Below are 374,907 nucleotides of genomic sequence, written 5' to 3'. Positions count from 1 at the left end.
GGAAGGCGGGTAACCGCTGGAGGTGACCGGTACTAATAGGCCGAGGGCTTGTCCTCAGTTGCTCGCGTCCACTGTGTTGGTTCTGAAACCACGAACAACCCCATTCCCAGGGCCACTGGGTGTGGTGCGGTAGTTACAGTTTCATAGTGTTTCGGTGGTCATAGCGTGAGGGAAACGCCCGGTTACATTCCGAACCCGGAAGCTAAGCCTCACAGCGCCGATGGTACTGCAGGGGGGACCCTGTGGGAGAGTAGGACGCCGCCGAACTCATATTAAAAGAGCTGGTCCCCGAACTTCGGTTCGGGGACCAGCTCTTTTTTGTTGTCCGACACTTTGCGTTCACTTTGCGCGACAAGCATCCGCGGCATGGGTACAGCTGCAATGCTCAGGGCCGCGGGCGTCGGAGTCGGCGACGAGGTCATCGTGCCGGCGTTCGGGAACGTCGAGGTCGCGGAGGCCGTGACCCAGGTCGGTGCGTCGGCCGTCTTCGCCGACATAGACCCGGTGACGTACTGCCTTGACGCCGACGCTGTCGAGGCGGCCGTGACCCCGAGGTCGACCGCTGTCGTCGTCGTACACCGCTTCGGTCGGTCGGCCGACATGGCGCGGCTGCGGGACGTCGGGCAGCGACACGGGCTTCTGGTGCTGGAACTGGGCGAGTCCGAGGCGCCGTACGACGAGATCGCGCAGCGCAGGGAGCGGGCCGCCTATCTCGACGGGCGGCTGAGCGGAGTGCGCACGCCGGACGGCGGTGACGGGCACACGTACCAGCAGTACGTCGTGCGCGTGCCCGGCAATGGCAGGCCGGACCGGGACGCCTTCGCACGGGCCGTACGGGCCAAGGGAATTGAGTGCCGGGTGCCGGTGAAGACGCCCGTGCACCGGCTGCCCGGGTTCCGTCGGGACGTGCACCTCCCGGAGACGGAGCGCGCCGCCGACGAGACTCTCGCGCTGCCCGTGGACGCGTCGTTGACGAAGCGGGAGATGCAGCGGATCGTCTCCGCGTGCAATGCGCTCGGGGGATTGCTGCAGCCCGCCTTCTGATCCGACGGGACTGGTTGGGAGCACGCTCGTGTTCGGGGTATGATCTATTTCGTTGCCGCGAGGGAAACCTCGAAAAGGCGACCGGCCCCCCTAGCTCAGTCGGCAGAGCGTCTCCATGGTAAGGAGAAGGTCAACGGTTCGATTCCGTTGGGGGGCTCCAGCAGAAAAGGCCTCCGCCCTTACGGGCGGGGGCCTTTCGCATGTCCGGGAGTGTCCCGGAGTCGAGTGCGACCTCAGTCCCGCTGAAGGCCCGGCACCCGCATCGCCAGAATCGCCATGTCGTCGGACGGGGCGTCGGAGGCGAAGCGCTCGACCGCGCGCATGATGCGGGCGGCCACCGCTCCCGCCGTGAGGCCCGTACACGTGGTGAGGACGTCCGTGAGGCCGTCGTCGCCCAACATGCGGGTGCCCTCACGGCGTTCGGTGACGCCGTCCGTCACACACAGCAGCACGTCGCCCGGGTCGAGGGTGATGGTCTGCTCGTACAGCTCCAGGTCTTCCATGACACCGAGGAGGGGCTGCGGTTCGGCGGCGGCTTCTACGGTGCCGTCCTGGCGCAGGCGGAGCGGGAGCGGGTGGCCCGCGCAGACCACCTTCAGCATGGCGCTGCCGTCCTCCTGGGGCCACAACTCGCCGTAGAGCAGGGTCAGGAAGCGGCTGCGGGCGCCCTCGTCCAGGATCGCGGAGTTCAGGCGCTCCAGGACCGCGGGGCCGCCGAAGCCCTCGCGGGCCAGGAGGCGCAGGGCGTGCCGGGCGAGGCCCGTGACCGCCGCCGCCTCCGGGCCCGTACCGCAGACGTCGCCGATGGCGAAGCCGTAGACGCCGTCACGGATCGGGAAGAGGTCGTAGAAGTCGCCGCCGACCTCGTTGCCCTCGCCGGCCGCGCGGTAGATGACCTCGACCTCGACGCCGTCGATGTGCGGGAGGTCGGGCGGCAGGAGGCTGCGCTGGAGGGACTGGCTGATGGCCGTGCGCTCCGAGTACAGGCGGGCGTTGTCGAGGGCCAGGGCGGCCCTGCGGGACAGGTCCTCGGCCAGTTCCAGGATTTCCTGGCGGAAGTGTTCGTCGGAGGGCTTGCCGAGCGTCAGCATGCCGATGACGCGGTTGCGGGCGACCAGGGGCAGGACGACGGTCTCGCCGCCGACCGCCGCGGCCGTCGCCAGGGTCGTACCGATGCCGGAGGTGACCGAGGCGGGCTCGCCGAGGCCCAGGCTGCGCATGGAGGTGCGCAGGGCCGCCTGGTGGGCCGCCTCGCCCGGGGCCGCCCAGACGCGGGCGCCGGGGGTGGGGACCGGGTCCGGTGGGGCGATCTTCGAGAGCAGGGCCTTGAGACCGTCGATGCGTTCCTCGTCCTCGTGCAGGACGTACGAGAGGTACGGGTCCGAGGCCTGGTCGGCGATCGTGTAGACCGCGCACCAGGTGGCGAGGGTCGGGACCGTCATCTGGGCCATGAGGGCGAGGGTCTGGTCGCGGTCCAGGGTGCCGGCGAGGAGGTCGGAGGCCTCGACGAGGAAGCTCAGCGAGCCGCGGCGCAGGCGTTCCAGCTCGCCCAGGCGGGCCGATTCCACCGCGAGCGCGATGCGGTCGGCGGCGAACTGGAGGCGCAGGGCCTCCTCGTTCGAGTAGCGGGAGGGTCCCTCGGCCGCGACACCGAGGGAGCCGGTGAGGCGGCCCTCGACCTTCAGCGGGACCGTGACGACCGAGCGCATGCCGGTGCCGGCCAGCAGCGGTACGGCGCCGGGGACGACCGTCAGGTCCTCGTGGACGGCGGGCATACGGGCCGAGCCGTAGCGGCCGGGGCCCGCCTCGACGGGGACGCGGGCGAAGCGCTGGCGGGCGGAGGGCAGGCCCGTCGAGGCTCGTACCTCCAACTCCGTCTCGTCGTCGGTCGCGAGGAGCAGGAAGGCGGAGTCGCCGTCGAGCATGTCGCGGGCGCGCTCCACCGTGCGCTGAAGGAGGCCGTCCAGGTCGTCCGGGGCGGGGGAGCCGATGAAGACCTCGAAGGGGTCCGTGGCCTGGCCCTCGGAGCTGGTCGTCGTGTCGGTGGCCGACGCCCGCAACGGGGTCTGCAGGACGGCGCGTTCGTGGTCGCGTACGAGAAGGCAGACCGTGGAGGGTTCGCCGCCCGTGTCGCGGACGCGGAGGTGCGAGGCGTAGACCGGGGTCACGCGGCCGCTCGCGGCCCGGAGCCCGTAGCTGCCCTCCCAGCGCGAGAGTTGGAGGGCCTCGACGATGCCGGTGCTGGTGCCCGGGGTGTGCGGCCAGGCCGCGAGGTCGGTGAGGGGCTTGCCGATGACCTGCTCGGCGGCGTACCCGAAAAGGTCCTCCGCGTCCTCGTTCCAGGCCGAGATGGCGCCGACGCGGTCGATCTGGATCACCGCGACGCGGACGCGGCCGTCGGCGAGCGGAAGGAGGTGGGCGGGGAGGGAGGGGCCCGCGCTGCGGGTGCCGACCGGGCGATCGGGGAGGTCGAGGTGGAACCAGACCTGCTTGTGCGTGGGGGAGTAGTCGACGCCCCAGCGGCCGGCCAGGGCGGCGCACAACTGGAGTCCGCGCCCGCCCTCGCGGTCGGGGCTGCCCATGTTCACAGCCGTCGCCTGGAGTGGAATTTCACGTTCCGGGTAGCGGTCTGCCACCTCGATGCGTACGCCTTCGTCGCTGCGCAGACACAGGACATCCGCGGAGGTGCCCGCATGCACGACAGCATTGGTGACGAGTTCGCTGGTCAGGACCACCGCGTCGTCGACGATGTCGGCGAAGCCCCAGCCCTGGAGGGTGTCGCGGACGAAGGATCTGGCGGTCGCGACCGATCGCCCGACGGGATCGAAACTGGCGGCCGCGCGCGCGGTGATCACAGCACTCCTTGTCCGGTTGTCGGCGTGCGGGGCCCCGTGGCCGACCCGCTCCTGCCGGGGCAGTGCCTGGTTCCCCGTCGGCCGAGGATCCTGGGGCTGTCCCCCAGGATGCAGTCCGGTGGTCATGGTGCGGTGCCCCTCCGATGCCTGCCCGCTCGTTCTTGTGCCACCGCCCAGGCCGGACAAACCGGTGTGGCTGGACAGCCGCATGCAAGGTTACTTACCTTCGCCGTCCATGCGGATGCCGGTCACCGGTGTTTCCGTCGGGAGAGGGGCAGAGTTTCCGTTCGGACAGGTGCCTGTGTGTCCGTCCTGACGAGGCTGTGCCCGCCTCCGGGCGGTGTGCGGACGATGTGCGAAGCTGCCGAACTGTTATGGCCTGGTTCAGCCGGGGTGAAACACTGGGCAAGCTCCAGTGAGAAGGTCGGACAGGCCGAGTGCCTGCCGGTTCGCCGAGCAGTAGTACCTGAGCACGAGCAGTGGTACCCGAGCAAGCAGTACCCGAGTACGCCGAGCAGTAATGGTCGACCCTTGCGGGAGGGACACAGTGGAGTCTGGCGCAGCGACGCGGGGCGGTAGGACGCGCGCAGAAGACGGACAGTCCCTGAACAACCGGCGCACACCACGCAATGGCACCACCGAGGTGGATACGGCTGCCCTGAACAGGCTGCTGACGGCTCTGGTGTCGATGCGGGACGGCAATTTCCGCAAGCGCCTCACGGTCTCCGGTGATGGCGTGATGTCGGAGATCGCGGCTGTCTTCAATGAGGTGGCGGACCGGAATCTGCATCTGACGGGTGAGCTGTCGCGGGTGCGGCGGGTGGTCGGGCGTGAGGGAAAGCTCACGGAGCGGCTGGAGTCGGGCGCCTGCGAGGGTTCCTGGGGTGCCGCGATCGACGCGTCGAACGCGCTCGTCGACGACCTCGTACGACCGGTCTCCGAGGTCGGCCGGGTGCTGTCCGCGGTGGCGGAGGGCGATCTGTCGCCGCGTATGGAACTGCGGGCGCAGGCGGCGGACGGCAACGGGCATCCGCTGCGCGGGGAGTTCCTGAAGGTCGGACGGACGGTCAACAACCTGGTCGACCAGCTGTCGACGTTCACCGACGAGGTCACGCGGGTGGCCAGTGAGGTGGGCACCGAGGGCAAGCTGGGCGGGCAGGCCCGGGTGCGCGGAATGTCCGGTTCGTGGAAGGACCTCACGGATTCGGTCAACACCATGGCGTACCGGCTGACGGCTCAGGTGCGTGACATCGCTCTCGTGACGACGGCGGTCGCGAAGGGCGACTTGTCCCGGAAGGTCACGGTTCATGTGGCCGGCGAGATGCTGGAGCTGAAGAACACCGTCAACACGATGGTGGATCAGCTGTCCTCGTTCTCCTCCGAGGTGACGCGAGTCGCGCGTGAGGTGGGCACCGAGGGCGAGCTCGGCGGCCAGGCGCAGGTGCCCGGTGTGGCCGGGGTGTGGAAGGACCTCACCGATTCGGTGAACCTGATGGCCGGTAACCTCACGGCCCAGGTGCGCGGGATCGCGCAGGTGACGACGGCGGTCGCGAGCGGTGACCTGTCGCAGAAGGTGACCGTTTCCGCGCGCGGCGAGGTCGCGCAGCTCGCCGAGACGATCAACCAGATGACCGAGACGCTGCGGACGTTCGCGGACGAGGTCACGCGGGTGGCCAACGAGGTCGGTGGCGAGGGGCGGCTCGGCGGTCAGGCGAACGTGCCGGGCGCGGCGGGGACGTGGAAGGACCTGACGGACTCCGTCAACACGGTGTTCCGGAACCTCACGACCCAGGTGCGGGACATCGCCGCGGTGACGACGGCGGTCGCCAACGGTGATCTGTCGCAGAAGGTCACCGTCGACGTGGCCGGCGAGATGCTGGAGCTGAAGAACACCGTCAACACGATGGTCGACCAGCTGTCGTCGTTCGGTGTCGAGGTCACGCGCGTGGCGCGCGAGGTCGGTGTCGAGGGTGAACTGGGCGGCCAGGCGCAGGTGCCGGGTGTGGCCGGTACGTGGAAGGACCTCACCGACTCCGTCAACACGGCGTTCCGGAACCTGACGGGTCAGGTCCGCAACATCGCGCAGGTGACGACGGCGGTCGCGAACGGTGACCTGTCTCAGAAGGTGACGGTCGACGTCTCCGGAGAGATGCTCCAGCTGAAGAACACCGTGAACACGATGGTGGACCAGCTGTCCTCGTTCGCCGACCAGGTGACGCGGATGGCCCGGGACGTGGGCACGGAGGGCCGCCTCGGCGGTCAGGCCCGCGTGGACGGCGTGTCCGGTACGTGGAAGGAACTCACCGATTCCGTCAACTTCATGGCGGGGAACCTGACCTCGCAGGTACGGCAGATCGCCCAGGTCACCACGGCGGTGGCGCGGGGTGACCTGTCGCAGAAGATCGACGTGGACGCGCGTGGCGAGATCCTGGAGCTGAAGAACACCATCAACACGATGGTCGACCAGCTCTCCGCCTTCGCGGACCAGGTGACGCGGGTGGCCCGTGAGGTGGGTACGGAGGGCCGTCTCGGCGGTCAGGCGCAGGTGCCCGGCGTCGCCGGTGTGTGGCGCGACCTGACGGACTCCGTGAACGGCATGGCGGGCAACCTCACCGCCCAGGTGCGCAACATCGCGCAGGTCGCGACCGCGGTGGCGCGGGGTGACCTGTCGCAGAAGATCGACGTGGACGCGCGTGGCGAGATCCTGGAGCTGAAGAACACCCTCAACACGATGGTGGACCAGCTCTCGAACTTCGCCGAGCAGGTGACGCGGGTGGCCCGTGAAGTGGGCACGGAGGGCATGCTCGGCGGTCAGGCCGAGGTGCAGGGTGTCTCCGGCACCTGGAAGGACCTCACGCAGTCCGTGAACTTCATGGCGAACAACCTGACCATCCAGGTCCGCAACATCGCCGAGGTCACGACGGCGGTCGCCATGGGCGACCTGTCGAAGAAGATCACCGTCGACGCCAAGGGTGAGATCCTCGAACTCGTCACCACCGTGAACACGATGGTGGACCAGCTGTCGTCCTTCGCCGAGCAGGTGACCCGGGTGGCCCGCGAGGTGGGCACCGAGGGCATCCTCGGCGGGCAGGCTCATGTGCCCGGTGTCACGGGCATCTGGAAGGACCTCAGCAACAACGTGAACCTGATGGCCAACAACCTGACCATGCAGGTGCGCAACATCTCCCAGGTCGCCGCGGCCGTCGCCAACGGCGATCTGACCCGTACGGTGACGATCGAGGCGCGCGGCGAGGTCGCGCAGCTCGCCGACACCTTCAACACCATGGTGAAGACGCTGAGTTCGTTCGCCGACCAGGTCACCAAGGTGGCCCGCGAGGTGGGCACGGACGGCATCCTCGGCGGGCAGGCGCACGTCCCGGGTGTGGCCGGTACGTGGAAGGACCTCACCGAGTCCGTGAACGGGATGGCGTCCAACCTGACCGGTCAGGTGCGCAACATCGCGATGGTCACCACGGCCATCGCCAAGGGCGACCTCACCAAGAAGATCGACATCGACGCGCGCGGCGAGATCCTGGAGCTGAAGACCACCATCAACACGATGGTCGACCAGCTGTCGTCCTTCGCCGAGGAGGTCACCCGAGTCGCCCGCGAGGTGGGTACCGAGGGGCAACTGGGCGGCCAGGCACGCGTGCGTGACGTCGACGGCACCTGGCGCGACCTCACCGAGTCGGTGAACGAGATGGCCGGGAACCTGACCCGGCAGGTGCGTGCCATCGCGCGCGTGGCGACCGCGGTGACCCGCGGCGACCTGAACCTGAAGATCGATGTGGACGCCTCGGGCGAGATCCAGGAACTTCAGGACTACATCAACAAGATGATCGCCAACCTGCGCGACACCACCATCGCCAACAAGGAACAGGACTGGCTCAAGGGCAACCTCGCCCGTATCTCCGCCCTGATGCAGGGGCGCCGCGACCTCGACGACGTGGCCTCGCTGATCATGAGTGAGCTGACGCCGGTGGTCTCGGCGCAGCACGGCGCGTTCTTCCTCTCCATGCCACTGGTCGACGGCAAGGAGGCGGGCAACGACGAGGACGCGTACGAGCTGCGCATGCTCGGTTCGTACGGCTACTCGATGGGCTCCATGCCGACGTCGTTCCGGCCCGGTGAGGCGCTGATCGGGACGGCCGCGCAGGAGAAGCGCACGATCCTGGTGGAGAACGCGCCGAGCGGCTACCTGAAGATCTCGTCCGGGCTCGGCGAGGCGCCCCCGGCGCAGGTGATCGTGCTTCCGGTGCTCTTCGAGGGGACCGTGCTGGGTGTGATCGAGCTGGCGTCCTTCACGCCGTTCACGCAGATCCAGAAGGACTTCCTGAACCAGATCGCCGAGATGATCGCGACGAGCGTCAACACCATCTCCGTCAACACCAAGACGGAGGTGCTGCTCAAGCAGTCGCAGGAGCTCACCGAGCAGCTGCGGGAGCGCTCGGCGGAGTTGGAGAACCGGCAGAAGGCCCTTCAGGACTCCAACGCGGAACTGGAGGACAAGGCCGAGCTGCTGGCCCAGCAGAACCGCGACATCGAGGTCAAGAACACCGAGATCGAGGAGGCGCGGCAGGTCCTGGAGGAGCGTGCCGAGCAACTCGCGGTCTCCATGCGCTACAAGAGCGAGTTCCTGGCGAACATGTCGCACGAGCTGCGCACGCCGCTCAACTCCCTGCTGATCCTCGCGAAGTTGCTCGCCGACAACGCCGAGTCGAACCTGACGCCGAAGCAGGTCGAGTTCGCGGAAACGATCCACGGAGCGGGTTCCGACCTGCTCCAGCTGATCAACGACATCCTCGATCTGTCGAAGGTCGAGGCGGGCAAGATGGACGTGTCGCCGACCCGCATCGCGCTGGTCCAACTCGTCGACTACGTAGAGGCCACTTTCCGTCCGCTGACCGCGGAGAAGGGCCTCGACTTCTCCGTCCGAGTGTCGCCGGAACTGCCCGCCACGCTGCACACCGACGAGCAGCGCCTTCTTCAGGTGCTGCGCAACCTGCTCTCCAACGCGGTGAAGTTCACCGACTCCGGAGCGGTCGAATTGGTGATCCGGCCCGCCGGCGCGGATGTCCCGGTGGCGATCCGGGAGCAGCTCCTGGAAGCGGGTTCGCTGCGGGACGCGGACGCCGGTCTGATCGCGTTCTCGGTGACCGACACCGGCATCGGGATCGCCGCCAGCAAGATGCGGGTGATTTTCGAGGCCTTCAAGCAGGCGGACGGTACGACGAGCAGGAAGTACGGCGGTACGGGTCTGGGGCTGTCCATCTCGCGGGAGATCGCGCGTCTGCTGGGCGGTGAGATCCACGCCCAGAGCGAGCCGGGACGCGGTTCGACGTTCACGCTGTATTTGCCGCTGCACCCGAGCGAACTGCCCCCGCAGGGCTACGGGCAGCTCGCGCCCGCCCTGGAGGCCGGGGAGTTGCTCGCCTCGGAGGCGGAGCTGTCCGGGGTCGACATCGAGACGCCGGCCGAGGTGAAGTCGTACCAGGAGACGCAGAACGGGCCCGCCGCGCTCTTCAGGCGGCGCCGCAGGGCGCTGCCCGCGACCGAGCAGCGCCCGGGGCTGCCGGGGCCGAACGGGGCCGCGGGTGGCTCTCAGGAGCAGTGGGCGGCCGGGGGGCAGCAGGAGGCGGCGCCGCAGCCGCGCCGAGGCATCCGGTTCGAGGGCGAGAAGGTGCTGATCGTCGACGACGACATCCGCAACGTGTTCGCGCTCACCAGCGTCCTGGAGCAGCACGGCCTGTCGGTCCTGTACGCCGAGAACGGCCGTGAGGGCATCGAAGTGCTGGAGCAGCACGACGACGTGACGGTCGTCCTGATGGACATCATGATGCCCGAGATGGACGGCTACGCCACGACGACGGCGATTCGCCGGATGCCGCAGTTCGCCGGGCTGCCGATCATCGCGCTCACGGCGAAGGCGATGAAGGGCGACCGGGAGAAGGCCATCGAGTCCGGCGCGTCCGACTATGTCACCAAGCCGGTCGATCCCGACCATCTGCTCTCCGTGATGGAGCAGTGGATGCGCGAGGAGTGAGCGGGATGGGTGTCGCCGGGTGGTGTCGGCGGCCGGGAGGCCGGGCTGTGCGCGCCGAGTCGGCGGCGCGGGGCGCCCGACGTCGTATAACTGACGGTGGCCGAAGCCGTGTAGAAGTGCGGGATTCGGGGAACCTTCTGGTCTCCCGCTACGTTTCTGCTACGTGCACAGTGACATCGCGGTGACAGGGTGTGGCGACAGGCGGGGTGCGGCTACCATGACCGGCACAAGGACGGGCGGCGCAAGGGAGTCGTCCTCTGGGGCGGCGCCCGGTGCACTGCCGGGGCGAGGAGGGCGGGCCATGGTGCAGAAGGCCAAGATCCTTCTGGTCGATGACCGGCCGGAGAATCTGCTGGCGTTGGAGGCGATCCTCTCCGCGCTCGATCAGACACTGGTACGGGCATCCTCCGGAGAGGAAGCGCTCAAAGCGCTACTGACCGACGACTTCGCGGTCATTCTGCTGGACGTCCAGATGCCTGGAATGGACGGTTTCGAAACCGCGGCGCACATCAAGCGGCGTGAACGGACTCGGGACATCCCGATCATCTTTCTCACGGCGATCAACCACGGCCCGCACCACACCTTCCGGGGGTACGCGGCGGGTGCGGTGGACTACATCTCCAAGCCGTTCGACCCATGGGTGCTGCGTGCGAAGGTCTCGGTCTTCGTCGAGCTCTACATGAAGAACTGCCAACTGCGCGAGCAGGCAGCGCTGCTGCGGCTGCAGCTGGAGGGCGGCGGTAAGACGGCGCTCGGCTCGGCCAAGGAGCCGGCCGGTCTCCTCGCCGAACTCTCCGCGCGGCTCGCGGCCGTTGAGGAGCAGGCCGAGGCGCTGTCCAAACAGCTCGACGACGACTCGGCGGACGCGGCGGCGGTGGCGACCGCGGCCCATCTCGAACGCAAACTCACGGGACTGCGGCGGGCGCTGGACGCGTTGGAGCCGGGCACGGGAAGCGGCGCACCGTCGGTGCCGTCGCAGAACTGACCTCCGAGGAGTCCGCCGTTCGCGGTGAGCGCGCGTCAGTTCTGTTCCCTGGTGCGGGCGACACGAACGGGTGAAGCAGTAGGCACACGTGTCCGCTGTCGTCTCCACCGGTAACCTCACACTCATGGCCTCACGTCAGTCCGCAGCCAAGAAGCCGCCCGCGAAGAAGGCGGCCGCTCCGACGAAGGCTCCGGCGAAGAAGGCCCCCGCGAAAAAGGCAGCCGCCAAGAAGGCGCCCGCCAAGAAGGTCGCGGCGAAGAAGGCCCCACCCGCGTCGGCGCCCAACCCCACCGCGGGCGTGTACAAGCTCGTACGCGCCGTGTGGCTGGGCCTCGCGCACGCCGTCGGCGCGATGTTCCGCGGGATAGGACGGGGCGCGAAGGGGCTCGACCCGGCGCATCGCAAGGACGGACTCGCGCTGCTGCTGATCGGGATCGCGCTGATCGTCGCGGCGGGCACGTGGTCCAACCTGCACGGTCCCGTCGGCGACCTCGTCGAGATGCTGGTGACGGGTGCCTTCGGCCGCCTCGACCTGCTGGTGCCGATACTGCTGGCGGTCATCGCCGCCCGCTTCATCCTGCACCCCGAGAAGCCGGAGGCCAACGGGCGCATCGTGATCGGCCTGTCCGCGCTCGTCATCGGCGTGCTCGGCCAGGTCCACATCGCCTGCGGGGCGCCCGCGCGCAGCGACGGCATGCAGGCGATAAGGGACGCGGGCGGGCTCATCGGCTGGGGGGCGTCGACGCCGCTGACGTACATGATGGGCGACGTCCTCGCGGTGCCGCTGCTCGTGCTGCTCACGATCTTCGGCCTGCTGGTCGTCACGGCGACCCCCGTCAACGCGATCCCGCAGCGGCTGCGGCTGCTCGGGCAGAAGCTGGGCGTCGTCCAGGCCGACCCCGACGAGGACGCCTTCGGCGAGGACGACGAGCGCTACGACGAGCAGTGGCGTGAGGCGCTTCCCGCCCGCTCCCGGCGGCGTTCGCGCGCCCCTGAGGGATACGACGCGGAGAGCGCCGAGGAGGAGGCGCTCACCAAGCGCCGCGGCCGTCCCCGGCGGCCCGGTGTGCAGCAGCCCGACATGAACCGGCCCATGGACGCGGTGGATGTCGCCGCGGCCGCCGCCGCCGCGCTCGACGGCGCCGTGCTGCACGGGATGCCGCCCTCCCCGCTGGTCGCCGATCTGACGCAGGGCGTCACGGCGGAGCGTGACGGCTACGAGGAGACGACCCCGGTGCCGGCCGCGCGCGCCAAGGCCGTCCCGGGCGCCAAGCGGCCCAAGCAGGAGGCCCTGGCCGTCGAGTCCGTCGTGCCCGACCTCACCAAGTCCGCGCCCGACGCGCCCCGCGACCTGCCCCCGCGCGCGGAGCAGCTCCAACTGTCCGGCGACATCACCTACTCCCTGCCGTCGCTCGACCTCCTGGAGCGCGGCGGGCCCGGCAAGACGCGCAGCGCCGCCAATGACGCCGTGGTCGCCTCGCTCCAGAACGTCTTCATGGAGTTCAAGGTCGACGCCGCCGTCACCGGCTTCACGCGTGGTCCGACGGTCACGCGCTACGAGGTCGAGCTCGGCCCCGCCGTGAAGGTCGAGCGGATCACGGCGCTCACCAAGAACATCGCGTACGCCGTCGCAAGCCCCGACGTGCGGATCATCAGTCCGATCCCCGGCAAGTCGGCGGTCGGCATCGAGATCCCCAACACCGACCGCGAGATGGTCAACCTCGGTGACGTGCTGCGCCTCGCGGACGCGGCCGAGGACGACCACCCGATGCTGGTCGCGCTCGGCAAGGACGTCGAGGGCGGCTATGTGATGGCCAACCTGGCGAAGATGCCGCACGTGCTCGTCGCCGGAGCCACTGGTTCCGGTAAATCCTCGTGCATTAACTGCCTGATTACGTCCGTCATGGTCCGGGCGACCCCCGAGGACGTCCGGATGGTCCTCGTCGACCCCAAGCGGGTCGAGCTGACCGCGTACGAGGGCATCCCGCACCTGATCACGCCGATCATCACCAACCCGAAGCGGGCCGCCGAGGCGCTGCAGTGGGTCGTACGGGAGATGGATCTGCGCTACGACGACCTCGCGGCGTTCGGCTACCGGCACATCGACGACTTCAACGAGGCCATCAGGAACGGCAAGGTGAAGCTGCCCGAGGGCAGCGAGCGCGAGTTGACGCCGTACCCGTATCTGCTGGTGATCGTCGACGAGCTCGCCGACCTGATGATGGTCGCCCCGCGCGACGTCGAGGACGCGATCGTGCGCATCACGCAGCTCGCTCGTGCGGCCGGCATTCACCTGGTGCTCGCCACCCAGCGGCCGTCCGTGGACGTCGTCACCGGTCTGATCAAGGCGAACGTGCCGTCCCGGCTCGCCTTCGCCACGTCGTCACTGGCGGACTCGCGCGTCATCCTCGACCAGCCGGGTGCCGAGAAGCTGATCGGCAAGGGTGACGGGCTCTTCCTGCCGATGGGGGCCAACAAGCCCACCCGTATGCAGGGTGCCTTCGTCACCGAGGACGAGGTCGCGGCCATCGTGCAGCACTGCAAGGACCAGATGGCGCCGGTCTTCCGGGACGACGTCACCGTTGGCACCAAGCAGAAGAAGGAGATCGACGAGGACATCGGCGACGACCTCGACCTGCTGTGCGCCGCCGCCGAACTGGTCGTCACCTCGCAGTTCGGGTCCACCTCGATGCTCCAGCGCAAGCTGCGGGTCGGCTTCGCCAAGGCAGGGCGGCTGATGGACCTCATGGAGTCCCGCGGCATCGTCGGGCCCAGCGAGGGCTCCAAGGCGCGTGATGTTCTTGTGAAGGCCGACGAGCTGGATGGAGTGCTCGCCGTGATTCGTGGGGAAGCTGAAGCGTAGAGCTTTTGGCGGAGGAAAACGGGACAGCTCGGTCACCGTACGGGTGAGATCTCGGCGGCTCGGTCATGGCGCGGACGGTTCGCTCCGTGACACGTGGATATTCGAACGTGACTCACCCGTAAGGGAAAGACGGGCAACCGTTTCCCTTCGTCGTACGTCAAGTTGAGCGAGGGGACAGGTCCCTGTCCCAACATCAGGATGACCGGCCATTCTGATGGCGTACAAAGTCGCACCGCCCGGTTGCCCCACCCTTTCGTACCCCCCCTAAACTGAACCTCCAGCACAGGTGGCTACACGCTCGAAAGGCGCCCCCGTGTCCATCGGCAACTTCCCTGACGGCAACTCCCCCGAAGACGAGCGCCCGTTCGAAGAGCACCGCGAAGAAGGCCTCTCGGTCGGTCATGCCCTGCGGCAGGCCCGCATCGAGGCAGGACTGACCGTTGACGACGTCAGCAACGCCACCCGGGTCCGTATCGCCATCGTGCACGCGATCGAGCAGGACGACTTCGCCCCCTGCGGCGGTGATGTGTACGCGCGCGGCCACATCCGGACGCTGGCCCGGGCCGTGCGCCTCGATCCGGCCCCGCTGCTCGCCCGCTACGACGCCGAACACGGCGGGCGACCCGCGCCGACCCCCGCCGCCCCGCTGTTCGAGGCGGAACGTATCCGTCCCGAGCGCCGCGGGCCGAACTGGACCGCCGCCATGGTCGCGGCGATCGTCGCCGTGATCGGCTTCGTCGGGTTCACCGTGGTCAAGGGCAGCGGTGGGAGCGACGCGAAGTCGTCGGTCGCCGAGGGCTCCACACCGACCGCCAGTACGTCCACCACCTCGGCCAGCCCCAAGATCAGCAAGCCCGCCGACCCGAAGCCCGATCCCACCGACAGCGCCATCGCGGCGGCCCCGCAGGACAAGGTGACCGTCCAGGTGAGCGCCCCCGACGGGCGCAGCTGGATCTCCGCCAAGGACCACAACGGCCGGCTCCTCTTCGATGGTCTGCTCAAGCAGGGCGAGTCCAAGACCTTCCAGGACAAGACGAAGATCGACCTGGTCCTCGGAGACGCGGGTGCCATCAAGCTGTACGTGAACGGCAAGAAGATCGACGACCAGTTCCAGCCCGGCCAGGTCGAGCGACTGACGTACACGAAGGGCGACCCCGTCGTCGGATGACTTCGGACGGCCGTGAGGGTCGCACCACGGGCTCGCGAAGCGGGCGCACAAAGGGCTCAGCGCACAGGCGGGTACGGGGTTGGCCAAGATCGGCCAACCCCGTCGACGTGGGCTGTCAGTGAGACAAAGTAGTCTTGAGCCCATGCCTGAACGCCGTACCGTCGCACTCGTCACCCTTGGCTGCGCCCGTAACGAGGTGGACTCGGAGGAGCTCGCAGGCCGCTTGGAGGCGGACGGCTGGCAACTCGTGGAGGACGCCGAAGAAGCGGACGTCGCCGTCGTCAACACCTGTGGCTTCGTCGAAGCCGCCAAGAAGGACTCCGTCGACGCCCTCCTGGAAGCCAATGACCTCAAGGGGCACGGCAGAACCCAGGCCGTCGTGGCGGTGGGCTGCATGGCCGAGCGGTACGGCAAGGAGCTCGCCGAGGCCCTCCCCGAGGCCGACGGCGTGCTCGGCTTCGATGACTACGCGGACATCTCGGACCGCCTCCAGACCATCCTGAACGGCGGCATCCACGCCTCCCACACCCCCCGCGACCGGCGCAAGCTGCTGCCGATCAGCCCCGCCGAGCGGCAGAGCGCGGGCGAGGAGGTGGCCCTTCCCGGCCACGGCGCCCCCTCGGATCTCCCGGAGGGCGTCGCCCCGGTCTCCGGCCCGCGTGCGCCGCTGCGCCGCCGCCTGGACGGCTCCCCGGTGGCCTCGGTGAAGCTCGCCTCCGGCTGCGACCGGCGCTGCTCCTTCTGCGCCATCCCGTCCTTCCGCGGCTCCTTCATCTCGCGCCGCCCCAGCGACGTGCTGAACGAGACCCGCTGGCTGGCCGAGCAGGGCGTCAAGGAGGTCATGCTGGTCTCCGAGAACAACACCTCGTACGGCAAGGACCTGGGCGACATCCGCCTCCTGGAGACCATGCTGCCCGAGCTCGCCGAGATCGACGGCATCGAGCGCGTGCGCGTGAGCTACCTCCAGCCCGCCGAGATGCGCCCCGGGCTCATCGACGTGCTGACCTCCACGCCGAACATCGCGCCCTACTTCGACCTGTCCTTCCAGCACTCCGCGCCCGACGTGCTGCGCGCGATGCGGCGCTTCGGCGACACGGACCGCTTCCTGGAGTTGCTCGACACCATCCGCTCCAGGGCCCCGCAGGCCGGCGTGCGGTCCAACTTCATCGTGGGCTTCCCCGGCGAGACCGAGGCCGACCTCGCGGAGCTGGAGCGCTTCCTCACGGGTGCGCGCCTCGACGCCATCGGCGTCTTCGGGTACTCCGACGAGGACGGCACGGAGGCGGCGACGTACGAGAACAAGCTCGACCAGGACGTGGTCGACGAGCGCCTCGCGCGCGTGTCCCGGCTCGCCGAGGAGCTGGTCGCGCAGCGCGCCGAGGAGCGCGTCGGTGAGACCGTCCACGTGCTCGTCGAGTCGGTCGGCTCCGTCGACGGGGAGGAGTGGGGTGCGGTCGGCCGTGCCGCGCACCAGGCGCCCGAGACCGACGGTCAGGTGCAGTTCACGAGCGGCGAAGGTCTGACGGTGGGCCGTATCGTCGAGGCCAAGGTGGTCGGTACGGAAGGTGTCGACCTGGTGGCCGAGCCGCTCCTGGGCTCGCTCCCGTGTACTGAGGAGGCGGCCAGATGACCGGAGCCCCGGCGTCCGCGGCGGGCGGCTCCTCCAGCGCGAACGGCGCGGCGGGCGCTCCCGGCGTTCCCGGGGGCTCCAAGCAGGCGCGGGGCGGGAAGCTGGGCGCTGTGGCCGTCAATCAGGCCAGCCTCTGGAACATCGCGAACATCCTGACCATGATCCGGCTCGTCCTGGTGCCGGGCTTCGTGGCGCTGATGCTGGCCGACGGCGGGTACGACCCCGCGTGGCGTGCATGGGCGTGGGCGGCCTTCGCCGTCGCCATGATCACCGACATCTTCGACGGGCACCTGGCGCGTACGTACGACCTGGTCACCGACTTCGGGAAGATCGCCGACCCCATCGCCGACAAGGCGATCATGGGTGCGGCGCTGGTCTGCCTGTCCTACCTCGGTGATCTGCCGTGGTGGGTGACGGGAGTGATCCTCGGGCGCGAGCTCGGGATCACTCTGATGCGTTTCCTGGTGATCCGCTACGGGGTCATTCCGGCCAGCCGTGGCGGCAAGCTGAAGACCCTCGCGCAGGGCACCGCGGTCGGGATGTACGTCCTGGCGCTGACGGGGCCGCTGGCCACCCTGAGGTTCTGGGTGATGGCCGTGGCGGTCGTCCTGACCGTCGTCACCGGGCTCGACTACGTAAGACAGGCCGTTGTGCTGCGCAGGAGCGGGATCGCCGAGCGGCAGGCGGCGGCCGAGGAGGCAGAACGGTGAGTTCTACGGCCGCCGAAGTGCTGCGACTACTCACGGTGAGGGGCGAGTCGCTCGCCGTCGCCGAGTCGCTGACCGGTGGTCTGGTGGCGGCGGAGATCACCGCGACGCCCGGGGCCTCCCAGGCCTTCCGGGGCTCCGTGACGGCGTACGCCACCGAACTCAAGCATGAACTGCTGGGTGTCGACGCCACTCTGTTGGCCGAGCGTGGTGCGGTGGATCCGCAGGTCGCGGCCCAGATGGCGGCCGGGGTGCGCAAGGCGCTCGGCGCGGACTGGGGGATCGCGACCACCGGTGTCGCAGGCCCCGAGCCGCAGGACGGGCAGCCGGTCGGGACGGTTTTCGTGGCCGTCGACGGGCCGTCCCGAGCATCTTTTCATGCTGCCGGCGGCGGGAAAGTGATACCGCTGCGGTTGAACGGCGACCGGGCGGAAATCCGTATGGAGAGTGTACGGAGCGTACTCGCACTGCTCCTGAAGGAGCTGGCGGGCGAACAGACCGGGAATGAGCGGGCACAGGATACGGAACAGAACGGGGGGTTTTGATGTTTGCAGCCCTGAGTGAACACGACATCGCTCCCCGCACGGCCGCGGCGCAAGGCGGTACGGTGGGGCGTGAAGGATGCGGCTACGCGGTCCGAGGAGGGAGCCACCGATGATTCTGCTCCGTCGCCTGCTTGGTGACGTGCTGCGTCGGCAGCGCCAGCGCCAGGGCCGTACTCTGCGCGAAGTCTCCTCGTCCGCCCGAGTTTCACTCGGCTATCTCTCCGAGGTGGAGCGGGGGCAGAAGGAGGCATCCTCCGAGCTGCTCTCCGCCATCTGCGACGCGCTGGACGTACGGATGTCCGAGCTCATGCGGGAAGTGAGCGACGAGCTCGCTCTCGCCGAGCTGGCCCAGTCTGCAGCGGCCACCGAGCCGGTGCCCACACCGGTGCGCCGTCCGATGCTGAATTCCGTATCGGTCACCGGCGTACCACCGGAACGGGTCACCATCAAGGCGCCAGCCGAGGCGGTCGACGTCGTCGCCGCCTGACGCTCACGAGTTCACGCTCATGAGCTGAGCACGCTTGTGAAAGCCCCGGCCGGGGCTGCTCCAGGGGAAACCTGGAGCGGTTTCGGCCGGGGCTTTCGCTGTCTCCGGGTCCACTCGCTCCAGGTGACCCGAATTGTGCGTATATGCCATGGTTGATGAGGTCGTGATGGATGAGGCCGTTGTTGATGAGGCCGAGTGGATCGGAGAATCCCGATGTACGTCGTGAAGAGCCCGTTGTCCGACGCGGATCTTAAGACCGTGTCCGGCGCCCTCCAGGGAGCGCTGGTCGACCTGGTGGATCTCTCCTTGGTGGCGAAGCAGGTCCACTGGAACGTGGTCGGACCGCGTTTCCGCTCCATCCACCTTCAGCTCGACGAGGTCGTGGACACCGCACGGCTGCACTCCGACGCGGTGGCGGAGCGCGCCGCGACGCTCGGAGTCCCGCCCGACGGACGGGCCGCGACCGTGGCCACCACCAGCGGCATCGGTGTGACGCCCGAGGGCTGGATCAAGGACACGGACGCCGTGGGGGAGCTCGTGGACGCGCTGAGCGCGGTGATCAGCCGGATGCGGGTGCGGGTGGACGCGACGGGCGAAGCCGATCCGGTGAGCCAGGACATCTTCATCCAGATCACCGCCGACCTCGAGAAGCATCACTGGATGTTCCAGGCGGAGAACGGGTGACGCCCGGAGGCGGGCGGCTCACGGTGGTGACCGCCGGGCGCCCCGTGGGGGCCGCCGGGCGCCATGGCCGGCTTCGGATGTGCCTCGGGTGCGCCTCTGTGCCGTTGGTGCGCCCTGCCGGTGGGTGAGAGCGCGGGTCTAGCTTCGGGCTGGAGGTGGACACCATGGCAGGGCGGATAGCGCGCTGGGGGGCTGCGCTGGGGCTCGGTGCGCTGTGGTGGTGGGGTGTCCTCCGGCTCGCGCTGGCGCCCGATGCCGGGGCGCTGGAAGGGGCGGTCGCGGCCGGGGGATGGGGGTTGAGCCTGCTGCCGGTGCACTGTGTGCCGAAGGAGGGGGTCGTGCGCGCCGGCGCCGGGGCGCACGGGCGGGGGGAGGGGTGGCTACGGCGTGGGACGCGTGGGGGGCGCGAGCCGGGGGCTTCATAGGGGCGGGGCGTTCGGTGGAGGGGGTGGGGGACGGGTACGGCGCGTTTGGGGGCGCGTGGTGCCTGGGGCTCGGCGCGGGAGGGGGCTGGGCTCAGCGGGGGCGGGTGCAGGGGGGAGATGCCGCAGGGCGGATGCCCGGGGGCGGGGGCGTGGGGGTGCTGCTGGGGTTGCTGGGGGCGGCGTGGGGGTGCTGCTGGGGGCTACCACGGCATCGCTACGCCGCCGTTCGGGCGTAGGATCTGGCCCGTCGTGAACGCCGAGGCGTCGGAGGCCAGGTGCAGCACGGCGTGGGCGATGTCCTCGGGTTCGCCGACCCGACCGAGCGGCGACAGCCGGGCCATGACCGCTTCCGTGCGCGCCTGGGCGTCCCCGTGACGGTCGGTCATCGGGGTACGTGTCCAGCCGGGCGCGACCGCGTTGACACGGATGCCGTGCGGACCGATCTCGGTCGCCAGGGTCTTCGTCAGCTGCACGACGGCCGCCTTCGACGCGCCGTAGCAGAGCAGGCCGGGGCCGCCGGTGTCGATGGCGCCGGACGCCATCGTGATGATGCTCCCGCGGACGCTCTTCGCGATCATGAGGCGGGCGGCCTCCTGGCAGGCGTACAGCACGCCCTTGAAGTTGACGCCCAGCACGCGGTCCAGGTCCTCGTCGCGGGTCTCCAGGACCGGGCTGCTGTGCATGATCCCGGCGACCGCCGCCATGACGTCGAGCCGTTCGCAGGACGCGACGGCCTGTCGGAGCTGCGCACGGTCGCTGACGTCGAGCGGATGTGTGTGGGCCGTACCGCCCTGGGCCTTGATGAGGGTCGCCGTCTCGTGCAGGCCCTGCGGGTCCCGGTCCGCGCAGTGGACGGTGGCCCCCGCCTCCGCCAGCAGGACGGCTGACGCGCGGCCGATCCCGCTGGCGGCGCCGGTGACGAATGCGGTGCGTCCGGTGAGGTCGTACGCCTTGACGGGCATGAAGGGACGGTACGAGGGTTTCTGACGGCCCGTCAATTAGTCGTACGGCAAGGAGTTGTAGGGCGAGGAGTTGTACGGCGGGGAGTTCTACGGGAGGGGCCGACGCCCGGAGGGCGGGATACGGCCCGGGGTCGGAGTCGGGCCCGTCTGGCATGTCGGGCACCAGTACGTGGGGCGCTCTCGGGAGCCGTCGCCCTGGTCGGCCCGGCGGATCGAGGTGCCACAGCGCAGACAGGGGCGGGGTGCGCGGCCGTACACGAAGAGGTTCTGGTCGCGGCGGCCGGTGGTGATGCGGGTCGGGCGGTCGCGGTTGGTCTCCAGGAGCTTCTTGGCCAGGGCCGGGAGCTGGGTGGCGCGGTCGGCGGGAAGCTCACCGATGGGCAGCCAGGGGGTGACCCTGAGAAGGAAGCACAGCTCGCTCTTGTAGACATTGCCGATCCCAGCGAGGTTGCGCTGGTCGAGGAGGGCCTCGCCGAGGGAGCGGGCGGGGTCTTGGAGGAGGTTCTCCAAGGCGCTGTCGGGGTTCCAGTCCGGGCCGAGGAGGTCGGGGCCGAGGTGGCCGACGGCGCGGTTCTCGTCCGCGGTGCGGAGCAACTCCAGGACGGGGAGCCGGTAGCCGACGGCCGTACGGTCCGCGGTGCCGAGGATCGCCCGGATCTGGTGGGCGGGGCCGCCGCTCCAGCGCCGGCCGTTCGCGTACACCTTCCAGGAGCCGTCCATGCGCAGATGCGAGTGCAGGGTCAGGCCGCCCTCGATCCGGGTGAGGAGGTGCTTGCCGCGCGGGGTGACATCCAGGACGGTGCGGCCGGTGAGGTCGGCGGTGGCGTACTTGGGCACCCGCAGGTCGGAGCGGGTCAGCACCTTGCCCGCGAGGGCGGTGTGCAGTCGCCTCGCGGCTTGCCAGACGGTGTCTCCTTCGGGCATGGGTTCCAGGGTGGCACGAGTGGGGGTGGGGTGCGGCGGGGTGGGGTGCGGGTACGTGGGGTGCGTGTGGGTGGGGTGCTCAGGCGCGCAGGCGCAGGCCGCGGGGGGTCGCGATGAAACCGGCGCCTTCCAGGAGGGTGCCGAACGGGGATGTCAGGGCGAAGGCGCCGTTGACGCGCTCCACAGTGACCGTGCCGAGGGAGCCCGCGCGGGCGGCCGCGGCGAGGGCTTCGGCGGCGGCACGCAGACGGGCGTCCTCCATGACCGAGCCGTCCGGGTCCGAGGGCCAGGCCAGCAGGGTCTTGCCGCCGCGCTCCATGTACAGCGTCAGCTCGCCGTCGACGAGCACGACCAGGGAGCCCGCCTTACGGCCCGGCTTGTGCCCGGCGCCGGTGGGGGGCTCGGGCCAGGAGAGGGCCGCGCCGTACGCGTTCGCGGGGTCGGCGGCGGCCAGGACCACGGCCTGGGAGGTGGCCCGGGACGAGGAACGGGCACGGAACCGGTTGGGGGAGAGCGCGGGGTCGCTCGCGAAGCCGTGGTCGTCGGCGAAGGCGGAGTCCTCGGTCTCGGGGAAACCCAGGGGGCTTGTCGCGTCGAGATCGAGGTCGTCGGGCAAGGCGTGGTTGTGCGCGGGGTCGTCGTGGCCGTCGGGGAATCCGTTGGTGTGCGCGGGGTCGCGGCCGTCGGGGAAGCCGTTGGTGTGGGGGCGGCCGGGGGTGTCCGGGAAACCGGTCGGCGCCGGGAAGGTGTCCCCCGGGAAGCTGTCCCGGGGGTCCTGGGCGGTCAGGGATTCACCCCGGTCCCGTGCGTTCGCCGCCGCGCGCAGGCGGTCCACCGCTCCGTCCATCGCGAACTGGGCGGCACCCAGTCCTTCCACCACGTAACCCCGGCGGGCCTGGCCGCTGTCCTCGAATGCGGACAGGATGCGGTACACGGCGGAGAAGCCGCCCTCGACCCCTTCCGCGGCGACGGCGCCCCGGGTCACCACGCCGTGCCGGTCTAGCAGTGTGCGGGCCAGGGCGTGGGCGCGCACGGTGGCGTCGGGCTCCCGGGCGGGCAGCAGCGACCAGCGGCCGGCCACCGTCGGCGGGCCCGTACGGGACTGGGGGCGTGCGGCGCCGGTCAGGGAGCCGTAGCGGCCGCGCGGCACCGTGCGTTTGGCGCGGTGCGCCGTGGACCCGGCGGTGCGACCCGAACCCAGGAGCGCGCGCATCGGTGCGAGCGTGTCGTTCGTGAGCCGACCGGACCAGGCCAGGTCCCAGATCGTGTCGGCGAGTTGGGGATCGGTGGCGTCGGGGTGGGTGGTGGCGCGGACCTGGTCGGCGATCTGGCGGAAGAACAGGCCATAGCCCCCGGAGAGGGCGTCCAGCACCGACTGGTGCAGGGCGGTCAGCTCCAGGGGGTGCGGGTCCGAAAGGAGCAGCGGGGCCGCGTCCGCGAGATAGAGCGATACCCAGCCGTCCTTGCCCGGCAGCGCCCCGGCCCCGGCCCAGACCACCTCTCCGGCGGCCGTGAGTTCGTCGAGCAGCGCGGGGGCGTAACCGGAGACGCGGGAGGGCAGGACCAGCTTCTCCAGGGCGGAGGCGGGCACCGAGGCGCCCTGCAACTGCTCGATGGCGCGCACCAGTCCGTCGATGCCGCGCAGCCCGTGCCCGCTGTCGACGTGCTGCCACTGCGGCAGGAACTGTGCGAGCGCGGCGGGCGGCACCGGCTCCAACTCGTGGCGCAGGGCCGCGAGCGAACGGCGCCGCAGTCTGCGCAGCACAGCCGCGTCGCACCACTCCTGGCCGATGCCCGCCGGGTGGAACTCCCCCTGCACGACGCGGCCGTTCGCCGCGAGGCGTTGCAGCGCTCCGTCCGTGACGGCCGTGCCGAGACCGAAGCGGGCCGCGGCGGTGGTGGAGGTGAACGGGCCGTGGGTGCGTGCGTAGCGCGCGAGGAGGTCGCCGAGCGGGTCCTTGACCGGCTCCGTGAAGGCCTCGGGGACCCCGACGGGCAGCGCCGTGCCCAAAGCGTCCCGCAGGCGGCCGGCGTCCTCGATGGCCGCCCAGTGGTCGGCGCCGGCGATACGGACCTTGATGGCGCGGCGGGCGGAGGCCAGCTCCTTGGCCCACTGCGGCTCGGCGCCGCGCTCGGCCAGGTCGGCATCCGTGAGCGGGCCCAGCAGGCGCAGCAGGTCGGCGACGCCTTCGGCGTCCTTGACCCGGCGGTCCTCGGTGAGCCACTGGAGCTCCCGCTCCAGCTCGGCCAGGACCTCGGCGTCGAGCAGCTCGCGCAGCTCGGCCTGGCCCAGGAGCTCGGCCAGCAGGCGGGAGTCCAGGGACAGGGCGGCGGCGCGCCGCTCGGCGAGCGGGGAGTCGCCCTCGTACAGGAACTGGGCGACGTATCCGAACAGGAGGGAGCGGGCGAAGGGGGAGGGCTCGGGCGTGGTGACCTCGACGAGCCGCACCTTGCGGGACTCGATGTCGCCCATCAGCTCGGTGAGCCCGGGGACGTCGAAGACGTCCTGGAGGCATTCGCGGACTGCCTCCAGGACGATCGGGAACGATCCGAACTCGCTGGCCACCTGGAGCAGTTGGGCGGCGCGCTGCCGCTGCTGCCACAGCGGGGTGCGCTTTCCCGGGCTGCGGCGCGGCAGCAGCAGCGCGCGGGCCGCGCACTCGCGGAACCGGGCCGCGAACAGTGCCGAGCCGCCCACCTGGTCGGTGACGATCTGGTCGACCTCGCCCTTGTCGAAGGCGACGTCCGCCGCGCCGACGGGTGCCTGCTCCGTGTCGTACTCCGTGCCCAGCTTCATGGGCTCCTGGTCGAGCAGGTCCAGGCCCATCACGTCGGCGTCGGGCAGGCGCAGCACGATGCCGTCGTCGGCGTGCATGACCTGGGCGTCCATGCCGTAGCGCTCGGAGAGCCGGGCGCCCAGCGCGAGGGCCCAGGGGGCGTGCACCTGGGCGCCGAAGGGGGAGTGCACGACCACCCGCCAGTCGCCCAGCTCGTCACGGAACCGCTCGACGACGATCGTGCGGTCGTCCGGGACGTGCCCGCACGCCTCGCGCTGTTCGGTGAGGTACGACAGCACGTTGTCGGCGGCCCAGGCGTCCAGTCCCGCGGCCAGCAGCCGCAGGCGGGCGTCGTCCTTGGGGAGCGAGCCCACCTCGCGGAGGAACGCGCCGACCGCCCGGCCGAGCTCGAGAGGGCGGCCGAGCTGGTCGCCCTTCCAGAAGGGGAGCCGGCCCGGGACACCGGGGGCGGGTGAGACCAGGACGCGGTCGCGGGTGATGTCCTCGATGCGCCAGGAACTCGTGCCGAGCGTGAAGACGTCCCCGACGCGGGACTCGTAGACCATCTCCTCGTCGAGCTCACCGACCCGGCCACCGCCCTTCTTGGGGTCGGATCCCGCGAGGAAGACCCCGAACAGCCCGCGGTCGGGGATGGTCCCGCCGGAGGTGACGGCGAGGCGCTGAGCGCCGGGACGGCCCGTGATCGTACCCGCGACGCGGTCCCACACCACGCGGGGCCTGAGCTCCGCGAAGGCGTCGGACGGATAGCGGCCCGCGAGCATGTCGAGCACGGCCGTGAACGCCGACTCGGGCAGCGAGGCGAAGGGCGCCGCCCGGCGGACCGTGGCGAGCAGGTCGTCGACCTGCCAGGTGTCGAGTGCGGTCATGGCGACGAGCTGCTGCGCCAGTACGTCCAAGGGGTTGGCGGGCACCCGCAGGGACTCGATGGAGCCGGTGCGCATCCGCTCGGTGACCACCGCCGCCTGGACCAGGTCGCCGCGGTACTTGGGGAAGACGACGCCGGTGGACACCGCGCCGACCTGGTGGCCCGCGCGGCCCACGCGCTGGAGGCCGGAGGCCACGGAGGGCGGTGACTCGACCTGGACGACAAGGTCGACCGCGCCCATGTCGATGCCGAGTTCGAGGCTGGAGGTGGCGACCACGGCGGGCAGGCGCCCCGCCTTCAGGTCCTCCTCGACCAGGGCCCGCTGCTCCTTGGAGACCGAGCCGTGGTGGGCCCGCGCGATGACGGGCGGTGCCCCCTGGGCCGCGCCGGAGCCCCCCATCAGCTGGGCCGGGGCGTGCGCCTCCGCCAGAGGTTCGCCTGTTGCCCGCTCGTACGCGATCTCGTTCAGCCGGTTGCACAGGCGCTCCGCCAGGCGGCGGGAGTTGGCGAACACGATCGTGGAGCGGTGGGACTCGATGAGGTCGGCGATCCGCTCCTCGACATGAGGCCAGATGGAGGGCTTCTCCGCGCCCTCGCCGCCGTCGGCGACCGGGGAGCCGCCCAGCTCGCCCAGGTCCTCGACCGGGACGACCACGGAGAGGTCGAATTCCTTGCCCGACGGCGGTTGGACGATCTCCACCTTGCGGCGGGGAGAGAGATAGCGCGCCACCTCGTCCACCGGACGCACCGTCGCGGAGAGGCCGATGCGGCGCGCCGGCCTGGGCAGCAGCTCGTCGAGGCGCTCCAGGGTGAGCGCGAGATGGGCGCCGCGCTTGGTGCCCGCGACCGCGTGCACCTCGTCCAGGATCACCGTCTCGATACCGGTCAGCGCGTCGCGCGTCGCCGACGTCAGCATCAGGAACAGCGACTCGGGGGTTGTGATCAGGATGTCCGGCGGGCGGGTGGCCAGCGCGCGGCGCTCGGCGGCGGGGGTGTCGCCGGAGCGGATGCCGACCTTCACCTCGGGCTCGGGCAGCCCGAGGCGCACCGACTCCTGCCGGATGCCGGTCAGCGGGCTGCGCAGATTCCGCTCCACGTCCACCGCGAGGGCCTTGAGCGGTGATACGTACAGCACCCGGCAGCGCTTCCTGGGGTCGGCCGGGGGCGGGGTCGAGGCCAGCTGGTCGAGCGCGGCGAGGAACGCGGCCAGGGTCTTGCCGGAGCCGGTCGGGGCGACCACCAGCACGTCCGAGCCCTCGCCGATGGCCTTCCACGCGCCGGCCTGGGCCGCGGTGGGCGCGGAGAAGGCCCCCGTGAACCAGCCGCGGGTCGCGGGTGAGAAGCCGTCCAGGGCTCGGTGTGCGGAGCTGACCATGCGTCCATCCTGCACCCGGCCACTGACAATCGCTCTGACCTGCGGGAACGCGTCCGCTGGTGGCCGATGCGCCTTCGGCTGGTGGTGGGTCGGGGCCGGGCCGGGGGTATCCGTCCTCGGTCAGGCGCGGAATCGGTTGATTACCGACTTGGCGGCGTTGACGCGCCAGCCGCTGCGGGCGGACACCCCCGACCCGTCCCCTTCCGCGAGTGCGCGGCCGCGGGCTGGTGGGGGTGCCTCCCGCGGCCCCTCCCCGAGGGAGTGTCGGAGAATAGGGGCGTGGCAGGTTCGGGGCAGGAGCGGGCGCGGCACTGGCGGTACGCGGAGCTGCCGGGTGTCGATCTGCTGCGGGCGCGGTTCGTCGAGAAGATATTTGTGCGGCACACCCACGAGAACTTCGTGATCGCCGCCATCTCCGACGGTGTCGAGGTCTTCCACCACGGTGGCGCCGACCAGTACGCGGGTCCGGGCGCGCTCGCGCTGGTCAACCCCGACACCCCGCACACGGGCCGGGCGGGTGTTCCCGAGGGCTGGCGGTACGGGGCGGTGTACCCCTCGCCCGAGCTGGTGGCGGAGATCGCCGCGGAGACCACCACGATTCGTGGAACCCCCGGATTCGTCAGCCCGGTGCTCGACGATCCGTACGCGGCGGGTCTGGTTCACGAAGTGCTTCGGGCCGCGGAGGAGGGCAACGCGCTCGCGGCCGACACGCTGCTACGGGTCGCGGTGACCCGGCTGCTGCGCCTGAACGGCGGTCCGCTGCCGCAGCGGGGTGTGCACACCGCGGGCGCCCGTGTCGCCGCACGCGCGCGTGCCGTGCTGGAGGAGCGGATGGCCGAGCCTCCGACCCTGGAACGGCTCGCCGCCGACCTCGGCACCAGTCCGTTCGCCCTGCTGCGCGCGTTCCGCGAGACCTACGGCATGCCTCCCCACACCTGGCTGACCGACGCCCGGGTACGCCGGGCACGCCACCTCCTGGACGCCGGTTCCGCGCCCGCCGAGGCGGCCGTCGCCGTCGGCTTCACCGACCAGCCCCATCTCAACCGTCACTTCACCCGGATCGTGGGCGTGCCTCCGGGCGCCTACCAGCGCGAGCGCAAGAACGTACAAGACGTCGACGGGCGGCCGTACCTACCGTCCGGGGTGTGGCAGAACAGACAGCTCTCGCAGACATACGCAGTGAAGAAGGCGGCGGAAAACCCGACGCGGCCGTCGTCCGGGACGCCCTGGGAGTCGGGGTCGCCGTCGGACTGTCCGGTTTCGCCTTCGGAGTGACCTCGGCCGGCAGCGGGCTCACCGTGCTGCAGACCTGCGCGCTCAGCCTCCTGGTGTTCACCGGTGCCTCGCAGTTCGCGCTCGTGGGCGCGCTCGCAGGCGGCGGCAACCCGCTCACGGCGGCCGCGGGCGCGTTCTTCCTCGGGGTGCGCAACGCGTTCTACGGACTGCGGCTGTCACAACTACTGGCCCTCCCGCGCGCGGTACGTCCGTTCGCCGCGCAGTGGGTCATCGACGAGACCACGGCCGTCGCGCTCGCCCAGCCCACCCGCCGCAGTGTCCGGATCGGCTTCACCGTCACCGGGCTCACCCTGTACGTGCTGTGGAACCTCACCACGCTGCTGGGCGCCGTCGGGGCCGAGGCCATCGGGGACACCGACGCGTGGGGGCTGGACGCCGCCGGGCCCGCCGTCTTCCTCGCGCTGCTCGCACCGATGCTGAAGACCACCACGGAGCGCGCGGTCGCCGGTGCCGCCGTTCTTCTGGGGCTCGGTCTGCTGCCGGTGCTGCCCGCCGGAGTCCCCGTCCTGGTGGCGGCGCTGGCGGCTCCCGCCGCCCTCTACATAGAGGGGCGACGCGCTCCGAAGTCCGCCGGTCGTATGAAGGCCGACAACGACGCACCAAGGGACGACCGTTGAACATCTGGATCGCGATCGGGGCGACCGCCGTCGGCTGCTACGCCGTCAAGCTCATCGGCCTGCTGGTCCCCGTCGGCGTCCTGGAGCGGCCGCTCGTCAAGCGCCTCGCCGCTCTGCTGCCCGTCGCCCTCCTGGCCGCGCTCACGGCTCAGCAGACCTTCGCCGACGGGCGCGTCCTGGTCGTGGACGCGAAGGTCGCAGGACTCGCCGCGGCCGCCGTCGCCCTGCTCCTGCGCGCCCCCTTCCTGCTCGTGGTCGGCGCGGCCGTGGTCGTGACGGCGGGAGTGAGGGCGCTGACGGGCTGACGCCCGGTACGCGGACGGCCCGCACACGTGTGTGCGGGCCGGGAACCGTCGGGGGTGCTCAACCGATGGGTCGTCCGTACGCCCGTAGGGTGCGCAGGGCCTCGATCGTCACCATGGGGCGGCACTCCAGGGCGACACCCGGTGCCCACTGGCGCCAGCGGATCGGCCAGCCGCCGTCCTCACGCTGCTCGCCCGCCAGGAAGTCGAGCGAGCGCGCCATCTCCTCGTCGGTGAACCATGCGCGCGCGAGCGACCCCGGGACCTTCGCGTAGTCGTGCGGGAAGTGGTGCTCGTCCGGCGCGTATCCGGGCGCCACCGGAAACGCCTCCAGGCGCGCCGGGTCAAGTGCCGCGAGCCGGTGCTCGCGCACCAGGCGGCCCAGTCGGTCGGCGGCGGCCTCCGCACGGGGGCGGTCGGGGGCGGAGTCCAGGAAGGCCACGGCCGCCTCGATCTCGTACGGATGGGACTTGTCCAGGGACTCGACCGCCCGCCAGCAGAAGTCGGTGGCCCGGAACAGCCAGGCGTGCCACACCTCGTTGCGGTGCAGCAGGGCCACCACGGGCCCGGTGGCGAGGAGTTCACTCGGCGGGTCGTCGACGACGGGCACGAAAGGAGCGTGCGGATAGCCACGCTGACTGGGATGGATCGCCGGCAGCGCGCCGTCCGTCGTCGACACCGAGGTCAAGTAGCGGCACACGCGCTCCACGCGCTGTCCGCCGCACCGCCCGATCGAGTCGAGGACGCGCAGCGCGTGCCCGGTGTGCAGCGGCTGGCTGACCGGGCCGCGGAGATCGGGTTCGAGCGCGTGACCGTATCCCTCGTCGTCGTTGCGGTAGGCGGCCAGCGCGGTCTCCACCGCGTCGGCGGCGCCGACGTCGCTGTTCAGGAAGTGGTACGCGAAACGGCGCTGCTCCAGCACGCGTGCGGTGAGCCAGATGAAGTGCTCGGCGCGCGAGAGCGGGGTGTGCGCCGGGGGCGTCGGGGGGAGTGGGGATGCTCCTGATTCGGCCATGTCTCAGACCGTAGGACGGAAAGCGGTCTCGGCAAGGGGTCCCGGCCCGGGCCCACTCTCAGGGGCGGGATACTGGAGTCATGCGGTTGACGGTCTTCTGGCAGCGGATGGCGGATCACTTCGGTGAGGTGTACGCCGACACCTTCGCGCGCGATCATGTGATGACGGAGCTCGGCGGACGGACCGTGCACGAGGCGCTGAACGCCGGCTGGGAGGCCAAGGACGTGTGGCGCGTGGTGTGCGCGACCATGAACGTTCCGTACGAAAACCGCTGACGGACCCCGAAGATCCGGAGCCGGGCACAGATTGTCGGTGGAGTCGGCGACACTTGCCCCGTGGCCCCGACAGACGAGACCGCGCAGGTCGACCAGCAGACATCCCCCTTCGGCACGACGCCGCCCACTTTGCCCCCGGGCGGGGACGCCCCCGGGCAGGGCGCGCGCATGCCGCGCTGGCTGCCGCGCGCGATGGTGCTCGCGCTCACCCTCGTCGCCCTGTTCCAACTGGGCAGTTGGGCGTTCCACCAGCTCATCGGGCTGTTGATCAACATTCTGATCGCGTTCTTCCTGGCGCTCGCCATCGAGCCCGCGGTGAGCTGGATGGCCTCGTACGGTATGCGCCGGGGGCTGGCCACCTTCCTCGTCTTCTTCGGTCTGCTGATCGCGACGGCCGGATTCGTCACGCTGCTCGGCTCGATGCTCGCGGGTCAGATCATCAAGATGATCGAGGGCTTCCCCGAGTACCTGGACTCGGTGATCAACTGGATCAACTCGAGCTTCCACACCCACGTGAGACGGGTGGACGTCCAGGACAGCCTGGTGCACTCCGACTGGCTGCGGAAGTACGTGCAGAACAGCGCGACCGGCGTCCTGGACGTGTCCGCGCAGGTGCTCGGCGGTCTCTTCAAGCTGCTGACGATCACGCTGTTCTCGTTCTACTTCGCGGCCGACGGGCCCCGGCTGCGGCGCGCGTTGTGCTCCGTACTGCCGCCCGCGCGACAGGCCGAGGTGCTGCGCGCGTGGGAGATAGCCGTCGACAAGACCGGCGGCTATCTGTACTCGCGCGGTCTGATGGCGCTGATCTCCGGCATCGCGCACTACATCCTGCTGCAGGCCCTGGGTGTGCCCTACGCGCCCGTGCTCGCCGTCTGGGTGGGTCTGGTCTCGCAGTTCATCCCCACCATCGGTACGTATCTCGCCGGCGCCCTGCCGATGCTGATCGCCTTCACCATCGACCCCTGGTACGCGCTGTGGGTGCTGATCTTCGTCGTGGTCTACCAGCAGTTCGAGAACTACGTACTGCAGCCCAAGCTGACGGCCAAGACCGTGGACATCCACCCCGCGGTCGCCTTCGGCTCGGTCATCGCGGGCACCGCCCTCCTCGGGGCCGTCGGCGCCCTGATCGCCATCCCCGCGGTCGCCACCCTCCAGGCCTTCCTGGGGGCCTATGTGAAGCGGTACGACGTCACGGACGACCCCCGGGTGCACGGCCACCGGACCAGGAGGTCGCCCTCCTTCCGCGCCCGTGTGCGAGAGCTGCTCGGCCGATGAGGCCGATGAGGTTCACCAGGTGACGGCCGCCCACACTCCGGCGCCCAGGACCGCCGCCGCGTAGCAGCCGACCGCCGCGTGGATGACCCGCTGCCGTGTCCGGTCGCTCCATGGCGTGTGTGACAGCAGCCAGGCCAGCGCGGGCAGGACCAGCACGGCGTGCAGGCTCACTCCGTGCAGCGGCTTGAGCGGGGCCGTCGAGTGGTACGCCGCCTCCTGGTGACCGGTGCGGGTGAGGACGACCCCGCGCGCGATCATCGCGGCGCCCGACGCCAGCGCGACGAGGAGGATCGCGAACCCGGAGCGCAGCGCGAGCGGCATCCCCAGAGGGCCCGTGGACCGGTCCCGGAAGGAGGCCACCGCGAACACGGTGAGCAGCACCACGAGAACCCCGCCGCCCACCGCGAGCGTCATCGACACCGCCGTGTCGAAGCCGGTCTCCATGTTGAGGTGCGAGGGCACCCGGCGCCACGCCTGAAGGGTGATCCCGCCCACCTCCACGACACAGTCGGCGGCGAACACGACGAGCAGCGCCGAGCGCAGACGCGTTCCGACCCGCAGATACGACGTGACCCACGTGATCGCGATCAGCGTCAGCCCGAAGGAGAGCCCGAACGTGACGGGCTTGCGCCAGGAGACGGGCCCGTCCCAGGGGCCGCCGTCCACGGCGAAGACGACCAGATGCGCCAGCCCGGAGAGCACCAGCACGGCGCCCGTCACATGGCAGAGCCGCTCGGTGGGACGTACTCCGCGCAACGCCCCACGCCACACGGGGCGCACCGGAGACGGTCGTGCCGGAGACGGTCGTGCCGTTGGGGCGACGGCGGTGGTCACGGCGGGAGCGGGGGTTTTGCTGCGGCTCTCCATGAGGTCCAAGCTTCGGCGGGCAGGGACCTGAGGTCGTCGTACGGCCGAAGACTCCGGTGGTACGCCCCGTGGAGTAGACGGGGATCCCGGCCGTTGTCGGTCCGCGAACGTAGGCTCGGAGGTGCCGCGTGGTGCGCTTGACACCAAAATCGAACATCCATTCTTATGGAATCTCCGGCTGGGCTCTCGGCGGGGATTTCGGCAGGGTTTTCACAGAGATGTACCCGAGTTATCCACAGGCTGGACGGGCGTCGGGGCGCATTGTCAGTGGCAGGCGTTAGCGTCTTTGACGTGAAGCGATCGACTCAAGCAAATCGGGTGGAACCCATGGCAGGTACGGACCGCGAGAAGGCGCTCGACGCCGCGCTCGCACAGATTGAACGGCAATTCGGCAAGGGCGCGGTGATGCGCCTGGGTGAGCGGCCGAACGAGCCCATCGAGGTCATCCCCACCGGGTCGACCGCGCTCGACGTGGCCCTCGGAGTCGGCGGCCTGCCGCGCGGCCGAGTGGTGGAGGTGTACGGCCCGGAGTCCTCCGGTAAGACGACGCTGACGCTGCACGCGGTGGCGAACGCGCAGAAGGCCGGCGGCCAGGTGGCCTTCATCGACGCCGAGCACGCCCTCGACCCCGAGTACGCGAAGAAGCTCGGTGTCGACATCGACAACCTGATCCTGTCCCAGCCTGACAACGGCGAGCAGGCGCTGGAAATCGTGGACATGCTCGTCCGCTCCGGCGCGCTCGACCTGATCGTCATCGACTCCGTCGCCGCCCTGGTGCCGCGCGCGGAGATCGAGGGCGAGATGGGCGACTCGCACGTGGGTCTGCAGGCCCGTCTGATGAGCCAGGCCCTGCGGAAGATCACCAGCGCGCTCAACCAGTCGAAGACCACCGCGATCTTCATCAACCAGCTGCGCGAGAAGATCGGCGTGATGTTCGGCTCCCCGGAGACCACGACGGGTGGCCGGGCGCTGAAGTTCTACGCCTCAGTGCGACTCGACATCCGCCGCATCGAGACGCTGAAGGACGGCACCGACGCGGTCGGTAACCGCACCCGCGTCAAGGTCGTCAAGAACAAGGTCGCGCCGCCCTTCAAGCAGGCCGAGTTCGACATCCTCTACGGGCACGGCATCAGCCGCGAGGGCGGCCTGATCGACATGGGCGTGGAGCACGGCTTCGTCCGCAAGGCCGGCGCCTGGTACACGTACGAGGGCGACCAGCTCGGCCAGGGCAAGGAGAACGCGCGCAACTTCCTGAAGGACAACCCCGACCTCGCCAACGAGATCGAGAAGAAGATCCTGGAGAAGCTGGGCGTCGGTGTGAGGCCGGTGGAGCCCACCGCCGAACCGGGTGCGGACGCGGCGGTCTCGACCGCCTCGGACGAGGCCGCGAAGACGGTGCCCGCTCCGGCGGCCAAGGCCACCAAGTCCAAGGCCGCGGCGGCCAAGAGCTAGTCCATGACGCGACGAACCGACTGGGCCGAGTACGCCTACCCCGTCCCCCCGCGGGGGCAGGGGCACGGGGGGAACGGCGACTCGGCCGGAGACGGTGAAAGAGCGCACGGCGGGGACGGGCCGTACGGGGACGAGACGTACGGCGGCTCCTCCGCGTACTCCGGTGGTACGTATGGCCCCGAGGCGTTCCATGGCGGGGATCCGTATGGCGGTGACGGTCCGGTGGGCGAAGGTGACGGCCTGACGGACGGTCACGGTTCTCCGGACGGTGGATCGCGCCGTGGCGGTGGACGGCGCGGCGACAGGGGGCGCGGCGACGGGGGGCCGCGAGGTGGACGAGGGCGTCGGAGGCGTGGCGGTTTCGGTGAGCCGTCCGACGACCCACAGGACGGAGGCACTCCTTCCTCGTCGAGGGCCGAGAAGGGGGAGCCCCCAGGGGACCCGGCTGAGCGGGCGCGGGCGATCTGTCTGCGCCTGCTCACCGGGACCCCGCGCACGCGGAAACAGCTCGCGGACGCGTTGCGCAAGCGTGAGATCCCCGACGATGTGGCGGACGAGGTGCTGTCACGGTTCGAGGAGGTCGGGCTGATCAACGACGGTGCCTTCGCGGACGCCTGGGTGGAGTCCCGGCACCACGGCCGGGGTCTGGCCCGGCGGGCGCTCGCGCGGGAGCTGCGGACCAAGGGCGTGGACTCGACGCTGATCGACGAGGCCGTCGGGCAGCTCGACTCCGAGCAGGAAGAGGCGACGGCACGTGAGCTCGTCGCGCGCAAGCTCCGCTCCACGCGAGGTCTCGACCGCGACAAGCGGCTGCGACGCCTTGCGGGCATGCTCGCCCGCAAGGGCTACTCCGAGGGGATGGCGCTGCGCGTGGTCCGCCAGGCGCTGGAGGAAGAGGGGGAGGACACGGAGGGCTTGGGGGACGAAGGGTTCTGAGCCTTGGGGGCGGGGGCGGGAGCGGGGACTGAATGCGGTGGACGCACGGGGGGTCGATCGCGTTCAGGGGGTGGCGGGTCTCCAGGGTCGAGGGGCGTGGTCCGAGGGGCTGAGTCCGTAAGGCCGTGGACGGGAGAAGGCCGGCCCAGGGGCTCGAGGAGCGGCTCGGTAGCAGAGCAGCATCTGTTCGGGGCGATGACCTGCGCGTGCGTTTGGCCCCAGGTCTCGATACTGATCCCGGCCCCGGGTTAGGTGTCTCCTGTCTCCTGTGTCTCCTGCCTTCGCCCTCGAACCCGATTCCGACTCCGGCCCTGATCTCGACTCCGGCCTCGAACCCGGCTCGGCCTCGATCCGCCGCCGGTTTCGACCTGGCCCGGCCCCGGCGCCTGGAACCCGGCCCCTGACCCTCCCCTCTCTCGTCTTCCCACCCCCGCCCGACCCAGGAATGTCCAACTCCCCTTCGTGAGGCTGGGGTTAACCCCCGTAGGGAGACGCCGGGTTGCCGCAATGCACAGGTGTCTGTGCACAGAGGACTGTGTACGCATGGCACAGGAACCCGGCGCGGAACCCTTGGTGAGGCGGAGCGAGGAGACTTCGCGCGGCTCCACCGAGCTCTCCGACCTCGCCACGCTCAAGGCCCTCGCGCAGCCCCGTCGGCAGCGCATGCTTCAGCACCTCACCGTGCACGGCCCCGCCACCTCGGCGACGCTGGCCCGGGCGCTCGGGCTCAACACCGGAGCCACCAGCTACCACCTGCGTGAGCTCGCTCGGTACGGCTTCGTGGAGGAAGTGGACCGACCGGCCGAGGCGGGCGGCCACGGTAGGGAGCGCTGGTGGCGGGCCGTCCCCGGTGACCGCCGCTTCCCGCCGCGCAGTCGGCAGAGCGCCGAGATGCGGCTCGTCATGGACGAGCTGAATCACCACGCGTACGCCGCCGACCTCGAACTCTTCGAGCAGATGCAGATGCAGGTGCAGAGGCAGCTACGGACGCGGGGGTGGTCGGGGAGGTGGGCGAAGCCGATCCCTGGGTCGACGCCTTCCCCTACTCGCGCGGCAGCATCCGGCTGACGCTCCCCGAACTCCGCGCGTTCTTCGAGGAGTACATCGCGCTCCTCAACCGCTACAAGCGCCCCGAGGCCGACACCCCGCCCGGCGCCCGTACCGTGCTCACCCGGTTCCTCGCCTTCCCGGCCCCCGACGCCGCGCCCGACACCGTGCCCGACGCCGCGTCCGAGAGCCGCCCGGCACCCCACGACAGACCAGGGAGCGAACCCTCATGATGCTGCGTTACGCCCTGCAGACCGTCCGAGCCCGCAAAGGTGGCTTCCTCGGTGCCTTCTTCGCCTTGATGTGCGCGGCCGCTCTCATCACCGCCTGCGGCACCCTCCTGGAGACGGGCCTGCGCGGCACGATCGCCACCGAACGGTATGCCGCGACGCCCGTCGTGGTCTCCGCCGACCAGAACGTTCACCAGACCACCGTCAAACACAAGAAGGGCAAGACCAAGGTCAAACACAAGGCCAAGCCGATCGCCGAACGGGCCTGGCTCCCGGGCGACCTCGCCACCGAGCTCCGGAAGGTGCCCGGCGTACGTGAAGTCATTCCCGAACTGACCTTCCTGGCCGAGCCCTTGGCACCCGGCGCGGCCGTCGACATGGACCGGCCCGCCTACGGGCACGCCTGGGACTCCGCCGCGCTGACCCCGTACACCCTCACCACCGGCACCGCCCCCAAGGCAGAAGGCGATCTCGTCATCGACCGCCGTCTCGCCGAGCGCGCCCACCTCGCGCCCGGCGACCGGCTCACCGTCCAGTCGACGCAGAGCCCGCGGACCTACCGGGTGACCGGAATCGCCGCCCCCGCCCAGGAGGTGCGGCACCAGACCGCCCTCTTCTTCTCCACCGCCGAGGCCCGCCGCCTCGCCGCCCACCCCGGACAGGTCACCGCCTTCGGGGTGCTTCCCACCAAGGGCACGGACGCGGCCGTGCTGAAGCGAGCGGTCAGCACGGCGCTGCACGGAACCAAGGCGCCGCACGGTACGACCGCGCAGGTCAGCGCCGGTGACGGCCGAGGGCCCGTGGAGTTCCTGGACGCGGCCGCCGCGCGTACGAAGCTGGTCAGCATGGGAGGTGCGATGGGCGGCACGTCACTGCTCGTGGCCGTCCTCGTGGTGGTCGGGACCTTCGCGCTCTCCGTGCAGCAACGCCATCGCGAACTCGCCCTGCTGCGCGCCATCGCCGCCACGCCGGGCCAGATCCGGGCGCTCCTCGGCCGTGAGGCACTGATCGTCGGGGCCGCCGCGGGTACTACCGGCGCGCTCGCGGGGCTGCCGCTGGGCAGTTGGCTGCACGGCCGGTTCGTGGCCATGGGCGCCGTGCCGGGCACGCTTCAGCACACCGTCAGCGTCTTCCCGCCGTTCGCCGCGCTCGCCGCGACATTGCTCGGTGCGTGGGCCGCCGCCCGTATCTCCTCGCGCCGGATCGCCCGGATCCGCCCGGCCGAGGCGCTCGCCGAAGCCAGGGCCGAGCGCACCCGCCCGGCGTGGGGACGGATCCTCGCGGGTCTCGCCCTGCTCGCCGGCGGTGCCGTCCTCGTCGCCGTGCTCAGTGTCCTGCGCACGGAACCCGCCTCGACTCCCGTGACCTTCCTGGCCGTCGTGGTCCTCGCCTCCTCCGTCGCGCTGCTCGGTCCGCTGTTGGTCAGGGCGGCCGTAGCCGTATTCGGAGGTCCGCTCGGGCTGACCGGACCCAGCAGTCGGCTGGCGCGTGCCAACCTCCGTGGCCATGCCGCCCGGATGGCCTCCGTCGTCACCCCTCTGACCCTCCTCATCGGCATGACCTGCACCGTTCTCTTCGTCCAGCCGACCCTGGGCAACGCGGCCCGCGCCCAGGCCCGCGAGGGCATCCGCGCCGACTGGGTGGTGGCCGCCCAGGGCCCGGGCGTACCGGCCGAGGCCGCACGGCGGCTGCGTTCGCAACACGACACCGTCACCGAAGTGGTCCGCACGACCGTCCGTGTGGGACTCGACAAGTACGCGGCGCAGGGCGTCACACCCGGGGGCCTCACCCGCACCTGGGACCCGGACGTCACCGCCGGGTCCCTGAAGAAGCTCACCGAGGACACCGTCGCCGTCAGCGAACTCGCCGCCGACCAGCTCCACCTGAAGCCCGGCAGTCCCCTGAAACTCACGCTGGGCGACGGAACACCCGCCACGCCGACCGTCGTGGCCGTCTACGCCAAGGGCCTCGGTTTCGGCGACCTCACCTTCGCCCATGACCTGGTCGCCCGCCATGTGGACAACCCGCTCGCGACCTCCGTCCTCGTCAGCACCGCCCGTACACAGACACAACTCGCGACTACCCTCCGTGAGTTCCCGGGGATCCACGTCCTCGCCCCGGCCGCCGCCGACTCGATCCAGGCCGCACGGCAGCAGGCGAACGCCGAGGTCAACTACCTCGCCATGGGACTCGTCCTGGCCTTCACCGCCATCGCCGTCGTCAACACGCTGGCCATGTCGGTCTCGGAGCGTGGCCGCGAGTTCGCGCTGCTGCGCCTCGCCGGGGCGACCCGGCGCCAGGTGCTGGGGATGCTGCGCACGGAGGCGCTCTCGGTCCTGCTGCTCGCCACCGCGCTCGGCAGCGGAATCGCGCTCGCCGTCCTCACCGCGTTCAGCGTCGGCATGACGGGCCAGGCGGCTCCGGCGGTCACACCCCTGGTGTACGTCGCCGTGGTCGCGCTCGTCGGGCTGCTCGCGCTCGTCGCCACCGCGTTGCCGGGCCGGGTGGCGTTGCGGGTGCGCCCGGTCACGGTGGCCACGGCCAAGGAGTAAGGAGAGCCCGGAGTTAGGCCGTCACCGGGAACCCGGCCGCCTTCCACGCCTGGAAGCCGCCGACCAGGTCGGTCGCCCGGTGCAGTCCGAGCTGGTGGAGGGAGACGGCGGCGAGGCTGGACGCGTACCCCTCGTTGCAGACCACCACGACCCGCAGATCATGGCTCGTGGCCTCCGGGGCACGGTGGCTGCCCTGGGGATCGAGCCGCCACTCCAGTTCGTTGCGCTCGACGACGAGGGCGCCGGGGATCAGTCCGTCGCGCTCGCGCAGCGCGGCGTACCGGATGTCGACGAGGAGGGCTTCGCCGGCCTGTGCGGCGGAGTACGCCTCCTCGGCCTCCACCCGGTCGAGTCCCTCGCGGACCCGTTCCAGCAACGTGTCGATGCCCTCCGGGCGGGGTGCGCTCACTGCCAGTCCTCCGGACGCTCGACGTGCTCCAGGCGCAGTACCTGCCCCGTGCGGCTGTAGCGGCGGATCCGGGGCAGCGGCGGGTAGTACGCGTGGACGGAGATCGCGTGCTCCTCGGTGGACTCGTTGAGCACCTCGTGCACGTGGTGGCGGCCGAAGGAGCGACCCTGGCCGGCCGGCAGCCGACGTTCGCGGTCGACGTCCTCGGAGAGTTCGAGGGTCTTCCAGCCGTCGGTGGGCAGACGGGCGGCGAGCGAGTACTCCTTGAGCTCGCCCGCGGCGGCGACGAAGGCGCCGACCGAGTCGGCGTGGTCGTGCCAGCCGGTCCCGGTGCCGGGGGGCCAGCCGATGAGCCAGGCCTCGCTGCCGCCGGGGCCCTCCAGGCGCACCCAGGTGCGGCCCTCGGGGTCGAGGGGGAGGGAAGCGATCAGTTCGGCGTCGGCGGCGGTGCGGCGCACGAAGTCGAACAGGTCGGCCTGGGTGGGGGCCTGGACCGGTGCGGAGGCGGAAGGCGTGGTGGAGGGGGTGGACACAGACACGGGTACCGTCCTGGGCGTTCGCGTGGGTGCGCGCGGCAGCCGACAGGGAGGGGCGGCGCGCGGGGAGAGAAGAGCTGCGAATTCAGCAGGACGGGCGACACACGCAGCCCGCATAGCGGACGAGGTCCATATGGACCCTCCGCCACAGGCGCACACAGGTGTCGGTCACGATCCGGAGTACACCATGGCGGTTCGGGCCGGTCAACTCACTGTCACTATGTGGACCATCCGGTGACCGAGGGTGCCGCGATGGCCGTGGCTCCGCCCTCCGGACGCGTTCGGCGACCTGAGCCTGGCGGTCCGGGGCGGGCCGGACCACCAGAGTCGTCAGGTCGACCACCAGAGTCGTCAGGTCGTACTGGCCGCGGTCTCCGCTTCCGCTTCCGCCGTGGCGGGGCCGCCCAGTGTCGTCTCGGCCGCCGCGTACAGGTCGGCCGGGCGCACCCCGCTCAGCGCGGTGACCAGGTGGCCGTCGGGGCGCACCAGGAGCACGGTGTGTGCCGCCGCGCCGGGATAGCTCTCGGCGACCAGCAGCTCGGCGCGGTGCGGCAGCGCGGTCACGGCGGCCGCGAGCCGGGGCATGATCCCGGCCGTCACCCAGTGCTTGCGCGCCCACACGCCCGTACCCGGAGCGATCAGTACGACGAGCAGCACCCCGCGACCGAGCCGCTCCCGCAGCTGTACGAACGAGCCGTCCTCCGCGGTCACGCGTACGTCGACGACCGGCGCACCGGGAGCCGTGTCCACCGGAGTCTCCGACTCGGTGTGCGCGGGCGCGAGTGGCGAGTCGGCGTACGCCCCCGGCGCACCCAGCGGGCCGCGTCCCAGGTGGCCGTCCGTGAGCAGCGCGTCGTGGCCACGGGCCGACCCGGGGACGTACGAGCGCAGGCCTCCGCCGCCGCGCAGCAGTGGCAGCGCCTGGTCGGCGGCGCGCAGCCGGGCGGCGACGACGGCCCGCCGCTCCGCCTGGTAGCTGTCGAGCAGTGCCTCGTGCGGGCCGTGGTGCCAGGCGAGCGCCAGCTTCCAGGCGAGGTTGTCGGCGTCCCGCAGGCCCTCGTCCAGTCCCTGGGTGCCGAGCGCGCCGAGCAGGTGCGCGGCGTCCCCGGCGAGGAAGACCCGGCTGGCCCGCCAGCGGCGGGCGAGGCGGTGGTGGACGGTGTGGACTCCGGTGTCGAGCAGCTCGTACGGGGGTGTGGAGCCCGCGTTCCAGCCCGCGAGGGTCTCGCGGATGCGCGCCACCAGCAGGTCGGGCGTGACCAGGTCCTTGCCGGGCGGCAGCAGCCAGTCCAGCCGCCACACGTCGTCGGCGAGGGGGCGCGCGGTCACCTCCCCGCTCGCGGGGCCCGACGTCCGCCACGGAGGCATCCGGTGCAGCAACGCCTGCCCGGGCCAGGGAAGTTCCGTACGCAGCGCCGCCACGGCGTATCGTTCGACGGCTGTACGTCCGGGGAAGCGGATGTCCTGGAGCTTGCGCACGGTCGAGCGCGGTCCGTCGCAGCCGACCAGGTAACTGCCGCGCCACCATGTGCCGTTGGGGCCGCGGGTGTGCGCCGTGACGCCCGAGGGCTCCTGCTCGATCGAGTCGAGGCGGCTGCCCACGGCGACCTTGATCAGCCGCTCGTGGACGATGGCCTCGCGCAGGGCGCCGGTCAGCGCGTGCTGGGCGAGGTGCAGCGGGGCGGGCGCGTCGGCGCCCTCGGAGTCCTGCGCGTCCGCGGTCGGGCCGAGCCCGGCGCTTTTCGGGCTCTGCGCGCTCCCCTTCGGGATACGTGCGCTCCCCTCGAAGCGCTGAGCGCCAATCCCCGAGCCGTGCGCGCGGCCCCCAAAGGCCTGCGCGCCGCTCATCACGCCGTGCGTGGCGCCCCCGGGGCCGTGCGCGTCGGCTTCGAAGTCCGGCGAGTCCGTGTCGGAGGCCCGGGCAGCGAAGTCGATCTCGCGCATCACCTGCTTGCGCCGCATCGACCGCCATCCGGCCCAACGGAAACCGGCATCGGTGAGGGGCAGGCCCGTCAGGCGTTCGACGAGTGCGGCCGTGTCCTCGCGCAGCACCACCGTCCGCGCGAGCCGTTGTTCGTCCTTGCCCGGCCCCTCGTCGAGGACCACGCAGGGGACCTCCTGGCGGGCCAGCGCAAGGGCCAGCGTGAGGCCCACGGGCCCCGCGCCGACGATGATCACCGGGTCCACGGCGCGCGGCCCCCTGCCCGGAGCGGTGTCCTGAGGAACGGTCGGGAACAGGCAGTTGGAACGGGGTGCACGATCACAGAACGTATGCAACCCATTGCCGGTGCTTGCGTCAAGTGACGGGGGCAGTGGCGATCATGCCACTGCCCCCGTTGACACCGACGAAGGGTGAGGATCCGTCAGATAGAGATGCCGCTGCCCGCGCCGGTCGACTCCGTGCCCCCGACCGCGGCCGGCGCAGGCACCACGCCCGTCGACTTCTTGCCGCGCCGCAGTCGTCCCTCCAGCCAGCTCGCGAAGCTGGTGAGGCTGAAGTTGAGCGCGATGTAGATCAGGGCCACGACGGTGAAGCAGGCGATGGTGTTCGCGCCGTAGTACGCGCTCATCGGGCCGACGGAGGCGAGCAGCTCGGGGAAGGTGAGGACCGCGCCGCCGATCGCGGTGTCCTTCACGATCACGACGAGCTGGCTGACGATCGCCGGCAGCATCGCGGTGACCGCCTGCGGCAGCAGGATGAACCGCATGACCTGGTTCTTGCGCAGACCGACGGCCATGGCCGCCTCGGACTGCCCCTTGGGCAGCGACAGGATGCCCGCGCGGACGATCTCCGCGAGAACCGAGGAGTTGTAGAGCACCAGTCCCGTGAAGACCGCGTAGAGCGGGCGGTCGTCCGAGCTGACGTTCGTGTACTCGGAGTACGCGGCGTCGGCGAAGATCATGAGGACCAGCACCGGGATGGCGCGGAAGAACTCCACGACCGCGCCCGCCGGGATGCGTATCCAGGCGTGGTCGGAGAGCCGGGCGATGCCGAAGACGGCGCCGAGCGGCAGGGCGATGACCATGGCGAGGGCCGCGGCCTTCAGGGTGTTCTGCAGCCCCGGCCAGAGGTACGTGCTCCAGGCCTCGCTGTGGACGAAGGGCTTCCACTTCTCCCAGGCGAGCTGGTCCTTGTCGTTGAGGCTGGTGATCACCCACCACAACAGGGCCGCGAAGGCGACCAGGAACAGCGCCGAGTAGAGGATATTGCGCCGCTTGGCGCGGGGGCCCTGGGCGTCGTACAGGACGGACGTCATCGCTTCACCGCCACCTTCTTGCCCACCCAGCCGAGGAGGAGGCCGGTCGGCAGCGTCAGACACATGAACCCGAAGGCGAAGACGGCTGAGATCGCGATGAGTTGGGCCTCGTTCTCGACCATGGACTTCATCAGGGTGGCCGCTTCGGCGACACCGATCGCGGCCGCCACCGTGGTGTTCTTCGTCAGGGCGATCAGCACGTTCGTCAGCGGACCGACGACCGAACGGAACGCCTGGGGAAGCACGATCAGGGTGAGGACCTGGGTGAAGTTCAGACCGATGGCGCGGGCCGCCTCCGCCTGCCCGACGGGCACGGTGTTGATGCCGGAGCGCAGCGCCTCGCAGACGAAGGCCGAGGTGTAGGCGATCAGACCGAGCACGGCCAGCCGGAAATTGACCGTCTCGACCTGGTCCGAGCCGAGACTCACCAGCAGTGTCTGGTTGAGGCCCAGCGAGGTGAACAGGATGATCACGGTCAGCGGGATGTTCCGCACGATGTTCACGTAGGCGGCGCCGAATCCGCGCATGAGAGGCACCGGACCGACTCGCATGGCGGCCAGCATGGTTCCCCATATCAGGGAGCCGACGGCTGAGAGGACGGCGAGCTTCACCGTTACCCAGAACGCTCCCAGCAGGTCGTAACCTTGAAGAAAGTCGAACACGATTTCCCGCGCTTCCGCGTGTGGTGATGCCCGGGTGCGCCGCCCCCCGAGGGCGGCGCACCGGCGGGCCCTACATCAGCTGACGATGTTGCCGATCTTCGGAGCGGGCTCGTTCTTGTACTTCGCCGGACCGAAGTTCTTGTCCACGGCCTTCTTCCAGGAACCGTCGGAGACCATCGCCTCGAGAGCCGTGTTGATCTTGGCCTTGAGGTCGCTGCCCTTCTTGACGCCGATGCCGTAGTTCTCGTTGGTCATCTTGAAGCCGCCGAGCTTGAACTTGCCCTTGAAGGCGGCCTGCGAGGCGTAGCCGGCGAGGATCGAGTCGTCCGTCGTCAGGGCGTCGATCGCCTTGTTCTGCAGACCCGTCAGGCAGGCCGAGTACGTCGGGTACTGCTGGAGCTGGGCCTTGGGCGCCAGCTTGTCGTGCACGTTCTGCGCCGAGGTCGAACCGGTCACGGAACACAGCTTCTTGCTGTTGAGATCCGACGGCGACTTGATGGCGATGTCGTCGGCGCGGACCAGCACGTCCTGGTGGGCGAGCAGGTAAGGGCCGGCGAAGTCGACCTTCTTCTCGCGCTCGGGGGTGATCGAGTAGGAGGCGGCGATGAAGTCGACGTCACCGCGCGAGAGCGCGTTCTCGCGCTCGGCGCTCTTCGTCTCCTTCCACTCGATCTGGTCGGGCTTGTAGCCGAGCTTTCCGGCGACGTACGTGGCGACGTCGACGTCGAAGCCCGAGTAACCCTGCGGGGTCTTCTGGCCGATGCCCGGCTGGTCGAACTTGATGCCGACAGTGATCTTCTTGTCGCCGCCGGAGGAGCCGCTGTCCTTCTTGTCGTCCGAACCGCACGCCGTGGCGGTCACGGCGAGCGCGAGCACGACGGCCGAGGCGGCGGTGACCTTGCGGAGCTTCATGGTGAACATCCTTTGAGTGGGGAGGAGATGCAGGCCTTCAGGCATGGGCTTCAGTGATGAACGCAAGCGAAGAACGCAAGCGAAGAACGTCAGCGATGAACGTCAGTTCAGGAACCTCAGTTCAGGAAGGCGAACTTCAGAGATGACGAAGCGAAGGCCGTCAGTGGTGCAGGATCTTCGACAGGAAGTCCTTGGCGCGGTCGCTGCGGGGATTGCTGAAGAACTGGTCCGGCACGGCCTCTTCGACGATGCGGCCGTCGGCCATGAAGACCACCCGGTTGGCAGCCGAACGAGCGAAGCCCATTTCATGGGTGACGACGATCATCGTCATGCCGTCGCTCGCGAGCTGCTGCATGACCTCCAGGACCTCGTTGATCATCTCGGGGTCGAGCGCCGAGGTCGGCTCGTCGAAGAGCATCACCTTCGGGTCCATCGCCAACGCGCGGGCGATGGCGACGCGTTGCTGCTGACCACCCGACAACTGCGCGGGGTACTTGTCCGCCTGGGTGCCCACGCCCACCCGGTCCAGCAGTCCGCGGGCCTTCTCCTCGGCCGCCTTCTTGTCGGCCTTGCGGACCTTGATCTGACCCAGCATCACGTTCTCGAGCACCGTCTTGTGCGCGAAGAGGTTGAAGGACTGGAAGACCATGCCCACGTCGGCCCGCAGCCGGGCCAGCGCCTTGCCCTCGTCGGGCAGCGGCTTGCCGTCGATCGTTATGTCGCCCGAATCGATCGTCTCCAGGCGGTTGATGGTGCGGCACAGGGTGGACTTCCCGGACCCGGAGGGCCCGATGACCACGACGACCTCGCCACGCGCGATCGTCAGGTCGATGTCCTGGAGCACGTGCAACGCGCCGAAGTGCTTGTTGACGCTCTTCAGGACGACCAGGTCCTCGGTCGCGGCCACGGCATCCTTGGCCACCGATACTTCGGTCATCGCTCTGGGGCTCCGTCCTCCTCGGTTTCGGTGGACAGTAGTGACCCCGTGCGACCAGCGTCATTACATCTGAGGGGAACTTGAGCATCACGATCCGGTAGCAATCGGACACGTGTCGTAGCAGTTGTTGCGCGGCCGCGTGCCGGCCGCGTACCGGCTGGGTAACGGAAGCCCTCCGCGACCCGAAGCCTCTTGACGCGGTCGTGATCCATCGGCGTGACTTCCTTGGTGCACACGCGTGTGCGCCGCGATCCAACAGGATCGGACCGTACGACCGATGAACCGGAGGGGGCCGGAGTGAGACTGCTGCTCGTCGAGGACGACAACCACGTCGCGGCCGCCCTGTCCGCGGTGCTGGCGCGACACGGCTTCGACGTCACGCACGCCCGCAGCGGCGAGGAGGCCCTGCAGGCGCTGGTTCCGGAGAGCGACGGCTTCGGTGTGGTCCTGCTCGACCTGGGCCTGCCCGACCAGGACGGCTACGAGGTCTGCGGCAAGATCCGCAAACGCACCAGCACTCCGGTGATCATGGTCACCGCCCGCTCCGACGTACGGTCCCGGATCCACGGCCTCAACCTCGGCGCCGACGACTACGTGGTGAAGCCCTACGACACTGGTGAACTGCTCGCCCGTATCCACGCCGTCAGCCGGCGCAGCGTCCCCGACGACGACGCCGCCGGCTCCGGTGACACCGCGCTGCGGCTCGGGCCGGTCCGCATCGAACTGCCCACCCGCCAGGTCAGCGTCGACGGTTCGGTAGTCCAACTGACCCGCAAGGAGTTCGACCTGCTCGCGCTGCTCGCCCAGCGGCCCGGGGTGGTCTTCCGCCGGGAGCAGATCATCAGCGAGGTGTGGCGCACCAGTTGGGAGGGGACCGGGCGCACCCTGGAGGTGCATGTCGCGTCCCTGCGTTCCAAGTTGCGCATGCCGGCGCTGATCGAGACCGTGCGCGGCGTGGGGTACCGGCTCGTCGCTCCCACGGCGTAGCGTGCACCGGTGCGCACCCGCCTCCTTCCGCTGCTCATCGTCCTGATGGCAGCCGTGCTGCTCGCGCTCGGCGTTCCGCTCGCCGTGAGCGTCGCGGCCGCCGAGCAACAGCGTGTGGTCGTCGACCGCATCGACGACACGGCACGCTTCGCCGCCCTCGCGCAGTTCGTCACCGACCAGCCGGCCGGCGGCTCGCGGGTGGGCACGACGGACGAGCGCGGGGAGACCCTGCGCAAGGAACTCGTGGCGTACTACGAGGTGTACGGCATCCGTGTCGGGGTCTTCTACCGCGACCTCGCGCCCATGGCCAACGCGCCCGAGAACTGGTACCTGGCCGAGAAGGGCGAGGGGCGTGACGCCTTCAACGAGGCGCTCCTGGGTCGCCGCAGCCACGATCCGGAGCAGGTCTGGCCGTGGCAGCGTGACCGGCTCGTCGTCGCCTCGCCGGTCATCCGGGACGGTGACGTCATCGCGGTCGTGGTCACCGACTCGCCCACCGGACAGATGCGTTCGAAGATCCTGCACGGCTGGGTGATCATCGGTGCGGGCGAGGTCGCCGCGATGCTCCTCGCCCTCGGCGCGGCGCTGCGGCTGACCGGCTGGGTGCTCAGGCCCGTACGTGTCCTCGACGCCACCACCCATGACATCGCGACCGGGCGGCTGAAGTCGCGGGTCGCGGTCGCGGGCGGTCCGCCGGAACTCAGGCGCCTGGCCCGGTCGTTCAACGAGATGGCGGACAACGTCGAAGACGTCCTGGAGCAGCAGCGCGCCTTCGTCGCCGACGCCTCGCACCAGTTGCGCAACCCGCTCTCGGCGCTGCTGCTGCGCATCGAACTGCTCGCGCTCGAACTGCCGGAGGACAATGAGGAGATCGCGTCGGTCCGCACCGAGGGCAAGCGCCTCGCCGAGGTCCTGGACGACCTGCTCGACCTGGCGTTGGCCGAGCACGCCGAGGCGGACCTGCGGCTGACCGACATCGGTGAGCTGGCGGCCGAGCGTGTCGCGTCCTGGTCACCACTGGCCGACAGCAGGGGCGTACGCCTGACCGGCACCTGCCCGGCCACCACCGCCTGGGCCGACCCGGTCACCCTGTCCAGTGCCCTGGACGCGGTGATCGACAACGCGCTGAAGTTCACGCCTGAGGGCGAGGACGTCGAGGTGGCGGTCGCGTCGAACGGCGAGGTCTCGACGGTGGTCGTCACCGACCGCGGTCCGGGCCTCAGCGACGAGGAACTGGCCCGCATCGGCGACCGTTTCTGGCGCAGCGCGGGGCACCAGAACATCAAGGGCTCGGGCCTCGGCCTGTCCATCTCGCGGGTGCTGCTCTCGGCGGGCGGCGGCTCCATCGCGTACGCCCGTCACGAGCCGCACGGTCTCAAGGTGACGGTGACGGTGCCGAGGTCGCGGCCCGAGTCGTGAGCGGGGCGGCCAGGGCCACCAGGGCCGACGTGGTGGTCTGTGCTACGGCTTGACCGAGCGGTAGTAGCGCCGGGCGCCCTCGTGCAGGGGCAGCGGGTCCGTGTAGATGGCCGTGCGCAGGTCCACCAACTGGGCCGCGTGCACCTGACGGCCGATGCCGTCGCGGCTGTTGATCACCGTGCGGGTGAGCTCCTCGGTGAGCCGGGCGTCCGAGTCCTCCCGGGTGATCAGGAAGTTCGCCACCGCCAGCGTCTGCACGGACGAGCCCTGCTGGGCCTCGGGGTAGGCGTCGGCGGGCATCACCGCGGACCGGTAGTAGCGGGCCGCGCCGCCCTGCTCGTGCAGCTTCGCGACGAGGTCGCCGGTGATCGGCACCAGCCTGACGGCGAAGCGCTTCGAGAGCTGCTGAACCGCGCTCGTCGGCAGGCCGCCCGACCAGAAGAAGGCGTCGATCTTGTGTTGTTCGAGCAGGTCCGGCATGGTGCCGATGCCGTCCGGAAACGGCTTGATGTCCTTCGCGGAGTCGAGCCCGGCCGCCTGTAGAACATGCTCCGCTATCAGCCGTACCCCGGAACCGTCCGGTCCCACGGCGACCCTCTTGCCCCGCAGGTCCGCCACCGACTGCACGGACGAGGAGCGGGGGACGACCAGGTGCACATAGTCGTCGTACAGCCGGGCGCAGCCGCGCAGTTGGCCCGCCCCCGGCTTGTTCTCCAGGATGTACGTCTCCACCGCGTCGGCCGCCGCGATGGTGAAGTCGGCCTGGCCCGTGGCCACCCGGCGGACGTTCTCCTGCGAGCCGTCGCTGTTCTTCAGCCGGACGTCCAGACGCGGCATGTCCTTGGCGAGCGCGGTCTGCAGGAGCGTGCCGTACTTCTGGTACACCCCGGTCGGGGTGCCCGTGCTGAACGTGATCCTGCCGCCCGGCGACTCCTCGCCCAGCGGCAGCAGCCACCACAACAGCAGCCCGAACACCACGAGTGCGGCGGCCGAGCCGAACAGCGCGCGGCGCCGGTCGATACGGGGGAGTGGCAGGAACATGCGCGCGATCCTGCCAGCCGGGGGGCCGTCCTGACCAGGGCGGGGCAGAGAGGGGGCCGAGAGGGGCGGCCGCGGGTCGGCGGGGGAGGGGAACCGGGCCCGGAATGGTCGGCGGGGGCGTGGAACCGGGCTCGGTATGGTCGGCGGATGCAGACCTCGCCCGACTCCCCGGTCACTTCTTCCGCGTCTCCCGATCTCTCCCCCGTATTTCCTTCCCCCGCTTCCCTGGTCCGTGAGTTCCACCTCGCCTTCGGGCTCGACGCGCGCGGCACGCCGACGGAGGTCTCCCCGGCGCTCGCCGCCCACCGTGGTGAACTGCTCGCCGAGGAGGCCGCCGAAGTCGCCGAGGTCTCGGTCTCGGGACCGCTGGACCGGCTGGCGCACGAGCTGGCCGACGTCGTGTACGTGGCGTACGGCACCGCGCTCGTCCACGGCATCGACCTCGACGCGGTGATCGCCGAGATCCACCGCTCCAACATGACGAAGCTGGGCCCCGACGGCCGCGTCGCCCGCCGGGCCGACGGCAAGGTTCTCAAAGGGGAGCACTACCGGGCGCCGGACGTGTCGGAGGTGCTGCGGGGGCAGGGGTGGAGGGGCGCGGACGCGTAGACCCCTCTGCTCGATCGGCCTGGCTCAGTCCCCGACGGCGGTCTGCTGTCGTGCCTCACCCTCCGCCTCGGGCTGTTCCGGTTCCGCGCCCCCGGGGTGTGCCGCGGGGCCCCGGCGCTCGGGGAGACCGAAACGGGCCGTGAGCCGATCGGCCAGCGGCTGGGTGTAGCGGGCGGTGAGCGGGCCGAGTACGACCAGGATCAGCACGTACGCCGTGGCCAGCGGGCCGAGTGAGGGTTCGATGCCGGCCGTGACCGCGAGCCCGGCGATGACGATGGAGAACTCGCCGCGCGCGACCAGCGCGCCGCCCGCTCGCCACCGGCCACCCACGGAGATCCCGGCCCGGCGCGCCGCCCAGTACCCGGTGGCGATCTTCGTCAGTGCCGTGACGACGGCCAGCGCGAGCGCGGGCAGCAGCACCGGCGGGATGCTCGCCGGGTCGGTGTGCAGCCCGAAGAAGACGAAGAAGATCGCCGCGAAGAGATCCCGCAACGGGCTGAGCAACGTGTGCGCGCCCTCCGCGACCTCGCCGGACAGGGCGATGCCGACCAGGAACGCCCCGACGGCGGCGGAGACCTGGAGCTGCTGCGCGATGCCCGCGACGAGGATCGTCAGGCCCAGCACGACGAGCAGCAGTTTCTCGGGGTCGTCGCTGGAGACGAAGCGGGAGATGACACGGCCGTAGCGGACGGCCACGAACAGGACGAGTCCGGCGGCGCCCAGGGCGATCGCGAGCGTGACACTGCCCGCGGCCAGCCCGACCCCGGCCACCAGCGCGGTGACGATGGGCAGGTAGACCGCCATCGCCAGGTCCTCCAGGACGAGGATGCTGAGGATCACCGGTGTCTCCCGGTTGCCCACCCGCCCCAGGTCGCCCAGCACCTTGGCGATGACACCGGACGAGGAGATCCAGGTGACGCCCGCCAGGACCACGGCGGCCACCGGACCCCAGCCGAGCAGCAGCGCGGCGGCCGCGCCGGGCAGGGCGTTGAGGGTGCAGTCGACCAGGCCCGAGGGGTAGTGGGCCTTGAGGTTGGAGACCAGATCGCTGGCCGTGTACTCCAGGCCGAGCATCAGCAGGAGCAGGATGACACCGATCTCGGCGCCGGTGGCGACGAACTCCTCACTCGCGCCGAGCGGGAGCAGCCCGCCCTCACCGAAGGCCAGACCGGCCAGCAGATACAGCGGGATGGGGGAGAACCGCAGCCGGGCGGCGGCCCGCCCCAGCAGCCCGAGACAGAGGATGATGGCGCCGAACTCGATCAGCAGAACAGCAGAGTGCACGCGCTCACTCCCGTCCGAGTATCGCCGCGGCGCCGTCGACGCCTTCGCGGGTGCCGACGACGATCAGGGTGTCCCCGCCCGCCAGCCGGAAGTCCGGGGTCGGCGAGGGGATGGCCTCGGCGCGGCGCAGCACCGCCACCACCGACGCGCCGGTCTCGGTCCGCATCCGGGTCTCGCCCAGCACCCGGCCGTTCCAGCGGGAGGTCGCGGCGATCTCGATGCGCTCGGCGATCAGCCCGAGGTCGGTGGTGTAGAGCAGGCTCGGGCTGTGGTGGGAGGGCTTCAGCGCGTCGATCAGCGAGGCCGCCTCGCCGCTCGTCAGCCGCAGCGACTGGGCGCAGGAGTCGGGGTCGTCGGCGCGGTACACGCTCACGGTGCGGGCGCCGTCGCGGTGCGCCACCACCGACAGGTGGCGCTGTTCGCGCGTCATGAGGTCGTACTGGACCCCGATGCCCGGCAGTGGCGTCGCCCGAAGACGTGGCGTGGACATGATCTCCCCTGGTTCATCGAGTCGGTTGCTCATCGCGTCGTGTCGCTCGTCGAGTCGCGGTCTTGCGTTCCCGTGCAAAACGGTCATGCTGCCATCCCCCGTACGGTGGCGACATGGGTGTTGGCACGGATGGACACGACCGCGCGACAGGCGCGAAGCTGACCGGGACAGCGGCGTCGCCGCAGCTCGGAAGGGCCGGAGGGACAGGAAGGGACGGACAGAAGAACGTGTCGCTGTTCCGGCGGATCTTCCTGCTCAATGCCGCGGGCCTGACCGTGGCCACCGCGCTGCTGCTGGGCCCGGTCACCGTGTCGACGCCGATACTGCCGGGCGAGGTGCTGGTCGTGGTCGCGGGGCTCGCGGTGCTGCTCGTCGTCAACGCGCTCGTGCTGCGGATAGGACTGGCCCCGCTGCAACGGCTCGGCCGGGCCATGGCCACCGCCGACCTGCTGCATCCCGGGGCCCGGGCACCCGTCACCGGGCCCGCGGAGGTCGCCGGGCTGATCACCACGTACAACACCATGCTCGACCGGCTGGAGACCGAGCGTGCCACCAGCTCGGCCCGCGCGCTCTCCGCGCAGGAGGGCGAGCGCCGACGTATCTCCCAGGAGCTCCACGACGAGGTGGGCCAGACCCTGACCGCCGTGCTGCTGCAGCTCAAGCGGGTCGCCGACCAGGTGCCCGGGGAGCTGCGGGAGGAGGTGCGGCAGGCGCAGGAGGCGACCCGCGGCAGCCTGGACGAGATCCGCCGTATCGCCCGCCGGCTGCGCCCCGGGGTCCTGGAGGAACTCGGTCTGCACAGCGCGCTGCGGTCTCTGGCGGCCGAGTTCACCACGCACGGCCTGTCCGTACGCCACCACCTCGACGGAGATCTGCCGCCGCTGACCGAGGAGACGGAACTCGTGGTCTACCGGGTGGCTCAGGAAGGGCTCACCAACACGGCCCGGCACGCGGGCGCCGATCGCGCCGAACTGCGGTTGCGGCGGGTCGTCGGCGTGGCCGGTGATGACGGCGGCGACGGCGTCGAGCTCCTCGTACGGGACAACGGCAAGGGCCCCGGCCGGCTGCGGGAAGGGGCGGGGATCAGCGGTATGCGGGAGCGGGCCCTGCTGATCGGCGCCGCGCTCTCGGTCGGGGCCGGGCCGGGGGCGGGTACCGACGTAAGGCTGCGCACCTCGACGAAGACAAACGCATCGAAGACAGGCGCATTGAAGACCGGCGCATCGACGACAGGCGCGTCGAAGACCGGCGTACCGCCGCAGCTCCGCGCCGCGACCGCTTGCGAGGGAGACCGATGACGTCCGTGCCGCCCATGTCGTCCGTTCCGTCCACGGCGTCCGTGCCCGACCGGCAGCCCGGTGGGGGCCGGCCCACCCGGGTTCTGCTCGCCGACGACCACACGCTCGTGCGCCGTGGCGTACGGCTCATCCTGGACGGCGAACCGGACCTGAGCGTCGTGGCCGAGGCCGGGGACGGTGCCGAAGCGGTCGCGCGGGCCCGCGACACGGACGTGGACCTCGCCGTCCTCGACATCGCGATGCCCCGGATGACCGGACTCCAGGCGGCCCGCGAACTCTCCCGCTGCCTTCCCGACCTGCGCATCCTCATCCTGACGATGTACGACAACGAGCAGTACTTCTTCGAGGCGCTCAAGGCCGGGGCCTGCGGTTACGTACTGAAGTCGGTCGCCGACCGCGATCTGGTCGAGGCCTGCCGGGCGGCGATGCGCGACGAGCCGTTCATCTATCCCGGCGCCGAGACCGCGCTCGTACGCACCTATCTGGAGCGGATGCGGCGCGGCGAGGCACTGCCCGTGCGGACCGTCACCGACCGCGAGGAGGAGGTGCTCAAGCTGGTCGCCGAGGGCCATACGACGAAGGAGATCGCCGAGCTGCTCTACATCAGCGCCAAGACCGTGGAGAGCCACCGGGCGAACCTGCTGCAGAAGCTCGGCCTGCGCGACCGCCTCGAACTCACCCGGTACGCGATCCGGGCCGGGCTCATCGAGCCGTGACCCGGGCCGGACAGGGACCAGAAAGGCCGGACTGGGACCGGACAGGGAAAGGGCCGACCCGTGCACGGGTCGGCCCTCTCTTGGTGGTGCCGCCGGATCACTTCACCGTCACGACGACGGTGGGCGAGACGACCTTGCCCGCCATGACCCGGAGCTGCTCCGTGCCCTTGTTGTTGAGCTTGGTGACCAGGGAGTAGCTGCTGCCGTTCTTGAGCACGGTGCTGGACTTCAGAGCGGTCCACTTACCGTTGTGCATGCGCAGCAGCACCACCTTGGTGCCGACCTTCACTCCCTTGGCGCGGCCGGTGAACGTCACCGACTGGCCGGCCTTCACCTGGGCCTTGCTCGCCCTGGCGGTGATCGAACCGTTGGCCATGGGCGTGCCGGTCCTGGTCGGCTTCGCGGTGCTGGTCCTGGTGGGCTTGGCGGTTCCGGTCCTGGTCGGCTTCGCGCTGCCGGTCATGCTCGTCTTCGGACTCGGTGAGGCCGCGCTCGGGGACGAGGCGAAAGCACCCGCCGTCCCGGCCGACAGTAGAGCGACGGAGAGCGCGCCGGCGCCGATCGCCTTGGCACAGCGGCTGCGGAGTGTGGAATTCACGTGTGACTCCTGACGTGACGGATCCCCCCACGAGCGGATCACGCCCATATGGGCGAAATGTTCGCTTTTGAGGTTATCCACGTCAGAGCCGAGCCTGCGACCGGACGAGGTTCCATTCCTGTGCGAAAAACATCAAAAAACCTTCACTATCGGACAAAAACGCCTGGTCGGCGGGCTTGCGGAGGGTTACCAACTTCTTACCCAGCGTCCACTGTGGATCGGTGCGAGGGCCGTCCGGCATCGGGGACACCAGCATCTGGCCGATGAGTCCGCGGAGGTCAGGAGGTCAGGAGGTCAGGAGGTCAGGAGGTCAGAGGGCGAGGGCGCATGTCCGCGCCGTACACCGTGCGGTAGTCCGGGACGACGATCCGGCTCGCCGGGGACTCCCGGTGCACCTGGGCGAGGAAGCCGTCCAGGTCCATCGACGCGTCGCGGCGCGGTGGCTCGCTCAGCGGCTCCTCGAAGTTGTCCCAGTGGACGGGTACGACGACGCCGGGGCTGCCCAGGGCGCGCAGCAGCCGGGGTACGTAGTGGTGGGTGGCGGTGCTGGACGGCACGGCGACCATGGCGAGATCGGGGCGGAGCCCCTGGACCGCCCGCTCGGAGAAGTCGCTGGCCCCCATGAGGAACGCCGAGGGCCCACCGCTGCCGACCTTCACCTGGAAGGCGAGCGTGTCGCCCTCCGGCAGCTCCGCGATGGTCCTCGGAGGCGCCGCGGGCGGGGTGTCGAGCGTGCCGGGGGCGAAGTAGGCGTACTTCTTGTTGCGGCTGTGCAGGCCGGCCGCGACCTCGACGGTGATGCCGTCGAAGTCCAGCACCTCGCCCCCCTTCACCACGGAGATCTGGCCCGGGTCGACGCCGAACGCGACCAGCAGGTGGTAGGTGGTCTCCGTGCCGACGACTCGGGCGCCGGTGGACTTGGCGATGTACGGCACGTCGGCGAGGTGGTCCCAGTGGGAGTGGCTGACCAGGACGAGTTCGGGGGCTCCGATGTGTTCCCGAACCACCTCGGGGTCGGTGCTCAGCTCCGTGTCCGCGCGGAAGGCGCCGTCGAACAGGCCGGTCTTGAACCGGGTGAGGTACGGGTCGAAGAGCACGGTCCGGCCGTCGACGTCGATGCGCCAGCCGGAGGTGCCCAACCAGCGTAAGGATGCCGATGCCGATGCCGATGCCGATGCCGAAATCGACGTCGATGCGGTGGCGGTGGCGGCGGGAAGGAGTGGGGCGGCCGCGCCGAGCGCGGCACCTCGCAGCAGGCTGCGTCGGCCGAGCATCGGGTCTCTCTGCGTGTCTGCGGTGTCGCTCATGGCGTCAGCAGATCAGGGACCGACCTTCCGCGTCCAAGATCGAAACGGTGTCCTCGCGATACGCGGCGGCATATGAGACCTGGTCAGACACCCTCGCTCCGCAGGAAATCGACGGCGATTCCGGCCGCGGCGCCGATCGCGGCGTCCACCGTCGGCCGGGTGGCGGTCAGCTCACGGGTACGGGCGAAGACCGACACCGCGTAGCACCCGCCGTCGGGGTACCGGACGACTCCCGTCTCCATGTGCAGCCCCGGCAGGGTCCCGGTCTTGGCCGCGATCGTCACGTCGTCCGGGAACCCAGACACCAGCCGGTGCCGGAAGACCTGTCGGCTCATCAAGTCTCGTACGTGGGAGCAGGCTTCCGGAGCACCCGCTTCGTCGCGCCAGATCAGACGCAGCAGTTCGCTGGTCTCGCGGGGCGTGCTCGCGTTGGTGCGCAGGGGATCCAGTACGGCCAGCCGTCTCTTGCGGTCGTCCGGCAGGGCGGGGTACCGGACGGCGAACTCCCGCTCGTCGCCCGCTCCGACCTCCGAGAGCATCGAATCGAGCACGTCGCGCGGGCCGCCCACGATCCTGGTGCGGTCGAGCCCGAGCTCCTTGGCGAGCAGCCGTACGGTGTCCAGCCCTACCCGGTCCAGCAGCAGATCCGCCGCCGCGTTGTCACTGACCGACATCGCGAAGAAGGCCAGATCGCGCAGCGACAGCTCGACGTCGTCCGCGCAGCCCGCCGTGCCCCAGCCGCCGAGCCGGTCGGCCGCCGTCACCCGTACCCGTTCCCGGGGGTCGAGCTGTCCGGCCGCCACCTGCCGGGCGAACTCCAGGACCAGCAGCACCTTGAAGATCGACGCGATCACGACGGGCTCGTCCGCGCCGACGGCGACCTCCCGCGCCTCCCCCGGTGACCAGGTGCCGACGGTCACCTTCCGCGCCTCATCCGGGGACCAGGTGCCGACGGGGACCGCGTGCAGGAGACCCTCGGCGCCCGCTCTCGCGAAAACCTCGCGGATCCGCTCCTCGACCACTCGTTCGCCCGCCCCCTCGCGTAAGGTCCCTCACCGTGGATCTCTTGCGCCACCTGCGTCTTTTCGTCACCGTAGCCGAGGAGCTGCACTTCAGCCGGGCCGCCGACCGGCTGGGCATGGCCCAGCCGCCGCTCAGCCAGGCCGTACGGAGGCTGGAGAAGGAGCTCGGTGCCGAGCTGTTCGACCGGGCGCACCGCCGGATCCGGCTCAGCGCCGCCGGGGCGGTGCTCCTGGACGAGGCCCGTGAACTCCTGGCCCGTGAGGAGCGGTTGCGGGTGCTGGCCCGGCGTGCCGGGGACGGCGCCCTGGGGACCCTGCGCGCGGGCGTGCCGCCTGACACTACGGCAGCCGTGCTGTCCGCGCTGCTGGCCGCCTGTGCGGAGCGTTCTCCGGGGCTGTCCGTCGACCTGCAGGAGGTCACCACGGAGGAGCAGGTGCGGCTGCTGGCCTCCGGCGGACTCGACGTCGGGCTGGTCCATCAGCCCGTGGACGCCACCGAACTGCGGCTCGGTCCCGAGGTCCCGGTGGATCTCGGAGTCGTTCTGCCCCGCACCTCACCGCTGGCCGGGCTGCCCGAGGTGGCGCTCGGCGAGTTGGCCGGCCACGATCTCGTGCTCTTTCCGCGGGCCCACGCGCCCGGTTGGTACGACCGGATTCTCGACGTCTGCCGCGGCGCGGGCTTCGTGCCCGGTCGGCTGCGGCACGCGTCGAACTCCGAGTTCCTGCTGGCCCTGGTGACGGCGGGGCACGGAATCGCCTTCGACCAGGGGCCGGTGGCCCGCAAGGAGCCCCGCGTCGCCTGGCGCCCCCTGGCGGGCCGTCCCCTCACCCAGCGGCTGAGCGGCGCGTGGCCCGCCGGCCGAGCCGTCCACCCGGCTGCGCGCCCCTTCGCGGAACTCGCGGCCGACGTACTGACCCGCGACCGCACCGCGACCCCGAGCCGAGACGACCGGGTGCGCCCCGCGGCACCGGGGAGTGCGGACGGGGCCCGCCCGATGGACGGACCGACCCGCCCGTGGTCGGTCGTGTACGGCGAGGGCTTCGGCCAGTAGGCGTGGGCCGATGTCACGACGCTGATCCGTGGGTCGATGTCACGACCCTGATCACGCACGCCCGGTCGTCGGTTCGCCGCGGATGACATCCCAAGGGGTCGACCGCGGCGAACCGGCGCCGAATCAGCCGTCGATGCGGTGCTGGGTCCAGAACGAGGTCAGGTCCGTGGTCGTGGCGGCCTGGGCGGCAGCCTTGAACTCGGCCGTGGTCGAGACGCCGTACCAGTGCGAAGTGGCGTAGTCCTTCAGCAACTTCGCCATGGCGGTGTCACCGAGGACGCGTCGCAGATCGTGCAGGGCGCACTTGCCGTAGCCGTAGACGACGGTGGAGTACCGGGAGGAGTGGGCGTCCCAGTAGGCCATCGAGTTGGTGATCTTCTCCGCCGTCGAGGCCCAGGAGACGCTGTTCCAGCAGTTCGTGCCGGTACTGCCCAGCGCCAGGTCGGTGGCGTAGTCGGTGAACGCCTCGTCCAGCCACGGGCTGTTGTACTCGTCGTCGCCGACGATCCCGTAGAACCACTGGTGCCCGATCTCATGGGTGAGCGCCGTGGTGGAGACCAGGTCGAGGACGAACCCCGGGTACTCCATGCCGCCGAACCAGAAGTTGTTGTCGATCACGGCGTCCAACTCGCCGTACGGGTAGGCGCCGAAGCGGCCCGCGTGGGCGTCCACCGCGGTCTTCGCGGTGGTGAGCATGGACTGTGCGCTGGATGAACTGATCCCCGAGACCGAGTAGATGTTGATCGGGGTGCCCGCCGTCGACGTACCCGAGATCTTGGTGAACGGGCCCGCCGCCCACGCGAAGTCACGGACCTTGGAGGCGGTGGCCGTGGTGACCGTGCGTCCGCTGGAGCCGGGGGTGTCCACCGAGGTGCCCGTGGCCGGGACCAGCAGGGTGGTCGGGTGGTCGAGGGTCACCTTGAAGTCGGCGGCCAGGGAGTAGAACGACTCGCCGTTGTTGGTGTACGGGTCCAGGTGCCAGCCCGAGCCGTCCTTGATGGCGAGAACCGGCAGCGCGTTGCCGATCATGCTGAACGCGCCGTCGTAGCCGAAGCGGTCGGCGCCGCTGGGGACGGTGATCCCCAGGTCGAAGCCGATCGTGGTCGACTGGCCCTGCGCCAGCGGGGTCGGGAGGGCGATCTGGAGGGCGGTGCAGCCGACGGACAGGGCGCCCGCGGTGCCCCCGGTGACGTTGCTGACCGCGATCGGCATCGCGGAGCAGGTGCCGTGGTAGTTGTCCCACAGCCTCAGGTACACCTCGCTGAGCGCGGTGGAGGAGGCGTTGGTGAACGTCGCGCTCTCGTGGCCCGTCCAGACCGTGCCGCTCGTGTTGCTGCTCAGGCTGACGGTGTACGAGGGGGCGGCCGGCGTGCGCGTGGAGTCCGCCGGCGGGGTCGTGCCGCCGGAGGTGTCGAGGGCGATGTCGTCGAGGACGAAGCTCGTCTGGAGGCTGGAGTCCTCGGTCCCGGTGAAGGCGAGGCTCACGGTCTGGCCCGCGAACGCCGACACGTCGAACGACTTCTGTACGTAGCCGGTGGCCTTGTTGAGGTTCGAGTACGTCGCCAGTGTCGTACTGCCGATCTTCGCCGTCAGCTTGTCGTACGCGGTCGACGAGGTCGTCTCGGCGGTGTCGATGTGCAGCCAGAAGGTGAGCGTGGCGCTGCTGCACCCGGACGGGATCGTGACGCTCTGCGAGAGGGTGTCGGTGTGCGTACTGCCGACACCGTTCAGCCAGGCGAAGCTGGTGCCGCCGTGGGCGCTCTGACCGGAACGGCTGGTGATCACGGTCGACGACGACTGGGTCCAGGGCGAAGTCCCGCTCTCGAAACCACCGTTGGTGACCACCTGGGCCGGAGTGCAGTCGGCGGCCAGTGGTGCCGTGGGCGGCGCGGCTGCCGCCGGGGTGATGGGGAGCAGAGCGGCGGCCAACGCGGCGATGCCCAGTGCGCTCGCGGCGAGGGCCTTGTGGGGGGTCGGTCTCACACGAAACTCCTTTGAGGCGGCCGGGATTCCGGCCTGCTCGGTGGCCGCCCTGACGGCCTGGGTGCGCCGGGGGCAGCCGGGGGCTGCGCGCATCGCTTGCGCGATCGCTGGGGTGAGATTTCCGTCGCGTCTCCCTGTGGTCAGGGCGACGGCTGCGGGAAGCCTGGCAGATTTGACCGGGGCATGCCATCAGTGACGGGTAAAAGTGTTCGCTGACCTGAAGTGTTCGGGCTCCGCCCGCGGCCGTGGTCGGTACGAGTCGGTCGAACTCGGTGATCAGTGATCAGTGATCAGTGATCAGTGATCCGGGAGCGCGGCGTGCGGGCCGAGTTGCCGGGTGCAGGCGTCCCGGGCCGGGGCGGACAGCAGGTCGCCCGCTCGGGTGAACAGCCGGTACAGGGACGGGCCGTACCGCTCGGCCAGTTCCGCGTTGTGGGCCAGTACGTCGAGCTCGTTGGCGGCGGTGATCTCCAAGAACGCTCGCAGGTCGTCGTCCGCGGGTATGTGCTCGCGGCCGGTGAAGCGATCACGGAAGACCACGGGCCGGTCGCCCCCGATCCGGGGAAGGACGGCGCCGCGGTCGCAACTCGCGTACAGGTACACCAGCGCCTCGGCCCGGTCGCCGATCAGCTCCGCCAGGGTCGCCCGCTCGGCGACCGGCAGCAGGTACGGGTCGAAGCCGTCGGTCCCGTACGCGGCATGGCACAGCCCCGCCGCCTGGATCGCGGGGTCACCGCCCCAGTCGGCCAGGAGCCGCCGGACACGGCCGAGGTGCTCCAGCAGCGTGCCGCCCGGATGCGGCATCTCGGCGGTGCCCCGCGCACGCAGGAAGGCTTCGGCACGCGACCACCGGGACGCGTCACCGTCGCCGGTCTCTTCGGGAACTTCGCGTACTTCGGCCACTTCAGCCCCTTCGGGATGAGGGTTCAACGTCTCGGCAGGCCACTGAGAGACTCCCACCATGGAGACGAGTGCGGGGGCGGACCTGACAAGGCCGGGGCGGGCGCTGCCCGGGAACGGGTCGAGCCGAGGGGCGGGCCGAGGGTCGGGCCGTTCCATGGAATGGGCGCTGCGCTCCGCGGAGCAGGCGGATGTCGAGGTGATCGCCGAGCTGCGGGCGACGGTGATGCGCCCGGACCTGGAGCGGTTGGGCCGGTTCGACGAGCGCCGGGTCCGCCGGCGGCTGCGGGAGTCCTTCTCCCCGGGGCACACGTCGGTCGTCATCGCCGACGGCGACTTCGCGGGCTGCGTCACGCTGAGGCCGGCCGAGGACGGGTTGTGGTTGGAGCACTTCTATCTCGTCCCGGACTTGCAGGGCCGGGGGCTCGGTTCGGCCGTCCTGCGCGCCCTGCTGGACCGCACCGACACCGACGGCCTGCCCGTCCGTCTGAACGTCCTGCAGGGCAGCGCCGCCCGGCGACTGTACGAGCGCCACGGGTTCACCGTGGAGGTTCAGGACCCGGTCGACGTCTTCATGGTGCGACGACCGGGTGCGGGATGAAGAGGTCTGTTCCTAGGCCGCGTTGCGCCAGACCTTCACGTCCAAGGTGGCGTACGTCGTCCCGGACGAACCCCGATACGTCACGAGCCCCACGTGCCCCGTCCCGCTGACCACGCACATCTGCTGGCCGACGCTGAGGTCCTTGACCCAGATGTAGCTCTTGTAGCCGGTCGCCGCCTTGCACGCGTCCAGGCTTCCCTGCCGCCCCACGGGCAGCAGGGCGAGGGAGCTGCCGGAGTCGGTGCCGGGGGCGAGGACCGCCCCCGAGGAGTAGACGGCGTACGTCAGATCCTCGTCGGAGGTCCCGGTGTCCGCCTTGGACCGCACCGGAGTGTCCGCGAGGTACAGGTCGTGGCTCGCGGTCATCCGGATCCCGGAGTACGTCACCGGAACGGGGGCCGTCGGGGCCGCGGGTTTGCTGGACGCGGCGGTCGGGGGAGCCGAGGTGGCGGTCCGCGTGGGCGTCGGGGGCCCCGAAGGGCTGGGCGGCTGAGCGGACTTGGCCGTCTTGGGCTTCTTCGAGGCCCGGGGTGACGGGGAGCCGGACGCCGACGGCGAAGCCTCGGCGGACGTGGCCGACTGCGACGCGGCGACGTCCTGTGCCCGGCTGTCGTTCTTGTCGCCGTCCCCGGGGACGAGCAGCAGCGCGGCGGCCGCCCCACCGGCGACGAGCACGACCGCGGCCGCCGCCCATACCCAGCCCCGGGCCTTGCGGCCCTTGCCGCCCGTGCCCATCGAGGAGGTCTGTGCGGCGTCCGGCTCCTGCGGCTGCTGCCAGGGGTGCGGAGCGTACGGACCCGGCGCGGCCCCTGGCCCCATCACGAAGGGTCCGGGCAGCGCGGCATGGGACGGCGCGGTGGGGGAGTAGGCCATCGGAGGCCCGAAAACGCCGGGACCGCCGGGACCGCTGGGACCGGCGGGACCGCTGGGACCGAAGGCGCCGGATCCAGCGGGTCCGAAAGCCCCCGAAGCCCCCGAAGCACCCGAAGCCCCGGAGGTCTGCGAAGCGTGAGCGTCCGCAACCGCCTCCACCCGGGCCCGATCGGCGCCTTCGGCCCGAGCCGCGATACCCGCCGCCAGCTCACCCGACAGCCACGCCCCGGACGCGGACCGCGCTTCGGCACCGAGATCAGCCTGGATCGTCTGGACGGAGCGTATGACCTCCTCGACGGAAGGCCGCTCGGCGGCGGGCTTGCGCAGACACCGTGCCACCAGCTCCCGTATCTCCACCGGCACGCGGCTGAGATCGGGCTCCTCGTGGACCACCCGGTAGAGCACCGCGTGCGGATCCCCGTCCCCGAAGGCGGCGCCGCCCGTCGCCGCGAACACCGCGGTCTGCCCCAGCGCGAACACGTCGGCCGACGGCATGGCATCCCCGCCGAGCACCTGCTCCGGCGCCATGTAGGCGACGGTTCCGAGGGCCGTGCCGCTCATCGTCACCGACGTGGCGTCCGCGGCCCGCGCGACACCGAAGTCGATGACCCGCGGGCCGTCGGCGGCGAGCAGCACGTTCGACGGTTTGAGGTCCCGGTGCACGATGCCCTCGCGGTGCACCGCCTGCAGGGCCTCCGCGACACCGGCGATCAGCCGCAGCACGGTATCGAGGGGCAGCGGCCCGTGATCGCGTACCGCGTCGGCGAGGGAAGGCCCCGGCACATAGGCGGTCGCGCACCACGGCATCGACCCCCCGGTGTCGCTGTCGACGACCGGAGCCGTGTAGAGCCCGTGCACCCGGCTCGCGGCGGCCACCTCGGCCTGGAACCGCTTCCGGAACTCGGCGTTCTCGGCCAGCTCCGGCCGGATCACCTTGACCGCGACGGCCCGCCCGCCCGGCGTGTGCGAGAGATAGACCCGTCCCATGCCCCCGGACCCGAGCCGTGCCACCAGCCGGTAGCCGCCGACGACCCGAGGATCGCCGTCCTCCAGAGGCTGGAAACTCTCCACATCGGCCCCACCGTCGCTCAACACGCCCCACTCCACCCCGAGATCCGTTCTGTGGTGCCCCATTGCATCACGGGCCCCCTCGGCCCGGTGGGGACGGCCGCCGACCTCGTGGCCGGGCCCGGGCCGCTCCTCGAAACCCTCGGACGGGGGCTCTCCGGAAACCGCCTACCCTTGGAGGCATGACCAGCAGCAGCGACCGGAGTCAGGCAGTGGACGTTCAGGAACCCAAGACCTATGAGGTGCGCACCTACGGGTGCCAGATGAACGTCCACGACTCCGAACGGCTCTCCGGGCTCCTCGAAGGCGCAGGTTACGTGCGCGCGCCCGAAGGGTCCGACGGTGACGCGGACGTCGTCGTCTTCAACACCTGCGCCGTCCGGGAGAACGCCGACAACAGGCTGTACGGCAACCTCGGCCGCCTCGCGCCGATGAAGACGAAGCGCCCCGGGATGCAGATCGCCGTCGGCGGCTGCCTGGCCCAGAAGGACCGCGACACCATCGTGAAGAAGGCGCCCTGGGTGGACGTCGTCTTCGGTACGCACAACATCGGCAAGCTGCCGGTCCTCCTGGAGCGCGCCCGCGTGCAGGAAGAGGCGCAGGTCGAGATCGCCGAGTCGCTGGAGGCGTTCCCGTCCACGCTGCCGACCCGCCGCGAGAGCGCGTACGCGGCCTGGGTCTCCATCTCCGTGGGCTGCAACAACACCTGCACCTTCTGCATCGTCCCGGCGCTGCGCGGCAAGGAGAAGGACCGCAGGACCGGCGACATCCTCGCCGAGATCGAGGCACTGGTCGGCGAGGGCGTCTCCGAGATCACCCTGCTCGGGCAGAACGTCAACGCGTACGGCAGCGACATCGGCGACCGCGAGGCGTTCAGCAAGCTGCTGCGGGCCTGCGGGCAGATCGAGGGCCTGGAGCGGGTCCGGTTCACCTCCCCGCACCCCCGTGACTTCACCGACGACGTCATCGCCGCCATGGCCGAGACTCCGAACGTGATGCCGCAGCTGCACATGCCGCTGCAGTCCGGTTCGGACCCGGTCCTGAAGGCGATGCGCCGGTCCTACCGGCAGGACCGCTACCTCGGGATCATCGAGAAGGTGCGCGCCGCCATTCCGCACGCCGCCATCACCACCGACATCATCGTGGGCTTCCCCGGCGAGACCGAGGAGGACTTCGAGCAGACCATGCACGTGGCGCGGGAGGCCCGCTTCTCGGCGGCGTTCACGTTCCAGTACTCCAAGCGCCCCGGCACCCCGGCCGCCACCATGGAGAACCAGGTCCCCAAGGAGGTCGTCCAGGCGCGCTACGAGCGTCTCGTCGCCCTCCAGGAGCAGATCTCCTGGGACGAGAACAAGAAGCAGGTCGGCCGCACCCTGGAGCTGATGGTCGCCGAGGGCGAGGGCCGCAAGGACGGCGCCACCCACCGCCTCTCCGGCCGTGCCCCCGACAACCGCCTGGTCCACTTCACCAAGCCCGACCAGGAAGTACGCCCCGGTGACGTGGTCACCGTCGAGGTCACCTACGCCGCCCCGCACCACCTGCTCGCCGAGGGCGCCGTCCTGGACGTGCGCCGCACGCGCGCGGGGGACGCCTGGGAGAAGCGCAACGCGGCCGAGGCGCCGAAGCCCGCCGGTGTGATGCTGGGACTGCCGAAGATCGGTGCCCCGGAGCCCCTGCCCGTCGCCACCGGCAGTGGGTGCGGCTGCGACTGACCCCGGGACAGGGGGCTCCTGGACCGGCCGCGCGGGGTTACGCTGCCGATCATGCTTGTAGCCGCCGCAGTCTGCCCCTGTCCGCCGCTGCTCGTCCCCGAGGTCGCCGCCGGTGCGGCACCGGAACTGGCCGCCGCGCGCGCGGCCTGCACGGACGCTCTGGGGGTGCTGGCAGCCTCGCGCCCCGACCTGCTGGTCGTCGTCGGGCCGGCCGAAGAGAGCGGGCGCGGGCCGTTCCCGGAGGGGGCGCCGGGCTCGTTCCGCGGGTTCGGTGTGGACCTCGACGTACGTCTCGGGGGAGGGGCGTCGCTTGCCGGGGCACCGGAGCGTCCGCTTCCGCCCTCGCTCGCCGTCGCCGCCTGGCTGCTGGAGCGCACGGGCTGGTCCGACGCCCCCGTCGAAGGCCTTGGGGTGGGGGAACCTCTCGAGGTCGAGCGCTGTGTCCAGGCCGGGGCGGGGATCGTCGCGCGGGCGGACCGGGTGGCCCTGCTGGTGATGGGCGACGCCAGCGCGTGCCGGACGCTCAAGGCACCCGGCTATCTCGACGAACGCGCGGCGGGCTTCGACGCGGAGGTCGCGCGGGCGCTGGGTGCGGCGGACGTGGCGGCCCTGAAGGCGCTGGACGCCGAGCTGGCGTACGAACTGAAGGTCTCCGGGCGGGCCCCCTGGCAGGTCCTCGCGGGCGCGGCCGAGGGCGCGGACCTGGGCGGCGCCCTGCTGTACGAGGACGCGCCGTATGGGGTGGGATACCTGGTGGCGGCCTGGTCCTAGGGGGGTCTTGACGTCCTGGGGGCCCTGGGGGTCCTAGCGGTCCTGGGGCTGCGCCCGAGAAGGCCGCCGGCCGACAGAGCCGAGCCTCGATACGGCCGGCTGGACACGGTGGCGCGGACACGGTGGCTTTGACACGACGGCGCGGACATGGCGGCCCGGACACGGCGGACGGCCGGGAGCCCGATGTGCTCCGCGGCCGTCCGCCGATGTGTGCCGATATGTGCAGATGTGTGCCCGTCAGGGCGTCGGAGGCGGTGGGGGCACGTCCGGCGGCGGCGTGGCGCCGTCGGTTCCCTTGTGCGCGAGTCGGTCCATGGCGCCCTTGGCCTTGCCCGTGCCCGTCTGGATCTTGTCGCTGTACTTGCCCTTGGTCTTTTCGTCGACCACCTTCGCGGCCTTGTCGAGACCGTGCGTGACCTTGTCCCCGTGCTGTTGCGCGAGGTCCGAGACCTTGTCCTTGGCGGGTGCCAGCTTGGCTTTCAAATTGTCCAGGAGACTCATGGTCCACCTTCCCTCGCGGGACAGTTACGTGCGGGCGTTTTCGCCGGCCTCGTTGTCCGCGGCCTTTTCGGCGGTCTGCTGCTGGGGGATCTCGACGTCATCCTTGGCGGTGGCCTCCGCGGGCTCGGTCGCCGCGGCCCCGCCTTCGCTCTCGGAGCCTCCCGGGCTCGCGGAGCCTTCGGACTTCTCGGACGAACCCTTCGCCTCCTCCGTCATCTCCGCCTCGGTATCGGCCGTTCGTGTGTCGGCCTGCACCGCGGCGGTTGACGCCTCCTCCGTAGTCTTCGACCTTCCAAGAAGTCGTGCAAAAACGCCCATATCCACTCCATACGTTACTCGTGAGGGCGAAATTCCGCGTCACCCGGTGCGTCCCATTGCGTCGCACGGGTCACCGGCTCTCGAAAACCGGCGGCTGGAACCTCGCAACAGGAAACGACCCCGGGCCCGTGGCGTCACGTAGCTCGTTCGAGGAGAGGCCCCGAGGTTTGCGAGACTGGGGCGGTGAGTAGCGCACCCCCCGCCCCCCGGGTCATCGCCGTCGTAGGACCGACCGCCGCAGGAAAGTCCGATCTGGGCGTTTACCTCGCCCAACGGCTCGGCGGCGAGGTCGTCAACTCCGACTCCATGCAGTTGTACCGAGGGATGGACATCGGTACCGCCAAACTGACGCCGCAGGAACGCGGCGGGATCCCGCACCACCTCCTGGACATCTGGGACGTGACCGTCGCGGCCAGCGTCGCCGAGTACCAGCGGCTCGCCCGCGCCCGCATCGACGCGCTGCTCGCCGACGGCCGCTGGCCGATCCTGGTGGGCGGCTCCGGGCTGTACGTCCGTGGGGCCGTCGACAATCTGGAGTTCCCCGGCACCGACCCCGAGGTGCGGGCCCGGCTGGAGGAGGAGCTCACGCTGCGTGGCTCCGGAGCGCTGCACGCGCGTCTGGCCACGGCCGATCCGGAGGCCGCGCACGCGATCCTGCCCAGCAACGGCCGCCGTATCGTCCGCGCCCTCGAGGTCATCGAGATCACCGGAAAGCCCTTCACCGCCAACCTCCCCGGCCATGATTCCGTCTACGACACCCTGCAGATCGGCGTCGACGTCACGCGCCCCGAGCTCGACGACCGCATCGCGCGCCGCGTCGACCGAATGTGGGAGGCGGGGCTCGTCGACGAGGTGCGTGCGCTGGAGGCGCACGGACTGCGTGAGGGGCGTACGGCATCGCGGGCGCTCGGGTACCAGCAGGTGCTCGCGGCGCTCGCCGGGGAGTGCACCGACGCCGAGGCGCGCGCCGAGACCGTACGCGCCACCAAACGCTTCGCGCGGCGTCAGGACTCCTGGTTCCGGCGCGATCCCCGGGTGCACTGGCTGAGCGGCGCTGCGGCGGATCTCACAGAACTCCCGCAGCTCGCGCTGGCGTTGGTCGAACGACCGGTCACAGCCTGATCACGTCATGGCATCGGGACGCTCCGGCCGCCGTCCGGGCCTTCGGCGCCGTGCCATCATCGAGCTTCGATCGACCAAGTGGAGTCCGAGTTGGGAGGGCGCGTGGCGATGGAGGCCGGCCCTCGCGACACCGCACAGGACGCGGAGCACGACACCGCGCAGGAGCAGCAGAAACGGCTGGAACCGCTGGAACGTCAGGATTTCGTCGGAGATCGACCGGGCCCTGACGGGGACCTGCTGGGCGGCGACGGTGAGCGGCTCGGTGGCGGCGGTGCTCCGCTGAGTTCCGACGGGCCCGACGAGCCTTCCGGCGGTGTGAGCGCCGACGGGCCGGCACCGGACGAGATGGTGCCGCCCGAGGTCGAGGTCGAGCTGCGCCCGCAGCGTCGACTGCGGATCTGGCAGCTCGCGCCGATCGTGATCCTGGCCGCGACGGGCTCCCTGATGTTCGCCTTCCCGCTCGCCTTCGAGTTCGGTGACGGCGGTGCGGTGGTCGCCATGCTCGGCCTGCTGATCTGCTCGTGCGCCGCGGGCTGGGGCATGATGGCCGCCCGCCGGGTCGGCTACGTCTGGCCGGGCCTGCCGCCGCGGGGCACCGGCCGCCGTCTGGACTGGCGTGTCGTGCTCGCGTACGTCGTGGTGGTCGCGGCGGTGGCGGTACTCGCCGTCGGGCGCGTCGCCCGCCTCCGCTGAGGTCCGCCTTCACCTGGGTCTCCTGCCGGGACCGGGGCGTCGGACCGACCCCGTAGGATCGAGGAATGAGCACGCGGATCGCCTTCCTCAAGGGGCACGGGACCGAGAACGACTTCGTGATCGTCCCGGACCCGGAGAACGCCATCGACCTGCCCCCGACCGCCGTGGCCGCCCTGTGCGACCGCCGCGCGGGCATCGGCGGCGACGGTCTGCTGCATGTCGTACGGTCCGCCGCGCACCCCGAGGCCAAGGAGATGGCGGCCGAAGCGGAGTGGTTCATGGACTACCGCAACGGCGACGGCTCGGTCGCCGAGATGTGCGGCAACGGAGTGCGGGTGTTCGCGCGCTACCTCCAGCGTGCCGGACACGTGGCCGAGGGAGACATCGCGGTCGCCACGCGCGGGGGCGTGAAGAGCGTGCACCTCGCCGAGGACGGCGCCGTCACCGTCGGCATGGGCAAGGCGGTCCTCCCCGAAGGGGACGTCACCGTGAGCGTCGGCGAGCGCAGCTGGCCCGCGCGCAACGTCAACATGGGCAACCCGCACGCCGTCGCCTTCGTGGACGACCTCGCGCACGCCGGCAACCTGTTCACGCCGCCGCCGTTCGCTCCGGCCGCGGCCTACCCGGACGGGGTGAACGTCGAATTCGTGGTCGACCGGGGGCCGCAGCACGTCGCCGTGCGCGTCCACGAGCGCGGCTCCGGGGAGACCCGGTCGTGCGGTACGGGCGCGTGCGCCGTGGCCGTCGCGGCGGCCCGCCGTGACGGAGCCGACCCGGCCGTGACGGGGACTCCGTCGACGTACACCGTCGACGTGCCCGGCGGCCGCCTGGTGATCACCGAGCGCCCGGACGGCGAGATCGAGATGACCGGCCCCGCGGTGATCGTCGCCGAGGGCGAGTTCGACGCGGAGTGGCTGGGCACCGTCCAGTTCTGAACGGACGTCCCGGGCGATGTCGTAACCCCGGTTCCTTCCAAAACCTCGCGTCCGTAAACCCCCTGAACCTTCGCTCGAATGGGTGATCCGTTTCACGCTCGGCGAGAGGCGGTCAGCCGGGCGTGGTGGGCTCGGTAGCATCAAGCACCGGCCCGGACGGGGGAATCGAGACCAACCCCTGAGCCGTGTACGCCATGGGGCACCCCGTCCGCCGGTCTACGCAGCCGGAGGTGCCCATGAGTGCGGAGGCGACGAACCCCGCGACGCCAGCCCCTGCCACGCCCTCCCCCGAGCTCTCGGCCACTCCCCCGCTCTCGACTTCGCTCGAGCGGGGGGACCCCCATGAGCAGGGGGTACCCCCATCGCACCGCAGGAAGAGCCGTCCTCGGATCGATCTGCGCCGCCTCGGCCGCGCCGCGCTGCTCGGCACGACGCCCCGCGACCGGCTGCCCGACGCGATCGGTCACGTGGCCGAGGCACATCGCGCGCACCACCCCGACGCGAACATGGAGCCGCTGCGCCGGGCCTACGTACTGGCGGAGTCCTCGCACCGCGGCCAGATGCGCAAGAGCGGTGAGCCGTACATCACCCACCCGCTCGCCGTGACCCTGATCCTCGCCGAACTCGGCGCGGAGACCACGACGTTGACCGCCTCCCTGCTCCACGACACCGTCGAGGACACGGAAGTGACGCTCGATCAGGTACGCGAGGAGTTCGGCGACGAGGTCTGTTATCTCGTCGACGGCGTCACCAAGCTGGAAAAGGTGGACTACGGGGCGGCCGCCGAGCCCGAGACGTTCCGCAAGATGCTCGTCGCCACGGGCAACGACGTCCGCGTGATGTCGATCAAACTCGCCGACCGGCTGCACAACATGCGCACGCTCGGCGTCATGCGCCCCGAGAAACAGGCGCGCATCGCCAAGGTCACCAGGGACGTGCTGATCCCGCTCGCCGAACGGCTCGGCGTCCAGGCGCTCAAGACCGAGCTGGAGGACCTCGTCTTCGCGATCCTGCACCCCGAGGAGTACGAGCACACCAGGGAACTGATCGTCGACAACGCCTCGCGCGCGAGCGACCCGCTCGCCGAGATCGCCGAGGAGGTGCGCACGGTCCTGCGCGAGGCCGGGATCCCGGCCGAAGTCCTCATCAGGCCACGGCACTTCGTCTCCGTGCATCGCGTGTCACGCAAACGCGGGCCCATGCGCGGCGCCGACTTCGGACGTCTCCTGGTGCTCGTGAACGAGGACGCGGACTGCTACGGGGTCCTCGGCGAACTGCACACCTGTCTCACCCCGGTCGTCTCGGAGTTCAAGGACTTCATCGCGGTCCCCAAGTTCAACCTGTACCAGTCGCTGCACACGGCCGTCGCGAGCGGCGACGGCGAGATCGCCGAAGTCCTCATCCGCACCCACCAGATGCACAAGGTCGCCGAGGCCGGGGTCATCGCCCTCGGCAATCCCTACGCTCCTCCTTCGGAGGAGCAGTCGGACGAGCAGTCCGAGGGCCGGCCGGGTGTCGGCGGGCGCTCGGTGGACGGCGAGCGGGTGGACCCCACCCGCCCCGGCTGGCTCTCCCGGCTCCTCGACTGGCAGGAGGGCGCCCCGGACCCGGACACGTTCTGGTCCACGCTGCGCGAAGACCTCGCCCAGGACCGCGAGATCACCGTCTTCCGCGCCGACGGCGGCTCGTTGGGCCTTCCGGAGGGCGCCAGTTGTGTGGACGCCGCGTACGCGCACTACGGCGAGGACGCGCACGCCTGCATCGGCGCCCGCGTCAACGGCCGCCTGGCGACGCTCAGTACGGTCCTGAAGGACGGCGACACCGTGCAGCTCCTCATGGGTCAGGACCCTGCCTCGGAGCCCTCCAGAGAGTGGCTGGAGCACGCGCACACGCCCGCCGCGCGGATCGCCATCCAGCGCTGGCTGTCCGCACACCCCTCACCCGTCGCCACGGAGGACCCGGCGGCCCGGGAAGCCCCGGAAACCACCGAGACCCCGGCCGCGGCCCGCAAGCCGTCCGCCGAGACACTCGCGGCCCGCCCCACGGACGCGTCCGCCGCCCGCCACACCGACGCCCCTGCCGCCCGCCCCGCCGCCGCGAACGCCGTCGTCGACCAGCCCGGCGCCTCCGTACGCCTCGCGGGCTGCTGTACGCCCGTACCGCCCGACGAGGTGACCGGCTTCGCCGTACGCGGGGGAGTGGTGACCGTCCACCGCGTGGAGTGCGCCGGAGTGGCGCGCATGAAGAGCTCGGGGCGCGCGGAGGTGGAAGTGCGCTGGGGCGACACCACCGAGTGCCGGGTCACGTTGGTCGCCGAGTCCTTCGGACGCCCGCATCTGCTCGCCGACCTCACCGAAGCCATCGCCCTGGAGGGCGTCGCGATCGTCTCGGCGACCGTCGAACCCCCCAGCCAGCAGCGCGTACGCCACACGTACACGCTGCAACTCCCGGACGCGGCCCACCTTCCCGGGCTGATGCGCGCGATGCGGAACGTGCCGGGCGTGTACGACGTGAGCCGGGCGCAGCACGCGGCGGCTGCCACGCAGTAGCACCCGATCGGGTGGGCCCGGTGCGAGTCGTCGCCGCAGGGCGGGTGCGCGCTGGTAGCCGTGGTCCATGCTGCTCACCCCCCGCACCAGGAACCGTCGTATCCAGGGGGCGCTCCTCGCCTCCGCCGTCTCGGTCTGTCTCGTCGCCGCGAGCGCCCCGTCCCCGGCCACGCCCCTCGGTATCGGTGACCGCCTCTTCCCGCACCTGGGCAATCCCGGGTACGACGTCAAGTTGTACGACCTCTCCTTCACCTACCCCGGCGTCAACGACAAGCCGCTGGCGGCCGTCACCACGATCGACGCGGTGACGTCCGAGCGGCTCGAGCGCGTCAATCTGGACTACACGCACGGCACGGTGGAATCGGTCGAGGTCAACGGCGCGCCGGCGACGTTCACGAGTGCCGGGGAGGATCTGGTGGTGACGCCCAGGGAGCCGGTGCCCGCGGGCGGTTGGATGCGGATCACCGTGCGGCACTCGAGCGATCCGGTCACCACAGGGAACGGGGACGGCGGCTGGGTGCGGACGAAGGACGGCCTCGCCATGGCCAACCAGGCCGACGCCGCGCACATGGTCTTCCCGTGCAACGACCACCCCTCGGACAAGGCGATGTTCACCATCCACGTCACCGCGCCCGACGGGTACACCGCCGTGGCCAACGGCCTGCCCACCGGGGTCGACCGGGCCGGCAGGTCCACCACGTGGACGTACCGCACCACGCACCCCATGGCCACGGAACTCACCCAGGTGTCCATCGGCCGCTCCAGCGTGCTGCACCGCGAGGGTCCGCACGGCCTGCCCGTCCGTGACGTCGTGCCCACCAAGGACCGCGAGCTGCTCGAACCGTGGCTCAAGAAGACGCCCGACCAGATCGCCTGGATGGAGAGCAAGGTCGGCCCGTACCCCTTCGAGACCTACGGGTTGCTGATGGCCCAGGCGCAGACCGGCTTCGAACTGGAGACACAGACACTCTCCCTCTTCGAGAGCGAGCTCTTCACGAAGCCCGCGCTGCCCAAGTGGTACGTCGAGTCGATCATGGTGCACGAGCTGTCGCACCAGTGGTTCGGCGACAGCGTCAGCCCCCGCGTCTGGTCCGACCTGTGGCTCAACGAAGGCCACGCGACCTGGTACGAGGCCCTGTACGCCGAGGAGAAGGCGGACAAGCCCATGGAGACCCGTATGAAGGCGGCCTACCGCGCCTCTGACTCCTGGCGGGCCGCCGGAGGGCCGCCCGCGGCGCCCAAGGAACCCGCCCCGGGACAGAAGATCAGCATCTTCCGGCCGAGCGTCTACGACGGGGCCGCGCTCGCCCTGTACGCGCTGCGCCAGGAGATCGGACACCCCACCTTCGAGCGCCTGGAGCGCACCTGGGTCGCCCTCCACCGGGACGGCACGGCCACGACCGCGGACTTCGAGCGGCTCGCGTCCGCCCTCGCGAACCGCGACCTGAGCGGGTTCTTCCGCGCCTGGCTCTACGGCACGAAGACGCCGCCGATGCCCGGGCACCCGGACTGGAAGAGCGACGCCCCGAAGGCACGCAAGGGCGCCTGAGAACTCGGATGACGAGACGGGACGTGCCGTGCGACCATCCTCAGGTCGGCGGCGCGGCCCCGCGGAGGGTTGGCCCGGCGGAATCCGGGAATCTCCCGGTGGTCCCGGACGTTCTTCCTTGTGACGGGCGGTGTCCGTCGCCGAACAGGCTTCACCAGTGACGCCATCGATACCACCAGTGACGTATCGGTGCCCCCATCGACGTAAGGATCCAATGACCTCCTCTTCTTCCCCTTCCCAGGACGCGCAGAGCCTCGCGCAGAACTACCCCGAAGGTCTTCGGGCCGATGCCCTGATGGAAGAGGACGTCGCCTGGAGCCACGAGATCGACGGAGAGCGGGACGGCGAACAGTTCGATCGCTCCGAGCGCGCGGCCCTGCGCCGTGTGGCGGGCCTCTCCACCGAGCTCGAGGACGTCACCGAAGTCGAGTACCGACAGCTCCGTCTGGAGCGCGTCGTCCTCGTCGGTGTGTGGACCACGGGAACCATTCAGGACGCGGACAACTCGCTCGCCGAGCTGGCAGCCCTCGCGGAGACCGCGGGCGCGCTCGTGCTCGACGGCGTCGTCCAGCGCCGGGACAAGCCCGACGCGGCCACGTACATCGGATCCGGCAAGGCCAACGAGCTGCGGGACATCGTCCTGGAGACCGGCGCCGACACCGTGATCTGCGACGGTGAGCTGAGCCCCGGCCAGCTGATCCACCTCGAGGACGTCGTCAAGGTCAAGGTCATCGACCGTACGGCCCTGATCCTCGACATCTTCGCCCAGCACGCCAAGTCCCGAGAGGGCAAGGCGCAGGTCGCGCTCGCGCAGATGCAGTACATGCTGCCGAGGCTGCGCGGCTGGGGTCAGTCGCTGTCCCGTCAGATGGGCGGCGGCAAGGGCGGCGGCCTTGCCACCCGTGGTCCCGGTGAGACCAAGATCGAGACGGACCGGCGTCGTATCCGCGAGAAGATGGCGAAGATGCGCCGGGAGATCGCGGACATGAAGACCGGCCGCGAGATCAAGCGCCAGGAGCGCCGCAGGAACAAGGTGCCCTCGGTCGCCATCGCCGGCTACACCAACGCGGGCAAGTCCTCCCTGCTCAACCGCCTCACCGGCGCGGGCGTGCTCGTCGAGAACGCGCTGTTCGCGACCCTCGACCCGACCGTGCGCCGGGCCGAGACCCCGAGCGGGCGGCTGTACACCCTGGCCGACACGGTCGGGTTCGTACGCCACCTGCCGCACCACCTCGTCGAGGCGTTCCGCTCCACGATGGAGGAGGTCGGCGACTCCGACCTGATCCTGCACGTGGTGGACGGCTCGCACCCGGCGCCGGAGGAGCAGCTGGCCGCCGTGCGCGAGGTCATCCGCGACGTCGGCGCGACCGACGTGCCCGAGATCGTGGTGATCAACAAGGCGGACGCGGCCGACCCCCTGGTCCTCCAGCGGCTGATGCGGATCGAGAAGCGTTCCATCGCGGTCTCGGCCCGCACCGGGATGAACATCGACCAGCTGCTCGCGCTCATCGACAACGAGCTGCCCCGCCCCTCGGTCGAGATCGAGGCGCTCGTGCCGTACACGCACGGCAGGCTGGTCGCGCGCTCCCACTCCGAGGGCGAGGTGATCTCCGAGGAGCACACCCCGGAGGGCACCCTGCTCAAGGTGCGGGTGCACGAGGAACTGGCGGCCGACCTCGCGCCGTACGTTCCGGCGCCCGTCGCGCTCTAGCCGCCCGCTTTTCCGCAAGGACGACGTACGAAGGCCCGCACCCTTTCCTTCCGTTCTAGTGGTCGTTGCAACACCCCAGTTCGGGGGATGCGATGGACTTCAAGATTCGGGAGCCGCGGACCGTAGCAGAAGGCGGCACACCCGGTTCGACCGGCGGTGCCGCCTTCTGGCGTGTCCCAGTACCTGCGTGAGGACGACCGGATCTACATCGCCGACCGGCTGCGGGAGAAGGCCACGATCCGTGCGATAGCTGCTGAACTGGGCCGCAGTCCCTCGACCATCAGCAGAGAGGTACGCCGCAACCGGACCGTCGGGACTCGTGGTCAGTGGCATTACCGCCCGCACGCAGCTCAGGCCCGCGCTGATGCATGCCGACCCCGGACCGAAGCCGGGGACGATCGGCCAGAACCTCGAGCTGCGGGACTCATCCAGAATCACCTGGACCTTCGGTGGAGCCCGGAGCAGATCTGCCAGGCTCTGCGCGGCCGGAGATGCACGTGGTCCACGAGACCGTCTACCAGGCCCTCTATGTCCAGGGCCGCGGTGAACTGCGACGCGAACTGGCCCAAGCTCTGCGCACGGGCCGCGTGCGGCGCAAGCCCCGCCGTCAGGCTCAGCGGCGTCAGCCCCGCTTCCGCGACCCGATGGTGATGATCAGCGAACGGCCGGCCGAGGCGGAGGACCGGGCCGTGCCCGGCCACTGGGAGGGCGATCTGATCATCGGCAAGGACGGCGCCTCCGCCATCGGCACCCTTGTCGAGCGTGCCACCCGCTACGTGAAGCTCCTGCACCTGCCGAATGGCCGGGGCACCGAGCTGGTCCGCGACGCGCTGGTGGAGACCGTGCAGACGCTGCCGTCCCACCTGAAACGCTCTCTCACCTGGGACCAGGGCAGAGATGGGCCGTCACCGCGAGGTCACGATCGCCACCGACGTCCCCGTCTCCTTCTGTGATCCGGTAGCCCCTGGCAGCGCGGCTCGAACGAGAACACGAATGGCCTGCTGCGGCAGTACGTTCCCAAGAGCACCGACCTGTCCGTCCACACCTGGCCGCCGTCGTCGCCGAACTCAACGGCCGCCCACGCAAAACGCTCGGCTGGGAATCCCCGGCCGAGCGCCTGCATAAACTGCTCGCGGCCTGAGTCCGGCTATGTGCTGACCGCGTGGACTCAGTTGACCGGCCATGTGCGCTTCGCCGCCCAGGTGCCGAAGCGCTGCCAGCCGATCTCCGGGAAGTCGCGCCGCAGCGCGTCCACGTCCACATCGAGGCCGACCTCGGTGAAGTAGCGGAACATCGCGGCGAGATCGGCCGAGAACGCCTCGACGTGGGCGATCGGTAGCCGTTCGAAGACGATCGGCCGGCCGCACGCGCCGGTCAGGGCTTCCGCGATCTCCAGGCAGGTCAGTTTGTCGGAAGCGATGTCGATGCGCCGGCCCGCGAACTCCTGCGGCCGCGCAAGAGCATGGGCTGCGAAGGCGCCGATGTCCCGTGCGGGAATCAGCGTCAGCGGCCGGTCGGCCGGCATCGGCAGCACGAACCGGCCTTCGCGCAGGCCCTCGAGCGACCACTCGACCGTGTAGTTGTCCATGAACGCGGCCGGACCGAGGATCGTCCACGGCACACCCAGCCCTCGCAGGTGCCGCTCGATGCGGTACTTGCTGTCGAAGTGCGGAATGCCCGTGTCGCGGTCGGCGTGCGCGGCCGAGGTGAACACGATGTGCCCGACACCACGGGCGGCCTCCAGCAGGTCGATGCCCTGCCGGACCTCGGTCTCCGGGTCCGAGCCGAATGGCGTGGACATCGCGAACAATCCGTCGGCGCCCTTCAGGGCGGCTTCCAGCGACTTGCTGTCGTCGAAGTCGGCCGCGCGCACCTCGGCGCCGAGGACCCTCAGTGCGTGGGCGGCGGCCGAGTCGGGAGTGCGGGTCAGGGCCCGGACCTGGAAGCCCTGATCGAGCAGCGAGTGGGCGGCCGCGCCGCCTTGGGCGCCGGTCGCTCCGGCGACGGCCACCACGGGCCGGTAGGATTCCTTCGTCATGCGGTTACCGTACAACGCAGTTACTGCGTGACGCAGATATTTAGGATGGTGTGCATGCTGATTGACGATCTCCAGCAGGAGTCCCGCCGCTACCTGGCCTCGTACGTCATGTTCAACCAGGCGGTCGCGGACCATCTCAAGCTGCACCCCACCGACGTCCAGTGCCTCAACCTGCTGAGCGTCGAGCCCGGCCCGTTCACCACCGGCCGGATCGCCGAACTCACCGGCCTGACCAGCGGATCGGCGACCCGGCTGGTCGACCGTCTCGAGAAGGCCGGCTACGTGGTCCGGCACCGCGACAAGACCGACCGCCGCCGAGTTCGGGTGGAGCCTGTCCCGGAGGCGATGCGGGATCTCACGGCACTGTGGTCCGAGCTGGGCGAGGGATGGCGGGCGATGTTCGCCGACTACACCGAGGACGAATGCGCCCTGCTGTACCGGCACATGCGGCGCACCGTCGAACTCTCCCGGCAACAGATCGCCCGCCTGCGCGGCAAGGAATGACGGCCGCCCACACAAAACGCTCGGCCGGCAAACCCCGGCCGAGCGCCTGCATCAACTGCTCGCGGCCTGATCAACACGACCACGTGTTGCGACGATCCCCAGAAAGCGCCCTCGCGGGGGGCGGGCCTTCGCCGTGGCCGGGTGAGCGCGGCGCCTACTGTCCGCCGTACCGCTTGCTCATGTTCTCGTAGAGCGCCTGCGCGCCCTCGCCGAGCTGCGGCCCCGCGAGCCAGGTGTTGTCGGCCGGGCCGATCGAGGTGTTCGAGACCAGCTCGGTCCTGCCGCCGACGACCCGGAACCAGCCGCCGCCGGAGGAACCGCCGGTCATCGTGCAGCCGATGCGGTACATCGTCGGCAGGCTCGGGCTCAGCGACAGCCGCCCCGGCCGGTCGACGCACTTGAACATCTTCAGACCGTTGTACGGCGGCGCGGCCGGGTAACCCCAGGCGCCCATCGTGCTGACGTCCCGGGCGGAGGGCGCCGAGAAGTCCACGTCCAGCGCGTTGCCGACCGTCTCCTCCAGGGACTTCGAGCCCTGCGCCGGCTTCACGTGCAGGAGCGCGTAGTCGTACGGGGCGCCCGCGCCGCCCGTCTCGTCGCCACCCGCGATCCACTCCTTCGAGGTGGAGGCCCAGTCGGCCCACCACTCGCCGTACGGGGCGATCTGCGCGGCGGAGGCGTTCCTCAGCTCGGACTCGGACCTGCCCTGGTCGTTGTACGCGGGCACGAAGGCGATGTTGCGGTACCAGCCGCCCTTGCCGCCTGCGTGCACACAGTGGCCCGCCGTCCACACCAGGTTGGACTTGCCCGGGTGGTTGACGTCCTTGACGACGGTCCCGGAGCAGACCATCGAGCCCTCGGGGGAGTCGAAGAAGACCTTCCCGACCGGGGCGGCGTGGTCGTGGTACGGGGTCTTCTCCGCCGTGGCCTCGACCGGCGCCGGATCCGGGTCGCTGACGCCCTGGTCGGCCGCCGCGTCCTTCGCCGAGATCGTCTTGTCCGGGTCCTTGGCGGACTTCATGCGCTCGGGCTTCCACAGCCCCGCGATCACCGGGTTGACGAAGTCCTTGGCCTCACTGAGCCACTTGTCCTTGTCCCAGTTCTTCCAGCCGCCGTTCTTCCACTGGTCGACGTCGATGCCGTGTTCTTTGAGCTTGCTCTTGACGGCGTCCGGGATCCTGATCTTGTCGTCGCCGTTCTGCGACGAGGAGGCGCTGGACCCGCTCGCCTGGTCGTCGCCCGAGTTGCAGGCGGTGGCGCTGAGCGCCAGGGCGGCGGCGAGGCCGGTGGCGGTGAGAACGCGGCGCCGACCGCGCCCGCGCGCGCCGGGCGTACGTACGGAACGCATGCTGGTGTAACCCCCGTTGAAGTGCTGACACCTCACTATGCCCGGGCCATTGGGGACGAACGGCGGTGGAGTGGTGAAGGTTTCTGTGCGCCACCCCACCGCCGCCCGTGCGGCCCGTGTGCGATTCCTGTCAGGCCCGTCGGGTCACTGGCCTGCGCATCGTCGTCTCACGGGCCCGTGGTCCCACTGGCCCCTTGTCTCACTGGCTCGCGAACTTCTTGCTCACCGAGTCGTACACACCCTTGGCGACCGCACCCAGGTGCGGACCCGCCAGCCAGCCCGCGCTGACCGGGCCGATCGAGGTGTTGGACACCAGGGCGGGCTTGCCGTCCGACCCGGTCGCCACCCAGCCGCCGCCGGAGGAACCACCGGTCATGGTGCACCCGATGCGGTACATCGTCGGGTCCGCCTTGGCGATCGACAGACGGCCGGGCCTGTCGGTGCACTGGTACAGCTTCTGCCCGTCGAACGGCGCCGCCGCCGGGTAACCGGTCGCCGTGATGCTCGCGACCTTGGGTACGGCCGGAGCGTTGAAGTTCACCGGGAGCGCCGAACCGACCGTCTCCTCGAGGGACTTGCCGTTGCTGCCCTTCTCCGGCGTCACATGCAGGACCGCGTAGTCGTACGACGCGCCCTGACCGCCGGTGGAGCCGCCCTGCGCGATCCACTGGTCCGAGGTCTGTGCCCAGTCGCTCCACCAGACACCGTACGGAGCGACCTCCGTCCGCGCGGCGTTCTGCAGCTGGGCGGACGTCCTGCCGGCGTTGTTGTACGAGGGCACGAAGGCGATGTTGCGGTACCAGCCGCCCTTCTTGCCGGCGTGCACACAGTGGCCCGCGGTCCACACGAGGTTCGACTTGCCCGGGTGCGCGGGGTCCTCGACCACGGTCGCCGAGCAGACCATCGTGCCCTCGGGGGAGTCGAAGAACACCTTGCCCGCCTCGGGCACGTTGTCGTGGTAGGCGGCGCTCACGGCCTTCGCCGCCACGGGCGCCGGAGTGGCGTCGGTGACGCCCTGGTCACCGGAGAGGTCGTTCTCGTCGACGCCCTTGTTCTTGTCCGGGTCGTCTGCACCGCGCATCCGGGCCGGGTCCCACAGCCCCTTGATGATGGGGTTGACGAAGTCGTTGGCCTCGCGCAGCCAGTCGTCCTTGTTCCAGTTCTTCCAGGCGCCGTTCTTCCACTTGTCGATGTCGATCCCGTGCTCTTTGAGCTTGTTCTTGATGTCGTCCGGGATCTTGATCTTGCCGTCGGCGCTCTGGGACGCCGACGCACCGGCCTGGCCGCTCGCGTTGCTGTCGCCCGAGTCGCAGCCGGTGGCGGTCAGCGCCAGCGCCGCCGTCAGGCCGACGGCGGCCAGTACGGGGGAGGTTCTGCGGCGCGCGCTCCTCCCTCGACGAGCGGCGAAGGGCGGGCGTATGGATCGCATGGTGTAACTCCCCCTGGACGTAAGAGAACCTGTCAGGATCCGCCGATCGGAGTCCCTCGGTACGGGACACAGGTGCATCGCTCGGTGTCTCTGAACGGCACCACACACTATGCGCTCGCTGTGGGGGACATCCCACGGAACGGCAACGGTTCCGTCACGGCAAGGATCTTCGACTCACCCGCTTCCCCGAGCCGGTCGCGTCGTTGGTACGTACGGGGGACCTGCCGCCTGCGCTCAGATCCCCCTGCCAACTCGCCTCTGGACAGCGGGAGGACCTGAAGTCGTGGCCGTGACCGAGTCTGCGGTGGTACCGGTGGGGCGCGAGCCCGAGGAGACGCGGGAGGGCGTGTCCGGGGCGGGGCGAGAGGGGCCGGACGGTGTGCCCGGGGCGGCCGAGAGAGTGCGAGAGACGGTGCCCGGAGTGTCCGAGGGGGCGCGCGCGGCGCACGAGGGGATTCTGCGGCGTCAGTCGGCGCGCGAGTCGGCGGCCCGCACCTACGCGCGCGCCCTGCCGATCGTCCCCGTGCGGGCGCGGGGGCTGACCATCGAGGGCGCGGACGGGCGCCGTTACCTCGACTGTCTCTCCGGCGCGGGCACCCTGGCCCTGGGACACAACCACCCGGTGGTCCTGGAAGCGATCAGAAAAGTCCTCGACTCCGGGGCGCCACTACACGTCCTCGACCTGGCCACACCCGTCAAGGACGCCTTCACCACCGAGCTGTTCCGCACGCTGCCCCCGGAGTTCGCCGCCCGCGCGCGGGTGCAGTTCTGCGGACCCGCCGGGACGGACGCCGTCGAGGCCGCGTTCAAACTGGTGCGCGCGGCGACCGGACGCACCGGAATGCTCGCGTTCACCGGTGCCTATCACGGGATGACCGCGGGGGCGCTCGAAGCATCCGGGGGCGCGACCGAGGTACGGGTCGCGCGCCTGCCCTACCCCCAGGACTACCGCTGCCCGTTCGGCATCGGCGGTGCGCGGGGTGCCGAACTCGCCGCGCGCTGGACCGAGTCCCTGCTCGACGACACCAAGTCCGGCGTGCCACGCCCCGCCGGCATGATCCTCGAACCCGTCCAGGGCGAGGGCGGGGTGATTCCCGCGCCCGACGACTGGATGCGCCGGATGCGCGAGATCACCGCGGCGCGCTCCATTCCCCTGATCGCGGACGAGGTCCAGACCGGCGTCGGGCGCACCGGTGCCTTCTGGGCCGTGGAACACAGCGGGATCACCCCGGACGTGATGGTCCTGTCCAAGGCCATCGGAGGCAGTCTGCCGCTGGCCGTCGTCGTCTACCGCGACGACCTCGACGTCTGGCAACCGGGCGCCCACGCGGGCACGTTCCGCGGCAACCAACTGGCCATGGCCGCGGGCACGGCGACTCTCGCGTACGTCCGCGAGAACGGACTGGCCGAGCGCGCGGCGACCCTGGGCTCCCGCATGCTCACTCAACTCCGCGTACTCGCCGCGGAGTTCCCGTGCATCGGTGACGTACGGGGCCGCGGGCTGATGATCGGCGTCGAGCTGGTGGATCCCGAGACAGCCCCGGACACCACCACCGACGGCCCCCGGCCCGCCGCCCCCGAACTCGCCGCCGCCGTGCAGCGCGAGTGCCTGCGCCGCGGTCTGATCGTGGAGCTGGGCGGGCGCCGCGCCAGCGTGGTGCGACTCCTCCCGCCCTTGACGATCAGCGACGAACAGGCGACCGCGGTGCTCGATCGACTGGCGGACGCGGTGGCGACGGTGGCTGCGGCGGCGCGAGCGGGACTGGGCGGGGCGGCCGGGCACGGTCGGGGTTCCGCATCCGGTGAGTACGCCGGATAGGACCTGCGACCGCCGCGGGCGGCCCGTACGGCGGTCCCCTCGACGGGCCCCCGCTCCCGGGCGCGACGCAGACCTCACTCGGACCACCTCACTCGGACCACCCCACTTGCCCCCCACTCGACCCGGACCACCGTCCGCCCACCCGGACCGACCAGGAACGCCCAACGCCCGACGCCCGACGCCCCACGCACGCCAGTACCGCCCCGGTTCGTCGCCGCACGAGCCTGAACGACCCCGAGGAACTCTCTTGAACGCCACCCCCACACCCGACGGCCGTCCCGACACCCATGAGCGAGCGGCCTGTGGCACGCAGACTCCGCCGGCTCTGGGAGCCGACGCGGTCCCCCGGCAGAAGGGAGGGGCCCGGGAGACCGAGCGGCTGCGCGGCGCCACCGCCGACCTGCTGGAGCACCCCGCCGCCCACACCGCGGGCCAGGCGGCGGCGGTCGAGAACCTGTTGCGCTGCTGGGTACGGGAGAACAACCTGCCCGCCCCCACCGACGGCACCCTCCGCATCCCCCTCCCGGCCAGCGGCACCTCCCTCCTGACGCCGGTCCACCACTGGTCCCCGACCGGCTGGCACCGCTTCGGCCTCCCGCACCTCGCCGACGCTCCCGAGGGAGCACCGCCCGCCGACGCAGTCACCGTGGCGGCGCTGCTCGCGCGCCAGGCGGCGACGGGCGACGGGACGACGAGCACGGCCGAGGTGACGGCGACGCCCGTTTCCGGAACCGGCCCCGCCGGGGACGGTGCCGACCTGGTCGGCCGTGTCGCCGACTCGGTGCGGCGGACCGTCGTGTTCATCAACGACCGCAGGGAACGGCCCGCCGACACCCCCGACTTCTTCCTCGCAGCCGAACAAGCACTGGTACTGGGGCACCCGTGGCACCCCACCCCGAAGAGCCGGGAAGGGCTCTCCGAGGCCGAAGCTCGGCTGTACTCACCCGAGTTGCGCGGCTCCTTCCCGCTGCACTGGATGGCGGTCGCCCCCGCGGTCCTGGCGGCCGACTCGGCATGGACGGAGCGCGGCCGGCCCGTCCCCGCGCAGCAGCTCACCGCGCGGCTGGCCGGAGCCGGGCTGTCCCTGCCCGACGGGTACGCCGCCCTGCCGCTGCACCCCTGGCAGCTGGCCGACGTCCGGCACCGACCCGAGACCGCGGCCCTGCTCGACGCCGGACTGCTCCGGGACCTCGGCCCGCACGGCTCCGCCTGGCACCCGACCTCCTCCGTCCGCACCCTCTACCGCTCCGGCGCCCCAGCGATGCTGAAGCTGTCGCTGGGCCTGCGCATCACCAACTCCCGCCGTGAGAACCTCCGCAAGGAGCTCCACCGTGGTGTGGAGGTCCACCGTCTGCTGCGCGGCGGCCTGTCCAAGCAGTGGCAGTCCGCCCATCCGGGCTTCGACATCGTCCGCGACCCGGCCTGGCTCGCCGTCAACGCCCCGGACGGCACCCCCCTGGCCGGGCTCGACGTGATGATCCGCCACAACCCGTTCGGGCCGACCGACGACGCCGGCTGTGTCGCGGGGCTCGTCTCTCCCCGGCCCCACACCCGACCCGGCGCACGCAGCGGATCCGAGGACCGACCCGTGATGCGATCCCGGCTCGCCGAGATCGTCACCCGCCTCGCCGGACGCACCAGCAGGCCCCGTGGCGCCGTCGCCGCCGAGTGGTTCCTGCGCTACCTCGAGCACGTCGTACGCCCCGTGCTCTGGCTCGACAGCGAGGCGGGGATCGCGCTGGAAGCACACCAGCAGAACACGCTGCTCCTGCTGGACCCCGAGGGCTGGCCAACGGGCGGCCGCTACCGCGACAACCAGGGCTACTACTTCCGCGCGTCCCGGCGCGCCGAGCTGGACGCCCGGCTGCCCGGCATCGGCGAACACAGCGACACCTTCGTCTCCGACGAGGTCACCGACGAACGCTTCGCCTACTACCTGGCGATCAACAACGTGTTCGGCCTCATCGGCGCGTTCGGCTCCCAGCACCTCGCCGACGAACAACTGCTGCTCGCCGCCTTCCGCCGCTTCCTCACCGACGTGGCCTACGGCCCGGCCCGACTGCGTACGCCCCTGCCCGCCCACCTTCTCGACTCGCCCGTCCTGCGCTGCAAGGCCAACCTGCTGACCCGGCTGCACGGCCTCGACGAACTCGTCGGCCCGGTCGACACCCAGTCCGTCTACGTCACCCTCGCCAACCCGCTCCATTCCTGACGAAGCCGCCCTCGCCGACCCCCTGCCATTCCTGACGAAGCCGCCCTCGCCGACCCCCTGCCAGCCCTGAGGAACATGTCCCACCCCGTCTCCTGAGAGGAGCGTCGCCGTGCCTCCCACCGATGCGAGCACCGACGCCGGTACCGCCCCCGTCACCGACCTCGGCGCCGACCCGGGCCCCGGGCCGGGCACGGACAACGAGGACACCCTCGACCTGCGCCTGCCCGACGAGCTCCTCGCGCTCCTCGGCTCCGAGGTCGAGTCGGCCGGGGGAGACGACCTGCTCGACCGCATCGGTGGCTGGGGCCCGATCGCCACTCCCGTGGGCGCCTTCCACCTGGTCCCCGTCCGTGTGGAGCGTGATCTCCCGCTCGTCTCCCGCTGGATGAACGACCCCGCCGTCGCGGAGTTCTGGGAGCTGGCAGGACCCGAGTCGGTCGCGGAAGAACACCTGTGCCGCCAGCTCGACGGCGACGGCCGCAGTGTGCCCTGCCTCGGCGTGCTGGACGGCACCCCGATGAGCTACTGGGAGATCTACCGCGCGGACCTCGACCTCCTGGCCCGCCACTATCCCGCCCGCCCGCACGACACCGGCCTTCACCTCCTCGTCGGCGGTGTCGCCAACCGCGGACGAGGCCTCGGCTCCGCCCTGCTCCGCGCCGTCGCCGACCTCGTACTGGACAAGCGCCCGGCCTGCGCCCGCGTCGTCGCGGAACCCGACCTCCGCAACACCCCCTCCGTCTCCGCCTTCCTGACCGCGGGCTTCCGGTTCTCCGCCGAGGTCGACCTGCCCGGCAAACGGGCAGCCCTCATGGTCAGGGACCGGAGCCTGCGCGATCTGTTGTAGTGCCCTGCCCTCACCGCACCGCTCGTTCCGATCCGGTTCCCTGTCAAGGAGTCCCCGTGCCGCATCCATCCGCCACCCCGGCATCCGGAGAGCTGCCCGCCTTGTACGACCCGCCCGAGCTGCGCAAAGACCGATGGGACCAGGTCGGCCGCCGACTGCTCGCGAAAATGATCGGCGAGTTCGCCCACGAGGAGATCGTCAGACCGGAACCGGAGTCCGATCTGGATCCGGGGTCGGAGCCGGGTTCGGGGTCGGAGCCGGGGCCGGGTTCGGAGGCTCGGCGGGGCGCGGAGGGAAAAGTGGCCCCCCTCCGCGGTGAGCACAATCCGGCGACCGGCCTCGATTCCTCCGCCGGAGCGGCCTCCTCGCGACCCTCACCACGCCCCGCCTCCGCCCACCACGACACCCCGTACCAGGACACTCCGCACGAGAACAGCGGGCACGAGAACACCAGGCACACCGACACCCTCCGCCCCTACGCCCTGCGCCTCGACGCCGGCGGCAGCCTCTCCTTCCGCGCCCGCCGCGCCTCGTACGACAGCTGGCGCGTCGACCCCGCCTCGCTCACCCTCACCGAGGAGGGGGCGGAGCCGTGCCCCTTCACCGACCCGCTCGGCTTTCTCACCCGGGCCCGCGGCACGCTGGAGATCGACGGCGCGACGCTCGGCCACGTGGTCCGTGAACTGAGCACGACGCTCGCCGCGGACGCCCGCCTCCACCGTGACGCCCGTACGGCGGCCGAACTCGCCGACCTCGGCTACGCCGAACTGGAGGGCCACCAGACCGGCCACCCCTGGATCGTGCTGAACAAGGGCCGCCTCGGCTTCTCCGCGACGGACGCCGCCGACTGGGCGCCGGAGGCCCGCAGAGCGACGCCGATTCCCTGGATCGCGGTGCACACCACGCTCGCCACCTACCGAGGCGTCCCGAGCCTCCACTCCGCCGAACAGCTCTACGCGCGCGAACTCGCCCCCGCCACGAGGGAGTCCTTCGAGGGGGTACTACGCGCGCGTGGGCTCACTCCGGAGTCGTACCTCTATCTGCCCGTGCACCCCTGGCAGTGGGACGACGTCGTGCTGCCGCTGTTCGCGCCCTCCGTAGCCGCGGGAGCGATCGTGCCGCTGCCTTCCGACGGCGACCTGCGGCTCCCGCAGCAGTCGATCCGTACGTTCCTCAACGTCTCGCACCCGGACCGGCACACGGTGAAACTGCCGCTGTCCGTGCTCAACACCCTGGTCTGGCGCGGCCTGCCGACGGAACGCACGCTCGCGGCGCCCGCCGTCACCGCCTGGATGCACGCCCTGAGAGACGCCGACCCCTTTTTGCGGGACACCTGCGGGGTGATCCTGCTCGGCGAGGTCGCCTCGGTGACGGTGAACCACCCCGTGTACGACGCCCTCCCCGAAGTGCCCTATCAGTACAAGGAGTTGCTCGGCGCGATCTGGCGCGAGCCGGTCTCGCGCCATCTGGCGCCCGGTGAACGCGCGCGCACCCTGGCCGCGCTCCTGCACACCGACCCGGACGGCCGCGCCTTCACCGCGGAGCTCGTCGCCCGCTCGGGCCTCGCCCCCAACGTCTGGCTGCGCCGCCTCTTCGCCGCGCTCCTGCCGCCGCTGCTGCACTTCCTCTATCGGTACGGCACGGTGTTCAGCCCCCATGGAGAGAACGCGATCGTCGTCTTCGACGACCACGACGTCCCCGTCCGCCTCGCGGTGAAGGACTTCGTGGACGACGTGAACGTGAGCGCGGACCCCCTGCCCGAGCACGCGACCATGCCCGATGACGTACGGAACGTACTGCTGACCGAGCCGCCGGCGTTCCTGACCCAGTTCATCCACTCCGGGCTCTTCGTGGGGGTCTTCCGCTATCTCGCACCGCTCTGCGAGGAACAACTGGGCGTTCCGGAGGCCGAGTTCTGGGCGCTCGTCCGGGCGGAGATCGTCCGCCACCAGGCGCGCTTTCCCGAGCTCAAGGAGCGCTACGAGATGTTCGACCTGCTCACTCCGCGTATCGAGCGCCTGTGCCTCAACCGCAACCGACTGCACCTCGACGGCTACCGCGACCGTCCCGAGCGCCCGCACGCCGCGGTGCACGGCACGGTCCCGAACCCCCTCCACAGGCCTTGATCATCCGCCCCGTACTCGTTCTCGTCTTGATCGCGTCCGCAGGCCGGGCCTTGATCGCCCGATTGTCAGTGGCGCCCCGTAGGCTGGCAACGCTATGACAGAGCCCTCACTCCCCGAACTCCTGCATGCTGCCGTCACCGCTGTCGGCGGCACGGAGCGCCCTGGCCAGGTGACCATGGCCGAAGCCGTCGCGGGTGCCATCGACGACAGCTCCCACCTGCTGGTCCAGGCGGGCACCGGCACCGGAAAGTCGCTCGGTTACCTCGTGCCCGCGCTCGCCCACGGGGAGCGGGTCGTCGTGGCGACCGCCACCCTGGCGCTCCAGCGGCAGCTCGTGGAGCGCGATCTTCCGCGGACCGTCGACGCGCTGCACCCGCTGCTGCGGCGCCGCCCGGAGTTCGCGATGCTCAAGGGCCGGTCGAACTACCTGTGTCTGCACCGGCTGCACGAGGGCGTGCCGCAGGACGAGGAGGACGGCCTCTTCGACCAGTTCGAGGCGGCCGCGCCCACCAGCAAGCTGGGCCAGGACCTGCTGCGACTGCGGGACTGGTCGGACGAGACCGAGACCGGCGACCGCGACGACCTCACGCCCGGCGTCTCCGACCGCGCGTGGGCTCAGGTGTCCGTTTCGTCCCGTGAGTGCCTGGGCGCCACCAAATGCGCCTACGGGGCGGAGTGCTTCGCCGAGATGGCCCGCGAGCGCGCCAAGCTCGCCGAGGTCGTCGTCACCAATCACGCGCTGCTCGCGATCGACGCCATCGAGGGCGCGCCGGTCCTCCCGCAGCACGAGGTGCTGATCGTCGACGAGGCCCATGAGCTGGTCTCCCGGGTCACCGGTGTCGCGACCGGCGAGCTCACGCCCGGCCAGGTCAACCGCGCGGTGCGCCGCGCCGCGAAGCTCGTCAACGAGAAGGCGGCCGATCAGCTCCAGACCGCCGCCGAGGGCTTCGAGCGGCTGATGGAGCTCGCGCTTCCGGGCCGCCTGGAGGAGATCCCGGAGGATCTCGGATACGCACTGATGGCACTGCGCGACGCCGCTCGTACGGTGATCTCGGCGATCGGCTCCACCCGCGACAAGTCCGTCCAGGACGAGGACTCCGTCCGCAAGCAGGCTCTCGCCTCGGTGGAGTCGGTACACGACGTGGCGGAGCGGATCACCAACGGCTCCGAGTGGGACGTCGTCTGGTACGAGCGTCACGACCGCTTCGGCGCCTCGCTCCGCGTCGCTCCCATGTCCGTCTCAGGCCTCCTCAGGGAGAAGCTCTTCGGGGACCGTTCCGTCGTCCTGACGTCCGCCACCCTGAAGCTCGGCGGTGATTTCAACGGAGTGGGGGCGTCGCTGGGACTCGCCCCGGAGGGCACCGAGGGCGACGACCTCCCGCAGTGGAAGGGCGTCGACGTCGGCTCGCCCTTCGACTACCCCAAGCAGGGCATTCTGTATGTGGCCAAGCACCTGTCCCGTCCCGCGCGCGACGGCGACCGTGGGGACATGCTGGACGAGCTCACCGAGCTGATCCAGGCCGCGGGGGGTCGCACGCTGGGGTTGTTCTCCTCGATGCGGGCCGCCCAGCTCGCGGCGGAGGAGCTGCGCTCGCGCATCCCCGAGTACCCCATCCTGCTGCAGGGCGAGGAGACGCTCGGCGAGCTGATCAAGAACTTCGCGGCCGACCCCAAGACCTGCCTCTTCGGCACGCTCTCGCTCTGGCAGGGCGTCGACGTCCCCGGGCCCAGCTGCCAGCTCGTCGTCATGGACAAGATCCCCTTCCCGCGCCCCGATGACCCGCTGATGAGCGCCCGCCAGAAGGCCGTCGAGGAGAACGGCGGCAACGGCTTCATGGCCGTCGCCGCGACCCACGCGGCGCTGCTGATGGCCCAGGGCGCCGGCCGCCTCGTACGCGCCACGGGTGACCGGGGCGTGGTGGCGGTACTGGACCAGCGCCTCGCGACGGCGCGCTACGGCAGTTACCTCAAGGCGTCCCTCCCCGACTTCTGGTACACCACGGACCGCAACCAGGTACGCAGGTCGCTCACCGCGATCGACGCGGCGGCCCGGAAGGCGGAGGAGACGGTGGGGGCGGGGGAGACGGAGGAGGCGTAGGTCTTCCCCGCGGCAGGCTGAGGGAACCCGCGCACTTGGCCCGAGGCGGGCCGGCCCGGGTGCCCCTACGGGCGGAGTTGCTCGGCCTCGGATGCCCCGCCGGCCAAACAACACCACCCACACGGCCACACCGGCCCCCGCGAACTACCGGTCCTGTGGGCACCCGCAGGTCCGGCGCGTGTCTCTCAGGCTCGGGATCTCCGTCCCGGGCCTACCACTGAAACTCCCGACGCCCGCGCATGCCGCGACGCCCGAGCATGCCGAGCGGCGCCCGCGCATATCGCTGGGCGCCCGAGCACGCCGCACGGCGCCCGCGCATATCGCACGGCGCCCGAGCCTGTTGTCCGGCGCCGCGCACGTCGCCCGGGGCCTCCGCATGTCGCAGGGCGCCCGAGCATGTCAGCCGGCGTCAGCGCATGTCCTGGGAACCTACGCATATCGCTCGGCAACGCGCACGTCGTCCGGCGCCCGGCATATCGCCCGGCGCCCGCACGTGTCGCCCGGCGCCTACGCATATCGCTCGGCGCCAACGCATTCCCCTCGGAGCCTGCGGACGATCCTCCTGCCCCCCCCCCCGCGAGCAAAAGCCCCTCGGGGCGCGTCTCGTCGGGGCGGCCCATCTCTGGACGCCGCGCACGCCGCCAACTCCCCCGCCCGACCCCCGGAGGGCAACGCACAGGGCCCCGGAACCGGCGCAGGTGGTCCCGGGGCCCGGTCAAGGGCGGGGCGGGGTGTCCCGCCCGGCGTGCGTCACACGCGCCGCAGCACCGCCACCACCTTGCCCAGGATGGTCGCCTCGTCGCCGGGAATCGGCTGGTACGCGGCGTTGTGCGGGAGGAGCCACACGTGGCCGTCCTCGCGCTTGAACCGCTTCACCGTGGCCTCGCCGTCCAGCATCGCGGCCACGATGTCACCGTTCTCCGCGACCGGCTGGCGCCGGACCGTCACCCAGTCCCCGTCGCAGATGGCGGCCTCGATCATCGAGTCGCCGACGACCTTCAGGACGAACAGTTCTCCGTCACCGACCAGCTGCCGGGGGAGGGGGAAGACGTCCTCCACCGACTCCTCGGCCAGGATCGGGCCACCGGCGGCGATACGGCCGACGAGCGGCACGTACGACGCGGCCGGCTTGCCCGCCGTGTCCGTGGGCTGTGCCGAGGACTGGTCGGAGCCCCGGACCTCGTACGCCCGCGGCCGGTGCGGATCGCGGCGCAAGAAGCCCTTGCGCTCCAGTGCCATCAGCTGGTGGGCGACCGACGAGGTGCTGGAGAGGCCGACCGCCTGTCCGATCTCTCGCATCGACGGCGGGTAGCCGCGCCGCTGCACGGAGTCCCGGATGACCTCGATCACCCGGCGCTGCCTGTCGGTGAGTCCCGAGCTGTCGGCGCGGATGCCTGGAGGTCGCCCTGGCAGGGACCGCTTGGGCCCCTCATGATTCGTGGCTTCGTTCATCGCATGCACCGGCTCGAGTCGGCCCTGGGAGCGGTCCTGGGCAGTGATGGTGGCACTGTCTGCGGTGGTGGTCACGTCGGCCCCTCTCGATGGTCTCCCTGCTGGACAACGGTAGTTGCTTTCGAAAGGTTGCGCCAAACACACGTTCGAGTGAAAAATCGCGGATTGCCTGTCGGGATCATGTGTCTGGGTGTATAGCCAACGATGCATCCGGCGGACAAAAGGGCTCATTGCTGTACTCTTCATCGCCGAGGCGATGACCGTGCCGACAGATGTGGGCCGCGGCCCAGTCTGCCATCCGGCACCCCGTAAGTCGGGTACCGGCCCCCTTCCGCGCGCTGACCACGGTATCTCCGTGTGTCCGGGATCGGTATGGCCGTGCGGCACATGCCATTACGTGCGCGACACGCGTGTCCTGGGTGAATTTTCGGGTCGATCCCCACATCTAGTGGTTGGATTGCTGCAGCAGCCCAGAAGTTGTGGTCCCCCGGGTCTTCGAGCCTCCGGCCATCGCCTATGCTTGGGGCTGCTTCGAGGGGCCCGAGAGGTCCCGCGAGGTCTATGAGTCGTGCTGTGAAGGAGGGTTGGAGCCATGCACTGCCCCTTCTGCAGGCACCCCGACAGCCGTGTCGTCGACAGCCGTACGACCGATGACGGCACGTCGATCCGCAGGCGCCGCCAGTGCCCCGACTGCTCCCGTCGTTTCACGACGGTGGAGACGTGCTCGCTGATGGTGGTCAAGCGGTCCGGCGTCACCGAACCCTTCAGTCGTACCAAGGTCATCAACGGCGTGCGCAAGGCGTGCCAGGGGCGGCCGGTCACCGAGGACGCGCTCGCCCAGCTCGGCCAGCGGGTCGAGGAGGCGGTGCGGGCCACCGGGAGCGCCGAGCTGACCACCCACGACGTGGGTCTGGCCATACTCGGCCCGTTGCAGGAACTCGACCTCGTCGCCTATCTGCGCTTCGCGTCCGTGTACCGGGCGTTCGACTCGCTCGAGGACTTCGAGGCCGCCATCGTGGAACTCAGGGAAGAGACGAAGCAGCGCCCCGCCGCGGACGAGGAAGACGCGGGCGAGGCGGATGCGGACGTGGCAGCCGCGGACGCGGAGCGCCCGGAAAGCGACCGCGGGTCCGGAGGGGCCGTCCAGGTCCCCGTGCCCGCCAACGCCGCCGACTGACGGAAGGGCCGACTCGGATCGGCCCCCAGCGGTGGCGACCAAAGACCTGTTGCGGGCGGCCGCGTAGCGGCGCCCGCAGCACCAGACACACACCGTGCCATGGGAAGAACGTGGCACTTCAGGGCGTTTTAGCCCGATACAGGGAGGCGGCATGACAGAGACGGCGAGCGGTCCGGCACGAGGTTCCCGCGCCAAGGGCACCAAGGCCACCAAGGGACTGCGCATCGAGCGCATCCACACCACCCCCGGCGTGCACCCGTACGACGAGGTGGAGTGGGAGCGCCGTGACGTCGTCATGACCAACTGGCGCGACGGCTCGATCAATTTCGAGCAGCGTGGCGTCGAGTTCCCCGGCTTCTGGTCGGTGAACGCGGTCAACATCGTCACCAGCAAGTACTTCCGTGGTGCCGTGGGCACCCCGCAGCGCGAGGTGAGCCTCAGGCAGCTCATCGACCGCATCGTGAAGACGTACCGGAAGGCCGGCGAGGACTACAAGTACTTCGCCTCGCCCGCCGACGCCGAGATCTTCGAGCACGAGCTGGCGTACGCGCTCCTGCACCAGATCTTCAGCTTCAACAGCCCGGTCTGGTTCAACGTCGGGACGCCTCAGCCCCAGCAGGTCTCGGCCTGCTTCATCCTGTCCGTCGACGACTCCATGGAGTCGATCCTCGACTGGTACAAGGAAGAGGGCATGATCTTCAAGGGCGGCTCCGGCGCCGGCCTGAACCTCTCCCGTATCCGCTCCTCCAAGGAGCTCCTCTCCTCGGGCGGCAACGCCTCGGGTCCCGTCTCCTTCATGCGCGGTGCCGACGCCTCCGCAGGAACGATCAAGTCGGGTGGCGCCACGCGCCGCGCGGCCAAGATGGTCATCCTCGACGTCGACCACCCCGACATCGAGGACTTCATCGAGACCAAGGTCAAGGAGGAGGAGAAGATCCGCGCCCTCCGTGACGCGGGCTTCGACATGGACCTGGGCGGCGACGACATCACGTCCGTCCAGTACCAGAACGCCAACAACTCGGTCCGTGTGAACGACACGTTCATGAAGGCGGTCGAGGAAGGCGGCAAGTTCGGTCTCACCTCCCGTATGACCGGCGAGGTCATCGAGGAGGTCGACGCCAAGACGCTCTTCCGCAAGATGGCCGAGGCCGCCTGGGCCTGCGCCGACCCGGGCATCCAGTACGACGACACGATCAACCACTGGCACACGTGCCCGGAGTCCGGTCGTATCAACGGCTCGAACCCCTGCAGCGAGTACATGCACCTGGACAACACGTCCTGCAACCTCGCCTCGCTGAACCTGATGAAGTTCCTCAAGGACGACGGCAAGGGCCACCAGTCCTTCGAGGTCGAGCGCTTCGCCAAGGTCGTCGAGCTGGTCATCACCGCGATGGACATCTCGATCTGCTTCGCGGACTTCCCGACCCAGAAGATCGGCGAGAACACCCGCGCCTTCCGCCAGCTGGGCATCGGCTACGCCAACCTGGGCGCCCTCCTGATGGCGACCGGTCACGCGTACGACTCCGACGGCGGTCGCGCCCTCGCCGGTGCCATCACCTCGCTGATGACCGGCACCTCGTACCGGCGTTCCGCCGAGCTCGCCGCGGTCGTCGGCCCGTACGACGGCTACGCCCGCAACGCGCAGCCGCACCAGCGCGTCATGAAGCAGCACTCCGACGCCAACGGCGTGGCCGTCCGTGTGGACGACCTGGACACGCCGATCTGGGCCGCCGCCACGGAGGCCTGGCAGGACGTGCTGCACCTCGGTGAGAAGAACGGCTTCCGCAACGCGCAGGCCTCGGTCATCGCCCCGACCGGCACCATCGGTCTCGCGATGTCCTGCGACACCACCGGCCTCGAGCCCGACCTCGCGCTGGTCAAGTTCAAGAAGCTGGTCGGCGGCGGCTCGATGCAGATCGTCAACGGCACCGTTCCGCAGGCCCTGCGCCGCCTGGGCTACCAGGAGGAGCAGATCGAGGCGATCGTCGCCCACATCGCCGAGAACGGCAATGTCGTCGACGCCCCGAGCCTCAAGCACGAGCACTACGAGGTCTTCGACTGCGCCATGGGCGAGCGCTCCATCTCCGCGATGGGCCACGTCCGCATGATGGCCGCGATCCAGCCCTGGATCTCCGGCGCGCTCTCCAAGACGGTCAACCTGCCGGAGACGGCGACCGTCGAGGACGTCGAAGAGGTCTACTTCGAGGCGTGGAAGATGGGCGTCAAGGCGCTCGCGATCTACCGCGACAACTGCAAGGTCGGCCAGCCCCTCTCCGCCAAGACCAAGGAGAAGGAGAAGACCGAGGTCACGGCGAAGGCCGAGGAGACCATCCGCACCGCGGTCGAGAAGGTCGTCGAGTACCGCCCGGTCCGCAAGCGCCTCCCCAAGGGTCGTCCCGGCATCACCACCTCCTTCACGGTGGGCGGCGCCGAGGGCTACATGACCGCCAACTCCTACCCGGACGACGGTCTCGGCGAGGTCTTCCTGAAGATGTCGAAGCAGGGCTCCACCCTCGCGGGCATGATGGACGCCTTCTCGATCGCGGTCTCCGTGGGTCTGCAGTACGGCGTGCCCCTCGAGACGTACGTCTCGAAGTTCACGAACATGCGCTTCGAGCCGGCCGGCATGACGGACGACCCGGACGTGCGGATGGCGCAGTCGATCGTCGACTACATCTTCCGTCGCCTGGCGCTGGACTTCCTGCCCTTCGAGACGCGCTCCGCGCTCGGCATCCACTCCGCCGACGAGCGTCAGCGTCACCTGGAGACGGGCTCCTACGAGCCGTCCGACGATGTCGACATGGACGTCGAGGGCCTGGCCCAGTCCGCGCCCCGTACGCAGGAGCTGAAGGCCGTGGCCACCCCGAAGGCCGAGGTCGAGGCGGCGAAGCCCGCCCCGAAGCAGGCCCACACCAGTGCCGAGCTGGTGGAGATGCAGCTGGGCATCCAGGCGGACGCCCCCCTGTGCTTCTCCTGCGGTACGAAGATGCAGCGGGCCGGTTCCTGCTACATCTGCGAGGGCTGCGGCTCGACCAGCGGTTGCAGCTGACCCGAAGCCCTGAAGCCCTGAAGGGCGGCACGACCACCGGTCGTGCCGCCCTTCGGCGTTTTCTCGCTGCTACGGAGAAGGCTGTTTCAGGCGTCTCCTACGGAGAGGGCTGCTTCAGGCGTCGTGGCGCGTGCCCATGATGCGCGGGAACTCGGCCGGGTCGGTGTCGTAGCCGTGGATCCCCGGATGGAAGGTCCACTCTCCGGAGGCGTCGCGTACGAACTCGCCGACGGTCGCGGCCGTGGCCCCCAGGACGCCGCCGAAGTTGTCCTCCGCCAGCACGGTGTAGCCCTCCCGCATGCGCAGGCCCGGGTTGAGGACGCCCACGAACGACTTGTGGCCGGAGCGCTGCTGGATGAGTACGCCCACCACCACACGCGTGTAGCCGCTGTTGAGGCGGTCGAGTTCCAGCGTCATGACCTCGTCCCAGCCGAAGCCCTTGCCGTCCTTGCTGTCCCGGTTGAGGTAGATGGTGCCGTCCGGGGAGCGGCTGTCGAAGTGCACCACATAGGCGGGAATTCCGTACGGATCGGCGGCCACGTACGTCGCCGCGATGATGTCGAGGTCGGTCGCGGGCTCGCCGACGGGACTCGGGTCCCACTTCACCGCGAGCTCGACCTTGCGGATGCCCTTGTTGAGACCGGTCATTGGATCTCCCCCTCCCCGTTCCCCATCTTCTTCAGCCCTCAACTGCTCTGTTGTCAAGGCCGGTTGTCCATCGTGCCACGCACGCGGGGGCGCTCGCGCGGGTGCACTCCGCCGGAGCGTGACCGACGCCACGCTCCGTGGCCTTACGATGGCGCGGTGCTGGTCAAGTGGATTCGCTGCACCGTGGTGGACCGCCGCGGTTTCGAGCGGGGGCAGCGAAAGTGGGCGGGGCTGCTGGGTGAGCCGGGATTCCGGGGGCAGGGCGGGGGCTGGAGCCGAGGGCGGCCCGGGGTGGCGCACATCTTCGCCTTCTGGGAGAGCCGTGCCTTCTACGACTCCTTCATGGCCCGTTCGCACGACCGGCTCGCGGCTGCCCAGTCGGGGACCTTCAAGGACTCGCAGGCCAAACTCTTCGATCACCGGTTCGATGTGAAGACCGGCTTCGAGCCGCGCTTCACGGACGCCGACCTGCTGCGAGTGGCCCACTGCCGCATCCACGAGGAACGGGCCGAACACTTCGCGCTGATGCAGGAGAAGGTCTGGAATCCCGCGATGGCGGGCTCGCCCGGCATGGTGCGGGGCCTGTTCGGTGAGGCGCCGGGCCATGAGTTCCTGATCCTGTCCATGTGGCAGTCGGCCGCCGAACACGGTAAATACCGGGCCGAGCGGGTGGAACGGCTGGCGCTGCGCGCCCAGACGGAGGCCGATGTCGCGGCCCTGACCGGCGACATAGTGGCGCTGGAGCCCTCGTGGACGGTCTGACCGGAGTGCCGTCCGCGGGTGTGATCCGCGCGGAGAACATGTGACCTACGCCGTATGGAGCCCGTACGAGTGCTCGATCGGCCGTCGGCCGTTTTAGGGTCTTGGCATGGTTCGACCACGGCGTATCGTCCTTGTCCGGCACGGCGAGTCAGCGGGCAACGCCGATGACACCGTTTATGAACGCGAGCCCGACCACGCTCTGGCGCTCACCGAGAAGGGGTGGCAGCAGGCGGAGGAGACGGGAAAACGGTTGCGGGAGGTCTTCGGGCGAGAGCGCGTAAGCGTGTACGTGTCGCCGTACCGCCGTACGCACGAGACGCTCCGCGCCTTCCACCTCGACCCCGAGCTCATACGGGTGCGCGAGGAGCCGCGGCTGCGCGAGCAGGACTGGGGCAACTGGCAGGACCGCGACGACGTACGCCTCCAGAAGGCCTACCGGGACGCGTACGGGCATTTCTTCTACCGCTTCGCGCAGGGCGAGTCCGGCGCCGACGTCTACGACCGGGTCGGCGGCTTCCTGGAGAGCCTCTACCGGAGCTTCGAGGCCCCCGACCACCCGTCGAACGTGCTCCTGGTGACCCATGGTCTTGCCATGCGGCTGTTCTGCATGCGCTGGTTCCACTGGACGGTCGCGGAGTTCGAATCGCTGTCGAATCCGGGGAACGCCGAGATGCGGATGCTCGTCCTCGGTGACGACGGGAAGTACACGCTTGACCGTCCGTTCGAACGCTGGTGTGTACCCGAGTCGTACGGGGACCCCGGGATAGAGTGGCAGGGCGATGACCTCTGATTCCTCTCCCGGCGGACGCCTGGACCGCGCCCTGGCCAGCCTGCGTGGACTCGCGGTGGGGGACGCGCTGGGCTCGCGGTTCTTCGTGCCCGTGAACTACCCGCTGCTCAAGCGACGCGAGCTGCCGGCCGGCCCCTGGCGGTGGACGGACGACACCGAAATGGCCTCCTCCGTAGTGGCCGTTCTGGCCCGGCACCGCCGCATCGACCAGGACGCGCTGGCCGGCTCCTTCGCCGAGCATCACGATGTCGACCGGGGCTACGGTCCCGCGGTCAACCGGCTGCTGGGGCAGATCAGGGAGGGGGGCGACTGGCGGGCGCTGGCGTCCGCCCTCTTCAAGGGACAGGGCTCGTGGGGCAACGGCGCCGCGATGCGGATCGCCCCCCTGGGGGCCTGGTACGCCGACGACCCGGAGCAGGCTGTCCACCAGGCGGAGATCTCGGCGTACACCACCCACCAGCACCGCGAGGCCGTCGTGGGCGCCATGGCCGTCGCCGCGGCCGCCGCCCTGGCGGCCGACCCGGCGAGCCCGCCGAGTGCCGAGGCACTGCTCGACGGCGTCGTCGCGCTCGTCCCGCGCAGCGCCGTGGGAGCCGGTCTGCGGCGCGCTCGCGACATGCTCGACTACGGGGACACCGCGACGGTCGCCGCCGTACTGGGCTGCGGGCGGCGTACGACGGCGCACGACACGGTGCCGTTCGCGCTCTGGTCCGCGGCCCGGGCCCTGGGCGACTACGAAGAGGGCTTCTGGTCGACCGCCCAGGTGGGTGGCGACATGGACACGACCTGCGCCATCGTCGGCGGTGTGATCGCCGCGGGCAAGGCGGGGGCGCCGCCGGGGGAGTGGGTGGAGCGGACGGAGAGCCTGCCGGGTTGGGTGCGGGCGGGGGCGTAGGCCGCGGGGGACGGTTCGGTGACGCTGGAGAGTCCCCTGAGGAACGCGGTGCCCGGGCAGGGGCCGGGTGGGCGTCGGGCGGCACCGGCGCGGCTCGGGGCGTCCGGCGGCTCGTGGGGGAGCGCGTCGCACCGGATTGGGCGTCGCACGGCGCTGGGCGTTGGTGCCGTACAGCAGTGGCCTGCTGGGCCGCCTGCGATGCCGTACCCCGGCCTGCTGGTCCTTCCTTGGTGTCGGCCCGCGCGCAGCACGGCTCGCCCTTGGTGCCGCGCCGCGACCCGTAGGGCTCACCCCGGCGCTGTTGTGCCGCTCGCGGGGCCGCACAAGCTGCCGTACCGCTGACTGCGAGGCCCGGACCCCTGCCGTACCTCCGGCAGGGGCCGCCCTCGGTGCCGTAAGACCTCGAAGGCCGCCCCCGGTGCCGTACATCTGCTTGCAAGGCCAGGTCCCGGGATCTGCTTGCAAGGCCAGGTCTCGGGGTGCTGTTCCGCTGCGGATGGCCGGACCGTGGTCCTCGCCGTCCTATCCCGGACCGGGGACCGGCCTCCGCAGCCCCGCCAAGCTTCGGCGGGCCCCGCCTCAGCCCGCGGCGGGCCCCGCCGTGCCCGCGAGGGCCTCCAGGTCGCTCTTGCGGACCCGGATCACCAGCGCGGCGGTGGCCAGGGCCAGTACCGCCATCGCGACGGCCGGGACGAAGGCGGTCGAGATGCCCTGGGCGAGCACGTCGTGGCCCCACGGAGCGGGCAGCTGGTGGGTCTTGGCGAACTCCGCCTTCTGCTCGGGCGAGGCGTTCGCCAGGAACTTCGGCAGCTGCTTCTCCGCCTCGTCCCGGCTGGCCGAGCCGAAGACCGTGGTCAGGATGGACAGACCGAGCGAACCGCCCACCTGCTGGGTGACGTTGAGGAGTCCGGACGCGGCGCCCGCCTCGTGCTGGGCGACGCCGGAGACCGCGGTCAGGGTCAGTGTCACGAAGTTCAGGCCCATGCCGAAGGCGAAGAGCAGCATCGGGCCGAGCACCCCGCCGACGTACGTGCTGTCGGGGCTCATGAAGGTCAGCCAGCCGAGCCCGAGCGCGACGAGGGCGGATCCGACGACCATGAACGGCTTGGGCCCGAGGACCGGCAGGAACCGCTGCGACAGCCCCGCTCCGATGCCGATCGCCGCCGTCACGGGCAGGAACGCCAGACCGGCCTGGATCGGGCTGTAACCCAGCACGTTCTGTACGAACAGGACGATGAAGAAGAACATCCCGAACATCGCCGCGGCCAGACTGAGCATGATCACGTACGTGCCGGAGCGGTTGCGGTCGCCGAACATCTTCAGCGGGGTGATCGGTTCCTTCGCCCGGGTCTCGATGAACGCGAAGCCCAGCAACAGGACCAGCGCCGTGGCGAACGACCCGATCGTGAGGCTGTCGCGCCAGCCCTCCTCCGAGGCGCGGATGAACCCGTACACCAGGGAGGCCATACCGGCCGTCGAGGTGAGCGCGCCGGCGACGTCGAAGCGCCCCGGATGGCGCTCGGACTCGTTGATGTACATCGGGGCGAGCACGGTGATCAGCACACCGATGGGCACGTTGACGAAGAGTACCCAGCGCCAGTCGAGCCACTCGGTGAGCATGCCGCCCGCAAGCAGCCCGATGGCGCCGCCGCCCGCGGAGACCGCGGCGAAGACGGCGAAGGCCCGGTTCCGTTCCGGGCCCTCGGGGAAGGTGGTGGTGATGAGTGCCAGCGCGGTGGGCGACGCTATCGCGCCACCCACGCCCTGGAGGGCCCGCGCGGCCAGCAACTGCCAGGGCTCCTGGGCGAGTCCACCGAGCAGCGAGGCGAGCGTGAACAGCATGATGCCGGTCATGAAGACCCGGCGCCGACCGAGGATGTCACCCGCGCGGCCGCCGAGAAGCAGCAGGCCACCGAAGGTGAGGGTGTACGCGCTGATCACCCAGGTCAGGTCGGTCGTGCTGAACTTGAGCGCGTCTTGAATGTGCGGGAGGGCGATGTTCACAATCGTCGAGTCGAGTACCACCATGAGTTGGCAGGCCGCGATGACGGCGAGTGCGATGCCGGGGTGTCCCTCCCGGCGGGCCGCTCCTGGCTTTGGGTCCTGGATCAACTGAGAGGTTTGAGAGGTTGTCACTATGGTTCCCCCACAAGTGCGTTAGTGAACGCTCGCGTTCACTGTTGCGGCAACGGTAGTGAGTCCCCGACAGTGAACGCAAGCGTTCACTGAAGTCGCTGCCCCGTGTCGCCACTTGACCGCTCGCTCTCCCCGAACTCCCCGCTCCCCCATGCACAACGGAGACACTCAGATGGTTACTTCGCGTTGGACGGCCGCTCCCGCTCAGGCGGCCTCCCTGCGTCGACGCGGTGCCGTGCTCGAACGCGCGATCCTCGACGCCGCGCTCGAGCAACTCAGTACGGTCGGCTGGAACGGCCTCACGATGGAGGGCGTCGCCGCCCGGGCCCAGACCGGCAAGGCCGCGGTCTACCGCCGCTGGCCGTCCAAGGAGGACCTCGTCGCGGACGCGCTGAAGGCCGGACTGCCGAGCCTGACGGAGGCCCCCGACCTCGGAAGCGTCCGGGACGACCTGCTGGAACTGTGCCGACAGGTGCGTGAGGCGATGTACTCGCAGCCCGGATTCGCACTGCGCTCAGTGCTTCACGAATGCGATGTGGCGCAGGCGGAACGCTTTCAGAGTCTGATCGTCGGAGGGGTCGTCGAGCCGACCAAGCATCTGCTGCGAGAGATCGTCCACCGCGGAATCGAGCGGGAAGAGGTGCGACCGGACGCCGCGAACTCCTACGTCTTCGACGTCATCCCGGCGATGATGATGTATCGCTCGAAGGTGTGCGCGAGCGAATGGGGTGAGCGGGATCTGGAGGAGATGATCGACCAGCTGATGGTCCCGCTGCTGCGACGGGCGGGGGCTGATCCGCGGGCGGCCGGGGCCTGAATCCGTGGATCGCCGGGTCGCTGGTTTGTGGACCGTCCGGTCGTCGGGTCGTTGGTCCGTGGATGGTCGTGCGGCTGGTCGGGTGGCTGTTTCGGGGGTGGACGGGTGTCTGATGTGTGGATCGTCGGGTGACTGGTTCGTGCCGGTGGCGGGGCTGTGGTCGCTCAGGGAAACCTGGGTGTCGCGAGGGGCTCGGGGCGGCGTAGGCTGAGGGCGCCATGCCGTACGAACCACCGACTCACACCGTCGAGCGCTCCCTCCGCGCCACGACCGGAGCGAAGATCATTGCCGGTGTCGACGAGGTGGGCCGTGGTGCGTGGGCCGGCCCGGTCACCGTCTGCGCCGCCGTCACGGGACTACGCCGCCCGCCCGAGGGCCTCACCGACTCCAAACTCCTCACCGTCAAGCGCCGTACCGTGATGGCCGCGGAGTTGGAGAAATGGGTGACGTCGTACGCCCTGGGGCATGCCTCTCCTGAGGAGATCGACGACCTGGGGATGACGGCCGCGCTGCGCCTGGCCGCGGTGCGGGCCCTGGAGGCCTTGCCCGTCCGCCCCGACGCGGTCATCCTCGATGGGAAGCACGACTACCTCGGGTCGCCGTGGCGGGTTCGCACGGTGATCAAGGGTGACCAGTCCTGCGTGGCCGTCGCGGCGGCCTCGGTGATCGCCAAGGTTCAGCGCGACAAAATGATGGCCGAACTGGGTGTCGACCATGCAGACTTCGGTTTTGCGGCCAACGCCGGGTATCCGTCTCCGGTGCACAAGGCCGCACTGGAGGAACGGGGCCCCACTCCGTACCACCGGCTGTCATGGGCGTATCTTGATGCGCTGCCCCAGTGGCGGCACCTCAAGAAGGTCCGCAGCTGGGCGGACGGAAGCGGTCCGGAGATCGAAGGTCAGCTCGGCTTCGATTTCTGACGGTTCCGCTCGCACTCATGTGCCACCCGCCGACGCGAGTCGCACCGGCGTTTGATAAATATCAGCTCATGCCTCTCATTCCCGAGGAGCCTCAGATTCACGAGAGTGCCCAGGGTCCCCGCGCGACTCCGGCCAGTGGCCGCACCGCGCCGACCCCCCGTCCCGTACCCGGTCCCCGTCCCGCGGCTCCGCCGCGTCCCGGACGTCCGGGACCTGTCCGGCCGATGCCGGCCCAACGCACCCCGCGTGAGCCGGTCGTGGCCACGCCGGGGTCATCCGCCCCGGCGGCCGCGCCCGCTGCCGCCACCCCACAGATCCAGCTGATCCCGGCCTCGGTCGAGGGTGCGCTGGACGCCGCCGAAGAAGCGGTCGACCTGCTGTTGGAGTCGGGCCGAGCCCCCGGTGAGGTGTTGGTGATCACCACCGGCGAACCCCATCCGTGGGCCGCGCACGAACTCTCCTTCGGCGAAGCCGCCTACTGGGCGCAGCACGACGCGGGCGACGACGTCTTCTACGCCGACGCCTCCGTCGCGGGCCGGGCCGCGTCCCGTCCCGTGGTCGTGGTCGCCGTCAACGGCGGTCCCGACGCTGCCGCCGCCACCGCCCTGCCCCTGGCTCTCGGCCGGGCCGGCGCCCTGCTGATCGTCTGCGGCGACCCGCAGCAGATCAACTCGGTACTGGGCGCCGGGGTCTGAACGAATCCCGGACACCGTCCGGGATTCGCTCGGGCGAGGCTCGGGGCGATGCCTGGGGCGTGATGGTGGTGCCACTACGGCACCACCTGTACGGCGGTCGTTTTGGCGTGCCTGCAGTAAGTGTGCCTGTGGTTTATGTGCCTGTGGTTCGTGGCCCGTAGTGAGTGCTTGCTCGCCGAGGCCATGGTGGCGGCGGTGCGCGTCTCTGACGGCGGAGTGTCTCTCCGGCGCACGTCGGCGATCGGACGGCCTGGTGGCCGTCCGTATGTTCCGGAGGGGCGCGTACGCCGCTGGAGCGGGCGCGAGCGCTACGGCACTGCCCCTGCCCGGTCCCGCGCGCCGCGGGACCGCCACGGTGCGGGCGGACGCGCCCGGACCCCGGGGACGAGTGCCCCTCAGGGGCCTGCAAGGCGGATCGGCGCCTGGGCGGGCACCGATGCCTCACGGCCGCGGGCGACTCAGCGGGCGGCCGCCCGGCGCAGCACCTCCGACGCGGCACCCCCGGTGCGCGGGAGCGGCGGCGGTGCCTCGGTCAGGGCGAAGGGCTCCGGTGGGGAGTCCGCGCTCGGACGGCGTCCGCCACGGCCCTCGCCGAGTACCTGCCAGCCGTCGTGCGTCAGCGTGATGTAGGCCCCGCAGCGCAGCCCGTGGAGGGTGCAGGCGTCCCGCAGCCCCCACATCCACGCCCCGTCCTCCTCGGTCCACCGTGCGTCGCCCTCGCGGCAGTAGAGCAGCACCGCCGTGCGTACCGGGGTGCGGCGCCGCAGGTCGTGCGGGATCACCCGGCGCAGCTGCGCCAGCAGGGAGTTGCGGAACATCCAGCCGTCGGCCGGCGCCGACCGCCGGGTGAACGAGGCGCTCGCCCGCAGCCGTTCGTCCGCGTCGAGGACGGCCACGATGGCGGTCGTGGGTCTCGGCCGGTGCCGTGCGTGCAATCCGCTGACGACCTCCCGGGGATTGCGCAGCAGCGGAATCCCCGCAGCGGCCCATTCGGCGGGTTCGAGCATACGGGTCAGTGGGTTGGTGGAAGCGGCGGACAGATCGGCAGACGTCGACATGGATGCCGCCGAGGACGGAGCGAATCCGAAGGTCACGGTCCTCCCTTCGGCTACGCGCCCACACAGCGGGCGGGGTCGGACTTGGGGGAGCGCACGCCGCAGCAGAGCCCTACCGGATCACGGGCGAGCCGTGCGGGGAGCGGACCTCAATTCTTCCTGCCGAACTTGGTTGCGGCAACGAGCAATTGGGGCCACCGACCGTTTTCCGGCTATACGTCGTGTATATCCCTGCCCACTGTTCTTGTTCGCGATACATGGGTTACGCCTGCACGGCCAGGACCAGCGGCAACACCCCCTGCGCCCCGGATCGTCGCAGCATGCGCGCGGCGACGGCGAGCGTCCAGCCCGTCTCGGTGGCGTCGTCCACGAGCAGCACGGGACCGCCTGCTTCCTTGAGGGCGGCTGCCAGCGCGGGCGGCACGGCCAGCGCCCCGTCGAGTGCCTTGAGCCGCTGGGCGCTGTTGCTCCGGGAGACCTGTGAGACGGCCTCGCCGACGTACTCCACGGACCCCAGCAGCGGCAGCCGGCCGACCTCCGCGATCCGTGCGCCCAGCGACTGGATCAACTGTGGACGCCTGCGCGAGGCCATGGTGACGACGCCGACCGGGCGCGGCTGCGCGTCGGGTTGCCCGGAGGCCCAGCCGCCGGGCCCCTTCGCCCAGTCGGTCAGGACGCCGACCACGGCCTTCGCCACATCGTCCGGCACGGGCCCGTCCGGTGCCTGGGGTGTGAGCATCGGCCGCAGCCGGTTGCCCCAGCCGATGTCCGAGAGCCGCCCCAAGGCGCGCCCCCGTGACGCCTGTTCGCCCGCCGGGATTCGCCCCTTCAGGTCGACGCCGACGGCCGGCAGGCCCGTAGGCCACATCTTGCGGGGGTCGACGTCGACACCGGCGCGGCCCAGCTCGCCGTTGGCCGCGTCGAGCGCGGTGGGGGACACGGACGCCTCGAACCGGGCTCCCGCGCAGATGTCGCAGCGCCCGCACGGCTTCGCCAGCTCGTCGTCGAGTTGGCGTCGCAGAAACTCCATCCGGCAGCCGGTGGTCGACACGTAGTCGCGCATCGCCTGCTGTTCGGCGGCCCGCTGCTTCGCGACCCAGGCGTAACGCTCGGTGTCGTACGTCCAGGGCATGCCCGTGGAGATCCAGCCGCCCTGGACGCGCCGCACCGCGCCGTCCACGTCGAGCACTTTGAGCATCGTCTCCAGACGGGACCTGCGCAGCTCCACCAGGGGTTCGAGGGCGGGCAGCGAGAGCGGCCTCTCGGCGCGGGCCAGGACGTCCAGGGTCCGGCGCACCTGCTCCTCCGGCGGGAAGGCGATCGACGCGAAGTACTCCCAGATCGCCTGGTCCTCCTTGCCCGGCAGGAGAAGCACCTCGGCATGCTTCACCCCGCGGCCCGCGCGCCCCACCTGCTGGTAGTACGCGATGGGGGAGGAGGGGGAGCCCAGGTGCACCACGAATCCGAGGTCAGGCTTGTCGAAGCCCATGCCCAGCGCGGAGGTGGCGACCAGGGCCTTGACGCGGTTGGCGAGGAGGTCCTCCTCGGCCTGCTGGCGGTCCGCGTTCTCGGTCTTTCCGGTGTACGAGGTGACGGTGTGCCCGCTCTGGCGCAGGAACGCGGTGACCTCCTCGGCGGCGGCCACGGTGAGTGTGTAGATGATGCCCGAGCCCGGCAGGTCGCTCAGATGCTCGGCGAGCCAGGCCATCCGGTGGGCGGCGTCCGGCAGCCGCAGCACACCGAGGCTCAGGCTCTCCCGGTCCAGCGGCCCGCGCAGGACGAGTGCGTCGGTGCTGGCGCCGGTGCCCAGCTGCTCGGCCACATCGGCCGTCACGCGCGCGTTGGCGGTCGCGGTGGTGGCCAGGACGGGGACGCCCGGTGGGAGATCGGCGAGCATCGTGCGCAGCCTGCGGTAGTCCGGCCGGAAGTCGTGTCCCCAGTCGGAGATGCAGTGTGCCTCGTCGACCACGAGCAGGCCGGTCGCCGCGGCCAGCTTGGGCAGCACCTGATCGCGGAAGTCGGGATTGTTGAGCCGCTCCGGGCTCACCAGGAGCACGTCGACCTCGCTCGCGGCCACCTCGGCCTGGATCGTCTCCCACTCCTCCGTGTTCGACGAGTTGATGCTCCGCGCGTGGATACCGGCGCGAGCGGCCGCCTCCACCTGGTTGCGCATGAGGGCGAGGAGCGGCGAGACGATGACCGTGGGCCCGGCGCCCCGCTCGCGCAGCAGCGCGGTGGCGACGAAGTACACGGCGGACTTGCCCCAGCCGGTGCGCTGCACGACGAGGGCTCTGCGCTTGTCGGCCACCAGGGCCTCGATGGCGCGCCACTGGTCCTCGCGCAGCCGGGCCTCGCCCGCCGAGGCGCCGACAAGGCGGGCGAGTACGGCATCGGCCGCGGCGCGAAGGTCGGCGTTGGGCAGGTCCGTGTGGGTCGGGGGGCGTGGGTCGTCGTTGCTCATGGCCCCATGCAACCCGATGGGTCGGACATCGCGCGAACGAGGCCGCCTGGTTGTGGACAAGTCATGTCGTGGTCATGGCCAGGGTTATCCACAGGACAAAGCGGAATTTCAAGATCCGCGGGATGGTCACGGCATGACGAATCACAACGAAGCAGCCGGCACGTCCGGTGACAGTGACATCAGCGGGCGCGGTCGGCACGGGGGAGACAGCGCGGGCCACGCGCCGAGCGGGCGCAGCGGACGGGGCGCGCACGATGGGCGCGACCTGCCCGGGCAGCACCAGGTGACCCTGCGCACACCGGCCGAACTGGCCGATGCCCTGCCCTACCTGCTCGGATACCGGCCCGAGGACAGCATCGTGCTGGTGGCCCTGCACGACGGGGAGAGGCGAGGCCGCTTCGGCGGGCGGGCACGGCTGGGCATCCCCGCCCACGCGGACGACTGGCCGTCCGTCGCCGATCAGCTGGCGCAAGGACTGGTGAAGGGAAGCGAGCGCAGAGGGGCACGGCCCGAGAGCATGGTCGCCTACCTCTGCCAGGAGCCGGGGACCGGAGAGTCGGGACGGGACGTCATGGAACGTCTGCGGCCGCTCGCGCAGTTTCTGCGCACGGCCTGCGGTCGCCTCGACGTCCCCGTCATCGAGGCCCTGTGCATCTCCGACGGCCGCTTCTGGTCGTACTGCTGCCCCGGACAGGGGTGCTGTTCGTCCGAGGGGCATCCGATGGGACTGCCCGGCACCTCCGTCCTTGCCGCCGCCGCGACCTACGCCGGCCTCCAAGTGCGCGGATCGCTGAGGGAATTCACCGCTCGGTTCATTCCGTGGGAAGGCGCGGCCGCACGGGAGCAGCAGACCGCGCTCGACACGGCGAGCATGGCCCTGGTTCCCAGGATCCTCGACGGCGAGGGCCGTGCGGAGGTGGCCGAGGAGACCCTCGGACTGGCCCGGCAGATCGTGAAGCGGTTCGCCGACGCCCCGCCCGTGTCCGGCACACGCCCGGCGGACCTTCGCGACGACGGGCTCCTGGAGCACGACGAGGCCGCCACCCTGATCCTCGGACTTCAGGACCGCGCAACCCGTGACCGCGCCGCCGAGTGGATGGAGGGCGACGAGGCCGGCTCGGCCCTGCGCCTCTGGCGGGCGCTGGCCCGCCGCTGCGTCGGCCCCTACGGCGAGCACGCGGCGGCACCCCTCACCCTCGCCGGTTGGGTCGCCTGGTCGACCGGTGACGAACTGGAGGCTCGCGAGGCCCTGGCCATGGCACTCGGCGCCGATCCCGACTACCTCTTCGCCCGTCTCCTGCACCAGGCGTGCAACGAGGGCCTCGACCCGGAGTCGATCCGCCGCTGCCTGCGCGCGGAGCGCATCGGCCGGAGCGGGGCGGAAGCGGAACAGCCATCGGGTCCCGATCGCTCGACGCCACGCGACGTCGCCGAGCCGCCGGGTACCTCGAACCGACGTCGGCGCAGGGCGCGCACGGCGGGGATCGGGGCACCGCGCGGAAGCGGGCGTCACCCCGGGGTGGGCAGCCTCCGCCGGCGTCGGCCCACCGATGAGGCCGCGCCCGGCGGGGAGGGACCTGGGCGCGCGCCTGAGGCGGCGAGCGAACGGGCACGTGCTCGCCGCAAGGGTGGTCGGCGGGTTGCGGGGGAGGAGACGTGAGCGTGGGGAGCGGGGCGGATCGACGATTATCGGGTCGGGTGACACATGAGGTGCCCCGGGCACCGGATGTCACTCCACTCGACGCGGCGGCACGCCCCGGCCCGCGCGGCACGGGCGGGCGGCGCGCGCCCGCGATCTCCAAGCCCGAATCCTTGGCCCCCACCGCACCCGTACCAGCCGTCCGCGGTATGCCCCACCGACCATCCCACCGCCATCCGGTCTGCTTGCCCGGCCCAGGGCGTGACCCCGGACGGGGCCGTTCCGTTCACCTGTGTGGTGGTACCCGTGGCCGGGCCGCGCCGCCGAACGCCCTCGCCCCTCCGGAGCCCCCAACCCGGCGCCGAGCGCGCCCCAGGCGCACTGACCGAGGAAGCCACATGCCCCTGCCCATTCCACCCTCCGGTCCCGACGGCGCCCTCCCGCCGGTGCGCAGGCCCGCTCAGCCCTTCCCTCGTCGCGCCGGTTCACAGGCCCCGTTCGCAGGAGTCGAGAGCACTTTGAGCCCCTTCGCGGGCCCGGGCGGTCCGGCGGTTCGTCACACCCCGCTTTCCGGGCCGCGCCGGACCACGGACCTGCCACCCGTGCACAACGCCCTGATCTGCGTCGCCCTGCCGGGACTGGCGATCTCCACGGACCAGGGGCAGTTGACCGGCCGCGGGCTGGAGGGGTTCTACCGCGCCGGCCGCCGGACGCTGTCCCGCTGCCAGGTGCGAGTGGCGGGGCGCGAACCGCTCGCCGTACAGGCCCGGATGGTCGCCGCCGACCGAGCCCGCTTCGTCGGGACGGTGCGCGCCTCCGCCGACGGCGGCCCGGATCCCGACGTGGTCGTGGAGCGGACGCGCGACGCGGACGGCACGGAACGGATCACGCTGCGCAGCGCCTCCCCCCGCGCCCTGCGCGTGCCCGTCGAGGTCGCCCTCGCTACGGATCTCGCGGAGCTCGGCTCCGTAGCCTCGGGCCGAGCCGGGCCCGAACTGCCCGCCAGCGTCCACGACTCGGGCCTGCGATGGTCCTGTGCCACCGGCAGCTCGATCGTCACCGCCGACCCACCGCCCGCCGACGCCCTGGCCTCCGCGGGACTGCTCCGCTGGGAGCTCGAACTGCCACCCGGTGGCACCCGGAGCGTGGAGTTGAGGGTGCGACCGGGCGGTGCGGGGCCGGCCAGAGCCGTCGGCCGCGGCGCCACGAGCCTGCTCTCCGCCGCCCGGGCCACCGGCGACGACCCCAGGGTCCAGGCGCTCATGGACACCTGCGTCGAGGACCTCCAGGCGCTACTGCTGCGCGATGCCGCCCACCCGTCGGACACGCACCTCGCGGCGGGGGCGCCGTGGCGATGCGGCCTGGCGCCGGCCGAGGCACTGGTCGCGGCCCGGATGACACTGCCACTCGGCACCCGGCTCGCCGCGGGCACGCTGCGGACCCTCGCCCGCACCCAAATCGGGGGCCCCGGAGCGCAGTCCGGCCTGATCCCCGGCCCGCGCCGGGACGCCGGCCCGCACCTGCCTCCGGGCTGCACGGCCACCGAGGCGACCCTGCTGTTCCCCGTACTGCTCGCGGAGGCCAGGCGCTGGGGACTTCCGGAGCAGGAGACCGAGGAACTGCTGCCCGCGGCCGAGCGGTGCCTCGCATGGCTGCGGACCACCGTCGGTGACGGCATCTATCTGCCCGACCCGCACCCCGGCGGTCCGTTCCGCTGCGAGACGCAGGCGCACGCCCACCGAGCGGCACTGCTGGGCGCCGATCTGCTCGACACGTACGGCCGACCGGGTGGCGAGGGACTGGTGCAGTGGGCCCAGGAACTGCGGACCGCGTTCCGCGGGGACTTCTGGGCCGAGGACCGGGGAGGCGGCAGACCAGCGGCCGCCCGGGCCCCGGACGGGCGCCTCGTACCCCACCTCGGCGCGAGCACCGCCCACCTCCTCGACACGGGGCTGCTCGGCTCCGGCGTGTTCGCCCCCGGCCTCCTCGACAAGGTGCAGACCGAGCAGCTCGCACGGCTGCTCGGCGGCCCGGCCATGGACTCCGGCTGGGGTCTGCGCAGCCTGGGTGCCAGGGAGGCGGCGTACAACCCCTTCGGACACCGCGGCGGCGCCGTGCGCGTCCAGGAGACCGCGACCGCCGTAACCGGCCTGGTCACCGCCGGCTACGAGAAGGAGGCGAGCGCTCTGCTCCGGGGGCTGCTGGCGGCCGCCGAGACCTTCGGAAACAGGCTGCCCGAGATGTACGCGGGAGAGCAGCGCACGGAAGGCGGCGCCCCGCTCCCGCACCCCGCTGCCTGTCGGCCTGCGGCCACGGCGGCGGCCGCCGGGGTGCTGCTCCTCACCTCCCTCGCGGGCATCCGCCCCGACGCCCCGGCCCGGACGGTGACACTGCGCCCGGTCGGTAGCGCGCCGCTGGGCGAGATCGGACTGACGGGACTGCGGATCGCGGGCGCCGCGTTCTCCGTGCGCGTCAGCAGACTCGGTCTCGCGATGGTGGAGGAGGCGGCCGACGGACTGCAGTTGGGTGTGTGACCTCGCGCGACGCGTCCTCGGACGGCGACCGGCAGCGGCCGGTGGGACCCGTACAGGACGGAAGTGGATCATCAGTGGAAGCGACTGACGAAGGGCGTGTTTATCGTCAGGCAGACGACTATGATCGCGGCATGCCCTACGACCCGTCGGCCTTTCCGCCCTTCGCCGTGACCGTGGACCTGGTCGTGCTGACCGTGCGTCGCCATGCCCTGTGTGCGCTGGCGGTACGGAGGGGGGAACAGCCTTTCCAGGGACGATGGGCGCTCCCGGGCGGCTTCGTACGGCCCGACGAGGACCTGGCACAGGCGGCCGCGCGCGAGCTGGTCGAGGAGACCGGGCTGCGCGCCCATGACCCGTCGGCCCCGGCACAGGACAACGGCGCGCACCTGGAACAGCTGGCGACCTACGGCGACCCCAAGCGCGACCCGCGAATGAGGGTGGTCAGCGTCGCCCATCTCGCGCTGGCCCCCGATCTGCCCGCGCCCAGGGCCGGAGGCGACGCCAACAGCGCGCGCTGGGCGCCCGTGGAGGAGTTGCTGCAACAGGGCGGTTACGGCCGCGACGGAGAGCAGGCGGCACCCCTCGCCTTCGACCACGCCCAGATCCTCTCGGACGGGGTGGAACGCGCCCGGTCCAAAATCGAGTACTCGTCGCTGGCCACCGCCTTCTGCCCGTCCGAGTTCACCGTCGGAGAGCTGCGCCGCGTGTACGAGGCTGTGTGGGGGGTGGCACTCGACCCGCGCAACTTCCACCGCAAGGTGACGGGCACTCCGGGGTTCCTCGTGCCCACGGGCGGCACGACCACGCGCCAGGGCGGCCGACCCGCGCAGCTGTTCCGCGCCGGCGGCGCCACGTTGCTCAATCCGCCGATGTTGCGCCCCGAGGTCTGACGAGGGCGGATCGGCTCACGGGGCGCGTCGCGCCGAAAGAGTGGAGAGAGCTGCCTCGGATGAACCGCAAGGTGCCCGAAAAACGGTAAATGTCACGCTATCTTGCTGTGAGTGATCCAGGCCATCGGATTGACCAGCAACCCCCGCAAGGAGCTTCCCCCCGCCGTCGACGACGTGTCCTTCGAGGCGCGCCCGGGTCGTGTCACAGCGCTCCTCGGAGCCCCGGGCGCGGGCAAGACGACGACGCTGAGGCTCATGCTCGAACTCCAGCGGGGCCGTGGAATCACCTACTTCAGAGGCCGTCCACTGCACGAGATCGCCCATCCCTCGCGTGAAGTCGGTGTGCTCCTGAGCGAGGTGCCGGGCCATCCCGCGCGTACGATCCGCGGACAGCTCGGCCTGGTGTGCGCGGCCGTCGGTGTCCCGATTCGGCGCGTCGACGAAGTGATCGAAGTCGTCGGGCTCGTGAGCCTGTGCGAGGAACGGCTGGGCACCCTGTCGCGCGGTATGGATCGCCGTCTGGGCCTGGCCTGTGCGCTGCTGCCCGATCCGCACACCCTCGTCCTCGACGATCCCGCCGGCGGGCTCTCCGTCGCCGAAGGTCGGTGGCTGCACGGGATTCTGCGGGCGCACGCGGCCCACGGAGGCACCGTTCTGTTCAGCACGGACGACCCCAAGGAGGCCGCTCGGACGGCCGACCGGGTCATCACGCTGGAGGGAGGCCGGCTCGTCGCCGACCAGGAGGCCGCGGACTTCGCCCGCACCCGGCTCCGCCCCCGGGTCGCCGTCCGCAGTCCGCACGCCGCCCGCCTCGGAGCCCTGCTCGCCAAGGAGGCCCGCGCCGCGCAGCGTTCCGTCGAGGTCGTGCGCGAGGACGGCAACCGGCTCTCGGTGTACGGCAGCACCTGCGCCGACATCGGCGAGACCGCCTTCCGGCACGGCATCCTCGTACACCAACTCGCGGACGAGACAGGCGACATGGGGCCACATGCAGCGCTCCCTGCCGAGGGCCTCGCCTCCGCGACCGTAGTCACCTCTGCCCTCCTGACCTCTGCCTCCGCGGCCTCCATCCCCACGGACGATGCCCCCACGGACGACGCCCCCGCGACCGTCGAACCCGCCACCGCCGTAGCCGCGACCGGGGTGCACACGCCCGACGAGCCGGGGCCGACGACCGAGTCGCGGACCCGTCCGGCCGCTTCGCCGGGCGCGCGGGACCTGCCCCAGCTCCCGCCCCCCATCGCCGTACGCCAGGCACCGAGCCCACTGCGTCCGCTGCGCTACGAACTGCGGCGCGCCACCGGAGTGGGCACCGGCTACCTCACCGCGATCACCGTGCTGATCACCTCCGCCCTGCTGTCCGTACTCCTGGCCAGAATCGGTCACACACCCCAGCCGCGGCTCCTGGCCGCCTGGCCGCGGGAATGTCCCCTGCCGCCCGCGGCGCTCGGGGCGGGACTGCTCGGGGCGCTCGCCTTCGGCGAGGAGTTCCGCCACCCCGCCCTGGCCGCGGACCGCGGCACCGTCCCCCGCCGGCTGGGACTGCTCGCCGCCAAACTCCTCGTCGCCTCGGCCACCGCGCTGGCGCTGGCCGTCCTCACGGTGGGCTGCGACCTCGAAGTGCTCTATCTCGTCTACGGACGAGAGCTCGTCGGAGTTCCCGCGGACTGGCTTTCGCTGAGTGCGAGTTGGATCGGCCTCACGGTGGGCTGCGCCTGGGCGGGAGTGCTGGCGGCGGGCATCTTCCGGTCCACCACCGCTGGGCTCGCGGCGGTGCTCGCCGTCCCGGTCGTGGTCGTACCACTCGTACAAAAGACCTTGGCGGGACCGTCCGTACGGAAGGCGGCCGGGTTTTCCGAGCGACTGCGTGAGCTCCTGCTGATGCAATGGCCATTCGGGGGAGCGCGCTATATCGCGGCCGGGGCGCGCCTTGTCGCCCAACCCGTGGGTGGTGCCCTGATGTTGTCGCTGACCGCTCTGCTCTGCGCGTATCTGCTCACGACCCTGCGAAGCAGGGTGCGATGACGACCGTCCTTACCCTTCCGTTCCCGCCGTGCGCACAACTCCCCGGAGAACGCCCATTTCTTTCCGATAAGGCGTCAATTGCGACGCGGTGAGCGATCACCCTTTCGTGTGCTTTTCACCAAAGACCTCAAGGGAGTTGGAGACAGCGCCGACAAATGATCCGTGAGTACCCTTGCGCACACCATGATGACCGCCGCCCGCTCCTCAGACTCCGGCCTGGCCGGCCCGGGCGGACTCGACCGCTACCCCTACGCCGAGGGCCCTGGTGCCGAACGCGTCGGCGCCTCCGCGTGGGAGGGCGCGGACCCGGAACTGGGCCGCGTCGGCCGGCGCGCCGCGGGCAGCCGCGGACGCGGACTGCACGGCCAACTCGTTCAGCAGCTGGGTCAGATGATCGTCTCCGGCGACCTGGGCGCGGACCGTCCACTCGTCCCCGAGGAGATCGGACAACGGTTCGAGGTCTCCCGTACCGTCGTCCGTGAGTCGCTCCGCGTCCTGGAGGCGAAGGGACTGGTCAGCGCCCGCCCCAACGTCGGCACGCGCGTGCGTCCCGTCAGTGACTGGAATCTTCTCGACCCGGACATCATCGAATGGCGGGCCTTCGGGCCGCAGCGCGACGACCAGCGGCGCGAGCTGAGCGAGCTGCGCTGGACGATCGAGCCGCTCGCCGCGCGTCTGGCCGCCGGGCACGGGCGCGAGGAGGTCCAGCAGCGTCTCGGAGACATGGTCGAGATCATGGGCCACGCCATGGCGCAGGGTGACTCGCTCACCTTCTCGCGGGCCGACGCGGAGTTCCATTCGCTGCTCATCCAGGTGTCGGGCAATCGCATGCTGGAGCACCTTTCCGGGATCGTCTCGGCCGCGCTCCAGGTCTCCGGGGGCCCCGTCACCGGCTGCGACCGACCGAACGAGACCTCCTTGACGCACCACGGCCGGATCGTCGACGCCTTGGCCGAGGCCGACGGCGCGGCGGCCGAGGCGGCCATGCGGCAGTTGCTCGCCGTTCACCCCGAGGTGGAGCGCGTGGTGCCCGCGCCGCGCGAGCACTGATCGCGCCCCGAGGGCGGCGCGGTCGGGGGGCGTGTGCCCTCTCGTGGCATCGCTTGGTCGGCGGAGCATCCCCCGCCGGACCCCGTCGGATCCTTCCGGGATCCGGCGGGATCCGGCGATGTGATGAAGGTGATCAAGCCATCGGTTGAGGTGATGAACCCATCGGTTTGAGGTGATGAGTCCATCGGCTGACCTCCTCTGACCGCATCTGGCCGCTTTTGGGCACTTACGGGGTGTGACTCGGGCCACGCAGATTGGGCGTAACGCTCTTCGGAACTGCGCGATGACCTAAGAGGTGACAGCCGAGGAGGGAATACGGACCGCCGTTTACGGCGCTGTGCATCTTCCCGGCTCCCGCCCGCGCCGTCGACCCATCCCCAAGTCGGCGGTCGTCGGCTCCTGTCCGCAGTGGACGGGGCCGGAAGCCGTTTTCCAACGTTCCGAGAGGTTGTTCGTGTCGGCCAGCACATCCCGTACGCTCCCGCCGGAGATCGCCGAGTCCGTCTCTGTCATGGCGCTCATTGAGCGGGGAAAGGCTGAGGGGCAGATCGCCGGCGATGACGTGCGTCGGGCCTTCGAAGCTGACCAGATTCCGGCCACTCAGTGGAAGAACGTACTGCGCAGCCTCAACCAGATCCTCGAGGAAGAGGGTGTGACGCTGATGGTCAGTGCCGCGGAGCCCAAGCGCACCCGAAAGAGCGTCGCAGCGAAGAGTCCGGCCAAGCGCACCGCCACCAAGACGGTCGCGGCGAAGACGGTGACCACCAAGAAGGCCACCGCCACCACCGCCCCGGCGGTGCCCATGGCCGACGATCCGGCTGAGGACGCGTCCGCCAAGAAGGTCGCCGCCAAGAAGACGGTCGCCAAGAAGACCGTCGCGAAGAAGACGGTCGCCAAGAAGGCCGTCGCGAAGAAGACCACCGCCAAGAAGGACGACGTCGAGCTGATCGACGACGAGGCGGTCGAGGAGACCCCGGGCAAGCCCGGTGCCGAGGAGCCCGCCGAGGACGGCGCCCAGGGCTTCGTCCTGTCCGACGAGGACGAGGACGACGCGCCCGCGCAGCAGGTCGCCGCGGCCGGCGCCACCGCCGACCCGGTCAAGGACTACCTCAAGCAGATCGGCAAGGTCCCCCTGCTCAACGCCGAGCAGGAGGTCGAGCTCGCCAAGCGCATCGAGGCGGGCCTGTTCGCCGAGGACAAGCTGGCCAACGCAGACAAGCTCGCCCCCAAGCTCAAGCGCGAGCTGGAGATCATCGCCGAGGACGGCCGTCGGGCCAAGAACCACCTCCTGGAGGCCAACCTCCGTCTGGTGGTCTCCCTGGCCAAGCGCTACACCGGCCGCGGCATGCTCTTCCTGGACCTCATCCAGGAAGGCAACCTCGGTCTGATCCGCGCGGTGGAGAAGTTCGACTACACCAAGGGCTACAAGTTCTCCACGTACGCCACCTGGTGGATCCGTCAGGCGATCACCCGCGCCATGGCCGACCAGGCCCGCACCATCCGTATCCCGGTGCACATGGTCGAGGTCATCAACAAGCTCGCGCGCGTGCAGCGTCAGATGCTCCAGGACCTGGGCCGCGAGCCCACCCCGGAGGAGCTGGCGAAGGAACTCGACATGACCCCTGAGAAGGTCATCGAGGTCCAGAAGTACGGCCGCGAGCCCATCTCGCTGCACACCCCGCTGGGCGAGGACGGCGACAGCGAGTTCGGTGACCTCATCGAGGACTCCGAGGCCGTCGTCCCGGCCGACGCGGTCAGCTTCACGCTCCTCCAGGAGCAGCTGCACTCCGTCCTCGACACCCTGTCCGAGCGCGAGGCGGGCGTCGTCTCCATGCGTTTCGGTCTCACCGACGGTCAGCCGAAGACCCTCGACGAGATCGGCAAGGTGTACGGCGTCACGCGTGAGCGGATCCGTCAGATCGAGTCCAAGACGATGTCGAAGCTGCGCCACCCGTCGCGTTCGCAGGTGCTGCGCGACTACCTCGACTAGGTCTCGACCGTACTGTCGCCGAGGGCCCGACTCCCGATGGGGAGCCGGGCCCTCGGCGCATGCACGGAGTGCGCGCCGCCGTCCGCTGGATCACTCTGGGTTTTCCATGACCATCCCAGAGTGAGGAACGCGCATGCGCCGTCCTTTCGCCCCAGTACTGGCCCTTGCGGCCGCCGCAGCCCTCATACCGCTGGCATCCCCCGCCCCGGCCGCGACAAACGACGTCATCATCGGGGGCCATCCGGTCGACATCGCTCAGAGTCCGTGGACGGTCGCACTGTCCAGCCGTGACCGGTTCGGGGGAACGCGGGCCGGGCAGTTCTGCGGCGGCGTGGTGATCGGCCCGTCGCTCGTGCTGACCGCGGCCCACTGCCTGAGCCCGCTCGTGCTGGGGGCACCACCGCAGCAGATGCACGACTTGAAGATCATCGCGGACCGTACCGACCTGCTGTCCAGCAAGGGCAAGGAGATCCCGGTGCGCGACACCTGGGTCAATCCGCAGTACGACGCCGCCACGAACGCCGGGGATTTCGCCGTGATCACCCTCGCCTCCCCGCTGCCCCAGAGCTCGGTCATCCGTATGGCCCCCTCAGGGGATCCCGCGTACACACCCGGCACGGCCGCCGCGGTCTACGGCTGGGGAGATACGACAGGCACAGGCAACTACGAGCTCAGTCTGCGGTCCGCGAGCGTGAGCGTACTGTCCGACTCCGTCTGCGGGCGGGCGTACCCGGGGAGTGAGGACGGAACCTATCAAGCCACTTCCATGGTGTGCGCCGGGGCGGTCGCGGGTGGGCGGGATGCCTGTCAGGGGGACAGCGGCGGCCCGCTGGTGGCCCAGGGGCGGCTGATCGGCCTTGTGTCGTGGGGCAGCGGCTGTGGGCAGGCAGGAAGCCCCGGGGTCTACACACGGGTCTCGGACGTCGTCAAGGCGCTCGGCACGGGCCGCTGAGGGCGTGGGGGGAAACGGTACGGACCACAGCGGGTCGCGGATCACGGGGCGCCGGGGGAAGTGAACCTGGTGGCGCGTGGAGGGGGCTCGGGAGCGATTCGGGCCGGTGGCGTGTGGAGGAGGTGCGCTGGAGCGGTATGGGCCGGTGGCGCGTCAAGGCACGCCGGAGCGGGCCGGTGGCGCGTGAAGGTGCGCGGCAAGGGTGTGAACCGGTGACGCGTTGAAGTGCGTGAGCCCGGTGCGCGTCACGCCCGCACGGGGCCCTGACGCTCCGGGCGGTGGCGCACTGCACCGCCCGGGACCGGGAAGCGGTACGCATACGGGCGGTCACCCCGAGTAGCAGGGGTGACCGCCCGTACACCGGCCTATTGCCAGAGCTGGCTCGTCGTCGTTGACGCGAAGTGTCAGCGCTCTTCGTCGTTGGACGTTGCCGGGACCGACGTCAGTCGCTCCGTCTCGTCCTGTATCTCAGCGGCGATCTTCTTGAGTTCCGGCTCAAACTTGCGCCCGTGGTGGGCGCAGAAGAGCAGTTCACCGCCGCTGAGGAGGACGACGCGCAGATATGCCTGGGCGCCGCAACGGTCGCAGCGGTCAGCGGCCGTCAGTGGGCTCGCGGGGGTCAGAACAGTAGTCACGTCGCCTCTTCTCTAGCTCGACGAGCTGTCGTACCAGGGTCAACATCCAACCAGGCCGAAAACGTTCCCGCTCGTGGCTTTTCCTCGAAAAATTCTTCCGGGGCGGCTGTCTGCTGCCGGGTGGCGGCGAATGAGCCGTATTACGTGTCTTTGTGTCTTACGGGTTCGCGCTGTCTGTCAGGGTCAGTCCTCCCCGGCTGGCTTGCCGGTTGTTCATGAGGACGTGCCCGGAGCCTAAATGGTTCATGCCTGGAAGGGAACGTGATATGTACTTCACTCCATCGAGGGATCGAACACTCATGCGAGCCTGGACTAGTCTGAGTTCATGCGAGGGTGGCGTTACAACGGCTCTACCAGGCCTCGGTACCCTCTGAGCGGAGACCGAAGCCGACCCCTTACCCAAAAGGGTCCCATCTGAAATTCAGCGAGGAGCGAACCGCGTGACCGCCGACACGTCCGTGCCGTCCACAGCGTTGCTGACCGGAGCAGACCGGGACGGTTCCAACTACACCGCGCGGCACCTGCTCGTCCTCGAGGGGCTCGAGGCCGTACGCAAGCGCCCCGGCATGTACATCGGCTCGACCGACAGCCGCGGTCTGATGCACTGCCTGTGGGAGATCATCGACAACTCCGTGGACGAGGCCCTCGGGGGCTACTGTGACCACATCGAGGTGATCCTGCACGACGACGCCTCGGTGGAGGTGCGGGACAACGGCCGCGGCATCCCGGTCGACGTGGAGCCCAAGACCGGCATGTCGGGCGTCGAGGTCGTGATGACCAAGCTGCACGCGGGCGGCAAGTTCGGAGGCGGCTCGTACGCGGCCTCCGGCGGTCTGCACGGCGTGGGCGCCTCCGTGGTGAACGCACTCTCCGCCCGTCTGGACGTCGAGGTGGACCGTAGTGGCCACACCCATGCGGTGAGCTTCCGGCGCGGCACCCCGGGAGCGTTCAAGGCGGACGGTCCCGAGGCCGCCTTCGACGCGAGCAGCGGGCTGCGCAAGCTGAAGCGGATCCCCAAGACCCGCACCGGCACGCGCGTGCGCTACTGGGCCGACCGCCAGATCTTCCTCAAGGACGCCAAGCTCTCCCTGGAGAACCTGCACCAGCGCGCCCGCCAGACCGCGTTCCTGGTGCCCGGCCTGACCATCGTCGTCCGTGACGAGTACGGGCTCGGCGAGGGCGGCAGCAAGGGCGAGGAGTCCTTCCGCTTCGACGGCGGCATCAGCGAGTTCTGCGAGTACCTGGCCGCCGACAAGCCCGTCTGCGACGTCCTCCGCTTCTCCGGGCAGGGCACCTTCAAGGAGACCGTCCCGGTCCTTGACGACCACGGGCAGATGACGCCCACCGAGGTCACCCGTGAGCTCGGCGTCGATGTGGCGCTGCGCTGGGGCACCGGCTACGACACGAACCTCAAGTCGTTCGTGAACATCATCGCCACGCCCAAGGGCGGCACCCACGTCGCCGGCTTCGAGCAGGCCGTCGCCAAGACGATGAACGAGGTGCTGCGGGCCAAGAAGCTGCTGCGGGTCGCCGAGGACGACATCGTCAAGGACGACGCACTGGAGGGCCTGACCGCCGTCGTCACCGTGCGCCTCGCGGAGCCGCAGTTCGAGGGGCAGACCAAGGAGGTCCTCGGCACCTCGGCGGCCCGCCGGATCGTGACGAACGTGGTCTCCAACGAACTCAAGGCCTTCCTGACCACCACGAAGCGGGACGCGGCCGCGCAGGCCCGGGTCGTGATGGAGAAGGCCGTCGCTGCCGCGCGTACGCGGATCGCGGCCCGCCAGCACAAGGACGCGCAGCGTCGGAAGACGGCCCTCGAGTCCTCCTCGCTGCCCGCCAAGCTCGCGGACTGCCGCAGCGACGACGTCGAGCGCAGCGAGCTGTTCATCGTCGAGGGAGACTCCGCGCTCGGCACCGCCAAGCTGGCCAGGAACTCCGAGTTCCAGGCGCTGCTGCCGATTCGCGGCAAGATCCTCAACGTCCAGAAGGCGTCCGTCACGGACATGCTCAAGAACGCCGAGTGCGGCGCGATCATCCAGGTCATAGGGGCCGGGTCCGGGCGGACGTTCGACATCGACGCGGCGCGGTACGGGAAGATCATCCTGCTCGTCGACGCCGACGTCGACGGTGCGCACATCCGGATCCTGCTGTTGACGCTGTTCCAGCGGTACATGCGGCCGATGGTCGAGGCGGGGCGGGTGTTCGCGGCGGTGCCGCCGCTGCACCGCATCGAGCTGAGCCAGCCCAAGAAGGGCCAGGACAAGTACGTCTACACGTACTCGGACCGTGAGCTGCGCGAGACGCTGCTGGAGCTGCAGCGCAAGAACGTGCGCTACAAGGACTCGATCCAGCGTTACAAGGGTCTTGGCGAGATGGACGCCGATCAGCTGGCGGAGACGACGATGGACCCGCGTCACCGGACGCTGCGGCGGATCAACATCTCCGACCTGGAGGCGTCCGAGCAGGTGTTTGACCTGCTGATGGGGAACGATGTCGCTCCCCGTAAGGAGTTCATCTCCAGCTCTGCGGCGACGCTGGATCGGTCGCGTATCGACGCGTAGGCGCTGCGCTGGCGGCGCCGGGTGGCCTGTGGTGGGTCGGGGCCGTGGCGGTGTGTCGAGCCCGTCGCCGCTGGATCAGACGTGGGCCGGGCAAGGGAGCCGCTGCTCGATCCGGGCGTAAGCGTCGGGCTTGCGACGCACCGCCACGGCCCCTTCCGTGTGAGGGCCGGGTGCCGGTGGGTGGGGCTGGGCGTGTTGTTCCCGGCGCCCGTGAGAAGCGTTGGTGCGCGTCTTACAGCCCGTCCGGCGTTTGAGCACGAGGCCGTTCAGGCCGACAGGGGGGTCTGGGGGCGCAGCCCCCAGGCACGGGACGGGTAGGGGCGGCGGGGGCGAGAAACGCGGTTGGGGGCGTGGGGGCTCCACCCGTGGGTGGAGGGATGGGGTGGGTGCGGATCCACCCGCGATCCACCCCGGCTCCGATCTGCTGAGCTGCCGATTTCCGTAGCGTCGAAGGCGTCGACAGCGCTCGCTGTCGGAACCCGCTCTTCCTCGCCCACGGAGGTCGTGATGTCCGGGCTCGTCAATGCCATGGTGATCCTCGCCGTTGTTGTGCTGGTCATCGCGCGCCAGTTCCGTACGCGCAGGATCAGCACGGACAGGCGCTGGTGGATCGTGCCCGCCGTCCTGGCCGTGATCGCTCTGCGGGAGTCGGGCCTGATCGACATCCACCATCGGACCGAGGCGATTCTGCTGCTGGGGGCAGAACTGTTCATCGGGCTGGCCACCGGAGCCGCGTGGGGGTGGACGACACGGATATGGACGGAGCCGGACGGCTCGGTGTGGAGCGAGAGCACCAAGGCCAGCGCGGCCGTCTGGGGCATGGGCATAGCCCTGCGGCTGGGACTGTTCGGCATCGGCACCCTGCTGGGTGTCCATCAGGACAGCTCCGCCCTGCTGCTCGCCCTCGCGGCCACTCTGCTGGTCCGCTCCGGGATCCTGGCCTGGCGCTCTCAGTCTCTGTACCCGGCCGTCGCGCAGGCGACGGCGTACGGTGACGACGTGCCCCAGGGCTCGTGGAAGGAGCGCGTGTGACGGAGAACGCCTTGAAGCGCTGGCCCTCCCGCGAGGCGCTGTCCCGGGCGGGAGTGGTCAAGTCCAGGCGCGCGCTCGCCTGGGCCGCGCGCCTCTTCGCCCTCGGCCTGCTCCTGTGGACGACCTTCACGAGCGGCCATCTGGGCGCCTGGAAGATCGCGGCGGGCGCTCTGGGGGTCCTCGTCTGCGGGCTGGCGGCGTGGGCCTTCTGGCGGACCACGCTCGAACACCGTCTGCTGCCGTCTCTGGCGCTGCTCGCCCTGCTGCTCGTGATCGCGACGGTGGGAGTGAGCACGGGCTTCCGGGTGCCGGCCATCGTCCTGTGGTGCGGGTGCGCCATCAGCGCCATAGAGAGGCTGCCGCTAGTGGCGGCGCTGCCTGCCACCTCCGTGGCACTGAGCGCGTTCGCGGCGGTCAACAACGACGTCTGGCTGACCACGGCGGCCACCGCCGGGGGGCTCGCCCTGGCCGGATACGTGCTGCGCCTCGACGCGGAGGCCCGCGGCAGTGCCCAGCGGTTGCTCGCTCAGGAGCGGGCGGCTCGGGTGGCCGAGGCGGAGTCCGCGGCGCTCGCGGAGCGGGCCAGGATCGCGCGGGAGATCCATGACGTCCTGGCGCACAGTCTCTCGGCGCAGATGGTGCATCTGGAGGCGGCCCGGCTGCTGATCGAGCGGGGCGGCGACCGGGAGCAGATCCTCGAGCGGGTCGTGGCGGCGCGTGGGATGGCCCGTGAGGGGCTCGCCGAGACCCGGCAGGCGCTCTCCGCCCTTCGGGGGGAGATGTCCCCGGTGGAGGACTTCCTGAGCGAGCTGGTCGCCACGGCGGACGGCGCCGACATCACCGTCGCGGGTGAACGGCAGCCGCTGCCCGCCGAGGCCTCGCAGGCGGTGCGCAGGGTGGCGCAGGAAGCCCTGACGAACGTCCGCAAGCATGCGCCGGGCGCCAAGGTCCACATGCGACTCGAGTACGGCGAGCACGAAGTGACCCTCGGAGTACGGGACTCGGGAGGACCGCCGGGCGAACTCAGCGGTGCGGGGGCCGGGTACGGTCTGCTGGGCATGCGGGAGCGTGCTGAGCTGCTGGGCGGCTCGTTGGAGGCCGGGCCGGACGAGGAGGGGTTCGTGGTGACGTTGAGGGTGCCCGTATGACGGAGGAGGGGACCAGGAAGCCGGCTCGGGTCGTGGTGGCGGACGACCAGACCGTGGTGCGCGAAGGCATTGTGATGCTGCTGGGCCTGCTGCCGGGGATCGAGGTCGTGGGTGCGGCCGGGGACGGCCACGAGGCCGTGGCGCTGGTGGCCGAACTCGCCCCGGACGTCGTGCTGATGGACCTGCGCATGCCGCGCTGCGACGGTGTCGAGGCGACCCGGCGCATTCGCGCTGAGCATCCGGGGACACAGGTCGTCGTGCTCACCACGTACGCGGACGACGAGTCGCTGTTCCCCGCGCTCAGAGCGGGAGCCCGGGGCTATCTCACGAAGGACGCGGGCGGCGACGAGATCGTGCGCGCGGTGGAAAGCGTGCTGTCGGGGGACGCGGGACTCTCGCCGAGCATTCAACGGCGGCTGCTGGAGCGGCTGTCGGAGCCGGCGCCCTCGGCCGTTGCGCCCGTGGAGCCGCCCGATGGGCTCACCACGCGGGAGACCGAGGTGCTGCTGCTGATCGCCGAGGGACTCACCAATCAGGAGATCGCCCGCAGGCTGCATGTCTCCCCCGCCACCGTGAAGACCCACATCAACAACCTCTTCGCCAAGACGGGTCTCAAGGATCGTGCTCAGGCGGTGCGTTACGCCTTTGGGAAAGGTCTCGTACGGCCACCGACGGGATGAGTCACCTGATGGGGTGAAGAGCGCGGAGAGAAGAGTCCGGGATCTTCCCGATCTGTCCATCCTTGGGCACGCGGCAGAAAAAGGGTCGCGGACAAGGAGAGTTCGGTGGAGAAGCACGACGGTCGCGATACCGGGGAGGTCCGGTTCGATGACCCCTGGTACGACGCGCTGGCCTCCGGCTGGGGTGAGTTGGACAGCACGGGCGCGCCCGCTCACGCCGTGCCGTTCGCGCGCCCGGAGCACGAAGGTCGCACGGGCGGGACGGCCGACGTCTATCTGGAGGTGCAGCGCAGCGCGGCTTTCCAGGAGGTGCGCAGCCGGTACCGGAGGTTCGTGGTGCCAGGCGTCGCCGTGTTCTTCACCTGGTACGTGGGCTATGTGGTGACCGCGACGACGGCGCCCGGGTTCATGGCCCGGCCCGTCGCCGGAGCGGTGAACGTGGCGATGGTGGCGGGGCTCGGGCAGTTCCTCAGCACGTTTCTGTTCACGTGGGCGTACGCGCGGCACGCGCGGCTGCGCAGGGACCGGGCCGCGCTGGATCTGCGCTGGGACACCCAGGAGCTGACCCGGAGCGTCAGAGGTGGTGAGCGGTGACCGGCAACCATCAGACACTGGCGTTGCTGCTGTTCAGCGCGTTCGTGGCGGTGACGCTGGGGATCACGACGTGGGTGAGTCGAAACCGGCACGGGTCGGCCGAGGAGTTCTATGCCGGCGGGCGGTTGTTCTCGCCGATGGAGAATGGTTTTGCCATTTCGGGCGACTACATGTCGGCGGCGTCGTTCCTGGGAGTCACGGGGCTCATCTCGCTCTACGGCTACGACGGGCTGCTGTATGTCGTCGGGTTTCTCGTCGCTTGGCTGGTCGTCCTGTTCCTGGTCGCCGAACTGGTGCGCAACTGCGGGCGGTTCACGCTCGCCGACGTCATCGCGGCCCGGATGAACGAACGGCCGGTGCGGATCGCGGCGGGAACCTCTTCGGTGACCGTGTCCGTTCTGTATCTGGTGGCGCAGATGGTGGGGGCGGGCAGCCTGGTCGCGCTACTGCTGGGAGGTTCGAGCGAAGCGGCGCGGAACTGGACGGTGATCGGCGTCGGCGCGCTCATGGTGATCTATGTGTCGCTGGGAGGGATGCGGGCCACCACATGGATTCAGATCGTCAAGGCGGTCCTGTTGCTGAGCGGTTCCATCGCCTTGACCGTGCTCGTCCTGGCGCGGTTCCACGGGGACGTGAATGAGTTGCTGCGTTCGGCGGCGGCGCGCAGCGGCCATGGTGACGCGTTTCTTGCACCCGGGTTGAAGTACGGCGGGGACTGGACGGCGCGCTTCGACTTCATCAGCCTCGGCCTCGCGCTGGTGCTCGGTACGGCCGGGCTGCCGCACATCCTGTCGCGTTTCTACACCGTGCCCACGGCACGGGCCGCGCGGCGCTCGGTGGTCTGGTCGATCGGGCTCCTAGGGGGCTTCTACCTGATGACGATCGTGCTGGGCTTCGGCGCGGCGGCGATCGTCGGCCCGGCTGCGGTGCGGGGAGCGAACGCGGCGGGCAACACGGCGGTTCCGCTGCTCGCGCTGGATCTGGGCGGCGGCGCGAACTCCGCGGGAGGAACGGTTCTCTTTGCCGTCGTCGCGGCCATTGCCTTCGCAACGATCCTCGCGGTCGTCGCCGGGATCACCCTGGCGTCCTCGGCGTCCGTGGCCCACGACCTCTACGCCTCGATGCGCCGCCGGCACGCGAAGCCCCGCAGCGAGGTCGCCGTGGCGCGTACGGCGGCGGTGGGTATCGGGGTGGTCGCGATCGCGCTCGGGCTGCTGGCTCGCGATCTGAACGTGGCCTTCCTGGTAGGCCTCGCCTTCGCGGTCGCCGCGTCCGCGAACCTGCCGGTGCTGTTGTACTCGCTGTTCTGGCGGAGTTTCACGACCCGCGGCGCCGTGTGGGCCGTATACGGCGGCCTGGTGCCCGCGCTGCTGCTCGTCCTGCTGTCGCCGGTGGTGTCGGGGAGTCCCGATTCGCTGTTCCCGAGCGTGGACTTCCAGTACTTCCCGTTGCAGAATCCCGGCCTGGTGTCGATTCCGCTCGGCTTCCTGGCGGGCTGGCTGGGCACGGTCACATCCGCGGAGCCGCCGGACGAGGCCAAGCACGCCGAGACCGAGGTGCGGTCGCTGACGGGTGCCGGCGCGGTCTGAGGCGGCCTCAGGTGAGTGTCCGGGGGCGCCTCCAGCAGTGGGGGCGCCCCCAGTGACGTACGGCCCAATGACATACGTCGTGTGCCGGGTGGGTGTCATGGGCTCGGCGTACGGCGTGGGGCTAGGGCGCTACCCAGGCGTACCGGTGTTCCGGGCGGCCCGTGTCGCCGTACTTGAGCGAGAGGCGCAGCCGTCCCGCCTGTTCGAGGTGGCGCAGATAGCGCTGCGCGGTGGAGCGGCTGAGCCCGGTCTCGGCCGCGACCTCGTGGGCCGACAGCGGCTGGTTCGCGCGGTGGAGGACACCGCAGATCAGGTCCGTGGTGGGTTCCGAGTGGCCGCTGGGCAGCCCCGGCGACGACGGGACGGGCGTGGTGCGCAGGGCGCTGAAGATCCGGTCGACCTGCTCCTGACCCGCCACGCCGCGCCCGCCGACCCGGTCGACGGTGCGCCGCAGGGCCGCGTACGAGTCGAGGCGGGTGCGCAGCGCGGCGAAGGTGAACGGCTTGACCAGATAGTGCAGTGCGCCCAGGCGCATCGCGGCCTGCACGGTCGTCACATCGCTGGCGGCGGTGATCATGATGACGTCGGTGCCGTGGCCGCGTTCGCGCATGCGGTGCACCAGTTCGAGGCCCGTCTGGTCGGGCAGATAGTGGTCGAGCAGGACCAGGTCGACGGGCGCGCGCTCCACGGCGGCCAGGGCCTGGGCAGCGCTGTGCGCGCGGGCGGCCACCCGGAATCCGGGAACCTTCCCCACGTACTTCGCGTTGATCTCAGCGACGCGGAAGTCGTCGTCCACGACCAGGACGTCAATCATCGGGCCTCTTTCTCTCAAGGCCTGGCGAGCGTTAAGCCCGTGTTTCGGCTCCGCTGTTGTAGCGCGAGCAAAACGAGCACAACAGACTCTTGCAAGCATAAGAAGGCCTTGCGCCCAGAAGACTGATGCTGTGGCCCGCGCCACATCTACGGTCCCGGGCCATGAGCGCAGACACCAGCCCCGCCATTGAGCTGCGGGGCGCGAGCAAGATCTTCAAGACCCCGTCAGGGGGTCTGCACACGGCGGTCAGGGAGCTCGATCTGACCATCGACCGTGGCGAGTTCGTGGCTGTCGTCGGCCCCACCGGCTGCGGGAAGTCCACGACCTTGACCCTGGTGAGCGGTCTGGAGGAGCCCACCGAGGGCGAGGTCCTGGTGGCCGGTGAGCCGGTCGCGGGCGTCGGTGACAAGGTCGGCTTCGTCTTCCAGCAGGACGCCACCTTCCCCTGGCGGACGGTCCTGTCCAATGTCATGGCGGGCCCGCGCTTTCGCGGTGTTCCGAAGACGGAGGCCAAGCAGCGGGCCCGCGAATGGCTGGCCAGGGTCGGACTGTCGGCCTTCGAGGACCGCTATCCCCACCAGCTCTCCGGCGGTCAGCGCAAGCGCGTCGCCCTCGCCGCGACCTTCGTCAACGACCCCGAGATCCTGCTGATGGACGAGCCGTTCTCGGCGCTCGACGTGCAGACCAGGGCCCTGATGTCGGACGAGCTGCTGGAGCTGTGGGAGGGCACGGGCGCTTCGGTCGTCTTCGTCACCCACGACCTGGAGGAGTCCATCGCGCTCGCCGACAAGGTCGTCGTGATGACCGCGGGCCCCGCCACCGTGAAGCAGGTCTTCGACATCGATCTGCCGAGGCCGCGCAAGGTCGAATCGGTGCGCCTGGAGCCGCGGTTCATCGAGATCTACCGCGAGATCTGGGAGTCCCTCGGTGAAGAGGTCCGCATCACCCGAGAGAGGGGCGCCGCGAATGTCGCCTGACGTCATGCCCGAGACCGTCGTCGCGGCGACCGCCACCGAGCCCGCCAAGCCGGGACGCGCCCACTCCCGTGCCCGTGCGGCCCGCAGACGCAGGATGACCGTCGCCGCCGCCCGTGCGGTGCTCCTGGTCGCCGTGCTCGGCCTGTGGGAGGTGTTCGCACGCGCCAAGATCATCGACCCGTTCAACTTCTCCATGCCGTCGAAGATCTGGGACCAGGTCTACACCTGGGTGACCCACGGGACGGCGCTCGGCTCACTCGGCGAGCAGGTCTGGTACACGCTCCAAGAGGCACTGCTCGGCTGGGTCATCGGAGTCGTGGCTGGCGTGGTCTTCGGTATCGCGCTGGGACGCATCGCCTTCCTCGCCGATGTCCTTGGTCCATACATCAAGGTGCTCAACTCCATACCCAGGATCGTCCTCGCGCCGATCTTCGTGATCTGGTTCGGGCTCGGGCCGGCCTCCAAGGTCGCTTCGGCCGTGGTCCTGGTCTTCTTCCCGGTCTTCTTCAACGCGTTCCAGGGTGCCCGCGAGGTCGACCGCAACCTCGTCGCCAACGCCCGGATCCTGGGGGCGAGCGACCGCCGGGTGACGCTTCAGGTCGTCATCCCCTCCGCCACCTCGTGGATCTTCACCAGCCTCCACGTCAGCTTCGGCTTCGCCCTCATCGGTGCGATCGTCGGCGAGTACATCGGCGCCACCAAGGGCATCGGCCTGCTCGTCGCCCAGTCCCAGGGCACCTTCAACGCGGCCGGCGTGTACGCCGCGATGGTCATCCTCGCCGTCGTCGCCCTGCTGGCCGAAGGGCTGCTCACCTTCGCCGAGCGCCGCATCTTCCGCTGGAAGCCGTCGGACTCCGAGAGCTGATCGGCGGACAACACCCGCCCAGGGCGCCCGTTTTCCTCTCAGGGCTCTCCAAGGTGCCCGACTTCCTCTCAACGCTCTCCAGGGTGCTCCCTTTCCGCTCAACGCTCCCCAGGGCACCCCTTTTCCCGCACTGCCCTCTCACAAGGACGTGACCCATCATGCGCAAGACCGCCAGATACTCCGCGCTGGCAGCCGCCGGTCTGCTCGCCCTCTCCTCGCTCACGGCCTGCGCCAACGACGCGGCCTCCACCACCGCCGACTCCGGCAGCAACGGGGGCGGCGGCAAGGGGGAGCACGTCAAGATCATGGTCGGTGGCCTGGACAAGGTCATCTACATGCCGGCGATGCTCACGCAGCGGCTCGGCTACTTCAACGACGAGGGTTTGGATGTCGAACTCCTGAGTGAGCCGGCCGGTGTGCAGGCGGAGACCGCACTCGTGTCCGGACAGGTCCAGGGAGCCGTCGGCTTCTACGACCACACTCTCGACCTGCAGACCAAGGGCAAGGCCGTGGAGTCCGTCGTGCAGTTCTCGCACGCGCCCGGCGAGGTGGAGATCGTCTCCAACAAGCGAGCGGACGACATCACCTCGCCCAAGGACTTCAAGGGCAAGAAGCTCGGCGTGACCGGGCTCGGTTCCTCCACCGACTTCCTCACCAAGTACCTCGCGGTCAAGAACGGTGTGAAGGTCAGCGAGTTCGCGCCGGTCGCCGTCGGCGCGGGTCCGACCTTCGTCTCGGCGCTCCAGAAGGGGGCCATCGACGGCGGCATGACGACGGACCCGACCGTCGCCACGGTCCTGCAGAAGGGCCTCGGCAAGGTGCTCATCGACATGCGTACGCCGAGTGGCTCGCAGGAGGCGCTCGGCGGACCGTATCCCTCGTCCAGCCTCTACATGCAGACGGACTGGGTGAACGGTCACAAGGAGACGGTCCAGAAGCTGGCCAACGCCTTCGTGAAGACCCTCAAGTGGATGTCCACGCACAGCGCCTCCGAGATCGCCGCCAAGATGCCAGCCGACTACTCCCAGGGCAACAAGACGCTCTACGCGACCGCCATCCAGAGCACGCTGCCGATGTTCACCAAGGACGGCGTGATGCCCGTGGACGGCCCCGAGACCGTCGAGAAGGTGCTCAAGGCGTTCAACCCCAACATCAAGAACGCCAAGGTGGACCTGAGCAAGACGTACACCACGGAGTTCGTGAAGAAGGCCGTCACTGGCTGAGGAAGAAGGCCAACGAGGCCACCACCGGAGGAGAAATGACGGCCGCCACTGGTCCAGGTCCAGAGCGGGGCGCGGTCTCTTCCCCCCGCCCCGTGGCCCCGCCTTCGGGAACTTCCCCTCTTCGGCCGTGCCCTCAGGCGCGGGTCGCCCAGACGTAGCGATGCTCCGGGCGGCCCGCGTCGCCGTATTTGAGGGTCAGCCTGGCCCGTCCCGTGCGCTCCAGGAGCTTCAGATAGCGCTGGGCGGTCTGTCGGCTCAGTCCGGTCTCCTCGGCGATCTCCTGGGCCGACAGCGGCCCCTCGGCGGTCACCAGGGCCCGCCGGACGAGCTCCGCGGTCGTGGGGGAGTGCCCTTTGGGCAGGTCCGGCTCCACACTCGCCGACAGGGCGCCGAAAATCCGGTCCACCTGGGCCTGTTCGGCCTCGCCGCCGCCGTCGAGCGTGCGGCGCAGACCCGCGTACGCCTCCAGCTTGGCGCGCAGGCCCGCGAAGGCGAACGGTTTGACCAGGTACTGCAGGGCGCCCTGCCGCATGGCCGCCTGGACGGTCGAGATGTCGCGGGCCGCGGTCACCATGATGACGTCGGTCTGGTGGCCGCGCCGCCGCATCTCCTGGACGACCGCGAGGCCCGTCTCGTCGGGCAGGTAGTGGTCCATCAGGACCAGGTCCAGGTGGGGCAGCGTCTCTATCCCGTGCAGCGCCTCGGCGGCGCTGTGCGCCTCGCCGGCGACACGGAAGCCGGGCACCTTGTCGACGTACGCGGCGTTGACCCGCGCGACCCGCGTGTCGTCGTCCACGACCAGGACCTCGATCATCGCGACTCCTCCTCGGCGGTCGTGGCGGCGGTGGCGCCGGTGGTGTTCTGGGAGAACGTGTCCAGCTGTCGTACGAGTTCCGGTGCGGGCCCGCGGCCGGGTTCGCCCTCCAAGCCCGGGATGAGGCCTTCCGTCGGCACCAGGTCTTCCGTCGGCACCAGGCTTTCCGTCGGCCCGAGACCGGCCTCCGTGAGCGCCTCCGGCAGTACGACCGTGAACTCCGCGCCCCCTCCGTCGGCCTCCGCCGCCTCCGCGCTGCCTCCTTGCCGCTCGGCGAGCCGGCGCACCAGGGAGAGCCCGAGTCCGCGTTTGCCGTGCGCGGGTGGCTTCTTCGTGGACCACCCGTCCGTGAAGATCAGCTCCCGCCGCTCCGCCGGAATTCCGGGCCCGGTGTCCCGTACGCGCAGCACGGCCGTGCGTCCCTCGGCGCGCAATTCGACCTCCACGCGCGCGTGCGGGGTGCCCGCGACGGCGTCGAGTGCGTTGTCGACCAGGTTGCCCACGACGGTGACCAGCCCCCGTGGGTCGACCAGCCGGTCGGGTAGCAGGGTCCCGTCCGCGACCCAGAGAGCCACCCCGCGCTCGGCCGCCACCGTGGCCTTGCCGACCAGCAGGGCGGCCAGCAGCGGATCGTGGATCTTCTCGGTGACCTGTTCCGCGGTGACCCTGTGGTCGCCGACCACCTCGCCGACGAACTCCACGGCGTCGTCGTACATCTCCAGCTCCAGCAGCCCCAGGACCGTGTGCATCCGGTTGGCGTGCTCGTGGTCCTGCGCGCGCAGGGCGTCGATCAGACCGTGGGTCGAGTCGAGTTCACGGCCCAGTTGCTCCAGTTCCGTGCGGTCGCGCAGGGTGGCCACGGCGCCGCCGTCGTCGGTCGGCATGCGGTTGGCGACCAGGACGCGCTGACCGCGCACCGTCAGCAGATCCGTGCCGGTGACCCGTCCGGCCAGCACATCGGTCGTGCGGCCCGGCCCGAGCACGTCGTCGAGCGGCTGCCCGATGGCCTCCGCGTCGAGCCCGAGCAGGCGCAGCGCCTCGTCGTTGAGGAGCCGTACGCGGCCGACACGGTCCAGGGCGATGACGCCCTCCCGAATGCCGTGCAGCATCGCCTCGCGCTCCGCGAGCAACGCCGAGATGTCGGAGAAGGCAAGGTCACGGGTCTGTCGCTGGACCCGTCGGGAGAGCAGGTACGCGGCGAACGCGCCGACGGCCAGGGCCCCGCCCGCGTATGCGAGGAGTCCCGGGATCGCGTGGATCAGCCGGGCGCGCACGCTGTCGTACTCGATGCCCACCGAGACCGCGCCGATGATGTGCCCGTCGGCGTCGCGCAGCGGTACCTTGCCGCGGGCCGAGCGCCCCAGCGTGCCGCTGTCGATCTCCATGACGTCCTCGCCGGCCAGGGCCTGGCTGGGGTCGGTCGAGACGACCCCGCCGATCTGCGAGGTGTCCTTGTGCGACCAGCGCACCCAGTGCGTGTTCATCACCACGACGTACTCGGCCTTGCTGGCCTTGCGGATCCGTTCCGCGGCGACCTGTACGGGGCCGTTCACGGACGGCAGGGTCGTCTGCAGGTCCCTGGCGATCTGCGGCTGGGCCGCCGTGGTCTGCGCGATCGCGAGCGCGCGGTGCATGGCCTCGTCGTCGAGCTGGGCGCTGAGCGGGGCGAGGAACAGCCCCGTCACGAGTACGGCGACCCCGGCGGCTATCGCCACCTGCATCAGCAGCACCTGCGAGAACGCCCGCCGCGGCAGACCGAGGCGCAGTCGTCGTGCGGGGGGAGTGGGGCTCATACCCATGACGGTACGGGGGAGCGCGCGCCGGGCCGAAGGGAGTGTGGCGTGGATCTCTTGAGTGGCGTGTGGGGAAGCTGCGGTCGGCGGGTATGGGCCGGCCTGCTCAGGAGTCCTGGTCAGCAGGCTACGGGGATCGTGGCCCGGGGCATCTCCCGTACGGCCACCACGTCCATCCGGGCCGGGGAACCCAGCGCCGAGCCGCAGCTCTCCGGGCGGGGCGGCAGTGAGGCGCCCTGCGCGACGATGACGCGCCACAGGCGCCCGTCGGTGTGGGCGACGGTCACCTCCCAGCGCGGCGCCGCGCCGTCCGTGCGGACGACGCCGAGGGCTTCCGCGGCGTGCTCTCCGCTGGCCCTGCGCACGGCCAGCTCCGCCGCCTGCCCGGGCCGCTCCCACGCCGAGTTGCCACGGCAGCCCTCCGTGACGACGCGGCCCTCCCGGACGCCTTGGAGGATCTCCTTGACCGCGTGGGCCTCGGCCCGCCCATAGGCGTATCCGTACGGCAGGACGAGCAGGGTGGGCGAGAAGCGGTGACCCCCGAGGTGGGTGACCTCCCACGCGCCCGCCACGCCCGAGGCGGCGAGTTCCGCCGCAAGGGGGCGGCCCAGGAGTGCGCAGCAGCGGTCGCGCTTGCCGTTGGTGCACACGAGCGCGAGCGGGTCGCCCGTGTGGCGCCGACCCTGGAGAGCCACGTCGAAGGTGCGCGGGTCCCCCGAGCCGAGCGCGGTGAAGTCCAGGTCGAGCAACCGCTCAGGAGTACACGTCGTGGCGCTGTGCAGCCATACGTTGCCCGGGGTGGTGTGAGCCGCGTACACCTGGCGCTCGGCGTGCGTACCGCAGTCGGCGTGCCGTCCGGGGCGGCGGATGAGCGCGATCCGCACCCCGGTGTCCTGGGCCGCGGCCTCGAGCGCGCGGCCGAGCGCCGGGTCCAGGTGACTCGACGTGAGCGCCTTGGCACCCCAGGGGCCCGGCTGTTCGAGGAGCAGCCATGTACTCGCGGTCGCCGCGGTCCCCGCGAGGGGCTCGTCGAGGTCCCGGGACGCGGCCGTGCACGTACTCACAGAGGTGAGCCTAACCTGACTTCGCCCAGGGCGACTTCCGACCGTGAGTAATGGGGCGCACTTTGGGCGCATTCGGAGCGCTGTGGGGCGCTCCGGGGCTCACTCGGGGAGTGGCTGCGGCGGCCGCGCTCCTACGTAGTGGCCGCTCGGGCGCATGCGCAGCGGGCGTTCCTCGTACTCCTCCAGGGTGTGGGCGATCCATCCCGCTGTCCGGGCGACGGCGAAAACCGTCTCCCCGGCGGAGGCGGACATGCCGGAGGAGACCGTGAGGACGGCCAGCGCCAGGTCGACATTGGCGTGCAGGGGAGTGTGCCGGGCGGTGGTGGTCACGATGTCCTGGGCCGCCGCCAGGGCGGGTGCCGCGCCCGGGACCTCCTCCAGGAGGGCGAACAGGGCACGCGCGCGTGGGTCCTCGCCGGGGTAGAGCCGGTGGCCGAGCCCGGGGACACGGCGCCCGGCGCGCAGCTCGTCGGCGACCACGGGGGCCGCGGTGCCCTGGTCGAGGACGTCGAGGAGCAGCCGGTGGGCGAGGCCGCTGGCCGCGCCGTGCAGGGGGCCTTCGAGCACGCCGAGGCCCGCCGAGACGGCGGCGTACGGGTGCGCCCGCGCCGAGGCGGCGACCCGCACCGCGAGCGTCGAGGCGGCCAGATCGTGGTCGACGAGCAGGCCGAGTGCCGTGTCCAGCGCACGCAGTGACGCCTCGTCGGACCTCCGGCCGGTGAGGCGTCCCCACAGCCGGTGGGCCAGCGGGCCTTCGTCGCGATGGTCGTGACGCAGGGTCGGGAGGGCGGCGACGAGGGTGGGGATGAGGGTGCGCGCGGTGCCGAGGACGGCGCTCTCCGAGAGGTCGAAGCGCAGTGGATCGGCGGCCGAGGCGGCGATCGCGGCGACCCGGAGCCGATCCGTGGGGCCGCTGTGCTCGGGCAGCGCGTCCACGGCGCGACGGGCGGCGGTGACGGACGCCTCCGGGGCGGTGAACGTGACGCCGGGGCGCAGCTCTCCGGTCCACAGCCATTCGGCGATCTCTTCGTAGGAGTGACGCGCGGCCAGTTCGGTCGCGTCGACGCCTCGGTAGTAGTACCGGTCCTTGTCGATGAGAGTGATGCGGGTACGGACGGACAGCTCGCCGCCGGTGCTCGAACTCCCACTGGAGTCACGCCTGTTGCGCCGGGCGAGTGCCTCCACCTCCTTGGCGTCGAAGGTGCTGCCGCGACCTCCGGGGTCGCGTCGGCTGCTGAGCTGACCGCGGCTCACATACGCGTACACGGTCTCGGGCTTCACGCCGAGCAGCTCGGCGGCCTCCCTGGTGCTGAGCCGCCGGCCTTCGTGGCCTCCGCGTCCTCCAGGTCCTTCGTGTCCTTCGTGCGTCGACCCTGCCGGTTCGTGATCCCTCATGGACGCCACCGTATCCGTGTATCGGCATATTGATCCAATCAATATTGACACCGATCTAGTCAATCATGGACAGTCAAATCAAGTTCAGGGAGGAAAGCATGCCGAACAACCGGGCCGCGACCGCTCCGTCCATCACCCCTGTCGATGTACCGAGAGGACTCTCGGGCGTCGTCGTCACCGACACCGCACTGGGTGACGTCAGGGGGCGGGAGGGCTTTTACCACTACCGCCAGTACTCGGCCGTCGAACTCGCGCAGACCCGCGGGTTCGAGGACGTCTGGCATCTACTGGTCCACGGTGAGCTGCCGGACGCGGCGCGCGGTGCCGCCTTCGCCGCGCGGACCGCGGCACTGCGTGGGCTGCCGCAGGAGGTGCGCGTGGCGCTGCCGGCGATCGCCGCGGCGACCGGACCGTCCGGACCGCTCGCGGGACTGCGGACCGCGTTGTCGCTGCTCGGTGCGTCGTTGGGGTTCCGGCCCGTGTACGACATCGACGTCGACCGGCGTCGCGCGGACACGCTCGCGGCGTGCGCGGCCGTGCCGACGCTGCTCACCGCGCTGTATCGGCTCGGGCGGGGGCTGGAGCCGGTGGAACCGCGTGACGACCTGCCGTATGCAGCGAACTACCTCTACATGCTGACGGGCTCGGAGCCGGACCCGGCGCGGGCCCGGGCCGTCGAGCAGTACTTGATATCAACCATTGATCACGGATTCAATGCGTCAACCTTCACCGCGCGGGTGATCGCGTCGACGGGGGCGGACGTGGCCGCGTGCCTGGTGGGCGCGGTCGGGGCGCTGTCGGGCCCGCTGCACGGTGGTGCGCCAAGCCGGGCCCTGGACACCCTCGACGCGATCGGTACTTCCGACCGCATCGACTCCTGGATCCGTGAACGAGTCCTTGCGGGCGATCGCATCATGGGCTTCGGACACGCGGTGTACCGCACCGAGGACCCCCGCTCCCGCATGCTCCGCGGTATCGCCCAGCAGTTCGGCGGTTCACTGGTCGATTTCGCCGTCGAGGTCGAACACCGGGTGGAGGCGATCCTGGCCGAGCTGAAGCCCGGCCGAGAACTCCACACCAACGTGGAGTTCTACGCGGGCGTGGTCATGGAACTGTGCGGTCTCCCGCGGGAGATGTTCACCCCCACCTTCGCCGCGGCCCGCGTCGTCGGCTGGAGCGCCAACATCCTGGAACAGGCGGAGGACCCGAAGATCATCCGTCCGGCGGCACGGTATGTGGGGCCGGTTCCACCGATGGCGGTGCCGGTGGCCGGCTGACGCGATCCAGTGTCGTGGCACGTGAAGGGCCCGGCATCACGTCGATGCCGGGCCTGGACGTCGTGGCCCAAGGGGTACCGGGCGGAACTCCGACCTTCAGTCGCCCGTGATCGGTTCCTGGAGCCGTGCCTGGATCAATTCCTGGAGCAGTTCCCGGCGGCGGTGACGTCAAGCATCAGGGATGTCCTTCTTCGCGCGGAGCAGGGTCTCGCGCGTGATGATGACGATCCGCTCATAGTCGGCTCGTGCGGCGTCGGGCGGAAGCTCGGGGTCGAGTTCCTTGGTGGCCTCGCGCCCAATGACAGCGAAGCTGCCGTCACTGAGCTCGAAGATGTCGGGGCACGACTGGCCAGTGGCGCTGCCGCGCTCGCGTGGTGTAGCCCCGACACGTCGCACGATTTTCACGGAGTGGTACCAACCTTATGGCTCGGACTGATGGGTGTCTCCGAGCCGCGGGTCCTCGGAGCGTGACTGACTCCGAGCGGAGATGTTCGTCGGAGGCAAGAGATCTGTCTCCGAGCGCAGGGTGTTCGTCGGAGTGCCCGTAGACCGGGCAGGCGACAATTTAGCGCTTCTTGTTGCCCATGGTGCGCAAAGCAACCAAGCAGTCGAGTGAACTTCGGCATCTCCCCTTGACGAAAAGTAGCATTGGGGTGATACGTACGCATCGAGATCACTGGCGGCGCACTCCCCGCGCGTGCGGGGTGTCCGGCTCACGCCGCCCATGGATGCGTGGTGACCTGCGGCGTCATGCCCGACGCCGGGACACCTTTTCCACGGTGCTGCATTTGCGCGCCAGGACGCGGTACGCGTCGCCGCGTTGGTCGGCGTTGGGGCTGAGGCAGGCGACCGGTACGGCTATCAGAACGGGAAGCAGGATGGCAGCCACGACTGCCACGGCGTATGTCGTGATCTCCACGGAGTGGTACCGACCTTATGGCTCGGAGCGATGGGTGGCTCCGAGTTGTGGGGTCCTCGGAGCGTGGCTGACTCCGAGCGGAGATGTTCGTCGGAGGCAAGAGATCCGTCTCCGAGCGCAGGGGTGTTCGTCGGAGTGCCCGGAGGTCCGGACGGGCGACAACTTATGAGTGCACGTCGGCATCTTCCGTTGGCGGCACGCGAGGGGCGTGCGCAAGGCGCACCAGGGGTCACGGCGTTTCTTCGTCGGGCTCTCCCACCACCCACCATTCGTCGGTGTCGGAATCAGTCTGATCCTGGATCAGGCTGTCCATCATCCGGCCCAGTTCGGCCTCTTTGGAGGAGTCGGGCAGGCTCTTGCGGTGGTGCTCCGTCGCCACCCAGTACGCCCGGAAGATCTGGTTCTGGCACATGATGCGGAAGTGGCCGTGCAGCTCCGCACGCGTCAGAGCCCCGATCCGGTGGAAATACAGGGCGTTGATGTAGAGCGCGTTGGCGAAGAGGTACTGCCGCTGTTCTTCGGAGCTGATCTCCGTCTCGTACGTGTTCAGGACCGCGGCGAGGGCGGGATCGTCCATGGCCTTGCACAGCAGATCGAAGTGGAGCCGGTGCTGCTCGGTGAGCACGGCGCGCCTGCGCTGCCGTGAGCTGCGTTCCGCGACGGCGTTGGCTGCGAGGGTGAGCTTGGCCCAGGCACCTGAGCCAAGCCTCCGTATCGCGGAATTCTGTGTGGCCATGTCAACCCCCGAATCAGGCGACCGTTCCGCCGGTCGTCGGTTGTGGGGCGACAGGGAGCGGACCGGCGAGCGGTGGGCGGCGCGCTTGCCGTCTCCCAGTTTTGCCGAGCGGCTCTGATCGGCGGGGAGGCGGAGAGGAGGCGCACGGAGGGAAGTGCGGGTCGCGCTTCCCGGCGCCATGCCCAACGTGTGCCCCGCGAGCGCCGCTAACAATCGTTCACTTAGCGGGGATTCCTCCCACTCGTATCCTTGGTCGGCAGCCATTCCCCGTACGAGCGCCGGTCTACGAGCCGTCCTCGTCCAAGAGCCGGTTCATGAGCCGGAGCACGCGTCGGTGTGAAAGAGGTCGCCCGTTGAGCCAGCCCAGCCCGCAGCAGGTCCCGATCGATCAGACCTCAGGTCAGGTCCCCATCGACCGGACCGCCGGTGACCAGGTCCACCTCGACGGAACTTCCGCCCGGCAGATCCCGGTCGTCGTCCTCGCCGGCTTCCTCGGCTCAGGCAAGACCACCCTGCTCAACCACCTCCTGCACCGCAGCGGAGGCAGTCGCATCGGAGCCGTCGTCAACGACTTCGGGGCGATCGAGATCGATGCGATGGCCGTGGCCGGGGCGCTGGGGGACTCCACCGTCTCGCTGGGGAACGGATGCCTGTGCTGCGCCGTCGACGCCAGTGAGCTCGACGAGTATCTCGGGCGGCTGACCCGGCCCTCGGCCCGCATCGACGTCATCGTCATCGAGGCGAGCGGTCTCGCCGAGCCGCAGGAGCTCGTACGGATGGTGCTGGCCAGTGAGCATCCGCGGATCGTCTACGGCGGGCTCGTCGAGGTGGTCGACGCGGCCGAGTTCGACGGTACGCGCGAGAAGCATCCCGAGATCGACCGGCATCTCGCCCTCGCCGACCTCGTCGTCGTCAACAAGATCGACCGAGCCGAGGACGGCGAGCGCGTGCTGCGCACCGTACGCGGGCTTGTCGACCGGGCCGCCGTCGTGCCCGCCACATACGGCCGCGTCGATCCCGAGTTCCTCTTCGACTGCAGGCCGAGCGAGGAGCGCATCGGGCAGCTGTCCTTCGACGACCTCCACCGGCACGACGAGAGCGGTCCCCAGGGGCACCACGACCACCTGCACTCCGCCTACGAATCCCTCTCCTTCAGCTCCGAAGTGCCGCTCGGCCCTCGGGAGTTGATGGACTTCCTCGACAGCAGGCCCGAGGGGCTCTACCGCATCAAGGGCTACGTCGATTTCGGCGTCCAGGACAGGGACAACCGGTACGCCGTGCATGCCGTCGGGCGGTTTCTGCGCTTCTACCCGGAGCCCTGGGCTTCCGCCGAGCCGCGCCTCACCCAGCTCGTGCTGATCGGCTCCGGCATCGACACCTCGGGTCTGACCAAGGAGTTGGAGGCGTGCGAAAAGGACGCCCCACACGCCGACGAACACAGCATGTGGGGCGTCCTCCGCTACGTGCAGGACAGCCACGTACAGGACAGCCACGTACAGGACGAGGAGCCCGGCGGTCTCGAAGAGACCGGTTGATCTACACCGGGCCCGCCACCACCGACACCGTCTTCGCCAGCGACACTCCCGAGCCGTCACGGCGCGGGTCGATCTCCGGCAGCTCGGCCGGTGTGCCGTTCTTCTGCGCGGCCCGCGCCGGAAGCGCGCCCGCCCAGGCCAGCGAGAGGCAGTCCTCGCCCTTCAGGAACCGCTGGCAGCGCACGCCACCCGTGGCGCGGCCCTTGCGCGGGTACTGGTCGAAGGGCGTCAGCTTGGCCGTGGTCTGGACGGAGTCGTCCAGCGTGCCGCGCGAGCCCGCCACCGTGAAGACCACCGCGTCCACCGCCGGGTCGACCGCGGTGAAGGAGATCACCTTCGCGCCCTCGGTGAGCTTGATGCCTGTCATGCCGCCCGCCGCCCGGCCCTGCGGGCGGACCTGCGAGGCCTGGTAGCGCAGCAGCTGGGCGTCGTCGGTGATGAAGACCAGGTCCTCCTCGCCGGTGCGCAGTTCGACCGCGCCGACGATCCGGTCGCCGTCCTTGAGGGTGATGACCTCCAACTCCTCCTTGTTCGAGGGGTAGTCGGGGACCACACGCTTCACGACGCCCTGTTCGGTGCCGATCGCCAGGCCGGGCGAGGACTCGTCGAGCGTCGTCAGACAGGCCACCGTCTCGTCCGGCTCCAGGGAGGACAGGAACTCCGCGATCGGAGCGCCTCCGGAGAGGTTGGGCGCCGACGCCGTCTCCGGCAGCTGCGGCAGGTCGATCACGTTCAGCCGGAGCAGGCGGCCCGAGGACGTGACCGCCCCGATCTCGCCGCGGGCCGTCGCCGGCACCGCGGAGACGATCAGGTCGTGCTTGGTGCGCTTGGCGTCCTCGGCCTCCCCGAAGGGGTCGCCGTTGGCCGTACGGGCCAGCAGGCCCGTCGAGGACAGCAGCACCCGGCACGGGTCGTCGGCCACCTGGAGCGAGACCGTCGCGGTGGGGGTGCCCGCGGACTCCAGAAGCACCGTGCGCCGGTCGGTGCCGAACTTCTTGGCGACCGCGGCCAGTTCTCCGGAGACCAGCTTGCGCAGCTCGGCGTCCGAGTCGAGGATGCCGGTCAGCTCGTCGATCTCGCCGTTGAGCCGGTCGCGCTCCGACTCCAGCTCGATGCGGTCGAACCTGGTCAGGCGGCGAAGCGGCGTGTCCAGGATGTACTGCGTCTGGATCTCGGAGAGCGAGAAGTGCTCGATCAGGCGCTCCTTCGCCTGCGCCGAGTTGTCGCTGGAGCGGATGAGGCGGATGACCTCGTCGATGTCCAGGAGGGCGACGAGGAGGCCCTCGACCAGGTGGAGACGGTCGCGCTTCTTGCTGCGGCGGAACTCACTGCGGCGGCGCACGACGTTGAAGCGGTGGTCGAGATAGACCTCGAGGAGCTCCTTGAGGCCCAGGGTGAGCGGCTGACCGTCCACCAACGCCACGTTGTTGATGCCGAAGGACTCCTCCATCGGCGTCAGCTTGTAGAGCTGCTCCAGGACCGCTTCCGGCACGAAGCCGTTCTTGATCTCGATGACCAGGCGCAGTCCGTGCGAGCGGTCGGTGAGGTCCTTGACGTCGGCGATGCCCTGGAGCTTCTTGGCGTTGACCAGGTCCTTGATCTTGCTGATCACCTTCTCCGGGCCGACGGTGAAGGGCAGTTCGGTGACGACGAGGCCCTTGCGGCGCGCCGTGACGTCCTCCACCGACACCGTGGCGCGGATCTTGAAGGTGCCGCGGCCCGACTCGTAGGCGTCCCTGATCCCGGTCAGGCCGACGATCCGGCCGCCCGTGGGCAGGTCGGGGCCCGGCACGTACTTCATCAGCGTGTCCAGGTCGGCGCCCGGATAGCGGATCAGGTGGCGGGCGGCCGCGATGACCTCGCCGAGGTTGTGCGGCGGCATGTTCGTCGCCATACCGACGGCGATCCCGGACGAGCCGTTGACCAGCAGGTTCGGGTACGCCGCCGGGAGGACGTCGGGCTCCTGCTCCTGGCCGTCGTAGTTCGGCGTGAAATCGACCGTGTCCTCGTCGATGGACTCGGTCATCAGTGACGTGGCGTCGGCCATCCGGCACTCGGTGTAACGCATGGCGGCCGGCGGGTCGTCATTGCCGAGCGAACCGAAGTTGCCGTGGCCGTCGACCAGCGGCAGGCGCATGGAGAACGGCTGGGCCAGGCGCACGAGTGCGTCGTAGATCGACGCGTCGCCGTGCGGGTGGAGCTTACCCATGACCTCGCCGACGACGCGGGCGCACTTCACATAGCCGCGGTCGGGGCGCAGCCCCATCTCGTTCATCTGGTACACGATGCGGCGGTGCACGGGCTTGAGGCCGTCACGGGCGTCCGGCAGGGCTCGCGAATAGATGACCGAGTACGCGTATTCGAGGAAGGAGCCCTGCATCTCGTCCACGACGTCGATGTCGAGGATCTTCTCCTCGTACGAGTCGTCGGGCGGCGGGGTCTTCGTGCTGCGGCGGGCCATCGCTGCTGCGGCTCCTTCACAGTCTCTGCCGGGGCATGAACGGGTTCTGACGCGCACCATTGTGGACCGCCGCACTGACAACGCCGACCGCGACCCGTCCATAGAGGCTCCACGGAGCCGCGTTCCGCTCGCTCACGGTGAACGGAAGTCCGGCCTCCCACCTCAGGAATTCTCGCTCTCGGCGTACGAGGTGCGGGAACTTCGCCACCTGTCGGCGCGCTTGCATACAGTGGCAGGACCGGCAGGAATTCTGCAGTTTCCGCGATCGAAGGGACGTACATGCCCATGGGTCACACGGCCACAGCTGAGGCAGGCTCCGGCGGCCTGACAGCGACCGAGCACCGCCTGGCCAACGGCCTGCGCGTGGTGCTCTCCGAGGACCATCTGACCCCGGTCGCGGCGGTGTGCCTCTGGTACGACGTCGGCTCACGGCACGAGGTCAAGGGCCGTACCGGCCTTGCTCACCTTTTCGAGCACCTGATGTTCCAGGGCTCCGGCCAGGTGAAGGGCAACGGCCACTTCGAACTGGTGCAGGGCGCGGGCGGCTCCTTGAACGGAACGACCAGCTTCGAGCGCACCAACTACTTCGAGACGATGCCCGCCCACCAGCTGGAGCTCGCCCTCTGGCTGGAGGCCGACCGCATGGGCTCGCTGCTGGCCGCACTCGACGACGAGTCCATGGAGAACCAGCGGGACGTCGTCAAGAACGAGCGCCGCCAGCGTTACGACAACGTGCCCTACGGCACCGCCTTCGAGAAGCTGACCGCGCTCGCCTACCCCGAGGGCCACCCGTACCACCACACCCCGATCGGGTCGATGGCGGACCTGGACGCGGCGACCCTGGAGGACGCCCGCGCCTTCTTCCGCACCTACTACGCGCCGAACAACGCGGTGCTCTCCGTGGTCGGGGACATCGACCCGCGGCAGACGCTCGCCTGGATCGAGAAGTACTTCGGCTCCATCCCCGGGCACGACGGCAAGCCCGCCCCGCGCGACGGCTCGCTGCCCGAGGTCATCGGCGAGCAGCTGCGCGAGGTCGTCGAGGAGGAGGTCCCGGCGCGCGCCCTGATGGCCGCCTACCGGCTCCCGGAGGACGGCACGCGCGCGGCCGACGCGGCCGACGTGGCGCTCACCATCCTCGGCGGCGGCGAGTCGTCCCGGCTCTACAACCGGCTCGTACGCCGCGACCGCACCGCCGTCGCGGCCGGGTTCGGCCTGCTGCGGCTCGCCGGAGCGCCCTCCCTGGGCTGGCTGGACGTGAAGACGTCCGGTGACGTCGAGGTCCCGGTGATCGAGTCCGCCGTCGACGCGGAGCTCGCCCGGTTCGCCGAGGAGGGCCCCACGGACGAGGAGATGGAGCGCGCCCAGGCCCAGTTGGAGCGCGAGTGGCTGGACCGGCTCGGCACGGTCGCGGGCCGCGCCGACGAACTGTGCCGGTACGCCGTCCTGTTCGGCGACCCGCAACTCGCCCTGACGGCCGTACAGCGCGTCCTGGACATCACGGCCGAGGAGGTCCAGGAGGTCGCCAAGGCCCGCCTGCGCCCCGACAACCGCGCGGTGCTCGTGTACGAGCCGGTCGCCGCCGACACCACCGAAGAGGACGAGGAGGCGGCGAAGTGACCGAGCTCGCCACCATGGACTTCCACCCGCAGCCCCAGGCGGGTCAGCCCAAGCCCTGGGCCTTCCCGGCGCCCGAGCGCGGCACGCTGGACAACGGCCTGACCGTGCTCCGCTGCCACCGCCCCGGCCAGCAGGTCGTCGCCGTCGAGGTGCTGCTCGCCGCGCCGCTGGAGGCCGAGCCCGCGGGCCTCGACGGCGTCGCCACGATCATGGCGCGCGCCTTCTCCGAGGGCACCGACAAGCTCTCCGCCGAGGAGTTCGCCGCCGAGCTGGAGCGCTGCGGCGCCACCCTCGACGCGCACGCCGACCACCCCGGCGTACGGCTGTCGCTCGAAGTGCCCGTCTCGCGCCTGCCCAAGGCGCTCGGGCTGCTCGCCGACGCCCTGAGGGCACCGGCGTTCGCGGAGAGCGAGGTCGAGCGGCTGGTGCGCAACCGGCTCGACGAGATCCCGCACGAGACGGCCAACCCGGCCCGGCGTGCCGCCAAGGAGCTCTCCAAGGAGCTGTTCCCGGCGACCTCGCGCATGTCGCGCCCGCGCCAGGGCACCGAGGAGACCGTCCAGAAGATCGACTCGGCGGCCGTACGCGCCTTCTTCGACAAGCACGTACGTCCCGCCACGTCCGTCGCCGTGATCGTCGGCGACCTGACCGGTGTCGACCTCGACGCGCTGCTCGCCGAGACGCTCGGCGACTGGACCGGTTCGTCCGCCGAGCCGCGCCCCGTGCCGTCAGTGGCCGCCGACGACACCGGCCGTGTGATCATCGTGGACCGCCCCGGCGCGGTCCAGACGCAGCTGCTCATCGGCCGTGTCGGCGCCGACCGGCACGACCGTGTGTGGCCCGCCCAGGTGCTCGGCACGTACTGCCTCGGCGGCACCCTCACCTCGCGCCTGGACCGCGTCCTGCGCGAGGAAAAGGGCTACACCTACGGTGTGCGGGCGTTCGGCCAGGTCCTGCGCGCCGCGCCGGACGGAACCGGTATCGCGATGCTCGCCATCAGCGGCTCCGTGGACACCCCGAACACCGGCCCCGCGCTCGACGACCTCTGGAAGGTACTGCGCACCCTCGCGGCAGAGGGCCTGACGGACGCCGAGCGCGACATCGCCGTACAGAACCTGGTGGGGGTGGCGCCCCTCAAGTTCGAGACCGCGGCGGCCGTCGCGGGCACGCTCGCGGACCAGGTCGAGCAGTACCTGCCGGACGACTACCAGGCGACGCTGTACCAGCAGCTCGCCGCGACCGGCACCGTGGAGGCCACCGCGGCCGCCGTGAGCGCCTTCCCGGTGGACCGTCTGGTGACCGTCCTGGTCGGCGACGCCGCGCAGATCCGGGAGCCCGTCAAGGCCCTCGGAATCGGTGAAGTGACCGTCGTTTCGGCGGAGTAGAGGTTCACGGAGTAGAGGTTCAGCGGCTCAGTGGGGGCCGGCTGTAAGCCGAGCCGCACGCGGAGCGGACGAGCGTGACTCCGTAGGGCCCGGGTGACTGAAGAGTCGCCCGGGCCCCTTTTTGATCGGATTTCCGCTCGGGTTCTCGCTCGGACTTCATCCCCAAGATGTCCGTATTGGTAGGGAGGTTGCCTGTCTGCCCTGTGGCATGCACTACAAAAGCCGTGATCCGTTTGTTGATTGAAAGACGCCCCGTCTAGCGTCGGTGCGGCTGTTCGTCAGGCAGTGCGCCGCGCCCGCGGCACCGGACAGTCATCGCCGAGTCCCCGTACGGCGCGAGCCAGGGGAGCCGGGGACCCACACGTAGTCCCTGGGGTGAATCGGACGCCCTCCCTGGAGGGGGTCCGTAGGAGACCTTCCTGCTCCGAACCCGTCAGCTAACCCGGTAGGCGAGAGGGAAGGAAAGGATCAGCCCCTACATGGCGTTCACCTGTGGCCCCGGGAAACACCGCCGTCCGAGCCGCGTGAAGCGCTCCACCACGAACGCTGTCGGCGTCGCCGCGCTCACCACCACCGGTGTCATCGGAACCCTGGCCGCCCCGGCACTCGCCGCGGACGCCTCCGTCGAGCAGACCGGGCTGACCCAGGCCGTCACCCTCGGCGACAACGTCGCCGCCCAGATCGACGCGCAGGCCGCCGCCCAGCAGCGCGCCGCCGACGAGGCAGCCGCGCGCAAGAAGGCCGAAGAAGCCGCGCGCAAGAGGGCCGCCGAGGAGGCGAAGAAGGAGCGCGAGGCCAAGGAGCGTGCCGCCCGCGCCGCCGAGCGCAAGCGCCTCAACACCTTCGTCCTGCCGATCACCGGCTCGTACATCTCCACCGGCTACAAGACCGGCGGCAGCCTCTGGTCCTCCGGCAGCCACACGGGCGTCGACTTCCACGCCGCCTCCGGGACCTCGGTCCACGCGGTCGGCTCCGGCACGGTCGTCACGGCCGGCTGGGGTGGCGCGTACGGCAACCAGATCGTCCTGAAGATGCACGACGGCACCTACACGATGTACGGCCACCTGTCGTCCATCGGTGTCTCCGTGGGGCAGACGGTCACCCCGGGCCAGCAGATCGGCCTCTCCGGCTCGACCGGGAACACCACGGGGCCGCACCTCCACTTCGAGGCCCGTACGACGGCGGAGTACGGCTCCGACATGGACCCGGTCGCCTATCTCCGCTCGCACGGCGTGAACGTCTGACGCTCGCACACCCCGAACGTCTGACGACCGGCGTCAACACTTCCGAAGCCCCGGCTCCCTCCAGCCGGGGCTTCGTCGTTTCGAACGACTGTCTGTCCAAAAAATATCCATGGATTCCGGCCCGCCATCGGAAATTCCGGTTCTCTGCAATAGAGTCACTGAACAAGCGTCAATCGACCGCGTTTCGCGGGGATTAAGGCGGAGGTCCGGTCATGCGCATTCCCGCGCACTCGGTATGCACGGCGATCCGTGACGACATCGTCGCGGGTGTCTACGAGCGCGGCAGCCGGCTCACCGAGGAACTGCTCGCGCGACGCTATGGCGTCTCGCGGGTCCCCGTGCGCGAGGCCCTGCGCACGCTGGAGGCCGAGGGCTTCGTCGTCACCCGTCGGCACGCGGGCGCGTGCGTCGCGGAGCCCACCGAGCAGGAGGCCGCGGACCTGCTCGAGATGCGCATGCTCCTGGAGCCGCTGGGCGCCGCGAGGGCCGCTCAGCGGCGCACCGAGGCCCACCTCAAGGTGCTTCGAGGCCTGGTCAGACTGGGTCAGGAGCGGGCCAGGAGGGGGAACAGCGAGGATCTGCGCTCGCTCGGCGGCTGGTTCCACGAGACTCTCGCGCAGGCCTCCGGGAGCCCCGCGCTGACCTCCACGCTGGCCCAGCTGCGGCACAAGATCGCCTGGATGTACGCGGTCGAGGCGCCGGCCAATCCGGCGGAGTCCTGGGCGGAGCACGGCGGGATCGTGGACGCGGTGGCGCGCGGCGACAGCGAGCGGGCGCGGGCCGTCACGGCGCTGCACGCCGAGCGTGCGACGGTCGCTCACCGGCTGCGTTTTCCCGGTGGGGGAGATCGTCCGGAACGTGTGAGGACTTCGCAACATCCCGTAAACATGACGGGCGTGCGTCATTAACACCGGCGCCGTATACAAAGAGGGGTAATTCGCGGGGGATTATTTCTGCTGCCCGCAATTGGAAAAAGCGAAGGGCCCGCCCGATGTTTTCAGGCGAGCCCTTCGAATGCGCGCGGGGCGGGTCTTTTGGTGCGAAGGCCACTCCCGCCATCAATTGAGGAACCCCGCTCGGAGGCTCTTTCTCAGACGGTCTCGGGGAGCTCCTCGAGACCCTCCGCCACCAGCTTCGCCAGCCGGTCGAGCGCGGCGTCCGCGCCCTCGGCGTCCGAGGCGAGGACGATCTCCTCGCCGCCCTGGGCGCCCAGGCCGAGGACCGCCAGCATGGAGGCCGCGTTGACGGGGTTGCCCTCCGCCTTGGCGATCGTCACGGGGATACCGGAGGCCGTGGCCGCCCGGACGAAGATGGAGGCGGGACGGGCGTGGAGGCCCTCGGCCCAGCCGACGTTGACGCGGCGCTCAGCCATGTGATGCTGCCCTTCAGGTGTTCAGGGTTGTCTAGACCAGTGTTCCACAACGTGAAGCGAGTCCGGGCAGGGTGTTGTTCCCGTCCCGAACTCCGCGTCGGATCCCGGCCTGGATCCGACTTCGGTGCCCCTAGCCTGCCTCGCGCCGTTGTCGGACGCGAGCCGTACTCTGGGGCCCATGCAGACCTCGTCGGACCGGCACGAGTACCCCTCCCACTGGGAGGCCGACGTGGTGCTGCGCGACGGCGGCACCGCCCGCATCAGGCCCATCACCGTCGACGACGCCGAGCGGCTGGTGAGCTTCTACGAGCAGGTCTCGGACGAGTCGAAGTACTACCGCTTCTTCGCGCCCTACCCGCGCCTGTCCGCCAAGGATGTCCACCGCTTCACGCACCACGACTTTGTGGACAGGGTGGGACTCGCGGCCACGGTCGGCGGCGAGTTCATCGCCACCGTACGCTATGACCGTATTAATGCCGATGGACGGCCCGCCTCGGTACCCGCGGACGAGGCCGAGGTCGCCTTCCTCGTGCAGGACGCCCACCAGGGCCGCGGCGTCGCCTCGGCCCTCCTGGAGCACATCGCGGCCGTCGCCAGAGAGCGGGACATCCGCCGTTTCGCCGCCGAGGTACTGCCCGCCAACACCAAGATGATCAAGGTGTTCACGGACGCCGGGTACCAGCAGAAGCGGCACTTCGAGGACGGCGTCGTACGCCTGGAGTTCGACCTCGAACCCACCGACCGCTCGCTCGCCGTGCAGCGCGCGCGGGAGCAGCGCGCCGAGGCGCGGTCCGTGCAGCGACTGCTCGCGCCCGGCTCGGTCGCCGTCATCGGAGCGGGCCGCACCCCCGGCGGAGTGGGACGCAGCGTCCTCGACAACCTGCGCGCGGCCGGCTTCACCGGGCGGCTGTACGCCGTGAACAAGGCACTCCAGGAGAAGGAGCTCGCCGGCGTCCCGGCCCACCGCTCCGTCCGCGACATCGCCGAGCCCGTCGACCTCGCGGTCGTCGCCGTACCCGCGCCGTACGTCCCCGAAGTCGTCGCGGAGTGCGGCGAGCACGGGGTGCAGGGCCTCGTGGTCGTCTCCGCCGGGTACGCCGAGAGCGGCCCCGCCGGACGCGAGCGCCAGCGCGCACTCGTCCGCCAGGCGCGTACGTACGGGATGCGCATCATCGGACCGAACGCCTTCGGGGTCATCAACACCTCCCCCGAAGTGCGCCTCAACGCCTCGCTCGCGCCCGAGATGCCGCGCCCCGGGCGGATAGGCCTGTTCGCCCAGTCCGGCGCGATCGGGATCGCACTGCTGTCCCGGCTGCACCGGCGCGGCGGCGGCGTCACCGGCGTGACCGGAGTGTCCACCTTCGTCTCCTCCGGGAACCGGGCGGACGTGTCCGGCAACGACGTGCTCCAGTACTGGTACGACGACCCGGACACCGACGTCGCCCTGATGTACCTCGAATCCATCGGCAACCCGCGCAAGTTCACCCGGCTCGCCCGGCGGACGGCGGCCGCCAAGCCGCTGGTCGTGGTCCAGGGCGCGCGGCACGCCGCCGCTCCCCAGGGGCACGCTGTACGGGCCACCAGGCTGCCGCACGCCACCGTGTCCGCGCTGCTGCGGCAGGCCGGGGTGATCCGGGTCGACACGATCACCGAGCTGGTCGACGCGGGGCTTCTGCTGGCCCGCCAGCCGCTCCCTGCCGGACCCCGGGTGGCGATCCTCGGCAACTCGGAGTCCCTGGGGCTGCTGACCTTCGACGCGTGCCTCGCCGAAGGACTGCGACCGCTTCCTCCGCTGGATCTGACCACGGCGGCCTCGGCGGAGGACTTCCACCGGGCGCTGACGAAAGCCCTCGCCGATGACAGGTGCGACGCCGTGGTGGTGACCGCCATACCGGCCGTGGGGGAGACGTCGGCCCAGGACGCGGCCCTGGCGGAGGCCCTGCGATCGGCCTCGGCCTCGGCCCCGGCGAAGCCGGTGCTCGTGGTGCACGTCGAGCTCGGCGGGCTCGCGGAGGCCCTGTCGGCGGCGGCCAGCACCGCACCACAGGCGGCGTCCACGGCACCCGGCGCGGGCCAGGCACCCCGTCCCGCCGAACGCCCGGCCACCGCGGTCAGCGGCCCCGCGGAGGCGAGCCCCCGGCTCATCCCCGCCTACCCCGCCGCCGAGCGCGCCGTCCGTGCCCTCGGCGAGGCCGTGAAGTACGCCCAGTGGCGGCGCGAGGTGGCCGACCCCGGCAAGGTCCCCGAGTACGAGGACATCGACGAGAAGGGCGCCGCCGAGCAGATCGACGAGCTGCTTTCCCGGGGCTCGGGACTGACGCTCGCCCCCGAGGACGCCTGCGTGCTGCTCGGGCGGTACGGCATCGACGTACACCGGGCACTGCCCGCGCCGACGCCCGACGAGGCCGCGGCGGCCGCGCGCACCCTCGGTTACCCAGTGGCCCTCAAGACCACCGCACCGCACCTGAGACACCGCGCCGACCTGGGCGGCGTACGCCTGGATCTGACGGACGAGGCGCAACTGAGGAGGGCGTACACGGAGTTGACCGACCTCTTCGGAACGCCGGAGGTGCTGCGCCCGGTCGTGCAGGGCATGGCGCCGCGCGGGGTCGACACGGTCGTACGGGCCGTCATCGACCCGGCGGCCGGAGCGGTGCTCTCGTTCGGCCTGGCCGGAGCCGCGTCGGAGCTGCTCGGGGACACGGCACACCGGCTGGTTCCGGTCACCGACCGGGACGCGAGCTCGCTGGTCCGGTCGATCCGGACGGCGCCGCTCCTGTTCGGCTGGCGTGGCTCGGCGCCGGTCGACACCGTGGCCCTCGAAGAGCTGATGCTGCGCGTCTCGCGGCTGGTCGACGACCACCCGGAGGTCGTCGCCGTCTCCCTGGAGCCGGTGGTGGTCGCCCCGCGCGGCCTGAGCGTGCTCGGCGCCACCGTGCGGCTGGCCCGCGCCCCGGTCCGCGACGACCTCGGCCCCCGCACGCTTCCCGTGGTCTGACCCTTACCGGTCCCGTCGTCTGAGCCGTGCCAGCCCGTCGTCCGAGCCGTACCGGCGCCCGCGGCCGTCGAGGATTCGTTCTGATCCGTCCACGACAGACACCCGCGAGCGGTGCCTCGCAGTCAGTGGGCCACCGTAGGATGGACGTCATGGCCAAGACCAGTACGACGACCCAGGGGCTGCGAGCGGCGATCGAGCGCAGCGGCTACTACCCGGCCCTCGTGGCCGAGGCGGTGGAGGCCGCGATCGGCGGCGACACCATCCGGTCGTACCTGGTCCACCAGGAGACGACGTTCGACGCCAACGAGGTGCGCCGGCACGTGACCGTGCTCGTCCTCACCGGCAACCGCTTCATCGTGAGCCACACCGACGAGCAGAACGCGGACACGACCTCCCCGACGCCGTACGCCACGACCTCGACCGAGTCCGTGAAACTCGGCCGGATCTCGTCGGTCGTCGTCAGCCGGGTCGTCGCCAACCCCGAGTCGTACACGCCGGGCACGCTGCCCCGCGAGGTCGTCCTGACCATCGGCTGGGGCGCGGTCTCCCGCATCGACCTGGAGCCCGCGGCCTGCGGCGACCCCAACTGCGAGGCGGACCACGGCTACACGGGCAACTCGACGGCGGACGACCTGAGCCTGCGCGTCAGCGAGGCCGGGGACGGCCCGGAGACGGTGCGCCAGGCCCTCGCCTTCGCGCAGTCCCTCTCCGAGGCGACCGCGGACATCACCCGCTGATGGCGCTGCCCACCTGGGACCACCCGGAACCGCTGGCCATCGATTCCGCGCCCGTTCCCGAGTACGGCGCGGGCTCGCTCGCCGATCTGCTGCCCACGCTCGCCGCCGGCATGGGCGTCCCCGGCATGACCACCGCCATACCGGAACTGACCGAGGCCGACCGGAACTGCGTCTTCCTGATCGACGGTCTCGGCTGGGAGCAACTGAAGGCGCACCCGGACGAGGCCCCCTTCATGAGCTCCCTCCTCGGAAGCTCCCGCGGCGGCACCGGCCGCCCGATCACCGCGGGTTACCCGGCGACCACCGCGAGTTCCCTGGCCTCCGTCGGCACGGGCCTGCCGCCCGGCGCGCACGGCCTGCCCGGCTACACCGTGCGCAACCCGAGGACCGGCGAGCTGATGAACCAGCTGCGCTGGAGTCCCTGGACGGAACCCCGCGCCTGGCAGCCGTATCCCACCGTCTTCCAGCTCGCGGACGCGGCGGGTGTGCACACGGCCCAGGTCTCGTCCCCGACCTTCCAGAACACCCCGCTCACGAAGATCGCCCTGAGCGGCGGAACGTTCCACGGGCGGCTGTCCGGCGAGGAGCGCATGGACCTCGCGGCCGAACAACTGGCCGCCGGCGACCGCTCGTTGGTGTACACCTACTACGCCGAGGTGGACGGCAAGGGCCACCGCTTCGGCGTCGACTCGGACCCCTGGCGCGGCCAGCTGATGTACGTCGACCGCCTGGTCCAGCGCCTCGCGGAGCAACTGCCGCCGCGCGCGGCCCTGTACATCACCGCCGATCACGGCATGATCGACATCCCCTTCGACGAGCAGCACCGCATCGACTTCGACGAGGACTGGGAGCTGCGCGCGGGAGTCGCCCTGCTGGGCGGCGAGGCCCGGGCCCGGCATGTGTACGCCGTCCCGGGTGCCGAGGCGGACGTCCTGACCTGCTGGCGCGAGGTGCTCGGCGAGCAGTTCTGGGTGGCTTCACGCGACGAGGCGATCGCGGCGGGCTGGTTCGGGCCGCAGGTCGACGAACGGGTGTACGCCCGGATCGGCGACGTCGTGGCGGCGGCCTGCGACGACGTCCTGATCGTCGCGACCGAGCGGGAGCCGAAGGAGTCGGCGATGGTCGGCAACCACGGTTCGATGGCACCGGTGGAGCAGCACGTTCCGCTCCTGGAAGTACGTACCTGACCCCTCCCCGCCCGTCTCTCCTCCGCCCGCCTCCCTTCTTGTCGAAAGGTGCTCAACTCCCCATGCCCGAGCTGGTGTTCTTCTCCGGAACGATGGACTGCGGGAAGTCGACGCTGGCTCTCCAGATCGAGCACAACCGCTCGGCCCGGGGCCTACAGGGCATGATCTTCACGCGTGACGACCGCGCGGGAGAGGGCAAGCTCTCCTCGCGCCTCGGCCTGGTCACGGACGCCGTGGAGGTCGCGGACGACCAGGACCTGTACGCGCACCTCGTCCACCATCTCTCCCAGGGCGGCCGGGCGGACTACGTGATCGCGGACGAGGCGCAGTTCCTGGCCCCCGGCCAGATCGACCAACTGGCTCGAGTGGTGGACGACCTGGGGGTCGACGTCTTCGCGTTCGGCATCACCACCGACTTCCGCTCCAAGCTCTTCCCCGGCTCCCAGCGCCTCGTGGAGCTCGCCGACCGGGTCGAGGTCCTCCAGGTCGAGGCCCTGTGCTGGTGTGGCGCCCGTGCCACCCACAACGCCCGCACGATAGGCGGCGAAATGGTCGTCGAGGGCGCCCAGGTGGTCGTCGGCGACGTCAATCAGGCGGAGGACATCGGCTACGAGGTCCTGTGCCGTCGACACCACCGGCGCCGGATGACGGCGGCCACGGCCCGCGCGGGCGCCCTCTCGCCCGACGTACTGCCGATCGCCTCCGCCTGACTCTCAGCGCGCTGAGTGCGTCATCGCTCGGTGCGGATCACCGAGAACACCGCGCCCTCCGGGTCCGCCACCGTGGCCACCCGTCCGTAGGGCGAGTCGTGGGCCGCCTTGAGGAGGTGTCCGCCGAGCTCGGTGGCCTGGGCGACGGCCTCGTCCACGTCCGCGACCTCGAAGTACGTCAGCCAGTGCGGGCCGCGGTCGCGGGGCAGGCCGTGGCCGACGCCGTGCATGCCTGCCACCGGGCGGCCGTCGATGTGCAGGGTCATGTAGTCGAAGTCGGCCGAGACGACCGGCTCCGGCTCGTGTCCGAAGACCCCCTGGTAGAACTTGACGACGCTCTCGGTGTCGCGGGTCACCAACTCGATCCAGGCGGGGGTGCCGTGCACCCCGTGGAGCGCCGTGCCCAGATGGGCCGCCGCCTGCCAGACCCCGAAGACGGCGCCCGTGGGGTCCGAGGCGATCAGCAGCCGCCCGGCCTCTCCGGCGTCCAGGGGACCCACGCCCACGGTGCCGCCGCAGTGCCGTACCGACTCGGCGGTGTGGTTCACGTCCTCCGAGGCGAAGTACGGCGTCCAGGCGATCGGCAGATGCCGGTCGGGTGGCATCTGTCCGATTCCCGCCACCTCGTGGCCGTCGAGCAGGGCCCGCGCATACGGGCCGAGCTGCCGCGGGCCCGGCTGGAACTCCCAGCCGAACAGCTCTCCGTAGAACTCCTGGGTCGTGGCCATCCCGTGCACCATCAGGCTCACCCAGCAGGGCACGCCGGGTGCGTGCCGAGCGTTCGTGGTGCCGTTCGGGCCGGCCGACTCCCGTGCCTCGGTCATCGTCACTCTCTTCTCGGCCCCTCGCGGTGGCCGTTCACCTTCCGCCTACCGACACGCGTATCGCAATCGCGCGTGCACGCCCCGTGCCGATGCTCGCACCACCCGTCACCCTGCGCGCCCCGGCGGCGTCATCGTGTAGTGGTCCACTGCCGGAGAATGCCCGATGAGCCGTTTCCCATCCGTTTCCGCGCGATTGCCGGGGAGTGTCCATCGGCTGTACAGCATGTGCCCGATCCCGTACGCCCGGTGATCGGACCTGTCCGGCCGAGCAGAGTAGCCGGACCTGGACGCCGGGGCCACCCCGTACGCAAGGATGGTGGCCATGAACGCCATCATCTCCGCATCCGAACTCGCGAGCGACCTGGTGGGACCGAACCCGCCGGTCGTGCTCGACATCCGCTGGCAGCTCTCCATGGCGACGGCCGCCGGGGCCGCCCCCTTCGACGGCCGGGCCGCCTACGCGGCCGGGCACATCCCCGGCGCGGTCTTCGTCGACCTGGATGCCGAACTGGCCGGGGAGCCCGGCGAGGGCGGCCGCCATCCGCTGCCCGACCTGGAGGTCTTCGGCGAGGCGATGCGGGCCGCCGGGGTGTCCATGGACCGGGATGTCGTCGTGTACGACGGGGGCGTGGGGTGGGCCGCCGCGCGGGCCTGGTGGCTGCTGGGCTGGACGGGGCATCCGTCGGTGCGCGTGCTTGACGGCGGGCTGGCCGCCTGGAGCGGGCCGGTGTCCTCGGAGGTCCCCGAGCCCGCCCCCGGAAACTTCGAGCCGGTCGCGGGCGCCCGGCCGTTGCTGGACGCGGACGGGGCCGCCGCGCTCGCCCGTACGGGGCTGCTGCTCGACGCCCGGGCCGGTGAGCGCTATCGGGGCGAGGTCGAGCCGATCGACCCCGTGGGCGGGCACATCCCGGGCGCGGTCTCGGCGCCGACCACGGAGAACGTCACGGAGACCGGCGAGTTCCGGCCATCGGGCGAGCTCGCGGAGCGCTTCAAATCCCTCGGCGTGACCGGCACTTCGGAGGTCGGCGTCTACTGCGGTTCGGGCGTGTCCGCCGCCCACGAGGTACTGGCGCTCGCCGTCGCGGGCATCCCGGCCGCGCTGTACGTGGGTTCCTGGTCGGAGTGGTCGCGGGACGGCGGCCGTCCGGTCGCGGTGGGTCCCGACCCCCAGTAACGGCAAGTCGCGGCTGGCCCCGACCCCCGGTAACGGCAAGTCGCGGTGAGCCCCGACCCCGGGTAACGGCAAAGGGGCCCGCTCCAGCGTGGCGCGGGCCCCGATGTCGTACAACCGACTAGTCCTGCTTCTTTCGTCGCGTCCCGAAGACGATCTCGTCCCAGCTCGGGACCGCCGCTCTGCGGCCCGGGCGGACGCCGTCGGCCTCGGCCTGGCGGTCGGTCGCGCCGACGAGACGGTCGCGGTGGCTGCCGACCGAGCGGGGCATGAGCACGTCCGCGTAGGCGGACCCGGCACCGGCCGAGGCCGCGGGGGCCGGGGGCTCCTCCGCCTCGGGCTCGGTGGGTGGCTCCTCCGTCGCCGGGAGCTCCGCGGTGGCGGGCCGCTCGGGCACCACCATGTCGCCCCGGAAGCTGGGCACCGCTTCCAGGAGGCTGGTGAGCGAGTCGCGGTCGCTCACACTCTCCTCGATCGGCTCGGGGGAGGGTCCGGGCAGGCTCGGGCGCTCCATCTGCCGGTCCAGGGCACGGTCCAGCGGGCGGTCGCGCGGCAGCCGTGCGATGCGCGGGACGAACGGGAAGCTCGGCTCGGGCGCCGCGAGGTCGTCAGACTCGCCGATCAGCGAGCGCGCCTCGTCGTCGACGGCCTGGACGAGCCGCCGGGGCGGGTCGTACGTCCAGCTCGCCGAGTGCGGCTCGCCCGCGACCCGGTAGACCAACAGCACTTCCCATGTGCCGTCGTCACGACGCCACGAGTCCCACTGGACGGTGTCCTTCTCGGCGCCCCGGATCAGCAGCCGTTCCTGGACGGCCTCACCGAGCTGGGGTCCGGCGTTCTCACCGGGGCGGCGGACAGGAGTCTTCCGGGCCCGCTCTGCCATGAAGGCACGCTCGGCGAGCACGGGGCCCTCGAAGCGACGCACCCGGTCGACGGGGATTCCCGCGAGCTGGGCGACTTCCTCCGCGGAGGCGCCGGCACGTATCCGCGCCTGGATGTCTCGGGGGCGGAGATGGCTCTCCACCTCGATCTCGATCTGGCCGAGGCGGGGACGGTCGCCGCGAACAGCGGCGCGCAGACGCTCGTCAATCGGAAGCGTGTACTCCGTGCTGTCCGCAGCCTTCAGCACCAGCCGTGTGCCGTCGTTAGAGACGGCCACGACACGCAGTTCGGGCATGGGGACCTCCCGGGTGGTGCCTGCCGACGTCACGTGCGTCGCTGCTTCCGCTAGTCGAGTGTGGCCTGCCCGGGTGCAGCCTGCCACAACCTTGCCGAGTTGCCCGGCGTGTCGGGCACAGGCCCGGGGTCGCCGTTATGGCACGGTTACCTATTCGCAACGCTAAGTGACGAACTCCATCACCCTGTGCAACGAGCCCCCTCCCGGCGGTCCTGTCAGGCCCCGGACACCCTGGCGGGAGTCCGGACCCAGGGCTCGCAACAGTACTCCATTCGGGCCATGTGCGTGGATCGGCACGCCGCCCAACTTCTAGTGAGGGGTGGTAGTTGGCCGCCCGCTGTGCCGTATTAGTGACCTTGAAACGTGTCGTACTTCACGTAATCGCCAGAAACGGAACTAAACGTTTCGCCCGTCCGTCCCTTTCTCGTGCAAGCGGTCGAGAAGTACGGGAAAGGCAGGCAAGGTCCGGGGATGCGCGAGAAGTCGGATACGGGCGAGGAACCGGGGGCGAAGGAAGGGGCACCGAGGAAGAAGCGGGTGGACCTGAGCCTTCCACAAGTGGCGGGCAGCGCCGTGGCCGCGGTGGTGGCGGCCAAATTCGCCTCCTATTTCGGGGTGTACGGGACGATCCTGGGCGCCGGAGTGGTCAGCGCGATCGCCACCTGTGGGGGCACCGTCTTCCAGCACTTCTTCAAGCGCACCGGCGAACAGCTCCGCGATGTCACGGTCCAGACGAAGCCGAGGCCCGAACAGGCTCCGGTACCGGGGGCGTTCACCGAGGGCACCGTGTATCGCGCCCGGGTCAAGAGCTGGAAGCGGCCGGTGGTCGCGGCGGCGCTCGTCTTCGGCGTCACGATGGCGGGGATCACGACGTACGAGCTGGTGTCGGGGCAGAGCTTCAGCGGCGACGGCACGAACACCACCGTCGGTGACGCCCTCAAGGGGAGCGGCTCCGGCTCCCACTCGAGGCCCGGTACGACGCCTTCGAGCCCTTCGAGCGGGTCCTCGTCCAGGGAGCCGTCGGCCACCGACAGCACTCCCGGCACCGAAGACGGCTTCGGCACCGGCGCCACTCAGGGTGACGGCCGTGCCACATCCCCGGCGCCGACGCCGAGTTCCAGTGCCGCTTCGCAGGCGCCGGCCGACTCCCCGGCGCCCACGGACGGTTCGCCTACGAGCCCAGCACCCGACGCAAGTAGTCGTTCCCAAAGCGGCGATCCGGGTCAAGACGGTCCCGCAGCGCCGTGAACTCGCCGAAGCGCGGATACACCTTCGAGAAGTACTCCGCGTCGCGGGTGTGCACCTTGCCCCAGTGCGGGCGGCCCTCGTGCGCCGTGAAGATCCGCTCGGCCGCGGTGAAGTACGCCTGATAGGGCGTACCCCTGAACATGTGGACGGCGATGTAGGCGCTCTCCCGCCCGGACGCAGTGGAGAGCGCGATGTCGTCCGCGGGGGCCGTGCGCACCTCGACGGGGAAGCTGACCCGCAGGGACGAGCGGTCGACCATCGTCTTCAGCTCGCGCAGCGTCTCGACGAGCGCCTCGCGCGGAACGGCGTACTCCATCTCCACGAAGCGCACCCGGCGCGGAGAAGTGAAGACCTTGTAGGGAATGTCGGTGTAGGTCCGCGCGGACAGCGCCCGGCTGGAGATCTTCGCGATCGTCGGGATGGTGGCGGGCGCGGCGCGGCCGACCAGATTGGCCACCTGGAAGACCCCGTTGGAGAGGAACTCGTCCTCGATCCAGCCGCCGATCTGCCCGATCGGCTTCTCGGGGCCGGCGCTGCGGTTGTTGCGCTTGGTGTTGCAGTTGCCGGTGTGCGGGAACCAGTAGAACTCGAAGTGCTCGTTCTCGGTGAAGAGTTCGTCGAAGTCGGCGGTGACCTTGTCGAAGGTCATCGGCTCCTCGCGGGCCGTGAGCAGAAAAATGGGCTCTACGGAGAAGGTGATCGCGGTGACGATCCCCAGGGCGCCGATGCCCACCCGGGCGGCCGCGAAGACATCGGGGTTCTCCTCCTCGGAGCAGGTGAGGAGCGAACCGTCCGCGGTGACCAGCTCAAGTCCCTTGATCTGCGCGGCGATCGAGGCCGAGTCGCGGCCCGTGCCGTGCGTTCCGGTGCTGGTCGCGCCCGAGACCGTCTGCTCCATGATGTCGCCCATGTTCGTGAGCGACAGCCCCTCGCGCGCGAGAGCCACATTGAGACGCTTGAGCGGGGTGCCCGCCTCAACGGTGACGGTCCCGGCCTCGCGGTCGATGTTGCGGATGCCGGTCAACAGTTGAGGGCGGATCAACACGCCGTCGGTCGCGGCGGCGGCGGTGAAGGAGTGCCCGGTGCCCACGGCCTTGACCCTCAGACCGTCGGCGGCCGCCTTGCGTACGGCCGCGGAGAGCTCCTCGACCGAAGCGGGGGCGACCTCCCGTACGGGACGGGCGGTGACGTTCCCCGCCCAGTTACGCCACGTGCCGCTCTTCCCGCTCACTGTGGTGCTCATGGGTCCCCTCCCGCTGCGGAACCGGCCTGCTCAGCCGGCGATACCCGAGGAATCCGACCGCGACCGCGACGGCTCCGGACACCGCCGGAACCCCGTACCCGGCCTTCGCACCGGCGGCGTCGATCACCCAGCCGGCCACGGAGGAGCCGAGCGCGACCCCGACCGCGAGTCCGGTGCTCACCCAGGTCATGCCCTCGGTCAGTTTCGCGCGTGGTACGTGCTGTTCGATGAGGGACATCGTCGTGATCATCGTGGGAGCGATGGACAGGCCCGCAACGAACAGCGCCACGGCCAGAAACGGCAAGTTTCCGACCAGTAGCAGGGGGATCATACTCACGGCCATGGCGCATATGCCCAGCAGCCACCGACGTTCGGGCGCCCCCTTGAAGTGCAGCAGTCCGAACACCGCTCCCGCCGCGCAGGAACCCGCCGCATAGAGGGCCAGAACCACACTCGCGGCGCCCTTGTGGCCCTGCTCCTCCGCGAAGGCCACGGTGACCACGTCCACGGCCCCGAAGATCGCTCCGGTCGCCACGAACGTGGCCACCAGGACCTGGAGTCCGGCCGCGCGCAGCGCCGAACCGCTGGTGTGGTGCTCACGCGGGTGCGGCACGGGCTCGGTCGCGCGCTGGGAGGTCAGCCAGAAGACGCCCACCGCCAGGAAGCAGGCGGCGAGCAGCGGCCCGGCCTCCGGGAACCACACCGTGGACAGGCCGATGGAGAAGATCGGCCCGAAGATGAAGCAGATCTCGTCCACCACGGACTCGAACGAGTACGCGGTGTGCAACTGCGGGGTGCCTCCGTAGAGGGCCGCCCAGCGGGCCCGGATCATCGCGCCGATGCTCGGGACACAGCCGATCCCGGCCGCGCAGAGGAACAGCACCCAGTCCGGCCACTCGAAGCGCGCGGCCAGCAGCAGCCCGGCGGCCGCCGCGAGCGCGAACAGGGTGACGGGGCGCAGCACCCGCCGCTGGCCGTGCCGGTCCACCATCCGGGAGACCTGCGGGCCCATCACCGCGGCCGCGAGCGCCATGGTCGCCGACAGCGCGCCCGCGAGCCCGTACCGGCCGGTGAGCTGGGAGATCATCGTCACCACGCCGATGCCCATCATCGACAGGGGCATCCGGCCGAGGAAGCCCGCGGCGGAGAAGCCCTTGGAGCCGGGGGCGGCGAACAGGGCGCGGTACGGGCTGGGCACGAAGGGTCTCCGGTGGGCTCGGCCCGGCCGCACGGTCACCGCGTGCGATCGGACTCCGGTAAGGCGTGTAGATGGCCGATACAGCTTACGGGTTAGGTGACCCTAATGCACTCCCTCGCGTACTCCCACCGATTGCGCTTGTCATGTGGCTGTTGTCCGGCTGTCAGCGACGGATGGCAGGATCGGACACATGCCAGATGTGCTCGATGCCACCCCCTACGACGCCCTGCTCCTGCTCTCGTTCGGCGGCCCCGAGGGCCCGGACGACGTGGTTCCGTTCCTGGAGAACGTGACGCGGGGGAGAGGCATCCCCAAGGAACGGCTGAAGGAAGTGGGGCAGCACTACTTCCTGTTCGGCGGGGTCAGCCCGATCAACGACCAGAACCGTGCCCTGCTCGACGCCCTCCGCAAGGACTTCGCGGACCACGGCCTGGACCTGCCCGTGTACTGGGGCAACCGCAACTGGGCGCCGTACCTGACCGACACCCTGCGCGAGATGGTCGCCGACGGCCGCCGCCGCGTCCTCGTCCTCGCCACCAGCGCGTACGCCTCGTACTCGGGCTGCCGGCAGTACCGCGAGGACCTCGCGGGCGCCTTGGCGGCCCTGGAGTCCGAGGGCCTGGAGCTGCCGAAGATCGACAAGCTGCGGCACTACTTCAACCACCCCGGCTTCGTGGAGCCCATGATCGAGGGCGTCCTGAAGTCCCTCGCCGAGCTCCCCGAGGACGTACGGGCAGGCGCGCACCTCGCCTTCACCACGCACTCCATCCCCACCGCCGGCGCCGACACCTCCGGCCCGGCCGAGGACCACGGCGACGGCGGCGCCTACGTCAAGCAGCACCTGGACGTGGCGAAGCTGATCGCCGCCGCCGTGCGCGAGGAGACCGGGATCGAGCACCCCTGGCAGCTCGTGTACCAGTCGCGCTCCGGAGCCCCGCACATCCCGTGGCTCGAGCCCGACATCTGCGACCACCTGGAGGAGCTGCACGGGGCCGGGGTCCCGGCCGTCGTGATGGCCCCCATCGGCTTCGTCTCGGACCACATGGAGGTGCTGTACGACCTCGACACGGAGGCGACGGCCAAGGCGGAGGAGCTGGGACTGCCCGTGCGCCGCTCGGCCACCGTGGGCGCCGACCCCCGCTTCGCCGCGGCGATCCGCGACCTCGTCATGGAGCGCGCCGCGACGGAGAACGGGCTGCAGGTGACACCCTGCGCCCTGGGCGCGCTCGGCGCGAGCCACGGCCTGTGCCCTGTGGGCTGCTGCCCGGCCCGCGCCCCCAAGCCCGCCGCCGCGGGCGCCGACAGCCCGTATGCCTGAGGAGCCCCTTGATCGAGCCCCTGCACACCGAACTGCTCCAGCTCGCCCACGACGCCGCCCGCCGCGCCGGTGAGCTGCTGCGGGACGGCCGCCCGGCAGACCTCACGGTCGCCGCCACCAAGTCCAGCCCGATCGACGTCGTCACCGAGATGGACATTGCCGCCGAGAAGCTGATCACCGACCTGATCTCCCAGCACCGCCCCCACGACGGCTTCCTCGGCGAGGAGGGCGCCTCCAGCGAGGGCACCAGCGGCATCCGCTGGGTCGTCGACCCGCTCGACGGCACGGTGAACTACCTCTACGGGCTGCCGACCTGGGCGGTGTCCATCGCGGCCGAACAGAACGGCGAGACCGTCGTCGGAGTCGTCGCGGCACCGATGCGCGGCGAGACCTACAGCGCCGTGCGCGGCAGGGGCGCCCGGGCCACCGGGGCCTGGGTCGGCGAGCGCCGGCTGGCCTGCCGCCCGTCGCCGCCCCTGGACCAGGCCCTGGTCTCGACCGGCTTCAACTACGTGACCGAGGTCAAGGTCCACCAGGCCGAGGTCGCCCACCGGCTGATCCCCGTGCTGCGCGACATCCGGCGCAGCGGTTCGGCGGCCGTCGACCTGTGCGACGTCGCCGCGGGCCGCCTCGACGGCTACTACGAGCGCGGTCTGCACCCCTGGGACCTCGCGGCGGGCGACTTGATCGCCCGTGAGGCGGGCGCCCTGACCGGTGGACGCCCCGGAGAGCGCCCCGGGGGCGATCTGGCGGTCGCGGCCTCCCCGGGCGTCTTCGAGCCCCTCCAGCGGCTTCTGGAGGAGTTCGGCGCCTGGCACGACTGAGAACACCCACCGTTCTTGGTACGTCACGACTGAGAACACCCACCGTTCCCGGTGCGTACGGCACCCGCTGTTCCCGGTGCGTACAGCGGCTACGGAATTCGGTACGCACAACAACGGAGCGGGGCCCCGGCACTGGATCGATACCGGGGCCCCGCTCTCGTACGAACTGCTCAGACGCGCGACGCGCCGACCTCCACACCGTGCTCGGCGGCAAGGCGGCGCAGGTCCTCGAGCTCGGCCTGCTCGACCTCCGCGAGGAAGTCGTCGCCTGTTTCGCGAGCCCGCGTCAGGTCGGACTCGGTCGCCCTTATGCGCTGCAGAAGTCCTGCGGTGAATGCGTCCATGCTGCGCCCCCTCGTCCTGGGTCGTGGGTCGGTGGCACGGGGGTGTGCCGTTGGGAAGGGGCGATCACGTCTCCAGAGGGTGCCCAGCGCTGCCCGGGCTGGGCGGCGACGGTGCCGGACACCCACGCCCGCTCTGCGGAAGCGGTTGGACGTACCACAAGGTGGCTTGCCACATGCAGAGCGTGATCGCGGGGTGTAAAGCCGTCCTCCCCCCGCTCCCTTCCGTAGAAACCTCAACCCGACGAGAAAATCTCGCATTCCCGGGCCCCGAGACCGTCGTACCGGGCGCCTCTCACCCGTCTTACAGCCGGTTTATGGCCGAAAAGGGCAGGATGGAGGCCTTACCCATGACAGACCCCCCTGCCCACGTGTGCCGAAGAGGCGCTACGCGGGTGGACAGAGGAAGGACAAGCGACGTGCGCGTACTCGTCGTCGAGGACGAGCAGCTGCTCGCCGATGCGGTGGCCACCGGACTGCGCCGGGAGGCCATGGCCGTCGACGTCGTGTACGACGGTGCGGCCGCCCTGGAGCGCATCGGCGTCAACGACTACGACGTGGTCGTCCTCGACCGTGACCTTCCGCTCGTGCACGGCGACGACGTCTGCCGCAAGATCGTCGAGCTCGGCATGCCCACGCGCGTGCTGATGCTCACCGCCTCCGGCGACGTCAGCGACCGTGTCGAGGGCCTGGAGATCGGCGCCGACGACTACCTCCCCAAGCCGTTCGCGTTCAGCGAGCTGACGGCACGCGTGCGTGCTCTCGGGCGTCGTACGAGCGTGCCGCTGCCGCCCGTCCTGGAGCGCGCCGGGATCAAGCTCGACCCCAACAGGCGCGAGGTCTTCCGCGACGGCAAGGAGGTCCAGCTCGCGCCCAAGGAGTTCGCCGTCCTGGAGGTGCTGCTGCGCAGCGAGGGCGCCGTCGTCTCCGCCGAGCAGCTCCTGGAGAAGGCCTGGGACGAGAACACGGACCCCTTCACCAACGTCGTCCGCGTCACCGTCATGACCCTGCGTCGCAAGCTCGGGGAACCTCCGGTCATCGTCACCGTGCCCGGCTCCGGCTACCGGATCTGATCCGCGGTGGCCACGACGCCCGCGCCCCCCACGGCGCCTCCGAAGCCCACCTGGGAGCCCAGAAGGGCGGAGCCCCCGTTCCCCTGGCTGCGCCCGACCATCCGCATACGACTCACGCTGCTGTACGGCGGCATGTTCCTGATCGCCGGCATCATGCTGCTGTCGATCATCTATCTGCTCGCGGCGCAGGCCCTGAACACGGGCGCCGAGCCGCTCTTCAAGATCGTCAGCGGTACGTCGATCAAGGTGAGCAGCGACAACTGCCCCGCCGTCCAGGCGGGCAACCTGTCACTCGACGAGTTCAACGTCGCGATCAGCAACTGCATCGACCACCAGCGTCAGACGGCCCTGGACGACCTGCTCAGCCGCTCCCTGCTCGCCCTGCTCGGCCTCGCGATCATCGCCTTCGCCTTCGGCTACGCGATGGCGGGCCGCGTCCTGTCGCCGCTCGGCCGGATCACCCGCACCGCGCGCGCGGTGGCGGGCTCGGACCTCTCCCGGCGGATCGAGCTGGACGGCCCCGACGACGAGCTGAAGGAGCTGGCGGACACCTTCGACGACATGCTGGAGCGGCTGCAGCGCGCCTTCACCGCCCAGCAGCGGTTCGTCGGCAACGCCTCGCACGAACTGCGCACCCCGCTCGCGATCAACCGCACGCTCCTCGAAGTGCACCTGTCCGACCCCGGAGCCCCGGTGGAGCTCCAGCAGCTCGGCAAGACGCTGCTCGCCACCAACGAGCGCAGCGAGCAGCTCGTCGAGGGCCTGCTGCTGCTCGCCCGCAGCGACAACCAGATCGTCGAGCGCAAGCCCGTGGACCTCGCCGAGGTCGCCACACAGGCCGTCGACCAGGTGCACGCCGAGGCCGCGGCCAAGGGTGTGGCGATCCGCGGGGAGCGCGCCGCGGCGGTCGTTCAGGGCAACGGCGTCCTGCTGGAGCGGATCGCCCTGAACCTCGTCCAGAACGCGGTGCGGTACAACGTGCCGGAGGACGGCTGGGTCGAGGTCACGACGCAGGTCCAGCACGGCCAGGCGGTACTGGTGGTCACGAACACGGGTCCGGTGGTTCCCGCGTACGAGATCGACAATCTTTTTGAGCCTTTCCGGCGGCTGCGCACGGAGCGCACGGGCAGCGACAAGGGCGTGGGCCTCGGCCTTTCCATCGCCCGGTCGGTGGCCCGCGCACACGGGGGCCATATCGCGGCAGAGCCGCGTGAGGGGGGTGGGCTCGTGATGCGCGTCACCCTGCCGATCTGAGAACATGTCGCGGACACGCGGCGATGTTCGCTTTGCGCGGAATTTTCTGGTCGCCCATCCGGGAGACTCGTGTGTGATCGATCACAAGGGCGAATTTCTGGCCATCTACTCTCCGTGGTCACGCAGGCTGTCGTAAAGCCGGGAAAATCCGGGTTTTCGGGGGTCTAGATCACGGGAAGTACACGGTGGGACGCCTTTGAAGTGGGCCCTTCGGACCGTGTACGGTCCGCATCGCCATCCAAGCCGATCACTCATGAGGAGTCCGGTTGGGTGTCGATTGAGTAACAGACCTTGATGTGAGGCAAAATCTCCGCCTCAGGTCGGGCACAAGTCCGGCCTCTCACGCGTTACGTGCGCTGAGACACCGCAGACACCCAGAGGGGGAGAGCGACATGGCAACGGATTACGACACCCCACGCAAGACCGACGACGACGTCGACTCGGACAGCCTTGAAGAACTGAAGGCTCGCCGGAACGACAAGTCGACGTCGTCGGTCGATGTAGACGAGTTCGAGGCCGCAGAAGGCCTGGAGCTGCCCGGAGCCGACCTCTCGAACGAGGAGCTGGCCGTCCGGGTGCTGCCCAAGCAGCAGGACGAGTTCACTTGCATGAGCTGCTTCCTGGTGCACCACCGCAGCCAGCTGGCCCGCGAGAAGAACGGTCAGCCGATCTGCCGCGACTGCGACTGAGGCAGGGTCGGCCGTGACTGGCTCGACCCCACCTTGGAAGCGCCGCTTCCCCTCACGGGCAGCGGACGAAGGGCCCTCAGACGGCCCTGAAGGCGTGCGTGACGACGAGCGGGGCTCTTCCCGACCAGGATCAGCCTCGCTCGAGCGGGCGCCCGCCACAGCGCCGACAGGCGCCTTCGAGCGGGCCGGCGAGGTGAAGCCGGCCGACGATCCGGAACCGTCCGACGGTTCGGTTCCGGCGGACGTCGCCGTTCCCGCCACCGGCCGCCGTGCGGCCGGCCTTCGGGACGGGGTCAGAAAGGGCGTCCAGAAGGGCGGCAGCAGGGCCAAGGCGGGCCTGGCCCACCTCGCCGACCGAATCATCGAGATCGCGCCGCGCGTCCCCGTACGGGACCTCGCGACCCTCCGCAGGCAGTTCCCGGGACTCACCCCCGAACAGCTCGCGGACAAGCTCGTCGCGGGTGCGGCCAACGCGACGTCCACGGTGGGCGCCGGGATCGGTGCCGCCGCGATGCTGCCGGTGCCGCCCGCGATGCCGACCGAGCTGGCCGCGGAGATCACCGGCGTCGCCGCGATCGAGCTGAAGCTGATCGCCGAGCTCCACGAGGTCTACGGCCTGCGGCCGCCGGGCAACCTCAAACAGCGCAGCACCGGGTATCTGAACTCCTGGTCCTCCGAGCGCGGGATCGACGTGACCAAACCGTCGACGATCAACGCCGCGTTGGGCGGCCAGATGAAGCGCGAGCTGCGCCAGCAGATCATGAAACGCATGGTCCGGGATCTGCCGAACCTGATGCCGTTCATGGTGGGCGCGGCGGTGGGGGCGGTCATGAACCGCCGGGACACCAAACGCCTGGCGGCGCGTATCCGCAAGGACCTGCGCAAGTCCCAGGTGCCGTGGGACGCGCTCGCGGAGCTGCCGCCCCTGGAGAAGCCGGCGGATCCCCTGCGGTTGGGGGAGATCCCCAAGGAACTGGGGCACTGAGCCCCGTCCGGCACCGCCCGCCGCGCCTGGTTGAGATGAGCGGCGGGGCAGGCCCAGGGGCCACCGGCTCGTGACGGGCCGGGAGCACTGGGTGCGGAGGAGCACTGCCCGTGGGGCGGTGTGCGCCGGCGCGTAACCGCTTTACACGAAGGCGCACCGTCGCGCGCCGTGGTGGTTCGGGGCGCGACTTCTTCTTCGCAGGGGGCTACGCCGTGGCCCGAGCCGCCTCGAGCGCCGCGATCAGGCGCTCCGGCTCCCTCGTCGACAGGTACAGGTACGGCGTGGGGTCGGCCGGGTCGGTGACCTGGACGCGGAGGGCCGTGGGGATGTACGCCCGCAGGAGCATGAAGGCGCGCGGGTCCGCCTTGTACGTGCGCCAGGCGCGCGCCTCCTCCTGGTCCATGATCTCCGCGTCGCCCAGGGCCGCGACCGGGATCTTCGCCTCGCCCGCGATCAGGGAGTCACCGACGACCCGGATGCGGATCGACCCGTACGCGCTCGCCACGACCGCCGAGACCGCGGTGCCGCCGACCAGCGCGCCCAGCAGCGGCAGCGTGCCGAAGGGGAGGAAGACCAGGGCCATCGCTATCCCGATCAGGAAGCAGATCGCCCACCAGCTGCGGGGGGCGGTGAGGCGTTCTTCGTACGGGGAGGCGGAGAGCTGCATGAAGCCAAGCTTGGCACGGTGCGAAGACTTGGTGGACGCGCGGGTAAGGTCTGCGGCTGTGAGTCGTACTTCCGCAGCTCTGCAGCCTCCCGCCGACGCCGTCGCGCCGGTGCGGCACCCCGACGCGCCCGCCCCCGGCGAGCTTCTCGGCGCCCACTACGAACAGTGTTTCGGGTGTGGCGGGGAGCAGTCGCACGGACTGCAGCTGGAGGCCCGCGCGGGGGAGGGCGTCACCGTCACGGCGGAGTTCACGGTACGGGCCGCCCACCAGGGCGCCCCGGGGCTCGCCCACGGCGGGGTGCTCGCCACCGCCCTCGACGAGACGCTCGGCTCGCTGAACTGGCTGCTGCGCACCATCGCGGTCACCGGCCGCCTGGAGACCGACTTCGCCCTGCCCGTCCCCGTGGACACGGTGCTGTACCTGGAGGCCGAGGTCACGGCGGTGGCCGGCCGCAAGATCTACTCGACCGCCACCGGGCGGATCGGTGGCCCCGACGGGCCCGTCGCCGTTCGCGCGGACGCTCTCTTCATCGAGGTCAAGGTCGACCACTTCATCGACAACGGCCGCCCGGAGGAGATCCGGGCCGCCATGAACGAACCGGACCAGATCCGCCGTGTCCGTGCCTTCGAGGTGAACCCGTGACCCGCGATCCCCGGCAAGAACTCGCCGTGCTGATCCGCCGTGTCGACCCGGACGTACCGCTTCCCGAGTACGCGCAGCCCGGTGACGCGGGAGCCGATCTGCGTACCACCGAGAGCCGTGAACTGAAGCCGGGCGAGCGCGCCGTACTGCCCACGGGCGTGTCCATCGCGCTGCCCGAGGGGTACGCGGCCTTCGTGCACCCGCGTTCCGGGCTTGCCGCCCGCTGCGGTGTCGCCCTCGTGAATGCCCCGGGGACGGTTGATGCCGGGTACCGTGGGGAGATCAAGGTGATCGTGGTGAATCTCGACCCGCGCGAGTCGGTGCGGTTCGAGCGCTTCGACCGGATTGCTCAACTGGTCGTCCAGCAGGTCGAGAAGGTCCGCTTCCAGGAGGTCGCGGAACTTCCCGACTCGGCGCGGGCCGCAGGGGGCTTCGGGTCCACTGGCGGTCATGCCGCTGTGGGCGGCACAACGGGTGGGAATCGATACGCTTCGGTCGTATCCGACCGGGAAGGACAGTGACGTGTTCGGACGTCGCAAGAAGGGCAGTGCCGCCGAGGACGCGGCGGGCGAGGCCGAGCAGGTCGTCGACAGTGTCGACACTGAGGCGGACGAGGCGGAGCGGGAGCGCGTGAGGCTCGAGCCGGAGCCGCGGCCCGACGGACCCTGGGACGACTCGGAGGTGCGGGACCCCGCCGAGGGCCGCGTGGACCTGGGTGGTCTCTTCGTGCCCGGAGTCGACGGCATGGAGCTGCGGGTCGAGGTCGCGGGCGACGCGATCGTCGCGGCCACCGTCGTCCTCAAGGACAGCGCCATCCAGCTGCAGGCCTTCGCCGCCCCCAAGCGTGAGGGCATCTGGGGCGAGGTGCGCGAGGAGATCGCCACCGGCATCACCCAGCAGGGCGGTGTCATCGACGAGGTCGAGGGCCCGCTGGGCTGGGAGCTGCGGGCGCAGGTGCCGGTGCAGCTGCCGGACGGCACGGGTGGTTTCCAGGTCGTGCGGTTCGTCGGCGTGGACGGGCCCCGCTGGTTCCTGCGTGGAGTGATCTCCGGGCAGGGCGCCGTGCAGCCGCAGGCCGCGGGCCTGCTGGAGCAGATCTTCCGGGACACGGTCGTCGTACGCGGTGAGGGTCCGATGGCCCCGCGCGACCCGATCGTCCTGAAGCTGCCGAACGACGCGCAGATGGTGCCCGAGGGTGTCCAGCAGGAGGAGCAGAGCGGTTCCCGCTTCTCCGGAGGCATGGGACAACTGCAGCGCGGACCGGAGATCACCGAGGTCCGCTAGAGCCTGTCCGCCGGACACTCCGCGGGCAGAACAGCCACACGGCTTCAAAGGGCCGCATCCCTCCATGGGGTGCGGCCCTGTCGTGTGCGCGGACCCTCGGCGGGTTCTCGTGCGCGATCCCTTGACGGCCAGTTGGTCTGTACCTATGGTCTCGGCCCAGCGCCTAAGTTCATGCAGGCGTTCATCGTTCACATACGAGAACGGATGGCCCCCCAGCATGCGCCGTACCGCACTCCTCGCCACCGTCACCGCCCTCGTCGCGGGCGCCCTCGTCTGGCCCGCCGCCCGACAGGCCGACGCCGCCCCCGTCACCTTCGCGCACCCCGGAGTCACGGTCTCCAAGAGCCAGCTGGACTTCGCCCGCACCCAGGTCAACGCCGGGGCCCAGCCCTGGAAGGCCGCGTACGACCAGATGATGGCGAGCAAGTACGCCGACCTGAACCGCGTCCCGAAGCCCCGCGCGACCGTGGAGTGCGGCTCCTACTCCAACCCCAACTACGGCTGCACGGACGAGCGCGAGGACGCGATAGCCGCGTACACCGACGCCCTCGCCTGGTACATCACCCGCGACGACCGGTACGCGAAGAAGTCGATCGCCCTGATGGACGCCTGGTCCGCCGTGATCAAGGAACACACCAACAGCAACGCGCCCCTGCAGACCGGCTGGGCCGGCTCCTCCTGGCCCAAGGCCGCCGAGCTCATCAAGTACACCTACACCGGCACCTGGGCCAACTCCGGCCGCTTCGCGACCATGCTGCGCACCGTCTACCTCCCCGAGGTCATCAACGGCTCCAACTCCAACGGGAACTGGGAACTGTCGATGATGGAGGCCGCCGTCGGCATCTCCGTCTTCCTCGAGGACCGGACGTCGTACGACAAGGCCATCGCGAAGTTCCGGACCCGTACGGCCGCGTACATCTACCTCTCCTCCGACGGCGCGCTGCCCAAGACCGTGCCGAGCCAGAACCTCGACACCACCGCGAAGATCGTCAACTACTGGCAGGGGCAGTCCACCTTCGTCACCGGGCTCACCCAGGAGACCTGCCGCGACTTCACGCACACCGGGTACGGCATCTCGGCCATCTCGCACATCGCCGAGACCAGCCGGATCCAGGGCGAGGACCTGTATGGCACCGATGTCGGCGAGCGGCTGCGGCAGGCGCTCGGATTCCAGTCGAAGTACCAGCTGGGCGAGGCGGTGCCGAGCTGGCTGTGTGGTGGTTCCCTCACCCTCGGGCTGGGTCCGGTGACCGAGACCGGCTACAACGCCCTGCACAACCGCCTGGGCATCGCCATGACCAACACCCAGAAGCTGACCGAGCAGAACCGGCCGTCCGGCAGCAACAACCTCTTCGTCGCCTGGGAGACTCTCACCGACGGGGACAACCCCAACTGACGCCCTCTCCGGCCGGGCGCCCCGGTGCCGTCACCGGGGCGCCCGAACGGCGGGGGAGGCAATCGCCCGGCGGACCGGGGAGGGACATGAGCCAGGTCGAGGTCGCCACGAAGACCATGGTGCGCGTCGAGAACGTGCATCGCTGGTACGGCGGTGGAGCCGACGTCGTACCCGCCCTGCGCGGAGTCTCCTTCGACGTGCCACGCGGCGAACTCGTCGTCCTCACCGGCCGCCCCGGGTCCGGCAGGACCACACTCCTCAACCTGGTCGGCGGGCTCGACGAACCGGACGCGGGGCGGATCACCGTCGACGGGCTCGCACTGGAGGGGCTCGGCGAGGACGGCCTGCTGGAACTGCGCCGGGACCGGATCGGCTTCGTCTTCCAGCCCCTCGGGCTCATCCCGCTGCTCACCGTCGCCGAGAACGTCGGTGTGCCGCTGCGGCTGCGCGGGGTCGCGGAGCACGCGCGCGAGGAGCGGATCGCGCGGCTGCTCTCCCTCGTCGGACTCACCGACCACGCGGCGCGCCGACCCGGAGAGCTCACCGGCGGGCAGCAACAGCGCGTGGCGATCGCGCGCGCCCTCGCGGGCGACCCCGCGCTCCTCGTCGCCGACGAGTTCGCGGCCGGACTCGACGCGGGGACCGGCCGTGCCCTGATGGAGCTGCTGCACACACTCGTCCACGGCGAACAGGTCACGGCGCTGATCGCCCCCTCCCGGGCGACCCCGCTCGACCTGGCCGATCGGGTCCTGGAGCTCTGCGACGGAGGGATCGTCGAGCACTGAGCCGAGTGCCGGGCCGACAGGGCCCGGACCAGCGCATCCGGGTTGTGTCGACCGGCGCATCCGGGTTGTGTCGAGCGACGCATCAGGGTTGCGTCAAAGACGGCCGTCGGCCGACTCCCCACCCCATTTGTCGAGATTATTGGCCGTAAGGTCGACGCTGCGTATACAGCGGTGACAGGAAGACAATGGGGCCATGGGACGCGGCAAGCTTCGGATCTACCTCGGTGCGGCACCGGGCGTCGGCAAGACATACGCGATGCTCTCCGAGGCGCACCGCCGGGTCGAGCGGGGCACCGACTGCGTCGTCGCCTTCGTGGAGCACCACAACCGGGCGCGCACCGAGGTGATGCTGCACGGCCTGGAGCAGGTTCCGCGCAAGCATCTCGACTACCGCGGCTCCGCCTTCACCGAGATGGACGTGGACGCCGTACTGCTCCGCGCCCCGGCCGTCGCCCTGGTGGACGAACTCGCGCACACCAATGTCCCCGGCTCCCGGAACGCCAAGCGCTGGCAGGACGTGGAAGAGCTGCTCGCCGCCGGGATCGACGTCGTCTCCACCGTCAACATCCAGCACCTGGAGTCACTGGGCGACGTCGTGGAGTCCATCACGGGCGTACGGCAGCGCGAGACCCTCCCGGACGAGGTCGTACGGCGGGCGGACCAGATCGAGCTGGTCGACATGTCGCCGCAGGCGCTGCGTCGCCGTATGGCGCACGGCAACATATACAAGTCCGACAAGGTCGACGCGGCCCTGTCCAACTACTTTCGGCCCGGCAACCTCACAGCGCTGCGCGAGCTGGCGCTGCTGTGGGTCGCCGACCGGGTCGACGAGTACCTGACCGAGTACCGCAGTGAGCACCGGGTCTCGAAGATCTGGGGTTCGCGGGAGCGGATCGTGGTCGGGCTGACCGGTGGTCCCGAGGGGCGCACACTGATCCGCCGGGCCGCCCGGCTCGCGGAGAAGGGCGCGGGCGGCGAGGTCATGGCCGTCTACATAGCCCGCAGCGACGGACTGACCTCCGCCTCGCCCAAGGAACTGGCGGTCCAGCGCACGCTGGTGGAGGACCTGGGCGGCACCTTCCACCACGTCGTCGGGGACGACATACCGGTCGCGCTGCTCGACTTCGCGCGCGGGGTGAACGCCACCCAGATCGTGCTCGGCTCCTCGCGCCGCAAGACCTGGCAGTACGTCTTCGGGCCCGGCGTCGGCGCCACCGTCGCCCGGGAGTCGGGCCCCGACCTCGACGTCCACATCGTCACCCACGACGAGGTCGCCAAGGGGCGCGGCCTGCCGGTCGCCCGGGGCGCGCGGCTCGGCCGCTCCCGGATCATCTGGGGCTGGCTGGTCGGCGTGGGCGGCCCGGTGGTGCTGGCTCTCCTGCTGAACACCATCGACCTCGGCCTCGCCAACGACATGCTGCTGTTCCTGACGGTGACGGTCGCGGCGGCGCTGCTCGGCGGGCTCTTCCCGGCCCTCGCCTCGGCGGCCTTCGGTTCGCTGCTGTTGAACTACTTCTACACACCGCCGCTGCACCGGCTGACGATCGCCGACCCGAAGAACATCGTCGCCATCGCGATCTTCGTCGGGGTCGCCGTCTCCGTGGCCTCCGTCGTGGACCTCGCCGCCCGGCGTACGCACCAGGCGGCCCGGCTGCGCGCCGAGTCGGAGATCCTCTCCTTCCTCGCGGGCAGCGTGCTGCGCGGCGAGACCAGCCTGGAAGCCCTGCTGGAACGGGTCCGGGAGACCTTCGGCATGGAGTCGGTCGCCCTGCTGGAGCGGGCCGGCGACGTCGACCCGTGGACGTGCGCGGGCAGCGTGGGCCCCCGGTCGCCGAAGCGGCCCGAGGACGCGGACGTGGACATGCCGGTCGGCGACCACATGGCGCTCGCGCTCTCCGGACGCGTCCTGCCCGCCTCCGACCGCCGGGTGCTCGCCGCCTTCGCCGCCCAGGCCGCGGTCGTCCTGGACCGCCAGCGCCTCCAGCACGAGGCCGACCAGGCCAAGGAGCTGGCCGAGGGCAACCGCATCCGCACCGCGCTGCTCGCCGCCGTGAGCCACGACCTGCGGACCCCGCTGGCCGCGATCAAGGCCGCCGTGTCCTCGCTGCGGTCCGACGACGTGGCCTGGTCGGAGGAGGACCAGGCGGAGCTCCTGGAGGCGATCGAGGAGGGCGCCGACCGGCTCGACCACCTCGTGGGCAACCTGCTCGACATGTCCCGCCTGCAGACCGGCACGGTCACCCCGCTGATCCGCGAGATCGACCTCGACGAGGTGGTCCCGATGGCGCTGGGCGGCGTACCCGAGGGCAGCGCCGAGCTGGACATCCCCGAGACGCTTCCCATGGTCGCCGTCGATCCCGGTCTGCTGGAGCGCGCGGTCGCCAACCTCGTCGAGAACGCCGTCAAGTACAGCCCCACCGACGAACCGGTCCTGGTCGCGGCGAGTGCCATGGCCGACCGGGTGGAGGTGCGGGTGGTGGACCGTGGCCCCGGCGTCCCCGACGAGGCCAAGGACCGCATCTTCGCGCCCTTCCAGCGCTACGGCGACGCTCCCCGCGGCGCGGGCGTCGGCCTCGGCCTCGCGGTCGCCCGCGGCTTCGCCGAGGCGATGGGCGGCACACTGAACGCCGAGGACACGCCTGGCGGCGGACTCACCATGGTGCTCACGGTCCGGGCGGTGGACAGCCTGCCCGACCTGGCCACGGCAACAGCAGAAAGGCAGGCTTCATGACCAGGGTGCTCGTGGTCGACGACGAGCCGCAGATCGTACGTGCCCTCGTGATCAACCTGAAGGCACGGCACTACGAGGTCGACGCGGCCGCCGACGGCGCCGGCGCGCTCCAGCTCGCCGCCGCCCGCCATCCCGATGTCGTCGTTCTCGACCTCGGGCTGCCCGACATGGACGGCGTAGAGGTGATCAAGGGGCTGCGCGGCTGGACCCGGGTGCCGATCCTGGTGCTCTCGGCCCGGCACTCCTCGGACGAGAAGGTCGAGGCGCTCGACGCGGGCGCCGACGACTACGTCACCAAGCCCTTCGGCATGGACGAACTGCTGGCCCGGCTGCGCGCCGCCGTGCGCCGCGCGGAGCCGACCGGGGGCGGCGAGGACGACGTCGTCGTCGACACCGAGGACTTCACGGTCGACCTGGCCGCCAAGAAGGTCAACCGGGAGGGACGGGACGTACGGCTCACCCCCACGGAGTGGCATCTGCTGGAGGTGCTGGTGCGCAACACCGGCCGCCTGGTCAGCCAGAAGCAGCTGCTCCAGGAGGTGTGGGGACCGTCGTACGGCACCGAGACGAACTACCTGCGGGTCTACATGGCGCAGCTGCGCCGCAAGCTGGAGGTGGATCCCTCGCATCCTCGGCACTTCATCACGGAGCCGGGGATGGGATATCGGTTCGAGAAGTAGTCCCCGCGGGAAGGGGTACAGAGCGGGTAGGGATGCAGGAAGGGCACAGGTGCGCGAAAGAGCACTGGTGGGCGCACGCGTTCATCCGACGTCAGTGCTCCCCGGTACGCTTTCGGTATGAGTGCTGTTCCTCGTTCCGAAAAGCCGGCGGGCCGGTTCCGGCGCATGATCGACCGGCTCTCCTCGTCCCAGCAGGACCTGGAGTCCGAGGAGCTGCGCGAGGACGCCGAGACCGCGGGCTGTACGCGGATCGGTGACTGCCACGACCGACAGATCGTCACGGTTACTGGTACCTTGCGCACGGTCACTCTGCGCCCACGGGCTGGAGTCCCGGCCCTGGAGGCCGAGCTGTTCGACGGTTCGGCCGCCTTGGACGTGGTCTGGCTCGGCAGACGCTCCATCGTGGGCATAGAACCGGGACGCAAGTTGATCGCCTCGGGCCGGATCTCGATGAGCCGGGGCCGTAGGGTGCTGTTCAATCCGAAGTACGAACTCAGACCCCTTGGACGGGAGTAGCCGGTGACGTCGCTCGACAAGCCGACCGAAGACGCCCAGGCCGCCCAGCAGGATGCGCGGGCGGTGACCGAGGCCGCACTCTTCGAGGCGTTCGGCGGCGTGCGGGGCATGGTCGAGACGGTGGTGCCCGGCCTGCTGTTCGTCACCATCTTCACGATCAACAAGAACCTGCACTGGTCGGCGATCGCCGCCCTCGGGGTGTCCCTGCTGCTGGTCGTGGTCCGCCTCGCGATGCGCGACACCGTCAAGCACGCCTTCAGCGGCGTCTTCGGCGTCGCCTTCGGCGTGGTCTTCGCGATGATGACGGGCAATGCCAAGGACTTCTATCTGCCGGGCATGCTCTACACGCTCGGCCTGGCCATCGCGTACATCGTCACGACCCTCGCGGGCGTGCCTCTGATCGGTCTGATCCTCGGCCCGGTGTTCAAGGAGAACCTCTCCTGGCGTACCCGCAACCCCGGCCGCAAGAAGGCGTACGCGAAGGCCAGTTGGGCCTGGGGCCTGATCCTGCTCGCCAAGTGCGCGATCCTCTTCCCGCTCTACTGGTGGGCCAACACGGCGCAACTGGGCTGGATCCTGATCGCGCTGAAGATCCCGCCCTTCCTCCTCGCCGTCTGGCTGACCTGGGTGTTCCTGGCCAAGGCCCCCGCCCCCATCGACGTGTTCGCCGAGATGGAAGCGGAGGAGCAGGCCGAGAAGGAGCGCAAGGCCGCCCTCGGGAACGAGTCCGGTGACGAGGCCACGGCCGGCCGTCACCGCCGCGACGCGTAGTGGTTTCCCGTACGACGTAGTTCCCCGCACCACGTAGTTCCCCGACGTCGTATCGGAGCTGTCGGAGCCGACTAGGTCGTCGCGTCGTCGCGGCGGACCGAGAGCAGGTCCTCGAGCTGTTCCTCGCGGGCCTGGGCGGCGACGAAGAGAAGTTCGTCGCCCGCCTCCAGGGAGTCCTCCTGGGAGGGCGTGAGGACGCGGGTGCCGCGGATGATCGTGACCAGGGAGGTGTCCTCGGGCCACTCCACGTCGCCGACCTGCGTGCCGGCCAGGGCCGACTCCGGCGGGAGGGTCAGCTCGACCAGGTTCGCGTCGCCGTGGCTGAAGCGCAGCAGCCGGACCAGGTCGCCGACGCTCACGGCCTCCTCGACCAGGGCCGACATCAGACGCGGGGTGGAGACCGCCACGTCCACGCCCCAGGCCTCGTTGAACAGCCACTCGTTCTTCGGGTTGTTCACACGGGCGACGACGCGCGGGACGCCGTACTCGGTCTTCGCGAGCAGTGAGACGACCAGGTTGACCTTGTCGTCACCGGTGGCCGCGATGACCACGTTGCAGCGCTGCAGCGCCGCCTCGTCCAGCGAGGTGATCTCGCAGGCGTCGGCGAGCAGCCACTCCGCCTGCGGGACGCGCTCGACCGAGATGGCGGTCGGCGCCTTGTCGATCAGCAGAATCTCGTGCCCGTTCTCCAGGAGCTCGCCCGCGATGGAGCGACCGACGGCACCGGCACCGGCAATGGCGACCCTCATCAGTGACCGCTCTCCTCTTCGGGGCCCTCGGCGAACGACGCCTCGACCTTCTCGACGTCGTCCGTGCGCATCATCACGTGCACCAGGTCGCCCTCCTGCAGCACCGTCTGAGAGGTGGGCAGGATCGCCTCGCCCAGCCGCGTGAGGAAGGCCACACGCACCCCGGTCTCGTCCTGGAGGCGGCTGATCTTGTGGCCGACCCAGGCGGCGGAGGCGTGCACCTCGGCGAGCTGAACCCCGCCGGTGGGGTCGCGCCACAGCGGCTCGGCACCCGAGGGGAGCAGCCGCCGCAGCATCTGGTCGGCCGTCCAGCGGACGGTGGCGACGGTCGGGATGCCCAGGCGCTGGTAGACCTCGGCGCGGCGCGGGTCGTAGATGCGCGCCGCGACGTTCTCGATGCCGAACATCTCGCGGGCCACCCGGGCGGCGATGATGTTCGAGTTGTCACCGCTGGAGACGGCGGCGAAGGCGCCCGCCTCCTCGATGCCCGCTTCGCGCAGGGTGTCCTGGTCGAAGCCGACTCCGGTGACACGACGGCCGCCGAAGCCGGAGCCCAGTCGTCGGAAGGCGGTGGGGTCCTGATCGATCACAGCGACCGTGTGCCCCTGTTGCTCCAGGGTCTGGGCCAGAGCGGAACCCACTCTTCCGCAGCCCATGATGACGATGTGCACGACCGTCCTTCCGAATGTAAATGGTTACGGCTCAGGCTAAACAGGGTCTCAGACCGCCGCCCAAGCTACACACGCGCGGTCGATCAGGGGCACCCCTGTGCACGTTCGCCTGTGCGTTCTCGGGGATCAATGGCGATTGAAGCTGCGCACGCTGAGAAGAGTCAGGATTCCGAGGCCGATGAGTCCTGCGGTGGCGCCGATGAGCTCAGCGGTCACGTGCATGGAACCTCCATAGTGTGACAAACAGGGGCTTTGTCATATAGGCATGCGGAAGTGCGAGGCCGCGGAATCCGCAACGGGGCCCCTCCCCGTTTTCACTCGGAGAGCAGATGTCGAGCGGCGGGTGGGCGACCCCCCGTTCGAACGCTTACGATCCTCTCCGTGTCCAAACTGACCGACGTGCCCAAACGGATCTTGATCGGGCGCGCACTGCGCAGTGACCGGCTTGGGGAAACCCTCCTGCCGAAGCGCATCGCACTCCCCGTCTTCGCATCCGACCCGCTCTCCTCCGTGGCCTACGCACCCGGGGAAGTGCTTCTGGTCCTCTCCATCGCGGGCGTGTCGGCCTACCACTTCAGCCCCTGGATCGCGCTCGCGGTCGTCGTGCTGATGTTCACGGTGGTCGCTTCCTACCGGCAGAACGTGCACGCCTACCCCAGCGGTGGCGGCGACTACGAGGTGGCCAACACCAACCTCGGCCCCAGGGCCGGCCTCACCGTCGCCAGCGCGCTGCTCGTCGACTACGTCCTCACCGTCGCCGTGTCGATCTCGTCCGGCATCGAGAACCTCGGCTCCGCCATTCCCTTCGTGGTCGAGCACAAGGTGCTGTGCGCCGTCGTCGTCATCGTGCTGCTCACGCTGATGAACCTGCGCGGAGTCAAGGAGTCCGGAAAGCTCTTCGCGATTCCGACGTACGTCTTCGTCGCGGGCGTCTTCATCATGATCGCGTGGGGCGCCTTCCGCGGGCTCGTCCTGAACGACACCATGCGCGCGCCGACCGCCGACTACCACATCAAGGCCGAGCACCAGGGGCTCGCGGGCTTCGCGCTCGTCTTCCTGCTGCTGCGCGCCTTCTCCTCCGGCTGCGCGGCGCTCACCGGCGTCGAGGCGATCTCCAACGGTGTCCCCGCCTTCCGCAAGCCCAAGTCGAAGAACGCCGCGACCACGCTCGCGGCGATGGGCCTGCTCGCCGTCACCATGTTCTGCGGCATCATCGCCCTGGCCATGTCGACCAAGGTCCGGATGGCCGAGAACCCGGCCACCGACCTGATCCACAACGGCGTCCCGATCGGCTCCGGCTACGTCCAGAACCCGGTGATCTCGCAGGTCGCCGAGGCGGTCTTCGGCAAGGGCAGCTTCCTGTTCATCGTGCTCGCGGCCGCCACCGCGCTGGTCCTGTTCCTCGCGGCCAACACCGCGTACAACGGCTTCCCGCTGCTCGGCTCGATCCTCGCCCAGGACCGCTATCTGCCGCGCCAGCTGCACACCCGCGGTGACCGCCTCGCCTTCTCGAACGGCATCGTCCTGCTCGCGGGCGCCGCCACACTCCTGGTCGTCATCTACGGCGCCGACTCGACCCGGCTGATCCAGCTCTACATCGTCGGCGTCTTCGTCTCCTTCACGCTCAGCCAGACCGGCATGGTCCGGCACTGGAACCGCCACCTGCGTACCGAGAAGGACCCGGCCAAGCGCAGCCACATGATCCGCTCCCGCGCGATCAACGCCTTCGGCGCCTTCTTCACCGGCCTGGTGCTGGTCGTCGTCCTCGTCACCAAGTTCACCCACGGCGCCTGGGTCGCCCTGCTCGGCATGGTGATCTTCTACGCGACGATGAGCGCGATCCGTAAGCACTACGACCGCGTCGCCGAGGAGATCGCCGCACCCGAGGGCCCCTCCGACGACAGCGTCCGCCCCTCCCGCGTGCACTCCGTCGTGCTGATCTCCAAGATCCACCGCCCGACCCTGCGTGCCCTCGCCTACGCCAAGCTGATGCGCTCCGACACCCTCGAAGCGCTCAGCGTCAACGTCGACCCGGCCGAGACCAAGGCCCTGCGCGAGGAGTGGGAGCGGCGCGGCATCGACGTACCGCTGAAGGTCCTCGACTCGCCGTACCGCGAGATCACCCGGCCCGTCATCGAGTACGTGAAGGGCCTGCGCCGGGAGTCCCCGCGCGACGCGGTCTCGGTCATCATCCCCGAGTACGTGGTCGGCCACTGGTACGAGCATCTGCTGCACAACCAGAGCGCGCTGCGGCTCAAGGGCCGGCTGCTGTTCACGCCCGGTGTGATGGTCACCTCCGTGCCCTACCAGCTGGAGTCCTCGGAGGTCGCGAGGAACCGGGCCCGCAAGCGGCAGGAGTGGAACGCGCCGGGTGCGGTGCGCCGGGGTCCGGCGGAGGAGCGCCCGAAGGAGGCCTCGAACACCAAGGGCTGACGGCCCTGCGACCGCAGGGGCTGACGGCTTTGTGGTGAGCGGCCGGGCAACGTCCACGTAGACTGGTGGGCTGTTGTCCGGCCGTTCGCGGTTCCGCGACCCCGTTCTCATCCCCTTTCGCATCTGGAGTCACCCCGCCATGCAGGCAGAACCGAAGAAATCGCTGGTGGGGGAGGAGTACGAGGTCGAGATCGGCCCCGTGGCCCATGGCGGGCACTGCATCGCCCGTACGGCCGAGGGCCAGGTCCTCTTCGTCCGGCACGCCCTGCCCGGCGAGCGCGTCGTCGCGCGTGTCACGGAGGGCGAGGAGGGCGCGCGCTACCTGCGTGCGGACGCGGTGACGATCCTCTCGGCGTCCAAGGACCGCGTCGAAGCCCCCTGCCCCTACGCAGGACCCGGCCGCTGCGGCGGCTGCGACTGGCAGCACGCCAAGCCGGGCGCGCAGCGCCGCCTCAAGGGGGAGGTCATCGCCGAGCAGCTGCAGCGGCTCGCGGGCCTCACGCCCGAGGAGGCGGGCTGGGACGGCACGGTGATGCCCGCCGAGGGCGACAAGCTGCCCGCCGGCGAGGTCCCGGCCTGGCGCACGCGCGTCCAGTACGCCGTGGACGCGGACGGCAACGCCGGACTGCGCCGCCACCGCTCGCACGAGGTCGAGCCGATCGAGCACTGCATGATCGCGGCGCCGGGCGTGAGCGAACTCGGCATCGAGGAGCGCGACTGGTCCGGCATGGCCTCGGTCGACGCGATCGCCGCGACCGGCTCCCAGGACCGCATGGTCATCCTGGAGCCCCGCCCCGGCGCCCGCCTGCCCCTCGTGGAACTCGACAAGCCCGTCTCCGTGATGCGTGTCGAGGAGCACGACGGTGGCATCCACCGTGTCCACGGCCGCGCGTTCGTGCGCGAGCGGGCCGACGGCCGTACGTACCGTGTCGGCAGTGGCGGCTTCTGGCAGGTCCACCCGATGGCGGCCGACACCCTGGTCAAGGCCGTCATGCAGGGCCTGATGCCGCGCAAGGGCGAGATGGCGCTCGACCTGTACTGCGGCGTCGGTCTCTTCGCGGGCGCCCTCGCGGACCGCCTCGGTGACAAGGGCGCGGTCCTCGGCATCGAGTCGGGCAAGCGCGCGGTCGAGGACGCCCGGCACAACCTCACCGCCTTCGACCGGGTCCGCATCGAACAGGGCAAGGTCGAGTCGGTCCTCCCGCGCACCGGCATCACCGAGGTCGACCTCATCGTCCTCGACCCGCCTCGCGCCGGCGCCGGCAAGAAGACGGCAGAGCACCTCTCCTCCCTGGGCGCCCGCCGCATCGCCTACGTCGCCTGCGACCCGGCGGCGCTCGCCCGCGACCTCGGGTACTTCCGCGACGGCGGGTACAAGGTGCGGACGCTGCGGGCGTTCGATCTCTTCCCGATGACGCATCACGTGGAGTGCGTGGCGATTCTGGAGCCTGCGGCGAAGGGTGCCTGACCTGCGGTTTCGTCAGTCCGGGTGGTTTCCTCGACCTGTTTCCCTCCGCACAACACATCGGGCAGCGAACCATCCGCCTTGTGCCCTCTGAGCTGCGGTTTCCGGCACGGACGGTGTGCAGCCGTGTCGTGCTCCCGGCGCCGGTTTCGCACGATTGACGCTCAGGCGACGCTCGTGCTGAAACCGCGTCATCGTTTCCGTGAGCGGTGCTGACTCCCAGCGGTCCGTCTGACGTACCTGTCGCGTCTTGCGGCATCCGCCCGCCCCGGTGACTCACGCACTGTTGTGGGTCGCTGCTCTGACGGAATCAGGGAGTTCAGCACGTCGGCAGCAACTGGAAGTGGCACGCGGAGAGTGCCTCCCCGCCGGAGGGATCCGTTGAAGCGCGTGTATGTGAAGGCCCAACTGCCTGTCGGCGATGGCAACGCCGTCGCGTCCCGAGAGTACTTCTACGATTACGCCTCGCACTGGCAGGGGTCATGTCGGCTATTGAGATCCCTTCCTGACCAACACCCGCATCTGATTTCCCAGCAGTCACTGAACGCGCCGTCCGTGCCTCGTTCGCGCCCCCCGTGCGCACTGAGCCGGCCCCTTCGCCTCCAACAAGCTGTGTCTGCGGTGTTCCACCGCCCGAGTCCACAGCTTGGAGGGGGACAAGGTGCCGGAGGAGTGGATACGGGCTCTCGTCGCGGACTTTGGATCCGAGTGCAGGGAGCGTCTGCGGGTCAGCGACACGGAGGCGTCCATCAGCCTGCCGGTGGCGAAGCTGGTAGAGGCTTTCGGTGCGCGCTGGAAGTTGGGTCCTCGCCTTCACCCCGAGTACCCCTTGCCCGAGGCTCGGGTGCGTCCGGACTACGCGGTGGAGACCTCGGGGCGCATCACTGGCTTCCTGGAGCTGAAGGCCCCTGGGCACGACGTCACACCCGACGGCTTCACGAGGCGGGACCGCGAGCAGTGGGAGCTGATGCGTCGGCTGCCTAACGTCATGTACAGCAACGGTCACACCTGGTGCCTGTACCGAGGCGGATTGCGGCCCCTCCGCACGGTCCGGCTGGACGGTGATCTCTACCGGTCCGGCAGACGGTTGCGTATCGGTGAGGCCGACGGTGCGGCGTTTCGGGATCTGCTGCGGGAGTTTCTCGGATGGCAGCCGCAACGCATCACCTCCGTAGGCCAGTTGGTGACGTCCATCGCTCCACTGTGCCAGTACCTGCGCGAGGAGGTGCTGGAGCAGCTTGCCCTCGAACGCAGAGCACCAGACTGTCCCAGCAGCCGGCGGCCTGTCCATAAGCCCTTCACCGCTCTCGCGCACCACTGGAGCAAGGTGCTCTTCCCCTCGACCGATGGACAGGACCCCGACCACCTCTTCGCCGACCGCTACACACAGACGATCGCCTTCGCCTTGCTGCTGGCCCGTATCGAGAACGTACCGCTCGCCGGCCGTAACTTCGGTGACGTTGCCCGTGAGTTGAAGGCCGAGAACACGGTCATGGGCCGAGCCCTCCAGCTGCTGACGGAGACGGTGGACGTCGAGTTCGCCCGCCGCATCGATACGCTCGTGCAGGTCATTGACGCTGTCGACTGGGAGGCGATCCGAGCCCAGAAGCCCGACGCCCACGTTTATCTTTACGAGAATTTCCTACAGGAATACGACCGTGAGCTGCGCAAGCGCTCCGGCACGTACTACACCCCGCCCCGTCTCGTGAAGGAAATGGTCCGCTTCACCGACGCCGTGCTGCGCACCCGCCTGGGTTGCGCGGAGGGGTTCGCCGACGAACAGGTGACGATCGTCGACCCCGCCATGGGCACGGGCACATTCCTCAGCGAGATTATCGACAGGGTTGCCGAAGAGCGTTCCCGCCGCGGGGAGGGCTTCCGCGGCGAAGCGGTGGAACAGCTGGCGGGCCGGCTGATCGGCTTCGAGCGCCAGATGGCCGCCTACGCGGTCGCCCAGATGAGGATCACCCAGACCCTCCGTGATCAGGATGCTGACACTCAACTCGGCGATCTGCGACTCCATCTCGCTGATACCCTCGCGGACCCGTACGAGAGGGCCACCCTTTTCACGTTCTTGTCCGATGGCGATCCGCTGGTCGAGAACACCCGCAAGGCGGACTGGATCAAGCGTGAGCAGAAGGTCACCGTCATGATCAGCAACCCACCGGACCGGGAGAGAGCCGAGGGGGAGGGCGGCTGGGTGGAGAAAGGCCGCGCGGGCGACGACCGAGCACCTCTGCTTGACGACTTCCGTCTCGGTGGCATAAACGGAGTGCACGAGAACAAGCTTAAGAACCTGTACGTCTACTTCTGGCGCTGGGCCACGTTCAAGGTCTTCGAACAGCATCGTTCCGAGTCAGACCGCGGAATCGTCGCCTTCATCAGTACCGCGGGCTTCCTCAGCGGGCCCGGTTTCCGAGGGATGAGGAAGTACCTGCGTGAGACTTGTTCGGAGGGCTGGATCATCGACCTCAGCCCGGAGGGCATCCAGCCACCGATGCGGACACGCCTCTTCGAAGGCGTGCAGCAGCAACTGGCGATCGCCGTGTTCGTCCGCAGCAGGGCCGACACCGAACCTGCCCGCATCAGGTACGTCGCCCTGGACGGCGGCACCCGTGAGGAGAAGTACGCGCAGTTCGAGGCTCTCGGGCCGGACAGCGACCAGTGGCGTCCGGTGCGTCAGGACGCCTACGCCCCGTTCACGCCCGCGGCACACGGAGCCTGGGACACGTATCCGGCAATGAATGATCTGCTGCCATGGACAGTGCCCGGCATTCTCCCGAAGCGGACGTGGGTCTACTCCCCGGACCCCGACACGCTGCGTTCCCGGTGGCGGAGACTGACCGCCGAGACGGACATCGGCGAGAAGCGTGCTTTGTTCAGGGAGACCCAGGGCCGTACCGTCGACCGACAGGTCAAGCCGCTTCCGGGCTCAGCGCAGCGAAGGCGGTCGATGCTGGAGGCGGGCTCCGAGTGTCCGGAACCGGTGCCTGTCGCCTTCCGCCCTTTCGATCGGCAGTGGATCATTCCGGACAACAGGGTCCTCGACAGATGCTCGCCGGAGCTCTGGGAGAACCGGGCCGAGGGGCAGATCCACATCGTGGAGCTGCACTCTGAACGCTTCGGTGACGGCCCCGCCACTCTGTTCACCGCGCTGGTGCCGGATATGCATCACTTCGCCGGCTGGGGTGGTGGGCGGGTAATCCCCCTTTTGCAGAAGGACGGCACCCCCAATGTGACCCCCGGCCTTCTCACGCACCTTCGTAATTCCTTCGGTGGTCTGCCTGTCACCGCTGAGGACTTGGCTGCGTACATTGCCGCAATAACGGCTCACCCCGGTTTCCGCTCCCGCTTCGACGACGAACTCACCACCAACGGCGTCCGCGTACCACTCACTGGTGACGCCACACTGTGGTCGGAGGCGCTGCGTATCGGGCGGAAGGTGATCTGGGCGTCGACTTTCGGAGAGAGGCTTGTGGACCCGGTTGCGGGGAGGCCCGGTGGGCCCGGGCAGGTCTGGGCGACCGCGCAGCCGGTGATCGCGTACCGGAGGCAGGTCGGCAGGGAAGAACTGCCCGAGGGCTTTGTCTACGATCCCGACGGTCTCGAACTCCACTTCGGCCAGGGCATCTTCGGGCCGGTGACTCAAGAGATGCGGGATTACCAGGTCAGCGGACAGAACGTTCTCGACGGCTGGTTGAAACGCAGGACGGGACCGCCGTCTCGCAGGGCCGTCAGTCAGCTGGACCACATTCGGCCCGCGCGGTGGCGCCCCGCCTGGAGCGAGGAACTCCAGTACGTGCTCGCCGTCCTGTGGCATCTGGTCGGGCTGCAGTCGGCTCAGGATGAGCTGCTTGAAGGTGTTCTCATGTCGCCGCTGGTCAGTGTGTCCGAGCTGCAGCGCCGGAACGTCCTGCCCGTCCCGGACACCGCACGTCGTTCCGCTCCCGCACCGATACAGACCGACCCCATCCCCGGGACCGAGGGGATCGAGGCGCGCGAACCGCACGCCGTCAGGCCACTCACCGGGGAGAGGGGCTCTCCGGCCACTGCTCCGATGACGCGGTCACGGAGGAGCCAAAGCACCGGCGCTACGCAGGCAGCCCACAGGAAGCGACAAGATCCGTAGAGCTGGCGCCTGACCCGGTGTCATGGGTGGGTCGTCGGAACGCCGTCCGCGGGAGGGACTGTCTCGACACCATCTTGTGTGCATCTCCGGGCTCTTGCTCTGATCGCCTTCAGATGTGATCTCATCCGGACGAGATCAGTCGGTGTCCGGATCACCGGCCTCTTCGAGGAGACGGGTGGCGAGGTCATCGGCCCACTCCACGGCCCAGGTGCGGAGAGCGGTGATGGTGGCGTCCTCGAGCCCATAGGCGGCGAAGGCTTCGTCGTCGGTCCACTCGGCGCCCATGAGGTTCGCCTGAAGATCCTCGCGCTCGAAGCGGCCGCGGGCGTGGCGGCGGCCGAACTCCTCAAGCTCGGCATTTGTCCAGCGGCGGGAGGCCGCGAACACGTCAATCAGATCTCGGGGCGCTCCGCGGTCGGCGAGCGCGCGGACCTTGGTCCCGATCACGTCCTCCTCCGCGAGGACGGGCCCGTACGGGCTCTGGGCGACCGGCCGCCAGAAAATCTCCTTGAGGATGTCGACCTCGCACTCCTGTCCGGTGGCCGGGTCAGCCACGGTGAATCGGGCGGACAGCGGGGCGGTCTCCAGCGCGTGCACCTCCCAGCCGCGGGCTTCCAGGCCAGCGCGGAGCGTGGCGGCGATGTCGGCCATGGGCGCCGGGTTCTCGGTGGCGACGTCGAGGTCCTGGCTGGGGCGGTTCACGAGGCGGTGTGCCCGCACGGCGTATCCACCGGTGAGAACCAGTGGATACGGGGAACCGAGCGCGATCACATCCGCCAGGAGCCGCGTGTGCAGCTCCGGCATGTCCGTCACGCGGCTGCCCGGGTGCGGGAGGCGAGCTGGGGGAAGGCGTCTTCCCACACGGCGCGCACGCTGCGGCCGACGAGGGTGCGCAGCACCGGCCACAGCTGGAGGAGCAGGTCCTGGTTGAGGTAGCGGGGCAGGTCGTCGTGCAGGCCCTCGTGCAGGACGGTGCGGTACAGACCCATACGCTGGCGCGGCATACCCAGGTCGTATGAGGTCATTCCGGACCAGGCCATGTGCAGCGGCAGATCCACGACACCGTGGGTCGGCCCGTGCAGCTCGTCCAGCGACTCCGGCAGACGGCGGCGGAACTTCTCCCGGTACAGCGCGAGGTCCTCGGCGTCCGCGCCCGAGACGTCCCTCGGAGTGGGTGCGGGGTGCTGTGGGCTGGAGGGCATGACTCCATTATGGCGGCCGGAGACGTTGTGAGGGTCATGATGTGCGAGCTGGCGTCCGGAGCGAGCGGGGGCGGATCCCCGGGTGAGCTGGTTGCCGCAGTCTGCTCAGCCCTGAGCAGGACGGACTCTCGGCCTTGACGCTCGTTTGACGCTCTGGGCGTCTACACGAAGGACGATGAGTCGAGAAACCGGCTCTGAACAGGGATTTTCTGGGATTCGTTCAGGCCGACATCTTTTCCTATGACGCATCACGTGGAGTGCGTGGCGATCCTCGAACCAGTCAAAGAGGGACTCTGACGCGTAAATAGATCCTGGCCAGGGTGGGTGTGGGTAGGGCTGTGTGCCCGGTGACCGTGGCGGCCCGCCGGGTGTCTGGGGCTGCCGGTCAGGCGGGAGGGGCTGCGGGGCTCTTGCATGCGGCGGGCTACGACGGTGCACCACGTCCGGCGTGGGCATCGTCGTAGCCTTGCTCTCCGCGCCACTGCCGCGACCACGCCCGTCCGGTCCTCGTCCTCCCCGCACGGGATGGTGCCGGTCATCGGCGGCCGGCTGGAGTTCGGCACCCGGCGGTCGATCTGCCTCGTCGACACCAACGAGGACGCCCCCGAGCGACCTGTGTGCCTCGGCTTCGTCGGCTGACCGTCACCAGTTCCCGTAGTCCTCGACCAGGTTCGCGATGAGTGAGAGCAGGGCGTCGGCCCGGTGGCGGTCCTCGGGCTGGTTGCGCAGGGCCTCGTCGGCCGCGCGGAGGCGGGCCAGGGCGGTCGGTTCGCCGTCGTCCACGTCGAGAATCACCGGTTGGGTGACGAGGTCCAGGCATTCGCTGAGCAGCCGACGGGTGGCCGGGGACGGCGGGTTGGGGTCGGGGTCGGCGTACGCGGTGGTCAGGTACCGCGCGGGGTCGGTGAGGCTCCAGCCGACGACGCTGCCGTACTGCACGAGGAGCGCCACGTCGGGGGCGATGCCGATGCGGGCCCCCAGCGGCTCGTCGAGGACTTCGAGATCGCGCAGACCGGTCAGCACGGCGTCCCCGGGAACGCGACACAGCACCGTGCACATCTCATGCCGGAAGTCCCGGACCTCGTCCGCGCGCAGCCCGCCCGGGCGCACCGTGGGCGTGAGGGAAGGCGGGCGGCGTCCTCGGCGGAGGCGGACCCCTCCGGCAACTGGAACTCGGCCCCGACCAGTTGCCGGCCGGCCGGGTCGAACCGGAGGACGTCGGGCGCGTCCCACAGCCACTGCCGGCTGCCGAAGGTGTCCACGAAGAACCCCTCACGTTCCTGCACGTCCGCGTAGCGCATGACGCGCACGGAGCCGCCGTCGAAGCGGGGGGTGATGTGCAGCGGATCGTCCGTCACCGTTGCGCGCCAGTCGCCGCCGAGCGACAGTTTCATGGTCATTCCTGCCTCATCTGATCCGCACTGCCGGAGCCAAAGAGCCACCCTTGGCAGGAATCCTGCCCTCCACGATGTCCTCGTGGGTCACTGGTGCACCGGGGTCCGTGGGTTTGCCGCCGAGCGCCCCCACCCCGGAATCGCCCTTGATGCCCGACGGTCCGTACGCCGTGATGGCCTGGCCCTGGGTGGTGCCGGGCCCGTCGGTCACGACGACGTCCTCGCCCTGCCGGAACGTGAGTCTTCCGCCCGTGCCCGTCGACTGGTAGACGTCACGGTGAGCGCGTTGCCGAAGGTGCGGGCCAGCTCGCGGCCGACGGCTTCATGGGTGAAGTCGATGTGCCGGCCGCCGGTGGTGAGCCGGTGGGGCTGTCCGTCGGCGCCGTAGGAGTAGGACGTGACATGACCGGTCGGTGTGGTGCGGCGGCCCAGGGCGTCGTAGGTGTGGACGAGGGGGCGGCCGTCGACCAGTTCGGTCTTGACCTGGCCCCGGCGGTCGTACTGGTAGCGGAGTTCGCCGTCCGGTCCGACCGCCTCCAGCAGCCGTCCGGCCTGGTCGTAGGCGTAGTCCGTCATCCGGCCGTCGACGTCCTTGCGGACCACCTGGCCGAGTTGGTCGCGGACGAAGGAGATGGTGCCGCCGAGCGCGTCGGCCCGCTCGGCGAGCCGGCCCGCGGCATCCACCCGGTAGGCCAGGGTGCGTCCGTCGAAGTCGGTCTCGGAGACGATGTTGCCGACCGCGTCGTAGGCGTAGCTCCAGGTCAGCCCCTGCGGGCCGGCGACGCGGGTCAGGCTCAGGTCGGCGTCGTGCTCGAACTCGTAGCGCGCGCCGTCGGGGCGTGTGGTGGCGAGCCCACACGGCGCGCACGGTGCGACCGACGAGGGTGCGCAGCACCGGCCACATCGGGGCGTGCGGTCAGAACGGGCCCTGGAGAGTGCCCAGTCTGTCGGTCAGACGCAGATTCTCGGAGTAGTCGACCGGGCAGGCGATCACGGAGACCGTGTCGTCGTCGAGGGCGCGGCGCAGCACCGGCAGCAGTTGGTCGGCGGACTCGATCGCGTAGCCGCGTGCGCCGAAGCTTTCGGCGTAGGCGACCAGGTTCGGGTTGGTGAACCGGGTATGGCTGTGGCGGCCGAGTTCGAGTTCCATCTTCCAGGTGATCAGACCGTATTCCTCGTCCACCAGGACGAGGACGACCAGCGGGACGCGTTCGCGGACGGCGGTCTCCAGTTCCTGCGAGTTCATCAGGAACGAGCCGTCGCCCATCATCGCCAGGACGCGTCGGTCCGGCCGGGCGAGCTTGGCGGCGATCGCGCCCGGCAGTGAGAACCCCATGGTGGACAGGCCGTTGGAGACCAGACAGGTGTCCGGTTCGTAGGTGGGGTAGAGGCGGGCCATCCACATCTTTCCGGCGCCGGTGTCGGCGAGCACGATGTCGTGGCGGTCCAGCGCGGTGCGGACATCGGTGACCACGCGCTGCGGCACCAGGGGGAACGCGTCACTGTCGCGTCCGTACTGGAGTTCTTCGTCGAGCAGCGTACGGATCTTCTCGCTGCTTCCCGAGTCGTAGGTGAGCCCGTCGGGCAGTGCTGCCGCCAGTGCGTCCAGCGCCTGTGAGGGGTCCCCTTTGACGCCCACTGCCACCGGGTAGTGGGCGTCCACCTCGGCGGGGAAGCGGTGCACGTGAAGGATCCGCTTGTCGCCGTTCGGGTTGATCTTGACCGGGTCGAACTCCTGGATCTCGTAGCCCACGCAGATCAGTACGTCGGCCGCGTCGAAGCCGAAGTTGCCGTAGTCGTGGCGCATGAAGCCGATCGCGCCGAGAGCGTTCGGGTGATCGTCGGGGAAGACGCCCTTGCCGTGGAACGTGGTCGCGACCGGGATGTTCAGTCGCTCGGCGAACCGCACCAGGGCGGCCGAGGCCCCGGCTCTGGTGGCACCGTGGCCCGCCAGCACGACGGGGTGCCGTGCGGTGGTGAGCACCTCGACCGCCCGCGCGATCTGGGAGGAGGACGGCGCGTCGGCGCGCACCGCGTCGATCTGCAAGGGTGCCAGCGGCTCGGCCGGACGCTCTGCTTCGATGTCCTCCGGCACCGCCAGGAACACGGCGCCAGGGCGCTCGCTCTGCGCGGTCTTGAACGCCTTGCGTGTCATCTCCGGCACCGCGTCCGGACACGCGATCTGGGCCGCCCACTGGGTGACGGGAGCGAACATCGACACCAGGTCGATGACCTGGTGCGACTCCTTGTGGGTACGGCGCAGCGACCCCTGCGCGGCCAGGGCCACCATCGGCGCGCTGTTGGTCATGGCGTCGGCGGTGCCGAGCAGCAGATTGATCGCGCCGGGCCCCAGCGTGGCCGAGCACACCCCGGCCCGGCCGGTCAGCCGCCCGTAGATCTCCGCCATGAACGAGGCGGCCTGCTCGTGGCGCACCAGGACGTACCGGATCCCGGAGCCGTTCAGGGCGTCGACGAAGCGGATGTTCTCCTCACCGGGAATCCCGAAGACGTACTCCACGCCCTCGGCCCGCAGACAACGCACCAACAGGTGCGCGACGTCCTCCAGTGCTGCCGTGTCCCGCGACCCGGTCGCGTCTTCGCTGCCCATGAGACGAACGTAGGCACGCCCGCCTGCCCCGGCCACTCATCAGCCGCCGGCGGAGCCATTCGGAGGCGTTGTGGTGGCGCCCGCCGCGGTCGGCCCGCACGCTGGATCCCGTTGTGGACGTGCCGCCGTGCGCCGTGCGGGGGCAGGGCTCTGGGAGGACCGTGTGACCGCTTCGTCGCCCGCCACCGACGCACCGCCGGCCCGGTACGACGACCTACGTGCTCTGGTGATCAACTGCACCCTCAAACGCTCGCCGGAGACGAGCAACACCCAGGGGCTGATCGACCGCAGCATCGGCGTCATGGACGCGCAGGGAGTGCACGTCGATGTCGTCCGGGCGGTGGACCACGACATCGCCACCGGTGTGTGGCCCGACATGACGGAGCACGGCTGGGAGACGGACGCCTGGCCGGACCTCTACCGGCAGGTCCTGGCGGCCGACATCCTCGTGCTGGCCGGCCCCATCTGGCTGGGCGACAACAGTTCCGTGATGAAGCGGGTGATCGAGCGCCTCTACTCCTGCTCCAGCCTGCTCAATGAGGCCGGGCAGTACGCCTATTACGGCCGCGTCGGCGGTTGCCTGATCACCGGCAACGAGGACGGCGTCAAGCACTGCGCCATGAACGTCCTCTACAGCCTGCAGCACCTGGGCTACACCATCCCTCCCCAGGCGGACGCCGGATGGATCGGCGAGGCGGGTCCCGGCCCCTCGTATCTCGACCCCGGCTCGGGCGGCCCGGAAAACGACTTCACCAACCGCAACACCGCCTTCATGACCTGGAACCTGCTGCACCTGGCCCGGGCGTTGAAGGACCTCGGTGGCATTCCCGCATACGGCAACCAGCGCACCGCGTGGGACGCCGGCTGCCACCGCGACTACGAGAACCCCGAGCACCGGTAGGAACACGACGTACTACGTCAGAGTTCCGTCATGGTTCGCGCACCCCGAACCCCGACCACCGCCGAGCCGGTCGGGTCACAGGCTCTGGGCGGGCCAGTTCAGCAGTCGGGCGCCGATGACCGCGGTCTGGAGCATGTAGCGGTGGGCGGGGTCGGCGGGGTTGGCGCCGGTGAGTTTGTGGATGCGTTCCAGGCGGTAGGTCAGGGCGCGCACGCTCAGGGAGAGACGGCGGGCCGCTTCGGCCGCCACGCAGCCGCAGTCGAAGTACGCGGTGAGGGTGTCCAGGAGGACCTGGGCGCCGCCGCGGGCGCTGGTGAGCGGGCCGAGGGCGTCGAGGACGAGGTCGGCCATGGCCTGGCGGTCCCGGGTGAGGACGGGGTAGACCAGCAGGTCGGCGGCGCGCAGTACCGGGTCGTCGAGTTCGAGGCGTTCGGCGAGTTCGAGGGTGTTCAGTGCCTCTTCGTAGGACTGGACGACCCCGCCGGGGCCTGGCTGGGGGCGGCCGATGGCGATGCGTCCGCCGTCCGTGGCCGCGTACGCCCGCTTGGCGAAGTAGGTGAGGACGTCGTCCTGGTCGCCGGGCGCGACGCACAGCATCCGGCCGTCCTTGGTGGTGAGCAGGATGTTGCGGTCGCCGAAGCGTGCGATGAGGGACTGTTCCACCTGTCGTGGCACTACGGCGCCCTCGTCGTAGGCGGTCGTGCCCTGCGCGACGGCGACGGCGTGCGCGTGGGAGAGGCGCAGGCCGAAGCGCTCGGCGCGCTCGGCGAGGCGGCCCAGGTCGCTGCGGCCGTAGAGGAGGTCGTCGATGAACTCGCGGCGCGCCGCCTCCTCCTTCCGTACGGCGAGGAACTGTGCCCGTTCGTAGCCCTCGGCGAAGGCGTCGATGACCTGTTGGATCGCGGCAAGTGTGCTGTCGGCGGAACCGGGCGTCGTGGGCCAGGCGGCGCGGGCCGCGGACAGGTGGGCGCTGACGAGGGCGCGCAGGCCGTGGCCGGCGTTGGCGGCCCGCTCGCCAAGGGCGCGGCGTGACTCGATCTCGTCGCGGGTGAGGCGCCGACCGGTGGCCGAGACCTCCGCCAGGAGCAGGGCATAGCCGCTCAGATAGTCCTCGGGTATGTCGTGCCCCGTCACGTCGTCCCCCGGTTTCTTGACGGCCCGGTGACGACTTCTTAGCGGCGACCGGCATGCAGACCCTAGTGAACACTGCCGGGAACCGGCAATGCGCTGGCCGGTACCTGACATGCACGATGAGCGCAGGGGAGCACGGCGGATGGTCTCGGTGCCGGACGCCTGGGCGGTGTCCGGCACCGACAGCCGGAGGGGAGCCGTGCGCCACCGGAACAGGCAGGCAGCACAACACGACGAGCGGGGGGTGGGGGCATGTGGTCGTTTCTCGTGGCTGTCAGCGGTTTTCCCACCATCCTGTTCACGGCCGCGCTCGTCGTGGTCGTCGGCTTCTGGCTGCTGGTCGCCGTCGGAGCGGCGGAGTCGCACGGCTTCGACGGCCACGTGCACTTCGACGCCTGGGGGATGGGCGGGGTCCCGGTCACGGTCGTCTTCTCCCTGGTGACCGCGATCGGCTGGTTCCTGAGTCTGAGCGCGACCGTCCTGCTCGATCCCCTGGCGTCCTCCGGGGTGGTCCGCGGGCTGGCCGGGCTCGTGGTCCTGGCGGGGGCACTGCTGATCGCCTGGCGTGTGACCCGCCTGCTCGTACGGCCGTTGCGCCACCTCTTCCCCGATGAACCGGGGCCGTCCCGGCTGGACTTCGTGGGACTCACCTGCACCATCCGCACGGGGCGGGTGGACGCCGGGTTCGGGCAGGCCGAGGTCGCGGCGAAGGACGGCTCCACCGCGGTGGTGCAGGTCCGCCAGACCGCGGACGAGGTCCTCACCAGCGGTAGCACCGGCCTGTTGTACGCCTACGACGAAGTCGGCGAGTTCTTCTGGGTCGCGCCGTACGACACGGCGCTCGACCCGCGGGGCCACGGCACCTGAGTCGCCCGCGCCCGCTCCGCGCCGCACCTTCTCACCCGCTTGAAGTTCCTTACGCCTCAAGGACGTTTGCCATGGATGTCATCTCCTTGGGCATCGGCGTGCTCGTCGCCGTTGTCCTCCTCATCGCGATCACCATGCTGTTGGTGGTCGGCCGGCTGTTCCGCAAGGTGGAACAGGGGCGGGCGCTGATCATCTCCAAGACGAAGAAGGTGGATGTCACCTTCACCGGCGCCGTGGTGCTGCCGGTGCTGCACAAGGCCGAGTACATGGACATCTCGGTGAAGACCATCGAGATCCGCCGCACCGGCCGCGAGGGTCTGATCTGCCAGGACAACATCCGCGCCGACATCCACATCAGCTTCTTCGTAAGGGTCAACAAGACGGTCGAGGACGTCATCAAGGTCGCGCAGGCCATCGGCACCGAGACCGCGAGCGACGCGGCGGCGATCCAGGAATTCTTCGCGGCGAAGTTCTCCGAGGCCCTCAAGACGGTCGGCAAGCAGCTGGACTTCGTCGACCTGTACACCAAGCGCGAGGAGTTCCGGGACCGGATCATCCAGGTCATCGGCACCGACCTCAACGGCTACCACCTCGATGACGCGGCCATCGACTTCCTCGAGCAGACGCCGATGACGCAGCTCGACAACCAGAACATCCTCGATGCCCAGGGCATCCGCAAGATCACCGAACTGACGACGATCGAGCACGTCCGCACCAACGAGTTCCAGCGCACCGAGCAGAAGGAGATCACCCGGCAGAACGTCGACGCCCGGGAGACCATCCTGGAGCTGGAGCGCCGGCAGGCCGAGGCCGAGATCAAGCAGCGGCGCGAGGTCGAGACCCTCCGCGCCCGCGAGGAGGCCGCGACCGCGAAGGTGCAGGAGGAGGAACGGCTCGGCTCGCAGGGCGCGTTCATCCGCACCGAGGAGCAGCTCGGCATCCAGCGTGAGAACCAGGCCCGCGAGATCGCCGTCGCGCAGAAGAACCGTGAGCGGGTCATCGCCGTCGAGAACGAGCGCATCGAGAAGGACCGGCTGCTGGAGGTCATCGCCCGGGAACGGGAGACGGGCCTGACGCGTATCGCCGCCGACAAGGAGGTCGAGGCCGAGAAGCGGGAGATCGCCGAGGTCATCCGGGAGCGGGTCGCCGTGGACCGTACGGTCGCCGAGCAGGAGGAGTCCATCAAGAAGCTGCGGGCCGTGGAGGAAGCCGAGCGCGGACGGCAGACCGTGATCATCGCCGCCGAGGCACAGGCCCAGGAGAAGCTGGTCAAGGACATCAAGGCGGCCGAGGCGGCGGAGACCGCGGCCAAGCACCGCGCCGCCGAGCAACTGACGCTCGCCGAAGCCCGGTTGAAGTCGGCCGACCTCGACGCGCGGGCCAAGCTGCGGCTCGCCGAGGGCATCCAGGCCGAGTCCGCAGCCGCGGGCCTCGCCGACGTGCAGGTCCGCGACAAGGCGGCCGAGGTCACCGAGAAGGCCGGCCGTGCCGAAGCCGTGGCCACCGAGGCGCGACTGCGTGCCGAGGCGGAGGGCACCGAGGCCCGGCTGCGCGCCGAAACCGAGGGCTCGCGGGCCAAAGCGCTCGCCGAGGCCACCGGTATCGGCGAGAAGCTCAAGGCCGAGGCGGAGGGCCTCAGCCAGAAGGCCGTCGCGATGGCGGCGCTGGACGACGCGTCCCGTGGCCACGAGGAGTACCGGCTGCGGATCCAGGCCGAGAAGGAGATCCGGCTGGCCGGACTCGAAGTCCAGCGGCAGGTCGCCGAGGCGCAGGCCACGGTGCTCGCCACCGGACTGGAGAACGCCGACATCAACATCGTCGGCGGCGAGTCGGTCTTCTTCGACCGCCTCGTCTCCTCGATCGCACTCGGCAAGGGCGTGGACGGTTTCATGCGGCACTCCGAGACCGCGCAGGCGCTGGCGAAGCCGTGGCTGGACGGCACGTCGAGCTTCACCGACGACCTGAGCCGAATCCTCGGCTCGGTGTCCACGGCCGACGTGCAGAACCTGACGGTCTCCGCGCTGCTGATGAAGCTGATGAGGACGGGCGGCGCCGGCGCCGGGCAGGTGCAGCAACTGCTCGACAAGGCAGGCGAGCTGGGTCTCTCCGACATGCCACTCGCCGCCCTGAACGGCGGCGTCAGAGTCTGACCGCCAAGCCGGGTCCGGAGCCGCCGAACAGGGGACGGCGGCTCCGGACCTCATGTCCCGCCTTGCTGAGAGGGATCCCATGACCACCGGCCTGGACACCGGTACGTACGACGTGCTGCGCGACCGGCTCGCCGCACAGGCAGGCGAACTCGCCCGGCGTGCCGAGGCGCTCAACACCCGCCGCACCGAGCGGTTCGGCTCGACCCGGCTGGAACTCACCGGCACCGAACGCATCCGCACCGAGCACCACTGTGTGCCCCGCGACCTCGTCTCCGTCGGTGACGTCCTGCTCTTCGGATACGACGTCTTCCTCGGCCTCGAGCCGGAGACGACGGTGGGCGACGTCCTCGCGCTGTACGACCGAGACCTGAACCGGCTGCCCGAGGACGCCGTCCCCGGTCTGCTCGACGACCCCGCCTTCGTACGGGAACTCGTCGCTCTGTACCGCTACTACCGTGCGGCTCACCTCCTCCAGCTGCGGCACGTGGACGGCAAGTTGCTCGCCGTCTTCCAGACCGGTGAGAAGGCCGACGACATCCGCGTACTGCGGTGGGCCCTCTCGGCGGACGGCCGGGCGTCGTTCCTGGACGCACGCGGTGAGCGCGATCACGTCTTCCCGTCCTCGCACGACTTCGAGTGGCACGAGACGACCCGCGAGGACCACGTACTCGGCCGCCACCCGCACGTCTCCATCGAGGGCGAGGTCTTCGTCGAGACGGTCGGTGGCACCCTCACTGTCAAGATCGAGGACGACACCGAGACGGGAGAGGGGATCTACGCCGAGCCGGTCGACGAACCGCTCCAGTCCCTCGCCGACGCGGACATCGCGTACGCGCGCGTGGGCGGCCTTATGCTGCTCCGCATCCGCCCCTACAAGGAGGACGCGCACCGCCACCTGGTCTTCAACACGCTCACCAGGTCCGTGGTGCGCCTCGACGGCATCGGGCAGGCGTGCCGCCGCCTCCCCGCGGACCAGGGAATCGTCTTCCCCGGCGGCTACTGCCTGGCCACGGGGGCGTACAAGACGTTCGACGGAACCGCCGCCCCTGTGGACACGGCAGCCCTGGAGTACGAGCGGGTGATCCGCTCGCCCAACGGCGAGGACGTCCTTTTCGCCTTCCACGCGCGTATGGAGGGCCGCAGCCTCCTGCTCCCGTACAACATGATCCGCAAGGAGTTCGCCGCTCCGCTGTCCTGCCACGGCTGGGCGCTCTTCGACGACGGCACGCTGACGGTGCTGCGGGCGGACACCGATGAGCCGACACGCGTGCACCCGTTGCAGCTCTGGCGGTCCCCGTACGTCTCGGACACCTACGCCGATGCCCAGCCTTCCGAAGCCGGCCCGCTGGGACGTGTCGGCAACGCCGATCTCGTCCGGGGCATCTCCGACTGCCTGTCCCTCACACGCGCCGCCTCGCAGACCGCTCCGACGGCAGAGGTGTACGAGGCGCTGCTCGCCGCCTGTGTCCGCGCGGCCGACACCTATCACTGGCTCGGCGACGCCGATCTGGGCGACCTGCGCACTCCGCTGGACGCGGTCCGCGCCACGGCCGAGCAGGTACTGGCCGAATTCGAGACGGTCCAGGCCCTCACCCGCCAGGCCGCCGACGCACTCGCGGAGGCCGCCGCGCACATCGCCTCGGTCGTACGACGCCTGCGCGGTGAGGCACCCCGCGACGCCCCCGCCTGGGTGAACGGCCTGGCCGAACTTCGTCGCGTCCAGGGTTACTTGCTCACGCTCAAGGAGCTGCGGTACGCCGACACCGTCCGTATCGACGAGCTCGCCGCCGACGCGGAGGCCGACCTCGCCTCGTTCGGGCAGCGTGCCGTCGCCTTCCTGGCCCGTGGGGATGCCTTCACCGGTCACCACCAGGCCGTCGAAGGGCTCGTCGCGGAGGCCGAGTCGCTCGCCACCGTCGCCGAGGCGGTGCCTGTCACCACCCGCATCGACGAACTGACCGACGGACTGCGGACCGTCACCGAGGTCGTCGCCGGACTGGACATCGGCGACGCCACGGTGCGGACGTCCATCCTGGAGCGCGTCGCGGAGGTGCTGGGTGGTGTCAACCGCGCCCGTGCCACGCTCGACGCCCGCCGCCGCGAACTCCTCGACCACGAGGGGCGTGCCGAGTTCGCCGCCGAGTTCGCTCTGCTCGGCCAGTCGGTCACGAGCGCGCTCACCGCCGCGGGGAGCCCGGAGTCCTGTGACGAGCAACTCGCGCGGCTGCTGGTGCAGGTGGAGAACCTGGAAGCCCGCTTCCCGGAGTTCGACGACTTCCTCGACGAGCTGGCGGACAAGCGGACCGAGGTGTACGAGGCGTTCGCGGCCCGCAAGCAGACCCTCGCCGACGCCCGCGCCCGCCGGGCCGAACAGCTCGTCGCCTCGGCGTACCGGGTCCTGGAAACGGTCGCGCGCCGGGCCGCCGCGCTCGCCGACACCGACGCGGTCAGTACGTACTTCGCCTCCGACCCGATGCTCGCCAAGGTCCGGCGCACCGCGGACGAGCTGCGCGAACTCGGCGACCGGGTAAGGGCGGAGGAACTGGACGGCCGGTTGAAGGCCGCCCGCCAGGAAGCGTCCCGCGCCCTGCGCGACCGCACCGACCTGTACACCGACGACGGCCGCGTCATCCGCTTGGGCAGCCACCGGTTCGCCGTGAACACCGAGCCCCTGGACCTCACCCTGGTCCCGGCCGCCGACGGCCTCGCCTTCGCGCTCACCGGCACCGACTACCGCTCACGGATCACGGACCCGGACTTCGCCGCCACCCGCCCGTACTGGGACCGGCTGCTGCCCTCCGAATCGCCCCAGGTCTACCGCGCCGAGCACCTCGCGGCCCGGCTGCTGGACGAGCACGGCCCGGCCGCCCTCACGGAGGCCGACCTCCCCGACCTCGTACGACAGGCCGCGGAGACGGCGTACGACGAAGGCCACGAGCGCGGCGTCCACGACCACGACGCGACCGCGATCCTCACCGCGGTGCTGCGCCTGCACGAGAGCGCGGGCCTCCTCCGTCACGAGCCCGCCGCCCGCGCCGCCGCCCAGCTGTTCTGGGCCCACACGCTTCCCGCCGAGGAGCGCGCGACCCTGAAACGCCGCGCGGTGTCGCTCGCCCGCGCCCGCGACACGTTCGGCCTCACGTCCGCGATCGCCGACTTCCGGGCGGAACTGGCAGTCCACGTCGGCGAGGCGTCCGCCGTGTACCTCTTCGAGGAACTGACGACCGACCCCGACGGCTTCGTCGTCAGCGCGGCCACCCGCACACTGCTCGACAAGTTCCGCCGGACGGTGGGCACGTCGGCGTACGACGAGGACCTCACCGCCCTCGACGACCTCGCCGCGCGCCGCCAGCTCGTCGAGGCGTGGCTGTCCTCGTACAGCTCCGCCACCGGCACGGACATCACCCCCGGAGACCTCGCCGAGGCGGTGGCCGCCGAACTCTGCCCGGACCTGCCGCGTTACGAGTCCGACGCGCCGCTGACCGAGACGGTCAGGGGACTGCTGGGCACGCATCCGCGCATCACCGACCGTTCCCTGACCATCCGCGTCGACGAATTCCTCCCCCGTACCAGGGAGTTCAGGGCGAAGGACACCCCGGCCTTCCGCGCCTACCAGCAGCAGCGCACCACCCTCGTGACCGCCGAACGCACCCGGCTACGGCTGGACGAGTACCGCCCCCGGGTGATGTCCTCGTTCGTCCGGGGCCGCCTCATCGACGAGGTCTACCTCCCCCTCATCGGCGACAACCTCGCCAAACAGCTCGGCACCACAGGCGAGGCGAAGCGCACCGACACCGGCGGCCTGCTCCTGCTCATCTCCCCGCCCGGCTACGGCAAGACGACCCTCATGGAGTACGTCGCCGACCGCCTCGGCCTCGTCCTCGTCAAGGTCGACGGGCCCTCGCTCGGCAGCGCCGTCACCTCCTTCGACCCGGCCGACGCACCGAACGCCACCGCCCGCCAGGAGGTGGAGAAGATCAACTTCGCGTTGGAGGCGGGCAACAACACCCTTCTCTACCTGGACGACATCCAGCACACCTCGCCCGAGCTGCTCCAGCGGTTCATCCCGCTGTGCGACACCACGCGCCGCGTCGAGGGCGTGTGGAACGGCGAGCCGCGCACCTACGACCTGCGCGGCAAGCGCTTCGCGGTCTGCATGGCGGGCAATCCCTACACCGAGTCCGGCAGCCGCTTCCACGTCCCCGACATGCTCGCCAACCGCGCCGACGTCCGGAACCTCGGCGACGTCCTGACCGGCAAGGAGGACGCCTTCGCCGTCAGCTTCGTCGAGAACGCCCTCACCGCGAACCCGGTCCTCGCGCCGCTCGCCGGGCGAGAGCGCACCGACCTGGACCTGCTGATCCGGTTGGCCGAGGGCGACCCGACCGCCCGCGCCGACCGCCTCACCCACCCCTACGCCGCCGCCGAACTGGACCGGATCCTCGCCGTCCTGCGCCATCTGCTCACAGCCCGCGCGACCGTCCTCGCCGTCAACGCGGCCTACATCGCCTCCGCCGCCCGGACCGACGCCACCCGCACGGAGCCGCCCTTCCGGCTCCAGGGCTCCTACCGCACCATGAACAAGATCGCCCAACGCATCCAGCCGGTCATGAACGACACCGAACTCGCCGCCGTCATCGACGACCACTACACGGCCGAGGCGCAGACACTCACGACCGGCGCGGAGGCGAACCTGCTGAAACTGGCCGAACTGCGCGGCACCCTCACCACCGAACGGGCGCTCCGCTGGGCGGAGGTGAAGGCCGCGTATCTCCGTGCGCAGGCCCTCGGCGGCACGGAGGAGTCCCCTCTGACCCGTGCGGTCGCCGCGCTCGGCCTGCTCGCCGACCGGATCTCCGCCGTGGAGTCCGCGATCAACCGGGCCGCCGACCCACGCCACCCGATGGCCAACCCCACCGCCAGGCACGCCGTCGGGCCGCGGGGGCGAGCGTCGGACAGTACCTAACCGACGGCGCAGCGGCTCCATCGGGCGGCGAAAGGCCGGTCCTCGGACACACTCCGTATCGGCAGGCCGGTTGTATCGTTCGAAGTGCCGGCCCGGTCGTACGTCCTCGTGGCCGTGTGGGTCGGTGGTCGAGAGCGAGGCAGGAGCCGAGCGTGCGTGCGCGGGACTTGGCGGTGGAGTACGAGACAGTCGGTGTCGACAGCGACGCCCTGGACGCCGCACGATTGATGGCCGAACACCGGCTGCCCGCGCTTCTGGTGGTGGACGAGCGGGGCGCGCCGAAGGCGATCCTGCCCGCTTCCCAGATGATCAAGATCCTGGTGCCGGGGTACGTCGTGGAGGACCCCACGCTCGCGGCGGTCGTCGACGAGCGCCACGCCGACCGACTGTGCGAGGCGCTCGCGGGACGCAAGGTCGGCGACTGTCTGTCGAAGAGCGCGCCACCGCCCGCCATCGCCGCCCCGGACGACACCGCACTGGAGGTCGCGGCCCAGATGGCACAGGTCCGCAGCCCGTTGGTGGCCGTCGTCGACAAGGACAGCAGTGGTACGCGGCTGCTCGGAGTCATCACCGCCTCGCACCTGCTGGAGCGGCTGCTCGCCGCCGCGGCGTGCTGACGGCCGCTGTCACGAGTGCCGTGCCGCGAGCAGCGCCATGAACACGGCCCTGCTGCCGTCGCTGCTGAGGTTCCGTGTCAGCGGGTGGCCGACTGCTGACCGAGCTTCCCGGCCCGCCTGACCCTTGGCCTAGGCAACCCGGGTGGACTCTGCGGTCAGGTTGCCGGATTCAGGCAACCTGCGGCCCCTCAAGGTGCCCGCCAAGAATCTGTTAAGGACGCGTCAAGGGCCTGTAGGGTTCCCAGCGGTGTGCCGGGAAGCCTGGTCGGCGAGCAGGGGATCACTCTCTCTTCCGATCGGGGCGTTCAGCATGGACCAGCGCCATGACGACGAACGCGAGCGGCATGTCCAGGCCCAGGGAGCGCGCCGCGGCCGGGCCGACCGCGGGCAGCGCGAACGCCTCCGGCTCCACCATCGCCCTGGGACTCGTGCTGGGCCTGGCCTTCGGCGTCCTGCTGCCGCTCGGCGTCAACGCGCTGGTCCGCTTCCGGTTGCTGGGCGCGGAGCCGAAGCTGCGGCCGCTGCTGCCGCCGGCGCAGGCGTCCTTCGAGCCGCTCGGCGGGGTACTGGCGGAGCTCGCGAAGTTCACGGCGTTGCTGGTCTTCGGCGCGCTGCCGACCCCGAGGCTGTTCGGGGACCTGTCGTGGGGCGGCTACGCGACGGTGGTCCTGGCGATCTTCCAGTCCGGCATCCCGCAGGACGAGGAGGCGTTCACCCTCGTCGCCGTGTGCATCGCCTTCTCGATCACCGCGCACGGCTCCACGGACGTGCCGATCGCCCGCGCCTTCGACGTCGACGACCTGACGGGTATCCCGGACGGACCCAATAGGGACCACACCGTGAGCAAAGCTCCGCAACCGCTCGGAGGAACCGGAGAAACGTGAGCGACTGGCACAGCTGGGCGGCGATCGTCGTGTTCGTCGGCGCGTACGCCCTGATCATCAGCGAGAAGATCCACCGCGTCGCCGTGGCCCTGGGCGGCGCGGGACTGATGCTGGCGATCGGGGCGACCGACGACGTCTCGGCGTTCTACTCCGAGGACTCCGGCGTCGACTGGAACGTCATCTTCCTGCTGATGGGCATGATGATGATCGTCGGCGTGCTGAAGAAGACCGGCATGTTCGAGTACCTGGCCATCTGGTCCGTGAAGAAGGCGAAGGCCAAGCCCTTCCGGGTCATGGCCATGCTCGTCGTCATCACGGCCGTCGGCTCCGCGCTCCTCGACAACGTCACCACGGTCCTGCTGATCGCCCCGGTGACGCTGCTGGTCTGCGAGCGCCTCGCGCTGCCGGCCCCTCCCTTCCTCATCGCGGAGGTGTTCGCCTCCAACATCGGCGGCACCGCGACCCTCGTCGGCGATCCGCCCAACATCATCATCGCCAGCCGGGCCGGCCTGACCTTCAACGACTTCCTGGTCCACCTCGCCCCGCTGGTGGCGGTGCTGGTCGTCGTTCTTGTCGCGTTGTGCCGGGTGATGTTCCGCAAGTCCTTCGTGTACGACGAGGACCGCGCCGCGGAGATCATGGCCCTGGAGGAGCGGGAGGCCATCAAGGACCCCCGCCTGCTGGTCCAGGGCCTGATCGTCCTCGTCCTGGTCGTGGCGGGTTTCGTCCTGCATCCGGTGCTGCACTACGAGCCGAGCATCGTCGCCCTGCTCGGCGCCGGACTGCTGGTCGCCGTCTCCACCGCCGACACGAGCGAGGTCCTGTCCGAGGTCGAGTGGCCCACCCTCGCCTTCTTCGCCGGCCTGTTCATCATGATCGGCGGCCTCATCGACACCGGTGTGATCGACGAGGTCTCCAAGGCGCTGGCCAATGCCATCGGCACGAATGAACTCGGGGGCTCCCTGACCCTCCTGGGAGCCTCGGCGGTGCTGTCCGGCGTTGTCGACAACATCCCGTACGTCGCCACCATGGCGCCCATCACCAGCGACCTGGTCCACAACATGGGCGCCGGCGGTGACCACGTCATGTGGTGGGCCCTCGCCCTCGGCGCCGACCTGGGCGGAAACGCCACCGCCATCGGTGCCTCCGCGAACGTCGTCGTCCTCGGCATCGCCGAACGCAACCGCCAACCCATCACCTTCTGGCAGTTCACCAAGTACGGCCTGATCGTCACCGCCGTCACCGTGACCATCTCCCTCGGCTACGTGTGGCTGCGCTACTTCGCCCTCGGCTGACCCGTGGCCGACGCGGCGTACGGTCGCGTGTCTCGGCAGACATCCACACACGAACATCCCCGGTTCCCGCAACGCCAAGCGCCGGCAGGACGTGCCGGTGCCGGCACGATTGGTCCACCTCATCCTCCGCACACCACGCGGCGAATCGGGATGCCGCACGTGGAGTTATTACGGGAAGCTGACGTGGCGGTCGAACCCCTCATGCCTCAATCACCTCATGGACAACTCTGGTCCTGCCCTCCACCGACCCCTGGTGGTGGCGAAGGCCCGAGGAGCGACATATGAGCAGGCACAACAGGCGCAGGTCACCTTTACAGGTCAAGCTGACCCTCGTCGGAGCGGGAATGCTCGCCGCGGCGGCCGCTGTGACGACGGTGACCGTCGCCTCGGCGGGAGAGGTCTCCCGCGGGCACGACGACGCGGGGAGCGCGAAGGCCGGAGCCGACCACGCGGTCTTCGTGCAGGGCAACGAACTCGACGGCAACACAATTCACGTCTTCAAGCGCGCGCAGGACGGCAGGCTGAGTTCCGCGGGCGCCTATGCGACCGGTGGCAAGGGCGGGGACCAGGTCGACGCGCCCACCGACTCGCTCGCCTCGCAGGGCTCGCTCGTCTACGACGACCGGTCCGGCCTGCTCCTCGCGGTCAACGCGGGCAGCGGCACCGTGACGTCCTTCCGAGTCGAGGGACAGAGGCTGACGGACCGCCGGGTGGTGCGTTCGGGCGGGGACTTCCCTTCGTCGATCGCGGTCTCGGGAAGGCTCGCGTACGTCATGAACGCGGGCGGGGCGGGCAGCGTCCAGGGTTTCCGGATCACGGCCAAGGGCCTGGAACCGCTGCGTGACGCTCACCGTTCCCTCAGGCTGGACAACAAGAAGGTGCCGCTGTTCAGCAGTTCACCCGGGCAGGTCGCGTTCACTCCCGGCGGTCGTGAACTGGTCGTGACCACCAAGTCCGCCAACACCGTCGAAGTCTTCCCGATGACGCGCGACGGACGCCCCGCGCGGCGGGCGGTGGTCAACGACTCTGCCGGTGCCGTCCCGTTCGCGATCACCTTCGACAAGGCCGGCCGGATGCTGGTCGCCGAGGCCAAGGAGTCCACGGTCAGTACGTACAAGGTTCGCGTCGACGGCACCCTCAAGGTCGTCCAGAAATCACTGCCCAACGGTCAGAACACGCTGTGCTGGCTGGAGCGTGCCGGTGACTTCTTCTACGGCGGCAACACCGGCAACTCGACCGTCACCGGTTACCGCACGGACCGTCAGGGCGGGCTGGCGCTCACCAACGACGTCGGGGTGGCCGCCCCGCCATCGGCCAAGTCCCAAGGTGTCATCGACCTGGCGGTGACCAAGGACGAGAAGTTCCTGTACGTGCAGAACGCGACTTCCGGCACCGTCGACGGCTTCCGCATCGGCCGGAACGGCGCGCTGACCAAGGTCGGCACGACCACTGGACTGCCCCCCTTCGCCGAGTCCGGCATGGAGGGCATCGCCGCGGTGTAAAGAAGCGGCCACCGCGGCCCCGGCGCCCCGAACAGTCCCTGTCCGGGGCGCCGGTCCCGGCCCGCTGCCGTTTCGACAGCGGCGAGGCGGTGGGGCAGCCGTTCGATGGCGTGACTGCGGCCCGGGGCGTCCTGCGGCCGGCTGCCGAGTTCGGGGTACCCAACGCCACGGCCGCCGTCCGCAAGGGTCCTGGCCCGCCCCGTCGTTGTCAGTGGTGACCACTAGTTTGGAGTCACTGGAAGACGGCCGAAGCGGCCGACCGGGCCTTTGGGGAGGGGTGTGCTGTGTCCGCTGCGCAGGCACGACAGTCGGGGAACACGACGTATCTGGAGCTGTCCCAGGAGAGCGGCGGTGCCCACAAGTTCTACGAGGTGACCGTCGAGGGGACCACCGTCTCCGTGCGGTACGGACGGATCGGTGTGGACGGGCAGCGTCAGACCTCCGCGTTTCCGACCGTCGAGAAGGCGAACGCGGCGGCGGCGAAGAAGATAGCGGAGAAAGTGCGCAAGGGGTACGCGCCTGCCGTCCAGGGGCAGCGCGCGGCCCGGGCCGTGACGCGCCGTCAGGTGACGTCCGCCCCGTCCACGGCGCGGGCGACGGCGCCGGTGCTGTGGCGGTTCCGTACGGGCGCCTCGGCGTTCGGCATCCATGTCGACGAGGACCGCTGCTGGGTGGGCAACCAGCACGGCAGCGTCTACAACCTGAGCCACGACGGTGAGGTGTTGGCTCACTACTCCCTGCCGGACGGGGTGAAGTGCCTGGTGGCGGACGACTTCTGGATCTACGCGGGCTGTGACGACGGCCGGGTGTACGACCTCTCCTCGAAGGTGCCGTTCGCGGCCTACGAGATAGCGGCCGAGGTGGACATCTTCTGGCTGGACATTCACGCGGGCGTACTGAACGTCTCCGACCGCAACGGCGGTCTGACGGTCATCGACCACGAGGACGAGCTCCAGTGGTCGCGCAACTCGTCCGGGGACAACGCGTGGATGGTGCGGGCCGACGACCACGCCGTGTACCACGGGCACAGCCGCGGTGTGACGGCGTACGCGGCCGACGGCGCCGGCCAGCTCTGGCACACCGCGACCAACGGCAATGTGCTCTTCGGATGGCAGGAGGAGAACGCCGTCTACGCCGGGACGGGGCGGCGGGTCGTCCAGCGGCTCGCCAAGTCCGACGGGCGGATCGAGGCCTCCTACTCGTGCGACGCCGCGGTGTACTCGTGCGCCACGTCCCCCGGCGGGCGGTACGTCTTCGCGGGCGACTCCGCTTCCTCCGTCTACTGCTTCACCGCCGACGGCTCCCGGCTGTGGAAGCTCGGCACGGGCGGCGGCTCGGCGCTGTCGATGCAGTACCACGACGAAAGGCTGTACATCGTCTCCACGGACGGCTCGCTCGCCTGCATCGACGCGAGCGAGGCCGCGATCAACGCCGCCCAGTCGGGCACCGTCCCGGTCGCCGCGGACATCAAACTGGCGGCCGCCCTGCCGACGTACGCACCGCTGACCACCGCCGCCTCCGTCGCCACGGTCAGCGCCGTCCCCGCGCCGGGGAGCGGGGTAGTCGTGGAGTGCACTCAGGACGGGGGCCGAGTGCGCGTGCACGTGGTCTCCGAGGGCTATGAGCCGAGTTGGAACGTCCAGTTCCCGCGCGCGATACGCCAGCCCGGCGCCCGCTATGTGGTGGACGCGCTGCACTCCTCGGCGGGTGGCTTCTACCGGGTGCGCGGAGAGATCAGGCGTCTGGTGTGACGCTCACGGACCAGATCAGGTAGGTGCGGGTACCCGACGTACTTGGTGCCGATTCCGTTCCAGGTCGACCTCTTCCACGACCGCCTCCGCAGGGTTCTCAAGGGTGAAGCGGCAGTTCGGTGGCGACGGTGAAACCGCCTTCCGGCCGCCGGTACGTCTGGAGTCGCCCGCCCACCGAACTGGCGCGTTCGCGCATGCCGATGACGCCGAAGCCACTGCCCGGGACCGGCGGCGCGGGAGCCTTGCTGCCGTCGTCGTCGATCGTGATCCGCACCTTGTCCTTGGAATACGAGAGCAGCACGCGCGCCTCCTTCACGGCGGCGTGCTTGGTGACGTTGGTCAGCGCCTCCTGCACGATCCGGAAGGCGGTCAGGTCCACGCTCGGGGCCAGCGGTCGCGCCTCCCCCTCGGTGGCGACGACGACGTCGAGCCCGGTGGAGGCGAACGCGGCGGTCAGTTCGGAGAGCCGGCCGAGTCCGGGGGACGGTTCCAGGGGCGCGTCGGGATCGTTGGCCTGGCGCAACAGGCCGACGGTGGCCTTGAGTTCACGCAGCGCCGAGGACGTGGTGTCGGCGAGGTCGCCCAGGATCCGCCGCGTCTGGTCGGGGTGGCTGCGCGCGAGGTGCGCGGCGGTCCCGGCCAGGGCGTTGGCCAGCGCGAGGTGGTGGGCGACGACGTCGTGGAGGTCGCGCGCGATGCGCATGCGCTCCTCGGCGACCCGGTGCCGCGCCTCTTCGTCGCGGGTGCGCTCGGCGTGTTCGGCGCGCGCGTGGACGGCTTCCAGGTAGGCGCTGCGCAGCCGGGCCGTGGTGCCCCAGGCGACCGGCACCAGCAGCCAGAAGACGGGTCCGACCGTGCGGAAGAACAACGGATGGTCGTAGTGGTCGGCGAGGACGGCTGTGGGCACCACCAGCGCCGAGACACCGAAGAGGCCGATGCGGGCGGTCGCCCGGCTGGTACGGATGGCCAGCCAGTACAGCGCGATCATCACCGGTCCGAGCAGCAGTGGTGTGATCAGATAGCCCGCCACGGTGCCGGTGTTGACGCAGGCGGCGGTCACCGCGACGACCGTACGGGGGTGACCGCGCCGCCACCACAGGGCGGCGCAGGCGACGCCCTCCAGGAGGACGGCCGGCCACCACTCGACCCGCTCGCCGGAGGGCTTCGAACTGCTCCATTCGCTGCCCACCACGGAGAGCGTGAAGACCGCCAGGATGACCGTCGCGTTCACGGCACGGGGGTGGTCCATGGCGAACCGCTGCCAGTTGGTGATCATCGAGAGGGTTTCCTGTCGGATGCGGTGACCATGGCGGGTGCGGCGATCCCGGCGGGTGACCTCGCCGACGAACGGCCCGGAGGGCCGCCCGTGTTCGGCACGGGCGGCCCTCCGGCAGACGGGGACGGTCAGACGCGGGCCGATTCCCGTGCGGCCGGGTCGTCGTGCGCCGGGGGCGCCGGGGCGACGGCGGACTGGTGGACGAGACCCTCGCCCTCCACGTCGACCTTGGGCAGGATCCGGTCCAGCCAGCGCGGCATCCACCAGGCGGCCTTGCCGAGCAGGGCCAGGACCGCCGGCACGAAGGCCATGCGGACGACGAACGCGTCGAACAGGACGGCGATCGCGAGGCCGAAGCCGATCATCTTGATCATGGATTCGCTCGCTCCGACGAAGCCGGAGAACACGGCCATCATGATCAGCGCGGCGGCGACCACGACCCGGGCGCTGTGGCGGAAGCCGCTCTCGACCGCCTGGCGCGGGCTGTCGCCGTGGACGTACGCCTCCCGCATCCGGGCGACGAGGAACACCTCGTAGTCCATCGCGAGACCGAAGACGATGCCCACCAGGAAGATCGGCATCAGGCTCATGATCGGACCGGTGGTCTCCACGCCGAGGAGCGAGGCGCCCCAGCCCCACTGGAAGACGGCGACGACGGAGCCGAGCGCGGCGAGCACCGACAGGAGGAAGCCGACGGCCGCCTTGATCGGGACCAGGATCGAACGGAAGACCACCATCAGGAGCAGGATGGCCAGGCCGACCACCACGATCAGGTAGGGGATCAGGGCCTTCTGGGTCTTCTCCGCCATGTCGATGTTCAGGGCGGTGGTGCCGGTGACCTCGAACTCGGCGCGGGTCGACGCCTCGGTGGCGGGGCGCTCGTTCCGGATGGTCTTGACGAGGTCCTGGGTCTTCTTGTCCGTGGGCGCGGTGGACGGGACGGCGGAGAAGACCGCGGTGTCGCCCGCGGGGTTGAAGCGTGCGGGGGAGACGGAGACGACTCCGTCGGTGGCCTTGATCTTCTTCTCGATGGTCGTGACCGCGGCCTTGGCGTTCGCGGAGCCCCTGGCGTCCACGACGATCGACAGGGGGCCGTTGAAGCCGGGGCCGAAGCCCTTGGCGAGGTCGTCGTAGGCGCGGCGCTCGGTCGTCGAGGTGGGCTTGGCCTCGTCTCCCGTCGTACCCAGCTGGAGGTCCATCACCGGTACGGCGAGCGTTCCCAGGCCCACGACCGACAGCAGGAGCACCGGGAGGGGGCGGCGCAGGACGAAGCGTGCCCAGCGGCTGCCGCCGTTGTTCTCGCCGCCCTCCTTGATCCGGCCGCGCTTGCGGGCCTTGCGGGAGAGTACGGCGTTGGGCCAGAAGCCGAGGAGGGCCGGGACCAGTGTCAGCGCGATGAAGACGCCGACGACGACGGCTCCGGCGGCGGCGAGGCCCATCTTGGTGAGCAGCGGGATGCCGACGACGGACAGGCCGGCGAGGGCGATGACGACGGTGAGGCCGGCGAAGACGACGGCGGATCCGGCGGTTCCGGTGGCGAGGCCCGCGGCTTCCTGCGGGGTGTGGCCCTTGGCGCGTTCCTCGCGGTAGCGGGAGACGATGAAGACGGCGTAGTCGATGCCGCAGGCGAGGCCGAGCATGGTGGCGAGCGTGCCGGTGGTCGAGGACAGGCCGAACGCGCTGGACAGGGCCATGATCGCGGCCATCGAGACGCCCACACCGATGAGCGCGGTGAGCAGCGGGAGCCCGGCGGCGGTCAGTGAACCGAAGGTGATGATCAGGACGACGGCGGCGATGGCGATACCGATCCCCTCGGCCGCTCCGCCCGCGGAGGGGGTGGTCGCCAGTGCCGTGCCGCCGACCTCGACCGTCAGGCCGGACTTCTTGGCCTGCGCTATCGCGTCCTTCAGGGCGTTCTTGCTGGCGTCGGTGAGGTCATCGGGCTTCACCTTGTACGTGACAGTGGCGTACGCCGTCGTCGCGTCCTTGCTGATCGCCTTCGCCTGGAAGGGGCTGACCGCGCCGGCGACCTGCGAGCCGTCGGCCGCGTCGTCGACCAGCTTGTTGATGGCCTTCTTGTTGTCGGCGGCGGTGATCTTCTGGCCGTCGGGGGCGACGAAGACGATCCGGGCGTTGGCGCCGTTGGCGGTCGTCCCCGGGAAGCGCTGCTCCATGAGGTCGAACGCCTTCTGGGACTCGATCCCCGGCATGGAGTTGTTCGGATCAGGGGCGGCCGGAGCCTTGACCGCGCCGAAGCCGACAGCGCCGAGCACCGCCACCCAGATCAAGGCGACGTACCAACGTCGCCGGAAGGCCGTACGGCCCAGTCGATAAAGGAAAGTAGCCACGGGCTGAGGTCTCCACTCGTCCGATCTCGGGAACCCCATCAGGTTCCCCGTGGCAGACCCCTCCCGTCGTCGTGCACGTGCCGACATTTCCGACTACTGAGAACGCAGTACACCGCTTCCGGATCATCCTCCTGACGTCTACCGCCAGCCGCGGAGAACCGCGACCGGCGGCGTACGTCAGGGGGGCCTAGCGGGTGCTTGCCGGGGCCTTCAGATGCAGATCCGTGCTGGACAGTGTCATCGGCGTGGCCGAGACGGCCCGCAGCCGGACGCGTACTCCGGCGCCGGGGAGGGTGAACCTGCCGGAGGGCGGCAGGAGCTCGTAGCTGGCCGAGGCGTGCCGGCCGAGTGTGGCGGGGCCGGACTTGATGGACCAGTAGCGGCCCATGCCCTGGCCCGTGGTCAGGGTGAAGTGCGGGGTGAGGGCCGTGTCGCCGAGGTTGGTGACGCGGACGGTGAGCGCGGTCACGGCCTTGGCGGTGGTGGTCCGGGTCTCGCCGACCAGGCGCATCCTCAGGGGCGGCGAGCCCGTCACCGCCAGGGTCGACGCGACCAGGGCGGGGACGATCAGCAGCACGCCCGCGGCGATGCGCGCCCGCTGCCGGTGCGGGCCGCGCAGGAAGGCGGGCCGGGGCTGCCACGCCGTGGTGAAGGCCGACGGCGGCGCGGTCACGGCAGCGGCCAGCCAGAGCGGCGTCATCATCAGGTAGTAGCCGTCCTGCGAACGCGTCGCCAGGAAGAACGCGCACCACGGCAGGACCACCGCGGCCGGCCCCAGCCGCCGCACGAACAGCACGAAGAGCCCGAGCAGCCCCGCGGCCAGCAGCATGCTCGCGTGCGAGTACCAGGCCAGCCGGTCGCTGCCGTCGGTGAAGTACAGCGAGATGCCGACCAGGCCCTGGCCGTGCAGGTTCGCCTTCTGGGTGAGCGGGAGCGCGATCCCGGACAGCCAGCTGCGTGGCTCGCTCACGATGAAGTACGCGTTGATCAGCAGCCAGGTCAGGGCGGCCACCCCCACGATCCGGCCCACGGCGGCCGCCGCCGCGCGCGCTCCGAGGTCGCCGCGGCGCAGGGCGTAGACCCCGGCCAGCAGGAACGGCGTGAGGAACCACGGGAGCTGCTGCGAGGCGCAGGCCGCGCCCAGGCACGCCGCCCGCGCCCAGTCGCTCCATCCGCCATAGCCCATCCGCGGCCAGCCCACCACCACCGGGATGAGGAAGGCGCAGGCGACGATCGCCGGATAGCCGAGCCGGGCGTACGCGGTCAGCAGGCCGAGGCCGAGGCACACCAGTGTGGCCGCGGACCGCCACTGCGTGGGCAGCATCCGCCACATCACGATCGTGCCCACGATCAGGGCGCCGGTGGCGGCCAGGACCGCGGGGGCGGCCCCGTGCCCGACCCACAGCAGCGGCGCGGTGAGCAGCAGGGGAAGCGGCGGATAGCCGTACGTGTAGTCGTAGCCGCCGGTCATCGTCGGGGTGAGGGCGACCCCGTGCTGCCCGAAGAGCCAGGGCCACGGCTGGTCGTAGACCTGGTGCCCGGCGACGAACTCACGGGCGGCCTGCGCGGTGAGTACCGACTCGTCACCGCCGCCGTGGTACATAGCGAAGCCGCACACCGCGAGCGTCACGGCCGTCACCAGGATCACGAGGTCGAGGCGGGCCAGCGAGCGGGCCCGGCGCACGGTCAGCGTCAGGACGCCCGTCACCAGGATCGAGGCGTAGCAGACCGAGATCACCGCCGCGACGGCGAGCCGGTGGCTCGCGGCCGCCGTCCACATCGGACGCGTACCGATGAAGAGGCTGATGTCGGCGAGCAGGGTCAGGACGCGGTGCCACTGCGCGGGCGTCTCGTCGGGCGACGCCTTCGTGAGGGCCTTCTGGCCGGTGGTCGACGGCCTCATTTCTGCCAAGTACACGGGGTTGGACGGTAATTCCCGCAGATGAAGGCCATGATACCGGACGTGAAGAGTCCGGTATGAGGGTGGTAAGAAGAGCGTTTACGGACGATGTGGGTGCGTGTCGTGCGGGAGCGTGTCATATAAGGGCGTCTCATGCTTTGACGGGAGATAAGGGGGTGTCTCAGGCGTTGGAGAGGGACACCTCGGTGGACTTGATGAGCGCGACGACCGCCGATCCGGCCGCAAGGCCGAGCTCCGTCACCGCGTCCTTGGTGATCGCGGAGGTCAGCTCGCCGCCCGGAACCTCGACCTTGACGCGGGCCATGGCCCCGCCCGTGGAGACCTCCGTCACCGTGCCGGGGAACTGGTTGCGGATGCTCACCCCGTCGACCGGCCCGGTGGCCAGGGACACCTCCGTCGACTTGACCAGGGCGCGGACCGTGGAGCCCGTGGTGAGACCCAGTTCCTCGACGGCCTCCGCGGTGATGGCCGCGGTGAGGTCCTGGCCGCCGTCGAGGCGGACCTTGACCGTCGCCATCACCTCGCCCGGTGTGACGGAGGTGACGGTTCCGGGGAGCTGGTTGCGGATGCTCAGGCTCATGGGTACGCCTCAATGTGCGGTGCGGTGGGACAGCGAACGACGGATGCCGGTGCGCTGCGAATAGCCGAGTTTCGCCAATTATGTGCAACTCACGGCTCCCGGTGGGCTCACCACACCCCGTGTCTCCCGTGTCTCAGTACACGTCTCGTACGTACCGCTTCTCCGCCGCCAGCTGTTTGACGTACGCGGTGGCCTCCGTCTCGCCCAGACCGCCGTGCGCGACGGCGATGTCCCGCAGCGCCCGGTCGACGTCCTTGGCCATCCGCGAGGCGTCCCCGCACACATAGAAGCGGGCGCCGTCCTGGAGCCAGTGCCACAGCTCGGGCCCGTGCTCACGCATCCGGTCCTGGACGTAGACCTTGGCGCGCTGGTCGCGTGAGAACGCCGTGTCGAGCCGGGTGAGCGTGCCGCCGTCGAGCAGCCCGGTCAGCTCGTCCTCGTAGTAGAAGTCGGTGGCGCGGTGCTGCTCGCCGAAGAACAGCCAGTTCGGCGCCCGATGGCCGAGCGCCCGGCGCTCCTCGAGGAATCCGACGAACGGCGCGACTCCGGTACCGGGCCCCACCATCACCATGGGGGTCGTCGCGTCCGCCGGGGGCCTGAAGTGCGGCGATCGCTGCACGAAGACGGGGACCGCCGCACCCGGCTCGGCATCGGCGAGGAAGGGCGAACAGACCCCGCCCCTCGCCCGGCCGCCCGGATTCTCGTACCGCACCACGGAGACGGTCAGCGAGACGAGGTACGGGTCGACGAGCGGACTCGACGAGATCGAGTACAGCCGGGGCTGCAACCGCTTGAACACCTCGGCCCACTCCGCCGCCGACGCGCGCACCGGATGCTCGGCCACGACGTCCACGGCCTGCCGCCCCCACGACCAGCGCGCCAGCTCTCCCTTGTTGTCCGGACGCAGCAGCTTCCTCAACTCGCGCCCGTCACGTGTCCGTTCGCCGACGAAGCGCAGCAGATCCGGGGTGATCCGCGTGATGTCGAAATGCCGGAGCAGGGCCTCGCCGAAGGCGACCTCACCAACACCCGCCACATCGACGGAGGTCGAGCCGTCGACCCCGACCGCCTCCAGCCATTCGGCAACCAGACCCGGCGAGTTGACGGGCCGTACGCCGAGCGCGTCCCCCGCCTCGTACGGCAGCGGGCTCTCGCTGTCCCGGGTGTCGAAGGTGAACCGGCGCACTTCCTTGCCGGCGCCGGGCAGGCTGAGCAGCCGGTTGCCGGTGAGGCGGGCGGTGGCGGCGGCCGGCGCGGGCTTGGCGGCCGGGGGTGCCTTGGGCGTCCCGGGTGCTTTGGGCGTCTCGGTCCGTCCGCCGAGCGCGGTGAGGATCAGCTCCAGCCAGGCGCCCGCGTTCGGCTCGTAGTCCGGTTCGCAGTCCGTACGGGGAGCCAGGCGTACGGCGCCCAACTCGTCCAGGCGCGCGTCCAGCCGACGCCCGTGCCCGCAGAAGTCGTCGTACGAGGAGTCGCCGAAGGCCAGCACGGCATAGCGCACGCCGTCCAGCCGCGGGGCCTCGTGCCCGGACAGGGTGTCCCACAGGCCGGACCCGTTGTCGGGCGCGTCACCGTCCCCGAAGGTGCTGGTGATGAAGAGCAGATCGGCGCTGCGGGCGAGCGCGCCGACGTCCGCCTCGTCCATGCCGACCAGTCGGGCCCGGTGCCCGGTGGCGGTGAGCCGCTCGGCGGTGGCCGTCGCGAACTCCTCCGCGTTCCCGGTCTGCGAGGCCCACAGCACCACCACCTCACGGCCCGCGGACTCCGGCGCGGGAGCCGCAGGGGGCGCGGAGCGCGAGTACATCCCGGCGAGCACGCCGTTCACCCAGAGGGCGTGCTCGGGGTCGAAGGGGGCGTCCGGAGGGAGGACGGGCACGCCCGGGAGCCCGGAGGAGAGCCCGGCGAGAAAGCCGCTGAGGTACTGCCGTTCGACGGAGGAGAGCACGGGCGGGGGAGCGGGCTCCAGGCCGAAGCCTCCGGGCGCCGTCGCGACTCGGTCGGGCATCTTCGGCCCGTCGGGCGCCTTCGGCCCGTAGGGAGTCTCCGGCCCGTCGGGCGTCTCCGGAAGAGCCCTTCGGGCGGCAACGCGCGCCAGCGACACCGCGCACACCTTGAACTCCGGCTGGAACGACACCGGATCCACCGCGTCACTGGTCACCGCGTTGATGCTCAGGTACTCGCCGAACAGGTCGTTCCAGTGAAAGGGCGCGAACACGCACCCCACCCGCACCCGGTCCGTCACCACCGCCGGCAACACGGCCCGCCCCCGTCGGGAGGCGACCTCCACCGAGTCCCCCTCCACGATCCCGAGCGCGGCCGCGTCCTGCGGATGCAGCTCCACGAACGGCCCGGGGTTGAGCTTGTTGAGCTTGGCCACCTTCCCCGTCTTGGTCAGCGTGTGCCACTGGTGCTGCAGGCGCCCGGTGTTGAGGACGAACGGAAAGTCGTCGTCGGGCATCTCGGCGGGCGGCAGATGGGGCCGCGCGAAGAAGACGGCCCGTCCGCTCGCGGTGGGAAACGACAGCTCACCGTCGCCCGCCGGCTCCACATACCGGATCGGATTCCGCGCGGGCCCGTCCTCCCGCGCGACGGGCCACTGCACGGGCCCGCCCCGCAGCCGCTCGTAGGAGGCACCCCGCAGATCCCACCCGGTCTTCGGGTTCCACGCCTCCTTGATCTCCTCGAAGATCTGCTCGGCACTGTCGTACGAGAACTCCTTCTCGTACCCCATGGCGCGGGCGACGGCCGCGATGATCCGCCAGTCCGCCCGCGCCTCCCCGGGCGGGTCGACGACGGCCCGTGCCAGGGTCAGCGTCCGCTCGCTGTTGACCATGACGCCCTCGGCCTCCGTCCACAGCGCGCCGGGGAGCACGACATCGGCGTACGCGTTGGTCTCGGTCTCGGCGAAGACGTCCTGGGTGACGACGAACTCGGCGGCTTCGAGCCCTTCGATGACGGTCCGGCGGTTGGCGACCGAGGCGACGGGGTTGGTGCAGATGATCCAGCAGGCCTTGATGTCCCCCTCGGCCATCTTCCGGAACATCTCGACGGTGCCCTGCCCCACCCCGTCCTTGCGGATGCTCCCTACGGGCAGCCCCCACAACTCCTCTACGAAGGCACGCTCCTCGTCCACCAGCACCGACCGCTGCCCGGGCAGCCCGGGACCCATGTAGCCCATCTCGCGCCCGCCCATGGCGTTGGGCTGACCGGTGAGGGAGAACGGTCCGCTGCCGGGCCGGCAGATGGCGCCCGTGGCGAGATGGAGATTGACGAGCGCGTTGGTGTTCCAGGTGCCGTGCGTGGACTGGTTGAGTCCCATGGTCCAGCAGCTCGTCCACTCCCCGGCCTCACCGATCAGCCGCGCCGCCGCCCGGATGTCGTCCTCCGGGATGCCGGTGATGTCGGCCACGGCCGCGGGCGGATAGTCGGCGAGGAACGCGGGCATCGCCTCCCAGCCCTCGGTGTGCCGGGCGATGAAGTCCGGGTCCGTGTAGCCGCCTTCGTGCAGCAGGTGCAGCAGTCCGTTGAGCAGCGCGAGGTCGGTCCCGGGCCTGATCTGCAGAAACAGATCGGCCTTCGCCGCCGTCGCGGTGCGCCGCGGATCGACGACGATCAGCTTGGCCCCGGCCTTCACACGCTCCATGAGCCGCAGGAAGAGGATCGGATGGCAGTCGGCCATATTGGACCCGATGACGAGGAACACGTCCGCGCGGTCGAGATCGTCGTACGACCCCGGCGGTCCGTCGGCGCCGAGCGACAGCTTGTAGCCGGTGCCCGCGCTCGCCATGCACAGCCGTGAGTTCGACTCGATCTGGTTCGTCCCCACGAACCCCTTGGCCAGCTTGTTGGCGAGGTACTGCGCTTCGAGGGTCATCTGCCCGGAGACGTAGAAGGCGACGGCGTCCGGGCCGTGCTCGTCGATGATCGCGCGCAGGCGCCGGGCGGTCTCGGTGAGGGCCGCGTCGACGGGCACGGGCCGTGGCTCCTCGCCGCGGTCCTCGCGCACGAGCGCGGTGGTCAGCCGGCCTGGCGCGGCGAGCATGTCGGCCGTGGTCGCGCCCTTGGTGCACAGCCGGCCGGAGTTGGCGGGGTGCCGCTTGTCCCCGGACGCCTTCAGGACCGTACGCCGTCCGTCCGGTCCCCGGCCGATGTCGAGGACCATGCCGCAGCCCACACCGCAGTACGAGCAGACGGTCCGGACCTGCTCCGGGCGGGGGGTCGTGGTCATGCTGACGACAGTACGAATTGCCCGTTACGCGGATGTCACATGGTCTGATCTTGGAGGGTTACGCCCGCTGCACAACCGGCCGGCGGGCGATGTGAGGGTGTCGCGGACCGTGTCGCTGTTGGGCCGAACGGGTGACCATGCGTAAGAATTGGCCGGTGCAGACAATGAGTGCGAGCCAGGACGGGGTGGGCCAGTGAGCAGCCACGACGTCACCGACGAGCAGTGGGAAGGGCTCGCCCAGGTCGTTCCGCTCCGGGGCCGGGACGCCTGGCCCTCGGCGGTGAATCACCGGTCGATACCCGAGGCCGTGACCGAGGCGCGGCGCCGCTTCGTGGTCCTGCGGGTCAATGTGTTCGCGGACGCCCGCGACGTCGCCGAGACGCTGATGTCGGGCATCCCCGTCCTGCTCGACCTCACCAGCGCGGAGACCGAGGTCGCCAAGCGGGTGCTGGACTTCAGTACGGGGGTGGTCTTCGGTCTGGCGAGCGGCATGCACCGGGTCGACCGCAACGTGTTCCTGCTGACACCGCGCGGGACCGAGGTGCGAGGGCTGATGGAAGGGGCGGGGGTTCCTGGGATCTGATCAAGGGAGGGCGGGGGTTCTGAGGATCTGGCCAGGGGCGGGCTGGGGTTCCTGGGATCTGACCAGGGGCGGCCAGGGCCGGGCCCCGCGCGCGGGCGCGCGCCGGTCCCCCGATCGTAGGAAGGTCATCCGGCCGTAACGGTTCGCCTGCGGATCGCCCGGCAGGGGGCCCTTACCGTCCACATATGACCGTGTCATCTCTGGCGGCCCCCGCCCAGGCCGAGGCGCGCCCCGACCGGCCCGGCGCCACCGAACTCAGGCTCGCCGCCTTCGCCGCACACCGGCGCGCCCGGTTCCCGCTCGGCCCCCTCACCCTCTTCACCGGCCCCAGCGGCAGCGGCAAGACCGGTGCCGTGCGGGCGTACGAGGCACTGGCGCGGCTCGGCGGCGGCGCCGCGCTGGGTGAGGTGTTCCCGGACCCGGCCGCCTGTGTGCCCGAGCGGGCCAGGCCCGACGCCCAGCGACGGCGCGGCTTCCGCATCGGCTGCACGGTCGACGGCCCCGAAGGACCCGTACGGCTCGATGTCGCCGTGCAGGCCGAGCCCGAACTGCGCATCGTCGGCGAGCGGTTGACCGCGGGCGGCGTGACCCTCCTGGAGACCGCGCTACGGGACCCCGGCCGCCGTGTCGTCCAGGCGGCCTGGCACACGGCGGGCTCGGCGGCGGTCACCCGGGGCCCGCTCCCCGACGACCGCCTCGGCACCGCGCTGCTGCCCCTGCGCGTCGCCGGCCGGACGGACGGCGAACGGCGGGTCCTCGCCGCGGCCGAGCAGATGGTCGTCGCCCTGCGGTCCGTGTACGCCTGCGACCCGAGCCCCCGACGGATGCGCGCCGCCGCCCCGCTCGGCGCGGGGCGGCTGCTCCGGGGCTGCGACAACCTCGCCGAGGTGCTGTGGCGTACCCGATCGGAGTGCGGCCATCGCTACGCGCACCTGGTCACGGCGGTACGGGCCGGCTGCGCGGGCCCCGTCACGGACGTCCTGGCCGAACCGCTCGGCGACGGCACGGTCCGTGCGCTCCTCGACCGCGGGGACGGTGTCCGTACGCACCTGGGGCTGCTCGGGGACGGCGAGTTGAGGTATCTGGCGCTGGCCCTGGTGCTGCTCACCGGGCCCGGCGTGCTGGAGGTCGACCCGGCGGGGGAGGTCCCGGCCGCGCTGCAGACGCTGACGGTGCTGGCCGACGGCCTCGACCGGGGGCTGGACGTGCGGCAGGCCGGGGAGTTGGTGCGGCTGGCGGCGCGGATGTGCGAGCGGGGGCACATCCGGCTGGTGGGTGCGGTGGGCGATGCCGTCCCGGTGCGCGAGGTGCCGGGGGTCACGGTGGTAGACCTGACGCCGTGAGTGAAAGTGAACTGGATGTGGCGAAGTTGCAGCGCAGGCTGGCCGAGTTCGCGGCCGCGCGGAACTGGCAGCAGTACCACACGCCGAAGAACCTGGTCGCCGCGCTCAGCGTGGAGGCGTCCGAACTGGTCGAGATCTTCCAGTGGCTGACGCCCGAGGAGTCAGCGCGGGTCATGGACGACGCGGACACCGCGCACCGCGTCACGGACGAGGTGGCGGACGTGCTGGCGTATCTGCTCCAGCTGTGCGAGGTGCTCGGCATCGACGCGCTGGCGGCGCTCGACGCGAAGATCGACCGGAACGAGCGGAGGTTTCCGGTGGGGGAGGGGGCATAGGGGGCCCGGCGGTGCGGGGGGCGCTGTGGCGCGGGGGAGGGGGACGGGTGGGCCCCGTGGCGGGGGGTGCGGTGTTGTCGTGGAAGAGCTGCGGTGCTTTGCGGAGGGGGGCCGTGGTGACGGTGCCGGGGAAGCGGTGAGTCCGGTTGTCACTCTCCGGAGTCGTTGAGTTGTCCACATTCAACTCTGTGTCCACAGATTTCGGTCTTCCTCTGGCTTTTCGTCTCGCGGGCTCTCACTCTGGGTAGTGGACAGGGGAGTTCGGGCGGACGTGCGACCAGCGCGTCGGGACAGACGGGGGCAGCGCATGGACGCGGTGCGGCTCATCGGGGCGAGCAGGCGCGCCCTCGCGGGGAGCGGGGACACGGTCGAGGTGGTGGCGGAGGCGTGGCAGGCGCAGGCCCTGGCGCAGGCCATAGGGAGTCGTTTCGCCGTCTCGGGGCCGCCCGAACTGCGGGGCGAGGCGCTTGGACTGACGGAGCTGGCGGGCCGGGGCTGCGGTGTGCTGGACGCGCCGCCCCTCGACATGGCCGACCTGCGCGCCGCTCAGCTCACCGAGTTGGGTGATGCGCGAGAGTCCCTGCTGTGCCTCGGGGGTCTCCTCGGCGAGGTCGGTATCGCCCTCGTCGGTATCGCCTGCGCGGCGGACGATCAGGGGACGTACTGGCAGTGCATGGAGGCGATCGACGCGGCGGACGAGTCCCGGGACCGGGTCCTGGAGATGCTGAGACGGTTGGCGGCGCGGGATCAGGGGGTGGTGGAGCGGGGGCGGGCGACCGGGTAGACGGGGCCTTCCCTCGCCCCCGCCGCCCCTACCCGTCCCATCCTCCTGGGGCTCCGCCCCAGACCCCGAGGGGTGGTGTTTCGGCTGCGGGCCGGTGGGGGCTGGTCGCGCAGTTCCCCGCGCCCCTGAAAGCCTCGCCCGTCCGGCGTTTGAGGACGAGGCCGTTCAGGCCGGTCGGGGGTCCGGGGGCGGAGCCCCCAGGCACACGGATTTCACCCGCCGGGGGCCCGAGGAACGCGATCTCAGCCGAGCTGCGGCATGACCTCCGCGGCGATCAACTCCAGGTGGTCCAGGTCATCGAGGTCCAGCATCTGCATGTACATCCGCTGCGACCCGACGGCCTGATACTGGGCGATCCTCTCGACGACCTCCGCCGGAGAGCCCGCGAGCCCGTTCGCCTTGAGCTCGTCGACGTCCCGCCCGATGGCGTCCGCGCGCCGCTTCACCTCGCTGTCGTTCCTGCCGACACAGGCGACGAGCGCGTTCGAGTACACGAGGTCGTCACCCTTGCGCCCGGCCCGCTCGGCCGCCGCCCGCACCCGCTGGAACTGCTGCTCCGTGTCCGCGAGGGAGGCGAAGGGGATGTTGAACTCGTCGGCGTACCGCGCCGTCAGCTCGGGCGTCCGCTTGGCACCGTGGCCGCCGATCAGGACCGGCACCTTCGGCTGCGCGGGCTTGGGAAGCGCGGGGGAGTCCTTGAGCTGGTAGTACTTCCCCTCGTAGTTGAACCGTTCACCGACGGGCGTCTCCCACAGGCCCGTGACGATGGCGAGTTGCTCCTCCAGCCGCCCGAACTTCTCCTTGGGGAACGGAATCCCGTACGCCTCGTGCTCGGCCTCGTACCAACCGGAGCCCAGACCGAGTTCCACCCGCCCGCCCGACATCTGGTCGACCTGCGCGACCTGGATGGCGAGAACGCCGGGGAGACGGAAGGTGCCGGCCGTCATGAGCGTGCCGAGGCGGATCCGGCTCGTCTCACGGGCGAGACCGGCCAGCGTGATCCAGGCGTCGGTGGGCCCGGGAAGCCCGTCGACGGATCCCATGTGCAGGTAGTGGTCAGAACGGAAGAAGGCTCCGTAGTTGAGGTCTTCGGCGGCCTTGGCGACGCGGAGCAGCGTCTCGTAGGTCGCTCCCTGCTGCGGTTCTGTGAAGACTCGAAGATCCATGCATCCATCATGCACCGGTCACATCAGCCGCCCCAGCCGGAACCGCTGCCACGGAGCTCGGCGGGAAAATTCCCGGGTCTGCCAGGGGCGTTCGCTATACGTTGGGACGGGCGCGCCGACGACAGGCCGGGAGCAGTGATCCCCCGGCGCGCTCTCCCCCCGCTGTGATTCACCGGCGCTCGGCGCAGGTGAGGTATTCACAGCTCAGAAGACGTTTCGAGGCAGATTCCAGTGTTCCTGACGATCAGTACCACCGGTACCCCGGAGCGCCCCGCCACCGACCTCGGATTCCTGCTGCACAAGCATCCCGACAAGGCGCAGGCGTTCTCGACCTCCTACGGCACGGCGCACGTCCTCTACCCCGAGGCGTCCGTCGAGCGGTGCACGGCCGCACTGTTGCTGGAGGTCGACGCGGTGGCACTGGTCCGGCGCGGCAAGGGCAAGGGCCGCGGCGGCGCACCCGACGCCGCGCTCGCGCAGTACGTCAACGACCGCCCGTACGCCGCATCGTCCCTGCTCGCCGTGGCGCTGAGCGCGGTGTTCTCCAGCGCGATGAAGGGCCAGTGCGCCGCGAAGCCGGACCTGCCGGCGCGGCCGCTGCCGCTCCGGATCGAGGTGCCCGCGCTTCCCGCCAGGGGCGGCGCCGACCTCGTACGCAAGCTGTTCGAGCCGCTCGGGTGGACGGTGGCGGTCGAGGCCGTGGCGCTGGACGTCGAGTTCCCCGAATGGGGCGACTCCCGCTATGTACGCCTGGAACTGGACGCGTCGGGTCTGACCGTCGCCGAAGCCCTGCGCCACCTCTACGTCCTGCTTCCGGTGCTCGACGACGCCAAGCACTACTGGGTGTCGGCCGACGAGGTCGACAAGCTGCTGCGGGCGGGCGAGGGCTGGCTGTCGGACCACCCCGAGCAGAAGCTGATCGCCGACCGGTACCTCTCGCGCCGCTGGTCGCTGACGCGGGAGGCGATGGAGCGGCTGGAGCTCGTACGGCTCGCCGAGACCGACGACACCGAGGTCGAGGAGATCGACAACGCGGTCGACGAGGAGGCGGACACGGAGGAGAAGCCGATCCCGCTCGCTGTCCAGCGCCGGGACGCGATCCTCGCCGCGCTGCACGCGTCGGGCGCGGCCCGCGTGCTCGACCTCGGCTGCGGTCAGGGGCAGCTGGTGCAGGCGCTGCTCAAGGACGTGCGGTTCACCGAGATCGTCGGTGTCGATGTGTCGATACGCGCGCTCACCATCGCCTCACGGCGGCTCAAGCTGGACCGGATGGGCGAGCGGCAGGCCGCGCGCGTGCGGCTCTTCCAGGGCTCGCTCGCGTACACCGACAACCGCCTCAAGGGATACGACGCCGCCGTGCTCAGCGAGGTCGTCGAGCACCTCGACCTGCCCCGGCTGCCCGCCCTGGAGTACGCCGTCTTCGGCTCGGCCCGCCCCCGTACGGTCCTGGTGACGACGCCGAACGTCGAGTACAACGTCCGCTGGGAGACCCTCCCGGCCGGCCACTCCCGCCATGGCGACCACCGGTTCGAGTGGACCCGGGAGGAGTTCCGGACCTGGGCCCGCCAGGTGGCAGGGCGGCACGGATACGACGTGGAGTTCGCGCCCGTCGGCCCCGACGACCCGGAGGTCGGTCCGCCGACCCAGATGGCCGTCTTCACCCTCGCCACCGCCACCCCGACCACCACGAAGGAGGAGAAGGCCGCATGACCGGCAACGACACCACCCAGGGGCGCAACCTGCCCGTCACCGACCTCTCCCTCGTCGTCCTGATCGGCGCGTCCGGCTCCGGCAAGTCCACCTTCGCCCGCCGGCACTTCAAGCCGACCGAGGTCATCTCCAGCGACTTCTGCCGCGGCCTGGTCGCCGACGACGAGAACGACCAGAGCGCCAGCGGCGACGCCTTCGACGTCCTCCACTACATCGCGGGCAAGCGGCTCGCGGCCGGCCGGCGCACCGTCGTGGACGCCACGAACGTCCAGCAGGAGAGCCGCCGCCAGCTGATCGAACTCGCCAAGAAGCACGACGTGCTGCCCATCGCGATCGTGCTCGACGTGCCGGAGGAGGTGTGTGCCGAACGCAACGCCTCGCGCACCGACCGCGCCGACATGCCGCGCCGCGTCATCCAGCGCCACATCCGTGAACTGCGCCGTTCGCTGCGGCACTTGGAGCGCGAGGGCTTCCGCAAGGTGCACGTCCTGCGGGGCGTGGCGGAGATCGAGAGCGCCGAGGTGCGGACGGAGAAGCGGTTCAACGACCTGACCCACCTCACCGGCCCCTTCGACATCATCGGTGACATCCACGGCTGCGCCTCGGAGCTGGAGACCCTGCTCGGCAAGCTCGGTTACGTCGACGGCGCGCACCCGGAGGGCCGTACGGCCGTCTTCGTCGGCGACCTCGTCGACCGCGGCCCGGACACGCCCGGAGTTCTGCGCCGCGTGATGTCCATGGTCGCGGCCGGCGACGCGCTGTGCGTGCCGGGCAACCACGAGAACAAGCTCGGCCGCTACCTCAAGGGCCGCAAGGTCCAGCACTCCCACGGACTGGCCGAGACCATCGAGCAGCTGGACGGCGAGAGCGAGGAATTCCACGCGCGGGTGCGGGAGTTCGTCGACGGTCTGGTCAGCCACTACGTCCTGGACGGCGGGCGGCTCGTCGTCTGCCACGCCGGACTGCCCGAGAAGTACCACGGCCGTACGTCGGGCCGGGTGCGCTCGCACGCGCTGTACGGCGACACGACCGGGGAGACGGACGAGTTCGGCCTGCCGGTGCGCTATCCGTGGGCGGAGGACTACCGGGGCCGGGCGGCCGTCGTCTACGGTCACACCCCGGTCCCCACGGCCACCTGGCTGAACAACACCATCTGCCTCGACACCGGTGCCGTGTTCGGCGGCAAGCTCACCGCGCTGCGCTGGCCGGAGCGCGAGCTCGTCGACGTACCGGCCGAGCGGGTCTGGTACGAGCCGACGAAGCCGCTGGCCTCCGAGGCTCCCGGCGGACACGAGGGGCGGCCGCTCGACCTCGCCGACGTGCACGGGCGGCGGGTCGTCGAGACGCGGTACGCCGGGCGGGTGTCGGTGCGGGAGGAGAACGCGGCGGCGGCCCTCGAGGTCATGAGCCGGTTCGCGGTCGACCCGCGCCTGCTGCCCTACCTCCCGCCGACGATGGCGCCCACGGCGACCTCCCAGGTGGAGGGCTACCTCGAACACCCCGCCGAGGCCTTCGCCCAGTACAAGGAGGACGGCGTGGCCCGCGTCGTGTGCGAGGAGAAGCACATGGGGTCGCGGGCGGTGGCGCTGGTCTGCCGGGACGCGGGGGTGGCGCGGGAGCGGTTCGGCGTCGCGGAGGGGCCCACGGGGGCGCTGTACACCCGGACCGGCCGGCCCTTCTTCGACGACTCCGCCGTCACCGAGGAGATCCTCGGGCGACTGCGGGGCGCGGTGACGGCGGCCGGTCTGTGGGAGGAACTGCGGACGGACTGGCTGCTGCTCGACGCCGAGCTGATGCCGTGGTCGCTCAAGGCGTCCGGGTTGCTGCGCAGCCAGTACGCGGCGGTCGGCGCCGCGGCCGGGGCGGCGTTCCCGGGGGTGTTGGCCGCGCTCGAAGGGGCCGCGGAGCGTGGGGTCGACGTCCGGGAGCTGCTCGGCAAGCAGCGGGAGCGGGCCGCCGACGCGGCGTCGTTCACCGAGGCGTACCGGCGGTACTGCTGGCCGACGGAGGGGCTGGAGGGGGTGCGGCTCGCTCCCTTCCAGATCCTCGCGGTCCAGGGCCGCAGTCTCGCCGCGGTGCCGCACGACGAGCAGCTCGCGCTCATCGACCGGCTGGTCGAGCACGACGGGAGTGGGTTGCTGCAGACGACTCGGCGGTTGTTCGTGGACACCGGGGACGCGGAGTCCGTGCGGGGCGGTGTGGACTGGTGGCTGGAGATGACCGGGCGTGGGGGTGAGGGCATGGTCGTCAAGCCGGTCGGGGCGGTGGTGCGGAGCGGGCAGGGGCGTCTTGTCCAGCCCGGCATCAAGTGCCGGGGCCGTGAGTATCTGCGGATCATCTACGGTCCTGAGTACACGCGTCCTGAGAACCTCGCCCGGCTGCGGGGGCGTTTCCTGAACCACAAGCGGTCGCTCGCGCTGCGGGAGTACGCGCTCGGGCTGGAGGCGTTGGATCGGCTGGCGGAGGGGGAGCCGTTGTGGCGGGTGCATGAGGCGGTGTTCGGGGTGCTGGCGCTGGAGTCTGAGCCGGTGGACCCACGTCTGTAGGCGTTCTTCGGCTGCGGGTCGGTGGGGGCTGGGCGCGCACTTCCCCGCGCCCCTAAAAGCCTGGGGTCGTCCGGTGTTTGTCAGCCCACGAGGCGCAGCCTCACCCCCGCCACTCCCACCCGTACCGTCTGCCCCCACACCAGCTCCACCGCGTCGCTCTCCATGCCGTCTCCGAAGGCGATGAGGCGGTCGGACTCGACGGTGAGGGAGAGGCGGGCGGAGGCGGTGAGGGTGCCGGCGACGAGGGACGTGCCGGTGGCCGGCGACGGCCAGGCCTCGCGGACGAACCAGAGAAGGCGTTCCTCCGCGGGGCCGGGCAGCGGCAGCTCACCGCCCCGCTCCTGCCACACCGAGCGGAGCCACCCGCTGGCGCCCGTCCCGGTACCCACCAGGACCCCGGAGGAGGCCTGGGGCTCGACGGCACCCCCGTACTCGTCGAGCCCCAGCCGATAGCGGGCCGTCTGATGGCTCGCGGTTCCGAGATAGATCTCGTTGAGTGCGACCAGCCGCTGCGTGTCGTCCGCGACCGCCTCGACCATGGTCAGCTCGTCGGCCCGGCCCCCGCGCGCCGAGGCGAGCAGCGCGCCCGCGTCGCGCGGCCGGTGCCGCACGAGCACCCCCGGGTTCCGTCCGGGGTCGGTGTCGATCCCCACCACCGGCTGTCCGGTCAGGTACTTGGCCACGTTCGCCACCAGCCCGTCCTGCCCGACCACGACCACCACGTCCTCCGGGGCGAACAGGAAGCGGTCCAGGTCGCCCCGCTCGACGCGCGCCTGACGCCAGGGCAGCGGCACCGCAGAGACCACCTCCGCCAGCGCCTCCCGCGCCCGCCGGTGCCGCTCGGCCACCTCCTCGATGTCGCGCCCTCGGGAGGAGAGGAAGAACGCCGCCTGCCCGTGCGTCCCGTGCCGGGCCACCAACTCCTCGTACTCCGTGGTGCGATGGACGAGGACGACCCGGGGCGCGAGGCTCACTGCTCCGGCCCCCCGGCGGCCCCGTTGCCCAGCCGTGCGAGCAGGCCCGTCAGGACGTCCGGCGACACCGTCACACTGTCGATGCGCGGCAGGTTCTCCGCGAGCCGCGTGCCTGTCAGGGCGTGCAGCGTGGCGACGTCCACGTCTCCGTGGACCCGCAGCCAGGCGGCCTGCGCCACGGCCCGCGCCTCGCCGACCTCCCGCGCGGCCGTGGCCTCGGCCTTGGCGAGCTGTACCACCCGGCTGCCCTCCGCCTCCGCGAGCCGCACGGTCCGCGCCGCCTCCGCCCCGGCCCGCACCGCGTCCGCCGCCGCGTGCTCCTCCGCCTCGCGCCGCCGTTGGTGCCGCGCTGGTCGACCAACTGCTCCTCGCGCCGGGCGAGTTCGATCTGGCTGGCGAGCTCGTTCTCGGCGATCGCCCGCTCCCGCTCGACGGCGACGGCCCGGCGTTCGTACGTCGCCTTGTCCGCCTCCTGCTGGATCTGCTCGCGGGCGGGAGTGCGCAGTGCCCGCTCCACCTCGGGTTCCGGGCGCAGCGCGACGACCCGTACGGCCACCACCTCGATCCCCGTCGCGGGCAGCCGGGGTTCGGCGCCGAGCCCGCCCGCGATCCGCTCCCGTACCGACGCGACGCCGTCCACCAGGGCCGCCGCCAGCGTCGTACGGGCCAGTACGTCCAGCGCGTGCTGCTGGGCCGTCTCGGTCAGCAGCGTGCCCAGCTGTTCGAGGGGCGCGCCGCGCCAGGAGCCGGTGTCGGGGTCGATGGAGAAGTCGAGCCGCGCGGCCGCGACCCCGGGATCGACGATCCGGTAGGTGACGGTCGCCTGCACCGCGACGTCCTGGAAGTCGGACGTGCGGGCGTGGAAGGTCATCGCCAACTCGCGGTCGTCGACCGGGACTTCGGAGAGCGTGGCGGTCAGGGAGCGGTACCAGAAGCTGAGTCCGGGACCGTCGTGGGCCAGCCGGCCCGACCGGTGGTGCCGGACATGGGCGGTGGGCGCCCCGCGCAGATGGCGCCAGCCGAGACGCCGGGTGATGTCGGCCATGGGTACCCCCTCGCCGCCGGGCGATCCCGGCGACCCGCTGTGATGCGCTTTTGTCGTCGCAGTGACGATAACGAAGGGACGCCCTTATCGTCAAGGGGACGAAATCAACTCGCCCGTCTCCCGTCGATCCACGGGTGAACAGGCGTCCGGATGGTCAGGATGGAGGCATGGGATTCCACGTCGACTCCGAGGCCGGGCGGCTGCGCCGCGTCATCCTGCACAGACCCGACCTCGAGCTCAAGAGGCTCACCCCCAGCAACAAGGACGCGCTGCTCTTCGACGACGTGCTGTGGGTGCGCCGGGCCCGGGCGGAGCACGACGGGTTCGCGGACGTGTTGCGCGACCGCGGGGTCACCGTCCATCTCTTCGGCGACCTGCTCACCGAGGCCCTGGAGATCCCGGTGGCCAGATCGCTCGTCCTGGACCGGGTCTTCGACGAGAAGGAGTACGGGCCGCTCGCCACCGACCACCTCCGGGCGGCCTTCGAGACCCTGCCCGCCCCGGAACTGGCGGCCGCGCTGGTCGGCGGGATGACCAAACGGGAGTTCCTGGACGCGCACCCGGAGCCGACCTCCGTGCGCTTCCATGTCATGGACCTCGACGACTTCCTCCTCGGCCCGCTCCCCAATCACCTCTTCACCCGGGACACCTCCGCCTGGATCTACGACGGGGTCTCCATCAACGCCATGCGCTGGCCCGCGCGGCAGCGGGAGACCGTGCACTTCGAGGCGATCTACCGGCACCATCCGCTCTTCCGCGACGAGCACTTCAACCTCTGGTCGGAGGGGCAGGCGGACTACCCGTCCACCATCGAGGGCGGTGACGTGCTCGTCATCGGCAACGGCGCGGTGCTCATCGGCATGAGTGAGCGGACGACGCCGCAGGCCGTCGAGATGCTCGCGCACAAGCTGTTCGCCGCCGGGTCGGCCCGTACGATCGTGGCGCTCGACATGCCCAAGCGGCGGGCCCTCATGCACCTCGACACCGTGATGACGATGGTCGACGGCGACACCTTCACCCAGTACGCGGGGCTCGGCATGCTCCGCTCGTACACCATCGAACCGGGCTCGGGGGACAAGGAGCTGAAGGTCACCGACCATCCGCCGGAGCACATGCACCGGGCGATCGCGGCGGCGCTGGGGTTGAGCGAGATCCGGGTGCTGACCGCGACGCAGGATGTGCACGCGGCGGAGCGGGAGCAGTGGGACGACGGGTGCAATGTCCTCGCGGTGGAGCCTGGGGTCGTCGTCGCTTATGAGCGGAACGTGACCACCAACACGCATCTGCGGAAGCAGGGTATCGAGGTGATCGAGATTCCGGGGAGTGAGCTGGGGCGGGGGCGGGGTGGGCCTCGGTGTATGAGCTGTCCGGTGGAAAGGGCGGCGGTGGGGGTGTGATCTCGGGTGCGGGTGGGTGGGGGCTGGTCGCGCAGTTCCCCGCGCCCCTAGAGGTGCGCTGTCCCCGAGGTCTACGAAGAGGTCCCGTATAGAAATGTGGAGCATCGTATAGACTTCCACTCGCCCCTTTGTTCGTCCCCGTTCTCGCATCCCTGGAGCGCCCCCATGGCGACAGTCCCGACCGCCCTCGCCGGACGCCACTTCCTCAAGGAGTTGGACTTCACCGAGGAGGAGTTTCGCGGTCTGATCGAGCTGGCCGCCGAGCTCAAGGCGGCCAAGAAGGCCGGGGCCGAGACGCAGTACCTGCGGGGCAGGAACATCGCGCTGATCTTCGAGAAGACCTCGACCCGTACGCGCTGCGCGTTCGAGGTCGCCGCCGCGGACCAGGGCGCGTCGACGACGTATCTGGACCCGTCCGGTTCGCAGATAGGCCACAAGGAGTCCGTGAAGGACACCGCGCGTGTGCTCGGCCGGATGTTCGACGCGATCGAGTACCGGGGTGACAGCCAGGCCTCCGTCGAGGAGCTGGCCGCGTACGCCGGAGTGCCCGTCTACAACGGTCTGACCGACGACTGGCACCCCACCCAGATGCTCGCCGACGTGCTCACCATGACCGAGCACTGCGACAAGCCGCTCGGTGAGATCGCCTTCGCCTACCTGGGTGACGCCCGTTTCAACATGGGCAACTCCTACCTGGTCACCGGCGCGCTCCTCGGCATGGACGTCCGGATCGTCGCCCCGGAGGCCTACTGGCCCGCCGAGGAGATCGTCGCCGAGGCCCGCAAGCTCGCCGAGAGCAACGGCGGGCGTATCACCCTCACCGAGCACCTCGGCGAGGGCGTCCACGGCGCCGACTTCGTCGCCACCGACGTCTGGGTCTCGATGGGCGAGCCCAAGGAGGTGTGGGACGAGCGCATCGCCGCGCTGTCCCCGTACGCCGTGACCATGGACGTGCTGCGCGCCACCGGTAACCCGGACGTGAAGTTCCTGCACTGCCTGCCGGCCTTCCACGACCTGGGCACCAAGGTCGGCCGCGAGATCCACGAGACCCACGGCCTCGACTCGCTGGAGGTCACCGACGAGGTGTTCGAGTCGGCGCACTCGGTCGTCTTCGACGAGGCCGAGAACCGGCTGCACACCATCAAGGCGATCATGGTCGCCACCCTGGGCCGACCGGGAATCCCCGAGGTCCTGGCCTGACGGAGGACCCCGCAGGCCTTATCCTGACCGGCGGTCCGGAGCCACCCCTTCCGCGACCGCCGCGCGACCGACCCCCGTCGCACCCCGCACCACCGGAAATGAGCACCACCCGCATGTCCGCTCCACGCATCAAGTCCCCCCAGCTGCTGATGGCCGAATCAGGCGCCGACCGCGAAGGTCATGGCCTCAAGCGGACCATGGGTCTCTTCCAGCTCATCTGCTTCGGCGTCGGCGCGATCGTCGGCACCGGAATCTTCGTCGGACTCTCCGACTCGGTCGCACAGGCCGGACCCGCCGTGGTCGTGTCGTTCATCCTCGCGGCGATCACCTGCGTCTTCACCGCGTTCTCCTTCGCCGAGCTCGGCGGCGCGATCCCGGTCTCCGGATCCTCGTACTCCTTCGCCTACGCGGGACTGGGCGAGGGCACGGCCTTCCTCGTCGGCTGGTGTCTGCTCCTGGAGTACGGCGTCTCCGTGTCGGCCGTGGCGGTCGGCTGGAGCCAGTACGTCAACGAGCTGCTGCACAGCCTCACGGGCGTGCAGCTGCCCGCCGCGCTCTCGGCCGGCCCGTCCGACGGCGGGATCGTCAACCTTCCCGCGGTCGTCGTGATCGCGCTGGCCTCGGTCCTGCTGATCCGCGGAGTGCGCGAGAGCGCCCGGGCGACCGCGGCCATGGCCGTGCTGAAGCTCGTCGTGCTCGTCGCCTTCTGCGCGATCGGGTTCAGCGCCTTCAAGCACGGCAACCTCACGCCGTTCTCCCCGGCCGGGCTCGGCGGGATCGGCGCGGGCACCACGGCGGCCTTCTTCTCGTACATCGGCTTCGACGCGATCACCACCGCCGGCGAGGAGGCCAAGGACCCCCGCCGCAACATCCCGATCGCCATCCTGGTCTGCATCGGTCTGGTCACCCTGCTGTACTGCGCGGTGGCCCTCGCGGCGATCGGCGCCGTCGGCGGCGACGCGGTCGCCGGGCGGCCCGCCGCGCTGTCGTACGTCGTCAACGTGGTCACCGGTTCCACGGTCGGCGCCGGGGTCGTCGCGTTCGGAGCGGTCGTGGCCATCGCCTCGGTCGTGCTCGCGGTGATGTACGGACAGACCCGCATCCTCATGTCCATGTCCCGCGACGGGCTCGTGCCGCGGGTCTTCGAGAAGATCTCGCCGAAGACCTCGACACCGGTCGCGGGAACCCTGATCGTCGCCATCGTCTTCGCCGTCCCGGCGGCCTTCGCCCCGCTCGACGCCGTCGTCAACCTGACGACGATCGGCACGCTCGCCACCATGGCCGCCGTCAATGTCGCGGTGATCGCGCTGCGGCGCCGGCAACCGGGTCTTGCCAGGACGTTCCGGGTGCCGCTCTACCCCGTGGTGCCGCTGCTCGGCATCGGCTTCTGTCTGTACCTGATGTACGAGACGGGCTGGACGACCTGGATCCAGTTCGTGGGCTTCCTGGCGGCCGGCTTCCTCGTGTACGTGCTCTACGGGCGCCGCAACTCCCGGCTGGCAGCGGCTGGAGCCGTTCCCGGAGCCGCTCCCGGCGACGAGGTCACGCCGGACGCCGCTGAGCGGGCACCACAGGCAGTCTGAACCAGACCGCCTTGCCGGAGCCGGTGGGGCGGTGGCCGCAGGAGGAGCTGAGGGTGCGGATCAGGAGGAGGCCGCGCCCGTGCTCCTGCCAGGGATCGGGCTCACCGGGCGGCTCCGGGACCGTGAGGTTGCCGGGCGGCTCCGGGTCCGGGTCGTGCACCTCGACCTGGCAGCCGGTCGGCATCAGCTCCACGACCAGCTCTATGGGACCGTCCCCCGCGGTGTGCTCCACGGCGTTGGCGACCAGCTCCGCGGTGAGCAGTTCCGCGGTGTCGCTGTCGGCCGCGTGCTTCAGCTCGGCCAGCGCGGTGCGGACCAGGGCGCGGGCGACCGGCACGGCCGCGGCGGTGTGCGGCAGCGCGATGCGCCAGGAGGCGGGGGCGGGCGTGTCGTGCAAGGTGGGTCCGTTCATGGAGCAGGCTGTCCTGCTTTCAACGTGAGGAATGGTACGGCGCGGCCGGACGGAGGCGTCGGGCGGGCGCTTTCCAGGACATTCGGTGGGCGCCCTCCCAGGACGTTCGGCTCGGCGTGAGGACCCGTACCCAGCTCAACGCCCCGCCTCCCGCGAGGTGCTCCCGCCGTTACGGGGCTATCGAGAACCCGTGACCCGGTGACGGGAAACGGTCACTTCACGACCGGGTTATTGCGTGGTCGTGACGACAGTCACAGAGTGGTGATAACTTCGTGGAGTAACGACGACCGCTGTCCGGCGCCCTGTGGCGCGGACCGCCGCCCCCGTCCGAGGAGGCCGCCCGTCATGAGTCCCTTCACCGGCTCCGCCGCCCGCACCTCCGACTGGCAGCATCTGAGGTGCGAGGTCGCCGACGGGGTCGCCACGGTCACCCTGGCCCGCCCCGAGAAACTCAACGCCCTCACCTTCGGCGCCTACGCCGACCTGCGCGATCTGCTCGCCGAGCTCTCCCGTGAGCGGTCGGTACGGGCGCTGGTGCTGGCGGGGGAGGGACGCGGCTTCTGCTCCGGCGGCGACGTCGACGAGATCATCGGCGCGACCCTGTCCATGGACACCGCCCAGCTCCTCGACTTCAACCGGATGACCGGGCAGGTCGTGCGGGCCGTACGGGAGTGCCCGTTCCCGGTGATCGCGGCGATGCACGGGGTCGCGGCGGGCGCCGGAGCCGTCCTCGCCCTGGCCGCCGACTTCCGGGTGGCCGACCCGAGCGCCCGGTTCGCCTTCCTCTTCACCCGTGTCGGACTGTCCGGCGGCGACATGGGCGCCGCCTATCTGCTGCCCCGGGTCGTCGGGCTCGGTCACGCGACCCGGCTGCTGATGCTCGGCGAACCGGTGCGCGCGCCCGAGGCCGAGCGGATCGGTTTGATCAGCGAGCTGGCCGACGAGGGCGGCGCGGACGAGGCCGCCCAGCGGCTGGCCCGCCGCCTGGCCGAGGGCCCGGCTCTCGCGTACGCCCAGACCAAGGCCCTGCTCACCGCCGAACTGGACATGCCCCTCGCCGCCTCCGTCGAGCTCGACGCCTCGACCCAGGCCCTCCTGATGACCGGCGAGGACTACGCCGAGTTCCATGCGGCGTTCACGGAGAAGCGCGCGCCGAAGTGGCGGGGGCGATAGCCGTGGCGACGCGGACGTGCGCGTCTGTGCGTGTCGCCGTCATCGGCGGCGGGCCCGGCGGGCTGTACGCCGCCGCGCTGCTCAAGCGCCTCGACCCGGGCCGCGAGGTCACCGTCTGGGAGCGCAACGCCCCCGACGACACCTTCGGCTTCGGTGTCGTGCTCTCCGACGAGACACTCGGCGGAATCGAGCACGCCGACCCGGTCGTGTACGCGGCGCTCCAGGACGAGTTCGTGCGCTGGGACGACATCGACATCGTGCACCGGGGGGTGCGCAACACCTCCGGAGGCCACGGCTTCGCGGCGCTCGGCCGGCGCCGACTCCTGGAGATCCTGCACGAGCGCTGCCGCTCGCTCGGCGTCGAGCTGCGCTTCCGGGCCGAGGCCCCGCCGGTCGCCGAACTGATGACGGCGTACGACCTGGTCGTCGCCGCCGACGGGGTGCACAGCCCGACCCGGGCGGCGTACGCGGAGGTGTTCGGACCGTCGGTCGAGGAGCACCGGTGCCGTTACATCTGGCTCGCCGCCGACTTCGCCTTCGACTCCTTCCGCTTCGAGATCGCGGAGACCGAGCACGGCGTGATGCAGCTGCACGGCTACCCGTACGCGGCCGACGCCTCCACCGTCATCGTCGAGATGCGCGAAGAGGTGTGGCGGGCGGCCGGTTTCGCGGACCTCGACGAGCAGGAGTCCGTCGAGCTCTGCGGCAAGATCTTCACGGACGCGCTCGGCGGGCGGCAGCTGCGGTCCAACAAGTCGGCATGGACCACCTTCCGCACGGTGGTCAACGACCGCTGGTCCCACGGCAACCTGGTCCTCCTCGGCGACGCCGCGCACACCGCCCACTTCTCCATCGGCTCCGGCACCAAGCTCGCCGTCGAGGACGCGCTCGCGCTGGCCGCCTGCCTGGAGGAGCGGCCCACCCTCGACGAGGCACTCGCCGCGTACGAGGAGGAGCGGCGCCCTGTCGTCGCGTCCACCCAGCGGGCCGCGCGGGCCAGCCTGGAGTGGTTCGAGAACCTGGGGCTGTATCTCCACCAGCCCGCCCGCCAGTTCGCCTTCAACCTCCTCACGCGCAGCCGCCGCGTCACGCACGACAACCTGCGGCTGCGGGACGCGCACTTCACGGCGGCGGTCGAGCGCGAGTTCGGCTGCCCGCCCGGCACACCGCCGATGTTCACCCCGTTCCGGCTGCGCGGTCTGACCCTGCGCAACCGGGTCGTGGTCTCACCGATGGACATGTATTCGGCCGTGGACGGCGTCCCCGGCGACTTCCACCTCGTCCACCTGGGCGCACGGGCGCTCGGCGGCGCGGGCCTGGTGATGACCGAGATGGTGTGCGTGAGCGCCGAGGGCCGCATCACACCCGGCTGCGCGGGCCTCTACTCACACCGGCAGGCCGAGTCCTGGCGGCGGATCATCCGCTTCGTGCACGCCCAGTCACCCGGCACCGCGATCGGCGTCCAGCTCGGACACTCCGGCCGCAAGGGCTCCACGAAGCTGATGTGGGAGGGCATGGACGAGCCCCTGGAGGAGGGTAACTGGCCGCTCGTGGCCGCCTCCCCGATCCCGTACGGACCGCGCAACCAGACCCCCCGGCAGCTGTGCCGCGCCCAACTCACCGACATCCGCGAGCAGTTCGCGGCCGCCGCCTGGCGTGCCGCCCGCTGCGGCTTCGACCTCCTCGAACTGCACTGCGCCCACGGCTACCTCCTCTCCGGCTTCCTCTCACCGCTCACCAACCGGCGCACCGACGCCTACGGCGGCTCGCTGGAACGCAGACTGCGCTTCCCGCTGGAGGTCTTCGACGCCGTACGGGCCGTGTGGCCGGAGGAGCGGCCCATGACCGTCCGCATCTCCGCCACCGACTGGGCCGAGGGCGGCAACACCGGGGACGAGGGCGTGGCGATCGCCCGGGCCTTCGCGGCGCACGGCGCCGACGCGGTCGACGTGTCGACCGGGCAGGTGGTCGCCGACGAACAGCCCGAGTACGGCCGCTCGTACCAGACCCCGTTCGCCGACCGGATCCGCCACGAGACCGGCCTCCCCGTGATCGCCGTCGGCGCGATCTCCTCCTGGGACGACGTCAACTCCCTGATCCTGGCCGGGCGTACGGACCTGTGCGCACTCGCCCGGCCGCATCTCTACGACCCGCACTGGACGCTGCACGCGGCGGCCGAGCAGGGGTACGAGGGTCCGGGCGTCGCCTGGCCCAAGCCCTACCGCGCGGGCCGCCGCCGCCCGCAGACCGGACGTATTGACGCCCCCAAGCCCCGGCTTTCGCTGGGGACCTGAGGGCGCGGGAAAGAGCGGTCCTAACGGGAGAGGTCGGCCATGCCCGCCGTCAGTGTCGAGCCGTCCGCCGGGTCGACGAGGAGGAACGCGCCGGTGCGGCGTACGTCCGCGTAGTCGTCGAGCGCGAGCGGCTCGGCGGTGCGCAGGGTGATGCGCCCGAGGTCGTTCGTGGTCAGCTCGTCCGCCCCGCCCAGGTCCTCGACGATCGCCTTCACGGTCCGCGTGGTGTGCTTGACCAGCACCCGGTCGCCGACCCTGAGCGCCCGGTCGGCCAGATGACAGACGGCCGCCCGGACGTCCTGCGTGAGCGCGGGCACGTCCGGCCCGGCGGTGATCATGTCGCCGCGTGAGACATCGCGCTGATCGGCCAGGCGCAGGGTCAGCGACTGCGGCGCGAACGCGAGGCCGGCGTCCCTGCCGAGCACGTCGATGCCGGCGATCTCGGAGGTCTCACCGGAGGGGTGGACGGTGACCCGGTCCCCGACCCGCAGCGTTCCGGACACCAACTGCCCCGCGTAGTGGCGGACCTCGCCGTGCCGGATCACGTACTGGACCGGGAAGCGCGCCGGAGCGGACGTGGGCTCGGAACCCACCGGCACGGTCTCCAGGAACTCCAGGAGCGCCGGACCCTCGTACCAGTCCATGCGCGCCGAACGCTCCACCACGTTGTCCCCGCACAGCGCCGAGACCGGGATCGGTGTGAAGCCGGGCAGGTCCAGCTCGGCGGCGTGGCCCGCGAAGTCCTCGACGATCCGCTCGAAGTCCTTCTGCTCGTAGCCGACGAGGTCCATCTTGTTGACGGCGAGGACCACGTGCGGGACGCGCAGCAGCGCGGCGACGGCGGCGTGGCGGTGGGTCTGCTCGACCACCCCGTGCCGCGCGTCGACCAGGATGATCGCCAGGTCGGCCGTGGAGGCGCCGGTGACCATGTTCCGGGTGTACTGCACATGCCCGGGGGTGTCGGCGAGGATGAACCGGCGGCGCGCCGTCGCGAAGTAGCGGTAGGCGACGTCGATGGTGATGCCCTGCTCGCGCTCGGCGCGCAGGCCGTCGGTGAGGAGGGCGAGGTCGGGGGTGTCCTGGCCCCGGCTCGCCGAGACGCGCTCCACGGCTTCCAACTGGTCCGTCAGGACCGACTTGGAGTCGTGCAGCAGTCGTCCGACCAGCGTGGACTTGCCGTCGTCGACGGAACCGGCGGTCGCGAAGCGCAGTGTGTCGATGGTCGTCATGTCTAGAAGTACCCCTCGCGCTTGCGGTCTTCCATCGCGGCCTCGGACATCTTGTCGTCGGCGCGGGTGGCGCCCCGCTCGGTGAGCCGGGAGGCGGCGATCTCGGCGATCACGGCGTCCAGCGTGGTCGCGTCGGAGTCGACGGCGCCGGTGCAGGACATGTCGCCGACGGTCCGGTAGCGGACGAGCCGCTTCTCCACGACCTCGTTCTCGCGCGGCCCGCCCCACTCGCCGCCGGTCAGCCACATCCCGGCGCGCCGGAACACCTCACGGCGGTGCGCGAAGTAGATGTCGGGCAGTTCGATGCCTTCGCGGGCGATGTACTGCCAGACGTCCAGTTCGGTCCAGTTGGAGAGGGGGAAGACGCGGACGTGTTCGCCGGGTGCGTGGCGGCCGTTGTAGAGCTGCCACAGTTCGGGGCGCTGGCGGCGGGGGTCCCACTGGGAGAACTCGTCGCGCAGGGAGAAGACGCGTTCTTTCGCGCGGGCCTTTTCCTCGTCGCGGCGTCCGCCGCCGAAGACGGCGTCGAAGCGTTCGGACTGGATCTTCTCGGTGAGGGGCACGGTCTGCAGGGGGTTGCGGGTGCCGTCGGGGCGTTCGCGCAGGACTCCGCGGTCGATGTAGTCCTGTACGCAGGCGATGTGCAGCCGAAGTCCGTGCTTTTCCACGGTCCGGTCGCGGTATTCGAGGACTTCGGGGAAGTTGTGTCCGGTGTCGACGTGCAGCAGGGTGAAGGGGATCGTGGCGGGGGCGAAGGCCTTCAGGGCGAGGTGCAGCATGACGATGGAGTCCTTGCCGCCGGAGAAGAGGATCACCGGCCGTTCGAACTCGCCCGCGACCTCACGGAAGATGTGGACGGCCTCGGACTCCAGGGCGTCCAGGTGCGAGAGCGTGAAGGTCTGTTCGACCGTCGCGGAGGTCATACGAGCCCCCTCGCCGCGAGCACCGCGCGTACCGAGTCCGCGGACTCCTCCGGGGTCTGCAGATGCGTCTCCAGCGTGAGCGCCGGGTCCAGCGGTGGCTCGTAGGGGTCGTCGACGCCGGTGAGCCCGGTCAGCCGGCCCGCGGCCTGCCGGGCGTACAGCCCCTTCACGTCGCGCTCGCTGCACACCTCGACAGGGGTGGCGACATGCACCTCGATGTACGGCGTCCCGCTCGCCTCGTGCCGCTCCCGGACGGCGTCGCGGCTGTCGGCGTACGGCGCGATGACGGGCACCACGGCGAGGACACCGTTGCGCGCGAGCACCTCGGCGACCAGGCCGATGCGCTGCACGTTGGTGTTGCGGTCCTCGCGCGAGAAGCCGAGACCCGCGGAGAGGAACCGGCGGACCTCGTCGCCGTCGAGGACCTCCACCCGGTGCCCCTCCGCCTTCAGACGGGTCCCGAGTATCCGGGCGATGGTCGTCTTGCCCGCGCTCGGCAGGCCCGTGAGCCAGACGGTGGCTCCCTGAGCCCTTGCCGTGGTGGTCATACGTGCGGTCCTCTTCCTGTCCTGGCGTACGGCTCACGACGCTAGGTAAGAAACATGAGAAGAGGGACGGAAGAGGCTGAGGGTTCCCTTAGCGCCTCATGATGTGACCGAGGTCACACATCGGTGGGTTCGGTGAAGCTCGCCCCCGTGTCCCGCAGCCGCTCGTGCAGCGCCCGGAACACGGCGGCCGAGCGGGCGCCCGGCCAGTCCTCGGGCAGCAGCGCGGCGGGCAGCCCCGGGTCGGCGTACGGGAGGTGGCGCCAGGTGTCCAGGGCGAGCAGATAGTCGCGGTACGCCTCCTCGGGCGGGGTGTCCGCGCGCCGCCGCCAGTCGCGCAGCACGGTCGCGTGCTGGTCGAGGAAGGCCTCGTGCTGCTTGGCGATCGCCGCCAGGTCCCACCAGCGCGCGACCGCGTCCGCCGTCGCCGCGAAGCCCAGGTGCTCCCCGCGGAACAGCTCCACGTAAGGGTCGAGCCGCAGCCGCGCCAGGGTGTGCCGGGTCTCCTCGTAGAGCCGCGCGGGGGCGAGCCAGACGCCGGGGGCCGCCGTCCCGAAGCCGAGACCGGCGAGGCGTGAGCGCAGTACGTGCCGCTTCTGCCGCTCGGACTCCGGCACGGAGAAGACGGCGAGCACCCAGCCCTCGTCCTCGGGGGGCGCCGTCGCGTACACCCGCCGGTCGCCGTCCTCCAGCAGTTGGCGGGCGTCCGGCGACAGCGCGTACCCCGCGCCGCCCGCCGCCGTACGGGCCGGTTCGAGCAGTCCGCGGCGCTTGAGCCGGGACACCGACGAGCGTACGGAGGGCGCGTCGACGCCGACCGCGGCGAGGAGCCGGATCAACTCGGCCACCGGCACGGGGCCGGGCATGAAACGGCCGTACGCGCCGTAGAACGTGACGATGAGGGACCGGGGGGCGTGCTGCTCTGACACGTTGATCACTCTAGTGCGCGAAGATCACTTGGGACCGCCGCCGGTGGACAACTCACCCTCCGGTGCGGGCGGCGACGGGCTCTCCCCGCTCGCCGGCGGAGCGTCCGCGCGCAGCCGGAAGCGTTGCAGCTTTCCGGTCGCCGTGCGCGGCAGCGAGTCCAGGAAGACGAACTCGCGGGGGCACTTGTACGGCGCCAGCTCGGACTTGAGGAAGGCGCGCAGCGCCTCGGCGTCCCTGCGTGCCCCCTCTCTGAGGACCGCGTACGCCACCACCACCTGCCCGCGCGCCTCGTCGGGCCGCCCCACGACCGCCGTCTCGACCACGTCCGGGTGGCGCAGCAGGGCGTCCTCGACCTCGGGCCCGGCGATGTTGTACCCCGCCGAGACGATCATGTCGTCGGCGCGGGCGACATAGCGGAAGTAGCCGTCGGGGTCGCGCACATAGGTGTCGCCGGTGATGTTCCAGCCGCCGCGCACGTACTCCCGCTGCCGTGGGTCGGTGAGATAGCGGCAGCCCACCGGGCCGCGCACCGCGAGCAGTCCGGGCTCGCCGTCCGGCACCGGCGTCCCCTCGGCGTCGACCACGCGCGCCTGCCAGCCCGGTACGGGGACGCCCGTCGTCCCGGGGCGGATGTGCTCGTCGGCCGCGGAGATGAAGATGTGCAGCAGCTCGGTGGCGCCGATGCCGTTGATGATGCGCAGTCCGGTGCGGCTGTGCCAGGCCCGCCAGGTCGCGGCGGGCAGGTTCTCGCCCGCGGACACACAGCGCCGCAGCGAGCTCGTGTCGTGCTCGTCCAGCTCCGCCAGCTCCGCCAGCATCGCCCGGTAGGCGGTCGGTGCGGTGAACAGCACCGAGACGCGGTGCTCGGTGATCGCGGGCAACAGCTGCTTGGGGCCCGCCTGTTCGAGCAGCAGGGAGCAGGCGCCGGCGCGCATCGGGAAGACGACGAGGCCGCCGAGCCCGAAGGTGAAGCCCAGCGGGGGACTGCCGGTGAAGACGTCGTCCTCGCGCGGCCGCAGCACATGCTTCGAGAAGGTGTCCGCTATGGCCAGCACATCGCGGTGGAAGTGCACACAGCCCTTGGGGCGGCCGGTGGTGCCGGAGGTGAACGCGATCAGCGCGACGTCGTCGGCGGCCGTGTCGACCGCCGTGAACGGCTCGTCCGGGGCGCCCGTGATGCGCAGCAGCAGGTCGTCGGGTGCGTCCCCGCCGTACGTCGTGATCCGCAGCCCCGGGATCTCCGCCTTCGCCAGGTCGTCGACCGACCGTACGTCGCACAGCGCGTGGGTGACGTGGGCGATGGCGCACATGGTGGTCAGCTCGTGCGGGCGCTGCTGGGCGAGCACCGTGACGGCGACCCCGCCCGCCTTCAGGACCGCCAGCCAGCACGCGGCGAGCCAGGGTGTGGTGGGCCCGCGCAGCAGCACCCGGTTGCCGGGCACGACGCCCAGTTCGGTGGTCAGGACGTGGGCGATCCGGTCCACCCGGGCGAGGAGGTGCCCGTATGTCCACAGGTCGCCGGACGGCGTGCGGAAGGCGGGGCGCTGCGGTGGCTTGTCGCCGAGGAGTTCGGCGGCGCAGTTCAGCCGTTCGGGGTAGTGCAGCTCGGGCAGGTCGAAGGGGAGTTCGGGCCACTGCTCGGGGGGCGGGAGGTGGTCGCGGGCGAAGGTGTCGACGTGGGCCGAGGTCGTCGGCTCCAGGGTGTCGCCGTCCATGGAGGTTCGCCCCCTTGTGGTGGTGGGCTCGCAGCGCTCAGCTCGTGACTCTCGGTGTTCTCGGTGCTCAGCTCTCGGTGCTCTCGGCTCGCGTCTCGCACAAGGAGCGTATCGTGTTGGTGACGACAGTCAACGTCTCGCGATAGCCTGGGATCCCGCAGTCCGACGGCGGAGAGGGAACCGGCAATGACCGCATTCTCGCTCGATCCGGCACAGACCGCCTGGTGTGCCGAGCTGCGCGCGCTGGCCGAGGAGCGGTTGCGCCCGCTGGCGGAGAAGGGCGAGCCGGGTCACGTCAACCGCGCTCTTCTCGCCGAGTTGGGCCGGCTCGGGCTGCTCGCCCGCCTGTTCACCTCGGGCGCGCTCGATCTGTGCCTGATGCGGGAGTCCTTGGCGCAGGGTTGCACCGAGGCCGAGACGGCGCTCGCCCTGCAGGGCCTCGGTGCGCATCCGGTGCACGCGTACGGCACCCGGGCGCAGCGCGAGCGCTGGCTGCCCCGGGTCGCGGACGGCAGTGCGGTGGCCGCGTTCGCGCTCAGCGAGCCGGGCGCGGGCTCGGACGCGGCGGCGCTGGCGCTCCGCGCGGACCGGGACGCCGCACGGGCGCCCACTTCCGCAGCGGCGCCCGGCGAAGCCGCGCCCGCGGCCCGCGGGGCCTCATCCGAGACCTCTGGAGCGGCGCCCGGGGTCCCCAGAGCCGTGCCCGCGGGCCCCGGTTCCTCGCCCGCGGGCCCCGGGCCGTCCGTCGTCGAAGCGCAGGAGTCGCCCGTCGCCGAGCGTGACGGCTGGGGGAGCTGGCGGCTCAGTGGGGAGAAGTGCTGGATCTCCAACGCGCCCGAGGCCGACTTCTACACCGTCTTCGCGAGGACCACCCCGGGCGCCGGAGCCCGTGGCGTCACCGCCTTCCTGGTACCCGCCGACCGGCCGGGCCTCACCGGCACCCCGCTCGACATGCTCTCCCCGCACCCCATCGGCGCCCTCGCCTTCGACGCCGTACCGGTGACGGCGGACGACGTGCTCGGCGAGCCCGACCGCGGTTTCCGGGTCGCGATGCACACCCTCAACCTCTTCCGCCCGAGCGTGGGCGCCTTTGCGGTCGGCATGGCGGAGGCGGCCCTCGCGGCGACGCTCACGCACACGGCCGGGCGTGAGGCGTTCGGCGGCAGGCTGAAGGACCTGCAGACGGTGGCTCACCAGGTCGCCGAGATGGCGCTGCGGACGGAGGCGGCCCGCCTGATGGTCTACGCGGCGGCGGCGGCGTACGACGAAGGGGCCCCGGACGTGCCCCGGCGCGCGGCGATGGCGAAGCTGCTGGCGACCGAGACGGCCCAGTACGTGGTCGACGCGGCCGTCCAACTGCACGGCGCCCGTGCCCTGCGTCGCGGCCATCTCCTCGAACACCTCTACCGGGAGGTCCGCGCGCCCCGTATCTACGAAGGCGCCAGCGAGGTGCAGCGGGCGGTCATCGCCAAGGAGCTGTATGCGTCGGTGGAGGCCCCGTGAGCGTCGAGAGCCTGGAGGTTCAGTGAGCACCGAGCGCGTCAACCCGCCCGAGCTCTCCCCGCCCACCGGCTTCTCGCACGCCGTCGTCGCCACCGGCACCCGCGTGGTCTTCCTGGCGGGCCAGACCGCGCTGGACACGGACGGGAAGGTGGTCGGCGAGAGCCTCCCGGAGCAGTTCGAGAAGGCGCTGACCAATCTACTGACGGCGTTGCGGGCCGCGGGCGGCACCCCGGCCGACCTCGCACGGGTCACGGTCTATGCCACCGATGTCGCGGACTACCGTGCGCGGGCCCCCGAACTCGGCCGCGTCTGGCGGCGGTTGGCGGGACGGGACTATCCCGCGATGGCCGTCGTCGGCGCCGCCCGCCTCTGGGACGAACAGGCCCTGGTCGAACTCGACGGTTTCGCGGTGCTGCCGTAGCACCCCGCCCCCGGAACCCCCGGAACCCCCGGAGGGACTAGGCGGCGACGGCCAGCCGCTCGGCGAACACCCGGTGCGGAGCGACCACGCTGCCGTCGGGGAGCAGTTCACCGCTGTCGTCGAAGACGATCGCGCCGTTGCACAGCAGGCTCCAGCCCTGCTCGGGGTGGGCCGACACGATGTGCGGAGCCTTGGAGTCCGCGGACGGGCACAGAGTTTGGTGGGAACACATGACGCACCTCCACGTCGGATGCGAGGAGTGTCGACGGCGCTGTCGCCGCCTCGCATACGTAAGACCATGCTCCCGTGGCGAACTCATCGGAACCGCCGGTCGAGAAGCGTGACAACACGCGGACAACTCTCGAACGTTCCCATGACGCACGGCCTCGACCCGAGACGGACCGGTCCCGCCGCATACCGGACTCGCCACCAAAGGGGTGAGGATCACCGCCTCGGGCCCGCGCGCCCGGTACCTGTGGAGCCCCCACGTTCCAGGAGGTACCTCATGCCCTTGCGCCAGGTCTTCGGCGCGGCCACCGGCGCCGTGCTCCTGCTGCTGTTCGCCCCGTCCGCCGTCGCCGTGTCCGTCGGCGCCCTGTCGGACCCGTCCGAGACGGTCACCGTCGACCCGACCGGTCACCTCGCCGCCGACGGAACCGTCACCCTTTCCGGCACCTACCGCTGTCTGAGAGGTACGGGGCCGGTGCTCGTCTCCTCGTCGGTGTCGCAGGGCGACACCCGGATCCGCTACGGCATCGGCGGCAGCGCGGCGGTCTGCGACGGCGCGGAGCACCGCTGGACCAACTCGGAGAAGCGCACACCCGGCACCCTCGCACCGGGCGCCGCCCATGTCGAGGCCACCCTGATGGAACTGAGCCCGGCTCTGGGAGGTCTGCCGCTGCCGCTGTTCCACGCGCTGCAACAGCAGGACGTCACCCTCATGGAGGGCTGAGCCGGCACGCGGGCGGGACCGGACGGCACCCGGCGGGCTCGCCGGAGGACGACGCGAAGTCGTCCTCCGGTGAGCCCCACCACCTTCCGGTCGTCCTAGATGTCCCGGAACGTCTCGATCTGTGCTCCGATCGAGTTGAGCCGCTCGGCCAGGTCCTCGTAGCCGCGGTTGATGACGTACACATTGCGCAGCACGGACGTGCCGTCGGCCGCCATCATCGCCAGCAGCACGACCACGGCCGGGCGCAGCGCGGGCGGGCACATCATCTCGGCGGCGCGCCAGCGGGTCGGGCCCTCGACCAGCACGCGGTGCGGGTCGAGGAGCTGCAGCCGACCGCCGAGGCGGTTGAGGTCGGTCAGATAGATGGCCCGGTTGTCGTAGACCCAGTCGTGGATGAGGGTCTTGCCCTGTGCGGAGGCCGCGATGGCCGCGAAGAACGGCACGTTGTCGATGTTCAGGCCCGGGAACGGCATCGGGTGGATCTTGTCGATCGGCGCCTCCAGCTTGGAGGGCCGTACGGTCAGGTCCACCAGCCGCGTACGGCCGTTGTCGGCGAAGTACTCCGGCGTGCGGTCGTGGTCGAGGCCCATCTCCTCCAGTACCGCGAGCTCGATCTCCAGGAACTCGATCGGCACCCGGCGTACCGTCAGCTCCGACTCGGTGACCACCGCGGCGGCGAGCAGGCTCATCGCCTCGACCGGGTCCTCGGAGGGCGAGTAGTCCACGTCCACGTCGATGTTCGGCACGCCGTGCACGGTGAGCGTGGTCGTGCCGACGCCCTCCACCCGTACGCCGAGTGCCTCCAGGAAGAAGCACAGGTCCTGGACCATGTAGTTGGAGGAGGCGTTGCGGATGACGGTCACGCCGTCGTGGCGGGCGGCGGCGAGCAGCGCGTTCTCGGTGACGGTGTCCCCGCGCTCGGTCAGCACGATGGGCCGGCCGGGGGAGACGGCCCGGTCGACCTGGGCGTGGTAGAGCCCCTCGGTGGCGGCGATGTCGAGCCCGAACCGACGCAGCGCGATCATGTGCGGCTCGATGGTCCTGGTGCCGAGGTCGCAACCGCCCGCGTACGGCAGCCTGAAGGTGTCCATACGGTGCAGCAGCGGGCCGAGGAACATGATGATCGACCGCGTCCGGCGGGCGGCCTCGGCGTCGATCGCCTCCATGTCCAGCTCGCTCGGGGGCACGATCTCGAGGTCGACCCCGTCGTTGATCCAGCGGGTGCGGACGCCGATCGAGCCGAGCACCTCCAGAAGGCGGTAGACCTCTTCGATCCGGGCCACCCGGCGCAGCACCGTGCGCCCCTTGTTCAGGAGCGTCGCGCACAGCAGTGCGACGCACGCGTTCTTACTGGTCTTGACATCGATCGAGCCGGACAGACGACGTCCGCCGACCACGCGCAGATGCATCGGACCCGCGTAGCCCAGAGAGACGATCTCGCTGTCCAGGGCTTCACCGATTCGGGCGATCATCTCAAGGCTGATGTTTTGGTTGCCGCGCTCGATGCGATTGACGGCGCTCTGACTTGTGCCGAGTGCCTCGGCGAGCTGCGACTGTGTCCAGCCCCGGTGTTGCCGGGCGTCACGGATGAGCTTGCCGATGCGTACGAGGTAGTCGTCTGCCATGGCGCGACCGTATATCTGATGTGAGATAAAGAGAAACGGAGCGCACCCGTCCGGGTAGTGGGCTACAGCACACCGCACCCGCAGGGGAGTTCGGGTGCGGGGCCGTGGCGGCACGGCGAATTCGGTCAGCGCTCGTCCCGCCGACGCGTCGTGCGCCGCCAGCCGAACGGGCCCGGCAGGTCCATCGAGGTCGTCCGGCGTCCGGTGCTGCTGCGGGTGTGGTGCGGCCCGTGCCGGCCGCCCGTGGTGATCGACCACGAGCGCCGGTTGATGTTCAGCCGCACCCAGGGAAGGATGCGGAAGCTCTTGCGGAACGTGAGAGGCATGGTTGGTCCCCCTTGGGGCAGTTCGCGGCATTCCTGTCGTTTCGCGGCGCCGACTGCGGCGCGTCCCGTTCCCAGTACCCCGAAGCGGGCGATGGTTGCCTGTGAACTCCCTGCGCTTTCAGCCTCGTTCGGCCGCCCCGCGCTCCGCGAGCGTCTGGGTGCCGATGACCCCGAGGAGGGCGACCTGTTCGGCGTCCCGCGTTCCCGGCTCGGCCGTGTAGAGCATGATCCGCAGGTCGCTGCCCGCGACGCCGAGTACGTCGCAGTCGAGCGTCAGGGGACCCAGCTGCGGATGGTCGATGGTCTTGCGTGAGGCCTCGTGGTGGCCCACGGCCTCGGACTCCCACAGCTCGGCGAACCGGTCGCTGTTCGCGCGCAACTCCTCGACCAGGCGCCGCAGCCGCTGGTCGGCCGGATACCGGCGCGCGGTCGCGCGCAGGTCGGCGACGATGGTGGTCTCGAACTCGCGTCGGGCCTTGGGGGTGTGGCGGACGTGGGTGCCCGGGCCCACGAGGTTGCGCCACACCGCGTTGCGCTCGTTGCCGCGCCACCCGGACGGGTCACCCATCAGGGCCGCGTACAGCGGGTTGGCCAGCAGCAGGTTCCACGCCGCGTCGAAGACCGCGACGGGCGTTCCGGTCAGCCGGTCCAGCATCCGGTGCACGCCGGGGGTGATGTGGGCGGGCACGGTGCCGCGTCCCGGCGGGACCAGTCCGGCGAGATGGAAGAGGTGTTCGCGCTCGGCGCCGGACAGTCGCAGCGCCCGGCCGAGCGCCTCGACGATCTGCTCCGAGGGGTTGCTCGCCCGGCCCTGTTCGAGACGGGTGACATAGTCGACCGAGATCCCGGCCAGCAGGGCCAGCTCCTCGCGGCGCAGTCCGGCCGCGCGCCGGTGCCCGCCGACGGGGAGCCCGGCCGCCTCGGGGGAGACCCGGTCCCGCCAGCGCCGGACCGTCCGTCCGAACTCCGTACTCGCCATGCCCCCACTGTGCACCGGTCCGCCCCGCCCGTGCCTGGTACTGGCAGTGCCAGGCACGGTCGGGCAGACCCGTGACCGCCCGCCTCGCCCCGCCCCGCCCCGAGTACGGGGTTCCTCGCCCCGAGCGCGGTGTGCCCCGCCCCGGGCGCCGTCGATAGGGTGTCGCCGTGCCCGCGTATCCGCCGATGCCGTCACGCCTTAAGACCGCCCGGCTGACGCTGCGGCCGTGGTCCGACTCCGATGCCGAGGGTCACAGCGCGCTCTTCGCGGAACGGGGCGACGGGCCGCTCCCGGTCGAACGGAGCCGCGAGATCATCGCGGCCCAGCTCGCCGCGGCGGCGTCGACCGGCATCGCTCTGCTGCCCGTCGACCGCCGCGACACGGGCGCCTTCATCGGCTACTGCGGGCTCCTCGTCGGCCGCGCCTCCCTCGACGAACCCGAGATCGCGTACGAGTTGTTCCGGAGCGCGCACGGGCACGGCTATGCGACCGAGGCGGCCTCCGCGGTGCTCGCCGCCGCGAGCACGACCGGGCGCGGGCGGGTCTGGGCGACCGTGCGCACCTGGAACGCCCCGTCGTTCCGCGTCCTCGAAAAGCTCGGGTTCGAACGCGACCACGTCTCGGCCGACCACCGCGGCGAGCTGGTGTGGCTCACGCGCGCGCTGCCGCGGCGGAGTGCCTGACGGCAGGTCGACAGCATGCCGGGCATGACCCGGGGGCGCCCATGTACTAGAGTTATCTCGACATCGAGATATCTGCCGAGGTGCACCGCAGCCGCACGTTGTCATCGGGTCTGACGGTAAGGCTTACCTAACTTAGCCTTACCTTAGCGGATCGGCCAAGACGTCGTGGCGGCAGGATGCGGTGGGAACGCGCACATCAATGAAGGAGACTGTCGTGTCGGCGAACAGCTTCGACGCCCGCAGCACGCTGCAGGTGGGCGACGAGTCGTACGAGATCTTCCGGCTGGACAAGGTGGAAGGCTCGGCTCGCCTTCCGTACAGCCTGAAGGTGCTGCTGGAGAACCTGCTCCGCACCGAGGACGGCGCGAACATCACCGCCGACCACATCCGGTCCATCGGCAACTGGGACTCCCAGGCGCAGCCCAGCCAGGAGATCCAGTTCACGCCCGCCCGCGTGATCATGCAGGACTTCACCGGCGTGCCCTGTGTCGTCGACCTCGCCACCATGCGTGAGGCCGTCAAGGAGCTCGGCGGCGACCCGGCGAAGATCAACCCGCTGGCCCCGGCCGAGCTGGTCATCGACCACTCCGTCATCGCCGACAAGTTCGGCACCAACGACGCGTTCGCGCAGAACGTCGAGCTGGAGTACGGCCGCAACAAGGAGCGCTACCAGTTCCTGCGCTGGGGTCAGACCGCCTTCGACGAGTTCAAGGTCGTCCCGCCGGGCACCGGCATCGTCCACCAGGTGAACATCGAGCACCTGGCGCGCACGGTCATGGTCCGTAACGGCCAGGCGTACCCCGACACCCTCGTCGGCACCGACTCGCACACCACCATGGTCAACGGCCTCGGTGTGCTCGGCTGGGGCGTCGGCGGCATCGAGGCCGAGGCCGCGATGCTCGGCCAGCCGGTCTCCATGCTCATCCCGCGCGTCGTCGGCTTCAAGCTGACCGGTGAGCTCACCCCCGGCACCACCGCCACCGACCTGGTGCTCACGATCACCGAGATGCTGCGCAAGCACGGCGTCGTCGGCAAGTTCGTCGAGTTCTACGGCGAGGGCGTCGCCGCCACCTCGCTGGCCAACCGCGCCACCATCGGCAACATGTCGCCGGAGTTCGGCTCGACGGCCGCGATCTTCCCGATCGACGCAGAAACGATCAAGTACCTCAAGCTGACCGGCCGCAGCGAGCAGCAGCTCGCGCTCGTCGAGGCGTACGCCAAGGAGCAGGGCCTCTGGCTCGACCCGGCCGCCGAGCCCGACTTCTCCGAGAAGCTGGAGCTGGACCTCTCGACGGTCGTCCCGTCGATCGCCGGCCCGAAGCGCCCGCAGGACCGGATCGTCCTGGCCAACGCCGCGCAGCAGTTCGCGCAGGACGTGCGCAACTACGTCGACGAGGACGACGAGGCGGGCAAGGAGTCCTTCCCGGCCTCCGACTCCCCGGCCACCACCAACGGCGTACCGACCCGTCCGACCACGGTCACCGCCCCCGACGGCTCGACCTACGAGATCGACCACGGCGCGGTGACGGTCGCGGCCATCACCTCCTGCACCAACACCTCGAACCCGTACGTCATGGTCGCCGCCGCGCTGGTGGCCAAGAAGGCGGTCGAGAAGGGCCTGACCCGCAAGCCGTGGGTCAAGACCACCCTCGCCCCGGGCTCCAAGGTCGTCACCGACTACTTCGACAAGGCGGGGCTCACCCCCTACCTCGACAAGGTCGGCTTCAACCTCGTCGGCTACGGCTGCACCACCTGCATCGGCAACTCCGGCCCGCTGCCGGAGGAGGTCTCCAAGGCGGTCAACGAGCACGACCTGGCCGTGACCTCGGTGCTGTCGGGCAACCGCAACTTCGAGGGCCGCATCAACCCCGACGTCAAGATGAACTACCTGGCCTCCCCGCCGCTGGTCGTCGCGTACGCGCTCGCGGGCTCCATGAAGGTGGACATCACCAAGGACGCGCTGGGCATCGACCAGGACGGCAAGCCGGTCTACCTGGCCGACATCTGGCCCTCCGAGGCCGAGGTCAACGACGTCGTGGCGAACGCCATCGGCGAGGACATGTTCAACAAGTCCTACAAGGACGTCTTCGCGGGCGACGCCCAGTGGCAGGCGCTGCCGATCCCGACCGGCAACACCTTCGAGTGGGACCCGCAGTCCACCTACGTCCGCAAGCCCCCGTACTTCGAGGGCATGGCGCACGAGCCGTCCCCGGTCACCGACATCGCCGGTGCCCGTGTGCTCGCCAAGCTGGGCGACTCGGTGACGACGGACCACATCTCACCCGCCGGCGCCATCAAGGCCGACACCCCGGCCGGCAAGTACCTCACCGAGCACGGTGTGGAGCGTCGTGACTTCAACTCCTACGGCTCGCGCCGAGGCAACCACGAGGTCATGATCCGCGGCACGTTCGCCAACATCCGCCTGCGCAACCAGATCGCGCCGGGCACCGAGGGCGGCTACACCCGCGACTTCACCGTCGAGGGCGCGCCCGTCGCGTTCATCTACGACGCCTCGCGCAACTACATCGAGCAGGGCACCCCGCTGGTCATCCTGGCCGGCAAGGAGTACGGCTCCGGCTCGTCCCGCGACTGGGCCGCCAAGGGCACCGCGCTCCTCGGCGTCAAGGCCGTCATCGCCGAGTCGTACGAGCGCATCCACCGCTCGAACCTCATCGGCATGGGCGTCCTGCCGCTCCAGTTCCCGGAGGGCGCCACCGCCGAGACCCTCGGCCTCACCGGCGAGGAGACCTTCTCCTTCACCGGCGTCGAGGAGCTCAACAACGGCACCACCCCGCGCACGGTGAAGGTCACCACCGACACCGGCGTCGAGTTCGACGCGGTCGTCCGCATCGACACCCCCGGCGAGGCGGACTACTACCGCAACGGCGGCATCATGCAGTACGTGCTGCGCAACCTGATCCGCAAGTAGGCGATCCGGTACGGCGGCCGGGCCGCACTCCTCTTCGGAGGGGTGCGGCCCTTCGCATGCGACGGCACGTCCGCACGCCTACACCCAGCCGCGCTGAGCCGCCCGCATCCCCAGCTGGAAACGGCTCGCCGCGCCCAGCCGCTCCTGCAGATCGCTCACCCGGCGGCGCAGTGTCCGCAGGCTCACCCCCAGGTGACGGGCGACCGCCTCGTCCTTCATCCCGGCGGCCAGCAGCCGGGTCAACGTCCGCTCGTCCTCGGTGAGTTCACCGTCGGAGACCGGCTGGCCGAGCGGGGTCGCCTGCTGCCAGGCCAGCTCGAAGAGCTTCTGCAAGGCCTCGGTGACCGCCGAGTGCCACACCACGACGGCACAGTAGCCGCCGGCCGCGGAGGCGGTCAGCGGCAGCAGCGCCCGGCATCCGTCGACCACCAGCAGCTTGAGCGGCACGATCGGCAACACCCGGGCCTGCTCGCCGAGTTCGACCATACTCAGGGCGCGGGACAGGACCTTCGGATCCTCCAGGCCGGTCGCCGCGTAGATCCCCCGAGAGACGATTCCGCGGCTGAGCAGATCGGCCTGGAGATCCACCTGCGGAGCGGGCGGGGCGAGATACGGCGGTGTGTCGAAAAGGCACACCTCGTGCTCCGCGCGCGCGTACATCTCCTCCAGGCGTGCCGCGATGGCGCCCTCGCCGGAGGCCACCTCGACCAGCCGGGACGGCTCCTCGCGAAGCAGCCCCGCCTCGTACGCGGTCGCCATCTCCTCGGCGGTGGCCGCCAGCAGTTCGGACTCCGTCTCGCGCCGCCGGATCAGCGCGCGGATCGCCACCCGGGGGTCGACCGCCCGTAACCCGCCCATGGAGTCCGGTGGTTGCAGCAGCCCGAGCGTGAGCAGCCGGTTGCAGGCCTCGCGGACCCGGGCCGGGGAGGCACCGGTCAGCAGCGCCCAGCCGGCCGCGCCGGCGTCGGGCTGGTTGAGGATTGCCTGGTACAACAGCTCGTCGAACGCGGAGACCCCCACCGCGGCCCAGGGGCTCGCGGCAGGGGTCTCCCTTGCCGTGTCGTATGCCGTGTTCACCATGGCCCGGCACGGTAGACGATCTTTGTTAAGAATTTTCGCAACGTTTGGCTGCGGTCGTCTACTTCAGGCCGAACGCCCGTACGACCGTCTGGTCGACGATGTTGCCGTCCCGGTCGCCGGCCCGTACGCGCAGCGACACGAACCGGGCGTCCTTCTTCGGGTGCTTCAGCTCCGCCTTGCCGTGCTTGACCTTCACTTCCTTCCACGAGGTGCCGTCGTCGTACGAGACCCAGGCCTTCAGGGAACTGGCGGTGACGCCGCCCGACTGGTTCCGGACGGAGAGGCCGAGCTTCGACGTGTGTCCGGCCTCAGCACTGTTGAGAAGGTTGAGCCCGGCCGCGTCGTAGTCGACCGAGAGCAGCCCGAGCGCCGTCTGCTGGTCCGTGTGCGCCGAGGCGAAGGACCATTCGGTGTGGGTGGCGGTGGAGTACGCCGCCCAGTCGGCCGTGCGCTGCGTGCCGACCACGAGGCGGTACGAGGACTTCGCCGCCGGCGCGGTGAACGTGCCGTAGCCGCCGAGTGCGGTGTCGCCGATCAGTTGCCCGTCCGCGTACAGCTTGCCCTTCGCGGTGTCCAGGACGTTGTCCACGGATCCGTAGTGGCCCGGTGTCGCATCGCTCAACTCCGGGATGCGGAAGGTGAGTTTGTCACCGGTGCGCTGGGAGAGGCCGTACTGCTGGGCGGTCGCCGGGCGGACGACCTGGCCCAGCCAGTCCTCGGCGGGCTGCTTGCCCGCCTTGTCGAAGGTCCGCACGAGACCCCACTGAGGCTGGCTCGCCTTCCAGTTGGGATAGACGGCGTGCCAGATCCGGGTGTCGGAGACGTTGTAGTACTCGGTGCGCTCCGTGCCGAGCTGCACGTTGTTGGTGGTCGCGATGTCGGCCGACTGCCAGGGGCGGTACCGGTACACGGCGTCCTTGCCGACATCACCGGCCCGGGCCCCGTGGTAGCGAACCGTCTGCTTCACCGTGTTGGAGCTGTTCAGGTTGTACGTCTGGTTGGCCGAGACGGCCCCCACCTGCGGGAACATCACGTTGTACACGTACGGACTGACCGGAGTGCCGGCCAGCTTCAGCTTGACCTTCTTCCCGCTCTTCAGCAGGGCGCCGAGCTTCGCGCCGTCCTCGCCGGTGGCGAGCATCAGCGGGATGGTCATGCTCTGCACGGAGCCGAGCCAGTACCCGGGCGTCTCCTTGTAGGCGAGGACGTAACCGGCCCCGGCCGCGGTCGCGTTGGTCAGTGCCTCGTCCGCCGTCTTACCGGCGCCCACGTGGACGACCGCCACCTTGCCCTTGACGTCGAGTCCCTTGAAGTCGGCCGCGGTTCCGGCGCCCGCGTCCACCGCTCGTACCGTGTGATCACCGCTGACCTTCACGGGGAGGCCGCTGTACGTCTGCGCGTAGTCGAGGGGAAGCGCGTACTTCTCCGGGCCGGTGACGCTCGCCGTCAGCTCCTTGGCGTACAGACGGAACTTCGAGGAGAACTCGAACATACCCTGGGTGACCTTCTCGGTGGGCGCCACATAGACGTGGTCGGTCCACCAGCCCTGGCTGTAGGTCACCCCGAAGCCAGTGCCCGGGCCTTCCCGGTGCCAGGTGGTGCTGAAGCCCCGGAACTCGGAGTCCTCCTTGGTCTTCGGCTTGATCTCGACCGCCTTGCGGGCGTCGAGGACGACCTCGGTGTCCTTGTCGACCTTGATCTCCGGATCACCGACGATCGAGGTGCTCACCTCCAGTCCGGCCGCGTCCCGCTGGGAGATCCAGGACGCCGTGGAGTACGTACCGGCCGGCACCTTGAAGGTGTAGCCCTGGCCGATGAACCCGTAGGTGTCCGGGTACGCGCCGTTCAGCTCCTGCAGCATGAAGAGCGACGCGGACGTGGACGGCTTGCCGTCGCGGCCCAGCAGCGACACCTTCAGGTCGTAGGTCTTCGGCAGCTTCTCGAAGCCGACGGCGGTGGTGACGAGGACACCGTCGGCGCTCGCGGTGATGTGGCCCGTGTACCGGCCCGTCGCCTCCTTAGCCGGGTCGACCGTGACCGCGACGGTGGCGGTGCCCTTCGCCGGGACGGTGACCGTGTCCGCGTTCAGTGTGGCGTCGCGAAGTGACGAGGACACCTTCAACTCCACTGCTTTGTCCGTGGTGTTGGTGTACGTGATGTCCTTGTCGGCGGCCTCGGTGTCGGTCTCCTCGTACTTGCCGAAGCTCAGCGTCGGCGTCGCGAAGACGCCCTGGTTGACGGACCGTACGGCGTCGACCCGGCCGTCGCCCTGCTCGAAGACGTCGGCGTCCGGCATGGTCTTCGCCGTGGTCGCCAGCGCCTGCTTGATCTGCTGGCCCGTCCAGTCGGGGTGGGCCTGGGCGACCAGCGCCGCGGCGCCCGCGACATGCGGGGTGGCCATCGACGTACCGCTCGCCGTCGTGTAGTAGTCGTCGACCGGCGTACCACCAGGCATGCTGGTGCCCGCGGCGCGGGCCGCGGTGATGGCCACGCCGGGCGCGGTGATCTCCGGCTTGACCGCGTAGTCACCGGCGCGCGGACCGCGGCTGGAGAACGAGGCCAGCTTGTCGGACTTGTCCACGGCGCCCACTGTCAGCGCGGAGTCGGCGATGCCCGGGGTGCCGACGGTCTGCTCGGACGGGCCGGAGTTGCCCGCCGCGATCACGAAGAGGGTGCCGGTGGACGCGGACAGTTCGTCGACGGTCTGGCTGAGTATGTCGGAGGGGCCCGACGCCGTGCCGCCCAGCGACATCGACACGATCTTCGCGCCGGAGTGTGCCGCCCAGTCCATGCCCGCGATGATCCAGGAGTCCTGGCCGTGTCCGGTGTCGTCGAGGACCTTGCCCACGGCCAGTTCCGCGCCCGGCGCCACGCCCTTGTAGCGGCCGCCCGAGGCCGCGCCCGATCCGACGATGGTGGAGGCCACGTGCGTTCCGTGGCCGAATCCGTCCTGCACCCCCTCGTCGGGCACGAAGCTCTGGGACTCCGCGATCTTGCCCGCGAGGTCGGGGTGTCCGGTGTCCACGCCGGTGTCCAGGACGGCGACCTTGATGCCCTTGCCGTCGTAGCCCGACTTCCACACCTCGGGTGCGCCGATCTGCGGCACGCTGACGTCGAGGGACGCCTGTACCTTGCCGTCGAGCCAGATCTTGTCGATGCCCTCGCCGAGTTGCTTGGCGGCCTCGGTGGTCGGTTCGGTGCCGAGAGCGGGGGCGATGTCGGCCCAGAAGGAGGTCGACTTCTTCGCGCTCAGCGCGGCCCCGTCGATCGCGGGCAGCTTGAGCGTCCGGCGTGCGCCGTCGGGGGTCGCGCTGCCGCTCTTGTACGTCGCGATCACCGGGGTGGTGCCGGTCTTCGCGTCCGTGTATCCCTGCTTCACCAGCTGGGTGACGTTGAACAGGGCCGGGTCGAGACGGCCCGCCTTCACCAGCGGGATCGCGTCCGCCGGCAGGACACTGACCTCGCCGTCGCGCTCGCTCGACAGGAAGGTGGCGGCCTCACGGCCCTTGCCGCGCTGGATGTCGACGGCATATTTTCCGTCCGGTCCGGCGGTGAGCGACACGGTGTCGCCGGTGATGAGGGTGACGGTCCGGGTGGTGCCCTGCGCCGTGCCCGGTGGGGTGTCGGGCGAGGGTGCCGGGGCCGCTGCCGAGGGTGCGACCGCTCCCGCGAGCAGAGCGGCGGCGCCTGTCATGGCCCAGAGGGCGTGGAGTCTTCGCATCTGTGGGCTTTCCTTCCCTTGAGAGACCTGGTGAGGTCTGGACCACTGTGCGGGCCGGGGGAGAAGAGGCTCAAGGGATTCCTGTGGCCGGGCAGTGCCAATGCCCTCTTCGGTCACGGGAGTTGGCGAACAGGGCGCCGCTCGGACGGCTGCGGCACCAGCAGTCGCGCGTCCGACAAAGGCGTCCGGCGAAGGCGAAGACCCCCACCGCGAACCAGGGGCTCGCGGCAGGGGTCCATCGCGTCAGGCCTGTTGCACCGGTGTGAGCGGTGGTCTACTTCAGGCCATAGGCCCGCAGCACGGTCTGGTCGATCCGGTTTCCGGCACTGTCGGAGGCCAGCACCCGCAGTGACACGAACTCCGCTCCCTTCGGGTGCTTGATCTCCGCCCGGCCGTGGCGGACCTTCACCTCCTTCCAGGACGCGCCGTCGTCGTACGACACCCAGGCCTTCAGCGAACCGGCCTTGACGCTCCCCGCCTGGTCCCGGACGGAGAGTCCGAGCTTCGTCTTCTTCTTGGCCTCGGCGCGGTTGAGCAGATCGAGCCCGTGCAGGTCGTAGTCGACGGAGAGCACCGGCAGCGCCGTCTGCGTGGTCGTGTGCGCCGAGGCGAAGGACCACTCGGTGTGCGTGCTGGTCGAGTACCGCGCCCAGTCGGCCCTGCGCTGGGCATCGAGCACGAAGCGGTACGAGGTCTGTGCCGCCGGGACGGTGAAGACGCCGTACCCGCCGATGAGCGAGTCGCCGACCAGCTGTCCGTCCGCGTACAGCTTGCCCTTCGCGGTGTCCTGCGTGCCGTCCACGTATCCGTAGTGGCCGATGGTGGAGTCACCGAACTCTGGTACAGACATGGTGAGTTGGTCACCGGTGCGCTCCGATGGGCCGTACTCTTCGCTGCTCACCGGGCGGACGACCTGGCGCAGCCAGTCCTCGGCGGGTTCCGTACCCGCCTTGTCGAAGGTCCGCAGCGGACTCCACTGGCCCTTGCTCGCCCGCCAGTCGGGGTAGACGACATGCCAGGTGCGGGTGTCCGGGTCGACGTTGTAGTACTCGGTGCGCGAGGTGCCGAGCTGCATGTACTGGCCGCTGTCGACGCCGAAGAGCTGATAGGGACGGAACGTGTACGCGGTGTCGAGGCCCATCCCGCTGGCCTGGGAGCCGTAGTAACGGGCCGTCCGCTTCACGGTGTTGGAGCTGTCGACCTTGTACGTCTGGTTCGCGGAGATGGCACCCTTCTGCGCGAACAGCACGTTGTAGACGTACGGACTGACCGGCGTTCCGCCCAGCTTCAGTGTGACCTTCTTGCCGGTCCGTAGCAGGCTGGTGAGCTTGGCGCCCTCCTCGCCGGTGGCGATCATGAGGGGCACGGTGGTCGCGTGGTCCACGGCTTCGAACCAGAAGCCGGGTGCCTTGCGGTAGGTGATGAGATAACCGGCCCCGGCCGCGGTCGCGTTGGCCAGGGCGGCATCCGACCGCTCGGTCGCGCCGAGCCCGACCACCGCCACCCTGCCCTTGACGTCGAGCCCCGCGAAGTCGGCCGCCGTGCCGCCGCCCGCGTCCACCGCCTGCACGGTGTGGCTACCGCTGATCTTCGTCGGGAAGTCGTTGTACGTCTGCGAGTAGTACATCGACAGCGGAAGCTTCTCCGGGCCGACGACACTCGCGGTCAACTCCTTCGCGTACAGGCGGAACTTGGAATAGAACTCGAAGCTTCCCTGCGTCACCGGCTTGGTCGGCGCCACATAGACGTGTCTGGTCCACCAGCCCTGGCTGTACGACATCCCGAAGGAACTGCCCGGCCCTTCGCGGTGCCAGGAGGTGGTGAAGCCCTTGGACTCGGAGTCCTCCTTCGTCCTCGGCTTGATCTCCACCGCCTTGCGGGCGTCGAGGGTGATCGTGGTGTCCCCGTCGACCTTGATCTCGGGGTCGCCGACGACCGAGGTCCCGACGGCCGAGCCGCCCTCGTCGCGGTCGTAGATCCAGGAGCCGATGGAGTACGTGCCGGCCGGGACCTGCCAGGTGTGGGTGGCCGTCAGAAATCCGTAGTTGTTGGAGATCGCGCCGTTCAGTTCCTGCATGGTGTACAGCGCGGACCCGGTGATCGGCTGTCCGTCGCGGCCGATCAGGTTCACCTTCAGCTCGAACGCCTTCGGAGCCTTCTCGAAGCCGACTCCCGTGGTGACCACAACGCCGTCGCCGCTCGCCGTGACGTGACCCGAGTACCGGCCCTGGCCCTCCTTCGTGGGGTCGACGGAGACCGGGACGGTGGCGGTGCCGTGCGCGGGCACGGTGACGGAACCGGTGCCGGGCGCGGCCTCGGCCAGGGTCGAGGCGAGCTTCAACTCCACCGCCTTGTCGGTGGTGTTGGTGTACGTGATGTCCTTGCTGTCGATGCCGGCGGCATCGTCGTCGTACGTGCCGAAGCTCAACGTCGAGGTCCCGAAGACGCCCTGCTCGACCGCCCGGACCGCGTCGACCCGGCCGTCGCCCTGCTGGTAGACGTCGGCGTCCGGCTGGGTCTTGGCGGTGCTGGCGAGATCCGCCTTGATCTGCTCGCCCGTCCAGTCCGGATGGGCCTGTGCCACCAGCGCCGCCGTGCCCGCCACGTGCGGGGTCGCCATCGACGTACCGCTCGCGGTGGTGTAGTAGTCGTCGACCGGCGTGCCCATGGAGGAGCCGGAGGCGCGGGCCGCGGTGATGTTCACGCCCGGGGCGGTGATCTCCGGCTTGACCGCCGAGTCACCCAGGCGCGGGCCACGGCTGGAGAAGGACGCCAGGTGGTCCGACTTGTCCACCGCGCCGACCGTGAGCGCGGAGTCCGCGATGCCCGGCGTGCCGACGGTCTCGTCGGAGGGGCCGGCGTTGCCCGCCGCGATGACGAACAGGGTTCCGGTGGACGCCGAGAGCCGGTCCACCGTCTCGCTCAGCGGATCCGAGGGACCGGACGCCGTACCGCCCAGGGACATGGAGACGATCTTCGCGCCGGAGTGGGCGGCCCACTCCATGCCCGCGATGATCCACGACTCCTGGCCGTGTCCGGTGTCGTCGAGGACCTTGCCCACCGCCAGTTCCGCGCCCGGCGCCACGCCCTTGTACCGGCCGCCGGAGGCCGCGCCCGAGCCGACGAGGGTGGAGGCCACGTGCGTTCCATGGCCGAATCCGTCCTGTATCCCTTCGCCGGGTACGAAGCTCTCGGACTCCGCGATCCTGCCCGCGAGGTCAGGGTGTCCGGTGTCCACGCCGGTGTCCAGGACGGCGATCTCGACGCCCTCGCCGTCGAAGCCGGCCTTCCACACGTCGGGGGCGCCGATCTGCGGGACGCTGACGTCGAGGGATGCCGAGACCTTGGCGTCCAGCCACAGCTTGTCGAGGCCGTCGCCGAGCTGCCGGGCGGCCTTCGCGGTGGGGGAGGTGCCGGGGGCCGGGGCGATGTCCGCCCAGAACGTGGTCGACGCGGTCGATTTCCGCGCGCTCAGCGCGGCGCCGCCGATACCGGGCAGGGCGCGCGTCCGGCGTGCGCCCTCGGGGGTCTCGGCGCCCTTCGCGTAGGTGGCGATCAGCGGGATGGCGCCGGTCTTCTCGTCGGCGTATCCCTGCTCGACGAGTTGGCTGACGTTGAAGAGGGCCGGGTCGAGGCGGCCGGCCTGGACGAGCGGGATCGCATCGTCGGGTGTGACGCTGACCTCGCCCTTCTGCTCGGTGGTCACGAAGTTGACGCCTTCACGGCCCTTGCCGCGCCGGACGTCGACGGCGTACTTCCCGTCCGCGCCGCCGGTGAGGGAGACCGTGTCTCCGGTGATGAGGGTGACGGTCCGGGTACTGCCCTGCGCCGCGCCCGGTGGGGCGATCGACGAGGGGGTCGGGGCCGCTGCCGAGGGCGCGACCGCACCCGCGAGCAGAGCGGCGGCGCCTGCCATGGCCCAGAGGGCGTGGAGTCTTCGCATCTGTGGGCTTTCCTCCCCTTGAGAGACCTGGTGAGGTCTGGACCAGCGTGCGGGCCGAGCGTGAAGGGGCTCAAGGGATTCCTGTGGCCGGGCCGTGCCAATGCCCCCTTCGGCCAAGGGGGTTGAGAACCAACGGTTCCACCCGCGAGGCCCTTCGCACGGCTGCGGCAAAGTCGGAACACAGGGTTCTCCCAGCGAACCGGGACAGGATCGTCATATGTCTGGCACCCGAAGCGAACGTCTCCACGCCACACCCGCCCCCGGCGACCCCGTCCGTGGCGAACGTCCCGGTGGCCACCGCGTCCCCGGTGAGCGTGTCCTCGGCAACGGCGCCCGCGTGCGCGACGAGCGTGACGGGGGCGAGCGCCTCCGTGTCGGCCGTGACGGCGGCGAGTTCGTCCACGGGGCCCGCGTGCGCGGCGAACGTGACGGCGGCGACCGCCTCCGCGGCGAGCGTGACGGCGGCGACCGCCCCCGTGTCGGACGTGACGGTGGCGATTACCTCCGCGCGGACCGCCTCCGTGGCGAGCGGACCCGTGGGGACCACCCCCGCGGCGAGCGAACCCGTGGGGACCGTGTCCGCGTGCTGATCGTCGACGACGAACCCGCACTCACCGAACTGCTGTCCGTGGCCGTCACCGAGGCGGGCTGGCGGCCCTACCCGGTCGCCGACGGGCACAGCGCCCTGCGCGCCGCCCGCGGCTGCGCCCCGCACGCGGTCGTGCTCGACGGGATGCTGCCCGACCTCGACGGCATCCAGGTACTGCGCAGGCTGCGGTACGAGAATCCGAGACTGCCCGTCCTCATGCTGACCGCGCGCGACGCGCTGGAGCACCGCATCGACGGCCTGTCCTCGGGCGCCGACGACTACGTGACCAAGCCCTTCTCCCTGGAGGAGGTCGTCCTGCGGCTGCGCGGACTGCTGCGCAGGGCCGGCGCCGAACCGCTCCGGGCCGACGACTCCGTCCTGGTGCTCGGTGATCTCGTCCTGAGCGAGGAGACCCGCGAAGTGCGCCGCGACGGTACGCCGATCCAGCTCACCGCCAAGGAGTTCGACCTGCTCGGCCTGCTGCTCGGCCACCCGCGTCAGGTGCTGAGCAAGGCCCAGATCCTCGACCACGTGTGGAGCAGCTCCTTCGACGGCGGTGGCAACCTCGTCGAGGTCTACATTTCCAGCCTGCGCCGGAAGATCGACAAGGGGCGGCCGCCGATGATCCACACCGTGCGCGGCGTGGGATACGCGATCCGCCCGGTGGAGGACGGGAGATGAACCTCCGACGGACCCGGCTCCCCGGACGCTCCCGACCCACGGCGCGGGCCGGACGTTCGCTGCGCACGCGGCTGCTGCTCTTCATCAGCGCCACCCTCGTCGCCGTCTGCGCCGCGATGGCCCTCACCACCGTCTTCGCCCAACGCTCCTACCTGCTCGGCAACCTGGACCAGCGCGTCACCGACGCCGCCGAGCGCAGCCAGGGCGGCCTCCAGCGCCGCAGCGGCGACGACACGGACCTGGGGTTCCTCAACGAACGGGGACAGGCCGTCGGCACGCTCGCCGCCCGGTTCGACGAGGACGGGGACATCCTCGCCGCCGAGGTCGTCACCCACGACGGCGGCCAGCAGACCCTCACCGCCGTCCAGCGCGCCGCCCTCGACGGCATCACCACCGACGGCTCCCTGCACACCCGTACCGTCCCGGGCCTCGGCAGCTACCGTGTGACCGCCCTCGGCGGCGACGGCGTCCCCGTGCTCACCGGGCTCCCCATGGGCGACGTACAGGACATGATCGGCTGGCTGGTCGCGGTCGAGGGCGTGGTGGCCGCCGTCGGCCTCACCGCCGCGGGCTGCGTCTGCGCGGTCGTCATACGGCGTCAACTGCGCCCCCTCGGACGGGTCGCCGCCACCGCCGTCGAGGTCTCCCGCTCCCCGCTGGGCCACGGCGAGGTCACCGCCCTGACCCGCGTCCCCGAACGCGACACCGACCCCGGCAGCGAGGCCGGCCAGGTCGGTGCCGCCCTCAACCGCATGATCGACCACGTGGAGTCCTCGCTCGCCGAACGCCAGCGCGGCGAGGAGGAGATGCGCCGCAGCGAGGAACGCATGCGCCGCTTCCTCGCCGACGCCAGTCATGAACTCCGTACACCTCTCGCCTCCATCGCCGGATACGCGGAACTGATGAACCGCGGCACCGAGCGGATCGAACCGGCCCTGGCCTGGCGCCGGGTCTCCGCCGAGTCGGCCCGGATGACCGGCCTCGTCGAGGACCTGCTGCTGCTCGCCCGGCTGGACGAGGGCCGGCCGCTGCACGCGGCCGAGGTGGACCTCGCGGCACTGGTCGCCGAGGCGGTGTGGGACGCGCGGGCCGCCGGGGACACCCACAACTGGCAGCTGGCGCTGCTGCTGGACACCCCGGCCCTGGTCGTCGGCGACGAGGCACGACTGCACCAGGTGGTGGCCAACCTGTTGGCCAACGCCCGTGTGCATACGCCTGTTGGTACGACCGTGGTCGCCTCGGTGGAGGCCACGGACGCGTCCTGCACGATCCGCGTGCGCGACGACGGCCCCGGTATCCCGCAGCACCTGCTCCCGTCCGTCTTCGAACGCTTCACCCGAGGCGACGCCTCGCGCTCCCGCGGCAACCCGACTGAGGGCGGCTCCGGCCTCGGACTCGCCATCGCCGAGGCGGTCACCGCCGCCCACGGCGGTCGCATCCGCGTGGAGAGCGCCCCGGGTCGTACGGAGTTCACGCTCGAACTGCCCCCGGCCGACAGCGCCAGGACCCCGGACCCGGCGCCCACTCCGGCGCCCGCGTCGGCCTGAAGCCAGACCGCCCTTGGCGCCGCCCCTCGGCGACCTGTGTTGCCTGAGCGGCCTGTGCGTGAGTCATGAAGGTCAACGAAATTGTTGACACTCCCTTCGGTGGCGACATACGTTCGCAAGTGCTGGATCAGGCATCAGGTCAAGGTGTGCGCCAAGCGCGGGTGACGGAACAGCGGCCCGCCCCGGCGCCCGGAAGGGAGCGGTTCGTTGTCGTCGACCAGGCCCTCCCTCCGTTGCACTCCAGGTTCGCCTCAGGCTGCTCCCCCGGAGTCGTGTGCGCCCAGCCGTCCGTCCCGGACGTGCCCACGGCGAAGGGATCCGGCGACGATGACCGAGCTCGACACCGGGGGCACCGGGGAGCGCGCGGCAATGGAGCCGCAGTCGGAGACGGGCAGTTCGGGGCGGGGCAGCGGCGCGACCCAGAAGCACGTCCACTCCATCATCCGCACGCCCAACGGCAACGACTACGGGAGGGAGCTTCTGCGACAGCACTATCTGACGTCATCCCACCATCGGTGACGTGACCGACTCAGGTGGTTTCTCAGTCATAGGAAAATCGGTACCTGAGTGGTTTCTCCGTCATGGCGAGGGCCGCACCCGTTGTCAGGGGGTGCGGCCCTCGTGCGTGAAGCGCTTACACGTGAAGCGTTTACAGAGGTGGTTGTGCGCGCTAACGTCCGCATGAGGTGGGAGCGCTCCCATGCGGCGGACCGGAACCCGCCGGGAGTTGCTCCCGCCTCACCTCACATTCCCGCGACATCGAGCGAAGGGTTCGTCATGCCCGAAGCTGTCATGAACGTGACAAGGTCTCGATTATCTCGGCCTTCCCGCCGCCGCTCCCTCCTCCTCGTCCTCCTCGCCCTCCTCACCGTCGTCCCCGCCCTCGGCCTGGTCGTCACGACCGGCGGAAAGGCGGCGGCGCACGGCACCCCGATGAAGCCCGGCAGTCGCACCTTCCTGTGCTGGCGGGACGGGCTGACCGACACCGGTGAGATCAAGCCCGTGAACCCGGCCTGCAAGGCGGCCCAGCAGGTGAGCGGCACCACGCCGTTCTACAACTGGTTCTCGGTGCTCCGCTCGGACGGCGCGGGCCGCACCCGCGGCTTCGTCCCCGACGGGGAGCTGTGCAGCGGCGGCAACCCCAACTTCACCGGCTTCAACCTGCCCCGGAGCGACTGGCCGCTCACCCATCTCACCTCGGGTGCCACGGTCGACTTCTCGTACAACGCCTGGGCCGCGCACCCGGGTTGGTTCTACGTCTACGTCACCAAGGACGGTTTCGACCCGACCAGGGCGCTCACCTGGAACGACATGGAGGACCAGCCGTTCCTGACCGTCGACCACCCGCCGCTCAACGGCAGCCCGGGCACGGTCGAGGCCAACTACTCGTGGACCGGACAGCTCCCCGCGAGCAAGTCGGGCCGCCACATCATCTACATGGTCTGGCAGCGCTCGGACAGCGCGGAGACCTTCTACTCCTGCTCGGACGTCGTCTTCGACGGCGGCAACGGCGAGGTGACGGGCGTTCACGACCCCGGCAACCCCACCGAACCCCCGCCCGGCGTCTGCTCCGCGACCCGTCGGACGACCAACAGCTGGAACGGCGGCTACCAGTCGGAGGTGACCGTCACCAACACCGGAGACGTGCCGATGCTCGGCTGGATGGTGGACTGGACCTTGCCGGGCGGGCAGTCGGTCGTCAGCCTCTGGAACGGCAACGCGACCTACAGCGGCCAGGACGTGATGGTGCACAACGCCGACTGGAACGGTGCGCTGGATCCCGGGAAGAGCGCGACCTTCGGGTACGTCGTCTCGGGCTCCGGCGGTGATCCCGCGACCGCGCTTCCCTGTCGGGTCGGTTGACCGGCTCTGGGCGGACCGGGTGGGTGGTGTGGAACTCACCCGGTCCGCGAGCCCGGGCGGGCGAGGGGGGTGCTGCCCGGGTGGGGGTCCCCCTGCTCGAGCGCAGTCGAGAGCTTGGGGGAACGTGGCTTGTGACGATCGAGGCGTGCGACAACGTTGTCTGATGGTCTGTACATGACTCTACCGCCTCAACCGACAACGATGTCAAGCGAGTTGAGGGACCACTGGGGGGCGCGTTGCGCCATAGGGGTGTGCGCCGAGCGTGCCTGTGGGGCCGCACGCGGTCTTCCGTGGTACCCGTGGCGCACGTTACTGTCCCTGCGGCTTGTGCGACCTGTGGTGCGCGACCCGTCCGAAGGAGGAGGGGCCGCGTCATGCGTTTCCGTCCGTCATCCGTCCTGCTCGCCGTCGCCCTGGCGGCCGCCGGGATCACCCCCACCGTCACCCCCGCGGCGGCCGCCACGGCCGCCACGGCCGCACCCGACCTCGTCCCGGACCCCACCACCTACGTCGACCCGCTCATCGGCACCAAGAACGGCGGCAACGTCTTCCCCGGCGCCGTCGTCCCCTTCGGCATGCTCTCCTGGAGTCCCGAGAACACCCGCGGCGACGCCACCCGTACGGCCGCGCCCGGCGGTTACCAGTACGACGCCACCCGCATCAGGGGCTTCAGCCTCACCCACATGTCCGGCACGGGCTGCGCGGGCGGCAGCGGCGACATCCCCTTCTTCCCGTACGCCGGTGAGGTCACGTCCTCCCCGGCGAGCGACACCAAGGACGCGGTGTACGCGGCCGACTTCGCGCACACCGACGAGACCGCGGAGCCCGGCCACTACAAGGTCGGCCTCGCCTCCGGCGTCACCGCCGACCTCACCGCGACCGCGCGCACCGGCTCGGGCCGCTTCACCTTCCCCGCCGACAAACCCGCCTCGCTCCTGGTGCGCAGTGCCAACTCCGAGGTCGGGTCGACCGATTCGACCCTGAAGATCGACCCGGCGACCCGTACGGTCTCCGGGTCCGTCACCTCCGGGAACTTCTGCGGCTACCTCGACCCCGAGGGCCAACGCGCCTACTACACGCTCTACTTCACCGCCCGATTCGACCGCGACTTCAAGTCGACCGGCACCTGGCAGGACGACAGGCTGAGCCCGGGGTCCACGGAGGCGAGCGGCGGCAGCGGCGGCTTCGCGAGCGGCGGCCGTCCCGTCGCGGGCAAGGGCGCGGGCGGCTATGTGGAGTTCGAGCCCGGCGCTGACCCCGTGAACGTCAAGGTCGGCATCTCGTACGTCAGCCAGGCGGGCGCCGCCGCCAACCTCGCGGCCGAGAACCCGCCGTCCCGCTCCTTCGCCTCGGTCCAGGACGCCGCCCACCGGGCCTGGCGCGACCAGCTCGGCGCGATCAGGGTCGGCGGCGGCAGCGACAGCGACCGCACCACCTTCTACACCGCGCTCTACCACGCCCTCCTGCACCCGAACGTCATCAGTGACGCCGACCGCAGATACCGGGGCCCCGACGACAAGGTCCATGTCGTCGGCCGCGGCCACCGGGCCCAGTACGGCACCTTCTCCGGCTGGGACGTCTACCGCTCCCAGGTCCAGCTGCTGACCCTGCTCAGCCCGGACACCGGCTCCGACATCGCGCAGTCGCTGCTCGAACTCGCCCGGCAGAACGGCGGCGTCTGGGACCGCTGGCTGCACGGCGCGAGCGGCACCCACGTCATGAACGGCGACCCGTCCCCGACCGCGCTCGCCGGCATCCGGGCCTTCGGCGGCACCGACTTCGACCTGCGCGGCGCGCTGGACTCGCTGGTCAAGGCGGCGACCGTGCCCACCGAGGGCGACCTGTCCTCCTCGGGCAAGCCGGTCCTGTCCGTCGGGCAGCGGCCGTCGCTCGACAAGTACCTCAAGCAGCACTACATGCCGTCCGTGTCCAACGCCTGGGGCGGCGCCGCCGAGACCCTCGAGATGTCCGGCGCGGACTTCGCCCTCTCCCAGCTCGCCACGGCGGCGGGGAAGAAGCAGACGGCCGCCGACTTCGCCCAGCGCTCCCAGTGGTGGCAGAACAACTTCAACATCGCGGCCGACCCGAGCGGTGGCTACATCGCGGGCCGCAAGGCGGACGGCAGCTGGGTCACCGGCTTCACCCCGGCGACCGGCAACGGATTCGTGGAGGGTACGGCCGCCCAGTACACCTGGATGGTGCAGCACAACCCGGCCGGGCTCTTCGCCGCGATGGGCGGCCGGGACAAGGCACTCGACCGCCTCGACACCTTCTTCCACAACGCCGACGGCAGCTGGGCCCTCACGGGCAACGGCGGCGACAAGTCCGAGCTGGACAACGAGCCCTCGATCAACGTGCCCTACCTGTACGCCTACGCGGGCGCGCCCTACAGGACGCAGGAGACCGTCCGCGCCGCGATGACGGGGTTGTGGTCGACCCAGCCGGGCGGCATCCCCGGGAACGACGACCTGGGGGAGATGTCGTCCTGGTACGTCTTCTCCGCGCTCGGCATGTATCCACAGGTCCCCTCCCGCGCCGAACTCGTCCTCGCCTCACCACTGTTCACGCGGGTGGAGATCAACCGGCCCGGCGGCAACGACATCGAGATCCGCGCGAACGGCGCCGCCGCCGACGCCCCGTACGTGCAGTCGCTGAAGGTCGACGGCCGTACCAGCGACCGCCCTTGGCTCCCCGCCTCCTTCGTCCGGGACGGCGGCACGCTCGACTACACCCTCTCCGGCACCCCGAACCGCACCTGGGGCAGTGACCCGGCGGCCGCCCCGCCGTCCTTCCGCGAGGGCGAGCAGCCGTACCAGATCGGTGTCGGCCCGACCACGGCGACGCTCGCACCCGGCGGCAGCACGAAGCTCGACATCCGTGCCCTCGCGCTGAGCGGCGGCACCGGTCCCGAGGTCCGCTTCACGGTGGACACCCCGGCCGGCGTGACCGCGACCCCCGCCGAGGGCACCGTGACCGACGGCGCCCAGGAGATCACCCTGTCCGCCGGTGACACCGCCCAGCAGGGCTTCTACGACGTCAAGGTCACCGTGACGTCGGCCGCGACCTCGTACGAGCAGCCGGTGGCCCTGACCGTCGCGGCGCCCGGCTCCCTCCTGGCCGCCTACAACAACACCGGTGTCTCCGACGACACCGGCGACCACGACGAGGCCGACTACGACGGCGGCGGCTGGAGCTACTCCCGTCAGGCCCTCGCCGCCGCCGGCCTGACCCCCGGCACCCAGGGCACCGTGGACGGCCTCACGTACACCTGGCCCGGCTCTCCCACCGGCCGTCCCGACAACGCCTCGGCGACCGCCCAGACCATCGAACTCGCCCACCCGGCCGACCGGTTGTCCTTCATCGGCAGCGCGGTCAACGGCAACCAGCAGACCCACGCGACCGTCACCTACACCGACGGCAGCACGGACTCCGTCGACCTCTCCTTCACCGACTGGACCGTCGGCGGCGGAGGCGGCACCGTCCAGTACGGCAACGAGACCGTCGCCAGGACCGCGTACCGCAATGTCGCGGGCGCCGACAAGGACCCGGTGGCCACGTACGTCTTCGCCACCAAGCCCTTCCAGGCCCCGTCCGGCAAGACCGTCAAGAGCGTGCGGCTGCCGGACAACGCGGATCTGCACGTGTTCACCGTCGCGGTGAGCTGAGACCCCGGCCGCACAACAGGGCGGGCGCGGAGAGTGATCTCCGCGCCCGCCCCGCCCGTATGAGGGTGTCAGCCCAGCAGTTCCACCTCCGCGAGCGTCGCCTCGCTGTCGAGGACCAGGCGGTAGTGCGCGTACGAGCCCGGATGCGCGACCGAGAACACCCGGGTCTGCTTGTCCCAGGTGAAGGACTCGCCGGAGCGCCTGTCGAGGTCGGTCCACGTGGTGCCGTCGGAGGAGCCCTGCAGGACCCAGCCCCCCGGGGCCAAGGCGCGGTCCGCGGACGAGGTCAGGGTGTACTGGACCCCCTTGGCCGCGGTGGACGTCGGCAGGTCGACCGAGGTGACCGTGGCGTCCGTCGCCGAGGTGTTGTCGAAGAGCGCGCCGTCACCCTTGAGGACGTCCGCGCGGGGCGCGGGCACCTTGTCGTCCTGGGTGATCGACGCGGGCGCCGCGTCCTTGCCCGTGCCCCACGACGACGGCTTGGAGCCCATGTCGAACTCCAGCACGCCACCACGGGAGATGAGCGAGTGGGGAAGCGAAGTCGACGTCCAGCGCTGGCCGTTGAACTTCACGCCCTGCACGTACACGTTCTTCGCGCTGTTCTTCGGCGCCTTGACGACCAGGTCCTTGCCGTTCTCCAGGTGCACGGTCGCCTTGGTGAACAGCGGGGAGCCGATGGCGTATTCGCCGCTGCCCATCACCAGCGGGTAGAAGCCGAGCGAGGAGAAGAGGTACCAGGCGGACTGCTCGCTGTTGTCCTCGTCACCGTGGTAGCCCTGCCCGATCTCACTGCCGGTGTAGAGGCGGGAGAGGACCTCGCGGACGTTCTTCTGCGTCTTCCAGGGCTGACCCGCCGCGTCGTACATGTAGTTCACGTGGTGGGCCACCTGGTTGGAGTGCCCGTACATGCCCATCCGTACGTCACGTGCCTCGGTCATCTCATGGATGACCCCGCCGTAGGAGCCCACGAAGTCCGGCGAGGCCGTCTCGGGGGTGGCGAAGTACGCGTCGAGCTTCTGGGCCAGCCCGCTCCGGCCGCCGTACAGGTTGGCGAGGCCCCGTGAGTCCTGCGGCGCGGTGAAGGCGTACCCCCAGCCGTTCGTCTCGGTGTAGTCGTAGCCCCACACACGCGGGTCGTACTTCGAGGAGTCGAGGCGCCAGTTGCCCTGCGCGTCGCGGCCCTGGAAGAACCCGGCCTTCGAGTCGAAGAGGTTCACATAGTCCTGGGCCCGGTTGAGGAAGTACGCGGACTCCTCCTTGTAGCGCTTCTTGCCGGTCTTCTTGTAGAGGGCCTGGCCCATCTCGGCGATGCCGTAGTCGTTGACGTATCCCTCCATCGCCCACGAGAGGCCCTCGCCGGTGGCGGTGCTGGTGTAGCCGAGGAAGGGGGATGTCGACATGCCCTTGCGGCCCACGCCGGAGGCCGGCGGGACGACGGTCGCGTTCTTCAGGGCGGCGTCGTAGGCCGCCTCCGCGTCGAAGTCCACGCCCTTGACGTACGCGTCCGCGAACGCCACGTCTGAGGAGGTGCCGGTCATCAGGTCCGCGTACCCGGGGGAGGACCAGCGCGAGGTCCAGCCACCGTCCTTGTACTGCTGCACGAACCCGTCGACCATCTCGCCCGCCTGAGAGGGCGTCAGGAACGAGTACGCCGGCCAGGTCGTCCGATAGGTGTCCCAGAAGCCGTTGTTGACGTACACCTTGCCGTCGACGATCTTCGCGCCGGTGTGGGTGGGGGTGTCGGGGCCGGGCATGGCGGAGAACGGCGAGGCGTACTGGTACTTCGAACCGACCTTCTCGAAGCCGGAGTTGGGGTACAGGTACAGCCGGTACATGCTGGAGTACAGCGTGGTCAGCTGGTCCGGCGTCGCGCCCTCGACCTCGACCTTGCCGAACAGCCTGTCCCACGTCTTGCGCGCCCGCTCCTTGACGGTCCCGAACGACGTGCCGTCGGGGATCTCCTGGCGCAGGTTGTCCTTGGCCTGGTCGATGCTGATGAGGGAGGTCGCCAGGCGCAGGGTGACCGTGTGGTCGGCGCCGGGCTTGAACTTCAGGTACCCCTTGACGCCGGACGAGCCGCCGTCCGTCACCGGCGCGTCGAACACCCCGTAGACGAAGAGCCGGGTCGCACCCGTCGACAGCCCGGACTTCACGTCCGAGTACCCGGTGACGATCCCGTTGTCCTTGTCCAGCGTGAGGCCCGCCTGCTCGGTCACGTTGTCGAAGAGCACGCTCGCGTCCTCACCCGGATAGGTGAAGCGCAGGGCCGCGGCATGGTCGGTGGGCGCCATCTCCGCCTTGAGACCGTTCTCGAAGGTCACCCCGTAGTAGTACGGGCGCGCGGTCTCGTTCTCGTGACGGAAGGCGAGCGCGCGGGCGGTGCGGCCGGTGTCCGGGGTGCCCGAGGCGGCCGAGGGCATCACCTGGAAGGTCTGCCGGTCACCCATCCAGGGGCTCGGCTCGTGGCTCGCGCTGAACGCCTCGATGGTCGGCAGGTTGTCCGCGTTGTTCGCGCGCGCGTAGTCGTACAGCCAGCTCAGCGAGCCCGCGTTGGTCACCGGCGTCCAGAAGTTGAAGCCGTGGGGGAGGGCCGTCGCCGGGAAGTTGTTGCCGCGCGAGAAGCCCCCGCTGGAGTTGGTGCCGCGGGTCGTCAGCGCGTAGTCGGCCAGATGCGCCTTGGGCTTCTCGGGAGCCACGGTCTTCAGCGCCACGTCGTCCAGCCAGCCGCGGAACTTCGCCGGGCCCTGGGGGGAGTCGTACGCGAGGAGTATCCGGTCGACGGTCTTCCCGGCCGCGACCGAACCGATCCGCGAGGCGACGTTGTTCCACTGGTTGACGTACAGCACCTTGGCCGCGCCCTGGCCCTGCGGCGTCAGCGCGAACCCGTGCTGGTCGACCGCGTTCAGATCACTCAGATATGTGCCGTCCGTGAACGCCAGGTCCACCGACACGTTCGTGGCGTCGTAGTCCCGGTCGCCGTCCGCCATCGAGGGGAAGATCCGGTACGACAGCTCGGTGTCGCGCCCGACGCCCACGTTCACGTCGAAGACCTTGTTGTACGAGTACGCCCGGCCGTCCGCCTTGTGCGTACCGGCGTAGCGCAGGGCCCGCTTGCCCGTGAAGCCCGCGCCGGCCTTCGCGGTGGGGGAGCCGCTCGGGCCCCGGTCCACCAGCGAGAGCATGTCCTTGGGCGTCGGGTCGTCGCTCTGCCCCGTGGAGAACTGGACATCGGCGAGCTGGAGGATGTCGCCGCCGTTGTTCTTGGTGACGTCGAGCCGGAAGTGCTGGTACTCGACGGGGCTCGCGATGTCGTACGACTTCGTCTGGAACCGCTCGCCGAAGGACTCGCCGGAACGGGTGTCGAGGCTCTTCCAGTCCTTGCCGTCCGTGGAGCCCTGGAGGGTCCAGTCCTGGGGGTCGCGCTCGTCGTGGTCGTTGGCCGACGTCAGCGCGTACGTGACCACCTTGACCGGGGCGTCGAAGTCGAACTCCGCCCAGCCGGTCGGCTCGAAGGTCAGCCACTTGGTGCTCGACTCGTCGTCGACGAGGTTCTCCTTCACCTCGCCGCCGCCGGTGTTCTCGCCGCTCGCCCTGACGTCCGTGACGTGGTCGGTGACATTGCCGGGGATGCCGCTGCTGTAGCCGCCGTCGACACCCGACGCGCGCTTTGCACCGTCTGCTCCGGTGTCCACCGTGTTGAGCCAGGTCGGTGCCGGATCGCCTGATTCGAACGAGGAGGCGAACTCGCGATCGGCGGACGCCGTTTGGGCCGGAAGGGCAATCGCGGTGCCCTGCGAGGCCGCTATCAGAGAAAGCGCTACCACCCCCATTATCGTTGAGGAACCCCACCTGAGCCGAGCCGAAGAACTCCGTCTGTACCGAGCTCTGTGCTGCATGCGCGAGCACCCTCCCTGGCCCTGGACAACGTTGTCAGATTTGCTGCGCAAGGACCAGTAGGGAGTCAAGTTGTCAGTGGTGTCAAGGGTGTTGGATGTGGCGTCCGGGATGAATATCGTGCGACGAGCTGCGCATTACTCCCATGGTGGGAGATTGGTGCCCTGTCGATCTTCCCCCGGGGAAGTCGCGGACGCCCCATATTTCCGCGAGGTCTCAACTCGGAAAAGACCCGCGGGTAAACCCGCTTTCGATCTTGCTCCGCTGACGGGAAGTGGACTATACCTGTCGGCACCCGCCCAGCCGTTCGACGGCCGCGGGCAGGCACGTCCCGGGGGGAATCGGACGTCGGCGGCCAGTGTGACGGGCAGGGATCGCCGCGTTGACCGACTGAATCCCTCACGCACGACCCCAGCTTGACCTAACCGCGGTGCCGGGGAGGATCCGGTTCACCGCCTGAGTCCTGGAGAAGGCGAGGACTTGAGCATGGGATCCACTTCCGCCGAGAACAGCAACACCGAGGGTGTCGGCCGCCGTGACCTGATCAAGCGGTCCGCGGCACTCGGCCTGATTTCCGTACCGACGATGAGCTTTTTGTCCGCTTGTGCGAGCAGCGACAGCGGTTCCGGTGACAAGGCCAAGGCCGGCAAGAAGACCACGAAGAACCCGCTGGGCGTCAACGAGACGGCCCCGCTCGCCGTCGTCATCTTCGATGGCGGATTCGGTACGAAGTACGCGACCGACGCCAACGCCCAGTACAAGACGGCCTACCCGAAGGCCAAGGTCAACTTCCATGCGACCCAGAAGATCCAGTCCGAACTGCAGCCCAAGTTCAACGGCGGCACCCCGCCGGACCTGATCGACAACTCCGGCGCCCAGCAGATGGACATGGGCGTGCTCGTCGGCAAGAAGCAGGTCACCGACCTGACCCCGCTCCTCGACGCGCCGTCCATCGACGACCCGTCGAAGAAGGTCCGCGACACGCTGCGCCCCGGCATCGTGGAGATGGGCCAGTTCGACGGCGCGCCGGTCTGGATCATGTACTACGCGTACACCGTCTACGGCGTCTGGTACTCGCAGACCGCCCTCGACAAGCTCGACGCGACGTACCCCGAGACCTGGGACGCGATGCTCGCGCTGTGCGAGAAGGCGAAGAAGAAGGGCATCGCCGGCTGGACGTACGCGGGCAAGTACCCGTACTACCTGCCGTTCTCGCTCTACCCCTTCATCGCCAAGATCGGCGGCCGGGAGGTTCTCGACAAGATCGACAACCTGGAGCCCAACGCCTGGAAGGACCCGGCCGTCAAGTCGGCGTTCGAGGCGTACTACGAGCTCTACAAGAAGGGTTACATCCTCCAGGGCACCCCGGGCATCGACCACATCCAGTCGCAGACCGCCTGGGCCAAGGGCAAGGCGCTCTTCATCCCGAACGGCTCCTGGGTGGAGAACGAGTCCGCGAACGTCATCCCGAAGGACTTCAACCTGGCCGTCAGTGGCCCGACCGGCCTGGACAGCTCCGACAAGATGCCGTTCGGCACCATCTGGGCCTCCGGCGGCGAGCCCTTCATCGTGCCGGCCAAGGCGAACAACCCCGAGGGAGGCATGGAGCAGCTGCGCATCATGCTCAGCGAGGCCTCGTCGAAGAACTTCACCAGCCAGGTGAAGTCGCTGACCGCCTACAACGGCGGTACCGACGGCATCACGCTGACCCCGGGCCTCAAGTCCGGTGTCGCGGCCCTGGAGAAGGCCGGGACCAACGTGGTCAACCCGCGGCTCCAGGACTGGTACGTGAAGCTTCAGAAGGAGCAGATCGGTGTCGCCGGTCTCGGCGAGATGATGGCAGGGCGGCTGACCCCGGCCGAGGCCATCAAGAAGATCCAGGGCTACGCGGACGCGGCGGCCAAGGACCAGTCCATCAAGCACTACAAGCACCAGTAGCGGCGCGTGTCCACGCGTCGCCGGCGGTGGCATCCGCGATTCGATCGGGGTCGGTAACCATGCAACACGGCAAGTACCGGTTCATCGTGGGGTTCTTGGTGGCCCCCTTGGCGTTGTACGCGATCTTCGTGATCTGGCCCTTCGTCCAGGCCATCTACTACTCGTTCACGGACTGGACCGGTCTGAGCCCCGACTTCAAGATGGTCGGTTTCGCCAACTACACCAGAATGCTGCACGACGACATCTTCTGGAAGTCGTTGCAGCACAGTCTGTTGTTCGCTTTGCTGCTGCCGCTGGTGACGCTGGGCCTCGCGCTCTTCTTCGCCTTCATGCTCAATGTCGGTGGGCGGCGCCGAAAAGGCGCCGCCATCACCGGAGTGCGCGGTTCGGGTTTCTACAAAATCGCCTACTTCTTCCCGCAGGTGCTGTCGATCGCGATCGTCTCCCTGCTTTTCCAATTCGCCTACAACCCCAACGACGGGGTGATCAACGGGACGTTGAAGGCCATCGGCCTCGGCAGTGTCCAGCCGGACTGGCTGGGCGACCCGAACCTCGCCCTGTGGTGTGTGATGGCGGTGCTGCTGTGGAGCACGGTCGGGTTCTTCGTCGTGCTGTTCTCGGCGGGCATGGCGTCGATTCCGAAGGACTTCTACGAGGCCGCACTGCTCGACGGCGCGAGCCGCGCCACCACCTTCTTCAAGATCACCCTTCCGCTGCTCTGGGACACCGTGCAGTCGGGATGGGTGTACATGGGGATCCTGGCGCTCGGCGCCGAGGCGTTCGCCGCCGTGCAGATCATGACCGTGGGTCCCGGCGGCCCCGACTACTCGACCACGGTCCTTCCGCTGTACGTGTACCAATCGGCGTTCCGTGACGCGAACGCCGCCTACGCCACCACGATCGGTGTCGCGCTGCTCATCGTCACGCTGCTGTTCGCGGCGATCGTGATGCGAGTGGGCCGGCGCGAGCGGTTGGAGTTCTAGCATGAAGACCACTGACACCCCGCCGCCCGTGGAACCGGTCGAGGACCGTCCTCAGGTGGCCAAGGAGAAGGCGCCGCCAGAAAAGGCGAAGAGCAGCGAGGGCGGCGTCCTCAACGCCTTCTCGCACGGCATTCTCATCATCTGGGCGATCATGGTCGTACTGCCCCTGCTGTGGGCGGTGATGACGTCCTTCAAGGACGACGACTCCATTTTCAGCTCGCCCTGGTCGCTGCCGGACAAACTGCACTTCGACAACTGGTCGCGCGCGTGGTCGCAGGCCCACATGAGCGACTACTTCGGCAACACGCTCATCGTGGTGGGATTCTCGCTGATCGGTACGCTCGCGCTCGGCTCGATGGCGGCGTACGTCCTCGCCCGATTCGAGTTCCCGGGCAACCGCTTCATTTACTTCCTCTTCGTCGGAGGAATGAGTTTCCCGATCATGCTGGCCCTGGTGCCGTTGTTCTACGTCCTGAACAACATGAGTCTGCTGAACACGCTGCCGGGTCTGATCCTCGTCTACATCGCCTACTCGCTGCCGTTCACGGTCTTCTTCCTGACCTCGTTCTTCAGGACGCTGCCGACCTCGATCGCCGAGGCGGCGTTCGTCGACGGTGCCTCGCACACCAGGACCTTCTTCCAGATCATGCTGCCGATGGCCAAGCCGGGTCTGGTCAGCGTCGGGATCTTCAACTTCCTGGGCCAGTGGAACCAGTACATGCTCCCCACCGTGCTGAACACCGACCCCGACAAGAAGGTCCTCTCCCAGGGTCTCGTCGAGCTGGCGACCAGCCAGGGCTACAAGGGCGACTGGTCGGGCCTCTTCGCGGGCCTGGTGATGGCCATGCTCCCGGTGCTGGCCGCGTACATCATCTTCCAGCGACAGGTGGTCCAGGGGCTGACGGCGGGGGCTCTCAAGTAGGCCGAGCGAGGTGACGGCCAAATCCGTCGAACACCGAGAACTCAGCGGGGTACGTAATCCCTTCCGAAGGCGCGGAGGGGATTACGCGTACCCGGTTCCGAACATTCGGTCCCGCACATTCAGTACCGCACATTCGGTTCCACATATTCGGTCCCGCCCACTCGGTCCCGTCCGCTGGGTTCCGCATTCCCCGGTCCCCCGAAAACGGCCCCGCCCGCCCGGAGGGGTTCCGCGGGAGCCCATGCCCGACGGGGCGGCGTCGTGGTCTTGATCTTGTACGGCGGAGGCGGCGACAACTTGTAATCAGTCGGGGTGTGACCTGGGCCATAGAAGGATCTACGGCCCGGTCTGTCCCGCACATGTGTGCTCATCCGCGCCGGATGCAGCTCAACCTCTTGACGGGAGGTAACCCAAACAGCTCAGCTTAGAGTTCACTAGTTGGACATAGGCGGGGCCTCATCGTGGCGGCCTCGTACGCGGGAGGTCGTCGTGGAGACTCCGGGGTCGCAGTCGTCGCTGCACCGAGCCAATCTGGAGCGCGTCGTACGTGCGGTGCGCCTTGCCGGTTCGCTCACGCAAGCGGAGATCGCGAGGACGACGGGCCTCTCCGCCGCGACCGTTTCCAATATCGTCCGGGAGCTCAAGGACGGCGGAACGGTCGAGGTCACCCCCACTTCGGCGGGTGGCCGCAGGGCCCGCAGCGTGTCCCTGAGCGGTGACGCCGGCATCGTGATCGGCGTCGACTTCGGTCATACGCATCTGCGCGTCGCGGTCGGGAACCTCGCCCACCAGGTGCTGGCCGAGGAGTCCGAGCCGCTGGACGTGGACGCGAGCGCCGCACAGGGCTTCGACCGGGCGGAAGAGCTGGTCAGTCGCCTGATCGCGGCGACCGGGGTGGACCGGTCCAAGATCGCGGGCGTGGGGCTCGGCGTGCCCGGTCCCATCGACGTGGAGTCGGGGACCTTGGGGTCCACCGCGATCCTGCCGGGCTGGACCGGTGCGAAGCCCGCCGAGGAGCTGCGGGGGCGGCTCGGCGTGCCCGTGTACGTGGACAACGACGCCAACCTGGGCGCGCTCGGCGAGCTGGTCTGGGGCAGTGGGCGCGGGGTCAAGGACCTGGCGTACATCAAGGTCGCGAGCGGTGTCGGCGCCGGGTTGGTGATCGACGGCAAGATCTACCGCGGGCCCGGCGGCACGGCAGGTGAAATCGGACACATCACCCTTGATGAATCCGGTCCTGTCTGTCGCTGTGGCAACCGGGGCTGCCTGGAGACCTTCACGGCGGCGCGCTATGTGCTGCCGCTCCTGCAGTCCAGTCACGGCACCGATCTGACCATGGAGGGCGTCGTCAGACTGGCCAGGGACGGAGACCCGGGCTGCCGTCGGGTGATCGCCGATGTCGGCCGTCACATCGGCAGTGGAGTCGCGAATCTCTGCAATCTGCTCAACCCGAGCCGGGTGGTCCTCGGCGGCGATCTCGCCGAGGCCGGGGAACTGGTTCTCGGGCCCATCAGAGAGTCGGTCGGCCGCTACGCGATCCCCAGTGCCGCACGTCAACTCTCGGTGCTGCCAGGGGCACTTGGCGGTCGTGCGGAGGTCCTCGGGGCGCTCGCTCTCGCACTCAGCGAGATGGGCGATTCGACCCTTTTGGACGGATCGCTGTCCGCAGCGGCCCCTGCCTTCACTTAGAGAACGCATGGCACCGTTGCCATCTCGTTAAGTATTTACTTCTTGACGTCGCACGCGTGGCCGAGTTGACTTCCAGCCACCTCGGCCGCAACGACGCGGCCTCGTCAGGGAGGTTTCAAGAGTGAACACGCGTATGCGTCGTGCCGCGTTTGCCGTTGCCGCTGGTGCGATGGCCGTTTCGCTGGCTGCTTGTGGCAGTGCCAAGGAGTCCGGTGGCAAGAGCGACAGCTCCAGCTCCGCCAAGAAGGGCGACGCGATCAAGGTCGGTCTGCTCCTTCCCGAGAACCAGACCGCGCGTTACGAGAAGTTCGACAAGCCGCTGATCGAGAAGAAGGTCAAGGAGCTTACGAACGGCAAGGGCACGGTCCAGTACGCCAACGCCAAGCAGGACGCCACCACGCAGGCCCAGCAGGTCGAGACGATGATCACCGACAAGGTGGACGTCCTGATCGTCGACGCTGTGGACTCCGCGGCCATCAAGAACTCGGTCCAGAAGGCCAAGGACGCCGGCATCCCCGTCGTCGCCTACGACCGTCTCGCCCAGGGTCCGATCAGCGGTTACACGTCGTTCGACAACACGACCGTCGGCAAGACGCAGGGTGAGGCCCTCCTCACCGCGCTCGGCTCCAAGGCCAAGTCCGGCAAGATCGTGATGATGAACGGGTCGTCCACCGACCCGAACGCCGCCCAGTTCAAGGCCGGTGCCCACTCCGTCCTCGACGGCAAGGTGAACATCGGCAAGGAGTACGACACCAAGGACTGGAAGCCGGAGAACGCCAACGCCAACATGGAGGGCGCCATCTCCGCCCTCGGCAAGAAGAACGTCGTCGGCGTCTACTCCGCCAACGACGGCATGGCCGGCGGTATCATCACGGCCCTGAAGGCTGCGGGCATCTCCGTCCCGGTCACCGGCCAGGACGCCGAGCTCGCGGGTGTGCAGCGCATCATCGCCGGTGAGCAGTTCATGAGCGTCTACAAGCCGTACGCCCCCGAGGCCGACGCCGCCGCCGAGATGGCTGTCGCGCTCGCCCAGGGCAAGTCGCTCGACACCGTCGCCAAGGACAAGGTCGACAGCCCGACCGACAAGGCGATCCCCTCGGTCATCGTCGCGGTCGTCTCGCTGACCAAGGACAACATCAAGGACACCGTCCTCAAGGACGGCGTCTACACGGTCAGCGACATCTGCACGAGCGCCTACAAGGCCAAGTGCGACGCGCTCGGCATCAAGTAGTCCGAGCAACTGAAGTAGCCGCCGCAAGTCTCTATCCACGTACGGGAATTCGTTCTTGAATTTCCGTACGGGACTTGCGTCATAGAAGCCCCTCCGGCGCCCCGCATCCATCAGCCCCGCAAAGCTAGGGCGGGGCGCCGGACGGAACACCCCCCTCCACAAACTTCTGCACAACCTCCCGCCGGGTCAGGCGGCGAAGGAGATGGTTAACGTGTCCGCTACGCCTGTCCTGGCGTTGCGCGGGGTCTCCAAGCGATTCGGTGCCGTCCAGGCGCTCACCGATGTAGAGCTTGAGGTCCACGCCGGTGAAGTGGTCGCCCTGGTGGGCGACAACGGCGCCGGAAAGTCCACGCTGGTGAAGACGATCGCCGGCGTGCACCCCATCGATGAGGGCGCCATCGAGTGGGACGGCAAGACCGTCCACATCAACAAGCCGCAAGACGCCCAGGGCCTCGGTATCGCGACCGTGTACCAGGACCTGGCGCTGTGCGACAACATCGACGTCGTCGGCAACCTCTACCTGGGCCGGGAGCTGAAGAAGCGCGGCATCCTGGACGAGGTCGAGATGGAGCGCCGCTCCCGCGAGCTGCTGGACACGCTGTCCATCCGTATCCCCAGCGTCCGCATCCCGATCGCCTCGCTCTCCGGCGGTCAGCGCCAGACCGTGGCGATCGCCCGTTCGATGCTCGGCGAGCCCAAGCTCGTCATCCTTGACGAGCCCACCGCGGCCCTCGGTGTCGAGCAGACCGCCCAGGTGCTCGACCTCGTCGAGCGGCTGCGTGAGCGCGGTCACGCTGTCATCCTCATCAGCCACAACATGGCGGATGTGAAGGCCGTGGCCGACAAGGTCGCCGTCCTGCGCCTCGGGCGCAACAACGGCATCTTCGAGGTCAAGTCGACCTCGCAGGAAGAGATCATCTCCGCCATCACGGGCGCCACGGAGAACGCCGTGACCCGTCGTGCGGCGCGCAGCAATGGGGAGGCTCAGAAGTGAGCATCGACAAGACCTCTGAGACCCCCGAGGACCACGTCGTGGAGAACCCCGAGGCGGCCGCCGCGGCGGTCACCGCGGTCGACCCCCGGCTCCTCGTGCGCGAGCAGGGCTTCGCGGGCTACGCCTCCGAGTTCAAGCGCAAGATGAAGGCCGGTGACCTGGGTTCCATCCCGGTCGTCCTCGGCCTGGTCATCATCTGGATCATCTTCCAGAGCCTGAACTCCAACTTCCTCACCGCGGGCAACCTGTCCGACATCTCCGTCGCCATGGTCGGCACGGGCATGATCGCCGTCGGTATCGTCTTCGTGCTGCTGCTCGGTGAGATCGACCTGTCGGTCGGTTCGGTCTCCGGCGTCGCGGGCGCCGCGTTCGCGGTGCTGAACGTCACGCACGGCATGAACGAGTATCTGGCCTTCGTGCTGGCCATCCTCACGGGCACGGTCGCGGGCGCGATCCACGGCTTCGTGTTCGCGCGCATCGGTGTGCCGGCCTTCGCCGTCACCCTGGCGGGTCTGCTGTTCTGGAACGGCTTCATGCTCCAGATCCTGGGCAGCAACGGCACCATCAACCTGGACAGCAACGGCCTCGTCGCCAAGCTGACCAGCTACTACTTCACCGATGTCGCCGCCGCCTACGTGCTCGCCATCGGCGTCACCGCCGTGTTCTTCCTCAGCTCCTTCTACGGCAACAAGCGCCGCGAGGCCGCGGGTGTGCCGTCCCGGCCGCTGAGCGAGACCATCCTGCGCACCGCGCTGCTGGCGATCGTCGCCTTCGCCGTGGCGATCACCTACAACCAGTACAAGGGCCTTCCGCTGGCCGTGGTGATCTTCATCGCGGTGCTGCTGATCACGGACTTCGTGCTGCGCCGGACCGCGTACGGCCGGAAGATCTTCGCGCTCGGTGGCAGCGTCGAGGCCTCCCGGCGTGCCGGTATCAACGTGGAGATGGTCCGCATCTCGGTCTTCGCGATCTCCGGTACGTTCGCCGCCATCGGTGGTCTGTTCATCGCCTCGAAGATCGCCTCCGCCAACCAGGGCGCGGGCGCGGGTGACCTCCTGATGAACGCGATCGCCGCGGCGGTCATCGGTGGCACCAGCCTCTTCGGTGGTCGCGGTCGTACGTGGAACGCGCTGCTGGGTGTGCTGGTGATCGTGTCCATCCAGTACGGTCTGGCGCTGCAGGGCATCGCGTCGCCGATCCAGTACATGATCACCGGTGGTGTGCTTCTCGCCACGGTCGTCATCGACGCCGTCACCCGCAAGACGCAGAAGACGGCGGGGCGCGCGTAGCGGTTTGCAGGGAAGCTGCGGGCCGGCTGTGGCTGGTCGCGCAGTTCCCCGCGCCCCTGAGGGGCGCGCTGCACGCAGCCTCCTTTGACCTGTGCCCGGTACCAATGGCGGTGCCGGGCACAGTCATGTCCTGGCGGAACATTAGACTCGACAGGCCCGGCAAAGCTCGAACAGCTCTACTGCAAGGAGGCACGGGTGCCGCTGCTGACCCGCATCAGGGGACCGCGCGATCTGGACCGGCTCAGCCTGGAGCAGCTGGACCAGCTGGCCGGCGAGATCAGGACCTTTCTGGTCGACGCGGTCTCCAAGACAGGCGGCCACCTCGGCCCCAATCTCGGTGTCGTGGAGCTCACCATCGCCCTGCACCGCGTCTTCGAGTCGCCGAAGGACAGGGTGCTGTGGGACACCGGTCACCAGTCCTACGTCCACAAGCTGCTCACCGGCCGTCAGGACTTCTCGAAGCTGAAGATGAAGGGTGGCCTGTCCGGCTATCCCTCGCAGGCCGAGTCCGAGCACGACGTGATCGAGAACTCGCACGCCTCCACGGTCCTCGGCTGGGCCGACGGTCTGGCGAAGGCCAACGAGGTGCTCGACAGGGACGACCACGTGGTCGCCGTCATCGGTGACGGCGCTCTCACCGGCGGTATGGCCTGGGAGGCGCTCAACAACATCGCGGACGCCAAGGACCGCCACCTGGTCATCGTCGTCAACGACAACGAGCGTTCGTACGCCCCCACGATCGGCGGCCTGGCGAACCACCTGGCGACCCTGCGCACCACGGACGGCTACGAGCGCTTCCTCGCCCGGGGGAAGGACCTCCTGGAGCGCACGCCGGTCGTCGGCAAGCCGCTCTACGAGACCCTGCACGGCGCGAAGAAGGGGCTCAAGGACTTCATCGCCCCGCAGGGCATGTTCGAGGACCTGGGCCTGAAGTACGTCGGCCCGATCGACGGCCACGACATCGAGGCCCTGGAGTCGGCGCTGGCCCGCGCCAAGCGCTTCGGCGGCCCGGTCATCGTGCACTGCCTCACCGAGAAGGGCCGCGGCTACCAGCCGGCCCTGCAGGACGAGGCGGACCGCTTCCACGCCGTCGGCAAGATCCACCCCGACACGGGCCTGCCGATCGCCTCCTCCGGCGCCGACTGGACCTCCGTCTTCGGCGAGGAGATGGTCAAGCTCGGCCAGGAGCGCAAGGACGTGGTCGCCATCACGGCCGCGATGCTCCAGCCGGTCGGCCTCGACAAGTTCGCCAAGGTCTTCCCCAAACGGGTGTACGACGTCGGCATCGCGGAGCAGCACGGCGCCGTGTCCGCGGCGGGTCTGGCGACCGGCGGACTGCACCCCGTCTTCGCCGTCTACGCGACCTTCCTCAACCGCGCCTTCGACCAGGTCCTGATGGACGTGGCCCTGCACAAGTGCGGCGTGACGTTCGTGCTGGACCGCGCGGGTGTCACCGGCACCGACGGCGCCTCGCACAACGGCATGTGGGACATGTCGATCCTTCAGGTCGTGCCGGGTCTCAGGCTCGCCGCGCCGCGTGACGCCGACCAGGTCCGCGCCCAGCTGCGCGAGGCCGTCGACGTGACCGACGCGCCGACCGTGGTCCGCTTCTCCAAGGGCGCGGTCGGTCCGGCGGTGCCCGCGGTGGGCCGGATCGGCGGCATGGACGTGCTGCGTGAGCCGGGCACCGACGCGCCCGACGTGCTCCTCGTCTCCGTCGGCGCCCTCGCGCCGATGTGCCTGGAGATCGCCGGCCTCCTCGACCAGCAGGGCATCTCCACGACCGTCGTCGACCCGCGCTGGGTCAAGCCGGTCGACGAGGCCATGACCCCGCTCGCCGAGCAGCACCGCGTGGTCGTCACCGTCGAGGACAACTCCCGGGTGGGCGGCGTCGGCTCGACGATCGCGCAGGCCCTGCGCGACGCGGGCGTCGACGTCCCGCTGCGCGACTTCGGCATCCCGCCGCGCTTCCTCGACCACGCCTCGCGCGCCGAGGTCATGGCGGAGATCGGCCTGACGGCACCGGACATCGCCCGTCAGGTCACCGGTCTCGTCTCCAAGCTCGACGGCCGCTTCCCGGGGGCCGCCGCGCAGGCGGTGGACTCGGTGGAGCCCGCCCGCGACTGACGTACCACGCTCGAACGCAGGTCCATCGGGCCGGTTTCGCCACCCCGCACGGGTGGCGAAACCGGCCCATTTGCGTGAAATCGACCGCATCGGGGCATGCGCGGTAGACGCCCCCTCGATCATGTCGAGGACATCAAGCGTGGAGGTACGCCCGTGAGCAGCACCCTCTTCAGGACTAAGAAGGTCGAACAGTCGATCTTGGACACTGAGGAGCCGGAGCACGCACTCAAGAAGTCGCTGTCGGCTCTGGATCTCACCGTCTTCGGCGTCGGTGTCATCATCGGAACCGGCATCTTCGTCCTCACAGGCAAGGTCGCCAAGGAGAACGCGGGCCCCGCGGTGTCGCTGGCGTTCGTCGTCGCGGGTGTCGTCTGCGCCCTGGCGGCGCTGTGCTACGCGGAGTTCGCCTCCACGGTCCCGGTGGCGGGGTCCGCTTACACCTTCGCGTACGCCTCGCTCGGTGAGCTGCCCGCCTGGATCATCGGCTGGGACCTGGTGCTGGAGTTCGCGCTCGGTACGGCGGTGGTGGCCGTCGGCTGGTCGGGGTACGTGCGCTCGCTGCTGGACAACGCGGGCTGGCATCTGCCGGACTATCTCAGCGGGCGTGAGGGGTCCTCCGGGTTCGGCTTCGACATCCTCGCCGCCGCGCTGGTGCTGGTGCTCACGGCGATCCTGGTCATCGGTGTGAAGCTCTCCGCCCGCGTCACCACGGTCGTGGTCGCCATCAAGGTCACCGTCGTGATGATCGTGATCATCGCGGGCGCCTTCTTCATCGTGGGCGACAACTACACGCCCTTCATCCCCAAGGCGCAGGCCCAGAAGGCGGGCGGCAGTCTCAATGCCCCGCTCGTCCAGCTCATCTTCGGCTACACGCCCACCAACTTCGGCGTGATGGGCATCTTCACCGCCGCCTCCGTCGTCTTCTTCGCCTTCATCGGCTTCGACGTGGTGGCGACGGCCGCAGAGGAGACCAAGAACCCGCAGCGGGACATGCCGCGCGGCATCCTGGGCTCGCTCTTCATCTGCACCGCTCTCTACGTGGCCGTGTCGATCGTCGTCACCGGCATGCAGAGATACGACCGGCTGTCCATCGACGCCCCGCTCGCCGACGCCTTCAAGGCGACGGGGCACCCCTGGTACGCGGGCGTCATCAGCTTCGGCGCCGCCGTCGGCCTGACCACGGTCTGCATGATCCTGCTGCTCGGCCAGACCCGGGTCTTCTTCGCGATGAGCCGCGACGGACTGCTGCCGCGGTTCTTCTCCCGGGTCCACCCCAGGTTCCGCACCCCGCACCGGCCGACCATCCTGCTCGGCGTGATCATCGCGATCCTGGCGGGCTTCACCAGCCTCAGCGAACTGGCCGAACTGGTCAACATCGGTACGCTCTTCGCCTTCGTCGTCGTCGCGATCGGCGTCGTCATCCTCCGCCACACCCGCCCCGACCTGCCCCGCTCCTTCCGCACCCCGCTGGTCCCGCTCGTCCCGATCGTCTCCGTCCTCGCCTCGCTCTGGCTGATGCTCAACCTGCCGGCCGAGACCTGGCTGCGGTTCGCCACCTGGATGGTGATCGGCTTCGTCGTCTACTTCCTGTACGGCCGCTCGCACAGCCGTCTCGGGCGGCACCAGGAGACGACCGGGGCCGCGGTGCACCCGCCACGCCCCGACACCCAGTGATCGGCCCCTATTGATGCTCCGACCCCGTATGTCCCGCTTCGGTGGAGACCGCGGGGCCGGATAGCGTGCACCGTATGCTCGCCGGGCTCCTGGAAACACCACGCTCCGCAGCCGCGTCACGGATGTCGGGCCCCGGCTACTGGAGACGGCTGCTGCCCGTCCTCGGGGTGCTGGTCTGTCTCACCCGGGCCCCCTCCTTCGTACGGCCGCTGTGGAACCCCGACGAGGGCTATCTCGCCGTACAGGCGCGGATACTGGCGGGCGGGGGAGAGCTGTACGAGACCGTCGTGGACCGCAAGCCGCCGCTCGTGCCGTGGCTGTACGAGGCGGCGTTCGCGGTGTTCGGTTCCGGTTCGCTGACGTCCGTGCGCGTCCTCGCGATCGTGGCCCAGCTGTCGACCGCCGTGCTGCTGGCCTCGCTGGCCCGGCGTCGCTGGGGCGATTCGGCCGGGCGCACGGCCGGGGTGCTGTACGTGCTGGTCTCGATCGGGCTCAACCCCGAGGACGCGCAGGCGGCGACCTTCGAGGTGTTCATACTGCCCTGCACGACGGCCGCGATGTGGTGCGCCGACCGGTGCCGCTGGGGGGCCGCGGGGGTCGCCGTGGCCTGCTCCTTCCTGACCAAGCAGACCGGCGGGGTGGTGCTCGTGCCGGTGCTCTGGATGCTGTGGCGGCAGGAGACGGCCCTCCGAAAGGGCATGCTGTGGCTGGGAGTTGGCGTGGTCGCCCCGGTCCTCGGCGCGGCGCTGCTCACCACGCCGGCGGGTTTCCTGTTCTGGACGGTCACCGGTTCGGGTGCCTACGTCTCCTTCAGGGGCTCCGAACTCCACGTCCTGTCACGGGGGTTGACCAACACGGGGATCCTCGCGGCGGCCTGCGCGGGCCTGATCCCGCCGATCCTGCGGGCGCTGCGCGTGGCCCGCACCGGTGCGGCCGAACTCTGGCTGTGGCTCGGCGCGTCGGCGGTGGCGGTCCTGGTCGGCTTCCACTTCTTCGGCCACTACTACCTGCAACTCATTCCGTCCGTGGCCCTGTTGGCGACGGCCGCGCTCCAGATCCTGCCCCGCGACCGCCTGGTGACCGCCGTCTTTGCCTCGGTCGGCTGCTGCGCGCTGTTCCTGGCCTGGGGCCTGCTCGCGCCACGCCCCGAACTCGGGCACGCCCAGCGTCTCGCCGCCGCCCTGGACCACCGTACGGATCCCGGGGACCGCGTCCTCGTGTGGGGCATACACCCGGAGACGTACTGGCTGGCGAACCGGACCCCCGCCAGCCGCTATCTGACCGCCGGGCTCCTCACCAACTACAGCGGGGGCCGCGACGGTCCCCAGGTCGGCGAGAAGTACGCCGTCGAGGGCGCCTGGCCGGTGTTCCGCGCGGAACTGACGGCGCACCCACCGGCCCTCGTCGTCGACGACTCCCGGGGCAAGCCGTACGCCCCCGACCGGGTCGGCTCGCTGCGCCGGCTGCTGGCCGCGGGCTACGAGGAGGCGGGCACGGTGGACGGGGCGGTGCTGTACGCCCGCACGGGGCCGCCGGACTGACCCCGGGGCCGCGCCGCTCATCCGGGCTCGCCCCACCCGCTCGCCCGCCGACCTGCCCCGGCCCGGCGGTCGCGCACCGGCTCAGGACGGCCCCCGTACCGTCCGGGGTCCCGCCACCTCCGCACCCGACTCGGTCACCCTGCGCCGCAGTTCACGGTCGGCCGTGACGACCAGGACGGGGCGGTCACCGGCCTCGGTCACCACCTCCACGATGCGGTCGTCGCCGCTGCCGGGTGCCTCCACGACCCGTACACCGGGGACGGACTCCACTCCCTTGGCCGCGCCCTCCACCACGAGGACCAGCTCCACCGGATCCTCGTGCCCGGGCAGTCCGTCCTGGGCGAGCCGGTCCCGCAGCCGCTCCGCGGCACCCCGGCGGTCGCGCCACCAGCCGTCCGGGACGGAGCCGACGACGTTGGCGGCGTCGATGATCACGAGCAGGGGCTGGTCGGTCATCCGACCAGCGTCGCATGAACAGCCGTATGGACATCCGTTTGAACAGTCGTTTGAACGGCCGTCGCACAAGCTTGAGGAAACGTTCATCCTATGATGGGGCGCGCTCGGCCTCCCGTGTGCCCGCACGCGGAGGCGGCAGGGGAGCCGCGCCGAGTGTCATGGGAAAGGGCAGGTCACGTCATGCGGACCAGATCCGGGCGCGCCGCCGTCCGGGGCAGAGCGAAGGTCGACGCCGACGCACCCGGGGGAGCCGGGCGGCACGTGGCGGACACCGTCGTCGGCGGCCCCTGGCTGGTCCTGGGCAAGGACGGCAGGCTCAGCGCGTACGCCCACGGCCGTGCGGGGCTGCTGCGCTGGACCGAGGTCCGGCGGGGCGGCTCGCGGTGGACGGGCCCGGACGTCTTCCCGGCGGCCGATCTGACGTGGGTGTCCGTGGCCCAGGGAGCCGACGGCTACGTCCACTTCCTCGGCCGGCGCGAGGTCCGCAAGGGGGACGGACCGTCCGCCGTCGAGATCGTCCACGCCATCCAGTACCAGACCGACCGCCCCGTCACCGAGTGGCGCTCGCTCGGCAATCCGCACAAGGACCGGGACAAGGCGGCGCGGCTCGGCGTCCCGTCCGGAGCGGTGGGCCCGGACGGCACGGTGCACGTCTTCGTGCGCAACGCCGGGGGCGGTGTGATGCTGCGCCGGGAGCTGCCGGGCGGCAAGTGGGGCCCCTGGACCGACCTCAAGGGCAGCCGCGTACAGGATCCGGTGGCCGCGGTGGTCCATCCCTCCGGTCGCGTGGAGGCGATGGCCGGGGGTGACGGCTGTGTCATGCGCTGGGTCCAGGAGGAACCCGGCGGGGACTTCCGGCAGGCCCCGAACATCCCGCTCGCGGTGGCTCCCGGCAGCGCCGTCGCACTGGCGACCGGGCCCGACCGGGCGACGTACTACTGGACCGACCCGGCCACCGGCGGGATCGTCGCGCACCGGCCGGGGAGTTGGGTGATCCCGCTGGGCGGCGCGCCGGCCGGGGAACCCGTGGTGGCGCTCCGCGCGGTCCTCGACGGCTACGACTGCACGGTGCTGGCCCATCGCGACCTCGACGGTCAGCTCATGCTGGCCGCCTGCGGCACGGAGAACGAGCAGGCCGGGCTGTGGTGGTCACCCACCGGCGAGCGCTGCGTGGGCGCACCGGCGGCGGCCCTCGACGCGTACGGGCGTGTCGTGCTCGGGATGATCGGCGCGGACGGTGCGTTGTGCGTCGCGCGGCAGAACGGTGGCGGGGGTCTGGTGATGGACCCGTCCATCCGCGTCTGACAGCGGAACGGATGGAACGGGCCCGACGGAACGGGCCCCAGGACCTGGACCGCGCACGCCGTTTCTACTCAGAGCGGCTCGGTCTGGTCGGCGCGGGTCCCCATGCCGTCCGTCAGGACTTGGTGCCGCCCGTCGCGGGTGACTTCTTGGCCGACTCGGGGACGGTCTCGTCCTCGCGCAGGGCCTTCCAGAGCCGGCCGGCCTGCGGCTGCGCGGCCACGACCCGGTTGGGGTCCTGGGTGTCGTACTGGACGGGCAGCATGATCGTTTCCATGCTGCCGGGGTCGATGGCCTTGAGGCTGCCCCCGTACTTGGCGAGCTTGGTGAGGGAGCCCAGGCCGGAGTCGGTGGTCAGCGCCTTGGTGGCGGAGCTGGCGATGTCGTACAGCTTCGTCGGGCTGCCCAGCACGTCCTGGCGCTTGACCTCGGCGAGCACGGCGAGCATGAACTTCTGCTGGAGGCCGATGCGTCCGAGGTCGCTGCCGTCGCCGTAGCCGTAACGGGTGCGGACGAGCTTGAGGGAGTCGGTCCCGTCCAGGTGGTGGGTGCCCGCGGTCAGGTCGAGTCCGGTCTTGGAGTCCTTGATCGCCTCGTCGAGCTTGATCGTCACTCCGCCGAGGGCGTCCACGAGGTCCTTGAACCCGGCGAAGTCGATCTCCATGTAGTGGTCCATGCGGATGCCCGAGATCGACTCGACGGTCTTCACCACGCAGGTCGGACCGCCCATTGAGTAGACGGAGTTGAACATCACGCGCTTCGCCGCGGGCAGGTGTCTGCCGGAAGCGGTGGTGCAGGCGGGGCGGCTGACGAGCGTGTCGCGGGGAATGCTCACCGCGGTCGCGCGCGTGCGCCCCTCGGGTATGTGCACCACCAGCGCGGTGTCGGAGCGCGCGCCGCTCACGTGCCCGGTGTTGAGGGCCGCGTTGGCGCCGGACCGGGAGTCCGAGCCGAGCACCAGCAGATTCTGGCCACTGGTCGGCACCTTCTCGGGGCGGTCGTCCCCGAGCGCCTTGTCGATGTCGACGTCGGAGAGGTTCGAGTTGAGGCTCTCGTACATCCACCAGACCGTTCCGCCCGCCCCGAGCAGGACGACGGCCAGGCCCAGGGCGATCCAGCGCCACACCCGGCGGCGCCGCGGCGGCTTGCCGTCGCGCTTCGACGGCGCGCGCCTCGATCTACGGGGGCCCGACTCCGTCTCCGTCAGGGCGTGCGTCATTCCGCGGTGTCCTCTCGCTGCCGGCTCGCTGCCGAAAATCGAACGGGGGAGGGCGCGAGTGGGGGGAGAGGCCGAGCCCGAGGCGGCTCACGTGCCGCGATGTGGCTGAACTATAGACCGACTTTCGAACAAGCTCGGCGGCGGCCGGTTCATGAGGGCGTTACCGGAGGTTCACCCCAGCTGTGGACAGCTGTGTGTTTTCTGTCATTTGTAATCACTGTTGACAGTTGAGGATTCACCTAGTGATGATGTGCCAGACCTGTGAAGGTTAAATCTTTGGTGTGAATGGCACCGTCGATGTTGACGGTGTGGACGCGGTCGCGGATTCGAGCCGGGGGGCACGAGGGCGGGCGACCGTGAAGGTGCTCGCCGTCGGTTTCCGGCCAGGCGAGGAACGAGGAGGGTGGCTGTGCCGCTGCATGCGTCTGCCCATGAGGGGCAGCGGGTGTGACGACCGTTTCCGACCCCGCCGTCCATCGGGCGGTGGGTGACTCCGGCGGTGCCTCGGGGGCTCGCACCGGTGCCGCCGAGCAGGCCTCCGCCCGGCCGGGGCACGCCGCGCCCGACCCCGAACGGGGCGACGTCTACGTCGAGCCCGGCCTGACCCCGCTCTCCGCCCGCGAGGCGAACCGCAGTGCCCTCACCGCGCTGCTCGCCTCGGCCGGCGTCGGGTACTTCGCGGTGCGCGGCACCTCGGACCACGGCACCGTCGTCGCCGTCGCCGAGGAGGACCGCGAGCGGGTGCTCGGTGTGCTGTTCCGGGGCCTGAGCCAGTACCCGGGACACCTGAGCGTCACCGATCCCGACAGACCCCGCCAGGCCGGCCCGGTCTCCTCGCGCGACCCGAAGGCCTGGCGCGAGGTCGCCACCGCGCGCGTCCTCCAGGTCAGCTGGTCGCGCACCGACCCCGGCCGCCATCTGCTGCTCGGCCACGAGTACGGCTGCGCGATCGAGTTCTGGCAGCGTCAGGGCACCCATCTCGTGGCGCCCCGCGCCAACCGCGTCACCTGGGCCGTCGCCGCCGACGGCGTGAACGTCCTGGGCGCCGCCCGGCTGTTCAGCCGGTTCGTGTCGGACTGGACCGAGCGCCGTCTCGCGCCCGCGCTCGCCACCCGGCCCGAGTTCCTGGTGAACTGCGCCGACGACATCGCCTTCCCCGTCGACGCCGTCTACACCTGGGTGGACGGCAACGATCCCGCCTGGAAGCAGCGCAAGGCGCAGGCGAAGGGCGAGGTCTACCACGCGGAGTCGGCGAGCGACGCGCGCTTCATCAGCCGCGACGAGCTGCGCTACTCGGTGCGCTCGCTGCACCTGTTCGCGCCCTGGATCCGCAACGTCTACATCGTCACCGACGACCAGGTCCCGGACTGGCTGCGCGAGGACCTGCCGGGTCTGCGCATCGCCACCCATCGCGAGATCTTCCGCAACCCCGCGGACCTGCCGACCTTCAACTCGCACTCGATCGAGAGCCAGCTCCACCACATCGAGGGGCTCGCCGAGTACTTCCTGTACTTCAACGACGACATGTTCATGGGCCGCCCGGTGGCGCCGCACGCCTTCTTCACGCCGAGCGGCACCGCGCGCTACTTCCCCTCCCGCAACCGCATCCCGCAGGGGCCGGTCGTCGCGACCGACACCCCGGTCGACGCGGCCTGCAAGAACAACCGCGCGCTATTGAAAAAACGTTTCGGCAGGGTGATCACCCAGCCCATGGAACACATCCCGTACGCCCTGCGCCGCAGCGCGATGGACGAGGCCGAACGGGACTTCCCCGAGGCCTGGGCGAGGACCTCCGCGAGCCGCTTCCGGGCGATGACGGACCTCTCACCGACCTCGTCCTTCGCGCTCTACTACGCGGCGCTCACCGGACGGGGCCAGCCGGGCTCCATGCCCTTCACCTATCTGCAACTGGCCGTGCCCGACCTGGCCGACCGGCTGCAACGACTGCTCGACGGCAGGGACCAGGACACCTTCTGTCTCAACGACGCCTTCTCCACACCCGAGGACATCGAGGCCCAGCAGGAACTGCTGGACGGATTCCTCAACGCCTACTTCCCCACCCCGAGTCCCCACGAGATCGGCCCGCACGAGGTGGGCCCCGGCCCACTCGACCCCGACCCCTCCGGTCCCCACGAGCGATGAAACGGAGTTCATGACGTGTCCGACCCGACGTCGATGAGCTCCGCGGCCCACGTCTACAAGCGACTCGTTCCCCAGCCACTGCGCTCCGCCGCGGCCGGCACCGTCCCCCTGCGGGTCCGCCGCAAGGTCAAGCGCGGCCTCGCCCGGACCCTCGGCCGCCGCGAGGCCCGGCTGCACCGACGCGCGCTGCGCCGGGTGCGCAAGGCGGAGTTCGGGCACTCCGAGCGCCGGATCACCGCCCCCGACGGGCGGGTGGGCCACGTCCACACCGGCCTGACGATCGACCTCGCCCGCCGCCTCGACCACGACCTGGTCACCTTCGCGCTGGACGCCGCCGACATCCCGTGGTTCGCGGTGCCCGCGCTCGACGACCGCCGGATCTGCCTGGCCGTGGAACAGCGCGACAAGGGCGCCGTACGCCGTGCCCTGCGCGCGTTGATGGAGGAGCACACCGGATACGTCGTCTCGGTGTCCCCCGCGAAGAGCGACACCGAGACCGTCCCCGCCAGCCATCTGAAGGCCTGGAAGCACTTCGGCAAGGCCAAGGTGATCCGCCTGACCTGGCTGCGCACCGAGCCCACCGAGAACCTGTGGGTCGGTGAGGACCAGGGCATCGAGATCGAGTTCTGGACCGTCAACACCGACCTGCCCCAGGAACGGCTGGTCGGACCGCGCCCCAACCGGGTCCAGCGCACCGTCCCGAGCGACGCGCTCGGCATCGAGATCGGACTCGACCGGCTCTCCGGGTACTGCGACATCGACGGCGACATGGACCCGACGATCACGCTCGAGGACTTCGACATCCCCCGGCTGGAAGAGATCACCTTCCCCGTCGACGCGGTCCTCCTGTGGCAGGACCCCACCCCCTGGGGCGAGGAACTGCTGCGCGCCGCGCTGCGCTCGCTGCACCAGTACGCGCCCTGGGTCGACGTCGTCCACGTGCTCGCCGAGGCGCCGGTACCGGGCTGGCTGCGCGCCGACGACCGGCTCGACATCGTCCGTGCGGCGCCGGGCGCCGAACGGACCCTGCACCAACTGCCCGACCTCGCCGACCACTTCCTGCTGCTGCGCCCGGGCGCCCTGATCGGCCGCCCGGTCCGCCCCTTCGACTACTTCACCCCGCACGGCGCGACCCGCCCCCGGCGCGGCCCCTGGAACGCGGAGGAGTCCTTCGCCCCGTGGACCCGCGCCGCCTACACGGCCACCGGCCGCGTCACCGCGCACGGCTACACCGCGGGCCCCCAGCCCTACCGCCGGGACACCCTCGCCCGGCTCGCGGCGGCCGGCGCCACCCCGCCCGAACTCGCCGACGGACAGCGGCTGCCCGCCGTACCCGGCACCCACCCCATGGACGGGCTCGTCCACCACTTCGGGTACGTCGCCGGGCTCGCCGACCCCTCCGGCGAGGCGTCCGTGCTGCTGCACGCGGCCCTGCCCGGGATCGAGAACCGTCTGGAGCGACTCCTCGTCCGCCGGGACACCCAGCAGATCCACCTCTTCGGCCTGGGCTCCGAAGAGGCACACCGCCGGGGCGGCACCGACGCCGTCCACCACTTCCTCCGCCGCTACTTCCCCGTCGCCTCCGCCTTCGAGCACGGGGAACCCGAAGACCCGGACACGCATTCGTGAGCACTGGCAATCCCGAGGCATCCGCCGCGGTCGGGGTGTACCGCACCCTGGTCCCCACCGGCCTCAGACGCCGGATCGCACGGCGCGTGCCGATGCGGCTGCGCATGGCCCTCAAGCAGCTGCTGCGCCGGCTCCAGTCCGTCACCCTGGGGGCCCGGCTCTTCCGCGGCCTGCGGGCCCGCCGCCGCTGGCCGCAGCTGTTCGGCGAGGGCGAGCGGCTCGCGGTGCTCCCCGGACGGGGCGCGCAGATCGCCCTCGTACGCCCCACGGTGTCGCCGCTCGGACTGCGCGAGGCCAACCTCGAACTGGTGGCGACCCTGCTGGAGGAGGCGGGCGTCGACTACTTCGCGATCCGCGGCAACTCCGACTTCCGCTCCAGCCTGGCCGTCGCCGAGGCCGACCGCGACCGGGTCCGCAGAGCCCTGGACCGCTCCGCGCGCACCGGACCCGTCTACGTGAGCGCCTGCCACGGCGACAAGACGACGGGCCGTACGGCGCTGTGCGGCTCCCGGCGCGGCCGGCACGTCACCCACGCCTCACGGGTGCTGCGCGTCGGCATGGTGTGGAGCGACCCGAAGGGGACCCTCGTCCTCGGCCTGGAGTACGGCTGCGACCTCGAGTTCTGGCAGCCGAGCGAAGGGCGTCTGGTGGCCCCCCGCCCCAACCGGATCACCGAGGACGTCGCCCCCGACGAGCCCCGGGTCACCATCCCGGTCAGCCGGCTCACGGGCTTCGCCGCCCTGCACACCCGCCGCACCCGCTCGGTGCGCACCATCCGGCCGTGCGCCGACGCGCTCCCCGAGGACGTCCGCTTCCCGATCGACGTCGTCTACACCTGGGTGGACGGCAACGACCCCGCCTGGCAGCAGCGGCGCGCCGCGTTCGGACACGGCGGCTATCACACCGAGTCCGCGAACGCGGCCCGCTACATCAGCCGCGACGAACTGCGCTACTCACTGCGCGCGCTGGAGCAGAACGCCCCCTGGGTGCGCCACGTCTACGTGGTGACGGACCGCCAGCGTCCGGCCTGGCTCAACGACCGCCACCCGCGCGTCACCGTCGTCGACCACTCCGAGATCTTCGACGACCCCAGCGCGCTGCCCACCTTCAACTCCCACGCCATCGAGAGCCGGCTGCACCACATCAAGGGCCTGTCCGAGCACTTCCTCTACTTCAACGACGACATGTTCCTGGGCTGCCCCGTCACCCCCCAGGACTTCTTCCTCTCCAACGGCATGACCCGTACGTTCTTCTCGCCGTCCCAGGTGCCCCGCTGGGACCTCACCCAGGGCGACCGCCCGGTCGACGCCGCGGGCAAGAACAACCGGCGCCTCATCCTGGACAACTTCGGCTCGGCCATCGTCCAGAAGCTGCGGCACGCGCCCTACGCGCTGCGGCGCAGCGTCCTTCAGGAGATCGAGCGCGAGTTCGCCGACGCCCACCGGCAGACCTCGCTCAGCCGCTTCCGCAGCGCCACCGACATCTCCATCCCGTCCTCGCTCTACCACTACTACGCCTACTTCACCGGCCGGGCCGTGCCCTCGACCATCGGCTTCGCCTACCTCGACCTGGCGAAACCCGAGATCCAGCGGCGCCTCGGCATCCTGCTGGCCCGCCGCGACCGGCAGGCGTTCTGCATCAACGACACTCTCTCCGACGGCCAGGACACCGAACGCCAGACGGCCATGCTCAGACGATTCCTCGACGCGTACTACCCCGTGCCCAGCCCCTTCGAGCGGAAGGAACCCGAGATCCGGTGAAGATCTCCTTCCTCATCAACAACATCTACGGCATCGGGGGCACCAACCGCACGGTCATCAACCTCGCCGAGGCGCTCGCCGTCCGCCACGACGTGGAGATCGTCTCCGTCTTCCGGCGCGCGACCACCACCAAGTTCGAGATCTCGCCGCGGATCACCGTGCGCGCCCTCGTCGACCTGCGCCCCGGCTCCGCCGACCGCGGCGCCGCCGGCAGCGACGAACCGAGCGAAGTGGTCCCGCGCCAGGAGGAGTTCTACGCGCAATACAGCAGGTTCACCGACGAGCGCATCATCCGCGACCTGCAGAAGACGGACGCCGACGTCGTCGTCGGCACCCGCCCCAGCCTCAACCTCTTCGTCGCGGCCCACACCCGCGACGGCGCACTGCGCGTCGCCCAGGAACACATGACCCACCTGGCCATCCCGCCCGCCGTACGCGCGGAGATGGCCCGCGTCTACCCACGCCTGGACGCCGTCACCACCGTCACGGAGGCGGACGCCCGGTCGTTCCTGGAGAACACCCCCATCCCCGGCATCCCCGTGGTGGGCATCCCCAACAGCGTCCCCCAGCCCGCCGTACCGCCCTCCGACTGCGCGCACAAGGTCGTCGTCAGCGCCGGCCGCATGCACCACATCAAGCGCTACGACCTCCTCATCCGCGCCTTCGGCATGCTCGCCGAGGAGTTCCCCGACTGGCAGCTGCGCATCTACGGCGACGGCGGTGAGGCGGGCAAACTCCGCACCCTGGTACGGGAACTGGGCCTCGCCGGCCGCGCCCTGCTGATGGGCGGCTTCTCACCGATCGAGTCCGAGTGGGCCAAGGGGTCGATCGCGGCGGTCACCTCCAGCGCCGAATCCTTCGGCATGACCCTCGTCGAGGCCATGCGCTGCGGCCTGCCCGTCGTCTCCACCGACTGCCCGGTGGGCCCCCGGGAGATCCTGCGCGACGGCGAGGACGGCTTCCTCGTCCCCAACGGCGACGCGGAGGCGATCGCCCAGGGCCTGCGCCGCCTCATGGCCGACGAGGCGCTGCGCCGCGACATGGGCGCCGCCGCACTGCGCAACGCCGCCCGCTACGACCCCGCCGCCGTCGCCGCCCGCTACGTCGACCTCTTCGAGGACGCCGCCCGCCGCGCCGCCGCCGCCCGCGGCTACCGCGCACCGGCGGGCCCCAAGGAGGCCGCCACCGCCCAGGTCACCGTGCCCCCGGTCTCCCTCGGCGCGGCCACCGTGGACGTCACCGCGGACGACGCGGGCTGGCTGCGGTTCGCCGCCGACGGCCCCGGCGAGGGGCGGCAGCGCTGGCAGTTCGTGCTGCGCCACAAACCCTCCGACGACGACCGCCGCCCCGACCTGCCGCTGCGCACCGTCCGCAGAACACTCGACAACGGCGGCACCCGCTACACGGCCGCCCTCACCCCGTCCGCCCTCGACGAACTCGGCGACGGACGCTGGCAGGTGACCATGCGCAGCCCGAAGTCGTCCGTCGTGCACATGAAGGCCGGCCTGCGCGACACCCGGGCGCTCATCGACGCCCGCGCCCGCCTCATGGCCCGCCCGACGACCCGCTCCGTCGGCTGGAACCTCCCCTACGCCCAACCCAACGGCCGGCTGATGCTGCGCACCGTGCTGCGCCAGGAACACGCCGAGTGCACCTCGGTCGAGGTGACCGACACCGGCATCACCCTGGCGGGCGTCCTGTGCGGCGAGCGCCGGGTCGAGCCGGGCGCCCTCTTCGTGGTCAGCCGCCGGGGCCGGTACGAGAGGAACCTCACCGTTCCCGTCGAGATCCTGGGCCGCCAGGGGTTCCGCGCCGAGGTCCCCGTCCGCCGGATCGTGGACCTGCGCCTCGCGCGCTGGGAAGACTGGGACTGGTGGCTCCAGCCGAACCCCGCCGACCGCCGCAAGGTCCGCGTCTGCCACCTCCTCGAGGACTTCCCCGACGTCAAGGGCGCCTACGCCTATCCGTCCGTCCCGCTCGTCGGCGACGAGCCCTCCCCGTACGCCGTCGTCCACCCGGCACGCCCGGTGTGGGTACGGCCCTACTGCTCCGCCTCCGGAGCCATGGCCATGAATGTGGTGGACCGATGAACCAGACGACTCGCTCCCTCCTGCACATCGTCGCCCACCAGGACGACGACCTGTACTTCATGAACCCCGACCTCGTCAGATCCCTGCAGGACGGCGACCTCGTCACCACGGTCGTCCTCACCGCCGGCGAGGGCGACGGGATCAACGCCGACACCAACGACCCCGAACGCGCCGCGCTCCCGCCGGACTTCACCGGCTACAGCACCGAGCGCGGGTGCGGACTGCGCTCCGCGTACGCCCGGATGGCGACCGGCGACCGTGACAGCCCCTGGCGGCGCGAACCCGTCGACCTCGTACCCGGGTTCGCCGCCGAGCGGTTCACGCTCGCCGACCGGGACGGCGTGTGCCTGTACTTCCTCCAACTCCACCAGGGCGCGCCCACCGACCGCGGCCGCACCCGGATCCACGAGCTGTGGGAGGGCGCCCTGCGCACCCAGGCCACGCTGCCGGTGCGCGGCTGCACGGTCGGCGAGGTGCAGCACGTCACCCGGGAACAGGTCGTCGGCGCGCTGACCGCCCTGCTGGCCCACGTCCGCCCCACCGTCGTACGGACCATGGACCCCGACCCCGAACACGACGGCGGCAAGGAGGAGTACGTCTGCTCCGACCACGTCGACCACACCGCCACCGCGCACTTCGCGCTCGCCGCCCTCACCCGGCACCGCGAGGCGGGCCACACCCCGGTCGTCGAGCACTACCGCGCCTACGCCAACCGCTTCTGGGGCTACAACCTCGACTCGGCGGCGGTCTCGGAGAAGGCCGCATACCTGGCCACCTACGCGGGCCTCGACGCACCCCAGGCCTGCCCGCACGGCACCTGCGAGCGGTGCGGCGACCGGCAGTTGGGGCCGAACCCCTTCCGCAGCACGCACATGAGAAGCGCCGCCTACCGCTACTCGCCCACGACCGACTGGCTGCGCCTGGGCCCCGACGGCCGGCTGAACGCCTTCGGGGTGCTCGCCGGACGGCTCGCCTTCTGGACGGAGACCGCCCCCGCGAGCGGCGAGTGGAAGGGCCCCTTCGTCCTCGGCGACGGCTGGATCGCCCCCACCCTCGCCGTCACCGGAGTACCCGGCGGCCCCGCCGAACTCGTCGGCCTGCGCCGCCAGTCGGTGGTCGGCAGCGGGGTCACCGTCGACGTCGTCCACACCGTGCAGGATCCCGACGGCAACGGCTTCAGCGGCTGGCGGACCCTGGAGAACCCGGACTGGTCCCACGGCGACGGCCGCCGCCAGCGCGAGGTGGGCGTGCCGTCGGCCGCCGTCGACGGCATGGGCCGACTCCACGTGTTCGTGCGCGACTTCGCCCAGGGCATCAGCCTGCGACGCCGCGACACCACGGGCGCCTGGGCCCCCTGGGAGAACCTCGGCGGCTCCTTCGTCCAGGACGCGGGCACGGCCCTGACCACCGAGAACGGCACGGTGGAGCTGTACGTCCCCGGCAAGAACACCGTATGGCGCTGGTACCAGCCCGAACCCGGCGGCCCTTTCGCCCTCGACGACACCCTCAAGACCGGACGCCCCGCGACCGGCGGCATCACCGCCGTCGACTCGGGCGGCGGCCGCACCTGCCTGTACTACCGGGAGGCCGGCACCCAGCAGGTCATGGCCTACCGCCAACACGCCGACGGCCGCTGGCCCGGATCCGGCGCCGGTCTTGGCGGCCACGGCGGTACGGGCGCCGTGGCCGCGCTGTGGGCACCCGAACGCGGCGCCCGGGAGGCGTACCTGGCCCACCGGGGCAGCCGTGGCCGCCCCGTCGTGTCGCTGCCCGACCGCGACAAGGACATCTCCGGCACCCACTGGCGCGAGTCCGGCGACATGTTCACCCACGCCCCCGCGATGGCACGGGACGCCGCGGGCGCCGTCGTCCTGGCGGTCATCGGCACCGACGGGCGCCTGCACGTCCGCCGCCAGCTGTCACCGGCCGCGGGCAGCCCCCTGGGCCCCTGGCGATGACGAGAGGGCCCCGGATTAAAGTGAACCGGTGAACGGCGAATGGCTCAGACGCGGTCGCGACGGCAGGCTCAGTGTGTACCTGCTGTCGGGCACCGCCGTCCACTGCCGGGCGGAGCGCGGCCCCGGCGGCCCCTGGGACCCACCGCGCACCATCGGCGGCGAGCAGCGCCTGCACCCCGTCCTCGCCGTCGGCCAGGGCGCCGACGGCTACGCCCATCTCGTCTCCTGGCGCCCCACCGTGCCCGGCGAGTCCGGGCTCGTGCACACCACGCACTTCCGGCCGCGGCTCGCCGCGCTCGACTGGCACTCGATCGGGCACCCCAACAAGACGGGTGACCGCACCGGTACGCCGGCCGTCGCGGTCGACGCGCAGGGGCGTGCCCACGTCTTCGTGCGCAACAAGGGCGGCGGGGTCAGCATGGTCGCCCAGAAGGAGAAGGGCGGCTGGGATCCGTGGCGCGACCTCAAGGGCAGTGACGTACGGGAGGATCTGGCGGCCGTGAGGGGGGAGTCCGGGCTCGTCGAGCTGTACGCGGCCGTGCCGGACGGGATCGCCCACTGGCGCCAGGAGGAGCCGGGCAAGCAGCCGGTGCTCCAGGAGTCCCTGGAGACATCCGTACGCCCCGGAACCCTCCGCGCACTCGCCACCTCCCCCTCCTCCACCACCCTCTTCTTCACCGACGAGGCGGGTGACGTGTGCGCGTGGCGCCCGGGCACCAAGCCTGTCGCCGTGCTCGCGTCGGCCGGTCCCGGCCCCGTCTCGGCGATCCGCTGTGAACTCGACGGCTTCGACTGCACGTTGCTCGCGCAGCGGTCGGCGAGTGGTCGCATCGTGTTCGCCGCGTATCCCACCGAGCAGGAGGCGGCGGGGGCGTGGTGGACCGAGTCGGGTCCTGGGCTTCCCGTCGGGGCCGCGGTGTCTCTTGCCGAGGACGAGGACGGGCGTGTGGTGGCGGCGACCCTGGCCCCGGGCAGCGAGGAACTCCTCCTCACCCGACGCAAGGACGAACCGGGCTTGGCACTGGAGGCGTGGCGCCCGGTGTGACAGAAAGCGGGGGTGTGTTCTTCGGCTGCGGGCGGGTGGGGGCTGGTCGCGCAGTTCCCCGCGCCCCTCAAGAGCGCCGGCGCGCATCTTTCAGCCCGTCCGGCGTTTGAGGACGAGGCCGTTCAGGCCGATGCGGGGGCGAGGGAAACGACGGGTGCCCCGTACGCCACGTCGGCATACAGGGCACCCGGCGGACACAGCGGAGCGCTTACGCGGGGACGGAAGCCACCCCGACCTCGAGGAACCGCTTGCCGGTCACTCGCTCGGAGACGCCCTCACGGTCCAGGTACGGAGTGATCCCGCCCAGGTGGAAGGGCCAGCCGGCACCGGTGATCAGGCAGAGGTCGATGTCCTGGGCCTCGGCGACGACACCCTCGTCGAGCATCAGACCGATCTCCTGGGCGACCGCGTCCAGGACACGGGCACGCACCTGCTCCTCCGTGAGGACCACGTCGCCCTGCTTCAGGAGCGCCGCGACCTCGGGGTCCAGCTCCGGCTTCCCGGAGTCGTACACGTAGAAGCCGCGCTTGCCCGCCTTGACGACGGCCGCGAGGTTCGGCGAGACCGTGAAGCGGTCCGGGAAGGCCCGGTTGAGGGTCTCCGAGACGTGCAGACCGATCGCGGGGCCGACCAGTTCGAGCAGGACCAGCGGAGACATCGGCAGACCCAGCGGCTCCACCGCCTTCTCCGCGACCTCGACCGGCGTGCCCTCGTCGATGACGTTCTGGATCTCGCCCATGAAGCGGGTGAGGATGCGGTTGACGACGAACGCCGGGGCGTCCTTCACCAGCACCGCGGTCTTCTTCAGCTTCTTGGCGACGGCGAACGCCGTGGCCAGCGAGGCGTCGTCCGTCTGCTCGCCGCGCACGATCTCGAGGAGCGGCAGGATCGCGACCGGGTTGAAGAAGTGGAAGCCCACGACCCGCTCGGGGTTCTTCAGCTTCGACGCCATCTCCGTCACCGAGAGGGAGGAGGTGTTGGTGGCGAGGATCGCGTGCGCCGGGGCGACCGCCTCGACCTCCGCGAACACCTGCTGCTTGACGCCGATCTCCTCGAAGACGGCCTCGATGATGAAGTCGGCGTCGGAGAAGCCCTCGGCCTTGTCCAGGACACCGGTCACCAGCGCCTTGAGGCGGTTGGCCTTGTCCTGGTTGATGCGGGACTTCGACAGCAGCTTGTCGATCTCGGCGTGGACGTAGCCCACACCCTTGTCGACGCGCTCCTGGTCGATGTCCGTGAGGACGACCGGTACTTCGAGGCGGCGCAGGAAGAGCAGGGCGAGCTGCGAGGCCATCAGGCCCGCGCCCACGACGCCCACCTTGGTGACCGGACGGGCCAGGTTCTTGTCCGGCGCGCCCGCGGGGCGCTTGCCGCGCTTCTGGACCAGGTTGAAGGCGTAGATGCCGGAACGCAGTTCGCCGCCCATGATCAGGTCGGCGAGGGCGATGTCCTCGGCGTCGTAGCCCTTCTGCAGGTCGCCGTCCTTGGCCGCCTCGATGATGTCGAGGGCGCGGTAGGCGGCCGGAGCCGCCCCGTGCACCTTGCCGTCGGCGATGAACCGGCCCTTGGCGACGGCCTGGTCCCAGGCCTCGCCGCGGTCGATCTCGGGACGCTCGACCGCGATGTCGCCCTTGAGAACGGACGCGGTCCAGATCAGCGACTGCTCCAGGAAGTCGGCGCCTTCGAAGATGGCGTCGGCGATGCCGAGGTCGAAGACCTGCTCGCCCTTGAGCTGCTTGTTCTGGTTGAGCGAGTTCTCGATGATGACCGAGACGGCCTTGTCGGCGCCGATCAGGTTCGGGAGCAGCGTGCAGCCGCCCCAGCCCGGGACCAGACCGAGGAAGACCTCGGGGAGGGAGAAGGCCGCGATGGCCTTCGACACCGTGCGGTACTGGCAGTGCAGACCGACCTCGACACCGCCGCCCATCGCCGCGCCGTTGTAGTACGCGAAGGTCGGGACTGTCAGCGCCGCGAGGCGCTTGAAGACCTCGTGGCCGCCCTTGCCGATGGCGAGCGCGTCGTCGTGCTGCTTGAGGAGCTCGACGCCCTTCAGGTCCGCGCCGACCGCGAAGATGAACGGCTTGCCGGTGACGCCGACACCGACGATCTCGCCGGCCGCGGCCTCCGTCTCGACCTGGTCGATCGCGGCGCTCAGGTTCGCCAGCGAGGCCGGGCCGAAGGTGGTCGGCTTGGTGTGGTCGAAGCCGTTGTCCAGGGTGATGAGCGCGAAGCGCCCGGCACCGAACGGCAGGTCGAGGTGGCGTACGTGCGCGGACGTCACGACCTCGTCGGGGAACAGCTCGGCCGCACCCTTCAGGAGTTCAGCGGTGCTCACTTGTTGCCTCCGGCGTCCTTGTGGTGCGGGTTCTCCCAGATCACCGTGGCGCCCATGCCGAAGCCGACGCACATGGTGGTGAGGCCGTAACGGACCTCCGGCTGCTCCTCGAACTGGCGAGCCAGCTGCGTCATCAGACGGACGCCGGAGGAGGCGAGGGGGTGGCCGTAGGCGATCGCGCCGCCGTACTGGTTGACGCGCGCGTCGTCGTCGGCGATGCCGTAGTGCTCCAGGAAGGCGAGCACCTGGACGGCGAAGGCCTCGTTGATCTCGAAGAGGTTGATGTCCTCGATCGACAGGCCGGCCTGGGCGAGGGCCTTCTCGGTGGCCGGGATCGGGCCGTAGCCCATGACCTCCGGCTCGACGCCCGCGAAGGCGTACGAGACCAGGCGCATCTTGACCGGCAGGCCGTTCTCGCGGGCGAAGTCCTCGGAGGCGAGGATCGACGCGGTCGCACCGTCGTTCAGACCGGCGGCGTTACCGGCGGTGACCCGGCCGTGCACGCGGAACGGCGTCTTGAGTCCGGCCAGGTTCTCCAGCGTGGTGCCCGGGCGCATCGGCTCGTCGGCGGTGACCAGGCCCCAGCCGGTCTCACCGACCTCCGCGTTGGTGTTGCGCACCGAGATCGGCACCAGGTCCTGCTGGATCTTGCCGTTGGCGTACGCCTTGGCGGCCTTCTCCTGCGAGCGCACGGCGTACTCGTCGGCGCGCTGCTTGGTGATCGTGGGGTAGCGGTCGTGCAGGTTCTCGGCGGTCATGCCCATGAACAGGGCGGACTCGTCGACCAGCTTCTCGCTGACGAACCGCGGGTTCGGGTCCACGCCCTCGCCCATCGGGTGGCGGCCCATGTGCTCGACACCACCGGCGATGACCGCGTCGTACGCACCGAAGGCGATGGAGCCCGCGGTGGTGGTGACGGCGGTCAGCGCGCCCGCGCACATGCGGTCGATGGAGTAGCCGGGGACCGACTGCGGCAGCCCGGCGAGGATGCCCGCGGTCCGCCCCAGGGTCAGACCCTGGTCACCGATCTGCGTGGTCGCGGCGATGGCGACCTCGTCGATCTTCTTCGGGTCGAGGCCCGGGTTGCGGCGCAGCAGCTCCCGGATGGCCTTCACGACGAGGTCGTCGGCGCGGGTCTCGTGGTAGATGCCCTTCGGGCCCGCCTTGCCGAACGGGGTGCGGACGCCGTCGACGAAGACGACGTCCCTGACGGTACGAGGCACGATGGCTCTCCTCCAGATGCGGGATGGCACTGCTGCGCGTCGCACGCGACTGAGCGCGCGCTCACCCCGTCATGCTACTTGCGAGTAACCACCCTGCCCAGTCCCGACGACGGGAGCGGCGAACGTCACATCCGCCGATCGTCTCCGCTCGGGCACGGACATCGTCTCGATCTCCATCCCGTTCTCTGCAGGCCATCCGGGGATCTTGGCGTGATCTCGACGTCGCTCTTTCGCTTCAAGGGTCCCTTCGGAGCGCACGGGAGACGAAACCGCGCCCCGAAAGGGGCGCGGGGAACTGCGCGAGCAACCCGCGTTCGCCGTACGTCAGAACCACGTACGGCGACTAGGCGCCCTTGACGGCCAGCGCATCCACCAGTACCGGTGTGACCAACTCCACCTGCCACGCACGAGCCCCGTACCCGGCGAGCGCGGCCGAAACCGACTCGGCGTCGGCACCGGCCGGCGGCTCCCAGCACACCCGCCGCACCGTGTCCGGAGTGATCAGGTTCTCCTGCGGCATGTTGAGCTGCTCGGCCAGCGCCGACACGGCGGCCCGCGCCGCGGAGAGCCGGGCGGCGGCGGCCGGGTCCTTGTCGGCCCAGGCGCGCGGCGGCGGAGGCCCGGTGACGGGCTGCCCCGGCTGCGGCAGCTCGGTGTCCGGCACTGCCTTCGCGCGGTCCACGGCGGCCTGCCACTGCTCCAGCTGGCGCCGCCCCATCCGGTGCCCGAACCCGTTCAGCGCGGCAAGCGCGTGCACGTTGGCCGGAAGGGAGAGCGCGGCCTCCACGATGGCCCCGTCCCCCAGCACCTTGCCCGGCGAGATGTCCCGGCGCTGGGCGATCCGGTCCCGGGCCTCCCACAGCTCCCGCACGACCGCCATCTGCCGACGGCGGCGCACCTTGTGCATCCCGGACGTGCGGCGCCAGGGGTCCTTGCGTGGCGGCGCGGGCTCGGCCTGCGCGATCGCGTCGAACTCCTGTCGGGCCCAGTCCAGCTTGCCCTGCCGGTCGAGCTCCTTCTCCAGGGCGTCGCGCAGGTCGACGAGCAGTTCCACGTCGAGCGCGGCGTAGCGCAGCCACGGCTCCGGGAGCGGGCGCGTGGACCAGTCGACCGCGGAGTGCCCCTTCTCCAGTACGAAGCCGAGCACGCTCTCGACCATCGCGCCCAGGCCCACTCGGGGGAACCCGGCCAGGCGTCCGGCCAGCTCGGTGTCGAAGAGCCGCGTCGGCACCATGCCTATCTCCCGCAGACACGGCAGGTCCTGGGTGGCGGCGTGCAGCACCCACTCGACGCCGGAAATGGCCTCGCCGAGCCCGGAGAGGTCGGGACAGGCGACGGGGTCGATCAGCGCGGTGCCGGCGCCCTCGCGGCGCAGCTGCACCAGATAGGCGCGCTGGCCGTATCGGTACCCGGACGCGCGTTCGGCGTCCACGGCCACGGGGCCGGAGCCGGCGGCGAAGGCCGCGATCACCTCGGCGAGCGAGGTCTCGTCGGCGACGACGGGCGGAATGCCCTCTCGGGGCTCAAGCAAAGGGATCGGCGCCGATTCGACGTCGTCCGGAGGGCCGCCTCCGGTGGTTCGCAGTGAGCTGTCTTCTGCGGTCTCTTGGGCGTCGGTCACCTGTCAAGGGTATCTGTGTATGGACTACGCCCGCCGACGGAACGTTCCGTCGACGGGCGTAGGAGGGTCGTAAACCAGTCAGGTCGGTGAAAGTTCCGGCCCGGTGGGGAGTGTGCCCCTGTTTCAGTGGATGATCCCCGTCCGCAGGGCGACCGCCACCATCCCGGCGCGGTCGCCCGTGCCGAGCTTGCGGGCGATGCGGGCGAGGTGGCTCTTGACGGTCAGCGCGGACAGGCCCATGGAGACGCCGATGGCCTTGTTCGACTGGCCCTCGGCGACGAGCCGGAGCACCTCGACCTCTCGGCCGGAGAGCTCGCGGTAGCCGCCCGGGTGGCTCGGGGCACCCGGGGGGCGGCGGTGCATACGGGCGGCGGCCGAGCCGATGGGCGCGACACCGGGTCGGGTGGGGAGCCCGACGTTCGTACGGGTGCCGGTGACGACATAGCCCTTGACGCCGCCCGCGAGGGCGTTGCGCACGGCGCCGATGTCGTCGGCGGCGGAGAGGGCGAGGCCGTTGGGCCAGCCCGCGGCTCGGGTCTCGGACAGCAGGGTGAGCCCGCTGCCGTCGGGCAGGTGGACGTCGGCGACACAGATGTCGCGCGGGTTGCCGATTCGGGGACGGGCCTCCGCGACGGACGACGCCTCGATGACGTCGCGCACTCCGAGCGCCCAGAGGTGGCGGGTGACGGTGGATCGGACCCGTGGGTCGGCCACGACCACCATGGCGGTCGGCTTGTTCGGGCGGTAGGCGACCAGGCTTGCGGGCTGCTCGAGGAGAACGGACACCAGGCCTCCTGGGGGTGCGGGACGGGGACCGGCTGTGGGGATGAAGCCGGGGCGAACCGTGCTTTCAAGGTCACAGACGTCTTCGGCATCAAACCCGTCCGCCTTTAGAGAATGATCACGATTTGGTGAGTAACAATCCGTGCAATTCGGACACGCGATCGATCATCCGAAGATCGAACCGAGTCGTTCCATGTCGCGACACGGCTGAAAGTGGCCGTATCGACAAAGCCTCGGCAAGGAACTCGGCAAAGGGCGCGGCGTTCCGCGAGGTCGAGAAGGGCGCCCGTTCGCCATGACACGGGCGCCCCGGAAGACGGAGAACCGAAAAAAGGGCGTTCAGCGGGACTGCGGACCCCGGCGCTGCGGGAGGGTCACCACCGAGCCGTCGCCCGGCCCCGCCGGGGGCAGGCCCGCGATCTGGCAGAGCAGGTCGCACCAGGCGGCGAGGTGCGCGGCCGTGTCCGGTACGCCGCCCAGGCCCTCGCGGGGCGTCCAGGAGGCCCGGATCTCGATCTGGGACGCGGCAGGGCGCTCGGACAGCCCCCCGAAGTAGTGCGAGCTCGCCCGGGTGACGGTGCCGCTCGGTTCGCCGTACGACAGACCGCGGGCCTGCAACGCGCCGGTCAGCCACGACCAGGAGACGTCGGGGAGCAGCGGGTCGGCCGCCATCTCCGGCTCCAGCTCCGCGCGGACCAGCGTCACCAGCCGGAAGGAGCCCTGCCAGGCGTCGTGCCCCGCCGGGTCGTGCAACAGGATGAGCCGGCCGTCCGCCAGGTCCTCGTCGTCGGCGACGACCGCGGCCTCCAGCGCGTACGCGTAGGGGGCCAGGCGCTGTGGTGGGCGCGTCGGGTCGATCTCGATCTCGGGCCGCAGCCGCGCGGCCCTCAGTGCGTCGACGGCAGCCCGGAAGGGCGGCGGAGCCGTCTCCCTCGCATCCCGGTCCCCCTCCTTGGCATCGTCCATTTCGCCAGCGCCGTCCGACAGTCGTCCCTGAGCCGCAGCCATGCGGGGAAGATTAAGGGGAACGGAGCCCGCGCGCAGGGAGAGACACCCGTGCGCCGGACCACTGTCCGGATCGTGCCGTGCGAAAGCGCAGGCGGGAGCGGACCGCTCTGGGCGCCGGAGCCCGGCACTTGCGGGTCGGTGGGGCGTGCGAGACTTTCCGTCGTGAGTGCCATTGACCGCCCCGCCGCGGGCCAGCCGCCGACAGCCACGTACGAGTCCGCCTTCCTGAAGGCGTGTAGGCGCGAGCCCGTGCCGCACACGCCGGTGTGGTTCATGCGGCAGGCCGGTCGCTCGCTGCCCGAGTACCTCAAGGTGCGCGAGGGCATCGCCATGCTGGACTCCTGCATGCGGCCCGAGCTGGTCGCCGAGATCACCCTCCAGCCCGTACGCCGGCACAACGTGGACGCGGCGATCTACTACAGCGACATCGTCGTCCCGCTGAAGGCCATCGGCATCGACCTCGACATCAAGCCGGGCGTCGGCCCGGTCGTCGAGAACCCGATCCGCACCCGCGCCGACCTGGCCCAGCTGCGCGATCTGACCCCCGAGGACGTCTGGTACGTCACCGAGGCGATCAAGCTTCTGACGGCCGAGCTCGGCGAGACCCCGCTCATCGGTTTCGCGGGCGCGCCTTTCACCCTCGCGAGTTACCTCGTGGAGGGCGGTCCGTCCAAGAACCACGAGCACACCAAGGCGCTCATGTACGGCGACCCGCAGCTGTGGGCCGACCTGCTCGACCGTCTCGCCGAGATCACCTCCGCCTTCCTGAAGGTGCAGATCGAGGCGGGCGCGAGCGCCGTCCAGCTCTTCGACTCCTGGGTCGGCGCCCTGGCACCCGCCGACTACCGGCGCTCGGTGATGCCCGCGTCCACCAAGGTCTTCGAGTCCGTGGCCGGGTACGGCGTGCCGCGCATCCACTTCGGCGTCGGCACCGGCGAGCTGCTCGGCCTCATCGGCGAGGCGGGCGCGGACGTCGTCGGCGTCGACTGGCGCGTCCCGCTCGACGAGGCAGCCCGCCGTGTCGGCCCCGGCAGGGCGCTCCAGGGCAACCTCGACCCCGCCGTCCTCTTCTCCACCACCGAGGCCGTGGAGACCAAGACCCGCGAGGTGCTGGACGCCGCCGCCGGTCTCGAGGGTCACGTCTTCAACCTCGGCCACGGCGTCCTGCCGAGCACCGACCCGGACGCGCTGACCCGCCTCGTGGAGCACGTCCACCAGCAGACCGCGCGCTGACCTCCTACGGGGGACGACCTACGGGGGACGACCTACGGGGAACGACGCACGCCTCGACGCCGCCCCCTTCACCAGCTGTGCCGCGCCTGTCTGCCGAACAGCAGGCTTCGCGGTTCCGGCGGTGGCGGGGTGCCCGGGCGCAGCGGCCAGGCCAGCAGCATCCCCACGAGGAAGCCGACCACGTGGGCCTCGTACGCCACGGTTCCGGCGGTGGAGACGCCGCCGCCGGACGAGTACACCGCCTGCAACGCGAACCAGAAGCCCAGCACCAGCCACGCGGGCAGTCGCAGCGGCAGGAAGACCAGGAACGGGACGAGCACCCAGACCCTGGCCCTCGGATAGAGCACCAGATAGGCGCCGAGGACTCCGGCGATCGCTCCGGAGGCGCCGATCAGCGGGTCGGTCGAGTCGGCGTTGAGGTACGCGAAGCCGTACGCCGCCGCGTAACCGCACGCCACGTAGAACACCGCGAACCGCACATGCCCGAGGCGGTCCTCGATGTTGTTGCCGAAGATCAGCAGGAAGAGCATGTTGCCGAGCAGATGCAGCCAGCTGCCGTGCAGGAACATCGCGGTGAGGACCGAGAGCGGCGGCGACTTGTCGTACGTCGGCGGCCCCACCAGACACCCGGGGCCACCTGCCCCGACGCCGACGTCGCCGGTCGGGACCAGGCGGGGCAGTTGGTGGTGGACCAACTCCTGCGGCACCGCGGCGTAGTGCTCCAGGAACGCGTGCAGATGGCACAGCTGGGAGAGCCCGCTGTCACCCGCCACCGATCCCGCGAGGCCGGGCGTGTAGAGGAACACCAGAACATTGGCGGCGATCAGCGCATACGTCACATAGGGCGTGCGGCGCACCGGGTTCACGTCATGGACGGGGATGACCACGAGGAACTAGTGCCCGGGATACGCCGGGTGAATCCGTGAACGCCCCCGCCCCCGCGTCCGTATGTCTCCTCAACCGCCCGCGCCGCGACGAAGACGCGACGCGAGAGACGTGAGGACACAGGCGATGAACGACCGAGTTACTCCTCCGATGCATGCCCTGCCCGACGGCGAGGCGGAAATCGCCCTGGTGCTGCACCTCCCCTGGGAGGACGTCGCCGCGCTCGGCCAGGAGGCCGGACGGCTCGCGGCGCGCATGCAGCGGCCGGTGACCCTCGACGAGGCCGTGAGCCACCGGTTGCGCTCCGCGCGGTCGGCCGCCCACGCCAAGCCGCCCACCACGCAGCCCGCGGCCGTCACCGCCTCGGCGTCGGTGTCCTCGCTTCCGGCGCGGCCGCCGGCCGAGCAGGCGCGGCAGGCGATAGACCGGATCAATGGGAACGCGGGGCACGAATCGGCGTAGGCGCGCCGTGGGGGCTGCGGTCGGGCGTTGACTGCGGGTTGTCGTTGGCTGGTCGCGCCCACGCGGCGGAGCCGCAAATGTCACAGCCCCGCGCCCCTTCGGGGCGCTCCACTTACGCGGCGTTTTTTCGTACCGCCGTCACCGCCTTGCGTGCCGCCACCAGGATGGGGTCCCACACCGGGGAGAACGGGGGCGCGTAGCCCAGGTCCAGGGATGTCATCTGTTCCACGGTCATGCCCGCGGTCAGCGCCACCGCGGCGATGTCGACCCGCTTCGCCGCGCCTTCCCCGCCGACGATCTGCACGCCGAGCAGCCGCCCCGTGCGGCGCTCGGCGAGCATCTTCACCGTCATGAGGTCCGCGTCCGGGTAGTAGCCCGCGCGGCTGGTCGACTCGATGGTGACGGCCTCGAACCGCAGGCCCGCCCGGTGCGCGTCCTTCTCGCGCAGCCCGGTGCGGGCGATCTCCAGATCGCAGACCTTGCTCACGGCCGTACCGACGACACCGGGGAAGGTCGCGTACCCGCCGCCCACGTTGGAGCCGATGACCTGGCCGTGCTTGTTGGCGTGCGTGCCCAGCGCGATGTGCCGTTCGCGTCCCGAGATCAGGTCGAGCACCTCGACGCAGTCGCCGCCGGCCCAGATGTTCTCGTGCCCGCGCACCCGCATCGCCAGGTCGGTGAGCAGCCCGCCGTGCTCGCCGAGGGGGAGTCCCGCGGCCCGTGCGAGCGTGGTCTCGGGACGTACGCCGATGCCGAGCACGACCACGTCCGCCGGGTACTCCGCGTCCTCGGTGGCCACCGCGCGGACCCGGCCCGCGTCCCCGGTGAGGAGCTTGGTGATCTCGGCGTCGTTGACCATGGTGATGCCGAGGTTCTCCATGGCCGTGTGCACCAGGCGGCCCATGTCGGGGTCGAGGGTGGACATCGGCTCCTTGCCGCGGTTGACGACCGTCACCTCGTACCCGCGGTTGATGAGGGCCTCGGCCATCTCCACGCCGATGTAGCCCGCGCCGACGACCACCGCGCGACGTCCCTCGGTCGTCGCCAGTGTGTCCAGGAGGGCCTGGCCGTCGTCCAGGGTCTGCACGCCGTGCACGCCCGGAGCGTCGACGCCCGGCAGGTCGGGGCGGATCGGACGGGCACCGGTCGCGATCACGAGTTTGTCGTACGAGGTCCACTCCTCGGCCCCCGTCTCGAGGTCGAGCGAGCGGACGCGGCCCCCGGCGACATCGATCTCCGTGACCTCGGTGCGCATCCGCAGGTCGATCGCGCGCTCCCGGTGTTCCGCCGGGCTCCGGGCGATCAGCCGCTCCCGCTCGGGGACGTCGCCGCCCACCCAGTACGGGATGCCGCAGGCCGAGTAGGAGCTGAAGTGACCGCGTTCGAACGCCACGATCTCCAGCTCCTCGGGCCCGCGCATCCGGCGTGCCTGTGACGCGGCGGACATGCCCGCCGCGTCACCCCCGATCACGACCAGTCGCTCCGTACGGCTCATGCTCATGCGAACACGCTACGGGGACCGGGCATTTCAGTCCTCGTCGCCACCCTCTTCGCGCTCTTCGCGCACCGGCGGTGCCACCGGCAGCGAACCCGCGCTCGCGGGAGCCGTCTCGGCCGCGGGCCGGCGCGGCCGCCCCGTGCGGGCGAGGCGCAGCCAGAGCGCCACGAGGAGCCCCGCGCTCAGCAGGAACGGGAGCACCGCGCCGAACGCCACCGCGATCCAGCGCAGCATCGTGACGAACGCGTCCCAGCCGCCCGTCAGCGCGTCCACGAAGCCCGTGGAGTCGGACTTCTTCCCGGCGTCCTTCAGCGGGGTCTCGGAGAGGGAGAGCGTGATGGTGGCCAGGCTGGTGCGGTCCTTCAGGGACGCCTGCTGGGCCAGCAGGGCGTCGAGGTCCGACTCGCGGGTGCTCAACTCGCCTTCCAGGGCGACCACATCGCTGAGCTTGGTGGCCCGGTCCATCAGCTCGCGGACCCGGGCCACGCTGACGCGCTGCGACTTGACGCGGCTCTCCACGTCGACGACCTGGTCGGTGACGTCCTCCGCCTTCGCCGTCCGCTCGACGACCTTCCCGGTGCCCTCCAAGGAGGAGAGCACCGCGTCGTAGCGGTCGGTGGGCACACGCAGTACGGCTCGGGTGCGCTCGCGGCCCCCGCCGTCCCGGGTGGTCGTCTCGTTGCCGACGTAGCCGCCCGCGTCGACGGCCGCGGTGCGGGCGGAGTCCAGCGCCTTGGGCACGTCCTTGACCTGCAGGGTCAGCGAGGCGGTGCGGATGATGTGGCTGCCGGCCGGCACGGATGTGCCGGTGGCCTTGGACGGGGTCGTGGACCTGGCGCCGCCCGCGCCCGAGGCGGCGCTGTCCGCGGCGCCCGAGCGGGCCTTTTCGGCGCCCGGCGCGGCCGCCTTGTCGGCGCTGGAGTCGGAGCCACCGCCGGCGGCGCCGCAGCCCGTCACCGCGAGGGCGGCGGCGAGGAGTATCCCGGCCAGGACCGGGCCGGTTCGTGCGGAACGTCGTGTGTGCATGTGGGCGTACCCCCGTGGCTGGTGACTGCTGACCTTCCTTCGACGCCGGGGCCGGGCGCGACGTTTGCCGGATCCGATCCCGATGCGGTCACGGTCGGGACTCGCGCAGGGCACCGCCGTACCGGACGACGGCTCCGGGTCCCGGCGGGCTTGCCGGCGGGGTCTGAGAAGGTGGAGTCATGCGCGCACAGGACAGTCGTACGGGTACGGGACAGGTCGTCGTCATCGGGGGTGGCATCGCCGGTCTGGCCGCCGCCCACCGCCTGCTGGACCGCGGCGCGCGGGTGACCGTCCTGGAGGCGTCGGACCGCGTCGGCGGCAAGCTGCTGCCCGGCGAGATCGCGGGCGCACGGGTCGACCTCGGCGCCGAGTCGATGCTCGCCCGCCGCCCGGAAGCGGTCGCGCTCGCCCGCGAGGTGGGCCTCGCCGACCGCCTCCAGCCGCCCGCCACCGCGACCGCCTCCCTGTGGACGCGCGGCGCGCTGCGCCCCATGCCCAAGGGCCACGTCATGGGCGTGCCCGGCACGGCCGCCGCCCTCTCCGGAGTCCTCTCCGACGAGGGCCTGGCCCGCATCGAGCGCGACGCCGAGCTGCCCCGCACGGAAGTCGGCGACGACGTGGCCGTGGGGGAGTACGTGGCGGCACGCCTCGGCCGCGAGGTCGTCGACCGCTTGGTCGAGCCCCTCCTGGGCGGCGTCTACGCGGGCGACGCGTACCGCATCTCGATGCGCCTGGCCGTTCCTCAGCTCTTCGCCGCCGTCCGCACCCATGTCTCCCTGACCGAGGCGGTCCGTGAGATCCAGGCGAAGGCGGCCGCGGCCCAGCAGACCGGGCCGGTGTTCATGGGCATCGAGGGCGGAGTGGGCCAACTCCCGCTCGCGGTCGCGCGGTCGGTGCGCGCGCGGGGCGGCGAGATCCTCACCGGCGCCGCGGTGACGGAGCTGCGCCGCGCCGGGGACGGCGGCTGGCGGGTGGTGGCCGGGGGACGCGTCCTGTACGCGGACGGGGTCGTCGTCGCGGTGCCCGCAGGCGCGGCCGCCGCCCTGCTGAGGGCCGAGGCGCCCGCGGCGGCCACCGAGCTGGCCGGTGTCGAGTACGCCTCCATGGCGCTGGTGACGCTGGCCTACCGGCGCGCGTACGTCACCCTCCCCGAAGGGAGCGGTTTCCTGGTGCCGCCGGTGGACGGCCACACCATCAAGGCATCCACCTTCGCCTCGCAGAAGTGGGGCTGGATCGCCGAGGAGAACCCCGACCTGCTCGTCCTGCGCACCTCCGTCGGGCGGTACGGCGAGACGGAGGTACTGGGCCGCGACGACGCCGACCTCGTGGACGTCTCCCGGCACGACCTGCGCGAGGCCACCGGCCTGGCCGCCGAGCCCGTGGCGACCCGGGTGACCCGGTGGGACGCCGGACTGCCGCAGTACCCGGTCGGGCACCACACGCGCGTGGCCCGCGTCCGCGAGCACGTGGCCAAGCTCCCGGGGCTCGCCGTCTGTGGCGCGGCGTACGACGGGGTCGGAATCCCCGCGTGCGTCGCGAGCGCGTACGCCGCCGTGGACCAGCTCGGCGGCGACCGCGCCGGACTGGAGGCGCTGAGGGCGAACCCGGTGCAGAGCCTGCACGGCGGAGCGGGAGAATAGCCTCATGAGTGACGACGCCCCCACCACCGAGTCCGGCAGGGTCCCGAACAAGGGCAAGCTGGCCAAGGACCTCAACGAGGTCATCCGCTACACCCTGTGGTCCGTGTTCAAGCTGAAGGACGTGCTGCCCGAGGACCGCGCCGGCTTCGCCGACGAGGTCCAGGAGCTCTTCGACCAGCTCGCCGCGAAGGACGTCACCGTCCGCGGTACGTACGACGTGTCGGGGCTGCGCGCCGACGCCGACCTGATGATCTGGTGGCACGCCGAGACCAGCGACCAGCTCCAGGAGGCGTACAACCTCTTCCGCCGCACCAGGCTGGGCCGAGCCCTGGAGCCGGTCTGGTCGAACATGGCGCTGCACCGCCCCGCCGAGTTCAACCGCTCGCACATCCCGGCGTTCCTCGCCGACGAGACGCCGCGCAACTATGTGAGCGTCTACCCCTTCGTGCGCTCCTACGACTGGTACCTGCTGCCCGACGAGGACCGCCGCCGCATGCTCGCCGACCACGGCAAGATGGCCCGCGGCTACCCGGACGTGCGCGCCAACACGGTCGCCTCGTTCTCCCTCGGCGACTACGAGTGGATGCTCGCGTTCGAGGCCGACGAGCTGTACCGCATCGTCGACCTCATGCGCCACCTGCGCGCCTCCGAGGCCCGCATGCACGTCCGCGAGGAGGTCCCGTTCTACACCGGCCGCCGTAAGTCCGTGGCCGAGCTGGTCGCCGGGCTCGCCTGATCAGGGAGCCTGGCGGGTCGTCTTCGCGTCCTCACGGTCCTGTGCGTCGTGCCGGGTGGTCTTGTCACCGCCCGGCGCCGCCGGCTCCGGCTCCGCGTGCGGGGCGCACGCCGCGCGCCGCTTCGGGAGGCGGCCCTCCAGCAGATACGCGTCCAGGTAGCCGTTGACGCACTGGTTGGGCCCGCCCGCGATCCCGTGTGTCCCGGCGCCGTTCTCGGTCACCAGGACCGAGCCGGACAGCCGCCGCTGGAGCTCCACCGCCCCCTCGTAGGGCGTCGCCGCGTCCCGCTCGGCCGCCAGGATCAGGACCGGCGCCAGCGCCCCGGGCAGCGTCCGCACGTCGAGGGGCTTCTGCCGCGGCACCGGCCAGTAGGCGCACGGCAGGTTCATCCACGCGTTGTCCCAGGTCTCGAACGGTGCCACGCGCGCGAGCCGCGTGTTGTCCCGGTCCCAGGTACGCCAGTCCGTCGGCCAGGCCGCGTCGTTGCACTCCACGGCCGTGTACACCGCGTTGCCGTTCTCCGCCTCGGCCGACGCCTCCGGATGCGGCCCGGCCTGCTGGATCAGCGGCTTCGGGTCGCCCTTCAGATAGGCGGACAGCGCCAGGGCGCGCTGCGGCCAGTAGTCGTCGAAGTACCCCGCTTCCAGGAACGCGCCCTGCAACTGACGCGGCCCCACCTTGCCGCCCGCGGGCGCCGCGGCGAGCCGTGCCCGCGCCCTCTCGTAGTTGTGCAGCACCGCTTCGGGTGTGGTGCCGAGCGCGTACTCCTTGTCGTGCCTGGCGACCCACGCGCGGAAGTCCGCCCAACGGGCCTCGAACGCGGCCGACTGGTCGAGGTTGTTCCGGTACCAGATCTGCCGGGGGGCGGGGTTCACCGCCGAGTCGAACACCATCCGGCGTACGTGCGAGGGGAAGAGCGTCGCGTACAGGGCGCCGAAGTACGTGCCGTACGACGCCCCCATGAACGTCAGTTTCCGCTCGCCCAGCGCGGCGCGCAGCACATCGAGGTCGCGGGCGTTGTTGAGCGAGGTGTAGTGCCGGATGCCCTGCCCGGAGCGCTTGAGGCAGCCGCGGGCGTACGCCTGTGCCTCCGCGATGCGCTCCTTCTTGTACGTCTCCGAGGGGTTCGTCGGCGACTGCGCGGGCCCCTTCAGGAAGTGCTTCGGGTCCTTGCAGGACAACGGGGCCGAGCGGTCCACGCCGCGCGGGGCGTAGCCCACGAGGTCGTACGCGGACGCGATGCGTTTCCACTCGGGGAGGAAGCCGATCAGCGGGAAGTACATGCCGGACGCGCCCGGGCCGCCCGGGTTGTAGACGAGGGAGCCCTGACGCGGCACCTTGTGCTTGGAGTTGCGCAGGTCCTTGCCGGTGGCGCCGGCGCGGCTGACGGTCAGTTTGATCTTCTTGCCGTCGGGTTGCGCGTAGTCCAGCGGCACGGTGACCGTGCCGCAGCGCATCTTGACCGGGAAGTCGTCCCCCTTGGGGCAGGCGCCCCAGTGGATGCCGGCCCTCGCGGCACGGGCGGCGGCGACGACGGTGCCGCGCGCCTCGAGGGCGGCCGCGGGGTTCGGCCAGGCCGCCGCACCGCCCGCGGGGGCGGCGACGAGGCCGCTCAGAAGCAAGGACCCGGTGGTTCCGTACAGGACGGCAGCTCTCATCGCGTATCCCCTTCGGCGCACGGCAGCGACAAAAGGGATGTTTGGTTCGTCAGTTGATGAAGTAAAGCACCTGGTGCCGGTGTCGGCCCCAATGACCCCTATGCGCCCCCTCGGGCGCCCTCAGCGCTGCCGCTCGGGGCTTCTGTCGCGGTGCGCGAAGGCCGCGCGCAGCTCCGGCTCGCCGACGGCGCGGACGCCGCGTACGGCGACCGAGGTGAGGTACGTACGGTCGTCGCCGGTGGCGTCGGGGTGCCGGGCGAGGGTGCCGAGCAGCCGCTGTCCGGCCGGGGAGGCCCAGCGCGTGTACGGGTGGACCTCGATGCGGGCGATGGCGAGGCAGCTCACGGTGAGGATGAGCGGCAGCGAGAACCACACGGCGATCGGCACGTCGTTCTCGCTCGCCCGGGACTGGGAGGGCATCAGCACGGCGACGGCGCCGAGCGTGAGGACGGCCGCGGCGGCGGCCTGGACCTGGCGGATGGCGCTCGCGACGGTGGTGCGGGCGCCGTCGGGCACGGCGAGGCCCGCGGCGACGAGACGGTCGGCGAGGCGGCGTACGGAGTCCGCGGCGGCCGTGCTCGCCCGTACGGGCGCTATCCGGGACTGCCCCTGCGGACCTATCGCCCCTATCACCGAGCGCTCCATCTCGTCGCGACCGCGCGGGTCCACGACGGTCGCCCAGCCCGTGTGCGCGAGCAGCAGCCGCCGCTGACGGGCCATCGACACCAGGGTCAGATCGGCGACCCGGGCGGGGCCGCCGGACAGGAACGCCGCCTCGTACAGCGTGAGGTGGTGTCCGCGCGCCGCGTCGGCGTCGACCGCCGCCGCGCGCACGGCGGCCAGGCACAGCCGAGTGCAGGAGATACCGGCCGCGGCCCAGGCCAGGAGCAGGAGAAGGACCCAGAACATGGCGTGTTTCTACGCGAGGAGTCCAGGTCGGCGCCACGGTATGCCCACGATATGGACGGAGCGTTGTGGCTCTGTGACGTTCCGGTGCCCGCCGAGGCGCTCCCCGAGGGGCGCCGCGACGCTAGCTCTTGGGGCGGGACGCGGCCGGGGGCAGTGGATAGGTTCCGGACGGGGTGACGGGGACGGGGCTGTCCGGGGACGCGGTGGGACCCGGCGGGGCCGGGGAAGCCGTCAGCGGGGGCGGGCTCGCGGTCGCGGCGTCCTGGGCGAGGGCGTCGAAGTCCACGTACCCGGTGGCTTCGAGGACCTTGATGTGGTCGAGCACGGTGGTGTTCGCGTCGTCGGCGAGGTCCCGTACGAGGGAGTTGCGGGTGTTCGCGCGGACCTGGGCGACGACGGAGAAGACCTTGCCGTGCGCCCTGCGCAGGATGTTCGCGAACTTCTGGTCGTAGTCCGTACCGTGCGCGGCGTCGAGCGTGGCCAGCCAGCCGCGCTGCTGGGGGTTGGGTTGGTTCGGGAGTTCGAGTCCGAGCCGTGCGGCGACGTTACGGACGCGCGCGTCGAGGAACGTGTGGCCCTCGACGAGGTGCGCGCCCGCCGTCTTCACGGCCTGGGTGGTGCCGCGCTCCTCGGCCTGCTGGCCGGCGGGCAGCTCCCACAGCCCGGCGAGCCGGACCTTGGTGATGAACTCCCGGTCCAGTGCGGACAGCGGACCGAACTGCGTCGACACGGACTGGGCGTTCAGGGTGTCCAGGCCGGTTCCGGCGCGGTCCGCGTACGACCAGATCGGAAAGATCAGGGCGGCGAGGGTCGCGGTGAGGGCCGCGATGATGAGTCCTGTCCCACTGACCAATCCGGTGCGGTTGATGGATCGCATGGTGCCTCCTGTTGCGGCACCGCACGCTAGTGCGCTACGGGTGCGGGTTGGCATATTACTTCGGGCACTACGCCAACTGCCGTACGAGGAGTAAGGGTTGCCGGGTGGGAGGAAGGCGCCGAATGGGGTGGTTCGACCGGAGTCCAGACCGTCAGGAAACCGTGGAAAACGGACGTCGGATCCGGTCGGACGGGGCCCGGTGTTAACCCCGGCACACTCTGCCGGGGCGAGGCACTACGGCGCGCGTAGGAGTGCGCGTCGGCTCCTGTGACGCGGGCGGGGTCAGCGGCGCAGCAGTACCCGTCGGGTCGCGCGGGCCAGCCGGGCCGTGGGCCGCCGCGACGGCGGGGTCGGGCCGGACCGCTCCAGCCACCACGCGCGCAGCCGCCGCCGCGTCTCCGCGTCCTCGGGGTGCCCCGCGAGCAGCATGTACTCGGCGAAGTCCAACGCGTCGCGCCGGTACCCACCGCCCATCGGATGCCCTTGCGCGTACGCGAGGAACGCCGGCCGGTACGCGTCCCCGAGGATCTCCGGCAGCTCCACCGCCACCTTCGCGACGACGTCCGCCCGCTTGGCCGCGAGCGCCCGCGCCTGCACACCCAGCCGCCCCCGGTCGAACCCCTCGGGTACGGGGGTACCCGCGACGAGCGCGGACAACAGCGCGGCCTGCCCGAGCGCCAGCCGCTGCCGCGCACCCACGGCCACGTCGGCCGCGTGGCTCCCGGCTGCCCCGGGGGTGCCGCTCGCAGGGGCGGCGGCCTCACCGGAGTGCGGGCCTGCCGGGGTTTCGGACGGCGTCACGACCCGTGCCCGCGCCTTCGTCAGGGTGACTCTGATCGCCCCGAGCTCCCTCTCCAGTTCGCCCGGGTCCGGGAAGTTCTCGTCGCGCTCCAGGAGGACCCCCGGTGGGGTCACGCGGGAGGCGAGGTCGGCCAGGATGTCGAGGACCTGCCGGGGGACGGGGTGGGCGTGGCTGTCGTGCCAGACGCCGTCCCGCTCGAAGCCGCCGGCGACGTGGACGTAGGCGATGGCCTCGACGGGGAGTTCGTCGAGGGCCTTCGAAGGGTCCTCGGCCCGGTTGACGTGGTTCGTGTGGAGGTTGGCCACGTCGATGAGGAGGCGTACGCCGGTGCGGTCCACCAGGTCGTACAGGAACTGCCCCTCGGTCATCTCCTCCCCGGGCCAGGAGATCAGCGCGGCGATGTTCTCGACCGCGAGCGGGACGGGAAGGGCCTCCTGCGCGATGCGGACGTTCTCGCACAGCACGTCGAGGGCGTCCCGGGTGCGGGGGACCGGCAGCAGGTGCCCGGCCTCCAGCGAGGGCGACGCGGTGAGCGCGCCCCCGGCCCGTACGAACGCGATGTGCTCCGTGACGAGTGGCGAGCCCAGCGCCTCGGCCCGCTCCGCGAGGGCGGCGAGCCGGGACTCCTCGGGCCGGTCCGCGCCACCGAGGCCGAGCGAGACCCCGTGCGGCACCACCGTGACGCCCCGCTCGCGCAGCCGCAGCAGCGACTCGGGGAGATGCCCGGGGCACAGGTTCTCCGCCACGGCCTCGACCCAGTCGATGCCGGGCATGCGCTCCACGGCCTCGGCGATCTCCGGCCGCCACCCGATGCCCGTTCCCAGCCGCCTCGGCTGTGTCATGTCGCCTCCTCCGTCACCGCTCGAACCCCGGCTGCTGCGACCCTGGCCGCTGTCTGCTCACGACGGACCCGTGTTCCGGCGTGACGGAGTCATGGCCCCGGGAACCGGGGCCGAACCCAAGTCGACGGACGTTCAGAGCAACATTTGAGGTTCCGTCGGCGCCCCGAGGCGCCGACGGCCGCACCGCTACCGCAGCACGTTGTCCGGATCCGAGGGCTCCGGCCGGGCGGTGTTGACCTGCCCCGGCGGCGCGGGCGACGGACTCGACGTGACGACGACGCCGTCGGCCGGCTGCACCGGCGGCGCGGAGGGCGCCGTGACGCCGGCGGCCGGCGCCGGGGGGCCGGTCGGGCTCGCGGTCGACAGGGCCGCCGTGTCGTTGGCGATGGCGTCGAAGTCGACGCTCCCGGTCTTCTCCAGGATGGTGATGTGGTCGAGCACGGTCTGGTTGGCGTCCGAGGCCAGCTGCCGGACCAGCGTGTTGCGGGTGGAGTTACGGACCGCGCCGATCGCCGGGAAGATCTTGCCGTGCGCGGCCCGCAGCAGGTTCACGAACTTCCGTTCGTATTCCGCGCCCGTCGCCGCGGTCATCTCCTGCAGCCAGCCCTGCTGCTGCGCGTTCGGCTGGTTCGGCAGCTCGACATTGAGCTGGGCCGCGATGACCCGCACCCGCTTGTCGAGGTCGGTGTGGCCGACGATCAGGTGGTCGCCCACCTCCTTGATCGCCTTGTTGGGGGCCCGCTCGAGCGCCTGCTGTCCCGCCGGCAGCTCCCAGAGTCCGGCCAGCCGCACGCGCACGATCAGATCGCGGTCGGCGGCGGACAGGGGCCCCCACTGTGTGTTCACCGTCCCCGCCGCCAGGTTCGCCTGCCCCGTGCCGGCGCGGTCGGCGTACGACCACACAGGGAACGCGAGCGCGCCGACCGTGGCGGCGAGCGCCGCGATGACGAAGGCAGAACCATTGATACGCCGCAAAATGAGCCTCCCGGGGGAAACCAACTGGTCGTTGGAAACCTGTACTTGGCCAGCGACGTGAGATACGTGCGGGGCGCCGGGAATGTTCAAGCGCGGCTAAAGCGAACCCTCGGTTCAGGTCAAATCAGCTGTGAATCCGCGCCGTCGGCCGACAGCGGCCACTTCTCCGGTGTACGTCCGAGCAGCCGCAGTGCCTCGTCCAGCGGATCCGCGCCCATGGGCACGTCGACCGGCGGCGCGAACGCGAACCCCGGCCCGCGACCGGCCGGATCCGTCGGTACGAGGCGGGCGACGGCCAGGGCCGCCCCGGGGACGTGGTCCGGCAGTTCGAGTCCGACGCCGAGCGTGGCGGCGACGTCCCACGCGTGCACCACGTAGTCGACGAAGTGGAAGCCCAGGGCCATCCCGCCGGGGAACCCGCCCCCGTCCCTGATCTCCGGCAGCACGAACTCCTCCTCTGTCACGCCCGGTTCGGTGAAAGCGGCCAGCACCGCCGTCGCCGCTCCCCGGTAGGTCCGCTCCGGGTCGCTCATGTCCTCCGGCTCCCGCCAGTACGCCGTCTCGTGCCCCGCTCCCCGGGCGGCGGCCGCGAACCCGTGGTGCTGCGCGGCCATGTGTGCCACCAGCCGCCGCAGCGTCCACCCCGCGCACGGTGTGTCCCGCTCCCAGTCCGTGCCCCGCGCCAGCCCGACGAGCCGCAGTGACTCGTACACGGCGATCCGGTCGAGCTCGACGATGTCCACTCCGGTCGATGTCATACGGCCGAGCATAAAACTGAGCGAACGATCGTGCTACTTGTTTTCCGCTGTGACGGTTCCCGCGTCGAAGGCTCGGCAGATCGGGAGAGCTCGGCGGGTCGGGAGAGCTCGGCAGGTCAGGAGGGCTCGGGCACGAGGGACGGGTCGGTCGCCGCCGCGCGCAGCCGGGAAAGGATGGCGACGCGGGCCCTGCGATAGACGTCCGTCTCGTCGCGCAGCACCGACACCGCGTTCGCCGTCTCCATCAACGCGATGAGCTCGAAGGCGAGTTGCGCGGCATCCGTGTCGGAGCGCAGCTCACCCAGGTCCCGGGCCTCGGTGATGGTGTGTTCCACATGGGCCGCCCAGTCCCGCTGGGTCTCCGCGACGGCGTCGTGCACGGGCCCCGACCGGGCGTCGAACTCGGCGATGACCTCGTAGAAGAAACAGCCGCCGGGGAAGACCCGGCCCTGGGAGTAGTCCAGCCAGAGTTCGCACAGCCGCCAGGTCCGGGCGACACCGGCGGGGGTCTCGGACGTGGGCCGGATCACCCGCTCGACGTAGATGCGCGCCGCTTCCCGCACGGTGGCCAGCTGCAGTTCCTGCTTGGAGCCGAAGAGCGCGAAGACTCCGCTCTTGCTGAGCTGGAGCTCGGTGGCGAGACGGCCCACGGACAGTGCTTCCAGTCCTTCGACCGAGGCGATGTCGACCGTGCGGCGGAGCACCAACTGCCGTGTGCGGTTGCCGCGTTCGACCCTGCCGTCCAGCCGGGTCCCGGCCATCGCGCCTCCTCGGGTCCGTAGGTCACTCAGGGTCGGTCGGGATCGGTCGGGGTCGGTCAGGAGCGCAGCGCCGGATGGTCGGCCACCACCGTGCACGACCCCGGCGCGATCTCCGTGAACCCGGCGTCGCGCACCAACGGCAGCCCGGAGGTGGTGAGTCCACTCCAGCGGGCCGGGTCGGCGGCGCGGACGGCGAGGGGGAAACCGGCGTCGCGCCAGGCCGCCCGCTGCTCGTCCGACAGTTCCCACCAGGCCAGCTGCGCGCCGTGCCCGGCCTGCGCCATCGTCTTGCCGGCCGACATGTCGAGATCGGGGTTGAGCCACAGCACCGGCGCCGTCGGGTCCGCGTCCACCGGCGGCTCCGGGTCGTCGAGGTCGGTGCCGGAGACCTGGAGCTTGACCAGGTCCTTCGGCCAGCCGTCCAGGGGGACCGGCGGGAAGACGCGCACCTCGGCGGACTTCCCGGTCACCGTGATGCCGGGCAGAGCCTCGGCCCGTCGCCACTCGGCGCCGCGCGCCCGTCGTACGACCTTGCGGATCCGGGCGTCCTGCCAGTCCCGCACCGCCTGCGCCCACTCGCCGTCCCCGAGGGCCCGCTCATCGCTGAGGATCGTCAGCACGGCGCGGGCCGCGGTCTCCAGCGCGTCCGTGCGTGCCGGGGGAGCGGCCTTCTCGATGCGCACGACCAGCGGCAGCACGAACTGCGGGGCCTCGTCGCGCGCGGTGCGCTCGGATCGGAAGGGGCTGTCCTCGGCCGAGCCGGGTACGTCGGGTCGGCCGGGTGCGTCGGCTACGGTCGGGTCGCTGCTCACGCCCTCCAGTGTGCCAGGCGGAAGATCGGTTCTTCGGCGGGCGGTCATGCCACCGTCACCGTCACCGTCACCGTCATTGTCACCGTCACCCGGAACAGGCGGTCCGCTGTGCCTCCTGCCACTCGCAGACGGGGCACAGCGTGATCCCCTTGTACGACTCCGGGTACTCGGTCGGCTTCCGGCACAGCACGCACTCGGCGAACGGCGGCCCGGCGTCGGTCGGGTCCGGTGTCGGGGTGGGGGCCGCCGGGGTGGCGCAGTAGTCGTCGCTCATGGCCCCAGCGTAGGCCGGGACCGGAGCACGCCTACGTGGTGCCGTGCCGCTCGCCCTGCGTCGCCGAGCCGATCATCTCGGAGACCTTCACGAAGCGGAAACCCTTCTTCCGTAGCTCGGGGACGATCGTCCGCAGGGCCTGTTCGGTCACCGGAGCCGCGCTGCGCGTGCAGTGCATGACGACGACGGATCCGGGCTTCACACCCTCCAGCACCTGCCGGGCCACGGCGTCGGCGTCGGTCGCGAAGGCGTCCCCGCTGACGACGTCCCACTGCACGGCGGTCACGCCCACGGCGCTCAGCGTGCGCAGGGCCTGCTGGTCGTAGCACCCGCCGGGGAACCGGAAGTAGGGCATCGCGTGGGGCACGCCCGCCCTCTTGAAGGCGGCGTAGGCCTCCTCCACCTCGGCCCGCATCCGCTCCTGGGGCACGATGGGCAGGCCGTAGCAGTTGTCGGTGAAGGCGTAGTGGCTGTACGAGTGGTTGGCGACCTCGAACAGCGGGTCCTGCCCGATGGCCCTGGCCTCCTTGGGGTACTCGTCGGCCCAGCGTCCGGTCATGAACAGGGTCGCCGGCACCTTGAACGCGCGCAGCGTGGCGATCAGTTCGGGGTTGTCGAAGTGCTCCCCGGCCGCGGCGCGTGGACCCTCGTCGGCGGTCATGTCCGCGTCGAAGGTCAGCGCGACGGTCTTGTCCTGCGTGCGCGGACCGTTGGTGAAGACGGGGGTGATACCGCTGGAGCCGGGGGCGAGTGTGGGGGGTCGCGAGGGCTGGGCGTCTGTGCTGCCGGAGGCCGACGCGGGGTGCCCTGGGCGGGCGGCGTGCGGGGTTCCTGGGGTCCCGCAGGCGGCGAGCACGACCCCGAGTGTGCCGAGGGCGCAGGTCGCGACGAATCGTCGTACTGGAATGATCACCCGATGAAGATATGTGGGCAATACTTACTATTCGCCCATTGTCCGCACGTGCCCGGCGACGGGGGCAAGGAAGTCACCCGGCTGGACCCGGCGAGACGCGCGCCGCCTCTCACGCCGCCTCTCACGCCGTCTCGTACGTCGGTCTCGTACGCCGGTTCCCATTTCCCGTGTCCGCGTGCAGGATCGAACCCCTGTCGCGACCGATCCGAACGGCAGGACCGACGCGAGACGGGGTGGGTACCGGTGCCGAACCGGCGACGCGTTGCTCCACCGGTCCTCCTCTTCACCGCGATCGCCCTGCTGGCGAGCGGATGCTTCCTGGGGCCGTCGGATCCGGCGGACACGACGGTGGCCGGGGCCAGGGCCGAAGGGGAGACGATCGTCGTCAAGATCCCGCTCTGTCCCTCCGACGAACTGCGACGGGTGGAGGTCACGGACTGGGACAAGGCCGAGGACACGAACCCGCCGATCGTCTGGTGGGCCTCCGGTCCGAGGACGGCATCGGCGAAGAGCGGCGTCGTCAGGCTCTGGTCCGCCGAGGGGTTCGACCGTCATGCGGCGAAGCCCGCCCCGCTGCCGCGCACCCTCGATGTGGCGTACCTGGACCCCTCGGGTGAGGGGCGCGACTACGTGGTGAGCCTGCGTACGGTCGCCGCCGCGAAACTGAAGCCCGGTCAGTACTGGACCGACGACGGCCCGAGGACCGCCGCCCAGATCGACGCCCAACTCGACTGCCACACGGTCACCTGAGCGGGTCCGCCCACGATCAGGACGATGACCAGTCGCATGTGACGTCGAGGGAGCGGACGTGGGCCACCACGCCTTCGGGTTCCAGGAGTCCGATGACGGTGACCTTCGCCGATCCGCAGGTCAGGTTTCCGTCAGCAGCCGCTGTCTGGCCTCCGCCACGTCGAAGTCGGCCTTCGGGTACTGCGGGGCCAGTGTCTCGAGGTGTTCCAGGAGCAGGGTGCTGATCGCCCAGTTCCGGTACCACTTGCGGTCGGCGGGGACGAGGAACCAGGGGGCCTCCGGTGTGGAGCAGCGCTCCAGGGCGATCTCGTACGCCTTCTGGTACGCGGGCCACAGTTCACGGTCGTCGATGTCGTCGGGGCTGAACTTCCAGTGCTTGTCGGGGTTGTCGAGCCGTTGGAGGAGCCGGCGGCGCTGCTGGTCGTAGGAGATGTGCAGGAAGCACTTCACCACGGTGACGCCGTCGTCGGCGAGGGACTTCTCGAAACGGTTGATCTCGCCGTAACGGTGGGCGATCTCCTTGCGGGGAGCCAGTTCGCGGACGCGGGCGATCAGGACGTCCTCGTAGTGCGAGCGGTCGAAGATGCCGATCTCGCCGGGTTCGGGCAGGGCCCGTCTGATCCGCCAGAGGAAGGAGTGCCCACGCTCCTCGGCGGTCGGCGCCTTGAAGCCCCGGATGCGGCAGCCCGCGGGGTTGAAATGCCCGATGACGTGCTTGACCGTGCCGCCCTTGCCGCTGGTGTCCATGCCCTGAAGGATCAGCAGGACCCGGCGGCGGTCACCCGCCGTGCTCGCGGCCCACAGGCGTTCCTGCAGGTCGGCGAGGCGTTCGACCATCTGGGCGATGGCGGCAAGCCCGGCGGCCTTGTCGCGCGGACCGGCGGGTGTGGCCCTGGCGTCGTACGAGGAGAGGTCGACGTCCTTGCCGCCGGGAACGCGCAGCAGGCGGCGCAGCGGGGCCGGTTCCCTGCCCTTGCGCCGTTCGCCGTCCTTCGGGCCCGCGCCGTCCCTCGGGCCCTTGCCGTCCTTCTTGGCCACCGCGTACCCCTTCCGGCCGTGTCCCTCGATGGTGCGACGGGAGCCGGGTACCCGCGAGTCGTGCTCAGGCCTCTTCGAGGGTGACCAGGACGGCCGGTCGCGGACGGCTGTCGGGGTCGATGTTCACGAGAAGCCGTCCCCCAGGACCCCGCACGTGGCACCGAGCGCCTCCGGACCGCCCCAGGTGTCGAAGTCGGTCGGTTTCGGCAGACGGTTGGCGGTCAGCCACCTCTGGATGTCGACGGACGTGGCGCGGAACTCCATCCTCAGGACCGTCCTGCCGGTTGTGCCCGTCGGGGTCCCGGCCCGTGGGCGGAGACGAGCGGTGTCGTAGCGCAGGTCCGTCGCGTGCTCGGGCAGCGCCGGCGCGGCCGCGCCGGCCTGCTCCGCCAGCGGCACGGTGCTGTCGGAGCAGGCCCGCGCGTCCGTCCGCGGGAACACCGGGCGGAGTTCCGCGTACAGCGCCCCGCGCCCGGCCGGCGCGAAGACCGCTCCCAGCACGGCCACCGACCGCCACCGCTGTCTCAACCACCCCTGGTGCACCGGCAGTTTGTCCACGGCGCGGAAATCTAGCCGATCAGCTCGGTGCTGTGGGCGCGGACGAGACGGGTGATGCGGTCCAGCGCCTCGGCGGCGGGCTGCGGGTCGAGTCGGCGGCCGTCGCGCAGGCGCAGGGCGATCTCGTCGGCCGCGGTCTCCCGGGGGCCGATCACCGCCTGGTACGGGACCAGACGGGCGGCGCGGATCCGGGCGCCGAGGGTGCCCTGGTCGGGAGTGATGAGCCGGGCTCGTAGACCCCGGTCCAGGCAGCGGCGTACGAGATCGGCCGCCTGTTCGACCTCGGCCCGCGCGTCGGAGACGGGCAGGGCCACCAGCTGGGTCGGGGCGAGCCAGGGCGGGAAGGCACCGCCGTGCGCCTCGATGAGATGGGCGACGGCTCGTTCCAGGCTGCCGATGACACTGCGGTGGACCATGACCGGCCGGTGTTTCGCCCCGTCGGCGCCGATGTAGTGCAGGTCGAAGCGTTCGGGCTGGTGGAAGTCGATCTGGACGGTGGAGAGGGTGGACTCCCGGCCCGCCGGATCGGCGATCTGGACGTCGATCTTGGGGCCGTAGAACGCGGCCTCGCCCTCGACGGCCTCGTACGCCACTCCGGAGCGGTCGAGGACCTCGCGCAGCAGCGCCGCCGAGCGCCGCCACAGCTCGGGGTCGGCGACGTACTTGCCGCCGGGGCCGGGCAGGGAGAGCCGGTGGCGGGCCGCGCGGATGCCCATCGCCTCGTACGCCCGATGGATCAACCCCAGTGCCGCCAACGCCTCTTCGGTGACCTGCTCCAGGGTGCAGAAGAGGTGCGCGTCGTTGAGCTGGATGGCGCGTACGCGGGTGAGGCCGCCGAGGACACCGGACGCCTCGGAGCGGTACATCCCGCCCAACTCGGCCATGCGGAGCGGGAGTTCGCGGTAACTGTGGGAGCGGGAGCGGTAGATGAGCGCGTGGTGGGGACACAGGCTCGGGCGCAGCACCACCTGCTCGCCGCCGAGTTCCATCGGCGGGAACATGTCCTCGCTGTAGTGCGACCAGTGCCCGGAGATCTCGTACAGCTCGCGCTTGCCCAGCACCGGTGAGTACACGTGCTGGTAGCCCGCGCGTCGCTCGGCGTCGCGGACGTACTCCTCCAGGGCGTGGCGCACGGCCGCGCCGTCGGGCAGCCAGTAGGGCAGGCCCGCGCCCATCAGGGGATCGGTGTCGAACAGGTCCAGTTCACGGCCGAGGCGGCGGTGGTCGGGGAGGGCGGTCATGGTGGTCTCCTCGCTTCTCGAGGGGCGGGTGACCACACGGCGAAGCCCCGGGGCACTCGCCCCGGGGCTTCGGACTCGTCAGCAGTCAGCGCGCCGGGACACTCTCCGGCGTCGTCGTCTTCACAGCGGCACGCTTCATGGCAGGGACGCTAGCAGGGAGTCGACGGGCGGTCGCGGCAATTAGTGGGGGCAACGGGTGGGGGCGATCAGTCGGGGCCAAGGAGAGGGCTCGCGCCGGGGTTGTCGAGCGGGAACTCGTCGTCCTCCGCCTCCTCGCGGCTGAACTTGTCACCCTTGGGTTCATCGAGCACGAACTCGTCGTCCTTGTGCTCGTCGGGCCGCGGACGCGTCGGTATCTGCTCCACTGTCGGCGCCCCCGGCTGGACTTGCGCCCGTTCCAGGAACCGCAGCAGTTCCACCGGGAAGGGGAGCACGAGGGTGGAGTTCTTCTCGGCGGCGACCGCCACCACGGTCTGCAGCAGCCGCAGTTGGAGCGCGGCGGGCTGTTCGGACATCACCCCGGCGGCCTCCGCCAGCTTCTTCGACGCCTGCAGCTCGGCGTCCGCGTTGATGATGCGCGCGCGCCGTTCACGGTCGGCCTCGGCCTGCCGGGCCATCGACCGTTTCATCGTCTCCGGCAGCGACACGTCCTTGATCTCGACCCGGTCGATCTGCACACCCCAGCCCATGGCCGGACTGTCGATCATCAGCTCCAGGCCCTGGTTGAGCTTCTCCCGGTTGGAGAGCAGATCGTCCAGGTCGCTCTTGCCGATGATCGAACGCAGCGAGGTCTGCGCCATCTGCGAGACGGCGAAGCGGTAGTCCTCGACCTGGATGACCGCGTCGGCCGCGTCGACCACCTTGAAGTAGATGACCGCGTCGACCCGGACCGTGACGTTGTCCCGCGTGATGCCGTCCTGCGCGGGGACGGGCATCGTCACGATCTGCATGTTGACCTTACGCAGCCGGTCCACACCGGGGATGATCATGGTGAACCCGGGCGGCCTGATGCCACCCCGGAGCCGCCCGAGCCGGAGCACCACGCCCCGCTCGTACTGCTTGACGACCCGGGCCGCCGCGACGACGTACACCACCCCCGCGGTACCGACCACCGCGGCCGTGGCCAAGAGCTCATCGAGCATGACGACCCCCTTTCGAGCCGCCGCATACCACCACTAATCCCACGATATGCCTCACGCGGGCTCACGGTCGAGGGTTCCCCCGACCGCGAGCCCCGTGGGTCAGCCGGTGGTCAGCCGGTGGTCATCTTCACCGGTTCCGTCCCCGCCTCACTGTGCCGCGCCGACCAGTTCTCCAGCGCGGTGCGGCAGGCGTGATCGAGGTGGTGCAGGCCGGAGAGGTCCAGCTCGACCGGGCGGTCCTGGGGCAGTGCCTCGAGGCTGTCGAGGATCTTCGGCAGCCTCAGGAAGGTCGCGTTGCCCGACAGATACGCCTGGACGGGGCCCGCACCCTTGTCTATGACCTCCAGGCGGACGTGCGAGGCCTCCCACGCCGTCTTGACGATCGCCAGCGCGAGCCCGATGAGCACCCCCTCGAACATGCTGACGGCGACGATCGACACCGCCGTGACGACGAGGATCAGCGCCTCGCCCCGGTGCTCGCGCCACAGCGAGACGACCTCGCGCAGCGGGACCAGCTTCCAGCCCGCGTGCACCAGGATGCCGGCGAGGGCGGGCAGCGGGATGACGCCGAGCGCGGCGGGCAGCAGCGCCGCGAACAGCAGCAGCCAGACGCCGTGCAGCACGCGGGACGCCTTCGTCCGCGCGCCCGCCTGGACGTTCGCCGCGCTGCGCACGATCACCGCGGTCATCGGCAGCGCGCCGAGCAGTCCGCAGACCGTGTTGCCCGCGCCCTGCGCCATCAGTTCCCTGTCGTACTCGGTCCGGGGGCCGTCGTGCAGTCGGTCCACGGCCGCCGCGCTGAACAGCGACTCGGCGGAGGCGATCAGCGTGAAGGCGAGCACCGTGCCGAGCACGCCCACGCTCGCGAGCTCCCCGAAGGCCTCCGGGCTCGGCAGCTGGATCGAGCCGACCAGCCCCCGCACCTCGACCTTGGCCACCGGGAGCCCGAACCCCGAGGCCACCAGGGTGGCCAGCACGACCGCGCCGAGGGCCCCCGGCACCGCACGCACCCGGCGCGGCAGCCGCCGCCACAGGACGAGCACGGCGATCGTGCCCGCCCCGAGTCCGACCGAGGCCAGCGCCTCGGTGCTGCGGGCCGCGTCGACGACGGCCTCCGGTAGTCCGGCGAGCTTGTCGAGTCCGGAGGCGGGGGCCTTGAGCCCGGCCATCGAGTAGAGCTGGCCCGCGATCAGCACGAGGCCGATCCCGGCGAGCATGCCCTCGACGACGGCCACCGAGATGGCCCGGAAGTAGCGCCCCAGCTTCAGGGCGCCCATGAGGAGTTGGAGCACACCCGTGGCGAGCACGACGACTCCGAGGACGGCGAGCCCGTACTCCCGTACGGCCTCGTAGACCAGCACGGTCAGTCCGGCCGCCGGGCCCGACACCTGAAGGCTGCTGCCGCGCATCAGGCCGGTGACGAGACCACCCACGATGCCGGTGACCAGGCCGAGTTCCGCCGGGACACCGGAGGCGACGGCGACGCCCACGCACAGCGGCAGGGCGACCAGGAACACGACGATCGAGGCGGCGAAGTCCTGCCGCAGGTGGGGGAGTTTGCCCATGAGGCTCGACGTGTTCATCGCGCGGCTCACAGGGCCTCGAAGGTGTCGGTGTGCGCACGGTGTTCGCGCACGGCTCCGGTGTGGACCTCGTAGTACCAGCCGTGCAGACGCAGCCGACCCGTCGTCAGGGCCCTGTCCACACACGGGTATCCGCGGAGCCTGAGCAGTTGCGCGAGGACGTGGTTCTGCACCGCGTCGGCGACGGTGGGGTCGTCGCCCGGTGCGTCGGACGGGCGCTGCGCCTGCGCGAGCCAGTCGCGCACGGCGGGTACGGCCGTCAGGTCCTCGCCGCGCACCAGCGCGCCGACGGCACCGCAGTGCGAATGGCCGCAGACCACGATCTCGGACACGCCGAGCACGTCCACCGCGTACTCGACGGTGGCCGCCTCGGAGGTCGGCCGGCCGGGGACGTAGGGCGGGACGATGTTGCCCGCGGTGCGCAGCTCGAAGAGCTCGCCCGGGCGGGCGCCGGTGATCAGGGCCGGAACGACCCGGGAGTCGGAGCAGGTGATGAACAGGACCTGCGGGGACTGGCCGTCGGCGAGCGAGGCGAACTCCTCGGGCCGCCGGCCGAAGGAGCGGGCATGGTCGATGAGGGGCTGCATGTCAGTTCCTCCTGGCGCGCCCTGAGGGCGCGTCGGCTTACAAGACGGAGCGTGGGGGGACGCGCTCCGCTCAGCAGCGGAAGACCTGAAGTACGGCGGGGGAGTGGGCGGTCGAGGATCTCGACGTGCGCGGGTGCGCCGGGGCGGGCGCGAGCGGCGCGTACGAGGCCGCGGGGTCGCTCGCGAGCAGGGCGCGCGGGGGTGTGTCGGGGACGAGATCCTCGTCGCGGGTCCGCTGGCGGGCGCCCAGAGGGGGTGCCACCTTGTGCGGATGCTCCGCTTCGGCGCAGGAGACGACTTCGCCCCTGTGCGCGGACGCGAACGCCTCGGTGGGAGCGAAGAGCTGGAGGCTGATCAGGACGGCGGCGAGTACCACGTACAGGGGTCGGGCCGTCGCACCTCGTAACATGCGCCCCCTCCCGGCGTCCCATCCTCCATGTCAATACATAGGTTAACGCGGCAAGTTGTTTGCAGGGTTAACTCGACGTTTCACAGTGAAGTGGGCCGAAAACGCTGTGGAGGGGCCGAAAACTACGCCTCGACGAGTCCCTTGGCGTCGCGGGCCAGCGCGGTGAGCCGGGAGATCGCGCGGAAGTACTTCTTCCGGTAGCCGCCGTTCAGCATCTCCTCACTGAAGAGCTGGTCGAAGGGCATCCCGGAGGCGAGGACGGGCACCTCGCGGTCGTACAGCCGGTCGGCGAGCACCACGAGCCGCAGCGCCGTCGACTGGTCGGGCACCGGCTGGACGTCGGTGAGGCAGACGGCCTTCAGGTCGTCGGTCAGGGCGCCGTAGCGGCTGGGGTGCACGCGCGCGAGGTGGTCGAGCAGATGCGGGAAGTCGTCCAGGGAGGCCCCGTCCGTGGCGTACGCGGCCTTCGTGACCTGCTCGTCGGTGAACGGCGCCGGGGCCTCGGGCAGCCCGCGGTGGCGGTAGTCCTCGCCGTCGATGCGCAGCGGCCGGAAGTGCGCGGACAGCCCCTGGATCTCGCGCAGGAAGTCGGCGGCCGCGAACCGGCCCTCGCCGAGCTTGCCCGGCAGGGTGTTCGAGGTGGCCGCGAGCGCGACCCCCGCGTCGACCAGCTTGCCGAGCAGGGTGGAGACGAGGACGGTGTCGCCCGGGTCGTCGAGTTCGAACTCGTCGATGCACAGGAGGCGGTGCCCGGAGAGCGTCTGCACGGTCTTCTGGAAGCCGAGCGCGCCGACCAGGTTCGTCAGCTCCACGAAGGTGCCGAAGGCCTTGAGCGCGGGCTCGGCCGGGGTGGCGTGCCACAGGGAGGCGAGCAGGTGGGTCTTGCCGACGCCGTAGCCGCCGTCCAGGTACACACCGCGGGGGCCGGCCGGGGTCTTCGGTGCCTTGGCCTTGCCGAAGCCGAAGAAGCCGCGCTTGCCGCCGCCGAGCGCGTGCGCCCCGCCGAGACCGGCCGCGAAGCCGGCGAGGACCTGTACGGCCTCGGTCTGGCTCGGCTGGTTCGGGTCCGGAATGTACGTTTCGAAGCGCACGGAGTCGAAGCGCGGCGGCGGCACCATCTCGGCGACCAGCCGGTCCGCGGGGACGTGCGGCTCGCGGGCGCACAGGGACGTGGGGGCTGCTTCGGATATCGGTTCGAACCCGGAAGCGGCGGAGGAGGACGACACGGTTCCCCACTCTAAGGGCCGTGCCACACTGCACGACATGCGACGCCTGTTCCCTGTGACCTACGAAACAGCAGCCCAGGCCACCGCCGGGGCCTCAGAAGCCCCTGGTGCGGCTGTGGCGGATGTGACGGATGCGACGGACCGTGAGTGGGAACTGCTGGAGCTGGCGGAGGCGTACGCCTACCCCGAGCTCCGCTCCGCCGGTGTCCGGCAGCCCTGGCTGCGGGCCAACATGGTCTCCACGCTCGACGGCGCCGCCCAGCACGACGGGAAGTCCCAGGGCATCTCCAGCGCCGCCGACATGCGGATCTTCGGGGTGCTGCGGGCTCTCGCGGACGTCGTGGTCGTCGGCGCGGAAACGGTACGCCAGGAGGGTTACCGTCCGGCACGCGCGCGTGCGGAGTTCGCGGCGTCCCGGGAGGCGGCCGGACAGGGCCCGGCGCCCGTGATCGCCGTCGTCACCGCGAGCCTCGACCTGGACTTCTCGCTGCCCCTGTTCACCTCGCCCCTGGTGCCCACGCTCGTCCTGACGGGCGCCGCGGCGGCCCCCGACCGGGTGGCGGCGGCCGAGAAGGCGGGCGCCGAGGTGGTGATCGCCGGGGACGGGATGGGCGTGGACCCGGTACGGGCCGTACGTGCCCTCGCCGAGCGCGGCATGACCCGGCTGCTGACCGAGGGCGGCCCGCGGCTGTTGGGCCAGATGGTCGCGGCGGGTGTCCTCGACGAACTGTGCCTGACCCTTTCCCCGACGCTCGCCGGGGGAGACGCGCAGCGGATCGCCGGGGGGCCCGCGATGGCGGTTCCCGAGCGGCTCGAACTGGCGTCCCTCCTGGAGGAGGCCGGATTCCTCTTCGCCCGATACCGTCGCCCCTGATCGGCGGCCCTGGCGTCGGTCCCGGCCGTCGGTCAGGGCAAGGTAGCGGAGTAGATCGTTCCGATTATCTTCCGCTGGGCACACTAAAAACCGCAGTCCCCGTGCGATCACGGGGCAGGATGGTTTCCGCAGGGGGCCAGGGAGGCCCACGGAGGAGAAGGGCGCCTGTCGTGTTCACAAGCGTATTGATGATCGAGAAGGCCCTGACGTCCGCCGACGTGGAGTTCGTCACCACCTTGCACGGTGACGAGGTGGTCGCCTTCCATGTGCTGCTCCAGCCGCGGGGCGACCAGGCGGACCGGCTGCTGCGCGCCATCGACGACGTCGCGCTCGGGGAGCTGGACGAGGCGGCCCACGAGCGTGAGACGCCGGAGGGCGCGGACGCGGCCGGTCAGGGGCAGCAGGCCCTCGACGTGTCGCTGGTGGCGCTGCGCTCGGCCGGCAGCGAGGCCGAGGGGCGGCTCATCGAGAACCACCCGCTCGACGCCCTCAAGGAGCTGGTCGACGAGATCGACGCGGACGAGGTCATCGTGCTGACCGACCCGCACTACGTGGAGGAGTTCTTCCACCGCGACTGGGCCTCGCGGGCCCGTCACAAGGTCGGCGTGCCGGTGCTGAAGCTGTTCTCGCACAGCAAGGTGTAGGGCTCCCGCCGGGCGTGGGCGTGGCGCCGTAGGGGCTGCCGGGATCGGTCGGGTGCGGCCGGCACGTGGCTGGTCGCGCCCACGCGGCGGAGGCGCACATGTCACAGCCCCGCGCCCCTGGGAGGTTGCGGGGGGTCGTACGGAATAGGCTGGGGCGGGTTCCTGTCTGTGGGAGCGCGCTTACCGTCGTACCGGATCTTGGGAGATACACGCATGGCACCCGGCCTTCCTACCGCCATGGACCGACCGCACTTCATCGGCATCGGCGGCGCCGGGATGTCGGGCATCGCCAAGATCCTGGCGCAGCGCGGGGCGAAGGTCGCGGGCAGCGACGCGAAGGAGTCCGCCACCGCCGAGGCCCTGCGGGCGCTGGGCGCGACCGTGCACATCGGCCACGCGGCCGACCACCTGGCCTCCGACGCCACCTGTGTGGTGGTGTCCTCGGCGATCCGCGCGGACAACCCGGAGCTGGCCCGCGCGGCCGAGCTCGGCATCCCGGTGGTCCACCGCTCGGACGCCCTCGCCCGGCTGATGGACGGCCTGCGCCCGATCGCGGTCGCGGGCACGCACGGCAAGACCACGACCACGTCGATGCTCGCCGTGTCCCTCTCCGCGCTGGGACTGAACCCCTCGTACGCGATCGGCGGCGACCTGGACGCCCCCGGCTCGAACGCCCTGCACGGCGACGGTGAGATCTTCGTCGCCGAGGCCGACGAATCGGACCGCAGCTTCCACAAGTACGCCCCCGAGGTCGCGATCGTCCTCAACGTCGAGCTCGACCACCACGCCAACTATGCCTCCATCGACGAGATCTACGAGTCCTTCGAGACCTTCGCCGCCAAGATCGTGCCGGGCGGCACGCTGGTGATCTCCGCGGACCACGAGGGCGCGCGCGAACTGACCCGGCGTCTGCCGGCGGACGTACGGGTGGTGACGTACGGCGACGCGCCGGACGCGGACGTACGGGTCCTGTCCGTGATCCCCCAGGGCCTGAAGAGCGAGGTGACGGTGCTCCTCGACGGCACGGAGCTGACCTTCGCCGTCTCCGTCCCCGGCCGCCACTACGCGCACAACGCGGTGGCCGCGCTGGCGGCGGGCGCGGCGCTGGGCATTCCGGCCGCGGAGCTGGCCCCCGCGATCGCCTCCTACACGGGTGTGAAGCGGCGTCTGCAGCTGAAGGGCGAGGAGGCGGGCGTCCAGGTCATCGACTCCTACGCGCACCACCCGACCGAGATGACGGCCGACCTGGAGGCCATGCGCGCGGGTGCCGACGGCCGCATCCTGGTGGTCTTCCAGCCCCACCTGTTCTCCCGCACCCAGGAGCTCGCCAAGGAGATGGGCGAGTCCCTGGCCCTGGCCGACGCCTCGATCGTGCTGGACATCTACCCGGCCCGCGAGGACCCGATCCCGGGCGTCACCAGCGAGCTGATCATCGAGGCGGCGCGGGCGGCGGGCGCGGACGTGACACCGGTCCACGACAAGGCGCAGGTGCCCTCGGTCGTCGCGGGAATGGCGAAGCCCGGTGATCTCGTTCTCACCATGGGCGCGGGAGACGTGACGGACCTCGGTCCCGAGATCCTGACCCGCCTGTCGAAGTAGCCGTGACGTTTGTGAGGGGTTGAGCTTCATGTCGTACGACATCGAAAAGCCGGACGAGCAGTGGCGCGCGGAGCTGACCCCGGCCGAGTACACCGTCCTGCGGAAGGCGGGCACCGAGCCCGCCTTCACGGGCGAGTACACCGACACCAAGGCCAAGGGTGTCTACTCCTGCCGTGCCTGCGGTGCCGAACTCTTCACGTCGAACGAGAAGTTCGAGTCCCACTGCGGCTGGCCGTCCTTCTTCGACCCGAAGGACTCCGACGCGGTCGAGCTGATCGCGGACCGCTCCCACGGGATGGTCCGCACGGAGGTGCGGTGCGCCCGCTGCGGATCGCACCTCGGCCATGTCTTCGAGGGCGAGGGCTACCCGACCCCGACCGACCAGCGGTACTGCATCAACAGCATCTCGCTGCGGTTGGCTCCGGACGAGGGCTGAGGTTCACAGCACCTCGCGATGGACGAGGGCCGAGAGGACGAGGGCGCCCGGGAGCAGGGGGATCCAGACGGTCAGGACGCGGTAGCCGATGACGGTTGCCGTGGCCAGGGACACGGGGGCGCCGTACGCGGCCATGGTGAGGACCATGGCCGCGTCGACCGGGCCGATGCCGCCCGGGGCGGGCACCGCGCCGACGGCGGTACTGGCGAGCAGCAGCGCGAGGACCACCTGGGCCCAGGACAGCGGCAGTCCGAGCGAGAACCCGACCGAGGCGATCACGCTCCCCTGGAGCACCGGGGCGACGGCCGACCCGCCCCACAGGGCGAGGACGCGGCTGGGCCGGGTGTGCAGGGTCCGTGCCTCGGTGAGGGCGGTGCGTACGAATCCGAGCGCCGGGCGGCGCAGTGGGCGTACGACCGTCAGGAGCAGGGCGGCGGTGGCGAGACCGAGCACCGCGGCCCCGGCGGCCATGAGCAACGTCCAGGTGTCCGGGGTGAGGTCGCCGAGCCGTAGCGCGTCCGGGAAGGCCACGAGGAAGACGACGAGCACCACCGTCTTCGCCAGCGGCTTGACCAGTGAGTACAGGGCGAGCGAGGCGGTGGCCCGGGCCAGGGGTATGCCGCGGCGCTGGAGGAAGCGCAGGGTGACGGCGTGGGCGCCGATGCTCGCCGGAAGGATGTGGTTGGCGGCGCCCGCGGCGAACTGCGAGGCGAGCAGCGGCCCGGGCGGCAGCCGTTCGGGCAGGGCACCTTGCCGGACGCACGCGGCGGCCACCCAGCCCAGGCAGGTGAAGAAGACCCCGGCCAGCAGCCACCGGGGATCGGCGGCGGCCAGCCGGGCGGCGCCCTCGCTCACCGCGCGCCAGTCGACCGCCGCCCACGTCCCGATCGCCAGGAGTGGCAGCAGGGTCAGCGTCACACGGGTGAGGCGGGTCAGGCGGGCGGCGGCGGGGGACCGGACAGGGGCGGGGCGCGCTACGGGGAGATCGTCGAGCGAGAGCGGGGACACGGCGCACATCGTCCTTCCACGTCACGCCCGCGGTACCGGCGGACGGACACAAGAAGAGGCTTGAGCGGAGGGGGACGATGGGAACGTTCCCGCCCGGTGTGACGGCGCGGTGTCCGGGAGGGGAAGGGGCACCAGCGGCTGGGCGACACGGCCGGGCTCGTCGTCCTGTGGGGCAGGGCAGTTGGCGCTCCCGTCGTCGAACGGTAGAAAGAGGGGGCGCACTCGGAACGCACCTGCCGAGTGAGATGGACGGGACGGACGAGACCGGCGAGACAACGGAGGCCCCTCATGACGACTCTGCCCGATCGGCCGAACACGGCGCTGCTCGTCATCGACGTCCAGAACGGGGTGGTGGCGGGCGCGCACCGGCGCGACGAGGTGGTCGCGAACATCGACACCCTGGTCGGCAGGGCTCGCGCGCAGGACGTGCCGGTGGTGTGGGTGCAGCACTCGGACGACCAGCTCAAGCGCGACAGCGAGAGCTGGCAGTACGTGCCGGAACTGGTCCGCCGCGACGCCGAGCCCCTCGTCCACAAGAACTACGGCGACTCCTTCGAGGACACCGACCTCGAGGCGCTGCTCGCCGAGCGCGGGGTGGGCCGGCTCGTCGTCACGGGCGCCCAGACCGACATGTGCATCCGCGCCACCCTGCACGGGGCCTTCGTACGCGGGTACGACGTGACGTTGGTCGGTGACGCGCACACGACGGAGGACCTCAGCGCGTACGGGGCGCCGCCGCCGGAGCAGGTGATCGCGCACACCAACCTCTACTGGAAGTGGGCGAGCGCACCCGGACGGCGCGGGGGCACCGTCGGCACGGCGGACGTGGCCTTCGCGGCGGTCGTCGAGGACTGAGCCGTTCCGATCTGATCGGCGACCATCGGCGGTCGCCGCGCGTCAGCCGTTCGCCCGCGCGGCCCGTTCGACGGCGTGGCCGAGGGAGAACAGGCCTTCCAGGCGGTCCGGGTGGCCCACGAGTTGGAGGCCCAGGGGCATGCCCTGGGCGTCCCGGTGGCCCGGTACGGTCACGGCCGGGAGGCCGAGGAGCTGCCAGGGGCGGCTCAGGACGGGCGACCCGGTGGCCGTCAGGCCCTTCGGGGCGGCACCCGGGGCGGCCGGGCCGAGCACGGCGTCCACGTCGCAGAGCAGTGCCAGCATCGCGGAGCGCTCCCGCCGCGCGACGGACCGCGCCTGCTCGTAGTCCCCGGTGGTGAGGGAACGGCCGTGCGCCAGGAGTTCGTTCAGCGGTGCGCTCAGCCGGTCCGGGTGGGTGCTCTCCTCGGCCAGCGTCCGCGCGGCCTCGTACGCCATCACCGTGACGTGTGCCTCGACGAGGCGGGGAGTGAGGGTGGGCCAGTCGACGTCCACGAGCACGGCGCCGTTCGCCACGGCGTCCTCGACGCTCCGGACCAGAGCCGCCCGCATGTCCTCCGAGATCTCGGCCAGTTCACCGCCCGACCACACCGCCAGCCTCGGTCGCGTCGGCTGTTCCGGAGGGCCGGGGAGCCGGTCCGCGCCGGTCAACGCCCCCTGAGCGAGCCGGAGATCGGCCACCGTCGGAGTCAACAGCCCGACCGCGTCGAGGCCGGGGGCCAGGCCCACGAATCCCGTCGTGTCGAGGGGACCCCCGGCCGGCGCCACGAAGCCCGCGACCCCGCAGTACGACGCCGGACGGGTGAGCGAGCCCGCGGTCTGGCTGCCGAGAGCCAGCGGGACGACCCCGGTGGCGACGGCGGCCGCGGAGCCGCTGGAGGAACCACCGGGCGTGTGGGCGAGGTTGTGCGGGTTCCTCGTGGGGCCGGGGGCGAAGTACGCGAACTCGGTGGTGACCGTCTTGCCGAGGGGAATCGCGCCGAGCCGCCGCAGGCGCGCGACCAGCGGGGCGTCGGCCTCGGCGATCCTGCCCCGGCGCAGCGGCGATCCGCACTCGGTGGGCAGACCGGCGACGTCGATGATGTCCTTGACCCCGACGGGGACGCCGCGCAGCGGGCCGCCCGACGGCACGCCATCCAGCTCCCGGGCGGCGCTCAGCGCTCCGTCCCGGTCCACCCGTACCCACGCCCGTACGTCGGACTCCGTACGGTCGAGTCGCTCCAGCGCGTCCGCGATCACCTCGGCCGCGCTCAGCTCGCCCCGGGCCACGCCCGCCGTCAGGGCCGACAGGGTCCTCATCCAGTGGTCCTCACCTAGCGCGGTGCGAGTGCCGCGAAGGCCTCGTCGATCAGATCGTCGAGGTCGAGGGTGCCGTCGGAAGCGGTCCAGTGGTTGACGGCGATGTTCAGACAGTCGACCGCGGCGGCGGCCCGCACCAGCGGGCCCAGGGCCGACGGCCGCGCGGGGGCCGCGCGCTCGGCGAGGGCCTCGGCGATGACCGGGCGCCAGCCGTTCTGCTTCTCCATGCTGCGCGTGCACAGCGCGGGGGTCTTCATGATCAGACGGGACAGCGCGAGCGCGCCGGCCGGGTCCTGCCGGTGGTGCTCGACGACCGTGCCCAGGGCGTGTCGCAGCGCCGTCCAGTCGTCCTCGCCGGCCGGGCGGGCGCGCAGCGCGTCGGCGATCCGCCCGCCCTGGGCGTCCACCGCGTCGAGGACGGCGTCCTCCTTGGTGCCGAAGTAGCGCAGGAAGGTGCTCCGGGACACCCCGGCCGCCGCGGCCAGGTCGTTGACGGTGACGTTCTCGAAGCCCTCGCGTCGGAACAGCTCGAAGGCCACCTGGGCCAACTCGGCCCGGACGGCGGCCCGTGCGATGTCCCTCGTGCTCGTACGCGCTGCTCCGTTCACCTCGGGATCGTACCGCTCACCCGCTCCCCGCTCGCCATAGTGAATCACGGACGCTAATGTGACACCGAGTTTCACGATTGGCATATGGATTCACTCTTGATCGATCTGCTGCACATCACATCAGCGGGAGAACCCACCGTGACGAAAACCCTTGGACTCATCGGCAGCGGCATGATCGGCGGCGGGCTGGCCCGCCTCGCCGTGGCGGCCGGACTGGACGTCGTACTCAGCAACTCGCGCGGACCGGAGACACTCGCCGGCCTCGTCGCCGAACTCGGCGGGCACGCCCGCGCGGCCACCCCCGAGGAGGCCGCCCGCGCCGGTGACCTGGTGGTGGCGACCGTGCCGCTGAAGGCCTACGACCGGCTGCCCGCGGCGGCTCTCGCGGGCAAGGTCGTGATCGACACCATGAACTACTACCCGGACCGCGATGGCCGCCTCGCCGAACTGGACGAGGGCGGGCCGACCTCCAGCGCCCTGGTCCAGCGCCACCTGGCCGACTCCCGGGTGGTCAAGGCGTTCAACAGCATCGACTTCCGGCGCCTGTTCCTCTCCGCCCGACCCTCCGGCGTCTCCGACCGCAGCGCCCTGCCCCTCGCCGGTGACGACGCGGCCGCCAAGGCGCGGGTGGTGAAGCTGCTGGACGTCCTCGGGTACGACGCGGTGGACATCGGCACGCTCGCCGACAGCTGGCGCAGCGAGCCGGGCACCCCGGTCTACGTGCAGCCCTACCTCGCGGCGCAGCCCGAGGGGCTGAGCCAGGAGGAGGCGCAGCGGTGGTTCTTCGAGACCCCGGGCGTTCCGGTGCCCGCCGACCGGGTCAAGGAGCTGACCGACGCGGCCGTACGGCGCCCGGCGGGCGAAGCCCGGGCCACCCTCGCCCGGGACTGAGCGACGGAAAGGAACGGAAAGGAGGGGCGGGCCACCGGTGGGGGATGTCCGGTGGCCCGCCCCTGCCGGGGTGGATGGCTGGGTCAGCCGACGTCGGAGGCGTCCAGGCGGTACAGGCCGCCGGTGCTCGACGTGGAGGACGTGGAGGACGTCGAGGACGTGGAAGAAGAGGTGGTCGAGGGCGAAGCAGAGCTGTACGCCGAGGACTTGACGGTCGTGCCGTGTGCCTTGACCCAGGTGGCGATCTCGGAGTTCGTGCCCTGTCCGCCGTCGCTGCTGACGATGATGTAGTGCAGCTTGCCGGACTTCACCAGGCTCTTGAGCTTGGCGAGGGTCATGGCGTTGTCGCTGCCGGACCAGCCGCCCATGGAGATGACGGGCTGCCCGGACTCCAGGATGATCGAGGACGCGGTCTGGTCGGTGGCCACGGCCAGCAGCCAGGTAGCTCCGTCCTGATGCTTCTTCAGGTACGTGATCATCTCGGACGACACCTGCGTGCCGCCTCCGCCCATCTGACCACCGCCGGCCTGGCCACTGCCTGTCCGGCCACTGGCCGTCTCGCTGTCCCCCGTCTCGCTGCCGCTCGGCCGGGTGTCGGAGCCCGAAGGCGCGGAGCCGCCGCCCGACGGGGGCTCACCCATGGACCGGCCGCCGGTACCACTCGTACGACTCGAACCGCTCGCGCCGCCCGGACCCCCGCCCATGCCACCCATGCCGCCACCGGTGCTGGGGCCGGCCGTGGGGTTGGTGCCGTTCGTGGCGGAGGTGGCCGCCGAGACCGAGTACGCGGCGGGGCCGGCCAGCAGGGCGACGACCGCGGCCAGCGCGGCGAAGCCGATGAGCCCCTCGCGCCGCGTGAAGCGTCCGGCGAGCAGGCCGAGCACCGCGACCGTGCCCGCGACGCCGACGACGATCTCCGCGACGGTGTACAGCGTGCCGGAGCCCGAGACCCGCTGGAGCAGCACGATCGCCCAGGCCGCACTGGCCGCGACGGCGGCAGGCAGGACCCAGCCCCACTTCGCCGCCGAGCCCTCACGGAACGCCCGGTACAGGGTCACGCCGCCCGCACCGGCCAGGGCCGCGATGCCGGGGGCCATGGCGGTGACGTAGTACGGGTGGAAGGTGCCCTCCGCGAGGGCGAAGGTCAGGTAGTGCAGGACGAACCAGCCGCCCCAGAGCATGAGCGCCGCACGCTCGGCGTCGGTGCGCGGGGCGCGGCCGCGCAGGATCAGACCCGCGATGAGGGCGATGGTCGCGAAGGGGATGAGCCAGGAGATCTGGCCGCCCATGATCTCGTTGAACAGCCGGTAGACGCCCGCGCTGCCGCCGAAGCTCGCACCGTTGCCCGCCGAGCCGACCGAGGAACTGGCGCCGAAGATACGGCCGAAGCCGTTGTAGCCGATGACCAGGTCCCAGACCGTGTTGTCGGTCGAACCGCCGATGTAGGGGCGGGAGGAGGCGGGGATCAGGTCGACGACCACCATCCACCAGGCGCTGGAGACGACCAGGGCCACCGTGGCGACGGCGAGGTGGCGGATCCGGCGGCCCAGCGAGCCGTGCGCGGCCCAGAGGTAAACCAGGAAGAAGGCCGGCAGGACGACGTACGCCTGCATCATCTTGGTGTTGAACGCGAAGCCGATCGCGACGGCGGACCAGACGAGCGGCATCAGTCGGCCGGTGCGGACGGCCTTGAAGAGACCCGCCGCGCCGAGCAGCATCAGGAAGACCAGGATCGGGTCCGGGTTGGTGTCCCGGTTGATGGCGACGGTGATCGGGGTCAGCGCCAGTGCCAGCGCGGCGACGGTCGCCGCCACCGGGCCGAAGTCGCGCTTGACCATGCGGTGGAGCAGGGCCACGGAGCCGGTGCCCACCGCGACCATCGGCAGCGCCAACTGCCAGGTGCCGAAGCCGAAGGCGCGGGCGGACAGTCCCATCACCCACAGCGCGAACGGCGGTTTGTCGACCGTGATGAAGCTGCCGGAGTCCAGCGCGCCGAAGAAGAACGCCTTCCAGCTCTTGGTGCCGCTGTAGACGGCCGCGTTGTAGAAGCTGTTGCCGCTGATGGAGGTGATGTTCCAGGCGTACAGGGCCGTCGCCGCGAGCAGGATCGCCCACAGGGCAGGGCGCGTCCAGCGGGGGTCCTCGGCGGGGCCGGTGAAGAGCCTTCGGCCACGGGCGACGAAGCCGCCGTCGGTGGGCGGTGCCGCCCGGTGCCTGCTGCTCGGTGAGGACGTGGGCGGTGGGGCGAGAGTCGTCATGACGCGGGCTCCAAGCGGGGAGAGGGAGTGCGACGCGGGCGGAGGGCCCGGAGCCGCATCAGGGCGAAGCGGGTGCGGTGGCGCCGAGGTCGGCGCCGACCGTGGTGATCAGGGGCGTGAGGTCGACGAGGGCGCTGCCCACCGTGGCGACGGCGACGGGGAGGCGCGGCAGCTGTCGCGCGCCGCGGCCGCGCGGCGTGCTCACGCCGCCTTCGCCCGGGCGGGCGGGGCGGCGGCTCCCGCGGGGGGCGACGTACGCTCGGCGCCCGCGGCGGGCGACGTAGGTTCGGCTCCCGCGTGATCCCCGCCCCCGCCGGGGCCGGGCTCCACGGAGGCGGCCCCGTGGGCGGCGGCCGTCATGTGTGCCGTACCGGACCGGGGCGGTAGGGCGACGCGGGTGCGGCCGGTCAGGATCCGGCGTTGCATCCGGCCCATGCCCTTGAGGTCGTCGACGGCGGTGGCGACGATGTCGACCCGGCTGTCGGGGTCGTCGACCCAGTCCACCGGCACCTCGTGGATACGCAGCCGGTTGCGCTCGGCCAGCACCAGCAACTCGGTGTCGAAGAACCAGGTGTTGTCCTCGATGTGCGGGGCGAGCGCCCGGAAGACCTCGGTGCGTACCGCCTTGAAGCCGCACTGCGCGTCCGAGAAGCGGGCCGCGAGCCCCAGCCTCAGCAGCAGGTTGTAGGAGCGGGAGATGAACTCGCGCCTCGGTCCGCGGACCACCGCTGACTGGCGGTGCAGCCGGCTGCCGATGGCCAGGTCACTGTGACCGGAGAGCAGGGGCGCGACCAGCGGGAGGAAGCCGTCGAGTCCGGTCGACAGGTCGACGTCCATGTACGCGACCACGTCCGCCTCGGACCTGCTCCACACGTACTTCAGCGCGCGGCCCCGGCCCTTGGCCTCCAGGTGGACGGCGTGGACGTGCGGAAGACGGGCCGTCAGCCCGGTCGCCGCCTGCCAGGTGGCGTCCGTGCTCGCGTTGTCCGCGACGGTGATCCGGAACGGGAACGGGAAAGAGGCTTCGAGGTAGGCGTGGAGGCGGCCGATACTGTCGCCGAGGACGTGTGCCTCGTTGTGGACCGGCACCACGATCTCGACCGACCGCTGCCGGACGCCTCCCGCGTTCGTTTCGTTCATGGCCCCGACGATCCGGGCCGGATCTGGGCCGTCGCTGAGCCCGCGCTGAGGGAAGGATGAGAATCAGGGAACTCACAGCTTCCGCACAGCCGGGCATCGGCGGGTCACAGGAAGACCGGTGAACAGCCGGTCTCCGTAAGTCAGTTGTGGCTGGACGAAGCGATCAACTCGTCGATCAGAGTGATTAGTACGTCCCGGCACGACCCGCGCTCACGGGCGTCGCAGAGCAGCACGGGGGTCCGTTTCGGCAGGGCCAGGGCGTCGCGGATCTCCTCGGGGGTGTACGGGTGCTGCCCGTGGAAGCCGTTGACGCCGACGACGAAGGGGATGCCGCGCCGCTCGAAGAAGTCGATGGCGGCGAAGCTGGACTCCGGCCTGCGGACGTCGATGAGGACCACGGCGCCCAGGGCGCCGATCGCGAGGTCGTTCCACATGAACCAGAACCGCTGCTGGCCCGGGGTGCCGAAGAGATACAGGACCAGTTCGGGGCTGAGGGTGATCCGCCCGAAGTCCAGGGCCACGGTGGTGGCCCGTTTCTCCTCGATGCCGTCGAGGTCGTCGACGTTCAGACCGGCGGAGGTGAGGGGTTCCTCGGTGCGCAGCGGGACGATCTCGCTGACCGCCCCGACCATGGTCGTCTTGCCGACGCCGAACCCTCCGGCGATCAGGATCTTGACCGCGTCGGGAGCGGAGGGTGCGTCGGGTGCCGAAGTCCCGCGCGCGGCGGGGTCAGAGCCGGCCAAGGCCGTCCCTCACTTTCTGCAGCAGGTCAAGGTCCGGGGTACGGGAGACGAGACGCGGAGCCTGGACGGTGATCCGGCCCGCCTCCAGCAGATCGCAGAGCAGGATCACGACCACGCTCACCGGCAGGTCGAGTTCGGCGGCGAGTTCCGCCACCACGATCGGCCTCGCGCACAGCCGCAGGATCCGCGCGTGCTCGGGCTGCGGCCGGGTGGCGCCCTCGGGCGGCGGATCCACCGCGGTCACCGACGTGATGAGGGTGAAGTCGGCGCGGCTGGGCCGGGTGCGGCCTCCGGTCAGCGTGAACGGCCGTACCAGCCGGCCGGCCGCGTCGCCTTCGCTCACCTCACTCGCCGTTGTCGGCCGCGGCGGCGACGCCCGCACGAGGTGCTGCCCTGAGGTGCTCGCCGATCTTCTTCACGAGCATGTTCATCTGGTACGCCACCACGCCGACGTCCGCGCCCTGGTTGGTGAGCACGGCGAGATGGGCGCCGGGGCCCGCGGCGGTGAGGATCAGATAGCTGTCGCGCATCTCGATCAGCGCCTGGCGCACCGGACCGCCGCGGAAGTCCATGCTGACGCCCTTGCTGAGGCTCATCAGGCCGGACGCGGTCGCCGCCAGCCGTTCGGCGTCGTCGCGGACGAACGCCGTGGACTTGCTGACGACCAGTCCGTCCTCGGAGAGCACGACGGCGTGGTTCACATCGGCGACCCGTTCCACCAGTCCGGTGAGCAGCTGGTCGAGCTGGCTGTGTGTGGCGGTGCTGGGGCGTGTCATTTCTCTGTCCTTCACGAGCGGTCGGCGGGCGGAGTCCACGAGCGGTCTGCGGGCTGGGTCGGGGCCGGGTCCTCCCCGTGGTCGTACGACGGTTCCTCGCCCCCGTGGTCGTACGACATCTCCTCGTCGTCGCGGGCCCGGAGCGTCCCGCGCTGGAAGCCCGCGAGTGAGGAGGCGGCGCGTTCCGCGGTGAAGTCGGCGAGGTCGGTGGCATCCTTGTCGTCGGCTTCGGAGGGCGCCGCCTCCTCTCGCAGCTCCGTGGCCAGGCTGGTCTGCGGCACCCGGCGCGGCAGCGGAGCAAGTCCGTCGCGGCGGGCGGCGCCCTGAGCGGGGCCGGAGCGCGGCGCGGCGGAGTCGGTCGTGCGGGCCCGGGCGGAGGGGGGTGCCTCCTCCGCACGTTCATGGGGCCGGCGCTCCGGGACCGCGTCGTCGGCGGAGCCCTTCGCCGCCACGACCCCCGCCGGTACCGCGACTTCCCCGTCCGTGGCGGGGGAGTCGGGGGTCTCGCGGACCACGATGTCGTGCGGGATCAGCACGATCGCGGTGGTGCCGCCGTACGGCGAGGAGCGCAGGGTGACGGCGATGCCGTGCCGGGTGGCGAGCCGCGCGATCACGAACATGCCGAGCCGCAGGTCGTCGGCGAGTGCCACCACGTCGAACTGCGGGGCCACCGCCAACTGGGCGTTGAACGCGGCGTAGTCCTCCTCGGACAGGCCCAGGCCCCGGTCCTCGATCTCGACGGCCAGTCCCTTGGCCACCATCGCGGCCCGTACCCCTACCGGGCTGGGCGCGGGGGAGTAGGTGGTCGCGTTGTCGATGAGTTCGGCCAGCAGATGGATGACGTCGGCCACCGCGGGCGGGCTCAGGTACACCTCGTCGTCGGTGTGCACGTCCACCCGCTGGTACTGGGCGACCTCACCGACGGCGCTGCGCAGGATGTCGATCAGCGCGACCGGTTCGGTCCAGCTGCGCCGGGGCTGCTCGCCGCTGATGATGACGAGGTTCTCCTCGTAGCGGCGGAGCTGGCTGGCGGTGGAGTCGAGTTCGTACAGGCCCTTGAGGATCCCCGGATCCTGGTGCTCGCGTTCCAGCGCGTCGAGCTTGCTGAGCTGAAGGTTGACCAGGTTCTGGCTCTGCCGGGCGATGCCGAGGATCACCTTCTGGAAGCCGCGTCGGGTGTCGGCGAGTTCCACCGCGGTGTACACCGCCGTGCGCTGGGCGGTGTTGAACGCCTTGGCCACCTGACCGAGTTCGTCCTCGCCGTAGTCCAGGGGCGGGGTGGCGGACTCCACGTCGACCTTCTCGCCCCGGTTCAGCCGGGCGACCACGTCGGGCAGCCGTTCCTCGGCGAGGCTGAGCGTGGCCATCCGGAGACCGCGCAGCCGCCGGGAGAGGGAGCGGGTGATGCGCCAGGACATCACGACGCACACCAGCAGGGCGACGAGTCCGCCGGCGCTCAGCGCGGCCGCCTTGATCAGCAGGCTGTGCGCCTTGTCGGCGCTGCGGTCGAGCAGTTGCGTGGTCTGCTGCTGGATCAGGTTCGTGTACTGGTCGGAGATCCTGCCGAGCGCGGTGTTCCAGCGAGCGTGCGCGTCGGGCAGGTCGACCGTCCTGGCCACCCGGCCGTGGGCCGTCCGGGCCGCGACGATCTGGTCCTCGACGGTCTCCAGGGTCTTCCAGTCCTGGCTCTGGAGGACCCGTTCGACCTGGTCCTTCACGGTGCCGTGCAGCGAGTCGAGGACCTGGCTCTGGAAGACCCAGCGGCGCACGTCGACCCGCTGGGCGAACTGCTGCCACGACTGCTGGTCGAGCTTTCCCGAGGGCCAGGCCAGCGCGAGCTGGGCGTCCTCCTGGGCGACGAGCTCCGCCGCGTTCCCCACCGTGATCAGCGGCCCTGCCTGCGAGGTGAGGTCGCCGTCGTCGACCTGGGAGAGTTCCTGGAAGGCGTGGATCTGGTCGCCGATGATCGAGGTGTACTGGTCCAGGGCCTGCTGGGCGGTGATGTCGGTGGGGTGGTCCACCTGTCCCCGGTAGTACTCCAGGCTTCCCACCGAGGCGATGACCGAGTACATCCGGTCGCCGATCCGGGCGGGCGCGTTCTTGAAGTCCTCGGACCGGCGGACCAGTTTCGCGACCGCGACGTCCGTGCGCTCGCGCTGCCGGTCCAGGGCGGCCCGGGAACCGTGCGGCGAGGCCATCCAGGCGGCCGACAGGCTGCGCTCCTGTTGCAGCGCGAGCGTCGCCTCGGTGCCCATGGCACCCGTCGACCGGCTCAGCCCCGTCTGTTCGCGCAGTCGCAGCCCCTCCGAGAAGATCTGCGTCGTCGTCACACCCCACATGGCGGCGAGGGTGACGCTGGGGACCAGCGCCAGCAGGATCAGGGAGAGACGTATGGAGCCGAGACGGCGCCGGGCACCGGTCCGTGGAGACATCGTCGTCCTAGAGCGATCAGCGATGAGAGGGTGCGCAGGATGCTATCCGTACAAGTGACCGTACGCACCGTGAGGGGACGGAAAACCTTGGTGACGCCTGTGTAGGTGGCAGCGGTTCAGCGGGTTCCGTTCGCCGCGAACTGCGCGACCGAGGACACGTTCTCCTTGGTGACGAACGCGGGTCCGGTGAGCACGGGAGCGGTTCCGCCGCCGCTGAAGTTGCCGTTGGAGTGGTAGAGCCAGAGCGAGTCCACGGCCAGGTAGCCCTGGAGATAGGGCTGTTGATCCACCGCGAACTGTACGTCCCCGCTCTGTACGGACTTCACCAGAGCGCTGTTGAGGTCGAAGGTGGCGACCTGGGCCTTGCTGCCCGCCGCCTTCACCGACTTCACCGCGGCGAGGGCGAACTGCGCGCCCAGCATGACGACTTCGTCGACACTCGGGTCCTGGCGCAGTTTGGCCGTGACGGCGGCGCCCACCGCGTCCATGTCGGTGCCGTTCACATAGAGCAGGTCGGTCTCGCCGCCGAAGGTCTTCTTCACCCCGGCGCAGCGGGCCTCCAGGGCGATGTTGCCCTGTTCGTGGATGACACAGAGGGCGTGCTTGGCCTTGAGCTCGTCCAGTTTGTCGCCGGTGGCCCGGCCCGCGACGCTCTCGTCCTGGCCGAAGTACTCCAGCAGGCCCTCGGACTTCCAGGCGTCGATCCCGGAGTTGAGACCGACCACGGGTATCCCCGCCGCCTTGGCCGCGCTGACCGCGCTCTGCATCGCCTCCGGCTTGGCCAGCGTCAGCGCGATGCCGTCGACCCGGTCGCGGATCGCGTCCCGCACCAGGCTGGCCTGGGCGGCTGCCTCGGAGTCGCTCGCGTACGTCAGGTCGATGTTGTCCTTGGTGGCCGCCGCCTGTGCGCCCTTGCGCACCAGCTCCCAGAACGCGTCTCCGCGGGCGCCGTGGGTGATCAGGGCGATCTTGATCCGGCCGGTGCCCGCCTTGCCCGCCGAGGCGTCGCTCGTGTCGTTCGAGCCGCCGGAGCCGGAGCAGCCGGCGGCGAGCAGACAGCCCGCGGCGATGACGGCGACGAGGGCGGCGCGGGGCGGGGTTCCGGTGAAGTGGTGAGGTGTGGGGGACATGTTCATGAGTGCGGCACCTCGCTGTGCGGCCCAGCGGCGGGTCGGGGAGAGTGAGATCGGTGCGATGTCGGGATGTTGTGCACCGACTGTCGTACTTTCGTTGGGCCGGAGCCAATCGTGTGTCACACTCGGCCGTCAAGTGAGCGGGCATATGCCGGAGATGGCCGGCGCGGGGGCGTCGTCGCCGCATCGTCACTAGTTGGACGCGTGATGAGTGAGTTGGGTGGTATCGCACCTTCCGCACGGGGCACGAATGTTCAATGATGGTGCGCGGGCCCGCCGTTGGTGGGCTGTTGCGTTCACACGGGGGAGGACGAGATGACGCGTGAGGTTTCCGCTGTCCGTGCCGTGCTGCGTACGGGAGTGACGGGCGCCGCGGTCGTCGGCCTGTCGGCCATGTCGCTGGTCGCCGGGACCGCGTACGCGACTCCGGCCGGCCCCGGCGTCACCGCGACGGTGCTTTACCAGGCCACCGTGGGGAACACGGACTACACGCTCCGGGAGATCACCATCCCGCCCGGCCAGAGCACCGGCTGGCACTACCACGACGGTCCCCTGTACGGCCTCGTGAAGAAGGGCACCCTGAGCCACTTCGACGCCACCTGCGCGCAGGACGGCACCTACCCGGTCGGCCGTACGATCACCGAGCCCCCGGGGCCCGCCCATGTGCACATCGGCCGCAACGAGGGCTCGGTCCCCGTCGTCCTGGACGTGCTGTACGTCCTGCCCCACGGCTCGCCGTTCTCGGAGGACGCGCCCAACCCCGGCTGCGACTTCCAGTAACGTCCGCGAGGCCGCGATCACTCGAACGGCAGCGCCTGTTCGGCCCAGATCGTCTTTCCGGTGCCGGTGGTGCGGGTGCCCCAGCGGTCGGTGAGCTGGGCGACGAGGAGCAGTCCGCGGCCGCCCTCGTCGAAGGTGCGGGCCCGGCGCAGATGGGGCGAGGTGCTGCTGGCGTCGGAGACCTCGCAGATGAGGGTGCGGTCGCGGATGAGCCGGAGCTGGATGGGCGCGCCGCCGTAGCGGATGGCGTTGGTGACCAGTTCGCTGACGACGAGTTCGGTGACGAACGCGACCTCGTCGAGCCCCCAGCGAGCCAGCTGATCGGTCGCGTACTGCCGGGCGGTGGCGACCTCCGCCGGATCGGCGGGCAGGTCCCACACCGCAACCTCGTCGCTGTCCAGGGTGCGGGTGCGGGCGAGCAGCAGGGCCACGTCGTCCTTGGGGTGCTTCGGCAGCAGCACCTGGAGCACGTTGTCGCAGGCCTCGTCCAGATTTCGGGCGGGGACCGTCAGCGCGTCGCACAGCACAGCCGTGCCCGCGTCCGCGTCGAGGTGGCGGGCCTCGAAGAGACCGTCGGTGTAGAGGGCGAGGACGGTGCCTTCCGGCAGGTGCAACTCGGTGGCCTCGAAGGGGAGTCCGCCCACGCCGAGCATCGGTCCCGCGCTCACCTCGACGACCTTCACGGTGCCGTCCGGGAACAGCACGGCGGGCGGCGGGTGCCCGGCCGTGGCGACGGCGCAGTGCCCGGAGACCGGGTCGTACACCGCGTACAGACAGGTGGCGCCGATCTCCGCGCCCGTCGGGCTCTCGTCGGCCGCCAGATGTCCGACCAGGTCGTCGAGGTGGGTGAGCAGCTCATCCGGGGGCAGATCGACGTCGGCCAGCGTCCATACCGCCGTACGGAGCCGGCCCATCGTGACGGAGGCGTGGATGCCGTGCCCGACGACATCGCCGACGACGAGCGCCACCCGGGTCCCGGACAGCGGGATCACGTCGAACCAGTCGCCGCCGACGCCCGCCCGCGACAGCGCCGGAAGGTAGCGGGAGGCGAACTCGACCGCCGCCTGTCCCGCCATCGCCTGGGGCAGCAGACTGCGCTGGAGGGCCACGGCGGTCGTGCGCTCCTTGGCGTACCGGCGGGCGTTGTCCACGCAGACGGCCGTGCGGCTGGCCAGCTCCTGGGCCAGCGACACGTCGTCCTGGTCGAAGGGGTCCGGACTCTCGGCGGTGAGCAGCCGCACGAAGACCGCCACCCCCAGCGTCGTACCGCGCGCCACCAGCGGTACCGCCATCAGTGAGAAGTCCCGGCGGTCCGCCTGGTGCGGCCTGCCGGCCTGGGCGCCGCGCCGGCTGAGCCATCCGTCGACGTCCGGGTCGCCGGTCCTGGTGAGCACCGCGTGCCCGGTGACCAGGGCGCGGACCGGTGGGGAGGAGGACGGGTAGACGTCCGCCGCGCCCAGGTCGATCGCCGCTTCCTGCACCCCGGCGGTACGGGAGTGGTGCGCGACCCGGCGCAGCTCCACATCGGCTTCCACCGGGCCGCCGGTGGGCTCCTCGCCCTCGACCACCGAGTCCAGCAGGTCCACGCTCACGAAGTCGGCCAGCTCGGGCACCGCCAGCTGGGCCAGCTCACGGGCGGTGTGGATCACGTCCAGCGTCGTACCGATGGCGGCGGCGGACTTGCTCAGCAGGGCGAGCCGCTGCCGGGCCCGGTACTGCTCGGTGCTGTCGTAACCGGCCAGCGAGACGCCGAGCAACTGTCCGGAGGGGGCCCGCAGCGGCCACATCTCGATGTTCCAGGCGTGCATACGCAGTCCGGAGGGGGCCCGGGTCCAGCTCTCGTAGTGGACGGGGCGGCCGGTCTCGACCACCTGGCGCAGATGGTTGAAGAAGCCGCGGCTGTGCTCCGCGTTCTCGACGGTGTCCGGAAAGTAGCGGTACAGGACCTCGGCCTCCTGGACGCCCATGATCCGGCAGGCGGTGTCGTTCATCCGCAGATAGCGCTGTTCGGTGTCGAAGACCGACATCGACACCGACGCCTGCTTGAACGCCAGCTCTCCCAGGTCGCGGCCCCGCCCGTCCGGCGCCGCGGTGATCACGTATCCGGCCGGCGCCCCCTCCAGGCCCTGGAGCGGGTACGCCCGCAGGGCCAGCTCCGTCCGCCGCCCGTCCTCACGCCGTACGGCCACCACACCGTGGCCGCCGTTCGCCCGCAGCGCCCGCCAGGCCTCGCCCGGGTCCCCGTCCAGCAGGTCCGACACCGGTCGGCCGGTGACCTCCGCCGCGACGTACCCGGTCAGCAGCTGCGCGCCCTCGCTCCAGCCGGTCACGACTCCGTGCGCGTCGACCACCACCATGGCGTCACCGGCCGTGGTTGCCCGCCCAGCATCGCCCGGGATTTTCACCATATGTACAAGGATGATGTGATCCGGCAGTCACATCAACCCGGGAGTGGGCCGGAATCCGGTCCGGGAAGGGTCGCTCAGCAGCCGCAGGGGGTCCCCCGGCGCCACGGCCTCCTGCCCGTCCACTGCCCGTCGGCGACCTCGGCGACCACGGTGATGTCCGGGCGGGGGGTGGGCGGCGCTCGGCCCCGGTGAGGCGGGCCTCCTGCTTTCAGGGGCGCGGCCCCGGGTGCCGGCCGAACCACGGCGTTACGGCCGCCGCCCCCCGGACCGCATCTCCCGAGGACTCACCCCGTACCGCTGCCGAAACGCCGTACTCAGCGCGCTCGCCGAGGAGAACCCCGAGGCGAAGGCCAGATCGGTGATGGTCAGGTGCTCGCAGTCGCCGCACTGGAGGCGCTCACGAACCAGCCGCAGCCGCTCCTCGCGGATGAGGTCGCGCGGAGTGGTGCCGGCGCGCTGCAGCGCCAGCTGGATCTGACGCAGGGACCAGCCGAGCGCGTGCGCCATGGACGTACCGGTGAGACCCGGGTCGGCGGCGTGTTCACGGACGTAGCGGCGGACCATCGTCTCCACGTCGGTGAGTTGGCCCGCCCCGTCGGGGCGGTCGTCGCCGAGGGTGAGCATGCACAGCAGCTCGACGACGCGGTCGGAGACGGCGTTGAAGTGCGCGTCGGTGAGGTGGTCCCGCTCCGCGTGCAGGTCGCCGATCATGGAGCTCACCACCCGGCCGAGCCCCCTGCTCAGATCGAGCCCGGTGGCCAGCGGCGACTTGCGGTTCAGTGGGCCGTCCATCTCGCGCGCGGGGATGGTGAGGACGAACGCGTGCGTCGAGGCGTCCTGGAGGCACTCGAAGGGCGCCCCGAAGCTGACGAGGGTGCCGGTGCCCGGTGTCAGCCGGGCCTCCTGGCCGTCCTGCCGCAGCACGATCTCCCCGCTGAGCGGCAGCAGTAATCGGTAGTCCTCGTCGGGGTCCTGGCGGACCTGGCGGGCGGTCCTGCTGTACGCGACCTCGTCCGACCAGAACTTGACGAGCTGATAGCGCTCGGTGCGCTGGCGGACCGTCGCGCCACGGAAGTCGTCGGTGCGCGCGTACCGGTAGCCCATGGTGGACTGGCAGGACCCGACGTACTCGCTCCAGAAGTCGGCCCGCTCGCGCGGATCCACCTCCGCGGTCGTCCGTGTTTCCACGATGTAGCTCTCCGCGGGCAACGACACCCTCAACTCCAGTGCAGCGAGCCATAGTTACTCCACGTCAGCCTAGTGCATACAGTCCGTGCGTCCCACGGCAACTTCCTTGCGCGCGGGGGCAAGCGCTTGTACCGACGGGCGGCTAGGGTCGTGCGACCCGTCAACTTGCATATGCCATTGAGGACTTCATGACCGAACGGATACCGGAGGCGGCGTTCTGGTGCCTGGCCGTCGGGCTGCTCGCCGTCATCGTGCTGCTGGTGCGCCAGCGCGGGATCACGAGACGGCAGCGCGGCCGGAGCGCCGAGCTCGCGGACGCGCTGCGGGCCCGGGACGAGGAGCTGCGCCATCTGGTCGCGGTCCGCCTGCCCGCGCTCGAAAGCGCCCCGCACCAGCCCGCCTCCGCGACGGGGCACCACCTCTCCATGACGGGTCACCCTCTCTCCGCGCCAGGTCAGCCCCTCCCCGCGGCCGGCGCGTCCCTGCCCGCACCGGCCCTCCCCGCCGTGGGCCTCCTCGACGCGCGGCTGGCCGACACCGACTTCGCGAAGTGTCTCGACGGTCTCCTGGAGCGGTTCTCCGACGCCGTGCGGCACGCACAGGCCCGCGCCGACCAGTCCGCGAAGGCCGCCCTCAAGGCGTCGATGCGCTCGATCCAGGCCCTCGCCAACGAGCAGCAGGTGTCCATCTCGGAGATGCAGGACCGCCACGACCACCCCGACGTGCTGCGCGACCTGCTCGAGATCGACCACACCAACGCCCAGTTCGGCCGTCGCGCGCAGGCCATCGCCGTACTGTGCGGCTCCTGGCCCGGACGCCAACGAGCCACCTCACCGCTCATCGAGGTGGTCCGCGGCGCGACCTCCCGCATCCGCGACTACCGGCGCATCCGCATCAACGGACAGGCCGACGTCGCCGTCGAGAGCCGGGCCGTCGAACCGGTCGTCCTCGCCGTCGCCGAACTCCTGGACAACGCCGCGCGCCACTCGCAGCCCAACACCACGGTCGAGGTCAGCGTCCAGGCGGTGCACAACGGCGCCGTCGTGGTCATCGACGACGCGGGCGTCGGCATGGACAGCCGCGGGTCCGAGCACGCCGCCGCGCTGCTGACCGGCCGCCGCGCGGTGGACGTCACGCGCCTCGACGACCCGCCCCAGTTCGGCTTCGCCGTCACCGGAGTCCTCGCCACCCGCTACGGGTTCAGCGTCTCCGTGGACACCCGCTCCCCGTACGGCGGCGTGCGCGCCGTGGTCTTCGTACCGGCCGCGCTGCTCACCCACGCCGACCCGGTCCAGGAACCCCCGCCGCCGAGGGAACCGGCGCGCACGCCCCGGCGTACGGCCCGGACGAGCGGGCCCGCGGAGGCGACGACCGCCGGCGGACTGCCCAAGCGGCGCCGCCGCGCACCCGTGCCCCCGCCCGCCGCCGAACAGCCCGCGGCGGTATCGGGCGAACCAGCCGCACCGGGCGAACCAGCCACACCGGCCGCACCGGCCGAGGAGAGCGTGGGCCGCTCCGCGGAGGAGACCGCCCGGCGCATGGGCGCGTTCGCGCGCGGCACCCGCTCCGCGCGGGCCGAGCAGGACACCGCACCCTCCTCACGTACCGCGGCCGGAACCCCCCACGACATCGAAGCCCCCCACGAATCCGAAGGGAACACACAGGGATGATCGCGCCCATGACCAACGAGCTGGGGTGGATGCTCGACGAGGTCCTGAAGGTGCCGGAGGCGCGACACGCCATCCTGCTGTCCGCCGACGGCATGCTCCGGGCCCACTCCGCGGACATCGGCCGCGACGACGCCGAGCGGCTGGCCGCGGGCCTGTCCGGGGTCCAGTCGATCAGCCGCAGCACCGCCGAGTTCTGCGGCAGCGCGACCGCGCCGTGGCGGCAGACCCTGATCGAGTTCGCGCACGGGTACGTCTTCCTCGTCGCCGCCGGGCAGGGCGCCCACCTCGCGGTGTCCACCGGCGAGAACGTGGACATGGAGGCGGTCACCTACCGCATGCACAAGTTGGTCGACCGGCTCGGCAAGGAGCTGACCAGCCCGGCCCGGCAGGACACCGGCAGCCCGGCATGACGCCCGGGCGCCGGCCGGGCGGGAGGCTGGTGCGGTCGTACGTCGTCACGGACGGCCGCGCCCACCCCTCCCGCAACACCCTCGACCTCGTCACCCTGCTGATCGCCGCCGACGACCTGCCGCTGACGGGGCTGAACCCGGAGAAGCGCCGGCTGATGGAGCTGTGCCGGCCCGGAGCGCTGTCGGTCGCCGAGGTGGCCGGTCATCTGGAACTCCCGGTCAGCGTCACCAAAGTACTGATCGCCGACCTGATGGACAGCGGTCACCTCGTCACCCGGGCGCCGGTACCGGCCGCCCGTCTCTCCGACGCCCGCATCCTCCAGGAGGTACTGGATGGGCTCCGCGCCCGCCTCTGACGACGTCCACCTCGGCCCGGGTGTGCGAACCGCGGTCAAACTCCTGATCGTGGGCCACTTCGCGGTCGGCAAGACCACGTTCGTCGGCGCGCTCTCCGAGATCCGGCCGCTGCGCACCGAGGAGGTGATGACCGAGGCGGGCGCACGCGTCGACGACCTCGCCGGTTCGAGGGAGAAGACGACCACCACCGTCGCCCTCGACTTCGGCCGCCTCACCCTCAGCGACGCCCTGGTGCTCTACCTCTTCGGCACGCCCGGACAGCACCGCTTCACCGAACTCTGGAAGGACATGACCAGCGGAGCGCTCGGCGCGCTGGTGCTGGCCGACACCCGGCGGCTGTCCGAGTCCTTCGACGTCATGGGCGTACTGGAGGAGCTGGGCCTGCCGTACGCCGTCGCCCTCAACGACTTCGACGACGCCTCCGCGGCGCACGACCTGGACGAGGTGCGCGAGGCCCTCGACCTGCTGCCCTCGACCCCGCTCGTGCGCTGCGACGCCCGCGACCGGGTCTCGTCCACCGAGGCGCTGATCGCCCTCGTCGAGTACCTGATGACCCGCAGCGGCGAACTGGAGCCCGTGTGACCTCCGAACCACCACCGCCCGTACCGCCACCGTCCGTGTCACCACCGTCCGGGCCACCGCCCGGCTGCCCGGCGCACGAGCCCCTGTACGGGCCCGGGTTCGCGGCCGACCCCGCCGCCGTCTACCGGCGGCTGCGCACGGCGGGACCGACCGCACCCGTCGAGCTCGCACCCGGCGTCAGAGCCACCCTCGTCACCTCCTACGACGCCGCCCTGCACGTCCTGCGCAGTCCGGAGACCTTCTCCAAGGACCCCCGCCGCTGGCGCGACCTCGCCGACGGGACCGTCCCGCCGGACAGCCCGGTCGTGCCGATGATGATGTACCGGCCCAACGCGCTGTTCACCGACGGCGAGCAGCACGAGAGGCTGCGCGGCGCGATCACCGACAGCCTCGCGCTCGTCGATCCGAACACCCTGCGCGGCTATGTGGAGCGCAGCGCCGACACCCTCATCGACCGCTTCGCGCCGCTCGGCACCGCGGATCTGCTCGGCGAGTACGCGCAGGTCCTGCCGCTGCTGGTCTTCAACCACCTCTTCGGCTGCCCGGCCGAGTACGGGGTCCGGCTGGTCGAGGGCATGTCCGGGATCTTCGACGGGGTGGACGCGGAGAAGGCCGACGAACTGCTGACCAGCACCCTGCTCGACCTCGTCGCGCTGAAGCGGGGCAAACCCGGTCAGGACATGACGTCCTGGCTGATGGCACATCCCGCGGACCTCACCGACGAGGAGATGATCCACACCCTCGTGGTGCTGATGGGCGCCGGCACCGAGCCCCAGCAGAACCTGATCGCGAACAGCCTGCGGCTCCTGCTGTCCGACGAACGGTTCGCGGGCGATCTGTCCGGCGGCAGCCTCCCGGTGGAGGACGCCCTCGACGAGGTGCTGTGGACCGATCCGCCGATCGCCAACTACGCCGTGCACTATCCGCTGCACGACGTCGTGTACGAGGGAGCGGTGCTGCGCGCGGGCGATCCGCTGGTCGTCAGTCTCGCCGCGGCCAACACCGATCCCGCCTTGACGGCCGATCAGCGGGCGGGCAACCGGGCCCACTTGGCGTGGAGCGCGGGACCCCACAACTGCCCGGCGCAGAGCCCGGCCCGGCTGATCGCGACGGCCGCGGTGGAGAAGCTCCTCGACCGCCTCCCCGATGTCGAACTGGGTTTGCCGGTGGGGGAGTTGTCCTGGCGGCCCGGCCCGTTCCACCGCGCGCTGGCGGCGCTGCCCGTCCGTTTCCCGCCCACCACGACGGTCCAACGGCCCGAAGGCGAGCGGCAGTCGTACGCGAGCCCCCTCCCGGCTCTCGTGACCGAGCCCCCCGCCCCGGAGCCCGACCGCCCGCGAAGCGGCTGGACCCGACTCCTGTCCTGGTGGCGCGGCGAGTGAGCGCCCGCTTCTAGAGAATCCGGGCGGGCAGGGTGCGGTGGCCGTTGGAGATGAAGGAGTCCACCGGCTCCAGATCCGATGCCGGTGCGGCGAGTCGGAGGTCGGGGAAACGGTCGAAGAGGGCGGGGAGGGCGATGCGGGCCTCCAGGCGGCCCAGCGGGGCGCCGAGGCAGCGGTGGACACCGTGTCCGAAGGCGAGGTGCTCCTTGTCCGCCCGAGTCACGTCGAAGAGGTCGGCGTCCTTGCCGTGGCGCTCGGGATCGCGTCCGGCGGCGGCGTACGCGGCGAGGATCGCCTCGCCCCGGCCGATCACCGTGCCGTCCGGACCGCCCAGTTCGGCGAGGTCGAGGTCCTCCACGGCGTAGCGCAGCGGCAGGCTCGCGACGGGCGCCTCGACCCGCAGGGTCTCCTCGATCAGGTCGTCCCAGGTGGCGCGTCCGGCGCGGAGGTGTGCGAGCTGCTCGGGGTGGGTGAGCAGGGCGTGCACGGCGTTGTCGATGAGGTTGACCGTGGTCTCGTGACCGGCGCTGACCATCAGGACCAGCGTGTCGAGCAGCTCCTGCTCGCTCAGCCGGCCGTCGCCCTCGTCGCGGGACGCGATGAGGCCGGAGGTCAGGTCGTCGCCGGGCGACTCCCGCTTCTCGGCGACCAGTTCACCCAGTACGGCGTACAGCCTGGCGTAGTTGCCCGTCACCTCCTCGGGCTGCGCGGAGGTGTGGAAGATGCTGTCCACCAGGTCCCTGAGGTCCGCCCGCTTGTCCTCGGGCAGTCCGAAGAGTTCGCTGATCACCTGGATGGGGATCGGATAGCAGAACTCCTCGCGCAGGTCGACGACTTCGCCGTGCTCGCCGGCCTTGGCGATGCGGTCGAGGAGGCCGGAGGTTATCTCCTCGATCCGGGGTTGCAGCGCGGCCGTGCGGCGGGCCGTGAACGCCGTGGAGACGAGGGTCCGCAGCCGCCTGTGGTCGCCGCCGTACGCGGTGAACATGTTCTGCACCGCGACCCAGGTGAACAGCGGCCACTCGGGGGAGATCTCCCCGTTGATCCAGGCGGGCCAGTGCCGGCGCGGGTCCTTGGACACCCGTGGGTCCAGGAGCAGCCGTTTGAGCAGCTCGGGGCTGCTGACCGCCCAGGCCTCGACGCCACCGGGCAGGGCGACACGGGTCGCCGGCCCGCGCGCGCGGATGCGGGCCGCTTCCGCGTGGATGTCACGGCCCGTCGCGTCCACCACCAAGGGGCTCGGGCTGCCCGTCAAGGGACTCGGGGTTCCCATCGGAAGCCTCCCTGGCGCTCGGACGTCGGTACGGCGCGTCACGCTACGCGAGGGTGGCGTTCCCCGACGCGGCCGTCGGGCGTCCACTGCGTGCGAGGGCAAATTCCCTGCGCGTACCAGCAAGTCGGAGGACAGTCCGTCTCCTGGAGTCGTACCGTCACAGCTCCCGCCCCGGCCGCCCATTGCCCTGAGCTCGGCCGGGGCGGGCCCCTTCCGTTTCGCCTTCCCTACGCCTCGGTCGCCATCTGCTGCCGGCGGCGCCTGCGCAGCAGACGCCGCTTGCGCGGCTCCTGGTGGGGAAGCCAGCCGAAGGCCAGGCAGCTGCCGGTCGCTCCGAGGAGGAGGCCGATGAAGAAGCCGCCGAGGTTGGAGGTGAGCCAGGTGCCGAGGGAGAGGAGGATGCCGAGCAGGGAGTAGAAGAGGCGCTGCGTCGGGTTGAAGAGGATCAGCAGACCGCACAGGATCATGACCGTCGGCAGCAGATAGCCCGCCATGCCCTGCATCCCGATGTGCATGACGACCTTCAGGGACGCCTTCTCGGTGAGGAGGATCTCCGCCCCGCCCAGGGTGAGCAGCAGCCCGCCCCAGAAGGGGCGGTCCGCACGCCACCGCCGGAAGCCGGACCGCAGATCCCGGACGGCCGGCATCAGCAGCCCGAGTCGCTGAAGCGGAGCTTGAGACCGGGGAGCTTGAACACCGCCGCCGTGGTGGCGTAGTTGGTCTGCCGCAGGTTCCCGATGTGGACGGTGTCGGCCTGCTGGCTGAAGACGCCCTTGTTCCCCTGGACCCCGGCCTTGTCGAGCGTGCTCGCGTCGTTGCCGATCTCGATGTTGTTGAAGGCCGCGTCGCCCGACAGCTCGGTCGAGTCGGTCGTCAGATTGGTCGCCTGCACCTTGTCCGTGCCGCCGCCCGCGGTGATGACCAGGTTCGTGCCGCCCAGGTCGACGCTCTGGCACAGCTTGGTGAGTGTCGCGTTCTTGATCGCGGAGGTGATGACGAGGACCTGGCCGCCGGTGTCGCCGGCGTTCGGGCTGCCGTCGGCCATGTTGTCGAGGTTCCCGAACTGCTCGAAGCCGGTGCCGTTGAGTTCGGTGGCCGTGACGGTGAACGGCATGCCGGAGATGGCGAACTGCACCCCCAGAGCGCCCTGGGCGGTGAGGATCATCAGTCCCGCGGCGACCGCGGTGGCAGGCACCGCCATCACCGCGGCGCGGCGCAGGCGGACCCGCCCGCGTCTGCCGGAACCGCTTTCGTTCTCGGGGGTCGAATCGGTGGACGCCGTGGCGTCCGAGGACGAGGCCATGTTCTGCTCCCTGGACATAGTCATGCAGGTGGGGCTTCAACGGGCACGTTGTCCTGGCGCGGACAGCGGCTGCCGCGCACGCCTCCTCACAACTCCCGGCGGTCGTAAGGGCTTTCTCGTTACGCAGCAGTAGCCGACGTGGAAGTTACCGGGGGTTACATTCGTGGGTCAAGAGACTTGTGGCAAAGGGATGTTGATTGTGTGCCAACTGTGGAGGCCCGGCCGCGCCGACCTCGCACTCGGTCCCGCGACGAGCTCGTGGCCGGTCGGCCACGGCCTCGTTCTTGGGGCCGCGTTGACCTTCAACTTCCCTACTGCGCCTTGACGTTGACCATTCATCAGGTCTAGAACTCTGCATGGTTTCCCTTGGATCCGTGGCGCCGGATCCGATGCGCGGCACGTACGCCACCTCCTGGACCCCCCGCTCCTCGCGGGGTGGCCGTGGCATGTCTGAACGTGCGGTGCGCTCCAACGCCGAAACCACCTCCCCCCGCGGCACCGGCACGGCACTTTCCCCCCCTGAGCCGTGTCCGGTCGCCCGGCTTCCGCTGCCGGTCCGTGACGTAAGGAGAAGGCGTCACGGACCGGCAGCGGTCCGCCGTGACGGCATGTCCGCGACGGCCTCGTACCCACCCGCACCCCCGTCTGAGAAAGAGGCACCCCCATGCGCACTCGATCCCTGCTCGCCCTCCTCGGTACCGCCGCCGCGCTCTCGGTCTCCGCGATCGCCCCCGCCTCCGCGGACGACACCCCCGTGCTCACCGCCGGCGGAGTCGCCGTCGCCACCGGTGACGTCCTCACCGCTTCACTGGCGAGCGGCACCGCCGCCACGCTCTACTCCAGCGCGACCGGCACGAGCGGTGTCTCCTGTGCCGCGTCGACCTTCACCGCCTCCGTCACCGACAACCCGACGGCCCCCAGCGCGGCCACCGAGTCCCTCAGCGCCCACACCTTCGGCAGTTGCACCAGCAATGTCATCGGCGTGCTCGGCGTCACCAGCGTCACGGTCAACAACCTCCCGTACACCACCACGGTCGCCTCCGACGGCACGGTCACCGTGACCCCGGCCGCCGGCTCCACCATCCAGACCACCGTCGTGCTGCGCACCCTGCTCGGCAGCATCAACTGCGTCTACCAGGCGCCCAGCCTGACCGGCACGGCGAGCAACACCGACAACAGCATCACCTTCACCAACCAGGCGTTCGCGAAGTCCTCGGGCTCGTCGCTCTGCTTCAGCAGCGGCTACTTCACCGCGAAGTACGCACCCGTCTCCGACACCACCCAGTCGGGCAGCCCGGCGGTCACCGTCAACTGACCCGTCCCGGAAGCCCGGTCACCGACGGCGTCGCAGCGTGATGGCGACGCCCGCGGTGAGCAGGAACGCGACCGCTCCCCCCGCCCCGGCGACGAGGGGGAGCGTGTTGCTGCCGCCGGACGAGCTGTCCGCGGCGGGCGTCAGATGGTCGGGCGCGGTCACCTCCGTCGTCGCCGCGGTGGTCTCCGGGGCGGGCGACGGTGACCGGTCGGCGGGAGTGGCCGTGGTCGCGGTCGGCTCCTGGCTCCGCTGAGCCGTCCGGTTCGCCGTCGGTGTCGTACGCGCGGGGGACGAGGTCGTCGGCGCGGCGGCCCCACCGCCGCTCGCGGCCGGGAATACCACGTCCGAGCACGAGTAGTACGTGTCGCTCGTGCTCGTGTTCTGCCAGATCGTGTACAGCATCTGCCGGCCGGTCCGGTCGGAGGGCAGCGTGGCCTTGATCCGGTAGGCGCCGTTCACCAGCGCCGGATCGGTGGCGGTGGCGAACGGCTTCGTCGGCAGATCGGACCACTTGAGAGGCTTGGTCGGGTCGTACCCGGGCTTGGACAGATACAGCTTGAAGGTCCCCGTGTGCGGAATCGTCGAACTGTAGGAGAGCGTGAAGGTCGCGCCCGGCGTCATCCGCGTGGAGGGCCAGTCGGCGCGGGCCAGGTTCAGCCCCTTGTAGGCGGGCAGACCCCCGCTGCACAGCTGCCCGTCCGGGATCACCTGACGGTCCCTGCCGCCCACACCGGCGACCCGGAGGTTGTCCCAGGCGGTGAAGGGCGCGCCGTTCGCCGCGATCGCCGCCCTGCAGGCCGCCGTACCGGTGTTGCTGCCGCCTTCCGGCGAACAGGCCACCACCCGGCTGACCGGATCCGTCGGCGCGCCGTGCGCCTGGGCCGGACCGGCGACCCACGTCAGGAGAAGCAGCGGGGCCGCCACGGCGACAGCGGCCGCGGTGGCGGTGCGGTGTGCGGTCATCCGGTGGGTCTCCTCGCGGGGTGGGGTCGGCGGGTGCGGCCGTACGGCATCGCGCGCAGGCGTGGCCGCACCGTGAAGTACGGGGGCACAGGGCCGTGCGTTCAGATGCGCGAGCCAGGTGAAACCGGGCACTCCCGGCCAACAGGGAGCCCTTGAGGGGCGGTTACCGGCCAGATCGAGGGTTTCCCCTGTATCCGTATTACCTGGGCTTTGCCTATCGTTCGGGCACAGCCGACCCACAGGCAACCCCTGACAGGTCGCTCGCGACGTACGGCCGGCCCCCGCGCCGCTTCTGGACTGCACCCCCCGCCGCTTCGACGACGAAGCGATTCGACCGCTGCTCCGCCGCGCCCTTCACCGCCCGGAGCCGGCCACGAAAGGCAAGCCCTTGCGTCCCGCCCCCTCACGAGAAGTCCGACGGAAGCTGATATCCGTCGCCGCGGTCTCCGCGGCCCTGCTGGCCGGAATGACCACCACGGTCGCCGCCGCCCAGCCGTCCACCGCGACCGCCGCCACCGGCAAGGCGGCGGTCACCCCGGCGGCGCAGGCCGCCGCACAGGCCGTCGCCGCTCCCGCCGAGCGCCTCATCGTCGGCTACAAGTCCGGCGCCGCCGAGGCCACCTCCAACTCCGCCGCCTCCGCCGACGCCGAGACCAAGGGCAAGAAGGCGGGCGAGAACCTCGACTTCACCCGCCGCCTCGGCACCGGCGCGGCCCTCGTCGGCCTCGGCGACAGGCTCGGTACGAAGGACGTCGCCGACGTCATCGCGCAGTACCGCGCCGACCCGCAGGTCGCCTACGCCGTACCGGACCGCCTGAACACGCCCCAGGCCGACCCGAACGACACCGAGTACACCAAGCAGTGGGACCTGTACGAGGCCAAGGCGGGCATGAACGTCCCCGGTGCCTGGTCCACCTCCACCGGCAGCGGGGTGACGGTCGCCGTCATCGACACCGGTTACGTGGCGCACTCCGACGTCGCCGCGAACATCGTCGCCGGATACGACTTCATCTCCGACACGGCGGTCTCGGTCGACGGCGACGGACGCGACAGCAACCCGGCCGACCCGGGCGACCACTACGCGGCGAACGAGTGCGGTTCCGGCATCCCGGCGAGCGACTCCTCCTGGCATGGCACGCACGTGGCGGGCACCATCGCCGCGGTCACGAACAACAACAAGGGCATCGCGGGCATCGCCTACGGCGCGAAGATCTCCCCGCTGCGCGTCCTCGGCAAGTGCGGCGGCTACGACTCCGACATCATCGACGCCATCACCTGGGCCTCGGGCGGCACCGTCTCCGGCGTCCCGGCCAACGCCAACGTCGCCAAGGTCATCAACATGAGCCTCGGCGGCAGCGGCGCCTGCACCTCGGCCACCCAGAGCGCCATCACCGCCGCCGTGAACCGCGGCACCACGGTCGTCGTCGCGGCGGGCAACGACAACGACAACGCCGCCGGCTACTCCCCGGCGAGCTGCAACAACGTCATCACCGTCGCCGCGACCGGCCGCAGCGGCTCCCGAGCCTCCTACTCCAACTACGGCTCGATCGTCGACATCTCGGCCCCCGGCGGCGACATGAGCACCGCCACCGCCAACGGCATCTACTCCACGCTGAACTCCGGAACGACGACCCCCTCCTCGGAGTCGTACGCGTACTACCAGGGCACGAGCATGGCCACCCCGCACATCGTGGGCCTGGTCGCGCTCATGAAGTCGGCGAACCCCTCGCTCACCCCGGCCCAGATCGAGACGGCCATCAAGAACAACGCCCGTGCCCTGCCCGGCACCTGCTCCGGCGGCTGCGGCGCGGGCCTCGCGGACGCGACGAAGACCGTGCAGGCCGTGAGCGGTGCGACCACCGGCACGACCTTCTCCAACACCACCGCCCTCTCGATCCCGGACAACGGGTCGGCCGTCGAGTCCTCGATCGCCGTCGGCGGCCGCACCGGCAACGCGCCCTCCGCCCTCCAGGTCGGCGTCGACATCACCCACACCTACCGCGGCGACCTGGTGATCGACCTGGTCGCCCCGGACGGCTCGACGTACCGCCTGAAGTCCTCCAGCAGCTCGGACTCCGCGGACAACGTCAACACCACCTACACGGTCGACGCGTCCAGTGAGACCGCGAACGGCACATGGAAACTCCGCGTCCAGGACGTGGCCGCGTCGGACACCGGCAAGCTCAACAGCTGGAAACTGACCCTCTGAGCGCGGCCCACGGGGGGAGGGGCGGCCCACGCGCGGCGTGGGCCGCCCCTTTCGGCTCGGCCGGTACCGTGAGCCACATGTCAGAACCCGCCGACGCGCCCGTGATCCTCAGCGACGAGCCGGGCTCGTTCCCCTGGAGCGTGCTGGCCGAGCGGCATCCGGCCCTCATCCGGAAGGTGCGGGACGCCTTCCCGTACGGCCCCGCGCAGCACCGCGCGCTCGACGCCCTGCTGAAGAACGCCACCGAGGACGTCATCGAACCGCTCGGCGAGCGGGCCGCGGACCGTGAACAGTGGGAGCGGTGGGGCGGCGCGGAGTACTTCGGCCGCTCCTGGTTCGATGTGCCCTTCCTCTGGTCCGAGAGCTACTTCTACCGCCAACTCCTCGAAGCCGTCGGCTACTTCACTCCCGGCGCCTGGAAGGGCATCGACCCCTTCCGCCCTTTCAAACTCGCGGAACTCGACACCCCGGAGGCGGACGAGGAACTCGCCGCGCTCGACCCGCTCACCGAGCGGCCGGTCGAGGAGCGGGAGGAGGCGCTGCTGCACGGCTCGCTGTGGGGCAACCGCGCGGACCTCGGCTTCCGTCTCGCCGCCGCGGACGGGGAATCGGACGTCGTCGCCCAACTGGTCGCCAACGACGGTGAGTCGCTGCGTTCCCTGTTCGCGGGCGGCACCCTCTGCCTGGTCGCGGACAACTCCGGCCGGGAACTCATCCCCGATCTGCTCCTGATCGACCATCTGCTCCACCACCGCCGCGTCGGGCGGGCGCTCCTGCACGTGAAGCCGTACCCGTACTACGTCTCGGACGCCACGACCGCCGACGTGGTCGACGCCCTGCGTCACCTCACCGGCGCGAAGGGGGCGGCGGCCGAGTCCGGCCACCGGCTGTGGGCGGCCATGGGCGACGGTCGCCTCACCGTCCGGGCCCACCCCTTCTCCTGTGCCCCGCTGCCGTACGCCGACATGCCCGACGACCTGCGCCGTGAGTTCGCCGAGGCCGACGTGACCCTCGTGAAGGGCGACCTGAACTACCGCCGTCTGGTCGGCGACCGGCGCTACCCCGCCACCACCCCCTTCGCGGAGCCCACCGCGTACTTCCCGGGCCCGGTCGCCGCCCTGCGCACCCTCAAGTCCGATGTGATCGTCGGCCTGGACGCCCGCACGGAGGCCGCCCTCGACGCGGCCGAGGGCGGACGCTGGCGCACGAGCGGTACACACGCCCTGATCCAGGTGCGGGCCTGAGGGCCAAGCGGCCACCAGCCGTGTAGCGCGATCACCTTGTGGGCGCCGCCGTGCACATCACTTGCCTCGAAAAGGGGTAAATTCACGCGATGGTGTGATCATGTCCCGCCCGGCGGATGCCCCCGGAAGGCCCTGGGTAGGGCCCGGCCATGACGCAGCCGTTCGAACTCCCGCACTTCTACATGCCGTATCCCGCGCGGCTGAACCCGCACCTCGACGAGGCGCGCGCCCACACGGTCGAATGGGCCCGTGGGATGGGCATGTTGGAGGGCTCCGGCATCTGGGAACAGTCCGACCTCGACGCGCACGACTACGGGCTGCTCTGTGCGTACACCCACCCCGACTGCGACGGCCCGGCACTCTCGCTCATCACCGACTGGTACGTGTGGGTCTTCTTCTTCGACGACCACTTCCTGGAGACCTTCAAACGCACCCAGGACCGCGACGGCGGCAAGGCCTACCTGGACCGGCTGCCCCTCTTCATGCCGCTGGACCTCTCGACCCCCGTACCGGAGCCGGAGAATCCGGTCGAGGCCGGGCTCGCCGACCTCTGGGCGCGCACGGTGCCCTCGATGTCGGTGGACTGGCGGGGGCGGTTCGCGGTGTCCACGGAGCACCTGCTCAACGAGTCGATGTGGGAGCTCTCCAACATCAACGAGGGGCGGATCGCCAACCCCGTCGAGTACATCGAGATGCGCCGCAAGGTGGGCGGCGCCCCCTGGTCGGCGGGGCTCGTGGAGTACGCGACGGCCGAGGTGCCCGCCTCCGTCGCGGCGACGCGCCCGCTGCGGGTGCTGATGGAGACGTTCTCCGACGGGGTCCATCTGCGCAACGACCTGTTCTCCTACCAGCGTGAGGTCGAGGAGGAGGGCGAGCTCAGCAACGGCATCCTCGTCCTGGAGACCTTCTTCGGCTGCACCACCCAGGAGGCCGCCGAGACCGTCAACGACATCCTCACCTCACGCCTGCACCAGTTCGAGCACACGGCCCTCACCGAAGTGCCCGCACTCGCCGCGGAGAAGGGGCTCACCCCGGACCAGGCCGCCGCCGTCGCCGCGTACACCCAGGGGCTCCAGGACTGGCAGTCGGGCGGCCACGAGTGGCACCTGCGCTCCAGCCGCTACATGAACGAGGGGGCGGTGGAGGGCAGCCGGCCGCTCGGCAGCGCCCGGTTCGGCACCTCGGCCGTCGACGTCGGCGCCCTGCTCTCCGCGGCCGGGGCGCAGCGGCTGCGCAGGTACACCCACGTCCCGTACCAGAAGGTCGGCCCGTCCCTGCTCCCCGACTTCTACATGCCCTTCGAGCCGGCCCTCAGCCCCCACCTGGACGGCGCCCGCGACCGCCTCACCGGCTGGATGTACGAGAAGGGCATGCTCCAGGAGGGCGTCTGGGACGAGGACAAGCTGGACGCGTACGACCTTCCGCTGTGCGCCGCGGGCATCCACCCGGACGCGACCGCGCAGGCCCTCGACCTCGGCTCGCGGTGGCTGGCCTGGGGGACGTACGGCGACGACTACTACCCGCTGGTCTTCGGACACCGCCGCGACCTGGCGGCGGCCAAGACGACCACCGAACGCCTCTCGGCCTGCATGCCCATCGACGGCGAGCCGACCCCGGTCCCGGCCAACGCCATGGAGCACGGCCTCCTCGACCTGTGGGAGCGCACGGCGGCGAAGATGACGCCGGACGAGCGGCGCAAGCTGCGCGGTGACGTGGACAAGATGACGGAGAGCTGGGTGTGGGAGCTGTCGAACCAGCTCCAGCACCGCATCCCCGACCCGGTCGACTACCTGGAGATGCGCCGCGCCACCTTCGGCTCCGACCTCACCCTGAACCTGTGCCGCCTGGGCCACGGCCCCAAGGTCCCGCCCGAGGTGTACCGGAGCGGTCCCGTCCGGTCGTTGGAGAACGCCGCCATCGACTACGCGATGCTGATCAACGACGTCTTCTCGTACCAGAAGGAGATCGAGTACGAGGGCGAGGTCCACAACGCCATCCTCGTCGTGCAGAACTTCTTCGGCTGCGACTACCCGACCGGCCTCGGCATCATCCACGACCTGATGACCCAGCGCATGCAGCAGTTCCAGCACGTCGCCGCCCATGAACTGCCCGTTCTGTACGAGGACTTCAAGCTCTCGCCGGAGGTGCGCGGCATCATGGACGGCTATGTGGTGCAACTCGAGAACTGGCTGTCCGGAATCCTGAAGTGGCACCAGGACTGCCACCGTTACGGCGCCGAGGACCTGGCCCGCCGGGCCCACGGCTTCCTGCCGGACCGGGCCCCCGCGGTCCCGTTTCCCGGGACGGGGGTCGGGACCGTGCCGGTGCCGGTGCTCAGTCCCCAGGACATGGCGGAGACGGAATCCCCGCCGGACCTCACTCCCCGGACCGCGGCGGGCGCCACCCCGTTGTTCACTCTGCCGAAGGGGGTGGGAGCCGCCGCGGAGTTCAGCCTGCCGAAGGCTGAGGCGGCGTCGGCTCCGCACTGAGGTCGGCATCGGGGTTCGCACCGGTGTCCGTGTGGATGTCTGTACTGATCTTCGTATGGGTGTCCGTATAGGTATCCGTATGGGTGTCGGTCGTACCGGCGAGGTGCCGCTCCACGTTCGCCCTGGCCGTCCCGGAGAGTCTCGCCAGGAGCTCCCCGGCGGCCACGGTGACGGCCCGGACCTCGTCGGCGAGCGCCGTGTCGGTGGCCGCGGTCCGGGCGATCGCGTAGTGCTCCTCGACGATGTACGCGCCCAGGTTGGTGCGCTGCCAGTGCCCCAGCGAGTTGTCGCTCCCGCTCCCGCTGTCGCTGTCGCCGATGCAGGCGCCGCCGTCCGGCTCGGCGAGGGTGTCCCGCAGTGAGGTCAACGTGCGTATCGCCGCGCCGAACCGGCCCTCCTCCCGCTCCAGCCGGGCGAGCCTGAGGAGGGCCGAGACGCGGTCCCAGGCCCTGGTCTGCAGGGGCACGTACATCCGCTGGGCGCGCAGCGCCTGAAAGGTGTCGCCCAACTGCTCGAACTCGTGGACGAGCGGGCTCAGTTGGGAGGCATCGCGGCGCTCCATGGCCTTGCTGTCCCGCGCGTCGCGGTACGCCCGGAAGTCGATGTCGCCCAACCGCCGGATCAGCGCGGCGCGGGCGAGCTCGACCAGACCCTGTTCGTGGGCGAGGCCGGTCCAGGTGAACAGCGGCTCGTCGGCGGGGTCGGTACCGAAGAGCGAGTCGTCCAGGCCGTGCGCCCAGCTCCGCAGCTCGGCCGGATCAGCGCCCGGCTCGGGCATCCCGCCGAGTCCGCACCAGGTGTCGAAGTCCGTCTCACGGACCTCGTACAGCAGCGGCAGATCCTCCGCGTGTCCGTGCAGGCCCACCAGGACGGCGGCGAGCCGCAGTTCGTCGGTCATCGACGCCTCGGCCTCGTGCCTCAGCAGATGCCGCAGCAGCGGCAGATCGCCCTCGCGCCGGTCGAACTGGGCGGCGCGCAGCGCGAGCGCCCGGCGCGCCCGGTCCCCGGCCACCTCGTCCCACGCCGAGCCCTCGCGCAGCAGTGTGAGGTCGGTACGGCCCCGCGCGAGGACCGCCTCCCACAGTGGGGGACGGGGGTGGCGGTCGAGGAGGTCGTGCGCGCCGCCCTCCTCCGCGTTCAGGAGGAGGAAGTCGGGCTCGGTGCGCAGCAGGGCCGCGTGCAGCTGGCCGATGAGCTCGACGGACGAGCGCTCGGGCAGGCCGAGGCCGGCCCGCAGCTCGGTCCGCTCGTCGTCGATCCCGTGGTACTCCCGGATCTCCTCCTCCGTCTCGGCGACCGCCGCGCGGATCTTCTCCTCGCCGTCGGCCGGCGCGAGCCCCAGGTAGTCGTGCCAGCCGGGCAGCCCGACCAGCACCTCCAACGCCTCGTCGACGCTGTTGCCGATGATTCCGGCGGAGCCCTCGGAGTCCGCGTACAGCACGGAGCCGTCCCCGCACACGAAATACGTGCCGCCCGTGTCGTCCCCCGCCACCGCCTCCAGCGGACCGCCCGAGGCGAGCCGGACGGCCTCGCCGTGGTCGGCCCGGGCCAGGTCGAAGTTGAAGGGGAACGCGGCCAGTTCGGCCAGGCGAGGCTGCTCCCGGAGCAGCCGCAGGGCGTGATCGCTCATGCCGCCGAACGTAACAGCCGGCACTGACAAACGGCTCCGTCCGTCACGCAGGCTGACGCCGTCCGCCGACCGCGCCGACCTCGTCGGCCCCGCCGACCGCGCCGAGTTCCCGGAGCTCCCCGACGGCCGCGTGTGCCACGGCGGCCCGTGCCAGCGCCCGCACGATCGGGTGCGGGCGTGAGCCGTCCCCGTACTGCTCCGGCTGGAAGAGGGTGCCCAGGAAGAAGGGGTGGCCCGGGAGTTCGACGATCCGTACGTTTCCGTCCTCGTCGTGGCCGCTGAAGCGCAGGCCGTGGGCGCGCAGGGTGTCGAGGTGGCGGGTGGGGCCGTACGCGCAGAAATAGCGCTCGACCGTCCGCTCGGCGCCCATCACGGAGTGGGCGAGCGAACCCGGTTCGATGGTGACGGCGGCCTCGTGGCCCAGGAGGGAACAGGCGAGCGGTTCGATGAGGAGGTCATCGGCGTCGGGGTCCTGCTCGGCGTGCGCGACACGGGTGAGCCCGCAGACGTCGCGCGCGAACTCCAGCAGCGCGTGCTGGAATCCGCCGCATGTCCCCAGGAACGGGATGCCCTCCTTGCGCGCGGTGCGGATCGCGGTGAGGGTCCCCGCCTCGCTGCGGTACGGGCTGCCGGGCAGCACCCACACCGCGTCGAAGCCGCGCACCGCGGCCGGGTCCTCGGCGTCCTCGGTCGGGACCCAGTAGGCGTCGAGGACGAGGCGGTCGCGGGTGGCCAGGGCGTCCAGGAGAAGGGGGACGCGGGTGTGGGCGAGGACGTTCGGGGAGCGGTCGCCCACGAGGGCGAGGCGAGCGGTCTGCGCCGCGATGTTCGTCATGTCCTCATCGTCGGCGGCCCCGCTCGTTCACGTCCAACGATGATTACTGCACCTTCGATAAGCAACGCTGATGGGGGTGCTGAGGAGATACAGGTCCCGTACGGGATCCTGGAGCGCATGGATCCGCATCTCCTGCGCACATACGTCACCGTGGCCCGCGTCGCCTCCTTCTCGGAGGCAGCACGGGAACTCGGCTACACCCAGTCCGCGGTGTCCCAGCACATCGCCGCGCTGGAGCAGGACCTCGGCGCGCCCCTGCTGACCCGGCGCCCCGTGGCACCGACGGCGGCGGGCGAGCGGCTCCTCGAACACGCCGGGCCGCTGCTGCTGCGCCTGGACGCGGCCCGCGCGGACGTCGTACGGATGGTGGGCGCGCCCGAGCACGGGCTGACGCTCGCGGCGACATCGACGGCGCTCGGTTCGCGCACGCTCGCGGCGCTGCCCGCCGCCGGGGTGACCCTGCGGGTACTGGCCCGCGAGGAGATCCCCGCCGCCGTCGCGCAGGGCGGGGCGGAGCTGGGCCTGGTGGACGGACTGACGGCGCCCAACGACCCCTTGCGGCATCCTGACGTGGCCCCGCTGACCACGTACGGCGTCGGCGAGGAACCCGTCTGCGTGCTGCTGCCCGAGACGCATCCGCTCGCCCGGCGGGACGGGCTGCGCCTCGCCGATCTCGTCGACGCCCGCTGGCTGGACGCCCCCGACGCGGGACTGCCCCTGGCCCACCTCCGCCGGGCGAACGGCAGCGGGGGCTTCCGACCGGCCCTGCGGTACGAGGGCACCGACGTGCGCACCCTCGCCGCCCTGGCCGCCGCCGGGCACGGTCTCACGCTGCTGCCGCGGGCCGCGGCCACCGGCGTCCCCGGGGCGGTGGCCGTGCCGCTCGTGGCGCCGCGCCTGGTGCACCGGACGGAACTGGTGCACAGCGGGTCGCCGCGCGGAGCCGCCGCGGCCGTGGTGGACAAACTTCTCGAACGTGTTTGACAGTCTCACTCGTTCGTGAATCGTCGTGCGCCGGAGCGCAGGGTAGAGCAAGAGCCGGGGGGCGGTCCGTAGAGCATCTGCCGGAGGCGATCCATGGAACAGGCCGCACTGCGTCCCAAGCCGATGCCCGGTCAGGATCCGGGCGGTGACCGGAGTTCGACCGGCACCACCAAGCGCCCGCACGCCGCGCGACGGCGTGGCAGGCGGCTGATGTCCCTGCTCTTCGGTCTCCTCGTCGCGACCGTGCTGGTCCTGTCGGGCGTCGGCATCGGGACCGTCGGCGCCACGGTGATCGGTATGAGCAGGCTGGCGGACTTCCAGAAGCGGGCGGGGGCGGTGCAGGGGCCGTCCGGCCGGCCGTCCGGGCCCGGGCAGGCATCCGCCGCACCGCAGGCCGGTGGCACCAAGTCGGCGCCCGGCGGCGGGAGTCCGGTCACTTCGACGGCACCGGAGCCCGCGCCCGGGAAGGCCGCGCTCGGCATCGAGGCCGTCGACGCCCCCGACGGCGGGGGCGCGCTCGTCGTCGGTGTGCACATCCCCGGCCCGGGCCACACCGCGGGCCTGGTCCGCGGTGACACCCTGATCGCCTTCGGCGGGGCACGGCTCGGCTCGGCCGCCGACCTCGCGCGGGCGGTCTCGGCCGCGGACCCCGGGACCACGGTCACGCTCGGCGTGCGCCACGCGAACGGCAACCACCAACAACTGTCCACGGTCCCGGGCATCGTGACCTGACGCCGACGAAACGGTCAGGCGGTCCTGAAGTGGCTGGTCAGCCGCCCGTCGTCGGCCAGTACATGAAACGCGAAGCCAGGGGGCGCGTTCCGGTCGGCGGCCCCCTCGCCCTCCCAGGGCAGCCGCAGCGTCCAGGTCACCCCGGGACCGACGACGAGCGGCCGCCCGGCGAAGGCGGTCGCGGCGGGCGTGTGCGCGTGCCCGGTGATCAGCCCGACGACCTCGGGCCTGCGCTCCAACAGCGTGGCCAGGGAAGCCGGCCGGCGTAGCTGGTAGGCGTCCGGGTGGGGGTACCTCCCACGCCCTTAAGGCAGTGGGGGAGGATGGTGCAGCGCCACGGGCGGATGGTGGAAGGCGAGCAACGCCGGAACGGCTCCGTCCAGTTCGTCGAGCGTCGTCTCGATCCAGGCGTACGTCTCCTCGTCCAGCTCTCCTTCGTCCTGGCCCGGAATGCTGGAGTCGCACATCAGGACGGCGGCGTCGTCGAAGACGTGGACGCGGTTGACCGGCCCCTCGGACGCGGGCTGCCCGAGCAGGGCCTTGCGGTAGGCCGCGCGGCTGTCGTGGTTGCCCGGGCAGGTGAGTACGGGGAAAGGGGGCTCCCCGTCGCGCAGCCCGAGCAGACGCGCCGCCTCCTCGTACTCCGCCTCCGTGCCGTGGTCCGCGATGTCGCCGGTCACCAGCAGGGCGTCCACCCGCCCCGGCAGCTCCCACAGCCGGTCCCGCACCCGCTCGGCTCGCTCCGTCGCGCGCCGGGTGCCGTCGAGATGCAGATCGCTGATGTGTGCCAGTACGAGCATGGCCCGAGGCCTCCCCCTGGAAGTTAATGGGACATCCACATCCAACCATTAGCACTAATGGACTGGCAACGATCAACCGTTAGTTGAGCTCCCGGACCGACGCCATGGCCGCAACCGGCTCGCGTCCGCATCGGCGAACGGGCAGGATGCTGCCCGTAGCCCCTGGGGAAACTCCGGACAGACGGAGGCATGGATGACCGGCACGCCCGCGCGCTTCACCGCCGGTGAACCCGCGCCCTTCACCGCCGGTGACTACGAGGCCCGTATGCGGCGCGCGGCCGAGGCCGCCGCGGACGCGGGACTCGACGGCGTCCTGATCGCTCCCGGGCCCGATCTGGTGTGGCTGACGGGCTACCGGCCCGTGGAGACCGAACGCCTCACCCTGCTGGTGCTCAGGGCCGGGCAGGACCCCGTGCTGGTCGTGCCGACCCTGGAGGCCCCGGACGCGGCAGCGGCGGCCCCCATGCTGACCCTGCGCGACTGGACCGACGGCAAGGACCCGTACGAGGCGGCCGCGTCCCTGGTCGGGAGCGACGGCCGCTTCGGCGTCAGCGACAACTCCTGGGCCCTGCATCTGCTCGGCCTCCAGCGGCGGCTGCCGGACACGCGGTACGTGGCACTCACCGAAGCCCTGCCGATGCTGAGGGCGGTCAAGGACGCGGCGGAGGTGGCGCGGTTGGCGGAGGCCGGGGCGGCCGCGGACGCCGCGTACGAGGAGATCCGGAAGGTGCCCTTCGCGGGGCGCAGGGAGGCGGACGTCGCCGCCGACCTCGCCGAGCTGCTGCGGCATTTCGGGCACTCCCAGGTCGACTTCACCATCGTCGCCTCGGGCCCGAACGGCGCCAACCCGCACCACGAGGCGGGCGAGCGCGTCATCGAGCGCGGCGACATGGTCGTCCTCGACTTCGGCGGTCTCAAGCACGGCTACGGCTCCGACACCTCCCGCACGGTCCACGTCGGCGAGCCGGACCTCGAGGAGCGCCGGGTGCACGACGTCGTGCGCGCCGCCCAGGAGGCGGGCGTCGCGGCGGTCCGGCCGGGGGCCGCCTGCCAGGACGTCGACCGGGCGGCCCGCGCCGTCATCACCGAGGCGGGATACGGCGAGTTCTTCATCCACCGCACCGGGCACGGCATCGGCGTCACCACCCACGAACCGCCGTACATGATCGAGGGCGAGGAACTGCCCCTCGTGCCCGGGATGTGCTTCTCCGTGGAGCCCGGCATCTATCTGCCCGGCCGCTTCGGGGTGCGCATCGAGGACATCGTGACGGTGACCGAGGAGGGCGGATGGCGCCTCAACACCACGTCCCGCGAGATGGCGATCGTCGACTGACCGGTCACCAGGAGTACTCCCCAGGGCCTCCCGGCAGTCCAAGGCCCCCGACGGCAACGGCGCGACCATGACCCAGGCACCGACACCGACCGCGGACACCGTCCGCCGACTGGTCCGTTCGCTGCTCGCCGACAGCGAGGCGGCGGGCGCGGGACCCGACGTCCGGCCCGTCACCGAGGGCGGTGAGCACTCCACCTGGTGGGTCGGCACCCGTCACGTGCTGCGGCTCGCCCCGGACCGTGAGACCGCCGTGCGCCGGCGCCGCGAGCTGCGGCTGCGCGACCTGGTCCGCCCGCTCGTCGGGGTCGCGGTGCCGACCAGCGTCGCGCACGGCGACTGGGCGGGCGGCCTGCCCTACACCCTGGACACCCGGCTTCCCGGCCGCTCGGGCGAGGCTCAGGACGTCTCCGCGGTCGGGGAGGCGGACCTCGCGGGACTGCTCACGGGGCTGCGCGAGGTGCCCGTACGGCAGGCCGAGGCGCTCGGGGTGCCACGGGTCGCGCCCCGCTCCCTGGAAGAGCTGCGGACAGCCGCGGAGCGGGCCGCCGAGGGGCTCGCCGCCGCCGACGAGTTCGACCCCGGACGCCTCGCCCAGCTCACCCAGCCCGCCGCCGGCCAGCTGGCCGCGCAGACCGCGGCCGCCGTCCTCGTCCACCACGACCTCAAGGGCGAACACCTGGTGGTGAGCGCCGACGGGCGGGTGCGCGGCGTCCTCGGCTGGGCCGAAGCGGTCCTCGGGGATCCCGCCGAGGACATCGCCGGGCTCGCGATCGCCGTCGGCGCCCCCGCCGCCGTACGCGCCGCCACCCTCGCCGACTACGGAGCCCGCCCCTGTCTGCGCGGCCTGTGGCTGTCCCGCTGCGACACGGTGATCCGCCTCGCCGAGCGCCTGCGGGGCCGCGGCGAAGGCCCGCTCCCGCTGTTGCGGACCCAACTGGGGCGCGCCTGGGAGCCGATCCTCCTCGAACGGGTCACGGAACTGCCGGGCGACGGCTGAGCCCGGGCGCGCGAAGCCGCCAGGCGCTCACGCCTGCGTCAGCACCACACACGACTCGCCGGGCACGCTCAACACCCCGTTCGCGTCCGGCGCCTCGACCGGTTCCCAGGCGGCCAGCACGCGCGCGTGGCGCAGCCCCAGCGGGATCGCGGCGGCCTCCTTGCCGAGGTTCACCGCCACCCGTACGTCCCCGCGCCGCAGGGCCAGCCAGCGGGCCTGGTCGTCGTAGGCGACCTTGACGGCGGCGAGATCGGGGTCCGCGAGGTCGGGCTGACGCCGGCGCAGGGCGATCAGGTCGCGGTACCAGGCCAGCACACGCGCGTGGAGTGCCTTTTCGGGTTCCGACCAGTCCAGGCAGGAGCGGTCGCGGGTCGCCGGGTCCTGCGGGTCGGGGACGTCCTCCTCGGCCCAGCCGTGGGCCGCGAACTCCCGCCGCCTGCCCCGCCGTACGGCCTGAGCGAGTTCGGGATCGGTGTGGTCGGTGAAGAACTGCCACGGGGTGCCCGCCGCCCACTCCTCGCCCATGAACAGCATCGGGGTGAAGGGCCCGGTGAGCGTCAGCGCGGCCGCGCAGGCCAGCAGGCCGGGGGAGAGGGACGCCGACAGCCGGTCCCCCTGGGCACGGTTGCCGATCTGGTCGTGGGTCTGGGAGTAGCCGAGCAGCCGGTGCGCCGAGACGCGCGTACGCTCCAGGGGGCGGCCGTGGCGGCGGCCGCGGAAGCTCGAGTACGTGCCGTCGTGGAAGAAGCCGGACGTCAACGTCTTCGCGAGCGCCGCGAACGGGGACCGCGCGAAGTCCGCGTAGTAGGCC

At 70.7% G+C, this 374,907-nt stretch carries 297 protein-coding genes, 1 tRNA gene, 1 rRNA gene, 6 pseudogenes and 1 riboswitch (1 of these 306 cut by a window edge); of the genes and pseudogenes, 171 read left to right on the top strand and 134 right to left on the bottom strand.

Annotated elements, in window-relative coordinates; translation table 11 throughout:
* The first annotated feature begins 150 nt into the window (after nt 1–150).
* The 3 genes from rrf (at nt 151) to KVT44_RS05330 (ending at nt 1,204) form a co-directional block, all read left to right on the top strand.
* Nucleotides 151–267, top strand: a 5S ribosomal RNA gene (rrf, locus tag KVT44_RS05340).
* Nucleotides 268–381: 114 nt separating this feature from the next.
* On the top strand, nt 382–1,044 hold the full coding sequence (locus KVT44_RS05335; protein ID WP_190172445.1) for a DegT/DnrJ/EryC1/StrS aminotransferase family protein: 663 nt from the start codon (nt 382–384) through the stop codon (nt 1,042–1,044).
* 84 nt (nt 1,045–1,128) lie between these two features.
* A tRNA-Thr gene (locus tag KVT44_RS05330) sits at nt 1,129–1,204 on the top strand.
* A gap of 73 nt (nt 1,205–1,277) precedes the next feature.
* Here KVT44_RS05330 and KVT44_RS05325 read toward each other — a convergent pair.
* Nucleotides 1,278–4,025: a SpoIIE family protein phosphatase gene (locus KVT44_RS05325; protein ID WP_190172320.1), complete on the bottom strand. Its 2,748-nt coding sequence runs from the start codon at nt 4,023–4,025 to the stop codon at nt 1,278–1,280.
* A 421-nt stretch (nt 4,026–4,446) separates the two neighbouring features.
* On the opposite strand from KVT44_RS05325, the gene KVT44_RS05320 reads away from it, so the two are divergent.
* From KVT44_RS05320 to KVT44_RS57830, 10 genes are all read left to right on the top strand, one after another.
* Nucleotides 4,447–9,942: a HAMP domain-containing protein gene (locus KVT44_RS05320; protein WP_190172321.1), complete on the top strand. Its 5,496-nt coding sequence runs from the start codon at nt 4,447–4,449 to the stop codon at nt 9,940–9,942.
* Between the two features lie 301 nt (nt 9,943–10,243).
* Nucleotides 10,244–10,927 carry a two-component system response regulator gene (locus tag KVT44_RS05315; protein WP_054228614.1) on the top strand — a complete coding sequence of 228 codons (684 nt, stop codon included), beginning with the start codon at nt 10,244–10,246 and terminating at the stop codon, nt 10,925–10,927.
* Between the two features lie 124 nt (nt 10,928–11,051).
* Complete coding sequence (locus KVT44_RS05310; RefSeq protein ID WP_217566249.1) at nt 11,052–13,790, top strand: DNA translocase FtsK; 2,739 nt, start codon at nt 11,052–11,054, stop codon at nt 13,788–13,790.
* Nucleotides 13,791–14,103: 313 nt separating this feature from the next.
* Nucleotides 14,104–14,958 carry a helix-turn-helix domain-containing protein gene (locus KVT44_RS05305; protein ID WP_099920349.1) on the top strand — a complete coding sequence of 285 codons (855 nt, stop codon included), beginning with the start codon at nt 14,104–14,106 and terminating at the stop codon, nt 14,956–14,958.
* Nucleotides 14,959–15,100: 142 nt separating this feature from the next.
* The gene (gene rimO / locus KVT44_RS05300; protein ID WP_217566248.1) at nt 15,101–16,588 is read left to right on the top strand and encodes a 30S ribosomal protein S12 methylthiotransferase RimO; all 1,488 of its coding nucleotides are present in this window, start codon (nt 15,101–15,103) and stop codon (nt 16,586–16,588) included.
* The gene (gene pgsA / locus KVT44_RS05295) at nt 16,585–17,298 is read left to right on the top strand and encodes a CDP-diacylglycerol--glycerol-3-phosphate 3-phosphatidyltransferase (protein WP_217566247.1); all 714 of its coding nucleotides are present in this window, start codon (nt 16,585–16,587) and stop codon (nt 17,296–17,298) included. Before rimO ends, pgsA begins: the two co-directional genes overlap by 4 nt.
* On the top strand, nt 17,295–17,840 hold the full coding sequence (locus KVT44_RS05290) for a CinA family protein (protein ID WP_217566246.1): 546 nt from the start codon (nt 17,295–17,297) through the stop codon (nt 17,838–17,840). Before pgsA ends, KVT44_RS05290 begins: the two co-directional genes overlap by 4 nt.
* Nucleotides 17,841–17,949: 109 nt before the next feature.
* Nucleotides 17,950–18,327: a helix-turn-helix domain-containing protein gene (locus KVT44_RS05285; RefSeq protein WP_054228608.1), complete on the top strand. Its 378-nt coding sequence runs from the start codon at nt 17,950–17,952 to the stop codon at nt 18,325–18,327.
* A 213-nt stretch (nt 18,328–18,540) separates the two neighbouring features.
* Nucleotides 18,541–19,011, top strand: a complete 471-nt coding sequence (locus KVT44_RS05280; RefSeq protein WP_099920347.1) for a Dps family protein — start codon at nt 18,541–18,543, stop codon at nt 19,009–19,011.
* A 164-nt stretch (nt 19,012–19,175) separates the two neighbouring features.
* A complete protein-coding gene (locus KVT44_RS57830) occupies nt 19,176–19,436 on the top strand; it encodes a hypothetical protein (RefSeq protein WP_229889313.1) in 261 nt (86 codons plus the stop codon).
* Between the two features lie 200 nt (nt 19,437–19,636).
* Here KVT44_RS57830 and KVT44_RS05275 read toward each other — a convergent pair whose 3' ends face one another.
* The 3 genes from KVT44_RS05275 to KVT44_RS05265 all read right to left on the bottom strand — a co-directional run bounded on the left by KVT44_RS05275 (nt 19,637) and on the right by KVT44_RS05265 (nt 26,360).
* Nucleotides 19,637–20,398: an SDR family NAD(P)-dependent oxidoreductase gene (locus KVT44_RS05275; protein WP_217566245.1), complete on the bottom strand. Its 762-nt coding sequence runs from the start codon at nt 20,396–20,398 to the stop codon at nt 19,637–19,639.
* 87 nt (nt 20,399–20,485) lie between these two features.
* The gene (locus KVT44_RS05270) at nt 20,486–21,322 is read right to left on the bottom strand and encodes an Fpg/Nei family DNA glycosylase (protein WP_099920345.1); all 837 of its coding nucleotides are present in this window, start codon (nt 21,320–21,322) and stop codon (nt 20,486–20,488) included.
* Between the two features lie 79 nt (nt 21,323–21,401).
* Nucleotides 21,402–26,360: an ATP-dependent helicase gene (locus tag KVT44_RS05265; protein WP_217566244.1), complete on the bottom strand. Its 4,959-nt coding sequence runs from the start codon at nt 26,358–26,360 to the stop codon at nt 21,402–21,404.
* A 279-nt stretch (nt 26,361–26,639) separates the two neighbouring features.
* Between KVT44_RS05265 and KVT44_RS05260 the strand changes: the two genes are divergently transcribed.
* From KVT44_RS05260 to KVT44_RS05250, 3 genes are read left to right on the top strand one after another with little or no spacing between them, the layout of a single operon-like run.
* Nucleotides 26,640–27,635, top strand: a complete 996-nt coding sequence (locus tag KVT44_RS05260) for an AraC family transcriptional regulator (protein WP_229889314.1) — start codon at nt 26,640–26,642, stop codon at nt 27,633–27,635.
* Nucleotides 27,533–28,273: an AzlC family ABC transporter permease gene (locus KVT44_RS05255; protein WP_164662907.1), complete on the top strand. Its 741-nt coding sequence runs from the start codon at nt 27,533–27,535 to the stop codon at nt 28,271–28,273. Before KVT44_RS05260 ends, KVT44_RS05255 begins: the two co-directional genes overlap by 103 nt.
* Nucleotides 28,270–28,578 (top strand): AzlD domain-containing protein, encoded by a 309-nt coding sequence (locus KVT44_RS05250; RefSeq protein ID WP_067375155.1) that lies wholly within the window; start codon nt 28,270–28,272, stop codon nt 28,576–28,578. The genes KVT44_RS05255 and KVT44_RS05250 overlap by 4 nt, the downstream gene beginning before the upstream one ends.
* Before the next feature lie 58 nt (nt 28,579–28,636).
* Here the strand turns inward: KVT44_RS05250 and KVT44_RS05245 are convergent, their stop codons facing one another.
* Nucleotides 28,637–29,590 (bottom strand): hypothetical protein, encoded by a 954-nt coding sequence (locus KVT44_RS05245; protein WP_217566243.1) that lies wholly within the window; start codon nt 29,588–29,590, stop codon nt 28,637–28,639.
* 80 nt (nt 29,591–29,670) lie between these two features.
* Here KVT44_RS05245 and KVT44_RS05240 point away from each other — a divergent pair, with 80 nt between their 5' ends.
* Both KVT44_RS05240 and KVT44_RS05235 read left to right on the top strand, forming a co-directional pair.
* Entirely contained in the window at nt 29,671–29,865 is a 195-nt protein-coding gene (locus KVT44_RS05240) for a DUF3046 domain-containing protein (protein ID WP_099920341.1), read from the top strand.
* A gap of 60 nt (nt 29,866–29,925) precedes the next feature.
* Nucleotides 29,926–31,140: an AI-2E family transporter gene (locus KVT44_RS05235; protein ID WP_217566242.1), complete on the top strand. Its 1,215-nt coding sequence runs from the start codon at nt 29,926–29,928 to the stop codon at nt 31,138–31,140.
* A 12-nt stretch (nt 31,141–31,152) separates the two neighbouring features.
* Here KVT44_RS05235 and KVT44_RS05230 read toward each other — a convergent pair whose 3' ends face one another.
* The gene (locus KVT44_RS05230) at nt 31,153–31,896 is read right to left on the bottom strand and encodes a hypothetical protein (RefSeq protein ID WP_254648940.1); all 744 of its coding nucleotides are present in this window, start codon (nt 31,894–31,896) and stop codon (nt 31,153–31,155) included.
* A gap of 438 nt (nt 31,897–32,334) precedes the next feature.
* On the opposite strand from KVT44_RS05230, the gene recA reads away from it, so the two are divergent.
* The 5 genes from recA (at nt 32,335) to KVT44_RS05210 (ending at nt 38,224) form a co-directional block, all read left to right on the top strand.
* Complete coding sequence (gene recA / locus KVT44_RS05225) at nt 32,335–33,459, top strand: recombinase RecA (RefSeq protein ID WP_190172332.1); 1,125 nt, start codon at nt 32,335–32,337, stop codon at nt 33,457–33,459.
* A gap of 3 nt (nt 33,460–33,462) precedes the next feature.
* Nucleotides 33,463–34,395 carry a recombination regulator RecX gene (recX, locus tag KVT44_RS05220; RefSeq protein ID WP_217566240.1) on the top strand — a complete coding sequence of 311 codons (933 nt, stop codon included), beginning with the start codon at nt 33,463–33,465 and terminating at the stop codon, nt 34,393–34,395.
* 543 nt (nt 34,396–34,938) lie between these two features.
* Nucleotides 34,939–35,463: a helix-turn-helix domain-containing protein gene (locus KVT44_RS05215; RefSeq protein WP_254648939.1), complete on the top strand. Its 525-nt coding sequence runs from the start codon at nt 34,939–34,941 to the stop codon at nt 35,461–35,463.
* Nucleotides 35,403–35,675: a hypothetical protein gene (locus KVT44_RS57825; protein ID WP_254648938.1), complete on the top strand. Its 273-nt coding sequence runs from the start codon at nt 35,403–35,405 to the stop codon at nt 35,673–35,675. The genes KVT44_RS05215 and KVT44_RS57825 overlap by 61 nt, the downstream gene beginning before the upstream one ends.
* Nucleotides 35,672–38,224 (top strand): ABC transporter permease, encoded by a 2,553-nt coding sequence (locus KVT44_RS05210; protein WP_217566239.1) that lies wholly within the window; start codon nt 35,672–35,674, stop codon nt 38,222–38,224. The genes KVT44_RS57825 and KVT44_RS05210 overlap by 4 nt, the downstream gene beginning before the upstream one ends.
* A gap of 13 nt (nt 38,225–38,237) precedes the next feature.
* Here the strand turns inward: KVT44_RS05210 and KVT44_RS05205 are convergent, their stop codons facing one another.
* From KVT44_RS05205 to KVT44_RS05175, 8 genes are all read right to left on the bottom strand, one after another.
* Entirely contained in the window at nt 38,238–38,639 is a 402-nt protein-coding gene (locus KVT44_RS05205) for a rhodanese-like domain-containing protein (RefSeq protein ID WP_217566275.1), read from the bottom strand.
* Nucleotides 38,630–39,166: a cysteine dioxygenase gene (locus tag KVT44_RS05200; RefSeq protein WP_099943651.1), complete on the bottom strand. Its 537-nt coding sequence runs from the start codon at nt 39,164–39,166 to the stop codon at nt 38,630–38,632. Before KVT44_RS05200 ends, KVT44_RS05205 begins: the two co-directional genes overlap by 10 nt.
* Nucleotides 39,167–39,254: 88 nt before the next feature.
* Nucleotides 39,255–39,326, bottom strand: coding sequence for a putative leader peptide (locus KVT44_RS61005; RefSeq protein WP_309544753.1), 72 nt, complete (start codon nt 39,324–39,326; stop codon nt 39,255–39,257).
* A 194-nt stretch (nt 39,327–39,520) separates the two neighbouring features.
* Nucleotides 39,521–41,356: an FAD-dependent monooxygenase gene (locus KVT44_RS05195; RefSeq protein ID WP_217566238.1), complete on the bottom strand. Its 1,836-nt coding sequence runs from the start codon at nt 41,354–41,356 to the stop codon at nt 39,521–39,523.
* A 176-nt stretch (nt 41,357–41,532) separates the two neighbouring features.
* Entirely contained in the window at nt 41,533–42,426 is an 894-nt protein-coding gene (locus tag KVT44_RS05190; protein WP_217566237.1) for an amino acid ABC transporter permease, read from the bottom strand.
* The gene (locus KVT44_RS05185; protein ID WP_217566236.1) at nt 42,423–43,088 is read right to left on the bottom strand and encodes an amino acid ABC transporter permease; all 666 of its coding nucleotides are present in this window, start codon (nt 43,086–43,088) and stop codon (nt 42,423–42,425) included. Before KVT44_RS05185 ends, KVT44_RS05190 begins: the two co-directional genes overlap by 4 nt.
* 75 nt (nt 43,089–43,163) lie before the next feature.
* Nucleotides 43,164–44,000, bottom strand: coding sequence for a glutamate ABC transporter substrate-binding protein (locus KVT44_RS05180; RefSeq protein WP_217566235.1), 837 nt, complete (start codon nt 43,998–44,000; stop codon nt 43,164–43,166).
* Nucleotides 44,001–44,160: 160 nt separating this feature from the next.
* Nucleotides 44,161–44,937, bottom strand: a complete 777-nt coding sequence (locus tag KVT44_RS05175; protein ID WP_054229851.1) for an amino acid ABC transporter ATP-binding protein — start codon at nt 44,935–44,937, stop codon at nt 44,161–44,163.
* A gap of 297 nt (nt 44,938–45,234) precedes the next feature.
* On the opposite strand from KVT44_RS05175, the gene KVT44_RS05170 reads away from it, so the two are divergent.
* Both KVT44_RS05170 and KVT44_RS05165 read left to right on the top strand, forming a co-directional pair.
* Entirely contained in the window at nt 45,235–45,924 is a 690-nt protein-coding gene (locus tag KVT44_RS05170) for a response regulator transcription factor (protein WP_190172340.1), read from the top strand.
* Nucleotides 45,925–45,933: 9 nt separating this feature from the next.
* The gene (locus KVT44_RS05165; protein WP_190172341.1) at nt 45,934–47,343 is read left to right on the top strand and encodes a HAMP domain-containing sensor histidine kinase; all 1,410 of its coding nucleotides are present in this window, start codon (nt 45,934–45,936) and stop codon (nt 47,341–47,343) included.
* Between the two features lie 42 nt (nt 47,344–47,385).
* Here KVT44_RS05165 and KVT44_RS05160 read toward each other — a convergent pair whose 3' ends face one another.
* Nucleotides 47,386–48,384 (bottom strand): TAXI family TRAP transporter solute-binding subunit, encoded by a 999-nt coding sequence (locus tag KVT44_RS05160; RefSeq protein WP_097286496.1) that lies wholly within the window; start codon nt 48,382–48,384, stop codon nt 47,386–47,388.
* A 147-nt stretch (nt 48,385–48,531) separates the two neighbouring features.
* Here KVT44_RS05160 and KVT44_RS05155 point away from each other — a divergent pair, with 147 nt between their 5' ends.
* Nucleotides 48,532–48,993: a MazG nucleotide pyrophosphohydrolase domain-containing protein gene (locus KVT44_RS05155; RefSeq protein ID WP_217566234.1), complete on the top strand. Its 462-nt coding sequence runs from the start codon at nt 48,532–48,534 to the stop codon at nt 48,991–48,993.
* Between the two features lie 24 nt (nt 48,994–49,017).
* On the opposite strand, the gene KVT44_RS05150 is transcribed toward KVT44_RS05155, so the two are convergent.
* A complete protein-coding gene (locus KVT44_RS05150; RefSeq protein ID WP_217566233.1) occupies nt 49,018–50,277 on the bottom strand; it encodes a cation:proton antiporter in 1,260 nt (419 codons plus the stop codon).
* A gap of 4 nt (nt 50,278–50,281) precedes the next feature.
* Nucleotides 50,282–50,767 carry a cation:proton antiporter regulatory subunit gene (locus tag KVT44_RS05145; RefSeq protein ID WP_054229957.1) on the bottom strand — a complete coding sequence of 162 codons (486 nt, stop codon included), beginning with the start codon at nt 50,765–50,767 and terminating at the stop codon, nt 50,282–50,284.
* Between the two features lie 227 nt (nt 50,768–50,994).
* Between KVT44_RS05145 and KVT44_RS05140 the strand changes: the two genes are divergently transcribed.
* Together KVT44_RS05140 and KVT44_RS05135 are read left to right on the top strand one after the other, a co-directional pair.
* Entirely contained in the window at nt 50,995–52,065 is a 1,071-nt protein-coding gene (locus KVT44_RS05140) for a HAMP domain-containing sensor histidine kinase (RefSeq protein ID WP_308313914.1), read from the top strand.
* Between the two features lie 14 nt (nt 52,066–52,079).
* Nucleotides 52,080–52,781: a response regulator transcription factor gene (locus tag KVT44_RS05135; RefSeq protein ID WP_254649014.1), complete on the top strand. Its 702-nt coding sequence runs from the start codon at nt 52,080–52,082 to the stop codon at nt 52,779–52,781.
* 97 nt (nt 52,782–52,878) lie between these two features.
* On the opposite strand, the gene KVT44_RS05130 is transcribed toward KVT44_RS05135, so the two are convergent.
* From KVT44_RS05130 to KVT44_RS05120, 3 genes are all read right to left on the bottom strand, one after another.
* Nucleotides 52,879–53,379, bottom strand: a complete 501-nt coding sequence (locus tag KVT44_RS05130; RefSeq protein ID WP_143687767.1) for a hypothetical protein — start codon at nt 53,377–53,379, stop codon at nt 52,879–52,881.
* Between the two features lie 302 nt (nt 53,380–53,681).
* Complete coding sequence (locus KVT44_RS05125; protein ID WP_217566231.1) at nt 53,682–54,686, bottom strand: MBL fold metallo-hydrolase; 1,005 nt, start codon at nt 54,684–54,686, stop codon at nt 53,682–53,684.
* Nucleotides 54,687–54,769: 83 nt separating this feature from the next.
* Complete coding sequence (locus tag KVT44_RS05120; protein ID WP_217566230.1) at nt 54,770–55,708, bottom strand: serine hydrolase; 939 nt, start codon at nt 55,706–55,708, stop codon at nt 54,770–54,772.
* A gap of 44 nt (nt 55,709–55,752) precedes the next feature.
* Between KVT44_RS05120 and KVT44_RS05115 the strand changes: the two genes are divergently transcribed.
* A complete protein-coding gene (locus tag KVT44_RS05115) occupies nt 55,753–56,760 on the top strand; it encodes a LysR family transcriptional regulator (protein ID WP_217566273.1) in 1,008 nt (335 codons plus the stop codon).
* 123 nt (nt 56,761–56,883) lie between these two features.
* On the opposite strand, the gene KVT44_RS05110 is transcribed toward KVT44_RS05115, so the two are convergent.
* Together KVT44_RS05110 and KVT44_RS05105 are read right to left on the bottom strand one after the other, a co-directional pair.
* On the bottom strand, nt 56,884–58,743 hold the full coding sequence (locus tag KVT44_RS05110; RefSeq protein WP_099920319.1) for a M1 family metallopeptidase: 1,860 nt from the start codon (nt 58,741–58,743) through the stop codon (nt 56,884–56,886).
* A gap of 297 nt (nt 58,744–59,040) precedes the next feature.
* Complete coding sequence (locus tag KVT44_RS05105; protein WP_217566229.1) at nt 59,041–59,646, bottom strand: DUF6817 domain-containing protein; 606 nt, start codon at nt 59,644–59,646, stop codon at nt 59,041–59,043.
* A gap of 154 nt (nt 59,647–59,800) precedes the next feature.
* Here KVT44_RS05105 and KVT44_RS05100 point away from each other — a divergent pair, with 154 nt between their 5' ends.
* Nucleotides 59,801–60,244 carry a GNAT family N-acetyltransferase gene (locus KVT44_RS05100; protein ID WP_217566228.1) on the top strand — a complete coding sequence of 148 codons (444 nt, stop codon included), beginning with the start codon at nt 59,801–59,803 and terminating at the stop codon, nt 60,242–60,244.
* Between the two features lie 12 nt (nt 60,245–60,256).
* Here KVT44_RS05100 and KVT44_RS05095 read toward each other — a convergent pair whose 3' ends face one another.
* Nucleotides 60,257–62,212 (bottom strand): serine/threonine-protein kinase, encoded by a 1,956-nt coding sequence (locus KVT44_RS05095; RefSeq protein ID WP_308313913.1) that lies wholly within the window; start codon nt 62,210–62,212, stop codon nt 60,257–60,259.
* Nucleotides 62,213–62,367: 155 nt separating this feature from the next.
* On the opposite strand from KVT44_RS05095, the gene miaB reads away from it, so the two are divergent.
* On the top strand, nt 62,368–63,897 hold the full coding sequence (miaB, locus tag KVT44_RS05090) for a tRNA (N6-isopentenyl adenosine(37)-C2)-methylthiotransferase MiaB (protein WP_079089595.1): 1,530 nt from the start codon (nt 62,368–62,370) through the stop codon (nt 63,895–63,897).
* A gap of 51 nt (nt 63,898–63,948) precedes the next feature.
* Nucleotides 63,949–64,668: a class III extradiol dioxygenase subunit B-like domain-containing protein gene (locus KVT44_RS05085; protein WP_217566226.1), complete on the top strand. Its 720-nt coding sequence runs from the start codon at nt 63,949–63,951 to the stop codon at nt 64,666–64,668.
* Nucleotides 64,669–64,905: 237 nt separating this feature from the next.
* Here KVT44_RS05085 and KVT44_RS05080 read toward each other — a convergent pair whose 3' ends face one another.
* Both KVT44_RS05080 and KVT44_RS05075 read right to left on the bottom strand, forming a co-directional pair.
* Entirely contained in the window at nt 64,906–65,169 is a 264-nt protein-coding gene (locus tag KVT44_RS05080) for an antitoxin (protein WP_217566225.1), read from the bottom strand.
* Between the two features lie 24 nt (nt 65,170–65,193).
* On the bottom strand, nt 65,194–65,385 hold the full coding sequence (locus KVT44_RS05075) for a gliding motility protein (RefSeq protein WP_308313912.1): 192 nt from the start codon (nt 65,383–65,385) through the stop codon (nt 65,194–65,196).
* Between the two features lie 285 nt (nt 65,386–65,670).
* Between KVT44_RS05075 and miaA the strand changes: the two genes are divergently transcribed.
* The 7 genes and pseudogenes from miaA (at nt 65,671) to KVT44_RS05040 (ending at nt 75,187) form a co-directional block, all read left to right on the top strand.
* On the top strand, nt 65,671–66,609 hold the full coding sequence (miaA, locus tag KVT44_RS05070; RefSeq protein WP_217566224.1) for a tRNA (adenosine(37)-N6)-dimethylallyltransferase MiaA: 939 nt from the start codon (nt 65,671–65,673) through the stop codon (nt 66,607–66,609).
* A gap of 108 nt (nt 66,610–66,717) precedes the next feature.
* A complete protein-coding gene (locus KVT44_RS05065) occupies nt 66,718–67,302 on the top strand; it encodes a hypothetical protein (protein ID WP_217566271.1) in 585 nt (194 codons plus the stop codon).
* A 65-nt stretch (nt 67,303–67,367) separates the two neighbouring features.
* Nucleotides 67,368–68,237, top strand: a complete 870-nt coding sequence (gene dapF, locus KVT44_RS05060; RefSeq protein WP_190172355.1) for a diaminopimelate epimerase — start codon at nt 67,368–67,370, stop codon at nt 68,235–68,237.
* 236 nt (nt 68,238–68,473) lie between these two features.
* On the top strand, nt 68,474–70,786 hold the full coding sequence (locus tag KVT44_RS05055) for a bifunctional (p)ppGpp synthetase/guanosine-3',5'-bis(diphosphate) 3'-pyrophosphohydrolase (RefSeq protein ID WP_217566223.1): 2,313 nt from the start codon (nt 68,474–68,476) through the stop codon (nt 70,784–70,786).
* Between the two features lie 67 nt (nt 70,787–70,853).
* Nucleotides 70,854–72,335, top strand: a complete 1,482-nt coding sequence (locus KVT44_RS05050) for a M1 family metallopeptidase (protein ID WP_217566222.1) — start codon at nt 70,854–70,856, stop codon at nt 72,333–72,335.
* 214 nt (nt 72,336–72,549) lie between these two features.
* Nucleotides 72,550–74,046, top strand: coding sequence for a GTPase HflX (gene hflX, locus KVT44_RS05045; RefSeq protein ID WP_099920308.1), 1,497 nt, complete (start codon nt 72,550–72,552; stop codon nt 74,044–74,046).
* A gap of 92 nt (nt 74,047–74,138) precedes the next feature.
* Nucleotides 74,139–75,187 (top strand): annotated as a pseudogene (locus KVT44_RS05040) (IS30 family transposase).
* 27 nt (nt 75,188–75,214) lie between these two features.
* Here KVT44_RS05040 and KVT44_RS05035 read toward each other — a convergent pair.
* Complete coding sequence (locus KVT44_RS05035) at nt 75,215–76,084, bottom strand: NmrA/HSCARG family protein (RefSeq protein ID WP_217566221.1); 870 nt, start codon at nt 76,082–76,084, stop codon at nt 75,215–75,217.
* 54 nt (nt 76,085–76,138) lie between these two features.
* Here KVT44_RS05035 and KVT44_RS05030 point away from each other — a divergent pair, with 54 nt between their 5' ends.
* Nucleotides 76,139–76,588 carry a MarR family winged helix-turn-helix transcriptional regulator gene (locus tag KVT44_RS05030; protein WP_217566220.1) on the top strand — a complete coding sequence of 150 codons (450 nt, stop codon included), beginning with the start codon at nt 76,139–76,141 and terminating at the stop codon, nt 76,586–76,588.
* Nucleotides 76,589–76,742: 154 nt separating this feature from the next.
* Here KVT44_RS05030 and KVT44_RS05025 read toward each other — a convergent pair whose 3' ends face one another.
* Together KVT44_RS05025 and KVT44_RS05020 are read right to left on the bottom strand one after the other, a co-directional pair.
* Entirely contained in the window at nt 76,743–77,936 is a 1,194-nt protein-coding gene (locus KVT44_RS05025) for a serine protease (RefSeq protein WP_217566219.1), read from the bottom strand.
* 199 nt (nt 77,937–78,135) lie between these two features.
* Nucleotides 78,136–79,365, bottom strand: a complete 1,230-nt coding sequence (locus KVT44_RS05020; RefSeq protein ID WP_099920304.1) for a serine protease — start codon at nt 79,363–79,365, stop codon at nt 78,136–78,138.
* Nucleotides 79,366–79,765: 400 nt separating this feature from the next.
* Here KVT44_RS05020 and KVT44_RS05015 point away from each other — a divergent pair, with 400 nt between their 5' ends.
* From KVT44_RS05015 to KVT44_RS04995, 5 genes are all read left to right on the top strand, one after another.
* Nucleotides 79,766–81,184, top strand: coding sequence for a diaminobutyrate--2-oxoglutarate transaminase family protein (locus KVT44_RS05015; protein WP_217566270.1), 1,419 nt, complete (start codon nt 79,766–79,768; stop codon nt 81,182–81,184).
* A gap of 247 nt (nt 81,185–81,431) precedes the next feature.
* Nucleotides 81,432–83,396 carry an IucA/IucC family siderophore biosynthesis protein gene (locus KVT44_RS05010; protein ID WP_217566218.1) on the top strand — a complete coding sequence of 655 codons (1,965 nt, stop codon included), beginning with the start codon at nt 81,432–81,434 and terminating at the stop codon, nt 83,394–83,396.
* Nucleotides 83,397–83,505: 109 nt separating this feature from the next.
* Nucleotides 83,506–84,243, top strand: a complete 738-nt coding sequence (locus tag KVT44_RS05005; protein ID WP_099920302.1) for a GNAT family N-acetyltransferase — start codon at nt 83,506–83,508, stop codon at nt 84,241–84,243.
* A gap of 56 nt (nt 84,244–84,299) precedes the next feature.
* Nucleotides 84,300–86,369 (top strand): IucA/IucC family siderophore biosynthesis protein, encoded by a 2,070-nt coding sequence (locus tag KVT44_RS05000; RefSeq protein ID WP_308313911.1) that lies wholly within the window; start codon nt 84,300–84,302, stop codon nt 86,367–86,369.
* A gap of 94 nt (nt 86,370–86,463) precedes the next feature.
* The gene (locus KVT44_RS04995; RefSeq protein ID WP_099920301.1) at nt 86,464–88,467 is read left to right on the top strand and encodes an ATP-dependent DNA helicase; all 2,004 of its coding nucleotides are present in this window, start codon (nt 86,464–86,466) and stop codon (nt 88,465–88,467) included.
* Nucleotides 88,468–89,217: 750 nt separating this feature from the next.
* Here the strand turns inward: KVT44_RS04995 and lexA are convergent.
* Nucleotides 89,218–89,994 (bottom strand): transcriptional repressor LexA, encoded by a 777-nt coding sequence (gene lexA, locus KVT44_RS04990; RefSeq protein ID WP_054229877.1) that lies wholly within the window; start codon nt 89,992–89,994, stop codon nt 89,218–89,220.
* Nucleotides 89,995–90,511: 517 nt separating this feature from the next.
* Between lexA and nrdR the strand changes: the two genes are divergently transcribed.
* Together nrdR and KVT44_RS04980 are read left to right on the top strand one after the other, a co-directional pair.
* Complete coding sequence (gene nrdR, locus KVT44_RS04985; protein WP_217566217.1) at nt 90,512–91,096, top strand: transcriptional regulator NrdR; 585 nt, start codon at nt 90,512–90,514, stop codon at nt 91,094–91,096.
* 151 nt (nt 91,097–91,247) lie between these two features.
* A complete protein-coding gene (locus KVT44_RS04980) occupies nt 91,248–94,145 on the top strand; it encodes a vitamin B12-dependent ribonucleotide reductase (protein ID WP_099920299.1) in 2,898 nt (965 codons plus the stop codon).
* A 114-nt stretch (nt 94,146–94,259) separates the two neighbouring features.
* Here KVT44_RS04980 and KVT44_RS04975 read toward each other — a convergent pair whose 3' ends face one another.
* Nucleotides 94,260–94,793: a TerD family protein gene (locus KVT44_RS04975; RefSeq protein WP_099920298.1), complete on the bottom strand. Its 534-nt coding sequence runs from the start codon at nt 94,791–94,793 to the stop codon at nt 94,260–94,262.
* Nucleotides 94,794–94,949: 156 nt separating this feature from the next.
* On the opposite strand from KVT44_RS04975, the gene KVT44_RS04970 reads away from it, so the two are divergent.
* From KVT44_RS04970 to KVT44_RS04960, 3 genes are all read left to right on the top strand, one after another.
* Nucleotides 94,950–95,555, top strand: coding sequence for a YdbC family protein (locus tag KVT44_RS04970; RefSeq protein ID WP_099920297.1), 606 nt, complete (start codon nt 94,950–94,952; stop codon nt 95,553–95,555).
* A gap of 106 nt (nt 95,556–95,661) precedes the next feature.
* Nucleotides 95,662–96,345, top strand: a complete 684-nt coding sequence (locus KVT44_RS04965) for a histidine phosphatase family protein (protein ID WP_067375240.1) — start codon at nt 95,662–95,664, stop codon at nt 96,343–96,345.
* Entirely contained in the window at nt 96,335–97,240 is a 906-nt protein-coding gene (locus KVT44_RS04960; protein ID WP_190172366.1) for an ADP-ribosylglycohydrolase family protein, read from the top strand. The genes KVT44_RS04965 and KVT44_RS04960 overlap by 11 nt, the downstream gene beginning before the upstream one ends.
* A 579-nt stretch (nt 97,241–97,819) precedes the next feature.
* On the opposite strand, the gene KVT44_RS04955 is transcribed toward KVT44_RS04960, so the two are convergent.
* Nucleotides 97,820–99,352, bottom strand: coding sequence for an MFS transporter (locus KVT44_RS04955; protein WP_180292840.1), 1,533 nt, complete (start codon nt 99,350–99,352; stop codon nt 97,820–97,822).
* A gap of 196 nt (nt 99,353–99,548) precedes the next feature.
* Between KVT44_RS04955 and KVT44_RS04950 the strand changes: the two genes are divergently transcribed.
* From KVT44_RS04950 to KVT44_RS04940, 3 genes are all read left to right on the top strand, one after another.
* Nucleotides 99,549–100,193 (top strand): TetR/AcrR family transcriptional regulator, encoded by a 645-nt coding sequence (locus tag KVT44_RS04950; protein WP_190172368.1) that lies wholly within the window; start codon nt 99,549–99,551, stop codon nt 100,191–100,193.
* A 218-nt stretch (nt 100,194–100,411) separates the two neighbouring features.
* Entirely contained in the window at nt 100,412–101,113 is a 702-nt protein-coding gene (locus KVT44_RS04945) for a ribonuclease HII (RefSeq protein ID WP_054229885.1), read from the top strand.
* Between the two features lie 68 nt (nt 101,114–101,181).
* On the top strand, nt 101,182–101,808 hold the full coding sequence (locus tag KVT44_RS04940; RefSeq protein ID WP_079090247.1) for a hypothetical protein: 627 nt from the start codon (nt 101,182–101,184) through the stop codon (nt 101,806–101,808).
* A 458-nt stretch (nt 101,809–102,266) separates the two neighbouring features.
* Here KVT44_RS04940 and KVT44_RS04935 read toward each other — a convergent pair whose 3' ends face one another.
* Nucleotides 102,267–102,902, bottom strand: coding sequence for a hypothetical protein (locus KVT44_RS04935; RefSeq protein WP_217566216.1), 636 nt, complete (start codon nt 102,900–102,902; stop codon nt 102,267–102,269).
* A gap of 223 nt (nt 102,903–103,125) precedes the next feature.
* Complete coding sequence (locus KVT44_RS04930; protein ID WP_217566215.1) at nt 103,126–105,324, bottom strand: RecQ family ATP-dependent DNA helicase; 2,199 nt, start codon at nt 105,322–105,324, stop codon at nt 103,126–103,128.
* A gap of 133 nt (nt 105,325–105,457) precedes the next feature.
* On the opposite strand from KVT44_RS04930, the gene KVT44_RS04925 reads away from it, so the two are divergent.
* The 7 genes from KVT44_RS04925 (at nt 105,458) to KVT44_RS04895 (ending at nt 116,404) form a co-directional block, all read left to right on the top strand.
* Entirely contained in the window at nt 105,458–106,984 is a 1,527-nt protein-coding gene (locus KVT44_RS04925; RefSeq protein WP_217566214.1) for a DUF4192 domain-containing protein, read from the top strand.
* A gap of 572 nt (nt 106,985–107,556) precedes the next feature.
* The gene (locus tag KVT44_RS04920) at nt 107,557–109,497 is read left to right on the top strand and encodes a glycogen debranching N-terminal domain-containing protein (RefSeq protein ID WP_217566268.1); all 1,941 of its coding nucleotides are present in this window, start codon (nt 107,557–107,559) and stop codon (nt 109,495–109,497) included.
* Nucleotides 109,498–109,628: 131 nt separating this feature from the next.
* Nucleotides 109,629–110,387, top strand: coding sequence for an NUDIX domain-containing protein (locus KVT44_RS04915; protein ID WP_054229890.1), 759 nt, complete (start codon nt 109,629–109,631; stop codon nt 110,385–110,387).
* Between the two features lie 111 nt (nt 110,388–110,498).
* Entirely contained in the window at nt 110,499–112,412 is a 1,914-nt protein-coding gene (locus tag KVT44_RS04910; protein WP_217566213.1) for an ABC transporter ATP-binding protein, read from the top strand.
* Between the two features lie 162 nt (nt 112,413–112,574).
* On the top strand, nt 112,575–113,462 hold the full coding sequence (locus tag KVT44_RS04905; protein ID WP_159064415.1) for a FadR/GntR family transcriptional regulator: 888 nt from the start codon (nt 112,575–112,577) through the stop codon (nt 113,460–113,462).
* Nucleotides 113,463–113,916: 454 nt separating this feature from the next.
* Entirely contained in the window at nt 113,917–115,452 is a 1,536-nt protein-coding gene (locus tag KVT44_RS04900) for an RNA polymerase sigma factor (protein ID WP_075030696.1), read from the top strand.
* Between the two features lie 133 nt (nt 115,453–115,585).
* Nucleotides 115,586–116,404 (top strand): serine protease, encoded by an 819-nt coding sequence (locus tag KVT44_RS04895; protein ID WP_217566212.1) that lies wholly within the window; start codon nt 115,586–115,588, stop codon nt 116,402–116,404.
* Nucleotides 116,405–116,808: 404 nt separating this feature from the next.
* On the opposite strand, the gene KVT44_RS04890 is transcribed toward KVT44_RS04895, so the two are convergent.
* A complete protein-coding gene (locus KVT44_RS04890) occupies nt 116,809–117,039 on the bottom strand; it encodes a hypothetical protein (RefSeq protein ID WP_075030622.1) in 231 nt (76 codons plus the stop codon).
* 440 nt (nt 117,040–117,479) lie between these two features.
* Here KVT44_RS04890 and KVT44_RS04885 point away from each other — a divergent pair, with 440 nt between their 5' ends.
* The 6 genes from KVT44_RS04885 to KVT44_RS04860 all read left to right on the top strand — a co-directional run bounded on the left by KVT44_RS04885 (nt 117,480) and on the right by KVT44_RS04860 (nt 124,646).
* The gene (locus tag KVT44_RS04885) at nt 117,480–119,603 is read left to right on the top strand and encodes a type IIA DNA topoisomerase subunit B (RefSeq protein WP_054229895.1); all 2,124 of its coding nucleotides are present in this window, start codon (nt 117,480–117,482) and stop codon (nt 119,601–119,603) included.
* A gap of 507 nt (nt 119,604–120,110) precedes the next feature.
* Nucleotides 120,111–120,635, top strand: a complete 525-nt coding sequence (locus KVT44_RS04880; RefSeq protein WP_217566211.1) for a DUF1453 domain-containing protein — start codon at nt 120,111–120,113, stop codon at nt 120,633–120,635.
* The gene (locus tag KVT44_RS04875; protein WP_217566210.1) at nt 120,632–121,783 is read left to right on the top strand and encodes a histidine kinase; all 1,152 of its coding nucleotides are present in this window, start codon (nt 120,632–120,634) and stop codon (nt 121,781–121,783) included. The genes KVT44_RS04880 and KVT44_RS04875 overlap by 4 nt, the downstream gene beginning before the upstream one ends.
* Nucleotides 121,780–122,463 (top strand): response regulator transcription factor, encoded by a 684-nt coding sequence (locus KVT44_RS04870; protein ID WP_054229898.1) that lies wholly within the window; start codon nt 121,780–121,782, stop codon nt 122,461–122,463. The genes KVT44_RS04875 and KVT44_RS04870 overlap by 4 nt, the downstream gene beginning before the upstream one ends.
* Before the next feature lie 105 nt (nt 122,464–122,568).
* Nucleotides 122,569–123,057, top strand: coding sequence for a DUF485 domain-containing protein (locus KVT44_RS04865; protein ID WP_099920285.1), 489 nt, complete (start codon nt 122,569–122,571; stop codon nt 123,055–123,057).
* Nucleotides 123,054–124,646: a cation acetate symporter gene (locus KVT44_RS04860; RefSeq protein ID WP_217566209.1), complete on the top strand. Its 1,593-nt coding sequence runs from the start codon at nt 123,054–123,056 to the stop codon at nt 124,644–124,646. The genes KVT44_RS04865 and KVT44_RS04860 overlap by 4 nt, the downstream gene beginning before the upstream one ends.
* 121 nt (nt 124,647–124,767) lie before the next feature.
* On the opposite strand, the gene KVT44_RS04855 is transcribed toward KVT44_RS04860, so the two are convergent.
* On the bottom strand, nt 124,768–125,460 hold the full coding sequence (locus KVT44_RS04855) for a response regulator (protein WP_054229901.1): 693 nt from the start codon (nt 125,458–125,460) through the stop codon (nt 124,768–124,770).
* A 161-nt stretch (nt 125,461–125,621) separates the two neighbouring features.
* Here KVT44_RS04855 and KVT44_RS04850 point away from each other — a divergent pair, with 161 nt between their 5' ends.
* From KVT44_RS04850 to KVT44_RS04840, 3 genes are all read left to right on the top strand, one after another.
* Nucleotides 125,622–126,437 carry an ABC transporter ATP-binding protein gene (locus KVT44_RS04850; protein ID WP_217566208.1) on the top strand — a complete coding sequence of 272 codons (816 nt, stop codon included), beginning with the start codon at nt 125,622–125,624 and terminating at the stop codon, nt 126,435–126,437.
* Nucleotides 126,427–127,302: an ABC transporter permease gene (locus KVT44_RS04845; protein WP_217566207.1), complete on the top strand. Its 876-nt coding sequence runs from the start codon at nt 126,427–126,429 to the stop codon at nt 127,300–127,302. The genes KVT44_RS04850 and KVT44_RS04845 overlap by 11 nt, the downstream gene beginning before the upstream one ends.
* Before the next feature lie 158 nt (nt 127,303–127,460).
* On the top strand, nt 127,461–128,525 hold the full coding sequence (locus KVT44_RS04840) for an ABC transporter substrate-binding protein (protein WP_190172378.1): 1,065 nt from the start codon (nt 127,461–127,463) through the stop codon (nt 128,523–128,525).
* Nucleotides 128,526–128,658: 133 nt separating this feature from the next.
* Here the strand turns inward: KVT44_RS04840 and KVT44_RS04835 are convergent, their stop codons facing one another.
* The 4 genes from KVT44_RS04835 to KVT44_RS04820 form a co-directional block, all read right to left on the bottom strand.
* Nucleotides 128,659–129,339 carry a response regulator gene (locus KVT44_RS04835; RefSeq protein ID WP_054229905.1) on the bottom strand — a complete coding sequence of 227 codons (681 nt, stop codon included), beginning with the start codon at nt 129,337–129,339 and terminating at the stop codon, nt 128,659–128,661.
* The gene (locus KVT44_RS04830; protein ID WP_190172379.1) at nt 129,336–131,132 is read right to left on the bottom strand and encodes a sensor histidine kinase; all 1,797 of its coding nucleotides are present in this window, start codon (nt 131,130–131,132) and stop codon (nt 129,336–129,338) included. The genes KVT44_RS04835 and KVT44_RS04830 overlap by 4 nt, the downstream gene beginning before the upstream one ends.
* 119 nt (nt 131,133–131,251) lie before the next feature.
* Entirely contained in the window at nt 131,252–132,196 is a 945-nt protein-coding gene (locus KVT44_RS04825; protein WP_217566206.1) for a sucrase ferredoxin, read from the bottom strand.
* Nucleotides 132,197–132,295: 99 nt separating this feature from the next.
* Nucleotides 132,296–133,591: a citrate synthase gene (locus KVT44_RS04820; RefSeq protein ID WP_254648936.1), complete on the bottom strand. Its 1,296-nt coding sequence runs from the start codon at nt 133,589–133,591 to the stop codon at nt 132,296–132,298.
* A gap of 98 nt (nt 133,592–133,689) precedes the next feature.
* On the opposite strand from KVT44_RS04820, the gene KVT44_RS04815 reads away from it, so the two are divergent.
* Nucleotides 133,690–134,868, top strand: coding sequence for a citrate synthase/methylcitrate synthase (locus tag KVT44_RS04815; RefSeq protein ID WP_099920279.1), 1,179 nt, complete (start codon nt 133,690–133,692; stop codon nt 134,866–134,868).
* Between the two features lie 168 nt (nt 134,869–135,036).
* On the opposite strand, the gene KVT44_RS04810 is transcribed toward KVT44_RS04815, so the two are convergent.
* The 3 genes from KVT44_RS04810 to KVT44_RS04800 all read right to left on the bottom strand — a co-directional run bounded on the left by KVT44_RS04810 (nt 135,037) and on the right by KVT44_RS04800 (nt 136,523).
* Nucleotides 135,037–135,273, bottom strand: coding sequence for a hypothetical protein (locus tag KVT44_RS04810; protein ID WP_054229908.1), 237 nt, complete (start codon nt 135,271–135,273; stop codon nt 135,037–135,039).
* 343 nt (nt 135,274–135,616) lie between these two features.
* The gene (locus KVT44_RS04805) at nt 135,617–135,787 is read right to left on the bottom strand and encodes a hypothetical protein (protein ID WP_217566205.1); all 171 of its coding nucleotides are present in this window, start codon (nt 135,785–135,787) and stop codon (nt 135,617–135,619) included.
* A 229-nt stretch (nt 135,788–136,016) separates the two neighbouring features.
* Entirely contained in the window at nt 136,017–136,523 is a 507-nt protein-coding gene (locus tag KVT44_RS04800) for a DUF6082 family protein (protein WP_099920278.1), read from the bottom strand.
* 410 nt (nt 136,524–136,933) lie between these two features.
* Here KVT44_RS04800 and KVT44_RS04795 point away from each other — a divergent pair, with 410 nt between their 5' ends.
* Nucleotides 136,934–138,058 carry a GTP-binding protein gene (locus KVT44_RS04795; protein ID WP_308313916.1) on the top strand — a complete coding sequence of 375 codons (1,125 nt, stop codon included), beginning with the start codon at nt 136,934–136,936 and terminating at the stop codon, nt 138,056–138,058.
* 1 nt (nt 138,059) lies between these two features.
* On the opposite strand, the gene KVT44_RS04790 is transcribed toward KVT44_RS04795, so the two are convergent.
* The gene (locus tag KVT44_RS04790) at nt 138,060–140,519 is read right to left on the bottom strand and encodes a DNA topoisomerase (ATP-hydrolyzing) subunit A (RefSeq protein ID WP_099920276.1); all 2,460 of its coding nucleotides are present in this window, start codon (nt 140,517–140,519) and stop codon (nt 138,060–138,062) included.
* Nucleotides 140,520–140,798: 279 nt separating this feature from the next.
* On the opposite strand from KVT44_RS04790, the gene KVT44_RS04785 reads away from it, so the two are divergent.
* From KVT44_RS04785 to KVT44_RS04770, 4 genes are all read left to right on the top strand, one after another.
* Nucleotides 140,799–142,139 carry a pitrilysin family protein gene (locus KVT44_RS04785; protein ID WP_063818518.1) on the top strand — a complete coding sequence of 447 codons (1,341 nt, stop codon included), beginning with the start codon at nt 140,799–140,801 and terminating at the stop codon, nt 142,137–142,139.
* On the top strand, nt 142,136–143,524 hold the full coding sequence (locus tag KVT44_RS04780) for a pitrilysin family protein (protein WP_099920275.1): 1,389 nt from the start codon (nt 142,136–142,138) through the stop codon (nt 143,522–143,524). Before KVT44_RS04785 ends, KVT44_RS04780 begins: the two co-directional genes overlap by 4 nt.
* Before the next feature lie 306 nt (nt 143,525–143,830).
* Nucleotides 143,831–143,991: riboswitch (cyclic di-AMP (ydaO/yuaA leader) on the top strand.
* A 12-nt stretch (nt 143,992–144,003) separates the two neighbouring features.
* Nucleotides 144,004–144,768 carry a M23 family metallopeptidase gene (locus KVT44_RS04775; protein ID WP_067375294.1) on the top strand — a complete coding sequence of 255 codons (765 nt, stop codon included), beginning with the start codon at nt 144,004–144,006 and terminating at the stop codon, nt 144,766–144,768.
* Nucleotides 144,769–144,980: 212 nt separating this feature from the next.
* On the top strand, nt 144,981–145,676 hold the full coding sequence (locus tag KVT44_RS04770; protein WP_060901134.1) for a GntR family transcriptional regulator: 696 nt from the start codon (nt 144,981–144,983) through the stop codon (nt 145,674–145,676).
* Nucleotides 145,677–145,858: 182 nt separating this feature from the next.
* Here the strand turns inward: KVT44_RS04770 and KVT44_RS04765 are convergent, their stop codons facing one another.
* A complete protein-coding gene (locus KVT44_RS04765) occupies nt 145,859–146,140 on the bottom strand; it encodes an HPr family phosphocarrier protein (protein WP_054229914.1) in 282 nt (93 codons plus the stop codon).
* Nucleotides 146,141–146,318: 178 nt separating this feature from the next.
* Between KVT44_RS04765 and KVT44_RS04760 the strand changes: the two genes are divergently transcribed.
* The 4 genes from KVT44_RS04760 to KVT44_RS04745 all read left to right on the top strand — a co-directional run bounded on the left by KVT44_RS04760 (nt 146,319) and on the right by KVT44_RS04745 (nt 151,772).
* Nucleotides 146,319–149,138, top strand: a complete 2,820-nt coding sequence (locus tag KVT44_RS04760; protein WP_217566203.1) for a bifunctional GNAT family N-acetyltransferase/acetate--CoA ligase family protein — start codon at nt 146,319–146,321, stop codon at nt 149,136–149,138.
* A 149-nt stretch (nt 149,139–149,287) separates the two neighbouring features.
* On the top strand, nt 149,288–149,875 hold the full coding sequence (locus KVT44_RS04755; protein WP_054229916.1) for a DUF5998 family protein: 588 nt from the start codon (nt 149,288–149,290) through the stop codon (nt 149,873–149,875).
* Nucleotides 149,875–151,062: an alkaline phosphatase family protein gene (locus KVT44_RS04750; RefSeq protein WP_054229917.1), complete on the top strand. Its 1,188-nt coding sequence runs from the start codon at nt 149,875–149,877 to the stop codon at nt 151,060–151,062. Before KVT44_RS04755 ends, KVT44_RS04750 begins: the two co-directional genes overlap by 1 nt.
* Nucleotides 151,063–151,124: 62 nt before the next feature.
* Nucleotides 151,125–151,772, top strand: a complete 648-nt coding sequence (locus KVT44_RS04745; protein ID WP_054229918.1) for a thymidine kinase — start codon at nt 151,125–151,127, stop codon at nt 151,770–151,772.
* Nucleotides 151,773–151,792: 20 nt separating this feature from the next.
* Here the strand turns inward: KVT44_RS04745 and KVT44_RS04740 are convergent, their stop codons facing one another.
* The gene (locus KVT44_RS04740) at nt 151,793–152,596 is read right to left on the bottom strand and encodes a VOC family protein (RefSeq protein ID WP_190172385.1); all 804 of its coding nucleotides are present in this window, start codon (nt 152,594–152,596) and stop codon (nt 151,793–151,795) included.
* A 322-nt stretch (nt 152,597–152,918) separates the two neighbouring features.
* Between KVT44_RS04740 and KVT44_RS04735 the strand changes: the two genes are divergently transcribed.
* Complete coding sequence (locus tag KVT44_RS04735; RefSeq protein WP_217566202.1) at nt 152,919–153,770, top strand: sulfurtransferase; 852 nt, start codon at nt 152,919–152,921, stop codon at nt 153,768–153,770.
* Nucleotides 153,771–153,888: 118 nt separating this feature from the next.
* Here the strand turns inward: KVT44_RS04735 and sepH are convergent, their stop codons facing one another.
* From sepH to KVT44_RS04715, 4 genes are all read right to left on the bottom strand, one after another.
* On the bottom strand, nt 153,889–154,944 hold the full coding sequence (gene sepH / locus KVT44_RS04730; RefSeq protein ID WP_097224578.1) for a septation protein SepH: 1,056 nt from the start codon (nt 154,942–154,944) through the stop codon (nt 153,889–153,891).
* A 605-nt stretch (nt 154,945–155,549) separates the two neighbouring features.
* Nucleotides 155,550–156,008, bottom strand: a complete 459-nt coding sequence (locus KVT44_RS60535; RefSeq protein WP_217566201.1) for a hypothetical protein — start codon at nt 156,006–156,008, stop codon at nt 155,550–155,552.
* 107 nt (nt 156,009–156,115) lie between these two features.
* Nucleotides 156,116–157,435, bottom strand: coding sequence for a D-arabinono-1,4-lactone oxidase (locus KVT44_RS04720; RefSeq protein ID WP_217566200.1), 1,320 nt, complete (start codon nt 157,433–157,435; stop codon nt 156,116–156,118).
* Nucleotides 157,395–158,633, bottom strand: a complete 1,239-nt coding sequence (locus tag KVT44_RS04715; protein WP_099920267.1) for an MFS transporter — start codon at nt 158,631–158,633, stop codon at nt 157,395–157,397. The genes KVT44_RS04720 and KVT44_RS04715 overlap by 41 nt, the downstream gene beginning before the upstream one ends.
* Before the next feature lie 190 nt (nt 158,634–158,823).
* On the opposite strand from KVT44_RS04715, the gene KVT44_RS04710 reads away from it, so the two are divergent.
* Both KVT44_RS04710 and KVT44_RS04705 read left to right on the top strand, forming a co-directional pair.
* Nucleotides 158,824–159,951 carry a ferrochelatase gene (locus tag KVT44_RS04710; RefSeq protein WP_217566199.1) on the top strand — a complete coding sequence of 376 codons (1,128 nt, stop codon included), beginning with the start codon at nt 158,824–158,826 and terminating at the stop codon, nt 159,949–159,951.
* A gap of 8 nt (nt 159,952–159,959) precedes the next feature.
* Nucleotides 159,960–160,775, top strand: a complete 816-nt coding sequence (locus KVT44_RS04705) for an inositol monophosphatase family protein (protein ID WP_217566198.1) — start codon at nt 159,960–159,962, stop codon at nt 160,773–160,775.
* 170 nt (nt 160,776–160,945) lie between these two features.
* Here the strand turns inward: KVT44_RS04705 and KVT44_RS04700 are convergent, their stop codons facing one another.
* Complete coding sequence (locus KVT44_RS04700) at nt 160,946–161,119, bottom strand: hypothetical protein (protein WP_165854003.1); 174 nt, start codon at nt 161,117–161,119, stop codon at nt 160,946–160,948.
* Nucleotides 161,120–161,535: 416 nt separating this feature from the next.
* On the opposite strand from KVT44_RS04700, the gene KVT44_RS04695 reads away from it, so the two are divergent.
* The 4 genes from KVT44_RS04695 (at nt 161,536) to KVT44_RS04680 (ending at nt 165,117) form a co-directional block, all read left to right on the top strand.
* Entirely contained in the window at nt 161,536–162,189 is a 654-nt protein-coding gene (locus KVT44_RS04695; RefSeq protein WP_010983842.1) for a response regulator transcription factor, read from the top strand.
* 6 nt (nt 162,190–162,195) lie between these two features.
* The gene (locus KVT44_RS04690) at nt 162,196–163,443 is read left to right on the top strand and encodes a HAMP domain-containing sensor histidine kinase (protein ID WP_217566197.1); all 1,248 of its coding nucleotides are present in this window, start codon (nt 162,196–162,198) and stop codon (nt 163,441–163,443) included.
* Between the two features lie 392 nt (nt 163,444–163,835).
* Nucleotides 163,836–164,132 (top strand): DUF4193 domain-containing protein, encoded by a 297-nt coding sequence (locus tag KVT44_RS04685; protein WP_003997302.1) that lies wholly within the window; start codon nt 163,836–163,838, stop codon nt 164,130–164,132.
* A 13-nt stretch (nt 164,133–164,145) separates the two neighbouring features.
* Nucleotides 164,146–165,117, top strand: coding sequence for a hypothetical protein (locus tag KVT44_RS04680; RefSeq protein ID WP_217566196.1), 972 nt, complete (start codon nt 164,146–164,148; stop codon nt 165,115–165,117).
* A 205-nt stretch (nt 165,118–165,322) separates the two neighbouring features.
* Here the strand turns inward: KVT44_RS04680 and KVT44_RS04675 are convergent, their stop codons facing one another.
* A complete protein-coding gene (locus KVT44_RS04675; protein WP_067375327.1) occupies nt 165,323–165,784 on the bottom strand; it encodes a DUF3093 domain-containing protein in 462 nt (153 codons plus the stop codon).
* A 58-nt stretch (nt 165,785–165,842) separates the two neighbouring features.
* On the opposite strand from KVT44_RS04675, the gene KVT44_RS04670 reads away from it, so the two are divergent.
* From KVT44_RS04670 to KVT44_RS04630, 9 genes are all read left to right on the top strand, one after another.
* Nucleotides 165,843–166,427, top strand: a complete 585-nt coding sequence (locus tag KVT44_RS04670; protein ID WP_217566195.1) for a PaaI family thioesterase — start codon at nt 165,843–165,845, stop codon at nt 166,425–166,427.
* Complete coding sequence (gene dut / locus KVT44_RS04665; RefSeq protein WP_099920261.1) at nt 166,424–166,948, top strand: dUTP diphosphatase; 525 nt, start codon at nt 166,424–166,426, stop codon at nt 166,946–166,948. The genes KVT44_RS04670 and dut overlap by 4 nt, the downstream gene beginning before the upstream one ends.
* A 1-nt stretch (nt 166,949) precedes the next feature.
* Nucleotides 166,950–167,711: a DUF3710 domain-containing protein gene (locus KVT44_RS04660; RefSeq protein ID WP_054229932.1), complete on the top strand. Its 762-nt coding sequence runs from the start codon at nt 166,950–166,952 to the stop codon at nt 167,709–167,711.
* Nucleotides 167,712–167,928: 217 nt separating this feature from the next.
* A complete protein-coding gene (locus KVT44_RS04655; RefSeq protein ID WP_075030588.1) occupies nt 167,929–169,107 on the top strand; it encodes an alginate lyase family protein in 1,179 nt (392 codons plus the stop codon).
* An 86-nt stretch (nt 169,108–169,193) separates the two neighbouring features.
* Entirely contained in the window at nt 169,194–169,892 is a 699-nt protein-coding gene (locus KVT44_RS04650) for an ABC transporter ATP-binding protein (protein WP_217566194.1), read from the top strand.
* Nucleotides 169,893–170,085: 193 nt separating this feature from the next.
* Complete coding sequence (locus KVT44_RS04645) at nt 170,086–172,623, top strand: sensor histidine kinase KdpD (RefSeq protein WP_217566193.1); 2,538 nt, start codon at nt 170,086–170,088, stop codon at nt 172,621–172,623.
* A complete protein-coding gene (locus KVT44_RS04640) occupies nt 172,620–173,303 on the top strand; it encodes a response regulator (protein ID WP_054237129.1) in 684 nt (227 codons plus the stop codon). Before KVT44_RS04645 ends, KVT44_RS04640 begins: the two co-directional genes overlap by 4 nt.
* Before the next feature lie 117 nt (nt 173,304–173,420).
* Nucleotides 173,421–173,819, top strand: coding sequence for an OB-fold nucleic acid binding domain-containing protein (locus tag KVT44_RS04635; protein WP_099920258.1), 399 nt, complete (start codon nt 173,421–173,423; stop codon nt 173,817–173,819).
* 3 nt (nt 173,820–173,822) lie between these two features.
* Nucleotides 173,823–174,590, top strand: a complete 768-nt coding sequence (locus KVT44_RS04630; protein ID WP_075030584.1) for a DUF3159 domain-containing protein — start codon at nt 173,823–173,825, stop codon at nt 174,588–174,590.
* Between the two features lie 71 nt (nt 174,591–174,661).
* On the opposite strand, the gene KVT44_RS04625 is transcribed toward KVT44_RS04630, so the two are convergent.
* The gene (locus KVT44_RS04625) at nt 174,662–175,339 is read right to left on the bottom strand and encodes a TrkA family potassium uptake protein (RefSeq protein ID WP_217566192.1); all 678 of its coding nucleotides are present in this window, start codon (nt 175,337–175,339) and stop codon (nt 174,662–174,664) included.
* On the bottom strand, nt 175,339–176,010 hold the full coding sequence (locus tag KVT44_RS04620; protein ID WP_054237133.1) for a TrkA family potassium uptake protein: 672 nt from the start codon (nt 176,008–176,010) through the stop codon (nt 175,339–175,341). Before KVT44_RS04620 ends, KVT44_RS04625 begins: the two co-directional genes overlap by 1 nt.
* Nucleotides 176,011–176,391: 381 nt before the next feature.
* Here KVT44_RS04620 and KVT44_RS04615 point away from each other — a divergent pair, with 381 nt between their 5' ends.
* The 3 genes from KVT44_RS04615 (at nt 176,392) to KVT44_RS04605 (ending at nt 184,037) form a co-directional block, all read left to right on the top strand.
* Entirely contained in the window at nt 176,392–178,443 is a 2,052-nt protein-coding gene (locus KVT44_RS04615; protein ID WP_217566191.1) for an APC family permease, read from the top strand.
* A 139-nt stretch (nt 178,444–178,582) separates the two neighbouring features.
* Entirely contained in the window at nt 178,583–179,911 is a 1,329-nt protein-coding gene (locus KVT44_RS04610) for a class I SAM-dependent RNA methyltransferase (RefSeq protein WP_217566190.1), read from the top strand.
* Nucleotides 179,912–180,569: 658 nt separating this feature from the next.
* Nucleotides 180,570–184,037: a type ISP restriction/modification enzyme gene (locus KVT44_RS04605; protein WP_217566189.1), complete on the top strand. Its 3,468-nt coding sequence runs from the start codon at nt 180,570–180,572 to the stop codon at nt 184,035–184,037.
* A 135-nt stretch (nt 184,038–184,172) separates the two neighbouring features.
* Here the strand turns inward: KVT44_RS04605 and KVT44_RS04600 are convergent, their stop codons facing one another.
* Together KVT44_RS04600 and KVT44_RS04595 are read right to left on the bottom strand one after the other, a co-directional pair.
* On the bottom strand, nt 184,173–184,841 hold the full coding sequence (locus KVT44_RS04600) for a nucleotidyl transferase AbiEii/AbiGii toxin family protein (protein ID WP_217566188.1): 669 nt from the start codon (nt 184,839–184,841) through the stop codon (nt 184,173–184,175).
* Between the two features lie 5 nt (nt 184,842–184,846).
* Nucleotides 184,847–185,239, bottom strand: a complete 393-nt coding sequence (locus tag KVT44_RS04595) for a hypothetical protein (protein WP_217566187.1) — start codon at nt 185,237–185,239, stop codon at nt 184,847–184,849.
* A 470-nt stretch (nt 185,240–185,709) separates the two neighbouring features.
* On the opposite strand from KVT44_RS04595, the pseudogene KVT44_RS57815 reads away from it, so the two are divergent.
* Nucleotides 185,710–185,878: pseudogene (locus tag KVT44_RS57815) on the top strand (YjbQ family protein); the annotation flags it as partial.
* Between the two features lie 3 nt (nt 185,879–185,881).
* Here KVT44_RS57815 and KVT44_RS57810 read toward each other — a convergent pair.
* The 6 genes and pseudogenes from KVT44_RS57810 to KVT44_RS04575 form a co-directional block, all read right to left on the bottom strand.
* Nucleotides 185,882–186,289, bottom strand: coding sequence for a hypothetical protein (locus tag KVT44_RS57810; protein ID WP_254648933.1), 408 nt, complete (start codon nt 186,287–186,289; stop codon nt 185,882–185,884).
* Nucleotides 186,256–186,639, bottom strand: coding sequence for a hypothetical protein (locus KVT44_RS57805; protein WP_254648932.1), 384 nt, complete (start codon nt 186,637–186,639; stop codon nt 186,256–186,258). The genes KVT44_RS57810 and KVT44_RS57805 overlap by 34 nt, the downstream gene beginning before the upstream one ends.
* Nucleotides 186,640–186,646: 7 nt before the next feature.
* Nucleotides 186,647–186,844 (bottom strand): hypothetical protein, encoded by a 198-nt coding sequence (locus KVT44_RS04585; protein WP_217566186.1) that lies wholly within the window; start codon nt 186,842–186,844, stop codon nt 186,647–186,649.
* Nucleotides 186,841–187,317 carry a hypothetical protein gene (locus KVT44_RS04580; RefSeq protein ID WP_308313910.1) on the bottom strand — a complete coding sequence of 159 codons (477 nt, stop codon included), beginning with the start codon at nt 187,315–187,317 and terminating at the stop codon, nt 186,841–186,843. Before KVT44_RS04580 ends, KVT44_RS04585 begins: the two co-directional genes overlap by 4 nt.
* Nucleotides 187,318–187,398: pseudogene (locus KVT44_RS60530) on the bottom strand (hypothetical protein); the annotation flags it as partial.
* 151 nt (nt 187,399–187,549) lie between these two features.
* Nucleotides 187,550–189,241 (bottom strand): acetolactate synthase large subunit, encoded by a 1,692-nt coding sequence (locus KVT44_RS04575; protein WP_217566185.1) that lies wholly within the window; start codon nt 189,239–189,241, stop codon nt 187,550–187,552.
* Between the two features lie 163 nt (nt 189,242–189,404).
* Between KVT44_RS04575 and KVT44_RS04570 the strand changes: the two genes are divergently transcribed.
* Nucleotides 189,405–190,142, top strand: coding sequence for a flavodoxin family protein (locus KVT44_RS04570; protein WP_217566184.1), 738 nt, complete (start codon nt 189,405–189,407; stop codon nt 190,140–190,142).
* Between the two features lie 75 nt (nt 190,143–190,217).
* Here the strand turns inward: KVT44_RS04570 and KVT44_RS04565 are convergent, their stop codons facing one another.
* Complete coding sequence (locus KVT44_RS04565; RefSeq protein WP_190172424.1) at nt 190,218–191,276, bottom strand: CdaR family transcriptional regulator; 1,059 nt, start codon at nt 191,274–191,276, stop codon at nt 190,218–190,220.
* Between the two features lie 249 nt (nt 191,277–191,525).
* On the opposite strand from KVT44_RS04565, the gene KVT44_RS04560 reads away from it, so the two are divergent.
* The 8 genes and pseudogenes from KVT44_RS04560 (at nt 191,526) to KVT44_RS04520 (ending at nt 205,305) form a co-directional block, all read left to right on the top strand.
* Nucleotides 191,526–192,140 carry a hypothetical protein gene (locus KVT44_RS04560; RefSeq protein WP_190172425.1) on the top strand — a complete coding sequence of 205 codons (615 nt, stop codon included), beginning with the start codon at nt 191,526–191,528 and terminating at the stop codon, nt 192,138–192,140.
* A gap of 71 nt (nt 192,141–192,211) precedes the next feature.
* Nucleotides 192,212–194,290, top strand: a complete 2,079-nt coding sequence (locus tag KVT44_RS04555) for a flotillin family protein (protein ID WP_217566183.1) — start codon at nt 192,212–192,214, stop codon at nt 194,288–194,290.
* Nucleotides 194,291–194,369: 79 nt separating this feature from the next.
* Nucleotides 194,370–199,256 (top strand): DNA repair ATPase, encoded by a 4,887-nt coding sequence (locus tag KVT44_RS04550; RefSeq protein ID WP_217566182.1) that lies wholly within the window; start codon nt 194,370–194,372, stop codon nt 199,254–199,256.
* 152 nt (nt 199,257–199,408) lie between these two features.
* A complete protein-coding gene (locus KVT44_RS04545) occupies nt 199,409–199,873 on the top strand; it encodes a CBS domain-containing protein (RefSeq protein ID WP_190172427.1) in 465 nt (154 codons plus the stop codon).
* A 365-nt stretch (nt 199,874–200,238) separates the two neighbouring features.
* A pseudogene (locus KVT44_RS57800) lies at nt 200,239–200,757 on the top strand (sodium:proton antiporter); the annotation flags it as partial.
* A complete protein-coding gene (locus KVT44_RS04530) occupies nt 200,754–202,052 on the top strand; it encodes an SLC13 family permease (protein ID WP_217566181.1) in 1,299 nt (432 codons plus the stop codon). The pseudogene KVT44_RS57800 and the gene KVT44_RS04530, both read left to right, overlap by 4 nt.
* Nucleotides 202,053–202,396: 344 nt before the next feature.
* Nucleotides 202,397–203,554: a beta-propeller fold lactonase family protein gene (locus KVT44_RS04525; RefSeq protein WP_254648931.1), complete on the top strand. Its 1,158-nt coding sequence runs from the start codon at nt 202,397–202,399 to the stop codon at nt 203,552–203,554.
* 284 nt (nt 203,555–203,838) lie between these two features.
* Nucleotides 203,839–205,305, top strand: a complete 1,467-nt coding sequence (locus KVT44_RS04520) for a WGR domain-containing protein (protein WP_217566179.1) — start codon at nt 203,839–203,841, stop codon at nt 205,303–205,305.
* Nucleotides 205,306–205,402: 97 nt separating this feature from the next.
* Here KVT44_RS04520 and KVT44_RS04515 read toward each other — a convergent pair whose 3' ends face one another.
* The 5 genes from KVT44_RS04515 to KVT44_RS04495 all read right to left on the bottom strand — a co-directional run bounded on the left by KVT44_RS04515 (nt 205,403) and on the right by KVT44_RS04495 (nt 215,655).
* Nucleotides 205,403–206,581, bottom strand: a complete 1,179-nt coding sequence (locus KVT44_RS04515; RefSeq protein ID WP_217566178.1) for a sensor histidine kinase — start codon at nt 206,579–206,581, stop codon at nt 205,403–205,405.
* A 128-nt stretch (nt 206,582–206,709) separates the two neighbouring features.
* Nucleotides 206,710–208,929, bottom strand: a complete 2,220-nt coding sequence (locus KVT44_RS04510; RefSeq protein ID WP_217566177.1) for an MMPL family transporter — start codon at nt 208,927–208,929, stop codon at nt 206,710–206,712.
* 187 nt (nt 208,930–209,116) lie between these two features.
* Nucleotides 209,117–210,832 carry a hypothetical protein gene (locus tag KVT44_RS04505; RefSeq protein WP_099920236.1) on the bottom strand — a complete coding sequence of 572 codons (1,716 nt, stop codon included), beginning with the start codon at nt 210,830–210,832 and terminating at the stop codon, nt 209,117–209,119.
* Nucleotides 210,833–211,010: 178 nt separating this feature from the next.
* A complete protein-coding gene (locus KVT44_RS04500; RefSeq protein ID WP_217566176.1) occupies nt 211,011–211,430 on the bottom strand; it encodes a molybdopterin-binding protein in 420 nt (139 codons plus the stop codon).
* Nucleotides 211,431–211,563: 133 nt separating this feature from the next.
* Complete coding sequence (locus KVT44_RS04495) at nt 211,564–215,655, bottom strand: molybdopterin-dependent oxidoreductase (RefSeq protein ID WP_217566175.1); 4,092 nt, start codon at nt 215,653–215,655, stop codon at nt 211,564–211,566.
* Nucleotides 215,656–215,848: 193 nt separating this feature from the next.
* On the opposite strand from KVT44_RS04495, the gene KVT44_RS04490 reads away from it, so the two are divergent.
* The 4 genes from KVT44_RS04490 to KVT44_RS04475 all read left to right on the top strand — a co-directional run bounded on the left by KVT44_RS04490 (nt 215,849) and on the right by KVT44_RS04475 (nt 218,700).
* Nucleotides 215,849–216,238 carry a cell division protein SepF gene (locus KVT44_RS04490; RefSeq protein WP_217566174.1) on the top strand — a complete coding sequence of 130 codons (390 nt, stop codon included), beginning with the start codon at nt 215,849–215,851 and terminating at the stop codon, nt 216,236–216,238.
* A gap of 185 nt (nt 216,239–216,423) precedes the next feature.
* Nucleotides 216,424–217,581: an ATP-binding protein gene (locus KVT44_RS04485; protein WP_217566173.1), complete on the top strand. Its 1,158-nt coding sequence runs from the start codon at nt 216,424–216,426 to the stop codon at nt 217,579–217,581.
* Nucleotides 217,578–217,916, top strand: a complete 339-nt coding sequence (locus KVT44_RS04480) for a nucleotide pyrophosphohydrolase (RefSeq protein ID WP_075030563.1) — start codon at nt 217,578–217,580, stop codon at nt 217,914–217,916. The genes KVT44_RS04485 and KVT44_RS04480 overlap by 4 nt, the downstream gene beginning before the upstream one ends.
* 307 nt (nt 217,917–218,223) lie before the next feature.
* Complete coding sequence (locus KVT44_RS04475; protein ID WP_075030562.1) at nt 218,224–218,700, top strand: DUF6099 family protein; 477 nt, start codon at nt 218,224–218,226, stop codon at nt 218,698–218,700.
* Between the two features lie 242 nt (nt 218,701–218,942).
* Here KVT44_RS04475 and KVT44_RS04470 read toward each other — a convergent pair whose 3' ends face one another.
* Nucleotides 218,943–219,866, bottom strand: a complete 924-nt coding sequence (locus KVT44_RS04470; RefSeq protein WP_075030561.1) for an LLM class F420-dependent oxidoreductase — start codon at nt 219,864–219,866, stop codon at nt 218,943–218,945.
* Nucleotides 219,867–220,097: 231 nt separating this feature from the next.
* On the opposite strand from KVT44_RS04470, the gene KVT44_RS04465 reads away from it, so the two are divergent.
* Entirely contained in the window at nt 220,098–221,576 is a 1,479-nt protein-coding gene (locus tag KVT44_RS04465; RefSeq protein WP_217566172.1) for a 3' terminal RNA ribose 2'-O-methyltransferase Hen1, read from the top strand.
* On the top strand, nt 221,573–224,122 hold the full coding sequence (locus tag KVT44_RS04460; protein WP_217566171.1) for a polynucleotide kinase-phosphatase: 2,550 nt from the start codon (nt 221,573–221,575) through the stop codon (nt 224,120–224,122). Before KVT44_RS04465 ends, KVT44_RS04460 begins: the two co-directional genes overlap by 4 nt.
* A gap of 80 nt (nt 224,123–224,202) precedes the next feature.
* On the opposite strand, the gene KVT44_RS04455 is transcribed toward KVT44_RS04460, so the two are convergent.
* Both KVT44_RS04455 and KVT44_RS04450 read right to left on the bottom strand, forming a co-directional pair.
* Complete coding sequence (locus KVT44_RS04455) at nt 224,203–225,096, bottom strand: hypothetical protein (RefSeq protein WP_217566170.1); 894 nt, start codon at nt 225,094–225,096, stop codon at nt 224,203–224,205.
* Nucleotides 225,093–226,141 (bottom strand): annotated as a pseudogene (locus tag KVT44_RS04450) (SPFH domain-containing protein). Before KVT44_RS04450 ends, KVT44_RS04455 begins: the two are co-directional and overlap by 4 nt.
* Before the next feature lie 167 nt (nt 226,142–226,308).
* Between KVT44_RS04450 and KVT44_RS04445 the strand changes: the two are divergent.
* The 3 genes from KVT44_RS04445 (at nt 226,309) to KVT44_RS04435 (ending at nt 230,321) form a co-directional block, all read left to right on the top strand.
* Complete coding sequence (locus KVT44_RS04445; RefSeq protein WP_054234041.1) at nt 226,309–227,538, top strand: arginine deiminase; 1,230 nt, start codon at nt 226,309–226,311, stop codon at nt 227,536–227,538.
* 165 nt (nt 227,539–227,703) lie between these two features.
* A complete protein-coding gene (gene argF / locus KVT44_RS04440; RefSeq protein ID WP_190172441.1) occupies nt 227,704–228,738 on the top strand; it encodes an ornithine carbamoyltransferase in 1,035 nt (344 codons plus the stop codon).
* A gap of 113 nt (nt 228,739–228,851) precedes the next feature.
* Nucleotides 228,852–230,321 carry an amino acid permease gene (locus KVT44_RS04435; protein WP_217566169.1) on the top strand — a complete coding sequence of 490 codons (1,470 nt, stop codon included), beginning with the start codon at nt 228,852–228,854 and terminating at the stop codon, nt 230,319–230,321.
* Here the strand turns inward: KVT44_RS04435 and KVT44_RS04430 are convergent.
* A complete protein-coding gene (locus tag KVT44_RS04430; protein WP_060897576.1) occupies nt 230,281–230,733 on the bottom strand; it encodes an ATP-binding protein in 453 nt (150 codons plus the stop codon). The two genes, KVT44_RS04435 and KVT44_RS04430, sit on opposite strands and share 41 nt — an antisense overlap.
* Nucleotides 230,734–231,078: 345 nt before the next feature.
* Between KVT44_RS04430 and KVT44_RS04425 the strand changes: the two genes are divergently transcribed.
* Together KVT44_RS04425 and KVT44_RS04420 are read left to right on the top strand one after the other, a co-directional pair.
* A complete protein-coding gene (locus KVT44_RS04425) occupies nt 231,079–231,906 on the top strand; it encodes an enoyl-CoA hydratase family protein (RefSeq protein WP_217566168.1) in 828 nt (275 codons plus the stop codon).
* A gap of 26 nt (nt 231,907–231,932) precedes the next feature.
* Entirely contained in the window at nt 231,933–234,200 is a 2,268-nt protein-coding gene (locus KVT44_RS04420; RefSeq protein ID WP_217566167.1) for a bifunctional salicylyl-CoA 5-hydroxylase/oxidoreductase, read from the top strand.
* A 20-nt stretch (nt 234,201–234,220) separates the two neighbouring features.
* Here KVT44_RS04420 and KVT44_RS04415 read toward each other — a convergent pair whose 3' ends face one another.
* The 5 genes from KVT44_RS04415 to KVT44_RS04395 form a co-directional block, all read right to left on the bottom strand.
* Nucleotides 234,221–235,429, bottom strand: coding sequence for a sulfate adenylyltransferase subunit 1 (locus tag KVT44_RS04415; protein ID WP_217566166.1), 1,209 nt, complete (start codon nt 235,427–235,429; stop codon nt 234,221–234,223).
* Nucleotides 235,430–235,431: 2 nt separating this feature from the next.
* On the bottom strand, nt 235,432–236,352 hold the full coding sequence (cysD, locus tag KVT44_RS04410; protein ID WP_217566165.1) for a sulfate adenylyltransferase subunit CysD: 921 nt from the start codon (nt 236,350–236,352) through the stop codon (nt 235,432–235,434).
* Nucleotides 236,349–236,900 carry an adenylyl-sulfate kinase gene (gene cysC, locus KVT44_RS04405; RefSeq protein ID WP_099920220.1) on the bottom strand — a complete coding sequence of 184 codons (552 nt, stop codon included), beginning with the start codon at nt 236,898–236,900 and terminating at the stop codon, nt 236,349–236,351. The genes cysD and cysC overlap by 4 nt, the downstream gene beginning before the upstream one ends.
* 113 nt (nt 236,901–237,013) lie before the next feature.
* The gene (locus tag KVT44_RS04400; RefSeq protein WP_217566164.1) at nt 237,014–237,835 is read right to left on the bottom strand and encodes a PaaX family transcriptional regulator C-terminal domain-containing protein; all 822 of its coding nucleotides are present in this window, start codon (nt 237,833–237,835) and stop codon (nt 237,014–237,016) included.
* Between the two features lie 15 nt (nt 237,836–237,850).
* Complete coding sequence (locus tag KVT44_RS04395) at nt 237,851–239,542, bottom strand: AMP-binding protein (protein WP_217566163.1); 1,692 nt, start codon at nt 239,540–239,542, stop codon at nt 237,851–237,853.
* A gap of 186 nt (nt 239,543–239,728) precedes the next feature.
* On the opposite strand from KVT44_RS04395, the gene KVT44_RS04390 reads away from it, so the two are divergent.
* Nucleotides 239,729–241,045 (top strand): acyl-CoA dehydrogenase family protein, encoded by a 1,317-nt coding sequence (locus tag KVT44_RS04390; RefSeq protein ID WP_217566162.1) that lies wholly within the window; start codon nt 239,729–239,731, stop codon nt 241,043–241,045.
* Between the two features lie 22 nt (nt 241,046–241,067).
* The gene (locus KVT44_RS04385; protein ID WP_217566161.1) at nt 241,068–241,466 is read left to right on the top strand and encodes a RidA family protein; all 399 of its coding nucleotides are present in this window, start codon (nt 241,068–241,070) and stop codon (nt 241,464–241,466) included.
* A gap of 37 nt (nt 241,467–241,503) precedes the next feature.
* Here KVT44_RS04385 and KVT44_RS04380 read toward each other — a convergent pair whose 3' ends face one another.
* A complete protein-coding gene (locus KVT44_RS04380) occupies nt 241,504–241,698 on the bottom strand; it encodes a DUF5999 family protein (protein ID WP_054234032.1) in 195 nt (64 codons plus the stop codon).
* Nucleotides 241,699–241,971: 273 nt separating this feature from the next.
* Here KVT44_RS04380 and KVT44_RS04375 point away from each other — a divergent pair, with 273 nt between their 5' ends.
* Complete coding sequence (locus KVT44_RS04375; RefSeq protein WP_217566160.1) at nt 241,972–242,418, top strand: DUF6299 family protein; 447 nt, start codon at nt 241,972–241,974, stop codon at nt 242,416–242,418.
* A 95-nt stretch (nt 242,419–242,513) separates the two neighbouring features.
* Here the strand turns inward: KVT44_RS04375 and KVT44_RS04370 are convergent, their stop codons facing one another.
* The 3 genes from KVT44_RS04370 to KVT44_RS04360 form a co-directional block, all read right to left on the bottom strand.
* Nucleotides 242,514–244,043: a UDP-N-acetylglucosamine 1-carboxyvinyltransferase gene (locus tag KVT44_RS04370; protein ID WP_054234030.1), complete on the bottom strand. Its 1,530-nt coding sequence runs from the start codon at nt 244,041–244,043 to the stop codon at nt 242,514–242,516.
* 125 nt (nt 244,044–244,168) lie between these two features.
* Complete coding sequence (locus KVT44_RS04365; RefSeq protein ID WP_217566159.1) at nt 244,169–244,369, bottom strand: DUF4236 domain-containing protein; 201 nt, start codon at nt 244,367–244,369, stop codon at nt 244,169–244,171.
* 118 nt (nt 244,370–244,487) lie between these two features.
* Nucleotides 244,488–245,348 (bottom strand): helix-turn-helix transcriptional regulator, encoded by an 861-nt coding sequence (locus tag KVT44_RS04360; protein ID WP_190174541.1) that lies wholly within the window; start codon nt 245,346–245,348, stop codon nt 244,488–244,490.
* A gap of 185 nt (nt 245,349–245,533) precedes the next feature.
* Between KVT44_RS04360 and KVT44_RS04355 the strand changes: the two genes are divergently transcribed.
* Together KVT44_RS04355 and acnA are read left to right on the top strand one after the other, a co-directional pair.
* Nucleotides 245,534–246,031, top strand: coding sequence for a GNAT family N-acetyltransferase (locus KVT44_RS04355; protein WP_217566266.1), 498 nt, complete (start codon nt 245,534–245,536; stop codon nt 246,029–246,031).
* 214 nt (nt 246,032–246,245) lie between these two features.
* A complete protein-coding gene (gene acnA, locus KVT44_RS04350; RefSeq protein ID WP_099925344.1) occupies nt 246,246–248,960 on the top strand; it encodes an aconitate hydratase AcnA in 2,715 nt (904 codons plus the stop codon).
* Between the two features lie 78 nt (nt 248,961–249,038).
* Here the strand turns inward: acnA and KVT44_RS04345 are convergent, their stop codons facing one another.
* The 4 genes from KVT44_RS04345 to KVT44_RS04330 form a co-directional block, all read right to left on the bottom strand.
* Nucleotides 249,039–250,040 carry a response regulator transcription factor gene (locus KVT44_RS04345; RefSeq protein ID WP_190174539.1) on the bottom strand — a complete coding sequence of 334 codons (1,002 nt, stop codon included), beginning with the start codon at nt 250,038–250,040 and terminating at the stop codon, nt 249,039–249,041.
* 58 nt (nt 250,041–250,098) lie between these two features.
* Nucleotides 250,099–253,761, bottom strand: coding sequence for a S8 family serine peptidase (locus KVT44_RS04340; RefSeq protein WP_217566157.1), 3,663 nt, complete (start codon nt 253,759–253,761; stop codon nt 250,099–250,101).
* A 274-nt stretch (nt 253,762–254,035) separates the two neighbouring features.
* Entirely contained in the window at nt 254,036–257,704 is a 3,669-nt protein-coding gene (locus tag KVT44_RS04335) for a S8 family serine peptidase (protein ID WP_217566156.1), read from the bottom strand.
* A 70-nt stretch (nt 257,705–257,774) separates the two neighbouring features.
* On the bottom strand, nt 257,775–258,251 hold the full coding sequence (locus KVT44_RS04330; protein WP_217566155.1) for a hypothetical protein: 477 nt from the start codon (nt 258,249–258,251) through the stop codon (nt 257,775–257,777).
* Between the two features lie 36 nt (nt 258,252–258,287).
* Here KVT44_RS04330 and KVT44_RS04325 point away from each other — a divergent pair, with 36 nt between their 5' ends.
* The 5 genes from KVT44_RS04325 to KVT44_RS04305 all read left to right on the top strand — a co-directional run bounded on the left by KVT44_RS04325 (nt 258,288) and on the right by KVT44_RS04305 (nt 266,049).
* On the top strand, nt 258,288–258,974 hold the full coding sequence (locus KVT44_RS04325; protein ID WP_217566154.1) for a response regulator transcription factor: 687 nt from the start codon (nt 258,288–258,290) through the stop codon (nt 258,972–258,974).
* Nucleotides 258,971–260,521: a cell wall metabolism sensor histidine kinase WalK gene (locus tag KVT44_RS04320; RefSeq protein WP_217566153.1), complete on the top strand. Its 1,551-nt coding sequence runs from the start codon at nt 258,971–258,973 to the stop codon at nt 260,519–260,521. Before KVT44_RS04325 ends, KVT44_RS04320 begins: the two co-directional genes overlap by 4 nt.
* 327 nt (nt 260,522–260,848) lie before the next feature.
* Nucleotides 260,849–261,040, top strand: coding sequence for a hypothetical protein (locus tag KVT44_RS59950; protein ID WP_302832029.1), 192 nt, complete (start codon nt 260,849–260,851; stop codon nt 261,038–261,040).
* A gap of 258 nt (nt 261,041–261,298) precedes the next feature.
* Complete coding sequence (locus KVT44_RS04310) at nt 261,299–262,384, top strand: lytic polysaccharide monooxygenase (protein ID WP_254648928.1); 1,086 nt, start codon at nt 261,299–261,301, stop codon at nt 262,382–262,384.
* Between the two features lie 374 nt (nt 262,385–262,758).
* A complete protein-coding gene (locus tag KVT44_RS04305; protein WP_217566152.1) occupies nt 262,759–266,049 on the top strand; it encodes a GH92 family glycosyl hydrolase in 3,291 nt (1,096 codons plus the stop codon).
* Nucleotides 266,050–266,117: 68 nt separating this feature from the next.
* On the opposite strand, the gene KVT44_RS04300 is transcribed toward KVT44_RS04305, so the two are convergent.
* Nucleotides 266,118–269,879: a GH92 family glycosyl hydrolase gene (locus KVT44_RS04300; protein WP_254648927.1), complete on the bottom strand. Its 3,762-nt coding sequence runs from the start codon at nt 269,877–269,879 to the stop codon at nt 266,118–266,120.
* Between the two features lie 550 nt (nt 269,880–270,429).
* Between KVT44_RS04300 and ngcE the strand changes: the two genes are divergently transcribed.
* From ngcE to KVT44_RS04250, 10 genes are all read left to right on the top strand, one after another.
* On the top strand, nt 270,430–271,881 hold the full coding sequence (gene ngcE, locus KVT44_RS04295) for an N-acetylglucosamine/diacetylchitobiose ABC transporter substrate-binding protein (protein WP_217566150.1): 1,452 nt from the start codon (nt 270,430–270,432) through the stop codon (nt 271,879–271,881).
* Nucleotides 271,882–271,940: 59 nt separating this feature from the next.
* Nucleotides 271,941–272,864: a carbohydrate ABC transporter permease gene (locus KVT44_RS04290; protein WP_054234021.1), complete on the top strand. Its 924-nt coding sequence runs from the start codon at nt 271,941–271,943 to the stop codon at nt 272,862–272,864.
* Between the two features lies 1 nt (nt 272,865).
* Complete coding sequence (locus KVT44_RS04285; protein WP_217566149.1) at nt 272,866–273,786, top strand: carbohydrate ABC transporter permease; 921 nt, start codon at nt 272,866–272,868, stop codon at nt 273,784–273,786.
* A gap of 489 nt (nt 273,787–274,275) precedes the next feature.
* Nucleotides 274,276–275,475, top strand: a complete 1,200-nt coding sequence (locus tag KVT44_RS04280; protein WP_095852121.1) for an ROK family transcriptional regulator — start codon at nt 274,276–274,278, stop codon at nt 275,473–275,475.
* A gap of 133 nt (nt 275,476–275,608) precedes the next feature.
* On the top strand, nt 275,609–276,706 hold the full coding sequence (locus tag KVT44_RS04275) for a sugar ABC transporter substrate-binding protein (protein WP_121414766.1): 1,098 nt from the start codon (nt 275,609–275,611) through the stop codon (nt 276,704–276,706).
* Between the two features lie 202 nt (nt 276,707–276,908).
* On the top strand, nt 276,909–277,700 hold the full coding sequence (locus tag KVT44_RS04270) for an ATP-binding cassette domain-containing protein (protein WP_168512090.1): 792 nt from the start codon (nt 276,909–276,911) through the stop codon (nt 277,698–277,700).
* The gene (locus KVT44_RS04265; RefSeq protein WP_099920202.1) at nt 277,697–278,989 is read left to right on the top strand and encodes a sugar ABC transporter permease; all 1,293 of its coding nucleotides are present in this window, start codon (nt 277,697–277,699) and stop codon (nt 278,987–278,989) included. The genes KVT44_RS04270 and KVT44_RS04265 overlap by 4 nt, the downstream gene beginning before the upstream one ends.
* 195 nt (nt 278,990–279,184) lie before the next feature.
* On the top strand, nt 279,185–281,116 hold the full coding sequence (dxs, locus tag KVT44_RS04260) for a 1-deoxy-D-xylulose-5-phosphate synthase (protein WP_217566148.1): 1,932 nt from the start codon (nt 279,185–279,187) through the stop codon (nt 281,114–281,116).
* Nucleotides 281,117–281,269: 153 nt separating this feature from the next.
* A complete protein-coding gene (locus tag KVT44_RS04255; protein WP_099920201.1) occupies nt 281,270–282,790 on the top strand; it encodes an amino acid permease in 1,521 nt (506 codons plus the stop codon).
* Between the two features lie 74 nt (nt 282,791–282,864).
* Nucleotides 282,865–284,331, top strand: a complete 1,467-nt coding sequence (locus tag KVT44_RS04250; protein ID WP_217566147.1) for a glycosyltransferase family 39 protein — start codon at nt 282,865–282,867, stop codon at nt 284,329–284,331.
* A gap of 81 nt (nt 284,332–284,412) precedes the next feature.
* Here the strand turns inward: KVT44_RS04250 and KVT44_RS04245 are convergent, their stop codons facing one another.
* Nucleotides 284,413–284,787 (bottom strand): NTP pyrophosphohydrolase, encoded by a 375-nt coding sequence (locus KVT44_RS04245; protein ID WP_217566146.1) that lies wholly within the window; start codon nt 284,785–284,787, stop codon nt 284,413–284,415.
* A 180-nt stretch (nt 284,788–284,967) separates the two neighbouring features.
* On the opposite strand from KVT44_RS04245, the gene KVT44_RS04240 reads away from it, so the two are divergent.
* Nucleotides 284,968–286,092 carry a hypothetical protein gene (locus KVT44_RS04240; RefSeq protein ID WP_217566145.1) on the top strand — a complete coding sequence of 375 codons (1,125 nt, stop codon included), beginning with the start codon at nt 284,968–284,970 and terminating at the stop codon, nt 286,090–286,092.
* Nucleotides 286,093–286,204: 112 nt separating this feature from the next.
* Here KVT44_RS04240 and KVT44_RS04235 read toward each other — a convergent pair whose 3' ends face one another.
* A complete protein-coding gene (locus tag KVT44_RS04235; protein WP_217566144.1) occupies nt 286,205–287,308 on the bottom strand; it encodes an LCP family protein in 1,104 nt (367 codons plus the stop codon).
* A gap of 447 nt (nt 287,309–287,755) precedes the next feature.
* Here KVT44_RS04235 and KVT44_RS04230 point away from each other — a divergent pair, with 447 nt between their 5' ends.
* From KVT44_RS04230 to KVT44_RS04205, 6 genes are read left to right on the top strand one after another with little or no spacing between them, the layout of a single operon-like run.
* Nucleotides 287,756–289,450 carry a stealth family protein gene (locus KVT44_RS04230; RefSeq protein WP_308313909.1) on the top strand — a complete coding sequence of 565 codons (1,695 nt, stop codon included), beginning with the start codon at nt 287,756–287,758 and terminating at the stop codon, nt 289,448–289,450.
* 15 nt (nt 289,451–289,465) lie between these two features.
* The gene (locus KVT44_RS04225; RefSeq protein WP_217566143.1) at nt 289,466–291,079 is read left to right on the top strand and encodes a sugar phosphotransferase; all 1,614 of its coding nucleotides are present in this window, start codon (nt 289,466–289,468) and stop codon (nt 291,077–291,079) included.
* The gene (locus tag KVT44_RS04220) at nt 291,076–292,839 is read left to right on the top strand and encodes a stealth family protein (protein ID WP_217566142.1); all 1,764 of its coding nucleotides are present in this window, start codon (nt 291,076–291,078) and stop codon (nt 292,837–292,839) included. The genes KVT44_RS04225 and KVT44_RS04220 overlap by 4 nt, the downstream gene beginning before the upstream one ends.
* On the top strand, nt 292,836–294,929 hold the full coding sequence (locus KVT44_RS04215; protein ID WP_217566141.1) for a glycosyltransferase family 4 protein: 2,094 nt from the start codon (nt 292,836–292,838) through the stop codon (nt 294,927–294,929). The genes KVT44_RS04220 and KVT44_RS04215 overlap by 4 nt, the downstream gene beginning before the upstream one ends.
* Complete coding sequence (locus tag KVT44_RS04210; RefSeq protein ID WP_217566140.1) at nt 294,926–296,887, top strand: PIG-L family deacetylase; 1,962 nt, start codon at nt 294,926–294,928, stop codon at nt 296,885–296,887. Before KVT44_RS04215 ends, KVT44_RS04210 begins: the two co-directional genes overlap by 4 nt.
* Nucleotides 296,888–296,915: 28 nt before the next feature.
* The gene (locus tag KVT44_RS04205; protein WP_217566139.1) at nt 296,916–297,932 is read left to right on the top strand and encodes a hypothetical protein; all 1,017 of its coding nucleotides are present in this window, start codon (nt 296,916–296,918) and stop codon (nt 297,930–297,932) included.
* Between the two features lie 208 nt (nt 297,933–298,140).
* Here KVT44_RS04205 and KVT44_RS04200 read toward each other — a convergent pair whose 3' ends face one another.
* From KVT44_RS04200 to KVT44_RS04180, 5 genes are all read right to left on the bottom strand, one after another.
* Complete coding sequence (locus KVT44_RS04200; protein ID WP_217566138.1) at nt 298,141–300,267, bottom strand: 3-hydroxyacyl-CoA dehydrogenase NAD-binding domain-containing protein; 2,127 nt, start codon at nt 300,265–300,267, stop codon at nt 298,141–298,143.
* Nucleotides 300,264–301,490, bottom strand: a complete 1,227-nt coding sequence (locus KVT44_RS04195) for an acetyl-CoA C-acyltransferase (RefSeq protein WP_099920196.1) — start codon at nt 301,488–301,490, stop codon at nt 300,264–300,266. The genes KVT44_RS04200 and KVT44_RS04195 overlap by 4 nt, the downstream gene beginning before the upstream one ends.
* Nucleotides 301,491–301,833: 343 nt before the next feature.
* Nucleotides 301,834–303,111, bottom strand: coding sequence for a ribonuclease D (locus KVT44_RS04190; protein WP_099920195.1), 1,278 nt, complete (start codon nt 303,109–303,111; stop codon nt 301,834–301,836).
* A 123-nt stretch (nt 303,112–303,234) separates the two neighbouring features.
* Nucleotides 303,235–303,897, bottom strand: a complete 663-nt coding sequence (locus tag KVT44_RS04185) for a response regulator transcription factor (protein ID WP_054234007.1) — start codon at nt 303,895–303,897, stop codon at nt 303,235–303,237.
* A 336-nt stretch (nt 303,898–304,233) separates the two neighbouring features.
* Nucleotides 304,234–304,860: a DUF3000 domain-containing protein gene (locus KVT44_RS04180; RefSeq protein ID WP_177324192.1), complete on the bottom strand. Its 627-nt coding sequence runs from the start codon at nt 304,858–304,860 to the stop codon at nt 304,234–304,236.
* Nucleotides 304,861–305,064: 204 nt separating this feature from the next.
* Here KVT44_RS04180 and hemE point away from each other — a divergent pair, with 204 nt between their 5' ends.
* Nucleotides 305,065–306,135 (top strand): uroporphyrinogen decarboxylase, encoded by a 1,071-nt coding sequence (hemE, locus tag KVT44_RS04175; RefSeq protein ID WP_217566137.1) that lies wholly within the window; start codon nt 305,065–305,067, stop codon nt 306,133–306,135.
* Between the two features lie 68 nt (nt 306,136–306,203).
* Here hemE and KVT44_RS04170 read toward each other — a convergent pair whose 3' ends face one another.
* Nucleotides 306,204–307,022, bottom strand: coding sequence for a rhomboid family intramembrane serine protease (locus tag KVT44_RS04170; RefSeq protein ID WP_099920193.1), 819 nt, complete (start codon nt 307,020–307,022; stop codon nt 306,204–306,206).
* A 124-nt stretch (nt 307,023–307,146) separates the two neighbouring features.
* Here KVT44_RS04170 and KVT44_RS04165 point away from each other — a divergent pair, with 124 nt between their 5' ends.
* Entirely contained in the window at nt 307,147–307,482 is a 336-nt protein-coding gene (locus tag KVT44_RS04165) for a hypothetical protein (protein WP_082417462.1), read from the top strand.
* 112 nt (nt 307,483–307,594) lie between these two features.
* Here the strand turns inward: KVT44_RS04165 and KVT44_RS04160 are convergent, their stop codons facing one another.
* Together KVT44_RS04160 and KVT44_RS04155 are read right to left on the bottom strand one after the other, a co-directional pair.
* A complete protein-coding gene (locus KVT44_RS04160; protein ID WP_190173049.1) occupies nt 307,595–308,983 on the bottom strand; it encodes an FAD-dependent oxidoreductase in 1,389 nt (462 codons plus the stop codon).
* Nucleotides 308,984–309,010: 27 nt separating this feature from the next.
* Complete coding sequence (locus tag KVT44_RS04155) at nt 309,011–310,006, bottom strand: DUF4349 domain-containing protein (protein ID WP_217566136.1); 996 nt, start codon at nt 310,004–310,006, stop codon at nt 309,011–309,013.
* 179 nt (nt 310,007–310,185) lie between these two features.
* Between KVT44_RS04155 and hemG the strand changes: the two genes are divergently transcribed.
* Together hemG and hemQ are read left to right on the top strand one after the other, a co-directional pair.
* Nucleotides 310,186–311,646, top strand: coding sequence for a protoporphyrinogen oxidase (hemG, locus tag KVT44_RS04150; RefSeq protein WP_217566135.1), 1,461 nt, complete (start codon nt 310,186–310,188; stop codon nt 311,644–311,646).
* A gap of 4 nt (nt 311,647–311,650) precedes the next feature.
* Entirely contained in the window at nt 311,651–312,382 is a 732-nt protein-coding gene (gene hemQ, locus KVT44_RS04145; RefSeq protein ID WP_054233999.1) for a hydrogen peroxide-dependent heme synthase, read from the top strand.
* Here hemQ and KVT44_RS04140 read toward each other — a convergent pair whose 3' ends face one another.
* From KVT44_RS04140 to KVT44_RS04095, 10 genes are all read right to left on the bottom strand, one after another.
* The gene (locus KVT44_RS04140; protein WP_217566134.1) at nt 312,383–314,041 is read right to left on the bottom strand and encodes an alpha/beta hydrolase; all 1,659 of its coding nucleotides are present in this window, start codon (nt 314,039–314,041) and stop codon (nt 312,383–312,385) included.
* Between the two features lie 120 nt (nt 314,042–314,161).
* A complete protein-coding gene (locus tag KVT44_RS04135; RefSeq protein ID WP_217566133.1) occupies nt 314,162–314,950 on the bottom strand; it encodes a TIGR04222 domain-containing membrane protein in 789 nt (262 codons plus the stop codon).
* A 121-nt stretch (nt 314,951–315,071) separates the two neighbouring features.
* Nucleotides 315,072–315,827 (bottom strand): DUF4142 domain-containing protein, encoded by a 756-nt coding sequence (locus KVT44_RS04130; RefSeq protein ID WP_217566132.1) that lies wholly within the window; start codon nt 315,825–315,827, stop codon nt 315,072–315,074.
* A gap of 282 nt (nt 315,828–316,109) precedes the next feature.
* A complete protein-coding gene (locus tag KVT44_RS04125; RefSeq protein WP_217566131.1) occupies nt 316,110–317,471 on the bottom strand; it encodes a DUF692 domain-containing protein in 1,362 nt (453 codons plus the stop codon).
* A gap of 186 nt (nt 317,472–317,657) precedes the next feature.
* The gene (locus KVT44_RS04120; protein ID WP_217566130.1) at nt 317,658–318,446 is read right to left on the bottom strand and encodes a DUF4142 domain-containing protein; all 789 of its coding nucleotides are present in this window, start codon (nt 318,444–318,446) and stop codon (nt 317,658–317,660) included.
* Between the two features lie 119 nt (nt 318,447–318,565).
* Nucleotides 318,566–319,204, bottom strand: coding sequence for a TIGR03086 family metal-binding protein (locus tag KVT44_RS04115; protein WP_217566129.1), 639 nt, complete (start codon nt 319,202–319,204; stop codon nt 318,566–318,568).
* Between the two features lie 116 nt (nt 319,205–319,320).
* Nucleotides 319,321–319,965 carry a TetR/AcrR family transcriptional regulator gene (locus KVT44_RS04110; protein WP_217566128.1) on the bottom strand — a complete coding sequence of 215 codons (645 nt, stop codon included), beginning with the start codon at nt 319,963–319,965 and terminating at the stop codon, nt 319,321–319,323.
* A gap of 56 nt (nt 319,966–320,021) precedes the next feature.
* Nucleotides 320,022–320,825 carry a peptidyl-tRNA hydrolase gene (locus KVT44_RS04105; protein ID WP_217566127.1) on the bottom strand — a complete coding sequence of 268 codons (804 nt, stop codon included), beginning with the start codon at nt 320,823–320,825 and terminating at the stop codon, nt 320,022–320,024.
* 37 nt (nt 320,826–320,862) lie between these two features.
* A complete protein-coding gene (locus KVT44_RS04100) occupies nt 320,863–321,051 on the bottom strand; it encodes a hypothetical protein (RefSeq protein ID WP_099920183.1) in 189 nt (62 codons plus the stop codon).
* 31 nt (nt 321,052–321,082) lie between these two features.
* Nucleotides 321,083–321,964 (bottom strand): polysaccharide deacetylase family protein, encoded by an 882-nt coding sequence (locus KVT44_RS04095; protein ID WP_217566126.1) that lies wholly within the window; start codon nt 321,962–321,964, stop codon nt 321,083–321,085.
* A gap of 243 nt (nt 321,965–322,207) precedes the next feature.
* Here KVT44_RS04095 and KVT44_RS04090 point away from each other — a divergent pair, with 243 nt between their 5' ends.
* Nucleotides 322,208–322,714 (top strand): hypothetical protein, encoded by a 507-nt coding sequence (locus KVT44_RS04090; RefSeq protein ID WP_217566125.1) that lies wholly within the window; start codon nt 322,208–322,210, stop codon nt 322,712–322,714.
* A 120-nt stretch (nt 322,715–322,834) separates the two neighbouring features.
* On the opposite strand, the gene KVT44_RS04085 is transcribed toward KVT44_RS04090, so the two are convergent.
* The 8 genes from KVT44_RS04085 to zapE form a co-directional block, all read right to left on the bottom strand.
* A complete protein-coding gene (locus tag KVT44_RS04085) occupies nt 322,835–323,668 on the bottom strand; it encodes a PPK2 family polyphosphate kinase (RefSeq protein ID WP_254648973.1) in 834 nt (277 codons plus the stop codon).
* Nucleotides 323,669–323,875: 207 nt separating this feature from the next.
* Entirely contained in the window at nt 323,876–324,310 is a 435-nt protein-coding gene (locus tag KVT44_RS04080) for a hypothetical protein (RefSeq protein WP_217566123.1), read from the bottom strand.
* A gap of 11 nt (nt 324,311–324,321) precedes the next feature.
* Complete coding sequence (gene thrS / locus KVT44_RS04075) at nt 324,322–325,587, bottom strand: threonine--tRNA ligase (protein WP_308313908.1); 1,266 nt, start codon at nt 325,585–325,587, stop codon at nt 324,322–324,324.
* Between the two features lie 170 nt (nt 325,588–325,757).
* On the bottom strand, nt 325,758–326,693 hold the full coding sequence (locus tag KVT44_RS04070) for a slipin family protein (protein WP_099920179.1): 936 nt from the start codon (nt 326,691–326,693) through the stop codon (nt 325,758–325,760).
* Nucleotides 326,694–326,803: 110 nt separating this feature from the next.
* Nucleotides 326,804–328,276: a SulP family inorganic anion transporter gene (locus KVT44_RS04065; RefSeq protein WP_099920178.1), complete on the bottom strand. Its 1,473-nt coding sequence runs from the start codon at nt 328,274–328,276 to the stop codon at nt 326,804–326,806.
* 8 nt (nt 328,277–328,284) lie between these two features.
* Nucleotides 328,285–328,863 (bottom strand): carbonic anhydrase, encoded by a 579-nt coding sequence (locus KVT44_RS04060; protein WP_099920177.1) that lies wholly within the window; start codon nt 328,861–328,863, stop codon nt 328,285–328,287.
* Nucleotides 328,864–328,933: 70 nt separating this feature from the next.
* Nucleotides 328,934–329,272, bottom strand: coding sequence for a hypothetical protein (locus tag KVT44_RS04055; protein WP_217566121.1), 339 nt, complete (start codon nt 329,270–329,272; stop codon nt 328,934–328,936).
* Between the two features lie 122 nt (nt 329,273–329,394).
* Nucleotides 329,395–330,498: a cell division protein ZapE gene (gene zapE, locus KVT44_RS04050; RefSeq protein WP_217566120.1), complete on the bottom strand. Its 1,104-nt coding sequence runs from the start codon at nt 330,496–330,498 to the stop codon at nt 329,395–329,397.
* A gap of 37 nt (nt 330,499–330,535) precedes the next feature.
* Here zapE and KVT44_RS04045 point away from each other — a divergent pair, with 37 nt between their 5' ends.
* From KVT44_RS04045 to msrB, 4 genes are all read left to right on the top strand, one after another.
* The gene (locus tag KVT44_RS04045) at nt 330,536–331,372 is read left to right on the top strand and encodes a pyrimidine reductase family protein (RefSeq protein WP_217566119.1); all 837 of its coding nucleotides are present in this window, start codon (nt 330,536–330,538) and stop codon (nt 331,370–331,372) included.
* A 170-nt stretch (nt 331,373–331,542) separates the two neighbouring features.
* On the top strand, nt 331,543–332,016 hold the full coding sequence (locus tag KVT44_RS04040) for an indole-3-glycerol phosphate synthase (RefSeq protein ID WP_079090183.1): 474 nt from the start codon (nt 331,543–331,545) through the stop codon (nt 332,014–332,016).
* A gap of 213 nt (nt 332,017–332,229) precedes the next feature.
* Entirely contained in the window at nt 332,230–333,615 is a 1,386-nt protein-coding gene (gene murC / locus KVT44_RS04035; RefSeq protein WP_217566118.1) for a UDP-N-acetylmuramate--L-alanine ligase, read from the top strand.
* Between the two features lie 28 nt (nt 333,616–333,643).
* Nucleotides 333,644–334,051 (top strand): peptide-methionine (R)-S-oxide reductase MsrB, encoded by a 408-nt coding sequence (gene msrB / locus KVT44_RS04030; RefSeq protein WP_099920172.1) that lies wholly within the window; start codon nt 333,644–333,646, stop codon nt 334,049–334,051.
* Nucleotides 334,052–334,054: 3 nt separating this feature from the next.
* Here msrB and KVT44_RS04025 read toward each other — a convergent pair whose 3' ends face one another.
* Entirely contained in the window at nt 334,055–335,059 is a 1,005-nt protein-coding gene (locus tag KVT44_RS04025; protein ID WP_308313907.1) for a lysylphosphatidylglycerol synthase transmembrane domain-containing protein, read from the bottom strand.
* Nucleotides 335,060–335,347: 288 nt separating this feature from the next.
* On the opposite strand from KVT44_RS04025, the gene KVT44_RS04020 reads away from it, so the two are divergent.
* On the top strand, nt 335,348–335,914 hold the full coding sequence (locus KVT44_RS04020) for a cysteine hydrolase family protein (RefSeq protein WP_217566116.1): 567 nt from the start codon (nt 335,348–335,350) through the stop codon (nt 335,912–335,914).
* A 42-nt stretch (nt 335,915–335,956) separates the two neighbouring features.
* On the opposite strand, the gene KVT44_RS04015 is transcribed toward KVT44_RS04020, so the two are convergent.
* A complete protein-coding gene (locus KVT44_RS04015; RefSeq protein ID WP_217566115.1) occupies nt 335,957–337,231 on the bottom strand; it encodes an amidase in 1,275 nt (424 codons plus the stop codon).
* A 14-nt stretch (nt 337,232–337,245) separates the two neighbouring features.
* Nucleotides 337,246–337,839: a TetR family transcriptional regulator gene (locus KVT44_RS04010; protein ID WP_308313906.1), complete on the bottom strand. Its 594-nt coding sequence runs from the start codon at nt 337,837–337,839 to the stop codon at nt 337,246–337,248.
* A gap of 138 nt (nt 337,840–337,977) precedes the next feature.
* Here KVT44_RS04010 and KVT44_RS04005 point away from each other — a divergent pair, with 138 nt between their 5' ends.
* The gene (locus KVT44_RS04005; protein WP_308313905.1) at nt 337,978–338,730 is read left to right on the top strand and encodes an NAD(P)-binding domain-containing protein; all 753 of its coding nucleotides are present in this window, start codon (nt 337,978–337,980) and stop codon (nt 338,728–338,730) included.
* 83 nt (nt 338,731–338,813) lie between these two features.
* Here KVT44_RS04005 and KVT44_RS04000 read toward each other — a convergent pair whose 3' ends face one another.
* From KVT44_RS04000 to KVT44_RS03965, 8 genes are all read right to left on the bottom strand, one after another.
* Nucleotides 338,814–340,988, bottom strand: coding sequence for a glycosyltransferase family 39 protein (locus tag KVT44_RS04000; RefSeq protein ID WP_217566112.1), 2,175 nt, complete (start codon nt 340,986–340,988; stop codon nt 338,814–338,816).
* A 58-nt stretch (nt 340,989–341,046) separates the two neighbouring features.
* Nucleotides 341,047–341,193: a hypothetical protein gene (locus KVT44_RS03995; protein WP_217566111.1), complete on the bottom strand. Its 147-nt coding sequence runs from the start codon at nt 341,191–341,193 to the stop codon at nt 341,047–341,049.
* Entirely contained in the window at nt 341,190–342,128 is a 939-nt protein-coding gene (locus KVT44_RS03990) for a glycosyltransferase (protein WP_217566110.1), read from the bottom strand. The genes KVT44_RS03995 and KVT44_RS03990 overlap by 4 nt, the downstream gene beginning before the upstream one ends.
* A 140-nt stretch (nt 342,129–342,268) precedes the next feature.
* Nucleotides 342,269–342,871, bottom strand: coding sequence for an ATP/GTP-binding protein (locus tag KVT44_RS03985; RefSeq protein ID WP_075030981.1), 603 nt, complete (start codon nt 342,869–342,871; stop codon nt 342,269–342,271).
* Nucleotides 342,858–343,214: a DUF742 domain-containing protein gene (locus KVT44_RS03980; protein WP_099920165.1), complete on the bottom strand. Its 357-nt coding sequence runs from the start codon at nt 343,212–343,214 to the stop codon at nt 342,858–342,860. The genes KVT44_RS03985 and KVT44_RS03980 overlap by 14 nt, the downstream gene beginning before the upstream one ends.
* Nucleotide 343,215: 1 nt before the next feature.
* The gene (locus KVT44_RS03975; protein ID WP_054236774.1) at nt 343,216–343,647 is read right to left on the bottom strand and encodes a roadblock/LC7 domain-containing protein; all 432 of its coding nucleotides are present in this window, start codon (nt 343,645–343,647) and stop codon (nt 343,216–343,218) included.
* An 11-nt stretch (nt 343,648–343,658) separates the two neighbouring features.
* Complete coding sequence (locus KVT44_RS03970) at nt 343,659–346,079, bottom strand: nitrate- and nitrite sensing domain-containing protein (RefSeq protein WP_217566109.1); 2,421 nt, start codon at nt 346,077–346,079, stop codon at nt 343,659–343,661.
* 116 nt (nt 346,080–346,195) lie between these two features.
* Entirely contained in the window at nt 346,196–347,215 is a 1,020-nt protein-coding gene (locus KVT44_RS03965) for a substrate-binding domain-containing protein (RefSeq protein WP_217566108.1), read from the bottom strand.
* 312 nt (nt 347,216–347,527) lie between these two features.
* Here KVT44_RS03965 and KVT44_RS03960 point away from each other — a divergent pair, with 312 nt between their 5' ends.
* Entirely contained in the window at nt 347,528–347,992 is a 465-nt protein-coding gene (locus KVT44_RS03960) for a cupin domain-containing protein (RefSeq protein ID WP_217566107.1), read from the top strand.
* Nucleotides 347,993–348,009: 17 nt separating this feature from the next.
* Here KVT44_RS03960 and KVT44_RS03955 read toward each other — a convergent pair whose 3' ends face one another.
* Nucleotides 348,010–350,400 (bottom strand): SpoIIE family protein phosphatase, encoded by a 2,391-nt coding sequence (locus tag KVT44_RS03955; protein ID WP_217566106.1) that lies wholly within the window; start codon nt 350,398–350,400, stop codon nt 348,010–348,012.
* Between the two features lie 246 nt (nt 350,401–350,646).
* Nucleotides 350,647–351,609: an AraC family transcriptional regulator gene (locus KVT44_RS03950; protein WP_229889400.1), complete on the bottom strand. Its 963-nt coding sequence runs from the start codon at nt 351,607–351,609 to the stop codon at nt 350,647–350,649.
* A gap of 167 nt (nt 351,610–351,776) precedes the next feature.
* Between KVT44_RS03950 and KVT44_RS03945 the strand changes: the two genes are divergently transcribed.
* Genes KVT44_RS03945 through KVT44_RS03925 form a run of 5 tightly spaced genes read left to right on the top strand, consistent with a single transcriptional unit; the run spans nt 351,777 to nt 355,989 of the window.
* Entirely contained in the window at nt 351,777–353,258 is a 1,482-nt protein-coding gene (locus tag KVT44_RS03945; RefSeq protein WP_254648924.1) for an ATP-binding protein, read from the top strand.
* Complete coding sequence (locus tag KVT44_RS03940) at nt 353,255–353,668, top strand: roadblock/LC7 domain-containing protein (protein WP_067375890.1); 414 nt, start codon at nt 353,255–353,257, stop codon at nt 353,666–353,668. The genes KVT44_RS03945 and KVT44_RS03940 overlap by 4 nt, the downstream gene beginning before the upstream one ends.
* Nucleotides 353,665–354,024 carry a DUF742 domain-containing protein gene (locus KVT44_RS03935; RefSeq protein WP_054236780.1) on the top strand — a complete coding sequence of 120 codons (360 nt, stop codon included), beginning with the start codon at nt 353,665–353,667 and terminating at the stop codon, nt 354,022–354,024. The genes KVT44_RS03940 and KVT44_RS03935 overlap by 4 nt, the downstream gene beginning before the upstream one ends.
* Nucleotides 354,002–354,607 carry an ATP/GTP-binding protein gene (locus KVT44_RS03930; RefSeq protein WP_067375886.1) on the top strand — a complete coding sequence of 202 codons (606 nt, stop codon included), beginning with the start codon at nt 354,002–354,004 and terminating at the stop codon, nt 354,605–354,607. Before KVT44_RS03935 ends, KVT44_RS03930 begins: the two co-directional genes overlap by 23 nt.
* Nucleotides 354,608–354,642: 35 nt before the next feature.
* Nucleotides 354,643–355,989: a cytochrome P450 gene (locus KVT44_RS03925; protein ID WP_308313915.1), complete on the top strand. Its 1,347-nt coding sequence runs from the start codon at nt 354,643–354,645 to the stop codon at nt 355,987–355,989.
* A 10-nt stretch (nt 355,990–355,999) separates the two neighbouring features.
* On the opposite strand, the gene KVT44_RS03920 is transcribed toward KVT44_RS03925, so the two are convergent.
* From KVT44_RS03920 to KVT44_RS03910, 3 genes are all read right to left on the bottom strand, one after another.
* On the bottom strand, nt 356,000–357,262 hold the full coding sequence (locus KVT44_RS03920) for a cytochrome P450 (RefSeq protein WP_217566105.1): 1,263 nt from the start codon (nt 357,260–357,262) through the stop codon (nt 356,000–356,002).
* A 227-nt stretch (nt 357,263–357,489) separates the two neighbouring features.
* Nucleotides 357,490–357,909 (bottom strand): DUF6114 domain-containing protein, encoded by a 420-nt coding sequence (locus KVT44_RS03915; protein ID WP_060896901.1) that lies wholly within the window; start codon nt 357,907–357,909, stop codon nt 357,490–357,492.
* Nucleotides 357,909–358,565 carry a DUF6230 family protein gene (locus KVT44_RS03910; RefSeq protein ID WP_054236784.1) on the bottom strand — a complete coding sequence of 219 codons (657 nt, stop codon included), beginning with the start codon at nt 358,563–358,565 and terminating at the stop codon, nt 357,909–357,911. The genes KVT44_RS03915 and KVT44_RS03910 overlap by 1 nt, the downstream gene beginning before the upstream one ends.
* 664 nt (nt 358,566–359,229) lie before the next feature.
* Here KVT44_RS03910 and KVT44_RS03905 point away from each other — a divergent pair.
* Complete coding sequence (locus tag KVT44_RS03905) at nt 359,230–359,880, top strand: Tat pathway signal sequence domain protein (protein ID WP_217566104.1); 651 nt, start codon at nt 359,230–359,232, stop codon at nt 359,878–359,880.
* Nucleotides 359,881–359,898: 18 nt separating this feature from the next.
* On the opposite strand, the gene KVT44_RS03900 is transcribed toward KVT44_RS03905, so the two are convergent.
* On the bottom strand, nt 359,899–360,843 hold the full coding sequence (locus KVT44_RS03900) for a lytic polysaccharide monooxygenase (RefSeq protein WP_217566103.1): 945 nt from the start codon (nt 360,841–360,843) through the stop codon (nt 359,899–359,901).
* A 388-nt stretch (nt 360,844–361,231) separates the two neighbouring features.
* On the opposite strand from KVT44_RS03900, the gene KVT44_RS03895 reads away from it, so the two are divergent.
* The 3 genes from KVT44_RS03895 to cyc2 all read left to right on the top strand — a co-directional run bounded on the left by KVT44_RS03895 (nt 361,232) and on the right by cyc2 (nt 366,785).
* A complete protein-coding gene (locus KVT44_RS03895; RefSeq protein WP_217566102.1) occupies nt 361,232–363,052 on the top strand; it encodes a S8 family serine peptidase in 1,821 nt (606 codons plus the stop codon).
* A gap of 77 nt (nt 363,053–363,129) precedes the next feature.
* Entirely contained in the window at nt 363,130–364,296 is a 1,167-nt protein-coding gene (locus KVT44_RS03890) for a damage-control phosphatase ARMT1 family protein (protein WP_217566101.1), read from the top strand.
* A gap of 149 nt (nt 364,297–364,445) precedes the next feature.
* Complete coding sequence (gene cyc2, locus KVT44_RS03885; protein ID WP_254648923.1) at nt 364,446–366,785, top strand: germacradienol/geosmin synthase Cyc2; 2,340 nt, start codon at nt 364,446–364,448, stop codon at nt 366,783–366,785.
* Here the strand turns inward: cyc2 and KVT44_RS03880 are convergent.
* On the bottom strand, nt 366,745–368,415 hold the full coding sequence (locus KVT44_RS03880) for a hypothetical protein (protein WP_217566100.1): 1,671 nt from the start codon (nt 368,413–368,415) through the stop codon (nt 366,745–366,747). The two genes, cyc2 and KVT44_RS03880, sit on opposite strands and share 41 nt — an antisense overlap.
* Nucleotides 368,416–368,458: 43 nt before the next feature.
* A complete protein-coding gene (locus tag KVT44_RS03875; protein ID WP_217566099.1) occupies nt 368,459–369,250 on the bottom strand; it encodes a gamma-glutamyl-gamma-aminobutyrate hydrolase family protein in 792 nt (263 codons plus the stop codon).
* Between the two features lie 117 nt (nt 369,251–369,367).
* Between KVT44_RS03875 and KVT44_RS03870 the strand changes: the two genes are divergently transcribed.
* Both KVT44_RS03870 and KVT44_RS03865 read left to right on the top strand, forming a co-directional pair.
* A complete protein-coding gene (locus KVT44_RS03870) occupies nt 369,368–370,234 on the top strand; it encodes a LysR family transcriptional regulator (RefSeq protein ID WP_217566098.1) in 867 nt (288 codons plus the stop codon).
* A 93-nt stretch (nt 370,235–370,327) separates the two neighbouring features.
* Nucleotides 370,328–370,966 (top strand): PDZ domain-containing protein, encoded by a 639-nt coding sequence (locus tag KVT44_RS03865; RefSeq protein ID WP_217566097.1) that lies wholly within the window; start codon nt 370,328–370,330, stop codon nt 370,964–370,966.
* A 14-nt stretch (nt 370,967–370,980) separates the two neighbouring features.
* On the opposite strand, the pseudogene KVT44_RS03860 reads toward KVT44_RS03865, so the two are convergent.
* Nucleotides 370,981–371,766 (bottom strand): annotated as a pseudogene (locus KVT44_RS03860) (metallophosphoesterase).
* 193 nt (nt 371,767–371,959) lie between these two features.
* Between KVT44_RS03860 and KVT44_RS03855 the strand changes: the two are divergent.
* Together KVT44_RS03855 and KVT44_RS03850 are read left to right on the top strand one after the other, a co-directional pair.
* Nucleotides 371,960–373,099: an aminopeptidase P family protein gene (locus KVT44_RS03855; RefSeq protein ID WP_099920150.1), complete on the top strand. Its 1,140-nt coding sequence runs from the start codon at nt 371,960–371,962 to the stop codon at nt 373,097–373,099.
* A gap of 67 nt (nt 373,100–373,166) precedes the next feature.
* Nucleotides 373,167–374,096 carry an aminoglycoside phosphotransferase family protein gene (locus KVT44_RS03850; protein ID WP_217566096.1) on the top strand — a complete coding sequence of 310 codons (930 nt, stop codon included), beginning with the start codon at nt 373,167–373,169 and terminating at the stop codon, nt 374,094–374,096.
* Nucleotides 374,097–374,123: 27 nt separating this feature from the next.
* On the opposite strand, the gene treZ is transcribed toward KVT44_RS03850, so the two are convergent.
* On the bottom strand, nt 374,124–374,907 hold the 3' portion of the coding sequence (gene treZ, locus KVT44_RS03845) for a malto-oligosyltrehalose trehalohydrolase (RefSeq protein ID WP_217566095.1). The gene runs 962 nt beyond the window's last position; only the last 784 of its 1,746 coding nucleotides appear in the window; the start codon falls outside the window, past its right edge — the gene reads right to left on this strand; its stop codon occupies nt 374,124–374,126.

Source organism: Streptomyces sp. GbtcB7, assembly GCF_019091445.1.
Lineage (GTDB): Bacteria > Actinomycetota > Actinomycetes > Streptomycetales > Streptomycetaceae > Streptomyces > Streptomyces mirabilis.
The sequence above is the reverse complement of the archived record's forward strand: the minus strand, read 5'-3'. Positions and strand labels throughout refer to the sequence as shown.

Excerpts from the sequence above, each read along its gene's own strand:
- KVT44_RS05335 (WP_190172445.1), top strand. The coding sequence starts at position 382 with ATGCTCAGGGCCGCGGGCGTCGGAGTCGGCGACGAGGTCATCGTGCCG.
- KVT44_RS05325 (WP_190172320.1), bottom strand. The coding sequence starts at position 4,025 with ATGACCACCGGACTGCATCCTGGGGGACAGCCCCAGGATCCTCGGCCG.
- KVT44_RS05315 (WP_054228614.1), top strand. The coding sequence starts at position 10,244 with ATGGTGCAGAAGGCCAAGATCCTTCTGGTCGATGACCGGCCGGAGAAT.
- KVT44_RS05310 (WP_217566249.1), top strand. The coding sequence starts at position 11,052 with ATGGCCTCACGTCAGTCCGCAGCCAAGAAGCCGCCCGCGAAGAAGGCG.
- rimO (WP_217566248.1), top strand. The coding sequence starts at position 15,101 with ATGCCTGAACGCCGTACCGTCGCACTCGTCACCCTTGGCTGCGCCCGT.
- pgsA (WP_217566247.1), top strand. The coding sequence starts at position 16,585 with ATGACCGGAGCCCCGGCGTCCGCGGCGGGCGGCTCCTCCAGCGCGAAC.
- KVT44_RS05285 (WP_054228608.1), top strand. The coding sequence starts at position 17,950 with ATGATTCTGCTCCGTCGCCTGCTTGGTGACGTGCTGCGTCGGCAGCGC.
- KVT44_RS05280 (WP_099920347.1), top strand. The coding sequence starts at position 18,541 with ATGTACGTCGTGAAGAGCCCGTTGTCCGACGCGGATCTTAAGACCGTG.
- KVT44_RS57830 (WP_229889313.1), top strand. The coding sequence starts at position 19,176 with ATGGCAGGGCGGATAGCGCGCTGGGGGGCTGCGCTGGGGCTCGGTGCG.
- KVT44_RS05275 (WP_217566245.1), bottom strand. The coding sequence starts at position 20,398 with ATGCCCGTCAAGGCGTACGACCTCACCGGACGCACCGCATTCGTCACC.
- KVT44_RS05270 (WP_099920345.1), bottom strand. The coding sequence starts at position 21,322 with ATGCCCGAAGGAGACACCGTCTGGCAAGCCGCGAGGCGACTGCACACC.
- KVT44_RS05265 (WP_217566244.1), bottom strand. The coding sequence starts at position 26,360 with ATGGTCAGCTCCGCACACCGAGCCCTGGACGGCTTCTCACCCGCGACC.
- KVT44_RS05245 (WP_217566243.1), bottom strand. The coding sequence starts at position 29,590 with ATGGCCGAATCAGGAGCATCCCCACTCCCCCCGACGCCCCCGGCGCAC.
- KVT44_RS05240 (WP_099920341.1), top strand. The coding sequence starts at position 29,671 with ATGCGGTTGACGGTCTTCTGGCAGCGGATGGCGGATCACTTCGGTGAG.
- recA (WP_190172332.1), top strand. The coding sequence starts at position 32,335 with ATGGCAGGTACGGACCGCGAGAAGGCGCTCGACGCCGCGCTCGCACAG.
- recX (WP_217566240.1), top strand. The coding sequence starts at position 33,463 with ATGACGCGACGAACCGACTGGGCCGAGTACGCCTACCCCGTCCCCCCG.
- KVT44_RS05215 (WP_254648939.1), top strand. The coding sequence starts at position 34,939 with ATGGCACAGGAACCCGGCGCGGAACCCTTGGTGAGGCGGAGCGAGGAG.
- KVT44_RS05210 (WP_217566239.1), top strand. The coding sequence starts at position 35,672 with ATGATGCTGCGTTACGCCCTGCAGACCGTCCGAGCCCGCAAAGGTGGC.
- KVT44_RS05190 (WP_217566237.1), bottom strand. The coding sequence starts at position 42,426 with ATGACGTCCGTCCTGTACGACGCCCAGGGCCCCCGCGCCAAGCGGCGC.
- KVT44_RS05180 (WP_217566235.1), bottom strand. The coding sequence starts at position 44,000 with ATGAAGCTCCGCAAGGTCACCGCCGCCTCGGCCGTCGTGCTCGCGCTC.
- KVT44_RS05175 (WP_054229851.1), bottom strand. The coding sequence starts at position 44,937 with ATGACCGAAGTATCGGTGGCCAAGGATGCCGTGGCCGCGACCGAGGAC.
- KVT44_RS05160 (WP_097286496.1), bottom strand. The coding sequence starts at position 48,384 with ATGTTCCTGCCACTCCCCCGTATCGACCGGCGCCGCGCGCTGTTCGGC.
- KVT44_RS05155 (WP_217566234.1), top strand. The coding sequence starts at position 48,532 with ATGCAGACCTCGCCCGACTCCCCGGTCACTTCTTCCGCGTCTCCCGAT.
- KVT44_RS05145 (WP_054229957.1), bottom strand. The coding sequence starts at position 50,767 with ATGTCCACGCCACGTCTTCGGGCGACGCCACTGCCGGGCATCGGGGTC.
- KVT44_RS05135 (WP_254649014.1), top strand. The coding sequence starts at position 52,080 with ATGTCGTCCGTTCCGTCCACGGCGTCCGTGCCCGACCGGCAGCCCGGT.
- KVT44_RS05125 (WP_217566231.1), bottom strand. The coding sequence starts at position 54,686 with ATGAGCGACACCGCAGACACGCAGAGAGACCCGATGCTCGGCCGACGC.
- KVT44_RS05100 (WP_217566228.1), top strand. The coding sequence starts at position 59,801 with ATGGAATGGGCGCTGCGCTCCGCGGAGCAGGCGGATGTCGAGGTGATC.
- miaB (WP_079089595.1), top strand. The coding sequence starts at position 62,368 with ATGACCAGCAGCAGCGACCGGAGTCAGGCAGTGGACGTTCAGGAACCC.
- KVT44_RS05085 (WP_217566226.1), top strand. The coding sequence starts at position 63,949 with ATGCTTGTAGCCGCCGCAGTCTGCCCCTGTCCGCCGCTGCTCGTCCCC.
- KVT44_RS05080 (WP_217566225.1), bottom strand. The coding sequence starts at position 65,169 with ATGAGTCTCCTGGACAATTTGAAAGCCAAGCTGGCACCCGCCAAGGAC.
- KVT44_RS05075 (WP_308313912.1), bottom strand. The coding sequence starts at position 65,385 with ATGACGGAGGAGGCGAAGGGTTCGTCCGAGAAGTCCGAAGGCTCCGCG.
- KVT44_RS05065 (WP_217566271.1), top strand. The coding sequence starts at position 66,718 with ATGGAGGCCGGCCCTCGCGACACCGCACAGGACGCGGAGCACGACACC.
- dapF (WP_190172355.1), top strand. The coding sequence starts at position 67,368 with ATGAGCACGCGGATCGCCTTCCTCAAGGGGCACGGGACCGAGAACGAC.
- KVT44_RS05055 (WP_217566223.1), top strand. The coding sequence starts at position 68,474 with ATGAGTGCGGAGGCGACGAACCCCGCGACGCCAGCCCCTGCCACGCCC.
- KVT44_RS05050 (WP_217566222.1), top strand. The coding sequence starts at position 70,854 with ATGCTGCTCACCCCCCGCACCAGGAACCGTCGTATCCAGGGGGCGCTC.
- hflX (WP_099920308.1), top strand. The coding sequence starts at position 72,550 with ATGACCTCCTCTTCTTCCCCTTCCCAGGACGCGCAGAGCCTCGCGCAG.
- KVT44_RS05035 (WP_217566221.1), bottom strand. The coding sequence starts at position 76,084 with ATGACGAAGGAATCCTACCGGCCCGTGGTGGCCGTCGCCGGAGCGACC.
- KVT44_RS05030 (WP_217566220.1), top strand. The coding sequence starts at position 76,139 with ATGCTGATTGACGATCTCCAGCAGGAGTCCCGCCGCTACCTGGCCTCG.
- KVT44_RS05025 (WP_217566219.1), bottom strand. The coding sequence starts at position 77,936 with ATGCGTTCCGTACGTACGCCCGGCGCGCGCGGGCGCGGTCGGCGCCGC.
- KVT44_RS05020 (WP_099920304.1), bottom strand. The coding sequence starts at position 79,365 with ATGCGATCCATACGCCCGCCCTTCGCCGCTCGTCGAGGGAGGAGCGCG.
- KVT44_RS04995 (WP_099920301.1), top strand. The coding sequence starts at position 86,464 with ATGACAGAGCCCTCACTCCCCGAACTCCTGCATGCTGCCGTCACCGCT.
- nrdR (WP_217566217.1), top strand. The coding sequence starts at position 90,512 with ATGCACTGCCCCTTCTGCAGGCACCCCGACAGCCGTGTCGTCGACAGC.
- KVT44_RS04980 (WP_099920299.1), top strand. The coding sequence starts at position 91,248 with ATGACAGAGACGGCGAGCGGTCCGGCACGAGGTTCCCGCGCCAAGGGC.
- KVT44_RS04975 (WP_099920298.1), bottom strand. The coding sequence starts at position 94,793 with ATGACCGGTCTCAACAAGGGCATCCGCAAGGTCGAGCTCGCGGTGAAG.
- KVT44_RS04965 (WP_067375240.1), top strand. The coding sequence starts at position 95,662 with ATGGTTCGACCACGGCGTATCGTCCTTGTCCGGCACGGCGAGTCAGCG.
- KVT44_RS04960 (WP_190172366.1), top strand. The coding sequence starts at position 96,335 with ATGACCTCTGATTCCTCTCCCGGCGGACGCCTGGACCGCGCCCTGGCC.
- KVT44_RS04950 (WP_190172368.1), top strand. The coding sequence starts at position 99,549 with ATGGTTACTTCGCGTTGGACGGCCGCTCCCGCTCAGGCGGCCTCCCTG.
- KVT44_RS04945 (WP_054229885.1), top strand. The coding sequence starts at position 100,412 with ATGCCGTACGAACCACCGACTCACACCGTCGAGCGCTCCCTCCGCGCC.
- KVT44_RS04940 (WP_079090247.1), top strand. The coding sequence starts at position 101,182 with ATGCCTCTCATTCCCGAGGAGCCTCAGATTCACGAGAGTGCCCAGGGT.
- KVT44_RS04930 (WP_217566215.1), bottom strand. The coding sequence starts at position 105,324 with ATGAGCAACGACGACCCACGCCCCCCGACCCACACGGACCTGCCCAAC.
- KVT44_RS04925 (WP_217566214.1), top strand. The coding sequence starts at position 105,458 with ATGACGAATCACAACGAAGCAGCCGGCACGTCCGGTGACAGTGACATC.
- KVT44_RS04915 (WP_054229890.1), top strand. The coding sequence starts at position 109,629 with ATGCCCTACGACCCGTCGGCCTTTCCGCCCTTCGCCGTGACCGTGGAC.
- KVT44_RS04895 (WP_217566212.1), top strand. The coding sequence starts at position 115,586 with ATGCGCCGTCCTTTCGCCCCAGTACTGGCCCTTGCGGCCGCCGCAGCC.
- KVT44_RS04880 (WP_217566211.1), top strand. The coding sequence starts at position 120,111 with ATGTCCGGGCTCGTCAATGCCATGGTGATCCTCGCCGTTGTTGTGCTG.
- KVT44_RS04870 (WP_054229898.1), top strand. The coding sequence starts at position 121,780 with ATGACGGAGGAGGGGACCAGGAAGCCGGCTCGGGTCGTGGTGGCGGAC.
- KVT44_RS04855 (WP_054229901.1), bottom strand. The coding sequence starts at position 125,460 with ATGATTGACGTCCTGGTCGTGGACGACGACTTCCGCGTCGCTGAGATC.
- KVT44_RS04850 (WP_217566208.1), top strand. The coding sequence starts at position 125,622 with ATGAGCGCAGACACCAGCCCCGCCATTGAGCTGCGGGGCGCGAGCAAG.
- KVT44_RS04845 (WP_217566207.1), top strand. The coding sequence starts at position 126,427 with ATGTCGCCTGACGTCATGCCCGAGACCGTCGTCGCGGCGACCGCCACC.
- KVT44_RS04840 (WP_190172378.1), top strand. The coding sequence starts at position 127,461 with ATGCGCAAGACCGCCAGATACTCCGCGCTGGCAGCCGCCGGTCTGCTC.
- KVT44_RS04835 (WP_054229905.1), bottom strand. The coding sequence starts at position 129,339 with ATGATCGAGGTCCTGGTCGTGGACGACGACACGCGGGTCGCGCGGGTC.
- KVT44_RS04830 (WP_190172379.1), bottom strand. The coding sequence starts at position 131,132 with ATGAGCCCCACTCCCCCCGCACGACGACTGCGCCTCGGTCTGCCGCGG.
- KVT44_RS04820 (WP_254648936.1), bottom strand. The coding sequence starts at position 133,591 with ATGAGGGATCACGAACCGGCAGGGTCGACGCACGAAGGACACGAAGGA.
- KVT44_RS04815 (WP_099920279.1), top strand. The coding sequence starts at position 133,690 with ATGCCGAACAACCGGGCCGCGACCGCTCCGTCCATCACCCCTGTCGAT.
- KVT44_RS04800 (WP_099920278.1), bottom strand. The coding sequence starts at position 136,523 with ATGGCCACACAGAATTCCGCGATACGGAGGCTTGGCTCAGGTGCCTGG.
- KVT44_RS04790 (WP_099920276.1), bottom strand. The coding sequence starts at position 140,519 with ATGGCCCGCCGCAGCACGAAGACCCCGCCGCCCGACGACTCGTACGAG.
- KVT44_RS04785 (WP_063818518.1), top strand. The coding sequence starts at position 140,799 with ATGCCCATGGGTCACACGGCCACAGCTGAGGCAGGCTCCGGCGGCCTG.
- KVT44_RS04775 (WP_067375294.1), top strand. The coding sequence starts at position 144,004 with ATGGCGTTCACCTGTGGCCCCGGGAAACACCGCCGTCCGAGCCGCGTG.
- KVT44_RS04770 (WP_060901134.1), top strand. The coding sequence starts at position 144,981 with ATGCGCATTCCCGCGCACTCGGTATGCACGGCGATCCGTGACGACATC.
- KVT44_RS04765 (WP_054229914.1), bottom strand. The coding sequence starts at position 146,140 with ATGGCTGAGCGCCGCGTCAACGTCGGCTGGGCCGAGGGCCTCCACGCC.
- KVT44_RS04760 (WP_217566203.1), top strand. The coding sequence starts at position 146,319 with ATGCAGACCTCGTCGGACCGGCACGAGTACCCCTCCCACTGGGAGGCC.
- KVT44_RS04755 (WP_054229916.1), top strand. The coding sequence starts at position 149,288 with ATGGCCAAGACCAGTACGACGACCCAGGGGCTGCGAGCGGCGATCGAG.
- KVT44_RS04750 (WP_054229917.1), top strand. The coding sequence starts at position 149,875 with ATGGCGCTGCCCACCTGGGACCACCCGGAACCGCTGGCCATCGATTCC.
- KVT44_RS04745 (WP_054229918.1), top strand. The coding sequence starts at position 151,125 with ATGCCCGAGCTGGTGTTCTTCTCCGGAACGATGGACTGCGGGAAGTCG.
- KVT44_RS04740 (WP_190172385.1), bottom strand. The coding sequence starts at position 152,596 with ATGACCGAGGCACGGGAGTCGGCCGGCCCGAACGGCACCACGAACGCT.
- KVT44_RS04735 (WP_217566202.1), top strand. The coding sequence starts at position 152,919 with ATGAACGCCATCATCTCCGCATCCGAACTCGCGAGCGACCTGGTGGGA.
- sepH (WP_097224578.1), bottom strand. The coding sequence starts at position 154,944 with ATGCCCGAACTGCGTGTCGTGGCCGTCTCTAACGACGGCACACGGCTG.
- KVT44_RS04720 (WP_217566200.1), bottom strand. The coding sequence starts at position 157,435 with ATGAGCACCACAGTGAGCGGGAAGAGCGGCACGTGGCGTAACTGGGCG.
- KVT44_RS04710 (WP_217566199.1), top strand. The coding sequence starts at position 158,824 with ATGCCAGATGTGCTCGATGCCACCCCCTACGACGCCCTGCTCCTGCTC.
- KVT44_RS04700 (WP_165854003.1), bottom strand. The coding sequence starts at position 161,119 with ATGGACGCATTCACCGCAGGACTTCTGCAGCGCATAAGGGCGACCGAG.
- KVT44_RS04685 (WP_003997302.1), top strand. The coding sequence starts at position 163,836 with ATGGCAACGGATTACGACACCCCACGCAAGACCGACGACGACGTCGAC.
- KVT44_RS04675 (WP_067375327.1), bottom strand. The coding sequence starts at position 165,784 with ATGCAGCTCTCCGCCTCCCCGTACGAAGAACGCCTCACCGCCCCCCGC.
- KVT44_RS04655 (WP_075030588.1), top strand. The coding sequence starts at position 167,929 with ATGCGCCGTACCGCACTCCTCGCCACCGTCACCGCCCTCGTCGCGGGC.
- KVT44_RS04650 (WP_217566194.1), top strand. The coding sequence starts at position 169,194 with ATGAGCCAGGTCGAGGTCGCCACGAAGACCATGGTGCGCGTCGAGAAC.
- KVT44_RS04645 (WP_217566193.1), top strand. The coding sequence starts at position 170,086 with ATGGGACGCGGCAAGCTTCGGATCTACCTCGGTGCGGCACCGGGCGTC.
- KVT44_RS04640 (WP_054237129.1), top strand. The coding sequence starts at position 172,620 with ATGACCAGGGTGCTCGTGGTCGACGACGAGCCGCAGATCGTACGTGCC.
- KVT44_RS04635 (WP_099920258.1), top strand. The coding sequence starts at position 173,421 with ATGAGTGCTGTTCCTCGTTCCGAAAAGCCGGCGGGCCGGTTCCGGCGC.
- KVT44_RS04625 (WP_217566192.1), bottom strand. The coding sequence starts at position 175,339 with ATGAGGGTCGCCATTGCCGGTGCCGGTGCCGTCGGTCGCTCCATCGCG.
- KVT44_RS04610 (WP_217566190.1), top strand. The coding sequence starts at position 178,583 with ATGCAGGCAGAACCGAAGAAATCGCTGGTGGGGGAGGAGTACGAGGTC.
- KVT44_RS04600 (WP_217566188.1), bottom strand. The coding sequence starts at position 184,841 with ATGCCGGAGCTGCACACGCGGCTCCTGGCGGATGTGATCGCGCTCGGT.
- KVT44_RS04595 (WP_217566187.1), bottom strand. The coding sequence starts at position 185,239 with ATGCCCTCCAGCCCACAGCACCCCGCACCCACTCCGAGGGACGTCTCG.
- KVT44_RS57805 (WP_254648932.1), bottom strand. The coding sequence starts at position 186,639 with ATGACCATGAAACTGTCGCTCGGCGGCGACTGGCGCGCAACGGTGACG.
- KVT44_RS04575 (WP_217566185.1), bottom strand. The coding sequence starts at position 189,241 with ATGGGCAGCGAAGACGCGACCGGGTCGCGGGACACGGCAGCACTGGAG.
- KVT44_RS04560 (WP_190172425.1), top strand. The coding sequence starts at position 191,526 with ATGTGGTCGTTTCTCGTGGCTGTCAGCGGTTTTCCCACCATCCTGTTC.
- KVT44_RS04555 (WP_217566183.1), top strand. The coding sequence starts at position 192,212 with ATGGATGTCATCTCCTTGGGCATCGGCGTGCTCGTCGCCGTTGTCCTC.
- KVT44_RS04550 (WP_217566182.1), top strand. The coding sequence starts at position 194,370 with ATGACCACCGGCCTGGACACCGGTACGTACGACGTGCTGCGCGACCGG.
- KVT44_RS04525 (WP_254648931.1), top strand. The coding sequence starts at position 202,397 with ATGCTCGCCGCGGCGGCCGCTGTGACGACGGTGACCGTCGCCTCGGCG.
- KVT44_RS04515 (WP_217566178.1), bottom strand. The coding sequence starts at position 206,581 with ATGATCACCAACTGGCAGCGGTTCGCCATGGACCACCCCCGTGCCGTG.
- KVT44_RS04505 (WP_099920236.1), bottom strand. The coding sequence starts at position 210,832 with ATGAGGCCGTCGACCACCGGCCAGAAGGCCCTCACGAAGGCGTCGCCC.
- KVT44_RS04500 (WP_217566176.1), bottom strand. The coding sequence starts at position 211,430 with ATGAGCCTGAGCATCCGCAACCAGCTCCCCGGAACCGTCACCTCCGTC.
- KVT44_RS04495 (WP_217566175.1), bottom strand. The coding sequence starts at position 215,655 with ATGACCACGACCCCCCGCCCGGAGCAGGTCCGGACCGTCTGCTCGTAC.
- KVT44_RS04485 (WP_217566173.1), top strand. The coding sequence starts at position 216,424 with ATGACCGTGTCATCTCTGGCGGCCCCCGCCCAGGCCGAGGCGCGCCCC.
- KVT44_RS04475 (WP_075030562.1), top strand. The coding sequence starts at position 218,224 with ATGGACGCGGTGCGGCTCATCGGGGCGAGCAGGCGCGCCCTCGCGGGG.
- KVT44_RS04470 (WP_075030561.1), bottom strand. The coding sequence starts at position 219,866 with ATGGATCTTCGAGTCTTCACAGAACCGCAGCAGGGAGCGACCTACGAG.
- KVT44_RS04460 (WP_217566171.1), top strand. The coding sequence starts at position 221,573 with ATGACCGGCAACGACACCACCCAGGGGCGCAACCTGCCCGTCACCGAC.
- KVT44_RS04445 (WP_054234041.1), top strand. The coding sequence starts at position 226,309 with ATGGGATTCCACGTCGACTCCGAGGCCGGGCGGCTGCGCCGCGTCATC.
- argF (WP_190172441.1), top strand. The coding sequence starts at position 227,704 with ATGGCGACAGTCCCGACCGCCCTCGCCGGACGCCACTTCCTCAAGGAG.
- KVT44_RS04435 (WP_217566169.1), top strand. The coding sequence starts at position 228,852 with ATGTCCGCTCCACGCATCAAGTCCCCCCAGCTGCTGATGGCCGAATCA.
- KVT44_RS04430 (WP_060897576.1), bottom strand. The coding sequence starts at position 230,733 with ATGAACGGACCCACCTTGCACGACACGCCCGCCCCCGCCTCCTGGCGC.
- KVT44_RS04425 (WP_217566168.1), top strand. The coding sequence starts at position 231,079 with ATGAGTCCCTTCACCGGCTCCGCCGCCCGCACCTCCGACTGGCAGCAT.
- KVT44_RS04415 (WP_217566166.1), bottom strand. The coding sequence starts at position 235,429 with ATGACGACCATCGACACACTGCGCTTCGCGACCGCCGGTTCCGTCGAC.
- cysD (WP_217566165.1), bottom strand. The coding sequence starts at position 236,352 with ATGACCTCCGCGACGGTCGAACAGACCTTCACGCTCTCGCACCTGGAC.
- cysC (WP_099920220.1), bottom strand. The coding sequence starts at position 236,900 with ATGACCACCACGGCAAGGGCTCAGGGAGCCACCGTCTGGCTCACGGGC.
- KVT44_RS04395 (WP_217566163.1), bottom strand. The coding sequence starts at position 239,542 with ATGGACGGCGACACCCTGGAGCCGACGACCTCGGCCCACGTCGACACC.
- KVT44_RS04390 (WP_217566162.1), top strand. The coding sequence starts at position 239,729 with ATGACCGCATTCTCGCTCGATCCGGCACAGACCGCCTGGTGTGCCGAG.
- KVT44_RS04380 (WP_054234032.1), bottom strand. The coding sequence starts at position 241,698 with ATGTGTTCCCACCAAACTCTGTGCCCGTCCGCGGACTCCAAGGCTCCG.
- KVT44_RS04375 (WP_217566160.1), top strand. The coding sequence starts at position 241,972 with ATGCCCTTGCGCCAGGTCTTCGGCGCGGCCACCGGCGCCGTGCTCCTG.
- KVT44_RS04370 (WP_054234030.1), bottom strand. The coding sequence starts at position 244,043 with ATGGCAGACGACTACCTCGTACGCATCGGCAAGCTCATCCGTGACGCC.
- KVT44_RS04365 (WP_217566159.1), bottom strand. The coding sequence starts at position 244,369 with ATGCCTCTCACGTTCCGCAAGAGCTTCCGCATCCTTCCCTGGGTGCGG.
- KVT44_RS04360 (WP_190174541.1), bottom strand. The coding sequence starts at position 245,348 with ATGGCGAGTACGGAGTTCGGACGGACGGTCCGGCGCTGGCGGGACCGG.
- KVT44_RS04355 (WP_217566266.1), top strand. The coding sequence starts at position 245,534 with ATGCCGTCACGCCTTAAGACCGCCCGGCTGACGCTGCGGCCGTGGTCC.
- KVT44_RS04345 (WP_190174539.1), bottom strand. The coding sequence starts at position 250,040 with ATGGTGAACACGGCATACGACACGGCAAGGGAGACCCCTGCCGCGAGC.
- KVT44_RS04340 (WP_217566157.1), bottom strand. The coding sequence starts at position 253,761 with ATGCGAAGACTCCACGCCCTCTGGGCCATGACAGGCGCCGCCGCTCTG.
- KVT44_RS04335 (WP_217566156.1), bottom strand. The coding sequence starts at position 257,704 with ATGCGAAGACTCCACGCCCTCTGGGCCATGGCAGGCGCCGCCGCTCTG.
- KVT44_RS04320 (WP_217566153.1), top strand. The coding sequence starts at position 258,971 with ATGAACCTCCGACGGACCCGGCTCCCCGGACGCTCCCGACCCACGGCG.
- KVT44_RS59950 (WP_302832029.1), top strand. The coding sequence starts at position 260,849 with ATGACCGAGCTCGACACCGGGGGCACCGGGGAGCGCGCGGCAATGGAG.
- KVT44_RS04310 (WP_254648928.1), top strand. The coding sequence starts at position 261,299 with ATGCCCGAAGCTGTCATGAACGTGACAAGGTCTCGATTATCTCGGCCT.
- KVT44_RS04305 (WP_217566152.1), top strand. The coding sequence starts at position 262,759 with ATGCGTTTCCGTCCGTCATCCGTCCTGCTCGCCGTCGCCCTGGCGGCC.
- KVT44_RS04300 (WP_254648927.1), bottom strand. The coding sequence starts at position 269,879 with ATGGGGGTGGTAGCGCTTTCTCTGATAGCGGCCTCGCAGGGCACCGCG.
- ngcE (WP_217566150.1), top strand. The coding sequence starts at position 270,430 with ATGGGATCCACTTCCGCCGAGAACAGCAACACCGAGGGTGTCGGCCGC.
- KVT44_RS04290 (WP_054234021.1), top strand. The coding sequence starts at position 271,941 with ATGCAACACGGCAAGTACCGGTTCATCGTGGGGTTCTTGGTGGCCCCC.
- KVT44_RS04285 (WP_217566149.1), top strand. The coding sequence starts at position 272,866 with ATGAAGACCACTGACACCCCGCCGCCCGTGGAACCGGTCGAGGACCGT.
- KVT44_RS04275 (WP_121414766.1), top strand. The coding sequence starts at position 275,609 with ATGCGTCGTGCCGCGTTTGCCGTTGCCGCTGGTGCGATGGCCGTTTCG.
- KVT44_RS04270 (WP_168512090.1), top strand. The coding sequence starts at position 276,909 with ATGGTTAACGTGTCCGCTACGCCTGTCCTGGCGTTGCGCGGGGTCTCC.
- KVT44_RS04250 (WP_217566147.1), top strand. The coding sequence starts at position 282,865 with ATGCTCGCCGGGCTCCTGGAAACACCACGCTCCGCAGCCGCGTCACGG.
- KVT44_RS04245 (WP_217566146.1), bottom strand. The coding sequence starts at position 284,787 with ATGACCGACCAGCCCCTGCTCGTGATCATCGACGCCGCCAACGTCGTC.
- KVT44_RS04240 (WP_217566145.1), top strand. The coding sequence starts at position 284,968 with ATGCGGACCAGATCCGGGCGCGCCGCCGTCCGGGGCAGAGCGAAGGTC.
- KVT44_RS04235 (WP_217566144.1), bottom strand. The coding sequence starts at position 287,308 with ATGACGCACGCCCTGACGGAGACGGAGTCGGGCCCCCGTAGATCGAGG.
- KVT44_RS04210 (WP_217566140.1), top strand. The coding sequence starts at position 294,926 with ATGAACCAGACGACTCGCTCCCTCCTGCACATCGTCGCCCACCAGGAC.
- KVT44_RS04180 (WP_177324192.1), bottom strand. The coding sequence starts at position 304,860 with ATGGACGATGCCAAGGAGGGGGACCGGGATGCGAGGGAGACGGCTCCG.
- KVT44_RS04165 (WP_082417462.1), top strand. The coding sequence starts at position 307,147 with ATGAACGACCGAGTTACTCCTCCGATGCATGCCCTGCCCGACGGCGAG.
- KVT44_RS04160 (WP_190173049.1), bottom strand. The coding sequence starts at position 308,983 with ATGAGCATGAGCCGTACGGAGCGACTGGTCGTGATCGGGGGTGACGCG.
- KVT44_RS04155 (WP_217566136.1), bottom strand. The coding sequence starts at position 310,006 with ATGCACACACGACGTTCCGCACGAACCGGCCCGGTCCTGGCCGGGATA.
- hemG (WP_217566135.1), top strand. The coding sequence starts at position 310,186 with ATGCGCGCACAGGACAGTCGTACGGGTACGGGACAGGTCGTCGTCATC.
- hemQ (WP_054233999.1), top strand. The coding sequence starts at position 311,651 with ATGAGTGACGACGCCCCCACCACCGAGTCCGGCAGGGTCCCGAACAAG.
- KVT44_RS04140 (WP_217566134.1), bottom strand. The coding sequence starts at position 314,041 with ATGAGAGCTGCCGTCCTGTACGGAACCACCGGGTCCTTGCTTCTGAGC.
- KVT44_RS04135 (WP_217566133.1), bottom strand. The coding sequence starts at position 314,950 with ATGTTCTGGGTCCTTCTCCTGCTCCTGGCCTGGGCCGCGGCCGGTATC.
- KVT44_RS04130 (WP_217566132.1), bottom strand. The coding sequence starts at position 315,827 with ATGCGATCCATCAACCGCACCGGATTGGTCAGTGGGACAGGACTCATC.
- KVT44_RS04125 (WP_217566131.1), bottom strand. The coding sequence starts at position 317,471 with ATGACACAGCCGAGGCGGCTGGGAACGGGCATCGGGTGGCGGCCGGAG.
- KVT44_RS04115 (WP_217566129.1), bottom strand. The coding sequence starts at position 319,204 with ATGACATCGACCGGAGTGGACATCGTCGAGCTCGACCGGATCGCCGTG.
- KVT44_RS04110 (WP_217566128.1), bottom strand. The coding sequence starts at position 319,965 with ATGGCCGGGACCCGGCTGGACGGCAGGGTCGAACGCGGCAACCGCACA.
- KVT44_RS04105 (WP_217566127.1), bottom strand. The coding sequence starts at position 320,825 with ATGACCGCCCGCCGAAGAACCGATCTTCCGCCTGGCACACTGGAGGGC.
- KVT44_RS04100 (WP_099920183.1), bottom strand. The coding sequence starts at position 321,051 with ATGAGCGACGACTACTGCGCCACCCCGGCGGCCCCCACCCCGACACCG.
- KVT44_RS04070 (WP_099920179.1), bottom strand. The coding sequence starts at position 326,693 with ATGCTCGATGAGCTCTTGGCCACGGCCGCGGTGGTCGGTACCGCGGGG.
- KVT44_RS04065 (WP_099920178.1), bottom strand. The coding sequence starts at position 328,276 with ATGAACACGTCGAGCCTCATGGGCAAACTCCCCCACCTGCGGCAGGAC.
- KVT44_RS04060 (WP_099920177.1), bottom strand. The coding sequence starts at position 328,863 with ATGCAGCCCCTCATCGACCATGCCCGCTCCTTCGGCCGGCGGCCCGAG.
- KVT44_RS04055 (WP_217566121.1), bottom strand. The coding sequence starts at position 329,272 with ATGTTACGAGGTGCGACGGCCCGACCCCTGTACGTGGTACTCGCCGCC.
- KVT44_RS04045 (WP_217566119.1), top strand. The coding sequence starts at position 330,536 with ATGCGACGCCTGTTCCCTGTGACCTACGAAACAGCAGCCCAGGCCACC.
- murC (WP_217566118.1), top strand. The coding sequence starts at position 332,230 with ATGGCACCCGGCCTTCCTACCGCCATGGACCGACCGCACTTCATCGGC.
- msrB (WP_099920172.1), top strand. The coding sequence starts at position 333,644 with ATGTCGTACGACATCGAAAAGCCGGACGAGCAGTGGCGCGCGGAGCTG.
- KVT44_RS04020 (WP_217566116.1), top strand. The coding sequence starts at position 335,348 with ATGACGACTCTGCCCGATCGGCCGAACACGGCGCTGCTCGTCATCGAC.
- KVT44_RS04015 (WP_217566115.1), bottom strand. The coding sequence starts at position 337,231 with ATGAGGACCCTGTCGGCCCTGACGGCGGGCGTGGCCCGGGGCGAGCTG.
- KVT44_RS04000 (WP_217566112.1), bottom strand. The coding sequence starts at position 340,988 with ATGACGACTCTCGCCCCACCGCCCACGTCCTCACCGAGCAGCAGGCAC.
- KVT44_RS03990 (WP_217566110.1), bottom strand. The coding sequence starts at position 342,128 with ATGAACGAAACGAACGCGGGAGGCGTCCGGCAGCGGTCGGTCGAGATC.
- KVT44_RS03975 (WP_054236774.1), bottom strand. The coding sequence starts at position 343,647 with ATGACACGCCCCAGCACCGCCACACACAGCCAGCTCGACCAGCTGCTC.
- KVT44_RS03970 (WP_217566109.1), bottom strand. The coding sequence starts at position 346,079 with ATGTCTCCACGGACCGGTGCCCGGCGCCGTCTCGGCTCCATACGTCTC.
- KVT44_RS03965 (WP_217566108.1), bottom strand. The coding sequence starts at position 347,215 with ATGAACATGTCCCCCACACCTCACCACTTCACCGGAACCCCGCCCCGC.
- KVT44_RS03960 (WP_217566107.1), top strand. The coding sequence starts at position 347,528 with ATGACGCGTGAGGTTTCCGCTGTCCGTGCCGTGCTGCGTACGGGAGTG.
- KVT44_RS03955 (WP_217566106.1), bottom strand. The coding sequence starts at position 350,400 with ATGGTGAAAATCCCGGGCGATGCTGGGCGGGCAACCACGGCCGGTGAC.
- KVT44_RS03945 (WP_254648924.1), top strand. The coding sequence starts at position 351,777 with ATGACCGAACGGATACCGGAGGCGGCGTTCTGGTGCCTGGCCGTCGGG.
- KVT44_RS03940 (WP_067375890.1), top strand. The coding sequence starts at position 353,255 with ATGATCGCGCCCATGACCAACGAGCTGGGGTGGATGCTCGACGAGGTC.
- KVT44_RS03935 (WP_054236780.1), top strand. The coding sequence starts at position 353,665 with ATGACGCCCGGGCGCCGGCCGGGCGGGAGGCTGGTGCGGTCGTACGTC.
- KVT44_RS03930 (WP_067375886.1), top strand. The coding sequence starts at position 354,002 with ATGGGCTCCGCGCCCGCCTCTGACGACGTCCACCTCGGCCCGGGTGTG.
- KVT44_RS03920 (WP_217566105.1), bottom strand. The coding sequence starts at position 357,262 with ATGGGAACCCCGAGTCCCTTGACGGGCAGCCCGAGCCCCTTGGTGGTG.
- KVT44_RS03915 (WP_060896901.1), bottom strand. The coding sequence starts at position 357,909 with ATGCCGGCCGTCCGGGATCTGCGGTCCGGCTTCCGGCGGTGGCGTGCG.
- KVT44_RS03910 (WP_054236784.1), bottom strand. The coding sequence starts at position 358,565 with ATGGCCTCGTCCTCGGACGCCACGGCGTCCACCGATTCGACCCCCGAG.
- KVT44_RS03905 (WP_217566104.1), top strand. The coding sequence starts at position 359,230 with ATGCGCACTCGATCCCTGCTCGCCCTCCTCGGTACCGCCGCCGCGCTC.
- KVT44_RS03900 (WP_217566103.1), bottom strand. The coding sequence starts at position 360,843 with ATGACCGCACACCGCACCGCCACCGCGGCCGCTGTCGCCGTGGCGGCC.
- KVT44_RS03890 (WP_217566101.1), top strand. The coding sequence starts at position 363,130 with ATGTCAGAACCCGCCGACGCGCCCGTGATCCTCAGCGACGAGCCGGGC.
- cyc2 (WP_254648923.1), top strand. The coding sequence starts at position 364,446 with ATGACGCAGCCGTTCGAACTCCCGCACTTCTACATGCCGTATCCCGCG.
- KVT44_RS03880 (WP_217566100.1), bottom strand. The coding sequence starts at position 368,415 with ATGAGCGATCACGCCCTGCGGCTGCTCCGGGAGCAGCCTCGCCTGGCC.
- KVT44_RS03875 (WP_217566099.1), bottom strand. The coding sequence starts at position 369,250 with ATGACGAACATCGCGGCGCAGACCGCTCGCCTCGCCCTCGTGGGCGAC.
- KVT44_RS03870 (WP_217566098.1), top strand. The coding sequence starts at position 369,368 with ATGGATCCGCATCTCCTGCGCACATACGTCACCGTGGCCCGCGTCGCC.
- KVT44_RS03865 (WP_217566097.1), top strand. The coding sequence starts at position 370,328 with ATGGAACAGGCCGCACTGCGTCCCAAGCCGATGCCCGGTCAGGATCCG.
- KVT44_RS03855 (WP_099920150.1), top strand. The coding sequence starts at position 371,960 with ATGACCGGCACGCCCGCGCGCTTCACCGCCGGTGAACCCGCGCCCTTC.
- KVT44_RS03850 (WP_217566096.1), top strand. The coding sequence starts at position 373,167 with ATGACCCAGGCACCGACACCGACCGCGGACACCGTCCGCCGACTGGTC.